480 protein-coding genes, 2 tRNA genes, 14 pseudogenes, 10 riboswitches and 2 other annotated features (2 of these 508 cut by a window edge) are annotated in these 458,341 nt (G+C 46.5%); of the genes and pseudogenes, 316 read left to right on the top strand and 180 right to left on the bottom strand.

Annotated elements, in window-relative coordinates:
- The 4 genes from ACQE26_RS19255 to rpsN all read left to right on the top strand — a co-directional run.
- A protein-coding gene (locus ACQE26_RS19255) for an aliphatic sulfonate ABC transporter substrate-binding protein (protein WP_500470316.1) crosses the window boundary here: on the top strand, positions 1–514 show its 3' portion. Its footprint begins 476 nt before the window's first position; only the last 514 of its 990 coding nucleotides appear in the window; its start codon lies off the left edge, out of view; it ends in the stop codon at positions 512–514.
- Complete coding sequence (locus ACQE26_RS19250) at positions 511–1,347, top strand: ABC transporter permease (protein ID WP_500471512.1); 837 nt, start codon at positions 511–513, stop codon at positions 1,345–1,347. Before ACQE26_RS19255 ends, ACQE26_RS19250 begins: the two co-directional genes overlap by 4 nt.
- A gap of 25 nt (positions 1,348–1,372) precedes the next feature.
- Complete coding sequence (gene ssuD, locus ACQE26_RS19245) at positions 1,373–2,509, top strand: FMNH2-dependent alkanesulfonate monooxygenase (protein ID WP_198698587.1); 1,137 nt, start codon at positions 1,373–1,375, stop codon at positions 2,507–2,509.
- 194 nt (positions 2,510–2,703) lie between these two features.
- On the top strand, positions 2,704–2,973 hold the full coding sequence (gene rpsN / locus ACQE26_RS19240; RefSeq protein WP_014417259.1) for a 30S ribosomal protein S14: 270 nt from the start codon (positions 2,704–2,706) through the stop codon (positions 2,971–2,973).
- Between the two features lie 20 nt (positions 2,974–2,993).
- Here the strand turns inward: rpsN and ACQE26_RS19235 are convergent, their stop codons facing one another.
- Entirely contained in the window at positions 2,994–3,461 is a 468-nt protein-coding gene (locus ACQE26_RS19235) for a hypothetical protein (protein ID WP_500470315.1), read from the bottom strand.
- Positions 3,458–3,661, bottom strand: coding sequence for a helix-turn-helix transcriptional regulator (locus ACQE26_RS19230; protein WP_003155407.1), 204 nt, complete (start codon positions 3,659–3,661; stop codon positions 3,458–3,460). Before ACQE26_RS19230 ends, ACQE26_RS19235 begins: the two co-directional genes overlap by 4 nt.
- A 189-nt stretch (positions 3,662–3,850) precedes the next feature.
- Between ACQE26_RS19230 and ACQE26_RS19225 the strand changes: the two genes are divergently transcribed.
- Positions 3,851–3,924 (top strand) — tRNA-Gly (locus ACQE26_RS19225).
- A gap of 90 nt (positions 3,925–4,014) precedes the next feature.
- Here the strand turns inward: ACQE26_RS19225 and ACQE26_RS19220 are convergent.
- Positions 4,015–4,638, bottom strand: a complete 624-nt coding sequence (locus tag ACQE26_RS19220; protein ID WP_500470314.1) for a hypothetical protein — start codon at positions 4,636–4,638, stop codon at positions 4,015–4,017.
- An 84-nt stretch (positions 4,639–4,722) separates the two neighbouring features.
- Between ACQE26_RS19220 and queG the strand changes: the two genes are divergently transcribed.
- The 18 genes from queG to ACQE26_RS19130 all read left to right on the top strand — a co-directional run bounded on the left by queG (position 4,723) and on the right by ACQE26_RS19130 (position 20,964).
- On the top strand, positions 4,723–5,883 hold the full coding sequence (gene queG / locus ACQE26_RS19215) for a tRNA epoxyqueuosine(34) reductase QueG (protein ID WP_500470313.1): 1,161 nt from the start codon (positions 4,723–4,725) through the stop codon (positions 5,881–5,883).
- Positions 5,884–5,959: 76 nt separating this feature from the next.
- Positions 5,960–6,871: an amidase domain-containing protein gene (locus ACQE26_RS19210; RefSeq protein ID WP_500470312.1), complete on the top strand. Its 912-nt coding sequence runs from the start codon at positions 5,960–5,962 to the stop codon at positions 6,869–6,871.
- A gap of 36 nt (positions 6,872–6,907) precedes the next feature.
- Complete coding sequence (gene trmL, locus ACQE26_RS19205; RefSeq protein WP_099743965.1) at positions 6,908–7,390, top strand: tRNA (uridine(34)/cytosine(34)/5-carboxymethylaminomethyluridine(34)-2'-O)-methyltransferase TrmL; 483 nt, start codon at positions 6,908–6,910, stop codon at positions 7,388–7,390.
- A 128-nt stretch (positions 7,391–7,518) separates the two neighbouring features.
- Positions 7,519–8,151 (top strand): YhbD family protein, encoded by a 633-nt coding sequence (locus ACQE26_RS19200; RefSeq protein WP_500470311.1) that lies wholly within the window; start codon positions 7,519–7,521, stop codon positions 8,149–8,151.
- Positions 8,142–8,855 carry a polymer-forming cytoskeletal protein gene (locus ACQE26_RS19195; RefSeq protein ID WP_489201583.1) on the top strand — a complete coding sequence of 238 codons (714 nt, stop codon included), beginning with the start codon at positions 8,142–8,144 and terminating at the stop codon, positions 8,853–8,855. The genes ACQE26_RS19200 and ACQE26_RS19195 overlap by 10 nt, the downstream gene beginning before the upstream one ends.
- Before the next feature lie 11 nt (positions 8,856–8,866).
- A complete protein-coding gene (locus ACQE26_RS19190) occupies positions 8,867–9,577 on the top strand; it encodes a hypothetical protein (RefSeq protein WP_500470310.1) in 711 nt (236 codons plus the stop codon).
- 360 nt (positions 9,578–9,937) lie between these two features.
- The gene (gene prkA, locus ACQE26_RS19185) at positions 9,938–11,833 is read left to right on the top strand and encodes a serine/threonine protein kinase PrkA (RefSeq protein WP_016938434.1); all 1,896 of its coding nucleotides are present in this window, start codon (positions 9,938–9,940) and stop codon (positions 11,831–11,833) included.
- A gap of 188 nt (positions 11,834–12,021) precedes the next feature.
- Positions 12,022–13,194 carry a sporulation protein YhbH gene (yhbH, locus tag ACQE26_RS19180; protein ID WP_438421485.1) on the top strand — a complete coding sequence of 391 codons (1,173 nt, stop codon included), beginning with the start codon at positions 12,022–12,024 and terminating at the stop codon, positions 13,192–13,194.
- 194 nt (positions 13,195–13,388) lie between these two features.
- On the top strand, positions 13,389–13,853 hold the full coding sequence (locus ACQE26_RS19175) for a MarR family transcriptional regulator (RefSeq protein ID WP_438421486.1): 465 nt from the start codon (positions 13,389–13,391) through the stop codon (positions 13,851–13,853).
- A gap of 36 nt (positions 13,854–13,889) precedes the next feature.
- Positions 13,890–14,555: an HlyD family secretion protein gene (locus tag ACQE26_RS19170; protein WP_007610259.1), complete on the top strand. Its 666-nt coding sequence runs from the start codon at positions 13,890–13,892 to the stop codon at positions 14,553–14,555.
- Positions 14,556–14,595: 40 nt separating this feature from the next.
- Entirely contained in the window at positions 14,596–16,191 is a 1,596-nt protein-coding gene (locus tag ACQE26_RS19165; protein WP_016938431.1) for an MFS transporter, read from the top strand.
- 24 nt (positions 16,192–16,215) lie between these two features.
- Positions 16,216–16,749 carry an NAD(P)H-dependent oxidoreductase gene (locus ACQE26_RS19160; protein ID WP_016938430.1) on the top strand — a complete coding sequence of 178 codons (534 nt, stop codon included), beginning with the start codon at positions 16,216–16,218 and terminating at the stop codon, positions 16,747–16,749.
- A 12-nt stretch (positions 16,750–16,761) separates the two neighbouring features.
- On the top strand, positions 16,762–17,133 hold the full coding sequence (locus ACQE26_RS19155) for a hypothetical protein (RefSeq protein WP_438421488.1): 372 nt from the start codon (positions 16,762–16,764) through the stop codon (positions 17,131–17,133).
- Positions 17,134–17,252: 119 nt separating this feature from the next.
- Positions 17,253–18,020, top strand: a complete 768-nt coding sequence (locus ACQE26_RS19150; RefSeq protein WP_500470309.1) for a hypothetical protein — start codon at positions 17,253–17,255, stop codon at positions 18,018–18,020.
- Positions 18,021–18,022: 2 nt separating this feature from the next.
- The gene (locus ACQE26_RS19145) at positions 18,023–18,400 is read left to right on the top strand and encodes a GntR family transcriptional regulator (protein ID WP_049628808.1); all 378 of its coding nucleotides are present in this window, start codon (positions 18,023–18,025) and stop codon (positions 18,398–18,400) included.
- A complete protein-coding gene (locus tag ACQE26_RS19140; protein WP_500470308.1) occupies positions 18,390–19,106 on the top strand; it encodes an ABC transporter ATP-binding protein in 717 nt (238 codons plus the stop codon). Before ACQE26_RS19145 ends, ACQE26_RS19140 begins: the two co-directional genes overlap by 11 nt.
- A complete protein-coding gene (locus tag ACQE26_RS19135; protein WP_500470307.1) occupies positions 19,107–20,024 on the top strand; it encodes an ABC transporter ATP-binding protein in 918 nt (305 codons plus the stop codon).
- Positions 20,017–20,964, top strand: a complete 948-nt coding sequence (locus ACQE26_RS19130; protein WP_500470306.1) for an ABC transporter permease — start codon at positions 20,017–20,019, stop codon at positions 20,962–20,964. The genes ACQE26_RS19135 and ACQE26_RS19130 overlap by 8 nt, the downstream gene beginning before the upstream one ends.
- Before the next feature lie 86 nt (positions 20,965–21,050).
- Here the strand turns inward: ACQE26_RS19130 and cspB are convergent, their stop codons facing one another.
- Positions 21,051–21,251 (bottom strand): cold shock-like protein CspB, encoded by a 201-nt coding sequence (gene cspB, locus ACQE26_RS19125; RefSeq protein ID WP_003155376.1) that lies wholly within the window; start codon positions 21,249–21,251, stop codon positions 21,051–21,053.
- A 500-nt stretch (positions 21,252–21,751) separates the two neighbouring features.
- Here cspB and ACQE26_RS19120 point away from each other — a divergent pair, with 500 nt between their 5' ends.
- Both ACQE26_RS19120 and ACQE26_RS19115 read left to right on the top strand, forming a co-directional pair.
- On the top strand, positions 21,752–21,895 hold the full coding sequence (locus tag ACQE26_RS19120; RefSeq protein WP_500470305.1) for a MetQ/NlpA family ABC transporter substrate-binding protein: 144 nt from the start codon (positions 21,752–21,754) through the stop codon (positions 21,893–21,895).
- Between the two features lie 10 nt (positions 21,896–21,905).
- A complete protein-coding gene (locus ACQE26_RS19115; protein WP_500470304.1) occupies positions 21,906–22,040 on the top strand; it encodes a MetQ/NlpA family ABC transporter substrate-binding protein in 135 nt (44 codons plus the stop codon).
- 163 nt (positions 22,041–22,203) lie between these two features.
- Here the strand turns inward: ACQE26_RS19115 and ACQE26_RS19110 are convergent, their stop codons facing one another.
- The gene (locus ACQE26_RS19110) at positions 22,204–23,283 is read right to left on the bottom strand and encodes a GGDEF domain-containing protein (protein ID WP_500470303.1); all 1,080 of its coding nucleotides are present in this window, start codon (positions 23,281–23,283) and stop codon (positions 22,204–22,206) included.
- A gap of 151 nt (positions 23,284–23,434) precedes the next feature.
- On the opposite strand from ACQE26_RS19110, the gene ACQE26_RS19105 reads away from it, so the two are divergent.
- A complete protein-coding gene (locus tag ACQE26_RS19105; RefSeq protein WP_016938422.1) occupies positions 23,435–24,826 on the top strand; it encodes an L-cystine transporter in 1,392 nt (463 codons plus the stop codon).
- Between the two features lie 204 nt (positions 24,827–25,030).
- Here the strand turns inward: ACQE26_RS19105 and ACQE26_RS19100 are convergent, their stop codons facing one another.
- Positions 25,031–25,579 (bottom strand): hypothetical protein, encoded by a 549-nt coding sequence (locus ACQE26_RS19100; protein WP_500470302.1) that lies wholly within the window; start codon positions 25,577–25,579, stop codon positions 25,031–25,033.
- 144 nt (positions 25,580–25,723) lie between these two features.
- Between ACQE26_RS19100 and ACQE26_RS19095 the strand changes: the two genes are divergently transcribed.
- Together ACQE26_RS19095 and ACQE26_RS19090 are read left to right on the top strand one after the other, a co-directional pair.
- On the top strand, positions 25,724–26,266 hold the full coding sequence (locus tag ACQE26_RS19095) for a YhcN/YlaJ family sporulation lipoprotein (protein WP_016938420.1): 543 nt from the start codon (positions 25,724–25,726) through the stop codon (positions 26,264–26,266).
- 123 nt (positions 26,267–26,389) lie between these two features.
- A complete protein-coding gene (locus ACQE26_RS19090) occupies positions 26,390–27,292 on the top strand; it encodes a hypothetical protein (RefSeq protein WP_500470301.1) in 903 nt (300 codons plus the stop codon).
- Here the strand turns inward: ACQE26_RS19090 and ACQE26_RS19085 are convergent, their stop codons facing one another.
- Positions 27,293–27,955 carry a spore coat protein gene (locus ACQE26_RS19085; RefSeq protein ID WP_047476627.1) on the bottom strand — a complete coding sequence of 221 codons (663 nt, stop codon included), beginning with the start codon at positions 27,953–27,955 and terminating at the stop codon, positions 27,293–27,295.
- Between the two features lie 193 nt (positions 27,956–28,148).
- Between ACQE26_RS19085 and ACQE26_RS19080 the strand changes: the two genes are divergently transcribed.
- Both ACQE26_RS19080 and srtD read left to right on the top strand, forming a co-directional pair.
- Positions 28,149–30,182, top strand: coding sequence for a bifunctional metallophosphatase/5'-nucleotidase (locus ACQE26_RS19080; protein ID WP_500470300.1), 2,034 nt, complete (start codon positions 28,149–28,151; stop codon positions 30,180–30,182).
- A complete protein-coding gene (gene srtD / locus ACQE26_RS19075; RefSeq protein WP_500470299.1) occupies positions 30,179–30,775 on the top strand; it encodes a class D sortase, LPxTATN-specific in 597 nt (198 codons plus the stop codon). The genes ACQE26_RS19080 and srtD overlap by 4 nt, the downstream gene beginning before the upstream one ends.
- Here srtD and ACQE26_RS19070 read toward each other — a convergent pair.
- On the bottom strand, positions 30,772–31,680 hold the full coding sequence (locus tag ACQE26_RS19070) for an RluA family pseudouridine synthase (RefSeq protein ID WP_060963208.1): 909 nt from the start codon (positions 31,678–31,680) through the stop codon (positions 30,772–30,774). The genes srtD and ACQE26_RS19070 overlap by 4 nt on opposite strands.
- A 110-nt stretch (positions 31,681–31,790) precedes the next feature.
- Here ACQE26_RS19070 and ACQE26_RS19065 point away from each other — a divergent pair, with 110 nt between their 5' ends.
- The 12 genes and pseudogenes from ACQE26_RS19065 (at position 31,791) to ACQE26_RS19010 (ending at position 44,345) form a co-directional block, all read left to right on the top strand.
- Positions 31,791–32,186 carry a DUF5365 family protein gene (locus ACQE26_RS19065; RefSeq protein WP_224988504.1) on the top strand — a complete coding sequence of 132 codons (396 nt, stop codon included), beginning with the start codon at positions 31,791–31,793 and terminating at the stop codon, positions 32,184–32,186.
- A 130-nt stretch (positions 32,187–32,316) separates the two neighbouring features.
- Positions 32,317–32,739, top strand: a complete 423-nt coding sequence (locus tag ACQE26_RS19060) for a CBS domain-containing protein (RefSeq protein WP_016938414.1) — start codon at positions 32,317–32,319, stop codon at positions 32,737–32,739.
- 128 nt (positions 32,740–32,867) lie between these two features.
- A complete protein-coding gene (locus ACQE26_RS19055; RefSeq protein ID WP_045927065.1) occupies positions 32,868–33,557 on the top strand; it encodes an HAD family hydrolase in 690 nt (229 codons plus the stop codon).
- Positions 33,550–35,088 carry a bifunctional GNAT family N-acetyltransferase/carbon-nitrogen hydrolase family protein gene (locus ACQE26_RS19050; protein ID WP_016938412.1) on the top strand — a complete coding sequence of 513 codons (1,539 nt, stop codon included), beginning with the start codon at positions 33,550–33,552 and terminating at the stop codon, positions 35,086–35,088. Before ACQE26_RS19055 ends, ACQE26_RS19050 begins: the two co-directional genes overlap by 8 nt.
- Positions 35,089–35,331: 243 nt before the next feature.
- The gene (locus ACQE26_RS19045; RefSeq protein WP_095241035.1) at positions 35,332–36,684 is read left to right on the top strand and encodes an aspartate aminotransferase family protein; all 1,353 of its coding nucleotides are present in this window, start codon (positions 35,332–35,334) and stop codon (positions 36,682–36,684) included.
- A gap of 16 nt (positions 36,685–36,700) precedes the next feature.
- On the top strand, positions 36,701–37,276 hold the full coding sequence (locus tag ACQE26_RS19040) for a glycerol-3-phosphate responsive antiterminator (RefSeq protein ID WP_016938410.1): 576 nt from the start codon (positions 36,701–36,703) through the stop codon (positions 37,274–37,276).
- A 172-nt stretch (positions 37,277–37,448) separates the two neighbouring features.
- On the top strand, positions 37,449–38,276 hold the full coding sequence (locus ACQE26_RS19035; RefSeq protein ID WP_500470298.1) for an MIP/aquaporin family protein: 828 nt from the start codon (positions 37,449–37,451) through the stop codon (positions 38,274–38,276).
- Positions 38,277–38,292: 16 nt separating this feature from the next.
- Positions 38,293–39,783, top strand: a complete 1,491-nt coding sequence (glpK, locus tag ACQE26_RS19030; RefSeq protein WP_060963203.1) for a glycerol kinase GlpK — start codon at positions 38,293–38,295, stop codon at positions 39,781–39,783.
- A gap of 138 nt (positions 39,784–39,921) precedes the next feature.
- The gene (glpD, locus tag ACQE26_RS19025) at positions 39,922–41,589 is read left to right on the top strand and encodes a glycerol-3-phosphate dehydrogenase (protein WP_016938407.1); all 1,668 of its coding nucleotides are present in this window, start codon (positions 39,922–39,924) and stop codon (positions 41,587–41,589) included.
- A 132-nt stretch (positions 41,590–41,721) separates the two neighbouring features.
- Complete coding sequence (locus tag ACQE26_RS19020) at positions 41,722–43,464, top strand: phospho-sugar mutase (RefSeq protein WP_438421500.1); 1,743 nt, start codon at positions 41,722–41,724, stop codon at positions 43,462–43,464.
- 171 nt (positions 43,465–43,635) lie between these two features.
- Positions 43,636–43,821 (top strand): annotated as a pseudogene (locus ACQE26_RS19015) (response regulator transcription factor); the annotation flags it as partial.
- Positions 43,822–44,345: pseudogene (locus ACQE26_RS19010) on the top strand (NADPH-dependent FMN reductase).
- A gap of 13 nt (positions 44,346–44,358) precedes the next feature.
- Here the strand turns inward: ACQE26_RS19010 and ACQE26_RS19005 are convergent.
- Complete coding sequence (locus ACQE26_RS19005; protein WP_016938402.1) at positions 44,359–44,601, bottom strand: YhdB family protein; 243 nt, start codon at positions 44,599–44,601, stop codon at positions 44,359–44,361.
- Between the two features lie 190 nt (positions 44,602–44,791).
- Here ACQE26_RS19005 and ACQE26_RS19000 point away from each other — a divergent pair, with 190 nt between their 5' ends.
- Complete coding sequence (locus ACQE26_RS19000; protein WP_500470297.1) at positions 44,792–45,115, top strand: DUF3889 domain-containing protein; 324 nt, start codon at positions 44,792–44,794, stop codon at positions 45,113–45,115.
- 42 nt (positions 45,116–45,157) lie between these two features.
- Here ACQE26_RS19000 and lytF read toward each other — a convergent pair whose 3' ends face one another.
- The 3 genes from lytF to ACQE26_RS18985 all read right to left on the bottom strand — a co-directional run bounded on the left by lytF (position 45,158) and on the right by ACQE26_RS18985 (position 48,876).
- A complete protein-coding gene (lytF, locus tag ACQE26_RS18995; protein WP_500470296.1) occupies positions 45,158–46,615 on the bottom strand; it encodes a peptidoglycan endopeptidase LytF in 1,458 nt (485 codons plus the stop codon).
- Positions 46,616–46,793: 178 nt separating this feature from the next.
- Complete coding sequence (gene nsrR / locus ACQE26_RS18990; protein ID WP_016938399.1) at positions 46,794–47,228, bottom strand: nitric oxide-sensing transcriptional repressor NsrR; 435 nt, start codon at positions 47,226–47,228, stop codon at positions 46,794–46,796.
- A gap of 133 nt (positions 47,229–47,361) precedes the next feature.
- Complete coding sequence (locus ACQE26_RS18985; RefSeq protein WP_438421504.1) at positions 47,362–48,876, bottom strand: mechanosensitive ion channel; 1,515 nt, start codon at positions 48,874–48,876, stop codon at positions 47,362–47,364.
- 175 nt (positions 48,877–49,051) lie between these two features.
- Between ACQE26_RS18985 and ACQE26_RS18980 the strand changes: the two genes are divergently transcribed.
- Positions 49,052–50,458, top strand: coding sequence for a SpoVR family protein (locus tag ACQE26_RS18980; protein WP_500470295.1), 1,407 nt, complete (start codon positions 49,052–49,054; stop codon positions 50,456–50,458).
- Positions 50,459–50,494: 36 nt separating this feature from the next.
- Here ACQE26_RS18980 and phoA read toward each other — a convergent pair whose 3' ends face one another.
- Positions 50,495–51,874: an alkaline phosphatase PhoA gene (gene phoA / locus ACQE26_RS18975; RefSeq protein ID WP_500470294.1), complete on the bottom strand. Its 1,380-nt coding sequence runs from the start codon at positions 51,872–51,874 to the stop codon at positions 50,495–50,497.
- Positions 51,875–52,334: 460 nt separating this feature from the next.
- On the opposite strand from phoA, the gene ACQE26_RS18970 reads away from it, so the two are divergent.
- Positions 52,335–53,159: a C40 family peptidase gene (locus ACQE26_RS18970; RefSeq protein ID WP_438421507.1), complete on the top strand. Its 825-nt coding sequence runs from the start codon at positions 52,335–52,337 to the stop codon at positions 53,157–53,159.
- Positions 53,160–53,227: 68 nt separating this feature from the next.
- On the opposite strand, the gene citR is transcribed toward ACQE26_RS18970, so the two are convergent.
- Positions 53,228–54,103 carry a transcriptional regulator CitR gene (gene citR, locus ACQE26_RS18965; RefSeq protein ID WP_438421508.1) on the bottom strand — a complete coding sequence of 292 codons (876 nt, stop codon included), beginning with the start codon at positions 54,101–54,103 and terminating at the stop codon, positions 53,228–53,230.
- Between the two features lie 109 nt (positions 54,104–54,212).
- On the opposite strand from citR, the gene ACQE26_RS18960 reads away from it, so the two are divergent.
- From ACQE26_RS18960 to ACQE26_RS18945, 4 genes are all read left to right on the top strand, one after another.
- Positions 54,213–55,316: a citrate synthase/methylcitrate synthase gene (locus ACQE26_RS18960; protein WP_500471511.1), complete on the top strand. Its 1,104-nt coding sequence runs from the start codon at positions 54,213–54,215 to the stop codon at positions 55,314–55,316.
- Between the two features lie 79 nt (positions 55,317–55,395).
- The gene (locus ACQE26_RS18955) at positions 55,396–56,265 is read left to right on the top strand and encodes an SDR family oxidoreductase (protein WP_438421509.1); all 870 of its coding nucleotides are present in this window, start codon (positions 55,396–55,398) and stop codon (positions 56,263–56,265) included.
- A 338-nt stretch (positions 56,266–56,603) separates the two neighbouring features.
- Positions 56,604–58,001 carry a branched-chain amino acid transporter BcaP gene (bcaP, locus tag ACQE26_RS18950; protein WP_500470293.1) on the top strand — a complete coding sequence of 466 codons (1,398 nt, stop codon included), beginning with the start codon at positions 56,604–56,606 and terminating at the stop codon, positions 57,999–58,001.
- 124 nt (positions 58,002–58,125) lie between these two features.
- On the top strand, positions 58,126–59,481 hold the full coding sequence (locus tag ACQE26_RS18945; RefSeq protein WP_500470292.1) for a sodium-dependent transporter: 1,356 nt from the start codon (positions 58,126–58,128) through the stop codon (positions 59,479–59,481).
- A gap of 40 nt (positions 59,482–59,521) precedes the next feature.
- On the opposite strand, the gene ACQE26_RS18940 is transcribed toward ACQE26_RS18945, so the two are convergent.
- Genes ACQE26_RS18940 through sigM form a run of 3 tightly spaced genes read right to left on the bottom strand, consistent with a single transcriptional unit; the run spans position 59,522 to position 61,357 of the window.
- Positions 59,522–59,812, bottom strand: coding sequence for an anti-sigma-M factor (locus ACQE26_RS18940; RefSeq protein ID WP_003155315.1), 291 nt, complete (start codon positions 59,810–59,812; stop codon positions 59,522–59,524).
- Entirely contained in the window at positions 59,800–60,873 is a 1,074-nt protein-coding gene (locus ACQE26_RS18935) for an anti-sigma factor (RefSeq protein ID WP_060963186.1), read from the bottom strand. Before ACQE26_RS18935 ends, ACQE26_RS18940 begins: the two co-directional genes overlap by 13 nt.
- A complete protein-coding gene (gene sigM / locus ACQE26_RS18930) occupies positions 60,866–61,357 on the bottom strand; it encodes an RNA polymerase sigma factor SigM (protein ID WP_003155312.1) in 492 nt (163 codons plus the stop codon). The genes ACQE26_RS18935 and sigM overlap by 8 nt, the downstream gene beginning before the upstream one ends.
- 238 nt (positions 61,358–61,595) lie before the next feature.
- Between sigM and ACQE26_RS18925 the strand changes: the two genes are divergently transcribed.
- Positions 61,596–62,195 (top strand): lysophospholipid acyltransferase family protein, encoded by a 600-nt coding sequence (locus ACQE26_RS18925; protein WP_045927079.1) that lies wholly within the window; start codon positions 61,596–61,598, stop codon positions 62,193–62,195.
- 45 nt (positions 62,196–62,240) lie between these two features.
- Here the strand turns inward: ACQE26_RS18925 and ACQE26_RS18920 are convergent, their stop codons facing one another.
- On the bottom strand, positions 62,241–63,575 hold the full coding sequence (locus ACQE26_RS18920) for a hemolysin family protein (protein WP_016938387.1): 1,335 nt from the start codon (positions 63,573–63,575) through the stop codon (positions 62,241–62,243).
- 61 nt (positions 63,576–63,636) lie between these two features.
- The gene (cueR, locus tag ACQE26_RS18915; RefSeq protein ID WP_016938386.1) at positions 63,637–64,062 is read right to left on the bottom strand and encodes a Cu(I)-responsive transcriptional regulator; all 426 of its coding nucleotides are present in this window, start codon (positions 64,060–64,062) and stop codon (positions 63,637–63,639) included.
- Between the two features lie 178 nt (positions 64,063–64,240).
- Here cueR and ACQE26_RS18910 point away from each other — a divergent pair, with 178 nt between their 5' ends.
- The 3 genes from ACQE26_RS18910 to ACQE26_RS18900 all read left to right on the top strand — a co-directional run bounded on the left by ACQE26_RS18910 (position 64,241) and on the right by ACQE26_RS18900 (position 68,323).
- On the top strand, positions 64,241–65,425 hold the full coding sequence (locus ACQE26_RS18910) for a pyridoxal phosphate-dependent aminotransferase (protein WP_500470291.1): 1,185 nt from the start codon (positions 64,241–64,243) through the stop codon (positions 65,423–65,425).
- A 32-nt stretch (positions 65,426–65,457) separates the two neighbouring features.
- Positions 65,458–66,702 carry a beta-ketoacyl synthase N-terminal-like domain-containing protein gene (locus tag ACQE26_RS18905; RefSeq protein ID WP_500470290.1) on the top strand — a complete coding sequence of 415 codons (1,245 nt, stop codon included), beginning with the start codon at positions 65,458–65,460 and terminating at the stop codon, positions 66,700–66,702.
- Between the two features lie 232 nt (positions 66,703–66,934).
- Entirely contained in the window at positions 66,935–68,323 is a 1,389-nt protein-coding gene (locus ACQE26_RS18900; protein WP_500470289.1) for a hemolysin family protein, read from the top strand.
- A 13-nt stretch (positions 68,324–68,336) separates the two neighbouring features.
- Here ACQE26_RS18900 and crcB read toward each other — a convergent pair whose 3' ends face one another.
- The 3 genes from crcB to ACQE26_RS18885 are packed head-to-tail and all read right to left on the bottom strand — an operon-like array spanning position 68,337 to position 69,806.
- On the bottom strand, positions 68,337–68,696 hold the full coding sequence (gene crcB, locus ACQE26_RS18895; RefSeq protein WP_438421515.1) for a fluoride efflux transporter CrcB: 360 nt from the start codon (positions 68,694–68,696) through the stop codon (positions 68,337–68,339).
- Positions 68,693–69,088: a fluoride efflux transporter FluC gene (locus tag ACQE26_RS18890; protein ID WP_500470288.1), complete on the bottom strand. Its 396-nt coding sequence runs from the start codon at positions 69,086–69,088 to the stop codon at positions 68,693–68,695. Before ACQE26_RS18890 ends, crcB begins: the two co-directional genes overlap by 4 nt.
- Position 69,089: 1 nt before the next feature.
- Positions 69,090–69,806 (bottom strand): glycerophosphodiester phosphodiesterase, encoded by a 717-nt coding sequence (locus ACQE26_RS18885; protein ID WP_060963183.1) that lies wholly within the window; start codon positions 69,804–69,806, stop codon positions 69,090–69,092.
- 169 nt (positions 69,807–69,975) lie between these two features.
- Here ACQE26_RS18885 and ACQE26_RS18880 point away from each other — a divergent pair, with 169 nt between their 5' ends.
- The 3 genes from ACQE26_RS18880 to ACQE26_RS18870 all read left to right on the top strand — a co-directional run bounded on the left by ACQE26_RS18880 (position 69,976) and on the right by ACQE26_RS18870 (position 72,156).
- Positions 69,976–70,080: a YhdX family protein gene (locus ACQE26_RS18880; RefSeq protein WP_003155299.1), complete on the top strand. Its 105-nt coding sequence runs from the start codon at positions 69,976–69,978 to the stop codon at positions 70,078–70,080.
- Positions 70,081–70,245: 165 nt separating this feature from the next.
- Positions 70,246–71,361, top strand: coding sequence for a mechanosensitive ion channel family protein (locus tag ACQE26_RS18875; RefSeq protein WP_500470287.1), 1,116 nt, complete (start codon positions 70,246–70,248; stop codon positions 71,359–71,361).
- 63 nt (positions 71,362–71,424) lie between these two features.
- A complete protein-coding gene (locus ACQE26_RS18870) occupies positions 71,425–72,156 on the top strand; it encodes an NAD-dependent protein deacylase (protein WP_411810537.1) in 732 nt (243 codons plus the stop codon).
- Between the two features lie 34 nt (positions 72,157–72,190).
- Here the strand turns inward: ACQE26_RS18870 and ACQE26_RS18865 are convergent, their stop codons facing one another.
- Positions 72,191–73,039, bottom strand: coding sequence for a polysaccharide deacetylase family protein (locus tag ACQE26_RS18865; protein WP_016938376.1), 849 nt, complete (start codon positions 73,037–73,039; stop codon positions 72,191–72,193).
- A gap of 256 nt (positions 73,040–73,295) precedes the next feature.
- Here ACQE26_RS18865 and dat point away from each other — a divergent pair, with 256 nt between their 5' ends.
- Positions 73,296–74,147: a D-amino-acid transaminase gene (gene dat / locus ACQE26_RS18860; protein ID WP_500470286.1), complete on the top strand. Its 852-nt coding sequence runs from the start codon at positions 73,296–73,298 to the stop codon at positions 74,145–74,147.
- A gap of 41 nt (positions 74,148–74,188) precedes the next feature.
- Here the strand turns inward: dat and ACQE26_RS18855 are convergent, their stop codons facing one another.
- A complete protein-coding gene (locus ACQE26_RS18855) occupies positions 74,189–74,773 on the bottom strand; it encodes a TetR/AcrR family transcriptional regulator (RefSeq protein WP_500470285.1) in 585 nt (194 codons plus the stop codon).
- Positions 74,774–74,881: 108 nt separating this feature from the next.
- On the opposite strand from ACQE26_RS18855, the gene ACQE26_RS18850 reads away from it, so the two are divergent.
- Positions 74,882–75,433 (top strand): hypothetical protein, encoded by a 552-nt coding sequence (locus ACQE26_RS18850; protein WP_438421520.1) that lies wholly within the window; start codon positions 74,882–74,884, stop codon positions 75,431–75,433.
- A gap of 38 nt (positions 75,434–75,471) precedes the next feature.
- Here the strand turns inward: ACQE26_RS18850 and ACQE26_RS18845 are convergent, their stop codons facing one another.
- Positions 75,472–75,972: a universal stress protein gene (locus tag ACQE26_RS18845; protein ID WP_500470284.1), complete on the bottom strand. Its 501-nt coding sequence runs from the start codon at positions 75,970–75,972 to the stop codon at positions 75,472–75,474.
- Between the two features lie 420 nt (positions 75,973–76,392).
- Here ACQE26_RS18845 and bmrC point away from each other — a divergent pair, with 420 nt between their 5' ends.
- Positions 76,393–78,150 (top strand): multidrug ABC transporter ATP-binding protein BmrC, encoded by a 1,758-nt coding sequence (gene bmrC / locus ACQE26_RS18840; RefSeq protein WP_500470283.1) that lies wholly within the window; start codon positions 76,393–76,395, stop codon positions 78,148–78,150.
- Positions 78,147–80,168 carry a multidrug resistance ABC transporter ATP-binding protein/permease BmrD gene (bmrD, locus tag ACQE26_RS18835; RefSeq protein ID WP_500470282.1) on the top strand — a complete coding sequence of 674 codons (2,022 nt, stop codon included), beginning with the start codon at positions 78,147–78,149 and terminating at the stop codon, positions 80,166–80,168. Before bmrC ends, bmrD begins: the two co-directional genes overlap by 4 nt.
- A gap of 40 nt (positions 80,169–80,208) precedes the next feature.
- Here bmrD and ACQE26_RS18830 read toward each other — a convergent pair whose 3' ends face one another.
- The 6 genes from ACQE26_RS18830 to ACQE26_RS18805 all read right to left on the bottom strand — a co-directional run bounded on the left by ACQE26_RS18830 (position 80,209) and on the right by ACQE26_RS18805 (position 84,255).
- A complete protein-coding gene (locus ACQE26_RS18830; protein WP_500470281.1) occupies positions 80,209–80,829 on the bottom strand; it encodes an NAD(P)-dependent oxidoreductase in 621 nt (206 codons plus the stop codon).
- A gap of 28 nt (positions 80,830–80,857) precedes the next feature.
- Entirely contained in the window at positions 80,858–80,983 is a 126-nt protein-coding gene (locus tag ACQE26_RS18825; protein WP_016938366.1) for a hypothetical protein, read from the bottom strand.
- 102 nt (positions 80,984–81,085) lie between these two features.
- Positions 81,086–81,292, bottom strand: coding sequence for an alpha/beta-type small acid-soluble spore protein (locus tag ACQE26_RS18820; protein WP_016938365.1), 207 nt, complete (start codon positions 81,290–81,292; stop codon positions 81,086–81,088).
- Positions 81,293–81,516: 224 nt separating this feature from the next.
- Positions 81,517–81,732 carry a YheE family protein gene (locus ACQE26_RS18815; RefSeq protein WP_012117190.1) on the bottom strand — a complete coding sequence of 72 codons (216 nt, stop codon included), beginning with the start codon at positions 81,730–81,732 and terminating at the stop codon, positions 81,517–81,519.
- Between the two features lie 83 nt (positions 81,733–81,815).
- On the bottom strand, positions 81,816–83,174 hold the full coding sequence (locus tag ACQE26_RS18810; protein WP_500470280.1) for a YheC/YheD family endospore coat-associated protein: 1,359 nt from the start codon (positions 83,172–83,174) through the stop codon (positions 81,816–81,818).
- Positions 83,164–84,255, bottom strand: a complete 1,092-nt coding sequence (locus tag ACQE26_RS18805) for a YheC/YheD family endospore coat-associated protein (protein WP_500470279.1) — start codon at positions 84,253–84,255, stop codon at positions 83,164–83,166. The genes ACQE26_RS18810 and ACQE26_RS18805 overlap by 11 nt, the downstream gene beginning before the upstream one ends.
- 237 nt (positions 84,256–84,492) lie before the next feature.
- Between ACQE26_RS18805 and ACQE26_RS18800 the strand changes: the two genes are divergently transcribed.
- Both ACQE26_RS18800 and ACQE26_RS18795 read left to right on the top strand, forming a co-directional pair.
- The gene (locus ACQE26_RS18800; protein ID WP_500470278.1) at positions 84,493–85,626 is read left to right on the top strand and encodes a DUF445 domain-containing protein; all 1,134 of its coding nucleotides are present in this window, start codon (positions 84,493–84,495) and stop codon (positions 85,624–85,626) included.
- Positions 85,627–85,711: 85 nt separating this feature from the next.
- The gene (locus tag ACQE26_RS18795; RefSeq protein ID WP_045927096.1) at positions 85,712–86,062 is read left to right on the top strand and encodes a YlbF/YmcA family competence regulator; all 351 of its coding nucleotides are present in this window, start codon (positions 85,712–85,714) and stop codon (positions 86,060–86,062) included.
- A gap of 38 nt (positions 86,063–86,100) precedes the next feature.
- Here the strand turns inward: ACQE26_RS18795 and ACQE26_RS18790 are convergent, their stop codons facing one another.
- Positions 86,101–87,174 (bottom strand): DNA alkylation repair protein, encoded by a 1,074-nt coding sequence (locus tag ACQE26_RS18790; RefSeq protein ID WP_500470277.1) that lies wholly within the window; start codon positions 87,172–87,174, stop codon positions 86,101–86,103.
- A 436-nt stretch (positions 87,175–87,610) separates the two neighbouring features.
- On the opposite strand from ACQE26_RS18790, the gene ACQE26_RS18785 reads away from it, so the two are divergent.
- From ACQE26_RS18785 to ACQE26_RS18775, 3 genes are all read left to right on the top strand, one after another.
- On the top strand, positions 87,611–88,477 hold the full coding sequence (locus ACQE26_RS18785) for a Cof-type HAD-IIB family hydrolase (protein ID WP_060963171.1): 867 nt from the start codon (positions 87,611–87,613) through the stop codon (positions 88,475–88,477).
- A 112-nt stretch (positions 88,478–88,589) separates the two neighbouring features.
- Entirely contained in the window at positions 88,590–90,092 is a 1,503-nt protein-coding gene (locus tag ACQE26_RS18780) for a coproporphyrinogen III oxidase (protein ID WP_438421530.1), read from the top strand.
- A gap of 102 nt (positions 90,093–90,194) precedes the next feature.
- Entirely contained in the window at positions 90,195–91,484 is a 1,290-nt protein-coding gene (locus ACQE26_RS18775) for a lysine N(6)-hydroxylase/L-ornithine N(5)-oxygenase family protein (protein WP_500470276.1), read from the top strand.
- A 25-nt stretch (positions 91,485–91,509) separates the two neighbouring features.
- Here ACQE26_RS18775 and ACQE26_RS18770 read toward each other — a convergent pair whose 3' ends face one another.
- From ACQE26_RS18770 to ACQE26_RS18760, 3 genes are read right to left on the bottom strand one after another with little or no spacing between them, the layout of a single operon-like run.
- Complete coding sequence (locus ACQE26_RS18770; protein ID WP_500470275.1) at positions 91,510–92,724, bottom strand: cation:proton antiporter; 1,215 nt, start codon at positions 92,722–92,724, stop codon at positions 91,510–91,512.
- Positions 92,725–92,731: 7 nt separating this feature from the next.
- Positions 92,732–93,229, bottom strand: a complete 498-nt coding sequence (locus ACQE26_RS18765) for a cation:proton antiporter regulatory subunit (protein WP_500470274.1) — start codon at positions 93,227–93,229, stop codon at positions 92,732–92,734.
- 27 nt (positions 93,230–93,256) lie between these two features.
- Positions 93,257–93,610: a hypothetical protein gene (locus tag ACQE26_RS18760; RefSeq protein WP_045927099.1), complete on the bottom strand. Its 354-nt coding sequence runs from the start codon at positions 93,608–93,610 to the stop codon at positions 93,257–93,259.
- Between the two features lie 184 nt (positions 93,611–93,794).
- Between ACQE26_RS18760 and ACQE26_RS18755 the strand changes: the two genes are divergently transcribed.
- Complete coding sequence (locus tag ACQE26_RS18755; RefSeq protein WP_500470273.1) at positions 93,795–94,562, top strand: enoyl-CoA hydratase; 768 nt, start codon at positions 93,795–93,797, stop codon at positions 94,560–94,562.
- Positions 94,563–94,586: 24 nt separating this feature from the next.
- Here the strand turns inward: ACQE26_RS18755 and ACQE26_RS18750 are convergent, their stop codons facing one another.
- Positions 94,587–94,772: a YhzD family protein gene (locus ACQE26_RS18750; RefSeq protein ID WP_060963165.1), complete on the bottom strand. Its 186-nt coding sequence runs from the start codon at positions 94,770–94,772 to the stop codon at positions 94,587–94,589.
- Positions 94,773–94,877: 105 nt separating this feature from the next.
- Between ACQE26_RS18750 and ACQE26_RS18745 the strand changes: the two genes are divergently transcribed.
- The 6 genes from ACQE26_RS18745 (at position 94,878) to ACQE26_RS18720 (ending at position 102,600) form a co-directional block, all read left to right on the top strand.
- Positions 94,878–95,774 carry an ABC transporter ATP-binding protein gene (locus ACQE26_RS18745; RefSeq protein ID WP_060963164.1) on the top strand — a complete coding sequence of 299 codons (897 nt, stop codon included), beginning with the start codon at positions 94,878–94,880 and terminating at the stop codon, positions 95,772–95,774.
- Complete coding sequence (locus ACQE26_RS18740) at positions 95,767–97,026, top strand: ABC transporter permease (RefSeq protein ID WP_438421534.1); 1,260 nt, start codon at positions 95,767–95,769, stop codon at positions 97,024–97,026. The genes ACQE26_RS18745 and ACQE26_RS18740 overlap by 8 nt, the downstream gene beginning before the upstream one ends.
- Before the next feature lie 110 nt (positions 97,027–97,136).
- Positions 97,137–98,360: a metallophosphoesterase family protein gene (locus ACQE26_RS18735; RefSeq protein WP_500470272.1), complete on the top strand. Its 1,224-nt coding sequence runs from the start codon at positions 97,137–97,139 to the stop codon at positions 98,358–98,360.
- Positions 98,357–101,242, top strand: coding sequence for an ATP-binding protein (locus tag ACQE26_RS18730; RefSeq protein ID WP_500470271.1), 2,886 nt, complete (start codon positions 98,357–98,359; stop codon positions 101,240–101,242). Before ACQE26_RS18735 ends, ACQE26_RS18730 begins: the two co-directional genes overlap by 4 nt.
- 73 nt (positions 101,243–101,315) lie before the next feature.
- Positions 101,316–102,260: a 3'-5' exoribonuclease YhaM gene (yhaM, locus tag ACQE26_RS18725; protein ID WP_060963160.1), complete on the top strand. Its 945-nt coding sequence runs from the start codon at positions 101,316–101,318 to the stop codon at positions 102,258–102,260.
- Between the two features lie 112 nt (positions 102,261–102,372).
- A complete protein-coding gene (locus tag ACQE26_RS18720) occupies positions 102,373–102,600 on the top strand; it encodes a sporulation YhaL family protein (protein ID WP_438421537.1) in 228 nt (75 codons plus the stop codon).
- Between the two features lie 38 nt (positions 102,601–102,638).
- On the opposite strand, the gene prsA is transcribed toward ACQE26_RS18720, so the two are convergent.
- Positions 102,639–103,496, bottom strand: coding sequence for a peptidylprolyl isomerase PrsA (gene prsA, locus ACQE26_RS18715; RefSeq protein WP_060963158.1), 858 nt, complete (start codon positions 103,494–103,496; stop codon positions 102,639–102,641).
- A gap of 158 nt (positions 103,497–103,654) precedes the next feature.
- On the opposite strand from prsA, the gene ACQE26_RS18710 reads away from it, so the two are divergent.
- Positions 103,655–103,741: a YjcZ family sporulation protein gene (locus ACQE26_RS18710; RefSeq protein ID WP_016938346.1), complete on the top strand. Its 87-nt coding sequence runs from the start codon at positions 103,655–103,657 to the stop codon at positions 103,739–103,741.
- Between the two features lie 124 nt (positions 103,742–103,865).
- Positions 103,866–103,952 (top strand): sporulation protein YhzE2, encoded by an 87-nt coding sequence (yhzE2, locus tag ACQE26_RS18705; protein ID WP_013351705.1) that lies wholly within the window; start codon positions 103,866–103,868, stop codon positions 103,950–103,952.
- 54 nt (positions 103,953–104,006) lie between these two features.
- Here yhzE2 and ACQE26_RS18700 read toward each other — a convergent pair whose 3' ends face one another.
- Positions 104,007–104,225: a hypothetical protein gene (locus ACQE26_RS18700; protein ID WP_003155245.1), complete on the bottom strand. Its 219-nt coding sequence runs from the start codon at positions 104,223–104,225 to the stop codon at positions 104,007–104,009.
- A 60-nt stretch (positions 104,226–104,285) separates the two neighbouring features.
- Positions 104,286–104,816 (bottom strand): DUF3267 domain-containing protein, encoded by a 531-nt coding sequence (locus ACQE26_RS18695; RefSeq protein ID WP_016938345.1) that lies wholly within the window; start codon positions 104,814–104,816, stop codon positions 104,286–104,288.
- Positions 104,817–105,026: 210 nt separating this feature from the next.
- Here ACQE26_RS18695 and ACQE26_RS18690 point away from each other — a divergent pair, with 210 nt between their 5' ends.
- Entirely contained in the window at positions 105,027–105,368 is a 342-nt protein-coding gene (locus ACQE26_RS18690; protein WP_003155243.1) for a YhaI family protein, read from the top strand.
- Here the strand turns inward: ACQE26_RS18690 and ACQE26_RS18685 are convergent.
- Both ACQE26_RS18685 and ACQE26_RS18680 read right to left on the bottom strand, forming a co-directional pair.
- Complete coding sequence (locus ACQE26_RS18685) at positions 105,365–105,976, bottom strand: HTH-type transcriptional regulator Hpr (protein WP_438421539.1); 612 nt, start codon at positions 105,974–105,976, stop codon at positions 105,365–105,367. The two genes, ACQE26_RS18690 and ACQE26_RS18685, sit on opposite strands and share 4 nt — an antisense overlap.
- A gap of 179 nt (positions 105,977–106,155) precedes the next feature.
- The gene (locus ACQE26_RS18680) at positions 106,156–106,512 is read right to left on the bottom strand and encodes a YtxH domain-containing protein (protein WP_007409224.1); all 357 of its coding nucleotides are present in this window, start codon (positions 106,510–106,512) and stop codon (positions 106,156–106,158) included.
- 118 nt (positions 106,513–106,630) lie between these two features.
- Here ACQE26_RS18680 and yhzF point away from each other — a divergent pair, with 118 nt between their 5' ends.
- Positions 106,631–106,822, top strand: coding sequence for a membrane protein YhzF (gene yhzF, locus ACQE26_RS18675; RefSeq protein ID WP_007409223.1), 192 nt, complete (start codon positions 106,631–106,633; stop codon positions 106,820–106,822).
- A 57-nt stretch (positions 106,823–106,879) separates the two neighbouring features.
- Here the strand turns inward: yhzF and ACQE26_RS18670 are convergent, their stop codons facing one another.
- From ACQE26_RS18670 to ACQE26_RS18660, 3 genes are all read right to left on the bottom strand, one after another.
- The gene (locus ACQE26_RS18670) at positions 106,880–107,398 is read right to left on the bottom strand and encodes a tryptophan transporter (RefSeq protein ID WP_016938343.1); all 519 of its coding nucleotides are present in this window, start codon (positions 107,396–107,398) and stop codon (positions 106,880–106,882) included.
- Positions 107,399–107,518: 120 nt separating this feature from the next.
- Positions 107,519–108,598 carry a 3-phosphoserine/phosphohydroxythreonine transaminase gene (gene serC, locus ACQE26_RS18665; RefSeq protein ID WP_500470270.1) on the bottom strand — a complete coding sequence of 360 codons (1,080 nt, stop codon included), beginning with the start codon at positions 108,596–108,598 and terminating at the stop codon, positions 107,519–107,521.
- A gap of 135 nt (positions 108,599–108,733) precedes the next feature.
- Positions 108,734–109,171 (bottom strand): HIT family protein, encoded by a 438-nt coding sequence (locus tag ACQE26_RS18660; protein WP_007409220.1) that lies wholly within the window; start codon positions 109,169–109,171, stop codon positions 108,734–108,736.
- A gap of 489 nt (positions 109,172–109,660) precedes the next feature.
- Between ACQE26_RS18660 and ecsA the strand changes: the two genes are divergently transcribed.
- Genes ecsA through ACQE26_RS18645 form a run of 3 tightly spaced genes read left to right on the top strand, consistent with a single transcriptional unit; the run spans position 109,661 to position 112,370 of the window.
- Complete coding sequence (gene ecsA, locus ACQE26_RS18655; RefSeq protein WP_016938341.1) at positions 109,661–110,404, top strand: ABC transporter ATP-binding protein EcsA; 744 nt, start codon at positions 109,661–109,663, stop codon at positions 110,402–110,404.
- Positions 110,397–111,623 carry an ABC transporter permease gene (locus ACQE26_RS18650; protein ID WP_500470269.1) on the top strand — a complete coding sequence of 409 codons (1,227 nt, stop codon included), beginning with the start codon at positions 110,397–110,399 and terminating at the stop codon, positions 111,621–111,623. The genes ecsA and ACQE26_RS18650 overlap by 8 nt, the downstream gene beginning before the upstream one ends.
- 42 nt (positions 111,624–111,665) lie before the next feature.
- Positions 111,666–112,370 carry an EcsC family protein gene (locus ACQE26_RS18645; protein ID WP_500470268.1) on the top strand — a complete coding sequence of 235 codons (705 nt, stop codon included), beginning with the start codon at positions 111,666–111,668 and terminating at the stop codon, positions 112,368–112,370.
- A 23-nt stretch (positions 112,371–112,393) separates the two neighbouring features.
- Here ACQE26_RS18645 and ACQE26_RS18640 read toward each other — a convergent pair whose 3' ends face one another.
- From ACQE26_RS18640 to hmoB, 3 genes are all read right to left on the bottom strand, one after another.
- Positions 112,394–113,581 carry a M20 family metallopeptidase gene (locus ACQE26_RS18640; RefSeq protein WP_500470267.1) on the bottom strand — a complete coding sequence of 396 codons (1,188 nt, stop codon included), beginning with the start codon at positions 113,579–113,581 and terminating at the stop codon, positions 112,394–112,396.
- A gap of 68 nt (positions 113,582–113,649) precedes the next feature.
- Entirely contained in the window at positions 113,650–115,035 is a 1,386-nt protein-coding gene (locus tag ACQE26_RS18635; RefSeq protein WP_049628213.1) for a hypothetical protein, read from the bottom strand.
- A gap of 116 nt (positions 115,036–115,151) precedes the next feature.
- Complete coding sequence (hmoB, locus tag ACQE26_RS18630; protein WP_438421544.1) at positions 115,152–115,652, bottom strand: heme-degrading oxygenase HmoB; 501 nt, start codon at positions 115,650–115,652, stop codon at positions 115,152–115,154.
- 122 nt (positions 115,653–115,774) lie between these two features.
- Here hmoB and ACQE26_RS18625 point away from each other — a divergent pair, with 122 nt between their 5' ends.
- The 6 genes from ACQE26_RS18625 (at position 115,775) to ACQE26_RS18600 (ending at position 124,699) form a co-directional block, all read left to right on the top strand.
- Positions 115,775–117,916, top strand: coding sequence for a transglycosylase domain-containing protein (locus ACQE26_RS18625; RefSeq protein WP_045925272.1), 2,142 nt, complete (start codon positions 115,775–115,777; stop codon positions 117,914–117,916).
- A gap of 123 nt (positions 117,917–118,039) precedes the next feature.
- Positions 118,040–119,101 (top strand): uroporphyrinogen decarboxylase, encoded by a 1,062-nt coding sequence (gene hemE, locus ACQE26_RS18620; protein ID WP_029575331.1) that lies wholly within the window; start codon positions 118,040–118,042, stop codon positions 119,099–119,101.
- 75 nt (positions 119,102–119,176) lie between these two features.
- Positions 119,177–120,112, top strand: coding sequence for a ferrochelatase (gene hemH, locus ACQE26_RS18615; protein WP_016938333.1), 936 nt, complete (start codon positions 119,177–119,179; stop codon positions 120,110–120,112).
- Between the two features lie 27 nt (positions 120,113–120,139).
- On the top strand, positions 120,140–121,573 hold the full coding sequence (gene hemY / locus ACQE26_RS18610) for a protoporphyrinogen oxidase (RefSeq protein WP_269775495.1): 1,434 nt from the start codon (positions 120,140–120,142) through the stop codon (positions 121,571–121,573).
- A gap of 148 nt (positions 121,574–121,721) precedes the next feature.
- Positions 121,722–122,294: a TetR/AcrR family transcriptional regulator gene (locus ACQE26_RS18605; RefSeq protein WP_016938331.1), complete on the top strand. Its 573-nt coding sequence runs from the start codon at positions 121,722–121,724 to the stop codon at positions 122,292–122,294.
- 71 nt (positions 122,295–122,365) lie between these two features.
- Positions 122,366–124,699, top strand: coding sequence for a YhgE/Pip family protein (locus tag ACQE26_RS18600; protein ID WP_500470266.1), 2,334 nt, complete (start codon positions 122,366–122,368; stop codon positions 124,697–124,699).
- Between the two features lie 61 nt (positions 124,700–124,760).
- Here the strand turns inward: ACQE26_RS18600 and fabHB are convergent, their stop codons facing one another.
- Positions 124,761–125,738 carry a beta-ketoacyl-ACP synthase III FabHB gene (gene fabHB, locus ACQE26_RS18595; RefSeq protein ID WP_500470265.1) on the bottom strand — a complete coding sequence of 326 codons (978 nt, stop codon included), beginning with the start codon at positions 125,736–125,738 and terminating at the stop codon, positions 124,761–124,763.
- 135 nt (positions 125,739–125,873) lie between these two features.
- Positions 125,874–126,095: a hypothetical protein gene (locus tag ACQE26_RS18590; protein WP_438421550.1), complete on the bottom strand. Its 222-nt coding sequence runs from the start codon at positions 126,093–126,095 to the stop codon at positions 125,874–125,876.
- Between the two features lie 131 nt (positions 126,096–126,226).
- On the opposite strand from ACQE26_RS18590, the gene ACQE26_RS18585 reads away from it, so the two are divergent.
- Entirely contained in the window at positions 126,227–127,258 is a 1,032-nt protein-coding gene (locus ACQE26_RS18585; protein ID WP_500471510.1) for a M42 family metallopeptidase, read from the top strand.
- Between the two features lie 39 nt (positions 127,259–127,297).
- On the opposite strand, the gene gltT is transcribed toward ACQE26_RS18585, so the two are convergent.
- Positions 127,298–128,587, bottom strand: a complete 1,290-nt coding sequence (gltT, locus tag ACQE26_RS18580; protein WP_500470264.1) for a glutamate/proton symporter GltT — start codon at positions 128,585–128,587, stop codon at positions 127,298–127,300.
- Positions 128,588–128,821: 234 nt separating this feature from the next.
- Entirely contained in the window at positions 128,822–128,944 is a 123-nt protein-coding gene (gene yhfH / locus ACQE26_RS18575; protein ID WP_370465857.1) for a protein YhfH, read from the bottom strand.
- A gap of 169 nt (positions 128,945–129,113) precedes the next feature.
- On the opposite strand from yhfH, the gene ACQE26_RS18570 reads away from it, so the two are divergent.
- The 4 genes from ACQE26_RS18570 (at position 129,114) to ACQE26_RS18555 (ending at position 133,254) form a co-directional block, all read left to right on the top strand.
- Positions 129,114–129,848 carry an MBL fold metallo-hydrolase gene (locus ACQE26_RS18570; protein ID WP_047476707.1) on the top strand — a complete coding sequence of 245 codons (735 nt, stop codon included), beginning with the start codon at positions 129,114–129,116 and terminating at the stop codon, positions 129,846–129,848.
- A gap of 12 nt (positions 129,849–129,860) precedes the next feature.
- Positions 129,861–130,856 carry a lipoate--protein ligase gene (lplA, locus tag ACQE26_RS18565; RefSeq protein WP_049628217.1) on the top strand — a complete coding sequence of 332 codons (996 nt, stop codon included), beginning with the start codon at positions 129,861–129,863 and terminating at the stop codon, positions 130,854–130,856.
- An 80-nt stretch (positions 130,857–130,936) separates the two neighbouring features.
- On the top strand, positions 130,937–131,581 hold the full coding sequence (locus ACQE26_RS18560) for an SDR family oxidoreductase (RefSeq protein WP_500470263.1): 645 nt from the start codon (positions 130,937–130,939) through the stop codon (positions 131,579–131,581).
- A 131-nt stretch (positions 131,582–131,712) separates the two neighbouring features.
- Positions 131,713–133,254 carry a fatty acid--CoA ligase family protein gene (locus ACQE26_RS18555; protein WP_500470262.1) on the top strand — a complete coding sequence of 514 codons (1,542 nt, stop codon included), beginning with the start codon at positions 131,713–131,715 and terminating at the stop codon, positions 133,252–133,254.
- Between the two features lie 49 nt (positions 133,255–133,303).
- Here ACQE26_RS18555 and ACQE26_RS18550 read toward each other — a convergent pair whose 3' ends face one another.
- Entirely contained in the window at positions 133,304–133,699 is a 396-nt protein-coding gene (locus ACQE26_RS18550) for a YhfM domain-containing protein (protein WP_500470261.1), read from the bottom strand.
- 154 nt (positions 133,700–133,853) lie between these two features.
- On the opposite strand from ACQE26_RS18550, the gene ACQE26_RS18545 reads away from it, so the two are divergent.
- Positions 133,854–135,104, top strand: a complete 1,251-nt coding sequence (locus ACQE26_RS18545; RefSeq protein ID WP_500470260.1) for a M48 family metallopeptidase — start codon at positions 133,854–133,856, stop codon at positions 135,102–135,104.
- A 43-nt stretch (positions 135,105–135,147) separates the two neighbouring features.
- Here the strand turns inward: ACQE26_RS18545 and ACQE26_RS18540 are convergent, their stop codons facing one another.
- On the bottom strand, positions 135,148–136,296 hold the full coding sequence (locus ACQE26_RS18540) for a S8 family peptidase (protein WP_438421554.1): 1,149 nt from the start codon (positions 136,294–136,296) through the stop codon (positions 135,148–135,150).
- Between the two features lie 486 nt (positions 136,297–136,782).
- On the opposite strand from ACQE26_RS18540, the gene ACQE26_RS18535 reads away from it, so the two are divergent.
- Positions 136,783–137,646: an ABC transporter substrate-binding protein gene (locus tag ACQE26_RS18535; RefSeq protein ID WP_500470259.1), complete on the top strand. Its 864-nt coding sequence runs from the start codon at positions 136,783–136,785 to the stop codon at positions 137,644–137,646.
- 15 nt (positions 137,647–137,661) lie between these two features.
- On the opposite strand, the gene ACQE26_RS18530 is transcribed toward ACQE26_RS18535, so the two are convergent.
- The 7 genes and pseudogenes from ACQE26_RS18530 to ACQE26_RS18500 all read right to left on the bottom strand — a co-directional run bounded on the left by ACQE26_RS18530 (position 137,662) and on the right by ACQE26_RS18500 (position 144,439).
- Positions 137,662–138,237, bottom strand: coding sequence for a histidine phosphatase family protein (locus ACQE26_RS18530; RefSeq protein ID WP_500470258.1), 576 nt, complete (start codon positions 138,235–138,237; stop codon positions 137,662–137,664).
- 50 nt (positions 138,238–138,287) lie between these two features.
- The gene (locus tag ACQE26_RS18525) at positions 138,288–139,379 is read right to left on the bottom strand and encodes an acetyl-CoA C-acyltransferase (protein ID WP_500470257.1); all 1,092 of its coding nucleotides are present in this window, start codon (positions 139,377–139,379) and stop codon (positions 138,288–138,290) included.
- Complete coding sequence (locus ACQE26_RS18520) at positions 139,367–140,803, bottom strand: acyl-CoA synthetase (RefSeq protein ID WP_500470256.1); 1,437 nt, start codon at positions 140,801–140,803, stop codon at positions 139,367–139,369. The genes ACQE26_RS18525 and ACQE26_RS18520 overlap by 13 nt, the downstream gene beginning before the upstream one ends.
- 11 nt (positions 140,804–140,814) lie before the next feature.
- A complete protein-coding gene (locus tag ACQE26_RS18515) occupies positions 140,815–141,372 on the bottom strand; it encodes a biotin transporter BioY (protein ID WP_438421559.1) in 558 nt (185 codons plus the stop codon).
- A gap of 130 nt (positions 141,373–141,502) precedes the next feature.
- Entirely contained in the window at positions 141,503–142,300 is a 798-nt protein-coding gene (locus ACQE26_RS18510) for a methyl-accepting chemotaxis protein (protein WP_500471509.1), read from the bottom strand.
- A gap of 9 nt (positions 142,301–142,309) precedes the next feature.
- Positions 142,310–142,684: pseudogene (locus tag ACQE26_RS18505) on the bottom strand (protoglobin domain-containing protein); the annotation flags it as partial.
- A 231-nt stretch (positions 142,685–142,915) separates the two neighbouring features.
- On the bottom strand, positions 142,916–144,439 hold the full coding sequence (locus tag ACQE26_RS18500; RefSeq protein ID WP_500470255.1) for an FAD-dependent oxidoreductase: 1,524 nt from the start codon (positions 144,437–144,439) through the stop codon (positions 142,916–142,918).
- 123 nt (positions 144,440–144,562) lie between these two features.
- Between ACQE26_RS18500 and ACQE26_RS18495 the strand changes: the two genes are divergently transcribed.
- Entirely contained in the window at positions 144,563–145,420 is an 858-nt protein-coding gene (locus ACQE26_RS18495; RefSeq protein WP_007610477.1) for an SDR family oxidoreductase, read from the top strand.
- Positions 145,421–145,449: 29 nt separating this feature from the next.
- On the opposite strand, the gene ACQE26_RS18490 is transcribed toward ACQE26_RS18495, so the two are convergent.
- Positions 145,450–145,683, bottom strand: coding sequence for an IDEAL domain-containing protein (locus tag ACQE26_RS18490; protein WP_045925286.1), 234 nt, complete (start codon positions 145,681–145,683; stop codon positions 145,450–145,452).
- A 316-nt stretch (positions 145,684–145,999) separates the two neighbouring features.
- Between ACQE26_RS18490 and comK the strand changes: the two genes are divergently transcribed.
- Together comK and ACQE26_RS18480 are read left to right on the top strand one after the other, a co-directional pair.
- Positions 146,000–146,578 carry a competence transcription factor ComK gene (gene comK / locus ACQE26_RS18485; RefSeq protein WP_500470254.1) on the top strand — a complete coding sequence of 193 codons (579 nt, stop codon included), beginning with the start codon at positions 146,000–146,002 and terminating at the stop codon, positions 146,576–146,578.
- Positions 146,579–146,722: 144 nt separating this feature from the next.
- Positions 146,723–147,094, top strand: a complete 372-nt coding sequence (locus ACQE26_RS18480; RefSeq protein WP_500470253.1) for an iron chaperone — start codon at positions 146,723–146,725, stop codon at positions 147,092–147,094.
- Positions 147,095–147,322: 228 nt separating this feature from the next.
- Here ACQE26_RS18480 and ACQE26_RS18475 read toward each other — a convergent pair whose 3' ends face one another.
- Positions 147,323–148,033: a YrpD family protein gene (locus ACQE26_RS18475; RefSeq protein ID WP_500470252.1), complete on the bottom strand. Its 711-nt coding sequence runs from the start codon at positions 148,031–148,033 to the stop codon at positions 147,323–147,325.
- Between the two features lie 195 nt (positions 148,034–148,228).
- Here ACQE26_RS18475 and ACQE26_RS18470 point away from each other — a divergent pair, with 195 nt between their 5' ends.
- Complete coding sequence (locus tag ACQE26_RS18470) at positions 148,229–148,498, top strand: excalibur calcium-binding domain-containing protein (RefSeq protein WP_016938305.1); 270 nt, start codon at positions 148,229–148,231, stop codon at positions 148,496–148,498.
- A 32-nt stretch (positions 148,499–148,530) separates the two neighbouring features.
- Here the strand turns inward: ACQE26_RS18470 and ACQE26_RS18465 are convergent, their stop codons facing one another.
- The 4 genes from ACQE26_RS18465 to ACQE26_RS18450 form a co-directional block, all read right to left on the bottom strand.
- On the bottom strand, positions 148,531–148,848 hold the full coding sequence (locus tag ACQE26_RS18465; protein WP_016938304.1) for a YbjQ family protein: 318 nt from the start codon (positions 148,846–148,848) through the stop codon (positions 148,531–148,533).
- Between the two features lie 40 nt (positions 148,849–148,888).
- Positions 148,889–150,358 (bottom strand): sodium:solute symporter family protein, encoded by a 1,470-nt coding sequence (locus ACQE26_RS18460; protein WP_500470251.1) that lies wholly within the window; start codon positions 150,356–150,358, stop codon positions 148,889–148,891.
- A complete protein-coding gene (locus ACQE26_RS18455; RefSeq protein WP_003155162.1) occupies positions 150,355–150,555 on the bottom strand; it encodes a DUF3311 domain-containing protein in 201 nt (66 codons plus the stop codon). The genes ACQE26_RS18460 and ACQE26_RS18455 overlap by 4 nt, the downstream gene beginning before the upstream one ends.
- Positions 150,556–150,667: 112 nt before the next feature.
- Positions 150,668–151,027: a YhjD family protein gene (locus ACQE26_RS18450; RefSeq protein ID WP_060963130.1), complete on the bottom strand. Its 360-nt coding sequence runs from the start codon at positions 151,025–151,027 to the stop codon at positions 150,668–150,670.
- Positions 151,028–151,177: 150 nt separating this feature from the next.
- On the opposite strand from ACQE26_RS18450, the gene ACQE26_RS18445 reads away from it, so the two are divergent.
- The 4 genes from ACQE26_RS18445 to ACQE26_RS18430 all read left to right on the top strand — a co-directional run bounded on the left by ACQE26_RS18445 (position 151,178) and on the right by ACQE26_RS18430 (position 154,550).
- On the top strand, positions 151,178–151,804 hold the full coding sequence (locus ACQE26_RS18445; protein WP_438421564.1) for a TVP38/TMEM64 family protein: 627 nt from the start codon (positions 151,178–151,180) through the stop codon (positions 151,802–151,804).
- The gene (gene lepB / locus ACQE26_RS18440; RefSeq protein WP_500470250.1) at positions 151,801–152,316 is read left to right on the top strand and encodes a signal peptidase I; all 516 of its coding nucleotides are present in this window, start codon (positions 151,801–151,803) and stop codon (positions 152,314–152,316) included. The genes ACQE26_RS18445 and lepB overlap by 4 nt, the downstream gene beginning before the upstream one ends.
- Before the next feature lie 146 nt (positions 152,317–152,462).
- Complete coding sequence (locus ACQE26_RS18435) at positions 152,463–153,941, top strand: monooxygenase (RefSeq protein WP_500470249.1); 1,479 nt, start codon at positions 152,463–152,465, stop codon at positions 153,939–153,941.
- Between the two features lie 87 nt (positions 153,942–154,028).
- Positions 154,029–154,550: a MarR family transcriptional regulator gene (locus ACQE26_RS18430; RefSeq protein ID WP_438421566.1), complete on the top strand. Its 522-nt coding sequence runs from the start codon at positions 154,029–154,031 to the stop codon at positions 154,548–154,550.
- Positions 154,551–154,587: 37 nt separating this feature from the next.
- Here the strand turns inward: ACQE26_RS18430 and ACQE26_RS18425 are convergent, their stop codons facing one another.
- From ACQE26_RS18425 to ACQE26_RS18405, 5 genes are all read right to left on the bottom strand, one after another.
- Complete coding sequence (locus ACQE26_RS18425; RefSeq protein WP_500470248.1) at positions 154,588–155,745, bottom strand: AbrB family transcriptional regulator; 1,158 nt, start codon at positions 155,743–155,745, stop codon at positions 154,588–154,590.
- A gap of 164 nt (positions 155,746–155,909) precedes the next feature.
- The gene (locus tag ACQE26_RS18420) at positions 155,910–157,106 is read right to left on the bottom strand and encodes an MFS transporter (RefSeq protein WP_500470247.1); all 1,197 of its coding nucleotides are present in this window, start codon (positions 157,104–157,106) and stop codon (positions 155,910–155,912) included.
- A 30-nt stretch (positions 157,107–157,136) separates the two neighbouring features.
- Entirely contained in the window at positions 157,137–157,745 is a 609-nt protein-coding gene (locus ACQE26_RS18415; RefSeq protein ID WP_438421569.1) for a TetR/AcrR family transcriptional regulator, read from the bottom strand.
- A 208-nt stretch (positions 157,746–157,953) separates the two neighbouring features.
- Entirely contained in the window at positions 157,954–158,463 is a 510-nt protein-coding gene (locus ACQE26_RS18410) for a ferritin-like domain-containing protein (protein WP_438421570.1), read from the bottom strand.
- A gap of 68 nt (positions 158,464–158,531) precedes the next feature.
- Positions 158,532–159,242, bottom strand: a complete 711-nt coding sequence (locus ACQE26_RS18405; protein ID WP_316100706.1) for a DUF421 domain-containing protein — start codon at positions 159,240–159,242, stop codon at positions 158,532–158,534.
- A 144-nt stretch (positions 159,243–159,386) separates the two neighbouring features.
- Here ACQE26_RS18405 and addB point away from each other — a divergent pair, with 144 nt between their 5' ends.
- The 5 genes from addB (at position 159,387) to hlpB (ending at position 171,519) form a co-directional block, all read left to right on the top strand.
- Positions 159,387–162,887: a helicase-exonuclease AddAB subunit AddB gene (gene addB, locus ACQE26_RS18400; RefSeq protein ID WP_500470246.1), complete on the top strand. Its 3,501-nt coding sequence runs from the start codon at positions 159,387–159,389 to the stop codon at positions 162,885–162,887.
- On the top strand, positions 162,874–166,578 hold the full coding sequence (gene addA / locus ACQE26_RS18395; protein WP_500471507.1) for a helicase-exonuclease AddAB subunit AddA: 3,705 nt from the start codon (positions 162,874–162,876) through the stop codon (positions 166,576–166,578). The genes addB and addA overlap by 14 nt, the downstream gene beginning before the upstream one ends.
- Before the next feature lie 63 nt (positions 166,579–166,641).
- On the top strand, positions 166,642–167,814 hold the full coding sequence (sbcD, locus tag ACQE26_RS18390; protein WP_500470245.1) for an exonuclease subunit SbcD: 1,173 nt from the start codon (positions 166,642–166,644) through the stop codon (positions 167,812–167,814).
- Complete coding sequence (gene sbcC / locus ACQE26_RS18385; protein ID WP_500470244.1) at positions 167,811–171,203, top strand: exonuclease subunit SbcC; 3,393 nt, start codon at positions 167,811–167,813, stop codon at positions 171,201–171,203. Before sbcD ends, sbcC begins: the two co-directional genes overlap by 4 nt.
- A gap of 16 nt (positions 171,204–171,219) precedes the next feature.
- Positions 171,220–171,519 carry an HNH nuclease-like protein HlpB gene (gene hlpB, locus ACQE26_RS18380; protein WP_500470243.1) on the top strand — a complete coding sequence of 100 codons (300 nt, stop codon included), beginning with the start codon at positions 171,220–171,222 and terminating at the stop codon, positions 171,517–171,519.
- Positions 171,520–171,556: 37 nt separating this feature from the next.
- Here hlpB and ACQE26_RS18375 read toward each other — a convergent pair whose 3' ends face one another.
- The 7 genes from ACQE26_RS18375 to ACQE26_RS18345 form a co-directional block, all read right to left on the bottom strand.
- Positions 171,557–171,775: a spore germination protein gene (locus ACQE26_RS18375; protein WP_045925297.1), complete on the bottom strand. Its 219-nt coding sequence runs from the start codon at positions 171,773–171,775 to the stop codon at positions 171,557–171,559.
- A gap of 39 nt (positions 171,776–171,814) precedes the next feature.
- Positions 171,815–172,210, bottom strand: a complete 396-nt coding sequence (locus ACQE26_RS18370; RefSeq protein ID WP_438421574.1) for a spore germination protein GerPE — start codon at positions 172,208–172,210, stop codon at positions 171,815–171,817.
- Positions 172,210–172,386 carry a spore germination protein GerPD gene (locus ACQE26_RS18365; RefSeq protein WP_045925299.1) on the bottom strand — a complete coding sequence of 59 codons (177 nt, stop codon included), beginning with the start codon at positions 172,384–172,386 and terminating at the stop codon, positions 172,210–172,212. Before ACQE26_RS18365 ends, ACQE26_RS18370 begins: the two co-directional genes overlap by 1 nt.
- On the bottom strand, positions 172,383–173,000 hold the full coding sequence (locus tag ACQE26_RS18360; protein WP_045925404.1) for a spore germination protein GerPC: 618 nt from the start codon (positions 172,998–173,000) through the stop codon (positions 172,383–172,385). Before ACQE26_RS18360 ends, ACQE26_RS18365 begins: the two co-directional genes overlap by 4 nt.
- Before the next feature lie 34 nt (positions 173,001–173,034).
- Positions 173,035–173,271 (bottom strand): spore germination protein GerPB, encoded by a 237-nt coding sequence (locus ACQE26_RS18355; RefSeq protein WP_007409164.1) that lies wholly within the window; start codon positions 173,269–173,271, stop codon positions 173,035–173,037.
- Positions 173,272–173,283: 12 nt separating this feature from the next.
- Positions 173,284–173,505 carry a spore germination protein gene (locus ACQE26_RS18350; protein ID WP_060963119.1) on the bottom strand — a complete coding sequence of 74 codons (222 nt, stop codon included), beginning with the start codon at positions 173,503–173,505 and terminating at the stop codon, positions 173,284–173,286.
- A 191-nt stretch (positions 173,506–173,696) separates the two neighbouring features.
- Entirely contained in the window at positions 173,697–173,915 is a 219-nt protein-coding gene (locus tag ACQE26_RS18345) for an aspartyl-phosphate phosphatase Spo0E family protein (protein ID WP_438421575.1), read from the bottom strand.
- A 215-nt stretch (positions 173,916–174,130) separates the two neighbouring features.
- Between ACQE26_RS18345 and ACQE26_RS18340 the strand changes: the two genes are divergently transcribed.
- Together ACQE26_RS18340 and ACQE26_RS18335 are read left to right on the top strand one after the other, a co-directional pair.
- Positions 174,131–175,036: a fumarylacetoacetate hydrolase family protein gene (locus ACQE26_RS18340; RefSeq protein ID WP_500470242.1), complete on the top strand. Its 906-nt coding sequence runs from the start codon at positions 174,131–174,133 to the stop codon at positions 175,034–175,036.
- 90 nt (positions 175,037–175,126) lie between these two features.
- The gene (locus ACQE26_RS18335; protein WP_045925301.1) at positions 175,127–175,483 is read left to right on the top strand and encodes a YisL family protein; all 357 of its coding nucleotides are present in this window, start codon (positions 175,127–175,129) and stop codon (positions 175,481–175,483) included.
- Between the two features lie 250 nt (positions 175,484–175,733).
- Here the strand turns inward: ACQE26_RS18335 and ACQE26_RS18330 are convergent, their stop codons facing one another.
- Positions 175,734–176,276, bottom strand: a complete 543-nt coding sequence (locus ACQE26_RS18330) for a DUF2777 family protein (protein ID WP_500470241.1) — start codon at positions 176,274–176,276, stop codon at positions 175,734–175,736.
- A gap of 174 nt (positions 176,277–176,450) precedes the next feature.
- Between ACQE26_RS18330 and asnB the strand changes: the two genes are divergently transcribed.
- Together asnB and ACQE26_RS18320 are read left to right on the top strand one after the other, a co-directional pair.
- Positions 176,451–178,292, top strand: coding sequence for an asparagine synthase (glutamine-hydrolyzing) (gene asnB / locus ACQE26_RS18325; RefSeq protein WP_060963115.1), 1,842 nt, complete (start codon positions 176,451–176,453; stop codon positions 178,290–178,292).
- 84 nt (positions 178,293–178,376) lie between these two features.
- Complete coding sequence (locus ACQE26_RS18320) at positions 178,377–179,120, top strand: squalene/phytoene synthase family protein (protein WP_500470240.1); 744 nt, start codon at positions 178,377–178,379, stop codon at positions 179,118–179,120.
- 37 nt (positions 179,121–179,157) lie between these two features.
- Here ACQE26_RS18320 and ACQE26_RS18315 read toward each other — a convergent pair whose 3' ends face one another.
- Complete coding sequence (locus tag ACQE26_RS18315) at positions 179,158–180,525, bottom strand: MATE family efflux transporter (RefSeq protein WP_049628816.1); 1,368 nt, start codon at positions 180,523–180,525, stop codon at positions 179,158–179,160.
- 122 nt (positions 180,526–180,647) lie between these two features.
- Here ACQE26_RS18315 and ACQE26_RS18310 point away from each other — a divergent pair, with 122 nt between their 5' ends.
- Positions 180,648–181,511 (top strand): helix-turn-helix transcriptional regulator, encoded by an 864-nt coding sequence (locus ACQE26_RS18310; RefSeq protein ID WP_500470239.1) that lies wholly within the window; start codon positions 180,648–180,650, stop codon positions 181,509–181,511.
- Between the two features lie 141 nt (positions 181,512–181,652).
- On the opposite strand, the gene ACQE26_RS18305 is transcribed toward ACQE26_RS18310, so the two are convergent.
- Together ACQE26_RS18305 and ACQE26_RS18300 are read right to left on the bottom strand one after the other, a co-directional pair.
- Positions 181,653–182,147, bottom strand: a complete 495-nt coding sequence (locus tag ACQE26_RS18305; protein ID WP_060963112.1) for a DinB family protein — start codon at positions 182,145–182,147, stop codon at positions 181,653–181,655.
- 54 nt (positions 182,148–182,201) lie between these two features.
- A complete protein-coding gene (locus tag ACQE26_RS18300; protein WP_438421582.1) occupies positions 182,202–182,810 on the bottom strand; it encodes a LysE/ArgO family amino acid transporter in 609 nt (202 codons plus the stop codon).
- A gap of 124 nt (positions 182,811–182,934) precedes the next feature.
- Here ACQE26_RS18300 and pdxR point away from each other — a divergent pair, with 124 nt between their 5' ends.
- Positions 182,935–184,377 carry a MocR-like pyridoxine biosynthesis transcription factor PdxR gene (pdxR, locus tag ACQE26_RS18295; RefSeq protein ID WP_500470238.1) on the top strand — a complete coding sequence of 481 codons (1,443 nt, stop codon included), beginning with the start codon at positions 182,935–182,937 and terminating at the stop codon, positions 184,375–184,377.
- Positions 184,378–184,384: 7 nt separating this feature from the next.
- Here the strand turns inward: pdxR and ACQE26_RS18290 are convergent, their stop codons facing one another.
- From ACQE26_RS18290 to ACQE26_RS18280, 3 genes are all read right to left on the bottom strand, one after another.
- On the bottom strand, positions 184,385–185,011 hold the full coding sequence (locus ACQE26_RS18290) for a pentapeptide repeat-containing protein (protein ID WP_500470237.1): 627 nt from the start codon (positions 185,009–185,011) through the stop codon (positions 184,385–184,387).
- Positions 185,012–185,404: 393 nt separating this feature from the next.
- Positions 185,405–187,246, bottom strand: a complete 1,842-nt coding sequence (locus ACQE26_RS18285) for a bifunctional homocysteine S-methyltransferase/methylenetetrahydrofolate reductase (RefSeq protein ID WP_438421585.1) — start codon at positions 187,244–187,246, stop codon at positions 185,405–185,407.
- A gap of 89 nt (positions 187,247–187,335) precedes the next feature.
- Positions 187,336–187,457, bottom strand: a riboswitch (SAM riboswitch).
- A gap of 100 nt (positions 187,458–187,557) precedes the next feature.
- Positions 187,558–188,049, bottom strand: coding sequence for a YajQ family cyclic di-GMP-binding protein (locus ACQE26_RS18280; RefSeq protein WP_012117263.1), 492 nt, complete (start codon positions 188,047–188,049; stop codon positions 187,558–187,560).
- A 99-nt stretch (positions 188,050–188,148) separates the two neighbouring features.
- Between ACQE26_RS18280 and ACQE26_RS18275 the strand changes: the two genes are divergently transcribed.
- The gene (locus ACQE26_RS18275) at positions 188,149–189,045 is read left to right on the top strand and encodes a CvfB family protein (RefSeq protein WP_500470236.1); all 897 of its coding nucleotides are present in this window, start codon (positions 188,149–188,151) and stop codon (positions 189,043–189,045) included.
- A 170-nt stretch (positions 189,046–189,215) separates the two neighbouring features.
- Here the strand turns inward: ACQE26_RS18275 and ACQE26_RS18270 are convergent, their stop codons facing one another.
- Both ACQE26_RS18270 and ACQE26_RS18265 read right to left on the bottom strand, forming a co-directional pair.
- Positions 189,216–189,338, bottom strand: a complete 123-nt coding sequence (locus ACQE26_RS18270; RefSeq protein WP_101605560.1) for a DUF3941 domain-containing protein — start codon at positions 189,336–189,338, stop codon at positions 189,216–189,218.
- 48 nt (positions 189,339–189,386) lie between these two features.
- Positions 189,387–190,238 (bottom strand): DegV family protein, encoded by an 852-nt coding sequence (locus ACQE26_RS18265; protein ID WP_500470235.1) that lies wholly within the window; start codon positions 190,236–190,238, stop codon positions 189,387–189,389.
- 125 nt (positions 190,239–190,363) lie between these two features.
- Between ACQE26_RS18265 and ACQE26_RS18260 the strand changes: the two genes are divergently transcribed.
- A complete protein-coding gene (locus ACQE26_RS18260) occupies positions 190,364–191,206 on the top strand; it encodes a YitT family protein (RefSeq protein ID WP_003155101.1) in 843 nt (280 codons plus the stop codon).
- 14 nt (positions 191,207–191,220) lie between these two features.
- Positions 191,221–191,682, top strand: a complete 462-nt coding sequence (locus ACQE26_RS18255) for a BsuPI-related putative proteinase inhibitor (protein ID WP_438421589.1) — start codon at positions 191,221–191,223, stop codon at positions 191,680–191,682.
- Between the two features lie 35 nt (positions 191,683–191,717).
- On the opposite strand, the gene ACQE26_RS18250 is transcribed toward ACQE26_RS18255, so the two are convergent.
- The 3 genes from ACQE26_RS18250 to ACQE26_RS18240 form a co-directional block, all read right to left on the bottom strand.
- Complete coding sequence (locus ACQE26_RS18250; protein WP_013351795.1) at positions 191,718–191,915, bottom strand: DUF3813 domain-containing protein; 198 nt, start codon at positions 191,913–191,915, stop codon at positions 191,718–191,720.
- Positions 191,915–192,064: a hypothetical protein gene (locus ACQE26_RS18245; RefSeq protein WP_016938265.1), complete on the bottom strand. Its 150-nt coding sequence runs from the start codon at positions 192,062–192,064 to the stop codon at positions 191,915–191,917. Before ACQE26_RS18245 ends, ACQE26_RS18250 begins: the two co-directional genes overlap by 1 nt.
- A gap of 85 nt (positions 192,065–192,149) precedes the next feature.
- Positions 192,150–192,962 (bottom strand): Cof-type HAD-IIB family hydrolase, encoded by an 813-nt coding sequence (locus ACQE26_RS18240; protein ID WP_500470234.1) that lies wholly within the window; start codon positions 192,960–192,962, stop codon positions 192,150–192,152.
- A gap of 120 nt (positions 192,963–193,082) precedes the next feature.
- Here ACQE26_RS18240 and ACQE26_RS18235 point away from each other — a divergent pair, with 120 nt between their 5' ends.
- Complete coding sequence (locus ACQE26_RS18235) at positions 193,083–193,850, top strand: prolyl oligopeptidase family serine peptidase (protein WP_316100675.1); 768 nt, start codon at positions 193,083–193,085, stop codon at positions 193,848–193,850.
- Between the two features lie 62 nt (positions 193,851–193,912).
- Positions 193,913–194,221 (top strand): metal-sulfur cluster assembly factor, encoded by a 309-nt coding sequence (locus ACQE26_RS18230; RefSeq protein ID WP_003155088.1) that lies wholly within the window; start codon positions 193,913–193,915, stop codon positions 194,219–194,221.
- A 205-nt stretch (positions 194,222–194,426) separates the two neighbouring features.
- Here ACQE26_RS18230 and ACQE26_RS18225 read toward each other — a convergent pair.
- Positions 194,427–194,714 (bottom strand): annotated as a pseudogene (locus tag ACQE26_RS18225) (VOC family protein); the annotation flags it as partial.
- 219 nt (positions 194,715–194,933) lie between these two features.
- Between ACQE26_RS18225 and ACQE26_RS18220 the strand changes: the two are divergent.
- From ACQE26_RS18220 to ACQE26_RS18170, 11 genes are all read left to right on the top strand, one after another.
- The gene (locus tag ACQE26_RS18220) at positions 194,934–196,370 is read left to right on the top strand and encodes an FAD-binding oxidoreductase (protein ID WP_500470233.1); all 1,437 of its coding nucleotides are present in this window, start codon (positions 194,934–194,936) and stop codon (positions 196,368–196,370) included.
- Positions 196,367–196,909 carry an MFS transporter gene (locus ACQE26_RS18215; RefSeq protein WP_500470232.1) on the top strand — a complete coding sequence of 181 codons (543 nt, stop codon included), beginning with the start codon at positions 196,367–196,369 and terminating at the stop codon, positions 196,907–196,909. The genes ACQE26_RS18220 and ACQE26_RS18215 overlap by 4 nt, the downstream gene beginning before the upstream one ends.
- 132 nt (positions 196,910–197,041) lie before the next feature.
- Entirely contained in the window at positions 197,042–198,079 is a 1,038-nt protein-coding gene (gene argC / locus ACQE26_RS18210) for an N-acetyl-gamma-glutamyl-phosphate reductase (RefSeq protein WP_500470231.1), read from the top strand.
- Positions 198,080–198,101: 22 nt separating this feature from the next.
- Positions 198,102–199,319, top strand: coding sequence for a bifunctional ornithine acetyltransferase/N-acetylglutamate synthase (gene argJ, locus ACQE26_RS18205; protein ID WP_500470230.1), 1,218 nt, complete (start codon positions 198,102–198,104; stop codon positions 199,317–199,319).
- Between the two features lie 14 nt (positions 199,320–199,333).
- Complete coding sequence (gene argB, locus ACQE26_RS18200; protein WP_500470229.1) at positions 199,334–200,110, top strand: acetylglutamate kinase; 777 nt, start codon at positions 199,334–199,336, stop codon at positions 200,108–200,110.
- Positions 200,107–201,264, top strand: a complete 1,158-nt coding sequence (gene argD / locus ACQE26_RS18195) for an acetylornithine transaminase (protein WP_500470228.1) — start codon at positions 200,107–200,109, stop codon at positions 201,262–201,264. The genes argB and argD overlap by 4 nt, the downstream gene beginning before the upstream one ends.
- A gap of 68 nt (positions 201,265–201,332) precedes the next feature.
- On the top strand, positions 201,333–202,391 hold the full coding sequence (locus ACQE26_RS18190; protein WP_438421597.1) for a carbamoyl phosphate synthase small subunit: 1,059 nt from the start codon (positions 201,333–201,335) through the stop codon (positions 202,389–202,391).
- Positions 202,384–205,479, top strand: coding sequence for a carbamoyl-phosphate synthase (glutamine-hydrolyzing) large subunit (gene carB / locus ACQE26_RS18185; RefSeq protein ID WP_500470227.1), 3,096 nt, complete (start codon positions 202,384–202,386; stop codon positions 205,477–205,479). Before ACQE26_RS18190 ends, carB begins: the two co-directional genes overlap by 8 nt.
- Complete coding sequence (gene argF, locus ACQE26_RS18180) at positions 205,467–206,438, top strand: ornithine carbamoyltransferase (protein ID WP_500470226.1); 972 nt, start codon at positions 205,467–205,469, stop codon at positions 206,436–206,438. The genes carB and argF overlap by 13 nt, the downstream gene beginning before the upstream one ends.
- A gap of 98 nt (positions 206,439–206,536) precedes the next feature.
- A protein-coding gene (locus tag ACQE26_RS18175; protein WP_500470225.1) for an IS3 family transposase occupies positions 206,537–207,687 on the top strand; the annotation gives its coding sequence in 2 pieces (ribosomal slippage) (positions 206,537–206,810 and positions 206,810–207,687; 1,152 coding nt in all).
- A 114-nt stretch (positions 207,688–207,801) separates the two neighbouring features.
- Positions 207,802–207,981 (top strand): YjzC family protein, encoded by a 180-nt coding sequence (locus tag ACQE26_RS18170; RefSeq protein ID WP_016938252.1) that lies wholly within the window; start codon positions 207,802–207,804, stop codon positions 207,979–207,981.
- A 36-nt stretch (positions 207,982–208,017) separates the two neighbouring features.
- Here ACQE26_RS18170 and ACQE26_RS18165 read toward each other — a convergent pair whose 3' ends face one another.
- Entirely contained in the window at positions 208,018–208,203 is a 186-nt protein-coding gene (locus ACQE26_RS18165) for a YjzD family protein (RefSeq protein WP_016938251.1), read from the bottom strand.
- A 261-nt stretch (positions 208,204–208,464) separates the two neighbouring features.
- On the opposite strand from ACQE26_RS18165, the gene ACQE26_RS18160 reads away from it, so the two are divergent.
- The 4 genes from ACQE26_RS18160 (at position 208,465) to ACQE26_RS18145 (ending at position 211,093) form a co-directional block, all read left to right on the top strand.
- Complete coding sequence (locus ACQE26_RS18160; RefSeq protein ID WP_342007578.1) at positions 208,465–209,199, top strand: lipase family protein; 735 nt, start codon at positions 208,465–208,467, stop codon at positions 209,197–209,199.
- 82 nt (positions 209,200–209,281) lie between these two features.
- Entirely contained in the window at positions 209,282–209,848 is a 567-nt protein-coding gene (locus tag ACQE26_RS18155; protein WP_049628252.1) for a hypothetical protein, read from the top strand.
- A gap of 87 nt (positions 209,849–209,935) precedes the next feature.
- Positions 209,936–210,889, top strand: a complete 954-nt coding sequence (gene med, locus ACQE26_RS18150; protein ID WP_500470224.1) for a transcriptional regulator Med — start codon at positions 209,936–209,938, stop codon at positions 210,887–210,889.
- Positions 210,890–210,901: 12 nt separating this feature from the next.
- Positions 210,902–211,093 carry a ComZ family protein gene (locus tag ACQE26_RS18145; protein ID WP_003155061.1) on the top strand — a complete coding sequence of 64 codons (192 nt, stop codon included), beginning with the start codon at positions 210,902–210,904 and terminating at the stop codon, positions 211,091–211,093.
- Between the two features lie 29 nt (positions 211,094–211,122).
- On the opposite strand, the gene ACQE26_RS18140 is transcribed toward ACQE26_RS18145, so the two are convergent.
- Entirely contained in the window at positions 211,123–211,365 is a 243-nt protein-coding gene (locus ACQE26_RS18140; RefSeq protein ID WP_060963097.1) for a hypothetical protein, read from the bottom strand.
- Between the two features lie 165 nt (positions 211,366–211,530).
- Here ACQE26_RS18140 and ACQE26_RS18135 point away from each other — a divergent pair, with 165 nt between their 5' ends.
- The 9 genes from ACQE26_RS18135 (at position 211,531) to ACQE26_RS18095 (ending at position 221,306) form a co-directional block, all read left to right on the top strand.
- Positions 211,531–212,469, top strand: coding sequence for a beta-ketoacyl-ACP synthase III (locus tag ACQE26_RS18135; protein ID WP_060963096.1), 939 nt, complete (start codon positions 211,531–211,533; stop codon positions 212,467–212,469).
- Positions 212,470–212,492: 23 nt separating this feature from the next.
- On the top strand, positions 212,493–213,731 hold the full coding sequence (fabF, locus tag ACQE26_RS18130) for a beta-ketoacyl-ACP synthase II (RefSeq protein ID WP_060965052.1): 1,239 nt from the start codon (positions 212,493–212,495) through the stop codon (positions 213,729–213,731).
- Between the two features lie 84 nt (positions 213,732–213,815).
- Positions 213,816–214,601, top strand: coding sequence for a DUF2268 domain-containing putative Zn-dependent protease (locus ACQE26_RS18125; RefSeq protein ID WP_500470223.1), 786 nt, complete (start codon positions 213,816–213,818; stop codon positions 214,599–214,601).
- A gap of 172 nt (positions 214,602–214,773) precedes the next feature.
- Positions 214,774–215,760 (top strand): ABC transporter ATP-binding protein, encoded by a 987-nt coding sequence (locus ACQE26_RS18120; RefSeq protein ID WP_500470222.1) that lies wholly within the window; start codon positions 214,774–214,776, stop codon positions 215,758–215,760.
- Positions 215,757–216,746 (top strand): ABC transporter ATP-binding protein, encoded by a 990-nt coding sequence (locus tag ACQE26_RS18115; RefSeq protein WP_060963093.1) that lies wholly within the window; start codon positions 215,757–215,759, stop codon positions 216,744–216,746. Before ACQE26_RS18120 ends, ACQE26_RS18115 begins: the two co-directional genes overlap by 4 nt.
- A gap of 77 nt (positions 216,747–216,823) precedes the next feature.
- On the top strand, positions 216,824–218,452 hold the full coding sequence (locus tag ACQE26_RS18110) for a peptide-binding protein (RefSeq protein ID WP_060963092.1): 1,629 nt from the start codon (positions 216,824–216,826) through the stop codon (positions 218,450–218,452).
- A gap of 66 nt (positions 218,453–218,518) precedes the next feature.
- Positions 218,519–219,469, top strand: coding sequence for an ABC transporter permease (locus ACQE26_RS18105; protein ID WP_045925327.1), 951 nt, complete (start codon positions 218,519–218,521; stop codon positions 219,467–219,469).
- Positions 219,470–219,490: 21 nt separating this feature from the next.
- Complete coding sequence (gene opp4C, locus ACQE26_RS18100) at positions 219,491–220,405, top strand: oligopeptide ABC transporter permease (protein ID WP_016938239.1); 915 nt, start codon at positions 219,491–219,493, stop codon at positions 220,403–220,405.
- Positions 220,406–220,553: 148 nt separating this feature from the next.
- Complete coding sequence (locus tag ACQE26_RS18095) at positions 220,554–221,306, top strand: YjbA family protein (RefSeq protein ID WP_016938238.1); 753 nt, start codon at positions 220,554–220,556, stop codon at positions 221,304–221,306.
- Positions 221,307–221,338: 32 nt separating this feature from the next.
- Here the strand turns inward: ACQE26_RS18095 and trpS are convergent, their stop codons facing one another.
- Positions 221,339–222,331, bottom strand: a complete 993-nt coding sequence (trpS, locus tag ACQE26_RS18090; protein ID WP_060963090.1) for a tryptophan--tRNA ligase — start codon at positions 222,329–222,331, stop codon at positions 221,339–221,341.
- 55 nt (positions 222,332–222,386) lie between these two features.
- Positions 222,387–222,599 (bottom strand) — a binding site (T-box leader).
- A gap of 477 nt (positions 222,600–223,076) precedes the next feature.
- Between trpS and ACQE26_RS18085 the strand changes: the two genes are divergently transcribed.
- From ACQE26_RS18085 to spx, 8 genes are all read left to right on the top strand, one after another.
- On the top strand, positions 223,077–224,711 hold the full coding sequence (locus tag ACQE26_RS18085) for a peptide ABC transporter substrate-binding protein (protein WP_060963089.1): 1,635 nt from the start codon (positions 223,077–223,079) through the stop codon (positions 224,709–224,711).
- Between the two features lie 106 nt (positions 224,712–224,817).
- Positions 224,818–225,753 carry an ABC transporter permease gene (locus ACQE26_RS18080; protein WP_016938235.1) on the top strand — a complete coding sequence of 312 codons (936 nt, stop codon included), beginning with the start codon at positions 224,818–224,820 and terminating at the stop codon, positions 225,751–225,753.
- A gap of 3 nt (positions 225,754–225,756) precedes the next feature.
- On the top strand, positions 225,757–226,674 hold the full coding sequence (gene oppC, locus ACQE26_RS18075; RefSeq protein WP_049628257.1) for an oligopeptide ABC transporter permease OppC: 918 nt from the start codon (positions 225,757–225,759) through the stop codon (positions 226,672–226,674).
- 12 nt (positions 226,675–226,686) lie between these two features.
- Positions 226,687–227,763 (top strand): ABC transporter ATP-binding protein, encoded by a 1,077-nt coding sequence (locus tag ACQE26_RS18070; RefSeq protein WP_060963088.1) that lies wholly within the window; start codon positions 226,687–226,689, stop codon positions 227,761–227,763.
- Positions 227,756–228,673, top strand: coding sequence for an oligopeptide ABC transporter ATP-binding protein OppF (oppF, locus tag ACQE26_RS18065; protein WP_016938232.1), 918 nt, complete (start codon positions 227,756–227,758; stop codon positions 228,671–228,673). The genes ACQE26_RS18070 and oppF overlap by 8 nt, the downstream gene beginning before the upstream one ends.
- 107 nt (positions 228,674–228,780) lie before the next feature.
- The gene (locus tag ACQE26_RS18060) at positions 228,781–229,968 is read left to right on the top strand and encodes a putative glycoside hydrolase (protein WP_500470221.1); all 1,188 of its coding nucleotides are present in this window, start codon (positions 228,781–228,783) and stop codon (positions 229,966–229,968) included.
- 117 nt (positions 229,969–230,085) lie between these two features.
- A complete protein-coding gene (locus tag ACQE26_RS18055; RefSeq protein WP_045925331.1) occupies positions 230,086–230,664 on the top strand; it encodes a GNAT family N-acetyltransferase in 579 nt (192 codons plus the stop codon).
- A gap of 178 nt (positions 230,665–230,842) precedes the next feature.
- The gene (spx, locus tag ACQE26_RS18050) at positions 230,843–231,238 is read left to right on the top strand and encodes a transcriptional regulator Spx (protein ID WP_003327578.1); all 396 of its coding nucleotides are present in this window, start codon (positions 230,843–230,845) and stop codon (positions 231,236–231,238) included.
- A gap of 57 nt (positions 231,239–231,295) precedes the next feature.
- Here the strand turns inward: spx and ACQE26_RS18045 are convergent, their stop codons facing one another.
- Positions 231,296–231,952, bottom strand: coding sequence for a TerC family protein (locus ACQE26_RS18045; protein WP_500470220.1), 657 nt, complete (start codon positions 231,950–231,952; stop codon positions 231,296–231,298).
- 275 nt (positions 231,953–232,227) lie between these two features.
- On the opposite strand from ACQE26_RS18045, the gene mecA reads away from it, so the two are divergent.
- From mecA to pepF, 3 genes are all read left to right on the top strand, one after another.
- Positions 232,228–232,884, top strand: a complete 657-nt coding sequence (mecA, locus tag ACQE26_RS18040) for an adaptor protein MecA (protein WP_060963084.1) — start codon at positions 232,228–232,230, stop codon at positions 232,882–232,884.
- A 150-nt stretch (positions 232,885–233,034) separates the two neighbouring features.
- Positions 233,035–234,195, top strand: coding sequence for a competence protein CoiA family protein (locus ACQE26_RS18035; RefSeq protein ID WP_500470219.1), 1,161 nt, complete (start codon positions 233,035–233,037; stop codon positions 234,193–234,195).
- 228 nt (positions 234,196–234,423) lie between these two features.
- Positions 234,424–236,253 carry an oligoendopeptidase F gene (gene pepF / locus ACQE26_RS18030; RefSeq protein ID WP_500470218.1) on the top strand — a complete coding sequence of 610 codons (1,830 nt, stop codon included), beginning with the start codon at positions 234,424–234,426 and terminating at the stop codon, positions 236,251–236,253.
- A gap of 34 nt (positions 236,254–236,287) precedes the next feature.
- On the opposite strand, the gene ACQE26_RS18025 is transcribed toward pepF, so the two are convergent.
- From ACQE26_RS18025 to ACQE26_RS18005, 5 genes are all read right to left on the bottom strand, one after another.
- Positions 236,288–236,455, bottom strand: a complete 168-nt coding sequence (locus tag ACQE26_RS18025) for a hypothetical protein (protein WP_500470217.1) — start codon at positions 236,453–236,455, stop codon at positions 236,288–236,290.
- A gap of 284 nt (positions 236,456–236,739) precedes the next feature.
- Positions 236,740–237,642 carry a protease adaptor protein SpxH gene (gene spxH, locus ACQE26_RS18020; protein WP_198698690.1) on the bottom strand — a complete coding sequence of 301 codons (903 nt, stop codon included), beginning with the start codon at positions 237,640–237,642 and terminating at the stop codon, positions 236,740–236,742.
- Positions 237,639–238,037, bottom strand: coding sequence for a globin domain-containing protein (locus ACQE26_RS18015; RefSeq protein ID WP_500470216.1), 399 nt, complete (start codon positions 238,035–238,037; stop codon positions 237,639–237,641). Before ACQE26_RS18015 ends, spxH begins: the two co-directional genes overlap by 4 nt.
- Before the next feature lie 224 nt (positions 238,038–238,261).
- Positions 238,262–238,948: a lytic transglycosylase domain-containing protein gene (locus ACQE26_RS18010; protein WP_500470215.1), complete on the bottom strand. Its 687-nt coding sequence runs from the start codon at positions 238,946–238,948 to the stop codon at positions 238,262–238,264.
- A 4-nt stretch (positions 238,949–238,952) separates the two neighbouring features.
- Positions 238,953–239,528 (bottom strand): CYTH domain-containing protein, encoded by a 576-nt coding sequence (locus ACQE26_RS18005; protein ID WP_438421610.1) that lies wholly within the window; start codon positions 239,526–239,528, stop codon positions 238,953–238,955.
- A 124-nt stretch (positions 239,529–239,652) separates the two neighbouring features.
- Here ACQE26_RS18005 and ACQE26_RS18000 point away from each other — a divergent pair, with 124 nt between their 5' ends.
- Genes ACQE26_RS18000 through ACQE26_RS17985 form a run of 4 tightly spaced genes read left to right on the top strand, consistent with a single transcriptional unit; the run spans position 239,653 to position 242,406 of the window.
- On the top strand, positions 239,653–240,018 hold the full coding sequence (locus ACQE26_RS18000) for a UPF0738 family protein (protein ID WP_500470214.1): 366 nt from the start codon (positions 239,653–239,655) through the stop codon (positions 240,016–240,018).
- Positions 240,019–240,045: 27 nt separating this feature from the next.
- Positions 240,046–240,681 carry a GTP diphosphokinase gene (gene yjbM / locus ACQE26_RS17995; protein WP_016938218.1) on the top strand — a complete coding sequence of 212 codons (636 nt, stop codon included), beginning with the start codon at positions 240,046–240,048 and terminating at the stop codon, positions 240,679–240,681.
- Positions 240,682–240,697: 16 nt separating this feature from the next.
- On the top strand, positions 240,698–241,498 hold the full coding sequence (locus ACQE26_RS17990) for an NAD kinase (RefSeq protein ID WP_047477853.1): 801 nt from the start codon (positions 240,698–240,700) through the stop codon (positions 241,496–241,498).
- A 14-nt stretch (positions 241,499–241,512) separates the two neighbouring features.
- Positions 241,513–242,406, top strand: coding sequence for an RluA family pseudouridine synthase (locus tag ACQE26_RS17985; protein ID WP_500470213.1), 894 nt, complete (start codon positions 241,513–241,515; stop codon positions 242,404–242,406).
- A gap of 33 nt (positions 242,407–242,439) precedes the next feature.
- Here ACQE26_RS17985 and prpE read toward each other — a convergent pair whose 3' ends face one another.
- Entirely contained in the window at positions 242,440–243,189 is a 750-nt protein-coding gene (gene prpE / locus ACQE26_RS17980; protein ID WP_045925339.1) for a bis(5'-nucleosyl)-tetraphosphatase PrpE, read from the bottom strand.
- A gap of 226 nt (positions 243,190–243,415) precedes the next feature.
- On the opposite strand from prpE, the gene ACQE26_RS17975 reads away from it, so the two are divergent.
- The 10 genes from ACQE26_RS17975 (at position 243,416) to ACQE26_RS17930 (ending at position 252,296) form a co-directional block, all read left to right on the top strand.
- Positions 243,416–245,260 carry a monovalent cation:proton antiporter family protein gene (locus ACQE26_RS17975; protein ID WP_500470212.1) on the top strand — a complete coding sequence of 615 codons (1,845 nt, stop codon included), beginning with the start codon at positions 243,416–243,418 and terminating at the stop codon, positions 245,258–245,260.
- Positions 245,261–245,312: 52 nt separating this feature from the next.
- Positions 245,313–245,421: riboswitch (TPP riboswitch) on the top strand.
- 85 nt (positions 245,422–245,506) lie between these two features.
- Positions 245,507–246,214, top strand: coding sequence for a thiaminase II (tenA, locus tag ACQE26_RS17970; RefSeq protein WP_500470211.1), 708 nt, complete (start codon positions 245,507–245,509; stop codon positions 246,212–246,214).
- Positions 246,192–246,800 (top strand): thiazole tautomerase TenI, encoded by a 609-nt coding sequence (tenI, locus tag ACQE26_RS17965; protein WP_438421614.1) that lies wholly within the window; start codon positions 246,192–246,194, stop codon positions 246,798–246,800. The genes tenA and tenI overlap by 23 nt, the downstream gene beginning before the upstream one ends.
- Positions 246,793–247,902 (top strand): glycine oxidase ThiO, encoded by a 1,110-nt coding sequence (gene thiO, locus ACQE26_RS17960; protein WP_500470210.1) that lies wholly within the window; start codon positions 246,793–246,795, stop codon positions 247,900–247,902. Before tenI ends, thiO begins: the two co-directional genes overlap by 8 nt.
- Complete coding sequence (gene thiS, locus ACQE26_RS17955; protein WP_003155008.1) at positions 247,899–248,102, top strand: sulfur carrier protein ThiS; 204 nt, start codon at positions 247,899–247,901, stop codon at positions 248,100–248,102. The genes thiO and thiS overlap by 4 nt, the downstream gene beginning before the upstream one ends.
- Entirely contained in the window at positions 248,099–248,869 is a 771-nt protein-coding gene (thiG, locus tag ACQE26_RS17950; protein ID WP_095240937.1) for a thiazole synthase, read from the top strand. Before thiS ends, thiG begins: the two co-directional genes overlap by 4 nt.
- A complete protein-coding gene (locus ACQE26_RS17945; protein WP_500470209.1) occupies positions 248,866–249,876 on the top strand; it encodes a thiazole biosynthesis adenylyltransferase ThiF in 1,011 nt (336 codons plus the stop codon). The genes thiG and ACQE26_RS17945 overlap by 4 nt, the downstream gene beginning before the upstream one ends.
- Positions 249,877–249,898: 22 nt before the next feature.
- Positions 249,899–250,711: a bifunctional hydroxymethylpyrimidine kinase/phosphomethylpyrimidine kinase gene (thiD, locus tag ACQE26_RS17940; protein ID WP_101605558.1), complete on the top strand. Its 813-nt coding sequence runs from the start codon at positions 249,899–249,901 to the stop codon at positions 250,709–250,711.
- Positions 250,712–250,840: 129 nt separating this feature from the next.
- Positions 250,841–251,617, top strand: coding sequence for an enoyl-ACP reductase FabI (fabI, locus tag ACQE26_RS17935; protein WP_013351851.1), 777 nt, complete (start codon positions 250,841–250,843; stop codon positions 251,615–251,617).
- Between the two features lie 97 nt (positions 251,618–251,714).
- On the top strand, positions 251,715–252,296 hold the full coding sequence (locus ACQE26_RS17930; RefSeq protein ID WP_500470208.1) for a CotO family spore coat protein: 582 nt from the start codon (positions 251,715–251,717) through the stop codon (positions 252,294–252,296).
- Between the two features lie 57 nt (positions 252,297–252,353).
- Here ACQE26_RS17930 and cotZ read toward each other — a convergent pair whose 3' ends face one another.
- From cotZ to ACQE26_RS17905, 5 genes are all read right to left on the bottom strand, one after another.
- A complete protein-coding gene (cotZ, locus tag ACQE26_RS17925) occupies positions 252,354–252,797 on the bottom strand; it encodes a spore coat protein CotZ (RefSeq protein ID WP_016938206.1) in 444 nt (147 codons plus the stop codon).
- A 148-nt stretch (positions 252,798–252,945) separates the two neighbouring features.
- Positions 252,946–253,428 (bottom strand): spore coat protein CotY, encoded by a 483-nt coding sequence (gene cotY / locus ACQE26_RS17920; protein WP_047478023.1) that lies wholly within the window; start codon positions 253,426–253,428, stop codon positions 252,946–252,948.
- A gap of 150 nt (positions 253,429–253,578) precedes the next feature.
- Positions 253,579–254,079, bottom strand: coding sequence for a spore coat protein CotX (cotX, locus tag ACQE26_RS17915; protein WP_053573564.1), 501 nt, complete (start codon positions 254,077–254,079; stop codon positions 253,579–253,581).
- Positions 254,080–254,171: 92 nt separating this feature from the next.
- Positions 254,172–254,486, bottom strand: coding sequence for a spore coat protein (locus tag ACQE26_RS17910; RefSeq protein ID WP_500470207.1), 315 nt, complete (start codon positions 254,484–254,486; stop codon positions 254,172–254,174).
- 40 nt (positions 254,487–254,526) lie between these two features.
- The gene (locus ACQE26_RS17905) at positions 254,527–254,913 is read right to left on the bottom strand and encodes a spore coat protein (RefSeq protein ID WP_060963071.1); all 387 of its coding nucleotides are present in this window, start codon (positions 254,911–254,913) and stop codon (positions 254,527–254,529) included.
- A 170-nt stretch (positions 254,914–255,083) separates the two neighbouring features.
- Between ACQE26_RS17905 and ACQE26_RS17900 the strand changes: the two genes are divergently transcribed.
- The 4 genes from ACQE26_RS17900 to spoVIF all read left to right on the top strand — a co-directional run bounded on the left by ACQE26_RS17900 (position 255,084) and on the right by spoVIF (position 256,595).
- Entirely contained in the window at positions 255,084–255,440 is a 357-nt protein-coding gene (locus ACQE26_RS17900) for a DUF1360 domain-containing protein (protein ID WP_015388440.1), read from the top strand.
- A 288-nt stretch (positions 255,441–255,728) separates the two neighbouring features.
- Entirely contained in the window at positions 255,729–255,926 is a 198-nt protein-coding gene (gene yjzK, locus ACQE26_RS17895; protein ID WP_500470206.1) for a protein YjzK, read from the top strand.
- A gap of 92 nt (positions 255,927–256,018) precedes the next feature.
- Positions 256,019–256,174, top strand: coding sequence for a YjcZ family sporulation protein (locus ACQE26_RS17890; RefSeq protein ID WP_060963069.1), 156 nt, complete (start codon positions 256,019–256,021; stop codon positions 256,172–256,174).
- A gap of 166 nt (positions 256,175–256,340) precedes the next feature.
- On the top strand, positions 256,341–256,595 hold the full coding sequence (spoVIF, locus tag ACQE26_RS17885; RefSeq protein ID WP_016938198.1) for a sporulation-specific transcription regulator SpoVIF: 255 nt from the start codon (positions 256,341–256,343) through the stop codon (positions 256,593–256,595).
- Between the two features lie 66 nt (positions 256,596–256,661).
- On the opposite strand, the gene ACQE26_RS17880 is transcribed toward spoVIF, so the two are convergent.
- A complete protein-coding gene (locus ACQE26_RS17880; RefSeq protein ID WP_500470205.1) occupies positions 256,662–258,947 on the bottom strand; it encodes an ATP-dependent helicase in 2,286 nt (761 codons plus the stop codon).
- Positions 258,948–259,067: 120 nt separating this feature from the next.
- Between ACQE26_RS17880 and ACQE26_RS17875 the strand changes: the two genes are divergently transcribed.
- Both ACQE26_RS17875 and ACQE26_RS17870 read left to right on the top strand, forming a co-directional pair.
- Positions 259,068–259,322: a hypothetical protein gene (locus ACQE26_RS17875; protein ID WP_500470204.1), complete on the top strand. Its 255-nt coding sequence runs from the start codon at positions 259,068–259,070 to the stop codon at positions 259,320–259,322.
- A 21-nt stretch (positions 259,323–259,343) separates the two neighbouring features.
- A pseudogene (locus ACQE26_RS17870) lies at positions 259,344–259,451 on the top strand (subclass B1 metallo-beta-lactamase); the annotation flags it as partial.
- A gap of 38 nt (positions 259,452–259,489) precedes the next feature.
- On the opposite strand, the gene ACQE26_RS17865 reads toward ACQE26_RS17870, so the two are convergent.
- From ACQE26_RS17865 to ACQE26_RS17840, 6 genes are all read right to left on the bottom strand, one after another.
- Entirely contained in the window at positions 259,490–260,212 is a 723-nt protein-coding gene (locus tag ACQE26_RS17865; RefSeq protein ID WP_500470203.1) for an ABC transporter permease, read from the bottom strand.
- Entirely contained in the window at positions 260,205–260,942 is a 738-nt protein-coding gene (locus ACQE26_RS17860) for an ABC transporter ATP-binding protein (RefSeq protein WP_060963065.1), read from the bottom strand. The genes ACQE26_RS17865 and ACQE26_RS17860 overlap by 8 nt, the downstream gene beginning before the upstream one ends.
- Positions 260,943–261,176 (bottom strand): AbrB/MazE/SpoVT family DNA-binding domain-containing protein, encoded by a 234-nt coding sequence (locus ACQE26_RS17855; RefSeq protein ID WP_060963064.1) that lies wholly within the window; start codon positions 261,174–261,176, stop codon positions 260,943–260,945.
- Between the two features lie 159 nt (positions 261,177–261,335).
- Positions 261,336–261,767 (bottom strand): GNAT family N-acetyltransferase, encoded by a 432-nt coding sequence (locus tag ACQE26_RS17850; RefSeq protein WP_464862809.1) that lies wholly within the window; start codon positions 261,765–261,767, stop codon positions 261,336–261,338.
- A gap of 4 nt (positions 261,768–261,771) precedes the next feature.
- On the bottom strand, positions 261,772–262,287 hold the full coding sequence (locus tag ACQE26_RS17845) for a YjcG family protein (RefSeq protein WP_016938190.1): 516 nt from the start codon (positions 262,285–262,287) through the stop codon (positions 261,772–261,774).
- A 24-nt stretch (positions 262,288–262,311) separates the two neighbouring features.
- Positions 262,312–263,034, bottom strand: coding sequence for an esterase family protein (locus tag ACQE26_RS17840; RefSeq protein WP_500470202.1), 723 nt, complete (start codon positions 263,032–263,034; stop codon positions 262,312–262,314).
- 174 nt (positions 263,035–263,208) lie between these two features.
- A riboswitch (SAM riboswitch) is annotated at positions 263,209–263,334 on the top strand.
- A gap of 69 nt (positions 263,335–263,403) precedes the next feature.
- On the opposite strand from ACQE26_RS17840, the gene ACQE26_RS17835 reads away from it, so the two are divergent.
- The 3 genes from ACQE26_RS17835 to ACQE26_RS17825 all read left to right on the top strand — a co-directional run bounded on the left by ACQE26_RS17835 (position 263,404) and on the right by ACQE26_RS17825 (position 265,905).
- The gene (locus ACQE26_RS17835; RefSeq protein WP_500470201.1) at positions 263,404–264,525 is read left to right on the top strand and encodes a methionine biosynthesis PLP-dependent protein; all 1,122 of its coding nucleotides are present in this window, start codon (positions 263,404–263,406) and stop codon (positions 264,523–264,525) included.
- Positions 264,518–265,693, top strand: coding sequence for a cystathionine beta-lyase (metC, locus tag ACQE26_RS17830; protein ID WP_500470200.1), 1,176 nt, complete (start codon positions 264,518–264,520; stop codon positions 265,691–265,693). Before ACQE26_RS17835 ends, metC begins: the two co-directional genes overlap by 8 nt.
- Positions 265,694–265,832: 139 nt before the next feature.
- A tRNA-Val gene (locus ACQE26_RS17825) sits at positions 265,833–265,905 on the top strand.
- A gap of 245 nt (positions 265,906–266,150) precedes the next feature.
- On the opposite strand, the gene ACQE26_RS17820 is transcribed toward ACQE26_RS17825, so the two are convergent.
- Together ACQE26_RS17820 and ACQE26_RS17815 are read right to left on the bottom strand one after the other, a co-directional pair.
- Positions 266,151–266,507, bottom strand: coding sequence for a tRNA-Val4 (locus ACQE26_RS17820; protein ID WP_438421653.1), 357 nt, complete (start codon positions 266,505–266,507; stop codon positions 266,151–266,153).
- Complete coding sequence (locus tag ACQE26_RS17815) at positions 266,504–268,333, bottom strand: T7SS effector LXG polymorphic toxin (protein ID WP_500470199.1); 1,830 nt, start codon at positions 268,331–268,333, stop codon at positions 266,504–266,506. The genes ACQE26_RS17820 and ACQE26_RS17815 overlap by 4 nt, the downstream gene beginning before the upstream one ends.
- Positions 268,334–268,912: 579 nt before the next feature.
- On the opposite strand from ACQE26_RS17815, the gene ACQE26_RS17810 reads away from it, so the two are divergent.
- The 3 genes from ACQE26_RS17810 to ACQE26_RS17800 are packed head-to-tail and all read left to right on the top strand — an operon-like array spanning position 268,913 to position 270,601.
- A complete protein-coding gene (locus ACQE26_RS17810; RefSeq protein WP_254613345.1) occupies positions 268,913–269,473 on the top strand; it encodes a hypothetical protein in 561 nt (186 codons plus the stop codon).
- Positions 269,460–269,897, top strand: coding sequence for a protein-export chaperone SecB (locus ACQE26_RS17805; protein WP_174532611.1), 438 nt, complete (start codon positions 269,460–269,462; stop codon positions 269,895–269,897). The genes ACQE26_RS17810 and ACQE26_RS17805 overlap by 14 nt, the downstream gene beginning before the upstream one ends.
- Positions 269,894–270,601, top strand: coding sequence for a hypothetical protein (locus ACQE26_RS17800; protein ID WP_500470198.1), 708 nt, complete (start codon positions 269,894–269,896; stop codon positions 270,599–270,601). Before ACQE26_RS17805 ends, ACQE26_RS17800 begins: the two co-directional genes overlap by 4 nt.
- A gap of 58 nt (positions 270,602–270,659) precedes the next feature.
- Here ACQE26_RS17800 and ACQE26_RS17795 read toward each other — a convergent pair.
- The 4 genes and pseudogenes from ACQE26_RS17795 to ACQE26_RS17780 form a co-directional block, all read right to left on the bottom strand.
- Positions 270,660–270,850, bottom strand: a pseudogene (locus tag ACQE26_RS17795) (hypothetical protein).
- 403 nt (positions 270,851–271,253) lie between these two features.
- Positions 271,254–271,589, bottom strand: a complete 336-nt coding sequence (locus tag ACQE26_RS17790) for a hypothetical protein (protein ID WP_045506862.1) — start codon at positions 271,587–271,589, stop codon at positions 271,254–271,256.
- Between the two features lie 21 nt (positions 271,590–271,610).
- Entirely contained in the window at positions 271,611–271,748 is a 138-nt protein-coding gene (locus ACQE26_RS17785; protein ID WP_237585681.1) for an EndoU domain-containing protein, read from the bottom strand.
- A gap of 97 nt (positions 271,749–271,845) precedes the next feature.
- Positions 271,846–272,007: pseudogene (locus tag ACQE26_RS17780) on the bottom strand (T7SS effector LXG polymorphic toxin); the annotation flags it as partial.
- Between the two features lie 1,302 nt (positions 272,008–273,309).
- Here ACQE26_RS17780 and ACQE26_RS17775 point away from each other — a divergent pair.
- From ACQE26_RS17775 to ACQE26_RS17745, 7 genes and pseudogenes are all read left to right on the top strand, one after another.
- Entirely contained in the window at positions 273,310–273,567 is a 258-nt protein-coding gene (locus ACQE26_RS17775) for a UPF0715 family protein (protein ID WP_500470197.1), read from the top strand.
- A gap of 104 nt (positions 273,568–273,671) precedes the next feature.
- Positions 273,672–273,790, top strand: a pseudogene (locus ACQE26_RS17770) (hypothetical protein).
- A 68-nt stretch (positions 273,791–273,858) separates the two neighbouring features.
- Positions 273,859–274,224, top strand: a complete 366-nt coding sequence (locus ACQE26_RS17765; RefSeq protein WP_500470196.1) for a hypothetical protein — start codon at positions 273,859–273,861, stop codon at positions 274,222–274,224.
- A gap of 685 nt (positions 274,225–274,909) precedes the next feature.
- Positions 274,910–275,068: pseudogene (locus ACQE26_RS17760) on the top strand (YoqU family phage-derived protein); the annotation flags it as partial.
- Positions 275,069–275,196: 128 nt separating this feature from the next.
- Entirely contained in the window at positions 275,197–275,559 is a 363-nt protein-coding gene (locus ACQE26_RS17755; RefSeq protein WP_069013278.1) for a hypothetical protein, read from the top strand.
- 540 nt (positions 275,560–276,099) lie between these two features.
- Positions 276,100–277,020, top strand: coding sequence for a class A beta-lactamase (bla, locus tag ACQE26_RS17750; protein ID WP_500471506.1), 921 nt, complete (start codon positions 276,100–276,102; stop codon positions 277,018–277,020).
- A 111-nt stretch (positions 277,021–277,131) separates the two neighbouring features.
- Positions 277,132–277,318, top strand: a pseudogene (locus tag ACQE26_RS17745) (hypothetical protein).
- Between the two features lie 99 nt (positions 277,319–277,417).
- Here the strand turns inward: ACQE26_RS17745 and ACQE26_RS17740 are convergent.
- From ACQE26_RS17740 to lacG, 9 genes are all read right to left on the bottom strand, one after another.
- Positions 277,418–278,830 carry an MDR family MFS transporter gene (locus ACQE26_RS17740; protein ID WP_500470195.1) on the bottom strand — a complete coding sequence of 471 codons (1,413 nt, stop codon included), beginning with the start codon at positions 278,828–278,830 and terminating at the stop codon, positions 277,418–277,420.
- 142 nt (positions 278,831–278,972) lie between these two features.
- Positions 278,973–279,446, bottom strand: coding sequence for a MarR family transcriptional regulator (locus tag ACQE26_RS17735; protein ID WP_082997858.1), 474 nt, complete (start codon positions 279,444–279,446; stop codon positions 278,973–278,975).
- Positions 279,447–279,652: 206 nt separating this feature from the next.
- Positions 279,653–280,756 (bottom strand): glycoside hydrolase family 53 protein, encoded by a 1,104-nt coding sequence (locus ACQE26_RS17730; protein ID WP_500470194.1) that lies wholly within the window; start codon positions 280,754–280,756, stop codon positions 279,653–279,655.
- Between the two features lie 51 nt (positions 280,757–280,807).
- Complete coding sequence (galT, locus tag ACQE26_RS17725; protein WP_500471504.1) at positions 280,808–282,307, bottom strand: UDP-glucose--hexose-1-phosphate uridylyltransferase; 1,500 nt, start codon at positions 282,305–282,307, stop codon at positions 280,808–280,810.
- Between the two features lies 1 nt (position 282,308).
- Entirely contained in the window at positions 282,309–283,301 is a 993-nt protein-coding gene (galE, locus tag ACQE26_RS17720) for a UDP-glucose 4-epimerase GalE (protein ID WP_500470193.1), read from the bottom strand.
- 3 nt (positions 283,302–283,304) lie between these two features.
- Complete coding sequence (locus ACQE26_RS17715; protein WP_500470192.1) at positions 283,305–284,474, bottom strand: galactokinase; 1,170 nt, start codon at positions 284,472–284,474, stop codon at positions 283,305–283,307.
- 15 nt (positions 284,475–284,489) lie between these two features.
- Entirely contained in the window at positions 284,490–286,196 is a 1,707-nt protein-coding gene (locus ACQE26_RS17710) for a PTS lactose transporter subunit IIBC (RefSeq protein ID WP_500470191.1), read from the bottom strand.
- 11 nt (positions 286,197–286,207) lie between these two features.
- A complete protein-coding gene (locus ACQE26_RS17705; protein ID WP_438421662.1) occupies positions 286,208–286,522 on the bottom strand; it encodes a PTS sugar transporter subunit IIA in 315 nt (104 codons plus the stop codon).
- Between the two features lie 63 nt (positions 286,523–286,585).
- A complete protein-coding gene (gene lacG, locus ACQE26_RS17700; RefSeq protein ID WP_500470190.1) occupies positions 286,586–287,986 on the bottom strand; it encodes a 6-phospho-beta-galactosidase in 1,401 nt (466 codons plus the stop codon).
- A 251-nt stretch (positions 287,987–288,237) separates the two neighbouring features.
- On the opposite strand from lacG, the gene ACQE26_RS17695 reads away from it, so the two are divergent.
- Both ACQE26_RS17695 and ACQE26_RS17690 read left to right on the top strand, forming a co-directional pair.
- The gene (locus ACQE26_RS17695; protein ID WP_045925377.1) at positions 288,238–288,999 is read left to right on the top strand and encodes a DeoR/GlpR family DNA-binding transcription regulator; all 762 of its coding nucleotides are present in this window, start codon (positions 288,238–288,240) and stop codon (positions 288,997–288,999) included.
- Between the two features lie 17 nt (positions 289,000–289,016).
- Entirely contained in the window at positions 289,017–289,700 is a 684-nt protein-coding gene (locus ACQE26_RS17690; RefSeq protein WP_500470189.1) for an HAD family hydrolase, read from the top strand.
- 435 nt (positions 289,701–290,135) lie between these two features.
- On the opposite strand, the gene ACQE26_RS17685 is transcribed toward ACQE26_RS17690, so the two are convergent.
- Positions 290,136–290,468 carry a hypothetical protein gene (locus ACQE26_RS17685; protein WP_489202424.1) on the bottom strand — a complete coding sequence of 111 codons (333 nt, stop codon included), beginning with the start codon at positions 290,466–290,468 and terminating at the stop codon, positions 290,136–290,138.
- Positions 290,469–290,569: 101 nt separating this feature from the next.
- Between ACQE26_RS17685 and ACQE26_RS17680 the strand changes: the two are divergent.
- Positions 290,570–290,966: pseudogene (locus ACQE26_RS17680) on the top strand (MgtC/SapB family protein); the annotation flags it as partial.
- 453 nt (positions 290,967–291,419) lie between these two features.
- Here ACQE26_RS17680 and ACQE26_RS17675 read toward each other — a convergent pair.
- The 3 genes from ACQE26_RS17675 to ACQE26_RS17665 all read right to left on the bottom strand — a co-directional run bounded on the left by ACQE26_RS17675 (position 291,420) and on the right by ACQE26_RS17665 (position 292,705).
- Positions 291,420–291,593 carry a YjfB family protein gene (locus ACQE26_RS17675; protein ID WP_076983035.1) on the bottom strand — a complete coding sequence of 58 codons (174 nt, stop codon included), beginning with the start codon at positions 291,591–291,593 and terminating at the stop codon, positions 291,420–291,422.
- A 43-nt stretch (positions 291,594–291,636) separates the two neighbouring features.
- Positions 291,637–292,038 carry a ribosomal maturation YjgA family protein gene (locus tag ACQE26_RS17670; protein ID WP_326350945.1) on the bottom strand — a complete coding sequence of 134 codons (402 nt, stop codon included), beginning with the start codon at positions 292,036–292,038 and terminating at the stop codon, positions 291,637–291,639.
- A 97-nt stretch (positions 292,039–292,135) separates the two neighbouring features.
- Positions 292,136–292,705, bottom strand: a complete 570-nt coding sequence (locus tag ACQE26_RS17665) for a YjgB family protein (protein WP_500470188.1) — start codon at positions 292,703–292,705, stop codon at positions 292,136–292,138.
- A 124-nt stretch (positions 292,706–292,829) separates the two neighbouring features.
- Between ACQE26_RS17665 and fdhF the strand changes: the two genes are divergently transcribed.
- From fdhF to ACQE26_RS17645, 4 genes are all read left to right on the top strand, one after another.
- The gene (gene fdhF, locus ACQE26_RS17660; protein ID WP_500470187.1) at positions 292,830–295,787 is read left to right on the top strand and encodes a formate dehydrogenase subunit alpha; all 2,958 of its coding nucleotides are present in this window, start codon (positions 292,830–292,832) and stop codon (positions 295,785–295,787) included.
- Positions 295,780–296,322: a helical membrane plugin domain-containing protein gene (locus ACQE26_RS17655; protein WP_438421676.1), complete on the top strand. Its 543-nt coding sequence runs from the start codon at positions 295,780–295,782 to the stop codon at positions 296,320–296,322. Before fdhF ends, ACQE26_RS17655 begins: the two co-directional genes overlap by 8 nt.
- Positions 296,323–296,531: 209 nt before the next feature.
- Positions 296,532–297,752: a cytochrome P450 gene (locus tag ACQE26_RS17650; protein WP_500470186.1), complete on the top strand. Its 1,221-nt coding sequence runs from the start codon at positions 296,532–296,534 to the stop codon at positions 297,750–297,752.
- Positions 297,749–298,933, top strand: a complete 1,185-nt coding sequence (locus tag ACQE26_RS17645) for a macrolide family glycosyltransferase (RefSeq protein ID WP_500470185.1) — start codon at positions 297,749–297,751, stop codon at positions 298,931–298,933. Before ACQE26_RS17650 ends, ACQE26_RS17645 begins: the two co-directional genes overlap by 4 nt.
- 38 nt (positions 298,934–298,971) lie before the next feature.
- On the opposite strand, the gene ACQE26_RS17640 is transcribed toward ACQE26_RS17645, so the two are convergent.
- Positions 298,972–299,157 carry a DUF8096 family protein gene (locus ACQE26_RS17640; protein WP_003154919.1) on the bottom strand — a complete coding sequence of 62 codons (186 nt, stop codon included), beginning with the start codon at positions 299,155–299,157 and terminating at the stop codon, positions 298,972–298,974.
- Between the two features lie 173 nt (positions 299,158–299,330).
- Between ACQE26_RS17640 and ACQE26_RS17635 the strand changes: the two genes are divergently transcribed.
- A complete protein-coding gene (locus ACQE26_RS17635) occupies positions 299,331–300,149 on the top strand; it encodes a uroporphyrinogen-III synthase (protein ID WP_500470184.1) in 819 nt (272 codons plus the stop codon).
- 23 nt (positions 300,150–300,172) lie between these two features.
- Here ACQE26_RS17635 and ACQE26_RS17630 read toward each other — a convergent pair whose 3' ends face one another.
- The 3 genes from ACQE26_RS17630 to ACQE26_RS17620 are packed head-to-tail and all read right to left on the bottom strand — an operon-like array spanning position 300,173 to position 302,683.
- Entirely contained in the window at positions 300,173–300,934 is a 762-nt protein-coding gene (locus ACQE26_RS17630) for an ABC transporter permease (protein ID WP_500470183.1), read from the bottom strand.
- A 1-nt stretch (position 300,935) separates the two neighbouring features.
- Positions 300,936–301,673 carry an ABC transporter ATP-binding protein gene (locus tag ACQE26_RS17625; RefSeq protein WP_500470182.1) on the bottom strand — a complete coding sequence of 246 codons (738 nt, stop codon included), beginning with the start codon at positions 301,671–301,673 and terminating at the stop codon, positions 300,936–300,938.
- 26 nt (positions 301,674–301,699) lie between these two features.
- Positions 301,700–302,683 carry a DMT family transporter gene (locus tag ACQE26_RS17620; protein ID WP_016936477.1) on the bottom strand — a complete coding sequence of 328 codons (984 nt, stop codon included), beginning with the start codon at positions 302,681–302,683 and terminating at the stop codon, positions 301,700–301,702.
- A 129-nt stretch (positions 302,684–302,812) separates the two neighbouring features.
- Here ACQE26_RS17620 and ACQE26_RS17615 point away from each other — a divergent pair, with 129 nt between their 5' ends.
- From ACQE26_RS17615 to ACQE26_RS17580, 8 genes are all read left to right on the top strand, one after another.
- Positions 302,813–303,310: a cupin domain-containing protein gene (locus ACQE26_RS17615; RefSeq protein ID WP_060963027.1), complete on the top strand. Its 498-nt coding sequence runs from the start codon at positions 302,813–302,815 to the stop codon at positions 303,308–303,310.
- 386 nt (positions 303,311–303,696) lie between these two features.
- Entirely contained in the window at positions 303,697–304,113 is a 417-nt protein-coding gene (locus ACQE26_RS17610; protein WP_016936474.1) for a helical membrane plugin domain-containing protein, read from the top strand.
- Between the two features lie 39 nt (positions 304,114–304,152).
- Positions 304,153–305,331 carry an NAD(P)/FAD-dependent oxidoreductase gene (locus ACQE26_RS17605; RefSeq protein ID WP_016936473.1) on the top strand — a complete coding sequence of 393 codons (1,179 nt, stop codon included), beginning with the start codon at positions 304,153–304,155 and terminating at the stop codon, positions 305,329–305,331.
- A 353-nt stretch (positions 305,332–305,684) separates the two neighbouring features.
- Positions 305,685–306,683, top strand: a complete 999-nt coding sequence (locus ACQE26_RS17600; RefSeq protein WP_500470181.1) for a LacI family DNA-binding transcriptional regulator — start codon at positions 305,685–305,687, stop codon at positions 306,681–306,683.
- 403 nt (positions 306,684–307,086) lie between these two features.
- The gene (locus ACQE26_RS17595) at positions 307,087–307,758 is read left to right on the top strand and encodes a response regulator transcription factor (protein WP_500470180.1); all 672 of its coding nucleotides are present in this window, start codon (positions 307,087–307,089) and stop codon (positions 307,756–307,758) included.
- On the top strand, positions 307,755–309,113 hold the full coding sequence (locus ACQE26_RS17590) for a HAMP domain-containing sensor histidine kinase (RefSeq protein ID WP_500470179.1): 1,359 nt from the start codon (positions 307,755–307,757) through the stop codon (positions 309,111–309,113). Before ACQE26_RS17595 ends, ACQE26_RS17590 begins: the two co-directional genes overlap by 4 nt.
- 108 nt (positions 309,114–309,221) lie before the next feature.
- Positions 309,222–309,320 (top strand): ATP-binding cassette domain-containing protein, encoded by a 99-nt coding sequence (locus ACQE26_RS17585; protein ID WP_500470178.1) that lies wholly within the window; start codon positions 309,222–309,224, stop codon positions 309,318–309,320.
- Positions 309,321–309,461: 141 nt separating this feature from the next.
- Positions 309,462–309,653 (top strand): Mas-related G-protein coupled receptor member D, encoded by a 192-nt coding sequence (locus ACQE26_RS17580; protein WP_438421685.1) that lies wholly within the window; start codon positions 309,462–309,464, stop codon positions 309,651–309,653.
- 63 nt (positions 309,654–309,716) lie between these two features.
- Here the strand turns inward: ACQE26_RS17580 and ACQE26_RS17575 are convergent, their stop codons facing one another.
- Positions 309,717–310,481: a sulfite exporter TauE/SafE family protein gene (locus ACQE26_RS17575; protein ID WP_047475431.1), complete on the bottom strand. Its 765-nt coding sequence runs from the start codon at positions 310,479–310,481 to the stop codon at positions 309,717–309,719.
- Between the two features lie 145 nt (positions 310,482–310,626).
- Entirely contained in the window at positions 310,627–311,094 is a 468-nt protein-coding gene (locus ACQE26_RS17570; protein WP_438421687.1) for a DinB family protein, read from the bottom strand.
- Positions 311,095–311,300: 206 nt separating this feature from the next.
- On the opposite strand from ACQE26_RS17570, the gene ACQE26_RS17565 reads away from it, so the two are divergent.
- From ACQE26_RS17565 to ACQE26_RS17555, 3 genes are all read left to right on the top strand, one after another.
- On the top strand, positions 311,301–312,434 hold the full coding sequence (locus ACQE26_RS17565; RefSeq protein ID WP_438421689.1) for a response regulator aspartate phosphatase: 1,134 nt from the start codon (positions 311,301–311,303) through the stop codon (positions 312,432–312,434).
- Complete coding sequence (locus tag ACQE26_RS17560; RefSeq protein ID WP_016936467.1) at positions 312,424–312,558, top strand: PhrA family phosphatase inhibitor; 135 nt, start codon at positions 312,424–312,426, stop codon at positions 312,556–312,558. The genes ACQE26_RS17565 and ACQE26_RS17560 overlap by 11 nt, the downstream gene beginning before the upstream one ends.
- A gap of 142 nt (positions 312,559–312,700) precedes the next feature.
- Complete coding sequence (locus tag ACQE26_RS17555) at positions 312,701–313,654, top strand: N-acetylmuramoyl-L-alanine amidase (RefSeq protein ID WP_500470177.1); 954 nt, start codon at positions 312,701–312,703, stop codon at positions 313,652–313,654.
- Positions 313,655–313,690: 36 nt separating this feature from the next.
- On the opposite strand, the gene ACQE26_RS17550 is transcribed toward ACQE26_RS17555, so the two are convergent.
- The gene (locus ACQE26_RS17550; protein ID WP_047475428.1) at positions 313,691–314,068 is read right to left on the bottom strand and encodes a PH domain-containing protein; all 378 of its coding nucleotides are present in this window, start codon (positions 314,066–314,068) and stop codon (positions 313,691–313,693) included.
- Between the two features lie 109 nt (positions 314,069–314,177).
- Here ACQE26_RS17550 and ACQE26_RS17545 point away from each other — a divergent pair, with 109 nt between their 5' ends.
- Positions 314,178–314,780: a poly-gamma-glutamate hydrolase family protein gene (locus ACQE26_RS17545; protein ID WP_438421691.1), complete on the top strand. Its 603-nt coding sequence runs from the start codon at positions 314,178–314,180 to the stop codon at positions 314,778–314,780.
- Positions 314,781–314,865: 85 nt separating this feature from the next.
- Here the strand turns inward: ACQE26_RS17545 and ACQE26_RS17540 are convergent, their stop codons facing one another.
- Both ACQE26_RS17540 and xre read right to left on the bottom strand, forming a co-directional pair.
- Complete coding sequence (locus ACQE26_RS17540; RefSeq protein WP_500470176.1) at positions 314,866–315,456, bottom strand: ImmA/IrrE family metallo-endopeptidase; 591 nt, start codon at positions 315,454–315,456, stop codon at positions 314,866–314,868.
- Positions 315,457–315,603: 147 nt separating this feature from the next.
- A complete protein-coding gene (gene xre, locus ACQE26_RS17535) occupies positions 315,604–315,942 on the bottom strand; it encodes an HTH-type transcriptional regulator Xre (protein ID WP_016936462.1) in 339 nt (112 codons plus the stop codon).
- A 190-nt stretch (positions 315,943–316,132) separates the two neighbouring features.
- Here xre and ACQE26_RS17530 point away from each other — a divergent pair, with 190 nt between their 5' ends.
- The 36 genes and pseudogenes from ACQE26_RS17530 (at position 316,133) to ACQE26_RS17355 (ending at position 341,916) form a co-directional block, all read left to right on the top strand.
- Entirely contained in the window at positions 316,133–316,312 is a 180-nt protein-coding gene (locus ACQE26_RS17530) for a YjzJ family protein (protein WP_047475424.1), read from the top strand.
- Positions 316,302–317,128, top strand: a pseudogene (locus tag ACQE26_RS17525) (phage portal protein). The gene ACQE26_RS17530 and the pseudogene ACQE26_RS17525 overlap by 11 nt, the downstream one beginning before the upstream one ends.
- The gene (locus tag ACQE26_RS17520) at positions 317,028–317,828 is read left to right on the top strand and encodes an ATP-binding protein (RefSeq protein ID WP_500470175.1); all 801 of its coding nucleotides are present in this window, start codon (positions 317,028–317,030) and stop codon (positions 317,826–317,828) included. Before ACQE26_RS17525 ends, ACQE26_RS17520 begins: the two are co-directional and overlap by 101 nt.
- Positions 317,828–317,995 carry a hypothetical protein gene (locus ACQE26_RS17515; RefSeq protein ID WP_500470174.1) on the top strand — a complete coding sequence of 56 codons (168 nt, stop codon included), beginning with the start codon at positions 317,828–317,830 and terminating at the stop codon, positions 317,993–317,995. Before ACQE26_RS17520 ends, ACQE26_RS17515 begins: the two co-directional genes overlap by 1 nt.
- Before the next feature lie 97 nt (positions 317,996–318,092).
- Positions 318,093–318,434: an XkdD/Y8K6 family phage-associated protein gene (locus ACQE26_RS17510; RefSeq protein ID WP_060963016.1), complete on the top strand. Its 342-nt coding sequence runs from the start codon at positions 318,093–318,095 to the stop codon at positions 318,432–318,434.
- Positions 318,424–318,627, top strand: coding sequence for an XtrA/YqaO family protein (locus tag ACQE26_RS17505; protein ID WP_045925401.1), 204 nt, complete (start codon positions 318,424–318,426; stop codon positions 318,625–318,627). The genes ACQE26_RS17510 and ACQE26_RS17505 overlap by 11 nt, the downstream gene beginning before the upstream one ends.
- Before the next feature lie 112 nt (positions 318,628–318,739).
- Positions 318,740–319,249 carry a sigma-70 family RNA polymerase sigma factor gene (locus ACQE26_RS17500; RefSeq protein ID WP_060963015.1) on the top strand — a complete coding sequence of 170 codons (510 nt, stop codon included), beginning with the start codon at positions 318,740–318,742 and terminating at the stop codon, positions 319,247–319,249.
- Positions 319,250–319,363: 114 nt separating this feature from the next.
- Positions 319,364–320,161: a terminase small subunit gene (locus ACQE26_RS17495; RefSeq protein ID WP_438421695.1), complete on the top strand. Its 798-nt coding sequence runs from the start codon at positions 319,364–319,366 to the stop codon at positions 320,159–320,161.
- Positions 320,158–321,456: a PBSX family phage terminase large subunit gene (locus tag ACQE26_RS17490; RefSeq protein WP_500470173.1), complete on the top strand. Its 1,299-nt coding sequence runs from the start codon at positions 320,158–320,160 to the stop codon at positions 321,454–321,456. Before ACQE26_RS17495 ends, ACQE26_RS17490 begins: the two co-directional genes overlap by 4 nt.
- Positions 321,457–321,504: 48 nt before the next feature.
- Positions 321,505–322,896 carry a phage portal protein gene (locus tag ACQE26_RS17485; RefSeq protein ID WP_500471502.1) on the top strand — a complete coding sequence of 464 codons (1,392 nt, stop codon included), beginning with the start codon at positions 321,505–321,507 and terminating at the stop codon, positions 322,894–322,896.
- Between the two features lie 19 nt (positions 322,897–322,915).
- Positions 322,916–323,758 carry an XkdF-like putative serine protease domain-containing protein gene (locus tag ACQE26_RS17480; RefSeq protein WP_488459085.1) on the top strand — a complete coding sequence of 281 codons (843 nt, stop codon included), beginning with the start codon at positions 322,916–322,918 and terminating at the stop codon, positions 323,756–323,758.
- A 25-nt stretch (positions 323,759–323,783) separates the two neighbouring features.
- On the top strand, positions 323,784–324,719 hold the full coding sequence (locus ACQE26_RS17475) for a phage major capsid protein (protein WP_500470172.1): 936 nt from the start codon (positions 323,784–323,786) through the stop codon (positions 324,717–324,719).
- A 16-nt stretch (positions 324,720–324,735) separates the two neighbouring features.
- Positions 324,736–325,119 (top strand): protein YqbG, encoded by a 384-nt coding sequence (yqbG, locus tag ACQE26_RS17470; protein WP_016936449.1) that lies wholly within the window; start codon positions 324,736–324,738, stop codon positions 325,117–325,119.
- Positions 325,116–325,472: a DUF3599 family protein gene (locus ACQE26_RS17465; RefSeq protein ID WP_095318170.1), complete on the top strand. Its 357-nt coding sequence runs from the start codon at positions 325,116–325,118 to the stop codon at positions 325,470–325,472. Before yqbG ends, ACQE26_RS17465 begins: the two co-directional genes overlap by 4 nt.
- Positions 325,469–325,972 (top strand): HK97 gp10 family phage protein, encoded by a 504-nt coding sequence (locus tag ACQE26_RS17460; protein WP_500470171.1) that lies wholly within the window; start codon positions 325,469–325,471, stop codon positions 325,970–325,972. The genes ACQE26_RS17465 and ACQE26_RS17460 overlap by 4 nt, the downstream gene beginning before the upstream one ends.
- Entirely contained in the window at positions 325,969–326,415 is a 447-nt protein-coding gene (locus ACQE26_RS17455) for a hypothetical protein (protein ID WP_016936446.1), read from the top strand. Before ACQE26_RS17460 ends, ACQE26_RS17455 begins: the two co-directional genes overlap by 4 nt.
- Positions 326,412–326,621 (top strand): YqzN/YkzM domain-containing protein, encoded by a 210-nt coding sequence (locus tag ACQE26_RS17450; RefSeq protein WP_016936445.1) that lies wholly within the window; start codon positions 326,412–326,414, stop codon positions 326,619–326,621. The genes ACQE26_RS17455 and ACQE26_RS17450 overlap by 4 nt, the downstream gene beginning before the upstream one ends.
- Entirely contained in the window at positions 326,621–328,018 is a 1,398-nt protein-coding gene (locus tag ACQE26_RS17445; RefSeq protein ID WP_045925721.1) for a phage tail sheath family protein, read from the top strand. The genes ACQE26_RS17450 and ACQE26_RS17445 overlap by 1 nt, the downstream gene beginning before the upstream one ends.
- 1 nt (position 328,019) lies before the next feature.
- A complete protein-coding gene (locus ACQE26_RS17440) occupies positions 328,020–328,463 on the top strand; it encodes a phage tail tube protein (RefSeq protein ID WP_003154837.1) in 444 nt (147 codons plus the stop codon).
- A gap of 66 nt (positions 328,464–328,529) precedes the next feature.
- On the top strand, positions 328,530–328,976 hold the full coding sequence (locus ACQE26_RS17435; protein WP_049628317.1) for a phage tail assembly chaperone: 447 nt from the start codon (positions 328,530–328,532) through the stop codon (positions 328,974–328,976).
- 41 nt (positions 328,977–329,017) lie between these two features.
- A complete protein-coding gene (locus tag ACQE26_RS17430) occupies positions 329,018–329,155 on the top strand; it encodes a hypothetical protein (protein WP_500471501.1) in 138 nt (45 codons plus the stop codon).
- A 1-nt stretch (position 329,156) separates the two neighbouring features.
- Positions 329,157–332,978, top strand: coding sequence for a transglycosylase SLT domain-containing protein (locus tag ACQE26_RS17425; protein WP_500470170.1), 3,822 nt, complete (start codon positions 329,157–329,159; stop codon positions 332,976–332,978).
- Positions 332,971–333,630: a LysM peptidoglycan-binding domain-containing protein gene (locus ACQE26_RS17420; protein WP_500470169.1), complete on the top strand. Its 660-nt coding sequence runs from the start codon at positions 332,971–332,973 to the stop codon at positions 333,628–333,630. The genes ACQE26_RS17425 and ACQE26_RS17420 overlap by 8 nt, the downstream gene beginning before the upstream one ends.
- Positions 333,631–333,643: 13 nt before the next feature.
- Positions 333,644–334,621 (top strand): XkdQ/YqbQ family protein, encoded by a 978-nt coding sequence (locus ACQE26_RS17415; protein ID WP_500470168.1) that lies wholly within the window; start codon positions 333,644–333,646, stop codon positions 334,619–334,621.
- On the top strand, positions 334,621–334,887 hold the full coding sequence (locus ACQE26_RS17410) for a DUF2577 family protein (protein WP_500470167.1): 267 nt from the start codon (positions 334,621–334,623) through the stop codon (positions 334,885–334,887). Before ACQE26_RS17415 ends, ACQE26_RS17410 begins: the two co-directional genes overlap by 1 nt.
- A 144-nt stretch (positions 334,888–335,031) precedes the next feature.
- Positions 335,032–335,457 (top strand): DUF2634 domain-containing protein, encoded by a 426-nt coding sequence (locus ACQE26_RS17405; protein ID WP_060963006.1) that lies wholly within the window; start codon positions 335,032–335,034, stop codon positions 335,455–335,457.
- On the top strand, positions 335,450–336,496 hold the full coding sequence (locus ACQE26_RS17400) for a baseplate J/gp47 family protein (protein ID WP_500470166.1): 1,047 nt from the start codon (positions 335,450–335,452) through the stop codon (positions 336,494–336,496). The genes ACQE26_RS17405 and ACQE26_RS17400 overlap by 8 nt, the downstream gene beginning before the upstream one ends.
- Complete coding sequence (locus ACQE26_RS17395; protein WP_500470165.1) at positions 336,480–337,058, top strand: YmfQ family protein; 579 nt, start codon at positions 336,480–336,482, stop codon at positions 337,056–337,058. The genes ACQE26_RS17400 and ACQE26_RS17395 overlap by 17 nt, the downstream gene beginning before the upstream one ends.
- The gene (locus ACQE26_RS17390) at positions 337,055–337,327 is read left to right on the top strand and encodes a hypothetical protein (protein ID WP_016936435.1); all 273 of its coding nucleotides are present in this window, start codon (positions 337,055–337,057) and stop codon (positions 337,325–337,327) included. Before ACQE26_RS17395 ends, ACQE26_RS17390 begins: the two co-directional genes overlap by 4 nt.
- Positions 337,328–337,329: 2 nt before the next feature.
- Positions 337,330–339,063 carry an XkdV family phage structural protein gene (locus tag ACQE26_RS17385; protein WP_500470164.1) on the top strand — a complete coding sequence of 578 codons (1,734 nt, stop codon included), beginning with the start codon at positions 337,330–337,332 and terminating at the stop codon, positions 339,061–339,063.
- 20 nt (positions 339,064–339,083) lie between these two features.
- Positions 339,084–339,416, top strand: coding sequence for an XkdW family protein (locus tag ACQE26_RS17380; protein WP_500470163.1), 333 nt, complete (start codon positions 339,084–339,086; stop codon positions 339,414–339,416).
- A complete protein-coding gene (locus ACQE26_RS17375) occupies positions 339,416–339,580 on the top strand; it encodes an XkdX family protein (protein ID WP_060963001.1) in 165 nt (54 codons plus the stop codon). The genes ACQE26_RS17380 and ACQE26_RS17375 overlap by 1 nt, the downstream gene beginning before the upstream one ends.
- A 51-nt stretch (positions 339,581–339,631) precedes the next feature.
- Positions 339,632–340,432: a phage-like element PBSX protein XepA gene (xepA, locus tag ACQE26_RS17370; protein WP_500471500.1), complete on the top strand. Its 801-nt coding sequence runs from the start codon at positions 339,632–339,634 to the stop codon at positions 340,430–340,432.
- A gap of 51 nt (positions 340,433–340,483) precedes the next feature.
- Complete coding sequence (locus tag ACQE26_RS17365) at positions 340,484–340,747, top strand: hemolysin XhlA family protein (RefSeq protein WP_003154815.1); 264 nt, start codon at positions 340,484–340,486, stop codon at positions 340,745–340,747.
- Positions 340,748–340,760: 13 nt separating this feature from the next.
- Positions 340,761–341,024 carry a phage holin gene (locus ACQE26_RS17360; protein ID WP_016936430.1) on the top strand — a complete coding sequence of 88 codons (264 nt, stop codon included), beginning with the start codon at positions 340,761–340,763 and terminating at the stop codon, positions 341,022–341,024.
- A gap of 13 nt (positions 341,025–341,037) precedes the next feature.
- Complete coding sequence (locus ACQE26_RS17355; protein ID WP_045925709.1) at positions 341,038–341,916, top strand: N-acetylmuramoyl-L-alanine amidase; 879 nt, start codon at positions 341,038–341,040, stop codon at positions 341,914–341,916.
- A 37-nt stretch (positions 341,917–341,953) separates the two neighbouring features.
- On the opposite strand, the gene ACQE26_RS17350 is transcribed toward ACQE26_RS17355, so the two are convergent.
- The 6 genes from ACQE26_RS17350 to ACQE26_RS17325 all read right to left on the bottom strand — a co-directional run bounded on the left by ACQE26_RS17350 (position 341,954) and on the right by ACQE26_RS17325 (position 346,428).
- Positions 341,954–342,079, bottom strand: a complete 126-nt coding sequence (locus tag ACQE26_RS17350; protein ID WP_141228459.1) for a hypothetical protein — start codon at positions 342,077–342,079, stop codon at positions 341,954–341,956.
- Positions 342,080–342,175: 96 nt separating this feature from the next.
- Positions 342,176–342,346 carry a type II toxin-antitoxin system SpoIISB family antitoxin gene (locus tag ACQE26_RS17345; protein ID WP_003154807.1) on the bottom strand — a complete coding sequence of 57 codons (171 nt, stop codon included), beginning with the start codon at positions 342,344–342,346 and terminating at the stop codon, positions 342,176–342,178.
- A complete protein-coding gene (locus ACQE26_RS17340) occupies positions 342,346–343,092 on the bottom strand; it encodes a type II toxin-antitoxin system SpoIISA family toxin (RefSeq protein WP_045925708.1) in 747 nt (248 codons plus the stop codon). Before ACQE26_RS17340 ends, ACQE26_RS17345 begins: the two co-directional genes overlap by 1 nt.
- Before the next feature lie 106 nt (positions 343,093–343,198).
- Positions 343,199–344,197 (bottom strand): inorganic phosphate transporter, encoded by a 999-nt coding sequence (locus ACQE26_RS17335; protein WP_044802872.1) that lies wholly within the window; start codon positions 344,195–344,197, stop codon positions 343,199–343,201.
- A gap of 12 nt (positions 344,198–344,209) precedes the next feature.
- On the bottom strand, positions 344,210–344,827 hold the full coding sequence (locus tag ACQE26_RS17330; protein ID WP_032874614.1) for a DUF47 domain-containing protein: 618 nt from the start codon (positions 344,825–344,827) through the stop codon (positions 344,210–344,212).
- 284 nt (positions 344,828–345,111) lie between these two features.
- Positions 345,112–346,428: an APC family permease gene (locus ACQE26_RS17325; RefSeq protein WP_500470162.1), complete on the bottom strand. Its 1,317-nt coding sequence runs from the start codon at positions 346,426–346,428 to the stop codon at positions 345,112–345,114.
- A 321-nt stretch (positions 346,429–346,749) separates the two neighbouring features.
- Here ACQE26_RS17325 and ACQE26_RS17320 point away from each other — a divergent pair, with 321 nt between their 5' ends.
- The 3 genes from ACQE26_RS17320 (at position 346,750) to ACQE26_RS17310 (ending at position 350,980) form a co-directional block, all read left to right on the top strand.
- Positions 346,750–347,700 (top strand): ring-cleaving dioxygenase, encoded by a 951-nt coding sequence (locus ACQE26_RS17320; RefSeq protein WP_060962997.1) that lies wholly within the window; start codon positions 346,750–346,752, stop codon positions 347,698–347,700.
- A gap of 182 nt (positions 347,701–347,882) precedes the next feature.
- Complete coding sequence (locus tag ACQE26_RS17315; protein WP_500470161.1) at positions 347,883–349,997, top strand: ArnT family glycosyltransferase; 2,115 nt, start codon at positions 347,883–347,885, stop codon at positions 349,995–349,997.
- 11 nt (positions 349,998–350,008) lie between these two features.
- Positions 350,009–350,980, top strand: a complete 972-nt coding sequence (locus ACQE26_RS17310) for a glycosyltransferase family 2 protein (RefSeq protein ID WP_045925705.1) — start codon at positions 350,009–350,011, stop codon at positions 350,978–350,980.
- 90 nt (positions 350,981–351,070) lie between these two features.
- On the opposite strand, the gene ACQE26_RS17305 is transcribed toward ACQE26_RS17310, so the two are convergent.
- Together ACQE26_RS17305 and htrA are read right to left on the bottom strand one after the other, a co-directional pair.
- Complete coding sequence (locus ACQE26_RS17305; protein WP_500470160.1) at positions 351,071–351,247, bottom strand: hypothetical protein; 177 nt, start codon at positions 351,245–351,247, stop codon at positions 351,071–351,073.
- A 102-nt stretch (positions 351,248–351,349) separates the two neighbouring features.
- Positions 351,350–352,699, bottom strand: a complete 1,350-nt coding sequence (gene htrA / locus ACQE26_RS17300) for a serine protease HtrA (RefSeq protein ID WP_500470159.1) — start codon at positions 352,697–352,699, stop codon at positions 351,350–351,352.
- 285 nt (positions 352,700–352,984) lie between these two features.
- On the opposite strand from htrA, the gene ACQE26_RS17295 reads away from it, so the two are divergent.
- The 10 genes from ACQE26_RS17295 to ACQE26_RS17250 all read left to right on the top strand — a co-directional run bounded on the left by ACQE26_RS17295 (position 352,985) and on the right by ACQE26_RS17250 (position 364,070).
- A complete protein-coding gene (locus ACQE26_RS17295) occupies positions 352,985–354,544 on the top strand; it encodes an MFS transporter (protein ID WP_500470158.1) in 1,560 nt (519 codons plus the stop codon).
- A gap of 155 nt (positions 354,545–354,699) precedes the next feature.
- Positions 354,700–355,524, top strand: coding sequence for a D-aminopeptidase DppA (gene dppA / locus ACQE26_RS17290; protein ID WP_500470157.1), 825 nt, complete (start codon positions 354,700–354,702; stop codon positions 355,522–355,524).
- A gap of 13 nt (positions 355,525–355,537) precedes the next feature.
- Complete coding sequence (locus ACQE26_RS17285) at positions 355,538–356,470, top strand: ABC transporter permease (RefSeq protein WP_060962992.1); 933 nt, start codon at positions 355,538–355,540, stop codon at positions 356,468–356,470.
- Positions 356,470–357,417: an ABC transporter permease gene (locus ACQE26_RS17280; protein WP_500470156.1), complete on the top strand. Its 948-nt coding sequence runs from the start codon at positions 356,470–356,472 to the stop codon at positions 357,415–357,417. The genes ACQE26_RS17285 and ACQE26_RS17280 overlap by 1 nt, the downstream gene beginning before the upstream one ends.
- 5 nt (positions 357,418–357,422) lie before the next feature.
- Positions 357,423–358,454, top strand: coding sequence for an ABC transporter ATP-binding protein (locus ACQE26_RS17275; protein WP_500470155.1), 1,032 nt, complete (start codon positions 357,423–357,425; stop codon positions 358,452–358,454).
- The gene (locus ACQE26_RS17270) at positions 358,451–360,070 is read left to right on the top strand and encodes a peptide ABC transporter substrate-binding protein (protein ID WP_500470154.1); all 1,620 of its coding nucleotides are present in this window, start codon (positions 358,451–358,453) and stop codon (positions 360,068–360,070) included. The genes ACQE26_RS17275 and ACQE26_RS17270 overlap by 4 nt, the downstream gene beginning before the upstream one ends.
- Positions 360,071–360,136: 66 nt before the next feature.
- Positions 360,137–361,096 (top strand): S66 peptidase family protein, encoded by a 960-nt coding sequence (locus ACQE26_RS17265; protein ID WP_500470153.1) that lies wholly within the window; start codon positions 360,137–360,139, stop codon positions 361,094–361,096.
- A 6-nt stretch (positions 361,097–361,102) separates the two neighbouring features.
- A complete protein-coding gene (locus tag ACQE26_RS17260) occupies positions 361,103–362,200 on the top strand; it encodes a mandelate racemase/muconate lactonizing enzyme family protein (protein ID WP_500470152.1) in 1,098 nt (365 codons plus the stop codon).
- On the top strand, positions 362,197–363,096 hold the full coding sequence (locus ACQE26_RS17255; protein ID WP_500470151.1) for a C40 family peptidase: 900 nt from the start codon (positions 362,197–362,199) through the stop codon (positions 363,094–363,096). The genes ACQE26_RS17260 and ACQE26_RS17255 overlap by 4 nt, the downstream gene beginning before the upstream one ends.
- A gap of 2 nt (positions 363,097–363,098) precedes the next feature.
- Positions 363,099–364,070, top strand: a complete 972-nt coding sequence (locus ACQE26_RS17250; RefSeq protein ID WP_500470150.1) for an ABC transporter ATP-binding protein — start codon at positions 363,099–363,101, stop codon at positions 364,068–364,070.
- A 26-nt stretch (positions 364,071–364,096) separates the two neighbouring features.
- Here the strand turns inward: ACQE26_RS17250 and ACQE26_RS17245 are convergent, their stop codons facing one another.
- On the bottom strand, positions 364,097–365,146 hold the full coding sequence (locus ACQE26_RS17245) for a lactonase family protein (RefSeq protein ID WP_438421726.1): 1,050 nt from the start codon (positions 365,144–365,146) through the stop codon (positions 364,097–364,099).
- Positions 365,147–365,215: 69 nt separating this feature from the next.
- A complete protein-coding gene (locus ACQE26_RS17240; RefSeq protein ID WP_500470149.1) occupies positions 365,216–366,076 on the bottom strand; it encodes a dimethylarginine dimethylaminohydrolase family protein in 861 nt (286 codons plus the stop codon).
- 181 nt (positions 366,077–366,257) lie between these two features.
- Between ACQE26_RS17240 and ACQE26_RS17235 the strand changes: the two genes are divergently transcribed.
- From ACQE26_RS17235 to ACQE26_RS17200, 8 genes are all read left to right on the top strand, one after another.
- Positions 366,258–366,776, top strand: coding sequence for an acyl-CoA thioesterase (locus ACQE26_RS17235; protein WP_438421729.1), 519 nt, complete (start codon positions 366,258–366,260; stop codon positions 366,774–366,776).
- 103 nt (positions 366,777–366,879) lie between these two features.
- A complete protein-coding gene (locus tag ACQE26_RS17230; protein WP_060962983.1) occupies positions 366,880–367,425 on the top strand; it encodes a GNAT family N-acetyltransferase in 546 nt (181 codons plus the stop codon).
- A 12-nt stretch (positions 367,426–367,437) separates the two neighbouring features.
- Positions 367,438–367,547, top strand: a riboswitch (guanidine-I (ykkC/yxkD leader).
- Positions 367,548–367,612: 65 nt separating this feature from the next.
- Positions 367,613–367,951: a DMT family transporter gene (locus tag ACQE26_RS17225; RefSeq protein ID WP_500470148.1), complete on the top strand. Its 339-nt coding sequence runs from the start codon at positions 367,613–367,615 to the stop codon at positions 367,949–367,951.
- Entirely contained in the window at positions 367,951–368,265 is a 315-nt protein-coding gene (locus ACQE26_RS17220) for a DMT family transporter (protein ID WP_003154765.1), read from the top strand. The genes ACQE26_RS17225 and ACQE26_RS17220 overlap by 1 nt, the downstream gene beginning before the upstream one ends.
- Before the next feature lie 73 nt (positions 368,266–368,338).
- Positions 368,339–369,241, top strand: a complete 903-nt coding sequence (purU, locus tag ACQE26_RS17215) for a formyltetrahydrofolate deformylase (protein WP_016936403.1) — start codon at positions 368,339–368,341, stop codon at positions 369,239–369,241.
- An 85-nt stretch (positions 369,242–369,326) separates the two neighbouring features.
- Positions 369,327–369,540: a binding site (T-box leader), on the top strand.
- A 69-nt stretch (positions 369,541–369,609) separates the two neighbouring features.
- Positions 369,610–370,722, top strand: coding sequence for a glutamate 5-kinase (gene proB / locus ACQE26_RS17210; protein ID WP_438421733.1), 1,113 nt, complete (start codon positions 369,610–369,612; stop codon positions 370,720–370,722).
- Positions 370,719–371,966 carry a glutamate-5-semialdehyde dehydrogenase gene (gene proA / locus ACQE26_RS17205; RefSeq protein WP_500470147.1) on the top strand — a complete coding sequence of 416 codons (1,248 nt, stop codon included), beginning with the start codon at positions 370,719–370,721 and terminating at the stop codon, positions 371,964–371,966. Before proB ends, proA begins: the two co-directional genes overlap by 4 nt.
- A gap of 113 nt (positions 371,967–372,079) precedes the next feature.
- A complete protein-coding gene (locus ACQE26_RS17200; RefSeq protein ID WP_049628340.1) occupies positions 372,080–372,505 on the top strand; it encodes an organic hydroperoxide resistance protein in 426 nt (141 codons plus the stop codon).
- Between the two features lie 27 nt (positions 372,506–372,532).
- On the opposite strand, the gene ACQE26_RS17195 is transcribed toward ACQE26_RS17200, so the two are convergent.
- Positions 372,533–372,979 carry a MarR family winged helix-turn-helix transcriptional regulator gene (locus ACQE26_RS17195; protein ID WP_047475364.1) on the bottom strand — a complete coding sequence of 149 codons (447 nt, stop codon included), beginning with the start codon at positions 372,977–372,979 and terminating at the stop codon, positions 372,533–372,535.
- 136 nt (positions 372,980–373,115) lie between these two features.
- Between ACQE26_RS17195 and ohrB the strand changes: the two genes are divergently transcribed.
- The 4 genes from ohrB (at position 373,116) to ACQE26_RS17175 (ending at position 375,884) form a co-directional block, all read left to right on the top strand.
- Positions 373,116–373,526: an organic hydroperoxide resistance protein OhrB gene (gene ohrB / locus ACQE26_RS17190; protein ID WP_060962978.1), complete on the top strand. Its 411-nt coding sequence runs from the start codon at positions 373,116–373,118 to the stop codon at positions 373,524–373,526.
- 140 nt (positions 373,527–373,666) lie between these two features.
- Entirely contained in the window at positions 373,667–374,266 is a 600-nt protein-coding gene (locus ACQE26_RS17185; protein ID WP_500470146.1) for an alpha-helical endospore appendage domain-containing protein, read from the top strand.
- 21 nt (positions 374,267–374,287) lie between these two features.
- Complete coding sequence (locus ACQE26_RS17180; RefSeq protein ID WP_060965048.1) at positions 374,288–374,752, top strand: hypothetical protein; 465 nt, start codon at positions 374,288–374,290, stop codon at positions 374,750–374,752.
- Between the two features lie 4 nt (positions 374,753–374,756).
- The gene (locus ACQE26_RS17175; protein ID WP_500470145.1) at positions 374,757–375,884 is read left to right on the top strand and encodes a glycosyltransferase; all 1,128 of its coding nucleotides are present in this window, start codon (positions 374,757–374,759) and stop codon (positions 375,882–375,884) included.
- 16 nt (positions 375,885–375,900) lie between these two features.
- Here the strand turns inward: ACQE26_RS17175 and ACQE26_RS17170 are convergent.
- The 3 genes and pseudogenes from ACQE26_RS17170 to ACQE26_RS17160 all read right to left on the bottom strand — a co-directional run bounded on the left by ACQE26_RS17170 (position 375,901) and on the right by ACQE26_RS17160 (position 378,750).
- Positions 375,901–376,792 (bottom strand): annotated as a pseudogene (locus tag ACQE26_RS17170) (BclA C-terminal domain-containing protein).
- Positions 376,793–376,975: 183 nt separating this feature from the next.
- Positions 376,976–377,446, bottom strand: a complete 471-nt coding sequence (locus tag ACQE26_RS17165) for a nucleoside deaminase (RefSeq protein ID WP_500470144.1) — start codon at positions 377,444–377,446, stop codon at positions 376,976–376,978.
- Between the two features lie 119 nt (positions 377,447–377,565).
- On the bottom strand, positions 377,566–378,750 hold the full coding sequence (locus ACQE26_RS17160; RefSeq protein ID WP_500470143.1) for an MFS transporter: 1,185 nt from the start codon (positions 378,748–378,750) through the stop codon (positions 377,566–377,568).
- 82 nt (positions 378,751–378,832) lie between these two features.
- On the opposite strand from ACQE26_RS17160, the gene yeiL reads away from it, so the two are divergent.
- Positions 378,833–379,504, top strand: coding sequence for a transcriptional regulator YeiL (gene yeiL, locus ACQE26_RS17155; RefSeq protein ID WP_500470142.1), 672 nt, complete (start codon positions 378,833–378,835; stop codon positions 379,502–379,504).
- Between the two features lie 47 nt (positions 379,505–379,551).
- On the opposite strand, the gene metE is transcribed toward yeiL, so the two are convergent.
- Together metE and isp are read right to left on the bottom strand one after the other, a co-directional pair.
- Positions 379,552–381,840: a 5-methyltetrahydropteroyltriglutamate--homocysteine S-methyltransferase gene (gene metE, locus ACQE26_RS17150; protein WP_500470141.1), complete on the bottom strand. Its 2,289-nt coding sequence runs from the start codon at positions 381,838–381,840 to the stop codon at positions 379,552–379,554.
- 83 nt (positions 381,841–381,923) lie between these two features.
- A riboswitch (SAM riboswitch) is annotated at positions 381,924–382,078 on the bottom strand.
- 140 nt (positions 382,079–382,218) lie between these two features.
- A complete protein-coding gene (isp, locus tag ACQE26_RS17145) occupies positions 382,219–383,178 on the bottom strand; it encodes a serine protease Isp (RefSeq protein ID WP_060962971.1) in 960 nt (319 codons plus the stop codon).
- A gap of 219 nt (positions 383,179–383,397) precedes the next feature.
- On the opposite strand from isp, the gene ACQE26_RS17140 reads away from it, so the two are divergent.
- Positions 383,398–384,231, top strand: a complete 834-nt coding sequence (locus tag ACQE26_RS17140; protein ID WP_500470140.1) for an STAS domain-containing protein — start codon at positions 383,398–383,400, stop codon at positions 384,229–384,231.
- Positions 384,232–384,276: 45 nt separating this feature from the next.
- On the opposite strand, the gene thiX is transcribed toward ACQE26_RS17140, so the two are convergent.
- From thiX to ACQE26_RS17125, 3 genes are read right to left on the bottom strand one after another with little or no spacing between them, the layout of a single operon-like run.
- A complete protein-coding gene (gene thiX, locus ACQE26_RS17135; RefSeq protein WP_500470139.1) occupies positions 384,277–385,038 on the bottom strand; it encodes an HMP/thiamine ABC transporter permease ThiX in 762 nt (253 codons plus the stop codon).
- On the bottom strand, positions 385,013–386,650 hold the full coding sequence (locus ACQE26_RS17130) for an ABC transporter ATP-binding protein (RefSeq protein WP_500470138.1): 1,638 nt from the start codon (positions 386,648–386,650) through the stop codon (positions 385,013–385,015). The genes thiX and ACQE26_RS17130 overlap by 26 nt, the downstream gene beginning before the upstream one ends.
- Positions 386,637–387,236, bottom strand: coding sequence for an ECF transporter S component (locus tag ACQE26_RS17125; RefSeq protein ID WP_500470137.1), 600 nt, complete (start codon positions 387,234–387,236; stop codon positions 386,637–386,639). Before ACQE26_RS17125 ends, ACQE26_RS17130 begins: the two co-directional genes overlap by 14 nt.
- A gap of 181 nt (positions 387,237–387,417) precedes the next feature.
- A riboswitch (TPP riboswitch) is annotated at positions 387,418–387,531 on the bottom strand.
- A 148-nt stretch (positions 387,532–387,679) separates the two neighbouring features.
- On the opposite strand from ACQE26_RS17125, the gene ACQE26_RS17120 reads away from it, so the two are divergent.
- The 3 genes from ACQE26_RS17120 to mgtE all read left to right on the top strand — a co-directional run bounded on the left by ACQE26_RS17120 (position 387,680) and on the right by mgtE (position 391,033).
- The gene (locus tag ACQE26_RS17120) at positions 387,680–388,942 is read left to right on the top strand and encodes a glycosyl hydrolase family 18 protein (RefSeq protein WP_500470136.1); all 1,263 of its coding nucleotides are present in this window, start codon (positions 387,680–387,682) and stop codon (positions 388,940–388,942) included.
- Between the two features lie 91 nt (positions 388,943–389,033).
- Positions 389,034–389,171 (top strand): transcriptional regulator SplA domain-containing protein, encoded by a 138-nt coding sequence (locus tag ACQE26_RS17115; RefSeq protein ID WP_438421747.1) that lies wholly within the window; start codon positions 389,034–389,036, stop codon positions 389,169–389,171.
- Between the two features lie 106 nt (positions 389,172–389,277).
- Positions 389,278–389,443: riboswitch (M-box (ykoK) riboswitch) on the top strand.
- Between the two features lie 234 nt (positions 389,444–389,677).
- Positions 389,678–391,033, top strand: a complete 1,356-nt coding sequence (mgtE, locus tag ACQE26_RS17110; protein WP_045925675.1) for a magnesium transporter — start codon at positions 389,678–389,680, stop codon at positions 391,031–391,033.
- 36 nt (positions 391,034–391,069) lie between these two features.
- On the opposite strand, the gene ACQE26_RS17105 is transcribed toward mgtE, so the two are convergent.
- A complete protein-coding gene (locus ACQE26_RS17105; RefSeq protein ID WP_003154734.1) occupies positions 391,070–391,402 on the bottom strand; it encodes a MerR family transcriptional regulator in 333 nt (110 codons plus the stop codon).
- Between the two features lie 192 nt (positions 391,403–391,594).
- Between ACQE26_RS17105 and ykzB the strand changes: the two genes are divergently transcribed.
- The 4 genes from ykzB to ACQE26_RS17085 all read left to right on the top strand — a co-directional run bounded on the left by ykzB (position 391,595) and on the right by ACQE26_RS17085 (position 393,361).
- Positions 391,595–391,750 (top strand): protein YkzB, encoded by a 156-nt coding sequence (ykzB, locus tag ACQE26_RS17100; protein ID WP_500470135.1) that lies wholly within the window; start codon positions 391,595–391,597, stop codon positions 391,748–391,750.
- A gap of 89 nt (positions 391,751–391,839) precedes the next feature.
- A complete protein-coding gene (gene fbpA / locus ACQE26_RS17095; RefSeq protein WP_016936380.1) occupies positions 391,840–392,022 on the top strand; it encodes a Fur-regulated basic protein FbpA in 183 nt (60 codons plus the stop codon).
- Between the two features lie 142 nt (positions 392,023–392,164).
- A complete protein-coding gene (locus ACQE26_RS17090) occupies positions 392,165–392,629 on the top strand; it encodes a MarR family winged helix-turn-helix transcriptional regulator (RefSeq protein WP_007610911.1) in 465 nt (154 codons plus the stop codon).
- 177 nt (positions 392,630–392,806) lie between these two features.
- Positions 392,807–393,361 carry a YkoP family protein gene (locus ACQE26_RS17085; protein WP_438421748.1) on the top strand — a complete coding sequence of 185 codons (555 nt, stop codon included), beginning with the start codon at positions 392,807–392,809 and terminating at the stop codon, positions 393,359–393,361.
- 9 nt (positions 393,362–393,370) lie between these two features.
- Here ACQE26_RS17085 and ACQE26_RS17080 read toward each other — a convergent pair whose 3' ends face one another.
- The 3 genes from ACQE26_RS17080 to ACQE26_RS17070 are packed head-to-tail and all read right to left on the bottom strand — an operon-like array spanning position 393,371 to position 398,555.
- On the bottom strand, positions 393,371–395,206 hold the full coding sequence (locus ACQE26_RS17080) for a DNA ligase D (protein WP_500470134.1): 1,836 nt from the start codon (positions 395,204–395,206) through the stop codon (positions 393,371–393,373).
- 2 nt (positions 395,207–395,208) lie between these two features.
- Positions 395,209–396,090: a non-homologous end joining protein Ku gene (ku, locus tag ACQE26_RS17075; protein ID WP_064778804.1), complete on the bottom strand. Its 882-nt coding sequence runs from the start codon at positions 396,088–396,090 to the stop codon at positions 395,209–395,211.
- 59 nt (positions 396,091–396,149) lie between these two features.
- Positions 396,150–398,555 carry a bifunctional diguanylate cyclase/phosphodiesterase gene (locus tag ACQE26_RS17070; protein ID WP_500470133.1) on the bottom strand — a complete coding sequence of 802 codons (2,406 nt, stop codon included), beginning with the start codon at positions 398,553–398,555 and terminating at the stop codon, positions 396,150–396,152.
- A 135-nt stretch (positions 398,556–398,690) separates the two neighbouring features.
- Here ACQE26_RS17070 and ACQE26_RS17065 point away from each other — a divergent pair, with 135 nt between their 5' ends.
- The 4 genes from ACQE26_RS17065 (at position 398,691) to ACQE26_RS17050 (ending at position 402,551) form a co-directional block, all read left to right on the top strand.
- Positions 398,691–399,326, top strand: coding sequence for a DedA family protein (locus tag ACQE26_RS17065; RefSeq protein ID WP_500470132.1), 636 nt, complete (start codon positions 398,691–398,693; stop codon positions 399,324–399,326).
- A 244-nt stretch (positions 399,327–399,570) separates the two neighbouring features.
- Positions 399,571–400,353, top strand: a complete 783-nt coding sequence (locus ACQE26_RS17060; protein WP_438421754.1) for a TerC family protein — start codon at positions 399,571–399,573, stop codon at positions 400,351–400,353.
- Positions 400,354–400,629: 276 nt separating this feature from the next.
- Positions 400,630–401,385 carry an RNA polymerase sigma factor SigI gene (gene sigI / locus ACQE26_RS17055; RefSeq protein ID WP_438421756.1) on the top strand — a complete coding sequence of 252 codons (756 nt, stop codon included), beginning with the start codon at positions 400,630–400,632 and terminating at the stop codon, positions 401,383–401,385.
- Positions 401,382–402,551, top strand: a complete 1,170-nt coding sequence (locus ACQE26_RS17050; protein WP_500470131.1) for an anti-sigma factor domain-containing protein — start codon at positions 401,382–401,384, stop codon at positions 402,549–402,551. The genes sigI and ACQE26_RS17050 overlap by 4 nt, the downstream gene beginning before the upstream one ends.
- Before the next feature lie 6 nt (positions 402,552–402,557).
- Here ACQE26_RS17050 and ACQE26_RS17045 read toward each other — a convergent pair whose 3' ends face one another.
- Together ACQE26_RS17045 and htpK are read right to left on the bottom strand one after the other, a co-directional pair.
- The gene (locus ACQE26_RS17045; protein ID WP_013352019.1) at positions 402,558–402,752 is read right to left on the bottom strand and encodes an alpha/beta-type small acid-soluble spore protein; all 195 of its coding nucleotides are present in this window, start codon (positions 402,750–402,752) and stop codon (positions 402,558–402,560) included.
- Between the two features lie 134 nt (positions 402,753–402,886).
- Complete coding sequence (htpK, locus tag ACQE26_RS17040; protein ID WP_500470130.1) at positions 402,887–403,588, bottom strand: transcriptional regulator HtpK; 702 nt, start codon at positions 403,586–403,588, stop codon at positions 402,887–402,889.
- A 148-nt stretch (positions 403,589–403,736) separates the two neighbouring features.
- On the opposite strand from htpK, the gene htpX reads away from it, so the two are divergent.
- From htpX to ykzE, 4 genes are all read left to right on the top strand, one after another.
- The gene (gene htpX, locus ACQE26_RS17035; RefSeq protein WP_500470129.1) at positions 403,737–404,630 is read left to right on the top strand and encodes a protease HtpX; all 894 of its coding nucleotides are present in this window, start codon (positions 403,737–403,739) and stop codon (positions 404,628–404,630) included.
- 158 nt (positions 404,631–404,788) lie between these two features.
- Positions 404,789–406,141 (top strand): TrkH family potassium uptake protein, encoded by a 1,353-nt coding sequence (locus ACQE26_RS17030; protein WP_438421760.1) that lies wholly within the window; start codon positions 404,789–404,791, stop codon positions 406,139–406,141.
- Between the two features lie 96 nt (positions 406,142–406,237).
- Positions 406,238–406,912 (top strand): DUF421 domain-containing protein, encoded by a 675-nt coding sequence (locus ACQE26_RS17025; RefSeq protein WP_438422125.1) that lies wholly within the window; start codon positions 406,238–406,240, stop codon positions 406,910–406,912.
- Position 406,913: 1 nt separating this feature from the next.
- Complete coding sequence (gene ykzE / locus ACQE26_RS17020; protein ID WP_016936366.1) at positions 406,914–407,084, top strand: protein YkzE; 171 nt, start codon at positions 406,914–406,916, stop codon at positions 407,082–407,084.
- 41 nt (positions 407,085–407,125) lie between these two features.
- Here ykzE and ACQE26_RS17015 read toward each other — a convergent pair whose 3' ends face one another.
- Positions 407,126–408,148: an acyltransferase family protein gene (locus ACQE26_RS17015; protein ID WP_438421762.1), complete on the bottom strand. Its 1,023-nt coding sequence runs from the start codon at positions 408,146–408,148 to the stop codon at positions 407,126–407,128.
- Positions 408,149–408,403: 255 nt separating this feature from the next.
- Here ACQE26_RS17015 and ACQE26_RS17010 point away from each other — a divergent pair, with 255 nt between their 5' ends.
- Together ACQE26_RS17010 and ACQE26_RS17005 are read left to right on the top strand one after the other, a co-directional pair.
- A complete protein-coding gene (locus ACQE26_RS17010) occupies positions 408,404–410,623 on the top strand; it encodes a PAS domain-containing sensor histidine kinase (RefSeq protein ID WP_500470128.1) in 2,220 nt (739 codons plus the stop codon).
- Positions 410,620–411,117, top strand: coding sequence for a methylated-DNA--[protein]-cysteine S-methyltransferase (locus tag ACQE26_RS17005; protein WP_500470127.1), 498 nt, complete (start codon positions 410,620–410,622; stop codon positions 411,115–411,117). The genes ACQE26_RS17010 and ACQE26_RS17005 overlap by 4 nt, the downstream gene beginning before the upstream one ends.
- Positions 411,118–411,358: 241 nt before the next feature.
- Here the strand turns inward: ACQE26_RS17005 and mtnA are convergent, their stop codons facing one another.
- The 3 genes from mtnA to ACQE26_RS16990 all read right to left on the bottom strand — a co-directional run bounded on the left by mtnA (position 411,359) and on the right by ACQE26_RS16990 (position 414,748).
- On the bottom strand, positions 411,359–412,420 hold the full coding sequence (mtnA, locus tag ACQE26_RS17000) for an S-methyl-5-thioribose-1-phosphate isomerase (protein WP_500470126.1): 1,062 nt from the start codon (positions 412,418–412,420) through the stop codon (positions 411,359–411,361).
- 6 nt (positions 412,421–412,426) lie between these two features.
- Positions 412,427–413,611, bottom strand: a complete 1,185-nt coding sequence (gene mtnK / locus ACQE26_RS16995) for an S-methyl-5-thioribose kinase (RefSeq protein ID WP_500470125.1) — start codon at positions 413,609–413,611, stop codon at positions 412,427–412,429.
- A gap of 110 nt (positions 413,612–413,721) precedes the next feature.
- Positions 413,722–413,876, bottom strand: a riboswitch (SAM riboswitch).
- Positions 413,877–413,968: 92 nt separating this feature from the next.
- Positions 413,969–414,748 carry a carbon-nitrogen family hydrolase gene (locus ACQE26_RS16990; protein WP_500470124.1) on the bottom strand — a complete coding sequence of 260 codons (780 nt, stop codon included), beginning with the start codon at positions 414,746–414,748 and terminating at the stop codon, positions 413,969–413,971.
- 92 nt (positions 414,749–414,840) lie between these two features.
- Between ACQE26_RS16990 and ACQE26_RS16985 the strand changes: the two genes are divergently transcribed.
- The 6 genes from ACQE26_RS16985 (at position 414,841) to spo0E (ending at position 419,843) form a co-directional block, all read left to right on the top strand.
- Positions 414,841–416,037 carry a pyridoxal phosphate-dependent aminotransferase gene (locus ACQE26_RS16985; RefSeq protein WP_500470123.1) on the top strand — a complete coding sequence of 399 codons (1,197 nt, stop codon included), beginning with the start codon at positions 414,841–414,843 and terminating at the stop codon, positions 416,035–416,037.
- Positions 416,038–416,073: 36 nt separating this feature from the next.
- Positions 416,074–416,173, top strand: a riboswitch (SAM riboswitch).
- Positions 416,174–416,254: 81 nt separating this feature from the next.
- Positions 416,255–417,469: a 2,3-diketo-5-methylthiopentyl-1-phosphate enolase gene (mtnW, locus tag ACQE26_RS16980; protein ID WP_438421770.1), complete on the top strand. Its 1,215-nt coding sequence runs from the start codon at positions 416,255–416,257 to the stop codon at positions 417,467–417,469.
- Entirely contained in the window at positions 417,466–418,170 is a 705-nt protein-coding gene (gene mtnX / locus ACQE26_RS16975) for a 2-hydroxy-3-keto-5-methylthiopentenyl-1-phosphate phosphatase (RefSeq protein ID WP_500470122.1), read from the top strand. The genes mtnW and mtnX overlap by 4 nt, the downstream gene beginning before the upstream one ends.
- A complete protein-coding gene (locus tag ACQE26_RS16970) occupies positions 418,128–418,757 on the top strand; it encodes a methylthioribulose 1-phosphate dehydratase (protein WP_060962945.1) in 630 nt (209 codons plus the stop codon). Before mtnX ends, ACQE26_RS16970 begins: the two co-directional genes overlap by 43 nt.
- A gap of 15 nt (positions 418,758–418,772) precedes the next feature.
- Positions 418,773–419,312 (top strand): 1,2-dihydroxy-3-keto-5-methylthiopentene dioxygenase, encoded by a 540-nt coding sequence (locus tag ACQE26_RS16965; RefSeq protein WP_500470121.1) that lies wholly within the window; start codon positions 418,773–418,775, stop codon positions 419,310–419,312.
- Between the two features lie 270 nt (positions 419,313–419,582).
- On the top strand, positions 419,583–419,843 hold the full coding sequence (gene spo0E, locus ACQE26_RS16960) for an aspartyl-phosphate phosphatase Spo0E (RefSeq protein WP_016936353.1): 261 nt from the start codon (positions 419,583–419,585) through the stop codon (positions 419,841–419,843).
- A 208-nt stretch (positions 419,844–420,051) separates the two neighbouring features.
- Here spo0E and kinD read toward each other — a convergent pair whose 3' ends face one another.
- Complete coding sequence (gene kinD / locus ACQE26_RS16955) at positions 420,052–421,569, bottom strand: sporulation kinase KinD (RefSeq protein ID WP_500470120.1); 1,518 nt, start codon at positions 421,567–421,569, stop codon at positions 420,052–420,054.
- A 199-nt stretch (positions 421,570–421,768) separates the two neighbouring features.
- On the opposite strand from kinD, the gene mhqR reads away from it, so the two are divergent.
- Positions 421,769–422,215, top strand: coding sequence for a MarR family transcriptional regulator MhqR (gene mhqR, locus ACQE26_RS16950; protein ID WP_016936351.1), 447 nt, complete (start codon positions 421,769–421,771; stop codon positions 422,213–422,215).
- A 35-nt stretch (positions 422,216–422,250) separates the two neighbouring features.
- Here the strand turns inward: mhqR and motB are convergent, their stop codons facing one another.
- The 3 genes from motB to clpE form a co-directional block, all read right to left on the bottom strand.
- Entirely contained in the window at positions 422,251–423,036 is a 786-nt protein-coding gene (gene motB, locus ACQE26_RS16945) for a flagellar motor protein MotB (protein ID WP_060962943.1), read from the bottom strand.
- On the bottom strand, positions 423,008–423,823 hold the full coding sequence (gene motA, locus ACQE26_RS16940; protein ID WP_013352039.1) for a flagellar motor stator protein MotA: 816 nt from the start codon (positions 423,821–423,823) through the stop codon (positions 423,008–423,010). Before motA ends, motB begins: the two co-directional genes overlap by 29 nt.
- A gap of 166 nt (positions 423,824–423,989) precedes the next feature.
- Positions 423,990–426,086 carry an ATP-dependent protease ATP-binding subunit ClpE gene (gene clpE / locus ACQE26_RS16935; RefSeq protein ID WP_500470119.1) on the bottom strand — a complete coding sequence of 699 codons (2,097 nt, stop codon included), beginning with the start codon at positions 426,084–426,086 and terminating at the stop codon, positions 423,990–423,992.
- A gap of 347 nt (positions 426,087–426,433) precedes the next feature.
- Between clpE and ACQE26_RS16930 the strand changes: the two genes are divergently transcribed.
- The 7 genes from ACQE26_RS16930 to ACQE26_RS16900 all read left to right on the top strand — a co-directional run bounded on the left by ACQE26_RS16930 (position 426,434) and on the right by ACQE26_RS16900 (position 431,873).
- Positions 426,434–427,480: a YkvI family membrane protein gene (locus tag ACQE26_RS16930; RefSeq protein WP_500470118.1), complete on the top strand. Its 1,047-nt coding sequence runs from the start codon at positions 426,434–426,436 to the stop codon at positions 427,478–427,480.
- Positions 427,481–427,569: 89 nt separating this feature from the next.
- Complete coding sequence (locus tag ACQE26_RS16925; RefSeq protein ID WP_500470117.1) at positions 427,570–428,691, top strand: hypothetical protein; 1,122 nt, start codon at positions 427,570–427,572, stop codon at positions 428,689–428,691.
- A gap of 110 nt (positions 428,692–428,801) precedes the next feature.
- Positions 428,802–428,846, top strand: a riboswitch (PreQ1 riboswitch).
- A 97-nt stretch (positions 428,847–428,943) separates the two neighbouring features.
- Positions 428,944–429,603, top strand: coding sequence for a 7-cyano-7-deazaguanine synthase QueC (gene queC / locus ACQE26_RS16920; RefSeq protein ID WP_473946536.1), 660 nt, complete (start codon positions 428,944–428,946; stop codon positions 429,601–429,603).
- Positions 429,604–430,044: a 6-carboxytetrahydropterin synthase QueD gene (gene queD, locus ACQE26_RS16915; RefSeq protein WP_016936345.1), complete on the top strand. Its 441-nt coding sequence runs from the start codon at positions 429,604–429,606 to the stop codon at positions 430,042–430,044.
- Positions 430,037–430,768: a 7-carboxy-7-deazaguanine synthase QueE gene (queE, locus tag ACQE26_RS16910; RefSeq protein ID WP_500470116.1), complete on the top strand. Its 732-nt coding sequence runs from the start codon at positions 430,037–430,039 to the stop codon at positions 430,766–430,768. The genes queD and queE overlap by 8 nt, the downstream gene beginning before the upstream one ends.
- An 18-nt stretch (positions 430,769–430,786) precedes the next feature.
- On the top strand, positions 430,787–431,281 hold the full coding sequence (gene queF / locus ACQE26_RS16905) for a preQ(1) synthase (RefSeq protein WP_003154673.1): 495 nt from the start codon (positions 430,787–430,789) through the stop codon (positions 431,279–431,281).
- A gap of 316 nt (positions 431,282–431,597) precedes the next feature.
- Positions 431,598–431,873 carry a DUF3219 family protein gene (locus ACQE26_RS16900; protein ID WP_045926888.1) on the top strand — a complete coding sequence of 92 codons (276 nt, stop codon included), beginning with the start codon at positions 431,598–431,600 and terminating at the stop codon, positions 431,871–431,873.
- Between the two features lie 72 nt (positions 431,874–431,945).
- Here ACQE26_RS16900 and ACQE26_RS16895 read toward each other — a convergent pair whose 3' ends face one another.
- Positions 431,946–432,131, bottom strand: a complete 186-nt coding sequence (locus ACQE26_RS16895) for a YkvS family protein (protein ID WP_003232446.1) — start codon at positions 432,129–432,131, stop codon at positions 431,946–431,948.
- Between the two features lie 163 nt (positions 432,132–432,294).
- On the opposite strand from ACQE26_RS16895, the gene ykzS reads away from it, so the two are divergent.
- From ykzS to ACQE26_RS16865, 6 genes are all read left to right on the top strand, one after another.
- A complete protein-coding gene (gene ykzS / locus ACQE26_RS16890) occupies positions 432,295–432,489 on the top strand; it encodes a protein YkzS (protein ID WP_060962936.1) in 195 nt (64 codons plus the stop codon).
- A 271-nt stretch (positions 432,490–432,760) separates the two neighbouring features.
- A complete protein-coding gene (locus tag ACQE26_RS16885) occupies positions 432,761–433,384 on the top strand; it encodes a cell wall hydrolase (RefSeq protein WP_500470115.1) in 624 nt (207 codons plus the stop codon).
- 113 nt (positions 433,385–433,497) lie between these two features.
- Entirely contained in the window at positions 433,498–434,838 is a 1,341-nt protein-coding gene (locus tag ACQE26_RS16880) for a polysaccharide biosynthesis protein (protein WP_500470114.1), read from the top strand.
- Between the two features lie 62 nt (positions 434,839–434,900).
- On the top strand, positions 434,901–435,395 hold the full coding sequence (gene stoA / locus ACQE26_RS16875; protein ID WP_500470113.1) for an endospore biogenesis thiol-disulfide oxidoreductase StoA: 495 nt from the start codon (positions 434,901–434,903) through the stop codon (positions 435,393–435,395).
- A 243-nt stretch (positions 435,396–435,638) separates the two neighbouring features.
- Positions 435,639–437,552 carry a heavy metal translocating P-type ATPase gene (locus ACQE26_RS16870; RefSeq protein WP_500470112.1) on the top strand — a complete coding sequence of 638 codons (1,914 nt, stop codon included), beginning with the start codon at positions 435,639–435,641 and terminating at the stop codon, positions 437,550–437,552.
- A gap of 113 nt (positions 437,553–437,665) precedes the next feature.
- Positions 437,666–438,760: a M24 family metallopeptidase gene (locus tag ACQE26_RS16865; RefSeq protein ID WP_016936326.1), complete on the top strand. Its 1,095-nt coding sequence runs from the start codon at positions 437,666–437,668 to the stop codon at positions 438,758–438,760.
- Positions 438,761–438,821: 61 nt separating this feature from the next.
- Here the strand turns inward: ACQE26_RS16865 and ACQE26_RS16860 are convergent, their stop codons facing one another.
- The gene (locus tag ACQE26_RS16860) at positions 438,822–438,947 is read right to left on the bottom strand and encodes a hypothetical protein (protein ID WP_016936325.1); all 126 of its coding nucleotides are present in this window, start codon (positions 438,945–438,947) and stop codon (positions 438,822–438,824) included.
- A 98-nt stretch (positions 438,948–439,045) separates the two neighbouring features.
- Between ACQE26_RS16860 and ACQE26_RS16855 the strand changes: the two genes are divergently transcribed.
- From ACQE26_RS16855 to ACQE26_RS16815, 9 genes are all read left to right on the top strand, one after another.
- Positions 439,046–440,011 carry a LacI family DNA-binding transcriptional regulator gene (locus tag ACQE26_RS16855; RefSeq protein WP_500470111.1) on the top strand — a complete coding sequence of 322 codons (966 nt, stop codon included), beginning with the start codon at positions 439,046–439,048 and terminating at the stop codon, positions 440,009–440,011.
- Positions 440,012–440,082: 71 nt separating this feature from the next.
- Positions 440,083–440,928: a glucose PTS transporter transcription antiterminator GlcT gene (glcT, locus tag ACQE26_RS16850; RefSeq protein ID WP_497529281.1), complete on the top strand. Its 846-nt coding sequence runs from the start codon at positions 440,083–440,085 to the stop codon at positions 440,926–440,928.
- A gap of 230 nt (positions 440,929–441,158) precedes the next feature.
- Positions 441,159–443,255: a glucose-specific PTS transporter subunit IIBC gene (gene ptsG, locus ACQE26_RS16845; RefSeq protein ID WP_438421788.1), complete on the top strand. Its 2,097-nt coding sequence runs from the start codon at positions 441,159–441,161 to the stop codon at positions 443,253–443,255.
- 96 nt (positions 443,256–443,351) lie between these two features.
- Positions 443,352–443,618 (top strand): phosphocarrier protein HPr, encoded by a 267-nt coding sequence (locus ACQE26_RS16840; protein WP_010334034.1) that lies wholly within the window; start codon positions 443,352–443,354, stop codon positions 443,616–443,618.
- Entirely contained in the window at positions 443,618–445,333 is a 1,716-nt protein-coding gene (gene ptsP, locus ACQE26_RS16835; RefSeq protein WP_013352056.1) for a phosphoenolpyruvate--protein phosphotransferase, read from the top strand. Before ACQE26_RS16840 ends, ptsP begins: the two co-directional genes overlap by 1 nt.
- Positions 445,334–445,420: 87 nt before the next feature.
- Positions 445,421–445,660: a splAB operon transcriptional regulator SplA gene (splA, locus tag ACQE26_RS16830; protein WP_016936321.1), complete on the top strand. Its 240-nt coding sequence runs from the start codon at positions 445,421–445,423 to the stop codon at positions 445,658–445,660.
- Positions 445,661–445,744: 84 nt separating this feature from the next.
- Positions 445,745–446,773: a spore photoproduct lyase gene (splB, locus tag ACQE26_RS16825; protein ID WP_060962929.1), complete on the top strand. Its 1,029-nt coding sequence runs from the start codon at positions 445,745–445,747 to the stop codon at positions 446,771–446,773.
- 127 nt (positions 446,774–446,900) lie between these two features.
- A complete protein-coding gene (locus tag ACQE26_RS16820) occupies positions 446,901–448,868 on the top strand; it encodes a methyl-accepting chemotaxis protein (RefSeq protein WP_500470110.1) in 1,968 nt (655 codons plus the stop codon).
- An 80-nt stretch (positions 448,869–448,948) separates the two neighbouring features.
- Entirely contained in the window at positions 448,949–449,815 is an 867-nt protein-coding gene (locus tag ACQE26_RS16815; RefSeq protein WP_342794444.1) for an NAD(P)-dependent oxidoreductase, read from the top strand.
- 552 nt (positions 449,816–450,367) lie between these two features.
- On the opposite strand, the gene ACQE26_RS16810 is transcribed toward ACQE26_RS16815, so the two are convergent.
- The gene (locus ACQE26_RS16810) at positions 450,368–450,760 is read right to left on the bottom strand and encodes a hypothetical protein (RefSeq protein WP_082761602.1); all 393 of its coding nucleotides are present in this window, start codon (positions 450,758–450,760) and stop codon (positions 450,368–450,370) included.
- A gap of 344 nt (positions 450,761–451,104) precedes the next feature.
- On the bottom strand, positions 451,105–451,881 hold the full coding sequence (locus ACQE26_RS16805) for a CAP domain-containing protein (protein ID WP_060962927.1): 777 nt from the start codon (positions 451,879–451,881) through the stop codon (positions 451,105–451,107).
- Between the two features lie 340 nt (positions 451,882–452,221).
- On the opposite strand from ACQE26_RS16805, the gene ACQE26_RS16800 reads away from it, so the two are divergent.
- Together ACQE26_RS16800 and ACQE26_RS16795 are read left to right on the top strand one after the other, a co-directional pair.
- Positions 452,222–454,354 (top strand): peptidoglycan D,D-transpeptidase FtsI family protein, encoded by a 2,133-nt coding sequence (locus ACQE26_RS16800; RefSeq protein WP_500470109.1) that lies wholly within the window; start codon positions 452,222–452,224, stop codon positions 454,352–454,354.
- 177 nt (positions 454,355–454,531) lie between these two features.
- The gene (locus tag ACQE26_RS16795; protein ID WP_500470108.1) at positions 454,532–456,352 is read left to right on the top strand and encodes a PAS domain-containing protein; all 1,821 of its coding nucleotides are present in this window, start codon (positions 454,532–454,534) and stop codon (positions 456,350–456,352) included.
- Here ACQE26_RS16795 and ACQE26_RS16790 read toward each other — a convergent pair.
- Both ACQE26_RS16790 and ACQE26_RS16785 read right to left on the bottom strand, forming a co-directional pair.
- Positions 456,333–457,546 (bottom strand): annotated as a pseudogene (locus tag ACQE26_RS16790) (aminotransferase A). The gene ACQE26_RS16795 and the pseudogene ACQE26_RS16790 overlap by 20 nt on opposite strands.
- Positions 457,547–457,747: 201 nt before the next feature.
- Positions 457,748–457,909 carry a protein YkzT gene (locus ACQE26_RS16785; protein WP_167388676.1) on the bottom strand — a complete coding sequence of 54 codons (162 nt, stop codon included), beginning with the start codon at positions 457,907–457,909 and terminating at the stop codon, positions 457,748–457,750.
- Between the two features lie 188 nt (positions 457,910–458,097).
- Between ACQE26_RS16785 and cheV the strand changes: the two genes are divergently transcribed.
- Positions 458,098–458,341 carry the 5' end (the start) of a chemotaxis protein CheV gene (gene cheV / locus ACQE26_RS16780; RefSeq protein WP_060962923.1) on the top strand. It continues 668 nt past the right edge of the window, so only the first 244 of its 912 coding nucleotides appear in the window; the start codon lies at positions 458,098–458,100; its stop codon lies beyond the right edge, outside the window.

The following is a 458,341-nucleotide window of genomic DNA, read 5'->3' as shown; positions in this document are numbered from 1 at the left end:
TTCCGCCGATGACGTCACCATCATTCAGCTTCAGCCTGATGAGGCGGTTTCCGCTTTTGAAAACAAATCAGTTGATGCATGGTCGATTTGGGAGCCGTATTTGTCGATTGAAACGCTGCAGCACGGGGCGGAAATATTAGCGAACGGAGAGAGCACGGATTTATATTCTCCGGGTTTCACGTTAGTCAGGACCGGATTTTCCAAGGAGCACCCGGATGAGGTTGTCCGTTTTCTGAAAGTGTTCAATAAAGCAGTCACATGGCAAAAGGAACACAAAGAGGAAGCTGTCTCTTTATATGCGAAAATCAAAAATCTTGATCCCTCAGTCGTCAGAAACGTGCTCAACAATACAGAGCCTCTTAATCAACAGATTAATGATGATATTGTCAAAGCCCAGCAGAAAACCGCTGATTTTCAATATCAAACAAAAGCGATTCATAAGAAAATCAATGTAAAAGACGTTGTCGACAATTCATTTATCAAAAAGGCGCTTGAAATGGAGGGCGGCAAATAATGAAAGCACAAGCATCAACGGTTCCAGGCACATTGAGCCAATCAGAAAAGAAAGCTGCGGCAAAGTCCCGGCGGTATTCATACCAATGGATGAAAGGGGTTGTACTCCCGGCTGCGGTTATCGCGGTATGGCAGTTTATCGCAAGTCTGGGCATCGTCTCGGCAACGGTGCTCCCGTCACCTGTCGTCATTTTACAGACTTTTCAGGAACTTCTTCTGTCAGGCGAGCTTTGGGGCCATTTAGAGATCAGCTTATATCGGGCGGCCGCCGGATTTCTGCTCGGTGCGGGCCTCGGACTTGTTTTCGGGCTGCTGGTCGGGTTCTCAAAACGGACGGAAGCGTATCTCGATCCGTCTCTGCAAATGCTCAGGACGGTTCCGCACTTAGCGGTGACCCCGCTGTTTATTTTGTGGTTCGGATTTGATGAGACATCAAAAATTCTGCTGATCGCATTGGGGGCTTTTTTCCCTGTATACATTAATACGTTTCTCGGAATCCGCAGCGTGGACGCAAAGCTGTTTGATGTCGCCCGGGTGCTGGAATTTAATTGGTATCAGCAGATGGCGAAATTGATTCTTCCGGCGTCTCTGCCGAATATCCTGCTCGGCATCCGGCTCTCTCTCGGTATTGCGTGGCTCGGCCTTGTGGTGGCGGAACTGATGGGATCGAGCGCGGGCGTCGGCTATATGATTATGGATGCGAGACAATTTTCACAGACAAATAAGGTGTTTGTCGGCATTATCATTTTTGCGGCTGTCGGCAAGCTGACGGATGCATTGGTCAGAATGCTCGAACGGAAACTATTAAAATGGCGGAACAGTTATGAAGGGTAGCCTATTTAAAAAAGGAGAGATTCATATGGAGATTCTTTGGTTTATTCCGACGCATGGAGACGGACGGTATTTAGGGACGCAAACGGGAGGAAGAACCGCCGATCATCTTTATTTTAAGCAAGTGGCACAGGCGGCAGACAGACTCGGGTATACGGGAGTTCTGCTGCCGACGGGGAGATCATGTGAAGACCCATGGCTGACGGCTGCGGCTTTAGCGGGTGAAACGAAAGATTTAAAATTTTTAGTGGCGGTCCGTCCGGGACTGATGCAGCCATCTGTCGCCGCGAGAATGGCATCGACAATGGATCGGCTGTCAGACGGCCGTCTGCTCGTAAATGTCGTAGCGGGCGGAGATCCTTATGAGCTGGCGGGAGACGGGATGTTTATCAGCCACGATGAGCGCTATAAGGCGACTGAAGAATTTTTGACCGTATGGCGCGGACTCATGCGGGGAGAAACGGTGACATATGAAGGGGACCATATCAAAGTGGAAAACAGCAATCTGCTGTTTCCGCCAAAACAGGCTCCGCATCCGCCATTATATTTCGGCGGTTCATCACAGGCGGGAATTGAGGCCGCGGCGAAACATACAGATGTGTATTTAACATGGGGGGAGCCGCCGGAGCAGGTAAAAGAAAAGATTGAAACCGTCAAAAAACAGGCTGCCCAAGAAGGAAGGACAATGCGCTTTGGCATCAGGCTTCACGTGATTGTCCGGGAGACTGAGGAAGAGGCATGGAAAGCGGCAGAACGATTAATCAGCCATTTAGACGAAGAGACGATTGCGAAAGCGCAGGCTGCACTCCGGCGCGCTGATTCTTCAGGACAAAAACGGATGGCCGATCTTCATAACGGCGACCGGACGAAGCTTGAGATCAGCCCGAATCTCTGGGCCGGCATCGGGCTGGTCAGAGGCGGAGCGGGCACGGCGCTTGTCGGTGATCCCCAGACCGTCGCTGATCGAATTTTAGAGTACCGGGCACTCGGCATTGAGTCGTTTATCTTTTCAGGCTACCCGCATCTTGAAGAAGCTTATTATCTGGCTGAACTCGTGTTTCCGCTTCTGCCGTTTCAAAACGAGCGGACGAAAAAGCTTGAGCGCAGACTGGGCGAAGCAATGGGCAACGACCATTTTGCAAGAGGGAACAAAGCGACAGTCTGATGACATCATAAGGTGGATAATTGCCGGCGGGCGCTTTCTGCTGATTCATTTCCGGGGAAATGCCGCTGTCTGATGTGAAACTGGCAAAAAGGAGGCGGGTAAATACCCGCCTTTTTATGCGCTTGGCTTGCACGATGATCATATGGATGATACGATATAAAACGTAATTATTACGATTTAAAAGGAGTGCTGGAATGGCTAAAAAATCAAAAGTGATCAAAGAGCTCAAGCGGCAGAAGCTTGTTGAACAATATGCGGACATCAGAAGAGAATTAAAGGCAAAAGGAGACTGGGAAGCGCTGAGCAAACTGCCGCGTGATTCTGCTCCGGCCAGACTTCATAACCGCTGTACGGTGACGGGACGGCCCCGCGGATATATGAGAAAATTTAAACTGTCCAGAATCGCGTTCAGGGAGCTGGCCCATAAAGGCCGGGTTCCCGGAGTGAAAAAAGCGAGCTGGTAACATAAAAAACTCCGGATCTGTCATGAACCGGAGTTTTTGCCGTGCTTATGAAATGTGAAAACATAAGCCAAATGCTGAATCATCATCAGAATGAAAATCAAAAGAATCGGAAAAAAGGGAAGATGCGGCTGAATCAGCGGATAAAACAAAAGCAGAACGGCTGCGGCCGGCAATGAGAAGTAAACGGCAATATACGAGGAACGGCAGGCTTTAGCGGTCATCATCCGTTCTCTTTCATCCTGTTCCTCAAATTCATCGGGCACAAGCCTGTGCTTTTTGCCGTTCCGTTTTTTCTTTTCAGTATAGATATATAATACGGCACAAAGGGTAAACAGCAGAAACGGCGTGATGTTCAGCTCAAATGAACCGTTCCCTTCCGTCTGGAAAAACTGAGCGATACGCGGCACTGCTTCCATAATGGAAATAAGCGTCCAGCAGGCCAATCCGTAGAGTGCAAGGTGAAAACACGCTTTTCTTTTTAAACTCATTTTTTCTCCTCCTCCAGCCAGAATACTTCCTCCATCGGCAGGGAGAAAGCCCGGCAGATATTAAGCGCCAATAAGAGTGATGGCACATAATCTCCTTTTTCAATCGCCGCAATCGTCTGTCTGGTGGCTCCGGCTTCTTTTCCGAGCGTTTCCTGAGAATAGCCGAATCTGGCTCTCAGCTCTTTTACTTTATTTTTCATCATCAGGCGTACCTCAAGTTTCTTCTTTTTTATATTGTATGGTAGTCTTAACAAAATGTAAACTAGACTTAACATATGGACAAAAAAAGAATTTTTTTCGACAAATTTTTTAACATTCCCTTGACGAAAAAAAAATATGCATGTAATATTAGAAACATCAAATCGGTGCTGACAAAAAAGCATTTTGATGCGGGTGTAGTTTAGTGGTAAAACCTCAGCCTTCCAAGCTGATGTCGTGAGTTCGATTCTCATCACCCGCTCCATACATACGTTATTAACGCAGTGTTTCGTTTCTCTGATAAACGAAGTATTGCGTTTTTTTATGTGAAAAAAGACACGGAAGGCGTGTCTTTTTATGAAAGCCAAGAGACGGTATGTGTGCCTCCGTGAATTTGTTCAAACATTTTGGTTAAGGATGTTAACAGCTCATCTGCCGCGTCGGCATGAATTGAAGGCGGGAAAAAGATCAGCTGCAGCATGTTCTTTGTGCCGGTTGTTACAGGGCGGGTGTTGATTTGTCCGGTAAGGCCGCCGAAAATGCCGCCAGAGTCGGAGAAAGCCAGTACGTGTTCTTTTTCTCCGATTGTGATTGAAATCGGTTCATTCATCTTTGCGGCGTCATACACCATGATGGGCAATGAATATTTCAAGGAGAAAAAAAGTATGGTATCATGGGCTGAATTCACACTTTCGATGAAGCGCTCCCGGGAAATATCGCCGAGCATAAGCTCCATCGGCGTTTTTTGTCCTGAAAAGGCGGGACTGAGCTGTTCCATCATACGCGCCCATTCTTTCACAAAAGGCTGTTCATCTATGCCGCCGTCAGCATAATCAAAGTAAAGCGATTCTTGAAATAAACGGAGGCGGCCTTTCAGCATTTGCGGGGCAGGCCCGACTTCAATCTGTTCATATAATACGGCTGCCGCTTTGATCCCCGGCACCCGTTCAGCAATAAGAGGATCTAAACTGATGTTCAACTGTGTTCACTCCATTTCGGGATGCTAAAACTCTATTATACCCGTGCGGGAGCCTGATCACAAAGAAAGGAGGCTGTGCAAAAAATGAATATTCATAAATTGAAAGAGGAATTAATCGAATACGCCAAAAGCATCGGAGTCGACAAAATCGGGTTTACGACGGCTGATACGTTCGACAGTCTGCGGGACCGGCTGATTCTTCAGGAATCACTCGGCTATTTATCCGGGTTTGAAGAGCCGGATATTGAAAAACGGGTCACTCCGTCTTTGCTTCTGCCGAAAGCCAAATCGATCGTCGCCATCGCCCTTGCCTATCCTTCCAAAATGAAAGGTGCACCGAGGAGCACGAGGGACGGCCGGCGCGGCATTTTTTGCAGAGCTTCCTGGGGGAAGGATTATCATGACGTGCTGCGCGAAAAGCTTGATCTGCTGGAGAATTTTCTCCAAAGCAAACATGAAGATATCCGCACGAAGTCAATGGTGGATACGGGAGAATTGTCCGACAGGGCCGTGGCGGAACGGGCGGGAATCGGTTTCAGCGCCAAAAACTGCATGATCACCACACCTGAATACGGTTCTTACGTCTATCTCGCTGAAATGATCACCAATCTGCCCTTTGAACCGGATGTGCCGATTGAAGATATGTGCGGATCGTGCACAAAATGTTTAGACGCGTGCCCGACCGGCGCGCTCGTTAATCCCGGACAGCTTAATGCCCAGCGCTGTATTTCATTCCTGACCCAGACAAAGGGGTTTTTGCCGGATGAATTCCGCACGAAAATCGGAAACCGCCTGTACGGCTGCGACACGTGCCAGACGGTCTGCCCGATTAATAAGGGGAAAGATTTTCATCTTCATCCGCAGATGGAGCCCGATCCGGAAATCGCCAAGCCGCTATTAAAGCCGCTCCTGACTATAAGCAACCGGGAATTTAAAGAAAAATTCGGACATGTATCCGGTTCATGGCGCGGCAAGAAGCCGATTCAGCGAAATGCCATTTTAGCATTGGCTCATTTCAAAGATGCTTCTTCTCTTCCCGAATTAACGGCTTTGATGCACCAAGACCCGCGCCCCGTCATCAGGGGAACGGCCGCCTGGGCCATCGGAAAAATCGGTGATCCGGCATATGCGAAGGAATTAGAAAAAGCGCTTCACAAGGAGCGGGATGAGGAAGCCATACAGGAAATAGAAAAGGGGCTTGAGCTGCTTTCGGTTTCTGATAAGACTAAAACCGGCCCGTCCTGACATATGTATAGAGAAAAAGCACTTGGCGTGAGTTCAGGTGTTTTTTCTTTATAAAACAGTATGGTGGGTGGAGCGCTTGAAGCATATTATTGAAGACTTAGCGGAGGCCCGGCTTCATTATTTAGTCAACGGAACCGAGATGAGGCACAATGGGCAGGCCGGCGATCTTGAGGTCCTGACGAGAAAAAAAGAGCTGTTTGAAAAACGGAAAGTTGACATCGTTAAAGCGAAAGCGAAAGCCGTCATTGTCAAAAGCAGTCTTGAGGATGACGGCACGTTATGCGTCATGTACACCATTCATTTCGAATATTTGTGCAAGGAGCAGGACGGGCATCTTTATTTAGAAGAGCAGGTTGAGGAACGGAATGCTTTTCTCTATGACCAGCTGCTGATTAAAGATCGGGAAATAAAGAAAAAACCGGCCGGATTTTCTGACGGAAACAGCGTGATCGAATATGAGCGGAGTGAACGGGAAGATTTCGGGCGGGCATTTCAATACGACCGTCTGGCTGCCGTTCAGTACGCAGAAAAGTTTTGGAATAAACGAAATCCCGCTTATAAAAATTTCGGCGACAACTGCACAAATTTTATTTCCCAATGTTTACATGCCGGAAAAGCGCCGATGCGGGGGCATCCGAACAGAGGCGCAGGCTGGTGGATGAAGGAAAGCTCATGGAGCTACAGCTGGACGGTCGCGCATTCCATGAAGATGTATCTGGCCCAATCCAAGGCCGGGCTTCGCGCGGTGCAGGTGTCAAGCGCCGAGGAGCTTATGCCCGGAGATGTGATTTGCTATGATTTTGAAGGTGACGGCCGTTTTAATCATACGACGATCGTGGTCGCAAAAGATAAAAGCAATATGCCGCTCGTCAATGCCCAAACATATGACAGCAGAATGAGATATTGGTCATATGAGGATTCAACGGCATATACTCCTTCCATCAGATACGCGTTTTTTCATATTACGGATGATACGACAAAAGAGTAATTAATGATATAATGGTGGGCGGAATAAAAAACAGAGGTGAACATCGTGGCATTACATGTCGTTTTATATCAACCCGAAATCCCGGCCAATACGGGAAATATCGCACGTACTTGTGCGGCAACAGACACAACGCTTCATTTGATCCGCCCGCTCGGATTCTCAACCGATGATAAAATGCTGAAGCGCGCCGGACTCGATTATTGGGAGTTCGTCAACGTCGTTTATCATGATTCATTGGATGAATTATTTGGGGCATATGAGAACGGAAAGTTTTTCTTCATTACAAAATTCGGGCAAAAGCCGCATACATCGTTTGACTACTCAAATACGGAGGAAGACTTTTTCTTCGTATTCGGCAGAGAAACGAGCGGGCTTCCGAAAGAATTGATCGAAAACAATATGGACCGCTGCCTGCGTCTTCCGATGACCGAGCATGTGAGATCATTAAACCTGTCCAACACTGCCGCGATTCTTGTATATGAAGCGCTGCGCCAGCAAAATTACAGAGATTTGACATGAGAAAAAACCGCCCGGATTCGGGCGGTTTTTTTATTGAATGCAGCGGGGATTCATACAATGTTATATGTATAGGCTTAACAAACGTAACAGTGTTATGTTACAATGTGTTCATCGAAGGAGCTGGATTTATGGAGGAACAACTGATTTCTAAAAAAGAATTGCTTGAAGAAACATCAATCTCATACGGACAGCTGTATCGCTGGAAGCGGAAAAATTTAATTCCTGAGGAGTGGTTTATCCGAAAATCAACGTTTACAGGCCAGGAAACATTTTTTCCGAGAGCGGAAATCTTAAAACGCATCTCAAAAATACAGAAAATGAAAGAAAATCTGTCTCTGGATGAAATGAGGGAAATGCTGTCTCCGCAAATGGCTGATGTCGATATATCGTCTGCGGAGCTGCTTCAAAAAGGATTGATTTCAAAGGCCGCGCTGCAAGTTTACGGAGAAGACGGCGTGACATTCACGTCCCGGGCGCTGCTGTCTTTATATGTGCTTGAAAGGCTTTTGCAGTCGGGCAATATCAGTCTTGAAGAAGGAAAAATGGCGGCAGAGGTGCTGAAAACGTATGAGGCTTCTGAGCTGAAAGCAAATACAGAGATCGTCGTGCTCCGGAAACTCGGCGTAACGACGTGCTTCATCGCTGACGCGGAACATATTCTGTTTGAACCGTCTGTCAAGGTGGCTGAACGGGTGGCGCTTGCTGCGGCATCAGAAGAATTAAAAACAAAATGGATGCAGGAGGACCATCAATGGATGTAACAGATAAATTAGTCATTAACGGTTCAGGAAGTTCAAAAGGAGGCCGTTTTCATACGGTGGAGATCAACGGAAGCGGCACGGTGTCAGGTGACGTAGAGTGCACGAGCCTTTTGTTTAACGGCAGCGGTAAAACAGACGGAAATGTCAAAACGCAAACGCTGACGATCAGCGGTTCGGGGAAAATTTCCGGCAGTGCCGAAGCCGAATCCATCCGAATCAACGGAACGGGTGTCATTAAAGGTGATGTCAAAACGAAGCGGCTGAACGTCGCGGGATTTTCATCTTTCGGCGGCGGTGTGAAAGCTGATGATATTTTCATATCCGGGAAAGCCGGGATTGAAGGGGATTGCGAGACAGAAACGTTCCGTTCGGAAGGCAAATGCAAAATCGGAGGCCTGCTGAACGCCGATGACGTCAATATGAAGCTGGCGGCGGGCGAGAGCCGGGTGAAAGAAATCGGCTGCCGTCATTTAAAGGTGATGAGCAGAAAAAGCGTGCTTGCGCGGTTTAAGCTGATGCCGGCCCCGGTGCTGACCGCGGAGCTGATCGAAGGTGACATCATTGAATTGGCGGACACGCACGCGAAGACAGTCCGCGGAAATTCTGTGCAGATCGGCGCAGGCTGTATCATTGAGACGGTGGAATACAGCGGAGATTTTACATGTGATCCCTCAGCTTTAGTAAACAAAGCCGTAAAAATATAGGAGGAGCTTCAGTGGACACAACAAAAAAATTGAGTCATTTAAAAATGTACGGAGCCGGACACGCCGCCGGGGGCTCCTACCAGAATGTAAGTATTAAAGGAGAAGGCATTGTCGGCGAAGGACTTCAAAGCGAGCGCTGCGGGATATTCGGTACGGGGCGTTTTCTCGGAGATGCCGAAATTAATCGGCTGAAAATTTTCGGGGAACATGAAACTGATGGAGATTTAACGGCACGTTCCGCAAATGTGCTCGGCACGCTGAAAATCGGCGGCTCCATGCGTTTCACCACGCTGAGGCTGAAAGGACTTGCCGACATTTCCGGCGGGGCCGCGGGAGAGCAGTGTCATATTAAAGGAAGCCTCACCGTCGGCGGCGATTGCGAGACAGAGCAGCTTCATGTAACAGGCTGTATCAATGTGGCGGGATTGTTAAACGCGGGAGACGTCAATATCCATTTGCGTTATGACCGAAGCAACGTGAAGGAAATCGGCGGTACATCGATCACAGTCAGGCGGAAACCCGGTTTTCTGAAACGGAAAGCAGGCATGCTTTCGGCTGAATTGATCGAGGGAGATACGATTTACCTCGAATACACGGAAGCGGACATCGTCAGAGGAAAGCGTGTGGAAATCGGACCGGGCTGCAAAATCGGAAAAATCGAGTATCAAACAAGCTGCAAAACCCATGAAAAATCAACTGTCCAAGAACACATTCAAATGTGAAACATTGTTATGTTGTACAGGAAAGGGTGCTCTTCATAAGGAGCACCCTTTTTGCCGTTATTCGTTTTCAGGTTTGCTGTCGTAACCCGCCGTAAAAATGGATACTAAAAAAGTGAGAATGACCCCCAGTAGGATGATCGTTTTCATCATTTCTCCTCCTCTTTGCTTTTCCATTTGATGTCCGAGTCTGGATGAAACTGTATTTCTTTCATTATGAACGGTGCACCAGACCCTTGTCAATGACCGCCCTTGAGCCGCCTTTATTTTTAAGAAACGAAAAGCATGTATTATCACGTCACCGCATAGATTGTAACAAAGTACCTTATTTCTAGTGCATTAACCATGATAGAGGAGGTTCTTATGGATATATTAAAGAAAATTGAAAAGTACAGAGAGGAAGAGCAGCGTCTCAAATGGGAAGGGACGTTCGCTGATTATTTGGAGATCATAAAAGAAAATCCATTGGTCGCGCAGTCTGCTCATTCTCGCGTTTTTAATATGATAAAAGACAGCGGAATCGAGGAGGATGACGGGAAAAAGACATACAGTTTTTTCTCGCGGGAACTGTTCGGCCTTGAAGAATCTCTGGAACGGCTCGTGGAGGAATACTTTCACCCGGCTGCCAAGCGGCTCGATGTAAGAAAACGGATCTTACTATTAATGGGGCCTGTCAGCGGCGGGAAATCAACCCTTGTCACCATGCTGAAAAAAGGGCTTGAAGCCTACTCGTTGACAGACAACGGGGCAGTTTACGCCATCAAAGGCTGCCCGATGCATGAAGATCCTCTCCATCTCATTCCCCATCATCTGCGCGAAGACTTCTACAGAGAATACGGGATCAGAATTGAGGGAAGCCTGTCTCCGCTTAATGTCATGCGGCTTGAAGAAGAATACGGCGGCAGAATTGAGGATGTAAAGGTTGAACGCATTTTCTTCTCGGAGGATAAGCGTACCGGAATCGGAACCTTCAGCCCGTCTGATCCGAAATCACAGGATATCGCCGATTTGACGGGGAGCATTGATTTTTCAACGATCGCCGAATACGGCTCGGAATCAGATCCGCGCGCTTATCGGTTTGACGGTGAATTAAATAAAGCGAACCGCGGAATGATGGAGTTTCAGGAAATGCTGAAATGCGATGAAAAATTTCTCTGGCACCTTCTGTCACTCACACAGGAAGGGAATTTTAAAGCCGGACGGTTTGCGCTCATCTCAGCCGACGAATTGATTGTTGCGCATACGAACGAAACGGAGTACCGCTCGTTTATCGCCAATAAAAAAAATGAAGCCCTTCACTCCAGAATCATCGTGATGCCTGTTCCTTATAATTTAAAGGTGTCCGAGGAAGAACGGATTTATGAAAAAATGATTTCGGAAAGTGATGTTTCTGACGTTCACATCGCCCCCCATACATTAAAAGTGGCCGCGATGTTTTCTATTTTGACCCGGCTGAAGGAACCGAACCGGTCTGATATTGATCTCGTTAAAAAAATGAGGCTCTATGACGGAGAAAGCGTTGAAGGTTACAATTCCGTTGATCTGGAGGATATGAAGAAGGAATTCCATGATGAAGGAATGAGCGGAATTGATCCGCGTTATGTCATCAACCGTATTTCCTCAACGATTATCAGAAAAAATATGGAATCCATCAATTCGCTTGACGTGCTGCGTTCCTTAAAGGAAGGACTCGATCAGCACCCGTCCATTTCCGCTGAGGACAAAGAGCGGTATATGAATTTTATTTCCGCCGCCAGGAAAGAGTACGATGACATCGCCAAAAAAGAGGTGCAGAAGGCGTTTGTTTATTCATATGAAGAATCCGCGAAAACACTCATGGATAATTATTTAGATAATGTGGAAGCGTACTGCAACAAAAATAAGCTCCGCGATCCGCTGACAGGAGAAGAAATGAACCCTGACGAAAAGCTGATGAGATCCATTGAAGAGCAGATCGGCATTTCGGAAAACGCCAAAAAAGCATTCCGCGAAGAAATTTTAATCCGCATATCCGCTTATGCAAGAAAAGGAAAACGCTTCGACTATAACTCACACGAAAGACTCCGCGAAGCGATTCAGAAAAAGCTTTTCGCAGACTTAAAAGATGTGGTGAAAATTACGACCTCAACCAAAACGCCGGATGAGCAGCAGCTTAAAAAGGTTAATGAGGTAGTGGCGCGGTTAATAGATGAACACGGCTATAATTCGACAAGCGCAAATGAACTGCTGAAGTATGTCGGAAGCCTGCTCAACCGCTGATGCTTGATTGATGAAAGGCCCGTCCGTATAAGGACGGGTTCTTTTGTCTATATTTCGAAATTGTTTGTCAATTGAAAAGTCCGTCCGGCATAAGATAAGAATAAATCTTTTCGCCGGACTTGTTTCATAAACAGGACCAAGCCGGAATACACATGTAAAACGACCATAACGGTTAAGGAGGGGAATTCATGTCCCGTAATGACAGCGGAAATTTTTTGATTTCAGAGGAAGACTGGTCCCTCCATCGCAAAGGCTTTGACGACCAGCAGCGCCACCAAAAGAAAGTACAGGAAGCGATAAAAAACAACCTTCCGGACCTTGTCACTGAGGAAAGCATTATTATGTCCAACGGAAAAGATGTTGTGAAAATCCCGATTCGTTCGCTTGATGAATATAAAATCCGTTATAACTATGATAAAAACAAACATGTCGGCCAAGGTGACGGCGACAGCGAAATCGGCGATGTCGTCGCAAGAGACGGCGCAGATAAAAAGCAGGGGGCCGGAAAAGGCCAGGGAGCCGGCGATCAGGCAGGCGAGGATTATTATGAAGCCGAGGTCTCATTGATGGACCTGGAAGAAGCGCTGTTTCAGGAATTAGAACTGCCGAATCTGCAGCAAAAGGAAAGGGACAATATCGTTCATACCGATATTGAATTTAATGATATCCGGAAAACCGGGCTGACAGGGAATATTGATAAGAAAAGAACGATGCTGTCTGCCTATAAACGAAACGCCATGTCAGGCAAGCCGTCGTTTTATCCGATTTATCCGGAAGATCTGAAATACAAAACATGGAATGATGTGACGAAGCCGGAATCGAAAGCTGTCGTTTTAGCCATGATGGATACAAGCGGTTCGATGGGCGTATGGGAAAAGTATATGGCGAGGAGCTTCTTTTTTTGGATGACACGATTTTTACGGACAAAGTATGAAACGGTAGATATCGAATTTATCGCCCACCACACGGAAGCGAAGGTGGTGTCGGAAGAAGATTTCTTCTCGAAAGGCGAGAGCGGGGGAACCATCTGCTCCTCCGTCTACCGGAAGTCTCTTGAATTAATTGATGAAAAATATGACCCCGCCCGCTACAACATCTATCCGTTCCACTTCTCAGACGGGGATAATTTAACATCGGATAACGCCCGATGCGTAAAGCTCGTCAATGACATCATGAAAAAATCGAATCTGTTCTGCTACGGTGAGGTTAATCAATATAACAGGCATTCAACACTCATGTCCGCCTATAAAAACGTCAAAGATGATAAATTTAAATATTACATCTTAAAGCAGAAATCAGACGTTTTTCAAGCGCTGAAAAGCTTCTTTAAAAAAGAGGAAGCGGGTATAAGCAAAGCATAAGTATTAAACATAAAGCCGAGTGAAGAATCGTGCGGCCGCGGTTCTTCACCCGGCTTTTTTAAATTAAAAATAAAGAGAAAAAAAAGGCATAAAAAAAATCCTTTAAAAATAAAACTTTTCTCTTTACAAATCTTCTTTCATTTATTAATATTTTATCTTGTGAACTATTATTAAGGGAATGAGGTGAAAATACGGTGATTGAATCAGAGCTCGCTTTGCTCAGTTTTGAACAACTGTTTGATACTTCCAGATCAATTTACAAAAAGCAGAAAATGATCTTGGAGACAGTTCTTGAACCTTTTGATATTACAGTCCTGCAGTATCTGCTGATGTTCAAAATACATAAGAGCAAAAGCACGCAGCTTTCAAGGCTGGCTTTGTCGCTTGATCTGAAACCGGCGTCTGTCACGAGAATGACCGATATTCTGTATAAGCGCCGATTAATGGTTCGGAGCGACTATCACGACGACCGGCGTGTTGTTATGATTCAGTTAACCGAAGAGGGGGAAGAACTTCTAAAGAGAGCTGCTGTTCAATACGCCGAAAAAGCGGCAGTCTTATACCGGCAGCTCAATACCGCTGAACTGCAGTACCTGCGCAAGCTGGCGGAAAGTTTAACGAAGCTTGCAAACGGCTGTGCAGTGAAAAACGGAAAATAAAAAAATCCCCACATATTTTTATCATCATTCCACAAAATGATAGAGGAAGAAACGAAAGGAGAAAACAAAATGAACAGAGGACGTTTAATTCTGACCAACATTATCGGTTTGATTGTTGTTCTTGCAATTATAGGCGGAGGTGCTTACTACTATTATCAAAGCACGCACTATGTAAAAACCGATGAAGCAAAAGTTGCCGGCGACATGGCTGCTATCACAGCTCCTGCTGCGGGTAAAGTAACTGACTGGAACCTTGATGAGGGGAAAGAAGTAAGTAAAAACGACGTTGTTGCAAAAATCAAAGGACAGCAAAATGCTGACGTTAAAGCCATCATGGATGGAACAATCGTGAAAAACGAAGTGAAAAACGGTCAAATGGTGCAAGCCGGTACGACAATTGCCCAAGAAATTGACATGAAACACCTTTACATCACTGCAAACATTAAAGAAACTGACATCAGAGACATTGAAGTAGGAAACAAAGTAGACGTCATTGTTGACGGTGACCCTAATACAACATTTGACGGAACTGTAGAAGAAATCGGCTATGCGACAAATTCAACTTTTGATATGCTGCCTTCTTCAAACTCAAGCGGCAACTACACAAAAGTAACGCAAAAAGTTCCTGTTAAAATTTCACTCAGCAACCCATCTGACAAGGTGCTTCCTGGTATGAACGCATCTGTAAAAATCTCTGAATAATACAGATCAGTCATCAAACCATGAAGGGAGGTTGTCTTAAGTGGCTAAATCAGATAATCAAGTAAAAAGTCCTAAAACATTGCTTATTGTGCTTATGGCTGGGTTATTCCTGGCGATCTTGAACCAAACGCTTCTTAACGTGGCGATGCCGCACTTAATGACCGAGTTCGGTGTGAGTGCGACGACGATTCAGTGGCTGACGACCGGATACATGCTGGTCAACGGTGTTTTGATTCCGTTATCGGCCTTCTTAATTACCCGGTTCGGGCAAAGAAGCCTCTTTCTCGTAGCCATGTTCTGTTTTACAGCTGGAACGTTAGTCTGCGGAATCGCGCCTAACTTCTCAACCATGCTGATCGGCCGGTTAATTCAGGCGGTCGGCGGCGGTATCTTACAGCCGCTGGTCATGACAACCATTCTGCTTATCTTCCCGCCTGAAAGCAGGGGGAAAGGAATGGGGATTTTCGGTCTTGCGATGATGTTTGCTCCTGCGGTCGGACCGACTCTTTCCGGCTGGATCATTGAGCATTACACATGGCGCATTATGTTCTACGGCCTTGTTCCGATCGGGGCGATCGTTATTGTCATAGCGTTTTTCCTCTTTAAGAACTTGGTGGAACCGCAAAAAATCAAACTCGACAGCTTGGGTGCGATTCTATCCATTGTCGGATTCGCCTCATTGCTTTACGGAGTCAGTGAAGCGGGAAGCGACGGCTGGGGAGACCCGATCGTTCTGTCTACCGTTATTGTCGGTATCATCGCGATTGCCGCGTTCGTCATTCAGCAATTGCGCTCTGAAAAACCGATGCTTGACTTCCGGGTATTTAAATATGATATTTTCTCACTTTCCAGTGTGATTAACATCATTATTACCGTTGCGCTTTACACAGGAATGTTCCTGCTTCCGATTTACCTGCAGAACTTAGTCGGCTTTACGGCGCTGCAATCAGGCCTCTTGCTATTGCCGGGCGCGATTGTCATGCTGATCATGTCGCCGATTTCCGGTATTCTGTTTGACAAAATCGGTCCGAGACCGCTTGCGATCGTCGGGCTGGTTATTACGGTCGCAACGACATTCCAGTATACAAAATTGACAATTGACACACCTTATACGCATATCATGCTTGTCTATGCCATCCGCGCATTCGGTATGTCACTGTTAATGATGCCTGTAATGACAGCCGGAATGAACCAGCTTCCGGCACGGTTGAACAGCCACGGCACGGCGATGAGCAACACGCTCCGCCAGATCAGCGGTTCAATCGGAACAAGTTTGATCACAACGATCTACACGAACCGCACGACGATGCATTATTCGCAGATTGCGGATAAAACAAGCACGGCAGATCCAAGCTTCATGCAGTCGTTCCAAAGCGCGGTTTCGAATTTAATGGTCAACATGAACATGTCGCTTGATGCGGCGAAACAAACCGTTTATGCCTATCTCTACAAAACGGCTTCACTTAATTCCAACGTTATGGGAATTAATGACGCGTTTATGTGGGCGACGATCTTTGCGGTTATCGGCGTAGTTTTGAGCCTGTTCTTGCGTGACGTACGGAAAGACAAACAGCGGGCGAAGAAAAAAGAGGAGCTGTCATTGCTTCCGGCCCCTAAAGAAGTGAAGGAATCTTAATCATCTGAATGGGAGGTTTCCTGAATGAAAATTTACGTAGTGTACGATAGTGAAGGCGAACACACAAAATACCTTGCCGAAGCCATTGCGGAAGGAGCAAGTGAAAACGCTGATGCTGAAGTCTTGATTGACCATGTCGATCAAGCCGACATCCGCAAGCTGAAGGACATGGATGCGATTATCTGGGGATGCCCTGGACACTTTGGCACCATCAGTTCAGGCTTAAAAGCGTGGATCGACAGACTCGGCTATTTGTGGGCTGAGGGCGAGCTGATTGATAAAGTCGGCGCCGTATTCTGTACGACTGCGACAACCCATGGCGGATTAGAAATGACAATGCACAATCTGATCACTCCTATGTTTCACCAAGGCATGATTGTTGTCGGTCTTCCCGGCAACGTTCCTGAAAATGCGCTGTACGGTTCTTACTACGGCGCGGGCGTCACATGCCCGGTTGACAGCGATGTGCTGATGACGGAAGAAGGCCTTCAATTAGGCCGTGCGCTTGGCAGACGTGTCAGCCAGGTCACAGGTAATTTAACTGCCGGACGACAGTAAGGAGAGGGTTATATGGCCATTATTATAGCGGTTATTGCTGCTGTCATTGTGATTGCACTTCTTATCACATTCAATGTCCGCAGCACTGCTGCAGGACAGGATGTCAAAGAAGAAAAGAGAGAAGCGATCGGCACTACAGCCGAACAGCCGGAAAAGCATGATCCGGCCGAGGAACGTTCAGCCGAGCATGTTCCCGTCGTTGTAAAATCTGAATCTCCCCGCGAGAAAAAGAATACAATGGGCGATGATGTGTACCGTCAGGCGCTTCAGAAGTTCAAGACTTCTGAGACGGATCAGGAAACAACAGATCCCGAAAGCGGCGGCAAAATGCAGGATAGCAGCTATCGTGATGCGCTGCTCTCCTTAAAAAACAAAAAGAAGTAATTGAAAAGGCAAATCTGCGTAAGAGCGGATTTGCCTTTTTTTTATTGAAGATATTGTAATTTGTGATGATCTAGTGTACTATGTGACTCATACACTGGTCCCGAATGGAGAGAGAAAGAATGACATCGTTTTTAGGTCTGCTGAAAAAAGATGCGAAGGTTTCATGGGTCTGGCTGGCGGTTTGGCTTTGCGGCATGATCTTCTGGGCGGCGGCAGCTCATGTTATTGCTGTCCGTCAGAAAGAACCGCTCGTCATTTTCGGCTTTTTTGCGGCAATGGGGTTTTTTCAATTTCTTGCGGCGCCGCTTTTTATGTACTATCACCTCCGCAAAGAAGGGAAAAATCAGCTGTGGCTTTACAATCCGAATGGCGGGTTTTATCTGCTGGCTTCCAAGCTGACGGCCTCACTGCTGTATCAGTTTATCGGGCAGCTGGCGCTGACCGGCTACGGTATTTGGATGTACCGGATGCTTTCTGCAAAAGGAGCGCTGGAACACACCATTCCCCTGGCCGGCACATTAACAGGACTGAATGCTTACCTGCTGATCAGCTCAGCGTACTTATCTGTGATCGTGGCCGTATTTTGGACTGTTTTTCACTCGTTAAAATATTTCCCCGTTCTCCGCTGGGTGATCTGCATCGTGCTTGCGTTTGTCTGGGCCTATATTGACGATAAACTCATTACGCCTTTCACTTCATCTCAACACGATCTATGGCCGGTAAAAGTGTATGCGAATTTTGAATTTCATTATACAAAATTGGCCGGCTGGACGATGGAGCTGAACGCCGTGCACATCTCGCTTTTCAGCTTCCTGGTCGTGATTGTGCTCGCGGCGCTCTGTCTCGCGCTGGCCTCAATGCTGCTGAATCGCAAGGTTGAGGTGTAATGATGAAGCGTGAATTTCAATCATCAAAGCCGATTTATCTGCAAATTGCCGACCGTGTATATTACCGGCTGATTCGAAACGAGCTTTCGCCGGGTGACAAACTGCCGTCCGTAAGAGAGATGGCCGTTCAGATGAAAGTGAATCCGAATACGATACAAAGAACGTACAGTGAAATGGAAAGGCTGGGGATCGTGGAAACGAGAAGAGGACAGGGAACCTTTATAGCTGAAAGGCCTGATCTGAAAGAAGAGCTGAAAGACAGGCTGACAAAAGACGTATTCAAACGCTTTATTCAGGAAATGGCGGAGCTTGGGTTATCTCCTGAAGAAATGCTCGACGGGATCAAACAATATGCGGAGGAAGCAGACGATGAATCTTGATTTTGAACACGTTACAAAAAAATACGGCCGCAGGCTCGCGGTCAGCGATGTATCATTTTCATTGTCTCCGGGTAAGATCTACGGAATATTAGGACCGAACGGAAGCGGTAAATCAACAACGCTGAAAATGCTTGCCGGGCTTGCATTTCCCACCTCGGGCGCTGTTCGGATCGGCGGACGTGCCGTAAGCCGGAAAATGCTTTTTCGTACGGCTTATTTAACCGAACATGATACGTTTTTCGCCCGGACGACTGTCGGTGATATGCTCACATTTTATCATTCACAATTCCCGGATTTTCAGCTGGAAAAAGCACGGAATCTATTATCGGAAATGAATCTCTCAGCGGGGCAGAAAATAAAAGAGCTGTCTAAAGGCAGCAGGGGCAGGCTGAAAATCGTCCTGGCCCTGTCGAGAAAAGCATCCGTCATTCTGCTGGATGAGCCATTTTCCGGTCTGGATCCGGCGGTCCGGGAATCAATCGTCAACAGTCTCGTATCGTATATTGATTTTGACAGTCAGATCGTAGTTATCGCCACACATGAGATCGATGAGATTGAGACGCTTTTGGACGAAGTGATGGTGTTCAGAAAAGGGAAAATCGCTGAACGGCGTGAAGTCGAAGAGCTCAGGGAGCAGGAAGGAATGTCCGTGCTGCAATGGTATAAAAGCATTATGCAGGCGTACGAAAAAGAAGGGGGATTCTAATTGGAAACAGTATTGGAATTGCAACAGGTAAAGAAAACGATTAAAGGACGAACGATTATTCATGATCTGAGCTTCTCCGTCCGGGCAGGCGAAGTGTTTGGGTTTCTGGGACCGAACGGAGCGGGGAAAACGACTACGATCAGAATGATGGTCGGATTAATGAAACTGTCTCATGGAGACATCGTAATCTGCGGAGAATCCATTACGAAGAACTATGCAAAAGCGGTCAGGCATATCGGAGCCATCGTGGAAAACCCGGAGCTGTACAAATTCCTGAGCGGCTATAAAAATTTACAGCAGTACGCCAGAATGGTAAAAGGCGTTACGAAAGAAAAAATAGATGAGGTCATCGAGCTCGTCGGATTACAGGACAGAATTCATGACAAAGTAAAGACCTATTCTCTCGGGATGAGACAGCGCCTCGGTCTTGCTCAGAGTCTGCTGCATAACCCGAAGGTGCTGATTCTGGATGAACCGACAAACGGCCTTGATCCCGCCGGTATCAGGGAAATCAGAGATCATCTGAAAAAACTGACACGAGAAAAAGGAATGGCGGTGATCGTCTCGAGCCATCTGCTGTCCGAAATGGAATTGATGTGCGATCGAATCGCCATTTTGCAAAAAGGAGAGCTTGTTGATATTCAAAAGGTAAGAGATGAAGGAACAGAAGAAAAAGATACATACTTTTTCCATATTGAACAAAGGGAAGAGGCGCTTGCCGTCCTGAGTCAGTTTGACTGTGTGAAGAAAACAAACGGCTTTGAGATCAAGCTGTCAAAACAGGAAGTGCCTGATGTAATTTCACTTCTCGTCCGTGAAAATATCCGCTTATATGAAGTGAAAATCATAACAAAATCTTTAGAAGACCGTTTCCTGGAAATTACCGGCGGGACGAAAGAGGAGGCTCAATATGCTTAAACTGATCTATAATGAATGGATTAAAATCTTCAGCCGTGTCGGCACGTGGGCTATGATTGTGATTTTAGGCCTTGCGATGACCGGCTTTGCACTTCTGTCAAACCATTTCACCTCTAACGAAGCCAATCCGAATTGGAAGCAGGAGCTCCAGGGCGCAAACAAAGAAATGAAACAGCAGATGAAGGAAACCGGAAATCAGACTGTCATTGATAGTCTGAAACAGAATATCGCGATAAATGAATACCGTATGGATCATAATATCCCCGAGGATACAGGGTACACCGTGTGGTCATACGTAGCGGATTCTTCGATGATGACGGTTTTGACCGGCCTGTTCACGATTATCATCGCAGCAGGCATCGTGGCGAATGAGTTCAACTGGGGAACCATCAAACTGCTGGCCATCCGTCCGCTCAGCCGTTTTCAAATTTTGCTTTCTAAATATATGACGGTGCTGCTGTTCGGACTGCTGATGCTTGTGATTTTATTTGCCGGTTCCGCTCTGTTGGGATTGCTCTTTTTCGGCACTGGCGGAGATACTGCGGCCAATGTCCAACTCGTATACAAAGACGGCCGTGTTTTTGAACAAAATATCATCGCCTTTCTCGCTAAAACATATATCTATGAATCTGTCTCCGCTTTTATGCTTGCGACGATGGCGTTTATGCTGTCTGCGGTATTCCGAAACAGCTCATTAGCGGTCGGATTCTCTATTTTTCTATTGGTTATGGGCAACACGGCGACTGTATTTCTTGCCACGAAATTTGAATGGACGAAATATATTTTATTTGCGAACACGGATTTGTCGCAATATATGAACGGGACTCCTTTAGTAGAGGGGATGACGATGACATTTTCGGTTGTGATGCTTGTGATTTACTTCATCATTTTTATGGCGCTCGCATTCGGGGTCTTCTTAAAACGGGATATTGCTACCTAATGTAAAAAAGCTGTTTTGCCTAGGCAAAACAGCTTTTTGATATAAAAAAAACCGCCGGCTTGCACCGGCAGGTTTTTTTAAGACATTTATGCTTTTGTTACGTTAGCAGCTTGTGGTCCGCGGTTTCCTTCAACGATTTCGAAAGAAACAGATTGGCCTTCTTCTAAAGTTTTGAAGCCTTCGCCTTGAATAGCAGAGAAGTGAACGAATACATCGTCTTGACCTTCTACTTCGATGAATCCGAATCCTTTTTCAGAGTTGAACCATTTTACTTTACCTTCTAACATGAAATTTCCTCCTAAAGCGACATAACGCTTAAATTCACTATTCTTGCTCTAAAACAAACTTCCAAGACGAAAACTCTTACAAAACTTTCTTCTTAAAGATAGTTCGAACAAAAATAATTACCTTTACTCTACCAGTAATCCGGAGAAAAAACAACTGCTAAATGTAACTTTTTTTGAAATAACATTTTTAAAGTCGAAATCGCGCGGATACGGAAGGCTGATCTGAGATTGAACAGCACATTTTGCAGCTCATAAAAGCCGCTCTCTACAACCTTAACTTAAGCATGAGCCCGAATGCATGGTGCAGTGCTGTACATAAAAATAGATAGGGAGTAGGTTATCTTGAAGCTGCGGATTATAAAGAGTCTGGTTTCTCTTCACTTTGATCATGCCGCTTACTTCATGCCACGATCCCGCTTGGAATCGAGCCATTACTATCGGAATCAATGAATGTCATCCATTTATCTGGGGATTTGTTACAAAAAGCCGGAGAGGAAGGATTGAAACTTTCATTGTTAACGTTTTCGGATTATGCCGAGGCTGATTTGGCATTTGCCAGCGGGGATTTTGATGCCGATACATTTCAAACCGTTGCTTATTTTAAATGTTTGCCGACTATTGGAAAAAAGAAGCTGCCCCTTTAGGAACGACGTAATGCGGCGTGTGCTCGGCATTTATTCCAAGCAGTATAAACGGCTGAAGGATGTACCGGACGTAGAGGTCATGATCATGCCTGATGAAGCTGCGGGTTTCGGCAGAGCGCTCTTTCTTATGCAGGAGGCGGGCTGATTACTTAGAAAAGGCGTGACGCAGTAGTTTTCGCCAAAAAAGCAGGATTTCATGCGGCTGCAAGAACTCCTGTCTTTGTATCGAATATCAGGACAGCCTGATTCTCGTTTTCCAGCCGGGCGCCGTTATCACTGAAAAGAAAGAATGATTCTCCCTGCGGCGATCATTCTTTTTTTTCAGTGCTGCACACTTGATTGCGTCCTGAGGTTTTCGCTTTGTACAGCATCCGGTCTGCGATCAGAGGCAGGGTCTGCGGATCCGCCGTATTTGTCGGAAAGTGCGCGATGCCGATAGAAACGGTCACGAAAATTGCATCTCCGCTTGTCAGCAGAATCGGGTTCCCGTCCATCGTCTGCCTGATTTCTTCTGCGAGGTGAAGCCCTTTTGTATACGTGCAATTCGGTATAAGCACCGCAAACTCTTCGCCGCCGATACGGGCTGACGGATCAGAACTGCTGATTAAGAACCTCAGCCGCGTCCCCAGTTCTTTCAGCACTTGATCACCTTCATAATGGCCGTATTGATCATTGATCTGTTTAAAGTGATCAATATCTAAATAAATAAGCGCAAGCTGAGATGAGGCTGATTGAGATGCCCGGTCGTACAGGACGCGCGAGATCTCCTCGAATTTTCTCTTATTAAAAATCCCCGTCAGAAAATCATAATTCGCTTGAAACTTGTATTTCTTGAATAAAAGGCGGGCATCGGCTTCGTGTTTGATGATATACAGTGACAGCATTCCGCCCAAAGTGGAAATGAGCCAATAATAAACGAGGGTCCCGGCAGGCTGTTCAGGCACAAGAAACAGCAGCGTCAGGGTGAAAATAACATTTGAGAAAAGCAGCATAACGAACGCCTTTTTGCGATCCGGCTTTTTTCCTCTGAGGACGGCCACAGAAAGTATGGCAATAATCCCGACTGCTGCAATGGAAAAAATGGCGATGGCATTGAAATTGATCAGAATACGGCCTGCCACGATAATGATAAAGGCAACTGCCGTAGACACCCAGCCTCCGTAAAGAGCGGCGATGATAATCGGGATATTTCTGAGATCAATGATAGAATCAGAATAAGAAAAGCCGAAAGCAATCAGAAAAACCCCTAAAAGCCCGCAAGCCGCCCCCTTCAGTAATTGAAACATCGGACGGTCTTCTTTATACGACAGCGACTCTTTAAAAAGAAGGGTGAAGAGATAATTAAATGTGATTAAAATCGTCAAATTAAGAAACAGTTCCTTCAGCATAACAATCACCCTTATATAAGTTACTAAAGAAAGGGTGGAAAGAAAAGAGAAAAGTCTATAAAAATACATATATTGTAAAATCATACTTGACCGATCGGAATTCATATAATATAGTGTGTAAGGATAATGAGCAAGGGAGTGTTTACCTGTTTTGGAGAATTTATTTGTAGTCTTACATGTTTTCATTATGCTTTTGCTTATAGCAGGTCTGTTTGTGATGCAAAAAAAACACGTTTCCTTTTCTAAACGTGTCTTTACCGCGCTCGGATTAGGCATTGTATTCGGTTTTGCACTGCAATTGATTTACGGGCCGGCTTCACATATCGTGACACAAACAGCCGATTGGTTTAATATCGCCGGCGGCGGTTATGTCAAGTTGCTTCAGATGATCGTCATGCCGCTTGTCTTTATTTCCATTCTGGGCGCATTTACGAAGCTGAAACTGACCCATAACATCGGAAAAATCAGCGGCCTGATCATCGGAATTTTGATCGCCACGACAGCAATTGCCGCGGCAGTCGGAATTGTTTCGGCGCTTTCCTTTGATCTGAAGGCCGTTCATATCGACCAGGGGAGCACTGAGCTATCAAGAGGCCAGGAGCTTCAGCAAAAATCGGAGGATATGACGGCTAAAACGCTGCCTCAGCAAATCGTTGAGCTTCTGCCGGGAAATCCGTTTCTTGATTTCACCGGGGCCAGACCGACTTCCACCATCGGAGTCGTTATTTTCGCCGCTTTTCTCGGCATCGCTTTCCTTGGCGTGAAACGGAAGCAGCCGGAGCACGCCGCGACATTCAGCGGAATTGTCGATGCGGTTTACGCGATTATTATGCGCGTCGTGACATTAATTTTAAGACTGACGCCTTACGGGGTGTTGGCGATTATGACGAAAACGATCGCGACAAGCGACATCGACAGCATTGTGAAACTGGGGATGTTTGTGATCGCATCATACGCCGCGCTCATCGTCATGTTTATCATTCACTTGCTGCTGATTACGTTCAGCGGTTTAAATCCGATCACATACGTGAAAAAAGCATTTCCGGTCATGGTATTTGCGTTTACGTCCCGTTCAAGCGCAGGGGCTTTACCGCTCAATATTAAAACACAAAAAAGCATGGGCGTACCGGAAGGAATTGCGAACTTCGCCGGTTCATTCGGCTTATCGATCGGTCAAAACGGCTGTGCCGGCATTTATCCGGCAATGCTCGCGATGATGATTGCGCCGACAGTGGGGCAAAATCCGTTTGAACCCGGATTTATTATTTCGGTCATCGCGATAGTGGCAATCAGTTCGTTCGGTGTAGCAGGCGTGGGAGGCGGCGCGACATTTGCGGCTCTTCTCGTCTTATCCGCTTTAAACATGCCTGTCGCGCTTGCCGGGCTGCTCATCTCAATTGAGCCGTTAATTGACATGGGGCGCACTGCCTTAAATGTCAGCGGCAGCATGACCGCGGGACTGTTAACAAGTAAAATGACGAAGGAAACCGATACCTCGGTTTACAATGATTCCTCAATCGTCATTGAAGCTGAAGAAGCTTAATAAAAAGAGGATAATCGACAAGCCATGGCGCATCACTTTGCTGTGAAGCCGCACTGTATGGTTAGCAAGCTCTTTCCTCAATCTGAAAAGCCTTAACTTCACCTGAAGTTAAGGCTTTTTTAGCGGGAAGCAACATTATCCGCTCCCCGGCGTTATGATTAAGGTAACTTCTTCAAATCGGTTAAAAAACGAACTTGCGTATTTTTAATGATTTCCGGGTTCCAGATCTTCCAGCATATTCATCACGGTGCTGTCATTTAAAACATTTACCGCGCTTTCTTCAAAGTGAATCGGCTCCGTATGGCTCCGGCTGTGTTCATGAGACGATGAAGATGAGCCGGAGTGCTGGCGGGAAGTCTGCTCATGCCGCTGTCCGCCGGATTCTCCGCCGAAAGCCTGCTTAATCATCTCAGCGGGCTGCATGGAGCCGTCTTGTGAGTGCTGGGCGTTGTCCGTGTACCGCTGTCCGCCGGATTCCCCGCCGAAAGCCTGTTTGATCATCTCGGCAGGCTGCATGGAGCCGCTTTGTGAATGCTGTGCTTTGTCCGTGTGCTGCTGTCCGCCGGATTCTCCGCCGAAAGCCTGCTTAATCATCTCAGCAGGCTGCATGGAGTGTGCGTCATCTTTATGCTGCATTCGGCCTGAAACCATTCCGGTGATTTTGCGGCGGATTTCCGGTGATAAAGCTGCAATTAAAAGTGATGAGCCGATCAGCAGCGCTGTCGGGCTGATGCCTCTTTTTTGTCTGAACAAGTTAAATCCCTCCTCATTCTATTGATAACATTTATCTTTTCCTTTCCTTCTGATATTTATCCAAACCGCTCAGAATGCAAACGGTATGCATAAATCCAGCCGAATAGAAAAACCTATACGTAAAGTGAGAAAGGAGGAATTCACATGATAAAAAAACAAGCAGTTATCTCTGCCCTTCTTCTGCCGATGCTGATTACCGCAGGGTGCAGTATGGGAAACCAGGGAGAAGGAAAACGAAATGACAACCGCACCCAGAATGTAAATTACCGCAACACGCCTAACGACGGTGCGACAAATATGAATACAGGGAACCGTCATAACCAAAACACCGCAGATCATAATAACAACCGTAACCTGAGGGTTGCTGATAAAGCCGCAGACAAGGTGACTGATCTGAAAGAAGTTAAAAATGCAACTGTAATCGTTGCCGGAAACAGCGCTTATGTTGCTGTTGTTTTGACAAACGGGCAAAAAGGCGCCATTGCCAACCATTTGAAAAATAAGATTACCGATAAGGTGAAATCAGCCGATAAACATGTCCGGACAGTATATGTATCAGCGAATCCGGATTTCGTGGAACGTATGCAAGGCTACGGAAAACGAATCAAAAACGGCCACCCGGTATCCGGTCTGTTTGATGAATTCGGCCAAATGGTGCAGCGTGTATTCCCAAACCCCAATAAATAAATGAATGAATAGAAAAGCCGCATTTGCTGCGGCTTTTTTATTTTATCTGCCGTCACGGCCAAACCTTCCGGCGCATAAAGTAAAGAATGAGATGAAAATTGAAGGATCGGGGAGGGAGCTTGTTTGCGTGACGGCATGGGGAAACGGGCGGCATTCACTCTGATCCTGTGCGGGGTCCTTGTCATATTGGCTGTCAGTTCAGCCGTTTCAGTAAGTTTGATGTACGTCCTGTCAGGCCAAAACAGCCGCTCAGTTCCGACGAAGGAACAAGTGACTGAACACATGAATAAAGAAATTTACAAACATACAGCGATTTACTATACGGCGGATGAAAAGCCGCTCTTGAACCTGACCAAGCTTACGTTAGACTACGCAAAGCGTATCAATCAAATCATTGTCGGCTATAAAGGAACAGCGCCTCTTGAACTTATTTTCTTTGCGGATGAAGCTGAAATTGAGCAATATTCCGGCTTGAAAAACGTAGTCGGTTTTTATTCAGAGCAGGAGCAGATGATGGGGCTTTTGCCTGAAGAGAAAAAACAGCTTTTGAAAAAAGATGAGCTGGCCGTTTTTATGTATAAACAATTGATTATACATGAATATACGCACTATGCGTTTCATCAAAAAACGCGGCAAATGGGGACGTCTACGTCTGAATTTCCGCTTTGGTTTCATGAGGGGCTGAGCGAATGGGTTGCGCATTATGATGTAGTCATTGATCCGATTGCATTTTCCGTCGTGCCGTTTGATCAATTAACGACCGACCGAAAATGGCAGAAATCGCGGATGGAATATGAGACGGATGTATATTTGCAAAGCTTCTATATGATAAAGGATTTAACCGATACATTCGGAGAAGGCATTATCTTAACCATTATCAACAAAACCGCCGAAACACAGGATTTTGAAAAAGGCTTTGAAGCGGCCACCAAAGAAACCCTGAAACAGTTTGAACATAATTTCACAAAAACATATGAAAAAAAGAAAACGGCATTGGAGAGTCGGGTATCCAACGCCGTTTCTTAATCAATGCAGGTTTTGCTGCTGTCCCATTTGTCCTTTAATCGGAGGCATTTGCGGCTGTCCCTGAGCCGGCCCGAATGAATTCAGCATCGTCTGCATATCTTGCGCATTAAGCTGAGGAACCTGATAATAACCGTGTTTGTTTTGGTACAAGAAGATTTCAAATGCCATTTCAACATATTGCTGAATTTGGGCGGAGAGCACTCTTCTTGTCACGGGATTGGTCATTTCAAGCGAGCTCATCGTCAAAAGAGAAGCTTGAGCTTTAATCAGGCCGAGCATATGGCCGCTTATCCCGAGATCTTTGACATCATTTAATGATTGATTCGGTTTTTTCGGCTGTGTCGGTTTTATGCCGTACACGGCTTGGTTCTGTTCCTTCATCATATATGTCGAAGTTTCCTGAGAAGGCTTTTGGCCGGTCTTAAAGCATTCTGCCGTCAGATTATAAAGTCCGAGAATGAATTGGTATTGGCGGTCAAGAATATCCGCCAGCTGCTGATCCTGTATAAATTGTCTGAGCATCATAAATTGATCCAGGACGCCGACTGTTCCGGCCAGGACTTCATGCATATCGAAAAGCTCATGTCCTCCGTGATTCACTTGCGGTGAACCCGGCATCCCCTGATTTACTGGCGGCTGCTGCTGATTCTGCTGCTGTTCCACTGATTGTTTTCCTCCTTCATGTCAAATCATCATTAAGATGTGAAAAAAGCTGATCCGTTATACATGCAGACCTATTTCGTTACATGGGGACTATTTACTATTTTGCACCAGTGAAGACAATCTTTACAAAAAAGTGGTGTGATTTTTAAGAAAATAAGCTAACGTATTTCTTAGAAGACAAGGGGGGAAATGAATGAAGAAAAAAAGGGGGATGCGTCTTTCGTGCTGTTTGATGATGGTTTGTTTTATGGTCTCCGGCGTGAAAGATGCGTCAGCAATCGGACAAGCCGGACCGCTGAATGAGAGTGGAACGGCTAAGGCGTATCAAGACCAGCAGACTGAAGACACCGGCCGTATCCCGCTCAGAATCATCAGCATGAATGATCTGCACGGAAAAATTGATCAGCAATATGAGCTTGATCTTAACGGAGATGGTAAACCGGATGGCACGTTCGGCCGAATGGACTACGCTGCGGCGTACATTAAAAAAGCAAAAGCCGAAAAAGAACACGCCTTCGTGGTGCATGCGGGCGATATGATCGGGGGCAGTTCTCCCGTGTCAGCCCTTTTTCAAGATGAACCGACAGTAGAACTGATGGAAGACATCGGGTTTGACGCCGGGACTGTCGGCAATCATGAATTCGATGAAGGAACAAATGAGCTTAAACGGATCATCAATGGAGGAGATCATCCGGACGGAAAGGGGACAAGCGGTTATGACGGCCAAAATTTCCCGCTCGTCTGCGCCAACTGTAAACTAAAATCAGGAGAGCCCTTTCTGCCGCCGTATGAAATCAAATACGTTTCCGGAATTCCGGTTGCATTTATAGGAGTTGTAACCAGATCGGCAGCAGGAATGGTCATTCCGGACGGAATTAAAAACATCACGTTTACGGATGAGGTAAAAGCCGTCAATGACGCCGCCGCTGACCTGAAGAAAAAAGGAATTAAAGCCATCGCCGTGCTCGCCCATATGTCTGCTGAACAAAACGGCAGTGCGATCACGGGAGAAGCCGCAAAGCTTGCCGGCGGGACAGACTCAGAGATTGACGTGATTTTCGCCGCGCACAATCATAAAGTCGTAAACGGAGAAGTCAACGGCAAGCTGATCGTGCAGGCATTTGAATACGGAAAAGCAATCGGAATCGCCGATCTTGAACTTGATAAAGAGTCGAAGGATATCGTGAAAAAATCAGCGGAAATCCAATATATCGACCAAAGTAAAATCAAGCCGGACCCGGATGCGGCAGGCATATTAAGCAAATATGAAGAGAAAGTGAAACCTATTATCAGCGAAACGGTCGGGGAAGCGGCCCATGATATAACGGGCGGCTATTCAAATGACGGCGACACGGCGCTTGGAAATCTGATTGCCGACGGTATGAAAGCGAAGATGAAATCCGATTTTGCGCTAATGAATGGCGGCGGCATCCGGGACGGCATAAAAAAAGGGCCGATTACATGGGGAGACCTTTATAATGTTCAGCCGTTCGGCAATGTGCTGACGAAGCTTGAAATCAAAGGAAAAGATTTGCGGGAGATCATCAACGCGCAAATTTCTCCGGTTTACGGACCGGATTACAGCATCAGCGGATTTTCCTATACATGGAACCCGGAAACCGGAAAAGCGATTGATATGAAAATGGCGGACGGGACAGACATACAGCCCGAGAAAGGCTATACATTAACAGTCAATCAATTTATGGCAACGGCAGCGGGGGCAAAATACGGCCCGATCGGGAAACTCGGCAAGAACCCGGTGACGGGGCCTGAGGATTTGGAAGCGACAGTAGACTATGTCAAAAGCTTTTCCGCTCCGATTTCTTATCAAAGCGACGGCCGCATCCGCACGGCATCAGCAACCGAAACACCTGATAACACCGGCAGTCAGCCGGGAAGCGGGGAAACACCGGGCGGCACCAGACCTGATAAAACAGAAAAACCCCAAGCGGAAAAACCCGCTAAAAACCCGGATGCTGCAAAACAGCCTGATCAATCAAAAAAACCAGAGCGTCCCGTTATAAAAGAAACAGCTTCCAAAACCCGTCCGTCATCGGCTGCAAATCCGGAAAAAAGCACAGAACAGACTGAAAGCGGCACACAAAATGGCCGCCCGTTGCCTGATACTTCAGCGGGCAGCCATCAGACGGCACTGGCCGGACTGGTGATCGCAGGCGCCGGCGTATACTGGCTTTTCAGAAGGAAAAGGAGCAACCGCACACCATGAATAAACTGAAACATATTCCGCTTCTTGTCATCATTATCGGTGTCATCGTCACATGCTACGGAAGCTGGAAGATCGTCGATTCACATATGAAGACAAACCAATCGCTTGAAGAAGCAAAAAAAACGGCTGAACCCGTTCTGGCAAAGAAAGAAACGAATAGAGCCGTTTTGGCGCAGCGCAAAAAAGAATTTCATCCTAAAACAGGTGAAGCAAGCGGTATTTTAGAGATCCCTAAAATTGATGCTGAGCTCCCGATCGTGGAAGGGACTGACGCAGACGATTTAGCAAAAGGCGTCGGCCATTACAAAGACAGCTATTATCCGGATGAACACGGCCAAATCGTATTATCCGGCCACAGGGACACGGTGTTCCGACGGACCGGCGAACTGAAAAAAGGAGACAGGCTGAACGTGATTCTGTCTTACGGCGCGTTTTCTTATAAAATCAGCCATACAAAAATCGTCAGCCGGAATGATACGTCCGTCATCACCCTTCAGCACGAGCGGGAGGAACTGATCCTGACCACTTGCTATCCGTTTTCTTACATCGGAAATGCACCGAAACGATATATTATATATGCTTACCCGGTTTAAGAAAAATACGTGTCGGCAAAGTGTGCCAGATCAGCGGGCATCGGCGCTTCGGCAATGATTTCTTCTCCGGAGACCGGATGGACGACGCTGACCTTTTTGGCGTGAAGCGCCTGTCTGTGAAACAGCGCCCGGCTTCCGCCGTACAGGTCATCTCCCGCTAATGGATGGCCGATGCTTGCCATATGCACTCTGATTTGATGTGTTCTTCCGGTTTCCAATTCAAGCTCGACCAGAGAAAGCTGCGCGCCGGAATGATAGCCTTTTACCTTGTAATGGGTGACAGCGGCTTGTCCGCCGGGTGAGACGCGCCGTCTGACGGAATGTGACCTGTCGCGGCCGATCGGCGAATCAACCGTGCCTTTTTTCGGCGTCACTTTTCCTTCCGCTGCGGCGATATAGGTGCGTTTTAATGTTTTGGTTTCAAGCTGCCGGTCGAGGATGGCATGAGCCAGGCGGTGTTTGGCGAAAACGACCGCACCTGACGTGTCCCGGTCAAGCCGGTGAACGTGGCGGACTTTCGCTTGTTCGCCGTTGATTTGAAAATGGTAAGCGATCAGATTGCTGAGGGTTCCGGTCTGACCCTCTTCATTCGGATGAGTCGGCATTCCCGCCGGCTTATTTGCAATCAGCATATGATTGTCTTCAAATAAGATTTCCGCTTCCCCGTATTCCGGGATCACCGATGACTCCGTTTTTTCCTGAAGATCAATGAACAGGCGGTCTCCGGTTTTCAGGATGATGTTGTTTTTGGGAGATGTGCGATTGACCTGAATGCTTTCTTGGTTCATCCATTCGGTTATCACGGGTTTTGATGCCTGAAATTCTGATTTCAGGACTGAAAACAGCCATTGTCCGGCGTGCTTTTCCGTTATCAGAAGTTCCAGCCCGCGGTCATTTTGTTTCATATCATAAAGCTCCTTTTTCAAGCGGAAAGCGGCTGTTTCAATAGGAAACACTTACCTTAGCTTTCGCGTTTTTTTCTGTGCTATTCTTGATAAAGATTAAGGATATTCACATGGCAAGAAAGGTGATTGATGTGAGAATTGTCAACGCAGCGACTGACGGACAAGAAAGCGCGATACAAGAGCTTTCCTCTGAACTGTTCCAAAATGTCTTTCCTCTTTATTTCTCCGAACTGGAAATGCAGCGCTTTAAAAAAAGGGGCGTATTGTCTTTACAAAACCAACTTTACCAAGGAACGTTAAAAGAAGCATTTCAAATTATGGCTTGTCTGCAAACGGTACATATCATGCTGTCAAAGCCGCACGCGGTATATGATGCCAAAGAGCGGGCGCTGTTTGATAAAAATTGCGCTTTGCTGAATGATTGCGGAATGAATTTTCCGTTTACCTATGATGATTTCGAGACAAGAGCCGAATCAGAAGCCTGCGGTCACAGAAGGCTGATCTGACGGATGTAAAGAGCCTTTTTACAGGCTCTTTTTTGCTTCTTTGACATGATACCACAATTTCTTTCCTCTAACTCCCTTTATAATGAGACAAATCCCTGAGCATAATAAATGGCGAAAGGGGTGCTTTACAATGAGTTCAATCAAACAATCAATGACTACCCACGTGGCTACCGTTTCTCCCAATCAAACGATTCAGGAAGCGGCCGCGCTGATGCATCAGCATAATGTCGGAGCGATTCCCGTCGTTGACGGAGGGGAATTAAAAGGGATGCTGACAGACCGTGATATCGCATTGAGAACAACGGCTCAAGGCCGCGACGGCCAAACACCTGTTTCGCACGTGATGTCTTCTAAAGTAGTATCCGGAAACCCGGAGATGAGTCTTGAAGAGGCGTCACACCTGATGGCCCAACACCAAATCCGCCGCCTTCCCATTGTTGATCAAAATCATTTGGTCGGGATCGTTGCGCTTGGAGACTTAGCGGTCGATCAGCGTTCAAACGAGTCTGCGGGAGCAGCTCTTTCTAATATTTCCAGCCAAAACTCACAGTAACGGATCAAGAGAGCTTGCATTCATGCAGGCTCTTCTTTCCGTCCGAATGTTACATTTTGAACGCGAAAGAAATTCACGGTATAGTGTATACATAGGTCACAGTACGTTAACTAAAGGAGCTGTAAGCAGTGATAAAAGCATTAATCTTTGATTTTGACGGGTTAATTTTAGATACAGAAACCCATGAATATGAAGTGCTGCAAGAAATGTTTGAAGAACACGGATCGACATTGCCTTTATCTGTCTGGGGAAAGGTGATCGGAACGGCCGCGGGGTTTAAGCCGTTCGCGTATTTAGAGGAGCAGCTGGGAAGAAAGCTCGATCATGACGAACTGACGGCGATCAGGCGCGCGCGCTTCGAGCAGCGGATGAAAACGGAAACGGCGCGTCCCGGGGTGGAGGCTTATTTAGCCGCGGCGAAAGAATTAGGATTGAAGGTGGGGCTTGCTTCAAGCTCAGATTTCAAATGGGTATCGGGCCACCTGAAGGAGTTAGGCCTGTTTGATGAATTTGAAGTGATTCAGACGGCGGATGACGTAGAAGAAGTGAAGCCGAATCCGGAACTCTATTTGAAAGCGGCGGAACATTTAGGCGTCGAACCTTCCGAATGTCTTGCCTTTGAGGATTCCGTCAATGGCTCAATCGCAGCCAAACGTGCCGGCATGAAATGTGTGATCGTACCGAATAAGGTAACAAGCACCCTGTTGTTTGAAGAATACGATCACAGACTGGAATCGATGGCGGAAATGGAACTTGAATTACTTTTACAGCGCTTGAACAATCAAAACGAATCGGCAGGGGGAAGCGGCATTGTCTGAGAAACTTGATCTGACCCGTTTTGAAAAGAAAATGGTCATACGGAACATGGAAGAGAAAGATATCAACAAAATTATTGAGCTGCAAAAGGATTGTTTCCCGGGGATGGAGCCTTGGGAGCCTGAGCATTTAATCAGCCATCTCGCGCATTTTCCGGAAGGTCAGTTTTGCGCCGAGTATGAAGGGGAAATTATCGGATCATGCTCCAGTCTGATCATCAATTTCGATGAATACGATGACCGCCACACATGGCAGGATATTACAGACGACGGTTACATCACGAACCACAATCCGGACGGAATGAACCTGTACGGAATTGAAGTGATGGTGCATCCGGCATACAGACGGATGAAGATCGGACACCGGCTGTATGAAGCGAGAAAAGACCTGGCGAGACGATTAAACCTGAAAAGCATCATTATCGGCGGACGGATTCCGAATTACCATAAATATGCGGAAGAAATGACGGCGAGAGCCTATGTCGAACAGGTGACGCGCCATCAGATTTATGATCCGGTGCTTTCCTTTCAGCTGATGAATGGATTTACGCTCATGCGGATCAATCCGAATTATCTCCCGGATGACACCGCGTCCATTAAATATGCGACATTAATGGAGTGGAACAATGTCGATTACCTGCCGCAGTCGAAGCGCTATTACAAATCGGCATTTCCGGTGCGTATTTGCGTCATTCAGTATGAAATGAAAAAGATTTATTCCTTCGAGGAATTTGCCAATCAGGTTGAATATTATGTGGATGTGGCTTCCGATGCAAGATCTGATTTCGCGGTATTTCCGGAGATTTTCACGACGCAGCTCATGTCATTCCTTGAGGAGCGTTCTCCGAGTCTTGCCATTCAGAGGATTACCGAATATACAGAGGACTATATCAGCCTCTTTACAGATCTCGCGGTGAAATATAATGTCAACATCATCGGCGGCTCCCACTTCGTTGAAGAAGAAGGGAAAATTTATAACATCGCTTACTTATTCAGACGTGACGGCACGATTGAAAAACAGTATAAGCTTCACATTACGCCGAATGAGCGGAAATGGTGGGGCATCAGCGCCGGAGACAGAGTGCGCGTATTTGATACAGACTGCGGAAAGATCGCCATTCAGATCTGCTACGATATTGAATTTCCGGAGCTTGCGAGAATTGCCGCGGATCAAGGGGCGAAAATTATCTTTACGCCGTTCTGCACTGAAGACCGCCAAGGCTACTTGCGCGTAAGATACTGCTCTCAGGCGAGAGCGGTTGAAAACCAAATTTACACTGTCATCTCAGGTACGGTCGGGAACCTGCCGCAAACAGAAAATATGGATATTCAATACGCACAGTCAGCCATTTTTGCTCCGTCTGATTTTGAATTCGCCAGAGACGGAATCGTCGGTGAAACGAACCCGAACATCGAAATGGTTGTGATCGGGGATGTTGATCTTGAAATTTTAAGAAGACAGCGTGAAAACGGAACCGTGCGCCAGCTGAAAGACCGGCGCAAAGACATCTACCGGATTACGCATCTTAAATGAAAAAAGCCCGCTCCGGTTTAAGGAGCGGGTTTTTTTATAAAAATACTTGCACCGTCCCCGGTTTCGGGATATGCTCTTGTAGCCCTTTCGCTTTCTGAGAGAAAGCGTTTTTTTAATTGCCGCCGCTTTATTGACTCGCCCATGCCGCGCCTTTATATTCTTATTAAGAGGAAAACTTCACCAAGAGAATCGGCGTCAGAAGCCGGGCAGCTTTCGATACAGTGCAATGATATTGAAAGGGAGATGAGCGGTGTGGAACATGTACAAAAAAATCAGTCACTCAAACAAAAGGATAAAGAGCTGATTTGGCACGCGATGAAAGGGGCGGAGCCGGATGACAGCATAATCGTCCAAAAAGGGGAAGGCGCCTGGGTTACGGACATTGACGGCAGGCGGTATTTGGACGGCATGTCAGGACTATGGTGCGTCAATATCGGATACGGGAGAAAGGAGCTTGCCGATGCGGCATACAGCCAATTGAAGGAGCTTCCTTATTATCCGCTGACCCAAAGCCATCAACCTGCGATTGAACTTGCGGAAAAACTGAATGAATGGCTCGGCGGCGATTATGTAATCTTCTTTTCCAACAGCGGATCGGAAGCAAATGAAACCGCGTTCAAAATTGCCCGCCAATACCACATTGAAAACGGCGATCACAGCCGCTTCAAATTCATCTCCCGGTACAGAGGCTATCACGGCAATACGATGGGGGCGCTCGCCGCTACCGGCCAGGCGCAGAGAAAATACAAATACGAGCCGCTCTCCCAAGGATTTTTGCATGCGGCGCCGCCTGATCTCTATCGGAATCCCGCCGATGCTGACACGTTGGAAAGCGCACATGAAATCGACCGGATCATGACATGGGAATTAAGCGAAACGATTGCCGGCGTTATTATGGAACCGATTATTACAGGCGGAGGTATACTGATGCCCCCGGACGGGTATATGGCAAAGGTAGAGGACATTTGCCGCCGCCACGGCGCGCTGCTTATCAGTGATGAAGTCATCTGCGGTTTCGGCCGCACGGGAGAGCCGTTCGGATTTCAGCATTACGGCGTTTCACCGGACATCGTCACAATGGCAAAAGGCATCACGAGCGCTTACCTGCCGCTGTCGGCGACGGCGGTGAAACGGGAGATTTTTGAAGCGTATTCGGACGGTGAGCCGTACGGCCGTTTCCGGCACGTGAATACATTCGGAGGCAATCCGGCAGCCTGCGCCCTTGCTTTGAAAAACCTGCAATTGATGGAGGACGAAAATCTGATCGCCCGTTCCCGGGAGCTTGGCGAAAGGCTGCTCAGGGAGCTTCAGCCGCTCAGAGAACATCCCGCGGTCGGAGATGTACGGGGAAAGGGCCTTCTTGCCGGCATCGAGCTCGTAAAGGACAAAATTACGAAAGAACCCGCTGATGCCGCCGCTGTCCAGCACGTCATCACCGCCTGTAAGAAAAAAGGCCTGCTTGTCGGGAAAAATGGTGATACCGCAGCGGGATATAATAATGTCATTCAGCTTTCACCGCCTTTCTGCCTTTCTGACGAGGAGCTTTCTTTCATCATTTCGACGGTTAAAGAAAGCGTGCTGAGCATTGATTTTTAATGTAAAGGAGTAAAACATGAGTTTTCACAACCAGCAGATTTTACCGGCTATCCGGAACATGAAGCAATTCGATGCATTTTTAGAAAGTCCGTTCTTATACGGCGTTATTTTAGATATTCACCTCGGTCAATTAAAAGGTGTCGTGAATGAAGCGAAAAAACACGGAAAACACCTGATGGTTCACGTCGATTTAATTCACGGCATTAAGCATGATGAATACGGGGCGGAGTTCATTTGTCAGGACATCCGGCCCGCCGGCATCATTTCGACGAGATCGGCCGTCATCGTCAAAGCGAAACAAAAGAAAATATATGCGATCCAGCGTCTGTTTCTCTTGGATACGAGCGCGATGGAAAAGAGCATGGAATTCGTCGGGAAGCATAAGCCTGACTTTATCGAGGTTCTCCCGGGCATCGTTCCGACTTTAATCCGGGAAATTAAAGAGATGACGGGCATTCCGATTTTTGCCGGCGGCTTTATCCGCACGGAACAGGATGTTGAAAACGCCTTGCAGGCGGGGGCCACGGCTGTGACGACTTCAGACACCGAGCTGTGGGCTAAATATGAACATTCTATGACAAAAAAAGATTGACACCGCTTACACCCGTTGTTACAATAGACCTAGGTTAATACTATGTGATGGAGACCCGGAGACCCACAACAGCTCTTTACGGCAGCAATAAAGCGTAAAGCGGTCTGTTGTGGGTTTTTTATTCTCTATAACTCTGTCAAACCTGCTATTATGTCATTTAGGAGGAATGATGATGACAGCATTTTGGGGAGAAGTAATCGGTACAATGCTGCTTATTATTTTCGGCGGCGGCGTTTGTGCGGGAGTCAATTTAAAGAAATCGCTTTCATACCAATCCGGATGGATTGTTGTTGTATTCGGCTGGGGGCTTGGAGTAGCCATGGCGGCATATGCTGTCGGCGGAATCAGCGGCGCTCACTTGAATCCGGCTTTAACGATAGGCCTTGCGCTTGAAGGCAGTTTTCCTTGGAGAGAAGTCCCTGTCTATATTGCTGGACAGATGATCGGAGCAATAATCGGTGCGGTTATTGTGTACCTTCATTATCTGCCGCATTGGAAGGCGACGGATGATCCGGCCGCTAAGCTGGGCGTTTTCTCGACCGGACCGAGTATTCCTCATACATTTGGGAATATGATAAGTGAAGTCATTGGGACGTTTGTGCTTGTGCTCGGCATTTTGGCAATCGGAGCGAATGAATTTACAAAAGGGCTGAACCCGCTGATTGTCGGATTCCTCATCGTGGCTATCGGAATTTCTCTCGGAGGAACGACAGGGTATGCGATCAACCCTGCGCGGGATTTGGGGCCGAGAATCGCGCACGCCTTTCTGCCGATTCCGAAAAAAGGGCCGTCAAATTGGAAATATGCCTGGATTCCCGTTATCGGTCCGATTATGGGCGGTGCGTTCGGCGGCGTATTTTACAATGCCGCGTTTAAAGGAAATGTGACATCTAGCTTTTGGTTTGTAAGCGTTATAATGGTTGTATTGCTTTTCATACTCTATGTTTATACCAAGAAATCTCAATCACGAAAAACATTATCAAATTCTGAATATATTTAAAAAGGAGAGCGGCATCATGGAGACCTATATTTTATCAATTGACCAAGGCACAACAAGTTCAAGAGCGATTCTTTTTAATAAAGAAGGAAAAATCGTGCATTCCGCTCAAAAGGAATTCACACAGCACTTCCCTCAGCCGGGCTGGGTGGAGCATAATGCGAACGAAATTTGGGGATCGGTACTCGCCGTTATCGCGACTGTGATCTCAGAGTCCGGAATCAGCGCGGACCAAATTTCCGGCATCGGTATCACGAACCAAAGGGAAACGACGGTCGTATGGGATAAAGATACCGGAAAGCCGGTATACAATGCGATTGTGTGGCAATCGAGACAAACATCCGGCATTTGCGAAGAGCTTCGTGAAAAAGGATATAATGATACATTCAGAGAAAAAACGGGACTTCTGATCGACCCTTATTTCTCAGGAACGAAAGTCAAATGGATTCTTGACAATGTAGAAGGCGCGCGGGAAAAAGCGGAAAACGGAAATCTCCTTTTCGGAACGATTGATTCATGGCTCATCTGGAAAATGTCCGGAGGCGCGGCGCACGTAACGGATTATTCCAACGCTTCAAGAACGCTGATGTTTAATATCCATGAATTAAAATGGGATGACGAGCTTCTTGACATTTTAGGCGTGCCGAAATCAATGCTGCCGGAAGTGAAACCGTCTTCTCATGTGTACGCGAAAACGGTTGATTATCATTTCTTCGGCAAAAATATTCCGATTGCGGGTGCGGCCGGAGACCAGCAGTCAGCGCTGTTCGGTCAGGCGTGTTTTGAAGAAGGCATGGGGAAAAACACATACGGCACAGGCTGCTTTATGCTCATGAATACCGGAGAAAAAGCCATTGCTTCAGAGCACGGCCTTCTGACGACGATCGCCTGGGGGTTAGACGGAAAAGTCGAGTATGCGCTGGAAGGAAGCATCTTTGTCGCAGGTTCTGCCATCCAATGGCTGAGAGACGGCATGCGGATGTTCCATGATTCGAAAGAAAGCGAGACATACGCAGAGCGTGTGGATTCCGCTGACGGTGTTTATGTCGTACCTGCTTTCGTCGGATTGGGCACACCGTACTGGGACAGTGACGTGCGCGGCTCAGTTTTCGGCCTGACACGCGGAACGACGAAGGAGCATTTTATCCGGGCTACGCTTGAATCTCTCGCTTATCAGGCGAAAGATGTGCTTGATGCCATGGAAGCTGATTCAGGCATCTCTTTAAAAACGTTGCGTGTAGACGGCGGAGCGGTTAAAAATAATTTCCTTATGCAGTTCCAAAGCGACTTGCTTGATGTGCCGGTCGAACGTCCGGAAATTAATGAAACGACGGCGCTCGGTGCCGCGTATTTGGCCGGAATCGCTGTCGGCTACTGGAAGGACAGCACTGAAATCGCCGATCAGTGGAATCTGGATAAGCAATTCAAACCGGAAATGGAAGATGAAAAACGCGATGAATTGTACGGCGGATGGAAAAAAGCAGTAAATGCAGCTATGGCTTTTAAGTAAGATAAAATTATGATATACTGAAAACAAGTTAATAGGAACGGTCCTGAGATGAGGAGAGACCACAGCACCAAAGTGATAACATGCGCTTTGGCTGTTGTGGTCTCTTTTTCTATACCGTGACAACAAGGAGGAAACGTAATGATGAATCACCAATTTTCGAGTTTGGAACGGGATCATATGCTGGAAGACATGACTAAAAAAACATACGATCTGTTTATTATAGGCGGAGGCATTACGGGTGCCGGTACGGCGCTTGACGCTGCTTCAAGGGGAATGAAAGTCGCTTTGAGCGAAATGCAGGATTTCGCGGCCGGCACATCAAGCCGATCCACAAAGCTTGTCCATGGCGGTTTGCGTTATCTGAAGCAATTCGAAGTCAAAATGGTGGCTGAAGTCGGTAAAGAACGTGCCATTGTATACGAAAACGGCCCGCACGTCACGACGCCGGAATGGATGCTGCTTCCGTTCCATAAAGGAGGCACATTCGGTTCATTCTCTACGTCCATCGGTCTGCGTGTATATGACTATTTAGCAGGGGTAAAAAAATCAGAGCGCAGAAGCATGCTGTCTGCAAAAGAAACGCTGCAAAAAGAACCGCTCGTCAAAAAAGACGGCTTAAAAGGCGGAGGCTACTATGTAGAGTACCGGACGGACGACGCGAGACTGACGATTGAAGTCATGAAAGAAGCCGTTAAGTTCGGTGCGGAGCCTGTCAACTATTCTAAAGTGAAAGAGCTGCTTTATGAAAAAGGAAAAGTCGTCGGCGTTTTAATTGAAGATCTGCTGTCAGGCAAGGAATACAAAGTTTACGCCAAAAAAATCGTCAATGCGACAGGTCCTTGGGTCGACGAGCTGAGAGAAAAAGACCACAGCAAAAGCGGAAAGCATCTCCAGCATACAAAAGGGGTCCATCTCGTATTCGACCAATCCGTATTCCCGCTTAAACAGGCTGTGTACTTTGACACGCCGGACGGACGGATGGTGTTCGCCATTCCGCGTGAAGGAAAAACATACGTGGGCACGACAGACACGGTTTATAAACAAAAGCTTGAGCATCCGCGCATGACGGTGCAGGATCGTGATTATGTCGTCAGTTCCATCAATTATATGTTCCCGGAACTGAATATTACGGCGGACGATATTGAATCAAGCTGGGCCGGCCTCAGACCGCTCATTCACGAAGAAGGAAAAGATCCGTCCGAGATCTCCCGTAAAGATGAAATCTGGACATCTCAATCTGGCTTGATCACAATCGCCGGAGGAAAACTGACGGGCTACCGTAAAATGGCTGAGCACATTGTCGATCTTGTCCGCGACCGCTTAAAAGAAGAGGGCGGCCAGGACTTCGGCGGCTGTAAGACGAAGACGATGCCGATTTCCGGCGGACATGTCGGCGGCTCTAAAAACTTCGAGTCATTTGTGGAAGCAAAGACAAAAGACGGATTGAAAATCGGTTTATCACAGGAAACAGCTAAACAGTTAGCCATCAGATACGGCTCTAACGTCGAAAATGTATTCAGCCGGATTGAAGGCCTGAAAGATGAAGCGGCAAAACGCCAGATTCCGGTTCACATTCTGGCGGAAGCGGCTTACAGCATTGAAGAAGAGATGGCTGCGACACCTGCTGATTTCTTCGTCCGCAGAACGGGCAGACTGTTCTTCGACATCAAATGGGTGCAAACGTATAAAACGGCTGTGATTGATTACATGAGCGACCGGTTCCAATGGGATGACGAAACGAAAGCGAAACATACCGAGTGGTTAAACACGCTGCTGCACGATGCGGTTGTTCCGCTCGAACAATAATAACCGGAGGGCTGTGCCGAAAAGGCATAAGCCCTTCTTTTTACATAAAGCACTGTGTTAAGTTATCAAGTGACACGGACAGCCGCTTCATATTAAAATATGGTCATAAGCTGAAATTATAGGAGGACGAACATGAGTTGGAGTAAGAGTTACGAACGCTGGAATCAGGCCGAACAATTAGATTCAGAATTGAAAAAATTATTGGCGGACGCAGAAGGAAACGAGCAGCTGCTGGAAGACTTTTTCTACAAAAATCTTGAGTTCGGAACAGGGGGCATGAGAGGAGAAATCGGGCCGGGCACAAACAGAATGAACATTTACACGGTCCGCAAAGCATCCGCCGGGCTTGCTGCGTATATTGCAAAACAAGGAGAAGAAGCGAAAAAAAGAGGCGTTGCGATCGCGTACGACTCCCGTCATAAATCTCCTGAGTTTGCGATGGAAGCAGCCAAAACCCTTGCTTCCCAAGGCATTCAAACATACGTATTTGATGAGCTCCGCCCGACGCCTGAGCTGTCTTTTGCGGTGAGAGAACTGAACGCTTATGCGGGTATCGTCGTGACGGCCAGCCATAACCCGCCTGAATATAACGGATATAAAGTGTACGGCGATGACGGGGCACAGCTGCCGCCGAAAGAAGCGGACATCGTCATTGCGGAAGTGAATGCGATTGAAAATGAATTAACGATTCAAGTTGAAGATGAACAGGCGCTGAAGGAAAAAGGTTTAATTAAGATCATCGGCGAAGAAATTGATACACCCTATACTGAAAAACTGACTTCCATCTCCGTCCATCCCGAGCTTTCGGAAGAAGTCGACGTGAGCGTCGTGTTCACTCCGCTGCACGGCACGGCGAATAAACCGGTACGCCGCGGTCTCGAAGCGCTAGGTTACAAAAACGTCACTGTCGTAAAGGAACAGGAGCTTCCGGATCCGGATTTTTCAACCGTCAAATCGCCAAATCCTGAAGAGCACGCGGCATTCGAATATGCCATTAAGCTGGGAGAAGAACAAAACGCCGATATTCTCGTCGCTACGGACCCGGATGCCGACCGTCTCGGCATTGCCGCAAAAAACAGTGACGGCAAGTATACGGTGCTGACGGGGAACCAGACAGGCGCGCTTTTATTGCACTACCTGCTTTCTGAAAAGAAAAAACAGGGCGTCCTTCCTGAGAACGGCGTCGTCATGAAAACGATTGTCACAAGTGAATTGGGCCGCGCCGTCGCTTCATCGTTCGGGTTAGATACGGTCGACACGCTGACAGGCTTCAAATTTATCGGTGAAAAGATCAAAGAATATGAAAAAACCGGACAATACACGTTCCAGTTCGGGTATGAAGAAAGCTACGGATACTTAATCGGCGATTTTGCGCGTGACAAAGATGCGATCCAAGCTGCGCTGTTAGCCGTCGAAGTATGCGCCTTTTATAAAAAGCAGGGCATGTCGCTTTATGACGCGCTGCTGTCCATTTTTAAAGAATACGGTTATTACCGTGAAGGCTTGAAGTCATTGACGTTAAAAGGAAAACAGGGAGCAGAGCAGATTTCCGCTATCCTGACGTCATTCCGAAACGATCCGCCGAAGCAGATGGCCGGAAAACAAATCACGCAGGCTGAAGACTATTCAACGGGAAAACGGACTGTATTTGCCGATCATCGTGAAGAAGATATTGATCTTCCGAAGTCAAATGTTCTGAAATATTTCCTTGAAGACGGCTCTTGGTTCTGCCTCCGTCCATCCGGAACGGAGCCGAAAGTCAAGTTCTATTTCGCAGTGAAGGGAACTTCTTTACAAGACAGCGAACAGCGTCTTGCCGCATTATCTGAAGCCGTCATGAAAACGGTGGATGCCATAGTGGAAAAAACGAAATAAACAAAAAACCGCCGGAAGCGATATCCGGCGGTTTTTTTACGCCTCATCCGAAAGTATGAGTAAAAATCATGCTGAAGCAAAGGCAAATACAGATTAGAATTGATATAATATGGATAATTCTGAAATGGCCGGAGTGAGGGAGTTTGACGAAAACGACGGTAGAAACCTTAAAAACATGTTCTTCAAGAAATAGCCAAAGGGAAAAGCAATAAGGAAATTGCCGCAGCTCTGTTTATTTCTGAAAAAACAGTGAAGACCCATGTGTCCAATCTGCTGTCAAAGCTGAATCTTTCAGACCGGACACAAGCGGCATTGTATGCCGTAAAATACAATGTTTCCGGAAAGGCGGTAAACTAAATGAGCATATTAGTGATCAGCGGCACGCCGAGAAAAAACGGGCGGACAAGAATTGCCGCTTCGTATATCAGAGACCGGTTTCAAACCGATTTTATTGACTTGAGCGAAAACGGACTGCCGCTTTATAACGGTGAGGAAGAACAGAACGACCTGCCCTCAGTGCAAGAGTTAAGGCGGCAGGTGAAAAAGTCGTCTGCCGTCGTCTTATTATCTCCCGAGTATCACAGCGGCATGAGCGGCGCTTTAAAAACGCCATTGATTTTTTAAGCAGTGACTGCTGGAGATACAAACCGGTGGCCATCATTGCAGCGGCGGGCGGAGGAAAAGGCGGCATGAACGCGCTGGCGAATATGCGGACTGTGATGAGGGGCGTCTATGCAAACGTCATCCCGAAACAGCTGGTCTTAGACCCGATTCACATCGACATGGAGCGCCGGACCGTATCTGAGGATATGGCGGTCAGCCTGACAGACATGATGGAAGAGCTGAATATGTTTACAAACACGGGAAATCCCGGCGCCTGACGCCGGGATTGTTTTATGTCAGCATGGCTAATTGATCTTCATACGCGAGCTCTGCCGCATGATCAATATACCTGAGAAGGGAATACAGCTCTTTTTCAAGCACCGCATAATCAAGTTCAAAATGATATGCATGGAGAAAGTGCTCAATACGCTTTGATAACAAATCATCTTTCGTACGCACCATCAAAATTAATAAATTGTCCCATTGAGACCGGTGTGTGTAATATAAGGCTTTATCATAATCGGCATGATCCATCTTACGCTTCCCCTTTCAATGAGAAGTTCTCCGTTAGTGTATGCCGCCGAAGCCCGGATGCAACGGGGGAAAAGTTGGTGTCCGTATAAATTGGGCATAGCAATATGAGGGAGACATAAAATAAAAACGCATATCCGTCTCTTCTTTGGACACGCTAAGATTGACAAAAACGACTCAGGAGAACATAAAGATGAAATTCCTTCCATTTGCGCTTGCCCTCTTGTTTTGCGGCATTCTCATTGCCTCAATCGCTGAAAAAGGGCATACAGAACACCTCGATCCATCAGCCGGAAAATGGGAGCAGCTCGCATGGAACCAGCTGGAACGTGAATACAAGGGGGCCGAGCTTACCGATTATTCGTACATGGGCCGGACGAAAGTAAACCGGGAACAGACGAAAGACGTGTTTCGCGTAACGGTGCAAACAAAAAAAGAGACGTTTTCCTCCCGTGCTGAAGTGTATTTTCACCCCGTGACTAAGCATGTGATCAGCATTAATATTTTCAGGCTGTAAAAAAAAGCTGCACAGCCTTTTCGGCTGTGCAGCTTGTCTGTATCAGAAGAATCGTTTCGCTCCGAGGTAGCGCTGTTTCCAATAGGAATTGTTCATGCTGGAAATGACGACACCCGAATCGTTGGCATTAATAAACTGTCCGTTTCCGAGATAAATGCCGACGTGAGAAGGTCCGGCTTTATAAGTTGAGAAAAAGACAAAGTCACCGACCGCCGGCTGGCTGACTGATGTCATCGTATTCCAGTAGCCTGCCGCTGAAAGTCTGGATACGGAAGTGACCTTATTAAGAACGTAATAAATAAAACCGCTGCAGTCAAAGCCTCTCGGCGTTGTCCCGCCCCATACATACGGTACACCCAGCTGAGCTTTTGCGGCATCGATCATCACATTAATCTTCGCGCTTGTTGAACCTGTGCCGCCTGTGCTGCCGGACTGGTTCGGTGTCGTGTTTGACTGCTGTCCTGTAATCGTCAGCTTCTGTCCGATTTGAAGAACATCTGTTTTCAAATTGTTTTTCTCGCGGATCTGCTGGGCGGTCACATTGAACTTTTGGGCGATCACCCATAAAGAATCCCCGCTTTTCACGGTATATGTAGTGGTTTTCCCTGTATCTCCGGACGGGTTCGGAGCTGACGGTGAAGACGAAGAACCGGAAGATGACGTTTTTGTCAGCTTCAGCACTTGTCCGACCCGCAGCATGTCTGACGTCAGTTTGTTGATGCTTCTGATTTGCTGAACCGTCATATTGTATGCGTTTGCGATCTTCCAGAGCGAGTCTCCGCTTTTTACTGTATAAGATGACGTTTGCGTCTGGTTTTGATTTTTGTTTGAATTGTTTTTTGACGGCTTGTTTCCCGAAGGAGACGTTCCTTTTATTTTCAGAACCTGGTTTACGTAGATCGTATCCGTTTTTAAGTTGTTTAATACTTTGAGTTCCGCAATGGTCATATTGACGCTGTTTGCGATCTTCCAGAGCGAATCGCCGAGTTTGACTTTATATGTCCCGGAAGATGAAGATGACTGATTTTTACTGCTGTTTGAGCTGCTGCCCGGCGCGGTTTTTGTCTTGTCGGTGCTTGAGGAAACGTTCCCCTTCACTTGCAGCTTCTGTCCGGCGCGGATTAAGTCGCTTGACAGGCCGTTCAGTTTTTTCAGTTCCTGTACGGACATTTTAAAATCAGACGCGATCAGCCACAGCGAGTCTCCGCTTTTCACCGTATACACACTTGTCGTCTTGCTGCTGTTCTTTGAAGATGGCGCCGGGCTGCCGGAATCTGATTTGCCGTTAGGGATGTTGAGCGTCTGCCCGATGGAAATAACGGTGGATTTTAAATGATTGGCTGATGAAATGGCATCCACGCTTGTATTGTAGGTTTGGGCAAGCTTCCATAATGAATCTCCGCTTTTGACCTTAATCGTTTGTGCTTCTGCCGGTGTTACAGCTAACGCAGACCCGACAATCGCAGATGCAGTCAAACCGACCGCTACCTTTTTTTTCATAGTGAATCTCCTTTTTCCTGCGATGATTTTACTATCCCCATTCGTTGCAGCCGCAAGGTGAGGATAACAGTAATGATAATCTTTATATCGGCACTTGTCTGCAATCATTTATCATATTAGTAGAAATAGTTCTTTTTTCTTATGCAGGCACAAAAAAAGAAGGAATGCGGGCATTCCTTCAGCTTCTGAGCAGTCTCATAATCTCCTCTTTATTTTTGACCAGGTCCCTTAACGTATATTTGTCTAAAACGGCCAGGTAAGCTTGCAGGGCTTCATTCAGCAAATTCTTTAAGTTGCAGGCGGGAGATATGATACAGAGATTTTTTTGGGAGTCAAAGCATTCTACGATGTTGAAGTCGTCTTCTGTATTTCGAACGACTTCTCCAATGTTAATGTCTTCCGGTTTCATTCCTAATCGGATTCCGCCTCCGCGGCCCCGGATCGTTTCCACATATCCGAGCTGTCCGAGACGGTAAATGACTTTCATGAGGTGGTTTTTAGAGATGGAATATGTGTCGGCGATTTCTTTTATGTTGGAAAGTTCTTCGGAATGTCTGGAAGCCAAAAAAATCAAAACGCGTAAAGAATAATCGGTATAGTTTGTTAATTTCATAGAATGACCTCGAAAAAAGAGATTTTGCTTCTGTTACAGTTTATCATATAGGATTTCAAAATGAAAAAAAAGGAATTTGCCCATCAATCTCAAAAAAAAACGTGCGCTCCTTCCGAGCACACGTTTTTTTTCGTTAAGACATCGGCGGTTTACGGTCGTCAGCCGATTGATGTTTTTCAATTTTGCGGTCCAATTTCGCGAGATAACGGGAAGCAAATTCTTTTCCGCCAAGACCGAATGAAAGTCCGAAGGCAAGCGCGAAACCGCCCAGGATCAGAATAAATGCGGCATTTACGATCGTGTCGGCGACACCGAGCTGATCCAGCGCCATAAAGATTGAGAGCGTGATAATCGTATATTTCGCAAGAGGCGCCAGGAATCTGAATTCTTTCCCGCTCAGCATGCCGACAAGCAGTCTGCTGACAAGCTGTCCGGCCAAAAGCCCGATTCCGAGAATAAATACAGCGGCCAGAACATTAGGCAGGTAAGCGATAATCCCGGTCGCGATGACGACGAGAAATTCGAGATGAACCAGCTGCAGCGCCTCTGCCGTAAAGAGCAGGACGATGATGATCTGCGCAATCATGCCGACAGTTTGAGAAAGCGTAAGCTTCGGACGATCCGCCTGTTCAAAGCCCATTTTTCCGAGAAGAGAGTCAAAGCCGGCCCGGTGCAGCAGCCCTGATACAATACTGTTTACCCATTTTCCGATCCAGATGCCGGCGATAATCAGTACAATACCGATGATGATATTAGGAAGCATTGTAAAGACCGTGTTCAGCATGGCTGAGGCGGGATCAGAAATGCCCGCAATATCAAGCCGGTCAAGCGCAGAAATGACCACCGGAATGAAAATCAGCACGTAGACAATCGTTCCGATGATTGCCGACAGGCTTGTATCCTTCAAGTAAATAGAAAGCCCCATACGTGCGGCAAGTCTTTCCGTGCCGATACTCGCCAGAAAGTTTGTGACGATATCACGGACGAGACGGGCAACAAGCCAGCCGATTAAGACAATCAGCGCCGCGGCGAATAATTTCGGTATAAAGGATAACACGCTTTGGATCATATGTGTAAACGGTTCTGATACTCCGCTGATTTGAAGAGCGGACAAGACACCGGGCAGGAACAAGAGCAAGACGAAATAAAAAACGATTCGTGAAGCGGCCGTAACGGACTTGCTCATCTCCGCCTCTTCAGAAACCATGGTCCATTTTCTGATCCAGCCGTTTTCAGCCAGTTTCATGCCCGCTTTTTTGACGAGATAGCTGAAAAGCGAAGCAGCCGCCCATCCCAAGAGCAGAATCAAACCGGCTTTTAAAATGCTCGGCACAGCCGCCGTTATCGCCGACAGCATGCTGACAAAAGGCGAAGCCACGGTTGTCAGATGCAGAATGTTAAAGAATAGAATAAAAACGATAATTAATGCGATAAAATAAATGACTTTACTGATGACTTTTTCCGAGGAATAGCGCGCCGGCTTTTTTTCGGCGAACAGCCTGTCGTCGATTTTTGTTTTTTGCAGGCCTTTGTATACGGCTTTTTCAATGATTTTCGCAATGCCCCAGCCGATAAGCAGGACGAGCAGTGCAATGATCAGATTCGGCAGTTTGCTGAGATACGTAGTAAGCATGTCTGCTGTGTTCAAGTAGAATCGCTCCTTTTTCTTTTTTTTATGGGGTATGGTGTGTGTTTTACCCACTTACATATAAAGCAAACGGGACGGATGTGCCGAAAGTTTTCAGACGGAAACCCGCCTGTTATTTCATCTTTTGAGAGGAGGGGTCATACATTATAAATAAGTCCAAGTAGGGGGGATTCGGTTGAACGCGGAGGAGACAAAAGGTTTACAGCGGGCAATTGAGGAAATAACCGACATTGCGAAGGGATTCGGCCTTGATTTCTACCCGATGAGATACGAAATTTGCCCGGCTGAAATTATTTATACATTCGGCGCGTACGGCATGCCGACGAGATTCAGCCACTGGAGTTTCGGCAAACAATTTCACAAGATGAAACTCCATTATGATCTCGGTTTGAGCAAAATTTATGAACTTGTCATTAATTCCAACCCTTGCTACGCTTTTTTGCTGGACAGCAATTCGCTGATCCAAAATAAATTAATTGTAGCCCATGTCCTGGCCCATTGTGATTTTTTCAAAAATAACTGCCGCTTTCAAAATACGAACCGGGACATGGTCGAGAGTATGGCGGCTGCGGCGGAGCGGATTAAGCATTATGAAAGAATTCACGGAATTAAAGAGGTGGAGTCCTTTTTAGATGCCATTCTGGCGGTTCAGGAGCATATTGATCCGTCGCTCGTCAGGCCGAAGCTGCAGTGGAGCGTCGATGACGAAGAGGAGGACGAAGAGGAAACCGCGTCATCGCCTTACGATGATTTATGGGAAATGGATAGGCCGAAGCCGGTTAAAAAGAAAAAAAGGAAAAAACCGTTTCCGCCCCGGCCGGAAAAAGACATTCTGCTGTTTATCGAGGAGCATTCCCGGGAGCTTGAACCGTGGCAGCGAGATATTTTAACCATGATGAGAGAAGAAATGCTGTATTTCTGGCCGCAGCTGGAAACAAAAATCATGAACGAAGGCTGGGCATCCTATTGGCATCAGCGGATTATCCGCGAGCTTGATTTGACTTCAGATGAAGCCATCGAATTTGCGAAGCTGAACGCAGGCGTCGTTCAGCCGTCAAAAACGGGAATCAACCCGTATTATTTAGGGCTGAAAATTTTTGAAGACATTGAAGAGCGCTACGACAATCCGACAGAAGAAATGAAAAAAACAGGGGTAAAGCCCGGTTCCGGCCGTGAAAAAATGTTTGAGGTCAGGGAAATTGAATCAGATATTTCTTTTATCCGCAATTATTTGACGAAAGATCTCGTGCTGCGCGAGGATCTGTATTTATTCCAAAAGCAGGGCAGGGACTATAAAGTGATCGACAAGGAATGGAAGGCCGTCCGCGATCAGCTCGTGAACATGCGGGTAAACGGCGGGTTTCCTTATCTGACCGTCAATGATGGGGATTATCTGAAGAATAATGAGCTTTATATTAAGCATTGGTATGAGGGAATTGAGCTTGATCTGAAATATTTGGAGAAGGTGCTGCCGTACTTGTACCAGCTGTGGGGCAGGAGCGTGCATATCGAATCAGTTCTTGAAGATAAGGAAGTGATGTTCTCGTATGACGGCAAAGGAGTGCACCGGAGATATCTGTAAAGAAAAAAGGATGCAGGGAAACCCCGCATCCTTTTTTTATTTGCCGTTTTTTAGAATGTGAAAGATCTTTTTCGCCTGATCCGTGTTGTTTAAAAGTCCTGTAAACGATTCCTTGCCCGGGCCGTATGCGTAAACCGGAACTTCTTCGCCGGTATGATCGCCGGTTGTCCAGCCGCTGTTGGTTTTCGCATTAAAGAGCTTAATGATCGCTTTGTAGGCGCCCTTGTCCTTATCCTGCTTTGCCGCCGTTTCGATCTGGTTGATTTCGGCTTTTGAGCATTTCAGGCCGGTATAACGCGCAAGTACGGAAGATACGGATTTGCCCGCTTTGATTTGGTCAGCCATAAATGCCGGTGTTTTTTTCGCGGCAAGAATCGGTTCAACATGCCAGTTTTTATCGTTATTCGCGCCGATCGTCAATCCGCCGGTCGTATGATCAGCAGTGGCAATGACAAGCGTATGTTTGTCATTTTTGGCAAATGCGATTGCTGCTTTATACGCTTTTTCAAAATCCTTCATTTCGCTCATTGCGCCGACGATATCATTATCATGTCCGGCCCAGTCAATTTGGCTGCCTTCGACCATTAAGAAAAACCCTTTTTTATTCTTATTCAGTCTGTCGATCGCCGCTGTTGTCATGTCTTCTAATGAAGGCACGTCGTTTGAGCGGTCGATTGCTTTGTCGAGTCCGCCATCGGCAAACAGGCCGAGAACGTTTTTATTGCGGTCCTTTTTAAGCTCCTGTTTTGATGTCACGTAGCTGTATCCCGCTTTTTTGAAATCCTTCGTTATATTGCGGTCTTTACGGATAAAGTTTGATTTGCCGCCGCCGAGGAGTACATCCACTTTCTGCTTCCCGTTGATGCGGTCATCAAAGTAGCTGCTTGCGATTTCATCCATATTTTTTCTTGATTTGTTATGCGCACCGAAAGCCGCAGGGGTGGCGTGGGCAATCTCTGAAGTTGCGACAAGTCCGGTGGATTTGCCTCTTTGTTTCGCTTCTTCGAGGACAGATTTTACCCGCTTTCCTTTTTTATCGACTCCGATCGCCGCGTTATACGTTTTCACGCCGGTGGCCATTGCCGTGCCGGCTGCCGCGGAATCGGTGATAGTGGAATCAGGATCATTAGGATAAGTCATCATCATGCCGGTGAGATTGGGGTCAAATGCCGTCAGTTTCATGCCGTCTGAAGGCTTTCCTTTGTTAATGACCGAACGGTAGGCGTTCATGTAAGGCGCTCCCATTCCGTCTCCGACCATGAAGATGACGTTTCTGATCTCATTTTTGTCAGGCTGTTTTTTTGCCGCAGCCTGTTCGGAGTGCTGAAATCCCGCACCCGCAATCAAACCGGCTGTCAGCACGGATACGGCTGCCGCCGGCAGAAGTTTTGACCGAACCTGTTTAAATAGACTCATTCTCAAATCGTCCTCCTTTAATCGTGTTCTGCATGTCTAATGGTAGGGGATGTTTGTAAAGAACGCCTTTCCCTCCTGTAAATTTCAGGTGAAACATTGTTAGAAATGTAAATTCCCAAGTAAGGTTATGTTTTCAAGAAAAAGTGAAAATCATTCACTTTTTCAAAAAAGATGAGGGTTTTTTTAACAAGGGGTAATATGGAAAATAAATTTCTTTATTTTCCAAAACACGAGGATCACAGGAAAAAAACATGACAAAAAGACTCTTTTTTCGTCACGTTTGAAATCAAATTGAAATATTTAATACCCTTAAAAACTTTTTTCAAAAACGAATTAGTAAGAAATTTGTCACGGGAAGTCAAGTCTATTTCTAGTGGAAATTGAACCTTATAATAGGAAACAGATAAAAACTTTAAAAAAGAGACTTATAAAATAGATAGAATCATTCAGGGAGGAAAAAATGAAAAAGCAACTTGTTACAGCAACGACGGCAGTGGTTTTAGGGACGACTTTGTTTGCGGGTGCGGCATCTGCGCAAACAATTAAGGTAAAAAAAGGCGATACATTATGGGGACTTTCAAATCGGTACGGAACGTCAATTAATTCCATTAAATCTGAGAACAAATTAAAATCGGATATCATTTACATCGGCCAGACGCTTTCGATCAATGGTAAATCATCTTCAGGTTCAAATTCGGGCAGCAAGTCATCATCGTCTACATATAAAGTCGTAAAAGGCGACAGCCTTTGGAAAATTGCGAATAAATATAAAATGACTGTAAACCAATTGAAAAGTTTAAACGGTTTAAAAACGGACATGATCCGCATCGGGCAAGTGCTTAAAGTAAAAGGATCAACTTCCGGTTCAACGTCTTCAGGTTCTTCGTCATCAAAGCAGCCTTCATCCAGCCATAATGCTGCACAGACGAGCCTGAATGTAAACAAGCTGATTTCTGATGCACAATCTTTAATCGGCACGCCGTATGTATGGGGCGGAACAACGACTTCCGGCTTTGACTGCAGCGGATTTATCTGGTACCTTCTGAACAAACAGACGAGTGTCGGAAGAACAAGCACTGCGGGTTACTGGAGCTCAATGAAGAGCGTGTCCAGCCCGTCTAAAGGCGACTTCGTCTTCTTTACAACCTATCAGGCCGGCCCTTCACATATGGGTGTGTACATCGGAAACAACAAGTTCATCCATGCCGGTTCTGACGGCGTCGCAACAAGTGACCTGAATAACAGCTACTGGAAGCCGCGCTACCTGGGTGCGAAAAGATTCTAGCAGCCAGAGAAACCCGTTCATCAGAACGGGTTTTTTATTTAGACGGAACAGCGCTCCATTTGTTTCACCTAAAAATGAAAATGTGATAAAAAATCTAAAAAGGTTTTCTTTTTTTCATTTTCATGGAGGGCGATGGCGTAGGCGCCCGCGCTCGGCATCTGGGCGAAATCGCACGGGATTTCTATTATGCTGCCTTCGGCGAGTTCGGCTCGTACCGCTGACAGAGGCAGAAATGAGACGCCCAGCCCCTCTTTAATAAATCGTTTCGTAATATGCGTCTGTGTCACCTTCATCGTTCTGACAAAGGGGAACTGTATTCTGACCTGACGGAGCAAATCATCCCAATAGTCAGGATGGTTATGGGTCAAAAGCAGATATCGTCCGAGCAGGTCTTTCACTTCATCCGCTTTCCCTGATTCTGGTTTTCGGCCGGGGGGCGCGACGAGCACAACGGGGTCATTGTACAGGGGGCGGCATGTGAGGGAAGATGATTGCACCTTTAAGCAGCTCAGTCCGATATCGGCTGAGCCGTTTCTGATTTGAGCGGCGATTTCTTCCGATTCGTAAATGGTGACCGTCATTTCGGTCTCTTTATTGTCCTCTGTGTAACGCTTCATGACAGACGGAAGAACGGTGTCGGCGATAAGCGGCGAAACAGCGAGCGTCAGCGTGTGGAAGTAGCCTTGGCGAACCCTGTGCAGCTCCGCCATGCTGTTTTCATAGTCTTCCAAAAGCCTCATGGCAAACGGAACGTATGCTTTTCCTTCCTCCGTCAATTGTATTTTCCGGCCGCTTCGCTGAAACAGCTTACAGCTGATTTCTTTCTCTAACAATTTTATATGAACGGTGACGGTCGGCTGGGATAAAAAAAGCGTTTCCGCCGTTTTTCTGAAATTCTCATATTTTGCTGCGGTGACGAAGGTGTGAAGCCATTTAAAATCCATAGATGCACTCCTCTGATTAAAAGTTTTAATTAATTCCCTTAAAAATATTCATTATTTTTTAAATATTATATTTACTATAATAACAGAAAGAGGATAAGGGGGAATGAAATTGATTTATCATGGATTGAAAGGAATTACTTGTGCAGAAACGGCGATCAGCCACATTGACGGAGAAAAGGGGCATTTGATATATCGCGGATATGACGCGAAGGATATCGCGCTCCAATCCAGTTTTGAAGAAGCGGCGTATCTCATCCTAAACGGTACGCTTCCTGATGAACAGCAATTGCTTGCGTTTCAGGAAAAACTTGCAGCCGAGCGCGGGCTTCCGAAACATCTGATCGGCTTACTGGAAACGCTTCCGGACGATATGGACGATATGGCGGTGCTGAGAACGGCTGTTTCAGGTTTGGGGACAGATTCATTTACATATCCGCCCAAGCCGGAAGAAGCGATTAAACTGATTGCCGTCACACCGACGATTATTGCGTACAGATACCGCCGTAAACAAGGGCAGGAAGCACTGCCGCCTGAGGCGCGATACGGGCACGTTGAAAACTATTTGTACATGCTGACCGGCAGGCAGCCGTCCGCAGCTCAAAAGAAAGCGCTTGAAACGTATATGATTCTGGCGATGGAGCACGGGATGAATGCATCGACTTTTTCAGCGAGAGTCACCGTTTCCACTGAATCCGACTTAGTGTCTGCCGTCACTTCCGCACTGGGCACGATGAAAGGGCCGCTGCACGGAGGCGCGCCTTCCGGTGTAACGAAAATGCTTGAAGACATTGGACAAAAAGAAAACGCAGAAGCATATTTGACAGCGAAGCTTATGAGGGGAGAACGCCTGATGGGCTTCGGGCACAGAGTATACAAAACAAAAGATCCGCGGGCGGAAGCATTGCGCATAAAGGCTGAAGAGGTGGCCGGAAATGATCCGTCGCTTGATTTGGCGCTTTATGTGGAGAAGGAAGCCATCCGTTTATTAGAGCAATATAAGCCCGGTCGGAAGCTGTATACAAATGTAGAATTTTACGCGGCGGCCGTCATGCAGGCTATTGATGTGGATAATGCTTTGTTTACGCCGACTTTTTCGGCAAGCCGAATGGCGGGCTGGTGCGCACACGTGCTTGAACAGTCAGCTGACAACATGATTTTCAGACCGTCTGCGAAATACACCGGCGCTTTTCCCGAAACGGCTCAGCAGCTTTAAGCACCGGCATATTTGTCCGTTTAGTGATCCGCACTCCGTGGTATCGTCTCAGTAATACCAAATGCAGGAGTGTGAGAACATGAATCCGATGGACAGACAGACAGAAGGTCAAAAACCGCAGGTGCAAAACCGTCAGCCCGGCACTGAGTCAGAAATGGAGCCGAAACCGCTCTTGGAATACCCGGATGTAAAAGGGTCGGGCAGACTAAAAGGAAAAGTCGCCGTCATCACGGGCGGAGACAGCGGCATCGGCGCAGCGGCTGCGATTGCTTACGCGAAGGAGGGAGCAGATCTTGCCATCCTGTACCTAGATGAACATGCCGATGCCGAGAGAACGAAAAAGCGTGCGGAAGAATACCAGGCCGAATGCCTGTTAATTCCGGGAGACGTCGGGGATGAGGCGCATTGTCAGAAGGCGGTCCGGCAAGTGTTGGATCACTACGGAAAAATTGATATTCTTGTGAATAATGCCGCTGAGCAGCATCCGCAAAACGGGATTCTTGATATTACGGCTGAACAGCTGGAGAAGACCTTCCGCACAAACATGTTTTCCATGTTTCATATGACAAAGGCTGTGCTGCCTCATCTGAAAAGAGGAAGCGCCATTATTAACACAACGTCTATTACCGCTTATCAGGGCGATACATCATTGATTGACTATTCGTGCACGAAAGGCGGCATCGTTTCCTTTACACGTTCGATGGCGATGTCATTGGCCGATCAGGGGATCAGGGTAAATGCAGTGGCCCCGGGCCCGATCTGGACCGCTTTGATCCCTGCGACGTTTACTGAAGAAAAAGTGGAAAAGCACGGTCTGGATACCCCGATGGGAAGACCGGGACAGCCTGCTGAACACGCCGGAGCTTACGTGCTTTTGGCTTCAGACGAATCTTCCTATATGACAGGGCAGACCATTCACGTAAATGGAGGCAGATTTATTTCAACATAATCCGCAAGTCTTATCCCGCACTTTTAAAAGTGCGGGATTTTTAATGCTAAAAAAACGCTGTCGTCAGGTCAACCGTGAATTCAAAGATGATAATAGGCGTTAACCCGCTGTAATAACGGGACGCTTTCCTATTCATGTTCTGTTTTGTTATACGTTGAATTTAATATATAGAATTTTCAAAAAGTTATTTTCATTTTTTTATTTTTCGTTATAATATGATGTAGGAGAAAGGAATGATGTATTGAGACATTTCATGCGAAAAATAAGAATTTAGTCATTATCGTTGTTGTTATCTGAATATTCTAACTTAAGAGATTGATATACAAGGAGTGAAGCGGATGAAGGGGAGCATATTCAGAAAGAAAAGCATTCAGGACCTGCTTGCCGCAACGGGCGGCGAAAAGTCGCTGAAAAGGGAATTGGGGGCCTTTGATCTGACCCTTCTCGGGATAGGGGCCATCATCGGAACGGGTATTTTTGTTTTAACCGGAACAGGCGCAGTTACGGCGGGACCCGGGCTGACCGTTTCATTTGTCATAGCCGCTTTAGCATGTTTATTTGCGGCTTTGTCATATGCTGAATTTGCTTCAAGCGTCCCGGTTTCAGGTTCCGTCTACACATTTACTTATGCGACATTGGGTGAACTTCTCGCGTTTATCATCGGATGGGATTTAATCTTGGAATATATGCTCGCCGTCAGCGCGGTTTCGGTCGGCTGGTCCGGTTATTTTCAATCATTTTTGGCGGGGTTCGGCATCCATCTTCCGACCGCATTAACGGCCGCTCCGGGTTCTGTTAAAGGCACGGTCACATTCTTTAATCTTCCGGCATTTGTTATTGTGCTTGCGATTACATTCCTTCTCTACTTAGGCATTAAGGAATCGAAGCGGGTCAATAATATTATGGTAATTCTGAAAATTCTGGTTGTTTTGTTGTTTATCGCCGTTGCGGCCGTATATGTCAAACCGCACAACTGGCAGCCGTTTATGCCGATGGGGTTCGGCGGTATTTTCAGTGCCGCGGCGCTCGTTTTCTTCTCCTTTATCGGTTTTGACGCCGTCTCTTCCGCCGCAGAGGAAACGAAAAATCCGGCGAAGGATCTGCCGAAAGGAATTATTTTTTCATTAATCATCTGCACCGTGCTGTATGTGACCGTATCGGCGATTATGACGGGCGTTGTACCGTTTGCCGGTTTTGAAGGCGTTGACCATCCCGTTTCTCTCGTCCTGCAGATGGCGGGTCAGAACTGGGTGGCCGGGATTATTGATATCGGCGCAGTGTTGGGAATGACGACGGTGATGCTCGTCATGCTGTACGGCCAGACGAGGGTGATGTTTGCCATGTCCCGTGACGGTTTAGTGCCGGGGGCGCTTTCGAAAGTCCATCCGAAGCATAAAACGCCACACGTGGTGACGTGGGTGTTCGGTATTCTGTCGGCATTGCTGGGAGCGCTCGTCCCGCTTGATGAACTGGCGAAGCTCGTAAACATCGGCACGCTTGCCGCATTTGTCATGATTTCCGTGGCGGTTATCGTGCTGAGAAAGAAACAGCCTGATCTGCCGAGAGCTTTTAAATGTCCGGGAGTTCCCTTTATTCCGATCTTGTCCATTCTGTTCTGCGTGTTTTTGATTATTAACCTTGGCGCCGCCACTATCATCCGTTTCTTTATCTGGCTGATCATAGGTCTGGTGATTTATTTCTTATATTCGAGAAAGCATTCGAAATTAAACGGATAATTGGCAAAAGGAGCGGTATCTGCCGCTTCTTTTGTGTTTTTCAGAATAGTGAAACATATTGAAATGGGCTTAAGTTATCGCGGCGAATAAGGGATAATATAGGGCGGAAGGGAAGTGGAAAGTGGTGTCTGACCAAAAAAGGGTTCAATGGGCCTCAAAAATAGGATTTATAATGGCCGCCGCCGGTTCGGCGATCGGCCTGGGAGCCATTTGGAAGTTCCCTTACGTAGCGGGTACGAACGGGGGAGGCGCTTTTTTTCTTGTATTCGTCCTCTTTACCGTGCTTTTAGGCTATCCGCTTTTGCTCGGTGAATTTATTTTCGGAAGACGGAGCCAGACAAACGCGATTGATGCCTACAAACAAGCCGCGCCGAAGTCGGTATGGCACCTTACGGGTTATGTGGGTGTGGCGGCCTGTTTTTTAGTTTTGTCTTTTTACAGTGTTGTCGGCGGGTGGATTTTGCTCTATGTGCTGAAAGCTGTTACCGGTTCTTTATCCGGGCTCACTCAGGAGCAGTACGGCACTGTATTCGGGACGGTCATTGAAAATCCGCTTGAGACTCTCGCCGCGCAGCTGGTATTTATGATCATGACGGTGGCGGTCGTCGCAAAAGGCGTGCAGAAAGGGATTGAACGTGTCAGTGCGGTGCTGATGCCGATTTTATTCGTGCTGTTTCTGCTGCTTGTGCTGCGTTCTGTCACGCTTGATCATGCCGTTGAGGGAATTAAATTTTTATTGGTTCCGCACTTTGAAGATTTGACGCCGGAATCCATCCTTTATGCTTTAGGACAGGCGTTTTTTACATTAACGCTCGGCGTATCGGTCATGGTGACGTACAGTTCGTATCTGCCGAAAACCCAAAACCTTCCGGGATCGGCGGGTTCCATTGTTATCATGAATGTGCTCGTCACGCTGTTTGCGGGACTGGCCATTTTTCCGGCGGTTTTTTCGTTCGGCTTTAAACCGGATGAAGGGCCTACACTGCTGTTTACCGTACTGCCGGCTGTGTTTGACCGGCTGCCGTTCGGCTCGCTGTTTTTCATCAGCTTTCTGGCGGTCTTTTTCTTTGCCGCACTGACTTCGGCCTTTTCGATGGTGGAAATTATCGTGGCGACTGTAGGGAAAGGTGATGAAACGAAAAGGAAGAAGCTGTCGTGGACAAGCGGTCTGCTCATTTTCTTAGTCGGAATTCCGTCGTGTTTATCATACGGTGTTCTCAGTGATATTCATTTGTTCGGAAAAACGTTTTTTGATCTGGCGGATTTCACAGTGAGCAATGTGCTGATTCCGCTCGGCGCTTTATTAATATCAATCTTCATCCCGCTGAAAATACCGAAGCGGGAGCTGTTTGCCGAGATGAAAAGCGGTTCCGCCGTCGGCTATCGTTTCTTTCAGCTGTGGTATTTCCTTTTGAAATATCTTGTGCCGCTGGCTATCATTGTCGTATTGCTGCATTTAATCGGCGTTCTTTCATTTTAAAAAAACAGGCCCTGTCAAAGGGCCTGTTTTTATTTTATGGTTAAAAACCGAATTGCAGATTGGTATCAACGGCAACGATCGTATATACACATACAATGACGAAAAGGTTGAGGATGACGCCGAGCAGCCCCGGGCCCGTCCGGCCTTTTTTAATAAACAGCTCAATGATGCCGAACGGCACGGCGGCCATTGCAAACGGCAGCATCTGATAAGAATAGAAAGTTACATTGCTGATGATTGCAACGTTCAACAGCAGCAGCGACAAAATCGCGGTACCGACTGATATCCAGCCGAAAACATTATGCTCTTTAAAAATTCTTACCAATTCCATAATTCCACCTCACCGATGTTTGCTGCTTTTACTGTTTTGTTTTTCAGCAGACGTTCGATTTCTTTTGTCGGCCCCGTCACGACAGAGCCGTATACATTCATTCCGTGATGTTCGACATAGTCGATTCTGCTGCCCAGGTTCATGTCTTTGCGTTTCGATATCGCATGCGCCCATTTTTTATGGCGGGACATAAATTCAAGAGCGCTGGTGAATTGTTCTCTGTCTGTCTGTCCCTGCGCTTCAAAAGAGGAAGCCATCTTAGAATCTTTCCCGGGAAATCCTAACGGCTCGGCATAAGGACTGTCTTTCAGATTTTTCTCGGTTTCGACCGCGTTCCATAAAAACTTCACATCGTATTTTTTAAAGGCTGAATATATTTGGGAAGAAGGGTAGGCCCGGTCATAGGAAAGATAGACCTCAGCCACGCTGCCTTCAGGCAATTTTTTTAATGTCTGTCCGGCTCTGTCGACCGTACGTTTCTTTAAGCCGGAAGGATGGGCGAAATAATGCTTTGCCTGTGCCGCGTCTAAATCATAGTAGTTCACGGCAGGCGATTTGACCGTATCTAAAAACATTTCAATCCGTTCTCCGCCGACGGATTTCGTTTTTGTGCCGATCTGCTTTTGCAGCGGAAATTCTGTATTCATTCCAAACAGCTTCACCTGGCTTTTCAGCCCGGAGGTATCGACGAGGACGTTCGGCATTGTGGTCGCCACCGTCACGGCCGCGGTCTCCATTAATTGATTACCGGTGCTTTCTTTTCCTCCCAAACCGTAATAGAGGTAGCTTCCTAAAGTGCAAAGCGGCAAAATCATCAAAGTGGAGATGACGGCGAGAACTGAAATCCGCAAATACGATTTGCGTTTTCCGTATGATAAAATGGCCTTCTGTTTTTCCGGGCTGATGCCGACGTCCCATTCCCGGTCGTCCTGCATTTCGCTTTCAATCAGCTCCTGATAGACTTCCAGCTTTTCCAGCTCTTCTTCAAAGGCGGCCATTTCCCGGTCGCTCATTTCTCCATTTTTGTATTGGTAAAAACGCTTTTTAAATTCTTCATTCATCATTAACACCTCTATTATAAAGTGCTTTCAGCCGCTGTCTGGCACGAAATAAAACACTTTTAAAATTAGCCTCTGAAATATTCATAATATGGGATGCTTCTTTGTAATTCAGTTCTTTTAAATAATACAGTGTTAAGGCCTCCCGATAATTGTCGGGAAGTTCGGACATATACCCTGTCAGCACTTCCTTGATTTCAATCTGATGAGCCGGGCTTTGAACAGCCGTCTGAAAAAGGCTCCCAATTAAGTCATCGGAAATGGTCACTTCCTTCTTATGTTTTCTGACATAATCTATAAACGCATTTCTCGCCACTTGAAAAAGCCATGGCTTTACTTTGCTGTGATCGTAGGAGTGAATGTGTATGTATGCCCTCATAAAGGTTTCCTGCAGCAAATCTTCAGCGAGATGCTTGTCTTTTGTCATGGAGAGCAGGAACCGGTAAACATCATTCATATACATTTGGTAAATTTCATCGATCGTCACTGCCTTTTCTCCCCTCTATGTTATACACGCATAAGAAAGGTTTAAAGTTGCACGTTCCATGCAAACGGCTTAAATTCATTTTCACCTCATCAAACACCATTTCTCTATAGTACCCAAAATCCGTCATAAAAGATAGAGATCGGCGGAGGAAAAATATATTTATTAGTACCAGGTAATAAAAAATATTGTTATAATAGAGAGAGAACACTTTTGATCATTACAACAAAGGAAGTGCGTTATGTATAAGTTTTGTGCAAATGCCATCAAATTCATTCTTTCTCTGCGCGGAGGAGTCAAAGTGTACAATAAAGAGAATCTTCCGTCTGATAAAGGATTCGTTATCGCCTGCACGCATGCGGGCTGGGTGGACGTCCTCACGCTAGGAGTCGGAATATTGCCTCATCAGATTCATTATATGGCGAAAAAAGAGCTGTTTCAGAAAAAGTGGATCGGAAGTTTTTTGAAGAAGATTCACGCGTTTCCGGTTGATCGTGAAAATCCGGGTCCGAGCAGCATTAAAACGCCGATTAAGCTTCTGAAGGAAGGGAAGATTGTCGGGATTTTTCCAAGCGGCACGAGAACTTCTGAAGACGTCCCGCTGAAAAGAGGGGCCGTGACCATCGCCCAAATGGGGAAAGCGCCGCTCGTTCCGGCCGCATACAGCGGACCGTCTGCGGGAAAAGAGCTGTTTAAAAAGGGAAAAATGCGGCTTATTATCGGCAAGCCGATTTTTTTAGAGGACTTTGCCGACCTTGCGCCGAAGGAGAGGCTTGCGGCCATGACAGAAGAGCTGAATGCCAGAATTAAAGACCTTGAGAAAAAACTGGAACAAATGTAAATAAAAAAGCTTGCCGTCTGTATCAGACGCGCAAGCTTTTTTTGGTTATGCTTCTTTTTGTTCAGCGGTTTCCAGCAGTTCATCAAACGCCAGTTTTTTTACTTCGATATATGCGACGTGATGGCCGTCAATTTCATTAATAATAAATTCACAGCCTTCTTCGATAATCGAGTCGTATTGTTCGACGTCGTATTTCTGTGTAAGGAACCAGCCGCCGATGGTGTCGACTTCGTCATTTTCCAAATGGATGCCGAGCAGTTCGTTCACTTGATCAATCAGAACCTTACCGTCAAGCATGTAATGGCCGTCGCCGAGTTTGCGGATTTCGTTGATTTCATCTATATCAAATTCATCACGGATTTCCCCGACGATTTCTTCGATGATGTCTTCAACGGTGACAAGTCCCGCGGTTCCGCCGTATTCGTCCGACAGAATCGCCATATGAACCCGCTCCTTCTGCATCTTCACAAGCAGGTCGTGAATCGGTGCCGACTCAATTACATGGATGATCGGATTGACAAATTCAGTAATCGGCGAGTCGACTGATACCTCGCCGCTGATGCAGGCGGTCAGCACTTCTTTAATATTAATGACGCCGATAATATTATCTTTGTCACCCTCTTCGACAGGGTAACGGGTATATTTTTCAATCTGAATGATGTCCATCATTTCAGAAATTTTGATATCATGCGGCAGACTGACGATTTCCGTACGCGGAATCATGATTTCTTTTGCAAGTCTGTCGTCAAATTCAAAGATTTTGTTCACGTATTTAAATTCAGACTGGTTGATTTCACCGCTTTTATAGCTTTCCGATAAAATGATGCGCAGCTCTTCTTCAGAGTGGGCAAGCTCGTTTTCTGACACCGGCTCCAGGCCGAACATCTTCGTTAAAAGACGGGCGGAGTTGTTCAGAAGCCATATAAACGGGAACATGATGCGGTAAAACCAAATGAGCGGTTTTGAAAACAGCATCGAAACGGCTTCCGCTTTTTGGATGGCAACTGTTTTCGGCGCCAATTCTCCGACGACCACGTGTAAAAACGTAATGACCGCGTAGGCGAGAATAAATGAAATAATGTGCGATAGTGAGCTTGGTACGTTTATCTTTGTGAAAAGCGGATGAAGCAGGCGTTCAATCGTTGATTCGCCTAAGACACCAAGACCAATTGAAGTCAATGTTATGCCGAGCTGGCACGCTGATAAATACTCATCTAAATGCGTGGTCACTTTTTTGACACCGATTGCGGCTTTATTTCCTTCTGCTATAAGCTGGTCAACCCGTGAGCCTCTGATTCTGATTATCGCAAACTCAGATGCTACGAAAAATGCCGTCAGCGCGATTAAAACCGCGACTAAAATCAAATTCACAATGTCCAATTAGAACCTTCACTCCTTTTGGGAAGATGAAGGTAACACCTCCTGTTAGTAAGATAATGGTTTAACTTAACAGCAGCATGAATGATTGAAGCACTGCAAGCTTTTCAGGAGCCAGCTTTTTTTTCAGCTGTGCGCGCTCCTCTGGTTCAAGCTTTTCAAACCGATGCAAGATCCCGGAGATGTTTTGATTCATGTGATCAATTTCCGATGCCAGATTTCCAATATCGTCAGGCAAGGCTGAAGAGGGAAACTGGTTCTCCAGTCGGTCTTTTATATCAGACAGGGCCAATCGCTGCTTTTTACAAGCGACTATAAACTTTAACCGATTGAGTGCAAGTGTATCGTAGTAACGATAGTTTGAACAAGACCTGCCAGGCTTTAAAAGCCCGAGGTTTGTGTAGTAATCCACCGTGCGTTTCGTTACACCGGCAAGCTCTGCTAATTCACTGATGCGATAAGTCTCAGCCCCATCTAAATCCCTCCCCAACCATCACGTTATAGTTATGAGAATAGTTTAATATATGAAGGGGAGTTTGCACAAGTTTATTGTTTTCCGTCTTTCTCTTGAAACCGGGCGGCATGATCCTGAAAAAGCGTTGACTGCGCTATGTAAATCTTTCATAATCATTGTAAATAGAAACGGCAGAAAAAGACAGAAGGGACAGATGACAATGGGCGGTTTATCACGGGAAGTGACAGAAAATCTGGAGAAAGGCTCATGGATACGCAAACTATTTGATGAAGGCGCGCGGCTGAAAAAAGAATTCGGCGCCGATAAGGTGTTTGACTTTTCTATAGGAAATCCGGTTGCGGAGCCTCCGGAAACATTTAAAAAGGCGCTTTGCGAAGCGGCTGAAACAGGACGGCACGGATATATACAAAACCAAGGGCTTCCGGAAGCGAGAGAGAAGGTTGCGGGCTTTTTATCAGAGCGGTTCCGGACTGAAATTTCTTCCAGACATACAGTGATGACGGTCGGAGCCGGCGGAGCGCTGAATGTTGCGCTCAAGAGCATATTGAACCCGGAGGAAGAAGTCATCCTTCTTTCGCCTTATTTTGCGGAATACAAAGCGTATGTTGAAAATTACCGCGGCAGACCCGTCATCTGTCCGCTGACTGACTCATTTGAGATTGATATTGAAGCGGTGAGAGAAGCGATCACTCCCCGTACGAAAGGGCTGATCGTCAATACGCCGCATAATCCGACGGGAACTGTGCTGAGCCAGAAAAATCTTAATGAATTGGGCGCCTTATTAAAAGAAGCCGAGGAACGGAACGGACAAAGCATCTTTATTTTATTTGACGAACCATACAGCCAGCTGATCTACGGTGAAGAGCAGGCGAATCCGTTTCAGGCGTATCACCGCGTGATTTTAGTCAGTTCGTTCAGTAAAGATCTCGGCATTGCGGGGGAAAGGCTCGGGTATATCGCAGTTGACGCCCAAATGCCTGAAGGGGATCTTCTGACGGATGCGTTCGTTTTCTGCAACCGGACGCTCGGCTTTGTGAACGCTCCGGTCATGATGCAGCGCGCCGTGGCGAAAATGGATGATCTTTCGATTGATGCTGAACCTTACCGTAAGCGCAGAGACCTTATGGTGGATATCCTCACAGAAGCCGGTTTTGAATTTGAAATGCCGAAGGGAGGCTTTTTCGTTTTTCCGAAATCACCGATTGAAGACGAGGTGGCATTCTGCATGCATGCCGCACAGAAATACAAACTATTGATCGTACCCGGCAGCGGATTTGGAAGAAGCGGCTATTTCCGCTTATCTTTCAGCGTGCCTATAGAACAGATCAGACAGTCGCGGGACATTTTCAAAGCGCTGTATCAAGATTTTTCTTCATAGCTTCCAATACATAAAGATGGGAGAACGGGCAAATGTCGAGGAGAAGTGTTGGCACGTCAGACATCAGCATTACAGGAATCGGGGTCTTAACCGCGGTCGGACAGGGCAAAGAGGCGTTTCTTGATGCGCTTATGGAAGGGCGGCATGCTTTTGATGTGATGAAACGCCCCGGCCGGCAGAAAGGCAGTTCGTTTATCGGCGCGGAGCTTAGCGAATTAACGCCGCCGGATGCGCTGTCCAAACGCTTGTACCGAAGGGCCGCATTATCAGGGAAGGCGGCGCTTATCGCTTTATATGAAGCATGGCATGACGCTCAATTAGACGGTGCTGATCACAGCCGCACCGGTCTGATCGTCGGCGGCTCGAATACGACGCAGCGCGAACTGCTGCAGACCTTTGAGAAAAACGGCGAAATGCCGCAATTTGTAAATCCGGTGTACGGGCTTTCTTTTATGGATAGTGATCTATCAGGGCTTTGCACCGAGCAATTCGGGATAAAAGGGCCGGCCTTTACGGTCGGCGGCGCGTCGGCAAGCGGCCAGACGGCGGTTATCCAGGCGGTCCAAGGAATCATTGGCGGCCTGTTTGACCGCTGTATCGTGATCGGGGCGCTGGCCGATCTGTCGTATATGGAGTGTCACGCTCTCCGCTCATTGGGAGCAATGGGCACTGATCAATTCGCTGAACATCCTGAAGCCGCCTGCCGCCCGTTTGACCGGCATACGGACGGTTTTATATTCGGAGAAGCATGCGGGGCGATTGTGCTGGAACGCGCTGAATCTGCCGAACAGAGGGGCGCGCGTTCGTGGGCCGGCTTGAAGGGCTGGGGGATGGCTTCTGATGCGAACCGCAACCCGAATCCTTCAGCAGAGGGCGAAATGACGGTGATCCGCCAGGCGCTGGAGCGGGCCGGTCTTTCAGCAAAAGAGATTGATTACATCAATCCCCACGGCACCGGTTCGCCGATCGGAGATAAAACTGAATGCCGGGCGCTTTCTGAAAGCGGTCTGGCCCACGCGCGGATTAATGCGACAAAATCGATTACCGGACACGGCCTGAGTGCGGCCGGAACGGTGGAAATCATTGCCGCGCTATTGCAGATGCGGGAATCCAAGCTTCATCCGACCCGCAATTTAACGGAGCCGATTGACGATTCATTTCAGTGGGTGACCGACGGGCCGAGCGCCCATACCGTACACCATGCGTTGAGTTTAAGTATGGGATTCGGGGGGATTAATACGGCGCTTTGTTTAGAAAATCATTTCCGAAGCAGATAACGGCAGTCTTCTTTTTTGAAGGCTGTTTTTTATATGATAAAAAAATCTGAAAATGATGAAAGAATGGAGTTATGATACAATAAAATATACAAATGACAATCATGCTTTGACTTAGGAGGTGGCAGGATGGGGCCCTCTGTGTAGTCAATCACCCATTTCGTTCCTCTCGCTTAAGAAAAAATGATGAAATCAGGAGGTGACGTCCTTATCCTTCAATTCGGGATAAGGTGAAATGGACGATATTGACAGTTTGATTTTAATCGGTGTGCTCATTGCGTTAACGGCGTTTTTCGTGGCGAGTGAATTTGCGATCGTCAGAGTGAGGAGATCCAGAATCGATCAGCTCATCTCAGAAGGGAACAGACGGGCAGTGCTCGCAAAGCGTATCATTACGGATCTTGATGAGTATTTATCCGCCTCGCAGCTCGGCATTACACTGACATCTATCGGGCTCGGCGTACTGGGAGAGCCTGCATTTGAGCGGATGCTTCATCCTGTGTTTCGGAGTATGGGGCTGCCGGATTCTGCTGAGCATGTGATTGCTTTTGCTGCGGCGTACGGGCTGATTACGTTTTTACATGTCGTCGTCGGTGAGCTTGCGCCTAAAACGGTTGCGATTCAAAAAGCGGAAAAGCTGACGCTATGGATTGCCGGGCCGCTTCGGTTATTTTACGTGTTCATGTTCCCGTTTATTTGGGTCTTAAACGGCTCCGCGAGGATTTTAACCGGTCTGGCCGGATTAAAGCCGGCATCTGAGCATGAAGGCTCCCATTCTGAAGAAGAGCTGCGAATCCTGCTGTCAGAAAGTTTAAAAAACGGAGAAATCAATCCGTCCGAATATACATTTGTGAATAAAATTTTTGAATTTGATAATCGGATCGCCAAGGAAATCATGATTCCGAGAAAAGAAATCGCCGCTGTTTCCACTGATATGACCGTGCCGGAAATGCTTGATATGATGCTGAAAGACAAGTATACGCGATGGCCCGTAACAGACGGGGACAAAGACAGCGTCATCGGCATGATCAATACGAAGCATCTTTTTTCAGACTTGCTGTTTATGACAGAAGATGAAAAAGCGGAAGTATCCATCACGTCTTACGTCCGCCCGGTCATTGAAGTCATTGAGACGATTCCGATACACGACCTGCTGATAAAAATGCAGAGAGAGCGGATTCATCTGGCGATATTGTCTGATGAATACGGCGGAACGTCCGGTCTTGTGACGACCGAAGACATCCTTGAAGAAATCGTCGGGGATATCAGAGACGAATTTGATGAAGATGAACAGCCGCTGATTCAAAAGATGTCCGAACGTCATTATATTCTGGACGGAAAAGTTCGGATCGATCAGGTGAATCATCTGCTCGGCGCAGAGATTGAAGAGGAAGTCGACACGATCGGCGGCCTTGTGCTGAAGCGGAATATTGATATTTGTGCGGGTGAGTCGATACAGATTGGGGGATACACTGCCCTCATCTTAGAAATGGACGGCCGGTTTATTAAACAGCTTGAATTAAAAGAAGAACAGGGCCGCCCGGGCGGTCAGGGGACAATAAACCGCCCGCTGCCCGTGCCTGAAACGGTCATGCTTCATAACGCAACCTTGAGCGAAAAATAAGCTCAAGGTTTTTTTAAATGGAAATGATAATGAAGCCGCACCAGAACACCAAAAGGCTTCCGGCTGCTGAAACTGCGATGTAAAGCAGGCTTTCCTTTATGCGATGGTTCATTATCAGCTGCACGGCTTCAATACTGAAGGTGGAAAAGGTCGTAAACGCACCGAAAAAGCCTGTCGCAATGATGATGCCGGCTGAAGGGTTATCCAGACCCAATCCGGTGAACATGCCGAGGCCGAAGGAGCCGAGCAGGTTGACCGCAGCCATTCCAAGCGGAATCGGCAAACCCTTTGTCCTTTCTGAAACGGTTTGCCCCAGCAGAAACCGTAATACCGCTCCGATTCCCGCTGCAATAAGCATCAGGACAATCGTCATGGCGTATCATGCTCCCTTCCCGCGATGCGAAGAGCAATCCGCCGTCCCCAGAAAATGCCGGCGTATGCAAGGGCAAGACCGGCGAATAAAGCCGCGGCAGCATAACAAAAAGCCGCTGCGGGAGACGATTGCAGCAAAAAGACGGTTTCTTTTGCGAAGGTGGACATCGTCGTGAAACCTCCGCAAAAACCGGTTCCGAAAAAGGCGGTCAGGAGAGGGCGTTTAGCCCGAATGAGAAAATAACCCGTGATAAGACCGAGTAAAAGGCTTCCCGCCGCGTTTTCGAGGAAAGTAGCCGCCGGGAAAGACCGGCTGTGAATGTGTGTGCTCATTTCAAAGCGGAGCAAAGCGCCGAGCGCCCCTCCGATAAAAATTGCGATGTATTGTTTCATATCAGCCATCCTTAGAAATAAAATCCGGAAAATCAGTTACAATGCCGTCAACTTCCATCATTTGCAGCTTTTCGGCCGTCTTTTGATTTCTGACCGTCCAGGCAAATACTTTCAGGCCGTGTTTGTGAGCGGTGGAAATCAAGAACCGATTCAGGCGGGTATATTTAATATTGACATAATGTGCGGCTGATTTGTAGGCGTTCAGCTGGCTTCTGGAAAACCTCCCGAAGCTGGGCCTGGCAATAATTGCAGTCGGAACGGACGGATACATATCATGAAAGGCCTGAATCGACTTCAGGCTGAAAGATTGAACGATATGATGCATGGAAAAGGAAAACCTGCTTAACAGCCGGCCGACTGCTTTTTCAAGACCGACTTGAGAAGCGTGCCCTTTCAGTTCAATTAAAAATCCGATTTTAGAATGATAACGCTTCAAGACCTCTTCGAGCAGGGGAATCCGTTCCCCTTTAAACTCAGCCCCGTACCAGCTGCCGGCGTCCAGAGACTGCAGCTGCTTCAGCGTGAAATCTTTTACAAAACCAGAGCCGTCCGTCGTCCGGTCGACTCTGTCATCATGTATGACGACAATGTGTCCGTCTTTTGTGAGCTGGACGTCAAGCTCAATGAAATCAGCGTTCATTTCGGCAGCGATATCAAATGCCGCAAATGTATTTTCGGGCGCATAACCGGATGCGCCGCGATGAGCGATGGTATACAAGCTTGTCAGCTCCCCTCATGGGCATTTCTGTTATTATATCAAATTCATATATGCACAGCGATTCAAACTGGTGAATGTGCGAAACAGTATTTTTTTGGAATAAAGATAGTGCTTTTTTCGGTTTACATTCCGCAGTGATGATTTATAATGGCAAAAAGGAGGCGAGATCATGGGAAAAGGGAGATTGAAAGTGGAGGAAAGAATTAAAGCCGAAACCGATGCTGAGATCCAAAAAGCGACTCTCCTGAAACAGACACAATCGAAGAAGAAATAGTGCCTGCCCCTGTTGTATCTGGCTGAAAGATGAACGAATTTGTGAAAAACCCCGGCTGTGTTCTGCTGCCGGGGTTTTTCAGGCTTTTCATAAAGACATTAAAAGAAGCTGATGTCCGAATGTTTTAGTATAATGGATTTTCGACAAGACAAAGGAGTATATGCCATGGTGACATCTTTTAAGAGCTTTTTTACTCTTGACCATATTTTGCAGATCTGTATCAGCATTGGGATTTTAGCGGCTTTTCTCATTTTGAGAAAACTGTTTGTCAAATACTTTTTCCAGCTTGTTTACAAATTGGCGAACAAACCGAAAACCGATATATTCAAACAGATTGCGGTAGCGTTTGATAAGCCGGCCAGGTGGTTTTTCGTTGCGCTGGGGCTGTTTTTAGCGATTGAGTATTCGCCGTTTTTAGACGGTCAGATGGACATTGTCAAAAAAATGTACCGCTCTCTGATCATAGCGCTGATCGCCTGGGGGCTTTGCAATCTGACATCGGCGTCTTCTTTTTTATTTCATAAAGTCAATCAGCGCTTTGAGCTTGATATGGATGACATTTTGGCGCCGTTTTTATCCAAGGTGCTGCGCTTTGTCATTCTCGCACTCAGCGTCAGCGTGATCGCACAGGAATTCAATTATGATGTAAATGGGTTTGTGGCCGGACTCGGACTTGGCGGATTGGCGTTCGCACTCGCGGCTAAAGATACGATCAGCAATTTTTTCGGCGGCATTATCATCATTACGGAAAAGCCGTTTACGATCGGCGACTGGGTCGAGACGTCATCTGTGACGGGAGGCGTTGAAGATATCACATTCCGCAGCACAAGGTTCCGGACGGCGCAGGGGGCGCTCGTCACCGTGCCCAATTCAACGCTGTCGATGGAAGCCATCACAAACTGGACGAGAATGACGAAGCGCCAGATCACGTTTTCCGTTCGTGTCTCTTATGCGACGCCGATTGATCGTTTAGAGCGGTGCATCACAAGGCTCAGAGAAATGCTTCGCGAACATGAAGGCGTGCATGATGATACGATTATGGTTAACTTTGACGTGTTTGCGGACAGCTATTACAATCTGTTTTTTAACTTTTACACAAAGACCATCGTCTGGGCCGAAAGCCTGGACGTGCGGCAGGATATCAACCGCCGGATTATTGATATTTTTGCTGAGGAAGGCGTGGAATTCGCCTATCCGGGCCAGAATGTATTCGTAAAACAGAAAAGCCACGATGATCCGGTTCATGTGAAGGATCATTCCGGAGAAAAAGAACGGGCATAACGGGCGCCGTTCTTTTTTCATGATATGATAAAAAGAAAAGGCGGTGGAAGAGTGGAAGCGTTTATGACATTGATCAATCAGGCTGAACGTATCGCGGTGCTGACGGGAGCGGGAATGAGCACGGAATCCGGCATTCCGGATTTTCGTTCCGCGGGCGGTATATGGACCGAAGACACCTCCAGAATGGAAGCGATGAGCAGGGAATACTTTGAACGCCGTCCGCGTGACTTCTGGCCCAAATTCAAACAGCTGTTTCAGATGAAAATGAGCGGAAGCTATGAACCGAATGCCGGTCATAAGTATTTGGCAGACCTTGAAAAGCGGGGAAAGCAGGTAGACATTTTCACGCAGAATATTGACGGGCTGCATAAGAAAGCGGGAAGCAGCAGTGTCTATGAGCTTCACGGTTCAATTCAGACCGCCGCATGCCCCAGCTGCGGAGCGCGCTACGGACTTTCTCATCTGCTGAAGGAAGAAGTGCCGGAATGTACGGCGGAAACCGGAGATCATGCGGTTTGCGGCACTGTATTAAAGACGGATGTCGTACTTTTCGGCGATCTCGTCCAGCATTTTGAAACCCTTTATGAAAAGCTTGATCAAGCTGATCTCCTTCTTGTGATCGGCACTTCGCTTGAGGTGGCGCCGGCAAGGTTTGTCCCTGAGGATGCGAGCCGGATTCCCGGTTTGAAGCAGGTGATCATTAACCTTGAGCCGACATATTGCGACCATTTATTTGATCTTGTCATCCATGAGAAGATCGGTGAATTTGCAAAGCGGATCAGCGCCGCGATATAAAAAAAGCCGGATCATATACAGATCCGGCTTTTTCTTATTCATGGACGGGAATCATTTGGTCCGTCAGAATATCAAAGGAGTAGCCCTGGGCTTTCAGTTTTTGGATCAGGCTCGGCAAAGCATGCACGGTCGCAGGCAGATCGTGCATTAAAATGACATGCGGTCTGCTCGTATGGACGCTTTCCAAATATGCGAGCTGATTCAATACTTCCGGCACGTACCGGGCATTTTTGTATTTCCAGTCCTCACTGTCAATCGTCCAGTCCCAGTACACGAAGCCGCCTCTTTCGAGATGCTTGATCTGGGTGTCTGTCAATGACGGTTTGCTGCCGTAAGGCGTGCGGACAAGATCCGTTTTCACTCCCGTGATGGCCTGGAGCGTATCGCGTCCCTGCTGCATTTCTTTCAGCGGCGATGTCGGTGTTTGATAAAACAGGTGATTATCGTGCGTCACGCCATGCAGGCCGAGCGCGATTCCTTCCTGATTCGCTCTTTGCACGGAATGTCTATAGGCTTTCATCCGCGGTTCAAGCATAAAAAAAGTGGCCTTTGCGCCATTTGCCTTCAATACATTCAACAGCTGTTCAGTATAAGGAGACGGCCCGTCGTCAAAGGTTAAATATACCGTTTTTTTTCCCGTGTCCCGCTCTTTCTGCAAATGTTTAAGCAGGATGTCGGGAGAATCGTTTTTCAGCCGCAGGCTTTCTGTTTCATCTCGAAGCTGCCCGTTTGCAGTCACTGTGACCTGTTTATTTTTTGCGGCGGAAGCGGAATAACCCATTATGACGATTACCAGAAGCAGTCCGCACAAAACTGCTAAACTCGTAAGTTTAAAAGCTAATGAAAACAGAGAAGGGGAAGCACCTTCTTTTGTCTTGCGCATAACAATCTCTCCAGTAGCATAAATTTCTTCATAATGCCGATAACAGCAGAGGCTTGCATAGTACCATAAGTTAACAGCATATGTATGTCGAATCAAGTATACAGGAACAAAACTGGAAAAGACATAGAAAATATGTCGAATCATAAGATTTTAAGAAAAAAATAAACTCCGCTGCCTGCTTGTTCAATATGATAGAATAGTTGACAATAACAGCTGAGAATCCGCATCACGGCAGATAACGATGAGGAGGGTTTACATGAAGACGTTGGTAAACGGCCAGTTGATTGATCGTGAAGAAGCCGCAGTTGATATTGAGGATCGCGGATATCAATTCGGTGACGGTGTGTATGAAGTCATCAGAGTATACAACGGCGTTTTATTCGGTCTGCATGAGCATATCGGCCGTCTTTTCAGAAGCGCCGCAGAAATCGGCATCACCCTGCCGTTCTCCGCAGAAGACATAGAATGGGATCTCCAAAAGCTCGTACAGGAAAACAAACTCATTGACGGCGGGGTCTATATTCAGACGACGAGAGGGAAGGCGCCCCGGAAGCACCAGTATGATGAAGGATTGGAGCCGCAGACGACGGCATACACCTTTTCAGTGAAAAAACCGGTAAATGAACAAAAAGCCGGAGCGCAGGCCATAACGGCCGAAGACAAGCGCTGGCTGAGGTGTGACATTAAGAGTCTGAATTTACTGTATAATGTGATGGTAAAACAAAAAGCCTATGAAGCAGGCGCTTATGAAGCGGTGCTGATAAGGGACGGAGCAGTCACGGAAGGAACCTCTTCCAATGTATACGCCGTCATAAACGGCACCGTCCGGACGCATCCTGCAAATGAGCTGATTTTAAACGGCATTACGCGGATGAAACTTTTAGGGCTGATGAAAGAAAACGGGATTGAGGTGCGGGAGAAGCCCCTTACTGAAGACGAACTCAGAAGCGCGGATGAAATTTTTATTTCGTCGACAACCTCTGAACTAATCCCGATCGTAACCCTTGACGGAAAACCGGTCGGCAGCGGTGTGCCGGGTCCTGTAGCCAAAACGATTCAAGAGGCTTTTCAATTGAGCATTCAGCAGGAGATCGGCGTTCAGTCATAAACGGAAAAAGGCCGGAAACACATCCGGCCTTTTTGCTTCTGTCAGATAAAAAGAGACTCGATATGCTGAACGAGCACGCGGGAGATTTTCTCTTTTGAAAGACGCTCAGGTTCAAGCAGTGCATGCAGCGCCAATCCGTCGGCAATGGCATACAATTTCTCCGCTTCTGTCTCTTTATCAAGATTTGGTTTCAGATGCTTATTATCATCCAGCCAGTCAATCAGACCGCGGATATATGCCAAGATCCCGTCGTGCTGGGGATGAAATTCTTCTCCCTTATGTCTGGCATAAGCTGTGAAAGCGAACCATACCTCCATTTCAGCCATCGTTTCTTCATCTGTCGGGATGATTTCAAGCATCAGACGCACCGCTTTTTCTTTCGGCGGCAGATCTTTTATGGCAACTTCGTTAATTCTGGCGGCCGCTTTTTCTTTTACGAGGGTCATCGCATACCCTAAAAGCTCATCCTGGGTGGTGAAATAGTGCCTCAGCGCGCCTAAAGAAAGACCCGCTTCCCGGGCGATGTTTCTCACTGTCGCTCCTTCCATGCCCCGCTCCAAAATCGTCCGCCAAGTGGCTTCGGCTATTTGTTTTCTTCTTTTTTCATGATCGATGATTTTAGGCATGTCTCCAGTGTAACAGGAAAAAATATTTCTTGCAATTTTATAATACAATTGTATTAAATAAAAAGAGGTGTTACAATGCTCTTTAGAAAACGATAAGGAGGAACCGGATTGAACGCGATTGCTTGGTTGATTGTCATTTGTGAGGCTGCTTTTTGGGCGGCTGTCATCTTCGGATTGGCGGCGCGGTATTTATTCAGGCGGCAAAAGCTCGGAATGTTCTTTTTCGCTCTCATTCCTTTACTTGATGCCGTATTGTTTGCGGCGGCCGCAGCTGATTTATACAAAGGGGCGACGGCGACTATGGCGCATGCAGTGGCGGCCGTTTATATCGGAGTGTCTGTCGCCTTCGGAAAAAGCATGATTCAATGGGCGGATGAGCGTTTCCGCTATTATGTCGTAAAGGAAGGGGCAAAACCGGTCAAGCGGTACGGACTGGATTATGCCAAACATTATGCAAAAGGATGGGGAAGACATGTATTAGCGTTTGTCATCGGCGGCGTTCTTTTAGCCGGAACGGTATTTCTCATTCAGGACGCTTCCCGCACCGAAGCGCTAAGCGGGCTGTTGAAGGGCTGGTCTGTCGTGCTGTGCATTGATTTTTTGATCATGGCGAGTTTTTTTGTGATGCCGAAAAAAAGAGGAAACAGCCGGGAGCTTTAAAAAAAGCAGCTTATGATTAAGCTGCTGTACAGAAAGGATTATTTTACGATCAGCACCGGAATATCGGATTTCGATGACAGCTTTTCACTGACGCTTCCGAATAAAAGTTTTTTCAGCCTGTTCTGGTCTCTGCTCCCCATGACAATCAGATCCGCCGATATGCGGTCGGCATGCTCGATAATGGCATCAGCGGGATCACCTTCTAAAATGTCGATATCCCCGTCAATCTGGCTGTCGTTCATCAGCATTCTCGCTTCGGCAATGATTTCTTCCGTACGGTCTTCATAAATCATCGGGTCAGGGGAGATTCTTTCCGCTTGAAGCGGGTCGGGAACGCTTGCAATCCCGCCGCCGATATACGTGGCACCGGCTCCCGGACTCGGGGGATCGACAATCGTCTGGGCATCTTTTGCATTGTGAGAATGTACGACCGTTAAATTTGCGTGAAATGTTTTTGCAAGGTCTATCGCTTTTTGAAGCGCTTTCTTGCTATCATGACTTCCGTCAAAAGCTGCAATCAACCGGTCCGCATGAAACATCGGCCTCATCCTTTCAGTAAAAAAGGTTTATAAAACAATACCCGTACGGAAGAAATCTAAAACCTGTATTGACAAAAAAAGGATTCGTTTATATGATAAAGGAATAATATAGGAAAAAAGGAGGTATGGATCATGTCAGAATTAAAGCTTGTCAACTCATCTTCAGCTAAATATCGGCGTGACTGCCATACACCTTCCGTTTTCTGAACATTTGCTTAAAAACGGTGCAGTCGCGCATATCAGGCGGGTCTGTACCTTATTTATAATAATAAGAGGCATGGAGCTGACGCTTCATGTCTTTTTTTATACAAAAAATGAATGAAAGACAGGTGTGATGCATGTGGCGGTATTAGCGAAAACAATGAAAAACAATCCGGAAAAACTTGAGGGCGGCTGATTCATGAAAGGGGATGACGGTATTTGTTTACTGTATTAAAAAAGCTAGCTTGGTTTTTTAAAGCCTATTGGCTGCGCTATACGACAGCGATTGTTCTGTTATTGATTGTGAATGTCATCGAAATGTTCCCGCCGAAACTTCTCGGTAACGCAATAGACGATATGAAGGCGGGCGTGTTTACGAAAAGCGGGATGCTGTTTTACATATGTGTGTTTCTCGCTTTAACGGCAGCCTTATATTTGCTGTCCTATTTTTGGATGTACCAGCTTTTCGGCGGGGCGAATGTCATGGAGAAAATTCTCCGATCAAAACTGATGGGAAGGCTTCTTCAAATGTCACCGCCGTTTTTTGAGAAATACAGAACGGGCGATTTAATGGCGCGGGGGACGAATGATTTGCAGGCCGTCAGTATGACGACGGGCTTCGGGGTCTTAACGCTCGTCGATTCGACGATGTATATGCTGACGATATTTTTGACAATGGGGCTTCTCATCAGCTGGAAGCTGACATTTGCCGCGATTATCCCGCTGCCGATTATGGCGGCTGCGGTCAGTCTGTACGGAAAAAAGATCCATGAGCGGTTTACGGAAGCGCAGGATGCTTTCGGATCATTAAATGACAAGGTGCTGGAGTCGGTATCCGGCGTCCGGGTCATTCGGGCTTTCGTGCAGGAAAAAAATGATGTCAGCCGTTTCGGTGATATGACGGCGGATGTATACGAGAAAAACATGAAGGTGGCGTTTATCGATTCACTCTTTGAACCGACTGTGAAACTTCTAGTCGGGCTCAGCTATCTCATCGGTCTCGGCTACGGCGCCTATCTCGTTTTTCAAAACCGGCTGACGCTGGGAGAGCTGGTATCGTTTAACGTGTATCTCGGAATGATGATCTGGCCGATGTTTGCGATCGGAGAATTAATCAATATCATGCAGCGCGGCAATGCCTCCTTAGACCGTGTCAATGAGACCCTTTCCTATGAGCCTGATGTGACAGGGCCCAAGCAGCCCGCCGATATCAAGGAGCCCGGGCGTCTTGTTTTTGAACAAGTGACTTTTACGTACCCGAGCGGAGCGGGACCGGCTGTTTCCGATGTATCATTTTCCGTTGAAAAAGGGCAGACACTCGGCATCGTCGGAAAAACGGGAAGCGGAAAGACGACGATTATTAAGCAGCTGCTGCGTGAATATCCGCCCGGTGCGGGAGCCATCACGTTTACAGGCGTTCCGATTCAGGAGATTCCGCTTGAGAAGCTCCGAGGGTGGATCGGCTATGTGCCGCAGGATCATATTTTATTTTCAAAGACGGTGAAGGAAAATCTGCTTTACGGTCGGCAGGACGCAACCGAAGAGGAAATCGGCAGCGCGCTGAAGGATGCGCATTTTAAACAAGATATCGGCATGCTTTCAGAAGGGCTTGAGACGCTTGTCGGCGAGAAGGGGGTGGCGCTCTCCGGCGGACAAAAACAGCGCATCTCAATTGCGAGAGCGCTTTTGACAGATCTGGACATTCTCATATTAGATGATTCGCTTTCTGCCGTAGACGCGAAAACGGAAGCCGCCATCATTGACAGCATCCGTAAAAAACGGCAGCATAAAACAACGATTATCACCACCCACCGGCTCTCGGCAGTTGAACACGCAGATCTCATTCTCGTCATGGACGAAGGCCGGGTGTCTGAAAGAGGCACGCATCAGGAGCTGTTGGCGAAGAATGGCTGGTATCGCGAACAATATGAGAGGCAGCAGCTGTCCTCTCTTGAAGAAGGGGGGACGGGCGCATGAAGACCGGAAGAAGATTATGGAATTACGCGCTTCAATACAAAAAGCTGCTGATATGGGCGGTCGTTCTGCTCATTATTGCGGTCGGCACTGAGCTGACCGGCCCGTTTATCGGAAAAAAAATGATTGACGACCATATTCTCGGCGTTGAAAAAACATGGGTTAAAGCCTCTGGGGACGATCCGGACGCCGTCACGTTCAGAGGGCATGATTATGTCAGGGAGGATCGGCTCAAACCGGGGGCGGAGAAAACCGGAGAGGCGCACATTTATCAAGTCGGTGCGGCCTACTATTTTGTTGAGGGTCCCGTCAGTTTTGACGGAAACCGTTCGGTGACTGACGGCCGGCTGACGATATCAAACGGTAAAGAAAGCAGGTCATATCCCGCTATTGCGTTATCCAAACAGGAAATTTTTCAATTTTACCGTCCGGAAATAAAAGGGCTGCTGACGTTGACCGCCATTTACGCGGGGCTGCTCATGTTTTCCGTGTGCTTTCATTACGGCCAGCATTACCTGCTGCAGATGGGAGCGAACCGGATCATACAGCGTATGAGGCAGGATGTGTTTTCACACATTCAGAAAATGCCGATCCGCTACTTTGATAATCTGCCTGCCGGAAAAGTCGTGGCCCGCATTACGAATGACACAGAAGCGGTCAGAGATTTATATGTAACGGTGCTGTCTACGTTTATCACAAGCGGCGTCTACATGCTCGGTATTTTTACGGCGCTGTTTATGCTTGATGTCAGACTGGCCGCCGTCTGCCTTTTGATTATTCCGATCTTAATGATCTGGTCGGTTGTGTACCGCAAATACGCATCCGTCTACAACCAAAAAATCCGTTCCATTAACAGTGACATCAATGCGAAAATGAATGAGTCCATTCAAGGGATGCCGATTATTCAGGCGTTCCGCCGCGAGAAGGAAACGATGAAGGAATTTGAAGAATTGAATGAAGCTCATTTCCGCTATAAGAACAAAATGCTGTCTTTAAATTCCCTCATGTCCCACAGTCTTGTCAATGTGTTGCGCAATGTGGCGTTTGTCGGACTGATCTGGTATTTCGGAGGCGCGAGTCTGAGTGCGGCCGGAATTGTTTCGATCGGCGTTTTATATGCGTTTGTTGATTATTTAAACCGTTTGTTCCAGCCGGTTACGGGGATTGTCAACCAATTTTCAAAGCTTGAATTGGCCCGTGTTTCCGCGGGCAGGGTATTTGAGCTTTTACAGGAGGAGGAAACGGAAGAAACAGGCGCTCCCGCAGACAGAAAGGCGGAAGGGACTGTGGAATTCCGCGATGTTTCTTTTGGGTATCGAAAGGGAGAAGAGGTGCTGAAACACATCAGCTTTACAGCTGAAAAAGGCGAGACGATCGCCCTCGTCGGCCATACGGGTTCAGGCAAAAGCTCCATCCTGAATCTTCTGTTCCGTTTTTATGATGCCGAAAAAGGCGATATCCTGCTGGACGGAAAAAGCATATACGGCATGTCAAGACAGGAGCTGAGATCGCATATGGGGATCGTGCTGCAAGATCCGTATCTTTTCTCTGGAACGATCGGCTCCAATGTGACCCTCGATGATCAGCGTATTTCCCTGCAGCAGGCTGAAGAAGCGCTTCGGCAAGTCGGCGCCGCAGGTCTTCTGCAATCCTTGCCGAAGGGCATCATGGAGCCCGTCACGGAAAAAGGCGGAACACTGTCTTCAGGCCAGCGCCAGCTGATCTCTTTTGCAAGGGCGCTCGCGTTCGATCCGGCCATTTTAATTTTGGATGAGGCGACGGCGCACATTGACACCGAAACAGAAGCAATCATTCAAAAAGCGCTGCACGTGGTGCAAGAAGGGCGCACGACATTTATTATCGCCCATCGGCTTTCCACGATCAGACACGCAGACCAGATTCTCGTTTTGGAAAAGGGGCGCATCATTGAAAAAGGAAGCCATGACGAATTAATGGCGCAAAAGGGGCAGTACCATCAAATGTATGAATTGCAGAAAGGAGCGGCGCAGTCCGCGGTGTAATCAGGAGGAGGGTGAATCAAAAGATTCGCCCTTTTTCAATTTAGTAAGCCAGTCCCACCCGTTTTCTGACAAACTGCGGGTTCATCAGTTCACGGTAAAGAAAATGCGCCGTGTCTCCGACGGTGATTTTAGTCCCGCCTTCAGGAAGCTGATCTTGTTCGAACCGGTAAACTCCGGCAGCTTCTCCGTCAGGAAGGTAGGTGGGGCAGATGATCGTCCAGTCAATATCCTTTGCCAGAAGCATCTCGTATACGCGGGCGTGTTCCTTTGCGGCTCTTGTTGATTTTCGTTTTGATTCTGACGATTCAAAACGGTATTTGTCAGGCATAAGCCGTGATTGAAGGATACCCGCGGTTCCGATCGTAATCAGACGCTGAACATGATGCCGTTTCATGCTGTTTATTATATGGATCATAGCGGCTGAAAGGGTATCGTCACCGTCCGTGCCGAGACAGCTCACGACTGTGTCCGCTTTAGAAATCAATCGGCCGATATCCTCCCGCCGTCTGGCATTCCCTGTTATGATATGTTTTTCAGGAATGGGGAGGGCCGTTCCGGCAGATCTGACAAGAGCGAATATTTCAATGTCTCCGTGTTTCTGCGCTTCTTTTATAAAAGCCTGTCCGACTCTTCCAGTTGCTCCGAGTAAAGCGATTTTCATGTAAAAAACCTCCTCGCCGCTCATTATATCATTCAAAGCAGCGGGGAAAAGAATACCTGTGAATAAAGGGGAGATGGTGGGCAACATATTCATTGACCAAAGAAACCGTTACGAACTGAAACAGCTCCCAATTGACTGAGGCAATGAATGACATGTTTTCCCTCCTTTTTTCCTAGGGTATGTGGAATAGGAAAAAGGGTGACGGCAATAAAAAGAAGACGCGGTATCCCGCGCCTTCTGTATGCCATTTATTGAGTTATTGTACGCCTTGTCCGCCCATGTGCTGCTGCGCGAAAGATACTAAACGTTTAGTAATTTCTCCTCCGACAGAACCGTTTGCACGGGAAGTTGTTTCTCCGCCAAGGTTTACGCCGAACTCAGAAGCAATTTCGTATTTCATTTGGTCGATTGCTTGAGCAGCGCCAGGTACTAAAAGTTGGTTTGAAGAGTTGTTGTTTGCCATTTGTATGATCTCCTTTATAAAGTAGTATGGTTGGGTTTGCTGGAATTGCACCAGCTGATGGTTTCCGGAATGAAAACCATTGCCAGCTCGGCTTCACCCAATGGTGTTTGCCGCTTTGTACTACGTATTATGGTGAATCAAAAGGCATCTCATTCGGAAAACCGGGTGGTAAATAGCGGAAGGAAAAAGAAAAGCCCAGCCTTTTGCGGCTGAGCTTTTAGCTTTCAGTCATATATGTGATAAAGCATTAATTCATGCAGCTCTTTTACGAGTGCCGGCTCTTCTTTCCCCGGATGTGTGTGTCCCCATTCAATGTCTCCGGACTTGTGGTAAATTCCTTCGTAATGCGTACCCTGCCAGTAAAACGAAATCCGCCATCCGGGCAGTTTCTCTTTTTTGAATAACGGTTTCCAGCTGAAGTGCGAAATCATGACGTTCACGCTCCTTATCGGGAAATGTTGATCCTGTTCATTGTAGCTCATCAGTTCTGTGCCTGTCCCGGGTCAACGAAAAAAAGGCGGCCTCACCGCCAAAGTTTTTCCGGGGCGGTAATGGACCGTTCTGATAAATATGACGCGTATTCAAAATTTCTCCGTTTTGTGAGGTAATCGACTGATCTCAGCTTCGGATGCGAGAAAATGCTCCGCCCGGGGCGGGAGTTGGCCTCAAACATCCAAACTTTCCCCGCCTCATCAACGCCGAGGTCAAAGCCGATTTCGCCGATAAAGCCTTCAATATGTTCATTTAACACACGGCTGACCGCTAAGGCGGCTTTCGAAAGCTTCCGGATCATGCCGACTCTCTCTTTCGGATCGCCGTATAATTCAGCTAACGTTCTGACTTCCCCGCCGTTTGCCAGATGCGTTGTAATGCTGTTTCTGCCGGAAATTTTTGCTGCGATCGCCGTCACTGTCCATTTTCCCTCGGCATTTTTGTTCGTATGCACCCTGAAATCGACGGGACGCCCGTCAAGCCGGATCAGATCAATGCCTTGCTGCAATAAAAAAGCGGACGGGTCATTGTTTTCTTCAAATGATTTCATGAAGGATGCCGCATCTGCATAATCCGCCGTCACCACCGTTTTTTCCTCATTCGTGTATTTGACTGAGAAGCCGGCGTCTGTTTTTTCCAGCTTGTAAATTCCCGTTCCGAGTGTGCCGTCTGCAGGCTTGATAAATACGGTGTCAAACGTGCTGCATAACGTCTCTATCGCTTCTGCATTCGGCTGCAGGATTGTTTTTGGCAGGAGAGAAGCCGTGAGACTGTTTTTTTCCAGAAGCTTGTGAATGTCCCATTTATTAAAGAATTGCGGGTTAAACCAGGGAATCTGATAGTCATTCATCAGCCTATATTTTGTCTGCTGTAAAAGAGGAACTTTTTCCGTTTTTCGGCTCGGGAGCCTGTCATATACAACATTCGGAAGCGGGACGTCCGCCCGTTTCCAGCTGTTTTCTTTATAAATCAGCGCCTGGACTGTGCCTTCTTCCCAGTTGATCTGATGTGCCCCGAAAACGAAACAATATCCGTTCGCCTGCTCGTGAAGGGAGAGCAGCTTGGTAAAGAAGGATGTGCGGTCTCTGAACGGGCGCTGCGTCGATGATGTGAACCCTGCTGTAAAAATGCCGATCAGCGGTCCGATATGCACCGTCTGGCCGTGGATGAGAAAATCAGCCCGGCTTTTATGCGGTATCATCAGCTCCTCAAATAAGTCTTCAGAAAGGAGCGCGCTTTTTTCAAGAGATTGAGAAAAGGCTACACGGCATTTAACAACCTTGGTCCCGAAGGCAGCGGATAAAATCCCTTCCCGTTTCATGGCGGAGGGGAGATACAGCGTATTTTTGCTTTTTTTATCGATGCCGACCATCATCCCTTTATGATTCACGCGGAAGTGCTCCTTTCCGGCTTTCATGTGACTGAAGATCGCGGAAGCGTTTCAGCGGACTGGTGTACAAATCCTCTTTCGCTTCGGGAGCCACGCTTAAAATGGCGTTCCGTCCCGGTTTTGAATTGACATCCAAAAGCCAGATGCGCCCGTCTTTGGCATAACAAATATCGAGCCCCAGCTCAAACAGCGGTCCGAATTGTTCATCAAGAAAATAAGGGACGGACTGGGTGATCGAAAAGACATCATCCAATAAAACGGCCTGCTGCTTTTTCGGAATTTCTTCAAACCACGTGTCAAATTTAATCGGTTCGGACCCTCCCCGCAAATGAGATAAAAGACCGTTCTGATAACCTCTTCGGATCGCTTTTCCGACCGTTTCCCAAGCTCCTGACTCATTTTTGCGCATGAAAATGCGGATGTCGCACGGGTGCTGTTCCTTATCCTGAATATTTAAGTAGGCTTGAAGCAAATAACGGTGCTGCAGCACTTTTTTGCACCAGGACTTAAAAGACACGTGGTTGGAAAACGTTTTTGTTTGCTTGTTTTTCCCGATATAGTAAGTGGCTGAAATTGATTTTTTCCCTGCTTTAAGGAGGATGATGCCTCTTCCTCCCGCGCCGAAAGCGGGCTTAAGTATACATGCTTTTTCTTTCGCTAAGTATGATTGCACCTCTTCATAACGGCTGACTTCGACCGTTTCAGGAATATAGGGACTGATCAGATGATGCTCTTGGAGTGCATTCGTAACCGTCCATTTATCAGGAAGCCCACGGCCGATAAATTCCGTTTTCGGATATTTTTTCAGCCATTCGACGATCGGTTTGGCTTTTTGAGCTTCAGCAGATTTTCCGTAAAAACAGCGATCGTAAATAAATTCGGGAATATCAATTTCCGTTTCGTTCCATTTTCCGCTTTTCGGATGATACACGAGCGCTTTTACGCGTAAAGAATCCGGATAAATATCAAACGGTGTAAAGCGGGCAAAGCGCACATTGTATTGAGGCGCTCTTTCAGCCAGTTCACCGGCGAAATCTTCTTCGTGCCGGCGGGATACGGACATAAAACCGAGTGTTGTCATGTTGTTACTCCCCCTTTATTCAAAAGCCGCTGATGAAACGGCCCTTCCATCCAATAGACATGTCAAGCGCAGCATAAAAGATGATCTACTGTAAAGAGTACGAAACAGCATCTTGCCTTATTCCTGAGAAACAACAATTCAGGTTCTTCATTTGCCCGCATTCACGCCAGCCTCTATAATACGAATAGATATATCATCTAGAAAAATAGAACATAAGATGGAGGCAGAAGAAAAGGAATGGGCATAGCAGGAACGTTTATATTTATGATTGTGATCGGAGCCGCGATCGGCGCGGTGACAAATCACCTTGCCATTCAGATGTTATTTCGTCCGTACCGTCCGTATTACCTGTTCGGAAAACGGATTCCGTTTACTCCGGGGCTGATCCCGAAAAGACGGGACGAATTGGCAAAACAGATGGGGCTCATGGTGACGAACCATCTGTTAACTCCGGAAGGCATAAAAAAGCGGCTTTTGTCAGATACCGTTAAAAACCAGGCGCTTGTGTTCGCCGAACAATTCACGCAAAAAATGGCCGCTTCCGATATGACGGTGCAGGAAGCTCTGGCCGCCGCAGGCATCCGGAATCCGCAGGAAAAGACGGATGCCTGGATTGATCGTTTTACAGATGAAAAGCTTTCGGAACTGTACCGGAAATATGAACACCGCGCCATAAAGGACTGGCTTCCTGATGAGCTGCAGAAAAAGCTGGATGAAAAAGTTCCGATGGCCGCCGATTATATCCTGAAGCGGAGCATTGATTATTTTGAAAGTGAAGAAGGCAAAGACAGACTCGGCAATATGATTGACGACTTTTTGAATACACGGGGGATGCTCGGCAGCATGGTGCAGATGTTCCTCGGCAATTCAAGTCTGGCCGGCCGTGTGCTGCCTGAGCTGTTAAAGTTTTTGCGCAATGAGGAAACAAAAAAGCTTCTGACTGATCTGCTTTCTCAAGAATGGGGCAAGCTCAAATCTTATACACTTTATGAGGCCGACGAAAAGTGGAATGCGAAAGATCTGCTGTTCAGCCTGAAAAAACGGACTTTGGCCGCGTTTCAAACCGCACCCTTTTTTGAGGGACGGCTCGGTGACATCATCTCCCGCTATGAAGGGGAGATTACGGGAACGTATGCGCCGAAGCTGCTTGATGCAGCGCTCGGCAGTATTGCCGCTCATTTGGAAGATGTGCTCAAACGCCTTCGTCTTGAGGAAGTGGTCAAAGAGCAGGTTGATCTGTTTCCGGTTGAGCGGCTGGAGGAAATGGTGCTGTCGATTTCCAAGAAAGAATTTAAGATGATTACGTATTTAGGCGGTCTGCTCGGCGGGATCATCGGAGCAATCCAAGCTTTGTTTGTCATTCTTTTCTAAGGAAAACATCGGCCGAGGATGAAAGTCGCTCCGCAGTCTGTTATAGTGGAGTGGTATGTCTGAAAGGAAGAAAGGAGCGGTTACTATGGCAGTTCATTTTTATGATGCAGCATATGATCTTGAAAAAGCTTTGCGTAACAGTGATGAATACAGCCGTTTAAGAGGGCTTTATGATCAAGTAAACGCAGATGAATCGGCAAAACGCATGTTTGATAATTTCCGCAATGTACAGCTGCAGCTGCAGCAGAAACAGATGTCAGGCGAAGAAATCACTCAGGAAGAGGTAGAGCAGGCGCAAAAAACGGTTGCTCTTGTACAGCAGCATGAATTGATTTCCCAGCTGATGGAAGCGGAACAGCGCATGAGCATGCTGATCGGCGAGTTAAACAAAATTATCATGAAACCTCTTGAAGAGCTTTACGGAAACCCGCAGTAAGCTCCACCCCCCTCCATCTATGAAATGGAGGGGGTTTTTTATTCAACAGAAAAATCAAGCGAACCTTTTACCGTTCCGTTAATGATGACAGACAGAGTGTGAATTCCCCGATAATGCTTGCGGGTGGTTAAATCTTTAAGGGAATGATGTTTGCTGAAGGCTTTTACGTCTCCGTTATCCATGGCGGACTCTGACATCTTAAACACCTTGCGGCTGCGGTGCCCCCTTTTCTTTACAAAATCAATCGCGTATTCAACCCTGACTTTTTGCCGGGCGGATGAGCGGATCTGAAAAGAAAAATGTATGCTTGTTCCGATGGCGGCCGTTTCCGAATTCAGTGTAAAACGTTCCAATGAAATCCGGGAGGCGTCTTCAAACCCGAAAATCGCAAGCGCCTGTTTGTCTCCTCTTTTTAACAGTGTCCTGCAGGCGTGCTTCAAAATCCAATCCGTGTGCGGACAGCTTCCGAATCGATCGGCTGCGATCTGTGCCAGAAGATCCGGATGTGTTTTGGAGATGTCATTCAGGTTATTCGCCACGCTTTTTCTGACATATAACGAGTCATCCTGCATCAAGCGGTCCAGAACAGGGAGAATCGGAGAAGGGTCGTCAAGAAGAGCCGGAATGGAGATTCCCCACGGCAGGCGCGGTCTTGAGCCTTCGCTGGCAAGCCTTCTGACATGTTCGTCCGGATGCTCCGTCCAGGAAAGGAACTCTTTGAACATCCGCTCCCGGTCAAGCTTGATATACGGGCGGACCGCAAATTCGGAAGTGGAAAAACGAGTGAAAAACTGAAGCGCCTTCATTGATTCTTCCCAGTGATCCGTTCCGTACTGTTGGACATAATCGGGAAAAATAATCCCGGCGAGCCCTGTGAAATGGGGAGCTGTCTCATATAAGACGTCAAGCGCCCGTATGTAATCCTTCGGCAGTGTTTCATATAAAGAGTCTGTGATCCGGCGCATCCGCTGTTTTAATGCCAGTTCGGGCCAATCTTCCTGAAACATCAGCGCCCGGCACATGTCCCGCTCAAAAGCCAGATGCGCCGATTTGATTCTGTTCAGAAGTGCTTCTGCAAATTCTTCGTTATAAATATCTTTTAATAGAGACATGACAGTCACCGCTTTTTTTCTTTTATTATATGCGAATATATGTTCTCTTTCAACTTTATCATACATTCAGCATAGATGTCCCTCTGATTTTTTTAGTTAAAAAAACCCTTGTCTTTTAACAGTAAACGTGTGATAATAACCCTGAAAGCGCCTACACTTACAGAAGATCCAAGGATACGGTCGCCTATACTGCCTGTTATGTTAAGGGGTAGCAACAGAGAGTAAGTGAAACGAGCGCATCAACGGTCAAATAAGGGGTTCCTGATATAGAAATACACATTGGGGAGAAGGCAGCAAATCGATCGTATCCCACAAAATGACAGTTCAAAGTCTGCTTGAGGCAGGCTTTTTTGCTGCTGAGAAAAGGTTGTTCTAAACAAAGAGACAGGGTCATATCCTAATGACAAGTACAGTCATCAAGGAGGGGGACTTCTCTGTGTCAAAACAAATGCTGGCGTTAAATATAGACGGAGCGCTTCTTCGCTCCAACGGCAAACTGCATCAGACGACAAAGGATGCCATTGAATACGTCAAGAAAAAAGGGATTTACGTCACACTGGTCACAAACCGCCATTTTCGCTCCGCTCAAAAAGTAGCGAAAATATTAAAACTGAATGCAAAATTGGTTACCCACAGCGGCGCATACATTTCCGAAAAAATAGATGAGCCGTTTTTCGAAAAGAAAATATCGGAAGATCACACGTTTAATATTGTCCAGGTGCTGGAAAGCTATCAATGCAATATCCGGCTTCTGCACGAAAAATATTCGATCGGAAATAAGAAGAAAGTGAACTCAAATCTGGTCGGGAAAACGATGATTCATCCGTCTGACCCGATTTTTTACCCGGTTCAGTTTGTCGAATCATTAAGTGATCTGCTCCTTGATGAGCCGGTTTCCGCGCCCGTCATTGAGGTGTATGCTGAAAACGGATTGCAGGCTGACATAACAGATACGATCGTGAAAGCATTCCCGGCCGTGGACGTGATCCGCGTTAACGAAGAAAAACTGAACATCGTGCCTAAAGGGGTTTCAAAGGAAAGCGGACTTTCAATGGTCGCAGCTGAACTCGGGCTTTCAATGGAAGAGGTCGTGGCTATCGGCCATCAGGAAGATGATCTGCCGATGATCGAACTGGCAGGCCTCGGTGTCGCGATGGGGAATTCCTCCAATGAATTAAAAAGAAGAGCGGATTGGGTGACAAGGTCAAATGATGAACAGGGCGTCGCCTATATGATCAAGGAATACTTCCGCATGCAGCACCGCAAAGGCTTTCTCGATAAGTTCCACATGAAACGGCCGTAATAAAGAGCCGCAGACACGAAACACCGGTCTGCGGCTTTTTCGCGGATTGATTTTAGCCTGTTCTTTCTGTACACTAAAGAAAGTTTTGAATCTGAAAAATAAGGTGATCACAGTGCAAATCAAAATAGACGGCATAACGGATGACAGGCTGCATCGTCCGCTGCAAAACATCGCGAATTTATTTTTTGAGGAGTGTGTTCTTGCATACGCCGAAACGGAGGAACCCTCTGATCTCGTCATCTCACTTGCCATTTCTCAAAATGCAGACAGCGTGTCAGTATCGGGAGAAATCAAAGGAACCGGCGAAAAGGAGCATCATACGAAACCGATTTTTGCCGGATGGAGCGACAAAGAAGTATTTAAACAGGTGAAAAACACGCTGTCATACGTCTACTTAAATCTTCTTCAATCGCATACGGGCATGACGCAAAAATGGGGAATCCTGACCGGGATCAGGCCTACTAAACTTCTTCATAAAAAGCTGCAAAGCGGCCTGACAAAAGAAGAGGCGCATGCCGATCTGAAAAAAGATTATCTGATCCATGATGAAAAAATCAATCTGATGCAGGAGATTGTCGACCGCCAGCTCGCTGCGGTTCCCGATCTGTACCGGGTCAAAGATGAAGTCAGCATTTATATCGGCATTCCGTTCTGCCCGACGAAGTGCGCCTACTGCACGTTTCCGGCTTATGCCATCCAGGGACAGGCAGGCAGAGTCGGCTCTTTTTTATGGGGGCTTCACTATGAAATGCAAAAAATCGGTGAATGGCTGAAACAGCATGATATCAAAGTGACGACCATTTATTTCGGAGGCGGTACGCCGACAAGCATTACCGCTGAAGAAATGGATCTTTTATATGAAGAAATGGTCCGTTCTTTCCCTGATGTAGAGAATATCAGGGAGATTACCGTTGAAGCGGGCCGTCCCGACACGATTACGGAGGAAAAGCTTGCCGTTTTAAATAAGTATAAGATTGACAGAATCAGCATCAACCCGCAGTCTTATGAAAACGAAACGCTTAAGGCCATCGGCAGACATCATACAGTCGAAGAAACCATTGAAAAGTACCACCTTTCCCGCAAACACGGCATGAATAACATCAATATGGATTTGATCATCGGCCTGCCGGGAGAAGGGACGGGTGAGTTCAGGCACAGTCTTGATGAAACGGAAAAGCTGATGCCTGAATCTTTGACCGTTCACACGCTTTCTTTCAAACGGGCGTCAGAAATGACGAGAAACAAGCATAAGTATAAAGTTGCCGACAGGCAGGAAGTATCCCGCATGATGGATGACGCCGTCCGCTGGACAAAAGAGCACGGCTATAAACCGTACTACCTGTACCGGCAGAAAAACATTCTCGGAAACCTTGAAAATGTCGGCTACTCCTTCCCGGGTCAGGAGAGCATCTACAACATTATGATTATGGAAGAAGTGCAGACGATTATCGGTATCGGCTGCGGCGCGGCAAGCAAATTCATTCATCCGGAAACCGGAAAAATCACGCACTTCGCCAATCCGAAAGACCCGAAATCATATAATGACCGATTCGAGCATTATACAGAAGAGAAAATCAAATACTTAGATGAGATGTTCGTCAAATCCGCTTTGTAATATGAAAAACGGCACGGAATCAGCGTGCCGTTTTTTTATGTTTATCCGTATGTGAAAACGGGAAAAAGATCATCAGACTGTAATTCGTAAGAGGTGCATAATATGTATGATGTCATAGGCGCGGGAATCGGGCCGTTTAATTTAGGGCTTGCCGCTTTGTTAGAGGATATACCCGAAACAGACGCTCTTTTTTTCGATAAAAAGACAGAATTTGCGTGGCATCCGGGCCTGTTAATTAAAGGAACGGATTTACAGGTGGCGTTTTTGGCGGACCTGGTCACACTTGCCAATCCGAAAAGCCGCTACACATTTTTGAACTTTCTCCATGAACATGACCGGCTGTACCGGTTTTATACGTTTAACGAATTTGATATTCCAAGACGGGAATTTAACGACTATTTGAGCTGGGCGGCTTCCGAAATCAAATCATGCCGGTTCGGCTCAGAGGTAATCGGCGTGAAAAATGCCGGCAGCCATTATGAAGTCAGCGTCAAGAACATTGAGGACGGAAGCATCAGCGTGTATCAAACGAAGCATTTCGTCATGGGAACGGGTTCTGAGCCGTTTATTCCAGCAGAGATTGCTGACCAAGCGCGCCAGGACACGATGGTCAGCGCGGAATATTTGTTCCGGAAAGACGAACTCGCCGGCGCCGAATCAATTACAGTAGTCGGCTCCGGACAGAGCGCAGCGGAGATCTTTTCTGATTTATTGCATGATGAACAATACCGCCGCTGCCGGCTGCAATGGGTGACACGCTCCGCCGGATTTCGAGAATTGGAAACCGCCAAGCTCGGACAGGAAATGTTTACACCCGATTATGTGGAATATTTTAACCGCCTGCCTTTTAAGGAACGGCTGAATACACTGCCTGAGCTGGACGGACTGCGCCACGGCATTGATTCTGACACACTTGCTGACATTTACGATGCCCTGTACCACAGGTCAATCAGCGGAGGCTCGCCTGATGTCTATATTCAGCCGATGGCGGAGCTTAAAAAAATTGAAAAGAAAAACGGCCGCTGCGCACTGAGCTTTCATCAATGGCAGATGGATGAAACTTTTACGGCCGATTCAGAAAAAGTGATTTTGGCGACCGGCTTCAAGCCGCATATTCCGGATTGGTTTTCGGCCATTTCTCCCGATATTGAATGGGAGGATGAGAAACGGTTTAAAGTGACGGCCGATTCCCGCCTCGTCTTTAAGGACGATAGGCGGCATCATTTCTTCACATTAACGAATCTTGACCACGCCCACGGAACGGGCGCAACGAATTTGAAGCTGTCTGTTTACAGAAACCAAAAAATCATTAATACCATTCTGGGAAAAGAGCATTTCTCCATTAACAAAAAAACGGCTTTTCAGCAATTTCTTCCCGCGCGAAAAAACTGACCCCTTTAGTAAGGGGTCAGTTTTTTTATGATTTCTGCGGCGTCTTTTCAGGCTTTTTCCATTTGAAAACGCTGTTCAACAGGAGATATATCCGCTTCGATTCTTTCGTGAGCAAAGGGCCGAAGATGGCCAGTATCAAAACATACAAGGCGGCGAAAGGTTTTAGTGAGGCGGACAGACCGCCGGCAATACCGAGATTCGCTACGATGATGGAGAATTCGCCGCGGGAGACGATGGTCAGCCCGATGTTAGACGATGCTTTATGAGAAAGCCCCGCCCGGCGCCCGGCAATCATGCCGGCGATAAAGTTTCCGGCAATCGTCAGCAAAACGGCGCCGAGGGCAAGCCATACCGCATCTCCGAGTGAAAACGGATCAATGCTCAGTCCGAAGCTGAAGAAAAACATGGCTCCGAAAAAGTCACGGAACGGCACGACAAGATGCTCAATCCTGTCAGAATGAGCCGTCTCCGAAAAGACGAGTCCGAGTAAAAGCGCACCGATCGCTTCAGCGACATGAATCGTTTCGGAAAAGCCGGCAATGAAAAAGAGCGCTGCAAAAATGACAATGACAAACACCTCGTTTGAACGGATATCGAGCAGCTTGTTCAGAAGAGGCGGCAATTTTCGAGCGGCAATGAAAAACAGCAGCATGTATCCGAAAGCGATCACGATTGACAGCAGCGCGCCTCCGACAGACGTCGCGTCTCCCAATACAAGCCCGGAAACAACGGACAAGTAAACCGCCAGAAAGATATCCTCAAACATAATGATGCCGAGAATCAGCTCTGTTTCCGGATTAGCCGTGCGCTTTAAGTCGACAAGCACTTTTGCGACAATGGCGCTTGATGATATCGTGATGACACCGGCCAATACAAGCACTTCCAAAAAGGAAAAGCCCGTGATAAAGCCGTATATCAGTCCTAAGCTGAAATTAATCAGAATATAAATCGTTCCGCCGGCGGCAATGGAACGTCCGGATTTTACTAATTTTCCGACCGAGAATTCAAGCCCGAGGTAAAAGAGGAGGAACAGGACGCCCATCCGTCCGAAAAATTCAATCACTTCCCGGCTCTCGATAAATGTCAGGTCAATGATGCCCGCTTGGGGCGCGTGCGGCCCGACAAGCATTCCTAAAATAATCAGGAAGGGAATAATCGAGAATTTAATTTTATTGGCGATGACACTTGCAATGGCCACGAGAACTAGCGCCGTACCGACTTCAAATACGAGATGATCCATAAACAGATCACACTCCGTCTCTGGAGAGAAAGTCTTGGATCAGTTTCTTCAAATGCTTTCTTTCACCTGAGAGGACGAGTGTATCGTTTTCTTCAAGGAGCGAATCAGCGCCCGGGTTTAAAAACTTTTCCTGGTTATGCTTAATGATGGCGATGACAGTCACGTCGTAGTTTTGGCGCACATCCAGTTCGCCGAGCGTCCGCCCTGCCGCTTTTGCCCCTTTTTCAACTTTAAACCATTCGATAATCAGATCGCTGAACGCCATTTCAATCGATTCAAGCGCCTGCGGTTTGTACACCATCCCGCCGATAATCGCGGCAATCTGTCTTGCTTCCGCATCATCAAGAGAAATGCTTGCCAGAAGCTCATCAGGGTCGCGGTCATCAAATCTGTATATTTCCCGCCTGCCGTCGTCATGAATGATGATCGTCATTTTTTCATGGTTTCTCGTTTCGATTTCGAATTTTTTCCCGATGCCGGGCAGATCGTTTTCTTTAATATTCATAAAAAATCCCTCCGGAATAGACTGTTTTTACACCGTAAATACAGATTGGCAATGAGAAATGGTCTGATGCCGGAGGTAATTTGACTGGTATTGTATCGGAATGGCGCATGTCCTTTCCAGTGTGGAATCAATGAATTGATCAAGAGGTTTGACAGATAACAGGGTGACCATTCGGGATAACGCATCGTACCCTTTTGACAAGCCGTGCGGAGCGGTTTTGGCAGGGGCCGGCGTCTTTGCCGAGTCCGTTTCCTGCGGGTAAACCGAAATTTGAACGTGGCTGTCTGTTTCTGTCACCAATTGGGAAGGAAGGGCGACATCCGAAGGGGGGAACAGCACCATAAAAAAGCTCAATAAAAAGCTGAGTATCACATATTTCATGATCGGCGTTCCTCCCCCCTTTTTGTTTTGTATGTCAATTTCACTATATAAAAATGTATGTTCAGTTTCAAATGATATGCATTTTTCGGTATCTGTTGACCTTGAAAAATAAAGGAGTTTCGCTTCGCGGAAAGAATATATCATTTGAACAAAATATGTAAGCGGATACAAGGAGGGTGTAAACATGCAGTATATTCGATATGAAGAAAAGGGAAAGATGGCAGAGATTGTGCTGAACCGGCCTGACAGTTACAATGCGCTCAATGAACAAATGCTCCGGGAATTGGAGAATGCATGCGTGATGGCAGCTGACAGCGAGGCGCTTATCGTCCTTTTGCGGGGGGAAGGCAGGGGATTTTCCGCGGGCGGTGATATTCAGATGATGACATCGAATCATGATCCAGAAGAATATGAACGGCTCATGAAAATGATCGAATCCATTACACTGACGCTCTATGATATGAAAAAAATTGTGATAGCCGCCATCCACGGAGCCGCGGCGGGGCTCGGGCTGAGTTTCGCGCTGTGTGCCGACGTGGTTCTCGCCGAAGAAAACGCCCGCCTCGCGATGAATTTCATCGGCATCGGACTGGTTCCCGACGGAGGAGGCCATTATTTATTAATGAGACGCGTCGGTGAGATTGAAGCGAAAAAACTGATTTGGAGCGGCGAAAAATTGCCGGCTGAAAAAGCGGTGGAGCTCAAGCTTGCCGACGGGCTGTTCAGCGGTGACCCTGCGGCAGGGGCAAAGCCGTATATCGAACGGTTGTTACATGCGCCGCTGGCAGCAATGATTGAAACGAAGGCTATTTATCAAAGCCTCCATATCAGCCGGTTAAAAGACGTTTTGTCTCTTGAACGAAAGGCCCAGGAAAATATGAGAAAAACGGATGATCATAAAGAGGGCATCCGCGCCTTTTTAGAAAAACGGACGCCGCAATTTAACCGGTAACATACAGAAGCCGGAAAGCTTCTGTTATCTGTGGAATAAAATCAGCTTTCCGGCTTCATTTACCAAACGATGAGTAGTGTTCTCGAACTTTTTTTCCTTTAACAAAGCCTCTCCGGCAGCCTTTGCCTCCGCCTCGTTGTCTGCTTCGATCCGTTCATCCAGCAGTGTTTCTCCCGACGCATGGAATGCAGTCAATACATATTGTCCCATCACGTCACCTCCTTTATAGAATGATATTCTCATAAAGAATTTAAAATCCTCCATTAATTTTTACCCATTATTAGTATATAATGGGTCAAGGAAGGAGTTGGATTCGTGCTTACAATTGAAAACGTAACGAAAAGATTCGGCAGCTTTACCGCTGTTGACAATTTGAACCTGCAAATACCTGAAAGGGAAATGTTCGGGCTCCTCGGCGCAAACGGCGCGGGAAAAACGACAACCTTTCGGATGATTTTGGGGCTTTTAAGCCTGACTGACGGGCAGATCAGCTGGAAAGGGAAGCCGGTCAATTATTCTATCAGCGAAAAAATCGGCTATCTCCCAGAAGAGCGGGGGCTGTATCCGAAAGTGAAGGTGAGTGACCAGCTTGTCTATCTTGCGAGATTAAAAGGAATGAGCAAAAAAGAGGCGGAAAAAGAGCTCATGACATGGCTCGAGCGATTCGGCATTACAGATTACAAGAATAAGAAAGTCGAAGAGCTGTCAAAAGGAAACCAGCAAAAAATCCAGTTCATTTCCGCCGTCCTGCATAAGCCTGAACTGCTGATTCTTGATGAGCCTTTCAGCGGTCTTGATCCGGTGAATGTCGAGCTGCTGAAAGAAGCGGTTATTTCTTTGAAAAACAGCGGCGTTTCCATCGTTTTTTCAAGCCACCGAATGGAGCATGTAGAAGAGCTTTGCGAGAATTTGTGCATTCTCCAGAAGGGAAAACCCGTCGTTCAAGGCAATCTGAAAGACATTAAGCGGTCTTTCGGCAAAAAAAATGTCACCGTTCATTCAGATGATGATCTCAGCTTTTTAAAAACGCATGAAGGTGTCGTGAAATGGAAGGAAACAAATGACGGGATCAGATTGCAGGTCGCGAATGAACCGGTTTCCCAGGATATTTTCCAGGCGCTGCAAGGGAAAGGTTTTATACGGAAGTTTGAATTAGAAGAGCCGTCACTGCATGATATTTTTATAGAAAAGGTGGGGGCCGTTTATGAATAAATTCTGGATTATGCTGTTTCATACATATAAAAACAAAATCTCGACAAAGTCATTCATTATTTCGACCGCCATTACCGTGTTATTAGTATTAGCGGTGACCAATCTGCAATCGATCATTTCTGTGTTTCAATCGGATGACGGCAAGCAGCAGATTGCGGTGATTGATGAAACGGGCGGGATGTACCCGGCGTTTGCAAAACAGCTTAAAGCGGCAGATACAGACAATGATCTGCAGGCGATGGAGACGAAGGAGTCCGAAAAAGATGCCGTAAAGCGTGTCAAAGACGGTGAATGGGACGGGCTTTTTATCATCAGACAAGATCAAAAAGGAACGATAACAGGAGCCTACAAGGCGCTGACCATTTCTGATGAATCAGCGTATAAACTTCTCAAGCAGGCTTTAACCCAGACAAAAACCGCTGTTGAAACCGCCAAGCTCGGCATTTCGGCAGAAAAAGTCAGCAGCCTCTACACTCCGCCTGAAGTCAGCAAAGACGCGCTGGAAAAAGGGGCGAAATCTGAGGAAGAGCTCGGTCAGGTGATGGGGCTTGTATACATCATGCTGTTTGTCATCTACTTCTCGGTTATTATGTACGCAAGTATGATTGCGATGGAAGTGGCGACGGAAAAATCGTCACGGGTCATGGAAATTTTAATTTCAAGCATGCCGCCGATTCAGCAGATGTTTGCCAAACTGTTCGGTATCGCGCTTGTCGGGATCACACAGTTTGCGGTGCTGCTTGCGGCGGGTTTTCTCTCACTGAAGCTGAACCCTCAAAATGATGAGGCGTCGCCGATCAGTGCATTTCTCAATTTTACGGATGTTCCCGTCTCGACGATTGTCTATGCCGTCATTTTCTATCTGCTCGGCTATTTTCTTTACGCGACGCTTGCCGCGTTTCTCGGCAGTGTTGTCAGCCGGATAGAGGACGTTCAGCAGACGATTCAGCCGATGGTATTTTTAATCGTGGCGGGTTTTATGATCGCCATGTTCGGACTTGGCAATCCTGATGCGGGTTTTATTACCGTTACATCTTACATTCCGTTTTTCACGCCGATGATTATGTTTTTACGCGTGGGGATGCTCGATATCCCGTTTTGGCAGGCGGCGGCCGGAATCGCCCTGACACTGGTCACTATCGTGATCTTTGCAGGGGTCGGCGCGAAAATTTACAAAGGCGGCGTTTTGATTTACGGAAACGCCGGCGGATTCAAAGCGATCAAACAAGCGCTGCGCATCTCCAAAAAATAAGTGAAACAGCCCGGGACAGCCGGGCTGTTTTTTTATCGTGCAGAACGTGCATTCGTATGAAAACGATGCTAGAATAAGGGTAATTCAACCTACAGAAAGGGGAGGGCGAGATGGCTGATCTGACGTTTATTCATGCCGCTGACCTGCATCTGGACAGCCCGTTTTACGGCATTTCGCATCTGCCTGAACCGGTATATGCGCGTATTAAAGAAAGCACATTTCACAGCGTCCGCCGTCTTACCGACGGGGCGCTCCGGGAGCAGGCAGATTTCATGCTGCTTTCGGGAGATCTGTTTGATGAAGCCAACAGAAGTTTAAAAGCCCAGCTGTTTTTAAGAAAGCAGTTTACCAGATTACAGGAAGCGGATATCCAAGTGTTCGTCATATTCGGCAACCATGATCATTTGGGCGGTGAGTGGACACCGATTGAATGGCCGGAAAATGTACATATATTCACTTCGGATACACCGGAGGAAAAATCCTTCTTTAAAAACGGAGAGCTCGCGGCAAGCATATACGGATGCAGCTATCAGGAAAGAAGCGTAACGGCCAATCAGGCATCCCGTTACCGGAAAATGACCGGCGCGCCTTATCATATCGGCATGCTCCACGGCATGTTATCAGGAGCGGAGGGACATGACCCGTACTGTCCGTTTACGAAAGAAGACCTTGAAAAAAGCGGCATGGATTATTGGGCGCTCGGACACATTCATAAGCGGCAGGTTCTGTCCGCTCAGCATCCCGCCGCCATTTATCCCGGAAATATTCAGGCCCGCCATTTAAAAGAAACCGGGCCTAAGGGATATTATCTCGTCCGGGCGGCAGACGGTGAGGTGTCTTGGGAATTCAAAGAAGCGCACGATGTCTTATGGGAGGAAATTGATCTTGACATTTCCGAAGCCGAGCATATGACCTCACTGATGAAAATGGCATCGGATATGTTCACAGGCTTGCGTGCCGCGGGCCGCCCGGCATGTGTCAGACTGGTGCTACGCGGCGAGGCGCCCCGCTTTTGGGCGGAGGCGCCCGCAGGCATTGCGGAGGAGCTTCTTTCCGCTTTACAGGAGGAAGAGGCTGAAGAGGAATGTTTCATCTGGCCGCTTGCGATTGAGGATCGGACGGATCAAACAGACACCGTGCCGCCTGATCCGTTTTTTAAAGGGCTTCTTCAGGACATAGAACAATGCGCGGACATGAGCGGTGTATTTGAAGCGCTCGAGCGTCATCCCGTATACCGGCGGCAGATGACTTTATTTACAGATGAAGAGATACTGGACATTAAACGGCAGGCTCAAGCCGTTTTAAAGCGCCAGCTGAAGGAGCTTCAGCGATGAAAATAACGAAGATGCTGATTTACCAGTACGGGAAATTTTCCAATCGAAGCTTCCAGCTGTCAGATTCGCCCGTCCAAGTGATTTACGGCTTAAACGAAGCGGGCAAAACGACATTGATGTCCTTTATCAAAAGCGTACTGTTCGGTTTTCCGAAATCAAAAAAATACGAACCGAAAAACGGCGGGGTGTACGGCGGCGTTGTGGAACTGAAGCATAACGATTACGGCGCTGTTAAAATTGAACGCACAAAAGGCGCTGCCGAAAAAGTCAGAGTGTATTTGCCTTCAGGTGAAATCAAGGACGGAGAATGGCTCAAACAGCTGCTTTCCGATACGGATCGGACGCTGTACGAAGCAATCTATTCGTTTGATGTATTCGGACTGCAGGAGATTCAAGCCTTTAACCGGGACAAAATCGGCGAGTTTCTCCTGTTTTCCAGCTTATTCGGATCTGAAGCGGCGGCAAAGCTTGACGGCAGACTGGCGAAAGAGCTAGACAGAATGTATAAGCCGAACGGACGGAACCCCCGTTTAAATCAGGAATTAGATACGTTAAAGCGGCTCAGCGCCCGGCTGAAACAGGCGGAAGCTGCGGAAGCGGGCTATCACAGCCTTCTGGAAGAGAAAAAAAGTGCCGGCGGCCGTCTGCAGGATGCCGAAGCACAATTGAAAGATGTAACTGAAGAAATCAAAACAGTAAAAGCGGCGATAGAAGCAAAGCCGCTCGCAGACAAAAAAACAGCGTTGGAAAGCGAACTTTCTTCTTATCCGGAAGCATTGGAGCAATTCCCGAAGGATGGAATGCATCAGCTCGAAAAATACGAATCGCATCTCCATCCGAAAGCGGCCCGGCTTGAGGGGCTTCGGGCAAAAACGGCTGAAATCAGGCGGCAGGCTGAGCTGCTCGCGCCAAATGAGGACCTGCTGCAAAAAGAACGGCAGCTGCAGGAGCTTTCCGGCGAGCAGCATATGTACGAATCACGAGGTGAACAGCTTGCCGCCATCCAATCACAAATCCGGCAGATATCGGCCCGTGTTTCTTCAGGGTTACAGCAGCTCGGCGGCAGACATGAGGAAGACGGCATTCTTTCGCTGAACACCGATTATGAATATGAATGGCGGCTGCAAGAAGCCGTGCAGAGCGCCGGACAGGCAAGAGAAAGAAAAAAACAGCTTGATGCGATTTTCGAGCAAGCGCGTCTGGAGCTGGAAGATGCCGAACGAAAGCATGCCGTAACGGCGGAAAACATCTTGGCTCCCGCCGTCAGGCAAGAAAAAGAAGCCGCTTTACAATCATATAAGCAAATGGCTGATACGGAAGGAAACGAATGGCAGGCGCATGTTCAGCAGCTGGAAAAACAGCGTGCCAAACAAAAAAAGCTCTTTCTCGGTGCGGGCATTGTGTTCATTGCGATTTTCGCTGTGTTAAAGGAATGGCTGCCCGCCGCCCTTTTTACCGGCGCTTTGCTGCTTTATATGCTGTCTGGCATACAGAAGCCGCTGCCGTCAGAAAGAAGAGGGGCCCATCACAAAAAGCAGCAGCCGCCGATCTCAAAAGAAGAGGCTGACATTCTGCAGGAAGAGCTTTGGCGTGACGGCCGGCACCGCCAGCAGCTGATTGCGGACCAAGCTGTGCTTGAACAAAAAGAAGCGGCATATGAAAGAGTCATCCGCCAATATGAAGAATGGGAGGCCGAAATGGCGCCGTCTGAAAAACAGGCGGAACATTTTATGAAGGAACTGGGGTTTTCGGGCAGCCCGTCCCATCTTCTTGACGCATATCATGTGATGAAAGATGTCAAAAAAGAAATTCTTAACAAGCATGAGCTGACCATTGAAGCGGGCCGGCTCCAAAAGCTGCAAAGATCATTTGAGGAACGAGTCAAAAAGCTGAGTCCTTCAGACGGCCGGGAGCTGTCCGTAAAAGAAAGATTGCGTGCTTTGCTGGCGCTGGCGGAACGGACCCGTGAGGACGCAAAACGAAAGCAGGCTCTCGAAACGGATCTGCTGCATGCCCAAGAGCAAATGCGCGAATTACACGAAGAAGTTCATTACTACGAACAGCAGGTGAAACAGCTTTTTATGGCGGCAGGCGCAAAAAACCGCGGACACTTCTGTGAGCTCGCCAGGCTGAATGAAAGCCGCCGGGAAACAGAGAGGCAGCTGCGCGAAATCAATACGCACTTGTCCGGCAAAAGCCAAAAACAGCTGGCGCCGTACATGAGCCATACAGTGCCCGAACTTGAACATACACTCGCTCAGAAGGAAAAAGAGAAAGAAACACTCGAGGAAAAAAGCGCGCATCTCCGTGAGCAGATTGCTTTATTAACGGTGAAGCAAGAGCAGCTGGAGTCCTCGGGGCTTGTGTCCGATTTAAAACAGCAGACGGAAATGCAGAAGGAATGCGTTAAAAAAACAGCTAAAGAGTGGGCCGCATTGCAGACGGTCAGACATGTGATCAGAGAAAAAATGGAGCGGCATAAAAAGGTGACGCTTCCCCGTCTGTTAGAAACCGCCGGCGCATTGTACGGACCGCTTACGGACGGACGCTATCATAAATTGTATTTCTCAGAGGCTGATGATTCCATTATGGTCATGCAGAAAGACGGTACGGTTTTTTCTGCAAGCGAGCTGTCACAGGCGGCATGCGAGCAGCTTTACGCGGCAATCCGTTTTGCCCTTGCGTCAGAACGTGAATCTGCGGTATCACTGCCGTTTTTACTCGATGACAGTTTTGTTCATTTTGACAGGCAGAGGCTGGAGCGGCTGTTTGATGTGCTGAATCAGCTTACAGAAGGCGGGAGGCAGATACTTTATTTCACCTGCCATGAGCATGTGAGCCGGTCATTTCACAACGGACAAGTCATGCGGCTCCTGTCATAAAAGAGTTTATTTTCAAAAAAGAGGTATGTGCTATACTGGTATTATGTAAGATATGGAGGGAGCTTTTAATAGAATGGCAAAAGGTATTATGCTGCACGAGGTCGGCGAGCAGGTCGATCAATACTTTCTGATTAAATCTTCGACTAAAGGAATCGCAAGCAACGGAAAACCATTCCTGACGTTAATGCTGCAGGACCAATCGGGTGATATCGAAGCGAAGCTGTGGGATGCCAAGCCGACTGATGAAGAAACGTACGCGGCGCAGACGATCGTGAAGGTAATCGGGGATGTACATCACTATCGCGGACGAAACCAGCTTAAATTGAGAAACATCCGGCCGGCCGGCGAAAATGAAAATGTCAGCATTGATGATTTTCTTGAAACGGCGCCGATTCCGAAAGATGAAATGATGGAGACCGTCACTCAATACATTTTTGAAATGAAAAATCCTAACATCCAGCGGATCACGAGACATCTGGTCAAAAAATATGCCGCTGATTTTATGGATTACCCGGCGGCTGCTAAAAACCACCATGAGTTCGTCTCAGGGCTTGCGTATCATGTTGTGTCGATGCTGAACCTGGCAAAAGCGATTGCCGATCTGTATCCGTCTCTTGACCGGGATTTACTGTATGCGGGAGTCATCCTGCATGACCTCGGCAAAGTAAAAGAGCTTTCAGGCCCTGTTTCCACCACGTACACTGTGGAAGGGAATCTGCTGGGACACATTTCAATCATGGTGACAGAGCTTTCAAAAGCAGCCGAAGAGCTTCAGATTGATGCTGAAGAAGTGCTGATTCTGAAGCATTTGATTTTAAGCCATCACGGAAAAGCGGAATGGGGAAGCCCGAAACCGCCGATGGTGAAAGAAGCGGAAATTCTGCACTACATTGACAATCTGGATGCAAAAATGATCATGATGGACAGAGCGCTTGAACGGGTAAAGCCGGGCGAATACACCGAGCGTGTATTTGCGCTTGAAAACCGTTCTTTCTACAAACCGACTTTCCATCAATAAGAAAAAAAGGCCGATCCTTTACGATCGGTCTTTTTTACGTTCAGCTCTCATAACTTGTCTTGATCAGGCATAGCTTAAAATAAAGACTTTGGGTAAAAAGGGAGGAAACAACGTGCTATTTTTTCCTTGGTGGGTATACCTTTGCATTATCGGGATTATTTTCAGCGCCTATAAGCTTTTTACGACAGCTAAAGAAGAGGAAAAGCTTGACCAGTCGTTTATTGAAAAAGAAGGAAGAGTGTATATTGAACGGATGGAGCAGGAACGCGAGCGCCGTATGGCGGCGCCCGAAAATGAAAACGAAGATGCAGAAGAAAATTCCAATCATTCGATTGCATAAAAAAACTGTGCGGCTCACGGAGAGCCTGCACAGTTTTTTTATTTAGATTGAGAAGATGTTGATGCTGAAGTGTTAAACGTGTCTTTTAAGTCTTTGTCTTCAACTTTTACGTCAGCTTTCTTCATGACTTTTTGAATCGCTGCCTGCACGGCTGAGTTGTCGTTTAATTTCTGTTTAAGAACTTCTTCTTTCAGTTCTTTTTTCATGTCATCATATTTGCCGCGTTCTTCCGTCTTTTTGATGATATGATAACCGAATTTTGTTTTGACCGGATCGCTGACTTGTCCGACTTTCAGGCCGAATGCAGCTTTGCTGAATGTTTCATCCATTGATTTTTTATCGAACCAGCCAAGGTCGCCGCCGTTGTCTTTTGAGCTGTCGGTTGAGTATTCTTTCGCAAGCGTTTCAAACTTCTCGCCTTTTTTCAGCTTTTTCTCCACTTCATCAGCTGTCTTTTTGTCAGCGACAAGGATGTGGCTCGCGCGGATTTTCCCTTTTAAGCCGTCGTAATATTCTTTCGTGTCGGAGTCAGTCACTTTGATGTTGTCTTTCGCCGCTTTTTGGGCAAGCAGTTCGTATTTCACCTGATCTTTCAGGTAATCTTCGCCGTACTGCTGTTTAAGGGCGCTGTACTGATCGCCAAGCTGCGTTTTATACTCTTTCAGCTTGTTATCAATGTCTTTGTCCGATACTTTGTATTTTTTGGCTAATACTTTTTCTTGTACGAGCTGTGTCAGCACACTTGCGCCCGCGGTTTTTTTCATGTTCGTGTAGAGCTCGCCTTTTGTTACATTGCCGGCATCCGTCTTGGCGATCACGTCGTTGTCGCCGCTGCTGCAAGCGCTGAGAGCCAGGACGCTCGTTGCCGTAATAGCTGCTATCGCGATTTTCTTCATTCCTTTTAACACTCCTAATCATCCAAATTAAATTGCATATGCGTATCATAACATATTGTGGCTTTCTGTAAAAAGATTTTAAATAAAGGGCATTCGTCTAGTCAAACTTTTTCCTGATACATACAAATATATTGATCATGAAAAGGAGGTAATGAACCATGGGCGGAGGATATTCAAACGGTTTTGCACTGCTCGTCGTATTGTTCATTTTGCTTGTCATTGTAGGTGCAGCTTACATTTGCTAAGCGAAACGGATCGCTTTTTCCAAAAGCGGTCCATTTTCTTACCCGGGCGCCTAATCGTTTCTGAAGTGAATTGCATATGATGTAATTGGAAAAATAAAACGTTTTGTAGGAGGTGCTTCTGGAGATGGGTGAAGTATTTGCAGGCGGTTTTGCGTTGTTGGTTGTTCTGTTCATCTTATTGATCATCATCGGCGCTTCTTGGATTTACTAAGAAAAAAAGATGGCTCCGCGTTAATCCGCCGGCAGCCATCTTTTTTTTGCCTGTTTACACAGTAAAGGAGATCTCGACGAACGAAGAGATCAGTAAAATTAAAATAGAAACATTAATAAAACGGAATACCTTATCCTGCCGGTCTTCAGGAATCTCTCTGACAAGGCATAATGTATTTGTGAGCCTGTTTATGAAATAAAGAATAAACAGGGCAGCCACGATAAAATAGAATAAAATGATGGGAGATTCCCCCTCTCTCTGAACTGCTCCCATATTACATTACCAAATATTTATTGAAAAAGATAGAATGTAAGCTGAAAAATCAGCGGGACATCAGGACTCCGGCACTTTTTTTACTAAAATATCAAAGCCGTCGGATTCCTGGTCAATCAGACATGATTTTGGCGCTTTGACCAGATGCAGCGCAAACAGAAGATCAGGCAGGCAATAGCCCGCATGAATGCTCGAAATCATATAAAAGTAATGGGCGTGTCTCGGAAATGCCAAGCCTGCATAAAATAACACCGGCGTAATGAATAAAAACGGGCTGATCGTTGAAATCAGCATCGTTGTTTTCGGTATGCCTTTCCATGTCGGCATCCGCAAAAAGTACATTTTCATTTCCTTTTTTCTTTTTTTGCAAAACATCGGCAGGACATGTATGACTTTATGTACAAATAAAGTAACGACGAGCAGAACGCAAAAAGCTAATACATGCCCGTCACTTAAACTGATATTCGGACGAAGCAGCCCGAATGCCAAGAAGTTGCATATAAAAAACAGGATCATAAAACCTACAGCAGTCAATAATAAACGAACCGCACCATAATCTTTAATCAGATTAATGGTTTTCCAGCAATTCATCAGAGTCATCCTTCCGTACAAATATGGAATACAATCTCAAAATAATTTACTCTCTTCAGGAGAAAAAATCAATCCTTTTTTAAAGAAAAAAATAAACCCGGAAAGAGAAGAACAGAAGAGAGCGGTGAAACATGGAAATGTACGGTTTAACCTTTCTTCTCCATTCATTATCAGCTAAAATAAGATTAAAGATAGAAAGAAGTGAAACGGATGGATTCAATGGATCAGCGTATCGGGCGGTTAGAATATTACATACAATTGCTGGTGAAAACGGTGGATATGGATAAGTACCCTTTTTATGCGATGATGATTGAAAAAGGGCTGACCGAAGAGGAAGGTGAAGAGGTCGGGCGGATCTGCCGCGAATTGGAGGACGAGCTGGAGTCGCAAAAAGCGCAAGGCTTTGTGACGTTCGACAAGCTCCTTGCGCTTTTTGCGGGACAGCTGAACGAAAAATTAGATGTTCATGAAACGATTTTTGCTTTGTACGAGCAGGGGCTTTATACAGCGCTGATGGAAGAATTTATCGAGATTATGAAGCACTTTGATTAACTGCTGACCGGTTCCAGCTCTTCAGCCGTTTCATGGTCAGCCGATCCGCCCGTTTTTTTCTTCAGGCTTCCGTCTTCACTTTCAAAATCATTGTTTATGTTTGTCAATGATTTCTCGAATATCTCCATAAAATCTTCCCCGTAAATGTGGCGGATGACACAGGTCAATTCTTCCATCTCCGGGAACTTCCCGAATAAGTGGTAGAGCGGCTGTGAGCCTTTAAACACCGCGTTTCTCGACGGGTCAAACTCCTCTAGCAGACTTTCAAATACTTTTTCCCCTTCTTCTGTTAACTGAATGTACGTGTTCCGCTTGTCATTCAGCCGCTTGGAAAAATTCAGATACCCGCGTTCTTCAAGTTTTTTTGAAAAATTAAATGCAGTTGATACGTGCATAACGCCGAATTTGGCGATTTCCGAAATAGAAGCTCCTTTAAGCTGATAAGCAATCCATAATATGTGATGTTCATTAATATTAAGATCGTACGGCTTCAGCCAATTCTGCCAGTCTTTCTCGATAGATTTCCACAGCGCTTTGGACAGCTGCGCCATTTTTTGGGTATAGATTAAAGCTTCTTTTAAATCGTAAGGCGGTTCAACACGATTCAATACAGATCACCTGCTTCACATTTTCTTTTCCTCTATTATGCCAATAAAATAAAGATTAATAAAGATGAAAATTTAAGAATTTTATAATAAATTCTCGATCCGTTGCTGTGAAAGGCTTTAAACCGCAAAAAAAAGTGCGGAACGCAATATGTCCGCACTTTTTTTGGTTGTATAGGATATTAGTTTTGTAAGGTTTTCTCCAGCTGTCTGATTTTCTCTTCAATATCAGCGATTTCCTTTTGGAGATCCTGCTGGTGCGGCTTGATTTCCTCCTGCCACCTTTTAATGCTTGTCTGAAGCTCTCCGCCTACGTCTTTAATGACTTCGGCGCTTTCTTTCGCCGTTTGGACAAGCTGGTCTTTCAGCGCCATTCCGTCTTTTTTTAACCGTTTGATTGTGTCCTCAATAGAATTACAATTCGCTTTGATTTTGCCCCGCAGCTCTTTTCCGGATGAAGGAGCCGAAAGCAAAACCGCTGCGCCTCCGATCAATCCGCCTACGAAAAGGCCTGTTAAAAGGGAACGTCCGTCAGCCATTTGAAATCACCCCGTTTTTTTTCTCATAAGCTTTTACCATTTTTGTTCAGAAGAATAAACTTCTATACATAGCTTGCTTTATTTTAGCATATTTTTTAAGGGAAAAGGAGGGAGAAGGTTGTCTGTCTTCATGATTGTTTTATCTTGTATGGCTCTTGTCTTTGCGGCGGGCGCCGTTTATTACCTGAAACTGCTCGGTCAGGCCGCTTCTTATCCGCCGAAGCGGGTCGTCCGCCAAAAGGCCATTGTCTGCTCAGCAGGAACCGCCCTCGCATTGTTCCTTATCTTTTTCACAAAACTTCTCGTATGAAACATGCTGAAACACATTAAAAAACCTCTTCCGGCCGGAAGAGGTTTCAGTATGCGGCTATTTTGCCGTTTCAATCATATTGGACCGTTTTAAGATCGTCTGCACAATCGGATACATGATGATAATGGCGATCGCGTTCAGCGCAGCCGCCGGAAGGACGACCGCGAGCACCAATGCCGTGAATCCGCCCGGCAGGCCGACAATCAAAAGGGCCAGCGCCAGAAAGATCACACCGGAGATGAAAGTGCCGGCTATCGTAATGACGGCAGCCGCCGCTGTTTTCACGCTTTTTTTCACCAAAAGCGCCAGTGCGAGAAACAGAAACGCCGTTACCGGTTTTTCAATGATATTCGGAAGCTGTCCCCCCGGAAAAGATGTCGTGAGTGCGGAAATGATTCCCGTAACAATCCCGATCATCAGCACGTTCTGCACACGGGGGAATAACAGAATTCCCATGAACATCATCACAAGCATCATGTCGGGTTTCATTCCGAATAAAACCGGCGGCATAATGGAATGAAGCACCGCTCCGATTGCCGCAAACAGGGCCATAATGACTAATTCTTTTGTTTTCATACTAAGCTCTCCTCTGCTAAGCTTTTTCGCCATCCAATAATATGCTCGTCATTTATTGCGATGGCCGGAAAAATTGATATGCAAACAGTATATCAAAGGAACTGTCAGGGTAGAAGAAATTTATTCGTTTTCCTGCTGGAACTTTCTCATAAACTGAGCCAGTTTTTCACAATCAGCGAGGCTGACGGCGTTGTAAACAGACGCCCTGCAGCCTCCGACTGAGCGGTGGCCGGCGAGTCCGGTCATTTTTGCCGCTTTCGCTTCTTCAACGAATTTTTTCGTCAGACTGCTGTCGCGGAGGGTGAATGTAATATTCATATGAGAACGGCTGTCTTTTTCGGCATGGCCCGCGTAAAATCCGCCGCTTGCATCGATTGTGCCGTACAGGACATCCGCCTTTTCCCGGTTGCGCCGCTCAGCCGCTTCGACACCGCCGTTTTCAGCCAGCCATTCAAGGACGAGGCTCAGCATATAAATCGCAAATGTAGGCGGCGTATTATACAGTGAATCGGCTTTTGTGTGGGTGGAATATTTCAAAATTTTAGGAACGTTGGCGTTTTCGTTTTCAAGCCATGATTTTTTCATGATGACGACCGTAACGCCGGACGGCCCGAGGTTTTTCTGGGCTCCGCCGTAGATGACATCAAACTTTTTGACATCAAATTTTCTGCTCAGGATGTCGCTTGACATGTCGGCTGCGAGCGGAATCGGTGAATTCGGGAACTCTTTCCACTGCGTTCCGAAAATCGTGTTGTTGGACGTAATATGCAAGTAGGCGCCGTCTTTTATCTGTGAGAGGTCCGCTTTCGGTATATGATTGTGGTTTGAATCTGCGCTTGTTGCCGTGACGGATGTGTTTCCGAACAGTTTCGCCTCAGCGAGGGCCTTTTCAGACCATGCGCCCGTCACAATGAAGTGCGCCGTCTTCTCCGGCGTTAAAAAGTTCATCGGCAGCATTGAGAATTGAAGGCTTGCTCCGCCTTGGAGAAATAAAATTTCATAATCGTCGGGGATATCCATCAGTTCTTTCAGAAGGGTTTTCGCTTTTTGATGCACCGCGTCATATTCTGTGCTCCGGTGGGACAGCTCCATGACAGACATGCCGGTATCATTGAAGTTGATAAATTCTTTCTGTGCTTTTTGCAGCACATCCAGTGGAAGGGCTGCGGGTCCTGCATTGAAATTCGTTGTACGTTCCATTTTTACGATCTCTCCCTGTTTTCCGCTTTAGTGTAAGAAATAATACAATTATCCTATCACAATTTTTAGATTTTTTTGATATGAAAAAATATTATTTTATGTATTTTATGTTTCGGGCGCAAAAAAACCTCATCCTTAAGATGAGGCAAGCCGTTTTCTGACGGTTGAGGCGATCTCCTGAAGATCGTCAGGCGTATAGTCTTCGGCATGTGTCTTCCAGACGGCTCCGAATCCGTCGCCTTTTCCGTAACGCGGAATGATATGCATGTGAAAATGGAACACGGATTGGCCCGCTTTTTCACCGTTGTTATTGAGAATATTCAGCCCGATCGGCTCGAATTCATCCCGGATGGCACGCGCGATTTTCGGCACCGCTTCAAAATATTCTTTAGAAAGCTCAGGCGTAAACTCGTACACGTTTTCGATATGTGTTTTCGGAATGACGAGCGTGTGGCCTTTTGTGACCTGGCTGATATCGAGAAACGCAACGACGTGTTCGTTTTCATATACTTTTGAAGACGGAATGTCGCCGGCAATGATTTTGCAGAAAATACAATCGTCCGCTTTGTGCATAGATGGGTTTCCTCCCTGAAAAGAAATATATGTATATTCTCATCGTACCACAAAACCCGCCGAAATAAAAAACAGGATGAACGGCTGGCGTTCATCCTGATGCAGAAGTACGAGCTTTATCACAGAAAATTGAATATGCCTTTTGTAAGCACCTCATTTGTTTTTAAAATGAAGACTTATGGGTCTGCTTGATCATTCCTGGGACAAACACCTCATTTGATTATTTCATCATGACTGAAGAACATCATCAAAGCAGTGTGTGAAGAAATTGTAAGCATAAGACATGTTGATTTTCATCCAACTGTTCTAAGACGTCTTTTATAAACACCTCATTTTCAGTTGATTAAAGCTGTTTCCTTCTACACACATTATGATGTCCGCTATCACGATAACTATGCAGGCTTTTTACGTGAGAAAAAAAGGGAATCGTTTCAAATCAGCCTTTATTTTTGGTACTATGAAGAAAAACGAATCAGAAGGGGAGAAATTATGTCTCTGCTATCGGTAAAAGACTTAACCGGCGGTTATACGAGAAACCCGGTTTTAAAAAATGTTTCATTCACCCTTGAGCCGAACCAGATTGTCGGACTCATCGGATTAAACGGCGCGGGCAAGAGCACGACGATCCGGCATATTATCGGTTTAATGGACCCGCATAAAGGCTCGATCGAGCTGAATGGCAAGACGTTTTCAGAGGATAAAGAGGGCTATCGTTCGCAATTTACGTATATCCCCGAAACGCCGGTGCTGTATGAAGAACTGACGCTCAAAGAGCATTTGGAGCTGACGGCCATGGCGTACGGCCTTTCGAAAGAAACGCTTGAAAAAAGGCTTCCGCCGCTTCTGAAAGAATTCAGAATGGAAAAAAGGCTGAAATGGTTTCCCGCTCACTTTTCCAAAGGGATGAAGCAGAAGGTCATGATCATGTGCGCGTTTCTCGCGGAGCCTTCGCTTTATATTATTGACGAGCCGTTTCTCGGGCTTGACCCGCTTGCGATCAATGCATTGCTGGAACGGATGGACGCCGCGAAAAAAGCCGGATCAAGCGTGCTGATGTCAACGCATATACTGGCGACGGCAGAGCGCTACTGTGACGCTTTCATCATTTTACATAACGGCGAAGTACGCGCAAGCGGCACGCTGGAAGAATTGAGAGAGCAGTTCGGCATGAGAGACGCCGCTCTTGATGATTTATATATTGAACTGACGAAGGAAGACGCCGGCCATGAATAATATGTCTACGATTTGGCAGTCCCGGCTTGAAGAGCATATAAAGGAAACCAGAATGTATATGAAATATATGCTCAATGATCATCTCGTCATTGTCCTGATCTTTTTTATTGCGGGCGCTGCGAGCTGGTACAGCAAATGGGTCAAAGACATTCCCGTTCATTTCCCGTCCTTTTGGGTGATGGCGGTGCTCTTTTCTATCGTGCTGACGGGTTCATACGTCCGGACGCTGTTAAAGGAAGCGGATCTCGTGTTTCTGCTGCCGCTTGAACCGAAAATGGGGACTTACTTTAAGCATGCATTCAAGTACAGCTATCTGTCACAGCTGTTTCCGCTTATCGCCCTGTCGCTTGTATGCATGCCTCTGTTTTTCGCTGTAAGTCCGGGGGCGTCGCTTGCGTCGTATGCCGCCGTTTTTATTCAGATGCTGGCGGTGAAAGCGTGGAATCAGGCCATGGAGTGGCGGATGACATTTATGAATGACAGAAGTATGAAAATGATGGATGCGGTGATACGCTTTATCTGCAACATGCTGCTTTTATACTTCGTCTTACAATCGTTTTATCTGTACGCTGCCGCCGTCTACATTGTGATGGCCGGCCTTTATGTCTATTTCACATCAGCCGCGAAACATAAATCGTTAAAATGGGAAGCTCATATTGAATATGAATTAAGAAGGAAGCAGCGGTTTTACAGAATCGCCAATCTGTTTACCGATGTGCCTCACTTGAAGAAACAGGCAAAACGCCGGGCGTATCTCGACTTTTTGCTCAGAATGATTCCGTTCGACCAGCGGAAAACGTTCTCCTATATGTATGCCCGGGCCTTTCTTCGTTCAAATGATTATCTGGGCATTCAGGTCAGGCTCACGATTATTTTTATCCTGATTATTATGCTCGTTTCCGCCAATCCGTTGATAACGGCGGCGTTAACCGTATTTACCGTCTTTATTACGGGGATACAGCTTTTGCCGCTGTTCGGGCATTTTCATCATCTGTCGTTACAGGAGCTTTACCCGGTCAATCAGAAAGCGAAGCTGAAAAGTTTCTTTTCACTGATGAAATCGGCGTTAACCGTGCAGGCACTGCTGTTTTCGGCAGCGTCGGCCTATGCCGCGGGAGTCAGCGGGGCGCTTTATGCCGCTATCGCTTCAGCCGTCCTGATCTTCGTGATTATGCCTTCGTATATGGGCGGCAGATTGAAAAAGTACGGCAGGCTGTAATCAAACGGGTTTTTGAAACCTATACGAAAGAAGGAGACGCGGATGACCGGCGATCAGCAGCTGATACAGGAAGCCCTGCAATGGAAAGCGCGTTTTTTGCGTAAGGATTCCATATTTGAACGTTTTTCTAAAGGCATGCAGGCGAAAATAAATGAGCGGATTCCCGGAAAAATTCATGCCGTCATCACAGAAAGCATTAAAAAAATGACCGAAGCAACAATGGCGGGGTCAAACCTGATAAAAAGCAAGCGGGATACAAGCGGCATGTCGCTTTCAGAAAAAGATGCCCTCGCCAGACAAACCATCGCATCCTATCAAAAGGTGGCGGCAGCCGAGGGCATCGGTACGGGGGCCGGCGGAATTTTTTTGGGGATGGCCGACTTTCCTTTGCTGTTGTCCATTAAAATGAAATGTCTGTTCGATCTTGCCTCCATTTACGGCTATGATGTGAATGATAGAGATGAACGATTGTTTTTGCTGTTTATTTTTCAGCTTGCTTTCTCAAGCGGTGAACAGCGGAAACGCATATATTCAATGATTGAACATTGGGATTCAAAAAAGCATGAAGTTGATTGGAGAGTTTTTCAGCAGGAATACCGCGACTATCTGGACGTGGTGAAATTGTTTCAGCTTTTGCCGGTCGTCGGAGCCGCCGTGGGCGGAGCGGCCAATTATAAACTGCTGTCACAGCTCGGCGAGACGGCAAGGCACGTTTATCATTTAAGAATTACAGCAGCCGGTACGTAATGTACCGGCTGTTTTTTAGTGCCCTATCGGGGGTAGCTCACCGCGGCGCCGATCAGCACCTTGGCGGCGGTCAGCATCGCTTTTTCATTAAAATCAAATTTCGGATGATGGTGAGGGTAAATAGATTTCGCATCGTCTAAAGCGGCGCCCGTAAAGAAAAAAGCGCCTTTTGTATGCTGCAGATAATAGGAAAAATCCTCTCCCGCCATCTGCGGCTCTCCTTCAACGACTTTCGTGACGCCGTCTGTTTCCGCGGCGGCTGCCGCAGCGTGCGCCGCTTCCTCCGGATGATTAACGACGGCGGGATAGCCGCGTTTGAAACGATACTCATAGGAAGCGGAGTGCATGGAACAGATCCCTTTTACGACGGCTTCTATTTCTGCTTCGAGCAGGCTGCGCACCCCTTCATCAAACGAGCGTACGGTGCCTGTGATGACTGCCTGATCAGCAATGGCGTTAAACGGATTTTCAGCGATGAATGAGCCCGCTGAGATGACGGCCGGCTGCATAGGGTTTACACGCCGGCTCACGATATGCTGAAGGGCAGTGACGATTTGTGAGCCGATTAAAACGGCGTCTTTCGTATCGTGAGGGATCGCGCCGTGGCCGCCTTTGCCGATGACTTTAATCGTAAAGCCGTCGGCGGCGGCCATCACTGGGCCCGGGCGGCATAAGACCGTTCCGACGGGTTCAGTCGCCCATAGGTGTGTGCCGAAAACGGCATCGACATGTTCAAGGCAGCCGTCCTCAATCATTGATTTTGCTCCGCCGGGAGATAATTCCTCGGCGTGCTGGTGGATCATCACAAATGATCCTTTCAGTTTTTCCCGGTTGTGATAAAGCACTTTTCCGGCAGCAAGCAGAGCCGCCGTATGGCCGTCGTGGCCGCAGGCGTGCATGACGCCGGGAATTTGTGAAGCATAGGGCACATCTTTTTCATCCTGTATCGGCAAAGCATCAAAATCAGCCCTGAGCGCGATACAAGGTCCCGGTTCTCCGCCTTCAATATAGGCTGTGACACCGTTTCCCCCCACGTTCGTCCGGATCGGAACGCCGAGCTTTTCATAAAACGAAGCGATGAATGCCGGCGTTTTTTTCTCTTTAAAGGAAAGCTCGGGATTCCTGTGAAGGTGACGTCTGATTTCAACCATTTCCTCGTACAGCCCGTCAAGCTGAGCGTACAAGCTTTTTTGAAGTGTCGTTAATGTCAAAAGCGGTGCCCCCTCGTCTGCTTTTCCCATGATTGTATAGAAAATGTCAGAAGATTTCAATCTTTTTGCTACGGAAGAATGATGATGGCAGCAATCGTCGTGACGATAAGTCCGGCCGTCACCGGGATAAAGTTTTTTCTGGCAAGCTCAAACGGGTCAACTTTACAAATAGCCGCTGCGGGAATAAGTGCCCAAGGGACCAATGTTCCGCCCCCGACCCAGATCGCTGAAATCTGGCCCAGCGCCGTTAACACGGCCGGATTCGTATGAAGCGCGGCGGAAAACAGCTTTGCCATAGAGCCCGCAAGAGAAATACCGGAAAAGCCTGAACCGTCAAGCCCGGTAATCGCGCCGACTGCGGTCAGGGCGATGCCGGCGAATTCCCCGGACATCGGAAAGGAATGGGACAGCGCCAGACCAAGGTCATTGACGATACCCGCAGATCCTTTCGGCAAGGGGGTGTTCAACATACTTTTAAATCCCGCGTCACCAAGATAAAAGAAAGCCGCGATCGGAATGACGGGGCCGAATACTTTAAAGCCGAATTGAAAACCGCCGATAAAATACTCAGTGATCTTTTCTAAATGCCGCTGCTTATGCACGATGAAATGAATGATCAGGAGAATGCCGATCGCCGTTCCCCCCACGAGCGCCGTCGCATCATTTCCCTGCAGGCGGTAGACGATCATGCAGATAATATCGGCGAGGAAAACAAGCGGAATGAGAACAGCCAGAGTCACCCTGAGTTTTTTCGGGAGATACATGCTTGTGTCCAAAGAACCGGAGCTGTCAAAGGAGAGGGGGACCTGCGTTTTTTTTCGCTCCCGCATGATGAGAAAAAAAGCGGTGATTGTCGTCGTTAACCCCATGATTAAAACGAGCGGAATACTAGCCTGCATGACGTCGCCCACAGGAACGCCTGCGGCATCGGCTGTCAATTTCGGCGCCGCCTGAATGACGTAATCACCTGATAAAGCGAATCCGTGGCCGAACAGGTTCATCGCCATTGCCGCGGCGATCGGAGAAAGGCCCGCCCGGATCGCCGCGGGAAGCAGCACAGCGCCGATCAGCGCCACACCGGGTGACGGCCAGAAAAAAAGAGAGATGGCAAACATCAGGCAGCCGATGATCCAATACGCGGCAGCCGGCCCCTTCATCAGCTTTGCAAACGGAGAAATCATCGCTTCATTAATACCTGTTTTAGTCAAAAGGCCGCTCATCGCCACGATAAAACAAATAATAAAAATCGTCGGCAGCAATTCCCCGGCGGCATACGTGAAGCTGTGAAACAGGCTGCTGACCGAAGCGGAGAATGAATGCGTCGTCCATAGCGCAATCACAAAAATACCGGCAAGTGAAATAAAGGTTGTATCTTTTCTGAGAAGCATAAAAACGATAATGGCCGCGATAAAAGCAACATAAAGCAGATGTACCGAGTAGACGCCGATCCCCAATTGAACCACTCCGTTTATAAATAGGATTGTTACAGGTTATTCATAGGCGGGCGGAAGGTGCAAAGGGGGAAGCGGAAAATCCGGGACTAAAAAAAGCCGGAGAATCTCCGGCGGTTTTAATCTATAGCGTAATAAGCGGTTACATAAGACGGGCGGGAGAAAATGGACGTCGTGTCGATGCCGGCTGATGTTCCGCGTTTTTTATGGGCTTCCTGATAAGAGTTTGACTGCTGCCAGCCCTGAAAGGCTTTTTCCTCTTCCCACAGGGTCAGGATGACATACGTATCGCCTTCAAGCGGCCTTAATACGCGGATGGCTTTAAAGCCGGGTTCATTTTCCACTTTGCCGGCGCGGTTTTTAAACCGGTTTTCAAACAGCGGACGGCCTTCCTGGGTAACGGCGATGTTATTGAGGACGGCGTAGCCCGGATGTTTGATTTCCCCGACACTGTCGATGCTTTCATAGGAATGGGGCGCCTGAAAAACGGTTTCTCCATTTGTTTCATGGATTAAAATCGCATTTTCCTCTCCTTGCATCAGCACCATATTCTCATTTGGGTGTTTCTTTGCAATCGTCTTTAAAAAATCGGCTGTCCCATATGTAATATAAACCTTCATATCAGCCACCTCCTGCTTGCTAGTATAACAAAAGAGTGGTATAAGTTTCTATTGGCGACTCATTCTGACATAATTCGAAACAATATTTCCCATACTACAAGTTAAGAAAGGCGAGGTGACTTATGCTGAAAAAGAAAAAAAGATTCTTTATTCCGGCTGTAATTGCGGCGGTAACCGCTTTTCTCGCGTTAATCGGATACATTATCATTATATTTCTCGGCCATTATGTCATCGATGAAAAGAAATTAATCCTGCACGCATCTTCAAAAATCGTCGATCAAAACGGTGATGAAATCGCGAGTCTTTATACGGAAAATCGCGAACCGGTATCCATTCAGGAAGTCCCTGAAGATGTGAGAGATGCCTTTATCGCCGTTGAAGATAAACGGTTTTACGAACATCACGGCATTGATGTGAAGTCTGTCGGCCGGGCGATGTTCCGGGATATTTTAGCGGGCGGCAAGGTGGAGGGCGGAAGCACGATCACCCAGCAGCTGGCGAAAAACATTTTTCTGACTCATGATAAAACATTTTTGCGCAAAACGAAGGAAGTCATTATCGCCATCAATCTTGAGCGTGATTACAGCAAGGATAAGCTGCTTGAAATGTACCTGAACCAGCTCTATTTCGGCCATGGCGTTTACGGCATTCAAGCCGCGTCTCACTACTATTTTAATAAAGAAGTAAAAGATTTAACCGTTGCAGAAGGCGCCGTTCTGGCGGCTATACCGAAGGCGCCTTCCCTTTATTCGCCGATTCAGCATCCCGGCAAAAATAAAGAGCGGCGCGATACGATTCTTTCCATGATGAACGATCAAGGCTATATCAGCGCAAAAGAAGCCGTCAGGGCCCAAGGCAGGACACTGGGGCTTCATATCAAGAAAACATCTGAAACGCCTTGGTTTGACAGTTATATCGATCTTGTCATCAAGGAGGCGGAATCCCGTTATTCGATGTCAGGCGAACAGCTTCTTCAAGGCGGCTATACGATCCGGACATCGCTTGATTCCAAACTGCAGAAAACGGCATACACGCTCATGAGAGAAAGCGGCTATTTTCCGGGAACGGATCAGGCGGCGGAAGGAAGCGCCGTCTTTATTGATAATAAAACCGGAGGCGTCCGCGCGGCGGTCGGCGGGCGCGACTACGTGACAAAAGGATACAACAGGGTAACGGCGCCGCGGCAGCCGGGCTCAACATTTAAGCCGCTTGCCGTATACGGGCCCGCCATGCAGGAGGACAAGTTCAAACCATACTCGCTTCTTCAAGACAAACTGCAGTCTTACAACGGGTACGAACCGAAAAATTATGACGGACAGTACAAGGGGCAAGTGACGATGCAGGACGCAATCACATACAGCATAAATGCGCCCGCTGTCTGGACATTGAAGCAGATCGGCGTGGATACGGGAAAATCGTATCTTAATAAAAACGGCATAAACATTTCTGACAACGGACTCGCGATTGCGCTGGGCGGTCTGTCAGAAGGCGTCACCCCGCTTCAGCTGGCCGGGGCTTATCATACATTTGCGGCAAACGGAATGTATACGAAGCCATTTTTTATAGAGAACATCACGGACGAAGACGGAGAAACGATATCCGGGCCTAAAAACGGCAAAACGCGCGTCTTCAGCGGACAGACGGCATGGAATATGACGAGGATGCTTCAGCAGGTCGTAAAAGAAGGAACCGCTTCACAAGGCAGCTATCAGGGCGGCCTGGCGGGGAAAACCGGCACGACGTCATTTACTGGCGTCCCCGGCGCCACGAAGGACGCCTGGTTTGCGGGATACACTCCCGGGCTGACGGGAGCCATCTGGATGGGGTATGACAAAACAGATAAAACCCATTACCTGAAAGGCGGAAGCCAGTATCCTGTCAGACTCTTTAAAGATATCGTCACAAAAGCGGGGGAAAACGGCAAAACATTCAAAAAGCCCGAAAATGTGAAAGAACTGGGAAGCCCAATTGAACTGAAAGCGGTGAAGTCCCTGTCGGCCGGTTATACATTTAAGGCGATGGGACTGATTACGGTTCAATTAAAATGGGATGCCCAAAAGGATGATCGGGTTGTTTACCGAATATATGAAAAGAAAGACGGAAAAGACAAGCTTCTGGATTCGGTGAAAGGAAAAGGCAGTTTTGACATACCATACGCCAATCTGTTTTCAGGGGCTTCATACAAAGTCGTTCCATATAATTCACAGACGAATCAAGAAGGAGAGGGAACGGAATACGTTCAGCCGAAGCTTTTCTCTTCTTAATGATGAATTCGGCGATTTTTTGAACATTAGGCCTCAATTCTATACCATTTTAAAAAAACAAGGTATAGTGTAATGGGCGAAGAACACGAACGTATGGTTGCAGGAGGAAAGGTGGAAATTCAGATGAGTAAACGAGAAGCGTTTAATGATACGTTTTTAAAAGCGGCACGGGGAGAAAAAACAAATCACGTCCCTGTCTGGTACATGAGACAGGCGGGGAGGTCACAGCCGGAATACCGCAAGCTGAAGGAAAAGTACGGCTTAGTCGAAATTACGCATCAGCCCGAGCTGTGCGCGTATGTGACGAGACTTCCGGTCGAGCAGTACGGAGTGGACGCTGCCATTTTATATAAAGATATTATGACGCCTCTTCCTTATATCGGAGTGGATGTAGAAATTAAAAACGGAATCGGCCCGGTGATCGATCAGCCGGTGCGCTCTGCTGCGGATATTGAAAAGCTCGGCGAACTGAATCCCGAACAGGATGTTCCTTACGTGCTGGAAACGATCAAATTACTCGTAAACGAACAGCTGAATGTCCCGCTCATCGGTTTTTCGGGAGCGCCTTTTACGCTGGCCAGTTATATGATTGAAGGCGGTCCTTCTAAAAATTACAACAAAACAAAAGCGTTCATGCACAGTATGCCGCAAGCGTGGCAGATGCTGATGGACAAGCTCGCGGATATGATTATCGTTTATGCAAAAGCGCAGATTAACGCCGGCGCAAAAGCCATTCAGATTTTTGATTCCTGGGTCGGCGCGCTGAACCGCGAAGATTACCGGCAATTTATAAAACCGGTGATGGACAGGATTTTCCGGGAGCTTTCAGCAGAACAAGTTCCGCTGATCATGTTCGGCGTAGGCGCAAGCCACCTGGCCGGAGACTGGCATGACCTTCCTCTTGACGTTGTCGGTCTTGATTGGAGACTCAGCATAGATGAAGCCAGAAAACAAGGCATCACAAAAACGGTTCAGGGTAATCTTGATCCGTCGCTTCTTCTTGCGCCTTGGGAGGTCATCGAGAAAAAAGCGAAAGCGATTCTTGACCAGGGTATGAAAACGGATCGGTTTATTTTCAATTTAGGACACGGCGTATTCCCTGATGTAAACCCGGAAACGCTGAAAAGGCTGACGGCGTTTGTGCATGAATACTCCGCGGCTAAAATAGGGGAACAATCTTCCTGAGCAGATCGTTGGTTATAAGAAGATTTTCCTGTCAAAATCAAGATAGACAGACCATCAAAAGAGGTGTTTAACAAAATGAGCAGCAAAAAGAAAATGGGACTTCTCGTCATGGCCTACGGAACGCCTTACAAAGAAGAAGATATAGAACGTTATTATACACATATCAGACGCGGAAGAAAGCCGGAGCCGCACATGCTTCAAGACTTAAAAGACAGATATGAAGCGATCGGAGGCATTTCGCCGCTTGCAAAAATTACGAAGGAGCAGGCGGAGAAGCTCGGACAGCGTCTAAATGAAATCCAGGACGACGTCACATTCAAAGTGTACATCGGATTAAAACATATTGAACCGTTTATCGAAGACGCGGTGGCGGACATGCATAAAGACGGTATTACAGAAGCTGTCAGCCTGGTGCTCGCCCCTCATTTTTCAACATTCAGCGTCCAGTCATACAACAAACGCGCCAAAGAAGAAGCGGAGAAGCTTGGCGGCTTGACCATCAAGTCGGTTGAAAGCTGGTATGATGAACCGAAATTCGTTGATTATTGGGTCAGCCAGGTGAAGAAAACGTATGAATCAATGCCGAAAGAAGAACGGGATGACGCGATGCTGATCGTCTCAGCGCACAGCCTTCCTGAAAAAATTAAAGAATACGGCGATCCGTACCCTGACCAGCTGGAGGAATCCGCAAAACTGATTGCCGAAGGCGCCGGAATTACCGATTACGCAGTCGGCTGGCAGAGCGAAGGGAACACCCCTGATCCGTGGCTCGGGCCGGACGTGCAGGATCTCACGCGCGAGCTGTATCAAAAGCATCCTTATAAAGCATTTGTATACGTGCCCGCAGGCTTCGTTGCCGATCATTTAGAGGTGCTTTACGATAATGATTACGAATGCAAAGCTGTGACCGATGAAGTCGGCGCAAGCTACTATCGTCCGGCCATGCCGAACGCACAGCCCGAATTTATCGACGCGCTTGCAGCGGTCGTGCTGAAAGAGCTGGACAAGTAGAACTAAACGGTAAAGAAGGCGATAAAAATGAGTGGCGATAAAAAACATCTGGTCATCATCGGCGGCGGCATAACGGGATTAGCCGCCGCCTTCTACATGGAAAAAGAAATCAAAGAAAAACAGCTGCCGCTTGAGGTCACCCTGATTGAAGCGGGCCCGAGGGCGGGCGGCAAAATTCAGACGGCGCATAAAGACGGCTACATCATTGAGCGGGGGCCGGATTCTTTTCTCGAAAGGAAAAAAAGCGCTCCGCAGCTCGTCAAGGATTTGGGGCTTGAGCATCTGCTCGTCAACAATGCGACCGGCCAGTCTTACGTGCTCGTCAACGAGACGCTTCACCCGATGCCGAAGGGCGCGGTGATGGGCATCCCGACAAAAATCGCACCGTTCATCTCCACCGGCTTATTCTCTGTTCCCGGAAAGGCGCGGGCGGCGCTGGATTTTGTTCTGCCTGCGAGCAAACCGAAGGAAGATCAGTCTCTGGGTGAATTTTTCCGCAGACGCGTCGGTGACGAAGTTGTTGAGAATTTAATAGAACCGCTTTTGTCAGGGATCTATGCCGGAGATATTGATAAGCTGAGCCTCATGTCCACATTTCCGCAATTCTATCAGACTGAGCAAAAGCACAGAAGTCTGATTCTCGGCATGAAAAAATCGCGTCCGCAGCCTTCAGGACAGCAGCTGACGGCCAAAAAGCAGGGGCAGTTTTTAACGCTGACAACAGGGCTTCAAACGTTGGTGGAGGAGCTGGAAAAGCAGCTTACGCTGACAAAAGTGATGAAGGGCACGAAAGTCACCCATATCGGTCGCGAGGAGAAAGGATATTCCGTGACGCTGGATAACGGCAAAGTGCTTCATGCGGAAGGATGCATTGTAACAGCGCCGCATAAAGCCGCGGCGAAAATGCTTTCTGATCTGCCGGCGGTTTCATGTCTCAAAGACATGCATTCTACGTCCGTCGCCAACGTCGCCTTAGGGTTTCCTGAGGGAGCCGTCAAGATGGAGCATGAAGGTACGGGATTCGTTATCTCAAGAAACAGCGACTTCTCCATCACGGCCTGCACATGGACGAACAAAAAATGGCCGCATGCGGCGCCGGAGGGCAAAACACTCCTCAGGGCGTACGTCGGAAAAGCCGGAGATGAATCCATCGTAGATCTTTCAGATAACGAGATCATTAAAATCGTAATGGAAGATTTGAAAAAAGTAATGAATATCAAGGGCGAGCCGGAAATGACCTGTGTGACCCGCTGGAACGAAAGCATGCCGCAGTACCATGTCGGCCATAAAGAGCGCATCAAAGAGTTCAGAGACGCGCTGAGAGCTTCCTATCCGGGTGTATACGCGACGGGCGCGTCTTTTGAAGGGGTGGGCATCCCCGACTGTATCGACCAGGGAAAAGCCGCCGTATACGATTCACTGGCTTATTTATTTGAAACGTACCAGCCTCCGTTATCTTAAAACGGAGGTTTTTTTGCATGTTCCCGTTCTGTAAAGGGAACACCAATAAAAAGAAAAAACATTTGAATCTTCTTTGCGACTGTGATAAGTTATCTTATGTACAAAATGACTAAAACGTTCAAACGGTCAATTTAACGAGGTGGGAAACATGTCCGTCGATCGGAAAAAGCTCATTCTGGAAGCGGCAACGAAGTCTTTTACACAATTCGGCTACAAAGCAACGACAATGGATCTGGTGGCGAAGCTTGCAAATGTGGGGAAGGGAACGATCTATACGTTTTTCAAAAACAAAGAAGAACTGTTTGATGACATTTTCACCACTATTTTAAGAGAAATGAAGGAACACGCCGATGAAGCGATGAAACCGGAGCTTTCATTTCACGAAAATGTCCACCGGGCGCTTGTCGCGATTTTGGAATTCAGAAAAACACACCAGCTGACTATTAAAATTTTTCAGGAGAACGCCGAGATTGGTACAATAGCCGTTCAGGATGTCATTGCGAAAATGGAGCGGGCCATTCTGTCATATATTAAAGAAAAGATAGAATATGCCATTGAAAACGGGAGCATTAAACCGTGCGATCCGGAGCTGACCGCTTTTGTCATGCTTAAGCTTTACATCGCGCTGATATTTGACTGGGAAAAAAACCATCCGCCTCTTGAAAAAGAGACGATCGCCGAATTGCTGGAAATGTATGTTGGTCAAGGATTATCTAAATAGATGATCCTTCACTTTTTAGGTGCCGTGACCGTTTTGTCAAATGAGTCAGTTTGCGGAAGGAGGCAACAGGGTTGAATACAATAAAAAGCCAGTGGAAAGACATTGTAACGAGCAAGAAACTGTTAATCCCCATCATTGCCATATTATTCGTTCCGCTGATCTACAGCGGAGTGTTTTTGAAGGCGTACTGGGACCCGTACGGCACGGTGGATCAGCTGCCGGTTGTCGTTGTCAACCAGGATAAAGGGGCGGACTACGAAGGGAAACATCTTCAGATCGGTGACGATCTAGTGAAAGAGTTAAAGAAAAATGATAATTTTGATTGGCATTTTTCAAGCGATCTTGATCAATCGTTAAAGGACTTATTAAATGCTAAATATTATTTAGTGGTCGAGATTCCTGAAGGTTTTTCGAAAAACGCCAGCACGGTAATGGATAAAAATCCGAAAAAGCTGGATCTGAAATATCATACGAACGCCGGATCCAACTATGTCGGGGCGACAATCGGCGAAAAGGCAATCGATAAACTGAAAGCCTCCGTGTCGAAAGAAGTGACAGAGCAATACGCAAAAGTCATTTTTGACAACTTTAAAGATATTGCCAAAGGGCTCGGCAAAGCCAGCAGCGGCGCCAAGAAAATAGACGATGGCACGAAAAACGCGAAAGACGGCAGCGCCAAGCTGAAGGAAAATTTAGCGAAGCTTACTGAAAGCACCGCCACCATCAGCGATAAAACACAGCAGCTTACCGACGGAGCCGCGAAAGTGACAAGCGGAATTCAAACGCTTAACAGCTCTATCGCAAAACTGCAGAGCGCAAGCGCCGACATTCAAGACAAATCAGGACAGATTGCTTCAGGAGGAGGCCAAGTGGCCAGCGGGCTGAAAACGAGCCTTGACGCACAAAAGCAGCTCCAGCAAAAGCTTCCGGATTTAACGAATGGATTAAGCGCGTTAAACAGCAAGGCGCAGGAAGTATCGCAAAAAGCGGCGGCATTTGAAGATGCGATCAATTCAGTCAACCTCTCAGATATTGAAAAAGCGGTTGGGGAGCTTGAGCAGACTGAAAAGGAACTGCAGCAGTTTAAGAAGAAGCTTTCTGATCTGAAAAACAGCCTGGATGCCCGGGATGACGCGGTCAAAAAGGTGATTCAGGACAGTGATTTCTTAACGGATGAGCAAAAAGCGAAACTTGTTCAGCTTCTGAATGAGAAGCTTCCGAAGGCCGACCTTCCTGATTTAGACAATATCGTCAGCCAGCTTCCGTCCGGCGGAGATGTTCAGCTTCCGGATATGTCAGTGATAAAAAGCGCGCTGGAAGATGTAAAAGCGAAGGCAGATCAGCTGAAAGCACTGCCGCAGTCCACATCGAAACTGTATAACGGCGCGGCGGCGGTACAAGACGCGATTAACCAGCTGACAGCGGGAACTGATAAATTATACAGCGGAGCGCAGACCGTCTTTGAAAGCCAAAACAAACTGACGGCCGGCATCGGCGAATACAACAGCAAGTTCAGCCAGCTCAAATCAGGATCAGAAGCGTTAGTGTCAGGGAGCGGCCAAGTGTCAGGCGGCTTAACGAAACTGCTTGACGCACAAAACAAAGTCCATGACGGCTCGTCCAAAATTGAGCAGGGCCAAGCGTCACTCGGCACCGGTTTAAGCAAACTTTTAGACGGCACCGGACAATTGTCCAGCCAGCTGAAAGATGCGGCTGATCAAACCGGGGACATTAAGACAGATGACAAAACGTACAGCATGTTTGCTGATCCGGTAAAAACGGACGATAACGCGATTCATTCCGTGCCTAACTACGGTACCGGACTGACGCCTTATATTCTCTCTATGGGCTTATATGTCGGCGGATTGATGCTGACGGTCGTATTCCCTCTGACAGAAGCTTCGGGCCGGCCGAGAAACGGGTTTGAATGGTTCCTCAGCAAATTCAGCGTCATTCTGCTCGTCGGCCTGATTCAATCTGTTATTGTCGCAACGGTTCTGTTAAAAGGAATCGGACTTGATGTGGAAAGCACCTGGAGATTCTATCTCTTTACGATGATTACGAGCATCGCGTTCTTGTCCATGATTCAATTATTAGCGACTACGATGGGAAATCCGGGACGTTTTATCGCTGTCATCATTCTGGTGCTCCAGCTCGGGGCAAGCGGAGGAACCTTCCCGCTTGAACTTCTGCCTGGATTCTATCAAGTGATCCACGGGGCACTGCCGATGACGTACAGCATCAACGGATTCCGTGCCGTCATTTCAAATGGCGATTACGGCTACATGTGGCAGCAGGCATCGATTCTATTAGGCATTGCCGTTGTCATGATCGTGCTGACCATCGTGTACTTTACGGTGCAAAGCAAAAAAGAACACAAAGCGGAAGAAGAAATCACAGCATAAGAAAAAGAGGCCCCGGGCAGATGCTCGGGGCCTCTTTTTTCAGTTTTCGATCATCGTTCTATTAAAATCCCCATCTCACCAGCAATCCGGTATAAGTCAATCCGCCGCCGAACCCGAATAATACCAGTGTCTGGCCTTCCGACAGTTTTTTCGCTTTCACGGCTTCATCCAAAGCGAGAATAATAGAAACCGATGAAGTGTTGCCGTAATATTCAACGCTTGTCAATGTCCGTTCAAGCGGGAAGGGAAGTTTTTCACAGATGGATTCGATCATCCGCATGTTGGCGCTGTGAGGAACGAACCAATCCAGATCGTCTTTTGAAAAGCCGGCTTTTTCTAAAAGAGCGTTGCATTCCTCAGGCACGGTTCTGGCCGCCCATTTATATACTTCGCGCCCGTTTTGGACCATATTTCCTCCGCCTTTAAGCGGTTCGCCGTTTAATTCAGCGCTCAGTCCCGTCCGATACAGCACGTCCGCGCCGCTCCCGGCCGTTCCTTGCACGGCTGCCAAAAAGCCCGGCGCTGATTCGTCGCGTTCCACCAATAAGGCGCCTGCAGCGTCTCCGAAAAGGACACAGGTCGTCCGGTCAGTATAATCCGTTACTTTTGATAATGTTTCACCGGCAATCACGATCACTTTTTGATGAGAACCGGCGGTGATTAATGCGTCTGCGAGCTGAAGGCCGTATGTGAGTCCGGCGCATGTGGCGTTAATATCAAGGGCGCCGGTGTGAGGCCAGCCGAAATGAGCCTGCACGCGTGCCGCAGTGCTTGGAAACGCATAGTCCGCGGTCGTTGTAGCGACAAGGATCATATCGACATCATCAAGGGTCCCGCTGTATCGTTCCGCAAGGTTTTTCACCGCTTCTATACATAAATCCGATGTGAATTCATGTTCGCCGGCAATACGTCTTTCCTTCATGCCGGTACGCTGGACGATCCATTCATCAGATGTATCGACGATGCGCTCCAAATCCGTATTTGTTAATCGGCGTGCCGGAGCATATGTACCGATTGCTGTAATTTTAGATTTTGACATGATGAATCACTCCTTTATAATCAGATTATAACACCAGATATTATTACTTGGTACTAATATTAATAAAAAAACCCAAGCAGCATCCGCTGGTTGGGGAGCATGAGACATCTATTTATAAAACGGGCTTGTGTGATATTACCAATGACGGCAGCAGTGGCGGCATGAATGATGATGCTTCTTTTTTTCTTTCTTCTTTTTTTCTTTCTTCTTTTTACAAGGGTCTTCTTTTTTCTTTTTACAGTGATCTTCTTCTTTTTTACAGCCCCAGAAGGCTGCACCAGACCAATCATCCTCAAACCAATCCTCAAACCAATCATTATGAAACCTTTTCCGCTTGTGCAGTTTACGGTTGATCATACATTTCCCTCCTATCCCCATGCTCCCTTCATCTTATGAAAAAAGAGAAGGAAAAGATTGGACGGGGTGTGGAGCAAAAGAGTATATTTTAAGAAGAATCAAATTGATAGGAGGAATGACCTGTGGCAGATATGAAACATACGATGGAACTGATTAAAGAACTGGTGTCGATTCCGAGTCCGACGGGCAATACATACGAGGTTATCGCCTATACAGAAAGTCTTTTAAAAGAATGGGGCGTCTCCTCTTACAGAAACCGCAAAGGGGGTCTTTTTGTCACGATTCCCGGCCGTGATGACAAGAAACACAGATTGCTGACGGCGCATGTCGATACGCTCGGCGCGATGGTAAAGGAAATAAAGGCGGACGGCCGGCTGAAGATTGATTTGGTCGGCGGCTTCCGATACAACTCGATTGAAGGGGAATATTGCGAAATCCAAACTTCTTCCGGCAAAACCTATACAGGCACCATTTTAATGCATCAGACTTCAGTGCACGTCTACAAGGACGCCGGCAAGGCAGAGCGGAATCAGGAGAATATGGAAGTCCGTCTTGATGAGCCTGTCCGGACGAAGGAAGAGACGTCCGATCTCGGCATCAGAGTCGGCGATTTCATCTCATTTGATCCGCGCGTGCAAATGACGCCGAGCGGTTTTATAAAATCCCGGCATCTTGATGATAAAGCGAGTGTGGCCCTGCTTCTGAACTTAATCCGCCGCATCACAGAAGAAAAAATCGAACTTCCGTATACGACGCATTTTCTGATTTCTAATAATGAAGAAATCGGCTACGGCGGCAATTCCAACATTCCGCCTGAAACCGTCGAATACTTGGCTGTTGATATGGGAGCGATCGGCGACGGCCAGTCTACGGATGAATATACCGTCTCTATTTGCGTGAAGGATGCAAGCGGCCCGTACCATTATCAGCTCAGAAAACATCTGGCCGGGCTTGCGGAGCGCTATGGCATTGATTATCAGCTTGATATCTATCCGTATTACGGTTCTGATGCCTCAGCAGCCATCCGTTCGGGCCATGACATCGTCCATGGGCTGATCGGCCCGGGAATTGACGCGTCACACGCCTTTGAACGCACGCACGAATTATCGCTTCTTAATACGGCGAAGCTTTTGTACCGGTACGTTCTATCGCCGATGGCATAAAAAAACCCTGCGCGGAAAAGTTCCGTGCAGGGTTTTCGTTTAACCTGAGATGGTTGTGTTTTGTTCTGTTTTGGCGAGGCTCATGACCTTCGCGCCTTTAGCGGGATCATACTGGCCTTCCCATTTTGACATCACAACGGATGCCAGCGCGTTTCCGGTCAGATTGACGACCGTACGGGCCATGTCCATAATCCGGTCAACACCGGCGATGAATGCAAGGCCTTCTGCAGGAATGTTGAATGCGCCTAGTGTTGCAAGCAGGACGACGAAAGAAGTCCCGGGCACGGCAGCCATTCCTTTGGAAGTGACCATCAAGACAAGCACAAGGGTAATCTGCTGCCAAATGGACAAGTCAACGTGGTATACCTGAGCGAGGAATAATGCGGCGATAGATTGGTACAGCACAGATCCGTCTAAGTTAAAGGTATATCCGATCGGCACAACAAATGAAACAATTCCTTTCGGACATCCGATTTTCTCCATTTTTTCCATAACGCGGGGGAGTACAGTTTCGGAGCTTGACGTACTGAACGCCAATAAAATTTCATCCTTCATATAGGCGAGGAATTTGAAAATGTTAACCCCGGCAAGCTTTCCGACGATTCCGAATACAACAATGAGAAAGAAAGCCAAAGCTACATATACTAAACCGACCAGTTTACCGAGTGAAAGCAGGGAACTGAGCCCAAATTTGGAAACGGTAACACCAATCAATGCAAAAACACCAAACGGAGCAACTTTCATGACCAGGTTCACAACGTGGAACATCGCATGAGAAACACCTTCAAAGAAGGCCAATACGGGCTTTCCTTTTTCACCGATTGCCGAGATGCCGAGTGCAAACAGCACGGTAAAGCAGATGATGGCAAGCAGATCTCCTTCGGCCAATGATTGGAAGAAGTTTGTCGGTACAATATGCAGGAATGTGTCCGCGATGGATTTATTATTTTGTTCTTTTTCTGTTTCAACATATTGACTGATATCTGTTTTTTGAGCCTCATGTATATTAACGCCTGTTCCCGGATGAAAAAGATTCGCCAAAGCCAGTCCGAGAATGATGGCGAAAGTGGTAATGATCTCAAAATACAAAATCGTTTTGAAGCCTAATTTTCCGACCTGTTTTCCGCTTCCCGCGCCGGCAACGCCGATGATTAAGCTGGAGACGACGATAGGAATCACTATCATTTTGATTAAGCGTAAAAACAAATCGCCGATAGGCTGTAAATAAGTTGGAACAGCAGGATTGCCATACCAGATGACACCGACTACAACCCCTAGTATGAGTCCGACGAAAATTTGCGTCGCTAATCCAAAACGTAATTTTTTCATAGATTACCTCCCGAAGAAAAAAGTGCAATAAGTATCTAAAAAGATAGCTATTAGAACAAATTATAATAGAAAAGAAAACAATCCGTCTATAAAAAAATATAGATTGAAAATACTGAATCTTTTAAAACGTACATATAATTGCTAATAATGGTGAATAACGCCCTATTCAGAAAGTATGATGAGGGCCGAAAAAAACGGGCGCCGCACAACTTAGAATTGTGCGGCGCCCTATTGTCACATATCCTTAATTTTCAAGCAGTCATTGCACAGATTAATGTGACACTCATACTGCTCAACAATCTCATTTCCGCATTCTTCACATTTCTTACCGGGTAAATTTCTGAAAAAATCCGACATCTTTTCCAACATACCCATCCCTCTTTCATTGTTTTGTCTCTATATTGTATTATAACAGTTTTGGGAAATCAACGGCTGTTTTGGCACAATGTTTAAAACATGCAATTTGTACGAAAAATAGGTATATTGGAGGAAAGGATCTTTTTATCATAAACATTCGGAGGATTATATGAAAGTTACAGTTATTGGATGCTGCGGCGGGTTTCCGGCCGCAAATGAAGCAACTTCAGGCTATCTGTTTCAGTCCGGCGGTTATTCTTTGCTCGTCGATTGCGGAAGCGCCGTATTATCAAAGCTGTTTGCCTATGTACCGGCAGAAGAGCTTGATGCCGTGATTTTGTCCCATTATCATCATGACCACATTGCTGATATCGGGCCGCTTCAATTTGCCAAGCAGGTCGGCTCATTTCTTGGAAAAGGAACGGATGCGCTGCCGATTTATGGGCATGATGCTGATATAGAACAGTTTGAGCGTCTTACATACAAAACGCATACAAAGGGGGTGGCCTATCAGCCGGACCGTCCGCTTTCTGCCGGGCCGTTCACGATTACCTTTCTGAAAACGGTGCATCCGGTCACTTGTTATGCGATGCGGATTACTGACGGTTCCGCTTCCGTTGTGTATACAGCTGATTCAAGCTATCAGGACTCGTTTATTCCGTTTGCGGAAAATGCCGATCTGCTGATCTGCGAGTGTAATTTTTACGCAGACCAGGACGGCACGTCAGCCGGCCATATGAACAGCTTGGAAGCCGGACGTATCGCGAAGGAGGCGGGAGCGGGGGAGCTGATTCTCACGCATCTGCCTCATTTCGGCGAGCACCGCAAGCTGAAAGAAGAAGCGGAAACCGTGTTCGGGGGCGAAGTGAAAATCGCGGCCTCCGGATTGAAGTGGGAGAAATAGAGGAGGAGCACCATGTTATTTATTGATAACCAAAACATAACCGATCCGAGGATCAACCTCGCGATCGAAGAATATTGCGTGAAGCATCTCGACCCTGAACAGACATACCTGCTTTTTTATGTCAATCAGCCGTCGATTATCATCGGGAAGAATCAAAATACAATAGAAGAAATCAATACGAAATACGTAGAAGATAACGGAATCATCGTCGTCCGCAGACTGTCAGGAGGCGGCGCGGTTTATCACGATCTCGGAAATCTGAATTTCAGTTTTATTACAAAGGATGACGGAGACAGCTTTCACAATTTTAAAAAATTCACCGAACCCGTCATTCAGGCGCTGCGCCAGCTCGGTGTGGAAGCTGAATTAAGCGGCCGCAACGACATTGTCGCAGATGGCAGAAAAATTTCCGGCAACGCTCAATTTTCAACGAAAGGACGGATTTTCAGCCACGGAACATTAATGCTGGATTCGGCCATTGACCATGTTGTGTCAGCACTGAAAGTGAAAAAAGACAAAATCGAATCAAAGGGCATTAAATCAATCAGAAGCCGTGTCGCCAACATCAGCGAGTTTCTTGATGACAAAATGACGGCCGATGAATTCAAAAAGCACCTGCTTCACCATATTTTTAATACAAATGATCTTTCCAAAGTGCCGGAATATAAGCTGACGGATGAAGATTGGAAAGCGATCCGGAAGATTTCTGAAGAGCGTTATCAAAACTGGGACTGGAATTTCGGCAGGTCGCCGGCATTCAATCTTCAGCATTCCAAACGTTATCCGGTCGGATCAATTGATCTGCGCCTTGAAGTGAAAAAAGGAATCATTCAAGACTGCAAAATTTTCGGTGATTTTTTCGGTGCGAAAGATGTGAGTGAAGTCGAACAGGCGCTGATCGGAAAACAGTATGACAGAACCGCGATCAGGGAGGCGCTGGCCGGAATTGAGCTGAAACAGTATTTCGGCAAAATAGAGCTGGAAGACTTCCTCGAACTGATTTATTAGAACACTTGCCGAACGCATGATTTGAATCAGTGCCCGTTTTTATGAAATGATAGAACCATAATAGATAGGGAGGGATCATGATGAAAGTATTTCTCATCGGAGCAAACGGACAGATCGGACAGCGGCTGACCGGGCTGTTTCAACAAGACGGCACCCATACGCTTCGGGCGATGGTCCGGAAAGAAGAGCAGAAAGAAGCGCTTCAAGCTGCGGGAACAGAAGCCGTTCTTGCGGATCTCGAAGGAAGTGCGGAAGACATCGCGAAAGCCGCCGAGGGCTGTGACGCGATGGTTTTTACCGCCGGATCAGGCGGAAGCACCGGATACGATAAGACGCTTTTGATTGATCTTGACGGAGCGGCAAAAGCGATAGAAGCGGCAAAGAAAGCCGGCATTAAGCGGTTTATTATGGTGAGCGCCCTTCAGGCTCATAACCGGGCCAACTGGAATGAATCGCTGAAGCCGTATTATGCCGCAAAGCATTATGCGGACAAAATTCTTGAAGCGAGCGGTTTGACGTATACGATTATCCGTCCCGGCGGACTATTAAATGATCCCGGAACGGGCAATATCAATGCCGCCGCCGATTTAGAAAGAGGCTCCATTTCAAGAGACGATGTCGCCAAGACCGTTATCGCATCCCTTAATGAACCGAATACGTATGAAAAGGCGTTCGATCTGACGGCGGGCAGCACGCCCATCGGAGAAGCGCTGAAACAATTATAGTTTCCGGTTTTACGGCACTCGGGGCTTTTAGCCCTTGAGTGTTTTTCTATATTTTTCTATAATGAAAGTGAACGTTTATTCCGGAGAAGTGAATGACTATTCATTCATTACATTTTTAAAGGGGTGGGAAAATGAATCTGGTTTCCAAATTGGAAGAAACGGCATCACAGAAACCGGAAAAACCAGCTTGTCTGTTTCAAGATCAGTACATGACGTATGAGGAGCTGGCAGGTAAAATCGAAGCATTTGCAAACGGATTGGAAGACAGGGGAATGAAAAAAGGGGATCATCTCGCTTTGCTGCTCGGAAATACGCCTGATTTTGTCATTGCGTTTTTCGGCGCGTTAAAAGCGGGAGTTGTCGTCATACCTGTTAATCCGGCATACACACCTTCAGAGATCGCATATATGCTGAAAAACGGCGATGTCAAAGCGATCGCCGGCATCGACCTTTTAATTCCCGTATTTGAAAGCCTGCACGGCTCACTGCCGCTAGTGGAGCATATCATCATCAGTCAGACCGCAGAGAACGCTCCATCGACAGAAGACCCTCAATTGCGCTTGAAAATGACAACGTTTACAAAAATGCTCCGTCCGGCGGAGCGCACCAGAACCTATCCGACATTGTCCCAAGATGATACTGCCGTCATTTTATATACCTCAGGGACGACGGGAAAACCGAAAGGCGCCATGCTCACCCATCAGAATCTTTTTTCCAACGCGAATGATGTCGCCGGATACTTAGGAATGAATGAGAAAGATAAAATTGTAGCCGCATTGCCGATGTTTCACGTTTTTTGTTTAACTGTTTGTATGAATGCGCCTCTGATGAGCGGAGCGTGTGTATTAATCGAGCCGCAATTCAGCCCGGCCTCTGTGTTTAAACTGATTAAACGCCGGCAGGCAACTATTTTTGCAGGCGTTCCGACGATGTATAACTACCTGTATCAATATGAGCACGGCAAGGCGGAGGATTTTGCGTCTATCAGGCTCTGCATTTCAGGCGGCGCTTCGATGCCGGTCGCTCTGCTGCAGACGTTTGAACAAACCTTTAATGTCACCATTTTGGAAGGATACGGACTTTCTGAAGCGTCTCCGGTTACTTGTTTCAATCCGTTTGACCGGGGGAGAAAGCCCGGCTCAATCGGGACGAATATTTTGCATGTCGAAAATAAAGTCGTTGATACGCTCGGTCGAGAACTGCCCGCCCATCAAGTGGGGGAATTGATTGTGAAAGGGCCGAATGTGATGAAAGGCTATTACAAGATGCCGGAGGAGACGGAACATGCGCTGAAGGACGGCTGGCTATACACTGGTGATTTGGCGAAGCGCGATGAAGACGGTTATTTTTATATCGTCGACAGAAAAAAAGATATGATTCTCGTCGGCGGATACAACGTCTATCCGCGCGAAGTAGAAGAAGTGCTCTACAGCCATGAGGGCATTAAAGAAGCCGTGGTCATCGGCGTTCCTGACGCCAAAACGGGGGAAGCGGTGCATGCTTATATAGTGCCTGCCGATGGTGAGCTGACAGAGCAGGCCGTTGTTGATTACTGTGAACAGCATTTAGCAAAATATAAGCGCCCGGCGGAAGTGGTTTTTCTTGATGAGATTCCGAAGAACGCGACCGGGAAGCTGCTGAGACGGGCGGTCCGGGACATGCTTCCGAAATGACAGACGAAAAGCGAAGCCGGGGGCTTCGCTTTTACATGAACTGATCCGGTCAGCTCTGCGATTCTTCCTTAATGATGCTTTGCACAAGCAACGTATCATGCCGGGTCAGTTTGTAATACGTGTTTTTATGCTTGTACGTCATATAATTGCCGCTTTCGAGCCACATGCTGAATGAATCAAAACGGTCTTCATGGTATTTGACCGTTCCGTTGTAATCGGGAGACACGCTTTTGGTCAGTTTGACTTGTTTTCCTTGGTTCAAGATATCGAGCATATCTTTTACATTCTGCCTGTCTTTAATTTTGATTTCTTTTTTGCCATGCTCAGACAGAATAATCAGATCTGCGTTGCTTGATGGAAACACATCGCCGGTCCGGCTGTATACATAGAAGAAAGCAATAACCAAAAGGGCGATTACTACAATAAATGCGATTATTTTTTTCATATTCATCACTCCGTCTTTTAGTCTTTCCCGCTTCCTGTTGTTCCATTCTTTTCTGTTGTGAAAAGATTAACATCCGTTTCGGAGGCTTGGTTCTATTTATTTGCATTTATGCTTACAATAGGAGTAAGTCATAAGGGTAAGGAGGGTGACTTCCATGCGCAAATGGATTGCGGCATCGGGACTTGCCTATGTGCTGTACGGCCTTTTTTTCTATTGGTATTTCTTTATGACAGGAGACTCCGCAGTCCCGGAGGTCGTAAAGGGAACGAAAGCCGATCCGGCCTCGTTTATGGACCCGGGCCGCCTGGCAGCCGCTGAAAACTATTCAAATGTAAAGGATTTTCTGTTTTTTATCGGGTCGCCGTTAGATTGGTTTTTATTTTTTCTGCTGCTCATTACTGGGCTTGCCAAAAAAATAAAGCAATGGCTGGAAGCAGCGGTGCGCTTTCAGGTGCTGCAAATCGTAAGCTTCGTATTTGTCATTTCACTCATCGTTACGGCGGCTTCGCTTCCGCTTGAGTGGATCGGCTATCGGGTTTCGCTTGCGTATCATATTTCGACCCAGACCGCAACAAGCTGGATCAGAGACCATGTCATTGATTTCTGGATCAGTTTTCCGCTGTTTGCCGCGTGTGTGCTTGTGTTTTACTGGCTGATCACAAAGCATACAAAAAAATGGTGGTTTTACGCATGGTGTCTGACCGTGCCGTTTACCCTGTTCTTGTTTTTCCTGCAGCCGGTCGTCATTGATCCTTTATACAATGATTTTTATCCGCTGAAAGACAAGGAGCTGGAAAGCAAAATTTTGTCGCTTGCCGACAAGGCCGATATTCCCGCCAGCCATGTTTATGAAGTGAATATGTCGGAGAAAACGAACGCGCTGAATGCGTATGTGACGGGCATCGGTTCGAATAAGCGCATCGTTTTGTGGGATACGACTCTTAACAAACTGAAGGATCCGGAAATTTTGTTCATAATGGGGCATGAGATGGGGCACTATGTGATGAAGCACGTGTACATCGGACTTGCCGGGTATCTGCTGCTGTCATTGGCCGGGTTCTATATCATTGACAAGCTTTACAGGCGGCTGGCGAAATCCTTCAGCCGGATGCTTCATATAGAGGGGCCTAAAGATCTGGCCGCTCTCCCGCTGTTATTGCTGCTCATCTCCGTGCTCAGTTTTGCTTCTGATCCGATTACGAATGCCGTCTCCCGGTATCAGGAAAACGCCGCCGACCGTTACGGCATCGAGCTGACCGGAAACCGGGAAGCGGCGATTGAGACGTTTCAGGATTTAGCCGTTACGGGACTGAGCCGGGTCAATCCTCCGTTTCTCGTCAAGGTTTTCAAAGGGAGCCATCCATCGATTATGGAGCGGATTGAACATGCGGAGGAAGAAAAATAATAAAAAACCGGCGGGGCCAAGGCCGACGCCGGTTTTTTATGTTTTACTGAGCTGCCGCCTGTACGTTGATCAGCCCTTTTCCGTAGTAGAAAGCATCACCAAGTTTTGTAGTGGTGTTTTCTAAACTGCTGCGGACTTGAGTGGTTGTCCAGTTCGGATGCTTAGAAAGAATTAAAGCAGCCGCTCCGGCAACGTGCGGAGATGCCATTGACGTACCGTTGTACGCGCCGTATTTGTTTCCAGGAAGCGTGCTTTGGATCGATACGCCAGGTGCCATGACATCAAGCTCAGAACCTACGCTTGAGAAAGATGCTCTTTGGTTGCTGCTGTCAACAGCGCCAACCGCAATGACAGAAGGGTATTTACCAGGGTAGCCCACTGTGCTTGAGCCGCCGGAAGTGCCTTCGTTACCGGCTGCCGCAACGACTACGACGCCGGAAGCAACGGCTTTGTCAACAGCCGCTTTTAACGCTGCAGAACCAGAAGGTCCTCCGAGGCTCATATTAATAACGTCCATTTTGTTTGCGATCGCCCACTCAATTCCGTTAATGATCCAGCTGTACTGACCGGAACCGTCAGCGCCGAGAACCTTTACCGCGTAAAGGGATGCGCTTGGCGCAACGCCTAATACACCGATTGAGTTATTAAGAGCCGCAACTGTGCCGGCAACGTGAGTTCCGTGAGAGTTGTTGTCTTGGAAAGGATTTGTTTCAGAAGGAACCATGCTGGCTCCGCCTGCCACCTTTAAATCAGGATGAGAAGAATCGATACCACTGTCGATAACCGCTACTTTAACATTTGATCCGGTGAAGCCTTGAGAGTGCAGAGCAGGGGCTTTGATTTGAGATACGCCGTAAGGCACGGATTGCGCGTACGCTTTTGCAACGTGATCTTCTTCAACGTAAGCGACGCTAGGGTCTTTTTTCAGCTCTTTTACAGCTTTTTCATTTAATGTAGCTGAAGCTGCGTCTACATATTTGAATTGCTTCTGTACTTTTCCGCCTTTTTCAGAAATGACATCTTTCTTCTTAGCGGCGCTCATCGTGCTCATTGTCTGTTTGAACCCGACAATATATTTCTTTTCCCCGTTTGATTTTCCTGCCGCCTGGGCAGAAGACGTGCTGCCGAACGCCATCGTAAAGATTAACGCTAAAGCAAACAGCAAACTGATCCATACCTTTTTGCCTCTCACTCTTTATCCTCTCCTTTTTTTCATTTGCAGAATAACCAATATACAGACTATTCTGTGGATTAATTGTATAGTATGGAATAATATTTTAGTAGACCCAATTTTTTCATCCTGTTTTATTTCTATTTAGGTATATCAACTCTCTTTCATTTAGTAGGAACCCGAAATATTTAAATTTTAATGGAAAAAACCGATGGAAGGACATGAGTAAATGTACACAAGCGCAATGACTCGCTTGTTTACTGGGTCGAATGTTTTGCTTCCATTTTTGGATGCTGCGCCAAAAACAGGATAAATGTCACTTTTTGTTGAATGCAGAAGACTGATGGACGTGAAAACAGAATGAGAAAAAGCTTCAGCATGAATCAGCCTTTGACTTCCTTGGTGGAGAATAGCCATGAAACCATTTTATAAAAATAATGATTATGAATATCATTGATGCTTATCTTGCTCATGATATAATTGCGGAAAAACGAAAGAGGGGAACAGATGAAACGATTCAGTATGCTGATGCTGATCTTGGCCGTCCTCTTCATATCGGCATGTTCAGGGCCGGAGCATGAGACTGCCATCAGACATGATCTGGGGACATCACATGTGGCAGCGCATCCGAAGCGCGTCGCCGTGCTGAATCCGGGCTTTAATGATACCCTAGATGATCTCGGCATAAAGCCTGTGGCTGCGGCCGATAACCGGTCAGCGCGAAACGCCGGCACCCGGTCACATCCCGACCTGAAAAAGATCGCTTCGCTGAAACCCGATCTCATCATTGCGGACTCAGACCTGCACAGAGGGATATACGATAAGCTGACGGAGATCGCTCCGACAATCGCTTTAAAAAATGAAGATGCGGATTATCAGGATGCTGTTGACGCCGCCCTTACCATTGAAAAGGCGGCCGGTAAAGAGGGCATCATAGAGAAACAGTTGTCGGCTCAAGAAGAAAAGCTGAATGACATCAAAAGAAAACTGGATGCAGAAGGCGCCTCGATTTTAATAATGAACGCTGTAAACGGCAGCTTTTTCGTAAAGGATGATCAGTTTTTTACGTCCCGGCTTTTAACGCTCGCAGGGTTTACCTATGCGGTCCAGACAGCTTCCGGCGGAAAATCTGAGCCTATCAAAATGACGCCCGGGAAGCTTTTGCATATCGATCCTGATTACATCGTGCTGTTGGACGGAGAGAAAGAATTCGAAAAGAATCCGATCTGGAAACAGCTTAAAGCCGTGAAAAACGGACATGTTTACCGCGCAGACAGGGCGGTTTGGACGGAACGCCGGAGTATTGACGGTGCGGCCGCCATATTACATGATCTGCAGGAAAAAATGCCCGCTAAAAAGGCCCGGCATTGAATGCGGGCCTTTTTGCTATGATTCTGAAAGGTGGCTGCTTACATTGTAATCCTTGACGCGCCACTGATCTTCAATCCGTTCAATATTGCTCAGACAAGCATTGACAAGCTTTGCGTTTTGTATGTCGGTGTCACCGTCAGAAATGGCGGACAAGAGGGCGTGAATGGCTGCGCCGTGAGCGACGATCAGTACTTTTTGATCAGGGAAGCGCTCCTGAACTTTCACTAAACCGGCCAGCATTCTGTCTGTCAGCTCCTCTGCGGTCTCCATATTCGGATAGTTTTTATCCGGATAGCGCTTCGACCGTTCCGGTAAAGACATTCCTTCCGCATCCCCATAGCTCCGTTCTCTGAAATCTTCCATGACGACGATGGGCAGATTCAGAAATCCATTAATGATGTCGGCTGTTTTTCTGGCCCGTTTCATCGGGCTTGAGACGATGATATCCCATTTGAAGCCTTTTAAGTATTCTCCTGTTTCTTTCGCCTGACGCTCTCCCGTCGCATTTAACGGAATATCCGATTTGCCTTGAAGCTTCTTTTGGGCGTTCCAATCAGTTTCTCCATGTCTTACTAAACAAACGGCAGTCATAAAGTCTCCACTCCGATCATTTTTTATCGATATCATCTATTATACTGCCGTTACGTTAACACTTCAAAGAGAAGCGCCAGTCCGACTCCGCCTCCGCTGCCGATCGCTGCTGCTGCAAATCGGGCATCCGGCCGCCTTTTTGCTTCATAAAAAAGCCGGGTGACAAGCGCCGCTCCGGAAGCCCCGTACGGATGTCCGACGGCCAGAGCGCCGCCCCGGACATTTATTTTAGAATACGGCACTTGAAGCTGCTGTGAAAAGACGCATATTTTGACGGCAAACGCCTCGTTTATTTCGTATATACCAATGTCATCGGGTGACAGGTCCCGCTCCGTCAGCAGTTTTTGGACGGCATACACCGGAGCTGCTGAAGGATAATGCGGATGGACGCCGCTTACCGCGCTTCCGATAAAACGCAATCCCGGCTTTAAACCGAGAGACCGCGCTTTTTGTTCTTCCATCACACAGACTGCCGCCGCCCCGTCAGAAATTCCGCAGCTGTTGGCGGCGGTGACAGAGCCTCCGGGCTGAAAGACGGGTTTGGCGCGGGCGATGAGAGGCTCCATGTTCCGCTTTTTTTGCATGTTTTCGTCAGCATCGAATCCGCGAAAGGGGAGGATCTCCCGGCGGTACAGGCCGTCTTCGTGCGCTTTGACGCTCCGTTCATAGCTGAGAAGGGCATATTCGTCCTGCATCTTTCTCGTTACCCCGTAAGCCTGTGCCGTATACTCGGCTGCTATGCCCATATCAGGATCGCCGATATGTTCAGGAGAAAAACGCGCGCGCGATGAGAAAGGGGAGCGGCTGCTGCTCTCCGCTCCTCCCGCGATATACGTGCTCCCTGCGCCGGCTTTAACAAAATGACACGCGATTCTCACGGCATCAAGCCCAGAGCCGCACTGTCTGTCGATGGTCGTCCCGGACACGCTCAAAGGAAGTCCGGCTGCCAAGGCTGACAGCCGGGCGAGGTTTCCGCCGCGGCCCGTCGCGTTTCCGATCAGGACTTCATCAATGTCTTCGGGTGTGTTCCGGCTCAAATGGCGGATCAGCGGAGCGGCTAAATCCTCAGGAAGACAGTCCTTTAACAGGCCGTTTTCCCGGGCAAAAATCGTCCGTTTCGCATCCGTAATTACCGCTTCCATTCCATCATGTCCTTTGCCTGCTTTTGTATGGCGGCACGGGCGATCTTTCCGCCGGCTGTTTCCGGTATTTCTGAAAACAGCCATTTTTTCGGGATTTTATATGCCGCCAGCTGTTCGCGGCACCGTTTCTTTAGTTCCTTTACATCCGCATGTCCGTCGATCACCGCAACGGCGATGCTGCCCCAATAGGCATCAGGCACACCGGTTACGGCTGCTTTTCTGACGCCCGGACAGCCGTTGAGCACACGTTCAATCTCTTCAGGAAACACGTTCAGGCCGCCGGATACGATCATCCCGTTTTCACGTCCTTCGATATATAGATAGCCGTCACTGTCGACATACCCCATGTCATCAACCGTCATCCAACCGGAATCATCAGGCTTTGCGCCGCCGATGTATCCCGAAAATTTCATCGGGCTGTTCACAAAAATCTTCCCCGTTTCGCCCGGCATGCAGCGCTCTCCTCCGGGACGGCGGATTTCGATTTTAACATGATCAAACGGCCGGCCCGCCGCATTTGGCTTTTTTGCGCCGTCTTCAGGCGATAAGAAAGCCACGAAACTCAGCTCGGACGTTCCGTAAAAATCATATAACCGCAAATGAGGATAGCGGTCTGACAGCGCTTGTTTAGACGAAGCGGGCCAGTCTGCACCGGAAGAAATCACCTTGAGCGGTTTATCCGGAAACGCTTCTGCCGAGAGCAGGGCGTCGGTCATTGTCGGTACGGTATACAGAACATCAGCTTGTCTCAGCCGGTCTTTCATTCCGGCCGGGTTGAATTTTCTTTGAAGGATGACGGTTCCGCCGATAAACAAAGTGCTGACGGCGCCGTACAAAAAGTGTGATGAGCGCAGCGTGCCCGGTACCAGCACTTTGTCATCAGGGGAAATGCCGAATTCACGTTTCGTACAAGAAAAGCTCTCCAGCCACGAACGGTGGGAGCGGGTGAAGGCTTTCGGCTTTCCGGTCGAACCCGAGGTGAACCCGGTATAAAAGGGCAGGCCGGCGTTTTTGATAAAGGCGCCTTCTGTGTTCTCCGCCTCGATACAAGATCTGCATTCATCCCACAGAATGACGGGTGTTTTGACACCGTTCAATCTGCCGCTCAGCCGGCGGTCACAGATGACGAGATCGGTTTTGCTGATGTGCAGCTGATCCGCGAATTCCGCTGCTGTCGAGCGGGGATCTAACGGAACCGCCGTGCAGCCGGCATGCGCCGCGCCTGCGAATAGTTGTAAAAAAGGGATTTCATTCGGCAGTAATATTGCAATGTTTTTCGGCTTACCTGAAAGGCTGCCAAGCCAGTTTGCGGTTTGGTTTACTAGCCTGTTCCAGGTTTGATAGTTGATCTGTTCTGTTTCTGTCTGAATGGCGATCTGTTCCGGCGCTTGTCCGGCTGTATCTGAATATGATGATGTAATCATGATGAGTAAAATCAGCTTCCTTTCGTCGGCAAAAGCCGGCTTGCTTGAAGAGTTTTTCTGATTCTTACGGCTGCGAATGAGGCTGCGGCCGCTTTAAGCAGATCTCCGGGCACATAGATGAGGCTGAGCTTTACGGCAGTCAAGATATCAATGTGCATCATAAAAGCCTGAACGGGAATGCCGATGATATACAAAAACAGCACGCCGAACAAAAACTGTCTGATAAACAAATGGGGTGCGCTGGCTGAGCGAAGGTTTCGGATGCTGAGGCTAAGCAGGAATGCCGCAAGCGGATATGCGGCGAGATATCCGGCGCTCGGCCCGAAAAAAACCCCGAACCCGCCTCTTCCGCCCGAAAGGAGAGGCGCTCCGCATGCCACAATCAGCAAAAACAGCAATTGGCTTAAAAACGCGGCTTTCGGTTTTAGGATGCTTCCTGATAAAAGCACACCGATCGTCTGGAGTGTAATCGGAACCGGCGTAAAGGATAAGAAAAGAGGGGGGAGAAGCCCCAAAAGTCCCATAATGGCGGTAAACACGGCAATATGCATCATTTCTGTCAATTTCATTATGTATTCCTCCAGCTTATCAAAATATGTTTATACAATAAAGCGAGTCTTTATATATGTCAACATCATTATATTTTTGGTTTACATTAAAAAGACCGGCCCTTTATAAAAAAGGCCGGCCGGTTTATCTTTATTCTTCTGTGAGGATAACAAGTGAATCAACGGATGATGCAACGTGGGAAACGGCGCGGCTGACTTCTTGAAGGCCGCCGAGAAAAGCCTGTAAATCAACGTCGATTTTGCCTGTCTGATCTTTGCTCGTTTTCATGCTTTGGACGATGTCATCAAACAGACGGTTGATCTGCATCATTTTTTCTTTCGTTTCACCCACAAGTCCGTTTACATCTTTAATATGTTTGGATACGATGTTGATTTGTGTATTGGTATTGTTCACAAGCTCTGATACGGTGGAAACGGTTTTTTTCGTATCCTCTGAAAGCTTTCTTACTTCCGTTGCGACAACCGCGAAGCCTTTGCCGTGCTCCCCGGCTCTCGCAGATTCTATTGAAGCGTTTAATGACAGGAGATTCGTTTGCTCGGCGATCCCCGTCACGATGCCGAAGATTTTTTCGATTTGCTGGGCAATGTCATTCAGCTTATCCATTTCTTCTTCAATATGCAGAAGGCTGGAGTCGATTTTATTCAATTGCTTCTGCTGGCTTTCAAGTTCTTTTTTTCCGCCGATTGACTTTTCTTCTACATGTACGGAAGTGACGGTGCCGGCTTTTGACGCCTCGGAAATGTCCTCTGATTTATCGACCAGCTCCTGCACGGCTCTGCTCGTTTCTGAAAACAGATCAGCGAGTGATCCGGATGTTTCCTGAATTTTTTGATGAAGACGGGCTTTCTTTTCTTCTTGCTCGTCCCGCTGGCAGTTATATTCGGTCTGGAACGCTTCAAGGACGAGCTGCTGTTCGAGATTCAGTATTTTCGTCGTCGCTTTGATCGCTTTTAAAAGCTCATGCAAATCCGGGATGGAAGCTTCATATATGTTCATCATCGACAGAAGCAGATCCTGAAACGCCCCCATATACCATTTCGGTTCAAGGCCGATCCGCAAATGTATGGAAGCGATGCGCTGTCTTTTCTCAATGAATTCATCATCAATCGTGCCGGCGAACATTTCGTGGATGTGACGGCGTAATGTTTTTTTCAGGCGCTCGACCGTGCTGTGGTCGTTAATGATCGTCATTAATGATTTTTCGTGATCCAGGTTTCGGTAAAAGGAATCCACGATGGTGGAAATATGTTCTTTGATTAACGGCTGCAGCTCTTCAAGCACATGGAGCTCTTCGTTTCCAAGCCTGACCATTTTCAGCTGCTTTTTGACATCTGCATATTGATTTGAAAGCTCGATGCGTTTTTTGCCGTCGGCTTCTGAAAAATAAGCTGTTTCTTTTTTGCGGTCTTTTTTAAATAACAATATTAGTTCCTCCAGATATTCTCTTTTTCTTTTTATCGGTTTGGAAGGAACTTGAATGAAGGAATCTGGTAAAAATATTTTAATGCAAAAAAATAAAACCATTCATACAGAATGGTTCAGTTAATCTTGCGTGATACGCTTCAGCGGCTTGACGGCGGGACCTTCGGCAACCCCGCCTTCAGGTGTGAACCGGGAGCCGTGACAAGGGCAGTCCCACGTCCGTTCGCCGTCATTCCATTCAACCTCACAGCCTAAATGGGTGCATGTCGTGTCGACAAGATGCAAGCAGCCTTTTTCATCTTTATAGGCGCCGGCCCGTTTGCCGTTTACGGTTACGATTTTTCCCTCTCCGGGCTGAAGGGACTCAGGTGAAGCGTCCGGCCTTTCAAGTTTGCCCGAGATAAGGTGTTTGGCTACGTCGGCATTATAGGAAATCAGTTTTTTCAGCCCCGGATCTGCGTGGAAACGTGACGGGATAAACAGGCCGGAAAACGGGTTCTTTTTGTTTTGGATATGATCGGCTAAAAGCTTCGCCGCAAGGGCTGAGCTTGTCATGCCCCATTTTTTAAAACCGGTCGCCGCCAAAATATATTCTTCATCGCCTGAGATCGGACCGATGAACGGGATTTTGTCAATGGTGACAAGGTCTTGTGCAGACCAATGATATGGGATGCTTTCGACTCCGATTGTGTCTTCTGCAAATTGTTTCAGCGCTTCGTAATGCTCGGACATTTCTTTTCCTTGGCCTGTTTTGTGGCTTTCGCCTCCGACGAGCACCAGTTTTTCACCGTTCAGCTCTGTATAGCGCAGTGATCTGGACGGCTTGTCTATGCTGAGAAACATGCCGTCAGGATACGCTTGCTTCGGTTTTACCGCCAGCACGTAGGATCTGCTGGCATACATTCTGGCGGCATAAAGCCCTCCGCCGTCATAAAAAGGAAAGTGGGAGGAGCAGACAATGTAGCGGCACTTGATGCCGTGTCTGTTTTTCGTGACCACCTCAGGCTGCGGTTCTTTTTTAATGTCAATTGCCGCCGTCTGTTCAAAAATCCGCGCCCCGTTTTTGACCATTTCTTTCACAAGCGCCGCGCCATATAAAAGCGGATGAAATTGCGCCTGATTCTTCATGGCAAGGCCGAGCCTGCAATCAACGGGGACGGGAAGTTCTTTCACAAGCTCGTGTTCAATGCCGAGCTTGGTGTAGGCTTCCTGCTCGCTGCGGATTTTTTTGACGCCGGATTCCGTATTCGTGTAAATATACGCGTCTTGTTCAATCAGCCTGCAGTCAATCGAAAGGTCCTTGATGATCTGCTTCATGTCTTCCATAGCGCGAAGATGGGCTTCGAAATAGAGCCTTGCGCTGGTCAGTCCGATCTGCTGAATTAGATCGGCATAGATGAAATCATGCTGGGCGGTGATTTTTGCGGTCGTGCCCGCGGTCGTCCCGTTTAAAATCCGGTCTGCTTCAATGACAGCGACACGGAAGCCTCTTTTCGTCAGCTCGTATGCTGTTGTCAGGCCCGTAATTCCTCCGCCGATAACCGCAACGTCGCATTCCGTATCTTCAGTCAGGGCGGGAAAGGAAGGAATGTCAGCTGTTGCTTTCCAATAGGAAGCAGATTCCTCGTTTGAAAAAGCAGTCATTTCAAATTACCTCCTCTATTGTATATTCTTAATTTTTCCAATAAGTCTATATTCATACATGAAAGTCGTATAAGATGCTCAAATTACTCATAATATAGTAATTAATGTAAAGGAGTGATTAAATTGGCGAATCAGAAGAAGAAAACCTTGCCGCCGCAGCATCAAAACCGGCAGCCGGGCTTTGAATATGTAATGGACCCGCGCCCTGTGTTTGACAAACCGAAAGCGGCGAAAAAACTTGAAGGAAAAACTGCGATTATCACGGGCGGAGACAGCGGAATCGGACGCGCCGTATCCGTTTTGTTCGCGAAGGAAGGCGCAAATGTGGTCATCGTTTACTTTGATGAGCATCAGGACGCCGAAGAGACGAAGCAATATGTAGAAAAAGAGGGGGCAAAGTGTCTGCTGATCGCAGGTGATGTCGGCGACGAAGCCTTTTGCAACGATGTCATCCGTCAGGCGGGCCAAGCCTTTCCTTCCATTGACATCTTAGTCAACAATGCGGGTGAGCAGCACGTGCAGCCGGGGATTGAGAAAATCACGAGCCATCAGCTCATCAGAACGTTTCAGACGAATATTTTTTCAATGTTTTACTTAACGAAAGCCGCGCTCCCTCATTTGAAAAAAGGAAGTTCAATCATTAATACGGCCTCCATTACCGCCTACAAAGGCCACAAAACATTGATTGACTATTCAGCGACAAAAGGGGCGATCGTCACGTTTACAAGATCTCTGTCCCAGTCTCTTGTCACTCAGGGGATCAGGGTGAACGCAGTGGCGCCGGGGCCGATCTGGACGCCGCTCATTCCGGCGAGCTTCTCGGCGAAGGAAGTGGAAGTCTTCGGCTCAGACGTGCCGATGCAGCGCCCGGGAGAGCCTGTTGAAGTGGCACCGAGCTATTTATACTTAGCAAGCGATGATTCTTCTTATGTCACGGGACAGACAATTCATGTGAACGGCGGCACCATCGTAAACGGATAATATAAAAAAGCCAATCCATATGGATTGGCTTATTCACTCTGTTTGAGTGCAGCATATTCTTTAGAAAGCGTAAGGAACGCTTCTTTATTTTTATCATCAAGCGCTTTATCAATCTGTTTTGTCAGCGTGTGGAGCCGGCGTTTATACAAGGATTCGTCGAGCACCATTTGAATGTAAATATCGGCCATTGTCACATCGAATTCATTTGCTTTTTGCGTGTTGCGGGACTTCATGAGCTCAGTGTACGATTTTTTCTCTTTCATAAAGAATCCCCCCAATGCCTTTTTTATAGTATATGGATAACAGCCGGAAAAATCAATTAATTTTTATAATCTTTAGACAACTAATACTTGGAAATATATCGACATATCCTGCAAACTGACGAAAAATTGAAAAATAACATTGTATAAATGTGGTGAAAACGAAATTGAAAAATAATATTTAAGTAGTAAATTAAGACTAAATTATATCTTGAAAAGGTGATTTTTAGCTATATTCAAAAAAAACCTGTCGTTTTCCGATGACAGATGATAGATTATTAGTATAAATTTTCAAGAAAAGGATTGGAGGCTGCACATTATGTGCCAGAAAACACACGCACCCTTAGAAAGCTACGAAGTAAATCGTTCAACCATCGCTGTTTTGCCTGAGGAAATAGACGGTAAAATGGGGTCGAAGATCATTGAAAAAGATTGCATTCTGTATGTCAGCATGAAGCCGATTCACATCATTGACAGAAGCTGCCGCTACTTTGGCTCGAGCTACGCCGGGAGAAAAGCGGGAACGTATGAAGCGATTAAAATTTCTCACAAGCCGCCGATTATGGTGGACCCTTCAAATCACATCTTTTTATTCCCTACACTTTCTTCTACAAGGCCTCAATGCGGCTGGATATCTCATGTGCATGTTAAAGATTTTCAGCCGACCGCATTCGATGATACAGCGGTCACATTCTCAAACGGCAAAACGATGGAGCTGGAAGTATCTTATCATTCTTTTGAAAACCAGGTTTACAGAACCGCCTATCTCAGAACCACTTTTCAGGACAGGATGGGCAGTCATATCCCGAAGCGGCAGGAATTCATGCTGTACCCGAAAGAAGAGCGGACTAAAATGATTTACGACTTTATTTTGCGGGAGCTGGGGGAGAGATATTAGAGAAAGCTGTGATGTGAAGGGACGGGCCCTTTCCTTTTTGGAGAGGGCTTTTTTGATTTACATGCCCGGGCAGAGTTGTATCGTCTCCGTCTGTTGGCTATGATGGTGGAAAGAGAAATGACATTTTATTTAGGAGGGATGGGCATGGATGTATTTGCAAAATATGTATCAGGAATCGACAACCCGGATCACCGGCTCAAACTAGAGGAAATCTTGTCTTGGACGGCTGACCGATTCCCGAATTTACAGCCGCAGATCAAGTGGAATACGCCGATGTTTACTGATCACGGCACCTTTATTATCGGCTTTGCAGCAGCGAAGCATCATCTAAGTGTTTCCCCCGAAGAAGCGGGGATTGCGCACTTTGCCGATGACATCGCCCGCGCCGGCTACAGCGCCACTTCCCGTTTGTTCAGAATTCAATGGACTGATCCGGTGCATTATGATCTGCTTGAAAGCATGATTCAATTTAATATTCAGGAGAAGGCAGACTGTTCAGGGTTTTGGCGGAAATGAACGAAAAAATATTAAAGCACAAACCTGATCAGGAGCTTTTTTATGAAAAGTAATCCTAAGGGATTTGCGTTCCCGGCGGAGGATCATCATGCGTTCATCGCCTGAATACCCGGGTTCGGCGACCGCCCCGGTTTAAAATGGCTTTTCCTTCAGGCGAAATCTTCGCGGTAAAGAGCGGGATTGACATAACGAAACGCACGATGGCAGGAATCGTGCGTTCAGAATTCTTTATTTGACGACAGACATGCTGACGCTGCTGCCTGACACCGTCACTTTGGCAAAGTCCTGTGTATCCACCACAGGTGTGACTGCTTTATTGTCGATCGTGATATTTGTAAAAGCTGTTGAGAAGTTTGATTTGATGTAAGGGCGCTGATCCTCTGATGTGACCGCGACAGTGGCGAGCGCTTTCCATTTTGAGACTGAACCTACATTTGTTTGGGAGAGTTCTGAAATGATGCGGCCGGTATACCCGTCATTATTCGTCCCCCAATATGTGGCGCGGGTATTGCCGTTCAGATTTTTGTAAATGGTCAGCTGTACGGTGCTGCCGGGCCGGAAGCCTTTCGTATAGGTGAATTGGCTTTCTCCTTCCAGATACCGGACCTGGCTTTGCCCTTTTGAGCCGACTTTCATGATCGGTTTCCATACATGATACGTTTCACTGTACTGAAGCCCGATATCGGCCTCCGTGCCTCCGGTAAATCCTGAGTAAATATAGGCTGTCCCATTTGACACCTGAATCGAGCTCGGAAGCTGAATTTTCGTGACGAGAACAGAGCCTGTACTGTTCAGGTAGGCCCTTCCGCCGATTCCTTTGCTGAGCTGGGACGCCGCTTCCGCCGTATTGGGGCTGATGACCCCGGGAATATCCGCAGTACATACACCGAATAGAACGGCTGAAGTGAGCACACCCGCAAGAAGCCCTTTTTTCATCATCATTTCTCCTCCTATCATCATAGTCAGATAGCGCTATCAATTCATATTATAAAAGGTTTTGAAAGAAATTCCATAAAAGAGATACGGGCAAATGTAAAATGAAACTTTTTTCCTATTTATCTTGTAAATGGAGATTATTTGAACTATGATATGTTCAGCAATACCGCATCACTCAGGAGAGGGGATAGATAGAGGATGAAAAAGACGGCAGCTGTGCTTTTGTCTTTCGGTCTGGTGTTCGGATGTTCATACGGGGCGGGGCAGACGGCAGAAGCGAAAACAAAGGTGAAAACGTATCAAAACTGCAAGGCGCTGAATAAGGTGTATAAGGGCGGCGTGGCCCGGACGTCAAAAGTGAAAAACAAAGGCGGCAGAACAAAGTACAAGCCGTATGTCTCAAAAGCGCTTTACGATGCAAATAAAAGACTTGATCGTGATAAAGACTATATCGCATGTGAGAAATAAAAAAACAAGCCTCTTTAAAGAGGCTTGTTTTTTTACATTGATTCGATGGTGACGGCGGTTCCGTATCCGATTAATTCGGATGTGTTCTGTCCTGCGGTCAGTTCGAACCGCAGGCCAACGATGGCGTTCGCACCGAGCTGCTCCGCTTCTCTGATCAGCCGTTCTTTCACCGCTTTTTTGGAGTCTTCCAGCATTTCGGTATAGCTTTTTAATTCGCCGCCGACGACAGATTTTAAGCCTGCAAGCAAGTCTTTTCCGATGTGACGGGACTGGACGATACTGCTTGTCACCAGGCCTTTTACTTCCGTAATCTGTTTTCCGGCGACGGTTTCAGTTGTGGTCATGATCATGCGGCTTGCCCCCTCCATGTGTCTTACCGCTATTTTATCATTAAGCCGCCTTTTCGGCTGCGCTGATTTGTTTTTTTCTGACTGCGGCACTGACTGCAAACATGACGGCAGTGTTTAAAATCAGCGCGATGATGCCTGTATTCATGTCTTTCACGATCTGCGGAAGAAACGGAAAGAGGGTTCCGATGGTTGATTCGGTCAGCGTGATGAAGGCGACCGTCCCGACCCCGGCCGCTATGCCGGCAAAAGCGCCGTGGCTTGTGATAAAACGGCGTTTCGGCAGGCTGAATAAAAGCGCAGGGAAAAGCTGGGTGACAAGGCTGTAGCCCATTAAAAGCAAGGTGACGATGGTATTTCCGCCTTTCAGCGTAAAATATACGGAAATCAGCGCGATAACAGGTACGGCGTATTTTGCGAGCCGCGAAACTTTTTTGTCAGTCGTGCCGGGCCGAATGGCTTTGTACACATTTTTGGCGAACAGCGTGCTTGAGGCCATTAATATCATTGAACCGGGGACAAGCGCCGTCAGAATGCCAGCCGATCCGATCAGTCCGACAAACCAAGGATCAAAGGTTTTCACTGACAGCTTTAATAAGGCGAGGTCCGTGTCCGCCCCTTTTAAACCGGGGACCTGCAGAATCGCCGCAAATCCGGTAAAGATGACAAACAGCAGGACGAGCTGATAAAGAGGCATGATGATTGCGTTTTTCCGAAACACCCGCGGATGCTCCGCCGAATAGGAAGCGGCAAATGTATGGGGCCACATATAAAAGCCGAGGGCGGTCAGCAGGACGGTTGAGCTGAACCATGAAGGGCTTTGTCCGGTTTCAGAAAGTGTGAGAAATCCGGGTTTTGCGGCGTCGATTTGTTTGAACATCTCTGAAAAACCGCCGTAGTAATGAATGGGCAGATAAATGCCTAAATACAGGACGATGCCTAAAATCATGATATCTTTGACGACTGATATCCACGCTGAACCGTGGATTCCTGAAATCATCACATAAATCGTGATGGAGACAGCGCCGATCCAGACTGCGGCTGATGGCGGAATCTGGCCGTACGACGTTGCCGAAACAATTAATCCGAGCCCTTTCAGCTGCAGGACGAGATAGGGGATGAGAGATGCGATGCCGACGAGCGATACGAGAATGCCGAGGAGCGGGCTGTTGTATTTTGAAATAAAAAAATCAGATTGCGACATCAGTTTATGCTGTTTGGCGTATGTCCACACGGCAGGCAGAAGCCAATATGACAAAATGTAGGCAAGACAGCCGTAAGCGATAATGTAAAAGGCGGGACCTCCTTTTCCGTAAGCCCATCCGCTTCCGCCGAGGAATGTGAAGGTCGTGTAAATTTCTCCCGCCATTAATAAAAAGACAAACATCGTGCCGAAGCCGCGTCCGCCCACCGTCCATTGTTCAAGGTCCATCTTTTTTCCTTTTCGGGCGCGGATTCCGAGATATACACAAAACAGGAGCACGGCGGCCATTACGGAAAATGCGGCGTTCATTCCGTTTCACCCGCCTTGTTTTCTTTGTCCAATTTGTAAACCGCAGCCATCAGAACAGAAGTCAGAACCGCCCAGATGACGACATATGCGAGAATGAAAGGCATTCCGAAAACATAAGGCGTCACCCGGTTGGCAAATGGAATGCCGGCGAGAATTCCGAAAAAGGGCAGGGCAGCGAGAACATGAATCAGTTTCATAACATTCCTCCTTTGAAAAGCGTGTACCGAATTATAAAGAAAATCATGTCGAATGTATAGTGTGAATAGTCTGAATTTTACAGTTTCAAAGAAAAGCAGTCCCGGCTGCTTTTTAAATGGTCGCAAGAGACAGGTAATATTCCACTAAGGCGGTTACCTGTTCCCGTATTCTCGGGTTGAAATAACGGTGTTTTTCTTCATAGCCGTTAATGGTGCATATATAAAGCGTAAATGCTTCATCTCTTTGGGCTTCGTATATGTTGATTTTACGCTTTCTTAACTCTTTTCGAACATCACTCAAATCCTTTTGTGCTAATTTTAAAGAGCAGCTGATAAGCTGTTTATAGGGTTGTTTTAATTTGAACGGGCACGAATCAAGCGCTTCGAAATCCCGATTCAGAATGGCGGCCGCCATGGGCAGAAACAGCCCTTTTTCGATGAGGTCGCGGGTGCCGCTCCGGATGTCAGGCATAAATACTCCTTCTTTCTTAAAAGGGAACGTTTGTTCTCATTTTATACTCACTTACACGATATTTCAAGTCGGAAAATCTCGTAAACATTTTCGTTTTTTGGAGATAATGTGTAGAATAAGGATAGACAAACTCGTTAAGGAGTATAAACGTTGGAGCAATTTTTATCATATTTCACTGAGGAACAGCTGACGGAATGGTTCCAAAGCTATAGAGCTTTCGGCCCGGCGGCTGCGGTTTTACTGCCTTTTATTGAAGCGTTTCTTCCGTTTTTGCCGCTTGTTGTATTTGTGGTGGCGAATACGAATGCATTTGGGCTGTGGGAAGGTTTTTTTCTGTCGTGGCTCGGATCTGCGGCAGGATCACTGCTTATGTTTTATGCCGTCCGCCGTTTCGGACAGAAAAGAGCTTTCGGTTTCATCCGCAGGCATGAGACCATAAGGCGGATGATGCTGTGGGTTGAGCGGCACGGTTTCGGTCCGCTGTTTATTTTACTTTGCTTCCCCTTTACGCCGTCCGCTGCGGTTCATATCGTTGCCGGCCTGTCACGTGTGGGGGCGCTGCAGTTTGTATCAGCCGCCGCTATGGGGAAAATGGTCATGATCTTTATGATCAGCTTTATCGGGTATGACCTTCACGCGCTCTTTACACAGCCTTTCAGGATGGCGGGCGCCTTAACGGTGATCGCGGTGCTGTGGTATGCAGGAAAGCATATCGAACGGCGTTTACAGACGAGGATCAGTCAGCATGAGAAAGACGGAGGGAGACAGGAATCTTGAAAAAACGATTTTGGTTTATAGCCGGCGTGCTTCTCGTTGTTTTGGCCATACAATTAAAAAATGCCATTTTTATTGATTACAAAGTCGAAGGAATCAGCATGAATCCGACCTTTAAACAAGGAAATGAGCTGATAGTCAACAAGTTTTCCCATCGTTACAAAACGATCCGCCGTTTCGATATTGTGCTGTTTAAAGGCCCGCACCACAAAGTGCTGATCAAACGTGTCATCGGGCTCCCGGGCGAGTCGATCGCTTACAGGGAAGACCAGCTGTATGTGAATGGAAAACGGGTTTCAGAACCGTTTTTAAAACCGTTAAAGTCATCATTGTCCGCAGGCAGCCATGTGACCGGTGATTATACATTGAAGGAAACGACCGGGCGCAAAAGCATACCGAAAGGACAATATTTCGTTATTGGCGACAATCGCATATACAGCCTCGACAGCCGTCATTTCGGACCGATTAAGGATAAAGACATCGTCGGGGTCATCAGTGAATCAGACGCCAAGTGAACGGCGTCTTTTTTTTCGGAAATGATTGTCAAAAAGCAGAGGGAAGACTATAATGAGGATTGTTACGCGCGAAACAAAAATCAGGCGTTTTATTTTTAGTGATTTTGTTGCGTTTGTAACAAAAAATATGAAAGAGGGCTGATGAGATGGAAACACAGGCTGCCATTATCGGGGGAGGTCCGGTCGGGCTCATGCTTGCATCAGAACTGGCGCTGGCCGGAGTGAAAACGACTGTCATTGAACGATTGAAGAAGACGGTGCCCTATTCCAAAGCGCTTATTATGCATCCGCGCACACTGGAGCTTTTTGCCATGAGAGGCATATTGGAACGCTTTTTGGATAAAGGGACGAAGGTGTCATCCGGCCATTTTTCGATGCTGGATACACGGCTGGATTTTTCCCGGTTGGATTCTAAGCAGAATTATTCGTTAATGCTGCCTCAGGCAGATACGGAGGGGCTTTTGGAAGAATATGCATCAAGTTTAGGCGCAGATATCATCCGCGGGGCGGAAGCGGTGTCCGTTACCCAGACGGATGACGGAGCGGAGACGGTGTTCCGGGATGAAAGCGGTATCCGCACCCTGCGCAGCTTATATGCCGCGGGTACAGACGGAGCGGGGAGCATTGTCCGGAAACAGGCGGGTATCGCTTTTTCGGGCACTGATGCCGACTTAATAGGAACCCTCTGTGATGCCGTTTTGAAAACTCCGCCTGAATCTGCCTTTTTTTCAACGTGCCGTCTGGCGGGATCGGTTGTCATTGTCCCTCTTACGGACGGGCTTTTCCGCGTCCTGATCGTTTCTCCGCACGCTCCGCAAAAGCAGAAAGAAGAGCCGGTCACAGAAAAAGAGCTGAAAGAAGACCTGCGGCAGATATGCGGCACTGATTTCGGATTGAGTGATCCGGTGTGGACGTCAAGGTTCGGCAATGCCGAGCGTCAGGCCGAACAATACCGCTCAGGCCGGGTTTTTGTGGCCGGTGATGCGGCGCATATTCATTTTCCCGCAGGCGGCCAAGGGCTGAACACCGGGCTTCAGGATGCCTTCAACCTCGGCTGGAAGCTGGGGGCGGAAATGAAGGGGAAAGCGGCGCCTCATCTTCTGGACAGCTATCATCAGGAAAGGCACAGCGCGGGAAAAGAAGTTATGCACAATATAAAAACCCAGATCAAGCTCATGGATTTTACCGAGTCAGGGATGGCATTAAGAGATACGATGACCGCTTTGCTCGATTTTCAGGAGGCCAACCGTTTATTGGCGGGAAAAGTATCCGCGCTTGATCTGCATTATGAACCGGACCCGGAGCTTGCGCCGCATATCCTGAACGGAAAACGGCTGCCCGATATAGAGCTGATTCTTTATGACGGCCGGCCGGCCCGGCTGTATGATTTTCTTCACAAGGGCGGCTTTGTGCTGCTGTCATTAAGAGGAAGCATTCCCGCCGGTATTGATACGGACAGCGTGGCGACTGTCAGGGCGGCGCTTTCTGAAAACCGTGCCGGCTGGGATGACGTCCATTCTGTTTTGATCCGGCCGGACGGCCACGCGGCTTGGGCGGCCGGCGGCTCGGGACGTGAAGCTGAAGAAGCCGTACTGGCCGGTTTGGAGAGATGGGGACTTATATGATACCCTTTTATGCGCCTGTGTGATTGTTTCTTCCGTAACAAAACGTTATAGTAAAAGAAACAATTCATACGGAAGGGTGACCCGCAGTTGGACAGAAGACAGCCAGACCATGCAAAACACATGATTCTCGAAGGGCTGACAGATATTTTTCACGAGCAGGAGAGGTGTCAGGAGGACATCAGGGCGTCGTTGGCCGGACGGATGGACGAACTCCGAGAAGAAAACGGCAAAAAACTTCAGCTGACCTTGACGGAAATACACATTTTATCTTGTATCGGAGATAACGAACCGATCAATGTCACATCAATAGCAGAAAAAATGAAGACGACAAAACCGACCGTGTCGAGAAGCTGCGCGAAGTTTTTGGAAGCCGGCTTTCTGCGCAGAACCCGGCTGAGCGACAATAAAAAAGAAGTCTATTTCCGGCTGACTCCTGCCGGAAAAGAGCTGCATTCCCTTCATCACGAATACCACGAAATGATAAAAAAGCGGTTCTTGGCATTTTTGGATCGCTATACAGATGAAGAACTGTTATTTGCTGAACGGCTGTTCCGTGATCTTTCAGCAAACTGGCGCTCTGTAAATGGCGTCGGGCAGCTGTTGAAATAAAAAAAACACGCATATGGATGCGTGTTTTTTATTCGGCTCATGTTCCTCTTTCTGCCCGGCCTCTATCGCCGTGCGTCTTTTTCAGCTGAGAAAGGTGGTGCAGCAGGCGATAGAAGGGCGGAAGCATGGCGATGACGAGAACGATCCTGATGACCTGAACCGCGACGACGAAAGTCGAGTCCTCATGCAGCGTGATCGAAGTCGCCGCCATCTCGGCGATTCCGCCGGGAGAGAAGGCGAGAACGGATGTAATCATGGAGATGCCCGTTAATTTAGAAACGGCAACCGCACTCAGGATCATTGCGGCGATTAATCCGACGGAGGAAATAAATCCGACCGTAAGCACTCTGGACACGCCGGTGAACATGCTTTTGTACATTTTTGAACCGATTGTGGCGCCGAGAAAAATTTGTGACAGCTGGTTCGCTTCCGGCGGCCACCAGGCCAGCATGTCTTTTCCCGCTAAAGCCGACACGCCGATTTCCGCGGCAGCAACGCCGATCATGCTGCCGAGCAGCCAAGGAGCGGGAAATTTCAGCCGTTTTGCTGCCTTACTTGCAAGCCAGGCAGCCAAAATAAATCCGGCCGTTAACAAGACGGGAATAAGGCCCGGATGTGAAGCTCCTGCTGAAACGGCTCCGGCTGATGTCTGAGCCGTACCGTTTTGTTTGGTAAATAAGAAAATGACGAGAAACGGTATTGTCATGACAACCAAAAGGACGCGTGTCAGCTGAATGAGACTTACAATCGCGGTATTTGCGCCGACTTCCTGGGCGATACCGGGCATGGCGGATAAACCGCCCGGCGCCGTACCTACAAAGCTTGTCATCATGTCCGTCCGGCTGAACCGAAAGAGCACATATCCGGAAACAAGCGCCATCGCGATAGAGAAAATCAGCATGAAGCCAACCGGCAGCCAATGATCCCGTAAAACTGAAAGAACGGACAGGTTCAGTTTTTGGCCGAGTTCGATGCCGAGAATCATTTGTCCCGCCGCAAGCCATCTGCGGTTAATCCCTCTTCTGTCAGCCGCCATGAACAGCCAGCGGGGCCTCGTCATGGAGAGGATGCAGCCGGCGGCCAGCGTTCCGAGCATCCAGGCGATCGACATTCCTGTAAGCGAAAGAAGAAACCCCCCTGCCGCACTGATGAGAATAAACCAGATATCCGTAAGGAGATGTTTGTCTTTCTTCAATGAAAACCCTTCTTCCTGAAACATTCATATTAAATTGTTAAGCTCGTTAACCTTACTATTACTATAGTATAGATTTTGAGATAAATAAATGATGAATTATTTCTCATAATCCATTCATTTTTCTTATCATAAACAAAAAAGCTCCGGAGAAGGGGGAGTGCACCCTACTCCGAAACCTCGCCGGCCTTTCCTTTCCACACAAGGGTCAGTCCCAGACCGAGACATAAGACCACGCCTGCGAACAGAAACGGGAAGTGAATATTCATATCAAATAAAATACCGCCCAGAGCCGGGCCGAAAATGGTGCCTAAACTCGTGTATGTTGAATTCATTCCGGCGACAAACCCCTGCTGATTTCCTGCGATTTTCGATAGGAAAGTGGTCAGTGCCGGGCGCAGTAAATCAAACGCAAGGAATATAATGCAGGTGACAGCAAGCACGGGCAAAAATCCTGACATCACCGTAGAAACGAAAGCCAGCACAGCCCCGATGACCAGACAAAGCTGAATGACTTTTTTCTCCCCGAGGAAGTTGACAAGCTTGCCGAATGCGAGCACTTGGATGATGACCGCAACAATGGAGCTGAACGTAATAATAACGGCGATATCCTTTGGCGTAAAGCCGAATTTATGGTTTGTAAATAAACTGAACACCGTTTCGTAGGCTGACAGCCCGAATGCCAACACAAAGACGATGATAAAGGCGATCAGGTAGCTTGGGTGAATCGACTTTTTTAAATCTTTTAAGAAGGTTGACTCTTTGACGCTTTCTATCTGCTGGGCGCGTTCCTCTTTAGTCAATGGCTCTTTCAGCATAAAGACAGAGAAAATCACTGCGATAAATGCAATTCCGGCTGCAAAGAAAAACGGCATACGGACACCGTGATCGGCAATAAATCCTCCTATGCCGGGCCCGATGATAAACCCTGTGCTGATGGCGGCAGATACATAGCCCATCGCCTTAGATCTTTCCTGCACTGTCGTAATATCTGCGACATACGCTGTAACAGCGGGCATGATAAAAGCGGCGCTGACGCCCCCCAGCACCCTTGCGAAATACAAAACGTAGACATGTGTGCCCAACCCGAAGGTCAGCTCGGATAACGCGAACAGAAACAGCCCTGCGAGAATCATGATTTTTCTGCCGAAGCGGTCAACCCATCTTCCCGCAATGGGGGATGCGATTAATTGCGCAACGGCAAAGGCAGCGACAAGGTATCCCATTGTGCTGCCCGTCAAGTGCATCACATTCATAAACAGCGGCATAACGGGAATAATTAATCCAATCCCTAAAAACGCAATAAATATGTTGCTTAATAAGATGATGAGTACAGCTTTTTGTTCTCTAATCGGTTTTTGCATGTTGTTTCTCCTTTGTCAGCTGTCCTGATTCTATTGATCAGCATTGATGACTCCGTGAATAAACACGGAGATGGCTTCTTTTTGCAATTCTCTTCTTTGCTGAATGGAATCGTTTTTATATAACACATCCAACCCGTAAAAGACGGACAGCAGGATTTTCACTTTTGATTCGACATGATGAATGGACCAGCTGCCGTCTTGATTTCCCTCTGTTAAGATCTCTCTCATCACATCGTCATATTCAATATCAATTTTGTTGAGACGTTTTACGACCTCCTCCGACGTAAACGCGCTCGCATAAAACTCTTCACTTGCTCTCATCAGCGGGTAATTGATGCTCATCCGGCTGAGCAGCTCTGCAAAGCCCGTCAGCTTTTCGGCAGCGTCTTTCAGTTCAGCTTCCATTTCCCTCCACGTCTCAATCATCACGCGGTGATCCTCTTCCATGATATGAAGAAACAGAAACTCTTTTCCTTTAAAATGATGATAAAGATTGCCTTTGCTGATCTCGGCCGCCTCTAAGATATCCCGGATTGAGGTTTCTGAATAACCTTTTTTTGCAAATAAGTCACGCGAAGCGGATACGAGCTTTTTCTTCGTCTTTTCGCTCTTTCCGGCGCCGCCTTTTGTATTTGTCACATCACACAAATCCTTTCCGCCAAGTGAGGCTCGGTTCCTTAAAAACCGACCGGTTGGTTTATTTTATTATAAAGTGTTTTTGCTGATTATACAATGAAGAAGTCGGCCGTTTTTTAGAGAGGTCACGCAGCTTGAAAAATAAACCCCATTCTCTCCTATTGAAAGAATGGGGTTTGTCTGCGGCCTGAATGCTCCCGGCGGGGGAGCGTTATTTTCCGGTGTTTACCTGGGTATAGCTCGTGTTCGGCGCGTTTGATACCGTCCCTCCTGTGTGGTGGGAAGGAGAGTGGGTCATATCGTATAAAAACCAGACGGCATGACGCTGCTCGTCAAATGCCGTGCGGGCAAATAACCGCTTCGCTTCCGGGTGCACCGCTCTATCGGATGCCTGCAAATAAAAATCATTCGTTTTCTGCTCATCATAAAACGCCGCCCTCAGTCCTTCTCTGTATGTGTGCGGACAATGTTCCGTCTGTTTCGGCGTCAACTGGTTTCCGGTAATTGAAGTATACAGTGAGGAGAAGGCGTGCAGGTGGCGCATTTCTTCCTCTCTGATATGTTCGATTCGTCTTCTGATTTCTGCGGTCGGCGCTTTTTCGGCTAATATCGAGTAGCAGATCACAGCGCTGTATTCGCCGTTAATGGATTTTATCAGATCTTTTATAAGAACAGAGTCGTCGCCGCAGACGGCTGTATAATGAAAAAAACTCTCGTGCATTGGACTCACCCCCGGATGTTTATAGGGTATTATACGGCGATAGCCCGTGACATGTGCGGATGTCATGCTTATTCTTGATCAAGCGGCGATGTGATATGGTCATTATACGTATCGACAAACAGCCGGCCGTTGCTTCCGCGCACCGCGTATACGACCTCTTCGGGTGTAAGGTTTCTCTTGTCCAATTCTTCTCTGAGCCATTTTTCCGATACGTGGTTTTCTTCGAAATTCTTCGTCACCAGCTGGCCGTCCATAACGAGCTCAACGGCAAAATTCTTTTCGTGTCCTGCAAAAATGCCGAGATCCTGTCTTGTAACGGGCGCGAATTCCGGCTTGACCTCCACGGACATGCTGCCGTTTGTTTCAATGATGGCCGTCTGAACCTGAGAAATGTCAAATACATCATTTACACGAAGCTGCTGGTTCAGATAGTCGAGGGTATAGCGCATCGTTTTCATATTATGCTCAAGTATTTTTCCGTTTTGAATGATAATGGTCGGTTTGCCCGCAAAGAAACCCCTGGCGGTTCTGTTTTTCATAGAAAGATATGCGACCAGGTAAATGATGACCACAAAAATCGTGTAAGCACTGACAGTAAAATGAATCGGCAGTTTTGTATTAAACGACAGATTGGCTGTGATGGCGCCGAGCGAGATGGCCGCAATGAAATCAAAAAGCGTCATCTGTGAAATGGTTTGTTTTCCGAGTATCCGGGCGCCGATAAACAAAATGCTGAACGACAGAATCGTTCGCACAATCACTTCGAGATATTCTGACATTATATTTAATCCTTTTTTTCTTTAATCTGGTCAAGAATGATATTTTTTAAAACAGTCATCCCGTTTTTACCAGCAGATGAGATTGGTCATTTTCGTCAACTTTCGATAAAATGTAGAAAGATAAAAAGAGAGGGGTCTTCTAATTTGGGTGTTGAGTTTTTAGTAGGCAGATCGGGGAGTGGGAAAACGAGGCTGATTATCGACAGCATTCAAGATGAACTGCGCCGGGAGCCGTTCGGGAAACCGATCATTTTTCTAGTCCCGGATCAAATGACGTTTTTAATGGAATATGAGCTTGCTAAAACGCCGGATATCGGCGGCATGATACGCGCTCAAGTGTTCAGTTTTTCGCGTTTGGCGTGGCGCGTGCTTCAGCATACCGGAGGCATGAACCGTCCGTTTGTGACGACGACGGGTGTGCAGATGCTGTTGAGGAAGCTGATTGAAGAGCATAAGCACGATTTTAAAGTGTATCAAAAAGCGAGTGACAAAGCCGGGTTCACTGAGCAGGTGGAACGGATGCTGACAGAGTTTAAGCGTTACTGTATTGAGCCTGAAGACGTCCGCCGCATGGCGGAAAGCGGAACGGCGTCAGAATATCGCGGAGAGCGGATGCTGTCTGAAAAACTTCATGACTTAGGCATTTTATATCAGCAGATGGAAAGAAGCCTTGCCGGCCAATATCTGCATTCAGAGGATTATTTGACGCTGCTCGCCCAGCAGCTTCCGTTAGCGGATGTTGTAAAAGGCGCCAGAGTGTACGTCGACGGCTTCTATCAATTTACACCGCAGGAATTAAGGGTGCTGGAGCAGCTGATCATGCATGCTGAACATGTCACATTCTCGCTGACGGCGGACAGCCCTACGGGAGAACAGGCACCGGATGAGCTCGATCTGTTCAGAATGACGGGAAGCACATACTATAAGCTTTATCAGACGGCAAAGGAATTGAATGCCGATATTTCCTGCAAGGAACTGCATGGCACGAAACGGCATCAGCATGTGCCGGAACTTGCCTGTTTAGAATCGCAGTACGATGTGCGTCCCGCCGCGGCGTATACCGGCAGGCAGGAAGCGTTTACCGTCATACAGGCGCAAAACAGAAGAGCCGAGCTTGAGGGTATTGCCCGGGAAATTCAATCGCTTGTCCGGGACGGAGGATACCGGTACAGGGATATGGCGATTCTCATCCGCCAGCCGGAAGATTATAAAGATTTGCTGAAGGAAGTGTTTGCAGATTACGGGCTTCCTTATTTTATTGACGGAAAAGCTTCTATGCAGCATCACCCGCTTATAGAATTCATCCGTTCAAGTTTGGATGTCGTGAAGGGGAACTGGAGATATGAAGCGGTGTTCCGCTGTGCGAAAACCGAACTGTTATTCCCGCTTGATCAGCCGGTGCAGAAAATAAGAGAGCAGGTCGATCAGCTTGAAAACTATTGTATCGCCTACGGAATTAAAGGGGAGCGCTGGACGAACGGCGAGCGGTTTGTATACAGGCGCTTCGTATCGCTCGATGAGGATTTCGCGCAGACGGATCAGGAAATAGAGATGGAGCAAATGCTGAATGAGACGAGAGAATGGATGGCCGCGCCCCTCGTCCGGCTTCAGAACCGGATGAAAAAAGCGAAAACGGTTCAAAGCATGGCGGAAGCTCTTTATCTCTTTTTGGAAGATACCGATGTTCCCCTGAAGCTGGACCGGAAAAGGCAGCAGGCCGAAGAGGCCGGAAACATGATCGAAGCGCAGCAGCACGGCCAGGCATGGGACGCCGTTATCCAGCTTCTCGAGGAGTTTGCCGGCATGATGGGTGAAGATGAAATGTCTTTGGCGCTGTTCCAGCAAATGCTTGAAACGGGAACGGAATCACTTCATTTTTCTTTAATCCCCCCTGCGCTTGACCAAGTGTTTGTAGGGAATATGGACCTGTCAAGAATGTACGGCACGTCCTGCACGTTTGTCATCGGGGCCAATGACGGCGTTCTTCCTGCGCGCCCGGATGAAAACGGCGTGCTGTCCGATGATGACCGGGAGTGGCTGAGAGCGGTCGGAGTGGAGCTGTCTTCCGCGGGGCGTGAGCGGCTGCTTGATGAGCATTTTCTCATCTATATGGCGCTGTCAAGTCCGTCTGACCGCCTGTATGTGTCATATCCGATTGCCGATGCGGAAGGAAAAACGCTCCTGCCGTCAATTGTTGTAAACAGGCTTGGCGAGCTGTTTCCCGATCATCAGGAAAAACTCTCGGCTGCTGATCCCGAGCAGGTAAGCGAAGAAGAGCAGCTTCAGTATCTCGTCAATAAACAGGTGGCGCAGACGTATACGGCAAGCCAGCTCAGGCTGTGGACAAGAGAGTATGAAATCAGTGATGTATGGTGGAGCGCATACAATGTGCTGATGAAAGAGCCTGATCACCGGCGCGCGAAAAAGCTGTTTTCAAGCCTGTTTTTCCGCAATGAGGCGAAGCGTCTTGAACGTCCTGTTTCGCGCCAGCTTTACGGCGAGCACATTAAAGGAAGCGTCTCCCGGATGGAGGCGTTTAATGCCTGCCAGTTTTCTCATTTTGCATCTCACGGGCTGCAATTAAAAGAGCGGCAGTTTTTCAAGCTGGAAGCGCCGGATATCGGACAGCTGTTTCACTCCAGCCTCAAGCTGATTTCAGACCGGCTTCGTGAGCAGAAGCTGGAATGGCGCGATCTGACGAAAGATCAGTGCCGGAATTTCTCCTATGAAGCGGTGGAACGGCTTGCGCCAAGGCTGCAAAAAGAAATTCTGCTCAGTTCAAACAGACACTTTTATGTGAAGGAAAAACTGCAGAAGATCGTCACGCGTGTCTCAGGCATATTAAGCGAGCATGCGAAGGCGAGCGGTTTTGTCCCGATCGGCCTTGAACTCGGTTTCGGCGGAAACGGTCCGCTGCCTCCGCTCACTTTCACGCTGAAAAACGGCTGTACGATGGAACTCGTCGGCCGGATCGACCGCGTGGATAAAGCGGAAAGTTCAAAAGGCCTGCTGCTTAGAATCGTGGATTACAAATCAAGCGACAAGGGGCTTGATCTGGCTGAGGTATATTACGGGCTCGCTCTGCAAATGCTCACGTACCTTGACTTATCAATTACACATTCAGCGGATTGGCTCGGCATGAAAGCGACCCCCGCAGGCGTTTTGTATTTCCATATCCATGATCCGATGATTCAGGCCAGTCTGCCGATGGGGCTTGATGAAATCGAGCAGGAAATTTTCAAGAAATTTAAAATGAAAGGCCTTCTCCTCGGTGACCGGGAGGCAATCAGCCTGATGGACACGACTTTGGAGGAAGGACGTTCAAATATCATTAATGCCGGTTTGAAGAAGGACGGTTCTTTAAGATCCGATTCAGCCGCAGTCAGCGAACGGGATTTTCATCTCCTGACAGACCATGTGCGGCGGACATTTGAACAGGCGGGCGAAGCGATAACGGACGGGCTTGTGTCCATTACCCCGTATAAGCTGAAAGATAAGACGCCTTGTACGTATTGTGCGTTTAAATCGGTGTGCCAGTTTGATGAGTCCCTTAAGGAAAATGAATACCGCAGCCTGAAAGCGGAAAAAGACGGCACCATACTGGATTGGCTGAAAAAGGAGGCGGATGATGATGCAAATTCCTAAACCGAAAGACAGCATATGGACGGATGACCAATGGAGCGCCATCGTTTCTTCCGGCCGCGATATTCTGGTCGCTGCCGCAGCCGGATCAGGTAAAACGGCCGTGCTCGTGGAACGGATGATCAGAAAGATAACAGCGGAGGAAGATCCGGTTGATGTTGACAGGCTCCTTGTGGTGACCTTTACAAACGCCTCAGCAGCGGAAATGAAGCATCGGATCGCTGAAGCATTAGAAAAAGAGCTCGCCAAAAATCCGGGATCTCTCCATATCAGACGGCAGCTCTCTCTATTAAATCGGGCGAGCATTTCGACGCTGCACTCTTTCTGTCTGCAGGTGCTTAAAAAATATTATTATATGATTGATCTTGACCCGGGCTTTCGGATGGCTGACCAGACGGAAGGCGAGTTGCTCGGAGACGAAGTCCTTGATGAGCTGTTTGAGGATGAATACGCAAAAGGGAATCAGGCGTTTTTTGAGCTTGTGGACAGATATACGACGGACAGGCATGATTTGGATCTTCAAGATCTCGTCAAGCGGGTGTACGAGTATTCACGGTCTCATCCTGATCCGGAAGCGTGGCTGAAAAGCTTTGTCCGCCTATATGATGTGACGGAAGAAAGCAAAATGGAAGAGCTGCCGTTTTACGAGTATGTGAGAGAAGATGCTGAAATGGCGCTCTTCGGGGCAAAGCAAAAGCTTGAAAAGGCGCTTGAACTGACAAAAGCGCCCGGCGGGCCGGCGCCGCGCGCTGATCATTTTCTGGATGATCTTCAGCAGATAGAAGAGCTGATCAGCTGCCGGCATGACTTTGAAGCGCTGTATGAACGGGTTCCCGCGGTCACATTTAAGCGGGCTAAGGCGGTAAAAGGTGATGAATTTGACAAGGCGCTTTTGGATGAAGCGACCGATTTGCGAAACGGCGCGAAAAAACTGATCGAAAAATTAAAGACCGATTACTTTACAAGAAGCCCGCAAGATCATGTAAAGAGTTTAACAGACATGAAGCCTGTCATTGAAACGCTCGTTCAGCTCGTGATATCGTACGGAAAACGATTTGAAGCGGCGAAACAAGAAAAATCAATCATTGATTTCTCAGATTTGGAACATTACTGTCTGGCGATTTTAACTGCGGCTGATGAAGACGGCCGGCGGGTGCCGAGTGAAGCGGCCGTTTATTATCAAGAGCAGTTCCATGAGGTTCTGGTTGATGAATATCAAGATACCAATCTTGTACAGGAATCTATTCTGCAGCTTGTGAAAAGCGGGAATGAAGAGGCGGGAAATCTGTTTATGGTAGGCGATGTCAAACAATCGATCTACCGATTCAGACTTGCCGAGCCGCTGCTGTTTCTCGGGAAATATAAAAGGTTTACAGAAAGCGGGGAAGGCGCGGGACAGAAAATTGACCTGAACCGAAACTTCCGCAGCCGCTCCGATATTTTGGACAGTACGAATTTCTTGTTTAAGCAGCTGATGGGCGGCAAAATCGGCGAAGTGGACTACGATGAACAGGCGGCATTGAAGCTCGGCGCATCGTATCCGCCGAATGACGCGGCAAAAACGGAACTGCTGCTCATTGACAGCGCTGATGGCGCAGACAGCTCCGAGGATGCCGAAGACTTTGAAACTGTGCACTGGGAAGCGAAAGCGATAGCCGGGGAGATCCGAAAGCTTGTCTCATCTCCGTTTAAGGTATATGACGGCAAAACAAAAACACACCGGAATATCCAGTACCGGGATATCGTAATTTTGCTGCGCTCCATGCCGTGGGCGCCGCAATTGATGGAAGAACTGAAAAACCAGGGCATTCCGGTGTACGCCAATTTGACGTCGGGTTATTTTGAAGCCGTGGAGGTGGCTGCGGCGCTTTCGGTCTTAAAGGTGATTGACAACCCGTATCAGGATATTCCGCTTGCTTCCGTATTGCGCTCGCCCATTGTCGGCTGTGACGAAAATGAACTTGCGCTGATACGACTGGAAAAGAAAAAAGCGCCGTTTTATGAAGCGCTGAAAGCATATATAGCGAACGGTGACAGACATGATGAGCTGTATCAAAAGCTGAGAACATTTTATGATCATCTGCAAAAGTGGCGGTCATTCTCGACGAATCATTCGGTAGCTGAGCTGATTTGGGAAGTATACCGCGATACCGGGTATTTTGATTATGCAGGCGGCATGCCTGGCGGAAAGCAGCGCCAGGCCAATCTGCGCGTCTTATATGACCGGGCGCGCTCGTACGAAGCGACGGCGTTCCGCGGGTTATTCCGCTTTTTGCGGTTCATTGAACGGATGCAGGAGCGCGGTGATGATCTGGGGACGGCGCGGGCGCTCAGCGAGCAGGAGGATGTCGTGCGGCTGATGACGATCCACAGCAGCAAAGGACTTGAATTCCCCGTCGTTTTCACCGCCGGACTCGGCAGAAGTTTTAATATGATGGATCTCAACAAATCATACCTGCTTGATAAAGAGCTCGGTTTCGGAACGAAGTATATTCATCCGGAACTCAGAATCAGCTATCCGACTCTGCCGCTTGTGGCGATGAAGAAAAAAATGCGCAGAGAGCTTTTATCAGAAGAATTGCGCGTGTTATATGTGGCGCTGACAAGAGCGAAGGAAAAGCTGTTTCTCATCGGTTCCTGCAAAAACCGGGAAAAACAGCTGGCCAAATGGCAGGCGCAAGCGGACAGGGCCGATTGGCTTCTCTCTGAATTCGACCGCTATCAGGCATCATCTTATTTGGACTTTATCGGACCGGCGCTTATCCGCCACCGTGACATGGAGGCGCACAGGCCGCCGGGTCTTTCAGCTCCGGAGGATATCGCGCACGACCCGTCCCGTTTTCACATCCGGATGCTGCAGCAAAGTGAACTGCTGGAAGATAACCCAAAAGAACGTGCTGAAGAAAAGAGCAAACGTCTCAAGGCGATTCAGCAGGGCGAGCCGATTCCTGATTCGTTTTCATTTGATGATCAGGCGCGCCGTCTCCTTGAATGGGAATACCCGTACCGAGAGCTGACGGCCATCAGAACGAAGCAGTCAGTTTCTGAGCTGAAGAGAAAGCAAGAATACGAGGATGAATACAGCGGCCGCTCCCTCATCAAACCGTCAGGGGACACGCTTTTATACAGGCGTCCCGGTTTTATGATGAAAAAAGGGCTGACAGCCGCCGAAAAAGGGACGGCGATGCATACGGTGATGCAGCACATACCGCTGACGCACGTTCCGACTGTCGAAGAAGCGGAGCGGACGGTTCGGACGCTTTACGAAAAAGAGCTGCTGACAGAAGAACAGCGGGACGCTATTGATATCGAAGACATTATACAGTTTTTCGAAACTGAAATCGGGAAAGACCTTCTCGGGGCGCGGCGGATTGATCGGGAGGTGCCGTTCAGTATGGCGCTTCCGGCCGGCGAGGTGTACAAGGATGCAAAAACGGCCGGTGAACCGCTGCTCGTCCAGGGGATTATTGACTGCCTCTACGAAACGGCGGACGGACTCTATTTGCTGGACTATAAAACAGATCGGATAGAGGGGAAATTCCGGAACGGATTTGAAGGCGCGGCCCCGATCCTGCAAAAAAGGTATGAAACACAAATCGAATTGTATACAAAAGCGATTGAACAAATTACAAAAACGAAAGTGAAAGGGCGTGCGCTCTATTTCTTCGATGGAGGTCACGTTCTTACACTGTAATAAGATCCGAAGCTCCTTTTTGGAGCGGATCTTTTTTTCTATCAGAAAAGTGAGGCGAATGCTATGCGCATTTTACATACAGCTGACTGGCATCTCGGCAAAACGCTTGAAGGCAGAAGCCGGCTGAGTGAGCAGGCCGAGGTATTGGAAGAGCTGAATACCATTGTCAAAGAAGAAAACATTGATGCGGTCATTATGGCAGGAGATGTATTTGATACGGTCAATCCCCCTGCGCTCGCTGAACAATTGTATTATGAAAGTCTTTCCGCGCTTTCTGACGGCGGAAAACGCCCGGTTGTCGTCATTGCCGGAAACCATGACAATCCTGACAGGCTGGCGGCGGCTTCTCCGTTAACAGATGAGCGGGGCATTCATTTAATCGGCTATCCGCGGACAGAACCCGTCCATATCGAGGTGCCGTCGGCGGGCGAGCTGTTAGCCGTAGCCGCGCTGGCCTATCCGTCAGAAGCGAGATTAAACGAAGTGCTGTCTGATACGTTTGAGGAAAAGCTTCTTCGCGATCATTACGATGTGAAAATCAGAGAGGCGTTTGCCCGCATGTGCGGACTGTGCCGTGATGATGCCGTGAAAGTCGCGGCGAGCCATATTTATGTCGCGGGAGGAAATCAGACCGATTCAGAGCGTCCGATTGAAGTCGGGGGCGCTTACACAGTCGCCGCAGAAAGCCTGCCGGCTGATGCGGCTTATGTGGCCCTCGGCCATCTCCACCGTCCGCAAACGATCAAGCGCGCCAAAACGGCTGCCCGCTATTCCGGCTCTCCGCTGGCATACAGCTTTTCAGAAGCCGGTTATGCCAAATCGGTGACGGTGGTAGAAGCGAAGCCCGGAGGAGAAGCGAAGTGGGAAGAGATTTTTCTGTCCTCGGGTAAACCGCTCGTTAAATGGAAAGCGCAGGGGCTGAGCGAGGTTCACGGCTGGCTTGATGAAGGGCGTGACCAGAATGCCTGGATCGATCTTGATATCCATTTGACGGATCAGCTTTCTCTGGAGGAAATTCACCGGCTGCGAAAGGCGCATCCCGGCTTTATCCATATCAGGCCGGTTTTTGAAGAAAAAGAGACCGGCAATGACCGGATTGAAGTGAAGCATATATCAATTGAGGACCGATTTAAGAAGTTTTATGAAAAGCAAACAGGCGGCGCCGTGCCGGATGAGGAGATGGTCAAGCTGTTTTTAGAGCTTGCGTCAGCAGATGATGAGGAGGATGCGACATGAAGCCGATTCTGTTAACGATAAAAGGGCTTCACAGCTTCAGAGAGGAACAGACGATTGATTTTGCCGGACTGTCCGGAGCAGGCGTGTTCGGAATTTTCGGCCCGACGGGAAGCGGAAAGTCGTCGATCCTTGATGCTATGACACTCGCTTTATACGGAAAGGTGGAGCGCGCCGCAAATAATACGCACGGCATCTTGAACCATGCCGAAGATCAGCTCGCCGTCTCCTTTACATTCGCGCTTCAATCAGGCCACCGGGTGTCTTATAAGGTCGAGCGCGTTTTTAAGAGAACGGATGAAACGAAAGTGAAAACCGCCCTCTGCCGCTTGATTGAAATCAAAGACGAACAAACCGTGCTTGCTGATAAAGCGAATGAAGTGAACAAAAAGGTGGAAGAGCTTCTTGGCCTGACCATTGACGACTTTACAAGAGCCGTCGTGCTGCCGCAAGGGAAGTTTGCCGAGTTTCTGTCGCTTAAAGGCGCGGAAAGAAGACATATGCTGCAGCGTCTTTTTAATCTGGAACAGTACGGGGACAGGCTTGTCAAAAAACTGCGGAAGCGCGCGCAGGAAGCAGCGGCGAAAAAAAATGAAATGCTTGCCGAACAATCCGGCCTCGGAGACGCGGGTGAAGATGCGCTGAAGCAGGCGGAACAGCAGTTTCACGAAGCGAACGAACGGCTTGAAGCAGCTGAGGAGAAACGGGTCCGGGCAAAAGAGCGTTTTGAAAGTCACCAGGAGATTTGGAACCTGCAGACAGAAAGAGATGAATATGAGCGCCGCCTGAAAAAGCTTGAGGACAGGCGCCCGTATATCACGGATTTGACTGAGCGTCTTAAAGAGGCGGAAACCGCTCTCGCCCTTGAGCCGTACGCAGAACGCTATTCGGAAGCCGTACGCCGGCAGCAGCGCGCCGAACAGGAGCACGAACTGGCCAAACGGAAATCAGAGGCGGAAACCGCTTCATTTACCCGGCAAAATGAAGCCTATGAAGCGTGGCGGGTTCATAAGGCTGAACAAGAGCCGAAGCTTGTCAAGGAAGAAGAATTGTATCAAAGATTGTCAGCCGTTGAACAAAAGCTGCTTGAAGCAAAAAAAGAAGCGGAACAAACAAAGGCGGAGCACCGCAAAAAAGAGGAAGAATACGAAGCCGCCTCGAAACAGCTGAACGCAGTGAAAGACCGCCTGATCCGCGGCCAAAACAGGCAGAATGAGCTGAAAGAAGAGCTGAGGGCAGTTCAGGTGACCGCTGATGAACGGAAAAAATGCCAGACTGCCGCACAGCTGGCAGCCGGCTTTCAGCAGACACAGGAACAGATCACAAAAGAACGGGCCAATCTGACAACGCAGATGAAGAACATGGAGAAGCTGAACGGAGAAAGCGAGGCGCTCAGCGCAAAGGCGAAAACGGAAGAAGAAGACATTACGCGCGCTTATCAAACGCTCCAAACCGTTTACCATATGGTCTGTGAAACGGAACGGTCACTAAAAGCCGCAGCCGAACGGGCCGGCAAAACGCAAGCCGACCTGCGCAGGCGCTCAGAGGAAGCGAGAACGGCTGCATTAACGAAAGAATTATCGGAAAAACTGATTGAAGGAAAGCCTTGTCCTGTATGCGGCTCGACGCAGCATGACCGTCCGCGCTCCGCTCATGAAACACATTCGCCAGATACGGATGTGCAGGAACGTTTGCAGCAGGTTGAAGCGCTGCTGTCCGAGGCGGCGGCTCTTTCTCAGGAAGTGCTGACAGCCAAGGTTGCATTAGAAGAGCAGTCGGGGCGTTTTACCGAAGAATGTCCGTTCCTGCAAAGCGCACGGACCCCGGAGTTGGAAGCCGCTTCTTCCATCAGCGGCCGTCCGCTTGATGAAGCGTTCAGCGCCGTCCGCTTGGAATGGAAACAAATGAAGCAGGATATGCTGTCGGTAAAAGAGAAGGTCACGAGACTGATCAGCGCGTATCAGCAGACGGTGAAACAAGCTGAGCAGCTGGCTGAACGAATCCGCTATGAGGAAAAAGAAGCCGATCGCCTCAGACATTCATTACAAGAGCTTGAATCACTCTCAGAAAGCCGCTTAAATCAGTACAACGAAGTCTGCGGGGATATTCCGGTAAATCAGGTTGACGCCTGGCAGGCTTCGATAGACGATAAAGACCGGCAGGCAGAAGAGTTTGAGAAGCGCATTGAAACGAGCATCGCATTTCTCAAGGAACATGAAGAAGAGAAAGAGCGGCTGCAAGAGAAGAAGCATCAGCTTGAACGGGAACGGCTCGAGCTTCACTATGCAGCAGAGCGCCTGCAGCAGGTGATTGACGGGTATGAACAAGAGCTCGGCACAGCAGCAGAAGAAACATCAATTTCCGCAAAGCTTGAAGCGGTACGGCAGGAATTACAGCTGTTAAAAACGAAAGAACAGTCCTTATTCGATGCGCTGAAGCAGGCTCAGCAATCACTGAATGACGCAAAAGGCCGGGAATCCGGAAGTCTCATGTCACTGCGGGACGCTGAATCCGCCCTTGAGAAAGCGCAAAATGACTGGCGCGTGAGATCAAAAGATACCGGGTTTGCCGAGCCGGACCAAGTCAAAAAAAGCCTGCTTCCGCAAACCCGTGCAGAGGAAATGAAAACAGAAATTGATGAGTTTCTCGACACCTCAAAGCAGCTTTCGGCAAATATCCGCCGTGTCACTGAAAAATTAGCTGACCGCCGGGTAACGGAAGAAGAATGGACAGCATCGGTTTCTCTGCTGAAGCAGGCGGAGGCTGAGTCAGGCGCAGCCATGGAGGAAAAGGGCGCCCAGGCAAAAGCCTTTGCGGTTATACAAAAACAGCATAAGCGCTTTAAAGAAATTGAAGCCGAACTGAAAAGCTGGCAGACGCAGATTGACAGACTTGATAAGCTGCAGTCTGTATGCAAAGGCAATACATTCGTCGAATTTTTAGCGGAAGAACAGCTGGAAAGCGTGGCCCGGGACGCCTCTGCCCGGCTCGGAGCACTGACAAGGCAGCGGTATGCCATTTTAGTCGATTCAGAAGGCGGCTTCGTTATGCGCGATGACGCGAACGGCGGCGTCAAACGGCCCGTATCAAGCCTTTCCGGCGGGGAGACGTTTCTGACATCGCTGTCGCTTGCGCTTGCTTTGTCCGCCCAAATTCAGCTGCGGGGTCAATACCCGCTGCAATTCTTCTTCTTAGATGAAGGATTCGGGACGCTTGACCAAGGGCTTTTAGACACCGTTGTCACAGCGCTGGAAAAGCTGCAATCGGATAATTTGTCCGTCGGGGTGATCAGCCATGTGCAGGAGCTGAGAGCGCGCCTGCCGAAAAAATTAATCGTTCATCCGTCCGAACCGGGCGGAAAAGGCACCCGGGTCACATTGGAGATCATGTAAGAAAGGAGAAGGGATTATGGCCGATTCTGCCGAGGGCACATGTGAATTATGCGGCCGCCGCCATGTGCGGCTGACAGAGCACCACTTGACGCCAAAGGAAGAAGGCGGGACATTCCTTCCGACCGCAATGCTCTGCATCCCTTGCCATAAACAGATTCACGCCCTTTATACGAACCGGGAGCTTGCGGCAAGGCTTGCGGGAAAAGAAGAACTGCGGCATGATCCGAAACTTGCGCGGTTTGTGAAATGGATCAGAAAACAGCCGCCGGAAAAGCTTGTGAAAACAAAAAAAGCAAAAGAACGAAAAAAACGCTGAACAAAAAGCAGCCCTCTCTTTAAAGAGCGGCTGCTTTTTATGCGTTTCCGGTCACATTCTGATCGCTGACATCGGGGTCTATATAGTTTGTCGCATTGACAACGTTGTTTAATAACAGGAAATCTCCGGTATTGCCTGCTCCCGAACCGAGCGCAGATTTAGAAGAGCTTTTTGGAGAAAGGTAAAAGGAATCACCAAAGTTTACGACTCCGCCCGATATGGAATTGATAGCTATAGGTCCGGTAATTGCTGGCATAAACGACACCCTTTATAGAAGTCTCACCGTCATTATATGTCAGGGCTGCGGCGTTTGTGAGCTCGGTGACTCGATCTGCCTAATATGTTTCAGCCTCGAATCGCCCAGCACGACCGACGTTGATCCGATTTGAACCACGGACGCTGACGATACCCCTTGGACTTTCAGATTTCTTACCCGAATCGAAGGGTTTTCATGGCTGAATGCACTTTGAACTCCCGTTTCCGGTAACGGCATGACGGCCGGCTGCCGAAAGATCTGGTATTCTTTTGTGTTAAACGAGCCCTCATCGTCTCTGTATACAGCAACACTGCGCTGATCGGCCAATACTTTGACTTTCATATTGATTTCATTCGAATCGCCTGCTTGAAAAACACTCCCGATCCCGACTGAATTGATTTTGGCGTTCCTGAGGCGTGAAATCCGCTTTAACATTATTCCTGAGCCAGCGGCACAAGAGGGCCGATAATGAGAGATTCCGGAGGTGTATCAAAGATGGAAGACAGATAGACGGACTCGGTGTCGCCGATTAATAATAGGGAAGAACTGGACACACCGGTAGACCGGATGTCGCCGACTTCAATATTCCGGTTAATCACTGTAAAAATCATGACGGATCATCACCTTTCATTTCACCTGGTATGTGTTTAATAAAATGCTCGACGGCCCTGACAATATCACGCTTCACGTGTTCGGCAATCTGCTCTGCGTATTGCGCGGGCGTCGTGTTTTCTTCTTTCTGGACTTGGGACAGGTAATACTTAATACGGCTGTCCATCTGCTTTCTGATATCTTCTATAATATGATATTTGTTCGTTTCGTCCAGCCTGCTCTCATACTGTGTTTCGAGCTGCTCTAACAGCACGGGGATTTCTTCATTCAGGTACATATCGACGTTTTGGCGGATTTGCTGCATTTGCTGGCCCGCCTGTTCCTGCTGCATCATTCCGACCTGCGGAGTTGTCTGGCCGACTTCAAAATTTTGCACGGCATTCGGATCAGTCGGATTCAATCCGATATTCAGCGTTCCTTCCAGCCGTTCAATTTTCAGCTGATCAAATTTATATTCGAGCCGATCAATCCTTGTGGAAGGCTGCTGTTTCAGTGTTGATATTTCACTCTGAAATTCTTTCAGCTGCCGTTCGAGCTCCTGAATCTGAAGCGCCTGCTGCTGGACGAAGGAATTTAAATTCTGCAGGTAGGATGAAACCGATTGATCATACATGACATTCACCTCGCGTCTCGTTTCCTTCATTGAACTACCGGCTTGGCGGCTGGAGCGGTACAAATGATGAGGTGCCGGGGCCTCCCCCTGTGGTTACAGTCTGCTGCCCCGCGGTGACAGGCGGCGCTGGCTCTACATAGCTCCCTGTGTTATACAGATTGGAAAGAGATTTAATTGAACCGGCGCTCCCGATTTGCAGTATGGAGGAATTGCTGACAGATTCTACACGCATGTAATTGATATGGATCGACTGATTGACGTAAAAATTCATACGGCGCCTCCTTTATGCGTTACCTGCCATCGGCTGATCGATTACATCATTATCGTACACATTCGTTGCATTCCTGTAATTCGTCAGTGTGAGATTGTCTCCGGTATTAAAGCTGCCCGCTCCGGCAAATGTCTTAACCTCTGCTTTTGGAGAAATGGTGATGCAGTCGCCTATATGAACGACTCCGCTCGTACCGACGGCATTAATTTTAAACGCTCCGACAATTGCGGGCATACGAGCACATCCTTTTCGTGAAAATTTTAATGGAATACACTCCAGGAGCTTATTTGGGCTGCCTGCCTAAAATAGCTTATGACAAACGCACATTTTTGTGAGCGGAAAAAACTTTAGGCATAAAAAAACACCGGCGCTTTAAGCATGCCGGGTCTTAAAACAAATGATTCAGATCTATATACATATCATGTTTATGAGAAAGCCTGTTTTTTTCCTGCTGTGTACTCCGGCTGTATCTGTGCGGCCGGGTTCATCCCGCCGTCTTTCGTTTGTTGGATGAGCCCGCCCCGGCACCCGTTTAAGAGGCTGTCCAGCTCCTGGCTGCACCTGATGGTCTCCGTCGCGTTGATTCCGAATTTTTGCGCTGTCTCGAATAAAGTCAATCTTTTTTCTTCAATTTTTCTGTTCATCGTGCGATCTCCAATTCTCGATTATTTTGGAAAACATAGGATGAGAATAGTATAACCTATTTTGGCTGAGAAGGTTTTATTTCGTCAATATGACTAAAAAAGTGACAATTTTTGATACTCTTTTACGATGATTTTCAGCCTGTTCAAAAGAGGAATTTCCCGCCTGCAGAAAGAATACATAAAGATGCCAGATTTAAAAATGATGGGGGATTAACATGAAATTTGCGACAGGGGAACTGAACAGCCGGAAATTTGTCGGTCTGATCATTGATGATGACAAAATCTTAGATCTGCAAAAGGCTGAAAAGAAACTGTTTGAACTTGAGACGATTCCGGGTTCGCTGATCGAGTGCATTCAAAGGGGGGAAAAGTTCGTCGCGCATGCCGGACAGCTTGCGGAATGGGCGAAAAAACCGAATGATGAGTCGGGTTCATTTATGTATGCGCTGTCTGACGTGAAGCTTTGCGCGCCTATTCCGAGACCTTCAAAGAACGTGATCTGCATCGGGAAAAATTACCTTGATCATGCCGTTGAAATGGGAAGCGAGGCGGATATCCCGGAGCATCCCATGGTTTTTACAAAAGCCCCGACCGCCGTTACGGGTCACGGAGAAACGGTGAAAAGCCACTTGGACGTAACGGAGCAGCTTGATTATGAAGGGGAGCTTGCGGTTATCATATCAAAAAGCGGATCACACATCTCCAAAGAACATGCGCTCGATCATGTATTCGGCTATACCATAGTAAATGATATAACAGCGCGCGATCTGCAGAAAAAGCATCAACAGTTTTTTATCGGCAAAAGCCTAGATACGACATGCCCGATGGGACCGGTCATTGTACATAAATCAGCTGTCAGTGATCCGCAAAGCCTGCAAGTTGAAACGCGGGTGAACGGGGAACTGCGCCAATCAGGATCAACGGGCGACATGATTTTTCCGATTGCTGAATTAATCGAGACGCTGTCAAAAGGAATGACGCTTGAAGCCGGGGACATTATAGCGACGGGGACGCCGTCCGGTGTCGGGAAAGGATTTAAGCCGCCGACATTTTTACAGCCGGGGGACCGCATTGACATTACAATTGAACCGATCGGCACGCTGTCGAACCAAATCGGATAAAGTGTTTTTCTTGAGAATGATTATGCTCACAGCGGCTTGTTGTGGTACCATAAGTGAGGCAGATTGATCTGATAGGGGGAATTGAACATAATGACACATTGGCATATTACTTCATGGGTCGTTGCGCTTATCCTGGTGTTTGTCAGCTACGGGCTGTACGGCTCCGGAAAAGCGAAGGGCGCAAAAATAACGCATATGATTCTGCGCTTATTCTACATTATTATTATTTTGACCGGCGCTGAACTGTTTGTCCGTTTTGCGAATTGGAACGGAGAGTACGCCGGAAAAATGCTGCTTGGCATCATTACCATCGGACTGATGGAAATGCTCGTCATCCGCAAGAAAAAAGGCAAATCGACCGGAGGACTGTGGATCGGTTTTATTATCGTGCTCATCCTGACGGTGCTTCTCGGCCTTCACTTGCCGATCGGCTTTCACATATTTTAATCAATCGCTTGAAAACCCGGATGCAATCCGGGTTTTTTTATTTATGCATACATTCTGCGCAACTGTGCCGCTGAATGAGAAATGCCGTGACAGGGGGATGTTGATGAGGCGAAGGAGATGTGCAGGATGCCAAAAGCGTCAATCACTCTTGTGACCGCAAAAGCTACGGCTGTGAAGGGTAAAAGCAAACGCCGGGCGTCAATCAGCGTAAAAAACAGGCGGCACCTATTTAAAAGGCACCGCCTGTTTTTTACGCTGTTCCGCCGTGTTTGGCCGCTGAATACATAATGGAGCGCCGCCCGTCAGATGCCGTCCATTCAAATCTGTCATGCTTACCCGGGCTGCCGCGGTGATGCTGCAGGGCGCATTGGGCGTCATCTGCCGAAAAGTGATAAAACGAGACCCCTTCACCGGAAAACAGCGTCTGATTGTAGGAAAATACGCAATCATATACAGACAGGCCGAACCCGTGCAGATGGCTGAGAAACAGCAGAAACGTTTCATCGTCCAGCGAATCGAGCAAGGTTAACAGCGGCCGTTTGACTGCCTTCTCATATCGGATCTCTTCTCCGCCGAACAGGGCAACCGTGTCTGCGCCGATTTCGGCCGCAGCGCCGTGAATCCGGGCTTGCTGCCATCTGCCGTCACATTTCATCAAGACGGCGGCGTTTCCTAGACTGTCTGCCAGCAGGATATCGCCCTCATCGTTTTCGACGAGACAGATGCCGTCTTCTATGATCAGAGTGCCGCGCCCCCATTTGTTTTTTTCTGAGAAAAGCTGTTTTCGTTTCATATCCGTGCGGTCTCCTTTGTTTGTTTCTTCTCTTCCGTTCTTTCCAAATCAGGCTTGTCTCATACAACTCTTAGTGGGACAAATCAACTATCTGCGTTTCTTTGCATAAACTGGGTAAAGTGCTGATAGAAACGAATTTGATACCGACAGAAACGGGATTGGAGCTGATATCACATGTGTGGAATTGCGGGTTGGGTCGATTTTCAAAAGCAGCTCGTCCAAGAGAAACATATTATGAACAATATGATAGACACTCTTTCAAAACGAGGGCCTGATGATTCAAACGTCTGGGGAGAGCCCCATGTTTTATTCGGACATAAACGACTTTCGGTCGTTGATATTGAAGGCGGCCGCCAGCCGATGGGCTGCACGCATCAAGGGGAAACGTACACCATCATTTATAATGGCGAGCTGTATAATACGGAAGAATTGCGGAGGGAGCTGCAGGCGAGGGGCCACCGTTTTGAACGGACCTCTGATACAGAAGTGCTGCTGCACAGCTATATTGAGTGGCGGGAGGAGTGCGTTGACCGCTTAAACGGTATTTACGCTTTTGCCATCTGGGATGAAAAACGGGAGCGGCTGTTTGGAGCAAGAGACCGGCTCGGCGTCAAACCGTTTTTTTATAAAGAACACGGCTCTTCCTTTCTGTTTGGATCGGAATTGAAGGCCATCCTTGCCCATCCGGATGTGAAAGCCCGCACAGACAGCAGCGGACTTGCGGAAGTTTTCGGGCTCGGGCCGTCCAGAACACCGGGCTGCGGGGTATTTAAAGGAATTCACGAAGTGCGTCCCGCTCATGCGTTCACTTTTTCAAAGGACGGTTTGTCCATATGGCGTTATTGGAATGTAAAAAGCGAAAAGCATACAGACAGCTTCGATGACACCGCAGCTCACATTCGGTACTTATTTCAGGATGCCGTAACACGCCAGCTCGTATCTGACGTGCCGGTTTGCACGTTTTTGTCTGGGGGGCTTGATTCGAGCGCGATTACCTCGATAGCCGCCGCTCATTTTGAGAAAGAAGGCAGAGATCCCCTCCATACTTATTCCATTGATTATGAGGAGAACGGCAAATTCTTTAAAGCGAGTTCATTTCAGCCGAATGATGACGGCCCGTGGATCGATAAAATGACAGCTGCATTCGGCACACAGCACCATAAGTGTGTGATTACGCAGGATGAGCTGGTTGAACATCTGGAGGAATCCGTTCTCGTCAGAGACCTGCCGGGCATGGCGGATGTTGATTCCTCGCTGCTGTGGTTCTGCCGTGAAATCAAAAAAGATTTTGTCGTGAGCCTTTCCGGGGAATGTGCGGACGAAATTTTCGGCGGATATCCATGGTTTCACACCGCGGCGGAAGAAGACGGATTTCCTTGGATGAGATCCACTGAGGAGAGAATCACCCTTTTGGACGAAAAATGGCAAAAACGGCTGAACCTAAGAGAATACGTAAATGCGAGATATGAAGAAACCATTGCGGAAACGCCGCTGTTAGACGGTGAGACGGGAACAGACAAAGCGAGACGTCAGCTTTTCTACTTAAATATGCTTTGGTTTATGACAAATCTGCTCGACCGCAAAGACCGCATGAGTATGGGAGCAAGTCTGGAAGTGCGCGTGCCGTTCGCCGATCACAGGCTGGTAGAATACGTCTGGAACATCCCTTGGGAAATGAAAATGCACGGCAGCCGGGAAAAAGGCATTTTGCGGAAGGCGCTTGAAGGGCTGCTTCCGGAAGAGGTTCTGTACCGCAAAAAAAGCCCTTATCCGAAAACCCATCATCCGAAATACACGCAAGGGGTCACAGAGTGGCTGAAAACGATTTTGCAGCATAAAGATTCCGTGCTTCACACCCTGCTGGACAGAAAGAAGCTGGAAATGCTGCTGGAGACAGAGGGTTCGTCTTTTCAGGTTCCGTGGTTCGGCCAGCTGATGAAAGGCCCGCAGCTGATCGCCCATCTCGCCCAGATCCATACATGGTTTGAGGCGTATCGTATCGATATAGAAGAATAACAGTGCCGCGACCGGTTTCCGCTGAGGATATCGGTCTTTTTATTGTGAAACATATGGTACACTAAAAAACAGAGGAGTGATACCATGACCGAATACGAAACATGCGCGCAGCTTGCCGAGGCGCACTTTCCTTTATATAAACGGATCTTTTCATCCCTGCCGCCAAAAAACAGACAGGCCGCGTGGGCGGTGCTGGCTTTGTTTCATGAAGCTGAGCAGCTTGCGGATGTCCGGGAGTTTGAGGGATTTGAACAGGCAGCACAAGACTTTATGAACGGGACAGGCGCCGACGGCTTTTTGTGGAAAGCGCTCGCCGATGTGAGGCAGCAATTTGCGCTCGAAGAAGAACCGTTACGTGAGTTTATCGCCGGCCAAAGGTCTGACAGAGAAAAAGAGACCTGCCAAGAGTTTGACGACCTGCTGATGTACGCGGGCCAAACAGGCGGAGCCCTCGGCCTGCTTCTGCTGCCGGTTTGCGCCCGCCGAAATCAAGAGAAACTCCGCCATGCAGCCGTTTCATTAGGAGCTGCCATTCAGCTGAGCCGGGTTCTCACCGGGGTCTGTGCGGATGAGCGGATGAAAAAGCGCCTTCCGCGTCAGGTGATGGCGCAATTCGGCTATACGGAAGAAGAGCTGGAGAACCGCACAATCAACAAAGCTTTTGTGAATGTATGGGAGTATATCGCATTCGAAGCCGAGGCGTATTTTGAGGAGGCGTCTGAAGAGCTGGAGCTGTTTCCGTTATACTCAAGGCCCGCCGTTACCGGTTTGCTGGCTCATTACCGGTCAGAGCTCGAAAGCATGAGAAAACGGCTTTCTCAAGCATAAAAAAAACGCCCCGGCTTCATAATGAAGCTTCGGGCGTTTATGCAATCCCTTTTTGAATCCAAATCCGTGACCGCCATCTTCTGTACATGAGAATGCCTCTGACCCATTCATCCGCGATAAATGAAATCCAAATCCCCATAAGCCCCAATCCGAAATGGATGCCGAACAGGTAAGCGAGAGGCAGACCGATGCCCCACATGGAAATCATCGCCATATAGACGGGGAATTTTGCATCTCCGGCAGCCCGGAGCGAGTTGATGATAATGACATTAAATGAACGGCCGGGCTCAAGAATGATCGTCATGGCAATCAGCATGCTCGCCGTCGCAATAATATCAGGGCTGCTTGTGAAAATTCCGATCAGCTGCTTTGAAAACAAGGTCATGATAACCGATGTCATAGCGGCAATGCCAAGCGCCCAGTACAGGCTTTTCATACAGCGGTCATAAGCGTCGTCAAACTGTTTGGCGCCGATGTACCTGCTGATCAAAATCTGGGTGCCTTGGCTGATCGCCGTTCCGAACAGCAGGATAAACATGGTGATGTTTTGTGTATATACCTTTGTTGTAAGCGCCTGGGCGCCCATAATGGCGATAAAATAAGTGACAACCATTTGTGAAATGTTATAAGACAGCTGTTCACCTGCAGACGGAATTCCGATTTTCAGGAGTTTCCGCAAGTGTTCTTTATGAACGTGAAAGATCTTTTTCCATGTAAGACCGAGTCCGATACGTTTTTTGACGATCACAACCATAGCGATCAGTCCGATGATCCGCGCGATGGACGTTGACATCGCAACTCCGGCGACGCCCAGCACCGGCAGGCCGAGCGGCCCGAAAATGACAAGAAAGTTTCCGGCAATATTTAATATATTCATCCCGATCGTAACGAACATCGTATCTTTCGTATGACCGTAGCTTTTTAAAATGGCGCTGAACGTCATAATCAGTGCCTGAATAAATGACAGCCCGCCGACCACCTGCAAAAAGACTTTGGCATCCGGCATCAATTCATCGGAAAGACCCATGACATGAAGCAGCGGAACAGCCGCGAAAAACACGGCGGCGCTGATGGCGAGACTGATGACGAAGTTCGCTCCTATCGATACATAAGCCACTTCCTGCGCTTCTTTTTTCTGTTTAGAGCCTAAAAACTGCGAAATCACAATTGTCGTACCCGTTGCGATAAAGCTGAACATCACGATAATTAAATTTAAGATCTGATTGCTGACGCCCACGGCCGCCACACTGTTGTCAGAGTATTGGCTAAGCATAAGAGTGTCGGCGTTTCCCATAAACATATATAATGAAACCTCAATAAAAATCGGCCAAGTCAGCGCGTATAATGAGAGTTTGTGATCAGAAGATTGTTTGAATGCAGCCCGTTTTAAAATCGCTTGTTTCATTTCTTTTAACCCCTTTCCTGACAAAATCAACGTTTAACAGTGTACCTCCATTTTCTTATAATAAAAAGGGAGAGAAACGAAACTTCTTGCAAAAATCCGACTTAAAAAGGAGGGCCGAAAATATGACCTTTCTCGAGTTCACAGTCCCTCCGTTCCCGGTCTTTATCGCTGCGGGAGAAGGGGTGTTCAAAAAAGGCGAAACCCATGTGAGACGGGTCTTCCCGGTGTTTGATCTGCTGTATGTGAAAGAAGGCGTCCTTCACATTACAGAAAGCGAAAACGCCTTTTCCGTTGAAGCCGGAGAATATATTCTGCTCTCTCCCGGCCTTGAACATTACGGAACAAAAGGCAGTGAAGAAACGACCTCCTATTTGTGGCTTCATTTTGAGGGAGCGGATTATGAGGTGGCGGAAACAGCCGGTAACAACTGGGCGGAGCTGAGGCGGAACAAAGGCAGTTTTGAAGAGCCGGCCCGCTATCGCCTATCCTTGCCGCAAAAAGGAAAAGTGAGACGCCCGCAGTTTATGGCTGGGCAATTCAGTGTCCTGACAGATGACAGCGCTGAGAACTCTGACCTGCCGCTGAGAAAGCAAATTTTGTTTGAGGAGCTGCTGCTTCACCTTCAAAAGGAAGCGTTCCAAATACCGTCCGCAAAGGAAAGAGTCGCATGGGAGGCCGCCCGGTACCTGCAGGAGCACTATCAGGAGAAAACAACCATCAAAGCGCTCTCTTCGGCTCTTCATTACAATCAAGACTATGTGACCCGCTGTATGCAGCAGGTGCTCGGCGTCACGCCCGGCCAGTATACGAACAAAGTCAGAATGACGGAGGCGAAGCGTCTTTTGTCCGCAACCAATGACAAAATGGGGGCGATCGCGGACGCCATCGGCATGGAGGACCCGACCTACTTTTCTAAACTGTTTAAACAGATTGAAGGCATTTCGCCGCTTGAATACCGCAAATTCGTAAGCCGGAAAACGGACTGACCTAATACCAGAGAACAGAAGGGATCAGCAAGCATGAAAATAACAATTTACGACGTGGCCGAAAAAGCGGGCGCTTCCAGCTATGCCGGATGATGATAGATTTGAAGTAAAAAAGCAAAGGCTCAGCCAGCCTTTGCTTTTTTATGATTCGTATGAGAAAAAAATGTAGTCAGTCGGCACGCCTTTATATCCCATTTGATGAAGCATCGCGGTTATATTGCCGCGATGGTATGTGCCATGATTCACAACATGGCGGATCACATCGGCATATGTCGTCTGGAGCGATCCCAGACGCGGATGGGAAATGGAGATCGGACTTTCCGGGTTCTCCAATTCTCTTAAAAATTTGTTGTATTCTTTGTCCAGCTCAGTCATTCTATGTTCAATCGCCGCAAAATCTCCGCCGAGCTTTTCAAATTGGTCAAATTGCGAGACGATTTGTTCGTAAGTTTCTCCGTAAAGCACATGAAGCCAAATGTAATCAGCCCGGTATATATGCACAAGCACGGCGTTCACAGTCGGAAAAACACTTTGCAGTTTCTGCTGTAAGCTTGCAGCGGGCAAGGTCTTCAGATGCTGGAGGACCTCCTTATTCGCCCATCTGTGATAGTGATAAAGCTTTACAATGTCTGACACTCCAATTCCCCCTTTTCCTTTCGATACATTCAACATGGCTTGGGAGAATTCCTTTTATCTGAGCAAAAGCGCCGCAAAATAAAAAGCCGCACCCCACATCACCAATGCCGAGCATTTATTCAGGATGCCGAGCAGCTTGCCGCCTGTATCCGCTGTTTGAATGAGCCGTCCCGCAAATGCCAGTCCGGCAAACCATACCCAGGACACCGCGATACAAGCACCGGCGAACAGCCATTTATCAATTCCCGGATAGGCGGCGGAGCTTGTGCCGATGACACTGACGGTATCCAAAATCGCATGAGGGTTCAAAAGGGACACCATGGCGGCTGTGGCCGCCTGTTTTTTCGCCGTGAAAACCGTTTTTTTCGCCTGTTCGGCCTGCGGCTTGCTTCGCCATGTCTGCCAGCCTAAAAAACTGAGAAACAAAAAGCCGCATATAAGCATGACGGTCTGAAAGAGGGGAATCTCTGCAATAATGACTGACACGCCTGCGACGGCGGCGCTGATGAGAATCGTATCGCATACCGCGGCAACTGTGACTGCGGGAAACGCCTGCCACACATGTTTCTGCCAGGCTCCCTGCTGAAAAATAAACACGTTTTGCGCGCCCAATGGCAAAATAAGACCGAAAGCGAGCATCACTCCGTGAAGAATAGCATTCATGTCGTAAACTCCTCCAATCATCAACTGAAAACTATTGTAAACGCCCCGTGTGCGGATGTCTCCGGCCATTTGGCTGACGCTTAAACCAGCCAAATGTATAATGAGTAAACAAGGAGGGATTCGTATGAAAAGCTGGCGTCCGGATCGTGAGTCATACATACCGCTTTATCTTCAGATTGAACAGCATATCAAAGAAAAAATACTTCATGGGGAATGGACGATCGGCACGAAAATTCCCTCGCAAAGAAAGCTCGCTGAGGAGCTTCAAGTCAATCGAAGCACAGTGACGGCGGCAATTGATGAGTTAATCGCCCAAGGTCTTCTGGAAGGAAAAAGAGGGGGAGGCACAAAAGTCGTCAACAATACGTGGAGCATGATGGCGGCGGCTAAGCCGCTTGATTGGACCGCATATGTGACATCGGGAAGTCATCAGCCGAATTCAGCCTTGATTCAGGCCATTAATCAAAACGAGCCGCGTCCGGATCTGATCAGGCTGGGGACGGGTGAGCTGAGTCAAGAGCTGCTGCCTGAGCAGGAGACGGCGGAACTGTTCCGTGAAGCAGGAACTAACATTTTTGCGCTCGGCTATGAAGAACCGAAGGGCAGCCTTCAGCTTCGGCAAAGCGTTGCGGAACATTTAAAAACAAAGGGGATTCACGCGTCCCCGGCCTCCATCGTCATCGTCTCGGGCGCGCTGCAGGCGCTTCAGCTCATTTCAATCGGGCTGCTAAAACCAAACTCCGTCATGCTGACTGAAAATCCGTCGTATCTCCACTCCCTGCGCGTGTTTCAATCAGCGGGCGTCACGCTTAAGGGAGTGCCGATGGATGAGAACGGGATCAAAACGGACCTTCTTCCCGCTTACCGTCGGCAATACGAAGCGGGACTGCTGTACACCATTCCGTCATTCCATAATCCGGCGGGAACGGTGATGTCACTGAAGCGGAGAAAGGAACTCATCGCACTTGCAAGAAATCACCGCCTGCCTGTCATTGAAGATGACGCATACGGTGATTTATGGATCGATAAAGAACCGCCGCCTCCGTTAAAATCGATGGACGGTGAGGGGAATGTGCTGTATATCGGCACACTGTCAAAAACCGTAAGCCCGGGTCTGCGCATCGGATGGGTCGTCGCCCCTGAGCGGGTTGCAGACAGGCTCGCCGATATTAAAATGCAGACGGATTACGGTTCCAGCGCTTTATCTCAATGGGCTGCATGTCAATGGCTGTCAAGCGGCCGCTATGAAAAGCGTCTCTTGCGTCTCAGAAAGGAACTCAAAATAAGAAGAGATGCGGCACTGCGTTTTCTTGAAAGATACGCGGGAGATATTGCGGAGTGGCGTGTGCCGGAGGGAGGGTTTTATATTTGGGTCACCTTTCATCAAGCGTTCGCCGTTCAAACGTTTTTCACCCGTGCCTTGGAGGCCGGCGTGCTGATCAACCCGGGCGCTCTTTATCTTCCCGAAGACCGGAAAAGCCTGCGTCTTTCCTATTCGTACGCATCCTTACCGGACTTGGAAAAAGGCATTCAAACGATAGCGGACATCGCCCGCCGTTTCGTTTGATAAAAGGTCACGTCACAATGGCTCCGAGTGCTTCTGCGAATGTAATGGCATGCGCCGGAGAGATTCGGCATCCTTTCAGCTTATCAAGTGAGATGTGCAGGTGATCAAATGTGCACGTGCTGATATCCATGTTAAAAAGGGACGTGCCGATGAAGTTCGCGCCGTTCAGATCACATGCCTCAAGATCTGTGTGTTCCAGCGCGGCATCATTCCACTCGCTTTCTGTAAGAGCACACGTGTCGAACCGGACATGCTTCATATTGGAATAGCTGAAGGAGCTGTAATTTGCGAGGCAGTCTTCAAACCGTACATTGCGCATGGCAGCATCGGCCAGATTCAAACCGAGAAGTTTTGAATGCTGAAAGACTGTTCTATGGATGATGCTTCCGCTGAAATCTGCGTTTGAAACATCACATTTTTCAAACAAAACATCCGTACATTCCATATGTCTGAAAGAGACATCTGTAAAAACGGTATTTCTGAAAATGACTTTTTCGGCGCGCAGGCCGTGCAGTTTGCCGCTTATGATGCCGTTTTCAATGACGGCTTCTTTGATCTGATCGTCCTGAAGCGCTTCAGCGAAAGAAAGCACCGGCAGCTCTTTCGGGATTTTCGGTTTTTGGATCGTATTCATCTCATACTCCCTTTTCATAAAAAATAGCTGATCAGCAGTTGACAGATATCGTTTCATACCTGGCGCACTTGCCGAATTGCATGTTGCTTTATGAACAAAGGGTAATAAAAAAGCGGGGAGGCGTCAATACGGCAGCTGATGCAAAAGCGCTCAGAGGATGCTTCTATGAGCGCTTTTTCTGTTTCAGGAGAATTCTTTACACATGATCACATGGGGGCCGAAGCCGGGTATTCAAAGGGGCCGCCCCCATTCCTGCCAGATTAACATGCTTCCCGCTTTTTGAGTCCGATATTCCTCAAGCGCCGCCGTGCCGCGCAGCACGTCGTGTCTGATCGCGTACGTGTCTTCTGCTGTGATAAAAAGCCGCCTGTATGTCAGGCGGCCTCTTGATTATCAATGCAAATATACATCGGCCCGCTTTTCATCCTTTTGCTTAATATAAGCAGCGAGCTCTGACGTCAAATCAGAACGGAGAAACGGGGTGATTAAATAAATTCCGTTGAACAGTTCGCACGCCGTGTCAAGAAGCGATTTGGCGATGGCGAGGCCCTCGGCTTTCTGCTTCCGCTTGTCTTCGCCGGCGAGCGCCATTTTTTCGCGGATGCTGTCAGACAGCTTAATGCCCGGGATTTCATGATGAATGAACTCTGCATTGCGGCTGCTCGTTAACGGCATGATTCCGATATACACCGGTGTATTGAGATGTTTTGTTTCATGATGAATGTCAATGAGCTGCTGCTCCGAATACACAGGCTGGGACACGAAGTAGTCAGCGCCGCACTCGATTTTTTTCTCCAGCCGTTTTACGGCCTTATCCAAATGACGGACATTCGGGTTAAACGCCCCGGCTACGGAAAAGTTTGTTTTCTTGCCGAGCGGTTTCCCCGATAAAGAAATACCCTCGTTGAATTGTTTAATCAGCCTGATCAAGTCAAAGGACGTTAAATCATAGACGGAGGTAGCCCCCGGAAAGTCGCCGATTTTTGAAGGATCGCCGGTGATGGCTAAAATGTCGGTGAGCCCGAGCGTATCCAGCCCCATTAAATGTGACTGAAGGCCGATGATGTTGCGGTCTCTGCATGTAATATGGACGAGAGAACGGATATCAAGGCGCTCTTTCAGCAATGAACCGCAGGCGGCATTGCTGATCCGCGGTGTCGCCAATGAATTGTCGGCGAGCGTCAGTGCTTCTATGCCGGTTTCCTTTAATTCTGCCGCCGCTTGCAGAAATTTGTCAAAATTCAATTTTTTTGGCGGGTCAAGCTCTACGATAATTGACCGTTTTTGCGCGGCGATTTCGTTTAAACCCGGCTCGGTCCGTTCATCCCGGACTGAGATGACTTCTTCTTCCCGCCTGATTTTCACTTCTTTATCAGTGACCGGTGAAAGTCCGCGGACCGCTTCAGCCATGGCTCTGATATGGTTGGGCGTCGTGCCGCAGCAGCCGCCGATTATGCGAGCGCCCTGAGTGCGGAATTGTACGGCGCTTTCCCGGAAATAGGCATCGTCCGTATCATAAACAAGCCGGCCTTCTTCTAAGGACGGAAGGCTGCTGTTCGGATAGACCGATAAATAAGCGTCACGGAAAATCGGCACTTCGGTGAGCGCTTCAATCATGTGGTACGGGCCGAGCCGGCAATTGATTCCCGTTATATCAGCGCCGAGATCGGCAATTGACCTGAGAGCTTCCCGAAGCGGCGTTCCGTCCTGAAGCACGCCCTGTTCGTGCATGGATACGTTCAGCATGATCGGAAGTTCCGTTTCTTTTCTGGCGATCTTCAGCACTTCGCGCGCCTCTTCTAAATCATAGTATGTTTCCAAAAGCAGGCCGTCCGGCTCTTCGTGCAGCAATAAATAAAGCTGCTCCCGAAAGCTGCGTTTAATCTCTTCAAGGCTGTAGGCGTTTTTGTTAAAGGTGCGGATGCCGCCCATCGTTCCCAATACATAAGCGCCGTCTGAGGAAGCGCGCGCGATTTTGACCGCTTCCTGATTGATTTTTTTCGTTTCATCCTCAAGGCCGTATCTGGAGAGCTTAATAAAATTCGCGCCGTACGTGTTCGTCTGGATGATGTCTGCACCTGCTTCCACGTATGCCTTATGTATCCGCTTGATCTCATCGGGCTTAGATACATTCAGTTCCTCAAAACATCTGTCAATGCCGTAGGAGTAGAGGAGAGTGCCCATCGCGCCGTCTCCGATTAAAATCCGTTCTTCTAAGTCTTGTAATAGTCCCATTGTTTGCCTCCTTCATCACATTCAGCAAGGAAAAAAGAGAAATAAAAAAAGTCTTCTTAAGAAGAAGACTTTGTAATCATTTGTCTCTCTTCTTATCTTCCAAGCTGTTTTTAGCTTGCTGGATTTAGCACCTTGGTCATGGTTTGGGTAAACCACTACACCGGTTGCTGAAGCGTCGTCGGGCCAGTCCCTCGGCTTCTCTTGATAAGAACGTTCATGTAATTGTCATGGGTTTCCAAAACTTAACTGTGAAAATCCCTTTCTCCAAATTTACCGAAAATAGAGACAATAATCAATAGGAATCACATAATTTATCTGAAATTAATAAATTGAACGTCAATCGGCAGGTCTGCTCCGCGGACAGCTGCAATAATCTGCTGCAGATCATCTTTATTTTTTCCGGTGACGCGCACTTGGTCGTCCTGAATCTGCGACTTAACCTTCAAGCCGGAGTTTTTAATCACCGCGTTGATTTTTTTGGCGTTGTCTTTATCAATGCCCTGTACAAGCTTCGCGCGCTGGCGCACCGTGCCTCCCGATGCATTTTCGATTTTGCCGTATTCAATGTTTTTCGTCGGCACGTCCCGTTTAATCAGCTTGCCGCTCAGCACATCCTTGAGCTGATTCAATTTAAACTCATCATCAGAAATCAGAACAAGTTCTTCCTTTTCTAAAGTCACATCGCTTTTAGATCCTTTAAAGTCATAGCGCGTGCCGATTTCTTTCAGCGTCATCTGAATCGCATTCTGCACTTCAGGAAATTCAACTTTGGATACAATATCAAAAGAACTTTCTTTTGCCATGAGAAAACCTCCTATAACATTTCACTTATGTGTTGATTATAGTAGAATAAAGAGAAATGTCCAACAGCACAAAGCATGAATTTGTGCGAATTGGAAAAAATGAGAAAAACATCAGCCTCTGACGGGCGAAGCAGGAAGGACGATAACATGAAACCAGGGCAGCAGCTCACGCTTAGTATAGATCACCAGACCGATTTCGGTTATTTTTTAACGGACGGCGAGGATACGGTTCTTTTACATAACAGTGAAATCACGGAAGATATCGAAGACAGAGATGAAGTGGACGTGTTTATTTACGTCGACCATCAGGAAAGGCTTGCGGCGACGATGAAAAAGCCGCTCATCAGCTTTTATGATTACGGATGGGTGGAAGTGACGGACGCTGTGGAAGATATGGGCGTATTCGTCGACGTCGGTCTGTCAAAAGACGCGCTTGTCGCAACGGAGCACCTGCCTCCGTACAAATCCGTCTGGCCGCAAAAAGGCGACAGACTGTATTGCATGCTGAAGGTGACAAGCCGCGGGCGCATGTTTGCCAAGCCGGCGCCTGAGGATATCATCAGTGAATTATTTACGGACGCAGAGGAAGACGTCATGAATCAAAACCTGACGGGCACGGTGTACAGACTGATCGCATCTGGCTCTTTTATGATTACAGATGAAGGCATCCGCGCGTTTATTCACCCTTCAGAAAGAAAGGAAGAGCCGAGACTCGGCAGCCGCGTGACAGGGCGTGTCATCGAGGTGAAAGAAGACGGGTCCGTCAACATGTCGCTGCTGCCGAGAAAGCAGGACGCGCTTTCGGTTGACGCAGAAGAGATTCTGACCTATTTGAGATCAAGAAACGGCGCAATGCCTTACGGAGACAAAAGCCATCCTGACGATATCCGCGAACGGTTTCATTTAAGCAAAGCCGCCTTTAAGCGGGCGCTCGGGCACCTGATGAAAAACGGCAAAGTGTATCAGGAAAACGGCTGGACATACGAAAAACAATAAATATTCTGCAAAAACATCGGTGAACAAAAACCGATGTTTTTTATTTCCGCAAAATCTGCTATATCCTGTATTTATTTATCAGGTCCGCCGGTTTACTTTGTAACTGGCGCACTTATGGCCGTACAGAAAAAACAGCCCTCTTTCTCTAAGGTAAGAGAGCTGTTTTGCATTTACAGATGGTCCGGTTTTTTTGAATTCTGGTTTTTTCCCGCCTGCCGGTTTTTTTCGGCAAGCCGGTTCTTTTTTTGATTTAAGGCGTTATGATCCAGCGGTTTTTTGTCATCATCTTTCATGCGGCAAAGCCTCCCTTCTTTACGATAGGATGCCCGCGGCATTGGAAATTATGGCTTCAGGAAAAAAATCGCGAGCGTTCCCGGACCGGAATGGGCGCCGATGGCGGAACCGATTGAATGAAGAATGATCTCTTTCGGACCGAACGCATCTTCAATCATCTCTTTCATGCGAAGCGCCGTCTCTTCATTGTCGGCATAGCTGATTCCGACTGTTTGATCCGCCCAATCGCCGCCTTCTTCCTTCATCATTTCTAAAATCCGTTTAAACAGTTTCTTCTGTCCGCGCAATTTTTCGAGCGGCACGAGTCTGCCGTCAGCCACATGCAGGATCGGTTTGATGTTCAAAAGCCCGCCGACAAAAGCGGACGTTTTTGAAATCCTGCCGCCCCGCGCGAGATAGGCGACATCATCGACCGTAAATATATGTTTCATCCGTGCGCAAAAGCTCTTTACAGACGTTTCGATTTCTTGTATTGTATTCCCGTTAACACAGAGTGTTTGCGCATGCATCACCGCGAGGCCGCAGCCCAATGAAGCGCATTTGGAATCTACAATCCGTAAATCAAATTCGGGAAATTCCTCTTTGATTTCATTGGCGACCATCACGGCCGTCTGATAAGTGCCGGAAAGACCTGAAGAAAAGGCAATGTAAATCGCCGGCTCTCCCAGTTCCGCGTATTGTAAAAATACTTTTTTTATCGTATCCGGTGATGCCTGGGATGTTTTCGGGACTTTCCCATCCCGCATCGCTTGAAATATATGATCCGCCTGAATGGTGACCGCGTCCTCATATTCGTTTCCGTCGAGTGTTACGTGCAGCGGAATGAACCCGATCCGGTTTTCTTCAATGTAAGATTGCGGCAGATCAGAGGCGCTGTCAGCAATAAGGTGAACTGTCATCATAATTCCCTTCTTTCCATTTGGTGAGAGTGATGCCAACTATATCATATAAATGTGGCAAAATAGTGTTCAAAACTTTGTTTTAAGGGAAAAGCTAATAATGAAAATGAGCGGAGGAGCAAGCCATGGTACTTGAACAAGTAAAAAAATTAGCAATCGTCGTCATCGGCGCGTTTCTATATGCGGCGGGGCTGAATTTATTTCTGATACCGGCGAATGTATATGCCAGCGGTTTTACCGGTGTCGCCCAGCTGCTGTCAAGCGTCGTTGATCAATACGCCCCTTTTTATATTTCGACAGGAGTTCTCATGTTCCTCTTAAACATTCCCATCGGTGTGTTAGGGTGGCTGAAAGTCGGCAGATCATTCACCGTATACAGCATATTAAGTGTAGCGCTGACGTCCGTCTTTATGGGAATTCTCCCGGAAATGAGACTGTCGCACGATATTCTCCTGAATACCGTATTCGGAGGAGTCATCTCAGCCATCGGCATCGGTTTAACGCTGAAATTCGGCGCGTCTACAGGGGGGCTTGATATCGTGTCGATGGTGCTGGCCAAATGGAAGGATAAACCGGTCGGCACGTATTTCTTCATTTTGAACGGGATTATCATTTTGACGGCAGGATTATTGCAAGGATGGGAGAAAGCATTATATACCCTTGTCGCTCTTTATGTCACAACAAGGGTGATTGACGCCATTCATACCCGCCACATGAAACTGACCGCTATGATCGTTACGAAAAAAGCCGATGAAATCAAAGAAGCGATTTACGGAAAAATGGTCCGCGGCATTACGACGGTGCCGGCAAAAGGCGCTTACACAAACGAACAGAAAGAAATGATGATCATTGTCATCACGCGGTACGAATTGTATGATCTTGAGAAAATCGTGAAAGAGGTCGACCCGAAAGCCTTCACAAACATCGTGCAAACGACGGGAATCTTTGGTTTCTTCAGAAAAGACTGATAGGAGCGGATAGAATGAAGTGGCTGTTTGGCCTGTTATTACCGGTCATTTTATTGATCGGGTGCAGCAGTCAATCCGGGCAGAAGGAGCCCGCTGAGGAGGTATCCGGAGAGATGAATGAACAGCAAGCGGAATTAGCCGTAAATCCTGTGCAGACGGATCAGCAGATCGAATTTCAAATGTCTTTAAAAAACAAAAGCGAAAGTCCGATCGATTTCACATTCAGCTCAGGGCAGAAATTCGAATTGACCGTACATGATCAACAGAACAAAGAACTGTACCGCTATTCAAAAGACAGAATGTTTACCCAGGCGTTTCAGACCATGACCTTAATGCCGAATGAAACGTATGACTTTTCAGATGTGTGGAAAAACGCGCCAGGACCGGGGACATACACGGTCACTGTGACGTTTTTAGGAAAGTCCGATCAGATCGGAAAAAGACTGAAAACGGTAAAAACATTTGAAGTAAAATAAAAAGCGGCGCCCTCGTTCAGACGGGGCGCCTTTTTTTATTGCAATTTCTCCAGCTGATCCTGAAATTGGTGCAGCTGCTGACGTTCTGCATCCGTCGAATTGGCGTACGCGGAAGACACGGCATTTTTGGCGCGTGAGACAGCTTTTTCCCGGTCGCCGTCCTCGAAACCGTTAGCAATCATGACAGCCTGCTGGACAAATGACTTGGCTTGAGAGAACAGTTCGTTTCTCATTAAAAGTCAACCTGTCTTTCGGCTGCGTCTTTTGCTGCATCATGCTGTGCTTCCTCTAATGTAGACCGATATGGAAATCTTGCGTCATGAAGACTGACAGAGTCCTTGCCTTGCTGAATAAACCGTTTTGATTTGTTTCGTTTACCCATTGCAATGTCCCCCTTCCATATTTAGACGAGATGAGTCGTCTGTTTTAGTATGGGCGGAAGGCTTCGGGTTATGAGCGGGAAAATCTCATAGGGAGAAATAGGATTTTAAAAACCCGGCGATTCCGTCCGCTTCATTTGAACCCGTGACGCGGTCAGCAGCCTGTTTGACTTCATCCGTGCCGTTTCCCATCGCGACACCGCACCCGGCGAACCGGAGCATTTCAAGATCGTTGTCTTCGTCGCCGAACGCGATGATCCGTTCTCTCGGCACTTGGTAATAGTCGCTGATTTTCTTCAATCCGACCGCTTTATTCATCCCGTGTTTAATAATTTCAATCACATGCCACGGAGCCGCCCATCTTCTGTGGTCAATGACCTCGGCGTGCACATCGGATAAATGCGCGCGTATATCCGCGACGTCCTCTTCCTTCGCGTGAATCAATACGGACGTCACATCCTCTTTGACCGTTTCACGCAGATCACCGAACGTGACATTCGCCGTATTCATATGAAACGCCTCGATTAAATGCTCATCATGATAATGAAAATACACATCATCGATGACCTCAGCGAGCACATTATGTATTTGATAGGTCTCTGTAAGTTCGGCAAGCTGTCTGACCACATCGACAGATAAAGACGTGTGGTAGCGTCCCCATGAAGCGTCTTTCGGATGGTGGACAAACGCCCCGTTAAAATTGACAATCGGCGTTGTCAGCCCAAGCTCGTCATAATATAGCGAACTGGAACGGAAAGGGCGGCCGGTTGAGATGCAGACATGATGGCCCGCTTCTTTCAGCGTCTGAATCGTCCGTGCCGTTTCAGGGGAAATGGTTTTATCATCTTTTAATAATGTTCCATCCAGATCTAAGGCGATGAGATAAGGTTTTGTCTCCATAAATAACTCCTTTTGTCATATGATTTGCTGTTTTTATCTTATGTACAGTGTAGCTTTTTACCATCTTTATTGTCTACATGTTACACTTATGATTATGGTTATCCTAAGGAGGGAGTCAACGTGATTCTTATTGATCATCAAACCGTATCAGGCATTCCGTTTTTACATATTGTAAAAGAAGAAAATCGGGACCGTCCCGCTCCCCTTGTTTTCTTTATTCACGGTTTTACAAGCGCGAAGGAACATAATCTTCATTTCGCTTACCTGCTTGCTGAAAAGGGATTCAGAGCCGTGCTGCCGGAAGCTCTTTACCACGGTGAACGCGCTGAACAGCTGTCAGCGGAAGAGCTCGCCGTCCATTTTTGGGACATTGTATTAAATGAAATCGAGGAGCTTGACGTGCTGAAAAAGGATTTTGAAACGCGCGGTCTGATTGAAGACGGGCGGATCGGTCTTGCGGGCACGTCAATGGGCGGGATTACGACATTCGGCGCGATGGCTGCGTATGATTGGGTCAAAGCCGGGGTCAGTCTGATGGGGAGCCCGAACTACACGGCGTTTTTTCAGCAGCAGATTGACCACATTCAAAAGCAGGACATCGAAATTGATGTCACAAAAGAACAGGTCGATGAACTGTTTGCGCGGCTCAAACCGTTTGATCTCAGTCTGGAACCGGAAAAACTCCGCAGCCGCCCGCTGTTGTTCTGGCACGGCGTTCAGGACAAAGTCGTTCCGTATGCACCGACCCGCGGCTTTTATGAGTCGATTAAACCGCATTACAGCAGCCGGCCAGAGCATCTTCAGTTTCTGAAAGACGAACGGGCTGATCATAAAGTCCCGAGATACGCCGTTTTAGAAACAGTCGCCTGGTTCGATAAGCATTTATAAAGCACAAAGGTGTTAACAAAAGCCGCTTTTACGTTATACTGAGGAAAAAGGAGTGATGGAACGTGGAAGAAGCATTAAAAGAAAACATCATGGGCGCCTTGGAGCAGGTCGTTGACCCTGAGCTCGGCGTCGATATCGTCAACCTCGGCCTCGTATACGATGTCGATATGGATGACGACGGCCTGACGCACGTTACAATGACACTGACATCAATGGGGTGCCCGCTCGCTCCGATCATCGTCGACGAGGTGAAAAAAGCGCTCGCTGACATTCCGGATGTAAAAGAGACAGAGGTTCACATCGTCTGGAATCCGCCGTGGACGAGAGACAAAATGTCACGCTACGCGAAAATCGCATTAGGGATTCAGTAATAAGAAAATGCACCCCGGATTTTAGGTACACCCTAAAGTTTGGAGGTGCTTTTCTTTTGTCTGCATAAAACCTTAATATATAAAACGTCATATGGGGTTTATCTTTTTTGTAATAGGACAGTCTGTCTTGGAGTGTGCCTGTGTGGAATTCAAATTTATGTCCATCAGGATCAGTAAAATAAATTGATTTTTGATCCTGCTGATCTCTGGGCCGTCCGTTTAATATATTTACATTTAGATTTTCCAGCCTTTGATGTATTGCATCAAAATCTTGGATCAATTGAAAAAGCCGTATGTGTGTAGGATTTATGTATTTCATTCCTTGGAATATCTTCCTCTAAGTTCAGTGCAAGCCAAAGCCCATTCAGATCAAAATATGCTGTTTTTGCCCTTTAACCAGGAGCTGTGCATGAAATACTTTTTCATAAAATTCTATGGATTTTTCCAAATTTGAAACAGAAAAAAGAAAATGATTGATACCTTTTATGTTCATGTTCCCACCTCATTTAATATGTTTATTATATATAAAGATGATATACCGACTAAAAAAATTTCGGCCGGCCATAGCAGGCCGAGGTGCGGAAAAAAGGGCAAATCACCAAAAAACTCCGAGTGTTCCAGCATTCGGGGTTTTTTTCGGTATCGGGATAAAAAGGAAAAAAGAGGGCGGAGTCGTGATATAATAGACCGGCTGTACGCGAGGGAGGAACATATGAAGAAAAAAATACTTCTCATTATCCTTAGCATCCTTGTTTATTCGGCGCTGTTCGCTGTTTCTGTCTTCCACAAAGAGCGGCATCAGCAGGCGGAAACAATGACGGATGTCAGCCGTCTCATGCCGGTGAAGATTAAGCAGACGGTCAAAGGAAAAGAGAAAGAAACATTGGTCGAAACGATTAAGGAAGCAAAAAGAAAGCAGCTGAAGATCTCGATCGCAGGCGCCCAGCACTCAATGGGCGGCCAGACGTATTATGAAGACGGTATCGTTCTCGACATGACGGGGTACAACAAAATACTCGGTCTCGACCGAAAGAAAAAAATCATCAGGGTGCAGGCGGGGGCGACTTGGAATGATATTCAGCGGTATGTCAATCCGTACGGACTCGCGGTAAAGGTCATGCAGTCGCAAAACATCTTTACGATCGGCGGCTCACTGAGCGCCAACGCTCACGGCCGGGATATCCGGTACGGCTCGCTGATTGATACGGTTAAATCGTTTCATCTTTTAAAGGCGGACGGCAAAATCGTTACGGTCACCCCGAAAGATGACCTGTTTTCAGCCGTCATCGGCGGGTACGGCCTGTTCGGTGTGATACTTGACGCAGATATTGAGCTGACAGATGATGAGCTATACGAAATGAAAACGAAACGCATGAACGCTGATACATACAGTCAATATTTTACCCGGCATGTACAGCACAATCCTGCCGTGCGCATGCATCTTGCACGGATCGCAACAGGGGATAAAGGCTTTTTGCACGATATGTATGTGACTGATTACACGCTCTCAGACAATCAGACTGAATTAAAGCAGCACAATGAACTGAAAGAAGATGAGCATCCGGCGCTTACGAAATTCGCGCTCGGCCTCTCCCGCCGGTATGACTGGGGAAGAAATTGGCTCTGGTCGGCCCAGCAGTCTTATTTTCTCGGCCAAAACGGCGTGAAAATCTCCAGAAATAATGTCATGAGGTCAGAATCGAAATTTTTGGAATATGAAAACACGGACAATACCGACGTGCTTCAGGAATACTTCGTGCCTGTCGGCGAATTTGCGCCGTACATTCATGATTTGCGCACGGCGCTGTCACACGAAGATCTCAATCTTGTAAATATTACGATCCGCTACGTGCAAAAAAATGAAAAAGCCGACCTGTCATATGCAAAGGATGATATGTTTTCGCTCGTTCTATTAATCAATGAAGGGTTTTCAAAAGACAGCCAGGCGGGTGCGGCGCGGATCGTCAGAAAAATGACGGACACGGCATTGCGCCACGGCGGCAGCTATTATCTGCCGTATATGCTGTACCAAACGAAAGAGCAGATGCGCAAGGCGTATCCGAAGAGCGACATGTTCTTTCAGAAAAAGCGCAAGTATGATCCGGATGACTTGTTTATGAATTATTTTTATCAGAGGTACAAATCATGAAACACAATCATTTAAAATGGCTGATCCTGTCTCAGAGCAGTGTCTTTTTTGCCGGCAGCCTGATCTTTCCTTTTTATATTTTGTTTATTAAAAACATCGGTTCCAGCTACACGCAATTCGGTTTGTCATATGGCTTGTTCGGCCTGAGCGGCGCTTTGATCCATCCGCTGCTCGGCCGGCTGTCGGCAAGACTTGATCCCCGCTGGTTCCTTATGGCGAATTCGTGGGGCATGGCAGTGCTTCTCCTGACGCTCCCGCACATCACCAGCGTGCATCAGGTTTATGTTGTGCAGGTGCTTTTGGGCCTGTTCGGCGCCATGCAAAAACACGGCGAAAAAATCATGATCGCCGATTACACCGACGGCGGGGAGCGGGGGAAAAAAGTCGGCAGCTATCATTTTTGGACGGCTGTATTTTCCGCTGCCGCCATCATTCTGGGCGGCTTTCTCGCTGACTTCTTTACGGTTCACATTATTTTTTACGCAAGCTCTGTGCTGTTTTTTATAAGCGGGCTGATGATGCTGAAGAAAACAGGCTGATTGAATCAGCCTGTTTTTTTGTCGGCAAAAACAGATGGGAAATGAATGAAAAATATTAAATATACAATTGAATTAATTTTTATTCATGTTATAATGTTAAATAATTTCACAAAAACCAAGAAGGTGAACCCGTTGAAAATTGGTATTATAGGCGCAACTGGCTATGGAGGCGCCGAACTTGTCAGGATTCTTAACCATCACCCTTATACAGGCGATTGTATATTATATTCATCGAGCGATGAAGGGAAGGCATATGATGCTTCATATCCGCATTTGAGAAATATAGCGCCGCAATCACTTCAGCCGCTTCATATAGAAACGATCCGCAACGAAATTGATGTGATGTTCATAGCCGCGCCGCCCGGCGTTTCCGGGGAGTGGTCGCCGAAGCTGGCGGAGGCGGGCATTCCGGTCATTGATCTTTCCGGCGATCTGCGGATTCAAAATCCGGCCGTGTATGAAAAGTGGTATAAGCGGCAGGCCGCCCCGGAAGAAACGATTCAAAACGCGGTTTACGGTTTAGCCGAACTGCAAAAAGAAGAAATTCAGAATGCAAAGCTGATTGCCAATCCGGGGTGTTTTCCAACGGCTGTGCTTCTCGGGCTCGCCCCGCTGGCGAAAAATAAGCTTTTACAAGATTCATTTCTGATTGTTGATGCGAAGACAGGCGTATCCGGCGCCGGCCGAAAAGCTTCCATGGGCACTCATTATTCTGAGCTGAATGATAATTTCAAAATTTATAAGGTCAATGAGCATCAGCACACTCCGGAAATTGAACAGCAATTGGCGGCATGGCAGCCCGGCACAGGTCCGATCACGTTTTCCGCTCATTTGGCGCCGATGACAAGGGGCATTATGGCGACGATGTATACCGACGTCCCTCCGGGAATGTCTTCTGCACAATTAAGAGAGTTTTATTCCGAATTTTACAAAGATTCATATTTTGTCAGGATCAGGCCGGAAGGTGAATTCCCGGCGACGAAAGAAGTGTACGGCAGCAACTTTTGTGACATCAGTGTCACTGTGGATGAACGAACAAACCGTGTGACCATCGTTTCTGTCATAGATAATCTGATGAAAGGCGCCGCCGGGCAGGCGGTTCAAAATTTAAATATCATGAATGGCTGGCAGGAAGAAACGGGACTTATGATGACGCCAGTCTATCCATAGAACGAAAGAGGGATTCAAAAATATGATTCAGCTTAGTGAGAAAATCACGAAAATCAAAGGCGGCGTATCTTCGCCGAAAGGGTTTGAGGCAAAGGGTATTCACTGCGGGCTGCGCTATTCAAAAAAAGATCTCGGGGCGATTATCAGCGAGACGCCTGCAGTCAGTGCAGCGGTATATACGCAGAGCCATTTTCAGGCAGCACCCTTGAAAGTGACGCAAGAGAGCTTGAAAAAAGAGGCTGTGCTTCAGGCGGTTATTGTCAACAGCGCGATTGCCAATGCCTGTACGGGAGACCAAGGTTTAAAGGACGCTTATGAAATGCGGGACGGATTCGCAAGCCAGCTCGGGATTGAGCCGGAGCTTGTTGCGGTTTCGTCAACCGGGGTGATCGGCGAGCTGTTAGACATGGAAAAAATTCAGGCGGGCATTGAGCAGCTCGGTCAAGCGCCTGCAGTGTCCGGAGCTTTTGAAGAAGCCATTTTGACGACGGATACAGTGACGAAACAGACGTGTTATGAACTGGTGATCGGCGGTGACATCATCACGATCGGCGGAGCGGCGAAAGGCTCCGGCATGATCCATCCCAACATGGCGACAATGCTCGGCTTTGTCACAACGGATGCGGCCGTGGAAGAACAGGCGCTTAAAAACGCGCTCAGAGAGATCACGGATGTTTCATTTAACCAAATCACCGTTGACGGAGAAACATCGACGAATGACATGGTGCTCGTGATGGCGAACGGCTGCGCGGGGAATGAGTGTCTGACGGAGCAGCATTCCGACTGGCCGGCTTTTAAAAAGGGGCTGAAGCTTGTATGCGAAGACCTTGCCAAAGATATTGCCAGAGATGGTGAAGGAGCGACGAAATTAATTGAAGCCAAAGTCGAAGGCGCGAAAAATAATCTCGAAGCGAATATCATCGCCAAAAAAATCGTCGGCTCAAGCCTTGTGAAAACCGCCGTTTACGGCACTGACGCCAACTGGGGGCGCATCGTCGGCGCAATCGGGCACAGTGCGGCAAGCGTAACGGCCGAACAAGTGGAAGTTTTCCTCGGCGGTCAGTGTCTGTTTAAACACAACGAACCTCAGCCGTTTTCAGAGACTGACGCCAAGGAGTACTTATCAGGTGATGAAATTACGATTGCAGTCCGCCTGCAAGAAGGCGCCGGCAGCGGCCGGGCATGGGGCTGTGACTTAACCTATGACTATATCAAAATCAATGCGAGCTATCGCACATAACAAAGGGGAGCGGCATGGAGAAAACCATTGTTTTTAAGTGCGGCGGCAGCGTGATCCGCGAGTTATCCGCCGCTTTTTTTCAAAATGTAAAAGAGCTTATGCAATCGGGCTGGAACATTGCCGTCGTGCATGGCGGCGGTCCGGAAATTTCACAAATGCTGAAAACGTTGCAGATTGAAACGGAATTTGTCGATGGGCAGCGGAAAACGACCAAACCGGTGCTGGAAACAGCCGAAATGGTCTTGTCAGGAACGGTCAATAAATTTTTCGTAACCGAACTTGCGAAAAACGGGCTGAAAGCTGCGGGAATCTCAGGAAAGGACGGCGGTCTCCTTCAAGCATCCTATCTTGATCAAGACAAATACGGAGAAGTCGGTGAAATCCGGAAAACCGATCCGTCCATTATTCAAGCACTAATGAAAGAAGGCATCATTCCCGTTATCGCTCCGCTTTCCATGACAAGTGATTTTGAAACGCTGAACGTCAACGCAGACGCAGCGGCATCAGCCGTCGCTTCAGCCTTACAAGCCGATAAACTTTTATTTGTCACGGATGTCGAAGGAATTATGGACGGAGAGAACCGGCTGGAGACGTTGACGCCGCGGGAGATTCAGACCCTCATCGATGGCGGCGTTATTTCGGGAGGGATGATTCCGAAGGTGAAGTCGGCATTATCGGCACTGAGTGAAGATGTCGCGGAAGTCATGATCGTAAACGGAAAAGGAGCTTTTTTCACCGATCAAGCCTTCCAAGGAACAAAAATCGTCAAGGAAAAGGAGAGCGTGTCATGAGCAGTTTATTTCAAACCTACAGCCGCTGGCCTATCGATATCAAAAAAGCGAAAGGGACAATCGCAGAGGATGAACACGGAAAAACGTATCTGGATTTTATTCAGGGCATCGCCGTTTCCAATCTCGGCCATTGTCATGATGCGGTGACAGAAGCGGTCAAAGAACAGCTTGACAGCGTATGGCACGTTTCCAATCTGTTTGAAAATGACCTTCAGGAAAAAGCCGCGGCAAAGCTTGCCGAACATAGCGCGGGGGACCTGGTTTTCTTCTGCAACAGCGGGGCTGAAGCGAATGAAGGCGCCATTAAGCTTGCCCGTAAAGCAACGGGAAAAACAAAAATCGTGACATTCCGGCAATCCTTTCACGGACGGACATATGCGGGAATGGCCGCCACCGGACAAGACAAAATCAAAACCGGTTTCGGACCGATGCTCCATGGATTTCACTATCTTCCGTTTAATGATCCGTCAGCATTCAGCACGCTTTCAAAAGAGGATGATATCGCCGCCGTCATGCTTGAGACGGTGCAGGGAGAAGGGGGAGTCCATCCCGCCGACCCGGAATTCATCGAAGCCTTACAGACATTTTGCAAAGACAAACAGGCGCTGGTTATCATAGACGAGATTCAAACCGGAATCGGCCGGACGGGGAAAGCATTCGGCTATGAGCATTTCGGCATCTCTCCGGATATCATCACTGTTGCGAAAGGGCTTGGAAACGGTTTTCCCGTCGGAGCCGTAATCGGCAAAAAGAAGCTTGGCGAAGCCTTCACGCCGGGTACGCATGGTACGACTTTCGGCGGCAATAAGCTTGCCATGGCAGCTGTGAATGCGACCTTGGACATTGTGTTTCATCCAGACTTTCTCGAGGCTGCGGCCGGCAAAGGCTCTTTTTTAAAAGACCGGCTGAAAAGTGAGCTGACAGTGCCTTTTGTAAAAGATATCCGCGGAAAAGGGCTATTAATCGGCATTGAATGCGCAGGTTCCGTTTCCGGTATTATCGGAGACCTGCAGGAACGCGGACTTCTCGTGCTTCCGGCCGGACCGAATGTCATCAGGCTGCTCCCGCCGCTTACGGTTTCTGAAGAGGAAATGCTCTCGGCCGTCAGCATGCTGAAAGCAGCGATAGAAGCGCATACCGCAGTGAAACAATAATTTTTTTTGCTATAAGAGTATAAAAATTCATGTTTTTAATTAATTATTCGTCAAGAGGTGGGCTTTAGATGAAAGGCTATTTAGTATTGGAAGACGGAACATCATTTGGCGGTGATCTTGAAAAAGAAGCATGCTGTGTTGGCGAAGCGGTTTTTTTCACCGGAATGACGGGCTATCAGGAAGTACTTACGGACCCGTCATATAAGGGGCAGATCATTGTTTTTACGTATCCGCTGATCGGAAACTACGGAATTAATGAAAAAGACCTTGAGAGTAAGATTCCTCAAGTCAAGGCCGTTGTCGTGTATGAAGCGTGTGAACATTTTTCTCACCATGAAGCAGTCTCAAGTTTGAGAGAGTATTTAAACAAATGGAACATCCCGCTTTTAACCGAAGTGGACACACGGGCCGTCGTCAAAACCATCCGCTCCGGCGGCACGATGAACGCTGCCGTGTCAACAACAGGAGAAGTTCCCGCGGCATCCGGAACAGAAAACCCGGCTGAGCTGGCGCAGGCCGAAGAGATCACCTCTATGGGGGATGGAGACCGGCATATTGCGCTGATTGATTTCGGCTATAAAAAATCAATCGCTTCGTCGCTTGTAAAGCGCGGCTGTAAAGTAACAGTCGTTCCGTATCACCAGATGAACGCCGTTTATGATATTCGGCCTGACGGAATCGTGCTTTCAAACGGACCTGGGGACCCGAAAGCGATTGCTCCGTACATGACCCGGATTAAGGCTTTACTGAATGCTTTCCCCGCACTCGGCATTTGTCTCGGACATCAGCTGATTGCCCTCGCTTTCGGAGGGAATACGTATAAACTGCCGTTCGGGCACAGGGGAGCCAACCATCCCGTTATTGACCGGAAAACGAAACGGGTGTTTATGACAAGCCAAAACCACAGCTACGTCGTCGATGAAGCATCAATTGACCAAAACGAGCTGTCGATCAGATTCCATCATGTCAATGACACCTCAGTGGAAGGGCTCATTCACAACCGCCTTCCCGTATTAAGCGTACAGTTCCACCCTGAAGCTCATCCCGGACCGGCTGAGAGCGAGTGGATATTTGATGAATTTCTAGAGAAAGTGATACCAGCAAGGAGAGAAATCGCTCATGCCTAAAGATACAACCATTTCCAGCATATTAGTCATCGGCTCAGGCCCGATCATCATCGGCCAGGCGGCTGAATTTGATTATTCAGGAACGCAGGGATGCATGGCTCTGAAAGAAGAAGGATACCGTGTTATTCTCGTCAACAACAACCCGGCAACGATTATGACGGATGAGGCGTTTGCCGATGAAATTTATTTTGAACCGCTCACGACCGAAAGCATCGAAGCCATCATTGAAAAAGAAAAGCCGGACGGTCTCCTTGCCAATTTGGGCGGCCAGACGGCATTGAATTTAGCCGTTAAGCTTGAAGAAGCAGGCGTGCTGAAGAAGCATCACGTCAAGCTTTTAGGAACATCAGTGGAGACCATTCAAAAAGGCGAAGACCGGGAGCGGTTCCGGGCCCTGATGAAGGAGCTCGATCAGCCCGTTCCGGAAAGCGAAATCGTCGACAACGAAGAAGATGCCCTCCGCTTCACTGAGTCTATCGGATTTCCGGTTATTCTGAGACCGGCGTATACGTTAGGCGGAAAGGGAGGCGGAATCGCGAAAACGAAAGAAGCGTTTCAAACGCTGATTAAACAGGCGCTGTTGGCAAGCCCGATCAGCCAATGCCTCGTCGAAAAAAGCATCGCCGGTTTTAAAGAAATCGAATATGAGGTCATGCGTGACAGAAATCATACATGCATCACCGTCTGCAACATGGAAAACATCGATCCCGTCGGCGTGCATACAGGAGACTCCATCGTAGTCGCGCCGTCCCAGACGTTAACGGATGAAGAATATCAGATGCTGCGTTCAGCTAGTTTGGCGATTATTTCAGCGCTTGATGTAGTCGGCGGCTGCAACATTCAATTTGCGCTGGACCCGTTCAGCAAACAGTACTATGTCATTGAAGTGAACCCGCGTGTCAGCCGCTCTTCAGCTCTCGCGTCAAAAGCGACCGGCTATCCGATTGCCAAAATGGCGGCGAAACTTGCCGTCGGCTATACGCTTGATGAACTGAAAAATCCGCTGACGGGCTCTACTTATGCAAGCTTTGAACCGGCGCTGGATTATGTCATCGTCAAATTTCCGCGCTGGCCGTTTGATAAATTTAAACATGCCGACCGCACGCTCGGAACGAAGATGAAAGCGACGGGAGAGATCATGGCGATCGAAAGAAACATGGAAGCGGCCATTCAAAAAGCGGCGGCCTCCCTTGAGCTGAAAACGATCGGCACCCGCCTTCCCGAACTCGGCGGCTTTACGGTCAATCAGCTGTGGGACTTAGCGGTAACGCCGGATGACCGGAGATTCTTCGTCGTCATGGAACTGTTAAGCCGCGGTGTAACGATAGAAGACATTCATTCTAAAACGAAAATTGACCCGTTTTTCCTTCATGTATTCCGAAATATCATCACATTGGAAAACAAGCTGATGGAAGAAGGAGATCATTTGTCCGTCCCGCTTTTAAAGCAGGCGAAGATAAAAGGCTTCACGGACGTCATGATCGCGTCTCTTACGGGGAAAACGGAAGAAGACATCCGCGCTCTCAGAAAGAAAGCAGATATCGTCCCGTCGTTTAAAATCGTAGATACATGCGCCGCTGAATTTGATGCCAAGACAAATTATTTCTACTCCACCTATCTCGGAGAAAGCGACGGAGATATCAGCCGAAAAGAGAAAAAACGGGCGCTCATTATAGGATCAGGCCCGATCCGTATCGGTCAGGGAGTGGAATTTGACTACAGCGCAGTCCACGGCGTCCTGACCCTGCAAAAGCTGGGCTATGAAACGATTATGATCAATAACAATCCGGAAACGGTAAGCACCGATTACGAAATTGCCGACAGGCTCTATTTTGAACCGCTGACGGCAGAACATATTTTAAACGTGGCGGAACATGAAAACATTGATTTTGCCATCGTCCAGTTTGGGGGGCAGACCGCTATCAATGCCGCTGAATCACTGGAAAAAGCGGGCGTTCAGCTGCTCGGAACATCCTTTAGAACCCTGGATGCGCTGGAGGATCGGGATCTGTTTTATCGGCTGCTTGATGAGCTTGATCTGAAACATGCCAAAGGGGAAACGGCTTATACGAAAGAAGAAGCCGCGGAAAAAGCAAGCCGCATCGGGTATCCCGTGCTGATCCGTCCATCTTATGTCATCGGGGGGATGGGCATGATCATCGTTGATTCAGAAGCGCAGCTGTCAGACCTGCTGGAAAAAGAAGCGGGCATGCCGTATCCGATTTTGATCGACCAGTACATTACAGGAAAAGAATTGGAGATCGATCTGATTTCCGACGGACATGAAGTATTCGTTCCGACTTACACAGAACACATTGAACGGGCCGGCGTCCATTCGGGCGACAGTTTTGCGATTCTGCCGGGTCCGTCCGTCACACTTGATATGCAGCGGGATATAAAAAAGGCTGCCGAAAAAATTGCGGTAAAACTGGGTTTCAAAGGCATTATGAACATTCAGTTTGTCATTGATGACAAAGGGGATATTCTCGTTCTTGAAGTAAATCCGCGGGCAAGCCGCACGGTTCCTGTCGTGTCTAAGGTGATGGGAGTGCCGATGATCCCGCTTGCCGCCAGACTGCTGGCCGGCGCTTCCCTTAAAGACCTCAAGCCCGAGGTTCAAAATCAGCATGGAACGGCTGTGAAATTCCCGGTATTTTCTTCTCACGCCATTCAGGATGTTGACGTAAAGCCGGGACCGGAAATGAAGTCGACAGGAGAAGGGATGTGTGTCGCCTTTGACGCAGAAAGCGCCCTGAAAAAAATCTACGCGCATGTCTGGGAGAAAAAAGGAAGCGTCTATCTGGAAGGCGGAGATGAGGAACTGGCACGGCAGGCTCAAGCTGTGGGATTCACCGTGTGCAAAGACTCTTTTCAGGCCTGGGCGGATCGGAAGGATAAAGCGGTCCATATTAATTTCAATCATTCTGAAGAAGCGCGTAAACAGCGGATTGAAGCCATGACGCACGGCGTGACGGTCTTTACTGAACCGGAAACCGCAAAGGCATTTTTAGCAAGCGGCTCCGGCAAACCTCAGCCTGTATCGCTTAAAGATCTTTATCAAAAGGATGTGGCATCATGCACACAGTAAAAGCGGAACATACATTAACCCATTTGTACGGCAAAGATTTTCTTTCCTTGAAGGATTTCAGCCCTTCTGACATTAACGGGCTTCTGACAGAAGCTTCATTATTAAAACAGCATCCGATACAGCCGATTTTTCAAGGAAAAACATTGGCGATGATTTTTGAAAAATCTTCAACCCGCACGCGTGTATCGTTTGAAGCGGGCATGGCTCAGCTCGGAGGAACAGGACTATTCCTTTCAAGCAGCGACCTGCAGCTTGGACGGGGAGAGACGGTCGCGGATACGGCGAAGGTGCTGTCCGGATTCGTTGATGCCATTATGATCCGCACTTTTGAGCATGAAAAAGTCGAAGAACTTGCCGAGCATGCACACATTCCCGTCATAAACGGGCTGACCGACCGGTACCACCCGTGTCAGGCACTCGCGGATCTGTTAACGATACAAGAGATAAAAGGAGAGCTGAAAGGAGTAAAAGTCGCCTATATCGGTGACGGAAATAATGTGGCGCATTCACTTATGATCGGCTGCGCAAAAATGGGCTGTGACATTGCGATTGCTTCGCCGAAAGGTTATGAAGTAGAGGAAGAGGCGGTAAATGCCGCAAAAGAAGCTGCGGCTGTTTCCGGAGCGAAGATCATCCTGACCGAAAATCCGCAGGAAGCGGTGCGGGATGCAGACGTGATTTACTCCGATGTCTTTACGAGCATGGGACAGGAGGAAGAGATGCAGCAGCGGCTGAACGTGTTTGCCCCGTACCAAGTCAACGCCTCACTCGTCAGTCTCGCCAAACCTGACTATACCTTTTTGCACTGTCTGCCCGCGCATCGGGAGGAAGAGGTCACGTCCGAGATAATTGACGGCCCAAACTCTGCGGTATTCCAGCAGGCGGAAAACCGGCTTCACGCACAAAAAGCGCTCTTGAAAGCTCTTCTTTACAATCAGGATGAACAAAAAAACCGCTGAGCCTGGGACTGACCCCATAATATGAGACAAACAAAAAACACCTTCAAGTTTGAAAACGGATCGTTGTTATCCGAAATTAGACTTGGAGGTGTTTTTCTATGAGGGCAAGAGTGAGTTATCCTGTTGAAGTCAAACAGAAGGCTGTAGAAATGAGATTGGCGGGCGTGCCTGTGAAGGAGATCATGCAGGAATTGAATATAAAGAATAAGACGCAGGTGCAGACATGGGTCAGGTGGTATAAAGCTGGGGATACACATCGATTCGAACAACCTGTCGGAAAGCAATATTCTTATGGAAAAGGTCCAGAGTATTCTTCCGAATTAGAGAAACTGCAGGCAGAAAATCGTTATCTGAGACAACAGAATGAAGTGTTAAAAAAGTACAACGAATTGGAAAGGAAGCTGATAGCGAAACGCCAGTCGAGCTTGTAGAAGCATTGCGCGGCACAATGACCATAAAGGATATCTGTATTCATTTAGGTATCTCACGAGCATCTTATTATCGTTGGAAGAAGAATCTGATGAAAGATAACCCTAAATACCATTTAGAAAAACAAATCGGCACGTTGTGCCGAGAACACAATTATCGATATGGCTATCGGAAAATCACAGCTATATTAAAAAAGGGAATGCGTATGAATCATAAAACGGTTCAGCGCATTATGCAGAAGAATCAGTGGCAATGCCGGGTTAAGGTGAAAAAGCGCAAGAAGAATGGGCAGCCATATGCCGTGGCCGAGAATATATTGGATCGGAACTTTCAGTCTGATCGCCCTCTGGAAAAGCTAGTAACGGATATCACATATTTGCCTTATGGGCAGAAACAATTGTATCTTTCCAGTATATTGGATTTATACAATGGAGAAGTGATTGCTTTTACGATTAGCGATAGACAGGACACAGACTTTGTCTTACACACACTTGATCAGCTGCCCGCACTGCCAGAGAACTGCGTGTTACATAGTGACCAAGGTTCTGTTTATACATCTTATGAGTATCAGAAAGCTGTTAAAACAAAAGGCATTACCATGAGCATGTCCCGCAAAGGGACGCCCGCTGATAATGCCTCCATCGAATCGTTTCATTCCTCACTAAAGTCTGAAACGTTCTACCTCGACAGGTTGGAAAGCACTACGACGACCATCGTAGAGCAAACTGTCGAAACCTATATACACTATTATAACAACATTCGTATTCAAACGAAACTAAACAACCAGCCGCCGGTCACATACCGACAGCTGGCTGCTTAAAGGTGTTTTGATCCCTGTCTCAAAAACGGGGGTCAGTCCCCTCATTCAGCGGTTTTTTAATATTTTCTCGCATACAAGCGCATACTACATGAAAAAGAAAAAGGAGGAAATGACGTGGGACAGCAGCATCAATTCCGACCGGGACAAAAAGCGCCGAATAACGGTGTGTACGTTGAAATCGGCGAAACGGGAAGTATGGTCAAAAATCCGCAAAAAATCAAGCTTACGGCGGGAGAAATGTTTCCTGAGACTTCAAATCACAACAGATTGTGGACATATCAACGAAAACCGTGAACAGAAAAAAACCTGCTGAATAGCAGGTTTTTTTAATTAATGCTGGCTTGCATCCTGTTTGACAGGCATGACTTCCGCAAGAACAAACACAAGCACCGCGATAACTACGGCGATAACGGATGATTGCTTGAAGTTGTACGCCGCGCTGTTCATGGAGGCGATCAAATAACAGGCCATATGTGTTAAAAGGAACGTCCAAATAAAACCGATAACTAACCGCACGTTTCCACCTCGTCCTTCATTTTATTCTACGTTGTATCATACCATACATAAGGCGCGGGCGGAAGGTCAATTTCGCATCAAAAAGCCCCGCCCTAAAACTGACTTTTTACCGCATGCCCGGCCGTCTGACGGAAAATACGGTCCCCGCACCGGTATAATAGCCAAAACATAGAAGCAACTAGGGGTTTAACTGATCCGTTTTCATTCTTCTTACATATGATAGCCAATAGAGAAACTAGGAGTAAAAGGAGGCGGAAAGGCATGGGGATAACGGAAAGATTTTTCCAACTCGGATCTGAGCTGAACGTCATCCATCTGCCGTATCGGCCGAACGGCTTCTGTATCTTTATTCTTGGGGACAGAACTCACTTTGTCAGCGGGGATTCAAGCTTTTGGCTCGAACATGAAGGGAGAAACCAGCTGTTAAATACGCTGCGTGACAGAGGTTATACAATCTTCAACAGCAATTTATACGGCAGGCATTGGGGATCGGAAAAAGCCGCCGCTTACGCCAGACAGCTGATTCATTATGTGCTGAAACAAGAAACCCTCAACCCGAAAATACACTTGCTTGCAGAAGGCATGGGCGCTCTCATCGCCGATCAACTGCTGCAATCTTCGCCGGAGCATATCCGTTCAGCAGCAATGTTAGATCCTTGTCTTGACCTTCAAGCCCATTTTGAATCAGAGAAAGAAAATAAGTTTTTTTATAAGCAGTTTCTGAGAGAAACGGCTCAAAGCTTCGGTGTTTCTGAAAAAGAGGCAAGCTCGCTGACCTATCAGACCATCACCGGCTGCCGCACCAGCGTGCCGGTACATATATGGCAAAGAACGACCGGAGCGCCGTATCCGTATACCCTGCATGCGAACGCATATAAAGAAGCCCGGGAAAAGACCGGATGCAAGACTGATATCACGTATCACATGCTTGAGAATCCGGCGCGGATGTACAGAGCCATCTGCCGCTTTTTCCGCAGTCATGAAAAAGACCTGTAGTGAATAGTATACAACAGCCATCTCTTTTCAGAGGGCTGTTTGGCTTGTGCGTGAATGAAAAACCGGAAAGGCGGCATATGTGATGAAGACAGCGCTGATCATTGGAGCAGATGAATTTCTCGGCCTTTCATTATGCGAACGGATGATGGATGAAGGTGTGCATGTTGATGTCATTTTGGATGAGCCGGAGGACAAAACGAGGCAGCTGTATTTAGAAGAACGTTTAATGTGGCTCGGGAGGAACGGGCTTTTTCAAATCATAGATGAAATCGGTGATAAGGAATACGATCGAATCTGCGTTCAATACGGGAGCGGATGTCTGCCTGAAGACAGAACGGAGCCTTTATATTGGATTGTTTACAACGAGGATCACGGAGACTGGGAAAAAAACGGCCAGCGGGACACGGTTAAAACGATTATTCTTCCGCCGCTTTACGGCCCGTGGACGGAAGCGAAAGAAGATGGCGAAAGCAGGGTCTTTTTAGAAGACGCAGCCTGCGGGCTGATGAATAAGCTTCAGGCGGACGGCACAGAGGAAGAAAATCAGGTTATTACCCTGGAAATAATAGAAAAAACGCAAAAAACAGAAGCGGAAGAAAAAATTCAAGAGTGGAAAAGACAATTTTCATCAACATTCGACAATTTTTAAGAAATACCTTCCATGTTATGTGCATTACCGCTACAATAAATATATACCAACTATACATGTTATGAGTAAAAAGGGGTTGAACACGGCTTGATCACCAGGCTTGTCATGGTCTTTTCTGTCCTCCTTTTTTTGAGCGGATGCGCACAAACTCCGTTTAAAGGGAAAATTGAGAAGGTCGGAATGCTGTTTCCCGATACCATCAGTGACCTGGTATGGGGCACAAAAGGTTACAAAGGTTTATTAGCGATACAATCTGAATTTAACGTTGACGTTTATTATAAAGAAAATATCAGATCTGATGAAGATATTTTAAAAGCGATAGATGATTTGCATAAAAAAGGAGTCAATCTTTTATACGGGCACGGAAATGAATACGAGGAAATCTTCAATATGATCAGTAAGGATTATCCCGACATGGAATTCGTCGTCGCAAACGGAACGGCGAAAAACGATAATGTCACAAGCGTTCATCTTATGGGAGAAGCGATGGGCTTTTTTGGGGGAATGACGGCCGCCCATATGTCTAAAACCAATGAGGTCGGCGTCATCGCCTCGTTTTTATGGCAGCCTGAGGTAGACGGTTTTATTAAAGGGGCAAAATATGAAAAGCCCGATATTACCGTCAATACTGAATTTACGGACCATTGGGATAACGGCAATGAAGCACTGCATCTTTATAAGAAGTTAAAAGCAGAAGGCACGGATGTTGTATATCCGGCCGGAGACGGGTATAATGTTCCTGTCATTCAGCAAATTAAAAAAGACGGGCTTTACGCCATCGGCTATGTCGCCGAGCAATCGAACCTCGGCAAAAACACGGTGCTGACAAGCACCGTGCAAAATGTAGACAAAGCCTATACAATAATCGCCGAGCAATATAATAACGGCACGCTCAAGAGCGGAGATCACAACTTCGATTTCAGGGAAGGAGTCGTTGAAATGGGGACGTTCAGCCCTCTGGTGGACAAAGCATTTCAAGACAAAATCTCAGATCTTGTAAAAACGTATAACCGAACAAATGAACTGCCGTCAAATGAATAGAGGTGGATACACATGCAGCATGAAAAGTCTCTTGAATTTATGCAAATCGCAATGAAATACCTGCCGGAAGCAAAGGCGGAGCTTGAGAAATCCGGCATTGATCTGTCTATGGAAATGATTCAGCCGTTTATGGATCTATTTACATCGGTCATGGCGGAAGCATATGAGCTTGGCAGATCTGATGCCGGAGAGCTGAATAAATAAAGAGAGCCACTTTTTCATGAAGTGGCTTTTCACATGATTTTTTTCTTGATGGCGGAAACCATCGATCCAAGCCCAAGGTCTTTAAATACAGGCTTTAATTGATCGAGGGAGTTCATGATGGAGCCCAGCTGATTCATCACGTGGTTGTAATCGACCGGACCTTCGTTTTCAGCCTGAGGCTGCTCGGGGTTTTCTTCGTTTTTTTCGTTTTCTTCCGGTTCTTTATCCCGGTCCCCGGAATTGCCGAACATCATTTTAGTGAAAATATCCATAATAAAGCCTCCTTTCATCTTCCTTATATTCTATGAAGAGCGGGAGCCGATAGTTTAGACGAATATATTGCCAACAGAAAAAAAATAGGGTAGAATTAGTACCTGATACTAACAATTGATCATAACTAATTAGTTTTAAATTCATTATAAAAAGGAGTCTTTCCTATGAAAGCTGGAATTCTTGGTGTCGGCCGTTATATCCCGGAAAAAGTGCTGACAAATCATGATCTTGAACAAATGGTAGATACATCGGACGAGTGGATTCGTACGAGAACAGGTATAGAAGAAAGAAGAATCGCCGCTGAAGATATGTATTCATCCGGCATGGCCGCTGAGGCTGCGCAAAAAGCGCTTGATCAGGCGGGCATTTCCGCTGAGGAGCTTGATATGATCCTCGTGGCGACGGTCACTCCCGACCAGTCTTTCCCTACCGTATCCTGTATGATACAAGAAAAGCTCGGGGCCAAAAAAGCGTGCGCGATGGATATCAGCGCTGCATGTGCCGGTTTTATGTACGGTATCGTAACCGCCAAACAGTTCATTGAATCGCAAACATACAAACATGTCCTTGTGGTCGGAGTCGAAAAGCTTTCAAGCATTACTGACTGGGAAGACCGCAATACGGCTGTTCTGTTCGGGGACGGGGCCGGAGCGGCTGTCATCGGACCGGTCAGCGACGACAGAGGCATACTGTCATTTGAGCTCGGAGCAGACGGTACAGGCGGTCAGCACTTGTACTTAGATGAAAAAGGGCATACAATCATGCATGGAAGAGAAGTATTCAAATTCGCCGTCCGGCAAATGGGTGAATCAAGTGTAAATGTCATTGAAAAAGCCGGTCTTTCCAAAGAGGACGTAGACTTTTTGATTCCCCATCAGGCAAACATCCGCATTATGGAAGCGGCACGGGAACGTTTGGAGCTTCCGGTTGAAAAGATGTCTAAAACAGTCCATAAATATGGAAACACATCCGCGGCATCCATTCCGATTTCATTAGTAGAGGAACTGGAAGCAGGTAAAATTAAAGACGGCGATGTCATCGTCATGGTCGGTTTCGGCGGAGGATTGACATGGGGCGCCATAGCGATACGCTGGGGACGATAGAAAAAAGGTGAGGTGCACACATGATGAATAAAAAAAGAGTAGTCGTTACAGGACTTGGAGCCCTGTCTCCGCTTGGCAACGACGCCGAAACAAGCTGGAAAAATGCAATTAGCGGCGTATCCGGAATCGGACCGATCACACGTGTGGAATCGGACGAGTATCCGGCGAAAGTAGCTGCTGAACTGAAAGATTTCAATATTGAAAACTACATGGATAAAAAAGAAGCGAGAAAAATGGACCGCTTCACACAATATGCTGTTGTAGCCGCGAAAATGGCTGTTGAAGATGCCGGTCTGAACATCACAGAAGAGATCGCGCCAAGAGTCGGCGTTTGGGTCGGTTCCGGAATCGGCGGCCTTGAAACGCTTGAATCCCAATTCGAAATCTTCCTGACAAAAGGGCCGAGACGGGTCAGCCCGTTCTTTGTTCCGATGATGATTCCGGATATGGCAACAGGCCAAATCTCAATCGCTCTCGGAGCAAAAGGAGTCAACTCCTGTACGGTGACGGCATGCGCGACGGGAACAAACTCTATCGGTGACGCGTTTAAAGTCATTCAGCGCGGCGATGCCGATGCGATGATTACGGGCGGAACGGAAGCGCCGCTGACAAGAATGTCATTTGCGGGCTTCAGCGCAAACAAAGCCCTTTCTACAAATCCTGATCCGAAAACGGCAAGCCGCCCGTTTGATAAAAACCGTGATGGCTTTGTCATGGGAGAAGGCGCGGGGATCATCGTACTTGAAGAGCTTGAGCACGCGCTTGCCCGCGGTGCGAAAATCTACGGAGAAATTGTCGGTTACGGCTCAACGGGTGATGCTTACCACATTACCGCGCCTGCCCAAGACGGGGAAGGCGGTGCGAGAGCGATGCAGGAAGCAATCAAAGATGCGGGCATCAAGCCTGAAGAAATTGATTACATTAACGCTCACGGCACAAGCACGTACTACAATGACAAATACGAGACAAAAGCCATTAAGACCGTTTTCGGTGATCATGCGTACAAGCTTGCCATCAGCTCGACAAAATCAATGACGGGCCATTTGTTAGGCGCTGCCGGAGGAATTGAAGCCATCTTCTCCGTCATGGCGATTAAAGACAGCGTTATCCCGCCGACGATTAACATCGAAACACCTGATGAAGAGTGTGATTTAGATTATGTACCGGACAAAGCGCGCGAGCAGGATGTTAACATCGTTCTCAGCAACTCGCTCGGATTCGGCGGACATAATGCCACTTTGATCTTTAAAAAATATCAATAATACAGTTTTTTGACCGGCTGCCTGAAAAAGGCGGCCGGTTTTTTTGTGCGTGCATATGATAACAACAAGAGGAGGCGAACCGGTATGAGCGTCAAGCAGACATATAAATGGATGGAAAAGGCGGCATCCATGAATGATTTGGCCCCGCACCTTTTGCCGCTTTTTTCAGGGGCCGATAAGAAAGAGTGGAAGCCGATACTCGCGATGCTGCAAAACCACGGAATGTTCCGCCATCTGAAGGACGGCGTTAGGACCAGTAAACGGCTGAAAGAAAGAGGAAGCTACAGTCATATCCAAAAGGAGGAAGCTTATTTAAAGGAGAAGTGGAACGGGCCGGACGTGCCGATCGTTGTTTTGCCCGTTGATGAACGAAACCGGAAAATCCGTCTGGAATTCGGGTCAAAATCCGGTCTTGCTTTCCGGGACAAAATGTTTCTCTTCTTATCGTCGGATAGTTCCAATTCAGCTGTTTCCGCCCTTATGACACATGAATATAATCACGTCTGCCGGTTAGAACATGTGACAAAGGACGAAAAAGATGAGACATTACTTGATACAATCATGATGGAGGGGCTGGCAGAATATGCTGTATATGAGCGATTCGGCTCAAGTCTTACGGCGGAATGGACGTCCTACTATACGCCTGAGCAGCTTGATTTTCTGTTTGAAAAAAGAGTCAAGCCGAACCTCCGATTAACGAGAGACAGCAGAATGTTTTCACAGCTCTTATACGGAAAAGGATACTTCCCCTCAATGCTTGGTTATGCCGTCGGATTCAATATAGTAAAAAAATATTTAACCGATCATCAAAAAACAGTAAAAGAAGCATTGGCCATCCCTTCAAAAACCTTTCTGGAAGCAACGCTTTAAAAGAATGAAAGAATGGTAATTATTTGATGATATTACATTTATCCTAAAAAATTCTTGCTTTTGTAATAATGATGTAATAATATACAACTATAAAATTTTTGACTATTCTATATTTTGTGATAGCGAAACGTATGTTTCCCTCTGCTGCAGCGGAATGAGAAAGGGGCGTATCATGAGCACACTATTAGAAGTGAATAACTTAAAGACCTATTTTTTCAGAAAGAAACAGCCGATTCCCGCAGTCGACGGGGTGGATTTTCACATTAACAAGGGCGAAACCGTCGCCCTTGTAGGAGAATCCGGCTCGGGCAAAAGCATCACCTCTCTTTCTATTATGGGACTTGTCCAAGGCTCGGGCGGGAAAATTGTGGACGGCTCGATTAAGCTGGAAGGCAGGGACCTGGCCTCCTTCACCGAAAACGAATATTGCAAAATCCGCGGAAATGACGTCTCTATGATCTTTCAGGAACCTATGACTTCTCTAAACCCGGTGCTGACCATCGGCGAACAAATTACCGAAGTGCTTGAATACCATAAAAAAATGAGTAAAAAAGAAGCTGTGAATAAAGCCGTTGAGCTTCTCAAGCTCGTCGGATTCTCAAGAGCGGAACAAGTAATGAAAGAATATCCGCACCGTCTTTCCGGGGGAATGAGACAGAGGGTGATGATCGCCATTGCGCTCAGCTGCAACCCGAAGCTTCTGATAGCCGATGAACCGACGACGGCGCTTGATGTGACGATACAAGCCCAAGTATTGGAGCTGATGAAAGACCTCTGCAAAAAATTCGATACTTCCATTCTGCTGATCACTCACGATTTAGGCGTCGTTTCCGAAGCCGCCGACAGGGTGATCGTGATGTACTGCGGACAAGTCGTTGAGAGCGCGAGCGTGGAAGACTTATTTTTAAACCCCCTTCATCCGTACACGGAAGGGCTGTTAAACTCCATACCGGTGATAGACGGAGAGATTGATACATTAAAAGCGATCAAAGGCAGTGTCCCGACACCGGATCATCTTCCGGAAGGCTGCCGATTCGCTCCGAGGTGTGCGAAGGCGATGGACAAATGCAAAACGGGGCAGCCGGAGCTGATAACACATGAAAGCGGCCGTTCTGTAAGGTGTTTTTTATATGAGGAAGAGGGTGCCCAATCAAAATGACAGCTGTGAACCAAGAAACGATATTAGAGCTGAAAGACGTAAAAAAATATTTCCCGATCCGTTCCGGTTTTTTTCAAAGAAAAGTCGGAGACATCAAGGCTGTCGACGGTGTTTCTTTTTCACTGAAGCGCGGCGAGACGCTCGGCATCGTCGGTGAATCAGGATGCGGCAAATCAACGGCGGGAAGGACGATGATCCGTTTATACAAACCGACAGACGGCCGGATTCTTTTTAAGGGCCAGGATATTTCCGGCTTATCAGAAGAAAAGCTGAGAAAAAGTGTCCGCAAAAACATCCAGATGGTCTTCCAGGACCCCTTCGCATCGCTTAATCCGAGAAAAACACTGCGCTCCATTATTAAAGAACCGTTCCAGACTCACCATATGTACAGCATTCGCGAGCGGAACGAGAGAGTAGAGGAGCTGCTGGCGAAAGTCGGTCTCCATCCGAGCTTTGCGAACCGCTATCCGCATGAATTTTCCGGAGGGCAGCGTCAGCGGATCGGGATTGCGCGGGCTTTAACATTGAATCCCGAGCTGATTATTGCGGATGAACCCGTATCTGCGCTTGATGTCTCCATTCAGGCTCAGGTCATCAATCTGATGGAAGAACTGCAGGAAGAATTCAACCTTACCTATTTGTTTATATCTCATGATTTAAGTGTTGTCCGCCATATCAGTGACAGAGTCGGCGTTATGTATCTGGGAAAAATGATGGAGCTGACCGATAAACATGAGCTTTACGACAATCCGCTTCACCCCTATACGCAAGCGCTGTTATCTTCAGTGCCCGTCACGAGAAAAAAAGACGCCGTCAAGCGGGAACGAATCATCCTGAAAGGAGAACTGCCGAGCCCGGCAAACCCGCCGAAAGGCTGCGTGTTCCACACGCGGTGCCCGATGGCCAAACCGATCTGTAAGGAACAAATCCCGGCATTTGAAGAAGCCGCTCCCGGCCATTACGTCGCCTGCCATTTATATACCTGAAATGACAAGCATCGAGAGGGGGTATGCCGGATTACATAACCTGTTTGCTGCATATATATCACAAAGGGGGAATTGATATGAAATTACGTAAAACCGCACTGATGATGCTAAGTGTTTTTATGGCGCTCGCCATCTTCCTGTCAGCCTGCTCCGGCTCAAAATCCACAAGCACCGAATCCAAACCGGCCGGAAAACCGCAAAAAGGCGGAGATTTGGTTGTCGGGTCAACTGGGGAACCAACGCTTTTTAATCCTCTTTACTCCACCGATGTTGCAAGTTCCGATATTGAAGGAATGATTTACAGCACATTATTAGAAACCGATGAGAAATTGAACGTCAAGCCGTCGCTGGCTGAAAAAGTAACAGAGTCTGACGGGGGATTAACGTATGATGTAAAACTGAAAAAAGGCGTAAAATTCCATGATGGAAAAGAGCTCACGGCCGATGATGTAGTGTTCACCTACAGCATTCCTCTTAACAAAGATTACAACGGTGAGCGGGGCTCAGGTTTTGAGTCACTTAAATCCGTAACGAAAAAAGGAAAATATGAAATTCAGTTTAAAATGAAGAAAAAAGATGCCTATTTCTACAATGTCGTTCTCGGCAGTTACGGCATTTTGCCAAAACATATATTGGGTAAGGTCCCGGTTGCTGATCTGGGAGAAAATGAATTTAACCGTAAAAACCCAATCGGCTCCGGTCCGTTTAAGTTTGTCGAGTGGAAAAAGGGCGAGTATGTCAAACTGAAAGCAAATGATGATTACTTTGAAGGCAGACCATATCTTGATACAGTGACAGTCAAAACAATTCCTGATTCCAACGCGGCCGTGGCCCAGTTAAAAGCGGGGGACATTGATTTCTTCGCTGTGCCGGGCACAGATTTTGATACGGTTAAGACGTTTGGGAACGTAAAGGTTAAATCTGATCTCGGCTTAAACTACAGCTATATCGGCTGGAATGAGAAAAAAGAGCTTTTTAAGGACAAAAAAGTGCGTCAGGCATTGACTTACGCTCTTGACAGGCAGGCAATGGTAGATCAAGTGCTGAACGGAGACGGTAAGGTAGCGGATGTTCCTGAAAGTCCGCTGTCATGGAATTATCCGAAGTCTAAAGTGCCGACATTTGATTATAATCCGAAAAAAGCAAAGCAGCTGTTAAAAGAAGCCGGATGGGAAGATCATGACGGTGACGGCTACCTTGATAAAGACGGGAAAAAATTCTCTTTTGAAATTAAAACGAATCAAGGCAATAAAATTCGTGAAGATTTAGCGGTTGTCGTTCAGCAGCAATTAAAAGAAGTAGGAATTGAGGCAAAGCCGCGGATTGTTGAATTCAGTGCGTTAATTGAACAGACCAGTGCCCCTAATTGGGATTATGACGCTCTTCTTCTCGGATGGAGTCTTGCTACGTTCCCGGATCAGTTCTCCATCTTCCATTCAAGCCAATCTAAAAACGGGCTGAATAATATTTGGTACAAAAATCCGAAAGTCGATAAGCTGCTTGAAGAGGCGAAGTCAATTACTGACAGAAAAGAATACCAAAAGAAATATGAAGAGATATACAAATTGATTGCGGAAGATCAGCCGTACAGCTTCTTATTCTATTACAACTATCACAGAGCGATGCCGAATAATTTACAAGGCTATGTATTCCACCCTAAAAATGACTTGTACAATATTGAAAAATGGTGGCTGGATCAAAAATAGCAAAAGCCCTTGAGAGGGAAGGAGGTTCCTTTCCTCTCTTATCCTATTTAAAAAGGGGACAAGAATATGGTTACATATATTTTACGGCGAACATTAATGTCCTTGCCGATTCTCTTAGGCATCACAATTTTGTCGTTTGCCATCATGAAAGCAGCGCCGGGAGATCCGATGTCACTTATGATGGACCCTACAATCAGTCAAGCGGACAGGGCGAAATTCATTGAAAAATACGGATTGAACGATCCGGAACCGGTTCAATATGTGAAATGGCTGGGGAATATGCTGCAAGGCGATTTCGGGACTTCTATTGTGAAGAAAGGCACCCCTGTTTCTGAACTTATCTTATCCCGCTTACCGAATACGATTGTGCTTATGCTTTTCTCAACCCTTGTCGCTCTTCTGATTTCTATTCCATTTGGTGTTTTGTCAGCGAAACGTCCTTATTCCAAATTGGATTACGGGATAACTGTTACTTCATTCTTAGGGCTTGCTATTCCGAATTTTTGGTTCGGTTTGATTTTAATTATGGTTTTATCTGTGAATCTTGGGTGGTTTCCCACTGGCGGAGTAAGCACTTTGAATGCTGACTTTAACATATTTGACCGTTTGCATCATTTGATTCTGCCTGCTTTTGTGCTCGCAACGGCAGACATGGCTGGGATAACGAGATACACAAGATCCAGTATGCTTGATGTGTTAAAACAGGATTATATACGCACGGCGCGTGCGAAAGGATTCAGAGATAATAAAGTGATTTTTAAGCACGGTTTGCGAAACGGACTTCTTCCTGTCATCACTATTTTTGGTCTGATGATACCGTCATTTATCGGGGGAGCGGTAGTGGTAGAACAGATTTTTACTTGGCCGGGTCTCGGCAAATTGTTTATTGATTCAGCCTTTTCACGAGATTATCCGGTTATCATGGCCATGACGGTCATTTCAGCTGTTTTGGTTGTAGTGGGGAATTTAATTGCGGACATCTTATATGCGTTGGCTGACCCGCGTATTGAATATTAACTAAGAGAGGTGAGAGGTCAAATGTTACAGCCAAATACCGGCACACCCCCCAGTGAAATAAAATTAAAAGAAAATATTCAATCCAAACCGGAAACAATGACTAAGATTTTTTTCGAAAAGTTCTTTCAAAACAAACTTGCTGTAATCGGAGCCGTTATATTAACCATCATCATTTTGTCAGCCTTATTCGCTTCGGTAATCGCTCCTTACTCTCCAGAGAGTCAATCTCTTATCAATCGTTTGAAGCCGCCGAGTTTAAAACATCTAATGGGAACTGATAAATTCGGAAGAGACATCTTTACGAGGGTTCTGTACGGGGCGCGCGTTTCCTTGCTTGTCGGATTCGCATCTGTGATCGGTGCAATTACAATCGGAACTGTTGTCGGAGCCGTTGCCGGTTATTTTAAGGGAATTGTCGATGCCGTTCTCATGAGAACTGTGGATATCGTATTATCCATACCTGATATATTTTTGCTTATTACACTTGTTACGATTTTTCAGCCCGGAATGGATAAATTAATTTTAATTTTCTCCCTTACAGGCTGGACAACAACAGCACGCCTTGTGCGAGGGGAGTTTTTATCGCTTCGTTCCAGAGAATTTGTACTGGCTGCAAAGACGATCGGTACAAAAAATCATCATATTATTTTTTCTCATATATTGCCGAATGCGCTTGGGCCGATTATTGTCTCGGCCACATTAAAGGTCGGAACGGTTATTTTGGCAGAATCTACATTGAGTTATCTCGGTTTCGGGATTCAGCCGCCGATCGCAAGCTGGGGCAATATGCTTCAGGATGCACAGAACTTTACGCTTATGATTCAGGCTTGGTGGTACCCGTTATTCCCAGGGTTGTTGATTCTTCTTACCGTATTGTGCTTCAACTTTGTCGGAGACGGGCTGCGTGACGCGCTTGATCCGAAAAATGTGAAATGATCTCCCGGACGGAACGGGAGATTTTTTTTGTTGCGATGCAAGGGGGAATCCAGCCCCCTCTTGAGGAAATCTCATATCAAAATGGAATAATTTATCTATCCCTTGCCTATACTGTGGACAACAGTTTTTATAAAGTGAGGGGTCGAATATGTTATTTCTTCATGATGTGTGGGTCAATTGGTTTGAAGGGGAAGAGAATGGCTACAATGTATGCCATTTTCACGAATGGCGGAAGGAAGACACGGTTGAGCTTTTGGATCAGACGCCGCTGCTCAGAGTGCCGTCGGTATTATTTCATTACATAGAAAACGACTTATCAGAGCTTCCGAAAGAGCTGCTGGAACAAGTGCATCAAAAGTCATATGTGCGAAAAAATCATGAACGGACGAAGCTTGAGTACTGTTTTGTCGTGACTGACGGAATCGGCATCATTGCCGTGGATACGATCGGGTATACCATTCCGGTCAGAAAGAGCCGTCTGATTCCGAGGCAGGAGCAGCTTGTTTATGAAATGGTAAAGGATGTAGAGCCGGAATCGTTTCAATTTGAGCCTGCACAATTGGAGTCTTCAAAGGAATATCACATTTTATCATTGGCGCCGGAGCATGTCAGAGGGCTGACAAGAAAAGAACGGCAGATCAAGCAGCTGATGTTTATGGCGCTTGACCAGCTTAAAGGGCTGAAGAACCGCGCGGAAATAGTGTATTGGTACACGGAATGGAATCCGCATATGTACGAGCAGATCAAACGGATGAGCTTTGAAGAGATTTGGGACATGCTTTATAATGAAACAATCGAAGGCTGGTCAGACAAGCATCTTGCGTTCTGTGAAAATTTGATTAAAGGGCAGCCGTTTTTCGAAAAGCTTTGGGAAATGGAACAGGAATCAAAAGTGAACTAAAAAAGAGGCGGGGATCATCCCGCCTCTTTTCTTTATCTTCTTTTCCGTCCGAGACCCATGGCGTTCTCCATTTTTTTCACCATTTTGCCGGCGGTTTTGTTTGCGCGTGCTGCCCCTTCGTCGAGAATGCGGTCAAGCTCGTCGCTTTCAATTAATTCACGATAGCGCTCTTGGATCGGTGACAAAGCGCCGATAACGACTTCGGCTAAATCGCTTTTGAATTCACCGTAACCTTTGCCTTCATATTTTGCCTCTAATTCTTCAATTGATGTGTTTCCTAAAATAGAATAGATCGTCAAAAGGTTAGAAACACCCGGTTTGTTTTCTTTATCATACTTTACAATGCCTTCCGAATCAGTCACGGCGCTCTTGATTTTCTTTTCAAGCTGTTTCGGCTCATCAAGCAGCGTGATGTATGCCTTTTGGTTCGGGTCTGATTTGCTCATTTTTTTGAGCGGATCAGCCAGTGACATGATGCGTGCGCCTGTTTTAGGGATTTTCACCTCAGGAATCGTGAAGATGTCGTTGTATTTCTTATTGAAGCGCTCCGCCAGATTGCGGGTCAGTTCAAGGTGCTGTTTTTGGTCTTCTCCGACCGGAACAAGGTCCGTGCCGTACAGTAAAATATCACCGGCCATCAGCGGCGGATATGTTAACAGCCCTGAGACGACGGCTTCTTTGCCTTTTGACTTATCTTTAAATTGCGTCATCCGCTCAAGCTCGCCGATATATGCGACACATTGGAGCATCCATCCCGCCTGGGCATGAGCGGGAACCTCTGACTGGATAAAGAGGGTCGCTTTCTCGGGGTCAAGTCCGACGGCCAGGTAAAGAGCCGCCAGATTGCGGATGTTCTTCCGCAGCTCAAGCCGATCCTGCGGAACCGTAATTGCATGCTGATCAACGATGCAGAAATATCCGTTGTAATCATGCTGCAAATCGACAAATTGCTTCATGGCGCCGATGTAGTTGCCGAGGGTAACGGAGCCGCTCGGCTGAATGCCTGAAAAAATCGTTTTCTTCATAGTTCTTACCTCATTTCTTAAAACATAATAAAAAAAGCCCATTCTTCCCGTAGAAAAAAGGGACGAATGAACCGTGGTGCCACCCTGATTATTCCATTACAATGGAATCGCTCGAGACGTTGGTAACGGAGGCTGCTCCGGCTGGGCCTACTTTACGTTCAGTCAGCTGCTCAGAAGTCCATTCCACAGGGCCCGTTACCTGCTCCCAGCACCGCAGGCTCTCTTCAAACGGGTTGATATGTGTACTACTCTTCATCATAGCAATCACAACAAAATGTTCTTTGATTGATCTATTATAAATCAATTATAGCCAAATGTCATCAGAAGAATACAAGCTTATTTCCAATTTGCTTAAAGGCTGAAAATCCGCAAAAAGAACTGAAAATGCCTAAAAGATAACGGATATCAACATTTCGTATAACGAATATTATATGTAAAAAGCAATATGAACTGGAAATTACAATAAAAATATTTAGTTAGGTCATGCTTTAAACTGTAGAAGTGTATCACCTTTTTGGCAGAAAAACTGACCAAATTTAAATATTTTAAATTGAGAAAATAGTATTGCAATAAATTATTCATTTCATTATAATGAACTTGTTCACTCTATTGTTACAGCTTCTTTACATAAAATAATCAGAAAAGACGGAACACAATTAAAGTTTAGAAAAATATTACGTTATTTTGTCTGATATTTCTGAGTATTTAGTAGTAAAGGCTGAAAATTTGATTAGGGGGTTAGTGCATGAAAAAGCGTTGGTCTATTGTAGGTTTGATGCTTATCTTCTCGCTTGTGTTAAGTGCGTGCGGCGGATTCAGCGGCGGATCAGGAGACGGTAAAAAAGACACCAAAGGACAGACTACACTTAATATCAATATTAAAACTGAGCCGTTTTCAATGCATCCGGGATTAGCGAATGATTCCGTTTCAGGAGGCGTAATCCGCCAGATTTATGAAGGATTGACACGCGTAAACTCCAAAGGTGAGCCTGAAGAAGGAATGGCATCTAAAATTGAAACAAGCAAAGACGGAAAGACCTATACATTTACGATTCGTGACGGTGCGAAATGGTCTAACGGCGACCCCGTGACTGCGCAGGATTTTGAATATGCATGGAAATGGGTGCTTGACCCGAACAACGAATCACAATACGCTTATCAGCTCTACTACATCAAAGGCGCTGAAGCCGCCAATACAGGAAAAGGCAAGCTTGATGACGTAGGCGTAAAAGCTGTAAATGACAAAACATTAAAGGTTGAACTGAACAACCCGACACCTTACTTCCTGCAATTAACTTCATTCTATACGTATATGCCGATCAACAAGAAAATTGCTGAAAAACATAAAAACTGGAACACAAATGCAGGCGAAAATTACGTGTCAAACGGCCCGTTCAAAATGACGGCCTGGAAACACAGCGGTTCTATCACGCTTGAAAAGAACGATCAATATTGGGATAAAGACGCTGTGAAATTGAAGAAAATCAACATGGTGATGATTAACAATGACAACACCGAACTGAAAAAATTCCAGGCGGGTGAGCTTGACTGGGCAGGAATGCCGCTCGGCCAGCTTCCGACCGAATCTCTGCCGACTTTGAAAAAGGATGGATCGCTCCATGTTGAACCGATCGCAGGTGTGTATTGGTACAAATTCAACACAGAAGCGAAACCGCTGAACAATGTTAACATCCGTAAAGCCCTTGCTTATGCGATCGACCGCTCATCTATCGTGAAAAATGTGACGCAGGGGGAACAAATCCCGGCCATGGCTGCAGTGCCGCCGTCAATGAAGGGATTCGAGGATAACAAAAAAGGCTATTTCAAAGACAATGACGTCAAAACAGCAAAAGAATACTTAAATAAAGGACTGAAAGAATTAGGTGTCAAGAGCGTCTCTGACCTTCCGGCAATCAAATTGTCCTACAATACGAATGATGCGCATGCGAAAATCGCGCAGGCCGTACAGGAAATGTGGAAAAAGAACTTAGGTGTCAAAGCTGAGCTTGATAATTCCGAATGGAATGTGTACATCGATAAGCTGCACAGCCAAGATTATCAGGTCGGGCGTATGGCCTGGTTAGGCGACTTTAATGATGCAATTAACTTCCTTGAAGCCTATCGCGATAAAGATGGGGGAAACAATGATACAGGATGGGAAGACCCTGAGTTTAAAAAGCTGCTGAACCAATCTCAGCTTGAAACGGATCCGGATAAACGTATCGAAGAGCTGAAAAAAGCAGAAAAAATCTTTATGGACGCAATGCCGGTCGCGCCAGTTTACTTCTATACAGATACTTGGGTGCAGGATAAAAACCTCAAAAATGTAATCTTGACCGGAACAGGTGACGTTTTCTTCAGAAACGCTTCTTTTGAATAACAGGCGGTTCTGAAAACAAAAGACCCAAGGTATATGGGGAGGATGTCCCCGTATACCTTTCTTGCTTATTAAGTTTAAAATGGTAAAAAATATGGAGGTGTTCACCTTGCTGAAATACATCGGTAAACGATTCATTTACATGATCATCACGCTGTTTGTGATTGTCACCGCCACTTTCTTCTTAATGCAGGCAGCCCCGGGCGGACCATTTTCCGGCGAAAGAAAGCTGACGCCTGAAATTGAAGCAAACTTAAACGAACACTATGGCCTGGACAAGCCTCTTTTCGTTCAATATGTCAGCTACTTAAAATCTGTAGCGATGTGGGACTTTGGGCCTTCTTTTAAATATAAAGGCCAAAGTGTTAATGATTTAATCAATTCCGGCTTCCCCGTCTCATTCACTCTCGGTGCAGAAGCAATTCTCCTCGCATTAGCGTTTGGTGTGCTTTTCGGGGTGCTGGCTGCCCTGTACCATAATAAATGGCAGGATTATACCATTGCGATTTTAACGATCTTTGGGATCTCAGTTCCGAGTTTTATATTGGCGACGATTTTGCAATATATTTTCTCCATTAAATTAGAACTGTTCCCGGTCGCGGGGTGGGAATCCTGGGCATACACCTTTCTGCCCTCCATTGCGCTCGCTTCCATGCCGATGGCGTTCATTGCCAGACTCTCCCGTTCAAGCATGATTGAAGTGTTAAACAGCGATTACATACGGACTGCAAAAGCAAAAGGCCTTTCCCGGCCGTCAGTCACCGTGCGCCATGCGCTTCGAAACGCGCTTTTGCCCGTCGTGACATATATGGGGCCGATGGCGGCATCCATTTTAACAGGAAGTTTCATCATTGAATCGATTTTCGGAATCCCCGGTTTAGGCGCGCATTTTGTAAACAGCATTACAAACCGTGATTATACGGTCATTATGGGAGTTACCGTGTTCTTCAGTGTGATCCTGCTTTTATGCGTATTGATTGTAGATGTGCTGTACGGATTAATCGATCCGAGAATCAAGCTTTCTAAAGCAAAGAAAGGAGCCTAGACCATGCAGAACATTCCTAAAAATATGTTTGAACCAGCTTCAGCTAATGCCGGCGATGCCGAAAAAATAAGTAAAAAAAGCCTTTCCCTCTGGAAAGACGCCATGCTCCGCTTCCGCAGCAATAAGCTTGCGATGGTCGGGTTGGTACTGATCGTTCTTATTATTCTTATGGCGATTTTTGCTCCTATTTTTTCAAAATATGATTATGCGACTACCAATCTATTAAATGCTGATAAAGCACCGTCGAAAGATCATTGGTTCGGCACGGATGACCTTGGAAGGGACATATTTGTCCGGACATGGGTGGGCGCGCGGATTTCCATCTTTATCGGGGTCGCAGCTGCCGTGCTTGATTTATTAATCGGCGTAATCTGGGGCAGCATTTCCGGATTCCGCGGCGGACGCACAGATGAAGTGATGATGCGCATCGCCGACATTCTGTGGGCTGTTCCTTCATTATTAATGGTGATTTTGCTGATGGTTGTTCTGCCGAAAGGGTTGCTGACCATTATCGTCGCCATGACGATCACGGGCTGGATCAATATGGCGAGAATCGTCCGCGGACAGGTGCTGCAATTAAAGAATCAGGAGTATGTGCTTGCTTCACAGACACTCGGTGCCAAAACCGGCCGGCTTTTGTTTAAGCATATTGTCCCGAATGCGATGGGATCTATACTTGTAACGATGACACTCACGGTTCCGACGGCGATTTTTACAGAAGCGTTTTTAAGTTATTTGGGGCTTGGCGTACCTGCGCCGCTTGCGAGCTGGGGGACGATGGCCTCAGACGGCTTGCCTGCATTAACCTATTACCCTTGGCGTCTGTTCTTCCCTGCAGGATTTATCTGCCTGGCGATGTTCGGCTTTAACGTTGTCGGCGACGGGTTAAGAGACGCGCTGGATCCTAAGTTACGCAAATAAGGAGTGATATGAGTGACACGCTTGCTAGAAGTAAAAGACTTAGCCATTTCATTTAAAACATACGGCGGAGAGGTACAGGCAATCCGCGGCGTGAATTTCCATTTGAATAAAGGAGAGACGCTGGCGATCGTAGGGGAGTCAGGTTCCGGAAAAAGTGTGACATCTCAGGCGATTATGAAGCTGATCCCGATGCCTCCGGGCTATTTTAAAAGAGGACAGATTCTTTTTGACGGGCGCGATATCGTGCCGATGTCCGAAAAAGAAATGCAGGCCATCAGGGGAAGGGAAATCGGAATGATTTTCCAAGATCCGATGACCTCTCTGAACCCGACGATGAAAGTCGGCAAACAAATTACGGAAGTGCTTTTCAAACATGAAAAAATCTCAAAAGAAGCGGCGAAAAAACGCGCCATAGAGCTGCTTGATCTCGTCGGAATCCCGATGCCTGAAAAACGGGTCGGCCAATTCCCGCATGAATTTTCAGGCGGTATGAGACAGCGCGTCGTCATCGCGATGGCGCTTGCGGCAAATCCGAAGCTGTTAATTGCCGATGAACCGACAACAGCACTTGATGTGACGATTCAGGCGCAAATCCTTGAGCTGATGAAAGATCTGCAAAAGAAAATTGATACGTCTATCATTTTCATCACGCACGATCTCGGCGTTGTCGCCAATGTCGCCGATCGGGTCGCCGTCATGTACGCGGGCCAGGTGGTTGAATCGGGCACGGTGGATGAAATCTTTTATGATCCGCGCCATCCGTATACGTGGGGACTGCTTGCCTCAATGCCGAGTCTGGACAGCACAGATCAGGAAAAACTGACGGCCATTCCGGGCACGCCGCCTGATCTCACAAACCCTCCGATAGGGGACGCATTTGCGCTCCGCAGCTCGTATGCGATGAAAATTGACTTTGAACAGGAACCTCCGATGTATAAAGTGTCCGACACGCATTTTGTAAAATCATGGCTTCTGCATCCTGATGCGCCTAAGGTCGAGCCGCCAGAAGCGGTGAAGGCTAAAATCCGTCAGCTGCCGAATACGTATCAGCAGCCTGTTTTGATGAAGGAAGGTGAAAAAAATGACTGAGAAACTGCTTGAAATCAAACATTTACAACAGCATTTTTTTACGCCGAAAGGAACGGTAAAAGCCGTAGATGATTTATCATTTGATATTTATAAAGGCGAAACGCTCGGCCTTGTCGGAGAATCGGGCTGCGGTAAATCAACGACGGGCCGCAGTATTATCCGGCTGTATGAGGCAACCGGCGGGGAAGTTCTCTTTAACGGGGAAAATGTCCACGGGAAAAAATCCCGCAAAAAGCTGCTGGAGTTTAACCGGAAAATGCAGATGATTTTCCAGGACCCGTACGCTTCGTTAAATCCGAGAATGACAGTCGCCGACATTATTGCCGAGGGAATAGATATTCATCGCCTGGCCAAAACGAAAAAAGAGCGGATGCAGCGGGTTCACGAACTGCTGGAAACGGTCGGTTTAAATAAAGAGCACGCCAACCGCTATCCGCATGAATTTTCGGGCGGGCAGCGTCAGCGTATCGGAATCGCCAGAGCATTGGCGGTTGATCCGGAGTTTATCATTGCGGACGAACCGATTTCGGCGCTTGACGTTTCCATTCAGGCGCAGGTCGTCAATTTAATGAAAGAATTGCAGCAAGAAAAAGGGCTCACTTATCTGTTTATCGCCCATGATTTATCAATGGTCAAATACATCAGCGACCGCATCGGCGTCATGTATTTCGGGAAGCTGGTGGAGCTTGCGCCGGCGGATGAGCTTTACGAAAATCCGCTTCACCCTTACACGAAATCATTGCTGTCCGCTATCCCGCTTCCTGATCCGGACTATGAAAGAAATCGCGTGCGAAAGAAATACGATCCGTCAATTCATCAGCTCCAAGACGGAGAAAAGATGGAATTTCGCGAAGTAAAACCAGGACATTTTGTGATGTGCACAGAAGCTGAATTTAAAACCTATCTATAAAAGCAGCATCCTTCAAGACTCAGTCTTGGAGGATTTTTTTTCGCGCACATCCAAGTTTATTCAGTCTGCTCCCGTTTTCCTATAATGGAAAAAAGGGGGAGATCAGTATGAAAACCATTTTATGCGCCTTTGCGGCGGGACTGTTTTTCAGTGCAGCCGCTTATCCGGCACAGGCGGCTGTAAAAGAAGAGCAGCCGCTTGTAAAAATAGCGCTGACTGAAAAAGAGCTGCCAAAAGCAAATGAGAGGTTTGCTTATCCGTCAGGGCTGCATTTTACGCATCCTGATAAGGTCCGGGGCATTTACGTCACAGGACATTCAGCGGGAGGGAGTAAATTCGGGGAGCTGACAGACTTTGTGGACAAATCGGAGCTCAACACAATGGTGATTGATGTGAAGGACGACAACGGAAATCTTACCTTTAAACCGGACGGTCATTCTGAGTATGACAAAATCGCCAAACCGTACATCAAAAATCCAAAAAAGATGATGAAAAAGCTGGAAGAAAAAAAGATCTATCCGATCGCGCGTATTGTCGTATTTAAAGACAGCGAACTCGCGAACGAAAAGCCGGAGTGGTCCTTTAAAGAAAAAAACGGAAGCGTCTGGAAAAACAGCCGCGGAGAATCGTTCGTCAATCCGTTTATGAAAGAAGTATGGGATTATAATGTGAAGATTGCAAAACAAGCTGCGAAAATGGGTTTTCAGGAAATACAGTTTGATTATGTCCGTTTTCCTGAAGGATTCGAAAAACGTGATGGCGAACTGACATACGGACACGGCGATTACGGAAAAACAGCAGACAGCAATGTGCAAAAACGCGTTCATGCCGTCACCGATTTTGTCGGATATGCGAAGAGAAAACTCAAGCCGTATGGCGCAAATGTGTCGGTTGATATTTTCGGCTATTCTGCCACACTGCCGGAAGCGCCTGGGATCGGCCAGAATTTCAGCAAAATTTCAGAACAGGTCGATGTCATTTCATCCATGATTTATCCGAGCCATTGGACAAGCTATTTCGGCATTGATAAACCGGATCTTGAGCCTTACAATGTCGTCAAAGAATACGCGAAGGTGGAAAATAACAAACTGTCTAAGCTGAAACACCCGCCTGTGTCGCGCCCGTGGCTTCAGGACTTCACGGCTTCTTATCTTGGCAGCGGAAATTATCAAAAGTACGGGAAAAGCCAGGTGGAAGACCAGATTAAAGCGCTGCATGATGAAGGAATTGACGAATTTTTATTATGGGATGCGGCAAACCGTTATACAAAAAATGTCGATTACACACCATTTTAAAAAAATTGAAACCATGTCAAAGGGTCACACGTCTTAATAGATGTAAGATTGTTTAAACAATCGGAAATGGGGTATATCTAAAAGTGTGAAGACAACGAACCCATAAGGAGCAAATGAATGAACTGGTACGAAAAGCTGAGTGAATATTTTCCGATTGAAGAAATGAAATCAAAAGCGCATATGGAAGCTCTGTTAAAGGAGCGAAGCGATGTTTATCATAAAGAAGAAGGGCAGTACCACGTGCTGATGTATGCGGAATTTGACTCTTTCATCTTTATTGATTACCTGTTTGTGTCGAAGAAATCCAGAGGACAAGGTCTCGGAAGCAAGCTGATCGGCAGGCTGAAAAAGAAAAACAAACCGATTCTTCTTGAAGTGGAGCCTGTTGACGAGGATGACACGGACACACAGAAACGCTTGCGTTTTTATCAAAGAGAGCATTTCAAGCACGCGCAGTCAATCGGGTATCGGCGCCGGTCATTGGCTACGAATGAAGTGAACAAAATGGAGATTCTGTACTGGTCGCCTAAGACGGAATCTGAAGAAGAAATGTTTGAAGCGATGAAACAGACATATGAAAACATTCACACTTATAAAGATGAAAAATGGTACGGAGAATCATACGAAAAAACGGATGAAGTTCTCAAAGTCATTGAGGAGAACAAACGAAAAAACATTTTCGATCAGCTGAGCTAATTGAGAATGGGAAATAATCCGCAAAACGTAAATTTGCCGGATTGACACATTTTTTTCTCAGGAGACTGTTCATACTTACTTTTTTATAGTATAATACCTATAAAGATTCCTTTTTTAAAGTCATTTCAATTTGAGAATACAAACATGTTCATCCTACTAATTAGAGGAGTGAAGATTAATGGTTACATTATACACATCACCTAGCTGTACGTCATGCAGAAAAGCAAGAGCTTGGCTTGAGGAGCACGAGATTCCGTTTGAAGAAAGAAACATTTTCTCTGAGCCGTTATCAATTGATGAGATCAAGCAGATTCTGCGTATGACTGAAGACGGTACGGATGAAATTATCTCTACCCGTTCTAAAGTATTCCAGAAACTGAACGTAAATGTTGAATCAATGCCGCTTCAAGACTTGTACACTTTGATCAATGAGCATCCGGGACTGCTCCGCCGTCCGATCATCATTGATGAAAAACGTCTGCAAGTCGGCTATAACGAAGATGAAATCAGACGATTCCTGCCTAGAAAAGTACGTTCTTTCCAATTAAGAGAAGCACAGCGTCTGGCTAACTGATATAAGCTTACGATAAGCATGGAAAAAGCCCAAAACCGTCGCGTTTTGGGCTTTTTATTATTTTTCAGTCTGCTGATAAATCATACTGGCGAGGATGACAAAAGCGACGGTCAAAATCGGCAGCATCATCTGTATAGTGCCGTGTTCTGCCATGAAGAAAGACAGCTTGCTGTCCTCGGCAATCATTTCACCGCCGGTAAATGCGAGAAGGCCGCTTCCGGCGTACATCAGTAAAGGCATTTTCTCCATAGCGGCATGAACGAGCTTGCTGCCCCAAATGATAATCGGCACCGAGATGAAAAGCCCTATCACTACAAGCGTCAGCTCACCGTGAGAAGCGCCGGCTACTGCGATGACATTGTCAAGAGACATAAAGATATCAGCCAAAACAATTGTGCGGATGGCTTTCCAAAGGGAAGAACTGCTTTTCACATGCTGCGCATCTTTCTTCTCAATCAGAAGCTGATAGCCGAGATACAATAAAAACACCCCGCCTGCGCATTGTAAAAAAGGAACATTCAATAAATAGACCGCGGCGCTCGTCAGTACGATTCTCAAGACGACTGCGATAAACGTTCCGAAGAGGATCGCTTGCTGTCTTTGTTTATGCGCCAGATTCCGGCTGGCCATCGCGATGACGACGGCATTGTCACCGCCGAGAATGAGATCAATTCCGATAATGAGCAGAAGGGACAGCAGGTAATCGTTCGGCATGGTAACACCTCGCTTATAGATCGGTTGCTTGTACAGCTAATATATGAAGCAGTGCGCCATTTATGATGGGAACCGGGAGAAAGCCTGTTTTTCGGCGTGAAAATGCTTTTTTATTTCTTTTATAACTGTTTTATCATAAAATAGAAATATACAGAATTTGTGCTGTCTTCTATAAGGTTAAGATGTGGACGGAATGGGTAAAGTGTAGTAAAGTACTATTCATCGGGAGCTTAGATGTCCCTTCAACATCTTATAAAGAAGGGAAGGTTGGCAAAATGGAAATAGAAAGAATTAACGAGCATACTGTAAAATTTTATATGTCTTATGGTGATATTGAAGATCGTGGTTTTGACAGAGAAGAAATCTGGTACAATCGCGAGCGCAGTGAAGAACTGTTCTGGGAAGTCATGGATGAAGTTCATGATGAAGAGGAATTCGCTGTCGAGGGTCCTCTTTGGATTCAGGTTCAGGCATTGGACAAAGGACTGGAAATAATCGTAACAAAAGCCCAGCTTTCCAAGGACGGACAAAAACTCGAACTGCCGATCCCGGAAGATAAAAAACAAGAGCCGGCAGATGAAAATCTCGATGCTTTACTTGATGATTTCCAGAAAGAAGAGCAGGCCGAGAGCCAGGAAGATAAGGAGCAAAAGCTTCAGTTCACTTTGCGGTTCGATGATTTTGAGGATCTCATCTCGCTATCAAAATTGAATCTTAACGGAATCAAAACGACCCTGTATTCGTTTGAAAACCGATATTATTTATATGCAGATTTTTATGAGCAAACTGATGAAGAGGTTGAAAATCAGCTAAGCATCCTGTTGGAGTACGCGCACGAATCGTCAGTCAGCATTCACCGTCTTGAAGAATACGGAAAATTGGTGATCGCTGATCATGCGTTATATACGATAAAAAAACACTTTGCATCATAAAAAACCGATTTCTCTCAGCAGAAATCGGTTTTTTTTGTTCTGAATGACATGATAAACGGCTGAAAATCCCATAACGGCGCTCACCCGCAAACAGGATTATGCCTTCTTTCTGCTGAATACATCAAGATTCAGGAAAGGAGAAGATGCAACATGTTCAGTGCTGTGAATGCCGACGGCCGGCTCATTCAGCTGGCCGGAAACTATTCAAAGGAAAAGGCGGCGGAGCTGAGAAAGAAACGCTGGTTCTGCCCCGTGTGTAAAAGTGAGCTTGATATCAAACTGGGACGGGAGAAACTGCCGCATTTCGCCCATAAAAAAAGCAGGCTGTGTCCGGGAGAATCCGAGCCTGAAAGCGAATACCATCTGGAAGGAAAAAGACAGCTTTTTCTCTGGCTTAAGGCACAAGGGTGCACCGTCAGCCTAGAGCCGTATCTGATTTCCGCAGGTCAGCGGCCTGACTTGACCGCTGAAAATGGAAAAGAGAGGCTGGCTATTGAATTTCAATGTGCGAACCTTTCGGCAGACTCTTTAAAGAGCCGGACGGCAGGCCTGAAAAACGCCGGATACCAGCCGGTCTGGATCATCGGGGCAAAACGCCTGAAACGGCTGGCTGCGCATTTTTTCCGGCTTTCTGCATATCACTGGCAGTTCTTTGAAGTCAATTCATTTTCAGCCTTGATGTTTTACTGCCCCGACGCCCGCTCCTTTTACAAACTGCATTCCATCACCCCGTTTTACACCGGCTATTCTTATGCCGGCTTAACCACGATCCCACTTCACAAAGCAAACCTGAAAGACATTTGTCATCGGGAAGAGCGGCACAGCGTCAAACTTTCCTCTTGGAGACGCGCCGTAGCCGGCTTCCGCACAAAAAGCGGCCGGTTTTTATCTGAGGAGGCCGGTCTCATCCGGCGGCTTTTTTACGAGAGACACCAGGTTGCATTTCCTTTTCTGCCTTCTGAAGTGTTTATTCCCGTTTCAGCGGGATTTGTGTTTGCAAGTCCCGTTTTCGTGTGGCAGGGCCATTTATACTTGCGGCTTGCGGAGCTTTTTGAAAAAGGAGCACCGATCCGATTATCCCGCATGATTCAAAATGTACGGCATAACATCCGCCGTCAGGAAATCCGGATGCGGTACGATTCTCACGAACATCTTATCGGAATGGCGGTGAAACAATATGCGGATTTCTTATGCTTGCAGGATTTTTTAAGGGAAACTGAGAATGAAGTATATATGCCCTCATCTCAACAGAAGCGTCCTCAAACGGCTGAAGAGCTGCGTCAGCGGGATCGGCTCTTTTTTGGGGAATGAGAATGCGTCATTTCGTTCACCCTAACGTCAAGGTGGTGGCTGAATGTGAAGGGCGTACGGGCATTTTGTTTTCGTTTTTTCACTGGATTATTGGTATGCTTGGTCTTATATGCCGCATATGATTTGACAAAAGGCAGTGAAAAGCCGGAAGATAATCACAACACAAGTTTTTGGAGAAACAATCGTTTTTTCAATTGGCTTGAAGTAAAGAAAACGAGGGGGATCACCATGACTGAGGAAAATAAAGCAGCACAGCTGCCTGACAGAAGTGAAGTAAAGGCAGAGCATACATGGAGACTAGAGGATATTTTTCCTAGTGATGAGGCCTGGAATAAAGAATTTCAAGCGGTTAAAGAATTAATTCCGAATTTATCTTCCTTTAAAGGCACGCTTGCTCATTCAGCCGATAATTTATACGCGGCGCTTACCGCACAGGATGAAGTGACGAGCCGTCTGGGGAAACTTTATGCATACGCGCATATGCGTTCAGACCAGGATACGGGCAATTCTTTCTACCAAGGGCTGAACGACAAAGCCGCAAGTCTGTATTCTCAGGCTGCCAGCGCGACTGCTTATATTGAACCGGAAATTCTGGCGATTCAGGAGGACAAGCTGCATCAGTTTATTCTGGAAAAAGAAGAGCTGAAGCTTTATTCCCATGCAATTGAAGAAATTACAAAACAGCGTCCGCACGTGCTGAGTGAAAGAGAAGAGGCCCTGCTTGCGGAAGCGTCAGAAGCGCTGTCTTCGCCTTCTAATACATTCAGTGTGTTAAATAACGCTGATATTACGTTTCCGTCGATTAAAGATGAAGACGGCAAGGAAACTCAAATCACACACGGCAACTTTATTAATTTTCTGGAAAGCAGCGATCGGGAAGTCCGTAAAAACGCTTTTAAAGCCGTATATAAAACATACGGACAGTATAAAAACACGATGGCGACTACACTCAGCGGCACTGTGAAAAAAGACAATTTCTATGCCCGCGTGAAAAAATACAAATCAGCACGGGAAGCGGCTTTATCCAATAACAGCATCCCTGAAGAAGTTTATGATAACCTGATCAAAACGATCAATAAACACCTTCCGTTATTACACCGTTACATTGATCTGCGGAAAAAGGTGCTCGGCCTTGATGAAGTCCATATTTATGACCTGTACACACCGCTTGTAAAAGATTCGGGAATGAAGGTCACATATGAGGAAGCAAAAGATTATATGCTCAAAGGGCTTGCTCCGTTAGGCGAGGAATACGCGTCTATTTTAAAAGAAGGACTTGAAAACCGCTGGGTCGATGTATACGAAAACAAAGGAAAACGCAGCGGTGCTTATTCGTCCGGTACATACGGCACGAATCCGTACATCTTGATGAACTGGCATGACAATGTCAACAATCTGTTTACGCTCGTTCACGAGTTCGGCCATTCCGTGCACAGCTACTATACGAGAAAATATCAGCCGTATCCGTACGGAAACTACAGCATTTTTGTCGCTGAAGTCGCCTCTACGACCAATGAAGCGCTGCTTGGTGAATACATGCTGAACAGCTTAAAAGATGAAAAACAGCGTCTGTACCTGCTCAACCACATGCTTGAAGGTTTCAGAGGCACAGTCTTCAGACAGACGATGTTCGCTGAATTTGAGCATCTGATTCATACGAAAGCGCAAGAAGGCGAGCCGCTGACGCCTGAACTGCTGAGCAAGCTTTATTATGATCTCAATAAAAAGTATTTCGGAGACAATATGGTGATTGATAAAGAAATCAGCCTGGAATGGTCAAGAATTCCGCATTTCTATTACAATTATTATGTGTATCAATATGCGACAGGCTACAGTGCGGCCCAAGCGCTGAGCAGCCAGATCTTAAAAGAAGGCAAGCCTGCGGTTGAGCGTTATACCGAATTCTTAAAAGCGGGAAGCTCAGAATACCCAATCGACATACTGAAAAAAGCGGGAGTCGATATGACATCGCCTGAACCGATTGAGGCGGCCTGCAAAATGTTTGAAGAGAAACTGAATGAAATGGAAGAGCTCCTTTCGAAAGTGAGCCCTTCATAATAGAAAAAGCCTGTGCAGAAGATGCGCAGGCTTTTTAAAATCCTTTAAACGTTTTTCGGTGATTCAGCCGGTACAGGGCAAACATTATCGACAGAAACAGCAGGGGAGATGTGATGTAAATCGGCAGCATGTGCATCATGGCCAGCAGATTTAAAAAGAAGAAAAACACAATCATTCCGATGGTCAGTACGGTGCGAAGCATGTATGTCCCTCCTTGTTTACATTGATATATTCTATGAAAACAAGCAGTCAGTTATGTTTTGTGACAAAAATATGAACATTAAGCTTATGGGTTGTCAAAACTCGACAAGATTTGATATGATAAGGATGTGAAATTGATCACAAACAAACATTACCCCTTTGTTTGACCGTGAAAAATTTCTCCCATCCCCTTTGTTGTCGTTAAGACATATGAAACCGCGCTTATCCCGGCGCGGTTTCTTTATTTGCACAAAAAAAGCCGGCTCCGTTAGGAATCAGCTTTTTTTAATGATCGCAGCAGGTGACATCCTCTTTGGTTCCGGTTAAGGATTTCCAAAACAGACCATGCTTTGCATCCACTCTGGCGACCTTTTTGGCGAACGCCAGTTTTTTCATTTCTTTTTCAACTTCTTCAAGGCTTAAATCATAAACAAGTGCAATTTCTTTCGATGCGACAAACCGAAAATATTCAATGAAACATTCCAAAGGCGGCGTTTCAGAAGGCTTCGGTTCATCGCCGAGCATTTCGAATAAGATTTCTTCGTATACTTCATAAGAATAGTTGCCGGGCACTTTCAGCCCTTCATCATCATGCAGGCTGTTAAAGAACGTCAATGTCGGATTAACAGTTACGTCCATTTCCGCAGCGATTTTCATATCGCACTGCAGCGCTTTTACCGCGCTTTGTGAATGGAGATCACGTTTAAATTCTTCGACATCCAATTTCGTCTTTTTGGCAATCTCTAAAAGAACGTCTTCATCTGTAATATTCTGCTTTGAGACAAACAGGCTTTCCTGCATGTTGCGGAGAAACAGGATGCCGGCCTTTCTTCCCTGCAGTTCGGCCGCTTTTAAAGCGAGTGCCGCAAGATAAGGTGATGAAAGGGGCTGATCCTGCTCAAGCCAAAGGCTTCCGTCACACGGCATCCCGGAACGGTTCGCGATTTTTTCCCAAGCTTCGGCAAGAAGGTGTTTTTTGCGCTTTTGCTTATTCAGCGATGTGATGCTCGCGGAAACAATGATCCGCAGCGTAAAAAAACGTCCGTATCGGATTTTTAATTTTTTTATGGCGGGCTCCAGCGACCAGCATTCAGGACATAAAGGGTCGACAAACATGTAAATTTCCAGCGGTTTTTTTGGATGTCCGTGGCAATGGGCGAAGTATTGCTCATGCTGATAGTTCGTCAATATGATCGATCCTCCGCTTCTGACTGGTTTACCATATGTCTGGCCGTTAATTCCAGACGCCCGTACAGAAATTCACGAATATCGCCCTCTAGCCCGACATGATCCATCGCTCTGCTCATACAGCTCAGCCACGCATCTTCCCTTTCTGCCGTAATCGGAAAGGGAAGATGCCTTGCTCTGAGCATGGGATGGCCATGTTCTTCAGTATATAGGGGAGGCCCGCCTAAATACTGGGTTAAAAATTGCTTTTGTTTTCTGGCCGTTTCAGTCAAATCACTTGGGAATATCGGCTTCAGTAAGGGATGAGACGAGACACGCTCATAAAAAGTATCAACAAGTTGCGATAGAAGTTCCTCTCCAATCGCTTCATATGGTGCGTTAAACGATTGTCCCATGTTGACTACTCCTTTTATATGGCTAATAGGAATCATAATTCCTATTGCGAAATTATCTTTCAGTTTTACTATCTTCAGTTACTGTATATTTTAGCAATAACATTTTATTTCTACAAACAAAGTGCCTTTCTGTCAGGCGCTTGTATTTCATATCATATCACATCGCCTTCATTCATGTGTAAGATTTACTCCGCAAAAAAACCAGAGAAGGAAGCCTCTCTGGTTTACGCGTAATACTGTTGGGTGATGTTTTTGACATATTGCTGTGTTTCTTTAAACGGCGGAATGCCTCCGTACTGATCTACGTTGCCGGGGCCTGCGTTGTAGGCGGCTAACGCCAGAGACACATTTCCGTCGTATTTTGTGAGCATCTGCTTTAAGTATTTCGTCCCGCCGTCAGCGTTCTGGACGGGATCAAGCGGGTTTGACACCCCGAGTGATTCAGCCGTGGAAGGCATGAGCTGCATCAGTCCCATCGCCCCCGCACCGCTGACCGCTTTCGGATTAAAGCCTGATTCCTGTTTAATAACGGCACGGATCAGCTTTTTGTCGACTCCGTATTTTTCGGCCGCTTTTTGAATGGCGCTGTCGATTGAAAAGTTTCCGGTGCTGATGTCAGAAGCTGTATGCGCAGGTTTTATGCCGGAAGAAGCGGTCTGTGAAGCGGCCGCGGGACTGACTGAAACCGGAATTCTCGGTGAATATGAAGTATGATCGGTCCGCACCCCGTTTAAAATACCCGCTTCCGGCTGCTGCCGGACGGCTGTGCCCGTATATTGGCTGAGCAGCGCGCTGAAATTTGCAAGCGGGCTTTCTGCAGATTGTCCGCTTGAAGCGGTGCTTGTATTAGACATTGATTGCAGCGCCATTGATTGAAGCTGGAGAAGGGACGCCCAATTCGTTATATTCACTGTGTCATTCCACCTTTTTTTGTTTCTGTTCATAAAAACGCTGGATTTTATTTTTAGTGACCCGCTGAGGGATGCCGAATTGTTTGAGCAGTTGTTCAAACGCCCGTTTTCCTTCGTCCCAGTCAGCAGCCTCGAATTCCAATTCAAAGTCTTCTTTCTCTAAATATCGGCTGTGATCTAAAATGATTAAGCCTTTTTCTGATTCTTTTTCCGAGCGTTCAGTCGACAGCGTTCCGAAGTAACAAATGGCTTCTGAATGGATGCCGAGACCGTCCAGCTGCCGTTTTACGGGGCCTTCGGGGATCTTGAAGCTGTCAAGGTCAGGCTGTTTTGCAAGCTCTTGGTGCGTTTCCAGCAGACCGACCGCGGCAGGCTCTTTTAAAGTCAGGACGAACGCGCCGTTTTTTTCACGGATGCGGAGGGCTGATTTTTTTTGTTTCAGAGAAAAATCTTTTGTATCGAAGTAATGATTGATTTGCTGCTTAAAATCATCTTTTTTCATGCCGAGTGCTTCACTTAGCTTCTGAAATTCTGATTTTGTCAGCAGATTTTTGAATTCAATTTCTATTTCTTGGGTCATGACAGTCTTCCTTTCAGGACGAAAAATTGTATAATTCCCATTATCTCTTTAGAGGTTACGTTTATCAATATCGACCTTGATATGATAAAATAAATGCTGTACTTTGTTAAAAAAGGAGAACATTATGCAAAAGAGAATTGAAATTCAAAATGCATCATTAACAGAAGACGTGCTCCGCCTGAAGTGCGGAGAGGACTTAAGCGGAGCGGAACGCAAAGCCTCAGGTCAAATGCTTGTTGATTCCGATCACTTTGCTTTTGTATACATACTTGAAACAGCTGACTCTTTTGAATATGTCATTATAAAAGAACATGTATGGCCGGATCTGAAAGAGGCCTTTGACAAAAGAAAACCGGCGGTGCTGGAGGCCGGCGGCAAAACGGTTGAACTTTCAGGGCTGCATGAAGAACTCGATTATCTTATTGAAAATATTAAAGATAATGCAAACTACGGAGATATGGAAGAAAAAGTGAAAAACGTATTTCTTTAGAACAGGTTCGGAATTGGGGGATGTACGATGGATGACAAACAATGGGAGCAATTTCTAGCGCCATACCGCCAGGCTGTTGAGGAATTAAAGGTGAAGCTGAAAGGCGTCAGAACCCTTTATGAGTATGAAGATGACCACTCACCGATTGAGTTTGTGACAGGCCGCGTGAAGCCGGTGGTAAGCATACTTGAAAAAGCGAGACGGAAAAGCATACCGCTTCATCAGATTGAAACGATGCAGGATATCGCAGGACTGCGTATTATGTGCCAATTTGTCGATGATATCCAGATCGTCAAAAATATGCTGTTTGCCAGAAAAGATTTTACCGTTGTCGACAAGAGGGACTACATAGCAGAGCATAAAGAGAGCGGATACCGGTCTTACCACCTTGTCGTTTTATATCCTTTACAAACTGCGTCCGGAGAAAAGCATGTTCTTGTGGAGATACAGATTCGGACGCTTGCCATGAACTTTTGGGCAACCATTGAGCATTCACTGAATTACAAATACAGCGGGAACATTCCCGAAAAAGTAAAGCTGAGGCTGCAGCGGGCCTCGGAAGCCGCATCCCGTCTCGATGAAGAAATGTCTGAAATCCGCGGAGAGATTCAGGAAGCCCAAGCCGCGTTTTCACGAAAGAAAAAAGCGGGAGGCCACCAGTAGAAAGGAGGGGAATGGCATGAAATTTGCCGTTTCTTCAAAAGGAGACGAAGTTTCAGATACACTGAAAAGCAAAATACAGGCGTATTTACTTGATTTTGATATGACCTTGGATGAAAAAGAGCCGGAAATTGTTATTTCCGTCGGCGGTGACGGAACGCTTCTCTACGCATTCCACAGATACAGCGACCGTCTGGATAAAACGGCTTTTGTCGGGGTTCACACGGGGCATTTGGGTTTTTATGCCGATTGGGTTCCGCAGGAGATAGAAAAGCTTGTTCTTGCCATCGCCAAAACGCCGTATCATACCGTGGAATATCCCCTTCTTGAAGTGGTTGTCACTTATCATGATGAAGAGCGTGAAGAACGGTATCTGGCTTTGAATGAATGTACAATCAAAAGCATAGAAGGCAGTCTCGTCGCTGACGTTGAAATTAAAGGCCAGCTGTTTGAAACGTTCAGGGGAGACGGTTTATGTCTGTCAACGCCTTCCGGAAGCACGGCTTATAATAAAGCGTTAGGCGGCGCGATCATCCATCCTTCCATCAGAGCGATTCAGCTCGCGGAAATGGCATCCATCAACAACAGAGTGTTCAGGACTGTCGGTTCGCCGCTTTTGCTTCCCGATCATCATAACTGTGTCATCAAACCGAGAAACGACGTCGACTTCCAAGTCACAATTGATCATTTGACCTTGCTGCATAAGGATGTCAAATCTATTCTATGCCGGGTGGCAAATGAAAAAGTCAGATTTGCAAGATTCCGCCCTTTTCCGTTTTGGAAAAGAGTGCAGGACTCCTTTATCGGAAAAGGCGAATAGAAAGAGGAAACGGATTGAACAACTTTTTTATCCAAAAGAATATTTCAGCCCGGGAAGCCGGCATGACGGTAAAAGAATATACGGCGCAGCTCGGCATTTCGAAACGGCTTCTCGCTGACATCAAATTCGGCGGGGGAGATCTTCTTGTCAATGGAGAGCATGTAACCGTCCGCGCCGTATTAGCGGCAGGGGATGTGCTTAGGATTGAATTTCCAAAGGAGCATGTGAGTGAAACGCTTTTGCCTGAGCCGGTTCCGCTTGACATTCTTTATGAAGATGACCATGTGCTGGTGGTCAATAAACAGCCGTTTGTTTCCTCAATTCCATCACGGGAACACCCGTCGGAAAGCATCGCTAACGGAGTGATCAGCCATTACTTAAAAAGCGGCGTACAGTCCACGGTTCATCTCGTCACCCGTCTTGACAGGGATACGTCGGGAGCGATGCTGATCGCCAAGCATCGGCTTGCTCATTCTCTTTTGTCGGCAGCGCAGAAGAAGGGGCTTGTCAGCAGGCGGTATCTCGCTGTCGTACACGGCGTCATGCAGCAGAAAGAAGGAACGGTGGACGCGCCCATCGGCAGAAAACCCGGCAGCATTATTGAGCGGATGGTAACGCCGGAGGGACAAAAAGCGGTAACGCATTTTCAAACAGAAAAAACCGGACGTGTGTTTACGCTTGCGCAGTTGCGGCTTGAGACGGGGCGGACGCATCAAATCCGGGTGCACATGAGTTACCTCGGCCATCCGTTAGTCGGTGATACGCTGTACGGCGGAAAAAACGAGGGAATTGCACGGCAGGCGCTTCACAGTGAGCGGCTTTCATTCGTACACCCCATAACAGGAGAAACGCTCGTTTTTCTTGCTCCCGTTCCTGACGATATGAAAACATTGATCGAACATATGTAAAGCCCGAACCGTTTACCGGTTTCGGGCTTTTTTTCATGTCTGACTGCCTTGATCCTCGCGAAAGCGTGAAGCATCATAGGGCATTGAGCTTTCCACAGAGACGGTTTCATGCTCCGGAAAGCGAAAGCCTGTCAGCTGATTCCCGAAGACGCATCCTGTATCAATGTTGATTGTACGGTTGACGATCCGGGGGCGTTTTACCGGGGTATGGCCGTAAACAATCCATGCCTTACCTTCATAGGCAGCGGCCCAGTCTCTTCTGACGGGTCTGCCGTCGGGATACGTTTCACCCGTGATATCGCCGTACAACACAAATTCTTTTACCTTACGCGAGTATTTACCGATATCGTCAGCTTTTATGCCGGCGTGGGCGACAACGAGATCGCCATTATGTAAAATGTCATAAAGCGGCGCTGACTCATATAATCGGATAAATTGTCTGGAGACTTCCGTTCTGTCGGCGGGAGACAGCTCTTTCAGTTCGGCTGCCGTCGTTTCCAGTCCGTGCATCACTTTTACGGGGTTTCCTTTTAAGTAACGATACAGTTTGTTGCAATGATTTCCCGGGACATAACGGACGATGCCTTTTTCATATGCTTTTGCCACGAAACGCATCACATCTACGGATTTGGGGCCTCTGTCTGTTAAATCCCCCGCAAAGACAAGCGTTCTGTCTTCAGAATGGACGGGCATTCCGTCTTTCACTTCATATCCGAGCTTTTGCATTAACGCGATCATTTCGTCATAACATCCGTGTATATCGCTGATGATGTCATAAGCCATTCTGTCAGCCTCCCTTTTCCGGTTTTTTATTTATTATGGGACTAATTCCTTTACCTAATTACGCTGTTTTGGTACAAATTAAAAAAAGAATTTGAAGAATTAATGCCTTATCACTTTTTTTTCGCCGCCAGCCTTGTTAGAATATGCGTTATGTTTTTAAAAAAAGTAAGGTATTGCCCGCTTTAAGCGGGCTTTTATAACCCTTGTTTTAAGGAGGTATTTACAAATGGAACACACATCAGTCGCTTCTTTAGTCGTCGTTCTGATCGTCGCTTTTTTGACGCCGCTCCTTTTACATCGGTTTAAGCTCAGCATTCCGGTCGTCGTCGCGGAAATCATCATGGGGCTTATTATCGGAAAAAGCGGCCTGAATCTCGTCGTTCAGGGAGACACGTGGCTGGAGACGCTGTCTGTTCTCGGCTTTATCTTTTTAATGTTTTTAAGCGGATTGGAAATTGACTTTTCGTCATTTGAGAAAGGGAAGAAAAAACAATTCCTTCCGAACGGCAAGGAAGCACCCAATACGTTTTCTGCCGCACTGATCATATTTTTCGGCATCTTTATTTTATCATTGCTGCTGTCCTATGCCTTTGTATTAGCCGGTTTTATTCAAAACGCATTTTTAATGACGCTTATTATTTCGACAATATCACTCGGTGTGGTCGTTCCGACTTTAAAGGAAGAACGGATCATGAATTCAAATATCGGCCAGATTATTCTGCTTGTCGCCGTTATTGCGGACTTGGCTACGATGATTCTGCTCGCTTTCTTTTCTTCTCTTTACGGGGAAGACAGCGGAAATATGTGGCTTCTTTTGATTCTCTTTGCCGCGGGTGTGGTGCTGTATTTCTTCGGCAGGATCTTTAAACACCGCTCATTTGTGCAGTCGATGTCTAAAGGCACCGTCCAGATCGGCACGCGAGCCATTTTTACACTGATTATCGTGCTTGTCGCTTTATCGGAATCTCTCGGGGCGGAAAATATTCTCGGTGCATTTTTAGCAGGCGTTTTGGTATCGCTTCTGTCGCCGAATAAAGAAATGGTGGAGCAGCTGGATTCATTCGGCTACGGGTTTTTAATTCCGATCTTTTTCGTCATGGTCGGGGTAAAGCTGGACATATGGACGCTTTTCCAAGATCCGAAAACATTGACGATGATTCCGCTGCTTCTGCTGGCGCTGTTTATCAGCAAAATGTTCCCGGTGTTTTATTTAAAGAAATGGTATGACAAAAGAACCGTGTTTGCTTCGGGGTTTTTGCTGACTTCTACGCTGTCGCTTGTTATCGCGGCGGCTACGATCGGAGAAAGGCTTCACATTATCAGCGCCAATATGTCCGGCGCGCTGACTTTGGTTGCGGTTATCGCCAGCATCATCTCACCGATCGGCTTTAAAAAATTATTCAAGCGGCAAAGTGCGCCGCAGGAAAAAAAGCGCATTACATTTATCGGCGCCAACCAAATGACGCTTCCGGTGACGCTGGAGCTGCCTGATGAGGAATATGATGTGCGGGTCGTCCATGTGTATCAGGAAAATGCCGGGGAAAAGCTTGCGGAATCCGTTTTTTCTGTTGAAACGATTTCTGATTACGAGCCCGGCACGCTTGAGTCGCACGGTATTTTTAAAACGGATATTCTTGTCGTGGCGACGGGAAATGAAGATGTGAACGCTGAAATCGCCTTAATGGCGAAAGAGAAAGGGACTGAGCGTATCATCGCAAGCGTCGGCTCGGTTGAACATGAAACAAAACTGAAGGAAGAGGGCATCAGTATTTTTTCTATCCTTCTGTCTACAAAGACGCTCTTGCGCGCATTAATTGAGGCGCCGGGCGTGATGAACCTTCTGACGAATGAAGAGTCTTCGCTTTATCAGATCAATCTGGAAAACACAGCGTATGACGGCATTATTCTGCGCGAATTTCCGCTGATGGGCGATGTGATTTTCGTCCGGATTTTCAGAGGTGTGGACAGCATCGTTCCGCACGGGGACACGAGGCTGAAAACAGGAGACCGTCTCATCGTTACGGGCTCGCGCAACTACGTGTCGGAGCTGAGAAAAATCCTTGAAGCTTGACCAAATTGCATTTCGTGATAAGATAGAAGGCATAACAAGTAAATGATAATCGTATGACCACTAGGGGTGTCCTTCATAAGGGCTGAGATAAAAGTGAGACTTTTAGACCCTCATAACTTGAACAGGTTCAGACCTGCGTAGGGAAGTGGAGCGGTATTTTTTGGGTTCCTTTTATCCAGATAAATTCCAAACCACTTTTCCGATGCGGGAAAGTGGTTTTTTTATTTTATCAGGGGGGAAAACTTTATGACATTTTCTGAAGAATGCAGACTGGCGGCAGCCGAATGGTGGGACGGAAGCTTTGTTCATCCGTTTGTAACAGGGATCGGTGACGGAAGCCTGCCGTTAGATCGTTTCAGTTATTATGTGCTGCAAGATTCCTACTACTTGACGCATTTTGCAAAAGTTCAGGCGTTTGCAGCCGCATATGCCGAAGACTTGTTTACGACGGGAAGGATGGCGGGCCACGCTCAGGGCACATATGAAGCGGAAATGGCGCTGCACCGCGAATTTACGGAGCTTTTAGGGATTACAGAAGAAGAGCGTGCGGCATTTAAGCCGGCACCGACAGCCTATTCTTATACGTCTCATATGTACAGATCGGTGATGAGCGGCCGTTTTGGAGAAATTTTAGCCGCGCTTCTGCCCTGCTATTGGCTTTATTATGAAGTTGGCGAACGCTTAAAGGAATGCAAACCGGAACATCCGATTTACGAAAAATGGATCAGTACATACGGCGGAGACTGGTTCAGACAGCAGGTCGAAGAACAGATCAGCCGTTTTGACGAGATTGCTGAAAACAGCACAGAGGAAATCCGCGCGAAAATGAAAGAGAATTTTGTGATTTCAAGCTATTATGAATATCAATTTTGGGGAATGGCTTATCAAAAAGAAGGCTGGTCGGAGAAGGGCGGAAAAGAGGTGGAGTCCTTTGGAGCTGCACGCCGTAACTGATAATCGCAAACCCGTTGCCGAGCTGGCCGAGGATATTCTATCGATTCAGCGCGAAGTGAGCTTTATCCATATCCGTGAGCGGGGCAAAACAGCGGGAGAGATCATGCAGCTTTTGTCACTGTTGAAAAAAGGCGGTGCGGATAAGGACAAATTGATCATCAATGATCGGGCAGATATCGCGCTTTTTGCCAATATACAACGTGTTCAGCTTCCGTCCAGCAGCTTTTCCGTAAAGCAGGTGCGGAGCAGATTTCCCCATCTCCATATCGGACGTTCGGTTCATTCACTGCAAGAAGCCGTCCAAGCTGAAAAAGAAGATGCGGATTACGTGGTGTTCGGCCATGTGTTTGAAACGGAATGTAAACAAGGACTTGAGGCAAGAGGCATCGGCCTGCTTTCAGATATCACACGTACGCTTTCCATCCCCGTCATTGCAATCGGCGGAATGACACTGCAGACGATCGGGCTCACAAAGCAGGCGAAACCGGACGGAATTGCCGTTATGTCGGGCATTTTCTCAGCTGAAAACCCTGAGGAGGCGGCAAAACGGTATGCACGCGCGGTGAGGGGGGCTGATGATGAATAAGCACTATGATACGGCGGTTATCGGGGGCGGAATTATCGGATGCGCCATTTCTTATGAGCTGGCGAAGATGCAGCAGAACGTTGTCTTGTTTGAAGACGGAGCAATCGGCCGAAAAACGACAAGCGCTGCGGCGGGAATGCTTGGCGCTCATGCGGAATGTGAAAACCGTGATGCGTTTTTTGATTTTGCTATGCACAGCCAAAGGCTGTATGATGCGGCAGGGCAAGAGCTTGAGGAAGCCAGCGGCATTAACATCAGGCGCCATAACGGCGGAATGCTTAAATTGGCGTATACAGAAGAAGACATGACCCGTTTACGGAAGATGGATGATTTACCTTCCGTCACTTGGCTCTCAGCAGAAGAGGTTCTTGAAAAAGAGTCTTACGCTTCAAAGGACATTCTCGGCGCATATTTTATAAAAGACGATGTCCATGTCGAACCTTACTATGTTTGCAAAGCGTATGCAAAAGGGGCGCGGCGTTATGGCGCTGACATATATGAGCATACACAAGTCACTTCCGTAAAACGGATGAACGGGGAATACTGCATCACAACGTCCGGCGGGGATGTTTATGCTGACAAAGTCGCAGTTGCAAGCGGTGTATGGAGCGGCCGGTTTTTCAGCCAGCTTGGCTTGGGACAGCCTTTTTTCCCTGTGAAAGGAGAATGCCTCTCTGTGTGGAATGACGAAATCCCGCTGACCAAAACCCTTTACCATAATCAAAGTTATGTCGTTCCGAGAAAAAGCGGGCGGCTTGTCATCGGCGCCACGATGAAACGGGGCGACTGGAGCGACACGCCTGACGTCGGCGGGATTGAGGCTATCATTGCGAAAGCGAAAACCATGCTGCCCGCCATTGAACATATGAAAATAGACCGGTTTTGGGCGGGGCTCAGGCCGGGAACAAAAGACGGAAAGCCGTTTATCGGGCGGCATCCTGATAACAGCGGCATCATATTCGCCGCCGGCCATTTTCGAAACGGCATCTTGCTAGCTCCGGCAACGGCTGAAATGGTGCGGGATATGATCCTGGGAAGACAGGTTAAACATGAATGGGAAGAAGCGTTTCGAATTGATCGCAAGGAGGCTGTTCAAATATGATCCTTCAGCTGAACGGAAAACAAATTGATTGGAATCGAAAAGAGGGGACGGTTCAGGATTTGCTTGAATCGTATCAGCTTGATCAAAGAATCGTAGTTGTAGAAAGAAATAAAGAAATCATCGAAAAAAAGAATTATGAAAACACAAGTTTGTGTGATCGCGATGTCATCGAAATTGTCCATTTTGTAGGAGGCGGATGAGGATGTTAACAATAGGCGGAAAACAGTTTCAGTCAAGATTGCTGTTAGGCACGGGAAAATATCCGAGTTTTGAGATTCAGAAAGAGGCGGTGGCTGTCTCGGAATCAGATATTTTAACCTTTGCGGTGCGGCGGATGAATATCTTTGAACAGTCTCAGCCAAACTTTCTCGAACAGCTTGATTTGTCTAAGTACACGCTTCTGCCGAATACGGCCGGTGCCGCAACGGCTGAAGAGGCGGTCAGAATCGCCAGGCTTGCTAAAGCTTCAGGGCTTTGTGACATGATAAAAGTGGAAGTCATCGGATGCAGCCGGTCACTTTTGCCTGATCCGGTTGAAACGCTGAAAGCATCAGAGCAGCTGCTTGAAGAGGGATTTATCGTTCTTCCGTATACGTCAGATGATGTCGTGCTCGCAAGGCGTCTTGAGGAGCTCGGAGTCCATGCTATTATGCCGGGCGCTTCACCGATCGGTTCAGGCCAGGGAATTTTAAATCCGCTGAATCTGTCCTTCATCATTGAACAGGCGAAAGTTCCGGTCATTGTCGATGCCGGCATTGGTTCTTCAAAAGACGCTGCCTGCGCGATGGAGCTGGGAGCGGACGGCGTGTTATTAAATACCGCCGTGTCAGGCGCTGATGATCCGGTCAAAATGGCCCGGGCGATGAAGCTTGCCGTAGAAGCGGGCCGCCTTTCTTATGAAGCCGGGCGGATTCCGGTGAAAGATTACGGAACTGCAAGCAGTCCGCGGGACGGTCTTCCGGTATGACGGACAGATATTCCAGACAGGAGCTGTATCAGCCGATCGGTCCCTCCGGACAGGAGAAGCTCCGGTCGTCTCATGCCGTGATTATCGGCGCGGGTGCGCTTGGCGCGGCAAATGCGGAGATGCTTGTCAGAGCAGGGGTCGGGAAGGTAACGATCGCTGACAGAGATTATGTGGAGTGGAGTAATCTCCAGCGCCAGCAGCTTTATACCGAAGATGACGTCAGACAGGAAATGCCGAAAGCCGCGGCAGCTGAAAAGCGGCTTACATCCATAAACAGCGATGTAGATGTGAAGGGATTTGTCATGGATGTCACTGCGGAAAACGCACCCGGACTGATTTGTGACGCATCTCTTATCATTGACGCGACTGACAACTTTGAAACGAGGCTGATTGTGAACGATGCGGCTGTACAGAAAGGAGTTTCTTTTCTGTACGGCGCCTGTGTCGGCAGCTACGGACTCTCCTTTACCGTCATTCCCGGGGTCACGCCGTGCCTTCACTGTCTGCTTGAGACATTGCCTTTAGGCGGTATGACATGTGATACGGCGGGAATTATCAGTCCGGCTGTATTACAGACGGCTGTTTTTCAGACTGCAGACGCGCTGAAGCTGTTAACGGGCGGACCTGTTGAGCATGTTCTCCGTTCGTTTGATTTGTGGAAAAATGAACGGTCCGAAATAAACGTTGCCCGTCTCAAGAAAGCTGATTGCCCGAGCTGCGGCACAAACGATTTTCCGTTTTTATCTTACGAGAATCAGTCAAAAGCGGCTGTTCTGTGCGGGAGAAACACGGTACAGATCAGAACGGGAATCTCAGAGCCGTTTGACCTGCAAAGGCTTTCGGGACAGCTCAGACGGGCCGGGCTTGACGTTTCGGCCAATCCGTATTTAATTTCTTTCCGCACAGACAGTTTCAAGATGGTTCTGTTTCGTGACGGCAGAGCATTCATTCACGGCACAAGCGACATCAGCAGAGCGAAATCTTTTTATCATAAATGGATCGGATAATGCGAAAGGAGAGAAAAACAGCATGAGCATTTGCAAAGCATTGACGATTGCCGGGTCAGATTCAGGAGGAGGGGCCGGTATACAGGCGGACCTGAAAACTTTTCAGGAGCTCGGCGTCTTCGGGATGTCAGCCATTACAGCGGTAACCGCCCAGAATACATTGGGTGTTCACGGCATCTACCCGCTCACCCGGGAAGCGCTCGGCAGCCAGATCGACGCGGTGGCGGAAGATCTGCGGCCTGATGCGATAAAAACGGGAATGCTGTGGAGCGCGGAGATGATTGCGGAAATTGCGGAAAAAATGGATCAGTACAGACTGGAGCATCTCATCACCGATCCCGTCATGATTGCCAAAGGAGGCGCATCCCTGCTGCGTGAGGAAGCACAGGCCGCGTTAAAAGAGCTGTTAATTCCGCGCAGTTATGCGATTACGCCGAATGTTCCGGAAGCTGAGGCATTGACCGGAATGGAAATCCGTACGTTTGAAGACCGGAAAAAAGCGGCCGAACGCCTTTGCCAGCTTGGCGCAAAGAACGTCATCATAAAGGGCGGACATCAGCCTGAACAGGGAAAAATCGTTGATTTATTATTTGACGGTTCATCTTTTACCGGAATCAGTCACGCCTATATTGACACGAAACATACCCACGGAACGGGCTGTACATTTGCGGCTGCGCTGACGGCGGAAACCGCAAAAGGAAAACATATTCAAGCCGCTTTTGAGACAGCCGCCAACTTTGTGCGTGAAGCCGTGGAACATACGCTCAGCATCGGAGCGGGACACGGGCCGACAAATCATTTTGCCTATAAAAGAAACAGTCTGCAGACGAGATAAAAAGAGACCGCTTCAACACCCGGCGGTCTTTTTCCCATGCTTTCAATCTGGACAAGGTTATGATATGATAAAAATTATGATCAGGTACTAAATTATGTCTTTAAGACGATTACAGGAGGCTTTATACATATGAATTTCTCACTAGAAGGCCGCAACATCGTTGTGATGGGCGTTGCCAATAAACGCAGTATCGCCTGGGGAATCGCCCGCTCGCTTCACGAAGCCGGAGCGCGCCTCATTTTTACTTACGCAGGGGAGCGATTGGAAAAATCAGTTCATGACCTTGCGGCTACATTAGAAAGAAATGATTCTCTCATCCTTCCGTGTGATGTGACAAATGACGCTGAGATCGAAACTTGCTTTGCGAGCATTAAAGAGCAGGTCGGCGTGATTCACGGCATTGCGCACTGCATCGCGTTTGCAAACAAAGAGGAGCTTGTCGGTGAATATTTAAATACGAACCGTGAGGGATTCCTGCTTGCGCATAACATCAGTTCTTACTCTCTGACAGCGGTCGCAAAAGCGGCTCGTCCGATCATGACTGAAGGCGGCAGCATCGTCACACTCACTTACCTCGGCGGCGAGCGCGTCGTTTCAAACTATAACGTAATGGGTGTTGCAAAAGCGTCTCTTGATGCAAGTGTCAGATATTTAGCGGCTGACTTAGGAAAAGAAAACATCCGCGTCAACAGCATTTCAGCAGGACCGATCCGTACGCTTTCTGCAAAAGGAATCAGTGATTTCAATTCTATCCTGAAAGAAATCGAAGAGCGCGCGCCGCTGCGCCGCACGACAACACCTGAAGAAGTGGGTGACACGGCCGCATTCTTGTTCAGTGATCTGTCAAGAGGCATCACGGGCGAAAATCTTCACGTTGATTCCGGTTTCCATATTACCGCACGTTAATTGACAAGCAATCCCTTTTTAGGGATTGCTTTTTCTTTCTTCTGATTTTAATCATTCCGTCATATAGATAAAACATGACAGAATCGGAGGGATGAAGATGTCAAAACAAAACAGAAACGCGGACAAAAAACCGCTCATGTATATTGTGCAGCCGGATTATTCAGACACGCAATCATCAATGCAGGATATATTAATCAAAAGGAAAACACCTCAGCCGCCAATAGAAGAGCCCGCTCACGGAAAGCAGGAGGAAAAAAGTAAAGCTCAGCCTGTCGAAGCAGCGCCTGCCGAATCAGAAAAGCAGACACCTGAACAGCACAGCCGCACAGAGGAAGCCGCACAAGAAGTTCCGGCTCAAGTGCAGGATGCTGCTGAGCCCGACGCCGCAGAAAAAGAGCCTGAAGCGGTTCACAATGACGCCTCGGAGGAGAGGGTTCCGCCAAAGCGCGTGAAAAAGCCGATGAGCAGAATGTCTATTCTTGAAAAAATTGATTTCTTAACGAAACTGCCGCATAATATGCCCCGGGCGCTTTGTTTGATAGAAGCCAACGGGAAAACTTACAGAGGCGTAATCGTCGGCAGAAAAAATGATGCCATCTATTTGAGGACGACGAGCAACGGTGCGCCTGCGGAGCTTGCCATCAGCGATATCACCTCGCTGCATCCGCTCGGTTTTTAACCATACAAAAAGCTGCCTGAATTCTTTACTCCGGCAGCTTATTTTTATGCTTTTCGGTTAAGAATGTGTGCGGTTCAGCAGTCTCGGGCTAAGGCAATTGATGGCGCAGAAGCTGTGAAGATCGACTTCAACGCAATAGTTTGTTTTTTCTAAACGGAATACATCGCAGACAGAATCTTTATCTGTAAAATCAAGAATGTGCTTATGTTCGTCAAAAGCAATAAGCAGGCTTAATGTGGCACAGCCGTCACAGACTCTTTCAACTCTGAAAAAAAGAGTATTAAAGCACGGACCGTTATCCAGCTCGCCGACATTTCCGAAGGCGATAAACGGCGATGATTTAGAAGTGAAAAGCACAAACGGCACTGTATCGCCTAATGAAAAACCCGGCGATAAAAGGTTGGAATAGCATCCGGCCGGGCAATCTTCCTCAACCGCATTTTGCAGGTCCTCAATATTTTCTACCGCTTCACGCACACAGTATGTTGTATTCTTACTCATAATTTCCCTCCTGACTTCACGTTTTAAATGGCACCGGATTAAACGATATCGGAGAGTCAGCCGCCCGGGCGTCCGGGCGGGCTGATGATTGCATCTGTAATAGAAGGTTGGAAGGGGATTCCTCTTTAGAAAAGATGCGAATCAATGACTATCCGTGATGCTTTTTCTCTTTGTGCGGCGCAGGCCGGTCGACAAGTTCGGGTGAAAGGCATTGAATGGCGCTGAAGCAGCTCAGATCAACTTCAATGCAAAAATCTGTTTTTTCTAAACCGAAGAAATCCGGATCACAAGGATGGCAGACGCTGAGGGTGTCGCCGTGCACATCTACGGGGCGCAATATGGAAAGCGTCGCGCAGCAATCGCAAACTCTTTCTGCCCGGAAGAAAATAGACTCGAAACACTGGCTGTCATCCGCAAATCCTCCGACGTTCCCGAATGTGGAGAACAAACCGCCTTTTTTATCAAACAAGAGAAACGGGATGGTATCTTTACCGGTAACCGTCGGGCTTAACAGATTGGTATAGCATCCAGTCGGGCATTGTTCTTCAACAGCCTCTTGTTCTGCTAAAATCTTCTCGACTGCATCGCATACACAATTTTCATCTCGGCCATGGTGTTTTCCGCAGCTCATGGATTTCAGCTCCTTCTTTTAGGGTATTTGACTTTTGTCTTTAACAACATATGTACGCGAGCCTCACTTGGTGTGGGTGAACGTCTATATATTCATCATATGCGGAGAAAATAAGAAAAAGCAGAGCGTTTTTTAGCTCTGCTTTTCTTTTTAGAGGACGAGAGTGATGACTAAGATGGCAACCAGTGTATTTGTCGCTGTTGAGATCAGCGTTGCGATATCAGCATCTACTGTTGTCACGTTTACGCCGCGGGAGTTTTCGATGAGTAATTTTTGGCGGTTGATTTGTTTGTTAGCTGTCAGCTGCAGTAAGTCTTGTGCGACCAATTCAGCGATGACTCCGTCAGCGATTGAAGTGAGCGTAGCCGTTACGACTGCTGCATTAAGTGCTGTTACAACGGAAGTGACTGCCTGAACGTCTGTCGATGTCACGTTAATGTCGCAAGAATCTCTGATAATAATCGCTTCTTCAGAAACTTGTTTGTTGATGTTCGCCTGGGCCAGGTCTTGGTCGATGAAGGCGTTATCTTCGCCGAATCCGTTTCCGTTACAGCAAACACTGCATCTTCTGCCTTCTTTTTCTTCTTTTTCTTCTCGCGGATGTTCGCATTCAGGATCAAGTGCAACCCAAGAGTATGGTCTGCTTTCCATATCTATTCCTCCTTTTCTTTTACTATTATTAAATGAGCCGGCCCCTTACTTTGACTCAGGCATATATCCTGATAAAAATCACTATTTTTTAGTTATTGACCGGGATTTTGGCGTCTTTGCCGGAGCTGTTCGATTAATTGTTCTCTGCGGGTTTTCGGAGTTGTCTGCTGTTCTTGTGCTTTTTCCTGCTCTTTTTTCTGTTTCTGGCTTTCAAGAAAAGCTTCTGATTTAGCCTGCATGTCTTTGACTAAAGCGATCAGCATTTCTTTTTCTTCATCAGGTATTTCCCGTAATTTATCTTTTGTCACGCCGTGTTTTTTGAAGACATTGCTGACAAGCACTTTTAAAAGCGGATCCACTTCTGGTAGATTTTCGAGTTCTTTTTTGATTTTTTCGTTGTCTGCCATTTGTTCTCACCTCTAATTTAAAAAATTTGAATAGAAAGAGTTAAAGGATGTCTAGTTCAGCAAAAAGTATATTTAATAATTGAAACAAAATTTGTACAAAGGCCATGATATCGTCTGCTGCCAGTGTGATTTTGACATTGCGGCTGTTCAGAACTTGAATGACGGTCCTCTTTTTTATTTGGCAATCATCCAGGATCAGCAGTTCGGTTACCATTTGGTCGGCTGTGTCTTCATCTGCGATCACGAGCTGTGTCGCGAGGATAATCGCCGCAGTAACTGAGGCTTGTATAGAAAGAGCGGCCGTTATATGTGTTGTATCTACTGTGACATTTTCGCAATCAATCACTTCGATCTTCTGCTCGAATTCGTTGGATAATTGTTCGAATATTTGCGGTTGCAGTGTTTCAACATTTTCTTCAAACGACATAACCTTCACTCCTTTCTCATTCATACTTTATATAATGCAAATGAAACGCCGAGCGGAATAAGAAAAACAACTAAACCGCACCTATTTTTTTCCCGGACAAGGTGCGATTCATGAAGAACAGGGTTTTCGCATATATATTAAGAGGTCAAGTTTTAAAAAGGAGTGAACAGGTGGTTATCAATTGGCTTTCATTTATTCTGTTATCGTTTGCCGTTTTTCGGCTGGCCAGGCTTTTCGTATTTGACACCATAATGGCGCCGCTCCGGAGCCTTTTTCACGAGGAAAAAACAGAAACCGCACCAGACGGCACGACAGAAACCTATATTGTCATAAAAGGCAAAGGTATCAGGGCTTTTATCGGAGAACTGCTCAGCTGTTACTGGTGTACGGGCGTATGGTGCGCCGCCTTTTTAATTGCGGCGCAGATTGTGATTCCTGAGGCTGCGCAATGGCTGATTTTGCTGTTAGCCATAGCCGGCGCGGCGGGGATCATTGAAGCTGCGGTTTCGCGTCTTCTCCAGGAATAAGGCGGTTCCATCAGCAACTTACCATTATTTTCTGCATAAAATGGTATATATGACATAAGGAAAGGAAGGATCAACATGAATCAATCAAGCAAACCTTCCCAAAACACTCCATACAAATCCACTGAGTATCAGCCTTACGAAAAAAAAATTAAAAAGAAAGGCTGCGGCTGCGGCCAAAAGAAAAAACCGAGATAGCCGTTTTCTAAAAAAAACCGGGGATTCCGGTTTTTTTGTTTTTTGCCGAACACCGGTCCCTGTTCCGCATAGATCATAGGAGGAGGGGTTGTTATGAATATATTTGAATCGTTGATCAATGGAAAATACCGCAGACACAATCAAAATCAGCAGGAGCATAACAAACATATCTTATCTATTGAAAAGCAGCTGTCAGAGTTTGATAAAGCCGGTTTGCGCTTCGAGGAATGGATAGATGCGTTTGCCGCTGAAACCGAAGCCAAACTGAAGAAAAATGAGCATTCTCAATAAAATGAAATGAAATCCGCACCGGCCCTATGCATTTATCCAAGCCAAACAAGTCTCATCACATAGAGTATAGAGAGTAAAGGAGGTGCTTAAGTATGGGATTCGGATATGGCGGATACGGAGGCGGCTACGGCGGCTGCGGCGGATACGGTGGCGGCTATGTCGGAGGCGGCGGATACGGCTCAACATTTGTTCTTGTTGTCGTATTGTTCATCCTCTTGATCATTGTCGGTGCATCCTTTTTCGGCTAAACCTTAGCTAGACCCAGGATAAGCGCGGGACCATTCAGTCCCGTGCTTGCCTGATGTATGAAGGCGTATGAAAACGGGGTAGCGGAATTTTTCCGTTGTCTTACGGGCACATGTTCCGCCCTTTGTTCATACAATATCGTATTACTCCACAAAAAGGAGGCACAACATGGATAATCAATTTTTCAAAAATATTGAGAAGAAAACAGGCGTCAGCATGAAGGATGTCATGAACCTCGCGGGATCATTGCAAAATGCAAATTTCAAAGATGAAAACACGGTGAGAGGTGTCATTCAGAAGGTATCCCAGCTGGCTAACAAACGTGTACCGAAAGAATTGGAAGACAAAATCGTCCAATCGATTACAAGCGGTAAAGAGAAACTTGATTTTGGCACCATTTCTAAAATGATGGACAAAAAATAGGCGTCAGCCGGCCTTATTGAAGGCCTTTTTATGTGAGAAGAACCCGGCAGTGATCTGCCGGGTTCTTTATATTCTGAGTGCGCTCCGTCTGTCCGTCCGAAGAAGGGGCTCAAGAAATCTTGAACTGCGCGCTGTTTTCCCCCGTCTGTTCGCGGGACATGATACATATAAATGCTGCATGGCCCTTGTCATTGCGACGTACAGAAGCCGTCTTTCTTCTTCGAGCGGAGCGGGATCGCCCTGTCTCGCCGTCTCAAGTGCGAAGTCATGGGGGATCGAACCGTCAGCCGCGCCTAAAATATAGACCGTATTGAATTCAAGACCTTTTGAGCGGTGAATGGTCATCAGTTCGACGCCGTTTTCATCGGTTTTCAGATTCTCGGCGGCGCGCATATGATCGACATGCGCAAGAAAATCCGGAATGGTTTTAAATTTTTTAGCGGCCACTTTGACGTCCCGGAGATCATCAGAGCCTTTTTCCAGCTTGTTTCCTTCATTGCCCCGTTTTTTTAAATACTCGGAAAAGCCCATTTTGCTTTCGGCGAAGGTGATGGCTTCAACGGGCTTCATTGTCCGGATGCTGGCGAAAAACGGAACGATCTGCTTGATTTTCCCTATTTGAAACGGCTTCAGGTCAGGCAGTTTCGTCAGCGCCTTAATCATCGTGCAATCTTCTGTGATTGACAGCGCCTTTAGCGTTTGCAGGGCGGATTGCTTTAAAAATAAGGCCGGAAGCAGATCTTTCACTGCATCCGTATCATCCTCGTTCTGGCTCGCGTATAAGTAGGCGAGGATCTGCCGGACGATTCTGCGGCTGTAAAACGTCTGCACGCCCCTGTCGGCATGGTAAGGGATTGATGATTGATGCAGTCTTTCATAAATGGCCCGTCCGGCGCTGTTTGTCCGGTAAAGCACGGCAAAATCGCCAGGGCTCGCCCCGTTTTGAATTTTCTCTTTTATATCCGAAACGATCATGGTCGCTTCTTCTTCCTCATCGTAAGGATAAAACATCACGGGATCATGAGCGCCGTCTTTGACGGCAGAAAGTGTTTTTTCATACCGTTTTTTATTTTTCTTTACGACGGTATGAGCGCTTGAGACGATCGGGTGCGGCGAGCGGTAATTTGCCGTTAAGTAAATGGTTGTTGCTGCCGGATAGTCTTTCTGGAAATCAAGGATGAAAGACGGGCTGCTTCCGCGGAACGCATAAATGGATTGGTCGTCATCCCCCACGCAGCACAGGTTATTCTCAGGGCTTGCGATCAGCTGCATAATTTTATACTGTACAGGATTAATATCTTGAAACTCATCAATCAAAATATGAGAAAATCTGTTTTGATACTGTGCGAGAATATCAGGCCTGCTTTTTAACAGCTCATAACAGCCTTGAGCCATGTCATCAAAATCAAACTGCCGATTTTCCCGCTTTTGCCGTTCATAATGTTCATAGAGCCTGTATACTTTTTTCTCCCAGTCATCCGCAAGCGGGATTGTCTCATGGGGGAGGTACGTGTTTTTCCAGCAGCCGATAAGCTGAAGCGCCTGGTCGACAGGAAACTCTTTTTCGTCCAAATGTTCTTCATAGAGCGCCTTTTTCACATATTGCTCTCTCTGCCATTCCATTTTTAGAAGCTGGCTGCCGTTCCATTTTGAAGAATCAAAATGATAGAGTATTTTATAGAAAAAGCTGTGGAATGTTCCCGTCACGAGGCGGGAGACTTTGCCGGCTGCCAGCCCGTACTCAGTCGCCATCCGCTCTTTCATTTCGGCGACGGCTTTTGTCGTAAAGGTCACAAGCAGCATGTTCTCAGGTGAAATGCCGAGATGTTCAATCATATGGGCGGCGCGGGCTGTCAGCACCCTCGTTTTTCCGCTTCCCGCTCCGGCGAGCACCAGCAGGGGCCCGTCGGTTTCTGTGACTGCCCGCATCTGTTCACGGTTCAGGCTGATACCGGGAAACAGCGATGTATCAGCCGCTTCAGATGTTGGGGAAAACGGCTCGGCTGCAGGCACTTTTTTCGGGCTTTTCCATTCTGAGACGATCGGTTTCGGATTCTCTGAAATCGCTTTTCCTTTCGGCAGGCGGAACATGCCGGCTTCCTTATACTCTTCCTTTTCCTTCTCCGCTTTTGGCTCCTTGGCCGCGCATGCTTTTTCACAGGCAGTAAAGTCTCCCTTTTGCCGGTGATAAAATGCCGGCTGCTCTAAAATCGAAAGCCGCATGAAGACGGGCTGGTCACAATGTGCGCAAAAAATATTTCCTTTCTGAGCTTCTTCAAAAAGGAATTGGTAATGTTCTCTAGAATATGTATGTAAATGTATCGTTCGGTTATTCAGTCGGGCGCATTTCAAAAAGGGGTCCTCCCATTAAAAGGTGTTCATCCATTTGATAGACAAAGAATATCATAACAAAAGAACCGCGTTTCAAAAAGTAAGATTAAGGGAAATGAAAAGCGAAGGGGAGGGGTACATATGATTTATGCAGGACGGATTCAAAACCAGCAGTATACTCAATACGCAAACCGGACAGCGGGTTATAGGCCTGATTACGCCGGCATTACGAAAGCGGCCGCCCTCGCCAATGACAGGCTGTACAGAGAGGTGGAGCGCCGCCAGGAAAACACCGCAGCCGCAGAAAAGAACGTACATGAGGAAAAACGTAAGCGCTCTCTTTCCCGCTTGCCGCAAATTATGGGAAAAGGCCGATTGATTAATCAATACGTGTGAAAAAACCCGGAAAATATCAAAGTGATGAAAAGATATCAAGATATCAGTATTGTCGTTCCGGGCCATGGCAGCCCGGGAGATGACCGTTTGCTGCCTCATACGATAAGTCTCCTGAAAGAAAAGCAATAAAGAAGACCGGCGCTCCCATTACGGAGTGCCGGCCTTTTTTATCTCTTTCTGATTTTCATAAAACAAAGGAAAGCAAGTGCAAGCGCCAAAACGGCATATCCCGCTATCGGCCAAACATGCTGATGAAATGAAGAATAATCTCCAGATATGACTTCCTGAGCCAGCTCGATCGAGTGGACAAACGGCAAGGCATAAGCGATATGTTTGAACGTCTCACCGAGCAGATTGACATCCATCCAAGCTCCGCCCAGAAATTGCACGAGTGTTATATAAATCGTTCCGATACCCGAAATTTGTTTGTCCGTAAACACAGCACCTAAACATAAACCGAAGAAAACGGACATCATCGCAATCGGCAGCAGTACAGCGATACCGGCGAGAAGATTGATCCATTCGGCTGACAAACCGGCAGCCGCTGCTGCGGTAAAACAAATGACAATTTGTAAAACGGCCAGCGGCAGCATCGGCAGTGCATAACCGACAACATAATCGGCTGTTTTTAAAGGGGAAGCAAACAAACGGGTCAGAAGGGCAGTCTGTTTGTCTTTTGCGATCAGCAATGCAGAGAACATCGTAAGGAAAGCAAAGCTGAAAACAATGAGCCCGGGTGCTAAATGCTGGACTTTAAAGGTGTCAAGCGGCGCATTTTTCTCAATCGCCGTAAACAGAAACAATAGAATAACAGGCAGTGCGATTCCAAGGATGATAGATAGGGGATCACGAAAAATCTCTTTTCGGTTGCGTATGGCGAAATCAAGCATAAAGACCCGCCTCCCCGTCACAAATCGCTAAAAAGGCATCCTCAAATGTGGCTGAATGAGTTTGCTTTTTCAGAGCCTCCGCCGTACCCAGTGCTTTTAATGTCCCATTTTCTAAAATGCAAATACGGTCTGCCAGGGCTTCGGCCTCTTCTAAATAGTGTGTCGTTAAAATAATCGTCATGTCCCCCTTTAATGCCTCAAGATTTTTCCACAACTCGCGGCGTGAACGGACGTCCAGCCCTAATGTCGGCTCATCTAAGAAATAAATATCCGGCTTTGTAATCATGCCCATGGCGATGCTGAGCCGGCGCTGCATTCCGCCTGATAATGTTTTTGTTTTTGCTCTTTCTCTCTCTTTTAATTGAAACAATTCGAGCATCTCATCCGTTCTTTTTTTTCCTTCTTTTTTGGGAATTCCATAGACTCCGGCTATAAACTCTAAGTTTTCCCGTACGGTTAAATGAGGGGCAATGGCTGTTTCCTGCGGAGATATATTCATTTTCGGTTTAATTTTATCCAAATCAGTCAAAATGCTGAAGCCGAGCACTGATGCATCACCTTCATCCGGAGAAAGGAGGCCGCAGAGCATGCTGATTAATGTCGTTTTTCCGGCTCCGTTCTCACCGAGTAAAGCGAAAAATTCTCCTTTTTCAACTGAAAAATCAAGGCGGTCAACGGCGGCGGTTTCTTTATAATGTTTCGTTAATTGCTTCAGCTCAATCGCGTGCATTTACTCATCCTCGCCATCTGCATCGATTGGCTTTGCGTTTAAAATATCTTTTGCAAATTCGAAAAAGAGTTCTTGTTTTACAAGTGCGATACCCTGCTGGTCATCCCCGAGCATAAGCAGTGAGTCCCCGGGATTTATATCAAAAACATCTCTTGCTTCTTTAGGAATGACAATCTGGCCTTTTGTGCCAACTTTAACGGTCCCGAATATATGCTTTCCTTTAGGTGCTGTCATGTGTATCCCTCCGTTGTGAGAATTGTATTTTTTGTATGAATTGTAATACTTCGTATACTAAACATACATCAACCTTCCATAAAATTCAATAAAATTCATGAAAAAGTAATATTTTCATAAAAAAGCACTCCTGCCATATCAACAGGAGTGCTTTTGATTTTATCGTTTGTGTTCCTTTATCATTTCCAGATGGGGGATGCCGGCATCAAGAAATTCTTCGCCGGATGTGACGCGGTACCCTTGTTTTTCATAAAACGGAACCGCCTGCGTCTGCGCATGTAGGATAAAGCTGCCGGCGCCCTGGGCGGCCGCCGCTTTTTCAAGCGCCTGCATAATGATGGCTCCGACACCGAGAGAGCGGTGGCTTTTCATCACGCAGATACGCTCTAATTTTCCGCGCCCGTCTTTCAAGCGCCATCTGCCGGCTCCGACCGGCTGACCGCCGTCATAAATGACAATATGCTCTGACGCGTCTTCGAATTGATCAATTTCCTCTTCTTCCGGAACGTGCTGCTCTTTAACAAAGACCTCTTTTCTGACGAAAAAAGCGTCGTTCAGATGTTTTTCAGTTTTTGCAACGATGGCTTCCAAACAGTTATTCTCCTCCGCCTAATAAAAATGTTTCGTACACAGTCCATGAGCCGTTATCCAGCTGATAGAGCAGGTGAAAACGGTCAATGACTTCTTCGTGGGAAATGTCCTGCATTTTCAGCTGTCCGAGTACGTCGGAATGTTCATCTGACGACAGCTTCTGGCCGACCGTGACATGCGGAACGAAGCTGTATTCCGGCTTACCGGATAATGCTCCTGAATAGCATTTCTCACTCAGGGTTTTTAATTCTTCCGTCGGCTCCGCTTTCATATATATCACATTATTCACAGGAGAAAACGAGCTGTATTTTGTGATCTTCAGAACGAGCGGGTGCGACTCTTTCGCCGTCTGTCTCAGCTGTGATACGATCTGCTCGATTTCCTGTTCTGTCGCTTCAAACGGATCTCTTACCGTCAGATGCGGCGGTATGAGCGCGTAGCTCGGGTCGTAGCGTTTCCGGTACGAATTTGCGAGATCCTGTAATTTTTTTGATGGAAATAAAACAATACCGTATTTCATGAAAGTTCCCTCCTTAATGAATGGTTACAGCATTTTTTTCAGCGCCGGCGTGATGAGCGGCTGCCAGTATGTCCATTTATGATCCCCGTCAAAGGTTTCATACGTGTATTCAGACTGTTTGCTTTCCAGCAGCTGTTTGAGCTCTTCGTTCGGCGCGGTGAAATCAAGCACCTGGCCGTCCGTCGTATGGACGTCGGTTTCTTTTTCTCCGATTTGATGATAAACGGATATCTGTTTGAGGTCTTCCGACTGCCGGACGGCATCCAGCACGTGCCCGTCAACATACGGAGACTGCATGATGACGTTTCCAAACATGTTCGGATAGTCAAGCGCCGTCATGAGCGAGACGGTTCCGCCGAGGGAATCCCCGATCATGGTGCGGCCGTATCCGACTTGATAAGTCGGGTATTCTTTGTCGATAAAAGGGACGAGCTCATTTGCGATAAACCGTTTATATGAGGCGAACTTAGAGCCTTCGGGATGGTATGTGTTTCTTCGCTCCCGCACATTTTTATATGGGACGCCGATAATGATGCAGCGGTCAATTTCCCCTTTTGACATGAGCTCTTCCGCCTGCCGCCCGATTCTCCCTAATCTGAAATAATCATGGCCGTCCTGGGCGATGACCGTATGATACTTATACAGAGGGGAGTAAGTGTTGGGCAGGTAGACCAGAACGGTCATTTCTTCTTCAAGCTCATGAGAGAAAAGTTTTTTCTCATGAATGATTCCGGTTTTCGGTGCCACTTTGCATTCCTCCAGGCCGCTTCTTGTCTTGATGGTTTTTCCCTATTGTACCATGAATTATTAGAAATTTCTTTCTTCAGATGCACTTCTTGCGAGAGTTCAGAAAATTAAAAAGTTGTTGAAATCCATTTTATAGTGCGTTAATATAGAACAATCAGAAAATACAAAACAATATTCTTATCACGAGAGGTGGAGGGACTGGCCCTTTGAAACCTCAGCAACCGGTTTGCTTTGCCGCGGGAAGGCAAAGTGCCAAGGTGCTAAATCCAGCAAGCGATTCACATGCTTGGAAGATAAGAGGAAGAGAAAAGCTCCTTCTTCTTATGAAGAGGGAGCTTTTTTATTTTTGAAAAAGGATGGTGCTTACTGATGACGCAGCATGTCGAAACAAAATTAGCCCAAATTGGAAATAGAAGCGAAGAAGCAACGGGAACGGTCAGTCCGCCGATTTATCTGTCCACCGCTTACCGACATAGAGGAATAGGAGAATCTACAGGCTTTGATTACGTGCGCACGAAAAACCCGACACGCCAGCTCGTTGAAGACGCCATCGCCGTGTTGGAAAACGGTGCAAGAGGCTTTGCTTTCAGCTCGGGAATGGCAGCCATTCAAACGATTATGGCTTTATTTAAAAGCGGGGATGAATTGATTGTATCCTCCGATTTATACGGAGGCACATACCGTTTGTTTGAAAATGAATGGAGAAAATACGGCTTAAGCTTTATTTACGATGATTTCAGCGATGAAGACTGTTTACGCTCCAAAATAACGGAAAATACGAAAGCGGTATTTGTTGAAACGCCGACAAACCCGTTAATGCAGGAGGCCGACATTGAAAAAATTGCCCGGATTACGAAAGAAGCCGGCCTGCTTTTAATTGTCGATAATACGTTTTATACCCCGGTCATCCAGCGCCCGCTTGAACTGGGAGCCGATATCGTCATTCACAGCGCCACAAAATATTTAGGCGGGCACAATGATCTTCTTGCCGGTCTTGCTGTCGTAAAGGATGAAGAGCTCGGCGAGATCATGTTTAATCACCAAAATGCGATCGGAGCCGTTCTCCCGCCGTTTGATTCGTGGCTTTTAATGAGAGGGATGAAAACACTCGGGCTCAGAATGCAGCGTCATGAAGAAAACGCCCGTGAACTTGCAGCATTTTTAGAACAGGAAGAAGAAATCGCCGACGTGTTATATCCCGGAAAAGGCGGAATGCTGTCTTTCAGGCTGCAAAAAGAGGAATGGGTCAATCCATTTTTAAAGGCGCTGAAAACGATCTGTTTCGCAGAAAGTCTCGGCGGGGTGGAAAGCTTTATTACATACCCCGCGACACAGACGCACATGGACATTCCGGAAGATATCCGTATCGCAAACGGCGTCTGCAACCGCCTGCTGAGATTTTCAGTGGGAATTGAACATGCAGAAGATTTGAAGCGGGATGTAAAGCAGGCATTACAGCAAGTAAAAGAGGGGGCCGTGTCGTATGAGTAATCAAAATTGGACGCTGGAAACCCAGCTCGTGCACAATCCATTTAAAACAGACGGAGCTACCGGAGCCGTCAGTGTGCCGATTCAGCATGCTTCCACATTTCATCAGTCTTCCTTTGAAGAATTCGGAACATATGATTACAGCCGCTCCGGCACACCGACAAGAACAGCGCTTGAAGAAACGATCGCAGGTCTTGAAGGCGGAACGAGAGGTTTTGCTTTCAGCTCCGGAATGGCGGCGATTTCGACGGCGTTTCTGCTCTTATCCCAAGGCGACCATGTTCTCGTCACGGAGGATGTGTACGGCGGAACATTCCGCATGGTGACAGAAGTGCTGTCCCGTTTCGGAATCGAACACACCTTTGTCGATATGACGGACACAGAAGCGGTTGCCCGCGCCATCCGGCCGAATACGAAAGCCATCTATATGGAAACACCGTCAAACCCGACGCTCGGCATCACGGACATTAAAGCCGTCGTCGAGCTGGCAAAAGAACACGGCTGTCTGACATACCTTGACAACACTTTCATGACGCCTGCACTGCAGCGGCCGCTTGATTTCGGCGTAGATATCGTGCTTCACAGCGCGACGAAATTTTTAAGCGGCCACAGCGATGTGCTGTCAGGCCTTGCCGCCGTCAAGGATGAAGAGCTCGGCAATCAGCTGTATAAGCTGCAAAACTCGTTTGGAGCGGTGCTCGGCGTACAGGATTGCTGGCTCGTGCTGCGCGGATTAAAAACATTGCAGGTCAGACTGGAAAAAGCGAGCCGGACGGCTGAACGGCTGGCTGCCTTTTTTGACGGGCACCCCGCCGTCAAAAACGTTTATTATCCGGGGCTTGCCGGACACCCGGGAGCCGACACTCATAAACGACAAGCGAGCGGAGCGGGCGCCGTCCTGTCCTTTGAACTGGAAAGCAAAGAAGCCGTCAAAAAGCTGGTCGAACATGTATCTCTTCCGGTATTTGCGGTCAGCCTCGGCGCCGTTGAATCCATTCTCTCATACCCTGCAGCCATGTCGCATGCCGCCATGCCGCAAGCGGAAAGGGAAAAACGCGGCATCACAGACGGCCTTCTGCGCCTGAGCGTCGGAGTCGAAAACGCCGAAGATTTAGAACGCGACTTCGAACAGGCATTGAAAAAAATAACTCCCGCCAAAGTCAGATCATAAACGAAAAGGGCGCCGTCAATTTTTGCGACGCGCCCTTTTTTTATTTTAGATAAAAAAAGTGTTGACGAATGGCTGAGCAGGATATATAATTATAAATGTCAGAGAGACAACAACATTCCCAGTAACACATACATATCATGATTCCGTAGCTCAGCTGGGAGAGCGCTACCTTGACAGGGTAGAGGTCGCTGGTTCGAGCCCAGTCGGAATCATAGCCAAAACCCTTGCGTAGCAAGGGTTTTTTACTTTTTATTGAAACGGCTCTAGAGGCTTACATGATTCCAGTAAGAAGGGCAAGGAAATGGCATTGATAGCTATTATGCACTGAAAACCGAAAATTCGTCAGACCGTTCCTTATGAGTTCTCCAGATAGTAACTGCGGATCGAAAACAAAGTGAAACTTGAAGCGGTATTAAGGTAATAAAAAGGTCCCTTGAATTTCAAGGGACCTAAAGTTTTAATCATCACTCTTATACCTTTGGGGGATCTTGTCTCTCCAGTCGAGTATAAGTTTTTTGAATTTTTCTGTCTCCATGGAGCTTCTATCGTTTTCATTTTCTGTATAAAGGTGTTCTATGACTGTTTGATCTTCTTTTATATATGCAATGGTTGTATTTAGTTGAATCTCATATTCTTCAGAAGAACCATCCAATACGTCTTGAATCATTTTCAAGTATTCATCAGCTTCATCTACCGAAACAATGTCTTCAATGAAATCAGAAAAGTATTCTAACTCTGTGGGGAGAACTACTCGTAAGTATCCTAAATGGTCTCTTTTACATTCAAATGAATATTCCATAATAAATTCAATCATTCCCTTGGTTTTTTATATAAAGGATATGCAGTAGCTATTGAGCCATCTTTATTAATATACATCTCTACATCAATCCCTGATGATGTTTTGCCGATATACTTATTATCTCGTACTTGTTTTTTGTTTTTGTAAGCTTCTGAAATTGTATTGTAAACTTTTATTCTATCCCATTCTTTTGGAAAGAAAGTTGACCTTGCTACTTTTTTTATTCCTTTTACTTCTACTTTAGCTCTATATACCCCATTTATATCAGGTACTTCTTCTGTTCCAGGTATTATATTGCCACCCATCATACTCTCATGATGATAACCTACAGCTTTATTTTTCCTATTAACTTCACCATGATATACGTGCTTTATCGTTTTCTTATTAATACCATTTGAATTGACAGATTGCCTGAGCACACTCTCTTTTTGATCTTCAATAACACTTTTCAACAAAGGCGTATTCTTCACATTGTGAGTATTTTCAATATCCTGTGCTATTCCGGCAAGCGCGGGCTCGTACTTGTTTTTCGAAAAGGAATTGATGTAGTTTTGTCCTTTTTCAATCCCGGTTTTTACATGTTTTGCAGCCGCTTTTTCTCCGGCTTCCAAGACGTTATCCACTTTAGAGGCGCCTGTTTTCGCGAGCTTGCTTGATACTTTTACAGCTGAGCCGGAACCTTTGAGCCCGACGATGCTTCCGATGGCGTAGGTGATGTAATGTGATCTTGAATACGCATCCCCGTTAACCATTTTATCATTCCATGAATCCGCCAGGTTTGTCCATATGATTTTTGCGTAGGAGGGTGTGTTCAATACAGCCGATATGGTTTTAGCGACTTTTTGTTCATCAGAGAGATGGTAAAAATCCCATGCGCCGACAGCCAGATCTTTGACGCCGGTTATCGTGTCTTTCCCGACATCATAAAGGCCGACGCCTATTCCTTTGACGATATCCCAAGCCGTTTCGCCGACTTCTTCTAGCTGTTTTGCTTGTTCAAGCTGCATCACATATTGCACTTGTGGAGGTTCAAGGTTTTCATAGCCGATCTTCTTCGCGATTTCCAAGTACTCATCCGGATCGGTGACACCATTAGCCAGCTTTTTCTTCAGATCCTTGATTTCCCGCTCTTTCGCTTCTTCCTTTTTAATCGTCAAATAAGCATCTGAATGTCTTGCGATATCGCCTTTTTTCTTATGGATGTCGCTTTCTCGGTACGCTTTGGCATTGTAGTGAAGCGGCGTGGCGCCTTTTCCTTTGCCTGTGGCGTTTTGAAGCTCCTGGAAGTCGACTTGAATGAACTGTTCGTTCGCTTCGGTTTCTGCGTATTCTTTCGTTAGATCGTGATCAAGTTTGCCGAGCTTATGTATTGTTTCGCTTCTTTTTTTATCAGCTGAAGAGAGCTTCTGATCCGTGTTTTCGATTGAAAACAGATCAAGCGAGATGATGTCATCGATCTCTCCGAGGATGGAGCGCATGTCCTTTTTCTGCTCTTCCATAATTGCCTTTGATTTACTGAGGGCGTGGGTGATCTCGTGTTCCAGAAATGATTCTTCTACATGTGAATTGGAAAGTCCGGCGTCTTCGACCTTGCCGGGAAGGCTTGTGAGAAATGCGATTTTCATGTCGATCAGATCAAGCCAGCTGTCTGTGACGCCGGCGTGGTCTTGGAAAAAGGCTTTGATGTTGTCGGCGCCACGGCCTGAGAAGTCGCTGTCACCGAGGTCAGCCATGCCTTGAAACGCTTTTTTCAGATTGATCATCTGACCGCGCAGTTTTTTGTATTCACCCGCACGCTGTTTGGCAGCGGCCAACAGGCTGTTTGCTTCGAAAACTTTCATGACCATATCCTTTCATTCGAAATATTTCAACAAGATTTTACCATGGAGGAATAGGGAAAAAGATCAATGTGTGATCCAAAGTGGTAAAATGAATAATTTGATCTGCGTCTTTATTCCTATCTGTGCATTTTTAAACGAGAAGGGGTGGGTGAAAAACTGTGGAACCTGGAAAGGTCTATAAACTGAAAGCGTTTGACACTTTGAACCTCAGGAAACCTCAAGCAGGTTAAAGGTTCCCTTACTCTTGCTGGGTCTTGTGACAGTTAGCTGGCTGTATGATGAATAGTCTCTTCTGATTGAAAAGGGATTTTTGTCATTCGTTCGCCACCTAAATACGAATATATGTTCCTTTGTCTCAAATGGTTTACGTTTGTCTAAAATGTTTTTAGAAATAAATTTTCGGCTTGAAACATAGGATTTATAAGGGTTTTTTTAGGGTAGAGAAAAATGAAATAGACTTTACCACTTGTAAACTTGGAGTTCCTGTAGTATATTAAGGCAAGATGAAACAAAATTTACCACTTGTTTTTTTCTTTGTCATCAGATATACTATTAGGTTATCTGTCTGGAGGTTTTATTATGAATATTAGAGAATGGTTTAATTTAGAGCCGGATTACGAAGAAACAAAAGTTCATATCACTATTAACAGGATGTTGAATTTGTGTCGTGATGCTCTAAGTAAATATTTTTCTATACCTGATTCTAAAAACATCAATGAATTGATTCAGCGAGCATATGAAAAGAACAATGATCTTCTGGATGAGGGATTTTTAGAATGGTTATTAGAAAAAGGCCTGCCTCGACTTAATAATATCAATTTCTCGACGTTACCTAATGAAAAAAAATTTGTGGCAATGATTGAAATTGATGAATTTGTTCTACAAAATGAAATGGATTTTGCAGATCCAGAAGAAGTTCGGGGTTGTATTATTTCGTTTGTGAATAGTTTATCTGAATATATTTCTTCGTATAATGAGGTATCAGCATCTATTGAACATATAAGCGTACAAGTTGCTTCCGGTGATTTCAGTATAGATGATGTATACACATTTGATGAATTTATATCACAAACGTCAAACTGGGGATCTGCTGAGCAGGTTCCTTTTTTTATGGAGGAATTGATTTATGAAAATGCTTGATTATTATAGCTTGATTAGAAATTCGGTACAGCTGCAAGATGTTAAATTGAAATCAGTTAAATGCGAAATATTAGACGAAAATTCTAAAAAGAGAAACTTATCATTATCAATTGAAAGAGATGTAAAACTTCTTTCTGATACTAAAGCACTGATTTTGATGAATGCTAAAGTTCATTTTAAAGAGGAAGGTCCCTTCTTTATTGAAATAACTTATGAAGGAAAAACAGAACTTTTAGATGAGAGTATTGATAAAGAAGAATTCGAAGAATATAATTACCATTCTGTTGTTCCCCTATTACTCCCATATGCTAGAGAATGTGTGGCAAACTTATTATCAAGAATGGATTTCCCTATTTATACTATACCAACCATAGATGTTCTAGAAACCATGAAGCAGAATATGGAGAAATCTAAAGAAGAATGAGTGTGGAATTTGTTAGAAAAGATGAAAATGATCAATTCATTGTACCTTTAACAATAAGGGTTGCACAACATTATTCAGAAACTAGAGAATCTAAAGCTTATTTTATAAAAATTATTAGAACCAAGTGGGATTTTTCGGATGATTTCAAAAAAATGAAGTTGATTATCAAAAAATTTTCTTCATTCGAAGATGGAGATGAAATTAATTCAATATTTGAACAAATTTTTTCTTTTTCCGGTTGTAATGATGAAGTAACAGTTAATAAAATTAGAGGTGCTCTAGCTGAAGGGGTATTACTTGGTACATATGGAAAATCAATTATAAATGCGAAGTCTTTCGGATGGGGAGCGAATGTAAATCTGCTTTCTGATAATAAATTAAATGCTTGGAAAATCAAGTATAGTTGTCCGAAACATTGCGATAGTAATTTCTCTGATTGTTATAGTAGAGAAACTATTGATCTTGGTATTTGGGATGGGGATTATGGAGAATTCTTTGAATGTAAAACTAGACCTTCTAGTATTGGTTGCCCAGAAATAAACTATATGAAAGAATTAGATAAAGCTTTGAACAAGAAAAAAATAGAGCATAAACTTTATTTTGCAACTACTGATACAGTTGAAAACACAAGACTGAGCTTAGCTAAGAAATTTCCTAGTGAGCATTTCTATGAAGTAATAAGTCTGCAAGATTCTATAGCATAGAAATTACTAAAAAGCTGCCCAATGAGGTTGGCTTTTTTTTTACCAAAATACATAAAGGTCAAAATATCCATCTTTGTTGTTTCTTATCCAGACTTCAATTCACCTTTCATCGTTAGGCTATTCCCAGCTGCACGAATATCCTCTTCGCTCTTTCCCAGTTTTCCTTTTCAATTATTCCATGGAGGGATTTTTCCCGAAGCGGGTCATATTAAAAATAATCCGATACACTTTACGTTCAAAATCGGTCATTGCAATTCAACTCCTGCAAAGATGATATGCGAACCTAAGTTCCGTTGTCAATAAATCTGATTTGGGGACGAATTGGGGACCAACTTGTTCATTTTTAGCCAAAACAGAAGATTTATTATCAGAAAGACTGATTATATTTATTGGTTTTCTCGTCACTAATCCATTTTGGGGCGAAACTTTTTTGAGCTGATTTTGAAGTGCATTCGCTGTATACTGAAAGGTTCTTTGTCGCCAGCCTGATGCTGATGGGATCTACGGACTGAAGACAGTCTATCCTATTGAAAACATAGATAAAGCCCATCTCTTATGAGAAAGGCTTTAATATCTTGGTCTCTGGGAAATTTGAATACCGGCTCAATAAAGGTTAAGAACCAAATTTCACCGCGTAGAATAATGAATGTACTTAACCTTTAAATATCTCAGGAATTTTGTTTCTCCATATTAATAACAGCTCTTTAAATTGGTCTGTTTCTATTGAGTTTTTATAAGGGTCGTCGATCAAAAAAGGGTTTTCAACATCTGTAACATCTTTTTTTATCAATACACTTATCCCATTTAAATCAATTTCAAAATCCTCATGTATCCCATTTAAAACATTCTGAATGTATTCTATATACTCATCAGTTTGTTCTATTGTTGTAATATTTTCAATGAAGTCAGAGAAAAGACTGATTTCTTCTGGTAAAACTATTTTTATATCACCAAATGGATCTTTATCAAACCTGTATGAATATTTCATGTGTCACGGTCACCTTTTAGATTATTTTTTATATAACGGATATGCAGTTGCTATTGTTCCGTCACTATTTAAATACATTTCAATTTTAATTCCTGTTGAAGTGATTCCCCTATACTTATTTGAACGTACTTGTTTTCTAGTATGATAAGCTTCGTCAATTGCTTTTTTTTACAGATCTGACTTCAACTTTCGCCATATACACTCCATTTTTTCAGGTTTCTTTTCTGTACCTGGTATAATCTTCCCGCCCATCATGCTTTTTGTTGTCAGCGCCCCGGCCTGAGAAGTCGCTATCACCAAGATCAGCCATGCCTTGAAACGCTTTTTTCAGGTTGGCCATCTGACCGCGCAGTTTTTTATATTCACCCGCGCGCTGTTTGGCAGCGGCCAGCAGGCTGTTTGCTTCGAAAACTTTCATGACCATATCCTTTCATTCGAAATATTTCAACAAGATTTTACCATGGAGGAATGAGGAATAAGGTCAATGTACTATCTAAAATGGAAAAATGAATCATATGACCTAATTCTTTGTCCTTATAATTATGTGATTAAGCATTTGAGAAGAGAGTTTATGGATGAGCAACCGGAGTGCAGGGAATTACTCGGCAGCGTTTTGAATTAAGTGAATTGGAAAGAGTAAGCGGGGTAAAAAGGTTGGAACAGTCTTATTAAAGACAATATTACTTTAATAAGGAGAAATAATTATGAAACAATTTCATTGGAAAATACAGTATATTAGATATTGAATTGTAGTGTGTAAAAGATGAAAATGGTGTAATTCAGGATAAGGGTGCGTTATTAACCGGAATTGATATGTTAACGGAAAATAATGTATAATGTACCGGGCGGCTTTGAACTCATTGAAGGTAATGAACATGAAGAAATGGAAATTTTTCATAAGATACATCCTGACTGAAGAGACTTAATTCAAGGAAAATTAACATACGTCTATTTATCCTGTTCTTGTTTAGGAGGAAGGTATGTCAATTTTAACAATAATTGAAATCGCGTTAGTGGCAACTGTATTAGGGTTATTGCATGGACTTTTAAAAAAGAGAAAAATACTGATGAAGATGTATTAAATTATGCTAGATATATGATTTATTTGCTTGTAGCTGAAGTTGCATTGTATGTCGTATTTCAAATTGTTTAAGTTTACTTCAGGCAAAGAGAGATGTGAATCATGATACATGTCTTAACTCATATCTTAAAAAATGACAGACTGGATGAATACCCATTATTTAAAAAGTTTTGCTCTCTCAAAGAAAAAGGGTTACGTAAAGAATCCTTTAAAGCATTATCTTCGTTTATCGATGAAGCCAAGACTTGAACGCCTTGTGGTATTCATTTCATCACATATCCGAAGATTTATACTTAGGCGATATGAAAGAAGATCAAGCACTTCTTACCAAGTCCCGGCAGCTGAACAACAAGATAGAATGTCAACAAACAAGAAAAAGCAATAACGAACAACTTAACTATTATCAAGATTTGTTGAATGGTGTGAAAATAAGGACAGAAGCTATCCTTGGGTCAAATCTTATTATTACGAAAAATAGCAATTGAAGCATATTTGATTTTTAATCGTAAGGGGAGATAGATTTGATGGCAGTAAGATACCTAGCTGTCCTTATTTTGTCGGCCATATGCTCTGCACTGGTATATGTTATCACCTTAAAATCAAGCTGAATATGTCCCTTATCTTATAATTAGCGGGATCATGTTGACATGTTATTCAATTTTTGAATTGCCATTGCAGTTTTTCTTAAACCGAAGACCTAGAAGATTCAATTTTAAATATCTCTTACTATACACAGTGTTTTCATTTATTGCATGGCTAATCATGGCGGTTCTCTTTGAGCCTTATAACCCAATAGGGTCTATACTAGCGAGTTATGAGATATATTTATTCAGCGTATTATTTGCTCTCATCTTTTGGGTTTGGGACTCTATTCTTGTACAGAAAGTTGCGGGTTAAGTAACTGAACTCTAAATAAAAATACCTTTTTATATTCATCAGTTCTTCCCTTCACTTCAAATATTGTACAATTTCGGAAGGGTGAGTAACTTTGAAGTGAATGGATTGAGGATGGAGAGAAAAAAGCATTGTTGTTGCGGAAGGTAGGGGTGAATGGGCATCAATCCTGGAAGACCTTTATCAGCAGCGATTTAAGTATGTTGAATGGAAGCTGCTTGTTTAAATTTGTTAGTACATAAATTGTTGAAATTTACTTATATCAACACGGCATGATAAAGAAAAGGGTTGTTTATGTTGAACTGGAAAAGAAACGAAAAATTTATGTTTGCAGGAACTTTAATTGCAATTTTTTTGATTTTAATATTTATTAAAGGAGCGAGCCATACTCCCGGTAAGGATGATGTTGCTGTTTTTGGGAAATTTGCAATCAGCAGACCGCCGGTCAACTATGATCTATATCATAAAGACAATTCCAAGACGGTTTTAGAAAACGTTACGGGTTACTATGAATCATCTGACTCCCAAGTTTATGTGCAAAATAATTCTGATTTTGTTGTGATTAACAAAGGAACATCATATGAGAAAAAATCGCTGAAAAGAGCTTCGGAAAATGATAGGAAAATGTTAAGCAGAATAAAAAAATTTGAGGAAGAATAAAGAATTTATTAATCAGGAAAAAACATAAAATGTTAAAATTCCTTACAGTTATGAAATAATCATTTTATTTAGACGTATTGAAATTATTTCTTCGAGGAGAAAGTTTATGGATTTACTTAATTGGACTTACATTATATCTACAATTATAGGAGCCGCTGGGCTCATAAGTTTATTGTGGTTCTCTTATCTTAATAACAAAAGTTAAAAATAAAGCAGAGCATTAAAGGATGAAAAATCCGCATTAAGCAAGTTCTTTATGTTTCTTCACCATCGCTCTGAAGGACTTAATTTAAACCATCTAACCCCTTGTTTAATTATTTTCCTTTTTAAGGAAAAATCATCACCTCATCAATCCATTTTTGCATCTCTGCGTTTATTTCAGTTGTTACCTTATCCATGCTTAAAATATTTCAATCTAGAAAAAGTATATCTGCAGACGGTATTGGAATGCAGACATTTGTCGTTCAATAAAGAAATATCGGCCGCATACTCAATAACCCCCTTACCATAACTGTGAAGGGGTCTATTTTTATTTAATTAATTTGGGAAATTAACAATCCATATTCAAAAAGATCAATTGTTTTTAGATTCACCGTTCTTATTGCTCCTGAATTGTCGACTAAATCACTTTGTTTAAGTTGAATTGGTTGTAAGAACATCATGTGATGCACCTCCTTTAAAAAGCATACACACATATGAGAGGGCTGAAATTTACCCGTATGAATTGGGATATGGCTGCCTAAACGGCTTTTCGCATGGAGCCAACATGCGGCAACTGGTCAACAGCTTTAGAAACTTCATCCTAACAGGGAAATGCGGCGAGCATTGGGAATATAAAGAAATATAGGCTTACAGCTATGCAGAAGGCAATCTCCATGTGTCGTGACGGTTCGAATGCGGGTGAATGGAACTTCCCATTCATCCGCTGTTGTGTCAGAGGGACGAAAAGACATGTTTTGAGGAGGAAGCGGAATGATTAAATTTACACGGCCATCGCCTATGAAGAAAACATGCACGATGCACCCGGAAAAGAAATCTGTCAGAGCGGTTTCGTTTACTGATTTTAACGGTAATTCTGTAACAGTAACACTTTGTGAAAAGTGTCTGGCTGATTTAAAAAAGAAAGCCGCAACTGAATACAGGAGCGTGATCGAGGAGCGGGCCAAACAGAATCGTTTCAAGATTGGTGATCATGTGTATTTAAAGCATTTGGGAGTAGTCGGCGAGGTGAAAAACATGGAAGGCGTTCAAGCGGCAAACAGGACAGACACAGACGGAATCCGGATGGCCACCCCTAAGGAAATCGCAGAGTACAAAAAGCAGGAGAAGCAATAACAAGGAATTTCTATCAGCGGTATTACTTACGGGAGCGGCGGCCGTTGCGCCGTCTGCTTCCGCAGCTTGGTCCGGCTGGCAGGGTAGAGCGGCCGTGTCCGCGACTTATACAAGAAGCACAGCAGGGCAGCTATAAAACGGCAACACCTCTGAAATTATTCAACGTGAAAACAATCCGGAATAAGACCGCGAAAGGGAACTCTTGACTCCGGCAAGCGGAACTACATCGGAACATTTGAATCAGCTACATGTCACATCAAATAAGGGGGATTCGATGTGGAGTTAGGATTCTGGTTTTATTTTCATTAGAGGGCGGCGCATTTTATCGGGCTCAGTAAATGAGTGAGGGCCTTGACCGCCTTCGTCGAGGCAGTAAACATTTCTGCTCGATTGATGGACTCTGGCTGTTTACCGTCAGCGGGTGTTTTTCAGCTGATTTCCTAACTGTCACAGAAAACGTTTCACAGGAAATATATTGACTTTCATCCTGTTCGTAATGTTAATTAGAAGATGTATACAAAACCATTATATTGAGGAGGTCTGGATGTGAAAAATAAAGCGAGAATACAAGTTGGAATATGCATTGGGCTTTTATGTTTAAGCTTTACCGGTTTCAGCCCTTTATTCGGCTCAACGCATGCTGAAGCGAAATCCATAGAAGACACAAAAATGACAAGCTGTACAACGAACAAAAAATTTGTTCAGCTTGAGAAAAAATTTGATGCCAGGCTCGGGGTTTATGCGATTGATACGGGGTCAAACAAGACAATCACCTACCGGCCGAATGAACGGTTTGCTTACGCATCAACCTATAAAGTTCTGGCCGCGGCTGCTGTTCTGAAGACAAGCTCAAATGAAAAACTTAATGACATCATCCGCTACACCAAAGATGATCTTGTTACATATTCTCCAATCACAGAAAAACATCTGGATACAGGCATGAGCCTGAAAGAAATCTCCGAAGCCGCTGTCCGTTACAGCGATAATACCGCCGGGAACCTATTGCTCCAGCAGCTTGGCGGCCCTAAAGGTTTCGAAAAGTCATTGAAACAGATCGGGGATCATCTAACGAAAGCTGATCGATTCGAGACGGATTTAAACTCGGCGATTCCCGGGGATCGTCGTGACACAAGCACCGCAAAAGCACTGGCAACTGACCTTAAGACTTTCGCTTTGGGTAATACTCTCACGGCTGACAAGCGCACGATTTTAACAGATTGGATGCGGGGCAACGCTACCGGCGACGAACTGATTCGGGCAGGCGCTCCTGCAGGATGGGAAGTCGGCGATAAATCCGGAGCCGGAAGCTACGGCACACGAAACGACATTGCGATCGTTTGGCCGCCTGACAGAGCTCCAATTGTTTTGGCAATCCTGTCAAACCGGTTTACGGAAGATGCCAATTATCATAATGCTCTTATCTCGGAGGCTGCAAAAGCCGCCCTTGATGGCCTTAAATAACCATTGCCGTTCATTTTTTATGGACGGTTTTTTATATGTTGAGAACGCGGTATTTTTTTCGATAAATGTGATAATGAAAGCCATAAAATGATGGGAAGAGGGGGAATTGCGATGCATTACATAACGGCATGCTTAAACATCATCAGCGACAGAGACCTTAATGAAATACACGCTTTGGGAGATTTAGGAAAACGAAGAAGCTGTTAAAGTCCATTTCGCGAAAAAGCATACAAAAGACGTTCAAAAACAAAAATTAACGGAAGTAGAATGGTTAATGAAAAGCAATGTGAGTGAGTAAAAGGCTTTGTCTGTTGTTGGCCGGCTCTTCCAGCAACAATCATCAGTTTCATTCACTAAAACCCTTGCTGCGCAAGGGTTTTTTACTTTAAAAAGTTCTTTATACTGCAGTCTTTTTATGGGTAAGGAACAGACTTGGAATGAAGATGGCGGCAAGGATGATGACGGATACTAAGAATCCGGCATGGTAGCCTTTTAAACTGTTCGAAATCGTCGGCTGCAATCCTTGTATGACAGTTGCGGTAACGGTTGCGATCACAGCTGACCCAAAGCTAGAACCGAGGTTTTCAATCATATGAATACCGACACCTGCTTCCGGAAGCTGTTTGCTGTCAAGGCCGGTATAAGCGTCACTCATCAATGGAAGCATAATTCCTCCAAAACTGGTGCCGCGGATAAACAATATGACGGAAATCCAAATCATACTTGTGCTATCGGTGATAAAAATAAGCGGGACAGATCCGATCAGCGAAAGAACAAGACTGACCATAACGACGTATTTCGCACCGATCTTATCAATCATTTTTCCGGTCAGCGGACGAGTCACGAGCATTCCGACTCCTTGAGGGATTAAAGCGAGTGCTGCTTCGACTGCCGTGAAATGACGGAAGTTTTGAAAAAACAGCGGAAGTATTAACATCGGCCCCATGATGGCAACATTCGCTAAGAACAACCCGATCGCTGATGCTAAGAAGCTCTTGTGAGTAAACAAATTCATCGGCAGCACGGTTTGATTTTTTCTGATCAGATTATATACGAGGTAAATCGCTGCTGAAACAAGACCGATGACCACCCAAAAGATCGTGTCGCTATTGTTAAATGATGCATGATCCGCCGCTTTCGTAATACCGTACATCAATGCCGCGCTCATTAATGACAAATTGATAATCCCGAAAATATCGAGTTTCCGATCTTTGTTGAATGGTTCAAAGGCCGGAATGGTTTTCATCATAAGCGGTGCAGCAATCAAAACGATGAACACGTTGATGTAAAAAATCCAATGCCATGAAGCACCTTGGACGATGAAGCCACCGATGACAGGTCCTAAGATCGGGCCGAAGATCATAGGGGTGCTGACGATTGCCATCACTTTTCCCAGGTTTTCCTGACCTGCCGTTTTAACCAAGAGTGTTGACATAAGCGGAGTGATAATGCCGGCGCTGAATCCTTGAAGCAAACGGAAGAAGATGAAGCTGGAAACGTCACGGCTCATTCCCGCAAAAACAGAAATGACACCAAAGGCGATGACTGAGCCGATGAAGATTTTCTTGCCGTTATATTTGTTCATAAGCCAGCCGGATACGGGTACTGCAATCGCAAGTGCTAACATATAGCCTGTAACGGACCACTGAATGGTATCCAATGTCGTGTGGAAGTCTTCAGTCAGTTTGCCGATGGCGATGTTTACCATCGTAGAGTCAAGCATGGGAGCGATTGCTCCCAGTGCAATAGCCCAGGCGGCTGTGAGAACTTCTTTTGGCAGACGAAGTTCCTTGCTTTTATGTGTTGACATATTATTCTCCTCTCAAAATTGCTGTCTTTGTTTCCTTGTCAACAAAATAATAGAATGTTTTTGTTTCTTTGTCAACAATAAGAGGGATATAAAAAGGCAGCCCGTTTTCATGGAGCAGGGCTGCCGGTGGCTATATTCATATTTATTCCGATTTCATGTCTGCACCAAGTTTCTTTATTTCCGAATCCAAATGCCTGCTGTATGTTTCCACGAAGTTCAGCATCGTGTCAAATTGTTCATCAGTTACTTGTTCAAACACGATTTTGTCCCGTTCTTGAAACTCTTTGTGCAATTCCTCGTGAATTTTATAAATGACTTTTCCTTGCTCAGTAAGCCTGAAATAGATTTCTTTCTTGTTAAGCGGCTTCTGATAGCTTTCGATAAGGCCTTTATTGATAAGCTTCTTCGTTAATTTACTGATGGCGCCTCTTGTCATATAAAGGGACTCCGCAAGCTTAGTCACATTGGCATCTTCAATTTTTTCGATGAATTCGATGCAATGCACTTCAGAAGGTTTATGCCCCTTAAGGCTTTCTTCCATCTTTAGCCTATTCAGCCACACCATCTTGTTAAAAAAGTCCCTGAAATTCGTGAGGAGCTGTTCTTTTTTGTCCATGGCCCGTCCTCCTGCTCGGTGGTGCTTACACAATATTATAAAATTTTTGTTTCTTTTTCAACAATCGTAAAGTTCTTATTAGAACTGAGAGTTAACCGAAACGTGGTTTTTCGGGTATTTTTCTTTCCGGATTCGTTACTTGCTCTTTTTCATAACATCTTATAAAAAAGCAGGCTGCGCAATGAGCCTGCTTAGAATCGAATCAATCATTTTCCTGTTGCGGCGTCATAAAAAGCGTCGATTGCGGTTGTATATTTCAAGACGTTTTTAGACACTTTTGCGGTTGCGCCTAATGGATACGCGTCTGACAGAACGCTGGAGTGAGCCTCGGGCTCCCAGTAAAATACGCCGGTTCCTTTACCGTTCGGAACCGCTTTCACCAGTTTTATGGTGTCTTTTATGGTCCAGTAGGAATCTTTCGGATTATTTTCATCTCCGCCCAGTTCAACCACCATGACTTCCTTGTTGTAGCGGGAGGCGATGTCATTTAAATTAGAGGATAATTGGCCGGTAAGCTCCCAATACGGCTTACCCTCCCAATAGGGGTAGAACGAAACGCCGATGATGTCGGTTTTGCCGCCATTTTTAAAGAATTGATCAAACCACCATCTGAATAGGCTGTTGTCCGTGCCGTGTGCCAAATGGCTGATTACCTTGGTGGCCGGGCTGACGGATTTCACGGCGTCATAGCCTTTGTTCAATAAGGCGGTCAATTTGCTGAAATCGTTCGTGCTGCCGTCGGGCAGTAAAATTCCTGAATTCATTTCGTTTCCTACTTGCACCCAATCAGGGGAGATGCCGTGATTTTTAAGTTCTTTCATGACGTCGTACGTATGGTTATACACCGCTGCCTGCAGCTGGCTGTTTGAATAGCCGGTCCATTGGTTCGGCTTAATCTGATGGCCGGGATCAGCGAATACATCACTGTAATGGAAGTCAACCATTACCTTCATTCCTAACGCTTTTGCCCTTTTTGCCGCTGCAAGTACGCCCGCTTTGTCACTATAGCCGAGCATGGTCCATGTTGTGCCGTCTTTCAGCCAATAATAGCTGCTTGGCGGATTCACAAACACTCTCAGTCTCACGGCATTTATTCCGTGATCTTTAAGAATCTGCAAGGCATCTTTCTGTTTCCCGCCGTCATCCAGCCAGCGCACACCTTCATCCTCCATTTGTTTCAGCCAACCTATATCAGCGCCATAGGCAAACGGGGCATCCGCTTTTGCTTTAGGAGACTTCTCAATGAACGTAAAAGCGGTGAAAATGAGGGAAAGACAGATGACGTTTACAAATACACGTTTTTTGAACATCACAATACCTCCTGATAAAAAAGATTGTTGGTTGAGTTCACTCTGAATGTTTCAGCTGCCATTCTCTAGCACCTTCGTGAAACGCTGAAACGCCTGAATGCCTTCGGCTGTCATTTTAAATACGCCTGCATCGGTCAGCGCACGTAAAAATACATTCGCGGTTTCTCTTTGTAAAACAGCAGCTGCATTTTCCGGTATCACGTCTTTATCCGCTTTGATGTTTTCGGCCCACGGAAGATGAATGTCTTTGATGTCATGAGGTTCATTCAGCAAATACTTTTTTACTTCTGCCAGCTCATCTTTCAGGCGGGGAGGCAAAACGGCAAGCCCCATCACTTCAATCAGGCCGATGTTTTCTTTTTTGATGTGATGAACGTCTTGATGCGGGTGAAAAATGCCATCCGGATATTCTTCGGAGGTGCGGTTGTTTCTGAGGGCGAGATCGATTTCAAAATCCGTTCCCCTGCGTCTGGCAATTGGAGTGACGGTATTATGGGATTCATTCGTCTTTGCAATGACGCCGACGGTTTCGTCTGTATATTCCCGCCACTTTTCAAAAACATATGCAGCCGCCTCAGTCAGCAAATCCGGATCTTTTGCCCGCAGGCGGATTACTGATACCGGCCACTTCACGACAAAAGCCTGAACGTCTGGAAAATGACGCATACGAAAAGGATAAAGGGAGTCCGCTTTTGCCATCGGAAATTCATGGGCGCCGCCTTGATAATGATCGTGTGAAAGAATGGATCCCCCTACAATCGGCAAGTCTGCGTTTGATCCCGCGAAATAATGCGGGAAGATTTCCGTAATGGCCAGAAGCCTTCTGAAGCTGCCTCGGCTGATGTTCATCGGCTTGTGCACGCTTGAAAGGAAAATGGCATGCTCGCTGTAATACGCATAAGGTGAGTATTGAAAACCCCATTGTTCTCCCGCTAAGTCAAGCCGGATGATGCGGTGGTTTGAACGGGCTGGGTGATGTAAAGTCCCGGCATATCCCTCGTTTTCCATACAGAGCAGACATTTCGGATAACGGTTTTCCGGACTGTTTTTAACCGCGGCGATGTCTTTAGGGTCTTTTTCCGGCTTTGATAAATTAATTGTGATCTCCAATTCGCCAAAAGGTGTTGGTGAGCGGTACACGATATTTTTTCGGATGGCCCGCGTCTTCATATAATCGTTGTTTTGGCTCAGACGGTAAAAATAATCTGTTGCTTTTTTCGGGCAATCTGATAACAATTCGCTGAATGTGGCATTGATCAGAGAAGGGGCCGGTGTGATTACATTCATGATCCTGCTTTCCAGCATGTCTTTTTCAGCCGGCGTGTCGTTGATGATTGACCGTTTTACCGCGTCTTTCACCATTTCGTCCAAATAGTGAAGCCTGTTTTGTTTCTTGATCTGTTTTGGTTCTGCATAATCCGTCAGTCCGAGCAGATCGAGAAGCCTGTTTCTTGTATAAATCACATCTGTTTCATTTATGTCGCCTAAGACAATGCTTTCTTTCAGAAACCCTGCCACTGATTCAAAAACTTCAATGACCGCCGCCTCCATTTCATTTGTCTTTGTATCCGTTTGGATGATGCTGATGCCAATTCCATGCTGATACAACGATTTCCGTTATGTCCGTTTGTTTCGGATTCCAGCCGAGAATGTTCCGCGCTTTATCGCTTGATGCGATGAGCGTGCCCGGATCACCGGGTCTTATTTCGGCCGCTCTTATTTTTATGCCTCTCCCGGTTGCTTGCCGGGCTGCATTGACCATTTCTAATACGGAAAATCCGCTGCTTGAGCCTAAATTGAAAATGCCGCTGTCTCCGCCGTTCTGCAAATATTCCAGAGCGAGAATATGGGCATCGATTAAATCAGAAACATGAACATAATCGCGGATGCACGTGCCGTCTTTAGTATCATAGTCAGTGCCGAATATCAAAACCTCGTCCCGCTGACCGAGCGCGGTTTGTAAAAGGATAGGGATAAGGTGGGTTTCCGGATGATGATCTTCTCCGATGGAACCGTCCGTTTTCGCGCCGGCCACGTTAAAATATCGAAGGGAGACATATTTTATGCCACAGGCGGCATCGCACCACTTCAGCATTTTTTCTGCCATGCGTTTTGATTCGCCGTATGCGCTTTCCGGCTTTTCCGGCATGTCTTCTGTGATGGGCACTTTTTCAGGTTCGCCGTATACAGCGGCAGATGAAGAAAACACAATGTGTTTCACCCCGAATTCCTGCATGACCTCCAGTGTAATTTGTGTGCCGTACACATTATGATTGAAGTATGAAAGCGGGTCTTTCATTGATTCGCCGACAAGGGATTGAGCGGCAAAATGGAGAACGCCTGTTATGTTCTCCTTCGCAAAAACAGAGCGAAGAAACGGTTTGTCACGGATATCTCCATGGTAAAAAACTGCCTTTTCATGAACAGCTTTCCGGTGGCCGGTCTGCAGGTTATCCGCCGTTATCGTTTCATATCCTTTGGCCACTAGTTGATCAACCGCATGAGAACCGATATAGCCTGCGCCGCCGAGAACGAGAATGGCCATCGCTTATTTCTCCCTCCATTCAGCAGCGCCATCGCTTATATCCGCGATGTAGAAAGAAGCTTCAAGTCCCGTCCTGCTGCGGTATTGAGATGAAACGGCCCGGATAAAGCCGGCGGTTTCTCCGCTTTCCACAATGGCTATGGCGCACCCCCCGAACCCCGCGCCCGTCATCCGCGCCCCGAGCGCACCTTCCTTCCAGGCTGCTTCAGCGAGCGCGTCTAATTCGGCACCGGTCACTTCATAATCATCGCGTAATGAACGGTGGGACGCGTTCATCAGCTCCCCGAACGTTTTCAAATCATTCAATTTGAGAGCTTCCGCGGCTGAGAGGGTCCGCTCGTTTTCATTGATTCCGTGACGGGCTCTTTTGCGCAATGTTTCACGGGAGAGAAGGTGTTCGAGTTTGTTGAATTCTTCTGCCGTTAATTCCGCAAGTGATGCGATATTCCGATATTGCCGAAGTTCTGAAAGAGCCTCATCACATTCACTGCGGCGTTCATTATATTTTGAAGCTGCCAGCTCCCGGCGTTTGTTCGTATTCATAATGACGATTTTATATCCGTTAAAAGCAGCCGGAATCATTTCGTGCTCAAGCTTATCGCAGTTTAAAAGAATGGCCATGTTCTTTTTGCCTTTTTGCACTGCGAATTGATCCATAATGCCTGAATTCACGCCGATAAATTCATTTTCGGCTCTTTTTCCGATAAGCGCCAGTTCAGTATCGGAAACATCCAGGCTGAATAACTTTCTTAAAATGGAGCCGGTTAACATTTCGATAGAAGCGGAGGAGCTTAACCCGGCGCCGTTTGGAATCGTTCCGTGAAAAAGAATATCCATTCCGCTGTCTATTTGGCCGCCGGCTTCGAGAAGGTAACGGATCATTCCCTTCGGATAATTGGTCCAGCCGTCTTCTTTTTTGTATGCTGTATCGTGGAGATCAAGGCAGACAATGCCGCTGTCCGGAAAGTTTTCTGAGAATAACCGGATTTGGTGATCTCCGCGTTTTGCGCAGACGGCATATGTTCCGATCGTAATCGCGCAGGGAAGAACGTGGCCGCCTATATAATCCGTATGTTCCCCGATCAGGTTGATCCGGCCGGGTGCGAAAAACAGTTCCCCGTTACTTCTCTGGAAAACGTCTTTAAATCTTGATTTCAAACGTTTGTCATCCATGATAACCCTCCGATTTTATTTTGAGGTATGTTCCAGTATGAACTGAATGGCTTTTTGCGAATTTCTGGTGAGGCTGATATATTCCGCTCCTTTCGTTGCGATGAGTTTCACATGCAGGCGGTCCGCATCTTCTTTAATGTCATCATAATAAGAGCCGACCTGCGGAGCCAAAATGATCATATCGAAGTCTTTCATGATGTCATAATGGGATCCGTAGGCGCCTGCTGAGGCGGTGATCGGCACGTTATATTCCTCGGCTCCTTCTGTCAGTGCGTTCGCAAGCATGGCGCTCGTTCCCGCTCCGGCGCACAGCACTAACACATTGGTTCCGTGTTCCAAGGCAGATGAGGATTCCTGAAGATTTGTGCTGATGACGGAGGCCGCGTCTTCTGAGGCGCCTGCCATTGCGGGCTGTATCTCCCGGGATGTTTGCGGCGCGGTTTCAGATTCGGTGTGTTGAGCTTCCTTCGCCGCTAATACATTGTCGTAAGCTTTACAGAATGGCAGGTATATCAGGAAATCGACAATGATTAACACAGCTGTGAGAACAAAAGCCGAAAGCCCCATCCCGGTCCCCAGAATCAGGCCGATGGGAGCGGGGGCAGCCCACGGAAGAACATACATAAAACTGTTCATTCCGATGACGTCAACGAAAAATTTAAACAGACAGACATTCACCATCGGCGTTACAACAAACGGAATGAAAAAATATGGATTTAGAATGATCGGCGCAGCAAAGAGAAGAGGTTCGTTTACTGCGAAAGACACCGGAACCGCGGATGCTTTTCCGACTGCTTTCAATTGCTTGGATTTCGCGAAAAGAAGAAAGATAAACGGAACAACAAGGGTTGCGCCGGTTCCTCCCATAGTGCCGACGAAATTTCCGAGTCCGACGGTCAGCACGTTGGACGCCTGCTCACCGGCATTATGAAGCTGCAGGTTCGCCTCCACATTTGCGTAAATAATAGCCGCGATGGCCGGCTCCACAATAGAAGGCCCGTGAACGCCGACAAACCAGAACAGCGCCATCATTCCCCAAATGACAGAAATCCCTAGATAACCGTCTGCAGCGGTAAAAAACGGCGATAAGAGAGAGGAGAGAGCCTCAGCGAACGATACGTTCAGCGTATTCCTGATCAATAAATCAATGATCACCATGGCCAAAATGGAAAAGGCGAACGGAAAAACATCTTTAAATGTTTGTGAAATGGTTCCCGGAACTTCTTTCGGCATTTTAATCGTAATATTTTTCAGAACGCAGAATCTGTATACGTTCACTGTTATGAAAGCGGATACAAAAGCAGCTAAAAGTCCTTTTGTGCCGAGATATTCCGTCGAGAACCCGCCGTCGATTTGAGTGACGCTTAAAATGAGAAATCCGACGACTGAAGCAAGCATCGCTGAAACGGGATTGATCCCTTTGTTTTTCGGCATTTTCCGGTTCATTGATTCACTCAGGCATTTCGCAGTTGTTGCCGCGACAATCAGGCCGAGGGCACCCATTGAATAGTTATAAACTTTCCAAAGCCATTCAGAAACACTTTTAGGCCAAGTGAAACCCAACACTTCCGGCACAGCCGCGGTGAGGATGAAAATGCTGGCGAATAAAATAACAGGCATGGCCGTTAAGAAGCCGTCGCGGATCGCGCCTAAATAAATGTTTCTTGAGATTTTTTCAAAAAACGGTTTTCCCTTTTCGATTTGCTTGATGATACCGTTCATTTTTCCACTCCTTATCGGCGGCTTCGGTAGAGTTCTATAAAATCCTGAATAAGATCACGGAGCAGAAGGGTTGTCATTAAATGGTCCTGACCGTGAACGAAAATAAACCCTAATTCCATGTCCTTGCCGTCAGCTTCTTCAGCTAACATTTTCGTTTGCGCATTGTGGGCGAGGGTTAGATTTTCATCTGCGCTTTTTAATGCTGCTTCCGTGTTTTCGAAGTTTCCGGCACGGACTTCTTTCAGGACTGTCAATAAAGTGCTTCTGGCGTCGCCGGCATAGGCGACGATTTCAAAACCGAGCATCTGCAATTCTTCCTTTGTCATGAAAAACCCCTCCTAAAGACGGCACACATGATGAAAAGAGATTCTTTTCACCATGTATGATCGTTAAATGATTGTTTTTGTTTCACTTACAAGTTTGTACCAGTAGGCCGATTCTTTCGGATACCGTTTTTGGGTGTCGAAGTCGACGTAAAAAAGACCGTAACGTTTGTTGTAGCCGTTGGTCCATGAAAATAAATCCATTAAGGACCATAAGAAATATCCCTTAACGTTGACCCCGTCGCTAATCGCTTTACTGACGGCTTCTAAATATACTTTTAAATAGTCGATTCTTGCCTTATCCATAATGATGCCGTCTTCAAACTCATCTTTATAGCCCATGCCGTTTTCGGTAATGTACATTTTGTTATATTGCGGATAGTCCCGTTTGATTCGCATCAGCATGTCATACATGCCTTCAGGATAAATGAGCCAGTCCCAATCGGTCCGTTTCAGGCCTTCTTTGTAAATTCTTTCGCCGATCCCTTTTACTTTATAGACCGAAGTGCCTTTATCGCCCGTTCCGTTATGGTGAATAACGGTCTCTCCGTCGTACGCTTTGACGAAATGGCATTGGTAATGATTGATGCCGAGATAATCATTGCGTGTTGACGCTCTTTTCATCACGTCAAAATCGCTGTCTGAAAACTCGTATGAAGCGCCGTTCGCCTCACAGATTTCATCCAGAGCACGCATGGTTTCCTCAGAATAATAGCCGAGGTAGGTCGCATCCAGGAGGAATCTCACTGATAACGCGTCATCGAGAAAGCAGGCATGGCGGTCTTCTTCCGAGTCACTGGCGGGGTATTTTGTTTCCAGTGAGTGGACGACACCGATTTCTCCCGGATAGCCGCCTTCTTTAAAGAGGTTGACGGTCATCGCATGCGCCACCATCATGTGATGGAGGCATTGAATGACTTTTGTGATATCACTTTTAACAGATGGCGGAAAAACGCCGAGTAAATACTGGTTGGTGGCTGTGGGATAGATTTCGTTAAACGTGCTCCAATATCGGATTTCGCTGAATTCTTTAAAGCAAAACTCCGCATACCTGACGAACGCATCTATTGCGTCGCGGTTGAGAAAATCTCCCTGATCAAATAATCTTTTCGGCGTATCGAAATGATGAAGCGTGACAAAAGGGGTGACGTTGCGTTTTTGGCACTCTGAGAAAATACGATGATAGAAATCAACGCCTTCCTGATTGATTTCGCCCGTGCCGTCAGGAAAAATTCTCGTCCATGCTATAGAAAGGCGGATGCCGTTTATTCCGAATTTCTCGCATAGTTTTATATCTTCCGGAAACTGCCGGTAAAAATCACTTGCCGGATCTGGGCTGAATCTTCCCTGTTTTTCAAGAAATTCATCCCAGGCTACAGGCCCTTTGCCGCCTTCTTTTGTGGCGCCTTCCGCTTGGTATGCCGCAGTCGCCCCGCCGAAAATAAAGTCATGAGGTAATTTGAGCATTACTGATCCTCCTTCGCCAATGTGTGAATTGAAGTTTGTTAATGTTTGTAAATGTTATCTTTTGTTTAATAGTAAACGCATACATTTTTGTTGTCAATAGCTTCATAAGGAAATAATAGCTGTGTTTACAAGGATGAAATAAGTTTTTCAATGTTTTATATGTTGATAATGTTGTTTGTTAATGTTTGTTTTTGTTGACCGGAGTGCCGCGGTGTGTTAGATTGTGTGTAAAGTTGAGGGGATGATTGAGCATGTTAAAAAAAGAGCGTCTTTTAAAAATCATCGATATCGTAAACTCGCGGGGGTTTATTACGGTGAGTGATATTATCGATGAATTGGAAGTTTCTGATATGACGGTGAGAAGAGATCTGGATGAGCTGGATAAGGCCGGAAAAATCGTGCGTATTCACGGAGGCGCACAGAGCATTTCTTATTCTATTGACCACGAATTATCGCATAATGAAAAACTGGATGTTCAAATGGAGGAGAAGGGGAAAATCGCGGAACTCGCGGCTTCATATGTAAATGACGGCGATACCGTTTTTTTAGGACCGGGCACGACAATTGAACTTTTAGCGAAACACCTGCTGCATAAGAGAATCCGGATTATCACCAACAACTACCCCGTGTTTGATATTTTAAAGCATGGCGACACTGCGGATACCATCCTGATTGGCGGCGACTTCCGAAAAAACACCGGGGCATTCGTCGGGCCCATTGTGAACGGCAACCTGCAGAAATTCAATTTTACGAAAGCCTTCATCAGCGCAAACGGCATACATAATGATGAGATTTCTTCTTACAGCATTGAAGAAGGAGAAGCCCATCAAATCGCGCTGAATAATTCGCGGACGAAATTTTTGCTGGCGGACAATAAAAAATTCAACCGGGAAGATTTTTACGTGTTCTACAACTTACACGATATGGATTATTTGATCACGGATGATAAAGTGATGAAAGATGTTCAGATTCATTATGAGCAATATGTGGATGTCAAAATCGCAAAAAAATAAAAAGGGGAGGCGGTTCGATGAAAGGGGTTATTTTTGATTTCAACGGCACGATGTTTCAAGATTCACATCTCCACGAAAAAGCGTGGTTTTACATGGTGAAAAAATACTCTCCGAAAGCGATTTCCGATGAAGACATTTTCATTAACATTCACGGAAGAACAAACAGTGAAATCCTGACACATTTTATTTCCGGCGATTTAACAAATGAAGAAATCGAGAAGATGTCTTTTGAAAAAGAAGCCTACTACAGAGAATTATGCCTTGAAAACAAAGCTGAGTTAAAGCTGACGAAGGGCCTGACCGGCGTCTTGAACCATCTGAAAAAGTCAGGAATGCCGATGACCATCGCCACGGCTACGGTAAAGGAAAATGTCGAGTTTTACTTTGATGTCTTTCATTTGGGGAAGTGGTTTGATTTTGACAAAGTCACGTTTGATGACGGAAGCTTCCCCGGAAAGCCGGCGCCGGATATTTTTATCATTGCATCGGAAAAATTAGGCCTTAAACCTGAAGAGTGCCTAGTCATTGAAGATGCCTTTTCCGGGCTCACAGCGGCGAAAAAAGCAGGTGCGGGCAAGATTATGGCCATTGACCCGGTCGGAAAAAACCGCGCGTTATTTGAAGAAAAACAGCTGGCGGATGACGGGATACTGACAGATTTCACCTCGTTTTTTGAGGTGATTGCCGGACATTCTGTTTGAGGGATGCAGTTGGATTGATGGTGACCTTTATGTAAGATCTTTTGATACATTATCCAAAAATTTGGTGTTGGAAAAACGCTCCCTATTAATATATGTGCAACAGAAACCGAAGTTTTTGATGGGGAGATCCTTTAGTATGCTGTCAAACTAAAGAAATGGTTCAAAGACATAACAGAAGGAGTTCTAAATGGATATAAATCTGCTTGGGATAGGTGGAATCGCAAAAAATTTTAAGAGCTTTGCAAAACACTTCAACAGCTGTTCTTCATAATAGGGTTTACAATGTTGAAGATAGAAAAAGTCCTATTTAGCAAGCCCTCTTTTTAAAAAGAGGGCTTTTTTTATGAGGTGCGTATCCTTTTTCAGTTGCGCTTTTGTTTTTATAATGATTTTCTCATCGGAGGCGGCATTTTTTGGATCAGAAAGGTGTTCGCCTCATTCTTCCATGACGCTTATTTCCCCCGTACCGAAAAAAAGTGAAACACGTTCTCCTCGCTTTTCATAGGTTCTGATAAGTCCTTCCTGATTTTTAAGTTTCCAGCCTTTTTCGGCTATTTCCAATTGGTATAAACCGCTCGGACCTTCTTCTTCTTTTGCGAAACGGTATGTATAGTTTGAAACGTATTTTCCTTTTTCATATTCCTTTGTTTTGCTGTGCATAGCGAATAATGGCACCGGGAAATCCGGGTGAGAAACGGAGGCTTTATATCCTCCCAAAATAAATAAGCTAAATAACAATAATATAAAAAACCACAGAATATATTTCATAAAACCTCCTTATGTCAATTAGTCGGTGCATTTTTAAAAAAGATACACCGCATGATTGGGTTGTAAAAGCGGGTAAGAAGATAAGGAAAGGAGAGAGACGGATGGAACTTGATTTTGTGATTCGTCTGGCGGTTGCGGGGCTGCTTGGGGCCCTGATTGGATTGGAGAGAGAATTCAGGGCGAAGGAAGCCGGTTTGAGGACGCATTTTCTAGTGGCCGTCGGCAGCGCCTTGATGATGATTGTTTCCAAATATGGTTTTTTTGATTTGTTATCCAACAGCCATACGTCCTTTGACCCGAGCCGGGTGGCGGCGCAGGTCGTCAGCGGCGTTGGATTTTTAGGGGCCGGCACGATTATTTTGCAGCGGCATGTCGTGCGGGGGCTTACGACAGCCGCGGGGATTTGGGCCACGTCCGGGATCGGGCTGACGATCGGGGCGGGGATGTATGTCATCGGGATCAGCGGCACGATATTGGCGTTAATCGGGCTTGAACTTTTAAATTTTCTGTTTAAACCGGCGGCGCATTCTCTGTCTGTCAGTTTCCAGATTGAGCAGAAAGCCGTTATGCATGAAATTTTAACTTCGCTTGAAGCAAAGGGAATTCTCATCACGTCCTATGAATTGAATAAGGCGGTGCTTGAAGTGAAGGGAAGGGTGAAAAGCAAAAGCGGAAAAGCCGCGGTGATGGAGAAAGTTCAATCCCTCCCGTATATCCTGTCCGTCAAAGTTGAATAGCAAAAAGGGGAAGCTCCTCTTTCTGCGGTCATTTCTTTTCAAATATTAATACCAAGGATAGAACGGGATATACGGCACCCGTTCATGGCTCTCGGCTGTGTATTCATGATAAAAAGGATCGTACATTATTCCGTTTACCATATTCCTGCATGCCCGGTATGGTGTGCGTACTCCGGGCAGAAAAAAAGATGCCGGTTATCATCCGGCATCTTTTTTACACTTTCACATCAATGGAATGGCCGGCAGTCGGGTGCTGGGCCGGCAGCATTTTTACGGTTTCTTCCGCAGCGGCCTGGGCATTCTGCATGACCGTTTTTGTTAAGGCGATATTTACATTCTGCGCCAGAGATGCCTGGTGCATAGCGATTGATAACGCAGGGATATCCATAGCTTCCACCTCCTTATCCCTTCATATCGGCGGCGTGCTCCGATTATGAAGAGAGCCGGCGTTTTCTTTTGACGGCCCATTCTAAAAGCGCGGCCGCGCATACTCCGAGGGTATAGGCGAAAATGTCGCTCCAGACAAATTGCCAGCCGAGGATCAGCCCGCCGAGCGTGCTGCTTCTGATCGCGTCAATCCACGGCGCATGATACAGCTGGCTGCATTCAATCAGACAGCAAAACGAGAGGCTCAGGATAGCGGCTGTTTCCGTCCGGATGTTACGAAACAAAAACCCGAATCCGGTAAAAATCATGGCCGCCCACAGGGCGTCTCCTAAATAAGCGTTTATCATGCCGGGCAATAGGTTGGTAATGCAGGCGGTTCTGGATAGTAAACCGAGGGCGATGATAAAAACGGTCAATGCCCCGTATGTCAATCGATGTCTGTTCACTTCACACTGTTCCCCTTTTTTTGTACTCCCATGTATTGTAAGGAATGACGGAGAAGCTGTCTATGAAAAAAACGGCCCGGGAGGCCGCTTTTTCGGATTATCTTTCTTTTAGGTTGACATGGTCTGCTTTTTGATCACTGCCGATGACGAAGCGGAGCTCATACTGTCCCGTATGGTAGACGTAATCTGTTTCGCCCGTTTTCGGCACTGTCAGGATTTTGTCAGCGCTGCCGATTTGTTTACTTAAAACGTCAGGTGTGACGCTGCCGAGGTTTAAACGCCGCTCCACCCCTGTCCCGAAATAGCGGATTTCTGAGATTTTGCCGTTTTTATGATAGGAAAATCCATAACCGGGGTTTCCCATGTTCCAGCTGTATAAATCAAATGGATTGCGGCTGTCCGCTTTCTGTTCCGGCTCGCCGATTTTATCGTAAACATCCCGCTTGGTGCTTTGGTTGATTTTCAGGCCTTTCACATTTTGCGGCATTTCCCCTTGAAACGCCGATTGATAAAGGCTGTTCACCAGTTCTTGTGCACGTTGATCTTCCGTTTTTGAAGCGGCTTCGGCATGAACGGACTGTGTATCCGAAACTGCTTCTGCGCTGAATGCGCCGCCTGTGAGCATCACGGCCGACAATCCCGTGATGAGTGTTTTTTTCTTCAGCATATGTGAATGCCTCCTTTTTACCGCTCATACCCGTATGTTTCCTCAGTTAAACGGGATGTTTTAGTGAAAGGCCGGCTGGGAATCATAAAGGATGTATAGAGGGGAACAGAAAGGGGAAAAGAAAATGGCTGATACAAAGAAGGTTACAATCAATGGCGTTGAAATGGAAGCCGCAGACGGACAAACCGTTTTGCAGCTTTTGAACAATAGTTCAATTGACGTGCCGCACGTGTGCTATCATCCGAGTCTCGGTCCGATTGAAACGTGCGATACTTGTATCGTCAGTGTTAACGGGGAACTCGTCCGTTCCTGTTCCGCGCAAATAAAGGACGGAGATGTCATTGATACGCTTTCGTCCGATGTGAAGAAAGCGCAGATTATCGGCATGGACAACATTCTGCACAACCATGAATTATACTGCACGGTTTGTGATTACAACAATGGGAGCTGCGAAGTACATAATACCGTAAAGGAAATGAAAATCAATCATCAAAGCATTCCTTTTGATCAAAAACCGTATCCTAAAGATGAATCAAATCCGTTTTACCGGTATGATCCCGATCAGTGCATCTTATGCGGACGCTGCGTCGAAGCCTGTCAGGACGTACAGGTAACCGAGACTTTAAGCATCGATTGGGAGCGCAAACGCCCGCGGGTCATTTGGGATCAGGATGTGCCGATCAATGAATCATCATGTGTTTCCTGCGGACATTGTTCAACCGTATGTCCGTGCAATGCCATGATGGAAAAAGGCATGGAAGGCGAAGCTGGCTATTTAACAGGCATCAATGAAGAGACGCTTCGGCCGATGATTGACATCACAAAAGGCGTCGAAACCGGCTACGGCTCGATTTTAGCCATATCGGACATGGAATCGGCCATGCGTGATGAAAGAATCAAAAAGACGAAAACCGTATGCACATACTGCGGTGTCGGCTGCAGTTTTGATATATGGACGAAAGGAAGAGACATTTTAAAGGTAGAACCTCAGGCCGAGGCGCCCGCAAACGGAATTTCGACATGTGTAAAAGGAAAATTCGGCTGGGATTTCGTCAATAGTGAAAAGCGCCTTACCAAACCGCTTATACGGGAAGGAGACTCGTTTCGGGAGGCGGAATGGGATGAAGCGCTGCAGCTGATCGCCGATAAATTTACCGATATAAAAGAACATTTCGGCCCGGACGCGCTTGCTTTTATCACATCTTCCAAGTGCACGAATGAAGAATCATACGTGATGCAAAAGCTTGCCAGAGCCGTGATCGGCACAAATAATGTCGACAACTGTTCACGCTACTGTCAGTCTCCAGCTACGGCCGGTTTGTTCAGAACGGTCGGCTACGGCGGCGATTCAGGATCGATTACAGATATAGAAAAAGCTGAGCTCGTGCTGATTATCGGCTCAAATACGTCCGAGTCTCACCCCGTTCTGTCTACACGCATTAAACGTTCCCATAAGCTGCACGGACAGAAGCTCGTCGTGGCGGACTTGCGAAAACATGAAATGGCCGAGCGCTCCGACGTGTTTTTCCAGCCGCGTGCCGGATCGGATATTGTCTGGCTGAATGCCGTATCGAAGTATCTGCTTGATCACGATTTGGCGGATACTGCATTTCTGAATGAAAGAGTGAACGGATTAGATGAATTCGTGAAAAGCCTTGAACCTTACACGATGGAATATGCGGAAAAACATACCGGTGTGGATAAGGAGACCTTAATCAAAGTGGCACGGATGATTCATGAAGCCGGCAGCGTGTGCGCGCTGTGGGCAATGGGGGTTACCCAGCATATCGGAGGAAGTGATACGAGCACGGCCATTTCCAACCTGCTGCTTGTGACCGGAAATTACGGCAAGCCCGGGGCAGGGTCATATCCGCTTCGGGGCCATAATAACGTGCAAGGTGCCAGTGATTTCGGCAGCATGCCTGACAGCTTCCCCGGTTATGAAAAAGTAACGGATGAAAAAGCCCGCAAAAAGTATGAACAGGGCTGGGGAGCAGACCTGCCGAAAGAAATCGGAATGACAAATCATGAAATGATCGAAGGCATCCACTCGGGAAAACTGAAGTCCATGTACTTAAAAGGAGAAGAAATGGGGCTTGTCGACTCCAACATCAACCATGTTCATGCCGCCTTTGAAAAGCTTGATTTCTTCGTTGTGCAGGATATTTTTCTCTCACGGACGGCCGAGTTCGCCGATGTGGTGCTCCCGGCAAGCCCGAGCCTTGAAAAAGAAGGCACGTTTACGAATACGGAACGGAGGGTGCAGCGCCTTTACCAAGTGTTTGAACCGCTGGGCGATTCAAAGCCTGACTGGCAGATCATTACGGACATCGCCAACCGGCTGGGCGCTGATTGGCGCTATGAACATCCGGCAGACATTATGGAAGAAGCGGCGATGCTTTCACCGCTTTACGCAGGCGTCACTTACGAACGTCTCGAAGGCTACAATTCACTGCAATGGCCCGTTGCAGCGGACGGAACCGATTCACCGCTTTTATTTACAGAGAAGTTCCCGTTTTCAGACGGCAAAGCGGTTCTTTATCCCGTTCAGTGGACCGAGCCGAAAGAATTTGATGAAGAGTATGATCTCCATGTGAATAACGGGCGGCTGCTTGAGCATTTTCACGAAGGAAACCTGACTTACCGGTCAAAAGGAATTTCCGAAAAAACACCGAGTGTGTTTCTGGAGGTCTCACCCGAACTCGCTGAAGAAAGAGGGCTTGAAGACGGGACGCTTGTCCGCCTGACATCACCGTACGGAAATGTGAAAGTCAAATGCGTCATTACAGACCGGGTAAAAGGGAAACAGGTTTATCTGCCGATGAACGATTCAAAAGATGCCGCCATTAACCTTTTAACAAGCAGCTATGCGGATAAGGATACGGATACACCAGCCTATAAAGAAACCTCTGCGAAGATGGAGGTTTTGAAAAAAGAAGGCATTAATCCGCTTCCGAAAATCAATTTCCGTTATGGAAACCCGCAGCCGCAGATCGGTGTCCAGGTTGAGCGGAAATGGGCGCGAAAAGATTATGTATTTCCGGGAGACACGGTAAAAAGGGGGAAACAGCAAAATGGCTAAAGCAACCCGCACCATCCGAAAACAGACCGTCACGGAAGAAGACAAACGAAGAAAGGATTTAGAAGAGATTGAGACGGCTCTTCTGCAAAATAAAGACGCGATTTTGGAGTCTTTGCACATTCTTCAGCACATGAATGAGCGCGGCGTTTTGGCGCTTCTGCGCGGGCTTTTCGGCCAGGGCGACAAAGTGATGGATATCCTCGTGAAGAAGGCGAATACGCCGGAAACGGCCAATATGCTGAAAAATCTCCTGCTGTTAACCGGCGTCCTCGGCATGCTTGATGTAAAACAGCTGGAGCCGTTTATCGTCAAAATCAACGCGGGCGTCACAAAGGCTGTTGAGGAGAAGGACAGCAGCAAAAAGACGGGTTATTTTGATATCGTCCGCGCTTTAAAAGACCCGGAAATCAACAAGGCCGTCACGCTGCTGTTTTCTTTCCTGAAAGGCATGGGTGCTGATACAAGCGATATGGAGAGAAATACGCGGCCCCCTGAAGACCAAAAGCACCATCAGGAACCGCAGCCGAATGAGTGAACATCAATCCCCCGAGCCTCTCTTACGGCTCGGGTTTTTTGTGCGTTCACGCTGCTTTCTTGGGAAAAATTTCACCTCCGGATTCATGACTTTTGTTGTGTTATGTTAATAGTTAAGGTTATGAATAGAAAAAAATTGAAAATATGTGCTAGGATAAAATTCAAAGTAGGTCAACTGTTCAAATATGAAACAATCAGGAGTGATAAAACATGAGTAAGCTGAGGAGCCCGAGACAAGCCATCCAAAGAACCCTGATGAAAGGAAAAAACGGCCTGGACGTATACAACCCTTTTCCTTGGTACGAAAAAATGAGACGGGAAAGCCCCATTCAATTTGATGAAGAAACTAAGGTATGGAGTGTATTTTTATATGATGATGTCAAAAGGGTCATCAGTGATAAAGAGACTTTCTCAAGCCTTATGCTTGATGTGAAAAGCTCGATTGCAAAGTCCATGCTGAATATGGACCCGCCGAAGCATACCCAAATCAGATCGGCCGTCAATCGCGCTTTCACTCCGCGCGTACTAAAGGAATGGGAGCCGAGAATTGAAGACATTACAGAGAATCTGCTGAAACAGGCAAAGAACAAAGGGCGGATTGATATCGTGAAAGATCTTTCCTATCCTTTGCCGGTCACGGTGATTTCAGAATTATTAGGCGTCCCGTCCGAAAACATGGAGCAGTTTAAAAAATGGTCGGACATTCTCGTCAGCATGCCGAAAGACGCGAGTCCTGAAGCGGCGGAGAAAAATCAGCAGGAACGTGACCAATGTGAAGCGGAGCTGGCGGCATTTTTTGCGGAAATAATAGAAAGCAAACGAAAACAGCCCGGCCGAGACATTATTTCTATTTTGATCAAAGAGGAAGAAGAGGGGGAGAAGCTCTCGGCAGAAGACCTGATTCCGTTTTGCAATTTGCTTTTAGTAGCGGGAAATGAAACAACGACTAATCTCATTTCAAATGCGGTTTACAGTATATTAGAGACGCCCGGCCTTTATGAAGAATTGAGGCAGGACCCCTCTCTCATCGCGCAAACGGTGGAGGAAACACTGCGTTTTCGCGCTCCCGCTCCATTTGTCAGAAGGACGGTCCGGCATGATACTGAATTGTGCGGCCGCCGTCTGAAAACCGGGGATATCGTTCTTTGCTATATTGCATCTGCCAACCGTGATGAAAACAAATTTGAGCAGGCTGACGTATTTGATATTCATCGCCGGTCAAATCCGCACCTCTCCTTCGGGTTCGGTGTACACTTCTGCTTAGGAGCTCCGCTTGCCAGACTTGAAGCGGAAGCCGCACTGAAAGGAATTGTAAAGTCCTTTCCACACCTGGAGCCCGTCCGGATTGAGCCGATCCGAAACAGTGTCATGTACGGGCTGGAGTCTTTAGAAGCGGAGATAAACGAAAATAAGGGAGGGGAACAAAGATGAGACAAACACACATCGCCATTATTAATGTGGGCGCTCACGGCCATGTCAATCCCACGCTGCCCGTAGCCGAAGAGCTTGTCAATCGCGGGCACAGAGTGACATTCGCTACGACTGAGGAATTCGAGGCTGCCGTTGCCAAAACGGGTGCCGTTCCTCTTTTATACCGCACAAGCATTAAGGCGGATCCGAAGACGATAAAAGAACGGGTCAATAAAAATGACGCGTTTGTGATGTTTCTGGAAGAAGCGGTTGAAGTGCTTCCGCAGCTGGAAGAGCTGTACAAAGACGACCTTCCCGACATCGTCCTGTTTGATTTTTTAGCGCTTGCCGGAAAGTTGTTTGCGGATAATGGCGGCATCCCGGCCGTAAAGTTCTGCCCAAGCTATGCAATGAATGAGTATTTTCAATTAGGAAGAGACGAAGAAACGATGGAAGCCGCCAAACAGGCGATAGAAGAATATCAGGAGAAAATTGAAAATGAACAACTGAAACGGATGACGATGGAAGAGTTTTTTATGCCTGAAAAACTGAATATCGTCTTTATGCCAAGAGCCTTTCAGCCGAAACAGGAAACCTTTGATGAACGGTTTTGTTTTGCCGGTCCGTCCCTTGGGAAACGCACAAATACGGGAAGTTTGGAAATTGATGCGGCTGATGAACGTCCGCTTATGCTCATCTCACTGGGAACTGCGTTTAACGCTTGGCCTGAATTTTACCAAATGTGTATCGATGCGTTTCGGGACTCAGACTGGCGGGTTATTATGTCAGTCGGCACAACAATTGATCCGGACAGTTTTTCGGATGTGCCCGATCACTTTATCATCCGCCAGCACGTTCCGCAGCTTGATGTACTGGAGAAAGCAAAGCTGTTCGTATCTCACGGCGGGATGAACAGTACAATGGAGGCGATGAATGCGGGTGTTCCGCTCGTTGTCGTTCCGCAAATGCACGAACAAGAGGTCACTGCAAAGCGCGTGGATGAATTGGGGCTCGGCGTGCATCTGCCGCCGAAGGAAGTCACTGCGGCGCGTCTCCAAAAAGACGTGCAGAAAGTTTACGGTGATAAAAACATCCTCAGCCGCGTGAAAAGCATGCAGCAGAAAATAGAAGAAACCGGCGGCGCCAAACAGGCTGTTTGTGCCATTGAAGAATTTCTGAAAGAGGCGTCCGTCGAAAATTGATTGAAAAAACAGGCAGCGCCGGACGGCTGCCTGTTTTGTTATATATTTTTCTTCATGCCGCATCTCCGGCATTCCCGCAAAAATTTTCCGCCCTTCACTGAGCTTTTAAACAGCGTATAGTCGCAATTATCACATCGGCCGCTGTGAACATCAGGATATTCATTGAACTCATAAATGACCGAAGTATCGTAACCTTTTGTTTCGAACTCTTTTTTTGTTTCCATGATTGAAAGTCCCTCCGCGAATCAAATCATTCTGCCCGGTTAATGATACAGCAACTGCACGGGGGATTCAACGGAGCATATCTTGATTTTCCCGGCTGATTGCGTAACAATAATAGAAATAAATGACGGCCTGCCATGGGGCGCCCGGCATCTGAAGGGAAGAAAAAACAGCGATGGGAAAAGGATTGAAAGGTAAACGGATTGCCATCGGCGGTTCGCGGAAAACAGAAGAGATCACAAGATTAATAGAAAAGCAGGGCGGAACGGCAGTCACCCGTTCCCTCCAAGGAACCGTATACTTGGCGGAGGATCAGATAGAACCTGACGTAAGAACATTTGCTGAGCAAAAAGCCGACTGGGTCATATTCACCACAGGCATCGGGACAGAAACGTTATTGTCCGTATCAGAAAAAATAGGTCTGAAAGAAGAATTTCTAGCGGCCGTACACGAAACGAAAATCGGCTGCAGAGGCTATAAAACATATGCGGCCTTAAAAAAGCTCGGCATCACGCCGCATGCCTCTGATGAAGACGGTACAACAAGAGGGCTGATCCGCTCCTTGGAACGGTTTGACTTTAAAGACAAAAAAGTCATGATACAGCTTCATGGCGAAAAAGCGCCCGTTTTAACAGAATTCTTCGAGAAAAACGGAGCGGAGGTATTCCCCGTTCTGCCTTATCAGCATATTCCGCCTGAAAGGGAGACGGTTGATAAACTGCTGGGAGAGCTGTTAAACGGCGAGGTTGACGCCGTATGTTTTACGACAGCCATTCAAGTGCGTTCTCTCTTTGATTATGCAAAAGAAAAAGGGTCCGCTAAAGAACTGCAGCAAGCATTCGAAAACCATGTTCTTGCCGCCGCAGTCGGCAAAGTGACGGCTGAAGCGATCAAGGATGAAGGGGTGGAGAGGGTCCTTGCTCCGGACATTGAGCGGATGGGAGCGATGATTATTGAATTATCCCGTTACTATGAATCTCTGACCTTGTCATAAACAATCATTCAGCAGGGAAAAGCCTAAGCTTCCCTGCTGAATTTTTTTAATTGCCAGTGTTCCGTGAAAAGGGATGGATACGTTAAGGCGCTGAGTATGATACATGTAAGAAGAGCGGAGGCCATCGTTGTAAATACGATCAACAGCTGAAAGCGCACCGCCTGTATCGGATCAGCCCCCGCTAAAATCTGCCCCGTCATCATGCCGGGAAGCTGAACGAGACCTAATGTTTTCTGGCTTTCCAGTGTCGGTATCATACTGAGTTTCATACTGGACGTCAATATATGGCGGACTGCCTGCTTAGGCGTTCCGCCGAGGGAGAGAATCACCTGAATTTCTTCCTTCCGCAGATCCGCTTCCGAACTGAGCCGGTTTAAAAACAGGCTTGAAAGCACCATGGAATTTCCGATGACCATGCCGCTTATCGGAATGACATATCTTGAAGTAAACGGAATGATATGAAGGGCCAGTAAAATTCCCTGTGTCACGATTTCCACAATAGCCAGTGTCAGAAAAACGCGCCAAAATGAACCGATCCGCATTTTTTTCCGTTTGGCGACATTATGCGAAGCGGCCGTGAGCATAAGAAGCACCATGAGTAGGATAAACACCGGGTGATCACCGTGAAAAATCAGCGACAGCACATAGCCGATGATGAGAAGCTGAATGACGGCCCTAACGGTTGCGATGATCATATCTTTTTCTACGCCGGCTTTAAAAGATTTAGACAGAAATAAAGCGATAATGACAAATACACTTGTAAATAACAGAGAGAGATAATCCATATCAGCACCCGCTCCCTTGTAAAAGCGCCCGGGCCTTTTCGTGTTTCGGTTCTTTAAAGAACGTTTTCGTTTCCGCGATCTCTAAAAGCCTGCCCTCGGCCATAAACCACACCGTATCGGATATCCGTTCCGCTTGTTCGAGGTTATGAGTGATCCACAGGACCGTCAGCTGTTTTTGCCGATGGAGCTTTGTAATCAGCTTTTCGATGATGAGAACAGATGTGGGGTCCAGAGCCGATGTAATTTCATCGAGAAGCAGGATAGACGGCAGGCTGGCGAGGGTTCTCGCCAACGAGAGCTTCTGCCGCTGTCCGCCGGATAATTCTTTTGCATTCTGATCTAGAAGCCCGTGCGGAAGATCAGTGAAGTCTGCGAGCTCTTCAGGCGTATAGTGCTGCACGCCGTGAAGTTTTTCTGCGAGCAGAAGGTTGTCCCGCACCGTGCCGTCGATGACGGGAGCTGACTGGAATGCAAGGCCCGCGGTTTTTCTGAGCTCTCTGATGTCCCAGCGCCTTATTTCTCTTCCGAATACAAGCACTTCGCCTTCATCAGGTGTATTCATCAGATTGCACAGTGACAGCAGCGTGCTTTTCCCCGCGCCGGACGGCCCTATCAACGCCGTAATAGAGCCTTTTTGGATATGTCCGGTTACCTGGTTGAGGACATCAAAGGACGTATTGTTTTGTTTATAGCGTTTGCCGGCCGACAGAAAAGATATTGCCGGAATTTCTTCTTTCATACAGGATGACACCTTTCGTAAAAAAATCAGGAACCGGTGAGATCGGCTGCCGTTTGTTCCGCCGTTTTCGGGTCTGCCTGCCGGGAAGCGAATGTATGCATGACCATTCCCGCAATAATAATGAACAGTCCGGCAAACGAAAGAAGTGACGGAAACGCTGCGGATAAAAAGACGATCTCGCCGATCAGCGCAAACAGAACTTCTCCGGATTGCGTCGCTTCAACAGCAGCGAGCTTCTGCGGCTCATTCCTCACCATATCGGTGGCGCGGAAAAATAACACGGTCGCGATAACGCCCGAACTGAGCGCGACGATAAAAGATTGAAATGTCTGTCCCATTGACGGAAGCCCGTCTCTGTGCCAGCCGAATGCGGCGATCAGAAGCCAAAACGGAAGGCTTGCGAGCGTCATGCCGAGCACGCGCTGAAACGTGTCGAGTTTACCGCCGTATTGCTCCAGCATTTTTCGATTGCCGAGCGGATAGGCAAATGCGGCGATGACGACCGGCACAACACTGAATAGTATCGTGCGCCCGGACAGAGAGCCCGCATGCTGAAGCTGAATCAGGCCTGCTCCGATCAGGATGATGACGGAAGTAACCAGCGAAATCAGCGGGATCTTTTGTCTGACGGGAACCGGGCCCGCCGGTGAATCTTTTGTTTCATAGAAAAACGGCGACAGGAGCACACCCGCGACAATTGTAACCTGCCACGTGCCGGCGATCAGCCAGCCCGGCCCGTATGCCGCCGCAAAGGTAATCGGGGCATAAAAAAGCACGAAGCCGGTAAAGCTCCACTTCAGCCAAAAAAACGGTTTTTTCCGGATTTCATGCCAGAGCGGCACCCATTTTCCTTTCGCATAAACGATCAAAAATAAAAACGGAACCATAAAAAGAAAACGCAGGGAAGAGCTCCACATCCAGTTTCCGCCGGAAAGCTCCATCGCCCTGTTTAAAATAAATGTGACTGCAAAAAACAGAGATGCCAATATTCCGAATATGATGGCTTTCATGAAATCCCTCATTTTGACACATATTTTTTTATACTATACTATTCACCGGCAGGCTTCGCAATGGAATATGTGAAAATAGCGTTTTAACAACTGATGAATGGGAAACAGACATATACGGAGGTGAACACAATGCAGAAAGAGGATATTGAAGTTCTTTATTTTGAAGATGACGGCCGCATTCCGAATAATCCGAATCTCCCGCTTGTCATTTATAAAGCGGTATTTAATGAAGAAACGGTACAAAAAGCGGAATCCGTCCTCCGCCGGCACGATTGGTCGAACAGCTGGAGGGGCGGAGTATTTCCGTATCACCATTTTCACAGCACCACCCACGAAGTTCTCGTCGCGGTAAAAGGAAACGCGGTTTTGAGGTTCGGCGGGGAACAAGGCGCAGACGCCGTTCTTCAAACTGGAGACGCAGCGGTCATTCCGGCCGGCACCGGACATAAAAAACTGTCGGCCAGTTCTGATTTTACCGTGATCGGGGCTTACCCGGGCGGCCGGCAGTACGATACAAAAACGGAGAAAAATGATAGAACTTCAGAAGAAATCAGCCGTGTCCCGCTCCCGGAATATGATCCCTTTACGGGAAAAACGGGCCCGCTTATAAAAATGTGGGAGAAATGACAGGGGAAAAGCGGATGGTCTGTAAAAAAATAGCCTAAAAGAAACGTTATTACACCCCCGCCATATAAATAATTTCATAAACGAAACAATTCACGTTCAAATTTTGTTCAAAAAGTGTTATTATATAAGAGTAATTCAAATTGGGGTTTTTTATGTTTGCTATTTTCAGAGAGGAAAAAGAAATTTTGACTTATTCAATTGTTTTTGTTGATATAAAAATAATACTGAATATGGCAAAGTGAAAAACTGGGTAGTAAACATTTATTTTTGTAACTGATTGTGCACGGATTCACAATCTTGCTTTTTCATGCTTTTCTGCATGAAAGGGGAAAGGCTACCCTTTCCAAAAAAATCAGCACACTGCTTATAGTAAAGGAGAATCGGATATGCCAGAAACAATCGATCAAACAAATGCATCTGTCAGCCAAGGCCAACGCGATCTTATTGATCAGCTGCTAAAACCTGAAGTTCAAGAATCACTGACTGTTTTAGTGGATCAGCTACCAAAACTGACTGAGTTAGTAAATATTTTAACGAAGTCTTATGATTTTGCACAGTCTGTAGCGACAGACGAAGTATTGAAGAGCGATACAGTGGGTGCGCTTACAGAAATTCTTGAGCCTGTGAAAGAAACAGCGAAAGATATTGCGGCTACTGCGATCGAAGCAAAAGACCGCGCGGATGCAAGCAATGACACGATCGGACTTTTCGGCCTGCTGCGCATGCTGAAAGATCCTCAAGCGCAAAAGCTGTTCCGTTTTGCTAACAGCTATCTTGAAATCATGAACGAAAAACAAAAATAATCTCAGATTCAAATTGATATAAAGGACGGAGGATATACGATGTCAAAACATATTGTCATTTTAGGCGCTGGTTACGGCGGAGTTCTTTCTGCTTTAACCGTTCGCAAACATTACAGTAAAGATGAAGCACGCGTAACCGTTGTGAACAAATACCCGACTCACCAAATTATTACGGAACTGCACCGCCTTGCAGCCGGCAACGTGTCTGAACAGGCTGTTGCTATGCCGCTTGAAAAACTTCTTAAAGGAAAAGACGTTGACATTAAAATCGCAGAAGTCAATTCTTTCTCAGTTGATAAAAAAGAAGTCGCCCTTTCTGACGGTTCTAAGCTGACTTATGACGCGCTTGTTGTCGGACTTGGTTCAGTTACGGCTTATTTCGGCATTCCTGGACTCGAAGAAAACAGCATGGTGCTCAAATCCGCTGCGGATGCCAACAAAGTATACAAACACGTGGAAGACCGTGTGCGTGAATACTCTAAAACGAAAAACGAAGCTGATGCAACGATTCTTATCGGCGGAGGCGGCTTAACAGGCGTTGAGCTTGTCGGTGAGCTTGCTGACATCATGCCGAACCTTACGAAAAAATACGGCGTAGACCATAAAGAAATCAAACTGAAACTAGTTGAAGCAGGTCCGAAAATTCTTCCTGTTCTTCCTGATGATCTTATCGAACGCGCGACAAAAAGTCTTGAAAAACGCGGCGTAGAGTTCTTAACAGGTCTTCCTGTTACAAACGTGGAAGGAAACGTCATTGACCTGAAAGACGGTTCAAAAGTCGTTGCCAACACATTTGTATGGACAGGCGGCGTACAAGGCAACCCGTTAGTCGGCGAATCAGGTCTTGAAGTGAACCGCGGCCGCGCGACTGTTAATGATTTCTTACAATCTACTTCTCACGAAGATGTATTTGTTGTCGGAGACAGCGCAGTATACTTTGCGCCGGACGGCCGTCCATACCCGCCTACAGCGCAAATCGCATGGCAGATGGGTGAACTTGTCGGTTACAACCTGTTCGCTTACTTAGAAGGAAAAACGCTTGAAACATTCAAGCCTGTAAACTCTGGTACGCTTGCAAGTCTCGGACGTAAAGACGCGGTTGCCATCATCGGAGCGAACTCTACTCCGCTGAAAGGTCTTCCGGCATCTTTAATGAAAGAAGCAAGTAACGTACGTTATTTAACACATATCAAAGGATTATTCAGCCTGGCTTACTAATCCTTTAAATGACACTGCCGACTTTCTCGGCAGTGTTTTTTTATATCTAAATGTTAACGTGCACAGTCAGCGCCGCGGCTGATGCGCTGAATTTCTGTCTTCCGTCATCAGGCTGATCAATACCGGCTATATCCCGAATACATCTCAGACGAAAGGCACGTTAATCTGGATTATAGGCTCCTTTTGCTGTGCGTCATGCTGATTATCGGTATGATGATAAGCTGACAGACAGGCAGCATGCCGAACTCGTTCAGGACTTACATCATGCAAAACCTAACTTTAGTGATTTTATGGACTGTCCGTTAATGGTACAATAGAAATAAATGACAGTATACAGGGAGAAAGGAAAACCGATGGTAACCATAAAAGATATCGCAAAACTCGCTAACGTATCCCACACAACGGTATCCCGGGCACTGAACGGCAGCCCCTACATTAAAGAGCATACAAAACAGAAGATATTAGAGCTCGCTTCACAGCTGAATTACACACCGAATGTAAATGCAAAAAGCCTTGCCATGCAAAAGTCCCATACGATCGGACTGTTTTTTACAAGCATCACAAACGGAACTTCACACAGCTTTTTTTCCGATACCATCAAAGGAGTAAACCGCACAATCAGCGAGGAATATAATTTGTTCGTCCGCGCGATTGACGACCTGAAAAGCTTTGAAACCATTACGCCCATGAGATATGACGGAATCATCTTAATGAGCCAAAGCGACAGTGATAATTCCTTTATTTATCATATCCGTGAGAAAAACATCCCGCTCGTTGTGCTGAACTGGGACATTGATGACCGGAGCATCACGAATATCCTGTCAAACGATAAAGAAGGCTCCAGACAGGCGGTCGACTGTCTGATCGCAAACGGACACAGAGATATCGCGATCATTGAGGGAAAAGAAGGATTCAGGTCAACTTCTCAGCGGAAAGAAGGCTATTTGTCATCTTTAATTGATCATTCTATTCCGATTAAGCAAGAATACAGTGTAAAAGGCCGCTACGATATGGAGAGCGGCAGTCAGGCGATGGAAAAACTCTTGGCGCTTCAATCACCGCCTACCGCTGTTTTTTGTTCAAATGATGATATGGCGATCGGAGCGATGAACGCCATTTTCGCCAAAGGTCTGAACGTTCCCGAAGACATATCCGTCATTGGGTTTGATGACATCGGCATTTCACAGTACATGACGCCGAGGCTTTCGACCGTAAAACGCCCGGTTGAAAAAATCAGTATCCTCGGGGCAGAGAAGATTCTGGCGCTTATCGCTGATCCGAATACGGCGGCGGAAAAAATATATGAAAACACTGAGGTGATGATAAGAGATTCAATCAAAAAACTCACATAAACTGCCCGTCTGAATATCCGGGTTTTTTGTACCGAAAAATGTTAACGTGTGCATGAATGCAGCAGAAGGCGGACAGCTTGCGGCAGCTGCATTCAATATCCTGAAAAATTCCTTCAGTTCGGTGAAGGCAATTTCTTGCGGGCTTTATCAGTCCGGCAGATCGATTTTTAAGTCCGGTGTGACGTTATAAGGGAAAAGGCGATCCGTGAAAGGGTTGCTTTTTTGTTTTTGAATTGGATTGTGAAAATGGGAAGTCCCGAAAATGCAGGCAGAAGAAAAATGTTACTGCATACTTGATTAAGTTATAATCATGGAATGACACTTTAAATAAAGGGAATTTTCATAATATATAATTATTATGGAAGATTGATTTTCAGATCACGCAATGTCAGAGGAGGCTCTCATGAATCACATTTTATATATTGAAGATGACCAAGAAATTGGCCAATTTGTAAAGGATGATTTAGAAGATCGGGGCTATATGACGATATGGCTCACTTCTTCCTATCATTACGAAACATATATAGAAAAGGCAGATTTGATCGTGCTTGATATAATGATGCCCGGTTTAGATGGATTTACAATCGGTCAAAGGATGAAAAAAACACATCCGCAGATCCCGCTCTTGCTTTTAACAGCCAGAACGGGTCTGGAAGATAAACTGAAAGGCTTAGGATTTGCGGATGATTACGTCACAAAGCCCTTTCATCCCGATGAACTGGCCGCTCGAATCGAAGTATTATTAAGAAGATTTGACAAGACTGCCATTCATGAATTGAAGCTAAAACACTTAAGTGTTCACTTGAAAGAAAAAAGAATTTTAAATCATCAAACTCATGAGGAAATATTTTTAACTGACAAGCAGTTAAGGATTTTTTTGCTTTTGCTTAGACATCCCAATCAAATATTAACAAAGGAACAAATGTATGAAAATATTTGGGAACAGCCTTATATCGAAGGGGATAAGACGTTGATGGTGCATATCCGGCATTTACGGCAAAAAATCGAGATCAATCCAAATGAGCCGGAAATTCTTGAAACAATCAGAGGGATTGGATACAGGATTAAACAATGAAATTATCAACAAAATACCTTACGAATATCGTTGCCTCCATTTTATTTTTTCCGATAGCCTTTTTAGGCGTGAATTTTTTATACTATGTCACATTAACATACATGATTGATCACCAGGGGCAAGTACACTATGAACCAAACAAATTGGAAAGTGATTGGAAGTCTGATGTGGAAGATTTTTCAGGGAAATCCAATCGGGAAATTACGTCTGCTTTCTCTCACATGAAGCAATATAAACACTCTGATATTGTATGGATAAATGATATGGGAAAAGTGATGTTTTCGACCTCAGAACGGTTGGCCAAAAAGGGTGAGGTTATTCACGTTAGCGAATTGATAAAATTGATGGAACAAAATCAAAAGAAATATGTATTGCTGAGTGCTTATGTAAATGGGAGTGAAGACAGCGGATATGCATTTTTAGAAACTCCGCGCTCAATTATAGGATCTCAATGGGAGGTTATGAGGGCTAAGTATTCCTATATATGGTTTATCGCCTTGATTTTTGTCTGTTCACTTTTTGTGATTAATTCATGGATGTTTTTTGCGAAAATACAAAAAAGGTTAATTTCTTTAGGGAATCATATGAAAAAACAAGATAATGACGGCATACCGGAATTTGTAACAGTTAAACAGAAGGATGAACTGGGCCAAGTGGAATATTCATTCAACCAGATGGTTGAGGAACTAAGGAACAGCAGACAAAAAGAGCGCGAAGAAGGCGAAATCCGAAAAAACTTGATTGCTGATTTATCTCATGATTTAAGGACCCCACTTACGGTTATAAGAGGGCATACATTTACATTAAAGAATGAAATAAGCAGTGAAAATGGAAAGCATTCTTTAGGCATCATAAACGATAAAATAACGTTTATGGGCGAACTGATTGACAATTTGTCATCATTTTCTCTTCTTGCCGCAGGTAAATTGCCGCTTCATAAAAAGAGTTGTGACATATTAAAGATAATACGTTCCTCGTTAACAGCTTGGTATCCGATTTTTGAGAAAGAGCACTTTACAATAGATATTGATCTGACGGAAAACATCGTATGGGAAATAGACGAGACTTGGCTGAAGAGAATTCTTGATAACATTTTTCAAAATGTTTTGCGCCATGCTCGTTCAGGAAAATACGTTTCTGTACAGACAAAGCTAATTGAAAACAAACCCGTAATCATAATTGAGGATAGGGGCCCGGGAATGAATAATAAATCTGAAAGAAAAGGCGCCGGGATTGGCTTATCGATCATTAATATGATGCTTAAACAAATGGGGCTTGAACATAAAATAAAGAGCAATCAAAACGGAACGGTTTTTATTATTTATCAAAACAGCAGTGAATACGTGAAGCCTTAGAGGCTTCACGTATTTTTGATGTTGAGAAATTTAAACGTAAATTAACCTTGATGATATCCTCTTTTTAACCTCGTAAGTTTATATTATAAACAGACAAAGCGGAAAGGAATGATGCGTTTATTCGGTCCCAACGGTGCAGGAAAAACGACATTGCTTAAAGTTCTTTTAGGGATATTTCCTCCAACTTCAGTCCCGGCAAGCGATTAATAGCGGCATTTTTTTCTGCTGCTATGAACCTCGTAACGTTTCATTTCTGGTAATGAAAATGTCCGGTCGCAATCGTCCTTTCTTTTCCCAGACTAATCGGCATATTTGAAAAAATAGAATGTAAATGGAGGGTGATTTGACATGGAGCAGGTTATTTTTGTGATTTCAATGCTCGCTTTAGGAGTTACACTGGTGACATTTTTCGGAATGATTTTGAATGACGGATTAAGAGGAGTATTAAACGTCTCAAGAAAACCCGTAAAATTTATGGCTGGATCATTTCTGGTATACATTGTTATGTTTGCTGTTTATATTTTAATAAGTGTAAGGTAATAATAGAGGTGCCTCGTTGGGGGTATTTTCCAAAAAAAGCGTTCCTGTAAAGAACGCTTTTTTTTATATTAATTTTATTCCGCTGATCAAAATAATCGCCGCCATCACAAACTGCAGCGGGCGCGGAGAGAATTTCGGCGAAAAGAAGCTGCCGAGGAGCACACCCGGTACGGAGCCGAGCAGAAGATTCAATACGAGCAGGTAATCGACGCTGCCGAAGCTTGCGTTTAACAGACCTGCGGCCGTTACGAGCAAAAAGGCATGTGCGATATCTGTTCCCACCACTTCTGCAGTTTTCATTCTGAACAGGTACAGCATGGCGATCGCGAATAATGAGCCGGACCCGATAGATGTCAAGCCGACGATGAAACCGAAAATGACGCCGATCAGTATCATGAGTGTCCGTTTTTCTTCAAGCGTTTTTTGCTGCCAGCGGTTCGGCCGCAGTTTTTTATCGAAAAAAAGGCGGGCGATAATGGAAATGGCGACAAGAGTCAGCACGTAGCCGAGCGCCTGTTTAATAATCTGCTCCTGATGCTGGTGAAAAGCGGGAAACAGGTGAAGAATGCCGATGGCGGCTGTTGCGCTGGGAATACTTCCGAGCGCCAAGTAGCCGACAAGTTTAAAATGAACGGTGCGCTGCTTCCAATGAGAAACGACACCGAACAGTTTGGTGATCGAGTTATATAAAAGGTCCGTGCCGACGGCAATTGACGGGTTGATTCCCAAAACGATCAGTAAAGGAGTTAAAAGCGCTGCTCCTCCAACACCCGTCAATCCGACCAGCGTTCCGACAATGAACCCCATAAACACAATGCTTACAGTCATCTGTGTGCCTCCTGAATAATCCTACTATTTTTATCAGATTATATATGATTAAGGGGCGATTATCAATTAAATTTTCGGAAAATTTTATACAGAACAAAAAAATCCGCCGGCCTGCTGTTATTTCGCAGATCGGCGGATGGCCGGATTATGATTTTTGCTGATAAAAAGGAAGTTCCGTGTGGCCCATTTCTCTTACATACACGAAAAGATTGCCTTTATGATGAATTTCATGTTCCATGGCAAGCTGAAGGAGAGCGGAGCCGGTAATTTTTCTGCCGAAAGAGGCAGTCAGGTCAATTTCGCGGTTCAGCTGCTCTTCAGTCAGCTGTGACAGGATGTCTGTCGTTTTTTCAGTACATGCTTTCGCCAGTTTGACGAGGTCTGTTTCTGCTTCTTCTTTCGGCTTGTTCTGGATGGCTGATCCGTCTCCGTCCTTAATGACGTTTGCAAACATGAGAAAAGAATAAACGATGTGTTTTACAAGTTCCTGAGCGGACATTGATGTCTCTGCCGGCTTGTAATCGTAATGTTCGCGGCTGATTTTTTCCGCCAGCTCAATCGTCACGTTTCGATGTGACAGAAAGTGGCTGACCAATTGATTTTGTGCTGTCATGTGAAAACCCCCATTTGATCAAGAATTAAAATGATGCAAGGATATGCTATATCAACGGCACGGAAGAAACAAGCAATAAGCTCTTAATGAGGAGAAATCGTTGCGGATTTCCGAAATTCGACAATTGCGGTCTTTTTGCGTTCTTCTTTTTCTAGCAAATATGATAAAATATGACATATCTCGGTCATTCCAAAAGGGGGGATTAATTGAGGATGAAGCAGACTATTCCGTCCTCTTTTGTCGGGCTCAAAATTAATGAATGGTATACCCATATCCGGCAGTTTCACGTCCTTGAGGCGGAGCGCGTCAAACGTGAAGTAGAGAGAGAGATCGAGGATATGGAAGAAGATCAGGATCTGCTGCTGTATTATTCATTAATGGAATTCAGACACCGCGTCATGCTGGATTACATTAAGCCCTTAAAGGAGGACCCTTCTCAGCCTGAGTTTTCAGAATTATTGGAAGACATTGAAGGCAGCCAGTATAAGCTGACAGGACTGCTTGATTACTATTTTAATTTTTTTCGAGGAATGTATGAGTTTAAACAGAAGATGTTCCTAAACGCCATGATGTATTACAAACGGGCTGAAAAAAACCTTGCACTCGTTTCTGATGACATCGAGAAAGCTGAGTTTGCTTTTAAAATGGCCGAGATATTTTACAACCTGAAACAAACCTACGTCTCCATGAGTTATGCCGTACAAGCCCTTGAAACGTACCAATCGTATGAGACGTACAACGTCCGCAGAATCCAATGTGAATTCGTTATTGCAGGGAATTATGATGACATGCAGTATCCAGAAAGAGCATTGCCCCACTTAGAACTTGCTTTAGATCTTGCGAAACAAGAAGGCAATCCCCGTCTTATTAGTTCAGCCTTATATAATCTCGGAAACTGCTATGAAAAAATGGGAGACCTCTCTAAAGCAGCCGAATATTTTGAGACATCTGTTTCCATTTGCAAGTCAGAAAAGTTCGATAATCTTCCGCATTCTATTTACTCATTAACACAGGTCCTTTATAAACAGAACACCATTGCCGAAGCAGAGAAGCAATACCGCCTCGGGCTTAGTATCGCCCGCGAATACAATGATGAATTGTTTGTCAAGCTGTTTCAATTTTTACATGCGTTATACGGCAAGATGGATAACGCATGCGTCAGGCACACCTTTGAGTTTCTGGAGGAGCACATGCTGTATCCGTATGTTGAAGAATTGGCGCATGACGCAGCTAAATTTTACATGGAGCACGGACAGCCTGAAAAAGCGCTCACGTTTTATGAAAAAATGGTGCACGCCCAAAAACAAATCCAGAGAGGAGATTGTCTATATGAAATCTAAACTGTTGTCAGGATTGCTGCTTGTTGCTGTCGGGTTCAGCTTTACACAGGGAATCGGCCATGAAAGCCATTTGGAAAACCAAGCGGACGGCACATTTCATATTGCCGCGCGCAACCAAACATAAGTAAAGACCCTTCTTAGGAAGGGTCTTTTTTTTGCCTAAGCGCAAACATTCCACTTTTATCCGATTGAGGGGTCTATATACTCAAGGCGTCTGTCCTACGAATGCCACCTATTTATGAAAAAGGCATAAGGAGAGATGAAGAGTGGGGATTGAAGTGAAAAAACGGCTCGTATCGGCTGATAAATATGCGTTAAAATGTCCGAACCCAATGACGCCGGAGTATATTACCATCCATAACACGGCAAACGACGCATCCGCCGCCAATGAAATCAGCTATATGACGGGGAACAGCGAATCAACGAGCTATCATTTTGCAGTCGATGACAAAGAAGTGATTCAGGGCATTCCGCTGGACCGGAATGCCTGGCATTCGGGAGACGGCACAAACGGCACCGGAAACCGGAAGTCGATTGCTATCGAAATCTGTTACAGCAAGTCAGGCGGCGAACGGTACAGAGCCGCAGAAGAACTGGCGATTGAGTTTGCCGCTCAGCTTCTGAAGGAGCGGGGATGGGGGATTGACAGAATCAGAAAGCACCAGGACTGGAACGGAAAGTACTGCCCGCACCGCATTTTGTCTGAAGGCCGCTGGGATGAAGTGAAGGCGAAAATTGAAAAGAAATTAAACGGCAGTATGCCGGCGAAAAAGGCCGCCGTTTCTTCTTCGGTATCTGAATACCATGTGAAAAAAGGCGACACCTTGTCGGAGATTGCCGCAACACACGGTGTCAGTGTAAAATCGCTGCAAAGCTTAAACCATATCACCGACCCGAATCTCATTACAGTCGGGCAGGTGATCAAGCTGTCTCAGACGGGATCTTCCTCGAAAAGTCAGGCTGCGTCTTCCTATCCGCTCCCGTCCGGAGTGATTAAAGTGACAAACCCGCTGACGAAAGGGACAAACGTGAAACAAGTGCAAAACGCTTTATCCGCCCTTTATTTTTATCCTGATAAAGGCGCAAAACATCACGGGGCTGACGGCGTTTACGGCCCGAAAACGGCAAATGCCGTAAAACGTTTTCAATCCGTCAGCGGATTAACGGCTGACGGTGTTTACGGCCCGAAAACGAAGGCAAAAATCGAGGCAAAGCTGTAATTAATAAAACGGAAGCTCCCCGGGCTTCCGTTTTTCTTACATACAAACTGCGGCAAGAGCCTTTTGAATATCATAAATGCTTTCATCTTTTTTAAACTGCTTTGAGACAGCGGGAATTTCCGCGCCGGATATCCAAATTTTCAGCTCTGAATCTAAGTCAAAGCGGCCGGCGGTTTCTACGCTGAATCTGGAAATGCTTTTGTACGGAATGGATTGAATCTCTGTTTTCTTACCCGTAAGTCCCTGTTTATCAACAAGAATAAGACGCTTATCCGTAAAGACAATGATATCGCGGACGAGTTTAAACGCGGCGTTGACATTCTCACCTTCCAGCAGAATACGGGCCAGTTCTTCTTTTGCTTCAGCCGTCGATATTGTCGACGCATTACCCAGCAATCCATTGATAAACCCCATGACATATCCCCCCTGATACGTATTCTTTCAAATCATACGATAAAAAGGTTTTCATTCCTAGACGAGTAGAGTAAACTGGTGCTGACTGAAAAAGGAGAGCATGTTAAACATGAAAGATCGATATGACAGCTTCGCAGCTCTTTGTGCTGCTGAATCGGAATACAGAATTATCTATGAAGAAAATGAGGGAAGTGAACGTATCGTCCTCGCTCCCCACGGCGGCAGAATTGAGCCCGGTGTCAGTGAACTGGTGCGGGCATTTTCTGACGAAAGCTCAATTTACTTATTTGAAGGCACAAAGCAGTGCGGCAACCGCTCCCTCCACTTGACAAGCACACGCTTTGATGAACCGCTGGCTTTAGAAAAAGTGACCGCTCATCACTATGCATTGGCTTTTCATGGGTACCATGATCGGGAAACGGCAAATACACTCGTCGGGGGCGCGGATCTGGAAAAAGCCAGACTGATTTGTGATCTGCTGCGTGAAGCGGGTTTTAGCGCCGAGCTGACGGACATGAACGACCGGCTGGCAGGTGTAAACCCCAGGAATATTGTGAATCGGACAAAAAGGAAAATGGGGCTGCAATTGGAAGTAAGTACGGCACAGAGAAATGCGCTGTTCAGCAATTTTGGCTGCCGGGGAGAAGAATACACGCCAACGGATCTGTTTTTTCGGTATGTAGAAGCCGTGAAAGCCGGTTTTTATGAGTAAATGAGCAGGCTTTCATACACTGCTCTTCCTCCGATGTCAAAATGATGACATTCTGCCGGCTGCGTTTTAAGCCGGCAGAGAATCGCTAATTTTCAATAAAATACGGCGATTGTTCTTCAGCGGCATGCAAGTGTGTCTGCCTGCCTTCGTAATACACATTTGGCCGCTTGTCGGATAACAGACAAGTGAGCCGCTTCTGAAATTGAATACCTGCTTTACGCCGTTCAAACAGCTCAAGCCTTTTTTCCGCAAATGATGCCGTCACCCGGAAAGCGGCTGCGATTAAAATGACGGCGTGGCTCCTCCGCTGGGGAAGCTCCATGTTTAACAGCATAAAGGTCGGTACACAGAAGTGGTACATAAAATGGTTGGCCTGGAATTCCTGCAGTTCCCTGAACAGCTTGTTCATGTAAAAGTGGTTCCCGGTATGCTTCAGCACATGGCACAGCTCGTGTGCAAAATCCTCCCATTGTTCCTCAGGTGACTTTCTTTGGTTCAGGACGATGCTGTACATGCCGTCCCGCTTCAGCATCATGCTGTGCGTATCTTCAAAATGAATCCAAATGTCAAGCTCCTTGGCAATCGTTTGCATATCAATATGGAGGGGGGCGGTCATTCCCATGCGGCAATATAAGTTTTTGACGTACTCCTCAAGATGTGTTAAAAAATCGCCCAATTGAATACACCCTTTCGAACATATGTTCTTTTTTAAGCGAGAAAGAAAAGCCCTGATCGGACTTTGAATCAATTCCCTTTTCTTTCAAAAATAAACATTCAGATATTATATCGGCTGAACGTTAAGCATTTTAAGGAAACGAGCAAATTATTTATGTTTCGGCCTGCGGTTTTTCTCTTTTTCTTTTAAATAATTAATGAATTCAATGGCCTGCTGTTTGCTTTCCGGTGAAAAGTCCTGCATGTCCCGATATGCGATCTGCAGGTCGGGATCGGCAAACATGTCTTCATCTGAAGGTTCTTTTCCGGTTAACAAATAATCCGTCGACACTTTGAAATAATCCGCAAGCTTTTGCAGCGTTTCATAATCGGGTTCAGATCGGCCGTTTTCATAATGAGAATATCTGGCGCGCGAGACACCGATATGATTTGCGACTTCTTCCTGCGTTTTTTTTCCTCTGAGACTTTTCAATCTTCCGCCTATCATCCGAACGACCTCTCTTTTTTCAACACCCTAAGTTACTTATCATTATAGATACAAAATGTATCGAAATAAAGATATGATAAAAAAAGTATCAAAAAGGTCTTGATGATACGAAAAGTATCGTTTATAATCAACATCACAGGGATACAAAATGTATCGAAAAATGATAAGAAATTGATCAGGAGGGTGAGAGATGCATCCGATTATCATCCGTTTCAGCAGCAATCCGGCTGACCAAAGAAGTTTAGGAAAAGCAGGCGGGTCGATATCTTTTACCGCTTGCGGACTTCCGGTGTTCCGATTTGATAACCGATTGCAGTATGAACACTATATAAGTTTGAAGAAAAACGGAGATGTCCGTTATGAATCGTAAAAGCTACCCGTTTTTTATCTATTCCGGATTATTGAATTCTGAACATTATGACAAAATAGGTTCCGCTTTATGGCTGTTTTTATGGTTCATCAGTTCAACGACAAAGGAACACGTAAAAGACGGCGTCAAGTGGGGGGTTGTCCTCGGACATAAGCCAATAAAAGCCAGAGAAATGGCCGATATATTGGCAGTCAGTGAAAAAACCGTCAGGCGGTGGCTCGAGAGCTTGGAACAGCATGAGTATATCAAAACCGTCCGCGCGCCTTACGGACTTATCATCTCCGTAAAACACTCGAAAAGATTCACGCAAAAAGGGACATTGACCCGCCCGGAAGCAACTGACCGGACAATATCGGCAGATCACCGGGACAAAATGTCCGGAGAGAAATAGATATAACAAAAAATCATACTGCTGAAGAAACGATTAACGACATTGCCGCCCATTTTATCAGATTAAGGTCTGCACAGGAGGGGCGGAGTGTATACCCGTCGCCAAGAGATTATCAGGCCATCGCCCGTATTGTTTCCCTCGGCGCGTCAGCACAAGAAGCAATCAAATGGCTCGGCGAATGCTTTACCGCTTTTGAACAGCGGCGCACCTCTTCAGCTGAAACGATCAAGGCTTTCAGCTATTGCGCTAAGTTTATAGAAGACCGCTTGAATGCACGAATTGCGGGAAGGACAATCACAACAAAAAAAGAGAGGAATACGATACATGACAAAACGAACGATCGAGCAGATACTGGCCGACCTGAAAAACGGAAAACGTCCATTACTGGCGGACAGACCGGAAGAACCAGACGAAAGCCGCTTTGACTGTCCGCTCTGTAAAGATCAGGGCGGTTATCTCGAAAAACAGCTCGGCATGGATGTGTGGGTCAAGTGCCGCTGCGCCGCGGAACGAAAAGCAGAGCGCATCCTCAGCGCAAGTGAGATTACAGGCGCTTTTCGGAAGCTGGATTTCAAAGTATTTATTACGCAGGGCAAGCCTCAGGCGATCGTTGACGCATATGAATGCGCCCTTGAATTTGCTGACAACTTCGACAAGATTAAAAACTGCCGGAAAAACAGCATTGCCTTATTAGGGCGTCCGGGATCGGGGAAAACCCACCTTCTGACTGCTCTCAGCAATCATGTCATGAGACAGAAGCAGACACCGGTGCTGTATTTTCCTTTTGTGGAGGGATTTACAGATTTAAAAAATGATTTTGATCTGCTCGATACAAAACTGACCCGTATGAAACGGGCGGATGTGCTTTTTATTGATGATCTGTTCAAACCGCTGAACGGAAAACCCCGGGCGACCGATTGGCAGATTGAACAAATGTACGCCGTTATGAATTACCGCTATTTAAATCATAAACCGCTTCTTATCTCGAGTGAGCTGGCGTGTGACGAGCTGGTGCAGGTTGATGAAGCATTAGGCACAAGAATATATGAGATGTGCAGCGATTATTTAGTCATCATTAATGGAAACCCATACGAAGTCAACCACAGATTAGAGGGGGCGAGATAATGTGTAAACTGTGCGGGCCAAAGAAGGTCGTTGTGACGGAAACAAGTATCGGCGCTGTCTTTCACCCTTACCCGAACTGCAAAACAGGAACTGATTTAATGCCGGTCATTAAACGTCTTGAGCGAATGGTTCAAGACGCAAAAGCGAGGCTTGATGCACGTGTATAAATATATCAAATGGCTTTTTTGCCTGCTGTTCAGGGCGAAACGGATCGAAAAGCAAATTGAAGCATGGCATGAGGCTGATGGAAAGTGAGGATAAACATTGCAAGTAAACAACAGCCCCGCTCCGTGGCGGGCCGTACACAGCGGAGAAGAAAAACCCATTTACATTTATTCTGCATACAGCGAAGCGGAAAAAGAGAAATTTCCTTATTCAAACGGAAGGCTTATCGCGGCCGTTTTCAACTTAAGTTCATACTCACAGCGGATCAACGCGGCAATGATGGCGAAAGCCCCGGAACTTTTTGAGGCGGCCGAAACGGCTCTCCGCCTGCTCCGGGGAGAAAGTGCTGAAGAAAAAGAAGCGTTCATAAATGAGCTCGAAAGCCTCATACATGAAGTGAATATCCTGAAAAAGACGGAGGACGTAAAACATGAATCCTAAAAAACTGTCAGACATTGAACATACAACATTAAAAAGCCAGCTGGAAGAAGGCAAGGTGCGGGTGATTATTGTAGACGGGCTGAAGAATGAAGCCTGGCTCGCCGAGGCGCCGGAGCACGGCAAAACGCTTGTCGAAACGAGAAAAGGCGACCTGGCCCGTGTCGAATATGAAATCGGCTTTAAATTGAATTAATCGAGAAAACAAAATACGTCCAAGACGGAAAGCCTGCGGACACTGATCAATCGCGCATATGCTGCGCATTGGTTGGTGTCCTTTTTTTGTCCGAAAAAGAGGAGGATCTATGATGGAAGACTTACTATTTGAATATAAACGCACGCTGAAAGAGACGAAAAAATGGTACAAGCAGCTGGGGGAAGCCGATGAAGCGGCGCTGACTTCAGAAGAACTGAAAGATAAAAAAATCATCAGAACGATCATTACAGATTTGGAATATATCACCGAATGGCTTGAAAAAGGCCGGCAGCCCGGCATAAGAAGAGCAATAGACCGCAGAGACGCTTATCAGAGGATGCTGATTAAAGATCCGAGCATCATAGATACCTATTCACAGGCGCTGATGTTCGAACCTTCCGGGAATGTGACTGAAGAAGACAGAATCAGACTGCGGGAAGCATTAGCCGTTTTAACGGAAAGAGAAAAAGAAATACTGCTGCTCCACAAAGCGGAATGCTTTTCATATGAACGGATCGCCGCATTGCTGAATGTAAAAAAATCAACCGTACAGACGACGGTCAAACGGGCGCTTCTAAAAATTCAAAAACAGCAGGAACAAAGAAATCAGTCGCCTGCTTAAAATGTTGTCATACGTTTGCCACTTAGAAGTGAACAGACGATTACAAAAAGCGGCCCGGAAGAAGCCGCTTTTTATTATAGACATCCATGTCGGAGGTGGCGGTGATGCCGTAGCATGAAAAACGCAAAAAGAGAACAGGCATTTACAATCTATCAGTCTCATAAAGGCCGCATCACAAATCGCGCCCTTGCCGGCAAATCAGGCGTATCCGCAAGAACGATCGGCAGATGGAAAAAAGAAGGGCGCTGGGACGAGGCGCTCGATAATAACGCGGAAAGCGGCGGGAAAATCGCCCCGGCCGAAAGTGATGAGTTAAACGAACGGCAGCGGCTGTTTTGTCTTTATTATGTGAAAAGCTTTAACGCCACCCAATCTGCGATAAAAGCCGGGTATTCACCGGAAAGCGCGCATGTCACGGGAAGCAGGCTGTTAAAAAACGAAAAAGTCGCCAAAGAAATCAGCCGCATGAAAAAGGAAATGGTCAATAAAGTGTTTGTCGAAGCGATGGACGTTCTTCAAGTCTATGTGAAAATCGCTTTTGCCGACATTACCGATTATGTAACCTTCGGAAAAAAAGAGGTTCAGGCCTTCGGAAAATCAGGGCCGCTCTTTGACGAAAATGATAATCCGATTATGCAGGAGATCAGCTACGTTGATGTTAAAGATTCGAATCTGCTGGACGGAACAATCGTCACGGAGGCAAAACTCGGGAAAGAAGGCATTGCAATCAAACTTGCCGACAAAATGAAGGCTCTTGAAAAGCTGTCTTTGTACTTTGACCTTTTCCCCGATCAATTTAAACAAAAAATCGAAAATGAAAAATTAAAGCTGGCGCAGCAGAAGCTGGAAAAATCAGAAGACAGCCAAAAGCCGATTGACATTGTCATTACGCGGAAAGAGGAACGGCCATGATTGAAAAAGCGGTCAACCCGCGCTTTGAAGATTATTTGTTCAATTGGAATGAAACGTACCAATTTCTCGTCGGAGGCTATGGGTCGTCAAAAAGCTATCATACCGCGCTGAAAATCATCTTGAAGCTGCTTCGTGAAAAGCGGACGGCGCTTGTGGTGCGGGAAGTTTTCGATACGCACAGAGATTCTACCTTTGCCTTGTTTGAGGACATTATCGAGGAGCTTGAGCTGGGACATGCCGTAAAGGCCGTATCTTCACCGATGCAGCTGAGATTTTCAAACGGAAGCCGGATTATGTTTAAGGGGATGGACAACCCGGCCAAATTGAAATCCATTCATCATATTTCTCTGATTTGGATTGAAGAATGCTCAGAAGTGAAATATGAAGGCTTTAAGGAGCTGATCGGCCGTCTGCGTCATCCTGAGCTTTCGCTTCATATGATATGCACCACAAATCCCGTCGGCACTTCCAATTGGACGTACCGGCATTTTTTTCGTGATGAGCAAAAAAAACGGTTCGTTTTGGATGATCAGATGCTGTATGAAAAAGGCACCGTCGTTAAGGGAGATACGTATTACCATCATTCCACAGCGTGCGACAATCTGTTTTTGCCGAAAAGCTATATTAGACAGCTGGACAGCTTACAGCAATACGATCCCGATTTGTACCGGATCGCCCGCAAAGGACAGTTCGGCGTGAACGGCATCCGTGTATTTCCGCAATTTCAGGTCCTGGAGCACAACGAAGTAACAGAGCGGATTGCCGCCATCAGGCGCCCTCTGTTTCGGACGGGCATGGATTTCGGTTTTGAAGAGTCATACAATGCGGTCATCCGGCTTGCCGTCGATCCCGATCAAAAAGAGCTTTATATTTTCTGGGAGTATTACAAAAACAAAATGACCGATGACCAGACAGCTGAAGAGCTTCAGGAATTGGCGGATCAAAAAGAGCTGATCAAGGCGGATTCGGCCGAGCCGAAAAGCATCCAATATTTCCGCAGGCAGGGCTTTTGCATGGTCGCGGCCAAAAAATTTCCCGGCTCAAGGCTCCAGTATACGAAAAAGCTGAAACGGTTCAGACACATCTATTGCTCAGACAGCTGTGAAAATACGATCCGCGAATTGCAAAACTTAACATATGCGAAAAACAAAAACGGCGCTCTGTCGGAAGATGAGTTTTCAATTGATCCCCACACACTTTCAGCCATTTGGTACGCGCTGGATGATTATGACGCGGCGGATCTGAAAGAGTCATCGCAAAAACGGATGCGTCCGAATCGGGAAAGGAGGAGGTAAACGTTGCCCAACAATCAAAACGTTAGAGCCACCGTCATTAAATCAAAAATGGCCGCGCCGCAGGCAAGGCAGATGCACGAAGATCAATTTGCCGATCTGTACGGAGAAGATATCATTTCACCGCCCTATAATCTGATCGAGCTGAAAACGATCGCTGAATATTCGACCATTCTTCAGCAGTGCATTGATGCATACCGGGTCAATATTACGGGTTTTGGATTCGATGTGGAATATACCTTTGACGTAAATAGTTCAGATTGCTCCCCGGGCAAAAAGGCGCGGGCCGAAAAAAACTGGATGAAGCTGGAGAGCTTTTACAAATGTCTTCATTTTGATGAATCGGCTGAGACGATCCTCGGATATGCGATTGAAGACCGCGAAAAAACAGGCAACGGTTTTCTTGAGGTGCTCCGGGACGGGCTGGGAAAACCGGCGGGGATTGAATATCTGGATGTAAAGCATATGCGGGTATGCGGTGTGACTGATCCTGTTGAGGTCGCGTTTTCCTATGAAGAAAACGGCGCATCCAAAACGATTAAAAGGCAAAAACGGTTCCGTAAATATGTTCAGATGCTGAACGGACGGAAAGTGTTTTTCAAGGAATACGGCGATCCCCGCATGATGGACATGAGAACCGGCGAATACGTAAAAACCCTGCCTGAAAAGTACAGGGCAAATGAAGCCGTTCACTTGAAAATCGGAAGCGGCACGTATGGTATTCCGCGCTGGGTCGGCAATATCGTCAACTTGTACGGCGCCCGGAAAGCGGAAGAACTGAATTTTATGTATTTCAAACAGGGCCGCCACGTGCCAGCCGCCATTACGGTTGAAAACGGCATGCTGTCTGAAGCATCGTACAAAGAGCTACACGATTATATGAATGACCTTGAAGGGGTGGAAAACGCCCACAAATTTCTGCTGATTGAGGCGGAAGGCATTGCGAAGGAAAAAGACCTTCACGGAGGCGAAGACATTGCGCCTGTGTCTGTGGAAATTAAATCACTTGCGGAAATTCTGCAGGAGGATGCGCTGTTTCTTGAATATGACGACAAAAGCAGAAATAAACTCCGATCCGCGTTTCGTCTCCCGCCGCTTTATACGGGCGAGGCGCAGGAATACAACAAAGCCACAGCCGATACGGCACGCAAAATCACGGAGGAGCAGGTGTTTCAGCCGGAGCGGAAAACGCTGATTAATAAGCTCAATACGTTATTTTTGCCTGAACTGGGGCTTCACGATGTACAACTCACATTAAAAGGGCCTGATTTTCGCGATCCGCTTGAAATTGCAAAGGTGCTTACGCCATTTATCTCCGCCGGTGCCGTTTCTCCTAATGACCTCCGTGATCTGGCCGGAAGAGTGCTCGGCAAAACGCTTGAGGAATGGCCGGAAGAGTACTACAGCCGGCCGGTGCTGAAAGGGAAAAAAGAGCAATCTTGAAAGGGGGTGAAAACATCTCGTGCCGAGAGAATTAAGAAATGCTGTCATCAGTTTTGTGAGCTATGTCGATAAAGCGGCGAATCAAACGGAATTTTTTTTCACAAAAGCAGCCGGTCTTCCGTCATTTGAAAAAAAGGTGCAGGTGTTTACAAAAAGCGAACCGGATGAACAGAAGCTTGTCTACGGCATCGTTTACGAGCCGGATGTCCCGGATGCCCATGGCGATTATATGACGGCCGAAGAGATTGAAAAGGCCGCTCACGGTTTTTTGGCGGACGCCCGCAACATTGATACAAATCATAATTTTGAAGGCGGAACCGGCGAGGTGGTGGAGTCGTACGTCGCCCCGGATGACTTTGAAATCGGGAATGCTGTAATCCGGAAAGGATCTTGGGTTCTTGTCACCAAAGCCTCCGATGAAGTATGGGATCAGATTAAAGCAGGTGTCATTACAGGCTACAGCATGGCGGGAACCGCTGATGTTTACGAGGAGCCGGCAGAAAAGCAAGCCGGCTTAATCGGCGCGGTCAAGCAATTTCTCGACCGTGACCGCAAATCAAGATACCGCAAGGGAGAGGACTTGAACAAGATGAGAAAAGATGATGTAAGAGAATCGATTGAACACGCGCTGCACCCGCTCTTAAAGCGGCTTGACAGTATGGAGCAAAATACGGAAGACAAAGACGGGGCGCCTGCACAGTCTGATGAAGAAAAGCTGAAAACGCTTGTCGAGGACATGCTGGCGCCGATTATTAAACGCATCGAAGCGCTTGAAAAAGCAAGAGGCGCTTCAAAGCAGCCGGAAGAAGAGACGGGCGGCCAAGAACCTGTTAAAAAATCCATTTGGAGCGGACTGCTTTAAGCCCAGTCAGAAGGAGGAACTGTTAGTGAGAAATCAAGATATCATCAGAAAGGCGGAAATGTCACTTTCCGCTTTAAAAAGCGGCGGTTTAATGAATCCCGCACAAGCTTCAGCATTTATCCGCATGGTGCAGAACACGCCGACCATTTTCAGCGAATCACGTGTGATTCAAATGGAAAACGACTCGCAGAAATTTGAAAAAATCGGTTTCGGCCAGCGTATTCTGCGTGCCGCTGAGGAAGGAAAAGCCTTAACGGAGGATCAGCTGACCGTCCCGGCAACAAGTACGGTGCAGCTGAATACGAAAGAAGTCATTGCGGAAATTAACATCACCTATGACACGCTTGAAAACAACATTGAAAAAGACGGTCTGCAGCAGACGATCATGCAGATTTTAGCGGAGCGGGCGGCAGTCGATATTGAAGAGCTTGTCGTAAACGGCGATACATCTTCTTCTGATCCGTATTTGGCACAGCTTGACGGAATCCGTAAACAGACTGTGTCTCACGTCATCGACGGAAACGGGGAAGAACTGTCCAGAGCTACATTTAAAAAAGGTTTAAAAGCCATTCCGGCAAAATATTTACGCCTGCCTCAGGAATTCAGATTTTACACGTCTCAAGGCATGGAGATTGAATGGAAAGACCGTGTGGCTGACCGTCAGACCAACCTGGGGGATCTTGCGGTGCAGGGCGGTTTATCCTCAGCATTCGGCGTTCCGGTCAAAGGGGTTTCCAATCTGCAGCCGTACTCAGTCGGAGAAGGTGACTCCCAGTACGATGCGTCTGACATCATTTTGACTCACCCGAAAAATATCATTCTCGGTTTTTCACGGAATATCAGAATCGAAGTAGATAAAGATATCCGCAGCCGCAAATTTATTATCGTACTGACGGCTAAACTTGACAGCAAATTTGAAGAAGAAGATGCAAGCGCCAAAATCGTAAACGTTAAAGAATAAGCCGGGGGTGGCAGTTATGTTAATTCAGCCGTCTGACGTTGTCTCATATTCAGTTTATGATGAAGTCAAAAACAGGCCGGAGCCGCTGCTTATACAGGACATTCTGGAGGCGGAAGCGGAAGCGGCCAGAATGGCGGGGCACTCGTTCACTGATCCTGTTTACTCACCGCTTCCCGAGAAGGTTAAGCTTGCGTTATTAAAGCTTTCTCAATATTTTGCGCTGATCAATCAGAATGAAGCCGCCGCTTCCGCCTATCAATCTGAAAAGATAGGCGACTATTCCTATACAGTGTCGGGTGAAGGCGGAATCCGAAAACCGGCGGTATACCATCTGCTCTGTGAATATATCGCGCCGGGCTATTCCCCGGTTTCTATAAGCGCTAAGGTGAGACCGTTATGAGCTATGAACGGCTGCTCACTGACAGATGCGATATTTATCATGAGACGGTGTCAGTTCCGAAGGCCGGGCGCTTCGGCATTCCCGCTGAAAAGCTCCAGCCTGTTTTTACTTATCCGGACGTTCCCGACGCTGAAGAGGTGCCGTGCCTGTTTGTTGAAAAACAGCAGCGGCTTATTCAGCTTGCGCCTGATCATAAAGTATATCAGCGGTTTCTCGTTCATTTTCCGAAAGAGGCTGCAGTGCGTGTGAATGACAAAATCATTTGGGAAGGACAGGCGTATATTTTGGAAATGCCGAAGAAAGCAAGACAGCACCATTGGGAGGCCATTGCTGTGAGAGATGACAGACTATGAGCAAAATGAGCCTGGAAAAATGGAATCGGTCGCTGCAAAAGGCATCATCCGGAGAATTTGCCCGTCAGGCTGGCGGATGGCTGGAACAATCAGGAGAGGATTTTCTCGACCTGGTACGGGAGGAGCTTATGCATTCGGGAGGGATTGATACAGAAAACCTGCTGTCTTCCTTCCGAAAAGGAGCGCAGGATCATGTATGGATCATTGAAAACGGGGGTCTGACCCTTGAAATCGGCACCAATGTAGAGTATGCCTCATTCATAAATGACGGGCATTGGACCGTCTCAGATGAAAATGTCAGATGGGTGCCCGGGTATTTTCAAGGCTCCCGGTTCATCTATGATCCGTCAGCTTCAACCGGAATGGCGCTCAAAAAACAGTGGATCAGCGGGAATGGGTTTTGGGACAAAGCCCTTCTTATGTATGAAACCATCTTCGCCGGTTCGCTGGACAAGCGCTTCAATCAGTGGCTCAGCACGTTAGGGGGAGATAACGGATGAATCGCGAGACCGGTTCAATCGCCGCTTTTTTGTATCAGCAGTGCGGCGTGCCCGTATATGAAAATGAACTGCCTGAACAATTTCAGGTACCGTCCCTTTACATCCCGCCCCCGTATGTTTTTGACGAGAATGACACAGTCTCCACCTTTAAGAAGACATACAGTCTGAATGTGAAGCTGTTTCATGCTGACTCGGTGCAGGCGCTCTCTGCAGCCGACCGGATTGCTGATGCGGTGAGAGAATCAAGACAGATCATTCCGCTGCTTACGGAATCAGGAGAGGATACGGGTGATTTCGTCCGCATCAGCCGTATCGAAACAAGAGTCGGAGACAAAGGCGAGGCAGTGATCACCATCCGCTGGACGAGCCGCTACTACTATCAGAAACAAACATCTCCCGCACTGCGGGATGTGGACATTAACAGCGGGGTGAAACAAAAGTGAAAGAACATAAAAAGAAAAACGCCGCAACGGCAGAAAGAGCCGTTCTTTTTGACACGGCGGATTTAACAAAGCACGCAAAGGAGCTTTTCGGCGTAAAACCTGAGATTCTCCAGGGGGCTTTATTCGGCGTGAAGCAGAAACAAATGACAAAAGCGCAAGCCCAGACTTACATTCAAGCATTTTTAACCAAGGAGGTCATGCAATAATGAACGGCGGAACATTTACGCAAGGGAAAGAAAAAGAACGTGCCGGGATCTATTTTAACTTTAAGACAACTGCCCAGGAGCGGGTCACAATCGGTGAACGGGGGATTGTCGCCCTTCCCGTCGCATCTAACTGGGGGGAAGCGAAAACATTCGTCTCTATTTCAAGCATTGAAGATTTGAATAAAAAAGTGGGGCTCAGTATTGAAGATCCGTCACTGATTCTGCTGCGCGAGGCGAAAAAGAAAGCAAAAACCGTTTTGATGTACCGTCTGACAGAGGGAATCAGAGCGAGCGCCGATCTTTCGCAAGGTGTAAAAGCAACCGCTTTGTACGGCGGTTCAAAAGGAAATGACATCATCATCCGCATCAGTGAGAACGTCCTTGACCAGACTGCTTTCGATGTGACCACATACATGGATGAAGCGGAAGTTGACAAACAAACGGTGAAAAAGGCCGAGGAGTTAAAAGCGAACGGCTATGTCACATTCACGGGAACGGGCGAGCTGTCGGCTTCCATCCCGCTGACAGGCACTGACGAAGAGTCCGGAGAAACGTTAAATCCTCAGGCAGGCATCCGTCTTGCGGGAGGAACTGATAAAGCGCCGGTCAACTCAGACTATACGGATTTTTTAGCTGCGGCTGAAACGGAGAATTTCGATGTCATCGCTCTTCCTGTCGCGGATAACGATCAGCTGAAAGCGACATTTGCCGCATTCATTAAACGCCTTCGCGATGCGCAGGGACAGAAAGTGCAAGGGGTGACTGCCCATTACAACGGAGATTACGAAGGTATCATCAATGTGACTGAGGGCGTCCTGCTTGAAGACGGAACCGAAATTAAAGCTGAAGATGCGACCGCGTGGGTGGCAGGCGCAAGTGCCGGCGCTGCATTTAATCAGTCCTTAACTTTCGTTGAATACGAAGGCGCGGTTGATGTGCTGCATCGTCTGACTCATGATGAAGTGATCGAACGCCTTTCCAAAGGTGAATTCCTTTTCTCTTATGACGCCCGTGATAAGTCAGTCAGCGTTGAAAAAGATATCAACTCATTGGTGACATTTACGGCAGAGAAAAACAAAAAGTTCGCGAAAAACAAAATCGTCCGTGTGCTTGATGCGGTGAATAACGATTTGACACGTGAACTGAAAGCCTTAATTAAATCGAAAAAAGGCACCGGAAGCGATCTTCCAGCGACAAACGACGGCCTTCAATTCGTCAAAACGATGATTATTCAATATTTAACAACGCTTCAAGATGCGGGCGGCATCGCTAACTTTGATTCAGACAAAGACATTACAATCGGCCTTAATGAAGACCGCGACGGCTTTTTAATTGACCTCGCCGTGCAGCCTGTGGATGCAGCAGAAAAATTCTACTTTAATGTGGAGGTAAACTAAGATGGCATTAAAAGCGCAAAACACAATTTCAGGAAAAGAAGGCCGTTTATTTCTCGATGGAGAAGAGATGGCGCATATTAAAACCTTTGAAGCAAACGTAGAAAAAAATAAATCAGAAGTAAACATCATGGGACGCCGCATGACGGGGCATAAAACGACTGGCGCCAACGGAACGGGCACGGCGACGTTCTATAAAGTCACATCCAAATTCGCCGTGCTTATGATGGATTACGTGAAAAAAGGCAGCGACCCGTATTTTACGCTGCAAGCTGTTCTTGACGACAAATCATCAGGCCGCGGAACCGAACGTGTCACCCTGTATGACGTCAACTTTGATTCTGCAAAAATCGCCGGACTGGACGTAGACTCAGAGGCGCTTGAAGAAGAAGTGCCGTTTACCTTTGAAGATTTCGATGTGCCGGAAAAGCTTTCTGAAACGTTTTAAGAAAATGAAAAAGTATTGAAACCATCGCAAAAGCGATGGTTTTTCTAAATAAAAGGAGCATGCTGTATGAGTGAAAAACAACAAAATGTATATGATCTTTCATTTTTTATGCCTGGACAAACAATAGAAGCTGAAGAAATAAAAGTTGCAATTTCAAAACGATTTGTAGATAAAAAAGGGAATGTCATTCCATTTGTATTAAAGCCGATTACAACTGAACGGATTGATGAGCTGGAGAAAGAAAATACGACTTTTAAAAATGTGAAAGGCCGAGGCCGTATTAAAGATTTAGACACTCAGCGGTTCTATGCAAGAATTGCCATTGAATCAACAATTTATCCTGATTTTCGTTCCAAGGAATTGCGTGAAGCATATAAAACAGCAGACCCGGTTGAGGTAGCCAAACGTGTACTCTCTGTCGGCGGTGAATATGCAAATTGGCTGAATAAAGCGATTGAAATTAACGGCTTTGAAGATGATCTTGAAGATCTGGAAGAAGAAGCAAAAAACTAATTAAGGATGGTAATAAAGAAGCCGTGTATCTTTATTATGCGATGCACGAGCTTCATTATTCACCGTCCCAGCTTTTGGAATTATACGAAGCAGAGAAATCTTTTAAAGCTCTCTTATACGGGATGATCGGCTATAAACTGGATCTGCTTGAAAAAGAATCGCAGAAAGGGGGGGCATAACTTGGCAAAGCTGACTGCACGTTTTGATTTAGAGGACAAGGTATCCAAAAAACTGAAAAGGATACATAAAGGCTTTAAAGAGGTTGAAAAGAAAGCGAAGACAATTAATCGGCAGATCAAAATCAGTATTAGAGCTGAAGATCAAGCTTTCTACAAACTGAGAAAAATCAATGATTATATTATTCTGAAATTCGCAAAATCCCTTCAGATTAAAGTGGCTGTTGATGATCAAGCTACCGGCACACTGGAAGCTTTAGAAAAAAAAATGAGGCTTCTCCCCAAAAAAATGAATATTTCTGTTTCTTTAACCGAACATGTGACACCTGTTTATAAAAAACTGAAAAAAATGTTATCAAATCATGCATTTTCCTTTCTTCTGACGGCTGAAGATCAAATTACATTGAAAGTCAAAAAAATAATAGGCTATATCAAGCGGAATCTGAAAAAGGGCTACACTGTAAAATTAAAAGTAATTGACGAGATCACAAAAACCGTCAATCGGTTAACATCTATTCTGAGGCAATTTGAAAAGACCTACTATGTCAAACTGGAAGTAAAGGATAAGGTTACTGACAAAGTCAAGAACCAGGGAAGTCCTCTTGAATATAAGGAAGATAAGCCTAAAAAAGGTGAAAGTGAGAATTCCAAAAAAAACTCAGAAAATGAGTCTGACAAAAAGCCTGGATGGGCTGGTAAAATAAAAGGCTGGCTTAAAGACTGGTGGACAAAATCAGCATGGCCTTGGATAAAGGATACACTGAAAGAAATCGGCAAGGCGTTTGTGGATCGATTTAAGGAAAGGCTGATGGAAAAGCTGAAGGATGACGTTTTTGATAAAATCATTGACAAAATCCTTGGTCCTCAAAAAAAGAAAGATGCTGAAGGCAAAGAGGAAACAGAAAGCAAAATTAAAAACCGTAATACGGGAGGATGCTGCTGCGATTGCGGAGGAAGCAGCGCTCCGGGAAGAAAGAGAAATAAAAATCCCCGTAAAAAAAGAAAAGGCCCGGGTACAAGGAAAACGCCTGGAAAGACCCCTTCAAGAACAATCAGAGTGCCTAGTAAAGTTATAAAGAATCGTCAGGAGAAATCTTCAGGGAACAAAACGGCTGGTTCAAAGATGAAAAAATGGTTCGGAGATTTAACCTCAGCCGGTGAAGAATCCTCTAAATTAGGAAAAGCACTAAAAGGATTGGGAAAATTCCGTAAAGCAATCCCTTATATCGGGAATTTGTTATCTTTATCAGATCTGCAAGGAACAAATAAAGATAATGCCGGAGAAAAGGTTGGTACGGTCGGAGGGCGTATTGTCGGTATGGAGGCCGGAGGTATTGCCGGGGCAGAAGCTGGTGCGGCAATCGGCAGTTTCGCAGGACCCGCAGGCACTGTGATAGGCGGAGCTGCAGGCGGTTTGGCAGGTGGAGCTATAGGCGCATTCGGCGGAGAAGAAGCTGGGAAATCAATCGGTAAGATGTTTGATACTTCTAAGTTAAAAGAAGATATATCCAAAACGCTGTTTAATGGGAGCTGGTGGAACGAGAAATGGACCGGGGTAAAAACATCTGCCGGCAATACATTAGGCGGTCTTGGGGGTACTTGGGACAACATTAAGAGTACTGCGTCTACGTCATTTTTTAATAATTCGAATTGGTGGGCTGAAAAAGCGGGTTATGCATATGGAGCTATGGAATCTACTCTTTTTAACAGTGATTGGTGGAAAGGAAAATGGGAAGGAGTAAAAGGCTGGACATCCGAAAAATGGGAAGAAGCCTCTTCTATATGGAATGACGTACAATCAAATGTAAAGAAAACGGTCTTTAATAAAGATTGGTGGAATGGAAAATGGAAAAACGTACAAAGCTGGGGTAAAGATACTTGGGAAAATAGCCAGGAATTATGGAATAAATTTCAAAGTAAGATTAAGGAAACTTTGTTTAACAAAGATTGGTGGTCTGAAAAATGGAATTCGGTTAAACAATGGGGCGAAAATATATTAGGAGATTCAATGGATGCTATTAAAAGTGCTGGCGGGAAAGTGGTTAGCACTGCTAAAAATATAGGCGGAAAGGTAAAAGAAACTGCAGGGAATATTGGGAATGGTGTGAAAGACTGGCTTTCTGGAGTATCTTCAAGTTTCCAAAAAGGGAAAAATAAAGCTTACAAAGACTTTCATTATGACAAAAACGCCACAGGCGGCTACATTACAAAGCCGACCATTTCGTGGATCGGTGAAGCCGGTAAAGAATTTGTTATTCCCGTTGACAACAACCGCGGGCGCGGGAAAATGCTGCTTTCACAAGCTGCGTCTAAGCTCGGTATGCATGTCGTCGACGATATGGGCGCGGCTTCGGCTCAGTCTTCCGCTGCACCGGCGGGAGCGGGCGGTGTTTCTTCTTCGGCGTCTGTATCGGCCGCTGCGTCTGTGGATGCTTCCGGATTTGCCGGGACGGCTTCATCACTCGGCAAACAGTTTACAGAAGGCTTTGACAGCGGGATCAGCAATAAAGCGGTGGATATGGACGGCTGGAAAGAGAAAAACATCGGTACGCCGTTTAACGCCCTCATTTCGTCTTCGCCCGATTACGGAAAGCAAGTCGTTGCGGGCTATGTGAAAGGTCAGAATACGTCACAGACGGGCACCGATTCGTTTTTAAAAACAAAGGTGAAAACACCTTATCAATCGGCGGTCAATCAATCGTCTTCCTGGGGCACCGCGACAGTTAAAGGATTTTCGGCCGGACAGAATGCAAAAGATACGGGAACCGCGCAATACGTGAGCACACATATCAATAAACCGTTTGTGCAATCAAGAGATTCCGCGAACGGCTGGGGGTCAGGCCTGATCGGACACTTCGTATCAGGGATGACTGCGAAGGGAAGCGAAGTCAAACAGGCGGCCAAAGATTTGGCCAAAAAAGTCGAGGACGCATTCAGGGAAGAGCTTGATATTCACTCTCCTTCCCGTGTCATGATGAGTCTCGGACGCTTTGCTTCAGTCGGGGTCGTCAAAGGGCTCAGCTCAGTTGACGTGAAAAAATACGCCGAAAAACAGGCAGGCTCGCTTGCAGCGGCCTTTTCCGGCATGGGTGCAGCGGGAGGAAGCGTCAAAGAGTGGCTATTAGCCGCAATGAAAGCGACCAATACTCCGATCAGCTGGCTTCCCGGATTAATGACGATCGCACAGAATGAATCAGGCGGCAACCCTAATTCCATTAACTTATGGGACAGCAATGCCAAAGCCGGACACCCGTCACAGGGCTTAATGCAGACAATTCCGAGCACCTTTGAATCGCACAAAGCGCCGGGAATGAATGATATCAGAAACCCAATCCACAACGCCGCTGCCGCTATCGGCTATATTAAAAGCAGATACGGCTCGATCAACAATGTGCCGGGGATTAAGAGTATGGCGCGCGGCGGCCCATACGTCGGTTATGCCAACGGGGGTCTGATTACGAAGGAACAGATCGCCCGTGTCGGCGAAGGGAACAAACGGGAGTGGATCATCCCTGAAGAACGGGGCATCCGCGGCCGTTATCTGCTTCAAAAAGCGGCTCAAGCGCTCGGCATGGAAGTGTCCGATCCGTCCCAGACGGAACCGGCGGCACTTTCAGCCGGCACGGTATCCGCAGCTGTTAAAGGCGGCAGACAAACCGTTCAAAAAACGGGAACAAAAGAAATTAAAATCGAATTCAGCGGCGATCAGCATTTCCATAACGGACAGGACGCCGACAGCCTCGCCGCCAAAATCAAACAGGCGCTGATTGATGAACTGCAAAAAGACATTTATACCGGAGCAAAGGGGGCCGTTGCTTTTGACTAAATCTGTTTACGAATTTTGGCTGTCACAGGGGAAGGACAAGCTTCGGCTTCCCGTTCTCCCTGAAGCGATTGATATTGCAAACAGCGTGCAGAATGATTCCGTGAAAGTCACGGGTCTTGGAGAGGTGACGTTTATTGAAGAACCGGGAGCGAAAGAAATTTCGTTCTCTTCTTTTTTTCCGAAACGATACACCCCGATTGCCGAATATCAAAGCATTCCTTCACCGGAAAAAGCCATTTCAGCCTTTGAAACATGGATGAAAGCGAAAAAACCCGTTCAGTTTTTAATTACAGGGACAAAAATCAATGTCACATGCAGTATTGAAAGTTTCAATTACAGCGAAGGTGACAATGAAATCGGCGACCGGAATTTTGATATCGTGCTGAAAGAATATAAAACCGCTTCGCCAAGAAAAATCAAACAAAAGAAAAAAACGAAAGCGAAGCGCCCATCCAAAGCTTCACCCAAAACATATACCGTCAAAAAAGGGGATACGCTTTGGGACATCGCCGGCAAGTTTTACGGAAACCACACGGAGTGGCGGAAAATCTGGAACGCGAATAAAACCGCCATGATTAAGCGCAGCAAACGGAATATCCGGCAGCCGGGGCATTGGATCTTCCCGGGGCAGAAGCTGAAGATACCGCAATGAAACGGGTGAAAAGATGATTGAACTATTTGTCATAAAAGAAACGGAGTGGCTCGAGCTTGTCACAGAAAGCGTAACGCTGGAAGGACACAGATATCAGGCGCCCCGCTCCATCGAAGCGACAATTGTCGTAAAGCAGGGCAGCCAGACGTATTACGGCGTATCAGAAGGGGATACGGTTTTGTTCAAATGGAACGGAAAAGAGCTGTTCCGCGGCATTGTCTTTGCAAGAACGCCGGATGAGCATACCGTCGCCTTCACCGCATATGATATGCTCCAATACCTTGTGAAAAACCAGGACGTTTATGTGTTTTCCAACAAGCGCGCCGATCAAATATTAAAAAGGATCGCCAGCGATTTTCAAATTCCCGTGACATCCATTGCCAACACAGGGCATACCATTAAATCACTCGTTTTCAAAAATGATACAAGCCTTTACGATATGATGTTAAAAGCGTTAAAACAGACAAAAAGCCAGACGGGCCGCAATTATCAGCTCTATTCAGAAAAAGGCAGACTCGGCTTGCGTGAATGGCCGGACCCGTCTGACATTTGGGTGCTGGAAACAGGAGTTAATATTACAGGGTATCAATACAGCACCTCAATTGATGATACCGCAACCCGTGTCGTCATGCGGCTGCAAAAAGACGATAAAACCGTGAAAGCTTCCGCGTCAGACAGCGCGGGCATGAAAACATTCGGCGTTTTACAGTATACCGAAACGGTTTCTGACGACATTAACGAAGCCCAGCTGAAACAGCGCGCAAAAGTGAAGCAGGCTGAGAAAAAAGGCGTTAAGAAAGAGCTGAAAAATATACAGGCGATCGGTATTCCGGGGTTGGAAAGCGGGTTGCCGGTCTATATCTCAATTCCGGAAATCGGACTGAAGAAAACCTATTATGTAGATACGGACCGCCATGAATTCCAAGGAACAAAGCATACCATGATGATTGATGTCACGGAGAAAAATTCACTTCCGGAGGGGACATCCTGATGAGATTAAGCGATGCCATTAAACATTTAGCCGTCGGGGCGGTTGACGCCGAAGCGCCGGTAGAGCTGATGACGGCCGAAGTGACCTCGGTTTCGCCGCTCGGGCTGAAGCTGAAAGATCACGACAAACTTTTGATTCCGTCTGATGCACTCATTGTGCCGAAGCGGCTGAAATCCGGTGGAGATGATCAGCTTCAGGCAGGAGACCGGGTGATGACCGCCGCATTAACAGGAGGACAGTCCTTTTTTGTGCTGGATAAAATTTAACCGCATTCGATGAATGCCAGGAGTGTGACTTTGAAAATTCATCCGTCTGGACAGAAATGGATTAAAGATATCAGCCTGTTAAAGCCGCTTCATTTTCCGAAGAGGGCTTTTTTACATGAATAAATCAAAAAGGAGCGGGTGCCAATGGCCCTGACACCGGAAATCGAATTTGAAGATTTGGAGGATGCGAGTGAGGCCATTGAAACTTCACAAACCTACCGAATTGATTTTGAAAACAACCGGATTACCAATGAACTGATAAACGGACTGGACGCCATCAGACAATTCGTCTATATCGCTCTTCACACAGAACGGTATTCATATTCGGTTTTCAGCCATGATATCGGGAATGAACTGCAGGAAGTGCTTTCTGATCAGAACACGACGGATGCTTATAAAAAAATGGAGATTCCAAGACTGATAGAAGAAGCCTTGCTGTATGATGACCGGATTTTGGCTGTTGCCAATTTTGAGATTGAGAAAAAAGATGATGCCTTCATCGTCTCTTTTACCGTTGAAGCGGATGAGGGCATGCTTGAGATAGAGGAGGTGCTGGGAGAGGATGTTTGAAGCTCAGACGTTTGACGGCATTATGGACAGAATGCTGGCGCGCATTACGGCGGATATTGATACGAGAGAAGGAAGCGTCATTTACAATGCGCTCGCGCCTGCGGCCGCTGAGCTCGCAAAGTCTTATATTTGGCTTGATACCGTGCTGGAGCTTGTTTTTTCCGATACGGCTCAAGGAGAATTTCTGGACAGGCGGGCTGCCGAAGCGGGAATTGAACGAACACCTGCCACAAAAGCGGTCAGAGCCGGAGAATTCACAGCGGGCATCACCATTCCGACAGGCTCCCGTTTTTTCGTCGATAACCTGTATTTTCAATATACGGAGGATGGAACGCTCGAATGTGAAACGGCCGGAGAAGCGGGGAATGCCGGCATTACAGGTCAAAATCTGCTGCCGCTTGATACGATTCCCGGGCTTGAGAAAGCGGTCATGGGCGATATATTAATTCCCGGCCGTGAGGAAGAAGATGACAGCAGCTTAAGGGCGCGCTATTTTACCCGTGTCCGCCGGGAGGCAGTCAGCGCAAATAAACAGCATTATAAACAGTGGGCTGAAGAAGTGGACGGTGTCGGCAGAGCGAAAATCTTCCCGCTTTGGAACGGAGACGGAACGGTGAAAGTGGTCATTACAAATGCGAATTTGGAACCGGCATCAGATATTCTGATCAAGAAAGTAAAGGATTATATTGATCCGGATGAAGGACAGGGAGAAGGCCAGGCGCCGATCGGAGCTGCAGTAACAGTGGAAAGCGCGGTATGGAAAGAGATCGAAATCTCCGCTTCCGTGCTGCCTGAGCTTAACAGCTCGATCGATGACGTAAAAGCGGAGATTGAAAAAGGCATCCTGAATTTATTTAAGAAAATGGCCTTCGAAGAAAACACCGTCCGCTTATCACAAATTAACAACATCGTTTATAACGCGGCATCCGTCAGTGACTACGCAGATATCAAAATGAACGGTGCGGCGGAAAATCTTGTGCTCAGTGATGTGGAAATTCCTAAACTCAAAGAGGTGACAATCCTTGAGCAGACTCGATGAGATGACGGCATACCTCCCGCCGTTTTTAACTCAATTAAAAGAGATGGCGGAAATTCTTGAGGCGGAAGCTCCCGAGTTTGAGCGGCAGAATAACGATATTTTCGATTTGACAGACCAGCTTTTTATTACGACGGCGACGTGGGGGCTTGACCGTTGGGAAAAAATATTAAAAATACCGCGGGAGTCAAGTGACACGGAAGACATGAGACGGCTCAGGCTGATCTCGAAGATGTCGAATATTCCGCCCATCACCCATCAAGCGATTGAGCAGGCGCTAAACCGTTTTTTAAAACATCCGTCAGCTTACGTTCGGATGTTTCCGGGGGAATATCGTTTTTATGCCGATATGGAGCTTGATGACCTGCAGCACATGAACGACCTGATTGAAACGCTTGAAAAAATCAAACCCGCTCATTTGGCGTATACACTGAGAGCCGCATTAAACGAAACACTGGAAATCAAAGACCGGGTCATTCTCAACAATCGACGATACCGAAAAGTCAGTGAACTGAAGGTCGGTTATTCCGTCACACTCAACAATAACGAGGTGGTCTTACCATGATATCAGCCGCATATAGACAGCGTGCCGCAGCCGATTTGAAAAACAGGATCACAAAAGTGCTGTTAAACGGCAAAGAAACACCGATTGCTGACATTTCTGTAAAAGATGCCGCAGTCACCGTTCTCACACGCAGGGAAGAAGACATTAAGCATATTGAAACCGTGCAGATGCTTGACGAAACAGGGAGCATCATCACAGAACGAAAAACAAATTTGGACCTCAGCAATAACAGAACGCTTGATTTAAGATTTACTTTTGAGGTGGTGTAACGATGGCTTACGAAGAAAAAACAGACTGGCTCCCGGACGATCCGATTAACGAAGATGACGTCAACCGCTGGGAAAAAGGCATAAAAGACGCACACACGGATCTGGCGGCCCATAAAAATGACATGAACAACCCGCACAAAACGACAAAGGCGCAAATCGGCCTCGGAAACGTAGACAACGTCCAGCAGGCAGCAAAAAAAGATTTCGACCAGCACAATCAAGATCAGAACCGGCATGTGACGATAGCTGATAAGGATAAATGGAATGCAGGACAGCTGTTTAAAATCACCGCCGATAACGGCACTCAAAAAATCAATTTAACTTCCGGCTCGTTTTATGACTCGTTAAAAGACGTGGGTTCTGTAACTTTTTACGGAACCAATGCAGTAACAGACAACCCATCAGATACAAGCTTACGCGGCATGCAATTAGTGGGGCAGCCGGGAATAGGTAATGGTTATGCCGTAGATGTGAAGGGTAACGCATGGTGGTTTTACTATAACTCTAATCAAACAGCAATCAATTGGTATCCTATAGAGTCTACAACTGATGTGCAATCAAAGATAGATGCCCATGCTAATAAAACAGATATTCACGTAACAAAATCCGATAAGGACAAATGGAATAATGCACAGTTATATAAATTAACTGATGCCCAAGGCTTCCGAACTAAGATCCCCGATGGTACTGATTTATTAACATTGCCCACTGGTCTCTATTTTGCAGTAGGAAATGTGGTAACAAATAATCCTGTTGCAGGAGATGCGTCTTGGTATAACTATGATGTTATTGAAACAGGCAATGGAGGCCGAAAAACTATATTAGCATCCAAAAGTTATGACGGAACCTTTTGGATGGCAACCATTCATACAGACGGCTTGTTTAAAGGATGGAATAAGATTGAGACTGAAATGGAATCCCAGAAAAAAGCAGACAAAGCTCTTTTTGACGCGAAATCCTTTGTTCAAGAAAATTATTCAAATGATAGGCTCACTATTATTACTGGATCAAACGCGATAACTGATGCAAGAACAGGTGGCGATGAATATCCTAAGGGAATTACGATGATGGATATAGGGCAAGGGAACACCACCGGTTATCCGCTTACCTATGGAGTAGTAAAAAACGAGAGATATTCCGACTATAGATTCGCACAATATTTTTATGGGACGGGTAATGAATCCGGTACTTATTTCAATAGTACGGGGGTATGGTTACGACATTGGTGGAGTGGTTCAGGATGGACAAGATGGAGTAAAATTTCAGGGTTTGCCCATGCTAACATTGGAACGACTGGTGTTCAATATTTAGACAGCACTGAGCATACGAAAATTAAATTTAACAGAAAAATAAAGGACAGCCACAATGCGTTTGATATAAATAATAATAGGTTTATAGCCCCGAATGATGGTATGTATATGGTTGGAACCGGACTTTATATGATTAATTATCCGTCATATATTAACTTTCTTGTGAAGGTATATTTAAATGGGACGCATTATAAAAATCTTGATCACCTAAGGGGGTACTTCAACAATAGTTCAACAGAAATGAATGTATCCTTAAATGGCAATGCAACAGTCCCGATGAATAAAGGTGATTACTTAGAGATTTATTGTTATTGCAACTATGGAGGAGATATGTCTCTGAAAAGAGGTGTAGCTGATCAAAAAGGGATGTTTAATTTTTTTGATATACAGGAAATCGGAGGACTGAACTATCCGAGAGTAGACTAACGCAACTCAGGGAGGAAATAATGAATATAGGGAAAGCAATTCTATATCAATATCCAAAATCAGATCCCACTAAAGACTTCATTGTTCAAAATGACGGGAACGGTACTTCGTCATATATAGCTCAATGGAACCTCAACGCTCCCATACCTACTAAAGAACAGCTTGAGGCGTGGTGGGAGGAACTGCAAAAAAATCCGCCATATGAGCCGCCTGATCAAATAGAAATGCTTGCACAGGAGCTGTCAAAGGAAAAACTTGCGCGCAAGCAGCTGGAAGAGCTGAACGGAAAGCTCGGAAATGCACTGTCAGACGTTAAGCTTACACTTTTATCATTGAAAGGAGAAAATGCATAATGAATTTTTGGGTGCTGGCGCTTCATTATCAGTGGGCGACGACAGATATGGTTAAACAAGCTTTGCGTTATAAAGACTGTTCGATAGAAGATCTGCAAGAAGGGGTTCGTCAGTCTCTGATATCGTCCGATCAATATGAGGAGATCACAGGTAAAGCCATGTAAGGCTTTTTTATTTTGGTCTTTTTTGAAATAAACGGAAAAAGGAGGATGATGATCGTGAAATATCAATATGAGTTTCCGGCAGACCGGAGCGGAAAAGCAGGTGCTGTAAAGCCTTACAGAGGAGAAAAAACAGATTTTGTAACACCTGTATCCCATTTATCGGGCGTGGCCGAGCTGTTAACTAACTCGGTTCTGAAAGCGACAGAGGTCTACAATCAATACGGACAGGATCGCCTTGGTGCAGTGCTTATTTCTAAAGTAAAAGGATTTGCCTATGCTGATCGCGGAGGCACGCTGTTTATTGAAGAAAGTGACAATAACTTTTCATGGTCAACCACTGCAGCAATTGAGGTTGCTCCGGGTGAGCTTTCTGCGTCTGAATGGGTGTATCTTACTAAAAGGTATTATCGTTTCCGATATGTGAACGGGAATTTGCAGCAATCTGAATTTGTCCTTTATCAATCACTTGGTGCGGGAGAAATCGATATTCAATTGCAAAAAACAAAGCCCTTACCTGTAGACATTAATCAAAGCCAGAGCGACTTTGTTTTTCATCATCAGACCGAAAGCGCCGCCGAAGGAGCTGTTTTTTCTGTAAATAAGGAGAAAAAACTTCTCGTCGAAATCACCGGCACGGCTGAGTCGGGCCATGTCGCGTTTTGGGGAAGGTCTATCTCGGGGAAAAATGTGCCGATCAGGGGAATCAGATCTGACGACGGAACCCCAGCCGCCGGCACGTCAGGCACAGAAGAAGTGTGGTTATTTGATATTGCCGGCTTTAAAGAAATCGTCATGGAAATCAAGAGCATTTCCGGCGGCAGCCTGTCTGTCAAAGGCACGGCATTTTCTTAAGAATGAAGCTTCCGAAGGGAGGTGAGAACAATGTAAGAGGGGGGAGCAGAAGTGCTTCTGGATGAACAAGCGGTGCAAAAAGAATTCGCAGGCATCAAAGGTGAACAAAAGGTGCTTGAACAGCGGGTGGCCGCATTAGAGCGGGTATCCGACCGGCAGGATCAGCAAATCATGACGCTGAATGAAAAACTGAACAAAATTGACGAAAACACAACATGGATTAAGCGGACCATTACAGGAGCGATCGTGACAGCAATCTGCACGGGCGTCATTGGCGGAGCCATCGCCATCATGTACAATCTGCTGCAAAAGTAAGGGGGAAACTGATATGAAATTCGCGGACAAAGGCACGGTCGTCAGGACGGTGCTTCTTTTGCTTGCTTTATTAAACCAGACTTTGCTGATGTTCGGCAAATCGCCGCTTGATATTCAGGAGGACCAGGTCAGCCAGCTTGCAGATACACTGTATGCCGCCGGGTCGGCCGTTTTTACGATCGTAACGACAGCCGCAGCCTGGTTTAAAAACAATTACGTCACAGCAAAAGGGAAAAAACAGCAGGCTTTATTAAAAATAAACAATTTATCGAAATAGGAGAGATGAGAACATGGTGAAAATCACACAGGATTTTATCCCGGCAGGAAACAATAACCGCCCCGGCTATGCAATGACACCGATTTACATTACGGTGCACAATACGGCCAATACCGCAGCCGGCGCTAACGCCAAAAGTCACGCAAACTATGTGAAAAACCCCGATACGCCGACAAGCTGGCATTTCACAGTCGATGATACAGAAATTTATCAGCATCTTCCGCTCAACGAAAGCGGCTGGCATGCCGGAGACGGAAACGGGGACGGCAACCGCAAATCTATCGGTATTGAAATTTGTGAAAACGCCGACGGCAACTTTTCAAAGGCCGTGGCAAACGCCCAATGGCTCATCCGCACATTAATGACGTCGCACGGCATCCCGCTTTCAAATGTCGTTGCGCACAAACATTGGTCAGGAAAGCTTTGTCCGAGAAGACTGTTGGATACATGGGACGAGTTTAAAGCGGGAATCGGTTCTGAGGAAAGACAGACGTATACTGTTCAAAAAGGAGATACGCTGTCGGCCATCGCGCGAAAATTCGGCGTCAGTGTGGCTGATCTGCAGAAATGGAATAACATCGCAGACCCGAACCTGATTAAAGTCGGACAAGTGCTGTTTGTCAGCGCGCCGGTTGAAGCACTGTATCCTCTTCCTGATGAGGTGATTCAGCTGACAGAGCCGTACACGTCCGGTGAAAAAGTATACCAGGTGCAAAACGCGCTCGCCGCGCTTTATTTTTATCCTGAAAAAGGAGCTGTCAATAACGGCATTGACGGCATCTACGGACCGAAAACCGCAAATGCCGTGGCCCGATTCCAATCAGTAAACGGACTGCCGTCTGACGGCATCTACGGTCCCGCTGTAAAAGCGAAAATTCTGATGCAGCTTTAAAAAATAAAAGGCTGAGTCCCGATCACATTACGGGATTTCAGCCTTTCTTCTTTTTTAATCGGTTCAATAGCCCGAGACTCCTCGCCCGCATCCTCAGCGAATAAGCGGAAAGCCCGAACCGTCCGTAATCCACAAACTTTACGCGCCTTACAATTTTCTTCACATCATCACCTGTCGCATCTCTTTGTTGATTTTATTATATGAAATATAAGGAAAAAAGGAATAAGGACAAGAGCCGTGTCTCCTGTCCTTAGTGTAATCAAGCTTTTTTTTGTTTATACTTGTCAATCAGCCGTTCGTTTTCTTTGAAAATTCTGGCGGTATGAGGGCTGACCTGGTAACTTGCGATACTTGTCATTGAGCGTTTTTTAAACATTTTGAACGGTTTCGCTCTTTGTTCCGGCTGCCCGTTTTGAAATGCCTGCTCCATTATCCGTCACCTTCCTCTTCTATTGGCAGCATTAAATCATAAATGCTCGTGAGCGATGTGAAAAGCAAATAATCGAATTCCGTCAACAGGTTTTCTGATGTCAGTTTGATCACATAATGGCGGTCCTGGACTGTAAACGGAATAAGCACAAGCCTGCCCTTTTGATCATAGTAGACGTCTTTTCGGTTAAGGCGGGACTGAACATCTGCCGCATCAGGCATATGCTCCGTCAAGCGGTCCTTATCCGACTGTGCCGAATAGTCGCACAATGAAGCCGTGACATTCATTTTTTCTGCATAAGCGGCCAGCAGTCTGCTGATGCCTTCTGCATAAGCTTCTGTACTTCCATAATATACATGGATCGGTTCATTTTTCAACAGATATTGATAGGTTTTCAGTTTTTCAAGATAGGAGTGAAGCATTTCGTTATTTTCTTCCAAAATCTCCCTCGTGTCCGTCTCTAATTCATTGCCGGCGAGCTTTTTGATATATGCGCTCAAAAAGATAAACGCATCAATAAGAGCAAAGCAGACAGCAACAATCAAATATTGTCTCCATGCGGAAAAGAGCGATTCGGGATCATATGTCCAATAGACCATGGAGCCCAGTACAAATAGTAAATACCACGTTTTACGGATGGCAAACATTTTTTCTTTTACCTTTGCCTCATACCGCCAGGATGCGTACACATATAAAATGAGTGCGGCGGCCATCGTCCACACCATGATCTGAAAAAACATAAGCATGAGCATCCCTCACAATTCGAAAAATGGTCTGCTATGTTCATTCTATGTCATGACATCATTTTCCTGTCACAAAAAAACCGCTTCTGTAAAGAAGCGGATGCCGTCATTAGAAAAAGAGATCTAAGATGAAAAAGGCGATGGCGCCGAGTGTACCTGCAATCGGCAGGGTGATGACCCATGTAATGAGCATCCGTTTAGCCGTTCCCCAGTTTACGCCTTTTACGCGGTGGGAAGCGCCCACACCGAGAATGGAAGACGAAATGACATGCGTCGTGCTGACAGGGAGATGAATAAACGTGGCCCCGAAAATAATGGCTGCGCCGGTTAAGTCGGCAGATACGCCGTTTACCGGACGGATTTTCATAATTTTACCGCCGACGGTTTTAATGATTTTCCAGCCGCCGATGGATGTGCCGAGACCCATTGCCAGGGCACAGGAGAGCTGCACCCAGAAAGGAATCGTATCACTTTTATGTAAATTGGCCGTCATAAGCGCCATCGTAATGATACCCATCGCTTTTTGCGCGTCGTTTGTTCCGTGTGTATAGGACTGAATGGCAGCCGTCAAAATCTGCACTCTGCGGAAGCGTTTATTTGTTTTCGCCAGATTGCTGTCTTTAAAAATCAGCTTCACGATCGAATAGACGATAAAGCCGAGAACAAAGGCGATGATCGGTGATAAAATAAGTGCTTCGATAATTTTAATGAACCCTTTATAATTAAGCGTCGCAAAACCTGATGCTGCAATGGCCGCACCGGCGATCGCTCCGATAATCGCATGTGAAGAGCTGCTCGGAATGCCGAAATACCATGTGATCAAGTTCCAGACGATTGCGGCGAGTAAAGCAGCAAGAATGACAACCGATCCGTTGTCTAATGTATAAGGATTCACAATATCTTTCGTAATGGTTTTCGCCACACCGGTAAACGTCATGGCTCCGAGAAAGTTCATGATGGCGGCCATGATAATCGCGTGCCGCGGCTTCAGCGCTTTTGTCGAAACTGAGGTGGCGATTGCGTTGGCGGTATCGTGAAATCCGTTAATGAAGTCAAATACCAAAGCGCAAATGACAATTAATATCGTTAAAAGTAATAGAGTATCCATTTTAACCCCTCGTTACGCGTTTTTCATAATGATGGTTTCAAGATTATTGGCAACGCTTTGGCAAGAGTCAGCAATTTCTTCAAGCGTTTCGTAAATTTCACGATATTGGATCACTTTGATCGGATCTGTTTCATGGCCGAAAAGATTTTTTAATGATTTTCTGTGCAGGTTGTCACAGTTGTGCTCATACTCTTTAATTTTGATGGCGTGAGGCTGAATGTCCTTTAAGCGGTTTTCTGCCAACAGCTCAGTTGCAATTAAAATTTCTTTCGCACATTCTCTAATGTATCCGCTGAATTTGTCGATATGCTCGTCTGATGAAGTAATTGAGAAAATCTCCATCATGGCAGAGAAATGTTCAATTCCGTCAAGCACATCATCCAGGCTGTTTGTCAGCTGAAGGATATCTTCGCGTTCAATAGGAGTGATGAATGCTTTGTTAAGCTCTTTAATCATGACATGAACATGATTGTCACCTTTTGTTTCGTATTCTTTTAACGTATCTGCAAATTCTTTAAGTGTTGTTTGGTTTGTGACTTTAAAGTTCACAAAATACTCTGCAGTTTCATCTATATTTTTTGCGATTTCTGTTAAAAGGAGTGAGAACTTATCTTTTTTTCTTTTTATCATTAAAAACCCTCCATTGTTTGAATGAGACAATGCACACATCAAATTATTATATAGCCTTTTGTCGAAAAAAAACAGATAAAGTCGAAAAAAACGCCTCTTGATTTTTTCGTAAAAACGTGTCTCATCCTGTTTTTCTTATGTTACCCACTTTGCCAAAAAAACGTAACATACTTCGAATTCAGACATCTTGCTTAAAAAGTATAACAAAAGATGTGAATTTGCTGTCAACTTTTGCACGTGATTTTGCCGAAAAAAAACGGTTCCCGTAAAAGGAACCGTTTTTGTCAGTCATTTCTGCGGTTTTTCAGCCAAAAATAAAGCGGGAGTCCGGAAAGGCCGATCAAGATGGAAAGCCCGCAGCTCAGTGTATCTGTAATGATCGTGCTGATCAGCACAAACAGTGAACCCGCTATGGCCAAAACAGGGATGACCGGATACAGAGGCACGCTGTACGCGCGCGGTTTTCCGCCGCTTTTTTTTCTTAGGATGAAAACGGCGAAAAAGGCCATGACGTAAAAAATATAAATCATGAAAATAGAGATTTCAGACAGCTTATCAGGATTGCTGATAATCATAAAAATAATGGCCAGCGCGATCTGAAATGACACGGCAATCCAAGGGGTGCGGAACGTCGGATGCACCCGTGAAATCTGTCCGGCAAACGGCAGCTGTTTCCGTTCAGCCATTGCAAACGAGACACGCGGAAAAGCGAGAATCTTTCCGTTTAAACAGCCGAAAATGCTGACGATGATCCCGACGCTGATCAATTTTCCCCCGATGCCGCCAAACAGCATTCCGGCAGCGGTGCCTGTGGCATTTTCACCGAGTTTGACAATGTCGGTCGCGGGAAGAATGTGCAGCAGTGCGAAGTTAATGAAAAGATAAATGGCGGTGACAACCAAGAGTCCGCCCGTCATCGCTCTCGGGAGAAGTTTTTCCGGGTTTTTCATTTCACCGCCGAGAGCCGCAAGCAGAATCCAGCCGTCATAGGCAAACAAGGTAGCCAGTATGGCAGCGCCGAAATTCATTTCGGACATGTTGCTTGTAACGGCTGTGAAAATATGCTGATCGCCTTTCCAAAGGCCGAACACAATCATGCAGATAATCGGAATCAATTTGCCGACCGTCGTAATTCCCTGGACGATGCCGCCATATTTCGTTCCGATAATATTAATGATGCTTAAAAACAAAACGGCTGTAATTCCGATCAATTTAGACCAGCCGGAATCCCAATTGAACAAGTGCGCCATCAAAGAGCCGAAATACAAGCCGATTGCTCCGATAATCGCGGGGCCGTAAATGATGATTTGCACCCAGCCGCACAAAAAGCCCCAAAATTCGCCGTACACTTCTTCAAGATATGTATAAAGTCCGCCCGTTTTCGGAATCTGAGTGCCGATTTCCGCAACGGTCAAGCCGCCTGCAAGCGTCAAAATGCCTCCTAACAGCCACGCGATAAGCGCAGTTTTTGCATCACCGGAGTAGGCAAGCACGGCGCCTGGTTTCATAAATACGCCGGAACCGATGATGGTGCCGATAACAAGTGAGAGGGCGATGGTAAGGCCGATCTCTTTTTTTAGTCCGTTTTCTTCAATCTGCATATCCTTTCCCTCCAGATGTAAAATCGTCATGCTGAAAAAACTATTTTCCATATTGTAAACCCTAATTGCTGAAACGCGAATAAAATAAATTTTCTGATTTCGGTTTTTTGCTTAAAAACAAAGGTTTTCGCTTTTGATAAAGAAAATATCTTATTTTAAAAACGAACATTAAGAGTTTTTAAATCCCTATAGTTCGTTGTTTTAAAGGCGGAAATCTGCAGACCATCGGCAAAGCAGATGTGTTGACTTTATGCTCCGGATAACATAAATTGTATATATAAAATATCTCGAAATCGAGATAATTGAGTGGAGGATAACATAATGAAAGTTAACGGAATACACCATGTATCAGCAATGACGGCTGATGCGCAGAAAAATTTAGATTTCTATCGGGACATCCTGGGGCTGAAACTTGTGAAAAAGTCCGTAAACCAAGATGAACCGACGATGTATCATTTGTTTTACGGTGATGAAACAGCCAATCCGGGATCTGAATTGACGTTTTTCGAAATTCCGCGGATTGCGCCGTTTCATGCGGGAACAAACAGTATTTCTTCAATCGGCCTGCGCGTCCCGGACGCACAAGCGCTGCAATATTGGAAAAAACGATTCGAAGAGCATCAGGTCGCTCATGGCGACATCATGACAATAGCGGGCAGAGAGACACTCGCTTTTCAGGATCATGAAGGACAGCGGCTTGTACTGACGGCTGACGAAAAAGGAAAAGACATCGGTGAAGCGGTGAAACAAAGCGGCATTCCGGAAGAATATTCTTTCCGCGGTCTTGGGCCCGTTGAATTGACCGTCCCGTATGCGGAGCCGACGCTGCGTGTGTTAACCGATGTGCTCGGCTTCACTGAAATCGGAAAAGAAACGCATGAAGACCGGGGCTCAGTTACAGTGCTGGAATCAGGAAACGGAGGCGCGCGCACGGAAGTCCATCTGATTGAAAGAAACGATCTTCCGCGCGAGCGTCCGGGAAAAGGCAGCGTGCACCATGTGGCCTTCCGCGTTCAGAATGAAGAGGAGCTTGCTTTATGGCACCGCATCATTACAAAAGAAGGTTTCAGCAACTCAGGCATCGTAGAGCGTTATTATTTCAAAGCGCTGTACTTCCGGGAACCGAACGGAATTCTGTTTGAATTGTCAACGGACGGTCCGGGTTTTATGGTTGATGAAAAACCTGAGGAGCTCGGCAAAACGGTGGCGCTTCCGCCTTATCTCGAACACCGCCGTTCTGAAATAGAAGCGCGGCTGAAACCGATTCAATAAATCAGGAATAATGACAGATGCCTCCCGGCTTGAGGGAGGCATCTTTTTTTGCTTTCTGAACCGTTTTGTCATTCTTTTTACCCATTTGTAAACGGCAAAATAATTGTCTTTGTTTATTAATAAATTTTTCACATTTGGTTGTTACACTTGTTCAAAGTTCAACCAAAGGAGTGAAAACACAGGTGAAAATGAAGAAACGCGAGATAGACGCGGTCTTAATCCTCATTTTACTCGCTTCCGCATTCTTGAATATGTACAACATCTGGAATGACGATACGGTGAACCCTTATTACACCGCAGCGGTAACGAGTATGCTTCAAAGCTTTCATAATTTCTTTTACGCTTCATTTGACGCAGCCGGATTTATCACGGTAGATAAACCGCCTGTTACATACCAGATTCAAACGATCAGCGCGCTGATATTCGGTATGCACGGGTGGAGTGTCATCCTGCCTCAAGCATTGGCAGGTGTAGGGTCAGTTCTATTCATGTACTTATTAATAAAGCCGACGTTCGGAAAAACGGCGGCCCGCATCGCCTCATTTGTCATGGCATGCACCCCGATCGCTGCAGCGGTCGCGCGGACAAACAATGTCGATGCTTTACTCGTCTTTTTCCTGCTGTTCGCTACATGGCTCCTCTTTAAAGCGATTCGAAAAGGCAGACTGATTTGGCTTTTGGCGGCGTTCTTTGTCGTTGGGGTAGGCTTTAATACAAAAATGCTTCAGGCTTATATGATTTTACCGGCTTTCTTGCTGTTCTATATGATTGCGGCAAACACAACCATTAAGAAAAAAATCATTTCATTGGTAAGCGCGCTGGCCGTATTAGCGGCCGTTTCGTTGTCATGGCCGCTCATTGTTGACAATATCCCTGCCGGCAAACGGCCATATGTCGGAAGCAGCCAGACCAACTCCGTATTGGAATTGGCTTTCGGATATAACGGGATTCAGCGGCTGACAGGCCAAAGTTCCGGCGGCGGTCAGGGCATGCCGCACGGCAACGCTTCGAAAGAAAAGGCTTCTTCCGCCGGTTCTTCACAACTGCAGGCGCCGCCCGGTCAGTCTTCAAGCGAAGGCAAATCTCAAAACGGCAACATGACGGCACCTCCATCTAACGGGCAAATGCCGAATGGCGGTCAAGGAGGCCCTCCAAGCGGAGGAGGAAGAGGAGGCGCAGGCACCGGCTCAAAAATGCAATCAGGTTCAGGAATGTTCGGTACGGGAACCCCCGGTCCGCTGAGACTCTTCCAACAAGAATTATCTGATCAGATCAGCTGGCTCCTGCCGTTTGCGATTTTTGGAATGGTCGGTTTACTGATCGCCGGAGCGAGAGAAAGAAGAAGATTGTCAGAAGAACAGAAGGAAACGATCTTTTGGGCAGCGTGGCTAGTGCCGATTGCCGGATTCTTCAGTGTGGCGGAGTTTTTCCACCATTATTATCTCATTATGCTGGCGCCTCCGATTGCGGCACTTGCCGGTGCGGGATGGGTCGCCCTCGTCCATCTGTACCGCACGGAGACAGGCTGGAAGTCTTGGCTTCTGCCGGCCGCTATTCTTGTGACAACCGGATTTGAGCTGTTTATCCTCAGAAACTGGATTGACCAAATCGGCGCAGGCTGGAGCATCGGTGTTGGTGTTATCGGAGCTTTGTCTGCAATCGCTCTGTCCGTGTTCAAACAGCGCCAAAAACCGCTCAGTTATTATCTGTCACTTGCCGCTCTTCTCGTCTTGCTGGTGATGCCGATATATTGGGCGAGCACACCGCTTCTGTACGGGGGCAACAGCTCATTGCCTGAAACAGGCCCCCAGCTTGCATCAACAAGCGGAAAAGGCATGGGAATGAATAACGCCTCTGTAAATAAAAAACTGATCAACTATTTAGAGAAACATAACGCCGGAGCGGACTATCTATTTGCAACAACCGATTCCAACACAGCGGCGCCTTACATTATCAAAACGAAAAAAGCGGTCATGGCGATCGGCGGATTCAGCGGATCTGACCCGGCCATCACGCTGACTCAATTTAAAAAGCTCGTAAAAGAAGGGAAAGTAAAATACTTCTTAACATCCGGAATGGGCAAAGGCGGAAACAACGATATTGTTGCATGGGTTGAGAAAAACGGAAAGAAAGTATCTTCAGATAAATGGCAAACAAGCACAGATCAGCAAACGAAAAATCATGATGCAGCTGATACAAAGCGCAGCAAGACCTCAGGTGAAAACAGCCGGATGGGCGGCGGGCCCGGCGGAATGAATCAGTCAGCTTCACTATACGAACTGCAATCTGATGAATAGGAGGAAAAAATATGAGCAGACATATTCAATATTCAATTGTCGTCCCGGTGTATAACGAAGAACCCGTCATTCAGACAACCTATCAGCGCCTGAAAGAAGTCATGGATCAAACAAAAGACCATTATGAATTAATCTTTGTCAATGACGGAAGCAAAGACCGCAGTATTGAAATATTACGAGAACACAGTCTGATTGATCCGAGAGTGAAAATTATTGATTTTTCCAGAAACTTCGGACACCAGATCGCGATCACCGCGGGCATGGATTACGCAGAGGGAAATGCAATCGTCGTCATTGACGCCGATTTGCAGGACCCTCCCGAACTAATCCTTGATATGATTGAACAGTGGAAAGAAGGCTACGATGTCGTGTACGCCGTCAGAACAAAACGAAAGGGAGAAACCTTTTTCAAGAAACAGACGGCTTCTATGTTTTACCGGCTGCTTCGGAGCGTGACTGATATTGATATTCCGCTCGATACCGGAGATTTCCGCCTGCTGGACCGAAAAGTCTGTGACGAAATGAAAAGATTAAAAGAGAAAAATCCTTTTGTCAGGGGGCTCGTCAGCTGGGTCGGCTTTAAGCAGACTGCTGTTGAATATGAACGTGATGAGAGGCTTGCGGGAGAAACGAAATACCCGCTTAAAAAAATGCTTAAGCTTTCCATGGACGGTATCACAACGTTCTCCCATAAACCGCTCAAGGCGGCAAGCTACGCGGGAATGATGATGTCCGGGGCGGGTTTTCTCTATATGTTTATCGTTTTATATATGAAACTCTTTACAGACAGCACCATAACGGGCTGGTCCTCTCTGATTGTGATACAGCTGTTATTCAGCGGCATCGTTCTTTTAATGCTCGGAATGATCGGCGAATATATCGGAAGGATTTATGATGAAGCAAAAGACCGTCCGCTCTATATCGTGCAAAAAGCGTACGGCATTAAAAACGAAAAGGTTTATCGGGATCAGCATATGTCTTAACCGAAACACCCTGTCCGTCCACCCGGGCAGGGTGCTTTTATGTCAAAAAAAAAGCCGCAGGAACACCTCGTGTCCCGCGGATTTTTTCATTCATCTGCGGCCGGTCTGGATGTGCAGAGAGTGCATGATCAGGCCGGTTCCCGTCAGGTTCAATAAAATGCTTGCACCCAGCGTCATGCCCCAAGCAACGTTTTGCTGAGGAAGCTGAATGCTCAGCTGCAATAAGATAAGGCCGGTAACGACCAGCAAAAGTCCGGTATGTTTCATAGGTATGTATCCTCCTTTGTACAATCTTTCATACGGACGGTCTGCGCTTTAAAGTTTCATTATTGATGTAAAAAAATCCAAGGCTGCTGCCTTGGATTTTTGTTAAGACGAAGTTTCTTCTTTTTGAGTCAGTTTCATTTTTTTCGTCATTTCCTTGCCGTTTCTGATAATCTTCACGTCAACGGTGCTGCCGACTTTCGTATTCTTATAGAGAATATTGCGAAGTTCGCTGCCCGTGTCAGTTTCTTTCCCTTTCAAGCTGATAATGATGTCTTCTGCTTTTAATCCGGCTTTGGCTGCAGGTGAGCCCTGCGCCACTTCGCGAATGTAAACCCCTTTATTCAGCTGTTTGCCGAAGAGGCCGAGTGTGCCTTCCTGATAGTTTTGCGGCACTTGCTCCAAGTCGATCATGCTCACCCCGATATAAGGGCGCTCCACCTGTCCTTTCGTGAGAAGCTCTTCGGCAATCGGTTTTACATCGTTGCTCGGAATCGCAAAGCCGATGCCTTCTACATCATTTTCACTGATTTTCATGCTGTTGATACCGATGATTTTGCCGTCTGTATTCAAGAGCGGCCCGCCGCTGTTTCCGGGATTGATCGCGGCATCGGTTTGAATGACGTTGATGCTTGACTCACCGGCTGACGTGGAAATCGAGACCGTTCTGTTTAAGCCGCTCACGATTCCCTGTGTGACGGTGCGGGACAGGTCTTTGCCGAGCGGATCACCGATGGCGATCACGGATTCACCCGTTCTGAGAGCGGATGAACTGCCGAAGCTTGCCGTTTTTGTTACGTGTTTATCACTGATTTCTAATACGGCCAAGTCTGTCAGCGAATCACGGCCGACGAGTTTAGCTGTTACATCGGTGCCGTCATATAATGACACTTTAAGGGAAGAGGCGCCTTCAACCACGTGGTTATTCGTAATAATATACGCTTTGCCGTTTGCTTTCTTAAAGATAACACCTGAACCTGAGCCTGTTTCCGCATCTTCACCCGATGAATTTGAGTTCGAATCTGAACCGGAACCGAATCCGAATAAATCTGAACTGCTTTGCTGCTTTTGCAGATTGGTGATCCCGACGATCGCCGGTGAAATGTCTTCCACCATATTCGAAATGCTGCTTGAATTTGCGGATGAGCTGTTTGCCGATTTGCCGCTGCCGGAATCAGAAGATGTCTGCTTAGCGGTTACTGAAGACGTTTCCTGAGCGGGAGCCGGATTTGAAGTATCTTGAGTCTGATGGTCCCCAAGCGGCGTAAATGTATAGATGCCGAGGGCGAGCCCTCCGCCGATCACCCCGCCGAGAAGCGGTCTGAACCAGCCGAAGCTTCTTTTTTTCTTGTCCTCGTCCGGCGCGGAATATCTCGCCGGCTGCTGATTTTCTTTTACTAAAAGGACTTCCTGTTCTTTTTGGTCTGTCCGATTTTCATCACGATAGTTATCCATCATGTTCACTCCGTTTCTCTATTTCATCATAGCATGATTTGCCTATTATTACTGACTCCATCTTAAACAAAAAATGTGGGATAATAATGAAAAGATTGTGGGAAATTGTGAAAAAGACATAATCGGACGGCGGCGCTCTATATTGACAATTTCCATCGGATTTGAAATAATAAATAAGATATTATGTTCAATCCTTCACATGAAAAGATATGAAAATTCTGTCAAGCTAATGGGGGAAATCTGTTAGCTTTTTCACTTTGTCAAATTTTAGAAAGGGGCTGTCGAATGAAAGAAAAACATCACTGGATTATTTCTCTGCTTGCTGTGCTGGCGGTCGGGCCGGGACTGATGTCGAACACCGCTCTTGCGGCTGTCCAAAGCCTTGTCCGGCAGACGGTCGGCGGGGAAAACTTTGACTCTTTTCATCCGATTATTATCGGTAATATGGCATTCGCCTTATTTGTGCCGGCTGGGCCGTATTTAAGAAAAAGGTTCGGCTCCCGGCCTGTCTATATGATTTCTATGGCTGCAGCTGTCATCGGAGCGCTCCTTGCTTCTGTGACGAATGATATTTACACGCTCGCTGCGGGCCGTTTGCTGCAAGGAGCTGCGGCTGGCACTATGCTGATGATTATGATTCCGATGCTGGTGCTTTCGTTTCCGATTGAGCGCCGCAATTACGCCTTATTTGTGTTAATCGGCGGATTTTACGGGTCTGTCATTATGGGAACCGTTTTAGGCACGGCGGCGGCAAGCGCCGGCCATTGGCATTGGCTGTTTATCATTTTTGGCCTGCTGTCTCTATTCGGCTTGATTTTCAGTTATGTGTGGCTGCGGGATGATGCTCATAAAATTGCTGAAAAATCTCCATTTGACGGCATCGGTTTTCTTTTGGCCGGTATATCAGCCGTGCTGACCGCTTATACGTTTATTCATCTGCCGAAATGGGGCTTTTCGTCTTGGCATACATTGGCGGGATTTGGCGGAAGCTTCGTCATTTTGCTGATCCTGCTGATTATGCAGTACAGAAACGAACATGCGCTGATTTCGATTAAACTGATGCTGATTCCAAAGCCGATTCTGGGTGTTTTCATGATCGCCGCGGCCAGCATTTCCATAGCGGTCAGCCTTTCTGCATTTCGCGGGGAGCTTCAGACCGCATACCATTTGTCACAAACCCATTTAATCTTCTTATATGCGAGCCTTTTGGGAGGCGTGGCCGTTGCCGCTGTCATCAGTGCTTTCGCATATGATAAAGTCGGCCCGGGCATGCTCGGCATAACAGGCTCTGTGATATTGGTGTTCGTGAATTTTCAATGGATGACGACGGATCATCATCTGCCGCTTATTCTATTTGCGGGGCTTTTCGTGATGCTGGCGGCAGGGACAGGGCTTATCGTGGCGGCCGGACTGATGGGCGCCGCGTTGGGCGGGCCGCTTCCGGAACTGGTGAAACGCATGACGGCCGTTCAGTTTTTACGGCTGTTCATTTATATGGGCGCGCCTGTATTAATCGGGTATTTTACGAAAAGAGATGCTTCGGGCACGCTTTGGGGCGCGCACAGCAGACAATCGCACTATGACCAGCTGATGGGGACATACAGCGATCTGTTTCTTATTGCTTTTATCTTTAGCCTGCTTTTAGTGTGTTTATCATTTGTGATGAATGCGACCGGCATGGGACATAAGCTGGCGCATAAACCGCATGCCGTACGCAGGCAGGCGGCTGAAGAGCCTTCGCCGCAGGCTCCTGAACCGATCAGGCATCAGGTCATTCCCGATCGCGAATACAGAAGTGCGGTCAGACAGTTTCAGGGTCACCCTATAAACAAAAACAGTATGTAACTTTTTCTATCAGCAAACCCTTTTCCCCGTGAAAAGGGTTTGTTTTTTCCTATAATGGCATAATGATATATTGCATGTTTCATCCTTTTTTAATATAATTTGTTAGAATATTCATAATTTATTATCGGAATTTTAAATAAAAAAGGAGGCATTATATGAAACTGTATCTATCTGTAGACATGGAGGGGATTTCCGGACTGCCGGATGAAACATTTGTCAATTCCCGCATGCACAATTATGAGCGCGGCAGGGTTCTGATGACCGAAGAAGCAAACTGGTGCATCGCTGAAGCGTTTAATTACGGATGCACGGAAGTGACCGTAAATGACAGCCATTCTAAGATGAATAATCTGCTTGCAGAAAAACTTCATCCTGAGGCAGAGCTGATCACGGGGGATGTCAAGCCGTTTTCTATGATGCAGGGGCTTGATGAATCATATGCGGGCGCGATGTTTATCGGCTATCATGCAAGAGCCTCGATGCCGGGCGTCATGTCACACAGCATGATTTTCGGCGTGCGCCATTTTTACATAAATGATAAGCCGGTCGGTGAACTGGGGCTGAATGCCTACCTCGCCGGATTTTACGGCGTCCCGGTTATCATGGCAGCAGGAGACGATTGCGCCGCAAAAGAAGCGGAGGAGCTGATACCGAATGTGACCACTGCAGCCGTCAAACAAACCATTTCAAGAACCGCTGTCAAATGCCTGTCTCCTCAAAAAGCCGGGCGGCTCCTGACGGAAAAAACAGCTTATGCGCTCAAAAATAAAGATAAGGTCAAGCCGCTGACACCGCCTGATCGACCTGTATTAGGCATTGAATTTGCCAACTACGGACAGGCTGAATGGGCCCATTTAATGCCGGGCACAGAAATTGTACCGAAAACGACAACCGTTCAATTTCAGGCAAAAGACATGCCGGAAGCTTATCAGGCCATGCTCGTCATGACAGAACTCGCCATGAGAACAACATTCTGTTAAAGGGGTGAACGGCATGCTGCGGTATTTTATCAAACGTTTTATCGCCATGATTGTGACCGTGCTCGTCATCACCACTCTGACATTTGTCATGATGAAAGTGATACCCGGCTCGCCTTTTAACGAAGAGCGGGGCACAAACGAAGCGGTCCAGCGAAATCTCGAATCCTACTACCATCTGAACGAACCTCTTATCACTCAATACGCCATTTATCTAAAATCCATTCTCACCTTTGATTTCGGTCCTTCAATCAAAAAACCGTCAGACAGTGTAAACGCCATGCTTGAACGCGGATTTCCCGTTTCCTTTGAGCTTGGCATAACGGCGATCATCATCGCAGTTATTTCAGGGCTCGCGCTCGGCATAACGGCCGCTCTCAGACGCGGCGGCTTTCTCGATTATGCAGCCATGAGCCTTGCGGTGCTGGGGATTTCCATTCCGAATTTTATTATGGCGACACTGCTGATTCAGCAATTTGCTGTTCATCTGAAATGGTTTCCGGCAGCCACATGGACGAGTCCCATACATATGGTGCTGCCGACTGTGGCGCTTGCCGTCGGCCCTATGGCCATTATCGCGAGGCTGACAAGGTCAAGCATGGCCGAAGTGCTGACTCAGGATTATATCCGCACGGCAAAAGCAAAAGGTCTTTCCCCTGTCAAAATTGTCATCAAACACGCCTTGAAAAATGCTCTTATGCCCGTTGTGACAGTACTCGGCACGCTTGCTGCAAGTATCCTGACGGGCAGTTTCGTCATCGAGAAAATCTTTGCCATTCCGGGAATGGGCAAATATTTCGTGGAAAGCATCAATCAGCGTGACTACCCGGTGATTATGGGAACGACCGTTTTTTACAGTGTGATTTTGATCGTCATGCTGTTTCTGGTTGATTTGGCATACGGCCTGCTGGATCCGCGCATAAAACTTCATAAGAAAGGGGGAGCCTGATGAATCTCCCGCAAGGAACGGTAAAACACACAGAAGTGCCAGATGACTGGTTTCAGCCGGGCATGGAAAGAAAGGGTGAAACCGAGTCGGTGAAGCGTCCGAGCCTGTCTTACACACAGGATGCGTGGCGGCGGCTTAAAAAGAACAAATTGGCGATGGCCGGCCTTGTGATTTTATGCTTCCTGTTTCTTTCAGCTGTGTTCGGTCCGCTGATATCACCGCACAGTGTGACGAGGCAGACACTCGCCGAGCAGAATCTTCCGCCGTCTTTTTCACATTGGTTCGGAACCGACGAGCTGGGGCGGGACGTGTTTACAAGAACGTGGTACGGAGCGAGGATCTCTTTATTTGTCGGTGTGATGGCGGCGTTGATCGACTTTTTGATCGGCGTCATTTACGGCGGCATCGCCGGCTACAAAGGTGGACGGACAGACAGCGCCATGATGAGAATCATCGAAGTTCTCTACGGCTTGCCGTATCTGCTCGTTGTCATTTTGTTAATGGTGATGATGGGACCGGGGCTCGGTTCCATCATCGTCGCTCTGACCGTGACGGGATGGGTCGGCATGGCGCGGATTGTCAGAGGGCAGGTGCTGAGGATGAAGCATGATGAACACGTGCTTGCTTCGAAAACGTTTGGAGCGAAAACATTTCGGATCATTAAGAAAAATCTGCTGCCGAATACGATGGGAGCCATTATTGTCCAAATGACGCTGACGGTGCCGGCTGCGATTTTTGCGGAATCATTTCTAAGTTTTCTCGGACTCGGCATTCAGGCGCCGTTTGCAAGCTGGGGCGTCATGGCAAACGACGGGCTGCCGGCGATTTTATCAGGCCATTGGTGGCGGCTGTTTTTCCCCGCCTTTTTCATTTCCTTAACGATGTACGCGTTTAACGTGCTTGGAGACGGCTTGCAGGACGCGTTAGATCCGAAACTGAGGAGGTAGGAAAAATGACGCACCCCATTCTTTCAGTTCAAAATCTGCATGTTACTTTTTCGACATACGGCGGCACCGTAAAAGCCGTCAGAGGCGTCGGCTTTGATTTATATAAAGGTGAAACGTTTGCGATCGTCGGTGAATCGGGCTGCGGAAAAAGCGTGACGTCACAAGCCGTGATGGGTCTTCTTCCGAAACATTCGGCAAAGATTGAATCCGGAAGCATACAATTTAAACAGAAAGACCTTTGTCAAATGACGGAGCGGGAAATGCGGGGAATTCGGGGGCGCGACATTTCTATGATTTTTCAGGACCCAATGACGGCGCTCAATCCGACGTTGACCATAGGGGATCAGCTTTCGGAAGCGCTGTTGGAACACCGCGCCATGACGAGAAAAAAAGCTGAATCCGAGGTTCTCGCCATGCTGGATCTGGTCGGAATCCCTGACTCGAAATCCCGCCTGAAGCAGTATCCTCACCAATTAAGCGGGGGCATGCGGCAGCGGATCGTGATCGCGATGGCGCTGATCTGTGAGCCGGAAATCATGATCGCCGATGAACCGACAACGGCTCTTGATGTGACGATTCAAGCGCAAATCCTTGAATTATTTAAGAAGATTCAAAGAAAAACAGGCGTATCTATAATTCTGATCACACATGACCTCGGTGTTGTCGCTCAAACCGCTGACAGGGTCGCCGTCATGTATGCGGGAAAAATCGCCGAAATCGGCACGAGGCATGATATTTTTTACCGGCCGGCTCATCCCTACACTAGGGGGCTGCTCCGCTCAGTGCCACGGCTGGATATGGAGGAAAGTGAGCTTTCGCCGATTGACGGGACTCCGCCTGATTTATTCGATCCGCCGCCGGGCTGTCCGTTTGCCGCCCGCTGTCCGGACAGGATGATCGTCTGTGAAAAGGTATATCCGGAAACAACCGAGAAATCCAAAAGCCATTTCGTCAATTGCTGGCTTCAGGATCACCGTGCAGAGCGGCTGAAGCACAAACAGCTGACGGCAGCAGAGGAAAAAGGGGGATTCAAATGAAAAAGAAATGGGCGATCGGAGTGATTGCTGTTGTTTCGTTTGCTTTGATGGGCTGTACGGCCAATGAGCAGGCGGGGACAGAACCCGACAAAGCAAAAGAACAGGGGGGCGAAACGGTGCTCCGGCTCAATAACGAAAATGAGCCGACCTCACTTGATCCGCCGATCGGATTTAATAATGTTTCCTGGCAGCCGCTGAATAACATCATGGAAGGCTTAACGAGGCTCGGAAAAGATAATAAGCCCGAACCGGCCATGGCGGAAAGCTGGAAGGTGTCCGCTGATAAGCTGACATATACCTTCAATATCCGTGATAACGCCAAATGGACAAATGGCGATCCAGTCACGGCGGAAGACTTCGTCTACGCCTGGAAACGGATGCTTGATCCGAAAACGGGCGCATCATCCGCATTTCTCGGCTACATGATCAAAGGCGGGGAAGAATTTAACAGCGGAAAAGGCAAAAAAGAAGACGTGAAAGTTGAGGCAAAAGATAAAAAAACACTGGTCGTCACATTGGCGGCACCGCAGGATTATTTTCTCAGTGTCGTGTCCAATCCGGCGTATTTCCCGATTAATGAAAAGGCCGCCAAGGCTGATCCGAAATGGTTCACTGAAGCGAAAACCTTTGTCGGCAACGGACCGTTCAAGCTGACGGAATGGAAGCATGATGACAGCATGACGATGGTCAAAAACGAGACGTATTGGGATAAAAAGACGGTGAAACTGGATCAAGTCACATGGGCGATGGTCAGTGACCGGAATACAGACTATCAAATGTTCCAGTCGGGGGATTTGGATACCGCTTTCGTGCCGGCAGAGCTGAGTGAGCAGCTGATGAGCGGAAAAAACGTCCGCACGTGGGATCAGGCCGGACTTTATTTCTATCGCTTTAACGTAAAAATGGAGCCGTTCCAAAATGAAAAGATCAGAAAAGCGTTTGCTGCAGCTATTGATCAAAAAGAAATCACGGATTATGTGACCAAAAACAGGGAAAAGCCGGCGCATGCTTTCGTATCTCCGGGGTTTACGCAGCCTGACGGGAAAGATTTCCGCGAAGCGGGCGGCAGTTTATTAACCCCGAATGAATCAGAAGCCAAAAAACTGCTGGAAAAGGGCATGGCAGAAGAGCATTATGATAAGCTGCCTGCTGTCACACTGACATACAGCACAAAACCGGAGCATAAGAAAATAGCGGAAGCGATACAGCAGAAGCTCAAAAGTGTGCTCGGTATAGACATTAAGCTCGCCAATATGGAATGGAACGTCTTTTTAGAGGAGCAGAAAGGACTGAAGTTCCAGTTTTCTCAAAGCTCATTTTTACCGGATTACGCAGATCCGATCAGTTTTCTTGAAGCCTTCCAGACGGGGAATTCCATGAACCGCACAGGATGGGGCAGCGCGGATTACGACGAATATATCAAGCAGGCAAAACAGGAAGCCGATGCAAAAAAACGTTTTGCGCTCATGCATAAAGCGGAAAAGCTGCTCATGAACGAGGCACCGATCATTCCGATTTATTTTTACAATCAGGTGCATCTGCAGAACAGCGGCGTGAAAGGCATTGTCCGGCATCCCGTCGGTTACATTGATCTGAAATGGGCGGAAAAGTCCTGATATCACAACGGAAACAAATACCGCTCTTTTGACGGTAAAGGAGCGGTCTGTTTCACTTTTCAATCCATGGAAAAGGAGATTGAAAAAGCCATGAACCATAAACCGAAAGCACTGCAAAAAGGCGACACGGTCGGTGTGATTGCCCCTGCGAGCCCGCCTGAGAGCGGGACGCTGCAAACCTCGCTGCTTTTTTTAGAAGATGAGCTTGGTCTTCAAGTGAAACTCGGCCGGGCGCTGAAAGCCCGTCACGGCTATTTGGCGGGAGAGGACCGCGCGCGTCTCGATGATCTTCATGACATGTTTAGCGATCAGAAAGTCAAAGCAGTGATATGCGCGTGCGGAGGATTCGGCACGGGCCGCATTGCCGCTGATATCGACTTCGGCTTAATCCGCCGCAATCCGAAAATTTTCTGGGGATACAGCGATATTACGTTTTTACATACCGCCATTCATCAAAATACAGGACTCGTCACATTTCACGGCCCGATGCTGAGTACGGATGTCGGGCTGGATGATGCTGATCCGCTGACAAAGGCGTCATATCACCAGCTTTTCGCAGAAACGGAATTCACCTATACGGAGGACATTTCCCCCTTAGAGGTGCTGACAGACGGAAGAGCCGAGGGAGAGCTTGCGGGCGGCAATCTGTCCCTCATTACATCGACACTCGGCACGCCGTTTGAAATTGATACAAAAAACAAATTGCTGTTTATCGAGGATATTGATGAGGAACCGTATCAAATCGACAGAATGCTGAATCAATTAAAAATGGCCGGAAAACTGTCAGACGCAGCAGGAATTTTGGTCTGTGATTTTCACCAATGCGAACCGAAGAATAAAGAAAAGTCTCTTACTTTAGAGCAAGTGCTGAACGATTACATTGTTAAGTCAGGAAAGCCTGCGCTTAAAGGCTTTAAAATCGGCCATTGTTCACCGAGCTTCGCCGTTCCGATCGGAGCCCGCGCGGTTATGGATACGGCGGCCAAAGCGGTAACGATTGAATCGGGGGTTTCGGGAAGGGAGTGATCAGGCGTGAGGATAACAGATATTCAAACGGGGCGGATATCCGTCCCGCTGAAAAAGCCGTTTAAGACCGCTTTGCGCACGGTATACCATGCTGAATCGGTCATTGTGAAGCTCACATTTGACAACGGTCTGACCGGCTGGGGCGAGGCACCGCCGACGGTTGTGATTACAGGCGACAGCGTAGCCGGTATTGAAAGCGCCGTCTGCGATGTGCTGAAGCCCGCTCTCTTGGGGCGGAGCCTTTCCGGCATGGAAGCTGTGCTGTATGATATCAGCCGGCTATTGGAAAGGAATCAAAGCGCAAAAGCCGCTGTAGATATGGCTGTATATGACGGATGGGCGCAAATGCACGGGCAGCCGCTTTACCGGCTGCTCGGCGGCTATCGGAATACACTGGAAACGGATTTTACCGTCAGCGTCAATTCTCCAGAGGAGATGGCGGGGGACGCAGACCATTATGTAAATAAAGGGTTTCGTATTTTAAAAATAAAAGTCGGCATAGGTGATATATCAGACGATGTGGCGCGGATTCAGGCGGTCAGATCACGTGTCGGCGCAAACGTCAAACTGAGACTGGACGCGAATCAAGGCTGGACGCCGAAAGAAGCCGTGACCGCGATCCGAAAGATGGAAGACGCCGGACTCGGCATTGAGCTTGTCGAACAGCCTGTTCACAAAGACGATATCGGCGGGCTGAAGCAGGTCACCGATGCCGTAGACACGCCGATTATGGCGGATGAGAGCGTGTTTACGCCACGTCAGGCCTTTCACGTGCTGCAGACGAGAAGCGCCGATTTAATCAATATTAAGCTGATGAAAGCGGGCGGCATCAAGCAGGCGGAAACAATCAATGCGATGGCAGAAATGTGCGGTGTGGAATGCATGGTCGGCAGCATGATTGAGACCAAGCTCGGCATCACCGCCGCAGCCCATTTTGCAGCGGGCAAACGCAATGTGACAAAGTTTGATTTTGATGCGCCGCTTATGCTGAAAAATGATCTCATTAAAGGCGGCATCACATACAGCGGCAGCCAAATTACGATCCCCGATGAACCGGGTCTCGGCATTACCGGTGTGTCGGTGCAAGAGGAGGCGAAACAATGAGGGCAGCCGTAACTGCGGCGGCAGCCAACATATGGACGCTGCCGTCATCTCCCCGTTCGCATGATGCACCGATGCTCGAAAACCCGCCCAAGATCAGAAAATGGCTGGCGGCTATGGGATATGAAGAGCGGCTCCGATTATGCACGGACAATCTTGTCCAAACGCAAGTGCTTTTCGGAGAAGAGGTGATCATTCTCAAAGAAGAAGGAGAGTGGGCTTTTGTTGCCGTTCCCGGTCAGCCTTCAAAAAAGGACGCGCGCGGATATCCGGGCTGGATGAAGAAAAGCCAGCTTGCAGCATCCGGCTTTCAAACATCTTCTCCTGCCGTCTGGATTACCAAACCGACAGCTTTTTTATATCACACAAACGGCGAACCGGACTTGGAAGTGAGTTTCTTAACGCGTCTTCCGGCATCAGGACGTGAAAAAGGCTTTTTTCGCGTGATGACGCCGCTCGGGGAACGGCTCATAAATGAAGCTGACGCAGACGAATTTCGGCATACGGAAGGGCGGGCCGCAGATGTCATCGAAACGGCAATGATGTTTCTTGGGCTTCCGTATTTATGGGGAGGACTGAGCGGTTTCGGGTTTGATTGCTCCGGATTGATGTATTCGATATTTAAAGCAAACGGCTATACCCTTCCCCGGGATGCCCGGGACCAGGCAAAAGCGGGACGCGGCGCAGAAGTAAACGATATCCGGCCGGCAGACCTTTTGTTTTTCGCCTATGAAGAAGGAAAAGGCGCGATCCACCATGTCGGTTTGGCGCTTGGAGACGGCAGGATGCTCCACTCCCCGAAAACGGGAAAAGCCATCGAAGTGCTGCGTTTGAAAGGAACCGTCTATGAAAAAGAATTATGCACCGTACGCCGCTGTATAAGCGAAAAGGGGGAATGAATATGACGGCATCTCCGCTCCTTGAAGTCAGCGGGCTGAAAATGCATTTTGACGCCGGAAGAAAGAAAGCCGTCAAAGCAGTCGACGGTGTCAGTTTTCACATTCAAAGAGGGGAAACATTCGGACTCGTCGGGGAATCGGGTTGCGGTAAATCGACGCTCGGAAGGGTTATTCTCCGTCTGTATGACCCGACGGCCGGGTCGGTATCATATGAAGGGACGGACATACACCGTGCCGCGGCAGAACAGCGGTCCGTCCTCTTCCACAAGCTGCAGATGATTTTCCAAGACCCTTACGCCTCGTTAAATCCGCGTTTGACCGTACGTGAAATTATTATGGAGCCGATGGAAATCCATAATCTTTACAATACACGTAAAGCCCGGCTGATGATGGCCGATGAACTGCTTGAATCTGTCGGGCTTCATCCGGATTTCGGCAGCCGGTATCCCCACGAATTCAGCGGCGGACAGAGGCAGAGAATCGGGATTGCCAGAGCGCTTTCTCTGCACCCCGAGTTTATCGTGGCGGATGAGCCGATTTCCGCGCTTGATGTGTCCGTACAGGCCCAGGTCGTCAACCTGTTAAAAAGGCTTCAGAAAGAGAAAGGGCTGACATTTTTATTTATAGCCCACGATTTATCAATGGTTAAGCATATCAGCGACCGGATCGGCGTGATGTATTTGGGGCGCATGATGGAAATCACAGAAAGCGCTGCGCTTTATAAGGAACCGCTTCACCCTTACACGAAGGCGCTTTTATCCTCAATCCCGATTCCTGATCCGCTTCTTGAGGACAAGCGTGAACGGATCATTCTGAAAGGGGAGCTGCCGAGTCCCCTTAACCCGCCGAGCGGCTGTGTGTTCAGGACGCGATGTCCTGAAGCGATGGAGATCTGCGGCAGAATAACGCCTGAGCTTGAGGAAGTGAAGACAGGGCGTTTTGTCGCCTGCCACTTATATAAAAAAGAAAGCTGACCTTATGCCGTCAGCTTTCTTTTTGATTAAACCTGATGGAGAAATGACACGCAGACCGGATACGGAACCGGTACGTCGGATTGAAGCAGAGTCAGTCCGCCCGTTTCGGGGTCGCGTTCAAACAAAACCAGATTTCCCGTTTCTTCATTTGACGCGACAAGGAATGTTTCGGACGGATCAAACGCGAAATCACGCGGCCAGTTTCCTTCTGTCGGCACCCATTCAATAAGAGACAATTCACCGGAATACTGGTTGATCTTAAAGATGGCGATGCTGTCATGTCCGCGGTTGGCCGCATAAAGAAATCTGCCGTCTTTAGATATGCGGATCGCGCTGCCCTGCGATTTGTCCGTAAATCCTTCAGGCAAAGCGGAAATGACCTGCAGCTCTCTGAATTCACCTAAGGTCGGGTTGTATTCAAGCGCAATGACTTCATTGCTGATTTCCGTCATGACATAGGCGTATTTCTCCGCCGGATGGAAAACGATGTGGCGCGGCCCTGAACCGGGCGCGAAAGAATGGGTTTTCACCTCAGTGAGCGCACCGTTTTTCATTTGGTACGTATACAGCGTATCCGTCCCTAAATCGAGGGCTGCAATGTAGTTATGCTCAGGTGTATAGCCCGCGAAATGGGCATGCGGCTTCTCTTGTCTTTCATGAGGGCCGGTCCCCGTATGAGCGGCTTCGGCTGCCGGCTCCCGCAGGCTTCCGTCCTCATTGACCGGAAAGGCGTGCACTTTTCCGCTGTGGTAATTCGCGGTTAACACATATTCATGTTTCTCATCAATGCTGACGTGGCACGGTGACGGGCCTTCAATCAGCTGATGGTTCACAAAAGTTAATTCCCCGCTGTTCTGATGAATCTGATAGGCTGCCACGCCGCCTTTACCGTCTGCTTTTTCAATGGAATACAGCATGCTGTTATCAGAGTTCGGTGTGACGTACGTCGGGTTGCCGAGCTTTGCAGCCAGCTTCGGCCGGCTGAGCCGTTTCGCTTCTGTATCAAGTTCAAAACAATAAATGCCTTCGCTTCCGCCTTTTGTATATGTTCCTGCATATCCTATGTACTTCGCCATTCGGTTTCCCCCTTTAAGTCTTGTCTTCTCTATATTAACGTATCTTGAAGGAAACTGCCTTGTAAATGTTTAAGATGTTCTGACAAGCGGAAGGGTGCAGCAGCGGAAGGAACCGCCTGATTTAATAATTTCGGAAAACTCGGTTTCAATGACTGTATATCCTCTTTTTCTAAGCTCGCGGTTCGTATGACGGTGCTGGGGCAGGCTGATAATTGTCTGATTCCCGATGGACAGGATATTCGGGCCGAGCGTAAATTGCTCTTCTTCAGGCACTTCTATCAGCTCAAAACGTTCGGCGAGAAGATCAATTTCTTTTTGCCCCAAGCCATTTTTGCAGTATAGCGCCTCCGTTTCCGAGATCATATTAAATACACAGTCCAAATGTAAGAAATCCGCCTTGAGAGGGATCGGCACAACGGTCATTTCCGGCAGCGCTTCCTGCAGCTCCCGGACAGCCGTTTTATCCGTGCGCTCGCTCAGCCCGGCATAAACGGTGCCGTCTGCGATCATGACGTCGCCGCCTTCAATGTTCGCTTTTCTGAGCCGCGTATAAGGGATGTTCTCCTCGTCAAGCAGGTTTTGAAAGACTTTTTCTTCTCCCTGCCTGACTGAAGCCGCCATGCTTGAAATAAACGCCGTCTCTCCTAAGACAAATCCGATATCCCGGGTGAATACCTGCTCGGGCAATCCGGGATCGGCGGGAAGCAGGACGACTTCAATCTGATGGGATTTTAAAATGTCAATCAAAGCATCATGCTGTTTGAGGGCGGCGGGGATGTCAATATTTTCTTGTTTGAAATGTTTTTGTGTTCCGTTAATAATATCTTTGATGGCCATGTGTTCCGGCCGGCATAAGATAACGGTTTTCAAAGCATCATATTCACTGCGGCATGCCGGTTTCTGTGTGGATTTGGGAATGGATACGTCCATGTGACAGCCTCCTATCAGTAATCAATGTGCGTTTATTATTCCCGGATGCGATGATTAATGAAACATTTCTGATAGAATATCTAACCAACTTAACATTTAAAATTTTAGACAAAATGGTCAAATTATTGTTTAATAAAGTACAGATGCAGTACGACCAGACACAAAGGGGAGTTTAAATCATATGAAGTTGCCAGAATCAAGGTTTTGCAAAGAAACAAGGGTTGTCAAGACAAGCAGGGTTTTTCCGCTCGATACGAATAATCACAATACGCTGTTTGGCGGAAAGCTGATGAGCTACATAGATGATATCGCCTCAATTTCCGCGGCCCGCCACTGCCGATGTGAAACAGTCACGGCCTCAATGGACTCTGTAGATTTTTTGCGCCCGATCGGCCAACAGGATTCCGTATGTCTTGAATCCTACGTCACATGGGTCGGCACATCGTCTATGGAGGTGTTTGTCAAAGTCATTAAAGAGCATCTGATGACGGGTGAACGCGAGCTTGCGGCAACATCGTTTCTGACATTCGTCGCGCTTGATTCAAACGGGAAATCGGTGGCCGTTCCGCGGATCGTGCCTGAAACCGAGGAAGAAATCATGCTTCACAAGACGGCCGTTCAGCGCGCCGGAGAACGAAAAAACCGCTTAACACACAGCAAGGCCCTGGCTGAGGCGCTTGGAACAGATAAGCCCTGGTAATCAATCGTCAAACCGCTTTTTTAAAAAGGCGGTTTTTTTACGCTGAAAAAGGACTTTTCCTGCCGGATCCATAATCTATTACAGGGAAAGGAGCGTGGCGTGTATGATGAAACATAAATCTTCCGGCACCATCCTGACAACCGGGCGTATCCGCCTGCGGACTATGCGGGATGACGATGAAGACAATTTGTACGGGCTGTTTACCGACAAAGAGGTCATGAAATATTATCCTTCTCTTAAAAGCAGGCGTGAAACGAAGGAATGGATTGCCTGGAACAAACGGCTGGCCAAAGGATACGGCGTCAGTCTTTGGATCGCAGAGGATAAAGAGACGGGCGCATTTCTCGGTCAATGCGGAATCGTTCCGCAGACGGTAAACGGAAACACATTGATGGAAATCGGCTATATGGTTGCCCGCAGCCTCTGGGGATGCGGTTATGCGACGGAGGCTGCAAAAGCCTGTCTGGACTACGGTTTTCATACACAGCAATACGGACGCATCACGGCGCTGATTGACCCGGATAATCTTGCTTCCGTCCGCGTCGCGGAAAAAATCGGCATGGTGCCAGGAGAGACTGTTAACAAATGGGAGAGGCAGCTGACGGTTTTTGATATCACATCTGGCGTTGAACGTTTCGGCGAAATGTAGTATGATACGAACAGACATGTTTTCTAGGGTTCCGCATGTTCATACATGGCCTGGTCCGAGAGAAAACACATATGCGGACATATTCCCGCATATGCACACGGAGGGAAAAAAGCCCGGGAGAGTCAATCTCATGTGAGACGACTATCCGGGCTTTTTGTATTGTCCGGAAACAGAAAGGGTGAAAAACATGAAATGGGGTTTAGTGGTCATAGCGGCAGTATTTGAAGTGGTATGGGTCACCGGCCTGAAACATGCTGATTCGGCACTGACGTGGAGCGCCACAATTATGGGAATCATCATCAGTTTTTATCTATTAATCAAGGCGACAAACAGCCTGCCCGTTGGAACGGTATATGCGGTCTTTACCGGACTCGGGACAGCGGGCACTGTGCTTAGTGAAATTTTGCTTTTCAAAGAGCAGGCCGATCCGGTGAAAATCGTGCTGATCGGCGTTTTGCTGATCGGTGTCATCGGATTAAAGCTGGTCACACTGGATGAGCCTGAGACGAAGGGAGAGAACGCGTAATGCATTGGATCAGCCTGATAGCCGCGGGCCTTTGTGAAATGCTCGGGGTCATTTTAATGAATCAATTCCAAAAAGAAAAGAAAGTCAAATGGATTCTTTTCATTATCGTCGGATTCGCGGCTTCTTTTTCCCTGCTTTCTTATGCGATGGAGACGATTGCGATGGGAACGGCCTATGCGATCTGGACCGGTATCGGCACGGCGGGCGGCGCTTTAGCCGGCATTCTTTTCTACGGCGAGCAGAAGGATGCGAAGCGCATCTTTTTCATTGCGCTTATTTTGTGCGCCGCCGTAGGGCTGAAAATTCTATCATAAATTGATTTTTATCAAATTTTCAGTATAATCTATAATAAGTTACGAATTATGAAGATACGAGGGATTAAAGCATATGAATTCATATATGACACAGCGGCTGAAAGAATACCGCGACGGGAATGAGGAAAAAGGGCGCCTGCTTGTCAGCTGCCCCGATCAGCCGGGAATTGTATCGGCTGTGTCCGCGTTTTTGTTTGACCACGGCGCGAATATTATTGAATCAAATCAATATACGACTGACCCTGAAGGCGGACGTTTTTTTCTGAGGATTGAATTCGACTGCAAGGGCATTCGTGAGAAAAAAGAGGATTTAAAGCAGGCGTTCGCCTCAATCGCCCAGACATTCGGCATGACATGGAGCCTCTCTCTGGCAAGTGAGCTGAAGCGCGTGGCAATCTTTGTATCCAAAGAGCTGCACTGCCTTCATGAACTCATTTGGGAGTGGCAAAGCGGCAATATGATGGCCGAAATTGCTGTCGTCATCAGCAACCATGAAGAGGCGAAAGAAGTGGTCGAGCCGCTGAATATTCCGTTCCATTACATGAAAGCTAACAAAGACATCCGCGCCGAAGTGGAGCGGCGCCAGCTTGAGCTGCTGGAGCGGTATGAGATTGATGTGATCGTTCTTGCCCGCTACATGCAGATTTTGACGTCAGATTTTGTATCTGCCCATCCGAATCGGATTATTAACATCCACCATTCATTCCTGCCGGCCTTTATCGGCGCTAATCCGTATAAACGGGCTTATGAGCGCGGAGTGAAATTAATCGGGGCGACATCTCACTATGTGACGGACGATCTTGACGAAGGCCCGATTATTGAACAGGATATTGAACGCGTCGATCACAGAGATCACGCGGAGGATCTGAAGAATATCGGCAGAACCATTGAGCGCAGCGTGTTGGCGAGAGCCGTAAAATGGCACTTGGAAGACCGTGTCATCGTTCACGGAAACAAAACGATCGTATTTAATTGATAGCGGCCCGCTGGGGAGGCGGGCTGCTTTTATGGATAAAAATGTCTTGACAAGAACCTTTTTTCTTTGCATAATATAAAAAAATCATTGAGCGTTGAAGAGGATCAGTACGCAGAAATTTCTGTGACAGAGAGCAAAATGGCCCGCTGAAACATTTTGCCGCATGAAACCTGCCGAACCTGCCTTGGAGTCCTGAGGGGAAAACTCAGGCGCGATAACCTGGCGTTACAGGAAAGCGGGACGCGTGCAAAACGCGTTCAAACAAGGTGGTACCACGGAAAGCCCATTTCGTCCTTATTTTTCAGGACGGAATGGGCTTTTTTTATTGAAGAAAGCCGGTTTGGATTGATTGCCACGGAGGAGAAACGATGAAAAAGCAAAGAATTGTTGTGAAAATCGGGAGCAGCTCGCTCACCAACAGTAACGGAAGCATTGATGAAACCAAAATCAAAGAGCATACGGAAGCCATTTCATTATTAAAAGAAGACGGGCATGAAGTCATTCTCATTACCTCAGGCGCTGTGGCCGCGGGTTTTGCCGCTCTCGGCTATCCGTCGCGCCCCGTTACGATAAAAGGAAAGCAGGCGGCTGCCGCGGTCGGCCAGACGCTTTTAATGCAGCAATATATGGACCATTTAAAAAGATACGGACTGACGCCGGCGCAAATTCTATTAACAAGAAATGATTTCTCAAAAAGAGAGCGGTACAGAAATGCGTACGCTACGGTAATGGAGCTGCTGGAGCGGGGAGTCGTGCCGATTATCAATGAAAATGATTCCACATCTGTCGAAGAGCTAACGTTCGGTGATAACGACATGCTGTCGGCGCTTGTGAGCGGTTTGATTCATGCAGACCAATTAATGATTCTCACAGACATTAACGGCCTGTACGATGCCAATCCGAATGAAAACCCGGACGCAAAGCGGTTTGACTATCTGAATGACATCACACCTGAATTGCTCGGGTATGCCGGATCAACCGGCTCAAAGGTCGGCACAGGCGGCATGAAGTCAAAACTTCTCGCCGCCCAGACCGCATTGTCGCTCGGAGTGAAGGTGTTTATCGGCACCGGCTCCGGACGGGAAAAACTGAGGGTGATTTTAGACGGAAAAGGTGACGGCACATATATCGGCGATAAAGAGCTGTCCTCAGTGAATAATACACGGCAATGGATCATGTTTCATTCCCCGATATCAGGGGAAATCATCATTGATGGGGGAGCGGAGCAGGCGATGATCCATAACGGATCAAGTCTGCTCCCGGCCGGTGTCGCCGATGTCTGCGGCAGTTTTCCGAAAGGGGCTGTGGTGGAAGTCAGAGGGCCCGGCGGCATCATCGGAAAAGGCCAGACGCTTTACTCATCCGATGAGATTTTAGAAGCTAAAGGGAAGCGGAGCGATCAGCTTCCGGGCACGAAGCAGGTGGAAGTGATTCACAGAGATGATTGGGTGAATTTATTTGACGAGGGGGAAAACAAATGAGTGAAGTATTGCAAAAAGCGGCTTTGGCAAAAGAAGCCGCTGCCGAAATGGTCATGAAAACGACGGCTGAAAAAAACGAAGCGCTCCAATGTATCGCAGACGGACTCAGAAATGAACGGCAGCTGATTTTAACAGAGAATCAGAAAGACATTGAAGCAGGACAGAAAAGAGGATTGACACCTGACATTATTGACAGGCTGACTCTTGATGAAAAACGCCTGCTCGATATCGCGGACGCTGTGGAACTGTTAATCGGTCTTGAAGATCCCGTCGGTGAATCATTGGAGACCATTCAAAAAGAGAATGGATTATTCATTGAAAAAATCCGCGTGCCCCTCGGAGTAGTGGGCATGATCTATGAAGCCAGACCGAATGTTACCGTAGATGCTGCCACACTCTGCCTGAAAACCGGAAACGCGGTTGTCCTCAGAGGAAGTTCCTCAGCCATCCACAGCAACATAGCGCTTGTCAGTGTGATGAAACGCGCACTCGGGCTGTCAAAGCTTCCGATTGATGCCGTTCAGCTCATAGAAGATACAAGCAAAGAAACCGCGAAACAGCTCTTTACATTAAATGACGGTCTGGATGTATTGATCCCGCGCGGCGGCAAAAATTTAATTGATCTTGTGGTCAGAGAATCCACCGTACCCGTGTTAGAAACCGGAGCGGGAAACTGCCACGTGTACATAGATGAGTCAGCAGATCCAGATATGGCAAGCGAAGTCGTCATCAACGCCAAAACACAGCGTCCTTCCGTCTGCAATGCGATTGAATCTCTTTTGATTCATGAAAAATGGGCGAAAGAACACGGGCAAAAACTGCTGCGCCAGCTGACAGAAAAAGGGGTGGAGCTTCGCGGAGATCAGGTGATTTGCGGACTGGAGCCTGCAGCGAAACAAGCCGAAGAAGCCGATTGGGGAGCGGAATACCTGGCGCCGATTCTCAGTGTGAAGACGGTGCAGGACGTACAGGAGGCGGTCCGCCATATTCAGCAGTACGGCACAAACCATTCAGAAGCCATTCTGACGGAAAACGGCGAGCATGCCGCATACTTCCAGACAGCCGTAGACGCCGCTGCCGTGTATCATAATGCTTCAACCCGGTTTACAGACGGCTTTGAATTCGGATATGGAGCCGAAATCGGCATCAGCACGCAAAAGCTTCATGCGAGAGGGCCGATGGGGCTTCCGGCGTTAACATCTACAAAAATCATCATCAAAGGAAACGGACAAATCCGAGTATAGTCTCTTAAGCTTATCCTGAAAAAAGGGTAGGCTTTTTTTATACAGAAAGATTGACGATTCCCTATATATTGTGTAAAATTTAATTGTACAAAATATAAAAGAGGTGAATTCACATGACAAAACCATTATTTACAGCAACAGTATCAGCCGCCGGCGGACGGGAGGGAAAAGTCACGTCTTCTGACGGTGTGCTGAATCTTGATGTTGCCATGCCGGGAACGCCAAGAGCGAAACGTCTTGAACACGCCACAAACCCTGAACAGCTGTTTGCTGCAGGGTACTCAGCCTGCTTTGACAGCGCCCTTCAGCTCGTAGCGAGAAAAGAGCGCCTGAGTATTGAAACAGAAGTCACTGCGCATGTCAGTCTGCTGAAAGATGAAGCAGATCAAGGATATAAACTCGGCGTTACGCTTGAGGTTAAAGCATCCGGCATTGAGAAACAGGAGCTTGAAGCACTTATCCAAAAAGCGCACGGTGTCTGCCCGTATTCAAAAGCGACGGCAGGAAATATAGAAGTAAAGCTTCTGGCAGCAGAATAAAAATAAGGATGCCCATTCGGGGCATCCTTATTTTACGCCGTGCAGCGTTTTCAAAACCTCATAAAGCGACTGCTTTACCTGCTTTAATTCCTCTTTTGACAGTCCTGTCTGTTCCAGCATGGCAATGGGAATATCCGCCGCCGTTTTCTGCATGGCCCATCCTTCATCTGTCAGCCTGATCGTCACGGAGCGCTCATCTTCAGGCGACCGCCTTCTTATAATGATTCCGCGCTGCTCCATCCGTTTCAGCATCGGTGTCAGCGTTCCTGAATCCAGGTGCAAAAGCTCACCCATCCGTTTTACATTCAGTTCTTCATGCTCCCATAATAAAAGAAGCGCCAAATATTGCGGATAGGTCACATTGAGCTTATCAAGCAGCGGCTTGTACCGTTTCGTCATTTCCCTTGAGCTTGCATACAGCAAAAAGCAAAGCTGATTCTCCAGTTTCATATGTTCAAATTCTTTTTCTGCCATAACTTCTTCACCAACTCTTTGTTTGTTAACGTTACCCCTATTGTAGCCGAAAAACGGCCCATTTCCTATTCTAATATGTTTAAAAATATGAGCATGGGTAATATAAACAATAAGTACAATGAGGAGGCTGATAATTATGGCATTATTTACTGCAAAAGCGACCGCAGTCGGCGGACGGTCAGGACATATTAAATCCGAAGACGGAGTGCTGGATTTTGACATCATCATGCCGAATGCAAAAAAAGACGGAGAAACGGGCACAAACCCTGAACAGCTTTTTGCGGCAGGATATGCTGCCTGCTTCGGGGGAGCGCTTGAGCTCGCCGCCAAAAAACAGAATATCGACATGACCTCTGAAATTGAAGGGCAGGTCAGCCTTTTAAAAGATGAGAGTGACGGGGGATACAAAATCGGCGTAACGCTCGTCATTGATACAAAAGACCTTGATAAAGAAACGGCGGAGAAGCTTGTACACGCCGCTCACGAGTTCTGTCCGTATTCAAAAGCGACAAGAGGAAATGTTGACGTAAAACTTGAACTCAAATAATTAAACGAACGAATATCCCGGATATAAAATCCGGGATATTTTATTAACGAAAACATCAGTAATGAACTCTTCTCCGCCGGAATAAGAATACGATATAGCACTTTTGCATAATGACACCAAGAGAAACGAGGGAGAAATCGATGTCTCTTCCAAATATCCCGAACATCACCCCCGACATTACACTCTCCAAATGTGAGACTTTGAACTTCCTTCTTTCATCTGTGGCTATGGAAGAAATCGGACTATCCCATATTCTGCAGGCGGAAGCAGATCGAATTCAAACGTTTCTCGGCGCTTCCTGTGATCCTTCTCTGGGGGAATTGTCAGCCATCAATCGAAGCACCGAACGGCTTCTGCGCACAGTCATGAAATCCCAGCTCCTTTTGCAGACGAAGCTTGAGGACATTATCTACTTACAGGATTCTGAAGCCTGCATGGATCCTGACGACCGAAGCAATCCAAGTGACCCGGACGATCCTGATGACCCGGATGACCCGTGGGACCCAGATGAACCCTGCGATCGTGATGATCCGGATGACCCGCGGGACCCAGATGAACCTTGGGATTGTGATGATCCGGATGACACGTGCGACAATCCAAGCGACTCATGTGATCCGCGTTTTCCGAATCCTCCGCCCGAAGATCCGTGCGACGGTCTGTTTTACGGCCGCATTGGCTGCTGTGAGTGCGAGGATTGTGAGGAATGCGAATGGAGGAGGAAAGGCGGGGAGCGTTCATAAAGGAAGAGATGGGTGAAGCATATGCCGTATCAAAGCCTCTCAAAAGCGAAACAGACATCTTTTGAAGCGATGCATTGTCTCACAATTGCGCTGTTACATATATTAGCTGTGACCGTTGATAAAAGAAAGGATTCAAATTACAAAGAAGAAATCAGGCTGTTCTCCGCATTGTGCCGCTGGCAGGCGGAAACAGGCGGGCGTCTGTTTTTAATGATCAGCATGGAAAGAGAGCAGAAGCGGATGTATGAGCGGCACTTTCATGAAATGAAGACAGTGACGGAACGAACGAAAAAATTCATTTCTGAAAGCCCGCCAGAATTCCGGACGCATCCCATTACGCAACGGGCGGTCAGGCAGCTTCGGGAATGGGATCCGGAATCATCTGCCGAACCTGCCGTCAGATGGGGGCGGCCTGTCTTCGTAACGATGAACGGCACACCTGAAAAGCCTTGGTTCAATCAACAACTCCAAAAGCGGGAAAGGTGAGAACATGAGCGGAAATGCTGAATGTAAACTGACGCTTTGCATGATTGTAAAAAACGAGGAGAGATATATCTCCCGGTGTTTATCAAGTGTACAAGATATTGCGGACGAGATCGTCATTGTAGACACCGGATCACAAGATAATACAAAAGATATCTGCAAAAGTTTTCAGGCCAGAGTGTTTGATTTAGAATGGGAGAATGATTTCGCCAAGGCGAGAAATTACGGCCTGCAGCATGCAGAAGGGGATTGGATTTTAATGCTTGACGCGGATGAAGAGCTCGATCAGGAGAGCGGCCGCTTTATCACTTCGCTGCTTCATGATGAATTACCGAGCCGGGGACTTTTAAAAATCATCAATTACACGGGGAAGCAGCTGGATGAAAATGAAGCGTTTGAAAGCATGCAGCCGAGACTGTTCCGTAATCATGAAGGCCTTCTGTATCAAGGCAGAATACACGAAAATATCACCTCTTCCAATGAGGAAGAAAACAATGCTTTTTTTACGCTTCCTTGTGTGATTCATCACTACGGTTATTTGGAGCAGGAAGAAAAGATCAAACAAAAACATAAACGGAATATCAGCATTTTAAATGAAGAGCTTTCAGAGGAAAATCCGGATCCGTGGCTTATTTATCATTTGGCAAGCGAATGCTATAGAATAAAAGACTATGAAAAAGCATTACATCTTGTCAACGGCTCAATTTTTCAATTTTTAAGTGAAAAACGAATGCCTCCGTCTCTCTTGTATCATTTAAAATATACAATATTGCTTGAACTCAAACGGTATGAAGAAGCGGAGCAAGGGATTGACAAGGTGCTCAGGCTTTATCCTGATTACTGCAATCTTCATTATTATAAGGGCCTTATATTATATCATTTGGAAAAGTACAGAGCGGCTATCAAAGCATTTGAAAAAGGAACGAAGATTGAAGAAGAAAATGCTGGCCACTTACATTTAAAAGGTGCCGGCGATTTCAGAGCTTTTTATCATATGGCGAAATGCCATGCTGCATTAAACCATGATATGACGGCCGTCGCTTACGCCAAAAAATCCGTGAAATCTAATCCTCAATTTAAACCTGCACAAGAACTTCTGACACAATTAAAAAAGGATCAGCGGACAAACGCCTGATCCTTTTTTTGTTCCGTTAACATAATCGAATAATGTTCAACGCCGCACCGGCACTTCCTCCGAGCAATGCCGCCTCACCTAATAATCCGAACAGCTGAAGCTGGATGGTGCTGCCTGCTGTCAAATTCACAATGAAGGAGTTGTTGAAGTTTGCCAATGACACGGCAGGTGCAATAATTGAACTTGCAGGCGGGGCGCCGTTAATCAGGACCCGTGAACTTACAAGCAGGCCGGCTGCTAAATTAATCTGGTAGGAGATATAGTACCGCCCTGCCGGCGCAACGGTAAACATAGTATTAGCAGCATTTAGCCGTAATATCTGCGGAAAGGTTTTGATCATTCGGCAAGGAAATGGCTGTGCCGCCGATAACAACAGCGACAACACCGCCGCCCGTATTACTTGCAAATCCGGAAGTCGCCGTTAAACTTGTTCCGGTAACACCCGCAGCGCCGGTGGCTCCAGTGATACCAGTGGGTCCAGTCAGTCCGGTGGCTCCGGCAGCACCAGTGCTGCCTGTGGGCCCGGGGACCCCTGTAGCTCCAGTAATTCCTATCGGTCCATTTTCTCCAGTAGTGCCAGTGACCCCGGTAATCCCGGTCGGCCCCGCCAGTGCAGAGATATTTGAGATACTGTCCAATTTTGAGCCGAGAAGAAGCTCCTGTTTCATTAAACTGTCAAGCGTATGACGGACGCTCTCATTCAAGTTCAAAATATCCGCAAGACTTGACGGCGGCCCTGTTAACCCGGGAATCGTTCCGAGCGCATATTGGATTATTTCTCCTTCCGCATTCAGAATATGTGCCATTCCCAGCTCTTCCATAGCAATTGATGAAAGAAGAAGGTCAATGGTATCGTCTCTGGAATGGGTCACGACAGGGGTGATGTTAGGTAAATTAGGCTGTGACACAATGTCCCTCCTTATGAGTTGACAGAAAATGTCTTCATTACGTATGAAGTCCCCGAAAAAAAGCGTAAAGCAGTACTGTATCAATATATTCACTTGTGCTGTCCATTTTTCTGAAAGAATGACCTTAATGAATCAATTGCGTTCACGAAAAATAAACCTGCGTTGTGAGCAGGTTATTCTGGATTAATATACTTTTTTGCGGGCGGAAGTTTTCCAGACGTCAAAGGGCGCGGTATGATCGGAGAAGCTGAGATGATAAAAAGGAATTGATCTCTCCGTCCGCTGTTTCTTGATTTCTTCATATATGAAGGTGTCATCAAAGCCTGCGTCAGAAGCATCTGAGTGGCTGGATGCGAAATATACCGCTTTTGGCCTCGCCCAATAAATGGCGCCTAAACACATAGGGCAGGGTTCACAGCTTGTGTAAATCACACAATCATCAAGCTGATATGTTTGAAGTGTCCGGCACGCATTCCGGATCGCCGTTACTTCAGCATGGGCTGTCGGATCGTTGCTGGATGTCACATTGTTCCGCCCTTCGGCGATAATGACGCCGTTTTTAACGATGACGCAGCCAAAAGGCCCTCCGCCTTCATCCACGCTCTCAACTCCCAGCGTGACCGCCCTTTTTAAAAATGAAATATGCTGATTCATCTCAAATCCCCCTCGGTTGATCGATTACTTTAACTATAGCGGAAGATACATCTTAAAACATTGGCAAATCAGTCAAAATAACAGCCGGAAATGGGATCATATATATAAAGAAACTTTGTCTATATATCTTGTGCATGTCCTGCAAAAACTCTCTTTTTCATTTCCAGTTTTCTGTATAAAAGGGCAAGAAGCATAGAGGGGATCGTACAAACAATCATTCCGATAAAGGCGTACCGGGGTTCAATTTCATATAAAAAACCTCCGAAAACAGTAAATACCGCAGTGCTCCAGCTGAGCGCAAGCGCTGAATATATGCCTTGGGCTTTCGGGACTTGCGCAGGGGAAATATGTTTAATTAAATATTTCATAAATGCATAGTGTCCCATCGCGAATGAACAGGCATGCAGCGTCTGCGCGAGGCAGAAAATGATGACATGCGGAAAGGCAAATACGAGTATCCAGCGTACGGTTGCACCAAGCGCAGCCAAAGCGAGCAAAGCACCAGCCGTAAATTGATGAAAACATCGGTCAGCGATTGCAAAGAAAATGATCTCCGCAATAACGGCGATGTTGATGATGATTCCGATTGCATATGCGGGTGCATGGATTTCCTGCAAAAAGAGATAACCGTAATTGTAATAAGACGCATGTGCCGCCTGCAGCAAGATAACGATTGCGAGCACCAGACCGAAATGTTTGATGCGGAATAAGGCAAGCATGCCCTCTTTTTTTGTACAATCTGTTTCCGGCCGTTTTGAAAGAACAGCGGGCGCATGCATAAAGCTGAGGCATACGAATATCAGAGTGCTCAAAAGCAGTGCCCATAAAATCACTTGATCTCCAAATATACCTGTAAAGACGGACAGGATGACGCCGGCTGAAACAAATCCGGCGGACCCCCATTGCCGGCTGGTTCCGTAATCTCTTAATTCATTATGCTGTACCAAAACGCCGCAAGCGCTGTCCAAAGCAGGCATCAAAGCCGGATAAAACACATGCAGCCCTAATGTGACAAGAAGCAGGCTTTGAAAAGAGTCAGCCGGAATATAACATAAAAGCGCAAGAAGCGTACCGATTCTGGCTCCGTTCAATATGGCTCTGCTGCTGAATTTTCCGGATAAATAAGGAAAGAAAAACAATGTGGAAATTCCTCTTGCCGCCAGACCTAAGCTCATAATGAAACTGGCTTCGGATACGGAAACCCCTTTTATATGAACCATCCATCCCGTCCAATAGGGCAGAAAAATCCCCCATGTCATAAAAAAGCTAAAAAAATGCAGACTCATCCAGCGATATGCGTTCATTCCCGTTCCTCCTTTTCATTGGCATGTTATCATGTAAAACGTAAAGATAATATGAGATATCTCATATATTTCGGGGTGGACGATGGAAATTTATAAAGGTGAGAAAAAACGGCATCAGATAGAAAAACACTCAATCGCGCATTTATTTTCTTTTCCCGCTGAAGAGTATATGGAGGTGCGGGAATATCAGCGGGATGAATGGATGATTCAAGAGGGCATGAGGCCGGACTTCCTGTTTTACGTGATTGAAGGAAAAGCGAAAATATATGTAACCCATCAAAACGGAAAAGTATCGTTAATTAATTTTATCAACAAAAATGATTACATCGGAGAGATGGAACTATTACATGAAGTATATTACACAAAAGGCATTCAGGCCTCAGCGAAGACTGTTTGTTTCGCTCTGCCAATTTGCCGCTGCCGCGGGCAATTGCTGCAGGATGCGAATTTTCTGCGTGAATTGGCTAAGTTTTTAAGTGATAAGGCAACGCTTATGGCTTCAAAGTATTCACAAAGTCTGGCGTTCCCGGTTGAAAATCGGCTTGCTGATTTTATTTTGCAGACGGCGTATGAAGGATTTTATAAAGAGAAGCACGTAACGGTTTGTGATTATTTAGGTGTATCTTACCGTCATCTCTTGCATGTGCTGACGCAATTCTGCCAAAAAGGGTATTTGCAGAAAGAAGGGCGGGGCTATCAAATTAAGCAGCATGATTCACTGAGTGAACTTGCAGAGGCGCTGAAGAATAAGTAACATGCTCAAAAAAACAGCCATCCGCACATTAGGGATGGCTGTTTTCATTATACAAGCTGAGCTTGTTTTTTTCGCGCCTGTTTCGCAGCGTCGACCATATTTTTTAATGCCGCAACGGTTTCTTCCTGCTGTCTTGTTTTCAGCCCGCAGTCCGGGTTTACCCAGAAGCGGTCTGTCGGACACACTTCAAGCGCATCATCGATAATTTGATAGATTTCTTCAGTAGCCGGCACGCGCGGGCTGTGAATGTCGTATACACCGAGTCCGAGGCCTTTCACGTAAGGATGATCTTTCAGATATTCTAAAAATCCTCCGTGGCTTCGGCTGTGTTCGATTGTGATGACATCAGCGTCAAGGTCATTGATCGTATCGACAATATCTTCAAAGTTGCTGTAACACATATGCGTATGAATCTGCGTCTCATTTTTCACAGAAGACGTCGTTAATCGGAAAGCTTCTGCTGCCCAAGTTAAATATTCATCCCAATCCTGCGTTTTTAACGGCAGGCCTTCACGGAGCGCGGGTTCATCCACTTGGATAATCTGAATACCGGCATCTTCAAGCGCTTTTACTTCTTTTCTGAGGGCAAGCCCGATCTGGAAGGCGATTTCTTTTCTTGAAATATCCACGCGCGGGAATGACCAGTTTAAAATGGTGACAGGTCCCGTCAGCATGCCTTTCATGTGCTTTTCTGTCAGCGATTGGGCATAGATCGTATCTTTTACCGTCATCGGTTCGATAAATTCGACATCACCGAAAATGACAGGCGGACGTACGCAGCGTGAACCGTAAGACTGCACCCATGCATATTTCGTAAAGGCGAACCCGGCCAGTTTTTCACCGAAGTATTCGACCATGTCCGTCCGTTCAAATTCTCCGTGAACGAGCACGTCTAAGCCGATTTCTTCCTGAATGTCAACCCAGCGCTTCGTTTCCGCATTAATAAACGCTTGATACTGTTCATCCGTCCAATCTTTTTTCCGCCATTTTTGCCGTGCGCTCCGCACTTCTGCAGATTGAGGGAAGCTTCCGATCGTCGTCGTCGGCAGAAGGGGAAGACCGAGTGATTCATTTTGCAGCGCCAATCGTTCTTCAAAGCTTGCAGGGCGGGAGAAATCTTTTTCTGTCAGCTGATTCAATTCTTCTTTTTGAGCTGAGTTCGCTCCTGTTGCGAATGCTTTCAAAGCTTTAAGTGCCGCTTTTGACTCTTCGATCTGCTCACTGACGGCCGCTTTGCCGGACAGAAGCCCTTCTTTTAAGACGCCGAGTTCCGCCAGTTTTTCTTTAGCGTATGACAGGCCGTTCAGCAAATCCTTTTCAAGATGCTCATCAGGGTGTTTCGCCACCGGCACGTGCAGAAGGCTGCTTGAAGGCTGAATCCATAACTCCTCAACATCAGCGTGGCTGAGGATATCCAAAGCCGCATCAAGGCCTTCTTCAACATCGATTTTCCAAATGTTTCGGCCGTCGATCACACCGGCTGCCAGCACTTTATCTTTCGGGAAGCCGTGCTTTTTCAATTGCTCAAGGTTTCTGCCTTTATCATGCACGAAATCAAGCCCGATTCCCTGTACAGGATACGAAACGAGTTCTTCATATGCATCAACCGAATCGAAGTATGTCTGCAGGAGGACATTCAGCCCTGAAAGCTCTTTTGTAATAGATTCATAGAGTTCTTTTGCGGCGCGGACATCTTCAGCTGAGGCTGTCACAAGGGCTGGCTCATCAATCTGAACCCATTTGACGCCTTCTGCTTCAAGCTCTTTCAGCAGCTGTACATAAAGAGGAACAAGGCGCTTTTGAATCGCTTTCGCCTCTGATTCTTCGTATCCTTTCGCAAGTGTGACGAATGTATACGGACCGACAATGACAGGTTTCGTTTCCGCTCCGAATTCTTCTTTGATCCGGCGGTAGTCGTCAAGCTGTTTGTTTCTCGTCAGACGGAATTCAATGCTTTCGTCATATTCAGGAACGATGTAATGGTAGTTGGTATTGAACCATTTTGTCATTTCACTGGAAACGGCGTCTTTAACACCGCGGGCAATCGCGAAATATGTATCAACGGGATCCGTGATGCTGCGGAATCTTTCCGGAATCCAGTTAAAGCTGACGGCGGTATCAAGCACATGGTCATAATGAGTAAAATCAGAGACCGGCACGATATCGATATTTTGGTCAAGCTGTGTTTTGACAGCTGATAAGAATAAACCGTCAAGCTCTTTAAGAAACGTTTCTTTATCAGTGTTTCCTTTCCAATAAGCCTCAAGCGCTTTTTTCCATTCTCTGTTCAAGCCGATTCTCGGAAAACCGAGATTTGAAGTTTTGATTGTAGTCATTAAGTCTCCTCCTTTAAGTGAGATGTAACAAAAAAGCCTCTTTCTCATGAGAGAAAGAGGCTTTAACATCAAAATGTAAGCCTCTCTTATCTCTCAGATCACGTCTGATGGAATTAGCACCGTGCCTTAGGAGACAATCGTCTCGGCGCAAAAATCACGCGCCCCATTTCACAATGGAATTACGGTCGGTTGCTGTTGGGGTCAAAAGGCCAATCCCTCGCCCAACTCTCGATAAGAGAAAATATTTCAATTTTTTTGAAAAGTTACATCATTTGTTGGTTATCTTATCAGCTTATTCAGATCACTGTCAATAGAAAATCTCACATTTTAAAAATTGGTGATGTTGACAAGCGGATCAATCATTATATGAGAAAAATATCAGAAAGACAGCAGCTGTGCCTGTTCGGCTCTTTCCATGAGCACATCAGGTGCGTCTAAATACAGAAATCCGTTCCCGGCCAATGTTTTGGCGATGCCCAAAGGAAGAGTCCGCCGCACAAGCTGGGCATAAATTTCGGCTTCAGAAAGCGTCCGCTGAAACGAGTCCTGTTCAAGCCCTTTTATTAAGGCCAGCGCTCCGCTCACGTGCGGGGCGGCCATTGAAGTGCCCGTCAGCTTCCCGTATTTATGGTTGGGAAGGGTGGAGAGAATGTTTTCTCCGGGCGCCACGAGGTCAATTTCTTTATTTGCGTTTGAAAATTCTGACGATTTACGGGCGATTGAGACTGATCCGACGGCGATCACTTCGTTGTAAGCGGCCGGATACGACAGTTCTTCTGTCCGCTCGTCTCCGTCACCTTCATTTCCTGCTGCGCAAACGACCAGTACACCGCTTTTTACCGCATTTGTGACGGCTTCTTTCAGTTCAGGCACATCGTTCGGCCCGCCGAGTGACATGGAAATAATGTCCGCCTTTTGTTCAACGGCGTAGTTGATGCCGTTAATAATCCATTCGTATTTGCCGCTGCCGTTTTGACCGCCGAGAACTTTAACGATTAAAAGGCTCGCTTCCGGCGCAACACCTGAAATTCCGCCGTTTGAATCATTGGCGGCAATCGTTCCGGAAACATGTGTCCCGTGGCCGTTGTAATCGGAAATCGCGTCTTCTTTGCCTTCGTCATCATCGGTGAAGTTTTTTCCGCCGATAACCCGGTCTTTCAAATCAGGATGATTAATGTCGCAGCCTGTATCAAGCACCGCGATTTTAATATCCTTTCCTTTAAACCCTTTTGCCCACAATTCTGGCGCCTTAATCACTTTAATACCCTCAGGAAGCTCGTTCACATCCATGATCTGCTCATCCGTGACATAAGGAATCAACCGCATTTCACCATTCATAAAAAAGCCCTCCTTTTTTATGCTTGCGAGTGGATTCAAGGGTGTTGCTACTATTTTATGGCAGATTATGCCGTTCGGGAAGAGTCATTTGAAGCATTTTGATAAAAAAGGCGCAATCTATTGCACTAAATAATTTCAAATAATTGGATGGTTCAACGGCTTTTATTTTGATTCGGCATCAGCTGACGCTATAATTGGAAATGGGAAAGGAGAAGAGGTATGAAGATAAATGAAGCATTGTACGACTATTTTTCCGAACGGGTGGATCAAATTGCGAAAGAATGGATTGAAACGATGGAAGATTCGGATCCGAATTCGATTTACTCTTTGACAAATCCCGTCATCATAGAAGAGCTGATGGAGCAAGATAAAGAATTTTACCGGTATATTAATAAAATGTATATCATGCCGGAAAAAGAATTTTTAGAAGAGTTCGAGCGATGGGTGATTGAGCTTGCGAAAGACCAGAAGCATCTGGATACCCCGGTCCAGTATGTGGTTCGTGAATTCATGAGAAACCGGAGACTGTACATCAGTTATTATGATGCGTTTGCCGATAAACATGAATCTTCGTTTGCCGAGGGAGAAAGGAAGAGATGGGAGAATTTAATCGTTCAAGTATTTGATTTTACGATTTACACATTTGTCGATCACGCCGAATATAATTCGAAAATGCAGCTGAATGCGCAAAGAGAAATGATTTTAGAATTAAGCTCGCCGGTTATTACGCTGAGCAATCGGACGGGGCTTCTGCCGCTTGTCGGCAATATTGACACGGAACGCGCCAAATACATTCTTGAAAATACGCTGAGTACATGTGCAAACCGGCTGATTGAGCATCTGTTAATCGACTTGTCGGGCGTAGTGGTTGTCGATACAATGGTGGCGCACCAGATTTTTAAATTAATTGAGGCGCTGAACCTGATCGGCGTTTCGTCCACTTTATCCGGGATCAGGCCGGAAATTGCCCAAACCGCCGTACAGCTCGGCATTAATTTCTCGGATATTACGATTAAATCCAACCTCGCCCAGGCTCTCAATTATCATCAGTAACATACATATAAAAACAGGCTGCCGAATCACTCCGGCGGCCTGTTTTTATACAAACAACAGTGAAATGAGACAGCTTGCGCCGAATAAAAGGAGCACGAGCATGAAAAAGAACCAGTCGGCGCGGCGCACAGTAACCGTTCTGTAAAACGTGCGGTTTCGGCTCCCTGTAAAGCCTTTAGATTCCATTGCGATCGCTGTGCGTTCCGCCTTTCTGATGGCGCCTGCCAAAAGCGGGATGGTAAAGCGCCTGAAGGCAAAGAGCTTTCCTTTCAGCCCGGAATCAGATGCCGCGCCTCTGATTCTGTGCGCCTGTCTGATAATCAGGATTTCATCTTTCAGAAGAGGAAGAAACCGGAACCCGGCGATCACGCCGTAAGCAAGCTTCGGCGGGAGCTTACATTGCTGAATCAGACTGAGCATAAACAGAATCGGATCGGTTGTGAAAAGAAACATCATCGACAAAGCGGAAAAACATAAAATACGAAACGCGATAGAAATCCCGAGCGTCGCATTATCACTGTTGACGGCAATCGGTCCGAGCTTAAACAACAGATTGCTTTCGGTTGTCGGGACGTGTCCGAATACGGCGGCTGTCCATAAAGATCCGAAGGCAAGAATGACAAATGGAACCGTAAACAGCAGCCATTTTTTCAGCGGCACACGTCCCGCCAAGAGGACGCCTCCGGCAATGATAATATAAAACAAAGCAGGCGTGTACGGGTTATAAATAAACGACAGCATAATGACGCATAACAAAACAGCCGCCGCCTTAATTGACGGGTTAACAGCCTCCAGCCGCAGGTTCATTTCTCCGCCTCCTGTCGTGTTTCATCCATTCATACCGCAGCGGCAAAGCTAAATGCGCCCGCTCCGCGATTCCGATATGATCGGAAAACAATGAGTCCGGCGTTCCGCGGTACACCAGCTTCGTGCCGCAGAGCACAAGGATCGAATCGGCATAATCTGAGACGAGCTCCATATTATGTGTCACCATTAAAACAGCCGTTCCTTCCTTTTGGATCTCCTGAAGCATCAGCATGCACTCACGCGCCGTTTTTGCGTCCTGCCCGAAAGTCGGTTCATCAAGCAGCAAAACTTTCACCTGATGCATAAGCATCGTCGCGACGCTGAGCCTGCGCTTTTGTCCTTGGCTTAAAGAGAACGGATGCTGTGAGGCATAGCGTCTCAGGCCGAACCGGGTTAAGAGCTGAAGAGCTTTCTCCTTTGCGGCTTGACCGTTTTCAAAGCCGAACAAGAGCTCTTGAATGACGGAATCTGTGACAAACTGGTGTTCAGGATTTTGGAAAACATACCCCATCAGGCGCCGAAGCTCTTTTTCCGAATAGGAATCTACCGGTCTGCCGTCTATTTTGATGTCTCCGCTCACAGGGCGGATGAGCTTGGCCGCGGCGGACAGGAGCGTGGATTTTCCGGTTCCGTTAGGGCCGGCAATCGCGGTGATTGACCCTTTTTTTACGGAAAAGCTCACGTCTTGAAAAATGGTGTCCGTTCCTCTTGTGAATGACAGCCCGTGAACACTCAGCGCGTCCTCTGCCGAAAGCGCGGCGGGCCGGGGGCCGGGAAAGGGCGGTACAGGTTCTTGAAACAGTCTTTCCTTGCACAATGTAAAAGGGATGCTGACGTGCTTCTGCAATGAGATCACCCGCGGAATCGGAATGCCGAGCTGCGTCAGCTCTTCAAGTTTTGTTTCAAAGATCGCGTCGGTCTCTCCGTCCATCACCTTCTGACCCGTTCCGTCAAGGACAATCGTCCTGTCTATCCATGGCGCCCAATGATCAAGCTGATGCTCGATAACGAGAAGTCCGAAGCCTTTTTCGGCCTGCAGTTCTTTGATCAGCCGCACCAATTCCCGCACGGAATATGGATCAAGCTGTGCCGTCGGTTCGTCTAAAATAATGAGTTCCGGTTCCATCGCAATGATACAAGCGAGCGCGACCTTTTGTTTTGAACCGCCTGACAGCGAGGCGATCGTCCGTGTTTTCAGATGAGTGATTTCTAATTTTTCCAAAACGTCCTCAATAATTGAGTCCATCTCTTCTTTTGTATATTGCAAATTTTCCAGACCGAAGGCTATTTCATCTTCAACCGTCAGCATGCAAAACTGCTGATCCGGATCTTGAAACACGACGCCGATGGATCGGGCGGCGGGTTCTGACAGGTCCGAAAGATGTGTTCCGTATAAGGAAACGGTTCCCGTTTGAACTGCATCGCAGGCTTCCGGATACAGACCGTTTAAACAAAGTGCGAGCGAGCTTTTACCGCATCCGCTCGGCCCGAGCAATAAAACCCGTTCTCCTTTGCGGAGCTGAAATGACACGTCTTGAAAAACAGGCTTCTCATCCTGCTCATAAGAAAAGGTAAGACGGCGGACCGATAGAAGGGGTTCAGATGCCTGCATCTTGGTTCACCTGTTTCTTTTTCTTCTTGAATTCTTTTCCGAGCGCCATGCCGTTCAGCACCCCTGTGTAAGCCAGCGCATCACTGATTGCTTTGCCGAGAAGGCCGGCAAGAAGCGCACCTGAGACCAGGCGGATGAGAAGCATGACAACTAATAAACCCGGATTCAAAACAGAGTATCCGGAAATGAACAAGTCATAAATGAAGCTCGCAACAGAAGACCCCATACCGGATAAAAGGAGCACGGGCAGGGTATACACCCGCCAGCGTGTCGCAAAAAAGACCGCTTCTGCACCGATTCCCTGCGCGATGCCGATCAGAATCACCATCGGCCCTGACGGATTTCCGAGTAAACACTCTACAAACGCGGCGATGATTTCAGAAACAAGCGCCGCTCCCGGTTTTTGAATAATGTAGGCGGCAATCACCGAGACGATAAACCAAATACCGTAAATCGGTTCGTAGCTCATCCGGCCGAAAAACCCTGCCGCTATATTGCTTGCATGAGTTGATAATAAATAAACGACAGCGAATACAACACTGATGACGGACATGACGACAATTTCTCTCATTTTCCAATTTTTCATTGTGATCTCCTGCTTTCTTATCGGATAGTCGTATGTATGAAAGAGTTGATTTTACGAAAGACGATTGATCGTAAGTTTCATATTGCAGTGTCCTCCCCCGTTTTTTAATGAAAAATAAAAAACTGCATATCCGAGGGAATATGCAGCAGCAGAACGAAAACGCATGGAAAAAACCCTGCGCTCCGGTCAATCTGCACTTCCCCACGCTGGTATTATCCAGATCGGGTTATAAGGGATCAAAACACGCCTGCCGCATGTTTTATCTCAGCCGATAACAGCACCCCTAGTGCTTTTCCTATACAGTTTTTTATGATGACATCATCATAGTTGATCATATCTGATTTGTAAACAGCCTTTCTCTAAACAGAGTTTGGAATCGGACCGGAAGATCATTCATAAAGATAAGAAGAGCCCTTTTGATCAAAAGGAAACGGAGGACATCTATGTTTGTTCATACAGTGCAGTCTGGCGACTCGTTATTTTCCATCAGCAGAAAGTACGGATACCCTGTTGACAGCATCAGAAGCGTCAACGGGCTTGAGGAAACGAATATCGTTCCGGGGCAGGCGCTTTTAATCCCTCTTAATGAATATACGGTTCAGCCGAATGATACGTATGCCGTTATCGCAAGTAAGACTTATGTGCCGCAGATGCAGCTGATGCAGGCAAACCCGGATATTCCGCCGAACCGGCTGCGGCCGGGTTTAAAAGTGAGAATTCCGGATATCTCCAACTATTTGGCGGGAACCCTGCAATTTTACGTCATTCGGACACCTGAAGCGGACAGAGAGCTCATTAATGATTTTGCACCCTATTCATCGGCGATTTCTTTGTTTGAATATCATTTTGGCCCAAACGGAGATATCATGAATGATTTAAACGACAGAACCGCGATAGAAACCACATGGCAAAACAGAGTGCGGCCGCTTGCGGTTATCACGAATCTGACAGAAGGAGGGTTCAGCCCGGAATTAGCCCATCAAGTCCTGCAGAACCCGACGGCGAGAACGAACCTCGTCACTAATATCGTCTACCTGACCGTAAGAAAGGGATACGGCGGTGTAAATATTGATTTTGAACGGATCAGGGAAGCCGACCGGGACCTGTTTACAGGATTTCTCCGGCAGTTAAAAACCCGGCTCTCAGAGCACCAGCTCGCGCTAACGATATCGGTTCCGGCGAAAACAAATGAAGCGGTGCCGTGGCTGAGGGGATATGATTACGGCGGAATCGGAGCCGTCGTCGATTATATGTTCATCATGGCGTACGACTGGCACCACGCCGGCAGTGAGCCGGGACCCGTAGCGCCTTTGACGGAGGTCAGAGAAACCATCAATTTTGCCATCAGCAGAGTGCCGAGAAGAAAGGTGATTCTCGGTGTACCGCTGTACGGATATGATTGGGTGATTCCGTACCGCCCCGGGACGATCGGATCGGCGATCTCCAATCAGCGCGCCATGGAAACCGCCATGAAATATCAATCAGTGATCCGCTACTCTCAGAGGGATCGTTCCCCTTACTTCCGGTATACGGATGAAAATGGAAGAACGCATGAAGTATGGTTCGAGGATGTGCGGAGCATGAGTGAAAAAATGGTTCTCGTGCGGGAATTCGGACTGCAGGCGATCGGCGCGTGGCAATTAACGCTCGGTTTCAAACCGGGTCCGTGGCTGTTGCGGAACTTTTTCACCATCCGAAAGATATAACCGCATTATCCCGCTTTTTCGGAGAGTTTTTCTTTCTTATGATAACGGATCTTCTTTTGGACAATCTAAAGTTGAAAAGGAGGTCTGTTCTGTGAAGAAAAGGGAAGAGCAATATATCAACGAGGCTGAGTATGTACCGCACCCGACAAAAGAAGGGGAATACGCGCTCATGCTGCATGAATCCTATCATTTACTTTCAGAAGAGGATGAAAACGATTTGCCGGAATAAGGGCTTTATGCCTTTATTCCGTTTATTTTATAGGCATATGCTGAAATAACAATTTAAAGGTTGACACATTCCTTTTTTTTCTGTAATCTCAGTGTGTCAATTCAAATAACAACTTCGTTAGGTGAGGCTCCTGTATGGAGATACGCTGCTGCCCAAAAATGTCCAAAGACGCCAATGGGTCAACAGGAATCATCGACATAAGGTGATTCTTAACGCAGCTGGATGATTGTCCTATGCCATACAGTGCTAAAGCTCTACGAATGAAGGCCCCGCACGTTTATTTGCCGTGCTTGTTTTCGCCTTCATTTCGGAAGGTTTTTTTTATGCCTCAAAACGTACATGACTGAGCATGATAAGGAGGTGCGGAGTATGGATTCTCCCCATTCGAGTATGTCAGAAGAAGTACCCATATACAGCCAGATAACCAGTGACGACATGATGAGGAGACAAACCGCCGCACTTCCCTTGACGGACGGCGCGTCTCCGTAAAGGAGGTACGAGTCCCGATGGTCCAAAACATGACCTATGACGAACTCATATTACGCATTATCATTTTATTGCGGGACGGAAAAATAAAAGAATTCCGAAACATGATAGACGAGCTTCAGCCCTATGATATGGCCTTTTTATTTAAAGAAATGCCGGAAAAGCACCGGGCCCGCTATCTGTCATATATGACGGTTGATGACATCACCGACATGATCGGAGAGCTGGAGCGGGAATTTCAGCTTGCCGTTCTCCATAAAGTCGGTAAAACGAAAGCCACTCTCGCAATGAATAAAATGGATAACGACGATCTCGCCGCTTTGCTGGAAGAGATGGATGAAGAGCTGAAAGAGCAGCTTTTGTCCAGCATGGAGGCCGAGGAATCAAAGGCCGTACAGCTTTTGATGAACTATCCGCAAGAATCCGCGGGCCGGATGATGACGAACCGCTTCGTCTGGATTCCGCAGCATTATACAGTAAAAGATGCGGTCGTGAAGCTGAAAAGCTTTGCGGAAATCGCAGAATCAATTAACTACTTGTACGTGATTAATGACAGCAAGCAGCTTGTCGGGGTGCTGTCTTACAGAGATTTAATTCTCGGCGAGCCTGACGATAAAGTGCAGGATCTCATGTTTACGCGTGTCATCTCAGCCGGGGTGCTCCAGGATCAGGAAGAAGTCGCCCGGCTGATCCAGCGGTATGACTTTTTAGCCATTCCCATCGTTGAAGAAAATAATGTGCTTGTCGGCATCGTCACTGTCGATGATATTATCGACGTCGTGATTAAAGAGGCTGATGAAGATTACGAAAAATTCGCCGCCTCCGGTAAGGCGATTACATTTGATACGAAAGCGTACGTGGCGGCGTACCGCCGCTTGCCGTGGCTCATTCTCCTTTTGTTTATCGGATTGATTTCCGGAAGCATTCTGAATTATTTTGAAGATACATTGCAAAAAGTCGTCGCCCTCGCATTTTTCATGCCGATGATCGCGGGAACGACGGGAAATACGGGCACACAGTCACTCGCCGTCGTTATCAGAGGATTGGCTAAAGAAGAAATGAATAAAAAAACCATCTTTAAACTGATTTTCCGGGAGTTAAGAGCCGGCATCTACATCGGTATTGTCTGTGCGATTGCGATTACGATTGTCGCAACCGTCTGGCAGAAAGACTTAACGCTCGGTTTTGTCGTCGGTTCATCGCTGCTTGCAACGCTGATTATCGGTACGATGGCCGGAACGATCGTCCCTATTATTCTTCATAAACTGAACATAGACCCGGCGATTGCATCCGGGCCGCTGATTACGACGCTGAACGATATTTTGTCCTTATTAATTTATTTCGGCATTGCAACTGCATTTCTTCATGCTTTATAAAAAAAGGTCCGTCTCACAGGAGGCGGACTTTTTTTGTCAGCGGTTTTTATATTTAAAATGAGCATTAAGCTGTCCTTCCAGCATTTTCTTGCGGAGCTGCGGGTCGTTTTTGAGGGCCTGCTCTTTTTTGCGCATGTCTTTTAAAATCTCAGCCGTCTGTACGCCGTCCTCACGCTTGTTGGCAATATCCATCAGCCGCTCAACGTCCGCGAAGGAATATTTTCTCGTTCCCCGCGATGAGCGCTGCGGGTAAATTAATTTCCGTTCTTCATAGTATCTGATCTGCCTGACTGACAATCCGGTTAATTCGCTTACAATGCCGATCGAGATTACTTTTTTATCTTTGTAAGATTGTTCGTCTGTCGTCATTTTTCCACCCCTGGATGTCTTTTACTCATATTATATAAGAAAAAAAGAGAAAAAACCTGACGCTTGTCAGGTTTTCTGACGTGAAATAGAAGATTTTAGAAAAAAAGCGTCAGAAAAATTAACAAGGTTAATGCATGGCTCTGTATCCCGTTTTATGCTTATTTTACAGATACAATGAGAGGAAGGATATGAATGGAGAAAGAAAAAGCGGTTTCGCTGGCAAAAGAAATCATTGAATTAGATATGAAACGCGATGAAATGCTGGAGACGTTTATGCAGCTTGCCGGGGAACACGCTTTTCCGCTGCTCAGAGCCGTCCAGAACGAACTTTACCGAAAAACATCATAATTCCACATAAGTTTTACAATGGCTTCATACGTCATTGAAATAAAAGCGGTATTCTGATCATAGAATAACGGAAAACAAAGGAGGGCGTCATGAGTCATTTGTTTCAAAATGCACTGGACAAAGAGAGAAACCATTATTCCAAAAAGCTTCTTCAGATCGGAGTCTATACGAAAGAAATACTGAACTCCATGACAATCACGGAGCTGAGAAAGGAATACGCGTATTTTTTTCGGAACATTCCCTATAAAGAACGAAACCCTTATACAAATTAAATGATGTATAAGGGTATTTTTTTATATAAAAAAGAAGGAATTCTGAAAAACGGCACGAATAGAATATAAAACAAAGAACGACTCTTATGAATTGTAAGGGTTTACATTATTTTTTTATAAAAATCTTAAATACGGGGTAGATATGATGAGATTATCATTTAACGAAGAAGAAGTGATGCGTTCGATGAATTTGTACAAAGTTTTTGCAAGGGCTTTCAAAAGTGTGTCTGAACACAGCATTCGCGACAGTAAAGAACACGGTTTTAACCCGACTGAATTTGCCGTTTTGGAGCTGCTGTATACGAGAGGCCCGCAAAAGCTCCAGCAAATCGGGTCGCGTCTTTTGCTTGTCAGCGGGAATGTCACCTATGTCATCGACAAGCTTGAAAGAAACGGGTTTTTGGTCAGAGAACAAGACCCGAAGGACAAACGGTCTGTTTACGCCCATTTAACTGATAAAGGAAATGAGTATTTAGACAAAATTTATCCGATTCATTCATTGAGAATTGCGAGAGCGTTTTCAGGACTTATGCCTGAGGAACAGGAACAGCTGATAGCCTTATTGAAAAAAGCGGGGATTCACAGCCAGCACTTGCTTTTCCGTTAAAAGAAAGCGGATACAAACACTCTTCTTCAAGGAGAGTGTTTTTTTTCTGTCCTACGGTAGAGCCTGAAGCGGATTTTGCATATGCTGATACAGGGCGGCATCATTATTTACCAATCATAATGTGACATGCCCCATGCCAAAATATGAAAGTGCTTTGATTATAAAGAAGGTGAACGTGTGAGAAGCTGTCTGCTGACTATATGGTACTTACTTGATCCGCTTTATTTCTTCTTTACCCGGCTGACGCTGATTGATAAACAGCAATCGAATGTATTCCGCGTTCGTTTGACAAGATATAAAGGGAAAGAGGTCATCCTGAGCGACGGAACCAGAATTAAAAAAAACGACGTGTTAGTCAAGATTCATCTTCATAACGTCAAACTCCTGAAAGAACTGCAGCCTATTGAAAGCGCGGTCAGAAGGGGGATTATGCTATATCAGAAGGTTTATCAATCCATGCCTCATTTAGCTGATTATATTAACCAGCATAAACGGAAAGACGAGATTAAAGGCGTCGTCGGCATTACAATGCTTCATAAAGGGGCGGCAAGACTCGGATTTGATGTAATAAAGCCGTCCAGCAGCTGCTACAGGCTGTTTAAAAAAGCGGCACATATTCCGATTTTATATTTTACTGCAAAACAGCTCACCCTCAAAAACATTCCTTATTCCTGCTATTTATTCATTTCTAAAGAAAAACTGATGTACACGTATCAGACTGAAAAGAGCTGACGAAAAGCGTCAGCTCTTTCTCTTGATTTGCTCAAGCACGTTTGAAAGCGGGCCATCCTGCGGATTCCGGTAAAAATCATAAAACGGATCTCCCTCTGTCCTGACCCGATTCACCACTGTATCAATCGTATAATCATCGGGTGTTAAAGAGGAGTTGACTTCGTTCCAATAAAGAGGGGCGGCAACCGTTCCTAGTTCATTGCCCCGGGTCGAATAAGGAGCGATGATCGTTTTTCCTTCGGCATGCTGCAAATAATCTAGGTAGAGCCTGCCGTTTCGGTTTTTGATAAACCGCTCTGTCGTAAAAAGATCCGGACGCGTCCTGACGCAATAATCGGCGATGAGCATTGTGAACGCGCGGGTCTCCTCATAGGTGAATGCTTCCGGTGAAAGCGGGATGTAGAGCTGAATGCCTTTATTCCCGGAGAGCTTCGGGAATGATGTAATACTGAATGAGTCAAACAGCTGTTTCAGCACATGGGCCGCCTCCACGGCCATAGGAAAATCGTTCCTTGACGGAGGATCAAGGTCAATGACGATTTCTGCGGGCCTTTCAGAATGCACGGTCTGAAACGGAACGTGAAATTCCAGCGCCAGCTGATTGGCGAGCCATAAAAGAGACGGTACGCTGCTGCATACGATGTGTTCGTGGCTTCCGTCAAATACGCTTGAGACAAAGTCCGGCGTGTAATCCGGTTTGTTTTTTTGAAAAAAAGATTCGCCCGGCGCTCCATGAGGATAACGGATCACCGTGACGGCCCGATCTTTGAGAAAAGGCATAAGAAAATCGCTCATCTTCACCATATAACAAAGGAAATCCGCTTTCTTTTTTTCAGACTTCTTAAAAACGGTCTTATCCAGGCTTGTGAACTGCAGCTTCGGCGGCAGTGTTTTAGAACGGAGGATAAGCTGCTCATACGTACATTCAGTCCAATCCATTTCAAACTGAAAAGAAACAAAAGATACTTCACGCAGCGTGTCCTGCAATATGGTTAAATACTGCACGGTCATACAGATGGAAGGCTCAAGTATATACTCGCCGCTTTTTTGTTTTTTGCCGTGAGTCTCCATAATAGTTCTGACGGCGTTTTTTTCTTCCGCCTGCATGCCGTGGGAAACGGAAGCGATCGGGACAATGGTGCCGTCTTTTAATACCGAGGCCGTCACGTACCCGTTCTTCGGATTAAACCCGGTTAATAGCACGTGAGCCGTTTTCATATGTTTATACTTCTGCCAGTCGGGAGACCGTTTATTTTCCGCCCAGCCGCTTGATGCTTTTTTTGCTACTATTCCTTCTCCGTCATGCCGGACGATCTTGTCCCAGAGCGCTTCAAAGTCAGTGTGCTCCGGAATGTACTGAATCGCTTCCTCCGCTAAGTGATGGGGGCTTTTCGGAAGATTTGCTTCTTCAAACAGTTTGAAAAGGGCGCGCTTCCGCTTCACATACGGCAATGAGACGGTGCCGGCACCTTCCAGAACTAAGAGATCAAATGCCAGAAAGCGGCACGGCCGTCTATTGGCGGTGCTTTCAATGGCTTCCGCCCGTTTTAAACGCCCGCGGATTTGAATATGTTCAAAGTCCGCTCTGTACGGATTGATTAAATAGACAAGCTCTCCGTCAAGCGTAATGGGGAACCGGTCTTTCATGTGCTGAAAACACCGTGCCGCAAAAGCCGTGATTTCCGGAAATTGATTCGTCAGCGTCTGGCCGTTTCTGCTGGTCAATGTGACGCCGCTTTCGTCTATGCGGAGAAGACAGCGGAATCCGTCATACTTTACCTCATAGCGCCACTCACTGCCTATGGGCGGTGAAGAGGTCAAAATCGGCTGCATCGTCAGCACCATGATTAAGACGTTCCGGCTTTTTGTCTGGTCGTCTTCCGCTTTTTGCCTTCGCCGCCTGCAGGTGCGGCGTCTTTTGTCCGCGCCGGTGCAGCCTGCTCGCGATTCGGCCGCTTCGTCCGGTCGATGCTTGCCTGAAGGGCGCTGACAAGATCAATGACATCTTCGCGCGGGCCGGCAGCAGCGGGTGTTACGCCTGCTTCTTCATGTTCAAGCTTATCATTAATTTTGGCGAGAAGGGCTTTCCGGTATGTGTCTTCGTATTGCTCTGGGTCAAACTCGGTTGTCAGCTCATTAATTAACGTAATCGCCGTCTGCAGCTCTTTTTCATTAACCGCTGTCTGCTCCGGAACGCCCGGCACATGTCCGGCATTTCTGACTTCATCCGGATAATGAATGGATTCCATCACGATGCAGTTGTTATACACCCGAAGAATCGCAAGCTGCTGCTTAGAACGGATTGTAATAGAGGCAATCCCGATTTTACCGGTCGTCCTCAGCGCTTCCCGCAAAAGTGTATAGGCTTTTGTGCCGTTGTCTCCAGGGCCGACATAATAAGACCGGTTAAAATAAATCGGATCAATCTCTTGCAGCTGGACAAAGTCAACAATCTCAACCGCTTTTTCTTCGTGTTCCTGTTTTACGTCTTTCAGGTCTTCGTCTGTCAAAATGACGTATTTTCCCTTTACATACTCATAGCCTTTAACGATTTCATCCGGCTCCAGACTCTTTTCACACCCGGTACAGATCTTTTCGTATTTAATCGGCGCATGATCTTCTTTATGAAGACTGCGGAATTTTATATCTTTATCTTCAGTGGCCGCAAAGAGCTTGACCGGGATATTGACGAGGCCGAAACTGATCGAACCCTTCCACATCGTGTGCATGAATAAAAACTCCTTTTTTCTTTATTGTGGATAATCGGGTCCGTTCCATGTGTAGAAACTTATGGGTGGCGCGGCGCTTCATTGAGGAGCTGTTCAATCTCCTCAGGAGGCAATGGCCTGCTGAAATAGTATCCCTGGAGAAAATCGCATCCTTTTTCATCTAAAATCTTTTTTTGCATCGCCGTTTCAACCCCTTCAGCAACGACTAAAAGAGAAAGCTGATGGCCCATGGCAATAATGGCGCCGGTGATCTGCGCAGATTTAGGATGTGTCTGAAGATCATCTATAAATGATTTATCTATTTTCAATCTGTGAATCGGAAAGTCCTTCAAGTAGCTGAGAGAACTGTGACCCGTTCCGAAATCATCAATGCTTACACTGATTCCCAGCTCAGTTAGTGCGGTAAGCACTTTTTTGCTGTGCTCGTGATCTTCCATTGTCATGCTTTCAGTCACTTCTGCTTCAAGCAGCCGGGGAGGAAGCTTGTAATGGGAAAGTGTTTTCTGAATAAACGGAACCAATTCTTCTGATTGAAACTGTTTGGCCGAAATATTAATGGCGACTGGAAGGTGATATCCTTTTTCATGCCATTCCTTCGCCTGCCGGCACGCCTCGGTGATGATCCATTTGCCGAGGTCAATAATCAGCCCGGTTTCTTCGGCGGCCTGGATAAAGTCTCCGGGATTCTGCAGCTTCCCATCCGCGCCGGCCACTCTCAGAAGCGCTTCAGCTCCCGTGATGAGCTGATCAGAAGAGCTGTATTGAGGCTGATAATGAAGGACGAACCTTTTTTTCTCAATCGCTTCTCTCAGCTCCATCTCAAGCCGAAGCTTTTTCGCTTCTTTTTCTCCGATTTGGGCAGAGTAATATTTGTATTTGCTTTTGTTTCGGTCTTTGCAGGCGTACATCGCCATATCGGCTTTTTTCATCAGTTCCATTCCGTCCGACCCGTCTTTTGGAGAGACGGCGATGCCGATGCTGACAGAGGTGATCAGCTCGTGCTCCTGAATGGTAAACGGTTTTTCGAACTGCAGGATGATCTGTTTTGCTAAATCATCAATGTCATCGTGCTCAGAAGGGACGTCAGTTAAAATAATAATAAATTCATCACCGCCAAGACGGGCGATAAAACCATTATCCGGGATGATGGAAGAGAGTCTCTGAGCCGCTGATTGAAGAAGTCCGTCTCCGGCATTGTGCCCGAGCGCATCGTTAATAATTTTAAACCGATTTAAATCGAGAAAGAACACAACGGTCAAGCGTCCGAATGAATGATCTCTTTCCAGAACTTCTGTCAACCGCTGAACGGCATGCCGGCGGTTCGGCAGGTCTGTCAAAGAGTCATAATGCGCCATACGGTGAATGTCCTTCTCGGCTTTCCGCTGTTTGGTCATGTCTTTGCAGATGACATATACACTGTCCAGTCCGTTATCGACCAAAACGGGGATAAAGGTAACATTAATATAAAATAAGCCGACGTCTGTTTTCAGATCAGCATCAATATGCAGGGCCTGCTGTTCTTTTTTTACTTGTTTAAAATAGGTTTTCAGCTGTCTGCTGATATGCTGGCGCCAATTTTGGCTGTCCAGTCCGAAATTGTGTTTCATCTCGGCTCCTGCGTCATTAGAGTAAAGAATTTTACCGTCAGGAGATAGGATGAAAATCGGGTCAATATTATGATTGATTAATGATTGAAACCGCTGTTCATGGTCTTTCATACGTTCATTGTGGCGGAAAAACTGACGATCGAAATGTGAGCTGAAAAACAATAACATCTGAAAACAAAAGATGATCAGCGTAATATAAACGGACCAATGAAACGAATGAATTTCCATATCGTTTTCCGGCTTTCTCATGTCTTCATAAAATGAGGCAGCCATCATTCCGGTATAATGCATTCCTGAGACGGCCGCGCCCATGAATACAGAACCGATGATTTTGTGAAAAGTAAAAGGTTCCGTCGGTTTCTTCGCTGCCAAACCGAAAAATACTTTCAGCGAAATGAAAGAAGAAGCCATGGCAATCAGAATAGACATACAGAACAAAAAGGGATTATACATAATCATTACCCGGGAAATGGCCGACATCCCCATGTAATGCATGAGAGAAATTCCCGCTCCCATAAAAACAGATCCGGTAATCAGCCGGCTGAATGTTAAGATTCTCCGGCTGACGATGTATAAAGCCGCAAAAGATCCGGAAATCGCGGCGGCTGCAGAAAAGAACATCGGCACAGCTTCATAATTCATATGCATGTTCATATAAACGGCAAGCATTCCGACAAAGTGCATTGACCATATGCCGAAACCCATGATAACTGAACCCGCAAACAGCCACAGCTTACTTTGAATCCCCGTTTTGAGCGTTATTTTTCTGGAAATTTCAAGTGAAGTAAATGCCGCCAGACAAGCAATCAGGATGGATAGCCCGACAAGCGGGACATTGTATTGTACATGTAATTCCAAAAGATGATTCCTCCTACTACTACCGATCTGAAACGATCCTCATTTATATCGGCGCGACATAAAAATATTTCAGTTTCGAGGTTTTGTGTTAAAATGATTCTTAAGATTCAGAATACAATTTGCCTGGAGTGATAAATGATCGAAGGTTTTATCATATCAATAATAGAAGCGTTTAAAAGCTTATCCTACGCCGGAATTTTTTTGGCGCTGAGTATAGAATTTATCCCGGCGGAAATTGTACTTCCGCTTGCGGGCTACTGGGTGTCAAAAGGGGATATGACGCTTGCCGGAGCCGTGTTTGCCGGATCGCTCGGCGGTGTTTCGGGTCCGCTGGTCTTATATGGAATCGGAAGGCTGGGGGGCCGGCCGTTTTTGCTGAAGTATGGAAAGTATGTATGGATAAAACCCGAATCGCTTCAGAAATCAGATCATTTCTTTCAGAAACACGGAGGTTTGGTAGCGTTCAGCGGCCGTTTTATACCGGGGGTCAGGACGCTGATTTCTCTGCCGTGCGGAATTGCGAAAATGAATGTCTGGGTGTTTTCTCTTTATACATATGCAGCGATGCTCCCGATTACGTTTGTTTACGTATACCTCGGAATGAAGCTCGGGGAAAATTGGAAAAGCGTCGGTTCCATTCTTGATCAATATATGCTGCCGCTCGGTATACTCATTGTGTTGCTTCTTGTCTTTTATCTGCTTTTAAAAAGAGGAAAGCATCGGGATAAAACAGAAAAAATTTCTCAATTTGCTAAAAAAGTTAAGCGTTGACAAATGATGAAACAGGCTTTATCATGAGCGTATAAACAAAATATTTCTTGAAATCCCAAAGGGGAGTAGCGTCCGGATGTTCCGGAAACAAAGTCGTCAATTCATGGATCATATCCATCGGCTTTGTTGGCATGCCAATCATTCATGTCTAGCAAGACCTTTGCCTTATATCGGCAAAGGTCTTTTTTGCGTAAAAAAACGCCGATATAAGCTCGGATGATAGAAAAGAAACGGAGGGAATGGATTGGACTTTGCATTATTATTGGAGTATGGATGGGTTCTTCTCGTTTTAATCGGGCTGGAAGGGATTTTAGCGGCGGATAACGCGCTGGTGATGGCTGTGATGGTGAAGCATCTTCCGGAAAAACAAAGGAAGAAGGCTTTATTTTACGGATTGGCGGGCGCTTTTATTTTACGTTTCGGGTCGCTGTTTGCCATTTCTTTTCTGGTGAATGTCTGGCAGGTTCAGGCCCTGGGCGCCTTATATCTGTTTTACATCGCGGTCAGTCATTTGCTGAAGCGGTATGTATTCAAACATGGCACAGGGCAGAAAACGCAGAAAGAGAGCGGGTTTTGGCAGACTGTATTGAAAGTGGAGCTGGCTGACATCGCTTTTGCCGTTGACTCCATTTTAGCGGCGGTCGCGCTTGCCGTAACGCTTCCGGAAACGCCGCTTCCTGCCATCGGCGGCTTGGATGGCGGTCAGTTTCTCGTTATTTTAGCCGGCGGTGTTATCGGTTTAATCATCATGCGCTTTGCGGCGTCAATGTTTGTTTCCTTATTAAAAACCAGACCGGGCCTTGAAACGGCGGCATTTGTTATTGTCGGGTGGGTAGGCGTGAAGCTCGCTCTTTATACTCTGGCTCATGAGGAACTCGGCGCCATTCCGGCGGATGTTATTCACTCTGCGGCTTGGAAAATCATTTTCTGGACGGTTTTGGCAGCCATTGCGGTTTGCGGATGGTTTATGTCAGGAACAAAACAAATAGAGCAGGACGCGGCATCAGCGGAAAGAGAACACGCATAAAAGGAATCTTAAAGGGGACTGTTTTTTTAAAAAGCAGGTTCCCTTTTTTATTTGAAACGCTTACATTTAAGACATATGATAACAATTTTATAACAGCCTTGTTACAAAAAACACAGAGAAAACCCCCTTAATTCTGCCCGAAGGCACGAAATCATGTATAGTACGTCTTATTGGCTTGTCATAATTGAGACAAATGAAATCGATTTCTCTTTTTCTTCCTTTGCGAATCCCTACTAAATTAGCTATGATTATGAGTAGTTATAGGGAGGAACTGAGGTGAAACCAGTGCTTAGCCTTTTGTTTAAATTGGGAAAAAAGAAGCAAACGCTTGAAACATCTGTTGAAAAAATACAAAAAGGCGACAAAGATCTGCAGAACGATTTAATACAGCAATATAAGCCTTTTATCGCGAAGACGGTTTCATCCGTTTGTAAACGATATATAGATGAAAAAGACGACGAATTCAGCATCGGGCTGATCGCGTTTAACGAAGCCATTGAAAAATATTCGGCTGAAAAAGGTAATTCGCTGCTTGCATTTGCAGAGCTGATTATAAAAAGAAAAGTAATAGATTATATCAGAAAAGAAGCAAGAGCCGCCCAGCATATCAATATGGATGTGCAGGAAGGCGACGACCAGGAGTCTTCGCAAAGCCTTATTGAAGCGGAGCTTTCCATTGATGAATACCGCAAACAGATAGAGATTGAGCAGCGCCGGGAAGAAATTCTTTTTTTTCAGAAGCAGCTGCAAGAATACGGTCTGTCCTTTAAAGAGCTGCTGGAACAATCGCCGAAGCATACAGATGCGAGGCAGAATGCGATTAAGGTAGCCTACACGCTTGTGGAAAATGAAGAGCTGGCGTCTATTTTGCACCAAAAGAAACAGCTTCCGGTCAAACAGCTGGAGCAGCTCGTGTCGGTCAGCAGAAAAACGATCGAACGGAACCGAAAATATATCATCGCCATGAGTATTATTATTTCCGGTGATTATATTTATTTAAAAGATTATCTTAAAGGGGTGTTGCACTCATGAGAAGAGGGATCATAGTAGAGAAAAATAAAAAATTCGTCACGTTGCTAACCCCTGACGGACAATTTTTGAAAACAAAAAATGATCACCGCGCTTGTGAAATCGGAGAGGAAATGACGTTTGAAGGCGAAACGCGTATGGGAAGAAGGGCCAGCTTTTTTGATTTTCTGAAACTGCGCCCTTTTAAATTGGGAGTGTTTACAATGACTGCTATTATCCTATTTATTTTAATCATGCTCCCGGTTTTTTCTAATAACAAAGCTTACGCGTATATGACGCTTGACATTAATCCAAGCATTGAAATGGCTTTAAACAGCAAATACGAAGTCATTGAACTCACACCGCTGAACCATGACGCCCAAAAGGTCATAAGTGACATCGGAGACTGGAAAAGCAGCGATTTTAAGGAAGTCATCAGTAATATTATTACCGATTGCAGCAAGCATGGATATGTAAAGGAATCAAAAGAGATTTTAATTTCCACGGTTTACGAAAATACAGATGACAATACATATAAAAAAGGCGTTAAAAAACAGCTGGCTGACATGACTGAAAAATACAAGGGCACCTACCAGCTTCAATCTCTTGAATCAGATATGGAAACAAGGGAAAAAGCAAAACAGGAAGGGATGTCAACAGGCAGCTACATAAGAAGAAACGAAAAGAAAACAGAAGATAAACAGCCTGAAAAGAAAACCGACGATAGTGAAAACGAACAGAAAAACACTGAAACAGATACCGATCAAAACAAGCAGCCGGACACAGAAAAACCGGCGGCTGATGACAACACGGCTCCTGATGAAGAAAAGGCAGCAGAGCAGCCGGATAACAATGAAACAACGCCCGGCACGGAAGATGCGAAGCCGGACAGTCAAGACGGCAATCAGCAAAACGAAAAAAATGCAGTTTCCGGATCAGAGGAAAATACCCAGAAGGAACAAGATGGGGAAACAGAGCAGCCCCCAACACAAAATCCTCAGGAAAACGGAAATGACAAAGAGCCTAAGCAGAGGTATAACAATCATTACTGGAATCATGAACGAAATGAACATTGGGAATCCTATCGGCGCCATGAAGATCCGTCAGACCGAAGGAACCCGAACGGCTACCGCCACGGAAGGGAGAATGCTGATAAACATCAAAATTCGCCGAGAAATCCCGGCGAATAAGCTGCATTATTGAGTTTTGCCGTTTAATTGTGATTGAGCCTGCTGTACAAGCCGCTTTGTCATTTCCCCGCCTACAGAGCCGTTTGCGCGTGCTGCTGTATCAGAGCTAAGGTTCACGCCGAATTCTTGAGCCACTTCGTATTTAAATTGGTCAAGTGCCTGCTCAGCCCCTGGAACTAAGAGTTTATTTCTGCTCGCCATCTTTTTCATCTCCTTTTCTCTGGCAAGATGTTTTACGCGTTTTAGTTTCAAACGGAACGGTATTGATTATGCTGGCAATTGTTGTGCACCTGAAAAAACCCCGGCGCAGACACCGGGGCAAAAAAACGTATGAATTATAATAAATGGCTGGTCATTTTGTAGGCGGAGGCTTGGATATGGAAAGTCAAAACGGAGAGCACGGTAACCGCGAGTATGGACCTGATATTGTTCCATTGCCCGCTTTCGAGTTCTTGAAAGCAGTCTCTGAGCTTGTCCGTCTGCTGTTCAACGAGCTCCTGCAGGCTCGTTTCCTTCATCGGCGGGTTTGTCTTATGATGAAGATAATCAATCACCTGGGCGCAGCTCTCATAATAGCTGATCGGGCTGATGATGTCATCTGATCTGTCGGTGATCGTGTTAAAAGCGATTTTTAATATGGCGCGTATATGTTCGAAGTCATAAATTGATTTTAAATCACGTACAATGAGAAGGATGACAGCTTGTTCAATTGTATATTTTTTTCCGAGTAAAGGGTGTCCGATTAAATCTTTAATATCGCGCTTCACCCAGTTTTGGACGGCGGTTGATTTTAAAGACGTCAGCTCGCACAGGTTTCCCAGCTCGACAATCTCGTTTGTTGAAAGCCCGTATTCCTTTTTCTCTTTTTTTCGTTCGAATCTCGTCAGAAATTCAGGGATGTGCAGCCGGCTTTCCGCTTCATCCAATGTCATGTCCGCTGATTGCAGTAAGATTTGGAGAGGGGTTGCGTCTCCTTGGCCTTTTAACGCGTAAAGAAGCCGCACCATATCGGTTCGTGTCAGTTTAAACGTGTTCATGGTTCACCTCTGATTGATTACGTGTTCACTTTCTTATATCACTGAGAATTACATTAACATCATACGTCGAAATTGTTGCATTTTCAAACAGATCATTTATAATTTAATTAAATAAGTTCTTTTGATCTTAAAAAAGACGGAGGTAATTATGGCGAAAAGAATATTTCTGTTTATTTTAACGAACCTTTTGGTCATTACGACAATCGGAATTGTGCTTACGATTATTACAAGCGTTACCGGTGTCGGCTCGTATATACAAAATGGCCGCGTCGATCTGATGGCATTGCTCGTGTTCAGCCTTGTCGTCGGTTTTGTCGGTTCTTTTATTTCTCTCGGAATGTCCAGATGGATGGCAAAAACGATGATGGGCGTCCGGGTGTTAAATCCGAAGAAGCAGTCACTCAGCTATGAAGAGCAGCAATTGGTTGACCGTGTGCACAGATTGTCCCGTGCAGCCGGAATGACGAAAATGCCTGAAGTCGGCATTTATCATTCACCTGAGGTCAATGCCTTTGCGACCGGTCCTTCTAAGCGCCGTTCGCTCGTCGCGGTTTCCTCAGGTTTATTGCAGCAGATGGATGATGCTGCGGTGGAAGGGGTTCTTGCCCATGAAGTCGCACACATTACAAACGGTGACATGGTCACGATGACGCTGCTTCAGGGAATCGTCAATACGTTCGTCGTATTCCTTTCCCGTATCGCGGCATGGATTGCGAGCCGCTTTGTCAAAGAAGATCTCTCCCCGGTCGTGCATTTTATCGCGATGATCGTGTTTCAGATTATTTTTTCCATTCTCGGCAGTCTTGTCGTCTTCGCATACTCGCGTCACAGAGAGTTCCACGCTGACCGCGGCGGTGCCGACCTTGCCGGAAAGGATAAAATGATTCACGCCCTGCGTACGCTGAAGTCTTATACGGGACATGTGAATGAAGAGGACCAGACGGCGGTGCAGACGTTGAAAATTAACGGCAAAAAGCATTCGTCACTGTTCTCCACACACCCTGATCTGGATGAGCGCATCCGCAGGCTGGAAGCCAAATAATCAACAAAACCTCTGACAATCGTTTCAGAGGTTTTTTGTTTAAAGATCGGCAAATTACATAAGGTAATGAAAAATCTTTCTAAAAAGCCCTTTAAAAAATCTCCCAATATCATTAGAATAATTACGTACTACATTTGAGAGGCAGAAGGAACTATCTTATGAAATTAAAGCTGAAGAAATTCATACAGGTTTTGTCGCCTGCACAGCTGATTGCGTTATATTATTTTCTTGCTGTGACGGTGGCATTTATTTTGTTAAGTCTGCCGGCGGCCCACAAACAAGGGGCCAGCTGGTCGTTTATAGACGCGCTGTTTACGGCGGTCAGCTCAGTCAGTGTCACCGGTTTAACGGTCGTCAACACGGCTGACACATTCAGCACGGCCGGAATTGTCATTTTGGCTTTCGTGCTTCAATTCGGCGGGATCGGCATTATGACGCTCGGAACATTCGTCTGGCTTATTATGGGCAAACGGATCGGTTTGCGGGAACGGAAGCTCATTATGGTGGATCAGAATCAATCGCAGTTTTCCGGTATCGTCAACTTGATGAAGCAAGTGCTGTTTTTGATTTTATTAATCGAGTTTTTAGGCGGCATCATTTTAGGAACCTATTTTTTAACGTACTATGATTCGTTTGAACAGGCGTACTTGCACGGCTTCTTTGCGAGCGTCAGCGCAACGACGAACGGCGGTTTTGATATTACGGGAAATTCACTCGTTCCGTTCAGGCATGACTATTTCGTGCAGTTTATTACGATGCTTCTGATTGTTTTCGGTGCGATCGGGTTTCCGGTGCTCGTAGAAGTGAAGGACTTTTTGTTTTCAAAACAGCGCAGATACTCATTTACGCTGTTCACGAAAATTACGACCGTAACGTTCGGACTGCTCGTTTTGTTCGGGGCTGTCGGAATATACGCGCTTGAAGCCACCCATGTCATGAAGGGAAAAAGCTGGCATGATGTTTTATTTTTATGTCTCTTTCAATCAACCGCTACGAGAAGCGGCGGGCTTGCGACGATTGATATCAGCCAGCTGTCGGCGCCGACATTATTTTTCATTTGCGCCCTTATGTTCATCGGCGCATCGCCGAGCTCGGTCGGCGGCGGAATCCGTACGACGACATTTGCGCTCAACCTTCTTGCTCTGTTTCATTTTGCCCGCGGAAATAAAGCGGTCAAGGTCTTTAAGCGCGAGCTTCATCAGGCTGATGTCATAAAGTCGCTGGTCGTTACGATGATGGCGATTCTGCTCGTGTTTGGGTCAACGCTGATTCTGGCAGTGACGGAGAAAAATCAGACGCTGCTGGGACTGCTGTTTGAAGTTTGTTCCGCTTTCGGAACGACCGGGCTTTCGCTCGGAATCACTCCGCATTTAAGCGACATCGGAAAATGCGTAATCATGGTGGTCATGTTTATCGGCCGAATCGGTATTTTGACGTTTCTTTATTTAATCGGCAGAAAGGAAATCGAAGCAAATTATCACTATCCGAAGGAAAGAATCATTATCGGCTGACACCGCTTTTTGAAAAGCGGTGTTTTTTTATTACCGGAAAATGGATGGGTGGAAACGGTTTTGTTGGAGATTCTAATTCGTAAAGAGGTGACGTCATTGCTTGCCGTTTTTTGGAAATCCTTGATTATGATAGCTGTCGGTACCTTTTTATTGCGAATTGCCGGACGGAAATCGATCAGCCAGCTGTCGGTGACTCAGACGGTCATCATGATTTCCATCGGCTCCATTATTATTCAGCCGTTTATTGAACATAGTTTATGGGAAACCATTTTCGCGGCGTCGATTTTTATCGCAGTACTGATTCTGATGGAATATTTAGAAATCAAATCAAACTTTTTTGAGTTTTTGTTTTCGGGGAAAACCGTCGCCGTTGTCAGAGACGGAAAAATCATCCCGGAAAATTTAAAAAAGATGCGTTTCACCGAGGCGCAGCTCTCCATGCGGATCAGGCAGGAAGGCCTCGGGGACATACAGGATTTTAAATATGTGCTGCTTGAGCCGAACGGACAGATCGGCTATGAGCTCATTGATGATGCCAAAAATGTGACAGTGCGCGACCTTAAAAAAATGTTTGATGAATTCAAAACAGATCTGCAGACAGAAGGAGGAAATCAAATGAAACGAAAAGCAGCGAAGAATGAAGCTTTGACCAACAACAATACACCGACTGAGAGCATGGATAAAGATGCATACAAAACACAATATGACGGCGATCCCGGACTGAGAGGGGCAAACCGCAAATCAAAGCACGGCAGACAAGGGGGCGAATAATATGACGAAAACAAACCGGCACAGCAAAGACATGCAAAATCATAAAAAGCCGATGGACCCTAAATTGCTTGAAGAAGAATTTTCAAGTGAGCTCGGAGATTATAACGCCGGAAAATGGATTGAAACGCTTGAACAGACGAAGCCAAAGAAAAAAGAAGACGGCAAAAAATAAAAAATACCTCTTAGGCGATAACGCTTAAGAGGGATTTTACATTATTTCGAATAAGCCCCGTTCCTTGTTCCTTTAATCGCTTCAAGCCAGCCGGTGATCCGCAATTCAATAAACGGCTGTGCGGCCGTTTTCACCGCATTGCTGGAGAGAATGGACGTGAGGGCGGCCGTTAACATCAAGAGAACAACTAAATTCTGGTAATCGGACAGATGATCTTCAAGCCCGATCTGCCGCAGCGTTTTTATAATGAATCCATGCAGCAGATAGACGTAAAACGTTCTCGTACCCCACTTCGTAAAGAAATAACGCTTTTTCGGAACGAGCGCCAAAAAGCTGAAGGTGGCGGCAAAGGCCAATACGTACCAGCAGATCCGCGACAGACCGCTCAAAAGCGTCACTGTGCCGAATGTAGAATAAGGCTCCGATCCGAACAGCCACGAGTAATCAAAATCAATGAACCAGCATAAGAGGAAAACAATGCCCAGTACGCCCGCGGCAATCTGCCTGCCCCTTTTGGCCCGAAGTAAATCAAAGTGCTGTTTTTTCAAATAAAACCCGGCGAGGAACATCGGAAGAAAGACAAACGTCCGTGAAAGACTCAGCGTGCTGCTGATGAAATCAAGATACCCGATCATGACGGCAAGCCCGCAGCTTGCCCCAAGCGCCCACATTTTCGGCAGCTTCGTAAAGGGATACAGCAGCAGATTCCAAAAGAATAAGCTGACTAAAAACCAGAGAGACCACTGCGGATCAATCGGATTGACGCTTGTCATGCTTTCATCCTGAATCAAATAGTAAAAAACCGAGTAGATGCCCTGAAAAATCAGGTACGGAATAATCAGCTTCACAGCCAGCTTTTTTACATAACCTTTCCGCTTAAAGTTTTTTGCGAAATAGCCGGAAACCAGAATAAAGGCCGGCATATGAAAAGTATAAATGAATTTGTAGAGATGGAGCATAAACTCATTTCCGTTAATAAATGACCGGAGGATATGGCCGAACACCACCAGAAAAATCAAGATAAACTTGGCGTTGTCAAAATAACTGTCTCGCGATTTTGTCATAGCATCACCTTCTCTTCAAAAATCATCCACTGCATGATTATTTCCTGATGATGTTCATTTTAAAATAAAAAACAAAAAATTGAAGGAGGAAAAAAGGGATTGTTAGGATGATGTAACGGGGAGGTAAGGATCGTAGAAAAAGACTCTAACTTGTCATATCATTGAAATTTTCTGAAATGTATAGGGCGAATGAAGGAAGATGAGGTATTTTGTAGAAATATTGAAGGATAGGTTTTTGAAGAAGGAGTGTACTGAATGGCTGAAACTCTGGATTTGCAGACAAAGGAGTCGCTGAAAGAGCAGCTGAAGCGGCTGAAGGAGGAAAATGACCGCCTGAAGAGTGATTTGAACCGGTATCATGTGATTATGAATAACACGCTTGATGCCATTTTTATATGCCATAAGGAAATGAAAATCGTCCAGGCGAACGAGGCCGCGGCCCGGATGATGCAGATTGAGGCAGAGCGCCTCATGAACCGCTCCGTTCTGGACTTTTTATATTCCGTGCCTCAGGAAGAACTGAATAAGGCCGTGAAAAAATTTTTGAAAAAGGGCTATCTGTGGAAAGAGGTGCCGATTAAGCTTGACAGCGGCGCGACGAAATACATTGAATTCCTCGCCAGAGACGGAATTGGGGAGGATTATTTTTTTGTGGTCATGAGGGATATCTCCTCTAAAAAAATCTTAGAGCGTGAATTCTCTATGAACGAGCAGCTGTTCAAAGATTTGTTTGACAGAGCTGTCGACGGCATCGTGCTGTTTGATAAGGACGGCGGGTTTATTGATGCGAACCTCTCTTTTTGCAAAAGCTTTGAGATCGGCCAGAATGAACTGTCCCATCTGTCGCTCCGCCATTTTACCGACGGAGAAAACAAAAAGCACCTGAAAGAAATCTGGGACACCCTCCGGAGAAAAGGAAACGCCAAAGGAGAACTGCCGGTCAAGCTTCGGTCGGGCGAGGAGAAGCTGTTTGAGTTTACGATTACGTCTAACTTAATCAGCGGGTTTTACATGTCTATTATGAGAGACATAACGGAGAAACGGTCGATGGAATTGAAACTTTTTAAAAGCGAAGAGCGCTTCCGCGAAATCTTTGAAAACGCCATGGACGCGATTGTCATTTGGAATGATGACGGAAAAATTGCCAAAGCAAACGAGTCGGCGTGCCGTATTTTCGAGCTGCCGATGGATAAGCTGACGGAAACGAATTTATGTACGTTTATCGTTGATCCGCAGAAAAAATACAAGCAGATTAAGAAGAAATATGAAAAATACGGGGAAATCCGGGCAGAGATGCTGTTTCAAATGGCAAACGGCCAGTACAAAGAGCTTGAGTTCACATCAAAACGAACCATACTCGAAGGCCAGCATTTAACCATTTTAAGAAATGTCAGCGATCGTAAGCGGATGGAAAAAGAATTGCGGGAAAGCGAGCTGAAATTCAGAAAAGTATTCAACGGCTCAATGGACGGAAAAGTCTTGTTTGACAACCAATTCCGCATAATTGACGCGAATCCTCTCGCAAGCCGTATACTCGGCATGCCGGATGATGAGCTGAGAGCGCATACCGTTCCGGATATTCTTTCTTTATTTGAAATTGAAAACGCGGGTGTACCCGCCAAAAAGATCGATCTGGAAGGAATGGATAATGAAATCCCCTTCCTGTTAAGCAGCAGTGACAGCCGCAAATTGGAATTTTCCTTCAAAAGGAATATCATTCAAAATATGAACCTGGCCATCTTTAAAGATGTCACCGAGGCCAAAGAGCTTGAGGAGAGGCTGCGGAAATCCGACACTCTTCACGTCGTAGGGGAGCTGGCGGCCGGCATCGCCCACGAAATCAGAAATCCGATGACTGCGCTGAAAGGGTTCATTCAGCTTCTGCAAGGAAGTATTGAAGGTGAATATTCCCTGTACTTTAACGTCATTACCTCAGAATTGAAACGCATCGAGTCTATCATTACCGAATTTTTAATTTTAGCGAAACCTCAGGCAATATTATATGAAGAAAAAGACGTGACGCAGATTATGAAAGACACGGCTGATCTCTTGAATGCCCAGGCCAATCTTGTCAATGTGCAGATCCATTTGAACCAGACCGGGAACATCCCGCCGATTTACTGTGAGCCGAATCAATTAAAACAGGTGTTTATCAATATTTTAAAAAACGCCATTGAAGTCATGCCGGGCGGCGGCAATATCTACGTGACGATCCAGCCTTCTGGTAAGGACCACATTCTGATATCCCTTCAAGATGAAGGAACAGGCATTTCTGAAGACAAATTAAAACGTCTGGGCGAGCCATTCTACACGACAAAAGATAGGGGGACGGGTCTCGGTCTCATGGTCAGTTATAAAATCATCGAAGAGCATCAGGGCCGCATTCATGTGGAAAGTGAAGAAGGGAAGGGCACGGTTTTTCATTTGACGCTTCCGATCCGGCAGAATACCGAAGAAAGAAGGAGCAGCGAATGATCTGCTTTATAAGTGTGAAAGCACCGTTTGGAACGGTCAGCCTGACGGAGGAAGATGGCTTTATTACCGGCCTGTTTCTCACCGGGCAAGATTTTGAGGAATGGCGGAAAGATACGCCCGGCGTGAAATCGTGCGAAACCGATTTGCTGTCGGAGGCGAAACAGCAGCTGACATCATATTTTTCCGGAGAGAGAAAGCATTTCTCTCTGCCTCTGAAACAACAAGGCACATTCTTTCAGGAAAAGGTATGGAACGCGCTGGCGATGATTCCTTACGGTGAATCACGAAGCTATGGTGATGTAGCTGAAGCTATCGGCAAGCCGAAAGCGGTGCGCGCCATCGGACAGGCCAATAAACGCAACCGGCTGCCGATTTTTGTCCCGTGCCATCGGGTAATCGGCAAAAACAGCGCCTTAACGGGATACGCGGGCACGAAGACAGATGTAAAAGCGGCGCTGCTGAACATCGAACAAATATCCTATAAAGAAAAATAAAGCATATGGCACGTTCCGTTTTTTCACGTCCGACATATCATTTTATTAAGTAAAAAAAGTTGGTCTGATGAAAAAGGAGGACGAAGCCTGATGAAAATGAGCCGTCCGCAAAAGATAGCCGGTTATGCAGAGCTGTTTTTTAAAATGCATCTGATTTCAGCCGCCCAAAAAGATGAAGTGATGACATTATGCAGACAAAAAAACCGCTGACATTGCCTGAGGCAACATCATCAGCGGTTTTTCAGCTCAGCTGGCAGTCTGCGAATAATTGTTCAATTTCTTCCGTGTAAGAACCCGTCACAATTCCTTTCTCGGTGATAATGCCTGAAATCAGGCTGCTCGGTGTGATGTCAAAGGCCGGATTGAAGACCGGCACATCTTCGGGAGCGGTGCGTATGCCGGAGATTTGTCTGACTTCATCCGGATCTCTTTCTTCAATCGGAATCTGATCGCCGTTTTCAATCTGCAAGTCAAATGTCGAAAGCGGTGCGGCCACAAAAAACGGAATCTGAAAGGCGTTTGCCAAGATCGCGAGGCCGTACGTTCCGATTTTGTTGGCCGTATCTCCGTTTTTAGCAATTCTGTCAGCGCCGACAATGACTGCTGAAATATGTTTTTCCTTCATTGTATGGGCGGCCATGCTGTCAGTAATGAGCGTGACATCAATCCCGCCCTGCATCAGCTCCCACGCCGTCAGCCGCGATCCTTGGAGAACGGGCCTTGTTTCACATGCGTAAATATGAAGGCCGAGGTCTTTTTGTTTCGCTAAGTAAAAGGGAGCAAGCGCCGTACCGTACCGGCTTGTGGCAATTGAACCCGCATTGCAGATGGTCATGATCTGGTCGCCTTTTTTAAAAAGGTGCAGCGCATTTTGGCCGATCATCCGGCATGTTTCTTCATCTTCAATCTGAATTTGAATGGCTTCATGAACGAGTGTTGTCTTCGCTTCATTGATTGAGATTGCATTCCTGATGGAATCCGTCAGTCTGTCAAGCGCCCAAGCGAGATTGACGGCAGTCGGTCTTGAGCTGTTTAAATATGCTTTGACATCGGCGAGCTGACGGCGGAAATCAGAAAGATCGCGGGTTTCAAACGATTTGGCGGCAAGCGCGAGTCCGAACGCCGCAGTTATACCGATGGCCGGAGCGCCCCTTACTTTCAGTGTGACAATCGCGTCGAATACATCTTCCTTTGTTTCAAGATCCGCATACTCAGTGACATCAGGGAGCTTTTGCTGATTTAAAATGCGGATGTGTGTTTCTTTCCATTCCACGGAACGGGGGATGGCAAATTCATTTGTCATGCTGCATCATTCCTTTACACGGAGCTTAAATTGATCCAGAACCTCAGTGATATGCTTCAGTTCTTTTCTGTTTTCGATATAATAGGCGCCGATTTCAAGCGCCAGCTTCTTCCGTTCAATTCGTTTATCAAACGGAGTGATTTCATCCAAGTCAGCCACATGGGCGAGCCCGATCGTGCGCCGGATCAGTTCGCATCCCGCAAAACCGACCGCTTCCTCAAACGCGTTTTTCAGTGTATCTTCCAGCAGGTGTCTGCAGGAAGGCAGGCAGTCTTTCTCCCATGCTTCACTGAATGTTTCTACAAATGTGTCCCATACGGCGGCGGTGTGGTCATATAACGGCTGTCTGTCGTCACCGTCCCGGCTGAGGGCGTTTAACAGCAGATTTGCGATAAATTGGCCGATGTCAAAGCCGATCGGTCCGAAGAAAGCAAACTCGGGATCAATGACCTTTGTTTCATGTTCATCGGCAAAGATGCTTCCCGTATGCAGATCGCCGTGAACCAATGTTTCCGCGGAATTCAGAAAGACGGCTTTCAATTCATCAGCGCCTTCTTTCAGCCGGGAATTGTTCCAAATTTTTTCTGCGTATGGGCGCAGCTCCTCTTCAAAATCGTTTGTTTCATGGTCGAAAAACGGTTCTGTAAACACAAGCCTTTCTGTAATATTGCAAAGTTCGGGATTTGTAAACTGCTTTGCGAGCTGCTGTTTTACTTTCGCATCAAGCGCATAATCGGATGAGTAAAAGAGCGTTTTTCCCAGAAACTCACCGATATGGGCTGATAAATTCGGATAATGTTTTCCTTCCATCAGTCCTTTTCTTGAGATCTTCAGATGCGAAAGGTCTTCCATTACCGTGACCGCCATTTCAGTATCGGAATAGTAAACGGCCGGAACGAGATGGGGCACGTGTTCGCCCTGGCGGATGAGGGCGCTGCTTTCGATTCTCGCCCGGTCAATCGTAAGCGGCCAGCTTTCCCCGACGATTTTCGCATAAGGAATCGCCTGTTTGATAATCAGTCCCTTTTTGTTTTCTTTATCGAAAACGTGAAAGACGTAATTTAAATTGCCGTCACCGATTTCACGGCATGTGAGAGTGCTTTTGCTTTGAAATAAGCCGAGCTTCACAGCTAACGCTGCGGCGGAGCTTTCCGTTAATTGTTCATAAAGACTTGTTTTAGTTGCAGACATGGATTTACCCTCCAATTATGTAGTGGCAGTAAGAGATCGTGACGGAGAATACGCCCGAAAAAAAAGCCTCCTTCTCTGAAAGAGAAGGAGGCCGAAACAGTGCAGTCCGCCTCTTATCTCTCAGATAACATCTGATGGAATTAGCACCGTGCCCTATGAGACAATCGTCTCGGCGCAAAATGTACGCGCCCCATTTCACAATGGAATTACGGTCGGTTGCTGTTGGGGTCAAAAGGCCAATCCCTCGCCCAACTCTCGATAAGAGAAAAATATATTGATTTGTATCACAATTCGGATTAATCAGTTGATGAAAATATTAGCAGGTGCCGGATATTCTTGTCAACATTTTTTTGAAAATTAATATAAATCACGCCGCAAATCTTTGAATACCGGGATGGTCTCGCGTACGGACGCGCTTTCTGAAACATCGATTTCCGCCCGGACTGCGCCTTCCGTCTGATCTCCTTCGGCTAAAATCCGGCCCCACGGGTCAATAATCAGGCTGTGGCCGGCAAATTCATTATCGGGATTTGACCCCGTGCAGTTAGAGGCCGCGACAAAACATTGGTTTTCAATGGCTCTGGCGACAAGCAGACTCCGCCAATGATCGAGGCGGGGCAGAGGCCATTCCGCAGAGATAAACAGGACATTCGCTCCTTGGGACGTATGCTTCCTGATCCATTCGGGGAACCGGATATCATAGCAGATCAGCCCGGCGCACTTGACACCGTCAAGCTCAAAGGAACCGTCACTGTTTCCTGCCGCCAAATGCAGATGTTCGTCCATCAGCTGAAACAAATGGGCTTTCTGATACCGCTTCACGATCTGCCCGCTGTTATCTGCGATGTACATAGTGTTATAGACGTTTTCGCCTTCTTTGACCGCAAAAGATCCGGCAACGAGGTGTACGTTGTATGCTTTGGCCGTTTTTTTAAGCCATTGTTCCGAAACTTTGCCGTTTTCATCCGCCAGCTGGTCAAGCCGTGTGAGATCATAGCCGGTCGTCCACAGCTCAGGAAGCACGATGACATCAGCATGGCGGCTTTCTTGCTCGATTAAAGTTTCTGCTTTTTTGAAGTTTTCTGAAGGATTTCCGTATGAAATATCAAATTGCAAACAGGAAACGGTCCATTTCATTTTTTATACACCTCAAGTTTCTCTTTACTTTTTTTATTTAACCATATATGATGATGGACTATCATTTCAAGACATTTTTAGAAGGTGAAAATATGAACTTTGAAGTCTCAGATGTACTCAAACAGCTGCCGGAACAATTTTTTGCATCTTTGGTGCAAAAGGTCAATCAAAAGCTGAAAGAAGGCAAAGACATCATCAATTTAGGACAGGGAAACCCCGATCAGCCGACGCCTCAGCATATCGTTGAAGAAATGAAGCGCGCCGTCGAAAGGCCGGAAAATCATAAATACTCATCATTCCGGGGCGCTTACAGCTTCAAAAAAGCCGCGGCTGAATTTTATGAAAGGGAGTATGGGGTGACGCTTGATCCGGAAACGGAAGTAGCCGTGCTGTTCGGAGGCAAGGCGGGGCTTGTTGAGCTTCCGCAATGTCTTTTGAACCCGGGAGATACCATTCTTGTGCCTGATCCCGGATATCCTGACTACTGGTCGGGGGTCGCCCTTGCGAAAGCGAAAATGGAAATGATGCCGCTGACGGAAGATAGAGGGTTTCTCCCCGATTACAGCGCAATTCCTGAAACGGTGCAGAACGAGGCGAAGCTGCTGTATCTCAATTATCCGAATAATCCGACCGGTGCTGTGGCAACAAAGGCGTTTTTCGAGGAGACGGTCAGCTTTGCGGAACAAAACGGCATTTGTGTCGTTCATGATTTCGCATACGGGGCCGTCGGTTTTGACGGGCATAAACCGCTGAGCTTTTTGCAGACAGAAGGCGCAAAAGAAACGGGGATTGAAATCTATACTTTGTCCAAAACGTATAACATGGCGGGCTGGCGGGTCGGATTTGCCGTCGGAAACGCGTCTGTCATCGAAGCGATCAACCTTTATCAAGATCATATGTTTGTCAGCCTATTTCCCGCGGCGCAGCAGGCGGCAGCCGCCGCTCTTTTGGCGGATCAGACGTGCGTCGCAGCGCAAAATGACAGATATGAGTCGAGACGCAATGCCTGGATTGCAGCCTGCCGTGATATCGGCTGGGATGTGACGGCTCCGGCGGGTTCCTTTTTTGCATGGCTTCCGGTGCCGGACGGTTATACGTCGCAGTCGTTTTCAGATCTGCTTTTGGAAAAAGCGGATGTCGCGGTCGCAGCCGGAAACGGGTTCGGAAAATGGGGAGAAGGCTATATAAGAGTCGGTCTTCTGACAAGTGAAGAAAGACTTAAAGAAGCTGCGGAACGGATCGGGAAGCTGAATCTTTTCACCCGAAAAAGCATTGACATATCAGGATAACAATGCGATAATTCAAAATACTTTATAAAATCATTATTCTTATCAAGAGCAGGCAGAGGGACGAGCCCGATGAAGCCCGGCAACCGACTGATAAAGCACGGTGCTAATTCTTGCAGCAGGAGCTGAGAGATAAGATTCGGACATAACACGAAGCCTCTTTCTGCTCATAAGGAAGAGGCTTTTTTATGTTTTGCGAAAGAAAGAGAGGCGTTCACGCATGAGCGAAGTATTGGCAACATATCTTCTGACGGACACAACGGACAGTGAAAAGCGGGCGGAACAGATTGCGGCGGGGCTGACGGTAGGCTCCTGGACGGATCTGCCCCTGGTGAAACAGGAACAGCTCAGAAAGCATAAAGGCCGGGTCGTGAAAGTTGAGGATAAAGAAGGGGCCAAAGAAAACGAAACACAATCCATCATCACCATCGCCTATCCTGAGGCGAACTTTTCAAAAGATATACCGGCCGTCCTGACGACGGTATTCGGAAAGCTGTCACTGGACGGAAAAATAAAATTGACTGATCTTGAATTTTCCGAAGGGTTTAAACGTTCCCTTCCCGGGCCGAAATTCGGTATATACGGCATTCGCAAACTGCTGGGCGAATTTGAAAGACCGCTTCTGATGAGCATCTTTAAAGGCGTGATCGGACGTGATCTTGCCGACATTAAAGAGCAGCTCAGACAACAGGCGCTCGGCGGCGTGGATCTTATTAAAGATGACGAAATTTTCTTTGAAAATGAACTGGCTCCGTTTGAAACCCGCATTATCGAAGGAAAACAAGTCCTGAAGGAAACGCGGGAGGAGACGGGGCATAACACGCTGTACGCCGTAAACCTGACGGGGAGGACTTCTGAATTGCGGGATAAAGCAAGACGCGCGGCAGAACTCGGGGCAGACGCCCTCTTACTGAATGTGTTCGCCTACGGCTTAGACGTCATGCAAAGCCTTGCTGAAGACAGGGAAATCCCGCTTCCGATTATGGCGCACCCGGCGGTCAGCGGCGCGTTTACATCATCTCCCGTTTACGGTTTATCGCACGCCCTTTTGCTCGGCAAGCTGAACCGCTATTGCGGCGCCGATTTCAGCTTATTCCCGTCACCATACGGATCCGTCGCTCTTCCGAAGGAGTCCGCACTTGCGATCCATCATGAATGTGTAAAAGACGACGTCTTTCACCCGACGTTTGCCGTCCCGTCAGCAGGCATTCATCCCGGCATGGTGCCATTGCTGATGCGTGATTTCGGTATTGATCACATCATCAATGCAGGCGGAGGCATTCACGGCCATCCGAAAGGAGCCGAGGGCGGCGGAAGAGCGTTCCGCGCCATCATTGATGCGGTGCTTGAAGCACAGCCGATTGAAGAAAAAGCCGCGTCGTGCAAAGATCTTCAGCTCGCATTAGACAAATGGGGAAAGGCGGAAACCGTATGACCCGCACACCGCTGATTATTTGTGATTTCGACGGAACAGTCACCATGAACGACAACATTGTCAGCATGATGAAAAAATTCGCACCCCCTGAGTGGCTTGAATTAAAAGACGGTGTTCTGTCTAAAAGCATATCAATTCAGGAAGGAGTCGGCCGGATGTTCGGGCTGCTGCCGAGCAGCTTAAAAGAAGAGCTGACTGACTTTATTCTGGAGGATGCGAAAATACGGGACGGCTTTTTGGATTTTGTTTCGTTTGTCCGGTCAAACGATCTCCCGTTTTACATCGTAAGCGGAGGGATGGACTTTTTTGTGCATCCGCTTTTAGAAGGCATCGTAGAAAAAGAGCGGATCTTTTGCAATCATGCATCCTTTGACAATGAATATATTCATATCAATTGGCCGCACGCCTGTGACGAAGCCTGCACGAATCAGTGCGGCTGCTGCAAACCGTCAGTCATCCGGAAGCTATCCGACCGGCAGAAATTTCTCATTATGATCGGTGATTCGGTGACGGATGTCGAGGCTGCAAAGTTATCCGATATGTGTTTTGCGAGAGATTATCTTTTGACTGAATGCAAAGAGCTTGGTCTTCAGCATCAGCCTTTTCAAGATTTTCATGAAGTGAAAGCAGGCATCGAAAATATCGGGGAGGTGCAGTCATGGCTGCAAAAGAAGAACGCTGGCGCGAACTTGCCGAAGTAAAGCGCGAGCTGGCTGAAAGAGACTGGTTCCCGGCTACAAGCGGGAATCTTTCCATCAAAGTATCCGACGGGCCGCTGACGTTTCTCGTTACAGCAAGCGGAAAAGACAAACGAAAAGAAACAGACGAAGATTTTCTCTTAGTCGATGAGAACGGGGAGCCCGCTGAGACCGGCCATTCCTTAAAACCCTCGGCAGAAACGCTTCTCCATACGTACTTATACCAAAAGACAGACGCGGGCTGCTGTCTGCATGTCCATACCGTTAATAATAATGTCATCTCAGAGCTCTACGGGGATGAAAAACAGATCACCTTTCAGGGGCAGGAGATTATTAAGGCGCTCGGATTGTGGGAGGAAAACGCGTCGGTGACCGTTCCGATCATTGACAATCCGGCGCACATCCCGGCATTGGCCGAAAGCTTTGCGCGCCATGCAGACGCCGGATCAGGCGCGGTATTAATCCGCAACCACGGCATTACGGCATGGGGGCGGACCGCGTTTGAGGCAAAAAGGGTGCTGGAAGCCTATGAATTTTTATTCAGCTGTCACATCAAGCTTCTGTCACTTCGGCCGCAGCTTGTAAAATAAAAGGAGGAATGCAAAATGGCGACAATCAGAATTCATGACGAAAAGAATACGATCATTGAACATCAGGAACAAGTAGCGCGCTTTTTAGACGAACAAGAGGTGATCTATGAGCAGTGGAACATTGAAAAACTTCCGCCTGAGCTTTCGGAGAAATACGATCTAACCGAAGATGAAAAAAACCGGATTCTCACGGTGTTTGACAAGGAGATTCAGGATATTTCAGCCCGGCGCGGCTATCGGTCTCAGGATGTCATTTCTTTATCAGATACAACACCCAATCTTGATGAGCTGTTGAAAAATTTTCAAAGAGAACATCACCACACGGATGATGAAGTCCGCTTTATCGTCAGCGGGCACGGCATCTTCGTCATTCAGGGCAAAGACGGCACTTTTTTTGATGTCCGTTTAAATCCGGGGGATTTGATTTCGGTTCCGGAGAACATCCGCCACTACTTTACGCTTCAGGAGGACCGCCGGGTCGTCGCAATCCGAATCTTCGTGACGACTGAAGGATGGGTGCCGATTTATGAAAATGAAAGTGTGCAAAACGGATAGATGTCCGAACCTCTCATGCGGTCAGCCGCATGAGAGGTTTTTTATTGTAATATAAAATCTCTGTTTTTTTATGCATTAAATGGGCGCATTTTGTTTATATCATTACCTGAATGGGTATTATTCTCGTAATCATAGTAAAGATTCCAATATGAAATGAAAAATTAAGTTATTTAGTAAAAAAATGTTTACAAATAAAGTATAATCTGTAATAATGCTCAATAACCCAATCAAACTTGTTTCCTATTCTTTTAGCGGTGAGGGGTGAAGTGAATGGGCAGTTATTCTGAACAAGAAAAATTGCTAGTATCTATTGATGAAAAGAGAAAAATGATGATAGATGCGGCTAACAGGCAGGGGTTTACAGGATATGACACGATCAGACACAGTCAGGAACTGGACAGTCTGATGAACGCGTATCAGCAGCTGATAAACCGTGAACGCACACATCACCAAGGAATACAGGGCCTTGTGAAGAAAATAGGCTTGTTCTCCCGCGGTGACGTCATGCCTGCATATGAAGCAAACAAATGATTGATGATAAACAGATAACGAAGACTGAATGCGCTTCATGATCAACCGCCGCATCTAAAAAGATGACCGCGTACAGTCAGCGGGCTTTTCCGCTGGCACAGCTCACGAAGCGCCTCGTATCTATCTGCCGGCTATGATGCCGTTCCCCTGTATATCCTCTTACACATATTCTTCTTATATAAAAAACACCCTCTTTCAGGGTGTTTTTTCATCGTGAAGCGGCAGGGAGGGTAATGGTGACCTCTGTACCTTTATCGACTTCACTTTGAATGTCAATCGAACCGCCGTACATCAGCACGATCCGTTTACATACGACAAGACCGAGGCCGGTGCCTTTTTCCTTTGATGTGACAAACGGAAGGAAAATGTGCTCAAGCATATCTTCAGAAATACCCATTCCGTTGTCGGCCACCTTAATGACTGCTTTATCGTCGAGGGCCTCTAAATAGATGGACAGCCTGCCGCCTTCCTGCATTGATTCGAGCGCGTTTTTCGCGACATTTAAGATCACCTGTTTAATATGGTCTTTCGTGCAGTTGACCTTGAGCGGCCGATTGACGAGAATCTCCACATTCACTTCCACATTATAAAGATTCCCTTCCGAATAAATAATCGGCATAATCTCATCAAGAATATCCTGCAGCGAGTTCACTTCCAATCGTTCCGCGGTCGGTTTGCCGAGCACTAAAAACTCACTGACAATCTGATTGATCCGTTTAACCTCCTGCTCAATAATTGAGAAATACAGCTGATCTTCCTCTGTTTTATATTTTTTCTGCAAAAGCTGAATGAAGCCGCTGATCCCTGTAAGCGGGTTGCGTATTTCATGAGCGGTGCTTGCGGCAAGCGTTCCGATCAGCTCCAATTTTTGCGCCTCGTTTTGAGCGCGCTCCAGCTCGGTCTTGCGCTTAAGCAGATAATATTGAACGAGGATGAACAGAATATTCAGCAGCACGGCAATACTGGACATCGGCAGCAGCACGCTTTTGGTCAGCTCGTTCAGCTCTACCGGTTTCGGGTAGACATTAATGTTCCAATTAATATCATCCAGATAGCCGCTGACCGGTTTCACGCCTTCTGACTGATCTGCCCGTCCGCTGGCAAATATCACTTTATCCTCATGGGTTGCCTTGACATAAACGTCGGGGCTCAGCATATTGATCATATTTCTCAAATAATCGACTTGTATGGCGGCCACTAAATAATCCGTGACCTCCCGGTTTGCGTCTAACACTGGCACGCAGATCGTAAAGATGCGCTGGCCTGTAATTCTGCTGGAGTAGTCGTTTGTGATGACCGTTTTTTTCGTCTTTTTTGCCTTCGTAAAATACGGTCTGTCGGCCAAATTCACCTTTGTTTTCAGATCGGTCGTGCTTGCGATGACGTCACCTTTGGAATTCAGCATATACAATCCGCTGAATCTTGGTTCATCCTCAAAAGCCTGAGTGAGGATCTCATTTATCTTTTCTTCATTGACAGGCTTATCGACAGCGATCGCAAGTGTTGTCATCCGGGCTTTTGTTTCACCGATTAAATAATTGAGCTTATTGCGGTGAAGATTGAGCATCATACTGGCTTCCTGTATGTGTTTATCGGCTATTTTCTGCTTTTCTTTTTCATATATGAAAAAGCTGATAATAAGTGCCGGGATGATCACCAATATGAGATAAAGTTTGATCTTTCCCCGGGCACCTTTAAATGTATTCACTCTGCATCGCTCCAACATTACACTTGAATAGAGGTATTATATCATTGTTTATACTTCTTTAATAAGAAAAAATAACCAAAATGCTATAAAAACAAATTATTTTATTAAGGTCCGTCAAAAAGAAGAGAAATTTTGGAAACATTTTTGTTGACATTTTTCATTTTGTTTATTAATGTTTCTCTGTAACGGTTTCTTTTGTAAAAGGATGATTGAATGTATGACGGATAAAACAGAAAACTCATTGAAATTATTTATTGTACTGTCGCGTGCGTACCGGTCCATAAACGACCATATGAATAAACATATTCATAAGCACGGCCTGAATCCGACGGAATTTGCTGTGCTTGAGCTGCTGTATCATAAAGGCAACCAGCCGCTGCAGCAGATCGGCGACAAAATTTTATTAGCGAGCGGAAGTATTACATACGTTGTTGACAAATTAGAGAAAAAAGAACTTCTCATCAGAAAAGCCTCGCCGACTGACAGGAGGGTGACTTTCGCGCAGATTTCCGAAAAGGGAATCCGTCTTTTGGACGATATTTTCCCTGATCATGCAGCCGAAATTAAAGAAATGATCAGTGTGCTGAGTGATGAAGAGATAGAAATGTGTACGGAAATGCTGAAAAGAGTGGGATTAAACGCTAAACATTTTCATCAGAAATAAAAAAGGAAGCCATTTGAAAGGCTTCCTTTTTTATATTACTGATTTTCGTCAGGGGCGGCGTTTCGCGGCTGTATCAATACTTCGACACGCCTGTTTTTGCTGCGTCCTTCCGCGGTTTTGTTCGACGCAGCCGGCTTATACTCGCCGAAACCTTTGGCGCTGAATACTTTTGCGTCAAGTTTCGGGTTTTCTGTAAGAATAGCCATGAAGTTGACAGCCCGCATGACGCTTAAATGCCAGTTTGATTGAAATTGCGAGTTTTTAATCGGCACATTGTCCGTATGCCCGCTGATGATAATGTTCCTTGGCGGATTCAGCACAAGGAGATTCGAGATTTCCTTCGCAAGCGGAATATCTTCCTGGCGGATATCCGCCCGTCCTGAGTCAAAAAAGATACTGTCTTTAATGGTAATTAAGAGGCCTTCTTTTGTCAGCTTTGTTTCCAGCTGATGTTCAAGCTTTTTGTTTTTTATAAATTGTTTGACTTGCTTTTGCACACCTTCAAGCTCTTCGCGGTCGGCTGCTTCTCTTTCTTTCTTTTTCTGTTCTTTATCTTTTTCCTTGTCTTTTTTTAACTGGTCAACACCGTCTTTTTCATTTTCGGGAGGGGTGACGCTTGAATATTCAAGGACCCCCGTGCCTCCTGTAAAAACGGCGTTAAATGATTTAGACAGCATTTGGAATTTCGCCGCGTCGACAGAACTCATGGCGAACAATACAATGAACAGAGCCAAAAGAAGGGTGAGAAGGTCCGCGTACGGGATCAGCCAAGACTCATCCACATGCTCGTCATCATGCTTCTTCTTCTTTTTTCTCGCCATTGTTTGCCTCTCCTTCTTGTTCAATGACTTTTGCTCGTTCGTTCGCAGGGAGATACATGAGAAGTTTTTGTTCGATCACTTTCGGCGCCTGTCCTTCAAGCACCGACAGAACGCCTTCAATCATGATTTCACGCAGTTTGACTTCCTGTTTTGATTTGCGTTTCAGCTTGTTGGCGAAAGGATGCCATAGTACATATCCCGTAAAGATCCCGAGAAGGGTGGCGACAAACGCCGCACTGATGGCATGTCCGAGCGCCTCGGTATTGTTCATATTGGAAAGAGCGGCGATAAGGCCGATGACTGCACCCAAAACGCCGAGTGTCGGCGCATATGTGCCGGCTTGGGTAAAGATAGCCGCGCCGGCCTGGTGTCTGTCCTCCATCGCTTCAACTTCCTCAGTCATAATATCTCTGATAAATTCTGCGCTTTGTCCGTCAACCGCCATGCTCAGTCCGTTTTTCAAAAACGCGTCATCCACGTCTTCGATGCTTGCTTCCAATGCGAGCAGACCTTCCCGTCTGGCGATTTGCGCCCATTGAGAGAACATGGGAATTAATTGCGCAATGGTCAGCTGTTTGTTTTCTTTAAACAGCACTTTAAAAAGGGCAGGCACTTTTTTGATTTCTTTTCCGGGGAATGCGATGATCACCGCAGAAATCGTACCGAACAAAATAATCAGAATAGCTGCCGGGTTAGCGAGTGCGCTTAAGCTGACCCCTTTCAGCACCATGCCCACGCTTAAAGCAATCAGGGCGAGGATGATACCGATAATCGATGTTTTATCCATAGTTTTCACCAAATCCTTTATACTAGCTTTCTATGGTTAATATCGGTGGCAGTGGATGGAACTTTAGGGGGATTGCGAAATTGTTGCCGAATTCTTCACAGTTTCTGCCCTCCGGCATGGAAAAAGATACAAAAAAGCGGCTCCCCAGACAGGGAACCGCTTTTTCTTATTGTGCACGGACTTTGATGCCGTCTTCTTCCATTACGACATGGAAGGCTTTTATTTCATTGTCATCCAATAAGAGATCTGTCATTTCGTCTTCGATCAATTCCTGGATGGTTCTTCTGAGCGGGCGTGCTCCGAAAGCAGGGTGATAGCCGATTTCAGCGATTTTTCCTTTCGCATCATCGGTGACGCTCAGGCTGATGCCGCGCTCTTTTAATGTGTCTTCAAGCTCTGCGAGAAGCAGGCTGACGATTTTCACGAGATGTTCTTTTTTCAGGGATTGGAATTCAATAATGCTGTCAAACCGGTTTAAAAACTCCGGTTTGAAGAACGCGCTCAGTGAATCAATCAGCGTTTGTTCTTCCATGACGCTTTCTTCAGATTGGAATCCGACCTTTGCTTGTTTTTCGCCGGTTCCCGCGTTGCTTGTCATAATCAGAACGGTATCTTTGAAGCTGACCGTTCTGCCTTGGCTGTCTGTCAGACGGCCGTCCTCCATAATCTGCAGGAACATATGCTGGACGTCGGGGTGCGCTTTTTCAATCTCATCCAGCAGCACGATGCTGTACGGGTTGCGTCGCACTTTTTCCGTTAATTGCCCGGCTTCATCATGTCCGACATATCCCGGCGGTGAACCGATGATTTTAGAAACGGCGTGTTTTTCCATGTATTCACTCATATCGAGCCGGATGATAGAATCTTTTGTGCCGAACAGTTCATCTGCGAGTGTTTTTGATAACTCGGTTTTTCCGACCCCGGTCGGTCCGACAAAGAGGAAGGAGCCGACAGGTCTGTTTTTTGATTTTAAGCCGGCGCGGCTTCGTCTGACCGCTTTCGCCACTTTTTTCACGGCTTTTTCCTGACCGATGACGCGCTCATGAAGGCGTTCTTCAAGTTCCTTCATTTTGACTTGTTCATCAGCCTGGAGCTTTCCGACCGGAATGCCTGTTTTCTGTTCAATGATGGCTTGAATATGCTCCGCCCCGATTTCTGAAGAAGCGGCCGGTGTTTCATGCGCCAGCTGCTTTTCCAACGCCGCTTCTTCATCGCGCAGTTTCGCGGCAAGCTCATAATTTTCTTCCTGAAGCGCTTTTGTTTTCTCCGCGTCAATTGCTTTGAGTCTCTCAGCCACATCTTCTTCATTTACGGTATCAAGCTCCAGGTTTGCCTTAGAACCGGCTTCATCTAACAAGTCGATCGCTTTATCCGGCAGATGGCGGTCCTGAATGTAGCGGGAAGAAAGTGTAACACACGCTTTGATCGCTTCATCGCTGAATGTGACGCCGTGGTATTTCTCGTATTTATCTTTAATGCCTTCAAGAATGCTGATGGCTTGTTCGATAGAAGGCTCATGAACCATGACAGGCTGGAAGCGTCTTTCAAGCGCTGCATCTTTTTCAATCTGGCGGTACTCTTTCAGCGTTGTCGCCCCGATGACCTGCAGTTCGCCTCTGGCCAGCGCCGGTTTCAGGATGTTTCCGGCATCCATTGATCCCTCGGCAGAGCCGGCGCCTACGAGAAGGTGAATCTCGTCAATGAACAAAATGACGTTTTTCCGCTCTTTTAATTCGTTCATTAATTGTTTCATTCTTTCTTCAAACTGGCCTCTGATTCCTGTGTTGGCGACGAGGGAAGCGACATCAAGCAAATAAAGTTCTTTATTTTTCAGTTTGTTCGGCACATCGCCTTCAGCGATTTTAAGCGCCAAACCTTCTGCAATAGCCGTTTTGCCGACACCGGGTTCACCGATAAGCACAGGGTTGTTTTTATTCCGGCGGTTCAAAATTTCAATTACGCGCGCCACCTCATCATCGCGTCCGATCACAGGGTCAATCAGACCTGCTTTTGCGCCGTTTGTGACGTTTTGAGCGAGCTCATCGAGCAGACCCTTTTTACGGCTGTCCTGCTGTTTATTTTGACCGGGAGCGAAGCCTTGCTCAAACGGGAATCCGAAAGATTGCGGACCCATGCTCATAGCCGGTTTGCGGGTTAATTCTGTATAACATGTTTCACATAAAACGAATTGTCTTTGAATGGAATTGACTTGCATGTTCAGGCGAATCGTCGCCTCGTTTTTCTGACAGTGTTGACAACGCATTTGCCAAAACCTCCTTGTTTGATCTTCTTTGACCAAATGAATTAGAAAATAAGGTCTTAACTTTGACCTTCTTTGATTAATAGTATACTCTGACCTTCTTTGACTTTCAAGTGTTTTGTTTTAAACCGTGAAAAATCAAAGTTTACAGCATGAGAAGCGGCATTTGAAATGTTTGACCTTTCTTGATGAAGAGTATACGCCGGTCCTTTTTTTCTTTCAATATTTTTGCTTAAAGGGGAGAGCTGAATTCGTTTTTGGGGAAGGATGATTTGTTCTTCTTTTCAGGCGACTTGTCTCATATGCTGATAAAAAGGCCTGGACAAATCTGCGCTTAGCCGGAGGGTGAAATGGGACAAAGAAAAGGTTCTGCAAGTCAGCTTGCATTCGTATACGTAGGAACGGTTGTAGGAGCCGGTTTTGCCACGGGACGGGAAATCGTTGAATTTTTTCTGAGGTTTGGCTGGATCGGTCTGTTCGGTATTATGGTAAGCGGCCTGATGTTTATCTATTTAGGCGCCAAAATCATGATTATATCCAAACGGATTCATGCATCATCTTATCAGGAATTGAACACATATTTATTCGGCCGGTCCATCGGACGCGCCGTGAACATATTTATGATGTTTATCTTGCTGGGAGTGACCTCCGTCATGCTGTCCGGAGCGGGAGCGCTGTTTCATGAACAGCTTGGCTGGCCTGCACAAGCGGGGATCCTTCTGACGATCGTCCTGAGTTTTGCCGTCATGACAAGCGGCGTAAAAGGTGTGTTCGGCGTCAATGTATTGGTTGTGCCGCTTTTAATTTCCTTCTCTTTTATCGTTGCCGCTGATTCTTTTGTATTTACAAGTGCGAGAAATGCGGACGAATGGGTATGGCCTGACAAGTGGAATTGGGTTTTGTCCGCCGTCTCTTACGGCGCGTTAAATTTATCACTCGCCCAAGCTGTTCTTGTGCCGCTTGCGAATGAAATGTCATCAGAGAAAGTGATCAGAAGGGGGGCTTATTTAGGCGGCGCTCTTTTGACACTGGTGCTTGCCGCGAGCTTCTTATCATTATCGGTGCTGCCGGATGTGCTGGAGTTTGACATTCCGATGGCTCAAGTAGTGTATTTGTATTCGCGCTCGCTTCATATCATCTATTTGTTTATTATTTTCGGGGAAGTGTTTACGTCGGTTATCGGCAATTTATATGGATTGGAAAAACAATTAAACAGTTTTCTTCATACAAAAAGTACATATATATACGGCGGCATTTTGGTGTTTGCGTTTATTGTCAGTCAAATCGGCTACGGACAGCTGATTTCCACCGTTTATCCGGTGTTTGGATATGTGAGTCTGGCCTTTATCGGCGCATTGGTTTGCAAAAAAGTCCCGAAAGAAAAACAACGTAAATAAGGAAAACGTCTGTATTTTTTGGGAATTCCCCTTCTTTTTTCCTGTCACTTCTGTATAATGAATTGGGAAATGATGGGGAGGAGTAAGAGATGAAAGAGCGACGTGTATTATTGGGATTTATTTTTATCTGTATCGGCATTGCGTTTTTTTTACAGAAGGCGGGGGCTATACATATTTCCGCCGGTTCGGCGTGGCCGTTTCTTTTTATTATAATGTCCGCGGGGTTTCACGCCGGATTTGTTTTTTCGAAAAAAACGCCTGAACAGACGGGACTGCTCGTTCCCGGCGGTCTTTTTCTTGTGCTGGGCTGCCTGTTTTGTTTTGAGACGGCAACAGGATGGGCGTATTCAGGCGTGACGTGGCCTGTTTATATATGGGCGCCTGCTCTCGGTCTGTTTGAACTGTGGTATTTCGGCGGGAGAAAGATCGGCGTATTGATTCCTGCTTTGATTTTGGCAGGGACGGGTGCCCTATGCTTTGCCGGTATGCTGTTGACAGGGCTGTGGCCGCTTTTGATCATTGCAGTAGCGCTTCTGTTTCACGCCGCTGCCTTCATGCAGCCGAAAAAAAGAACGGGCCTTCTCATTCCGGGCGGAACATTGCTTGTGATCGGCGGGTTATTATGGTTTGAAACGCTGACAGACTGGACATACGCAAATATGACATCGCCTGTCTACCTCTTTGCCGTCGCGTTCGGCCTGTTTGAAGCCTGGCTGTTCGGCAGAAAGCAAAGGGGGCTGTTGGCTGCTGCTGCGGTTCTTTGCGCAATGGGGATTTTCGGCATATTCACCAATGTAAATGAAGTCATCAGCGAACGCGGCTGGCCCGCGCTCATTCTTTTGCTTGCAGCCGCTTTTCACATGCCGATTTTCGGTCCGAAACCGGTCAAAAACGCAGGACTTCTTGTACCGGGCGGCATTTTATTGGTTACGGGGATCTTGTTTGTTTTTGAAACGGCGACCCATTGGGCCTATTCCGGTGTGACATGGCCTGTTTACCTGTTGGCGGCGGCATTCGGTTTATTTGAACTGTGGCTGTTCGGCGGGAAACAAAAGGCGCTGCTCATTCCGGTTGCGGTTCTGACCTTGACCGCGCTATGCTTTACGCTGATGTATCAGCCGATCATCCCGGTTTCTGTTTTCTGGCCTGCCTTATTTGTGCTGATCGGGATTGCACTGGTGGCATTTCCGAAAAAGAAAAGCCGGGCTTAAATCGGTCTTTGCAGCCTGACACAAGTTTCAGGCTGTTTTTTTTATTGTCAGGGGAAACGGCATTATGGTATGATAGCAAAAGTGAAAAAAAGAAGAAAATCCGTACTGATGCGGGAGAGGTTCTAGCTACACCCTCTATAAAAAACTAAGGACGAGCTGTATCCTTGGATACGGTTTTTTTTATGTTTTTTAGGGCGCCTTCTCCGAGAAAGGCGCTTTTTTTATTGAATGATAGATAAGGGAGAGAAAGACATGAAAAAAGAAAAAGCGGTTGTAGTGTTCAGCGGAGGCCAAGACAGCACGACGTGTTTATTATGGGCTTTGCAAAACTTTGAAGAAGTAGAAACCGTTACATTCCATTACAATCAGCGTCATCAAGAAGAAATTGATGTAGCTAAATCGATTGCCGAAAAGCTCGGTGTCAAAAATCATCTGCTTGATATGTCTCTTTTAAACCAGCTTGCGCCAAACGCGCTGACACGGGATGATATCGAAATTGAAGCGAAGGACGGGGAACTGCCGACAACATTTGTGCCGGGGCGCAACCTCGTATTTTTATCCTTTGCATCGATTCTTGCATATCAAATCGGCGCACGCCACATCATCACCGGTGTATGCGAAACTGATTTCAGCGGCTACCCGGACTGCCGGGACGAGTTTGTCAAGTCCTGCAATGTCACCGTCAACTTGGCGATGGAAAAGCCGTTCGTCATTCATACGCCGCTTATGTGGCTGAACAAAGCGGAAACATGGAAACTTGCTGATGAGCTCGGCGCGCTTGATTTTGTAAAGAATAGCACATTGACTTGCTATAACGGCATCATTGCGGACGGATGCGGAGAATGCCCGGCATGTCTGCTTCGCAATAAAGGATATGATGAATATATGAAAATGAAAGGGGAGCGGAACTAATTGCTTTCTCAAATTTACCCGCAGGTTCAGCATCCTTATTCGTTTGAGCTGAATAAGGACATGCACATTTCAGCAGCGCACTTTATTCCCCGTGAAAGTGCCGGAGCGTGCAGCAGAGTCCACGGCCACACGTATACAGTAAATATTACAGTTGCAGGGGATGAACTGGATGATTCAGGCTTTCTCGTGAATTTCAGCGTGCTGAAGAAATTGGTGCACGGCGCTTACGATCATACATTGCTGAATGACCATGATGAATTTTCTGATGATGACAGATATTCGCTGCCGACAACCGAAGTCGTAGCCAAAACGATTTACGATAAAGTTCAGTCCTACCTCGAAACACTGGAGAATCAGCCGGTCTGCGTCCAGGTTTTTGTCAGGGAAACCCCGACAAGCTATTGCGTATACCGCCCGAAAAAAGGTGATTTGAATGGCTAAAGGAATCCCGGTTTTAGAAATTTTCGGACCGACGATACAAGGAGAGGGCATGGTCATCGGCCAGAAAACCATGTTCGTCCGCACGGCAGGCTGCGACTACTCCTGCAGCTGGTGCGACTCCGCCTTTACATGGGACGGCTCAGCCAAAAAAGATATCCGCTGGATGACGGCGGAAGACATTTACCGCGAGCTGAGAGAAATCGGCGGAGACGCCTTTTCCCATGTTACCATCTCAGGAGGAAACCCGGCGCTGTTAAAGCAGCTTGACGCGCTGATTCTGCTGCTGAAAGAACATGGTGTGCGCGCCGCTTTAGAAACGCAGGGAACGGTCTATCAGGATTGGTTCACAATGATTAACGACCTGACGATTTCACCTAAGCCGCCGAGTTCAGGGATGACAACCGACTTTGCAAAGATCGATCACATCGTATCTTCGCTTGATGCGGCTGAAAGGCTTAGCGCAGTCAGCTTAAAGGTCGTCATTTTTAATGATGAAGATCTGCAATTCGCGAAAACCGTGCATAAGCGGTATCCGAATATCCCGTTTTATCTTCAGGTCGGAAACGATAATGTCCATACGACGGATGACCGGGCATTAATTACGCATCTGCTCGAAAAATATGAAAAACTCGTTGATAAGGTTTCTGCCGATTCGGATCTGAATCTCGTCAGAGTCCTGCCTCAGCTTCATACATTGCTTTGGGGAAATAAACGGGGAGTTTAATAGAAAGGGAGAATTTACATGACAAGAAAAGAATCAGAATTAGAAGGAGTTACACTCCTGGGGAATCAAGGGACAAACTATTTATTTGAATATGCGCCGGAGGTTTTGGAATCATTCCCGAATAAACACGTGAACCGTGATTATTTCGTTAAATTCAACTGCCCGGAATTTACGTCGCTTTGCCCGAAAACGGGACAGCCGGATTTTGCAACCATCTACATCAGCTATATTCCGGACGAAAAAATGGTGGAAAGCAAATCGTTAAAGCTGTATCTTTTCAGCTTCCGCAACCACGGAGACTTCCACGAGGACTGCATGAACATCATCATGAATGACTTGATCGAATTAATGGACCCCCGCTACATTGAAGTATGGGGCAAATTTACGCCAAGAGGCGGAATCTCCATTGACCCGTATACAAACTACGGCAGACCGGGAACAAAATATGAAAAAATGGCTGAACATCGGATGATGAATCATGATATGTATCCGGAGACGATTGACAACCGTTAATGTTCCCGGCGCAGACTAAATACCCCCGCTTCTAAGCGGGGGTATTTTTCGTCTGTGGTGCGCCGACGTAATCGGGAACTTGTATAATAAAAAAAGAAATCATCTGGAGAAAAGAAAAAGACGAGTAAACCCGGGGGGAGTGTACTCGCCGCTTCATTACGTGACGGGTGCTGGATGGCAGCTCGTCTGTTTCATTATAAAATAGGGAACGTATGTTTGTAAAGACCTGCGCCGTTTTTTTCTTATCCGGAGCGGATCAATTGTAAATGAATGATCAGCATGATAGCATGTCCTGTAAAAAGAAGGAGTGTTTGTCATGGAGCCGTTAGAGTTAAACGGTGTAAGGCTTGAAATGTATGACTGTAAAGAAAGTGCGGGCAAAAACGGCCGCGTCATCTCATTTATATTGAAGGTGACCTCTGAAACGTATCATGACATTGCCGTCCTTTTGTATGAAAAAACATTTGAAATTAAGGCGCCCGATCGGGGTCTTGAATTCCGCGGCAAAATAACCAACTACCATACATCCATCACAAATCTTTACAATAAAGATGAGACCGGAGATTTTTTCGTTGAAATGACGGAAATCTGAAACATTTGAAAAAGCTGCCGGGCGGCAGCTTTTGTGCGGGATATGTAAATGGTTCGGATTGTTTGGTGGGGGTTAATAGGAGTCTCTGATGATTTTATAATTTTTATGGTTGACGACAGTGAGGGAATCTAATTCAAGATCACGATAATTATCCATGATGGTTACATCAACGATGACGGAGTTTTCATTTACCTTTTCAACAACACCGGTTAATCCGTTTTTAAATTCAATGACGTTTCCAACCTTAGCAATTTTCACGAGCTTCCTCTCCTTTATCATAAATCCTGTTTGAAAATATTTTGCAGTATTTTCTTTAAGAAGTAAAGCGATATGGGTATCGGCCTGCTCAATCATTGTCCCGGCGGGGGAAAGATGGTATATTGATTTTCGGGAAAAAGCCGAGAAAAGGAGGCTGTGTTCGTTGCTGCCTGAAGAAATATCAGAACGTATCAACCAAATACGCACCGGTGAAATCAAAGAATTCAGGGTGCAGAAAGAACATTTTCTTGCATTTCGAGCAGTTTTATCGAAGCAGGAAGATTTTAAGCATTTCCGCGGTATTGCACAGCAGGGCGGAGATGTTGTTTTCCAGTATTTAGAACAGCCAAGAAGCTGACGGCTCCTCGCATATGAGGAGTCTTTTTTGTTTTCGCTGCTCATTTCATCTGCCTGTAACAGATGTAAACAAAATGTAAAATCCCTCCGATGGATACTTTTACTGCAATTTGGTTAATGTTGTGAAAATGGCGGCCGTTTTTCTGCCAATAATAAGGCCGTTAACGAACTTCTTCCATCATAAAAGCTGATTGGGAGTGCTGGAAAATCTTTAACCGTGAATTTGCGCACTGCTCTTGTTAAGGTAGTGAAGTATTTAAGGAGGAAAGCGTATGACGACAAAATTTGCTGCCTTGGCTGTCTTTTTTCTATGTTTTATGCCTGCAACAAAAATTGAACATACAGAAGCTCTGTTTACTTTAGCGAAGAAGCCAAAGCAAGAATCCAGCACACTGGTTGCTGATTTAAATAAAAAAAGCTCGGTTCCGAAGCTTTCAAATACGGATCATAAGCATTCGGTCCATCTGATAAAGCTGTCATCTCATCTTGAACAGAAAGCCAAACCGGAGAAAACGGCTTATCAGCCGCCGAAAAAGACGTATTCCCCCGCTGACAGGGAACTTCTGTCACGTCTCGTGCACGCAGAAGCGAAGGGTGAGTCTTATAAAGGAAAGGTCGCGGTAGCCAGCGTCGTGCTGAACCGGACTGAAAAGAAAGGCTTCCCGGATACCATTCGGGGTGTGATTTATCAAAGGAATGCATTTGAACCGGTAGCAAACGGAAGCATTAATCAAAAGCCGGATAAGGATTCCATCGCCGCCGCAAATGAGGCGCTTAACCATCCGGGCAGAGAAACGAGCGCATTGTTTTTCTACAATCCGAAAACAGCTTCTGACCATTGGATCCGTTCCCGAAAAATTATCGAACGGATCGGCAGACACGTATTTGCTATGTAAGCATAGCGGGACCAAATATCCCGGCTATGCTTTTTTCAATTTTAAGAAATCGAAAATATTTTCAGAACTTGTCTCATATGATGATGAAAGAACGAGAGACAAGGAGAGACACCATGAATCGATTTGTGAAAGGGATCATTCTTTTATCCATCGCCGCCTTTTTCGCTGAATGTCTGGAATTTGTCGTGAATATGATACTGGCGCGGGAGCTTGGCGAGCATGGGATGGGGCTTTACATGAGCATTCTGCCCACCATTTTTCTCATTATCGTGATCGCCAGTCTGGAGCTTCCGATCTCCATCTCAAAATTCATCGCGGAATCCAATCAGAAGCTGCATGAAAGCATGCTCCGGCATGCCTTCAGAATGACCGCCGTATTTACCGCGTTTTCAACCGTTGCCGCAAGTATCGCGCTGCCGTTCATTCCTGTATTCGATACGTACCACCCTTTTATTAAAGGGATTGTCATCGGACTGATCCCAGTCGTCGCTTTTACATCCATCGCTAGAGGCTATTTTATGGGTGTGCAGCAGATGGGAAAAATCGCGGTTGCGAATGTTTTGAAAAAAATCATTCAAGTGCTTTGTCTGTTTATCTTTTTTCAATGGTACTCTTTTGAAATTGATATGGCCGTGCTCATTTCGTTATTTGTGCTGGTCGCAAGTGATGTCGTGGTGTTCGTATACTTGTATACGCAGTTTATTTTGGCGAGGAGGACGCTTTCCGGCCATCAGCACATTCATCTGCGCGGCAAGGATGTGCGGAAACGTCTTCTGGCGGTATCCATTCCGACAACGGGACTTCGTATTTTTCACGCGGTGACAAATGCCATTGAACCTTTTTTAGTAAAAGGAGCGCTGCTGGCCTCAGGGGCGGCCGGGGCAACCGCGATTGATCAATACGGCATGCTTGCCGGTGTAGCGGTGACGATCGGTTCGTTTCCCGCATTTATCGCTCATTCACTGATGGTTGTCATGATTCCGAGCATTTCAGAAGCGTACGCGCTGTCTCAATATGACATTGTACTGAAACGGCTGAGACAAGCGATTTTTATTACATTCGGCTATGGCATTCCGGCAGTCTGGATCATGTTTCAGTTCGCCGGCCCGCTGACCCATTTATTTTTTCAGTCTCCGGAAGCGCAGTATTTTTTGCAGCTTTTGTGGCCGTATTTTCTTTTTCAGCTGTTTGTGATGCCGCTTCAGGCCTGTCTGATCGGCATCGGTCATGTGAAAACGGCGTTTTATCATAATGTATGGAGCAGCATTGTGGGTCTTTCGATGATGTATGTGCTTGGTTCTATGCCGAATCTGCAAATGCTCGGCATTATACTTGGCATGAATACCGGCATGATTCTTCTGACAAGTTTACATTACGCGACGATCTGCAAAGACCTCGGTGTCTCCGTGTTCCTGACCGGCGGCGGAAGAACAGCGCCCCGGATCGAGAGCTGAAAAGGCTGATACATTTCAGTAAGGAGGGGCAAGCTATCCGAAACGCGTGAAAGGAAGATCTTATGCATAAAAACCGTCTTATTGCATGCGCAGTCCTTTTGATAGCTGCCTCTCTCTGGATGCTTGAAGCAAAAGCCTCATCAGAAAAACAGGCAGTTCCCGCCGTGTTTCTGATGAAGACGATTGAAGGAGACGAGATATCGGTTCCGAATAAAGGGCAGAAAACCATTTTGCATTTTTGGACATCGTGGTGTCCGCCGTGTAAAAAAGAACTGCCTCAGTTTCAAACGTATTATGAACAGCATCAATCCGATGATGTAAGTCTTGTAACGGTAAATCTCATGAATGCTGAGCGAAACAAAGAGGCCGTTCAAAACTTTGTCAATCAGCACCATCTCACTTTCCCGGTTGTTCTTGACTCTAAGGGCGAGCTTATGAAGGAATACGGGATCATGACGATTCCCACGTCATTTCTGCTGAATGAAAAAGGAGAAATCGAAAAAAAAATCGTCGGTCCGATGACCGCTTCACAATTAAAAGAATGGTCTGAGAAATAAAAAGGTGCGGGAGGATTTCCTCCCGCACCTTTTTTGCATATCATGAACAGCTGAAGGGTTGCTGATGATAATTATTATCAAAAAGAAATTAAAACAATTATAATTGAAATCTTTCGCCGGCGTGCTATAATAAAGAAAAACACCGCGATATTACTATGAAAATGCTGCCTGTAAGGCGGCAGTTTTGCTTTTATCGGGGAAATGAAGATGATTTGCGTTCTCAATTAGAGAGGAGAATTCATAATGAATGAACAAGTGGTGACTCAAACCCATTCACAACAGCAGATTCAAGAAGAGCGGTCCGGAAAAAAGTGGCTCCAGCATGCGGAACTCATTGCGGCTCTCGTATCGGGCGCCCTTATTCTTGCGGCCTGGTTTTTCACCGAAGCAAAAGGCCTGTCCGTTACTTTGTATATCCTGGCCTTTGTGATCGGCGGATTTGCAAAAGCGAAAGAAGGAATTGAAGATACGCTGGAGACGAAGGCTTTAAATGTTGAACTGCTGATGATTTTTGCGGCTGTCGGCTCTGCCCTTATCGGGTATTGGGCGGAAGGCGCTGTTCTTATCTTTATTTTTTCGTTAAGCGGCGCGCTGGAAACGTATACGATGAATAAAAGCAGCCGTGATTTAACCTCCTTGATGAAACTGGAGCCGGAGGAAGCGACCCTGCTTAAAGACGGACAGGAAAAGCGGGTGCCGGCCGCTGAACTCATGATCGGCGACATGATCGTCATTAAGCCGGGCGAACGCGTAGCGGCCGACGGGATCATCGAGTCAGGCGCGACGAGTCTTGATGAATCGGCGCTGACGGGTGAATCGATGCCGGCGGAAAAAACAGCCGGAGATTCTGTGTTTACAGGAACGGTAAACGGAAACGGCTCTTTAACGGTCCGAGTTACGAAAACAAATGAGCAGTCTCTGTTCAGAAAAATCATCCGGCTGGTGGAATCGGCTCAAAACAGCGTGTCACCGGCTCAGGCATTTATTGAGCGTTTCGAAAGTGTCTATGTAAAAGGCGTGCTTTTAGCCGTGGCTTTGCTTTTATTCGTTCCTCATTTTGCTTTAGGATGGAGCTGGAGTGAAACCTTTTACCGGGCGATGGTGTTTATGGTGGTCGCCTCCCCGTGCGCTCTTGTCGCTTCCATTATGCCCGCTGCGCTTTCCCTTATTTCAAATGGAGCCCGCAACGGATTGTTGGTTAAAGGAAGTGTGTTTTTAGAGCAGCTGGGAAGCGTCCGGATGATTGCTTTTGACAAAACCGGCACGGTCACAAAGGGACAGCCGGCAGTTGCTGCATTCCAAGCGGCGGAACAAGTGAATGAGGATGAGATCATGCAAGCGGTGTATACGATTGAAAAGCAATCAAGCCACCCGCTTGCAAAGGCGATAGCTGAATTTGCCGAAAGCCGGGGCGCTGTGCCTGCAGGCCATATATCGATTGACGAGACGTCCGGGTTCGGTGTTCAGGCCGATATAGAAGGCGCCAAATGGATGATCGGAAAAGCTGGATTTGCAGGGAAAGAGGATGCAGACGCTTTTTTGAACACATCGGGAAATGAGTTAAAAGATAAAGGCTGTACGCTGGTTTTTGTTAAGAAAGATGACAGGATAGCGGGCTGTTTTGCGTTAAAGGATCAAATCCGGCCAGAAGCAAAAGCCGTAATGGCTGAGCTTGAATCACTCGGGATTAAAACGGCCATGCTTACCGGAGATCAGCCTGAAACAGCGGCCGCCATCGCAAAAGAGGCTGGCATGACGACGGTTGTTGCCGATTGTCTGCCTGACCAAAAGGCAGAGGAAGTGAAGAAACTGAAAGAAACGTACGGCACAATCGCCATGGTCGGAGACGGCATTAATGACGCGCCCGCTCTGAAAACCGCTGACGTCGGTATTGCGATGGGAGGGGGAACGGACGTGGCTTTAGAGACGGCTGACTTGGTCCTGATGAAAAATGATCTTCATAAGCTTGTGAAAATGTGCAGGCTCTCACGGAAAATGAACCGGATTATTAAGCAGAACATCGTTTTTTCGCTCTCGGTCATCTGCCTGTTGATCTGCGCCAACTTCCTGCAGGTGATGGAACTGCCGTTTGGCGTTATCGGGCATGAAGGAAGCACGATTCTGGTCATACTGAACGGACTCAGATTATTAAAATAAACAAAACAGCCGCACATCGGGCGGCTGTTTTGTTAAATGTTCGTTCACAGCATAAACGCCGGAAAACTGATAGAATGAATAAAGAGCCACTTTGGTAAGGAGGAAAAACAAAAATGAACAGATTACAACGTGTTTCAGATTGGCTGAAAAAAGAAGGACACGATGCTGCGTTTATACATACAAAGGAAAACGTATTTTATTTAACTGATTTTTATACGGATCCGCATGAGCGGTTAATGGGATTGTTCCTGTTTCAAGAACAGGAGCCGTTTTTCGTCTGTCCGGGAATGGAAGCAGGACAAGCCCGCAGTGCCGGGTGGGAGCATGAAATTATCGGCTACGGTGATCACGAAGACCCGTGGGAGCTGATCAAAGCCGAGCTCACAAAACGAAATGTGCGCCTTGATTCCATCGCGGTTGAAAAGGATTCGATCTCGCTTTCACGTTCAGAACAACTCAAGCATGCTTCAGGGGGCGCCGCGTTCGCTTCGGCAGAAGAAACGCTCAACCAATTCCGTCTCGTAAAAGATGAGAAAGAAATCAGCATTCTCAGGGAAGCGGCAAAACTTGCGGATTACGGAGTTGAAGTCGGTGTCGCAGCGCTTAAAGAGGGCGTGAGTGAAACTGAAGTGCTGGCGCAGATTGAGTTTGAGCTGAAGAAAAAAGGCGTGCAGGGCATGTCGTTTTCAACGATGGTGCTGTTCGGAGAAAAATCAGGCCAGCCTCATGGCAATCCGGGTACAGACCGTCTGAAAAAAGGCGATTTCGTTCTGTTTGATCTGGGTGTTATTCTTGACGGCTACTGCTCAGACATTACGAGAACATTCGCATACCAATCAATCAGCCCGAAACAGGAAGAGATTTACGAAACGGTGCTTAAAGCTGAAAAGGCGGCGCTTCAATTAAGCAAACCCGGTGTAAGAATCGGCGATCTTGATTTAAAAGCCCGCGGCATTATTGAAAAAGCCGGATACGGAGACTATTTCCCCCACCGCCTCGGCCACGGACTCGGGATTTCAGTTCATGAATATCCATCAATGAGCAGCGCGAACGACACGCTCCTCAAAGAAGGTATGGTGTACACGATAGAACCGGGGATTTACGTGCCGGATGTAGGCGGCGTGCGCATTGAAGATGATGTGTTTGTCACAAAAGACGGCGCCGAAGCATTAACGCAATATCCGAAAGAATTAACGATCCTGAAATAATAGAAAGCTTTGTGATAAAAAAGGACGGTTCTGGAACGCAGCGTCCTTTTTTATCACCTTGTTAAATGAAAAAGTCATCAAAATGCTGAAATGGTTTGATATCATGCTTTTCCCGCAGCGGCCGCATAGCAAGATAACTGCCGCCGAGTATGGCCAGACACAAACCGATTAAGCAAAGAATCCCCATCACTGTTATTCTCCTTTCAAATGAATAGGCTGTATTTGTTTTTAGCTTACTGTATGAAACGCATTCCAGATCAAGGAAAAAAAGAAAGGGGGGACGCCATGGCTACGATCAGAGACATTGCCGGCGCTGCCGGGGTTTCTGTTACAACGGTATCAAGAGTATTAAACGATCATCCTTATGTAAGCGAAGACAAAAGAGAAAGAGTGAAAAAAGCGGTACAATCGCTCGGCTATACGCGCAACATCCATGCTGTGCATTTATCCAAAGGCTTTTCCGATATGATCGGCGTTGTGCTGCCGTCGGTGAATCTTCCGTATTTTGCAGACCTTGTCGCAGGTATTGCCGAGGCTGCCGAAGCGTCAGGCGTGCATCTTTCTTTATACCAGACGGATTATCAGCAGCAAAGAGAACGCTTTGCTTTATCGCAATTACAGGAGCGCCAGGTGGATGGCCTCATTATCTGCTCCAAAGCAATTTCCGATGAGCAGCTGCTTACCGTGAAAGAACCGATTATCCTCTGCCAGCACACTGATGCGGCTGAGCTGTCCTCAATCAGTAATCCGCATGGGGAAGCATTTCGGCACGGCCTGGATTATCTGATAGAAAAGGGACACCGAAAAATAGCGATCAGCCTGGCCAGAAAAAAGGGAAAAAACAGTCAAGTCCGCATTGCCGCATACAAAGAGGCGCTGAAGAAGATCGGCCGGCCTTACAGGGAAGAGCTGGTTGTGGAAAAGGCGCTGACGCTGCTTGACGGGAAAGCCCTTTTTCACAGATGGAAGAGCTGGGATGACAAACCGACTGCGCTGTTTGCGGCGAATGATCAAGTATCCGCAGGTCTTTACCTTGAAGCCAAGGCAAACGGGACGCGCATTCCGGAAGAGCTGGCGATTTTGAGCATCGACAATCATGATATCAGCAAGATGTTAGGTATTTCCACAATAGATATACAAACGAAAGAAATGGGAAAGCAGGCTTTTCACATGCTTAAGAATCGGATCAGCGGCGGGCCTCCGGCAAGGAAGATTTTTGATTACCGTCTTATTGAACGATCAACCGTCTAAAAAAAGAATTGACGCGCTTTCTGTTCGTTTTGTACGATATGAGGTATTGAATGACAAAGGAGCTGAGGATCATGAAGGGGTCCTTTACAGTTGAGAAGGTATTAAATAACAATGTGCTGATCGCAACACATGATAGATACAGTGAGGTCGTCTTGATCGGAAAAGGAATCGGCTTTGGAAAAAAACAAGCGGATGTCATTGAAGATAAAGGGTATGACAAGATGTTCATCTTAAAGGATGAAAAAGAACAAAAACAATTTAAAAAGCTCCTCGGTTATGTGGACGAGACACTTGTCGACATCTCCAATGACGTCATTTATCATATCAGGAACCGAACAAGCCAACCGTTAAATGAGCATATCCATATTGCGCTGACGGATCATATCGCTTTTGCGGTAAAGCGGCTGCAGCAGGGCTTTGACATTAAAAACCCTTTTCTTATGGAAACCGAAACGCTTTATCCGGAAGAATTTCAGATTGCCCGTGAAGTCGTCGGCATGATTAATGAAAAGACTGGAATCTGCCTTCCGGAAGGGGAGATCGGCTTTATCGCTCTTCATATCCACTCCGCCCTGACGAATCGGTCCCTTTCAGAGGTCAACCAGCATTCGCAGCTGATGTCCCGGCTCGTTCAGGTGATAGAGGAATCTTTCCAAATGAAAGTCAATAAAGACAGCGTCCACTATTTGCGGCTGATCCGGCATATCAGATTTACCATAGATAGGATTAAACGGGAAGAGCAGACAAAAGAACCAGAAAAGTTAATGTTATTATTGAAAAATGAATACCCGCTATGCTACAATACTGCTTGGAAACTGATAAAAATCTTACAGCAAATGCTGAAAAAACCAGTTCATGAGGCGGAAGCGGTTTATCTCACGCTTCATCTGTACCGATTAACCAATAAAATTTCATAATTTCAGTTGAGACCTTTAAAAACGTGTCACTGATTCGATCAGGCATGAGTGATTGAGGGTAAAAAACGGGAAGAACGGCCCCGTTATTTTGCACACCCTTATTTACTCATGCTTTTTGTTGTGTAAAAGGGCAAATGTAAACGGTTAAACTGAAGACTTACGCCTGTGAATTCGTTGTCATGAATTTTCGCTGTAAGGTCACACTAGCTAACAGGGGAGGTACATTCTTTATGTTTAAAGCATTATTCGGCGTTCTCCAAAAAATCGGCCGTGCTCTTATGCTTCCGGTTGCGATTTTACCGGCTGCGGGGATCTTGCTTGCGTTAGGGAATGCCATGCAGAACAAAGATATGATCCAAGTCATGCATTTCTTAAGCAATGATAACGTTCAGCTTGTGGCGAACGTTATGGAAAGCGCCGGCCAAATCGTATTTGACAACCTGCCGCTTCTTTTTGCAGTAGGGGTTGCGATCGGTCTTGCGAACGGAGACGGCGTTGCCGGAATCGCGGCCATTATCGGATACTTGGTCATGAACGTATCCATGAGCGCCGTGCTTATGGCAAACGGCAGTATTCCGTCTGACAAAATTGAACGCGCTAAGTTTTTTGCGGAAAACCACCCGGCCTATATTAACATGCTTGGGATACCCACTTTGGCGACGGGCGTGTTCGGCGGTATTATCGTCGGGGTTCTGGCCGCGTTATTGTTCAACAAGTTTTATAAAATTGAACTTCCGCAGTATCTCGGATTTTTTGCGGGTAAGCGGTTCGTCCCGATTATCACATCAATTTCCGCATTAATTCTCGGTCTTATTATGTTAGTAATCTGGCCTCCGATCCAGCATGGTCTGAATTCCTTCTCAACGGGACTTGTGGAAGCGAATCCAACCTTGGCGGCCTTTATTTTCGGAATGATTGAACGGTCATTGATTCCGTTCGGTCTTCATCACATTTTCTACTCGCCGTTCTGGTATGAATTTTTCAGCTATAAAGATGCAGCTGGAGACATTATCCGCGGAGATCAGCGGATTTTCATGGCTCAGATTAAAGACGGCGTACAGCTGACGGCAGGTACATTTATGACGGGGAAATATCCGTTTATGATGTTCGGCCTTCCGGCGGCAGCGCTTGCAATCTATCATGAAGCGAAGCCTGAAAAGAAAAAACTTGTAGCCGGAATCATGGGTTCTGCCGCTCTGACAAGTTTCTTAACGGGAATCACCGAGCCGCTTGAATTCTCATTCTTGTTTGTGGCTCCTATCCTGTTTGCGATTCACTGCGTATTCGCGGGACTTTCCTTTATGCTCATGCAGCTATTGCATGTAAAAATCGGTATGACCTTCTCAGGGGGTCTGATTGACTACTTCCTGTTCGGAATTCTGCCTAACCGGACGGCTTGGTGGCTTGTCATTCCGGTCGGCTTAGGATTAGCCCTCATTTACTATTTCGGTTTCCGGTTTGCGATCAGGAAGTTCAACTTGAAAACGCCGGGCCGTGAAGAAGAAGCTGCGGATGAAGGGGCAGGCGCATCAGGCGAAGCCGGCGACCTTCCTTATGAAATCCTTCAGGCGATGGGTGATCAGCAAAACATTAAACACCTTGATGCTTGTATCACGAGACTTCGTGTGACGGTCAACGACCAGAAGAAAGTGGATAAGGCCCGCCTGAAACAGCTCGGCGCATCAGGCGTCCTTGAAGTCGGAAACAACATTCAGGCCATTTTCGGCCCGCGCTCTGACGGTTTAAAAACTCAGATGCAGGATATCATCGCAGGACGCACGCCGCGCCCTGAACCGAAAGTATCCGCACAAGAAGAAGTCAGCCAGCAGGTTGAAGAGGTTATCGCGGATCCGCTCCAAAACGAGCAGGGTGAAGAAGTGTTCGCTTCTCCGATCACCGGCGAAATCCATCCGATTACAGATGTGCCTGACCAGGTGTTCTCAGGCAAAATGATGGGTGACGGTTTTGCGATTCTTCCGGAAGAAGGAATCGTCGTATCGCCAGTCCGCGGAAAAGTGCTGAATGTTTTCCCGACAAAACATGCGATCGGCCTCCAGTCTGACGGCGGAAGAGAGATCCTGATTCATTTCGGAATCGATACAGTCAGCCTGAAAGGTGAAGGATTCACTTCTTTTGTTTCTGAGGGTGACCGGGTTGAACCGGGGCAAAAGCTGCTTGAAGTTGATCTTGAAGCGGTTAAACCTCATGTTCCTTCATTAATGACACCGATTGTCTTTACAAATCTTGCTGAGGGTGAAACGATTTCCCTTTCGGCCGAAGGTACTGTAAAACGGGAACAAAAAGATATTGTGAAAATCGGAAAATAAGCATATAAATACGCCGTGCTTGTCAGATGACAAGTACGGCTGTATGATATAATATTGTGTAGTAAAATAGCTTTAATTTAAAGGAGAATGATAATCATGGCACAAAAAACATTTAAAGTAACAGCAGATTCCGGAATCCACGCTCGTCCTGCGACAGTTCTTGTACAGACTGCAAGCAAATATGATGCTGACGTAAACTTAGAATATAACGGCAAAACAGTAAACCTTAAGTCTATCATGGGCGTTATGTCTCTAGGTATCGCTAAAGGCGCTGAAATCACAATTTCCGCTGCAGGCGCTGACGAAAACGACGCTCTTAACGCTTTAGAAGAAACAATGAAAAGCGAAGGACTCGGCGAGTAATGCAAGAATTAAAAGGAATAGGCGCTTCAGCCGGAATTGCGATTGCAAAAGCATACCGGCTTGAAGAGCCGGACTTAACGGTTGAAAAGAAAAACATTGCTGATGCTGCGGCTGAAGTAAGCCGTTTTGATGAAGCGATTGTACGTTCTAAAGAAGAGCTTGAGAAAATTAAAGAGCATGCTTTAAAAGAACTGGGACAAGACAAAGCTGATATTTTCTCCGCGCACCTTTTGGTTCTGAGTGATCCTGAGCTGTTAAACCCGGTAAAGGAAAAAATCAGCACAGATTCAGTTAATGCGGAATTCGCTTTGAAAGAAACGGCTTCCATGTTCGTGACCATGTTTGAATCAATGGATAACGAATACATGAAAGAGCGTGCGGCGGATATCCGTGACGTAACAAAACGTGTGACAGGGCACCTGCTGGGCGTGGAAATTCCGAACCCGAGCATGATCTCAGAAGAGGTTGTCATCGTGGCTGAAGATTTGACACCGTCTGATACGGCGCAATTAAACCGTCAGTTTGTAAAAGGTTTTACAACTGATATCGGCGGACGCACTTCACACTCCGCAATCATGGCCCGTTCGCTTGAAATCCCGGCTGTTGTCGGAACAAAAGCGGCTACAGGCACAATTGAAAACGGTGTTACGGTGATCGTAGACGGCATCGATGGTGATGTGATCATCGATCCTTCCAGTGAAACATTAAAGAAATATGAAGAAAAGCACAGTGCCTACCTGGCGCAAAAAGCTGAATGGGCTAAGCTCGTCAATGAACCGACTGTTTCAAAAGACGGCCATCATGTAGAGCTTGCCGCAAACATCGGCACCCCTGATGATGTAAAAGGCGTTCTTGAAAACGGAGGAGAAGCTGTAGGGCTTTACCGTACGGAATTCCTTTACATGGGACGCGACCAGCTTCCGACAGAAGACGAGCAATTCGACGCTTATAAGACGGTTCTTGAGCGTATGGAAGGAAAATCAGTAGTCGTGCGGACATTGGATATCGGCGGCGACAAAGAGCTTCCTTACCTGCAGCTTCCTAAAGAAATGAACCCGTTTTTGGGCTACAGAGCCATCCGCCTTTGCCTTGAAGAACAAGAAATCTTCAGAACTCAGCTGCGTGCGCTGCTTCGTGCAAGTACATACGGAAACTTAAAAATCATGTTCCCGATGATTGCGACAGTAAACGAGTTTAAACAGGCGAAAGCGATTCTTCTTGAAGAAAAAGAAAAACTCGTCAAAGCCGGCGTAACGGTTTCTGACGATATTGAAGTCGGTATGATGGTAGAGATTCCGTCTACAGCCGTTATCGCAGATCAGTTTGCCACAGAAGTTGACTTCTTCAGTATCGGAACAAATGACTTGATCCAATACACAATGGCTGCTGACCGCATGAACGAGCGCGTGGCTTATCTGTATCAGCCATACAATCCGGCGATTCTCCGTCTTATCACGCTTGTCATTGAAGCCGCTCACAAAGAGGGCAAATGGGTCGGCATGTGCGGAGAAATGGCAGGAGACGAAATTGCGATTCCGATTCTTCTCGGCTTAGGCTTAGATGAGTTCTCAATGAGCGCTACATCCATCCTTCCGGCAAGAACGCAGATCAGCAAGCTTTCTAAAAAAGAAGCTGAATCATTCAAAGAAACAATCTTGTCTATGAGCACGACTGAAGAGGTTGTCGCATTCGTTAAAGAAACTTTCAATAAGTAATACAACAGCCAGACGGTGTAAGCCGTCTGGTTTTTTTCATATTCGGAAAAAAGGGGGGAACAATAACTTTCAACAGGAGGGATTATCATGACAAAATCATTTGGAGCGGGGGATACGGTCTACGTCATTTACCGTAATCCGCATGCCGCCAATGTTGCCCATATTAAAGAGGCGGAGATTGTTCATCACCCATACCATGAGGGGGAACTGTCTCTTTTTTTACACGAAACCTATCATCCGCTGGCCGAAGATGATGCGGTCTTTTCGACATATGAAGAAGCGGAAGCGCTTTACAGCGAGCTTTTTGAAGAAGACCGGCACCACTGATCAAAGGAAATGTTTACAACGCATATTCACTCTCTTTTGGACGGAAAGTAACATCATGAGAATATGTAAAGGGAGTGTCTGTCTATGCTGAAGCCGTTTGTTCCCCAGCTTGTTTATATTGAACCGCGAGCACTCGAATACCCGTTAGGGCAAGAGCTGAAACATAAGTTTGAAAACATGGGGCTTGAAATCAGAGAAACGACATCGCATAATCAAGTCCGGAATATTCCGGGGAAAAATCATTTGCAGCAATACCGGAACGCGAAATCGACCTTGGTGATCGGCGTCCGGAAAACATTGAAATTCGATTCGTCAAAGCCATCCGCCGAATATGCCATTCCGTTTGCGACGGGCTGTATGGGGCATTGCCACTATTGCTATCTGCAGACGACGATGGGGTCAAAGCCTTATATCCGGACATATGTCAATGTGGAAGAGATTCTGGATCAGGCTGATGAGTATATGAAAGAACGGGCGCCGGACTTTACAAGATTTGAAGCCTCTTGTACGTCTGATATCGTCGGAATTGATCATCTGACACATACATTAAAAAGAGCCATTGAGCATTTCGGACAAAGCGAACTGGGAAAGCTCAGATTCGTGACCAAATTCCATCATGTCGATCACTTGCTTGATGCGAAGCATAACGGAAAGACAAGATTCAGATTCAGCATCAATGCGGATTATGTCATTAAAAACTTTGAACCGGGAACTTCTCCGCTCGACAAACGGATTGAAGCCGCCGTCAAAGTCGCTAAAGCGGGCTATCCGCTCGGCTTCATCGTGGCGCCCATTTATATACATGATGGCTGGGAGGAAGGCTATAAGGAATTGTTTGAGAAGCTGGATGCGGCACTTGATGAAGATGTTCGGCATGACATTACCTTTGAACTGATCCAGCACCGTTTTACAAAACCGGCCAAACGGGTGATCGAGAAGAACTATCCGAAAACAAAGCTTGAGCTGGATGAAGAAAAGCGAAGATACAAATGGGGACGTTACGGAATCGGCAAGTATATATACCAAAAGGACGAAGAACATGCCTTAAGGGAAACGCTCGAGTCTTATATCGAAACCTATTTTCCGAAAGCGAAAATCGAATATTTTACGTAAGGCGGAGCTGTCGGCATGACGGCTCTTTTTTTTGCTGCGCCAAATGACGGAAATTTTTGATATTTATTTCAAGGTTTATTCATTTTCTTGGCCGAAAGACCGATATAACTCTCAGGAGGGGATGGTTATGTTTAAAAAAATGCATATTAAAATTGCTGGGTTTGTATCGGCAATGCTTATCGTAACGGTTGTTTTTTTAACGGTATCTTCATATTTGACATTAAAGCCGATGATGACAGATGAAGCAAAGCGCACGACAGAAAATGTCACCAATTCACTCGGTCAGAACATTGAACTTCAGCTGAAAAATGATGAGACTGTATTATTGAGATTAGCAGGCGGTGAATTGTCCCGCACATTTTTGACAGATGGGAATAAAGAAACAGCGCGGCTCTTTAACGATGAGTTAAAGCAGATCGGGCAGAATGACAAATATGTCGCGCTTGCATACGTCGGAACCGCAGACAAACAAATGTTTACATATCCGAAGGCTGACTTTGCCAAAGACTATGATCCGACAAATAGAACGTGGTATAAAATGGCGGCCGAAAAACCCGATAAGGTTGTCTGGACTGAGCCTTATAAAGATGCTGTGACAGGGGATATGATCGTGACGGCTTCAAAAGCCATTCAAAACAGCGGAACCGTCATCGGAGTGGCGAGCTTAGATTTGAAGCTGTCCTCCATTCAGAGTATGGTCAATCAGCAAAAGGTTCCGTATAAAGGATTTGCGTTTTTAGCGGATGAAAACGGTTCTCTTCTGGCGCATCCGTCAAAACAGGGGAAAAATATTTCGGAAGATCAGGCGTTAAAAGACATCAGCTCAGACAAAGAAGGCATCAAAGAGCTGCAGGGGAATATGGTCGTCTATCAAACGATAAAAGAAACAGGATGGAAAGTCGGAACGCAGTTTGAAAAAGATCAGCTGATGGGAGTAGCCGACAAAATGAATACAGTGAGTATTTTTATGTCACTGATCGCCCTTGTGATTACGATCGGTCTCAGTTATTTCCTTGCGAAAACGATAACCGGGCCGATTCAGCAGCTGATCGCCAAAACAAATTCGGTCTCAGCGGGAGATTTAACCGTCCGCGCCCAGACTAAATCAAAAGATGAAGTAGGCGAATTAACAAAAGACTTTAACCAAATGGTTGAAAATATGAAAGACATGGTCGAACAGGTCAAGACCTCTTCAGAAAAAGTGTCCGATACATCTGACCAATTAACCGTCATTTCACAAGAGACAAATGAAACGAGCGGACAAATTGCAAAAGCGATAGAGGAAGTCGCTGCCGGAGCGACTGAGCAAGCGTCAGAGGTTGAGACGATCAATGAAAAATCTGAAAATCTCTCAGTCAAAATAAGAGGAATCGCCGATCGCGCGGGCAGCATAAAACAACTCTCAAAATCTTCAGAGGACGCCAGCTACAAAGGTCTGGATGCGCTCGGCCAGCTGCTGATGAAGTCAAATGAAGCCAATTCAGAAACGAAAAAAGTAGAGGCAATGCTGACTGATCTGGAAAACCAAACGAAAAACATAGAGGAAGTCGTAACGGCAATATCCGCGATTTCGGATCAGACGAATCTCTTGGCGCTGAATGCGAGTATTGAAGCCGCAAGAGCGGGAGAAAGCGGACGGGGTTTTGCCGTTGTCGCTGAAGAAGTCCGCAAGCTTGCTGAACAATCAGCTCTTTCCTCCGGCCATATCAGTGAGACGGTCCGGCTGATTCAATCAGAGACGAAAGAAGCGTCGCACGCAATGATCGAGGCAAGCAGAATGAATGATGAACAAAACAGCGCCATTCATGAAACGGGTGAGGTCCTCAATCTGATTACGACGGAAATGCAGTCTCTCGTTCAAGGTATAGATCATATTTACAATGACATTCAAAAAATGAGTGAAGAACAAGCCGCGATTCAAGAAGCGATTCAAAGCATATCCGCCATTTCTCAAGAATCTGCGGCAGCGGCGGAAGAAGTGAATGCTTCTACTGATGAACAGCTCGTTACGCTTGAAAAAGTAAAGCAATCGACTGATATGTTAAAGAGCGCGAGCGAAGATCTGATCAGCGCCATTTCTAAATTCACCTTGTAACGCGGACTCTATCAGCCTATTATATGGTAATATAGACATGAAAGAGTGATATATGAATCGCATCAGGGGAGGAAAGCGCAGTGAACAAAACGGTCGGATTTATCGGTTTAGGCGTCATGGGAAACAGTATGGCATCGCACATTTTAGAAGCGGGCTATCCTGTTTTAGTCTACACGCGGACGAAACAAAAAGCGGAAGAGATTCTGAATAAGGGAGCGGTCTGGCAGGAGACGGTCAAAGACCTTTCAGAGAAAGCAGACATTATTATTACCATGGTCGGCTATCCGAGTGATGTCGAGGACATCTATCTCGGCGAAAACGGCATTCTCCGGCACGCAAAAGAAGGGACGTTTGTCATTGACATGACGACATCAAAACCGTCTCTGGCGAAGAAGATAGCTGAGAAAGCCAAAGAAAAATCCATTCACGCCTTGGATGCACCCGTTTCCGGCGGAGACATCGGCGCGCGGAACGGAACGCTTGCCATTATGGCCGGAGGAGAAAAAGAAGCGTTTGAAGCATGCCTGCCGCTTTTCTCCGTTATGGGGGAAAACATTCAGTATCAAGGGCCGGCCGGCAGCGGCCAGCATACGAAAATGTGCAATCAGATCGCGATTGCAGCTGGAATGGTCGGAGTGGCTGAAGCGATGGCTTACGCTGAAAAATCCGGTCTGAACCCGGAACAAGTGCTGAAAAGCATTACAACCGGAGCGGCTGGCAGCTGGTCATTGTCAAATCTCGCCCCCCGTATGCTGAAAGGTGATTTTGCGCCCGGATTCTACGTGAAACACTTTATTAAAGACATGGGCATTGCCCTTGAAGAAGCGGAGCTCATGGGAGAAGAGATGCCCGGATTGGCGCTCGCCAAATCATTATACGACAAGCTTTCCGCGCAAGGTGAAGAAAACAGCGGAACTCAAAGTATTTATAAGCTTTGGGTGAAATAAAAAAGATTGCCCGAACGCGATATTTTATGGATACGAGGAAGCGAAGGCTTACGGTATTGTTGATGGTGTTTTGTAAACAATAATCTGCAAACCTTGATTCTTAGAGCCTTTAATGAAGACAGGAACTTGGCAGGGTAATGTATTAACATGTATCCGTTTATAGTATTCTACTGTTTGGAATCCCCCTCGTTTGTTTGATGCAGGCTGTCTATTATAAATCAAAAGGGGGATTTCCGAATAGTTATAAGGATTAATACAACTTTCCAACAGTAGGATGTATCATGTTTGATTCAACTATGAATTCGAGTAACCCAAATGTACATAGCAATAAATCGAGTTGATTCCCGCAATTAAAACCTAATAATTGGGCATCCGAAATTGAAATTCTATAGATTAGCCTTCTAGCAAAACTGAAAAATAAAAGAGGATGTATCGTAAAAATTCAAGAGATTTACGAAAACATCCTCGATTCAGAGATTTCATCATTACATGTTGTTTTTTGAGAATTCCAGATGAAATCAACGTTAAATCCATTTGTTAATAATATGAATTTTAATGTTGTACAGTAATATAGTGTTTCAGTTCTCCTATATGGGTTTGAGTTCCCCAGGTCAATGCTACTTGCACATCATACTTGCCTGCTGGAATATTTTTCGTCAAAAAGCTTACTTTAAAATTGCGAACATTATGTCTATTAACATCTATATATTTGACTATATCTCCTTTTTTATTTTCAAGAAAAACTGTAACACCCCAGTTTACCTCATATTTTGAAGGCACAGTACCTGTTACGACAATAGAAGTAGCGTGTTTTGAGTAAGTATTAGCATCTGTTTGGAATTTAATTGCTCCTTTTGAAGTCATGGCTAACGCTTCTGAACTGTTTGAGAAAATCCCGAATGTCAAAAGAGCAGCTGTGAATAGTGTCATTACAATTTTTTTCAATTGAAACTTCCTTTCGCCATTTATTTAGAAACCCATTCACTATACTAATAAATTTTGGAAAAGTATTCAACGGAAAAATAGGTAAATTCTACTTTTTATTATAAAAAAGTATTACTAAAGAAGTAAAGGCTAGCAAAACCACTTTAATCCTCACGTTTAAGATTTTACAAAAAAAGCTCCCGGCACAGAGGTGCCGGGAGCTTCAAAAGTTTATAAATTTATAAAATGTCAGGCCCTTGCCCGTACGCATGTTGATTATGTTGTGAATTTCATAAATAAAGATTTTGGCGTCTCCGGGTTACCGGTTTTGAGCACTTTTGCGCCGTCTCATTCACTTTTTTTGTTTATTTTCCGATGAATTGCTGTGTCCAGATGTTTCCTGATTCTACATAACCGACACCGATTTGAGTGAACTCAGGATTCATGATGTTCTCTCTGTGGCCTTCACTGTTCATCCAAGCTTTGACGACAGCTTCCGGAGTCGGCTGCCCTTTGGCGATATTTTCACCGGCAGTTTTATAAGTGATTCCGAAAGACTTCATCATATCGAAAGGTGAACCGTAAGTTGGGCTTTGGTGATCAAAATAGTTTTTGTCTTTCATATCTTGTGATTTTGCGTGAGCTGATTTGCTTAGTTTATCATCAATCTGCAGAGGTTTTAAGCCTTGCTTTTGTCTCTCTGCGTTTGTCAATTCAACGACTTTCTTTTCATACGCACTGACAGATGAAGGAGTTTTCTCGCTGCTGTTGTTTGTGTTATCTGTCTGTTTTGCATTGTCAGCCGTCTGGTTTTGATCGGCTTTCGGTTTTTCAGCAGCTGCCGGTGCCGTTTTTGCCGGTGTTTCTTTTTGAACGTCTTTAACTGTCATATCAGAATGCTTTGCGTGTTTTTGCAGCTGTTGTTTCAGTTCTTTCTCATTTTTAAAGCTCAGCTGTTTCGCGCTCTTTTTCATATGTAGTTTTTCAACAGCCTCTTGAAGAGTCAGATGCTGTACGGTGTTTCCTTTTTTCACAGTAACGACGTGCTGGCATGACAGCTCTTTGGCAGATGCCTGCTGAATGCCTCCGAATGTAATCAAACTGACTGCCGCGGCGGCAGATAAGAGAAATGCTTTCTTCATAAGTTTATAGCCTCCCAGAGAAGTTGTTTTTTTCTACATGAAAAATCTTATCACAGCTTTTTTGTCATAATGCAGGCATTCATTTCCTTTGACAACAAACGTTTGTCATAATTGTAATTGAGCATAGAAAAATGGCTTTATATCAGGAAAAACGATCTGTATTTATATTTTAAAATCCGTTACATCACTTCAAGTTATTTGAAGTGTTAGATATTTTTTAAGATAATTTGATCTTGACAGTTTTTTTTACCCGTTTTCGCTGTAACAACTTTTACAAAAATGTTACAATTAAAATCTGTTTATGTAAATATATTCAATGATTTGAGAGGTGTAACAGAAAGTGGCTGAAGTCGCGCGTGAACCAAAGAAAAAAACGAAACGTTACAGAGCGCTGAGAATGAATCTCTATTTTTTAGTTGTTTTCCTTCTCTTTACGGCACTGATTTTTAAACTCGGCATCGTCCAGATTGTCGAAGGGGATAAACACCGCCAGGATGCGGAGAAAGCAAATGCAAAAACCGCCTATTATCCGACACCGCGGGGAAAGATGTATGACAAGCGGAACAGAGTGGCGGTTGATAACCAGGCTGTGCCTGAAATTGTATACGTTTCTACCTCAAAAACCTCGGCAAAGGACAAATTGAAAACGGCAAAAACTCTCGCCGCACTGATCCATATTGATACTGAATTTATGAAGGATCGAAATATCATTGATTACTGGCTTGCCGCACATCCGAAGAAGGCGGAAAAGCTTATGAAGGATTCAGAAAACAGCCTGAAATCCCAAGAAGTGTACAAACGCCAGATTGAACGCGTCCCGAAGCAGGAGATTGATGCGATCAAAAAAGATAAAAAAGAGCTGCAAATTGCGGCGATTTATACGCGTTTTTCAAGCGGAAACGCCTATCAGCCGCAAGTCGTCAAATCAATGGACCCGAATAAGCTGAACGGAAACGGAAACAGCGGTTCACTGCTTGACGAACATGACAACAACAAACAGAAACCGAAAAGCGACCTGACATATGAAGAAGTTTCCGTCGTATCCGAGCACCTGAAAGAGCTCCCCGGCATTGACGTAATCAATGACTGGACGCGGAAATATCCGTACGACAAAACGCTGTATTCTCTGTTCGGCGGTGTGACGACACCGGAACAGGGATTGTTGGGCGAACGGAAAGATTATTACGTCACAAGAGGTTACTCACTGAATGACCGGGTGGGTAAAAGCTACATTGAATATCAGTATGAAGACTATTTAAACGCACATAAAGAAAAAGTAGAGTATGTGGAAAACAGCAAAGGTGAAGTCATCAGCCAAAAGCTCGTCGATGAAGGCAGCAGAGGCTACGATCTGCGGCTCTCGCTCGATATGGAATTACAGTCGAAAGTCGAAAAAGTCATTGAAAAAGAGCTGAGAAGAAGCCGCGCCGCCGGCAACTATATGGTTGACCGAGGATTTGCCGTCATGATGGATCCGAACAACGGGGATATTCTCTCAATGGCGGGGAAACGCATTGATCTCGAAACGAATAAAACACAGGATTTTGCGATCGGAGCATTTACGACCCAATATGAGATGGGCTCTTCCGTTAAAGGAGCGACTGTTCTTGCGGGTTACCAAAGCGGCCTCCCGCATTATAAAACGTTTGTCGATGCACCGCTTAGCTTTAAAGGGAAAACGACAAAACAATCGTGGACACAAATGGGACCCATTACTGAGCTGACCGCCCTGCAAAGAAGTTCAAACGTATATATGTTTCATGTGGCCATGCATATCGCCGGCATACCCTACGTTCCGCACGGCACACTGCCGGCCGGATTAGACGATATTAAGAAAATGCGCAACTACTACGCTCAATTCGGCCTGGGTGTGAAAACCGGGATTGACCTTCCTCAGGAATCAGCGGGAATGCAGTCAAATCCGCAATTGGTCGGGGGATTGCTGCTGGATTTTGCGATCGGACAGTTTGATACATATACGCCGCTTCAAATGGCTCAATATATCTCGGCCATCGCAAACGGCGGATATCGCGTGCAGCCGCGGATCGTCACAAGCATTCATGAACCGGACAGCAAAAACAAACTTGGAAAAGCGATTGAACAGCGTGATATTAAAGTTTTGAACAAAGTAAATAACAGCCCGAGCGATTTTGATCAGGTTCATAAAGGAATGAAATTGGTTACAAGCTCACCTCAAGGAACGGCTTATTCAACATTCCAAGGTTCCGGCGCTGATGTTTCCGGAAAAACGGGAACCGCGGAGACGCACTATTACGGCACGAACAAAAACTGGTGGGGGGAATACACGTATAACCTGACTTTTGTCGGCTATTATCCGTCAGAACATCCACGAGTGGCATTCAGCGTCGTCGTTCCGTCTGTTCGAAATGATAAAGATCATGTCAGCAAAAATATTGCCAAGGGAGCAGTTGACGCTTACAAAGAGCTTGAAAAGAAATACAATAAAAAATAACAAATGAAAGGGCGGCCGAACATATCGTGCGCCCTTTCTTTCATTCAGGAAAATTGACGTTCACAATAAGAATAGAAGGAGAATGCTCATTTTTTAGCGAATCAATCTAGTGGAAATTCTTTTAATATCAGCCCGTGACCAGCCTGCAGTGTGAGTAAAATGCAAAGGAGGGATTCTGTGGAACAGGATACTCAGCATGTCAAACAGCTTCAATCGAAAACCGATCTTCATGCCGTTTTGACGTCTAATGGGCGTATTATGTATATTTCTGCAAACTGCAAATCGTATTTCAGTTATTCCCAGGAAGAGATGATCGGATCGTTTCTCAAAACGTTCCTGCATGAGGAAGATCAATTTTTGGTTGAAAGTTACTTCTATAATGAGCATCATTTAATGCCTTGCACCTTTCGCCTTATTAAAAAAGATCATACCATTGTTTGGCTTGAAGCAGGTGTGGAAATTGTCACACCGCAAATGGAGGGGACAGATCGGGAAATTATCCTTAAAATCAAGGTGCTTAAGGAGAAGACACCGTGCAGGTCTTATATGTATGAACAAAAGAAGCCAAAGGCAGAACAACAGTCAGCAGAAGCGGCTGGAAACGGCGAATTTGAGCGTCTTGTTGAAACGCTGCCGAATCCTCTATACGTCAGTATCAACGGCACAATCGCCTACGCCAATAACGCGATGCTTGCCATGCTGGGAGCCGAAAGCAAAGACGAGGTAATCGGCAGGCGCTCTTATGAGTTTATCGAAGAAGAGTATCATGACATTGTGAAAAACCGAATTGTGCGGATGCAAAAAGGAATGGAAGTCGGAATGATTGAACAGACGTGGAGAAGGCTTGACGGCACGCCCATTCATTTAGAAGTGAAGGCGGCGCCGACGACATATAAAAATCAGCGGGCGGAATTACTGCTTCTGATTGATATTTCTTCGCGGAAAAAATTCCAGACGATTCTTCAAAAAAGCAGAGAGCGTTATCAGCTCCTCATTCAGAATTCAATTGATACGATCGCCGTGATTCACAATGACAAATGGGTATTCATGAATGAGTCGGGCATTTCGCTGTTTGAAGCCGAAACCTATGAAGATTTAATCGGAAAAAACATCTATGATCAGCTTCATCCCTGTGATCATGACGACGTGAAACAGCGGATTCAACATATTATCGACCGAAAGACCGAGTCCGAAATCATTAAACAATCGTGGTTTACTTTTAAAAACCGGCTGATCTACACGGAAATGGTCTGCATTCCGACGACGTTTTTCGGAGAAACGGCCGTGCAGGTCATTCTGCGTGACATTTCTGAGCGGAAGCAGACGGAGGAATTAATGCTGAAGTCGGAAAAGCTGTCTATCGCAGGGCAGCTGGCGGCGGGAATCGCTCACGAAATCCGCAACCCCCTGACGGCGATCAAAGGATTTTTACAGCTCATGAAGCCGACGATGGAAGAAAACGAACATTATTTTGAAATTGTGTTTTCTGAACTGAGCAGAATCGAATTGATTTTAAGTGAACTTTTAATGCTTGCCAAACCTCAGCAAAACGCAGTGAAAGAGCGTGTAAACTTAAAGAAAATTATAAGTGAAGTAACCGCTCTTTTAGAGACGCAGGCAAATCTTAAAGGGATTTTCATCAAAACGGATTACGAACGGGACAGCATGTTTATTAACGGTGATCAAAATCAGCTGAAGCAGGTGTTTATCAATCTGATAAAAAATGCCGTTGAGTCGATGCCTGATGGGGGAACGGTCCACATTCTCATGACAGAAGATGAGTATTCCGTTAAGGTGACGATCAAAGACGAGGGTGACGGGATACCGGAAAACGTGCTGAAACGAATAGGCGAACCGTTTCTGACAACGAAAGAAAAAGGAACCGGCCTGGGGCTGATGGTCACATTCAACCTTATTAAAAACCATCAGGGAGCCATCCAAGTAGACAGCAAACCGGATAAAGGCACAGCTTTTCACATTACATTCCCGAAACAATAAAAAACAACGGCGTTACGCCGTTGTTTAAATAGTCTGCATGGATTCTCTCGTTTTTAAAATAAACGCTTCCAGCCGGTCTAAACCTTCTCTCAATGTATCCAGTGAATATGCGAATGACAGCCTCACATACCCTTCACCCAACTTTGAAAACGAGCTGCCGGGCACTAGAGCCACACCTGCATCCTCTAAAAGAGCCATACTAAAATCAAACGATGACATTCCGAATGACTTAATGGAAGGGAAGATATAAAATGCGCCTGACGGCTTTACGACGTCAAGCCCCATTGACACAAGACGGTCATATACATAATCAAGCCGCTTTTTATACTGTTCTCTCATAATAAGCGCATCATCAACGCCGTTTGTCACCGCTTCAAGCGCAGCTTTCTGGGAGATCGAGGACGCGCATGTCACACTGTATTGGTGAACTTTTAAGATGTGCTTGGCAATGTCTTTCGGTGCGAAAATGAAACCGATTCTCCAGCCTGTCATGCTGTGTGATTTTGACAGCCCGTTGATCACGATCGTCTGGTCTCTCAAATAAGACGCAATCGAATAATGCGGTCTGTCATAGGTTAATTCGCTGTAAATCTCATCCGACAGTACAAAAACATTTCTGCCTTTCAGTACAGCTGCGATGTTTTTCAGCTCTTCTTCTGACAATGTCACTCCGGTCGGATTTGACGGATAAGGAAGAATGACGCATTTTGTTTTAGGCGTCAGCGATTCTTCAATGAGCCGCGCCGTCAGCTTAAATCCGTGTGTCGTCGTGTCCACATGAACCGGAACGGCGCCGGACATGCGGATAATCGGTTCATAGCCGGGATAAATCGGTCCGGGCAGAATGACTTCATCGCCGGGAGATAAAATCGTCCGCAAAGATGCGTCAATCGCTTGGCTCGCCCCGGTTGTGACGATGATTTCCGTTTCGGCCTCATAATTCAGATCCGCTTTTTTCTTCATATAAAGCTGTACGGCCTGTCTCAGCTCAAGACCGCCCGCATTCGGAGTATACGCCGTAGCGTTCTCGTCGATTGCTTTTTTGGCCGCCGCTTTGACATGGTGCGGCGTGAAGAAATCCGGCTGGCCGATCGTAAGCGAAATGACATTATCGTGCTGAGCTACAAGATTTGAGAATTTGCGAATTCCTGAAATTTCAATTTCTTTTACATTCGGATTAAGCAAATGTTCCATAATTCATCACCTTATACTATATATTGAGTTTATCCTATTTTACCACTAGCTGAGCATTTGTCATCTATTTAAGTGAACTATCCCGAGTATATGTCCGATATGTGAAAACATACCTTCTTTCAGAAAAAAATAAGACAACCAGCTGAAATGATTGTCTTCATTGTATCATGATCTATCTATTGTGATATGTGGCGAATGTCATTAATACCCGTATTCAAAGCTGATGTTTTCCCGCCATACGATATACGGAGCGGGCTTATCGGGACACTCATTCGCTTCTTTTTTCATTTGCAGGTAAGCCGTTTTGCTGATATCTTCTAACACCGTCATTTGATCTTGGTCGAATATAACTACTGTACCCATTTATTACACCCTTCTTCCTGAAAAATCCTTGACTATTTTACCACTCGATGTCAAAAAGTCAATGGGATATCAGAAAAAAGAATCTTTTTATAAAGAGTTAATGGCCAGTTGGCCCGAATACATTCACTTTTTCCGTTTACAGCCGATATAAACAGTACAATACTGAATGCGGATAGCGAGGGATTGAATTGTCTTTACAACAATACGATATTTTATTGGATTCAGGCACAAATGAATTAGAAATCGTCAAATTTGAAGTAGGCGTCAATACATTTGGCATAAATGTGATGAAAGTCCGGGAAATCATTCAGCCGGTAGATGTCACATCTGTGCCCCAGTCTCACAAAGACGTAGAAGGGATGATTAAGCTGAGAGGCGAAATTCTTCCCGTCATCAGCCTGTATACCTTTTTCGGCGTTGATGCCGAAGGGG

The sequence above is a fragment of the Bacillus sp. 5RYD7K genome (assembly GCF_059831465.1).
Note: the sequence above shows the minus strand (reverse complement) of the source record. Positions and strands in the feature narration are given on the sequence as shown.

Coding starts and splice junctions, on each gene's coding strand:
- ACQE26_RS17275 (WP_500470155.1), top strand. CDS start 357,423: ATGACGCACCCCATTCTTTCAGTTCAAAATCTGCATGTTACTTTTTCG.
- ACQE26_RS17165 (WP_500470144.1), bottom strand. CDS start 377,446: ATGAATCAGCATATTTCATTTTTAAAAAGGGCGGTCACGCTGGGAGTT.
- ACQE26_RS17295 (WP_500470158.1), top strand. CDS start 352,985: ATGAAAGAAAAACATCACTGGATTATTTCTCTGCTTGCTGTGCTGGCG.
- ACQE26_RS17495 (WP_438421695.1), top strand. CDS start 319,364: ATGAAAAACGCAAAAAGAGAACAGGCATTTACAATCTATCAGTCTCAT.
- ACQE26_RS16855 (WP_500470111.1), top strand. CDS start 439,046: ATGGCTACGATCAGAGACATTGCCGGCGCTGCCGGGGTTTCTGTTACA.
- ACQE26_RS18545 (WP_500470260.1), top strand. CDS start 133,854: ATGCGCAAATGGATTGCGGCATCGGGACTTGCCTATGTGCTGTACGGC.
- ACQE26_RS17490 (WP_500470173.1), top strand. CDS start 320,158: ATGATTGAAAAAGCGGTCAACCCGCGCTTTGAAGATTATTTGTTCAAT.
- ACQE26_RS18310 (WP_500470239.1), top strand. CDS start 180,648: ATGACCTTTCTCGAGTTCACAGTCCCTCCGTTCCCGGTCTTTATCGCT.
- ptsP (WP_013352056.1), top strand. CDS start 443,618: ATGCAAGAATTAAAAGGAATAGGCGCTTCAGCCGGAATTGCGATTGCA.
- mtnA (WP_500470126.1), bottom strand. CDS start 412,420: ATGACAAATGAATTTGCCATCCCCCGTTCCGTGGAATGGAAAGAAACA.
- citR (WP_438421508.1), bottom strand. CDS start 54,103: ATGGATTTTAAATGGCTTCACACCTTCGTCACCGCAGCAAAATATGAG.
- ACQE26_RS17860 (WP_060963065.1), bottom strand. CDS start 260,942: ATGCACGCGATTGAGCTGAAGCAATTAACGAAACATTATAAAGAAACC.
- ACQE26_RS18690 (WP_003155243.1), top strand. CDS start 105,027: ATGGATTCAATGGATCAGCGTATCGGGCGGTTAGAATATTACATACAA.
- ACQE26_RS17710 (WP_500470191.1), bottom strand. CDS start 286,196: ATGAACGGTATCATCAAGCAAATCGAAAAGGGAAAACCGTTTTTTGAA.
- ACQE26_RS18730 (WP_500470271.1), top strand. CDS start 98,357: ATGAAAATAACGAAGATGCTGATTTACCAGTACGGGAAATTTTCCAAT.
- ACQE26_RS18015 (WP_500470216.1), bottom strand. CDS start 238,037: ATGGGACAATCGTTTAACGCACCATATGAAGCGATTGGAGAGGAACTT.
- ptsG (WP_438421788.1), top strand. CDS start 441,159: ATGTTTAAAGCATTATTCGGCGTTCTCCAAAAAATCGGCCGTGCTCTT.
- prpE (WP_045925339.1), bottom strand. CDS start 243,189: ATGGCTTATGACATCATCAGCGATATACACGGATGTTATGACGAAATG.
- ACQE26_RS17630 (WP_500470183.1), bottom strand. CDS start 300,934: ATGGATTATCTCTCTCTGTTATTTACAAGTGTATTTGTCATTATCGCT.
- ACQE26_RS18265 (WP_500470235.1), bottom strand. CDS start 190,238: ATGACAGTTCACCTTATTGCTGACAGCGCCTCTGATCTGCCGCAATCT.
- hmoB (WP_438421544.1), bottom strand. CDS start 115,652: ATGAAGGTTTATATTACATATGGGACAGCCGATTTTTTAAAGACGATT.
- ACQE26_RS18925 (WP_045927079.1), top strand. CDS start 61,596: ATGTATAAGTTTTGTGCAAATGCCATCAAATTCATTCTTTCTCTGCGC.
- ACQE26_RS17645 (WP_500470185.1), top strand. CDS start 297,749: ATGAGACAAACACACATCGCCATTATTAATGTGGGCGCTCACGGCCAT.
- ACQE26_RS18365 (WP_045925299.1), bottom strand. CDS start 172,386: ATGATTTTTACAGTGATTAACCGGAATATTGAAGTCGGCGACATCCGG.
- ACQE26_RS18670 (WP_016938343.1), bottom strand. CDS start 107,398: ATGAAAACAAAAGAATTAGTCATTATGGCCCTGTTTGCGGCAATCGGA.
- ACQE26_RS18625 (WP_045925272.1), top strand. CDS start 115,775: ATGCTGAAAAAGAAAAAAAGATTCTTTATTCCGGCTGTAATTGCGGCG.
- ACQE26_RS17910 (WP_500470207.1), bottom strand. CDS start 254,486: ATGGCAGACAACGAAAAAATCAAAAAAGAACTCGAAAATCTACCAGAA.
- ACQE26_RS19160 (WP_016938430.1), top strand. CDS start 16,216: ATGAAAATTTACGTAGTGTACGATAGTGAAGGCGAACACACAAAATAC.
- queG (WP_500470313.1), top strand. CDS start 4,723: ATGAATATTCATAAATTGAAAGAGGAATTAATCGAATACGCCAAAAGC.
- ACQE26_RS19195 (WP_489201583.1), top strand. CDS start 8,142: ATGGATGTAACAGATAAATTAGTCATTAACGGTTCAGGAAGTTCAAAA.
- ACQE26_RS17905 (WP_060963071.1), bottom strand. CDS start 254,913: ATGTCGTTTGAAGAAAATGTTGAAACACTGCAACCGCAAATATTCGAA.
- ACQE26_RS18055 (WP_045925331.1), top strand. CDS start 230,086: ATGAACTGGTACGAAAAGCTGAGTGAATATTTTCCGATTGAAGAAATG.
- queE (WP_500470116.1), top strand. CDS start 430,037: ATGGCTAAAGGAATCCCGGTTTTAGAAATTTTCGGACCGACGATACAA.
- ACQE26_RS18335 (WP_045925301.1), top strand. CDS start 175,127: ATGACACATTGGCATATTACTTCATGGGTCGTTGCGCTTATCCTGGTG.
- ACQE26_RS17765 (WP_500470196.1), top strand. CDS start 273,859: ATGTTGAACTGGAAAAGAAACGAAAAATTTATGTTTGCAGGAACTTTA.
- ACQE26_RS17665 (WP_500470188.1), bottom strand. CDS start 292,705: ATGCTGAAGAAAAAAACACTCATCACGGGATTGTCGGCCGTGATGCTC.
- ACQE26_RS17105 (WP_003154734.1), bottom strand. CDS start 391,402: ATGACGACAGACGAACAATCTTACAAAGATAAAAAAGTAATCTCGATC.
- lplA (WP_049628217.1), top strand. CDS start 129,861: ATGTTATTTATTGATAACCAAAACATAACCGATCCGAGGATCAACCTC.
- ACQE26_RS18770 (WP_500470275.1), bottom strand. CDS start 92,724: ATGGATCATCTCGTATTTGAAGTCGGTACGGCGCTAGTTCTCGTGGCC.
- ACQE26_RS17570 (WP_438421687.1), bottom strand. CDS start 311,094: ATGACAGCACAAAATCAATTGGTCAGCCACTTTCTGTCACATCGAAAC.
- metE (WP_500470141.1), bottom strand. CDS start 381,840: ATGACTACAATCAAAACTTCAAATCTCGGTTTTCCGAGAATCGGCTTG.
- ACQE26_RS17835 (WP_500470201.1), top strand. CDS start 263,404: ATGACGCAGCATGTCGAAACAAAATTAGCCCAAATTGGAAATAGAAGC.
- isp (WP_060962971.1), bottom strand. CDS start 383,178: ATGAATGGTGAAATGCGGTTGATTCCTTATGTCACGGATGAGCAGATC.
- thiS (WP_003155008.1), top strand. CDS start 247,899: ATGATCCTTCAGCTGAACGGAAAACAAATTGATTGGAATCGAAAAGAG.
- ACQE26_RS18520 (WP_500470256.1), bottom strand. CDS start 140,803: ATGATTACATCATCATATTCAGATACAGCCGGACAAGCGCCGGAACAG.
- trpS (WP_060963090.1), bottom strand. CDS start 222,331: ATGAAGAAAACGATTTTTTCAGGCATTCAGCCGAGCGGCTCCGTTACC.
- ACQE26_RS17575 (WP_047475431.1), bottom strand. CDS start 310,481: ATGACTGTAAGCATTGTGTTTATGGGGTTCATTGTCGGAACGCTGGTC.
- mtnW (WP_438421770.1), top strand. CDS start 416,255: ATGAGCGAAGTATTGGCAACATATCTTCTGACGGACACAACGGACAGT.
- dat (WP_500470286.1), top strand. CDS start 73,296: ATGAAGACGTTGGTAAACGGCCAGTTGATTGATCGTGAAGAAGCCGCA.
- ACQE26_RS17615 (WP_060963027.1), top strand. CDS start 302,813: ATGCAGAAAGAGGATATTGAAGTTCTTTATTTTGAAGATGACGGCCGC.
- ACQE26_RS18045 (WP_500470220.1), bottom strand. CDS start 231,952: ATGCCGAACGATTACCTGCTGTCCCTTCTGCTCATTATCGGAATTGAT.
- ACQE26_RS17310 (WP_045925705.1), top strand. CDS start 350,009: ATGAGCAGACATATTCAATATTCAATTGTCGTCCCGGTGTATAACGAA.
- ACQE26_RS19070 (WP_060963208.1), bottom strand. CDS start 31,680: ATGAAACAAAATGACCGCGGGCTGGAACTTCTGATAACGGAAAAGCAC.
- ACQE26_RS17445 (WP_045925721.1), top strand. CDS start 326,621: ATGAACGGCGGAACATTTACGCAAGGGAAAGAAAAAGAACGTGCCGGG.
- pdxR (WP_500470238.1), top strand. CDS start 182,935: ATGAAAAGCTGGCGTCCGGATCGTGAGTCATACATACCGCTTTATCTT.
- ACQE26_RS17515 (WP_500470174.1), top strand. CDS start 317,828: ATGTGTAAACTGTGCGGGCCAAAGAAGGTCGTTGTGACGGAAACAAGT.
- ACQE26_RS17225 (WP_500470148.1), top strand. CDS start 367,613: ATGAAATGGGGTTTAGTGGTCATAGCGGCAGTATTTGAAGTGGTATGG.
- ACQE26_RS18025 (WP_500470217.1), bottom strand. CDS start 236,455: ATGCTTCGCACCGTACTGACCATCGGAATGATTGTGTTTTTCTTCTTT.
- ACQE26_RS18370 (WP_438421574.1), bottom strand. CDS start 172,210: ATGTTAAAGCGGATTTCACGCCTCAGGAACGCCAAAATCAATTCAGTC.
- ACQE26_RS17460 (WP_500470171.1), top strand. CDS start 325,469: ATGAGCAAAATGAGCCTGGAAAAATGGAATCGGTCGCTGCAAAAGGCA.
- ACQE26_RS17790 (WP_045506862.1), bottom strand. CDS start 271,589: ATGAAATATTCATACAGGTTTGATAAAGATCCATTTGGTGATATAAAA.
- ACQE26_RS17230 (WP_060962983.1), top strand. CDS start 366,880: ATGATGAAACATAAATCTTCCGGCACCATCCTGACAACCGGGCGTATC.
- ACQE26_RS18160 (WP_342007578.1), top strand. CDS start 208,465: ATGGGGATAACGGAAAGATTTTTCCAACTCGGATCTGAGCTGAACGTC.
- ACQE26_RS18490 (WP_045925286.1), bottom strand. CDS start 145,683: ATGAAAGAGAAAAAATCGTACACTGAGCTCATGAAGTCCCGCAACACG.
- ACQE26_RS18285 (WP_438421585.1), bottom strand. CDS start 187,246: ATGGGACTATTACAAGACTTAGAAGAACGGATTTTAATCGGAGACGGC.
- ACQE26_RS18300 (WP_438421582.1), bottom strand. CDS start 182,810: ATGAATGCTATTCTTCACGGAGTGATGCTCGCTTTCGGTCTTATTTTG.
- ACQE26_RS18260 (WP_003155101.1), top strand. CDS start 190,364: ATGGTACTTGAACAAGTAAAAAAATTAGCAATCGTCGTCATCGGCGCG.
- yhzE2 (WP_013351705.1), top strand. CDS start 103,866: ATGGGTGAAGTATTTGCAGGCGGTTTTGCGTTGTTGGTTGTTCTGTTC.
- comK (WP_500470254.1), top strand. CDS start 146,000: ATGTGCCAGAAAACACACGCACCCTTAGAAAGCTACGAAGTAAATCGT.
- ACQE26_RS17865 (WP_500470203.1), bottom strand. CDS start 260,212: ATGCTTGATTTCGCCATACGCAACCGAAAAGAGATTTTTCGTGATCCC.
- ACQE26_RS17455 (WP_016936446.1), top strand. CDS start 325,969: ATGAATCGCGAGACCGGTTCAATCGCCGCTTTTTTGTATCAGCAGTGC.
- motA (WP_013352039.1), bottom strand. CDS start 423,823: ATGGATAAAACATCGATTATCGGTATCATCCTCGCCCTGATTGCTTTA.
- argJ (WP_500470230.1), top strand. CDS start 198,102: ATGATTCAGCTTAGTGAGAAAATCACGAAAATCAAAGGCGGCGTATCT.
- spoVIF (WP_016938198.1), top strand. CDS start 256,341: ATGGATAATCAATTTTTCAAAAATATTGAGAAGAAAACAGGCGTCAGC.
- ACQE26_RS16970 (WP_060962945.1), top strand. CDS start 418,128: ATGGCTGCAAAAGAAGAACGCTGGCGCGAACTTGCCGAAGTAAAGCGC.
- ACQE26_RS18420 (WP_500470247.1), bottom strand. CDS start 157,106: ATGCAAAAACCGATTAGAGAACAAAAAGCTGTACTCATCATCTTATTA.
- ACQE26_RS17875 (WP_500470204.1), top strand. CDS start 259,068: ATGATTTATGCAGGACGGATTCAAAACCAGCAGTATACTCAATACGCA.
- ACQE26_RS18650 (WP_500470269.1), top strand. CDS start 110,397: ATGAATAATATGTCTACGATTTGGCAGTCCCGGCTTGAAGAGCATATA.
- ACQE26_RS18515 (WP_438421559.1), bottom strand. CDS start 141,372: ATGAAATTGACAGAAATGATGCATATTGCCGTGTTTACCGCCATTATG.
- crcB (WP_438421515.1), bottom strand. CDS start 68,696: ATGACGATTGTCCTGATGCTTATTGCAGCGGGAATCGGAGCGGTATTA.
- ACQE26_RS17305 (WP_500470160.1), bottom strand. CDS start 351,247: ATGAAACATACCGGACTTTTGCTGGTCGTTACCGGCCTTATCTTATTG.
- ACQE26_RS18865 (WP_016938376.1), bottom strand. CDS start 73,039: ATGCGCAAGACAAAAGAAGGTGCTTCCCCTTCTCTGTTTTCATTAGCT.
- ACQE26_RS17605 (WP_016936473.1), top strand. CDS start 304,153: ATGTCAAAACATATTGTCATTTTAGGCGCTGGTTACGGCGGAGTTCTT.
- ACQE26_RS17695 (WP_045925377.1), top strand. CDS start 288,238: ATGTTAAAAAAAGAGCGTCTTTTAAAAATCATCGATATCGTAAACTCG.
- ACQE26_RS17800 (WP_500470198.1), top strand. CDS start 269,894: ATGAGTGTGGAATTTGTTAGAAAAGATGAAAATGATCAATTCATTGTA.
- ACQE26_RS17410 (WP_500470167.1), top strand. CDS start 334,621: ATGAGATTAAGCGATGCCATTAAACATTTAGCCGTCGGGGCGGTTGAC.
- ACQE26_RS17390 (WP_016936435.1), top strand. CDS start 337,055: ATGATATCAGCCGCATATAGACAGCGTGCCGCAGCCGATTTGAAAAAC.
- ACQE26_RS18135 (WP_060963096.1), top strand. CDS start 211,531: ATGAAAGCTGGAATTCTTGGTGTCGGCCGTTATATCCCGGAAAAAGTG.
- ACQE26_RS19040 (WP_016938410.1), top strand. CDS start 36,701: ATGAGTTTTCACAACCAGCAGATTTTACCGGCTATCCGGAACATGAAG.
- ACQE26_RS17635 (WP_500470184.1), top strand. CDS start 299,331: ATGGGAAAAGGATTGAAAGGTAAACGGATTGCCATCGGCGGTTCGCGG.
- ACQE26_RS18270 (WP_101605560.1), bottom strand. CDS start 189,338: ATGAAAGATGATGACAAAAAACCGCTGGATCATAACGCCTTAAATCAA.
- ACQE26_RS17045 (WP_013352019.1), bottom strand. CDS start 402,752: ATGGCGAGCAGAAATAAACTCTTAGTTCCAGGGGCTGAGCAGGCACTT.
- ACQE26_RS17345 (WP_003154807.1), bottom strand. CDS start 342,346: ATGGAGCAGGCATTTCAAAACGGGCAGCCGGAACAAAGAGCGAAACCG.
- ACQE26_RS17465 (WP_095318170.1), top strand. CDS start 325,116: ATGAGCTATGAACGGCTGCTCACTGACAGATGCGATATTTATCATGAG.
- ACQE26_RS17255 (WP_500470151.1), top strand. CDS start 362,197: ATGAGGGCAGCCGTAACTGCGGCGGCAGCCAACATATGGACGCTGCCG.
- ACQE26_RS17655 (WP_438421676.1), top strand. CDS start 295,780: ATGGCTAAAGCAACCCGCACCATCCGAAAACAGACCGTCACGGAAGAA.
- ACQE26_RS18740 (WP_438421534.1), top strand. CDS start 95,767: ATGAATAAATTCTGGATTATGCTGTTTCATACATATAAAAACAAAATC.
- serC (WP_500470270.1), bottom strand. CDS start 108,598: ATGGAACGTACAACGAATTTCAATGCAGGACCCGCAGCCCTTCCACTG.
- fbpA (WP_016936380.1), top strand. CDS start 391,840: ATGAGTCATTTGTTTCAAAATGCACTGGACAAAGAGAGAAACCATTAT.
- ACQE26_RS18935 (WP_060963186.1), bottom strand. CDS start 60,873: ATGAATGAAGAATTTAAAAAGCGTTTTTACCAATACAAAAATGGAGAA.
- prsA (WP_060963158.1), bottom strand. CDS start 103,496: ATGAAGAAAATCGCGATAGCAGCTATTACGGCAACGAGCGTCCTGGCT.
- yeiL (WP_500470142.1), top strand. CDS start 378,833: ATGGAAATTTATAAAGGTGAGAAAAAACGGCATCAGATAGAAAAACAC.
- purU (WP_016936403.1), top strand. CDS start 368,339: ATGAATTCATATATGACACAGCGGCTGAAAGAATACCGCGACGGGAAT.
- yqbG (WP_016936449.1), top strand. CDS start 324,736: ATGTTAATTCAGCCGTCTGACGTTGTCTCATATTCAGTTTATGATGAA.
- ACQE26_RS18570 (WP_047476707.1), top strand. CDS start 129,114: ATGAAAGTTACAGTTATTGGATGCTGCGGCGGGTTTCCGGCCGCAAAT.
- cotZ (WP_016938206.1), bottom strand. CDS start 252,797: ATGAGTAAGAATACAACATACTGTGTGCGTGAAGCGGTAGAAAATATT.
- ACQE26_RS17245 (WP_438421726.1), bottom strand. CDS start 365,146: ATGGCGAAGTACATAGGATATGCAGGAACATATACAAAAGGCGGAAGC.
- ACQE26_RS18555 (WP_500470262.1), top strand. CDS start 131,713: ATGAATCTGGTTTCCAAATTGGAAGAAACGGCATCACAGAAACCGGAA.
- ACQE26_RS18355 (WP_007409164.1), bottom strand. CDS start 173,271: ATGAATTTTTACGTCAATCAGTCGATCCATATCAATTACATGCGTGTA.
- ACQE26_RS17600 (WP_500470181.1), top strand. CDS start 305,685: ATGGTAACCATAAAAGATATCGCAAAACTCGCTAACGTATCCCACACA.
- ACQE26_RS18115 (WP_060963093.1), top strand. CDS start 215,757: ATGACAGCTGTGAACCAAGAAACGATATTAGAGCTGAAAGACGTAAAA.
- ACQE26_RS17265 (WP_500470153.1), top strand. CDS start 360,137: ATGGAAAAGGAGATTGAAAAAGCCATGAACCATAAACCGAAAGCACTG.
- ACQE26_RS18460 (WP_500470251.1), bottom strand. CDS start 150,358: ATGAACGCCGCATTTTCCGTAATGGCCGCCGTGCTCCTGTTTTGTGTA.
- ACQE26_RS19140 (WP_500470308.1), top strand. CDS start 18,390: ATGAATCTTGATTTTGAACACGTTACAAAAAAATACGGCCGCAGGCTC.
- cspB (WP_003155376.1), bottom strand. CDS start 21,251: ATGTTAGAAGGTAAAGTAAAATGGTTCAACTCTGAAAAAGGATTCGGA.
- ACQE26_RS17805 (WP_174532611.1), top strand. CDS start 269,460: ATGAAAATGCTTGATTATTATAGCTTGATTAGAAATTCGGTACAGCTG.
- mtnX (WP_500470122.1), top strand. CDS start 417,466: ATGACCCGCACACCGCTGATTATTTGTGATTTCGACGGAACAGTCACC.
- ACQE26_RS17125 (WP_500470137.1), bottom strand. CDS start 387,236: ATGAAAAATTGGAAAATGAGAGAAATTGTCGTCATGTCCGTCATCAGT.
- ACQE26_RS18645 (WP_500470268.1), top strand. CDS start 111,666: ATGACCGGCGATCAGCAGCTGATACAGGAAGCCCTGCAATGGAAAGCG.
- lytF (WP_500470296.1), bottom strand. CDS start 46,615: ATGAAAAAAAAGGTAGCGGTCGGTTTGACTGCATCTGCGATTGTCGGG.
- proA (WP_500470147.1), top strand. CDS start 370,719: ATGAGTGAAGTATTGCAAAAAGCGGCTTTGGCAAAAGAAGCCGCTGCC.
- ACQE26_RS17610 (WP_016936474.1), top strand. CDS start 303,697: ATGCCAGAAACAATCGATCAAACAAATGCATCTGTCAGCCAAGGCCAA.
- ACQE26_RS18710 (WP_016938346.1), top strand. CDS start 103,655: ATGGGCGGAGGATATTCAAACGGTTTTGCACTGCTCGTCGTATTGTTC.
- ACQE26_RS17065 (WP_500470132.1), top strand. CDS start 398,691: ATGATCGAAGGTTTTATCATATCAATAATAGAAGCGTTTAAAAGCTTA.
- ACQE26_RS18800 (WP_500470278.1), top strand. CDS start 84,493: ATGGGCATAGCAGGAACGTTTATATTTATGATTGTGATCGGAGCCGCG.
- ACQE26_RS18120 (WP_500470222.1), top strand. CDS start 214,774: ATGAGCACACTATTAGAAGTGAATAACTTAAAGACCTATTTTTTCAGA.
- ACQE26_RS17930 (WP_500470208.1), top strand. CDS start 251,715: ATGTCAAAACAAAACAGAAACGCGGACAAAAAACCGCTCATGTATATT.
- argB (WP_500470229.1), top strand. CDS start 199,334: ATGGAGAAAACCATTGTTTTTAAGTGCGGCGGCAGCGTGATCCGCGAG.
- ACQE26_RS18035 (WP_500470219.1), top strand. CDS start 233,035: ATGTTCAGTGCTGTGAATGCCGACGGCCGGCTCATTCAGCTGGCCGGA.
- ACQE26_RS18125 (WP_500470223.1), top strand. CDS start 213,816: ATGAGCGTCAAGCAGACATATAAATGGATGGAAAAGGCGGCATCCATG.
- ACQE26_RS18760 (WP_045927099.1), bottom strand. CDS start 93,610: ATGAAATATGTGATACTCAGCTTTTTATTGAGCTTTTTTATGGTGCTG.
- srtD (WP_500470299.1), top strand. CDS start 30,179: ATGAATAAACTGAAACATATTCCGCTTCTTGTCATCATTATCGGTGTC.
- proB (WP_438421733.1), top strand. CDS start 369,610: ATGAAAAAGCAAAGAATTGTTGTGAAAATCGGGAGCAGCTCGCTCACC.
- ACQE26_RS18900 (WP_500470289.1), top strand. CDS start 66,935: ATGGACGATATTGACAGTTTGATTTTAATCGGTGTGCTCATTGCGTTA.
- ACQE26_RS17585 (WP_500470178.1), top strand. CDS start 309,222: ATGATGCGTTTATTCGGTCCCAACGGTGCAGGAAAAACGACATTGCTT.
- ACQE26_RS18585 (WP_500471510.1), top strand. CDS start 126,227: ATGAAACATACGATGGAACTGATTAAAGAACTGGTGTCGATTCCGAGT.
- ACQE26_RS19230 (WP_003155407.1), bottom strand. CDS start 3,661: ATGAAAAATAAAGTAAAAGAGCTGAGAGCCAGATTCGGCTATTCTCAG.
- argF (WP_500470226.1), top strand. CDS start 205,467: ATGCACACAGTAAAAGCGGAACATACATTAACCCATTTGTACGGCAAA.
- ACQE26_RS18330 (WP_500470241.1), bottom strand. CDS start 176,276: ATGAAACGAAAACAGCTTTTCTCAGAAAAAAACAAATGGGGGCGCGGC.
- ACQE26_RS18605 (WP_016938331.1), top strand. CDS start 121,722: ATGTCCGTCGATCGGAAAAAGCTCATTCTGGAAGCGGCAACGAAGTCT.
- ACQE26_RS18345 (WP_438421575.1), bottom strand. CDS start 173,915: ATGAACAGAAAAATTGAAGAAAAAAGATTGACTTTATTCGAGACAGCG.
- htrA (WP_500470159.1), bottom strand. CDS start 352,699: ATGGATAACTATCGTGATGAAAATCGGACAGACCAAAAAGAACAGGAA.
- ACQE26_RS17185 (WP_500470146.1), top strand. CDS start 373,667: ATGTCTCTTCCAAATATCCCGAACATCACCCCCGACATTACACTCTCC.
- prkA (WP_016938434.1), top strand. CDS start 9,938: ATGGATATATTAAAGAAAATTGAAAAGTACAGAGAGGAAGAGCAGCGT.
- ACQE26_RS17330 (WP_032874614.1), bottom strand. CDS start 344,827: ATGATAAAAAGAAAAAAAGATAAGTTCTCACTCCTTTTAACAGAAATC.
- ACQE26_RS17160 (WP_500470143.1), bottom strand. CDS start 378,750: ATGAACGCATATCGCTGGATGAGTCTGCATTTTTTTAGCTTTTTTATG.
- yhfH (WP_370465857.1), bottom strand. CDS start 128,944: ATGTCGGATTTTTTCAGAAATTTACCCGGTAAGAAATGTGAAGAATGC.
- ACQE26_RS18255 (WP_438421589.1), top strand. CDS start 191,221: ATGAAGTGGCTGTTTGGCCTGTTATTACCGGTCATTTTATTGATCGGG.
- thiG (WP_095240937.1), top strand. CDS start 248,099: ATGAGGATGTTAACAATAGGCGGAAAACAGTTTCAGTCAAGATTGCTG.
- yhbH (WP_438421485.1), top strand. CDS start 12,022: ATGTCCCGTAATGACAGCGGAAATTTTTTGATTTCAGAGGAAGACTGG.
- yjzK (WP_500470206.1), top strand. CDS start 255,729: ATGAATATATTTGAATCGTTGATCAATGGAAAATACCGCAGACACAAT.
- ACQE26_RS17500 (WP_060963015.1), top strand. CDS start 318,740: ATGGAAGACTTACTATTTGAATATAAACGCACGCTGAAAGAGACGAAA.
- ACQE26_RS17775 (WP_500470197.1), top strand. CDS start 273,310: ATGTTGACATGTTATTCAATTTTTGAATTGCCATTGCAGTTTTTCTTA.
- rpsN (WP_014417259.1), top strand. CDS start 2,704: ATGGCTAAAAAATCAAAAGTGATCAAAGAGCTCAAGCGGCAGAAGCTT.
- ACQE26_RS18245 (WP_016938265.1), bottom strand. CDS start 192,064: ATGGGTAAACGAAACAAATCAAAACGGTTTATTCAGCAAGGCAAGGAC.
- ACQE26_RS18525 (WP_500470257.1), bottom strand. CDS start 139,379: ATGGAAGCGGTAATTACGGATGCGAAACGGACGATTTTTGCCCGGGAA.
- ACQE26_RS17685 (WP_489202424.1), bottom strand. CDS start 290,468: ATGAAATATATTCTGTGGTTTTTTATATTATTGTTATTTAGCTTATTT.
- ACQE26_RS17675 (WP_076983035.1), bottom strand. CDS start 291,593: ATGGATATCCCTGCGTTATCAATCGCTATGCACCAGGCATCTCTGGCG.
- ACQE26_RS17235 (WP_438421729.1), top strand. CDS start 366,258: ATGAAGTTGCCAGAATCAAGGTTTTGCAAAGAAACAAGGGTTGTCAAG.
- ACQE26_RS17845 (WP_016938190.1), bottom strand. CDS start 262,287: ATGAAATACGGTATTGTTTTATTTCCATCAAAAAAATTACAGGATCTC.
- ACQE26_RS17030 (WP_438421760.1), top strand. CDS start 404,789: ATGAAATTAAAGCTGAAGAAATTCATACAGGTTTTGTCGCCTGCACAG.
- ACQE26_RS17435 (WP_049628317.1), top strand. CDS start 328,530: ATGAGTGAAAAACAACAAAATGTATATGATCTTTCATTTTTTATGCCT.
- ACQE26_RS17730 (WP_500470194.1), bottom strand. CDS start 280,756: ATGTTCAAAAAACGTGTATTTGTAAACGTCATCTGTCTTTCCCTCATT.
- ACQE26_RS18250 (WP_013351795.1), bottom strand. CDS start 191,915: ATGAGAAACGAACTGTTCTCTCAAGCCAAGTCATTTGTCCAGCAGGCT.
- ACQE26_RS18455 (WP_003155162.1), bottom strand. CDS start 150,555: ATGAAACTGATTCATGTTCTCGCTGCCCTGCCCTTTTTCGGAATTCTC.
- ecsA (WP_016938341.1), top strand. CDS start 109,661: ATGTCTCTGCTATCGGTAAAAGACTTAACCGGCGGTTATACGAGAAAC.
- ACQE26_RS18315 (WP_049628816.1), bottom strand. CDS start 180,525: ATGAAACAAGCGATTTTAAAACGGGCTGCATTCAAACAATCTTCTGAT.
- ACQE26_RS18410 (WP_438421570.1), bottom strand. CDS start 158,463: ATGCACGAGAGTTTTTTTCATTATACAGCCGTCTGCGGCGACGACTCT.
- ACQE26_RS18890 (WP_500470288.1), bottom strand. CDS start 69,088: ATGAAACAATACATCGCAATTTTTATCGGAGGGGCGCTCGGCGCTTTG.
- ACQE26_RS17595 (WP_500470180.1), top strand. CDS start 307,087: ATGAATCACATTTTATATATTGAAGATGACCAAGAAATTGGCCAATTT.
- ACQE26_RS17715 (WP_500470192.1), bottom strand. CDS start 284,474: ATGGATGACAAACGTTTGAAATCAAGATTTAAAGACGTTTTCCAGAGA.
- ACQE26_RS17560 (WP_016936467.1), top strand. CDS start 312,424: ATGAAATCTAAACTGTTGTCAGGATTGCTGCTTGTTGCTGTCGGGTTC.
- ACQE26_RS18475 (WP_500470252.1), bottom strand. CDS start 148,033: ATGATGAAAAAAGGGCTTCTTGCGGGTGTGCTCACTTCAGCCGTTCTA.
- metC (WP_500470200.1), top strand. CDS start 264,518: ATGAGTAATCAAAATTGGACGCTGGAAACCCAGCTCGTGCACAATCCA.
- clpE (WP_500470119.1), bottom strand. CDS start 426,086: ATGCGTTGTCAACACTGTCAGAAAAACGAGGCGACGATTCGCCTGAAC.
- ACQE26_RS17130 (WP_500470138.1), bottom strand. CDS start 386,650: ATGCAGGCATCTGAACCCCTTCTATCGGTCCGCCGTCTTACCTTTTCT.
- ACQE26_RS18955 (WP_438421509.1), top strand. CDS start 55,396: ATGAATCCGATGGACAGACAGACAGAAGGTCAAAAACCGCAGGTGCAA.
- ACQE26_RS17440 (WP_003154837.1), top strand. CDS start 328,020: ATGGCATTAAAAGCGCAAAACACAATTTCAGGAAAAGAAGGCCGTTTA.
- ACQE26_RS18535 (WP_500470259.1), top strand. CDS start 136,783: ATGAAACGATTCAGTATGCTGATGCTGATCTTGGCCGTCCTCTTCATA.
- ACQE26_RS17545 (WP_438421691.1), top strand. CDS start 314,178: ATGAAAGATCGATATGACAGCTTCGCAGCTCTTTGTGCTGCTGAATCG.
- ACQE26_RS19150 (WP_500470309.1), top strand. CDS start 17,253: ATGACATCGTTTTTAGGTCTGCTGAAAAAAGATGCGAAGGTTTCATGG.
- nsrR (WP_016938399.1), bottom strand. CDS start 47,228: ATGAAATTAACAAACTATACCGATTATTCTTTACGCGTTTTGATTTTT.
- ACQE26_RS18880 (WP_003155299.1), top strand. CDS start 69,976: ATGGGAAAAGGGAGATTGAAAGTGGAGGAAAGAATTAAAGCCGAAACC.
- kinD (WP_500470120.1), bottom strand. CDS start 421,569: ATGTTGGAGCGATGCAGAGTGAATACATTTAAAGGTGCCCGGGGAAAG.
- ACQE26_RS18750 (WP_060963165.1), bottom strand. CDS start 94,772: ATGGGACAATATGTATTGACTGCATTCCATGCGTCGGGAGAAACACTG.
- ACQE26_RS17320 (WP_060962997.1), top strand. CDS start 346,750: ATGAAAGTTAACGGAATACACCATGTATCAGCAATGACGGCTGATGCG.
- glpD (WP_016938407.1), top strand. CDS start 39,922: ATGATGAATCACCAATTTTCGAGTTTGGAACGGGATCATATGCTGGAA.
- ACQE26_RS17890 (WP_060963069.1), top strand. CDS start 256,019: ATGGGATTCGGATATGGCGGATACGGAGGCGGCTACGGCGGCTGCGGC.
- ACQE26_RS16860 (WP_016936325.1), bottom strand. CDS start 438,947: ATGGGGATTCTTTGCTTAATCGGTTTGTGTCTGGCCATACTCGGCGGC.
- ACQE26_RS17945 (WP_500470209.1), top strand. CDS start 248,866: ATGACGGACAGATATTCCAGACAGGAGCTGTATCAGCCGATCGGTCCC.
- queF (WP_003154673.1), top strand. CDS start 430,787: ATGACAAGAAAAGAATCAGAATTAGAAGGAGTTACACTCCTGGGGAAT.
- ACQE26_RS18240 (WP_500470234.1), bottom strand. CDS start 192,962: ATGGAGACAAAACCTTATCTCATCGCCTTAGATCTGGATGGAACATTA.
- ACQE26_RS18560 (WP_500470263.1), top strand. CDS start 130,937: ATGAAAGTATTTCTCATCGGAGCAAACGGACAGATCGGACAGCGGCTG.
- ACQE26_RS18845 (WP_500470284.1), bottom strand. CDS start 75,972: ATGTTTCATGCGGACCGGTTGATTGCAGCTTTTGACGGAAGTCATGAT.
- ACQE26_RS18910 (WP_500470291.1), top strand. CDS start 64,241: ATGACAATGGGCGGTTTATCACGGGAAGTGACAGAAAATCTGGAGAAA.
- ACQE26_RS18735 (WP_500470272.1), top strand. CDS start 97,137: ATGGCTGATCTGACGTTTATTCATGCCGCTGACCTGCATCTGGACAGC.
- xre (WP_016936462.1), bottom strand. CDS start 315,942: ATGATAGGCGGAAGATTGAAAAGTCTCAGAGGAAAAAAAACGCAGGAA.
- ACQE26_RS17375 (WP_060963001.1), top strand. CDS start 339,416: ATGAATTTTTGGGTGCTGGCGCTTCATTATCAGTGGGCGACGACAGAT.
- ykzB (WP_500470135.1), top strand. CDS start 391,595: ATGGAGAAAGAAAAAGCGGTTTCGCTGGCAAAAGAAATCATTGAATTA.
- ACQE26_RS16990 (WP_500470124.1), bottom strand. CDS start 414,748: ATGAAATGGACCGTTTCCTGTTTGCAATTTGATATTTCATACGGAAAT.
- ACQE26_RS16965 (WP_500470121.1), top strand. CDS start 418,773: ATGGCGACAATCAGAATTCATGACGAAAAGAATACGATCATTGAACAT.
- argD (WP_500470228.1), top strand. CDS start 200,107: ATGAGCAGTTTATTTCAAACCTACAGCCGCTGGCCTATCGATATCAAA.
- phoA (WP_500470294.1), bottom strand. CDS start 51,874: ATGAGTCTATTTAAACAGGTTCGGTCAAAACTTCTGCCGGCGGCAGCC.
- ACQE26_RS18320 (WP_500470240.1), top strand. CDS start 178,377: ATGACCGAATACGAAACATGCGCGCAGCTTGCCGAGGCGCACTTTCCT.
- htpX (WP_500470129.1), top strand. CDS start 403,737: ATGGCGAAAAGAATATTTCTGTTTATTTTAACGAACCTTTTGGTCATT.
- galE (WP_500470193.1), bottom strand. CDS start 283,301: ATGGCCATTCTCGTTCTCGGCGGCGCAGGCTATATCGGTTCTCATGCG.
- ACQE26_RS18085 (WP_060963089.1), top strand. CDS start 223,077: ATGAAAAAGCGTTGGTCTATTGTAGGTTTGATGCTTATCTTCTCGCTT.
- ACQE26_RS18795 (WP_045927096.1), top strand. CDS start 85,712: ATGGCAGTTCATTTTTATGATGCAGCATATGATCTTGAAAAAGCTTTG.
- ACQE26_RS17325 (WP_500470162.1), bottom strand. CDS start 346,428: ATGCAGATTGAAGAAAACGGACTAAAAAAAGAGATCGGCCTTACCATC.
- hemY (WP_269775495.1), top strand. CDS start 120,140: ATGAGTGGCGATAAAAAACATCTGGTCATCATCGGCGGCGGCATAACG.
- ACQE26_RS19000 (WP_500470297.1), top strand. CDS start 44,792: ATGAAATTCCTTCCATTTGCGCTTGCCCTCTTGTTTTGCGGCATTCTC.
- ACQE26_RS17340 (WP_045925708.1), bottom strand. CDS start 343,092: ATGCTTATGTTTTTTCAGATCATGGTGTGGACGATGGCCGCCGCACTC.
- ykzE (WP_016936366.1), top strand. CDS start 406,914: ATGACGAAAACAAACCGGCACAGCAAAGACATGCAAAATCATAAAAAG.
- ACQE26_RS18350 (WP_060963119.1), bottom strand. CDS start 173,505: ATGCCCGCAATTGTCGGAGCGTTTAAAATTAATGCCGTCGGTACGAGC.
- fabI (WP_013351851.1), top strand. CDS start 250,841: ATGAATTTCTCACTAGAAGGCCGCAACATCGTTGTGATGGGCGTTGCC.
- sbcD (WP_500470245.1), top strand. CDS start 166,642: ATGCGCATTTTACATACAGCTGACTGGCATCTCGGCAAAACGCTTGAA.
- ACQE26_RS18775 (WP_500470276.1), top strand. CDS start 90,195: ATGTATGATGTCATAGGCGCGGGAATCGGGCCGTTTAATTTAGGGCTT.
- spo0E (WP_016936353.1), top strand. CDS start 419,583: ATGGGCAGTTATTCTGAACAAGAAAAATTGCTAGTATCTATTGATGAA.
- ACQE26_RS17690 (WP_500470189.1), top strand. CDS start 289,017: ATGAAAGGGGTTATTTTTGATTTCAACGGCACGATGTTTCAAGATTCA.
- yhaM (WP_060963160.1), top strand. CDS start 101,316: ATGGCAAAAGGTATTATGCTGCACGAGGTCGGCGAGCAGGTCGATCAA.
- ACQE26_RS17820 (WP_438421653.1), bottom strand. CDS start 266,507: ATGATTGAATTTATTATGGAATATTCATTTGAATGTAAAAGAGACCAT.
- ACQE26_RS18875 (WP_500470287.1), top strand. CDS start 70,246: ATGGTGACATCTTTTAAGAGCTTTTTTACTCTTGACCATATTTTGCAG.
- ACQE26_RS19130 (WP_500470306.1), top strand. CDS start 20,017: ATGCTTAAACTGATCTATAATGAATGGATTAAAATCTTCAGCCGTGTC.
- ACQE26_RS18820 (WP_016938365.1), bottom strand. CDS start 81,292: ATGGCAAACAACAACTCTTCAAACCAACTTTTAGTACCTGGCGCTGCT.
- hemE (WP_029575331.1), top strand. CDS start 118,040: ATGAGTAAACGAGAAGCGTTTAATGATACGTTTTTAAAAGCGGCACGG.
- ACQE26_RS18000 (WP_500470214.1), top strand. CDS start 239,653: ATGCAAAAGAGAATTGAAATTCAAAATGCATCATTAACAGAAGACGTG.
- galT (WP_500471504.1), bottom strand. CDS start 282,307: ATGGAGGCGGCGGTCATTGAAGTTTTTGAATCAGTGGCAGGGTTTCTG.
- mhqR (WP_016936351.1), top strand. CDS start 421,769: ATGACGGATAAAACAGAAAACTCATTGAAATTATTTATTGTACTGTCG.
- ACQE26_RS18660 (WP_007409220.1), bottom strand. CDS start 109,171: ATGCACAAAGCGGACGATTGTATTTTCTGCAAAATCATTGCCGGCGAC.
- mgtE (WP_045925675.1), top strand. CDS start 389,678: ATGGTCCAAAACATGACCTATGACGAACTCATATTACGCATTATCATT.
- gltT (WP_500470264.1), bottom strand. CDS start 128,587: ATGAAAAAATTACGTTTTGGATTAGCGACGCAAATTTTCGTCGGACTC.
- pepF (WP_500470218.1), top strand. CDS start 234,424: ATGACTGAGGAAAATAAAGCAGCACAGCTGCCTGACAGAAGTGAAGTA.
- mtnK (WP_500470125.1), bottom strand. CDS start 413,611: ATGTCTGCAACTAAAACAAGTCTTTATGAACAATTAACGGAAAGCTCC.
- ACQE26_RS17735 (WP_082997858.1), bottom strand. CDS start 279,446: ATGGACAAAAAAGAACAGCTCCTCACGAATTTCAGGGACTTTTTTAAC.
- ACQE26_RS17400 (WP_500470166.1), top strand. CDS start 335,450: ATGTTTGAAGCTCAGACGTTTGACGGCATTATGGACAGAATGCTGGCG.
- ACQE26_RS17280 (WP_500470156.1), top strand. CDS start 356,470: ATGAATCTCCCGCAAGGAACGGTAAAACACACAGAAGTGCCAGATGAC.
- ACQE26_RS18280 (WP_012117263.1), bottom strand. CDS start 188,049: ATGGCAAAAGAAAGTTCTTTTGATATTGTATCCAAAGTTGAATTTCCT.
- ssuD (WP_198698587.1), top strand. CDS start 1,373: ATGGAGATTCTTTGGTTTATTCCGACGCATGGAGACGGACGGTATTTA.
- ACQE26_RS17990 (WP_047477853.1), top strand. CDS start 240,698: ATGAAATTTGCCGTTTCTTCAAAAGGAGACGAAGTTTCAGATACACTG.
- ACQE26_RS18805 (WP_500470279.1), bottom strand. CDS start 84,255: ATGACAACACTCGGTTTTATGTCCGTATCCCGCCGGCACGAAGAAGAT.
- ACQE26_RS17050 (WP_500470131.1), top strand. CDS start 401,382: ATGAGAAGAGGGATCATAGTAGAGAAAAATAAAAAATTCGTCACGTTG.
- cotY (WP_047478023.1), bottom strand. CDS start 253,428: ATGAGCTGCGGAAAACACCATGGCCGAGATGAAAATTGTGTATGCGAT.
- cotX (WP_053573564.1), bottom strand. CDS start 254,079: ATGGAAAGCAGACCATACTCTTGGGTTGCACTTGATCCTGAATGCGAA.
- ACQE26_RS17855 (WP_060963064.1), bottom strand. CDS start 261,176: ATGACAGCACCTAAAGGAAAGCATATATTCGGGACCGTTAAAGTTGGC.
- ACQE26_RS17520 (WP_500470175.1), top strand. CDS start 317,028: ATGACAAAACGAACGATCGAGCAGATACTGGCCGACCTGAAAAACGGA.
- motB (WP_060962943.1), bottom strand. CDS start 423,036: ATGGCGAGAAAAAAGAAGAAGAAGCATGATGACGAGCATGTGGATGAG.
- ACQE26_RS17120 (WP_500470136.1), top strand. CDS start 387,680: ATGTTTGTTCATACAGTGCAGTCTGGCGACTCGTTATTTTCCATCAGC.
- ACQE26_RS17285 (WP_060962992.1), top strand. CDS start 355,538: ATGCTGCGGTATTTTATCAAACGTTTTATCGCCATGATTGTGACCGTG.
- ACQE26_RS17405 (WP_060963006.1), top strand. CDS start 335,032: ATGGCCCTGACACCGGAAATCGAATTTGAAGATTTGGAGGATGCGAGT.
- ACQE26_RS16870 (WP_500470112.1), top strand. CDS start 435,639: ATGAATGAACAAGTGGTGACTCAAACCCATTCACAACAGCAGATTCAA.
- ACQE26_RS17140 (WP_500470140.1), top strand. CDS start 383,398: ATGAAGATAAATGAAGCATTGTACGACTATTTTTCCGAACGGGTGGAT.
- oppF (WP_016938232.1), top strand. CDS start 227,756: ATGACTGAGAAACTGCTTGAAATCAAACATTTACAACAGCATTTTTTT.
- ACQE26_RS16805 (WP_060962927.1), bottom strand. CDS start 451,881: ATGAAGAAAGCATTTCTCTTATCTGCCGCCGCGGCAGTCAGTTTGATT.
- ACQE26_RS19200 (WP_500470311.1), top strand. CDS start 7,519: ATGGAGGAACAACTGATTTCTAAAAAAGAATTGCTTGAAGAAACATCA.
- ACQE26_RS17815 (WP_500470199.1), bottom strand. CDS start 268,333: ATGAAAGTTTTCGAAGCAAACAGCCTGTTGGCCGCTGCCAAACAGCGT.
- ACQE26_RS17705 (WP_438421662.1), bottom strand. CDS start 286,522: ATGACAAAGGAAGAATTGCAGATGCTCGGTTTTGAAATCGTCGCCTAT.
- ACQE26_RS19095 (WP_016938420.1), top strand. CDS start 25,724: ATGATAAAAAAACAAGCAGTTATCTCTGCCCTTCTTCTGCCGATGCTG.
- ACQE26_RS18680 (WP_007409224.1), bottom strand. CDS start 106,512: ATGGCTGACGGACGTTCCCTTTTAACAGGCCTTTTCGTAGGCGGATTG.
- ACQE26_RS19110 (WP_500470303.1), bottom strand. CDS start 23,283: ATGCTGAAGGAACTGTTTCTTAATTTGACGATTTTAATCACATTTAAT.
- ACQE26_RS16900 (WP_045926888.1), top strand. CDS start 431,598: ATGGAGCCGTTAGAGTTAAACGGTGTAAGGCTTGAAATGTATGACTGT.
- ACQE26_RS18530 (WP_500470258.1), bottom strand. CDS start 138,237: ATGACTGCCGTTTGTTTAGTAAGACATGGAGAAACTGATTGGAACGCC.
- ACQE26_RS18220 (WP_500470233.1), top strand. CDS start 194,934: ATGAAGAAAAAAATACTTCTCATTATCCTTAGCATCCTTGTTTATTCG.
- ACQE26_RS17625 (WP_500470182.1), bottom strand. CDS start 301,673: ATGAAAGAAGAAATTCCGGCAATATCTTTTCTGTCGGCCGGCAAACGC.
- ACQE26_RS17335 (WP_044802872.1), bottom strand. CDS start 344,197: ATGGATACTCTATTACTTTTAACGATATTAATTGTCATTTGCGCTTTG.
- ACQE26_RS18765 (WP_500470274.1), bottom strand. CDS start 93,229: ATGAATATTAAAGAAAACGATCTGCCCGGCATCGGGAAAAAATTCGAA.
- ACQE26_RS17010 (WP_500470128.1), top strand. CDS start 408,404: ATGGCTGAAACTCTGGATTTGCAGACAAAGGAGTCGCTGAAAGAGCAG.
- ACQE26_RS17005 (WP_500470127.1), top strand. CDS start 410,620: ATGATCTGCTTTATAAGTGTGAAAGCACCGTTTGGAACGGTCAGCCTG.
- tenA (WP_500470211.1), top strand. CDS start 245,507: ATGACATTTTCTGAAGAATGCAGACTGGCGGCAGCCGAATGGTGGGAC.
- ACQE26_RS18970 (WP_438421507.1), top strand. CDS start 52,335: ATGAAAAAGCAACTTGTTACAGCAACGACGGCAGTGGTTTTAGGGACG.
- ACQE26_RS19005 (WP_016938402.1), bottom strand. CDS start 44,601: ATGGATCATGCCGATTATGATAAAGCCTTATATTACACACACCGGTCT.
- ACQE26_RS18155 (WP_049628252.1), top strand. CDS start 209,282: ATGAAGACAGCGCTGATCATTGGAGCAGATGAATTTCTCGGCCTTTCA.
- ACQE26_RS19080 (WP_500470300.1), top strand. CDS start 28,149: ATGAAGAAAAAAAGGGGGATGCGTCTTTCGTGCTGTTTGATGATGGTT.
- ACQE26_RS17530 (WP_047475424.1), top strand. CDS start 316,133: ATGCATCCGATTATCATCCGTTTCAGCAGCAATCCGGCTGACCAAAGA.
- stoA (WP_500470113.1), top strand. CDS start 434,901: ATGCATAAAAACCGTCTTATTGCATGCGCAGTCCTTTTGATAGCTGCC.
- ACQE26_RS19115 (WP_500470304.1), top strand. CDS start 21,906: ATGCGGCGTGTGCTCGGCATTTATTCCAAGCAGTATAAACGGCTGAAG.
- ACQE26_RS17380 (WP_500470163.1), top strand. CDS start 339,084: ATGAATATAGGGAAAGCAATTCTATATCAATATCCAAAATCAGATCCC.
- ACQE26_RS18405 (WP_316100706.1), bottom strand. CDS start 159,242: ATGTCAGAATATCTCGAAGTGATTGTGCGAACGATTCTGTCGTTCAGC.
- hlpB (WP_500470243.1), top strand. CDS start 171,220: ATGGCCGATTCTGCCGAGGGCACATGTGAATTATGCGGCCGCCGCCAT.
- ACQE26_RS16930 (WP_500470118.1), top strand. CDS start 426,434: ATGGGACAAAGAAAAGGTTCTGCAAGTCAGCTTGCATTCGTATACGTA.
- ACQE26_RS17240 (WP_500470149.1), bottom strand. CDS start 366,076: ATGGACGTATCCATTCCCAAATCCACACAGAAACCGGCATGCCGCAGT.
- yjbM (WP_016938218.1), top strand. CDS start 240,046: ATGGATGACAAACAATGGGAGCAATTTCTAGCGCCATACCGCCAGGCT.
- ACQE26_RS18825 (WP_016938366.1), bottom strand. CDS start 80,983: ATGTCATTCATTGCCTCAGTCAATTGGGAGCTGTTTCAGTTCGTAACG.
- ACQE26_RS18145 (WP_003155061.1), top strand. CDS start 210,902: ATGCAGCATGAAAAGTCTCTTGAATTTATGCAAATCGCAATGAAATAC.
- ACQE26_RS18465 (WP_016938304.1), bottom strand. CDS start 148,848: ATGATCATGACCACAACTGAAACCGTCGCCGGAAAACAGATTACGGAA.
- ACQE26_RS19045 (WP_095241035.1), top strand. CDS start 35,332: ATGAGCGGTGTGGAACATGTACAAAAAAATCAGTCACTCAAACAAAAG.
- ACQE26_RS17505 (WP_045925401.1), top strand. CDS start 318,424: ATGAATCCTAAAAAACTGTCAGACATTGAACATACAACATTAAAAAGC.
- ACQE26_RS16885 (WP_500470115.1), top strand. CDS start 432,761: ATGACGACAAAATTTGCTGCCTTGGCTGTCTTTTTTCTATGTTTTATG.
- ACQE26_RS19035 (WP_500470298.1), top strand. CDS start 37,449: ATGACAGCATTTTGGGGAGAAGTAATCGGTACAATGCTGCTTATTATT.
- ACQE26_RS16840 (WP_010334034.1), top strand. CDS start 443,352: ATGGCACAAAAAACATTTAAAGTAACAGCAGATTCCGGAATCCACGCT.
- ACQE26_RS18340 (WP_500470242.1), top strand. CDS start 174,131: ATGAAATTTGCGACAGGGGAACTGAACAGCCGGAAATTTGTCGGTCTG.
- ACQE26_RS18190 (WP_438421597.1), top strand. CDS start 201,333: ATGAAAGGCTATTTAGTATTGGAAGACGGAACATCATTTGGCGGTGAT.
- ACQE26_RS17015 (WP_438421762.1), bottom strand. CDS start 408,148: ATGACAAAATCGCGAGACAGTTATTTTGACAACGCCAAGTTTATCTTG.
- ACQE26_RS17200 (WP_049628340.1), top strand. CDS start 372,080: ATGACAAAACCATTATTTACAGCAACAGTATCAGCCGCCGGCGGACGG.
- glpK (WP_060963203.1), top strand. CDS start 38,293: ATGGAGACCTATATTTTATCAATTGACCAAGGCACAACAAGTTCAAGA.
- ACQE26_RS18500 (WP_500470255.1), bottom strand. CDS start 144,439: ATGACTGCTTTTTCAAACGAGGAATCTGCTTCCTATTGGAAAGCAACA.
- ACQE26_RS17485 (WP_500471502.1), top strand. CDS start 321,505: ATGGCCGCGCCGCAGGCAAGGCAGATGCACGAAGATCAATTTGCCGAT.
- ACQE26_RS19145 (WP_049628808.1), top strand. CDS start 18,023: ATGAAGCGTGAATTTCAATCATCAAAGCCGATTTATCTGCAAATTGCC.
- mecA (WP_060963084.1), top strand. CDS start 232,228: ATGGAAATAGAAAGAATTAACGAGCATACTGTAAAATTTTATATGTCT.
- ACQE26_RS19170 (WP_007610259.1), top strand. CDS start 13,890: ATGATAGAGGAAGAAACGAAAGGAGAAAACAAAATGAACAGAGGACGT.
- ACQE26_RS17740 (WP_500470195.1), bottom strand. CDS start 278,830: ATGTCAACACATAAAAGCAAGGAACTTCGTCTGCCAAAAGAAGTTCTC.
- opp4C (WP_016938239.1), top strand. CDS start 219,491: ATGTTACAGCCAAATACCGGCACACCCCCCAGTGAAATAAAATTAAAA.
- ACQE26_RS18830 (WP_500470281.1), bottom strand. CDS start 80,829: ATGAAAATCGCTTTACTCGGAGCAACTGGAAGAGTCGGACAGGCTTTT.
- ACQE26_RS17620 (WP_016936477.1), bottom strand. CDS start 302,683: ATGAAAGCCATCATATTCGGAATATTGGCATCTCTGTTTTTTGCAGTC.
- asnB (WP_060963115.1), top strand. CDS start 176,451: ATGTGTGGAATTGCGGGTTGGGTCGATTTTCAAAAGCAGCTCGTCCAA.
- ACQE26_RS17580 (WP_438421685.1), top strand. CDS start 309,462: ATGGAGCAGGTTATTTTTGTGATTTCAATGCTCGCTTTAGGAGTTACA.
- ACQE26_RS18095 (WP_016938238.1), top strand. CDS start 220,554: ATGTTATTTCTTCATGATGTGTGGGTCAATTGGTTTGAAGGGGAAGAG.
- ACQE26_RS17755 (WP_069013278.1), top strand. CDS start 275,197: ATGATTAAATTTACACGGCCATCGCCTATGAAGAAAACATGCACGATG.
- oppC (WP_049628257.1), top strand. CDS start 225,757: ATGCAGAACATTCCTAAAAATATGTTTGAACCAGCTTCAGCTAATGCC.
- ACQE26_RS18005 (WP_438421610.1), bottom strand. CDS start 239,528: ATGACCCAAGAAATAGAAATTGAATTCAAAAATCTGCTGACAAAATCA.
- hemH (WP_016938333.1), top strand. CDS start 119,177: ATGAGCAGCAAAAAGAAAATGGGACTTCTCGTCATGGCCTACGGAACG.
- thiX (WP_500470139.1), bottom strand. CDS start 385,038: ATGAACCTGCGGCTGGAGGCTGTTAACCCGTCAATTAAGGCGGCGGCT.
- sbcC (WP_500470244.1), top strand. CDS start 167,811: ATGAAGCCGATTCTGTTAACGATAAAAGGGCTTCACAGCTTCAGAGAG.
- ACQE26_RS18290 (WP_500470237.1), bottom strand. CDS start 185,011: ATGAATACGATCCAAAAACCGAAAATCCCGAAAGAGCTGCCGGTGCTT.
- ACQE26_RS18275 (WP_500470236.1), top strand. CDS start 188,149: ATGAGAAAAACATCAGCCTCTGACGGGCGAAGCAGGAAGGACGATAAC.
- ACQE26_RS18060 (WP_500470221.1), top strand. CDS start 228,781: ATGAAAACCATTTTATGCGCCTTTGCGGCGGGACTGTTTTTCAGTGCA.
- ACQE26_RS17640 (WP_003154919.1), bottom strand. CDS start 299,157: ATGGAAACAAAAAAAGAGTTCGAAACAAAAGGTTACGATACTTCGGTC.
- ACQE26_RS17250 (WP_500470150.1), top strand. CDS start 363,099: ATGACGGCATCTCCGCTCCTTGAAGTCAGCGGGCTGAAAATGCATTTT.
- ACQE26_RS17360 (WP_016936430.1), top strand. CDS start 340,761: ATGAAATTCGCGGACAAAGGCACGGTCGTCAGGACGGTGCTTCTTTTG.
- ACQE26_RS18450 (WP_060963130.1), bottom strand. CDS start 151,027: ATGCCTGACATCCGGAGCGGCACCCGCGACCTCATCGAAAAAGGGCTG.
- ACQE26_RS17175 (WP_500470145.1), top strand. CDS start 374,757: ATGAGCGGAAATGCTGAATGTAAACTGACGCTTTGCATGATTGTAAAA.
- ACQE26_RS17430 (WP_500471501.1), top strand. CDS start 329,018: ATGCACGAGCTTCATTATTCACCGTCCCAGCTTTTGGAATTATACGAA.
- ohrB (WP_060962978.1), top strand. CDS start 373,116: ATGGCATTATTTACTGCAAAAGCGACCGCAGTCGGCGGACGGTCAGGA.
- ACQE26_RS18375 (WP_045925297.1), bottom strand. CDS start 171,775: ATGCCAGCAATTACCGGACCTATAGCTATCAATTCCATATCGGGCGGA.
- thiO (WP_500470210.1), top strand. CDS start 246,793: ATGAATAAGCACTATGATACGGCGGTTATCGGGGGCGGAATTATCGGA.
- ACQE26_RS17975 (WP_500470212.1), top strand. CDS start 243,416: ATGGAACACACATCAGTCGCTTCTTTAGTCGTCGTTCTGATCGTCGCT.
- ACQE26_RS16865 (WP_016936326.1), top strand. CDS start 437,666: ATGAACAGATTACAACGTGTTTCAGATTGGCTGAAAAAAGAAGGACAC.
- ACQE26_RS16820 (WP_500470110.1), top strand. CDS start 446,901: ATGTTTAAAAAAATGCATATTAAAATTGCTGGGTTTGTATCGGCAATG.
- ACQE26_RS18905 (WP_500470290.1), top strand. CDS start 65,458: ATGTCGAGGAGAAGTGTTGGCACGTCAGACATCAGCATTACAGGAATC.
- fdhF (WP_500470187.1), top strand. CDS start 292,830: ATGGCTGATACAAAGAAGGTTACAATCAATGGCGTTGAAATGGAAGCC.
- ACQE26_RS18755 (WP_500470273.1), top strand. CDS start 93,795: ATGCAGTATATTCGATATGAAGAAAAGGGAAAGATGGCAGAGATTGTG.
- bcaP (WP_500470293.1), top strand. CDS start 56,604: ATGAAGGGGAGCATATTCAGAAAGAAAAGCATTCAGGACCTGCTTGCC.
- ACQE26_RS18435 (WP_500470249.1), top strand. CDS start 152,463: ATGGAAACACAGGCTGCCATTATCGGGGGAGGTCCGGTCGGGCTCATG.
- ACQE26_RS18215 (WP_500470232.1), top strand. CDS start 196,367: ATGAAACACAATCATTTAAAATGGCTGATCCTGTCTCAGAGCAGTGTC.
- ACQE26_RS18700 (WP_003155245.1), bottom strand. CDS start 104,225: ATGGGAGCAGTTCAGAGAGAGGGGGAATCTCCCATCATTTTATTCTAT.
- ACQE26_RS19065 (WP_224988504.1), top strand. CDS start 31,791: ATGGCAAGAAAGGTGATTGATGTGAGAATTGTCAACGCAGCGACTGAC.
- ACQE26_RS17080 (WP_500470134.1), bottom strand. CDS start 395,206: ATGGTGCTGACGATGCAGCCGATTTTGACCTCTTCACCGCCCATAGGC.
- ACQE26_RS17550 (WP_047475428.1), bottom strand. CDS start 314,068: ATGGGGTTTATCAATGGATTGCTGGGTAATGCGTCGACAATATCGACG.
- ACQE26_RS17220 (WP_003154765.1), top strand. CDS start 367,951: ATGCATTGGATCAGCCTGATAGCCGCGGGCCTTTGTGAAATGCTCGGG.
- ACQE26_RS17195 (WP_047475364.1), bottom strand. CDS start 372,979: ATGGCAGAAAAAGAATTTGAACATATGAAACTGGAGAATCAGCTTTGC.
- ACQE26_RS19155 (WP_438421488.1), top strand. CDS start 16,762: ATGGCCATTATTATAGCGGTTATTGCTGCTGTCATTGTGATTGCACTT.
- glcT (WP_497529281.1), top strand. CDS start 440,083: ATGAAGGGGTCCTTTACAGTTGAGAAGGTATTAAATAACAATGTGCTG.
- dppA (WP_500470157.1), top strand. CDS start 354,700: ATGAAACTGTATCTATCTGTAGACATGGAGGGGATTTCCGGACTGCCG.
- queC (WP_473946536.1), top strand. CDS start 428,944: ATGAAAAAAGAAAAAGCGGTTGTAGTGTTCAGCGGAGGCCAAGACAGC.
- ACQE26_RS16925 (WP_500470117.1), top strand. CDS start 427,570: ATGAAAGAGCGACGTGTATTATTGGGATTTATTTTTATCTGTATCGGC.
- ACQE26_RS18470 (WP_016938305.1), top strand. CDS start 148,229: ATGAAAAAGACGGCAGCTGTGCTTTTGTCTTTCGGTCTGGTGTTCGGA.
- ACQE26_RS19235 (WP_500470315.1), bottom strand. CDS start 3,461: ATGAGTTTAAAAAGAAAAGCGTGTTTTCACCTTGCACTCTACGGATTG.
- bmrD (WP_500470282.1), top strand. CDS start 78,147: ATGAAGACCGGAAGAAGATTATGGAATTACGCGCTTCAATACAAAAAG.
- thiD (WP_101605558.1), top strand. CDS start 249,899: ATGAGCATTTGCAAAGCATTGACGATTGCCGGGTCAGATTCAGGAGGA.
- addA (WP_500471507.1), top strand. CDS start 162,874: ATGCAAATTCCTAAACCGAAAGACAGCATATGGACGGATGACCAATGG.
- ACQE26_RS17810 (WP_254613345.1), top strand. CDS start 268,913: ATGAATATTAGAGAATGGTTTAATTTAGAGCCGGATTACGAAGAAACA.
- ACQE26_RS19060 (WP_016938414.1), top strand. CDS start 32,317: ATGAGTTCAATCAAACAATCAATGACTACCCACGTGGCTACCGTTTCT.
- htpK (WP_500470130.1), bottom strand. CDS start 403,588: ATGAACACGTTTAAACTGACACGAACCGATATGGTGCGGCTTCTTTAC.
- ACQE26_RS18140 (WP_060963097.1), bottom strand. CDS start 211,365: ATGGATATTTTCACTAAAATGATGTTCGGCAATTCCGGGGACCGGGAT.
- ACQE26_RS18790 (WP_500470277.1), bottom strand. CDS start 87,174: ATGTCTCTATTAAAAGATATTTATAACGAAGAATTTGCAGAAGCACTT.
- ACQE26_RS17415 (WP_500470168.1), top strand. CDS start 333,644: ATGATTGAACTATTTGTCATAAAAGAAACGGAGTGGCTCGAGCTTGTC.
- ACQE26_RS16985 (WP_500470123.1), top strand. CDS start 414,841: ATGAACTTTGAAGTCTCAGATGTACTCAAACAGCTGCCGGAACAATTT.
- ACQE26_RS18590 (WP_438421550.1), bottom strand. CDS start 126,095: ATGATCAACCGTAAACTGCACAAGCGGAAAAGGTTTCATAATGATTGG.
- spx (WP_003327578.1), top strand. CDS start 230,843: ATGGTTACATTATACACATCACCTAGCTGTACGTCATGCAGAAAAGCA.
- ACQE26_RS17650 (WP_500470186.1), top strand. CDS start 296,532: ATGAGTAAGCTGAGGAGCCCGAGACAAGCCATCCAAAGAACCCTGATG.
- fabHB (WP_500470265.1), bottom strand. CDS start 125,738: ATGTCAAAATCTAAAATTACAGCAATCGGTACATATGCTCCGGCACGC.
- lacG (WP_500470190.1), bottom strand. CDS start 287,986: ATGCTCAAATTACCTCATGACTTTATTTTCGGCGGGGCGACTGCGGCA.
- ACQE26_RS18110 (WP_060963092.1), top strand. CDS start 216,824: ATGAAATTACGTAAAACCGCACTGATGATGCTAAGTGTTTTTATGGCG.
- ACQE26_RS17590 (WP_500470179.1), top strand. CDS start 307,755: ATGAAATTATCAACAAAATACCTTACGAATATCGTTGCCTCCATTTTA.
- ACQE26_RS17180 (WP_060965048.1), top strand. CDS start 374,288: ATGCCGTATCAAAGCCTCTCAAAAGCGAAACAGACATCTTTTGAAGCG.
- ACQE26_RS17355 (WP_045925709.1), top strand. CDS start 341,038: ATGGTGAAAATCACACAGGATTTTATCCCGGCAGGAAACAATAACCGC.
- ACQE26_RS18550 (WP_500470261.1), bottom strand. CDS start 133,699: ATGAAAAAAATAATCGCATTTATTGTAGTAATCGCCCTTTTGGTTATT.
- ACQE26_RS17090 (WP_007610911.1), top strand. CDS start 392,165: ATGATGAGATTATCATTTAACGAAGAAGAAGTGATGCGTTCGATGAAT.
- splB (WP_060962929.1), top strand. CDS start 445,745: ATGCTGAAGCCGTTTGTTCCCCAGCTTGTTTATATTGAACCGCGAGCA.
- carB (WP_500470227.1), top strand. CDS start 202,384: ATGCCTAAAGATACAACCATTTCCAGCATATTAGTCATCGGCTCAGGC.
- ACQE26_RS18940 (WP_003155315.1), bottom strand. CDS start 59,812: ATGGAATTGGTAAGAATTTTTAAAGAGCATAATGTTTTCGGCTGGATA.
- ACQE26_RS18360 (WP_045925404.1), bottom strand. CDS start 173,000: ATGTATGATCAATCGGTTTCATCCTACCTGCAGAATTTAAATTCCTTC.
- ACQE26_RS16785 (WP_167388676.1), bottom strand. CDS start 457,909: ATGGGTACAGTAGTTATATTCGACCAAGATCAAATGACGGTGTTAGAA.
- ACQE26_RS18105 (WP_045925327.1), top strand. CDS start 218,519: ATGGTTACATATATTTTACGGCGAACATTAATGTCCTTGCCGATTCTC.
- ACQE26_RS18695 (WP_016938345.1), bottom strand. CDS start 104,816: ATGAATTGCTGGAAAACCATTAATCTGATTAAAGATTATGGTGCGGTT.
- ACQE26_RS19020 (WP_438421500.1), top strand. CDS start 41,722: ATGAGTTGGAGTAAGAGTTACGAACGCTGGAATCAGGCCGAACAATTA.
- ACQE26_RS17385 (WP_500470164.1), top strand. CDS start 337,330: ATGGCTTACGAAGAAAAAACAGACTGGCTCCCGGACGATCCGATTAAC.
- ACQE26_RS18480 (WP_500470253.1), top strand. CDS start 146,723: ATGGATGTATTTGCAAAATATGTATCAGGAATCGACAACCCGGATCAC.
- ACQE26_RS16880 (WP_500470114.1), top strand. CDS start 433,498: ATGAATCGATTTGTGAAAGGGATCATTCTTTTATCCATCGCCGCCTTT.
- ACQE26_RS18870 (WP_411810537.1), top strand. CDS start 71,425: ATGACATTGATCAATCAGGCTGAACGTATCGCGGTGCTGACGGGAGCG.
- splA (WP_016936321.1), top strand. CDS start 445,421: ATGACAAAATCATTTGGAGCGGGGGATACGGTCTACGTCATTTACCGT.
- ACQE26_RS17270 (WP_500470154.1), top strand. CDS start 358,451: ATGAAAAAGAAATGGGCGATCGGAGTGATTGCTGTTGTTTCGTTTGCT.
- ACQE26_RS18855 (WP_500470285.1), bottom strand. CDS start 74,773: ATGCCTAAAATCATCGATCATGAAAAAAGAAGAAAACAAATAGCCGAA.
- ku (WP_064778804.1), bottom strand. CDS start 396,090: ATGCACACGATGTGGAAGGGTTCGATCAGTTTCGGCCTCGTCAATATC.
- fabF (WP_060965052.1), top strand. CDS start 212,493: ATGAATAAAAAAAGAGTAGTCGTTACAGGACTTGGAGCCCTGTCTCCG.